This is a genomic window from Enterobacter sp. TMH.L2, assembly GCF_050847315.1.
Lineage (GTDB): Bacteria > Pseudomonadota > Gammaproteobacteria > Enterobacterales > Enterobacteriaceae > Cedecea.
The window spans coordinates 1,713,657-2,167,492 of sequence record NZ_CP193791.1; the positions used below are offsets into that span (position 1 = coordinate 1,713,657).

General features: G+C 54.3%; 450 protein-coding genes, 7 tRNA genes, 9 pseudogenes, 3 riboswitches and 1 other annotated feature (2 of these 470 cut by a window edge). Of the genes and pseudogenes, 270 read left to right on the forward strand and 196 right to left on the reverse strand.

Annotated elements, in window-relative coordinates:
* Positions 1–33: the 5' end (the start) of a thiaminase II gene (tenA, locus tag ACREYP_RS08160; RefSeq protein WP_336818017.1), read on the reverse strand. Its footprint begins 648 nt before the window's first position; the window shows 33 of its 681 coding nt (coding positions 1–33); it begins with the start codon at positions 31–33; the stop codon falls past the left edge of the window.
* Positions 34–92: 59 nt separating this feature from the next.
* Positions 93–194: riboswitch (TPP riboswitch) on the reverse strand.
* A gap of 163 nt (positions 195–357) precedes the next feature.
* On the opposite strand from tenA, the gene ACREYP_RS08165 reads away from it, so the two are divergent.
* From ACREYP_RS08165 to ACREYP_RS08215, 11 genes are all read left to right on the forward strand, one after another.
* A complete protein-coding gene (locus ACREYP_RS08165) occupies positions 358–1,380 on the forward strand; it encodes an LLM class flavin-dependent oxidoreductase (protein WP_008458018.1) in 1,023 nt (340 codons plus the stop codon).
* Between the two features lie 24 nt (positions 1,381–1,404).
* Complete coding sequence (locus tag ACREYP_RS08170) at positions 1,405–1,980, forward strand: DUF1349 domain-containing protein (protein WP_336818018.1); 576 nt, start codon at positions 1,405–1,407, stop codon at positions 1,978–1,980.
* 192 nt (positions 1,981–2,172) lie between these two features.
* Complete coding sequence (locus ACREYP_RS08175) at positions 2,173–2,901, forward strand: MerR family transcriptional regulator (RefSeq protein WP_008458022.1); 729 nt, start codon at positions 2,173–2,175, stop codon at positions 2,899–2,901.
* A gap of 228 nt (positions 2,902–3,129) precedes the next feature.
* Positions 3,130–3,564 carry a nuclear transport factor 2 family protein gene (locus ACREYP_RS08180; protein ID WP_336818019.1) on the forward strand — a complete coding sequence of 145 codons (435 nt, stop codon included), beginning with the start codon at positions 3,130–3,132 and terminating at the stop codon, positions 3,562–3,564.
* Entirely contained in the window at positions 3,561–4,280 is a 720-nt protein-coding gene (locus ACREYP_RS08185; RefSeq protein ID WP_336818020.1) for an SDR family NAD(P)-dependent oxidoreductase, read from the forward strand. The genes ACREYP_RS08180 and ACREYP_RS08185 overlap by 4 nt, the downstream gene beginning before the upstream one ends.
* Positions 4,277–5,536, forward strand: coding sequence for an NAD(P)/FAD-dependent oxidoreductase (locus ACREYP_RS08190; protein ID WP_008458030.1), 1,260 nt, complete (start codon positions 4,277–4,279; stop codon positions 5,534–5,536). The genes ACREYP_RS08185 and ACREYP_RS08190 overlap by 4 nt, the downstream gene beginning before the upstream one ends.
* A 1-nt stretch (position 5,537) precedes the next feature.
* Positions 5,538–6,260 (forward strand): DUF1365 domain-containing protein, encoded by a 723-nt coding sequence (locus ACREYP_RS08195; protein WP_336818021.1) that lies wholly within the window; start codon positions 5,538–5,540, stop codon positions 6,258–6,260.
* On the forward strand, positions 6,257–7,477 hold the full coding sequence (locus ACREYP_RS08200; protein WP_336818022.1) for a class I SAM-dependent methyltransferase: 1,221 nt from the start codon (positions 6,257–6,259) through the stop codon (positions 7,475–7,477). The genes ACREYP_RS08195 and ACREYP_RS08200 overlap by 4 nt, the downstream gene beginning before the upstream one ends.
* Positions 7,474–8,007 carry a hypothetical protein gene (locus ACREYP_RS08205; RefSeq protein ID WP_008458039.1) on the forward strand — a complete coding sequence of 178 codons (534 nt, stop codon included), beginning with the start codon at positions 7,474–7,476 and terminating at the stop codon, positions 8,005–8,007. Before ACREYP_RS08200 ends, ACREYP_RS08205 begins: the two co-directional genes overlap by 4 nt.
* Positions 8,004–8,531 carry a DUF3833 domain-containing protein gene (locus ACREYP_RS08210; protein ID WP_008458041.1) on the forward strand — a complete coding sequence of 176 codons (528 nt, stop codon included), beginning with the start codon at positions 8,004–8,006 and terminating at the stop codon, positions 8,529–8,531. Before ACREYP_RS08205 ends, ACREYP_RS08210 begins: the two co-directional genes overlap by 4 nt.
* A gap of 17 nt (positions 8,532–8,548) precedes the next feature.
* A complete protein-coding gene (locus ACREYP_RS08215; RefSeq protein WP_336818023.1) occupies positions 8,549–9,508 on the forward strand; it encodes a YbgA family protein in 960 nt (319 codons plus the stop codon).
* A 42-nt stretch (positions 9,509–9,550) separates the two neighbouring features.
* Here the strand turns inward: ACREYP_RS08215 and ACREYP_RS08220 are convergent, their stop codons facing one another.
* Positions 9,551–9,880, reverse strand: coding sequence for a gamma-glutamylcyclotransferase family protein (locus tag ACREYP_RS08220; RefSeq protein ID WP_008458045.1), 330 nt, complete (start codon positions 9,878–9,880; stop codon positions 9,551–9,553).
* Between the two features lie 688 nt (positions 9,881–10,568).
* Between ACREYP_RS08220 and ACREYP_RS08225 the strand changes: the two genes are divergently transcribed.
* Both ACREYP_RS08225 and ACREYP_RS08230 read left to right on the forward strand, forming a co-directional pair.
* Positions 10,569–11,489: a DUF8812 domain-containing protein gene (locus ACREYP_RS08225; protein ID WP_008458048.1), complete on the forward strand. Its 921-nt coding sequence runs from the start codon at positions 10,569–10,571 to the stop codon at positions 11,487–11,489.
* Entirely contained in the window at positions 11,486–11,938 is a 453-nt protein-coding gene (locus ACREYP_RS08230) for a lysozyme inhibitor LprI family protein (RefSeq protein ID WP_008458050.1), read from the forward strand. The genes ACREYP_RS08225 and ACREYP_RS08230 overlap by 4 nt, the downstream gene beginning before the upstream one ends.
* Before the next feature lie 31 nt (positions 11,939–11,969).
* Here the strand turns inward: ACREYP_RS08230 and ACREYP_RS08235 are convergent.
* The 3 genes and pseudogenes from ACREYP_RS08235 to mtfA all read right to left on the reverse strand — a co-directional run.
* Positions 11,970–12,225: pseudogene (locus ACREYP_RS08235) on the reverse strand (Arm DNA-binding domain-containing protein); the annotation flags it as partial.
* Positions 12,226–12,461: 236 nt separating this feature from the next.
* Positions 12,462–12,537 (reverse strand) — tRNA-Asn (locus ACREYP_RS08240).
* 100 nt (positions 12,538–12,637) lie between these two features.
* Entirely contained in the window at positions 12,638–13,435 is a 798-nt protein-coding gene (gene mtfA, locus ACREYP_RS08245) for a DgsA anti-repressor MtfA (RefSeq protein WP_008458051.1), read from the reverse strand.
* A gap of 94 nt (positions 13,436–13,529) precedes the next feature.
* Here mtfA and ACREYP_RS08250 point away from each other — a divergent pair.
* Positions 13,530–13,619 (forward strand) — tRNA-Ser (locus tag ACREYP_RS08250).
* 175 nt (positions 13,620–13,794) lie between these two features.
* Positions 13,795–14,130 carry a DMT family transporter gene (locus ACREYP_RS08255; RefSeq protein ID WP_008458053.1) on the forward strand — a complete coding sequence of 112 codons (336 nt, stop codon included), beginning with the start codon at positions 13,795–13,797 and terminating at the stop codon, positions 14,128–14,130.
* A gap of 16 nt (positions 14,131–14,146) precedes the next feature.
* On the opposite strand, the gene ACREYP_RS08260 is transcribed toward ACREYP_RS08255, so the two are convergent.
* The 8 genes from ACREYP_RS08260 to ACREYP_RS08295 form a co-directional block, all read right to left on the reverse strand.
* Positions 14,147–15,472 carry an HdeD family acid-resistance protein gene (locus ACREYP_RS08260; protein WP_336818024.1) on the reverse strand — a complete coding sequence of 442 codons (1,326 nt, stop codon included), beginning with the start codon at positions 15,470–15,472 and terminating at the stop codon, positions 14,147–14,149.
* A 37-nt stretch (positions 15,473–15,509) separates the two neighbouring features.
* Positions 15,510–16,778 (reverse strand): MASE1 domain-containing protein, encoded by a 1,269-nt coding sequence (locus tag ACREYP_RS08265; RefSeq protein WP_008458058.1) that lies wholly within the window; start codon positions 16,776–16,778, stop codon positions 15,510–15,512.
* 114 nt (positions 16,779–16,892) lie between these two features.
* Entirely contained in the window at positions 16,893–17,522 is a 630-nt protein-coding gene (locus ACREYP_RS08270; protein ID WP_498881250.1) for a hypothetical protein, read from the reverse strand.
* Positions 17,523–17,846: 324 nt separating this feature from the next.
* The gene (gene argE / locus ACREYP_RS08275) at positions 17,847–18,995 is read right to left on the reverse strand and encodes an acetylornithine deacetylase (protein WP_498881251.1); all 1,149 of its coding nucleotides are present in this window, start codon (positions 18,993–18,995) and stop codon (positions 17,847–17,849) included.
* Complete coding sequence (locus ACREYP_RS08280) at positions 18,988–19,662, reverse strand: DUF1028 domain-containing protein (RefSeq protein ID WP_498881252.1); 675 nt, start codon at positions 19,660–19,662, stop codon at positions 18,988–18,990. Before ACREYP_RS08280 ends, argE begins: the two co-directional genes overlap by 8 nt.
* Positions 19,659–20,087: a RidA family protein gene (locus ACREYP_RS08285; protein ID WP_008458066.1), complete on the reverse strand. Its 429-nt coding sequence runs from the start codon at positions 20,085–20,087 to the stop codon at positions 19,659–19,661. The genes ACREYP_RS08280 and ACREYP_RS08285 overlap by 4 nt, the downstream gene beginning before the upstream one ends.
* Positions 20,088–20,113: 26 nt before the next feature.
* A complete protein-coding gene (locus ACREYP_RS08290) occupies positions 20,114–21,379 on the reverse strand; it encodes a flavin-containing monooxygenase (RefSeq protein ID WP_008458068.1) in 1,266 nt (421 codons plus the stop codon).
* Between the two features lie 176 nt (positions 21,380–21,555).
* Positions 21,556–22,479, reverse strand: coding sequence for a LysR substrate-binding domain-containing protein (locus ACREYP_RS08295; protein ID WP_008458071.1), 924 nt, complete (start codon positions 22,477–22,479; stop codon positions 21,556–21,558).
* 530 nt (positions 22,480–23,009) lie between these two features.
* Here ACREYP_RS08295 and ACREYP_RS08300 point away from each other — a divergent pair.
* Together ACREYP_RS08300 and ACREYP_RS08305 are read left to right on the forward strand one after the other, a co-directional pair.
* Positions 23,010–23,837, forward strand: coding sequence for an ABC transporter substrate-binding protein (locus tag ACREYP_RS08300; protein ID WP_498881253.1), 828 nt, complete (start codon positions 23,010–23,012; stop codon positions 23,835–23,837).
* 24 nt (positions 23,838–23,861) lie between these two features.
* A complete protein-coding gene (locus tag ACREYP_RS08305; RefSeq protein WP_498881254.1) occupies positions 23,862–25,394 on the forward strand; it encodes an amino acid ABC transporter permease/ATP-binding protein in 1,533 nt (510 codons plus the stop codon).
* A 44-nt stretch (positions 25,395–25,438) separates the two neighbouring features.
* Here ACREYP_RS08305 and ACREYP_RS08310 read toward each other — a convergent pair whose 3' ends face one another.
* The 4 genes from ACREYP_RS08310 to mgtA form a co-directional block, all read right to left on the reverse strand.
* On the reverse strand, positions 25,439–25,780 hold the full coding sequence (locus ACREYP_RS08310; RefSeq protein ID WP_008458076.1) for a DUF2493 domain-containing protein: 342 nt from the start codon (positions 25,778–25,780) through the stop codon (positions 25,439–25,441).
* Positions 25,781–25,847: 67 nt separating this feature from the next.
* Complete coding sequence (locus ACREYP_RS08315; RefSeq protein WP_008458078.1) at positions 25,848–27,500, reverse strand: Na/Pi cotransporter family protein; 1,653 nt, start codon at positions 27,498–27,500, stop codon at positions 25,848–25,850.
* Between the two features lie 2 nt (positions 27,501–27,502).
* Complete coding sequence (locus ACREYP_RS08320) at positions 27,503–27,739, reverse strand: hypothetical protein (protein WP_008458080.1); 237 nt, start codon at positions 27,737–27,739, stop codon at positions 27,503–27,505.
* Positions 27,740–27,814: 75 nt separating this feature from the next.
* Positions 27,815–30,508 carry a magnesium-translocating P-type ATPase gene (gene mgtA, locus ACREYP_RS08325; RefSeq protein WP_008458082.1) on the reverse strand — a complete coding sequence of 898 codons (2,694 nt, stop codon included), beginning with the start codon at positions 30,506–30,508 and terminating at the stop codon, positions 27,815–27,817.
* A 1,350-nt stretch (positions 30,509–31,858) separates the two neighbouring features.
* Between mgtA and drpB the strand changes: the two genes are divergently transcribed.
* Entirely contained in the window at positions 31,859–32,131 is a 273-nt protein-coding gene (gene drpB, locus ACREYP_RS08330) for a cell division protein DrpB (RefSeq protein WP_008458086.1), read from the forward strand.
* Between the two features lie 487 nt (positions 32,132–32,618).
* On the opposite strand, the gene ACREYP_RS08335 is transcribed toward drpB, so the two are convergent.
* On the reverse strand, positions 32,619–32,771 hold the full coding sequence (locus ACREYP_RS08335; RefSeq protein WP_498881255.1) for a hypothetical protein: 153 nt from the start codon (positions 32,769–32,771) through the stop codon (positions 32,619–32,621).
* A 79-nt stretch (positions 32,772–32,850) separates the two neighbouring features.
* Between ACREYP_RS08335 and ACREYP_RS08340 the strand changes: the two genes are divergently transcribed.
* From ACREYP_RS08340 to ACREYP_RS08370, 7 genes are all read left to right on the forward strand, one after another.
* Positions 32,851–33,165 (forward strand): PTS fructose transporter subunit IIB, encoded by a 315-nt coding sequence (locus ACREYP_RS08340; RefSeq protein WP_008458091.1) that lies wholly within the window; start codon positions 32,851–32,853, stop codon positions 33,163–33,165.
* Positions 33,158–34,273 carry a PTS fructose transporter subunit IIC gene (locus ACREYP_RS08345; protein WP_498881256.1) on the forward strand — a complete coding sequence of 372 codons (1,116 nt, stop codon included), beginning with the start codon at positions 33,158–33,160 and terminating at the stop codon, positions 34,271–34,273. Before ACREYP_RS08340 ends, ACREYP_RS08345 begins: the two co-directional genes overlap by 8 nt.
* 109 nt (positions 34,274–34,382) lie before the next feature.
* Positions 34,383–36,971, forward strand: a complete 2,589-nt coding sequence (locus ACREYP_RS08350; RefSeq protein ID WP_498881257.1) for a glycoside hydrolase family 38 N-terminal domain-containing protein — start codon at positions 34,383–34,385, stop codon at positions 36,969–36,971.
* Positions 36,972–36,983: 12 nt separating this feature from the next.
* Positions 36,984–38,522 carry a fructose PTS transporter subunit IIA gene (locus tag ACREYP_RS08355; protein ID WP_498881258.1) on the forward strand — a complete coding sequence of 513 codons (1,539 nt, stop codon included), beginning with the start codon at positions 36,984–36,986 and terminating at the stop codon, positions 38,520–38,522.
* A 49-nt stretch (positions 38,523–38,571) separates the two neighbouring features.
* On the forward strand, positions 38,572–39,267 hold the full coding sequence (locus ACREYP_RS08360; RefSeq protein ID WP_008458100.1) for a phosphohydrolase: 696 nt from the start codon (positions 38,572–38,574) through the stop codon (positions 39,265–39,267).
* Between the two features lie 97 nt (positions 39,268–39,364).
* Complete coding sequence (locus ACREYP_RS08365) at positions 39,365–40,774, forward strand: DNA cytosine methyltransferase (RefSeq protein WP_166872854.1); 1,410 nt, start codon at positions 39,365–39,367, stop codon at positions 40,772–40,774.
* 12 nt (positions 40,775–40,786) lie between these two features.
* Entirely contained in the window at positions 40,787–41,287 is a 501-nt protein-coding gene (locus ACREYP_RS08370) for a very short patch repair endonuclease (RefSeq protein WP_498881259.1), read from the forward strand.
* Here the strand turns inward: ACREYP_RS08370 and yedA are convergent, their stop codons facing one another.
* A complete protein-coding gene (gene yedA / locus ACREYP_RS08375) occupies positions 41,288–42,205 on the reverse strand; it encodes a drug/metabolite exporter YedA (protein WP_008458105.1) in 918 nt (305 codons plus the stop codon).
* A 172-nt stretch (positions 42,206–42,377) separates the two neighbouring features.
* On the opposite strand from yedA, the gene ACREYP_RS08380 reads away from it, so the two are divergent.
* From ACREYP_RS08380 to dgcQ, 3 genes are all read left to right on the forward strand, one after another.
* Entirely contained in the window at positions 42,378–43,292 is a 915-nt protein-coding gene (locus tag ACREYP_RS08380; protein WP_008458107.1) for a DUF808 domain-containing protein, read from the forward strand.
* Positions 43,293–43,384: 92 nt separating this feature from the next.
* Entirely contained in the window at positions 43,385–43,564 is a 180-nt protein-coding gene (locus tag ACREYP_RS08385) for a YodC family protein (protein ID WP_008458110.1), read from the forward strand.
* A 186-nt stretch (positions 43,565–43,750) separates the two neighbouring features.
* Positions 43,751–45,418, forward strand: coding sequence for a cellulose biosynthesis regulator diguanylate cyclase DgcQ (gene dgcQ / locus ACREYP_RS08390; protein ID WP_336818035.1), 1,668 nt, complete (start codon positions 43,751–43,753; stop codon positions 45,416–45,418).
* A gap of 437 nt (positions 45,419–45,855) precedes the next feature.
* Here dgcQ and yodD read toward each other — a convergent pair whose 3' ends face one another.
* Entirely contained in the window at positions 45,856–46,089 is a 234-nt protein-coding gene (gene yodD / locus ACREYP_RS08395; protein ID WP_008458114.1) for a YodD family peroxide/acid resistance protein, read from the reverse strand.
* Between the two features lie 129 nt (positions 46,090–46,218).
* Between yodD and dsrB the strand changes: the two genes are divergently transcribed.
* Positions 46,219–46,407 carry a protein DsrB gene (gene dsrB, locus ACREYP_RS08400; protein WP_008458116.1) on the forward strand — a complete coding sequence of 63 codons (189 nt, stop codon included), beginning with the start codon at positions 46,219–46,221 and terminating at the stop codon, positions 46,405–46,407.
* Positions 46,408–46,514: 107 nt separating this feature from the next.
* On the opposite strand, the gene lpxO is transcribed toward dsrB, so the two are convergent.
* The 15 genes and pseudogenes from lpxO to fliF all read right to left on the reverse strand — a co-directional run bounded on the left by lpxO (position 46,515) and on the right by fliF (position 59,189).
* Entirely contained in the window at positions 46,515–47,423 is a 909-nt protein-coding gene (lpxO, locus tag ACREYP_RS08405; protein WP_008458118.1) for a lipid A hydroxylase LpxO, read from the reverse strand.
* Between the two features lie 182 nt (positions 47,424–47,605).
* Complete coding sequence (gene rcsA / locus ACREYP_RS08410; RefSeq protein WP_008458120.1) at positions 47,606–48,229, reverse strand: transcriptional regulator RcsA; 624 nt, start codon at positions 48,227–48,229, stop codon at positions 47,606–47,608.
* A gap of 342 nt (positions 48,230–48,571) precedes the next feature.
* Positions 48,572–49,364 (reverse strand): annotated as a pseudogene (gene fliR / locus ACREYP_RS08415) (flagellar biosynthetic protein FliR); the annotation flags it as partial.
* Complete coding sequence (gene fliQ / locus ACREYP_RS08420) at positions 49,361–49,630, reverse strand: flagellar biosynthesis protein FliQ (protein ID WP_008458124.1); 270 nt, start codon at positions 49,628–49,630, stop codon at positions 49,361–49,363. The pseudogene fliR and the gene fliQ, both read right to left, overlap by 4 nt.
* Positions 49,631–49,642: 12 nt before the next feature.
* Entirely contained in the window at positions 49,643–50,383 is a 741-nt protein-coding gene (gene fliP, locus ACREYP_RS08425; protein ID WP_008458126.1) for a flagellar type III secretion system pore protein FliP, read from the reverse strand.
* Entirely contained in the window at positions 50,383–50,763 is a 381-nt protein-coding gene (gene fliO / locus ACREYP_RS08430) for a flagellar biosynthetic protein FliO (protein ID WP_166991500.1), read from the reverse strand. Before fliO ends, fliP begins: the two co-directional genes overlap by 1 nt.
* A complete protein-coding gene (gene fliN, locus ACREYP_RS08435; protein WP_008458131.1) occupies positions 50,764–51,174 on the reverse strand; it encodes a flagellar motor switch protein FliN in 411 nt (136 codons plus the stop codon). It abuts the gene before it with no gap.
* Positions 51,171–52,175 (reverse strand): flagellar motor switch protein FliM, encoded by a 1,005-nt coding sequence (gene fliM, locus ACREYP_RS08440; RefSeq protein WP_166872879.1) that lies wholly within the window; start codon positions 52,173–52,175, stop codon positions 51,171–51,173. The genes fliN and fliM overlap by 4 nt, the downstream gene beginning before the upstream one ends.
* Positions 52,176–52,179: 4 nt before the next feature.
* The gene (gene fliL / locus ACREYP_RS08445; protein WP_008458135.1) at positions 52,180–52,647 is read right to left on the reverse strand and encodes a flagellar basal body-associated protein FliL; all 468 of its coding nucleotides are present in this window, start codon (positions 52,645–52,647) and stop codon (positions 52,180–52,182) included.
* Positions 52,648–52,768: 121 nt separating this feature from the next.
* Positions 52,769–54,010: a flagellar hook-length control protein FliK gene (locus ACREYP_RS08450; RefSeq protein WP_008458137.1), complete on the reverse strand. Its 1,242-nt coding sequence runs from the start codon at positions 54,008–54,010 to the stop codon at positions 52,769–52,771.
* The gene (gene fliJ / locus ACREYP_RS08455) at positions 54,007–54,450 is read right to left on the reverse strand and encodes a flagellar export protein FliJ (protein WP_008458139.1); all 444 of its coding nucleotides are present in this window, start codon (positions 54,448–54,450) and stop codon (positions 54,007–54,009) included. The genes ACREYP_RS08450 and fliJ overlap by 4 nt, the downstream gene beginning before the upstream one ends.
* 12 nt (positions 54,451–54,462) lie before the next feature.
* Complete coding sequence (fliI, locus tag ACREYP_RS08460) at positions 54,463–55,821, reverse strand: flagellar protein export ATPase FliI (RefSeq protein ID WP_008458141.1); 1,359 nt, start codon at positions 55,819–55,821, stop codon at positions 54,463–54,465.
* Positions 55,821–56,516 (reverse strand): flagellar assembly protein FliH, encoded by a 696-nt coding sequence (gene fliH, locus ACREYP_RS08465; protein WP_008458143.1) that lies wholly within the window; start codon positions 56,514–56,516, stop codon positions 55,821–55,823. Before fliH ends, fliI begins: the two co-directional genes overlap by 1 nt.
* Positions 56,509–57,501: a flagellar motor switch protein FliG gene (fliG, locus tag ACREYP_RS08470; protein ID WP_008458144.1), complete on the reverse strand. Its 993-nt coding sequence runs from the start codon at positions 57,499–57,501 to the stop codon at positions 56,509–56,511. Before fliG ends, fliH begins: the two co-directional genes overlap by 8 nt.
* Positions 57,498–59,189 (reverse strand): flagellar basal-body MS-ring/collar protein FliF, encoded by a 1,692-nt coding sequence (fliF, locus tag ACREYP_RS08475; RefSeq protein ID WP_336818039.1) that lies wholly within the window; start codon positions 59,187–59,189, stop codon positions 57,498–57,500. The genes fliG and fliF overlap by 4 nt, the downstream gene beginning before the upstream one ends.
* A gap of 229 nt (positions 59,190–59,418) precedes the next feature.
* Between fliF and fliE the strand changes: the two genes are divergently transcribed.
* Both fliE and ACREYP_RS08485 read left to right on the forward strand, forming a co-directional pair.
* On the forward strand, positions 59,419–59,736 hold the full coding sequence (fliE, locus tag ACREYP_RS08480) for a flagellar hook-basal body complex protein FliE (protein WP_336818040.1): 318 nt from the start codon (positions 59,419–59,421) through the stop codon (positions 59,734–59,736).
* Positions 59,737–60,046: 310 nt separating this feature from the next.
* Entirely contained in the window at positions 60,047–60,901 is an 855-nt protein-coding gene (locus ACREYP_RS08485) for a MurR/RpiR family transcriptional regulator (protein WP_008459975.1), read from the forward strand.
* Between the two features lie 29 nt (positions 60,902–60,930).
* On the opposite strand, the gene yedF is transcribed toward ACREYP_RS08485, so the two are convergent.
* On the reverse strand, positions 60,931–61,167 hold the full coding sequence (gene yedF / locus ACREYP_RS08490) for a sulfurtransferase-like selenium metabolism protein YedF (RefSeq protein WP_336818041.1): 237 nt from the start codon (positions 61,165–61,167) through the stop codon (positions 60,931–60,933).
* Positions 61,164–62,378 carry a selenium metabolism membrane protein YedE/FdhT gene (yedE, locus tag ACREYP_RS08495; RefSeq protein ID WP_008459979.1) on the reverse strand — a complete coding sequence of 405 codons (1,215 nt, stop codon included), beginning with the start codon at positions 62,376–62,378 and terminating at the stop codon, positions 61,164–61,166. Before yedE ends, yedF begins: the two co-directional genes overlap by 4 nt.
* 195 nt (positions 62,379–62,573) lie before the next feature.
* On the opposite strand from yedE, the gene yedD reads away from it, so the two are divergent.
* Positions 62,574–62,993 (forward strand): lipoprotein YedD, encoded by a 420-nt coding sequence (gene yedD, locus ACREYP_RS08500; RefSeq protein ID WP_008459981.1) that lies wholly within the window; start codon positions 62,574–62,576, stop codon positions 62,991–62,993.
* A 470-nt stretch (positions 62,994–63,463) separates the two neighbouring features.
* On the opposite strand, the gene amyA is transcribed toward yedD, so the two are convergent.
* From amyA to fliD, 4 genes are all read right to left on the reverse strand, one after another.
* A complete protein-coding gene (gene amyA / locus ACREYP_RS08505; protein WP_336818042.1) occupies positions 63,464–64,951 on the reverse strand; it encodes an alpha-amylase in 1,488 nt (495 codons plus the stop codon).
* A 69-nt stretch (positions 64,952–65,020) separates the two neighbouring features.
* Positions 65,021–65,383 carry a flagella biosynthesis regulatory protein FliT gene (gene fliT / locus ACREYP_RS08510; RefSeq protein WP_008453799.1) on the reverse strand — a complete coding sequence of 121 codons (363 nt, stop codon included), beginning with the start codon at positions 65,381–65,383 and terminating at the stop codon, positions 65,021–65,023.
* A complete protein-coding gene (gene fliS / locus ACREYP_RS08515; protein WP_008453801.1) occupies positions 65,383–65,793 on the reverse strand; it encodes a flagellar export chaperone FliS in 411 nt (136 codons plus the stop codon). Before fliS ends, fliT begins: the two co-directional genes overlap by 1 nt.
* Before the next feature lie 9 nt (positions 65,794–65,802).
* Positions 65,803–67,224, reverse strand: a complete 1,422-nt coding sequence (fliD, locus tag ACREYP_RS08520) for a flagellar filament capping protein FliD (protein ID WP_205246345.1) — start codon at positions 67,222–67,224, stop codon at positions 65,803–65,805.
* A 400-nt stretch (positions 67,225–67,624) separates the two neighbouring features.
* Between fliD and ACREYP_RS08525 the strand changes: the two genes are divergently transcribed.
* The 4 genes from ACREYP_RS08525 (at position 67,625) to ACREYP_RS08540 (ending at position 74,648) form a co-directional block, all read left to right on the forward strand.
* Positions 67,625–68,461, forward strand: coding sequence for a flagellin N-terminal helical domain-containing protein (locus ACREYP_RS08525; RefSeq protein WP_008453804.1), 837 nt, complete (start codon positions 67,625–67,627; stop codon positions 68,459–68,461).
* 198 nt (positions 68,462–68,659) lie between these two features.
* Positions 68,660–70,087 carry a hypothetical protein gene (locus ACREYP_RS08530; RefSeq protein ID WP_336818043.1) on the forward strand — a complete coding sequence of 476 codons (1,428 nt, stop codon included), beginning with the start codon at positions 68,660–68,662 and terminating at the stop codon, positions 70,085–70,087.
* 39 nt (positions 70,088–70,126) lie between these two features.
* Positions 70,127–73,480 (forward strand): O-linked N-acetylglucosamine transferase family protein, encoded by a 3,354-nt coding sequence (locus ACREYP_RS08535; protein WP_336818044.1) that lies wholly within the window; start codon positions 70,127–70,129, stop codon positions 73,478–73,480.
* 40 nt (positions 73,481–73,520) lie between these two features.
* A complete protein-coding gene (locus ACREYP_RS08540; RefSeq protein WP_336818045.1) occupies positions 73,521–74,648 on the forward strand; it encodes a DegT/DnrJ/EryC1/StrS family aminotransferase in 1,128 nt (375 codons plus the stop codon).
* Positions 74,649–74,720: 72 nt separating this feature from the next.
* On the opposite strand, the gene ACREYP_RS08545 is transcribed toward ACREYP_RS08540, so the two are convergent.
* Positions 74,721–75,437 (reverse strand): class I SAM-dependent methyltransferase, encoded by a 717-nt coding sequence (locus tag ACREYP_RS08545; RefSeq protein WP_008453812.1) that lies wholly within the window; start codon positions 75,435–75,437, stop codon positions 74,721–74,723.
* A 4-nt stretch (positions 75,438–75,441) separates the two neighbouring features.
* The gene (locus ACREYP_RS08550) at positions 75,442–76,398 is read right to left on the reverse strand and encodes an ATP-grasp domain-containing protein (protein ID WP_336818046.1); all 957 of its coding nucleotides are present in this window, start codon (positions 76,396–76,398) and stop codon (positions 75,442–75,444) included.
* A gap of 387 nt (positions 76,399–76,785) precedes the next feature.
* On the opposite strand from ACREYP_RS08550, the gene fliA reads away from it, so the two are divergent.
* The 6 genes from fliA (at position 76,786) to tcyN (ending at position 81,532) form a co-directional block, all read left to right on the forward strand.
* Positions 76,786–77,505, forward strand: a complete 720-nt coding sequence (gene fliA, locus ACREYP_RS08555) for an RNA polymerase sigma factor FliA (RefSeq protein ID WP_008453816.1) — start codon at positions 76,786–76,788, stop codon at positions 77,503–77,505.
* Positions 77,506–77,543: 38 nt separating this feature from the next.
* Positions 77,544–78,089 carry a flagella biosynthesis regulatory protein FliZ gene (gene fliZ / locus ACREYP_RS08560; RefSeq protein ID WP_008453818.1) on the forward strand — a complete coding sequence of 182 codons (546 nt, stop codon included), beginning with the start codon at positions 77,544–77,546 and terminating at the stop codon, positions 78,087–78,089.
* 85 nt (positions 78,090–78,174) lie between these two features.
* Positions 78,175–78,975: a cystine ABC transporter substrate-binding protein gene (tcyJ, locus tag ACREYP_RS08565; RefSeq protein WP_008453821.1), complete on the forward strand. Its 801-nt coding sequence runs from the start codon at positions 78,175–78,177 to the stop codon at positions 78,973–78,975.
* 118 nt (positions 78,976–79,093) lie between these two features.
* Positions 79,094–80,080 (forward strand): D-cysteine desulfhydrase, encoded by a 987-nt coding sequence (gene dcyD, locus ACREYP_RS08570; RefSeq protein WP_008453823.1) that lies wholly within the window; start codon positions 79,094–79,096, stop codon positions 80,078–80,080.
* A gap of 34 nt (positions 80,081–80,114) precedes the next feature.
* Positions 80,115–80,783, forward strand: a complete 669-nt coding sequence (tcyL, locus tag ACREYP_RS08575; RefSeq protein WP_008453825.1) for a cystine ABC transporter permease — start codon at positions 80,115–80,117, stop codon at positions 80,781–80,783.
* Positions 80,780–81,532 carry an L-cystine ABC transporter ATP-binding protein TcyN gene (gene tcyN / locus ACREYP_RS08580; protein WP_008453828.1) on the forward strand — a complete coding sequence of 251 codons (753 nt, stop codon included), beginning with the start codon at positions 80,780–80,782 and terminating at the stop codon, positions 81,530–81,532. The genes tcyL and tcyN overlap by 4 nt, the downstream gene beginning before the upstream one ends.
* A gap of 19 nt (positions 81,533–81,551) precedes the next feature.
* Here tcyN and ACREYP_RS08585 read toward each other — a convergent pair whose 3' ends face one another.
* Positions 81,552–82,913, reverse strand: coding sequence for a CoA transferase (locus tag ACREYP_RS08585; RefSeq protein ID WP_336818047.1), 1,362 nt, complete (start codon positions 82,911–82,913; stop codon positions 81,552–81,554).
* Positions 82,914–83,066: 153 nt separating this feature from the next.
* On the opposite strand from ACREYP_RS08585, the gene sdiA reads away from it, so the two are divergent.
* Positions 83,067–83,789 (forward strand): quorum-sensing transcriptional regulator SdiA, encoded by a 723-nt coding sequence (gene sdiA / locus ACREYP_RS08590; RefSeq protein WP_008453832.1) that lies wholly within the window; start codon positions 83,067–83,069, stop codon positions 83,787–83,789.
* Positions 83,790–83,857: 68 nt separating this feature from the next.
* Here sdiA and ACREYP_RS08595 read toward each other — a convergent pair whose 3' ends face one another.
* Positions 83,858–84,082: a DUF2594 family protein gene (locus ACREYP_RS08595; protein ID WP_008453834.1), complete on the reverse strand. Its 225-nt coding sequence runs from the start codon at positions 84,080–84,082 to the stop codon at positions 83,858–83,860.
* 482 nt (positions 84,083–84,564) lie between these two features.
* Here ACREYP_RS08595 and uvrY point away from each other — a divergent pair, with 482 nt between their 5' ends.
* The 8 genes from uvrY to ACREYP_RS08635 all read left to right on the forward strand — a co-directional run bounded on the left by uvrY (position 84,565) and on the right by ACREYP_RS08635 (position 89,631).
* Positions 84,565–85,221 (forward strand): UvrY/SirA/GacA family response regulator transcription factor, encoded by a 657-nt coding sequence (uvrY, locus tag ACREYP_RS08600; protein ID WP_008453836.1) that lies wholly within the window; start codon positions 84,565–84,567, stop codon positions 85,219–85,221.
* Positions 85,214–87,046, forward strand: a complete 1,833-nt coding sequence (gene uvrC, locus ACREYP_RS08605) for an excinuclease ABC subunit UvrC (protein WP_336818048.1) — start codon at positions 85,214–85,216, stop codon at positions 87,044–87,046. The genes uvrY and uvrC overlap by 8 nt, the downstream gene beginning before the upstream one ends.
* Positions 87,047–87,103: 57 nt before the next feature.
* Positions 87,104–87,652 (forward strand): CDP-diacylglycerol--glycerol-3-phosphate 3-phosphatidyltransferase, encoded by a 549-nt coding sequence (gene pgsA / locus ACREYP_RS08610; RefSeq protein ID WP_008453839.1) that lies wholly within the window; start codon positions 87,104–87,106, stop codon positions 87,650–87,652.
* Positions 87,653–87,819: 167 nt separating this feature from the next.
* Positions 87,820–87,895: transfer RNA gene (locus ACREYP_RS08615), tRNA-Gly, on the forward strand.
* A 49-nt stretch (positions 87,896–87,944) separates the two neighbouring features.
* Positions 87,945–88,018 (forward strand) — tRNA-Cys (locus ACREYP_RS08620).
* Positions 88,019–88,030: 12 nt separating this feature from the next.
* Positions 88,031–88,116, forward strand: a tRNA-Leu gene (locus tag ACREYP_RS08625).
* Positions 88,117–88,238: 122 nt separating this feature from the next.
* Positions 88,239–88,982, forward strand: coding sequence for an alpha/beta hydrolase (locus tag ACREYP_RS08630; protein WP_008453840.1), 744 nt, complete (start codon positions 88,239–88,241; stop codon positions 88,980–88,982).
* Positions 88,983–89,055: 73 nt separating this feature from the next.
* The gene (locus ACREYP_RS08635) at positions 89,056–89,631 is read left to right on the forward strand and encodes a UPF0149 family protein (protein ID WP_008453841.1); all 576 of its coding nucleotides are present in this window, start codon (positions 89,056–89,058) and stop codon (positions 89,629–89,631) included.
* A 42-nt stretch (positions 89,632–89,673) separates the two neighbouring features.
* Here ACREYP_RS08635 and ftnA read toward each other — a convergent pair whose 3' ends face one another.
* A complete protein-coding gene (gene ftnA, locus ACREYP_RS08640) occupies positions 89,674–90,171 on the reverse strand; it encodes a non-heme ferritin (RefSeq protein ID WP_008453843.1) in 498 nt (165 codons plus the stop codon).
* A gap of 350 nt (positions 90,172–90,521) precedes the next feature.
* On the opposite strand from ftnA, the gene ACREYP_RS08645 reads away from it, so the two are divergent.
* On the forward strand, positions 90,522–91,703 hold the full coding sequence (locus ACREYP_RS08645; RefSeq protein WP_008453845.1) for a NupC/NupG family nucleoside CNT transporter: 1,182 nt from the start codon (positions 90,522–90,524) through the stop codon (positions 91,701–91,703).
* 47 nt (positions 91,704–91,750) lie between these two features.
* Here ACREYP_RS08645 and ACREYP_RS08650 read toward each other — a convergent pair whose 3' ends face one another.
* The 3 genes from ACREYP_RS08650 to yecR form a co-directional block, all read right to left on the reverse strand.
* Positions 91,751–92,188, reverse strand: a complete 438-nt coding sequence (locus ACREYP_RS08650) for a DUF3574 domain-containing protein (RefSeq protein ID WP_008453847.1) — start codon at positions 92,186–92,188, stop codon at positions 91,751–91,753.
* Complete coding sequence (locus ACREYP_RS08655) at positions 92,188–93,462, reverse strand: MFS transporter (protein WP_336818049.1); 1,275 nt, start codon at positions 93,460–93,462, stop codon at positions 92,188–92,190. Before ACREYP_RS08655 ends, ACREYP_RS08650 begins: the two co-directional genes overlap by 1 nt.
* Before the next feature lie 140 nt (positions 93,463–93,602).
* Positions 93,603–93,962, reverse strand: a complete 360-nt coding sequence (gene yecR / locus ACREYP_RS08660) for a YecR family lipoprotein (protein ID WP_034807343.1) — start codon at positions 93,960–93,962, stop codon at positions 93,603–93,605.
* 322 nt (positions 93,963–94,284) lie between these two features.
* Between yecR and ACREYP_RS08665 the strand changes: the two genes are divergently transcribed.
* The 7 genes from ACREYP_RS08665 (at position 94,285) to ACREYP_RS08695 (ending at position 101,417) form a co-directional block, all read left to right on the forward strand.
* Positions 94,285–95,436: a methyl-accepting chemotaxis protein gene (locus tag ACREYP_RS08665; protein ID WP_008453853.1), complete on the forward strand. Its 1,152-nt coding sequence runs from the start codon at positions 94,285–94,287 to the stop codon at positions 95,434–95,436.
* Positions 95,437–95,669: 233 nt separating this feature from the next.
* On the forward strand, positions 95,670–97,259 hold the full coding sequence (locus tag ACREYP_RS08670; RefSeq protein ID WP_498881260.1) for an ABC transporter substrate-binding protein: 1,590 nt from the start codon (positions 95,670–95,672) through the stop codon (positions 97,257–97,259).
* Between the two features lie 58 nt (positions 97,260–97,317).
* Complete coding sequence (locus ACREYP_RS08675; protein WP_008453857.1) at positions 97,318–98,271, forward strand: ABC transporter permease; 954 nt, start codon at positions 97,318–97,320, stop codon at positions 98,269–98,271.
* A 2-nt stretch (positions 98,272–98,273) separates the two neighbouring features.
* Entirely contained in the window at positions 98,274–99,119 is an 846-nt protein-coding gene (locus ACREYP_RS08680) for an ABC transporter permease (RefSeq protein WP_336818050.1), read from the forward strand.
* A complete protein-coding gene (locus ACREYP_RS08685) occupies positions 99,112–100,089 on the forward strand; it encodes an ABC transporter ATP-binding protein (protein ID WP_008453861.1) in 978 nt (325 codons plus the stop codon). Before ACREYP_RS08680 ends, ACREYP_RS08685 begins: the two co-directional genes overlap by 8 nt.
* Positions 100,082–101,056: an ABC transporter ATP-binding protein gene (locus ACREYP_RS08690; protein WP_336818051.1), complete on the forward strand. Its 975-nt coding sequence runs from the start codon at positions 100,082–100,084 to the stop codon at positions 101,054–101,056. Before ACREYP_RS08685 ends, ACREYP_RS08690 begins: the two co-directional genes overlap by 8 nt.
* 109 nt (positions 101,057–101,165) lie before the next feature.
* Positions 101,166–101,417, forward strand: a complete 252-nt coding sequence (locus ACREYP_RS08695; RefSeq protein ID WP_008453864.1) for a DUF2766 family protein — start codon at positions 101,166–101,168, stop codon at positions 101,415–101,417.
* Between the two features lie 70 nt (positions 101,418–101,487).
* Here ACREYP_RS08695 and ACREYP_RS08700 read toward each other — a convergent pair whose 3' ends face one another.
* Positions 101,488–101,991: a non-heme ferritin-like protein gene (locus tag ACREYP_RS08700; RefSeq protein WP_008453865.1), complete on the reverse strand. Its 504-nt coding sequence runs from the start codon at positions 101,989–101,991 to the stop codon at positions 101,488–101,490.
* A gap of 816 nt (positions 101,992–102,807) precedes the next feature.
* Complete coding sequence (gene uspC / locus ACREYP_RS08705) at positions 102,808–103,227, reverse strand: universal stress protein UspC (RefSeq protein WP_008453866.1); 420 nt, start codon at positions 103,225–103,227, stop codon at positions 102,808–102,810.
* A 937-nt stretch (positions 103,228–104,164) separates the two neighbouring features.
* Here uspC and flhD point away from each other — a divergent pair.
* From flhD to cheW, 6 genes are all read left to right on the forward strand, one after another.
* On the forward strand, positions 104,165–104,515 hold the full coding sequence (gene flhD, locus ACREYP_RS08710) for a flagellar transcriptional regulator FlhD (protein WP_008453867.1): 351 nt from the start codon (positions 104,165–104,167) through the stop codon (positions 104,513–104,515).
* Positions 104,516–104,518: 3 nt separating this feature from the next.
* The gene (flhC, locus tag ACREYP_RS08715; protein ID WP_039294634.1) at positions 104,519–105,097 is read left to right on the forward strand and encodes a flagellar transcriptional regulator FlhC; all 579 of its coding nucleotides are present in this window, start codon (positions 104,519–104,521) and stop codon (positions 105,095–105,097) included.
* A 125-nt stretch (positions 105,098–105,222) separates the two neighbouring features.
* Positions 105,223–106,113: a flagellar motor stator protein MotA gene (motA, locus tag ACREYP_RS08720; RefSeq protein WP_008453872.1), complete on the forward strand. Its 891-nt coding sequence runs from the start codon at positions 105,223–105,225 to the stop codon at positions 106,111–106,113.
* Positions 106,110–107,039 carry a flagellar motor protein MotB gene (gene motB / locus ACREYP_RS08725; protein ID WP_008453876.1) on the forward strand — a complete coding sequence of 310 codons (930 nt, stop codon included), beginning with the start codon at positions 106,110–106,112 and terminating at the stop codon, positions 107,037–107,039. The genes motA and motB overlap by 4 nt, the downstream gene beginning before the upstream one ends.
* Before the next feature lie 10 nt (positions 107,040–107,049).
* Positions 107,050–109,068: a chemotaxis protein CheA gene (cheA, locus tag ACREYP_RS08730; RefSeq protein ID WP_034807347.1), complete on the forward strand. Its 2,019-nt coding sequence runs from the start codon at positions 107,050–107,052 to the stop codon at positions 109,066–109,068.
* Positions 109,069–109,096: 28 nt separating this feature from the next.
* Positions 109,097–109,591, forward strand: a complete 495-nt coding sequence (cheW, locus tag ACREYP_RS08735; protein WP_008453882.1) for a chemotaxis protein CheW — start codon at positions 109,097–109,099, stop codon at positions 109,589–109,591.
* Positions 109,592–109,802: 211 nt separating this feature from the next.
* Here cheW and ACREYP_RS08740 read toward each other — a convergent pair whose 3' ends face one another.
* Positions 109,803–111,068: a dicarboxylate/amino acid:cation symporter gene (locus tag ACREYP_RS08740; protein ID WP_008453884.1), complete on the reverse strand. Its 1,266-nt coding sequence runs from the start codon at positions 111,066–111,068 to the stop codon at positions 109,803–109,805.
* A gap of 656 nt (positions 111,069–111,724) precedes the next feature.
* On the opposite strand from ACREYP_RS08740, the gene ACREYP_RS08745 reads away from it, so the two are divergent.
* The 10 genes from ACREYP_RS08745 to cheZ all read left to right on the forward strand — a co-directional run bounded on the left by ACREYP_RS08745 (position 111,725) and on the right by cheZ (position 122,758).
* Complete coding sequence (locus ACREYP_RS08745; protein ID WP_008453886.1) at positions 111,725–112,255, forward strand: Csu type fimbrial protein; 531 nt, start codon at positions 111,725–111,727, stop codon at positions 112,253–112,255.
* A 14-nt stretch (positions 112,256–112,269) separates the two neighbouring features.
* Positions 112,270–112,989: a fimbrial biogenesis chaperone gene (locus ACREYP_RS08750; protein ID WP_008453888.1), complete on the forward strand. Its 720-nt coding sequence runs from the start codon at positions 112,270–112,272 to the stop codon at positions 112,987–112,989.
* Between the two features lie 55 nt (positions 112,990–113,044).
* Positions 113,045–115,324 (forward strand): fimbria/pilus outer membrane usher protein, encoded by a 2,280-nt coding sequence (locus tag ACREYP_RS08755; protein WP_034807454.1) that lies wholly within the window; start codon positions 113,045–113,047, stop codon positions 115,322–115,324.
* Positions 115,325–115,359: 35 nt separating this feature from the next.
* Positions 115,360–116,316, forward strand: coding sequence for a spore coat protein U domain-containing protein (locus ACREYP_RS08760; RefSeq protein ID WP_166991581.1), 957 nt, complete (start codon positions 115,360–115,362; stop codon positions 116,314–116,316).
* 125 nt (positions 116,317–116,441) lie between these two features.
* Positions 116,442–118,109, forward strand: a complete 1,668-nt coding sequence (tar, locus tag ACREYP_RS08765) for a methyl-accepting chemotaxis protein (RefSeq protein WP_498881261.1) — start codon at positions 116,442–116,444, stop codon at positions 118,107–118,109.
* A gap of 42 nt (positions 118,110–118,151) precedes the next feature.
* Positions 118,152–119,756: a methyl-accepting chemotaxis protein gene (locus ACREYP_RS08770; RefSeq protein ID WP_336818053.1), complete on the forward strand. Its 1,605-nt coding sequence runs from the start codon at positions 118,152–118,154 to the stop codon at positions 119,754–119,756.
* A 19-nt stretch (positions 119,757–119,775) separates the two neighbouring features.
* On the forward strand, positions 119,776–120,642 hold the full coding sequence (gene cheR / locus ACREYP_RS08775; RefSeq protein ID WP_008453898.1) for a protein-glutamate O-methyltransferase CheR: 867 nt from the start codon (positions 119,776–119,778) through the stop codon (positions 120,640–120,642).
* Entirely contained in the window at positions 120,639–121,688 is a 1,050-nt protein-coding gene (locus ACREYP_RS08780) for a protein-glutamate methylesterase/protein-glutamine glutaminase (protein ID WP_008453899.1), read from the forward strand. The genes cheR and ACREYP_RS08780 overlap by 4 nt, the downstream gene beginning before the upstream one ends.
* A 19-nt stretch (positions 121,689–121,707) precedes the next feature.
* A complete protein-coding gene (gene cheY / locus ACREYP_RS08785) occupies positions 121,708–122,097 on the forward strand; it encodes a chemotaxis response regulator CheY (RefSeq protein ID WP_008453900.1) in 390 nt (129 codons plus the stop codon).
* Positions 122,098–122,107: 10 nt separating this feature from the next.
* Positions 122,108–122,758, forward strand: a complete 651-nt coding sequence (gene cheZ, locus ACREYP_RS08790; protein WP_008453901.1) for a protein phosphatase CheZ — start codon at positions 122,108–122,110, stop codon at positions 122,756–122,758.
* Positions 122,759–122,792: 34 nt separating this feature from the next.
* Here cheZ and ACREYP_RS08795 read toward each other — a convergent pair whose 3' ends face one another.
* Both ACREYP_RS08795 and ACREYP_RS08800 read right to left on the reverse strand, forming a co-directional pair.
* A complete protein-coding gene (locus ACREYP_RS08795) occupies positions 122,793–123,560 on the reverse strand; it encodes a hypothetical protein (protein ID WP_336818054.1) in 768 nt (255 codons plus the stop codon).
* A complete protein-coding gene (locus ACREYP_RS08800; protein ID WP_336818055.1) occupies positions 123,541–125,046 on the reverse strand; it encodes a deoxyguanosinetriphosphate triphosphohydrolase family protein in 1,506 nt (501 codons plus the stop codon). Before ACREYP_RS08800 ends, ACREYP_RS08795 begins: the two co-directional genes overlap by 20 nt.
* 263 nt (positions 125,047–125,309) lie before the next feature.
* Here ACREYP_RS08800 and flhB point away from each other — a divergent pair, with 263 nt between their 5' ends.
* The 5 genes from flhB to bglB all read left to right on the forward strand — a co-directional run bounded on the left by flhB (position 125,310) and on the right by bglB (position 131,907).
* On the forward strand, positions 125,310–126,461 hold the full coding sequence (gene flhB / locus ACREYP_RS08805; RefSeq protein WP_008453902.1) for a flagellar biosynthesis protein FlhB: 1,152 nt from the start codon (positions 125,310–125,312) through the stop codon (positions 126,459–126,461).
* Positions 126,454–128,532, forward strand: a complete 2,079-nt coding sequence (gene flhA / locus ACREYP_RS08810; protein WP_008453903.1) for a flagellar biosynthesis protein FlhA — start codon at positions 126,454–126,456, stop codon at positions 128,530–128,532. The genes flhB and flhA overlap by 8 nt, the downstream gene beginning before the upstream one ends.
* Before the next feature lie 3 nt (positions 128,533–128,535).
* Positions 128,536–128,931 carry a flagellar protein FlhE gene (gene flhE, locus ACREYP_RS08815; protein ID WP_336818056.1) on the forward strand — a complete coding sequence of 132 codons (396 nt, stop codon included), beginning with the start codon at positions 128,536–128,538 and terminating at the stop codon, positions 128,929–128,931.
* A gap of 248 nt (positions 128,932–129,179) precedes the next feature.
* Positions 129,180–130,763 (forward strand): MFS transporter, encoded by a 1,584-nt coding sequence (locus ACREYP_RS08820; RefSeq protein WP_008453905.1) that lies wholly within the window; start codon positions 129,180–129,182, stop codon positions 130,761–130,763.
* A 4-nt stretch (positions 130,764–130,767) separates the two neighbouring features.
* Complete coding sequence (bglB, locus tag ACREYP_RS08825; RefSeq protein ID WP_336818057.1) at positions 130,768–131,907, forward strand: beta-galactosidase BglB; 1,140 nt, start codon at positions 130,768–130,770, stop codon at positions 131,905–131,907.
* Positions 131,908–131,966: 59 nt separating this feature from the next.
* Here the strand turns inward: bglB and argS are convergent, their stop codons facing one another.
* Positions 131,967–133,700 (reverse strand): arginine--tRNA ligase, encoded by a 1,734-nt coding sequence (gene argS / locus ACREYP_RS08830; protein ID WP_008453907.1) that lies wholly within the window; start codon positions 133,698–133,700, stop codon positions 131,967–131,969.
* A gap of 244 nt (positions 133,701–133,944) precedes the next feature.
* On the opposite strand from argS, the gene ACREYP_RS08835 reads away from it, so the two are divergent.
* Positions 133,945–134,511, forward strand: a complete 567-nt coding sequence (locus ACREYP_RS08835; RefSeq protein WP_166991597.1) for a VOC family protein — start codon at positions 133,945–133,947, stop codon at positions 134,509–134,511.
* Here ACREYP_RS08835 and ACREYP_RS08840 read toward each other — a convergent pair whose 3' ends face one another.
* Complete coding sequence (locus tag ACREYP_RS08840) at positions 134,512–135,651, reverse strand: MalY/PatB family protein (protein ID WP_336818058.1); 1,140 nt, start codon at positions 135,649–135,651, stop codon at positions 134,512–134,514.
* A 91-nt stretch (positions 135,652–135,742) separates the two neighbouring features.
* Between ACREYP_RS08840 and cutC the strand changes: the two genes are divergently transcribed.
* Complete coding sequence (gene cutC / locus ACREYP_RS08845; RefSeq protein ID WP_336818059.1) at positions 135,743–136,492, forward strand: copper homeostasis protein CutC; 750 nt, start codon at positions 135,743–135,745, stop codon at positions 136,490–136,492.
* 197 nt (positions 136,493–136,689) lie between these two features.
* Here the strand turns inward: cutC and ACREYP_RS08850 are convergent, their stop codons facing one another.
* The 16 genes from ACREYP_RS08850 to ACREYP_RS08925 all read right to left on the reverse strand — a co-directional run bounded on the left by ACREYP_RS08850 (position 136,690) and on the right by ACREYP_RS08925 (position 142,385).
* Positions 136,690–136,947 carry a pyocin activator PrtN family protein gene (locus ACREYP_RS08850; protein WP_498881262.1) on the reverse strand — a complete coding sequence of 86 codons (258 nt, stop codon included), beginning with the start codon at positions 136,945–136,947 and terminating at the stop codon, positions 136,690–136,692.
* Between the two features lie 104 nt (positions 136,948–137,051).
* Positions 137,052–137,618: a DUF551 domain-containing protein gene (locus ACREYP_RS08855; protein WP_498881263.1), complete on the reverse strand. Its 567-nt coding sequence runs from the start codon at positions 137,616–137,618 to the stop codon at positions 137,052–137,054.
* Complete coding sequence (locus ACREYP_RS08860) at positions 137,611–138,114, reverse strand: class I SAM-dependent methyltransferase (protein ID WP_498881264.1); 504 nt, start codon at positions 138,112–138,114, stop codon at positions 137,611–137,613. Before ACREYP_RS08860 ends, ACREYP_RS08855 begins: the two co-directional genes overlap by 8 nt.
* The gene (locus ACREYP_RS08865) at positions 138,104–138,487 is read right to left on the reverse strand and encodes a VVA0879 family protein (RefSeq protein ID WP_498881265.1); all 384 of its coding nucleotides are present in this window, start codon (positions 138,485–138,487) and stop codon (positions 138,104–138,106) included. Before ACREYP_RS08865 ends, ACREYP_RS08860 begins: the two co-directional genes overlap by 11 nt.
* Complete coding sequence (locus ACREYP_RS08870; RefSeq protein WP_498881266.1) at positions 138,484–138,804, reverse strand: hypothetical protein; 321 nt, start codon at positions 138,802–138,804, stop codon at positions 138,484–138,486. The genes ACREYP_RS08865 and ACREYP_RS08870 overlap by 4 nt, the downstream gene beginning before the upstream one ends.
* Positions 138,801–139,061, reverse strand: a complete 261-nt coding sequence (locus tag ACREYP_RS08875; protein WP_442892836.1) for a DUF2737 family protein — start codon at positions 139,059–139,061, stop codon at positions 138,801–138,803. The genes ACREYP_RS08870 and ACREYP_RS08875 overlap by 4 nt, the downstream gene beginning before the upstream one ends.
* Positions 138,997–139,305, reverse strand: coding sequence for a hypothetical protein (locus tag ACREYP_RS08880; protein ID WP_498881267.1), 309 nt, complete (start codon positions 139,303–139,305; stop codon positions 138,997–138,999). Before ACREYP_RS08880 ends, ACREYP_RS08875 begins: the two co-directional genes overlap by 65 nt.
* A gap of 15 nt (positions 139,306–139,320) precedes the next feature.
* Entirely contained in the window at positions 139,321–139,509 is a 189-nt protein-coding gene (locus tag ACREYP_RS08885) for a hypothetical protein (protein WP_498881268.1), read from the reverse strand.
* Positions 139,509–140,123, reverse strand: a complete 615-nt coding sequence (locus ACREYP_RS08890) for an ERF family protein (protein ID WP_498881269.1) — start codon at positions 140,121–140,123, stop codon at positions 139,509–139,511. The genes ACREYP_RS08885 and ACREYP_RS08890 overlap by 1 nt, the downstream gene beginning before the upstream one ends.
* Positions 140,120–140,263 carry a phage-type recombination accessory function protein gene (locus ACREYP_RS08895; RefSeq protein WP_498881270.1) on the reverse strand — a complete coding sequence of 48 codons (144 nt, stop codon included), beginning with the start codon at positions 140,261–140,263 and terminating at the stop codon, positions 140,120–140,122. The genes ACREYP_RS08890 and ACREYP_RS08895 overlap by 4 nt, the downstream gene beginning before the upstream one ends.
* Positions 140,253–140,441: a DUF5444 family protein gene (locus ACREYP_RS08900; protein WP_126356157.1), complete on the reverse strand. Its 189-nt coding sequence runs from the start codon at positions 140,439–140,441 to the stop codon at positions 140,253–140,255. The genes ACREYP_RS08895 and ACREYP_RS08900 overlap by 11 nt, the downstream gene beginning before the upstream one ends.
* Before the next feature lie 2 nt (positions 140,442–140,443).
* Positions 140,444–140,581 carry a protease FtsH-inhibitory lysogeny factor CIII gene (locus tag ACREYP_RS08905; protein WP_498881271.1) on the reverse strand — a complete coding sequence of 46 codons (138 nt, stop codon included), beginning with the start codon at positions 140,579–140,581 and terminating at the stop codon, positions 140,444–140,446.
* Between the two features lie 25 nt (positions 140,582–140,606).
* Entirely contained in the window at positions 140,607–140,993 is a 387-nt protein-coding gene (locus ACREYP_RS08910) for a hypothetical protein (protein WP_498881272.1), read from the reverse strand.
* 144 nt (positions 140,994–141,137) lie between these two features.
* A complete protein-coding gene (locus ACREYP_RS08915) occupies positions 141,138–141,386 on the reverse strand; it encodes a DUF551 domain-containing protein (protein ID WP_498881273.1) in 249 nt (82 codons plus the stop codon).
* Positions 141,387–141,401: 15 nt separating this feature from the next.
* Positions 141,402–141,620 carry a hypothetical protein gene (locus tag ACREYP_RS08920; RefSeq protein WP_498881274.1) on the reverse strand — a complete coding sequence of 73 codons (219 nt, stop codon included), beginning with the start codon at positions 141,618–141,620 and terminating at the stop codon, positions 141,402–141,404.
* A 435-nt stretch (positions 141,621–142,055) separates the two neighbouring features.
* Positions 142,056–142,385 (reverse strand): antitermination protein N, encoded by a 330-nt coding sequence (locus tag ACREYP_RS08925; RefSeq protein WP_498881275.1) that lies wholly within the window; start codon positions 142,383–142,385, stop codon positions 142,056–142,058.
* A 530-nt stretch (positions 142,386–142,915) separates the two neighbouring features.
* Here ACREYP_RS08925 and ACREYP_RS08930 point away from each other — a divergent pair.
* Positions 142,916–143,143, forward strand: coding sequence for a hypothetical protein (locus tag ACREYP_RS08930; protein WP_166991636.1), 228 nt, complete (start codon positions 142,916–142,918; stop codon positions 143,141–143,143).
* 136 nt (positions 143,144–143,279) lie between these two features.
* Here ACREYP_RS08930 and ACREYP_RS08935 read toward each other — a convergent pair whose 3' ends face one another.
* From ACREYP_RS08935 to ACREYP_RS08945, 3 genes are all read right to left on the reverse strand, one after another.
* Positions 143,280–143,657, reverse strand: a complete 378-nt coding sequence (locus tag ACREYP_RS08935; RefSeq protein ID WP_498881276.1) for a hypothetical protein — start codon at positions 143,655–143,657, stop codon at positions 143,280–143,282.
* Positions 143,658–143,834: 177 nt separating this feature from the next.
* Entirely contained in the window at positions 143,835–144,242 is a 408-nt protein-coding gene (locus ACREYP_RS08940; protein WP_498881277.1) for a hypothetical protein, read from the reverse strand.
* A gap of 134 nt (positions 144,243–144,376) precedes the next feature.
* Positions 144,377–145,048 carry an XRE family transcriptional regulator gene (locus tag ACREYP_RS08945; protein ID WP_166991641.1) on the reverse strand — a complete coding sequence of 224 codons (672 nt, stop codon included), beginning with the start codon at positions 145,046–145,048 and terminating at the stop codon, positions 144,377–144,379.
* A 98-nt stretch (positions 145,049–145,146) separates the two neighbouring features.
* On the opposite strand from ACREYP_RS08945, the gene ACREYP_RS08950 reads away from it, so the two are divergent.
* The 6 genes from ACREYP_RS08950 (at position 145,147) to ACREYP_RS08975 (ending at position 148,370) form a co-directional block, all read left to right on the forward strand.
* The gene (locus ACREYP_RS08950) at positions 145,147–145,371 is read left to right on the forward strand and encodes a helix-turn-helix domain-containing protein (protein ID WP_166991644.1); all 225 of its coding nucleotides are present in this window, start codon (positions 145,147–145,149) and stop codon (positions 145,369–145,371) included.
* 122 nt (positions 145,372–145,493) lie between these two features.
* Positions 145,494–145,772, forward strand: coding sequence for a CII family transcriptional regulator (locus tag ACREYP_RS08955; RefSeq protein ID WP_166991647.1), 279 nt, complete (start codon positions 145,494–145,496; stop codon positions 145,770–145,772).
* Positions 145,773–145,810: 38 nt separating this feature from the next.
* On the forward strand, positions 145,811–146,608 hold the full coding sequence (locus ACREYP_RS08960; protein WP_166991650.1) for a ParB/RepB/Spo0J family partition protein: 798 nt from the start codon (positions 145,811–145,813) through the stop codon (positions 146,606–146,608).
* A 56-nt stretch (positions 146,609–146,664) separates the two neighbouring features.
* Positions 146,665–147,420, forward strand: coding sequence for a replication protein (locus ACREYP_RS08965; RefSeq protein ID WP_498881278.1), 756 nt, complete (start codon positions 146,665–146,667; stop codon positions 147,418–147,420).
* On the forward strand, positions 147,417–148,181 hold the full coding sequence (locus ACREYP_RS08970) for a replication protein P (protein WP_498881279.1): 765 nt from the start codon (positions 147,417–147,419) through the stop codon (positions 148,179–148,181). Before ACREYP_RS08965 ends, ACREYP_RS08970 begins: the two co-directional genes overlap by 4 nt.
* 12 nt (positions 148,182–148,193) lie before the next feature.
* Complete coding sequence (locus tag ACREYP_RS08975; protein WP_498881280.1) at positions 148,194–148,370, forward strand: hypothetical protein; 177 nt, start codon at positions 148,194–148,196, stop codon at positions 148,368–148,370.
* 212 nt (positions 148,371–148,582) lie between these two features.
* Here ACREYP_RS08975 and ACREYP_RS08980 read toward each other — a convergent pair whose 3' ends face one another.
* Complete coding sequence (locus ACREYP_RS08980) at positions 148,583–149,248, reverse strand: DUF4145 domain-containing protein (protein ID WP_498881281.1); 666 nt, start codon at positions 149,246–149,248, stop codon at positions 148,583–148,585.
* A 187-nt stretch (positions 149,249–149,435) separates the two neighbouring features.
* Between ACREYP_RS08980 and ACREYP_RS08985 the strand changes: the two genes are divergently transcribed.
* The 5 genes from ACREYP_RS08985 to ACREYP_RS09005 all read left to right on the forward strand — a co-directional run bounded on the left by ACREYP_RS08985 (position 149,436) and on the right by ACREYP_RS09005 (position 151,995).
* Entirely contained in the window at positions 149,436–149,885 is a 450-nt protein-coding gene (locus tag ACREYP_RS08985; protein WP_498881282.1) for a DUF1367 family protein, read from the forward strand.
* A 370-nt stretch (positions 149,886–150,255) separates the two neighbouring features.
* Complete coding sequence (locus ACREYP_RS08990) at positions 150,256–150,864, forward strand: recombination protein NinG (protein ID WP_498881283.1); 609 nt, start codon at positions 150,256–150,258, stop codon at positions 150,862–150,864.
* Positions 150,852–151,034, forward strand: coding sequence for a hypothetical protein (locus tag ACREYP_RS08995; RefSeq protein WP_498881284.1), 183 nt, complete (start codon positions 150,852–150,854; stop codon positions 151,032–151,034). Before ACREYP_RS08990 ends, ACREYP_RS08995 begins: the two co-directional genes overlap by 13 nt.
* Positions 151,031–151,237: a protein ninH gene (locus ACREYP_RS09000; RefSeq protein ID WP_498881285.1), complete on the forward strand. Its 207-nt coding sequence runs from the start codon at positions 151,031–151,033 to the stop codon at positions 151,235–151,237. The genes ACREYP_RS08995 and ACREYP_RS09000 overlap by 4 nt, the downstream gene beginning before the upstream one ends.
* The gene (locus tag ACREYP_RS09005; RefSeq protein WP_498881286.1) at positions 151,234–151,995 is read left to right on the forward strand and encodes an antitermination protein; all 762 of its coding nucleotides are present in this window, start codon (positions 151,234–151,236) and stop codon (positions 151,993–151,995) included. Before ACREYP_RS09000 ends, ACREYP_RS09005 begins: the two co-directional genes overlap by 4 nt.
* Before the next feature lie 178 nt (positions 151,996–152,173).
* Here the strand turns inward: ACREYP_RS09005 and ACREYP_RS09010 are convergent, their stop codons facing one another.
* Positions 152,174–152,350 carry a hypothetical protein gene (locus ACREYP_RS09010; RefSeq protein WP_166991681.1) on the reverse strand — a complete coding sequence of 59 codons (177 nt, stop codon included), beginning with the start codon at positions 152,348–152,350 and terminating at the stop codon, positions 152,174–152,176.
* Between the two features lie 243 nt (positions 152,351–152,593).
* On the opposite strand from ACREYP_RS09010, the gene ACREYP_RS09015 reads away from it, so the two are divergent.
* From ACREYP_RS09015 to ACREYP_RS09040, 6 genes are all read left to right on the forward strand, one after another.
* Positions 152,594–152,809 (forward strand): class II holin family protein, encoded by a 216-nt coding sequence (locus tag ACREYP_RS09015; RefSeq protein WP_498881287.1) that lies wholly within the window; start codon positions 152,594–152,596, stop codon positions 152,807–152,809.
* 2 nt (positions 152,810–152,811) lie between these two features.
* Positions 152,812–153,291 carry a lysozyme gene (locus ACREYP_RS09020; protein ID WP_498881288.1) on the forward strand — a complete coding sequence of 160 codons (480 nt, stop codon included), beginning with the start codon at positions 152,812–152,814 and terminating at the stop codon, positions 153,289–153,291.
* Positions 153,288–153,785, forward strand: a complete 498-nt coding sequence (locus ACREYP_RS09025; RefSeq protein ID WP_498881289.1) for a lysis protein — start codon at positions 153,288–153,290, stop codon at positions 153,783–153,785. Before ACREYP_RS09020 ends, ACREYP_RS09025 begins: the two co-directional genes overlap by 4 nt.
* 202 nt (positions 153,786–153,987) lie before the next feature.
* Positions 153,988–154,371: a hypothetical protein gene (locus ACREYP_RS09030; protein WP_498881290.1), complete on the forward strand. Its 384-nt coding sequence runs from the start codon at positions 153,988–153,990 to the stop codon at positions 154,369–154,371.
* A gap of 656 nt (positions 154,372–155,027) precedes the next feature.
* Positions 155,028–155,153: a lysis system spanin subunit gene (locus ACREYP_RS09035; RefSeq protein WP_498881291.1), complete on the forward strand. Its 126-nt coding sequence runs from the start codon at positions 155,028–155,030 to the stop codon at positions 155,151–155,153.
* Positions 155,154–155,219: 66 nt separating this feature from the next.
* Positions 155,220–155,471 carry a hypothetical protein gene (locus ACREYP_RS09040; RefSeq protein WP_498881292.1) on the forward strand — a complete coding sequence of 84 codons (252 nt, stop codon included), beginning with the start codon at positions 155,220–155,222 and terminating at the stop codon, positions 155,469–155,471.
* A 248-nt stretch (positions 155,472–155,719) separates the two neighbouring features.
* On the opposite strand, the gene ACREYP_RS09045 is transcribed toward ACREYP_RS09040, so the two are convergent.
* Positions 155,720–156,037, reverse strand: coding sequence for a hypothetical protein (locus tag ACREYP_RS09045; protein ID WP_498881293.1), 318 nt, complete (start codon positions 156,035–156,037; stop codon positions 155,720–155,722).
* On the opposite strand from ACREYP_RS09045, the gene ACREYP_RS09050 reads away from it, so the two are divergent.
* The 17 genes and pseudogenes from ACREYP_RS09050 (at position 156,027) to ACREYP_RS09130 (ending at position 167,406) form a co-directional block, all read left to right on the forward strand.
* Positions 156,027–156,590 (forward strand): terminase small subunit, encoded by a 564-nt coding sequence (locus tag ACREYP_RS09050; protein ID WP_498881294.1) that lies wholly within the window; start codon positions 156,027–156,029, stop codon positions 156,588–156,590. The genes ACREYP_RS09045 and ACREYP_RS09050 overlap by 11 nt on opposite strands.
* Positions 156,587–158,134, forward strand: a complete 1,548-nt coding sequence (locus tag ACREYP_RS09055; RefSeq protein WP_498881295.1) for a terminase large subunit domain-containing protein — start codon at positions 156,587–156,589, stop codon at positions 158,132–158,134. Before ACREYP_RS09050 ends, ACREYP_RS09055 begins: the two co-directional genes overlap by 4 nt.
* A gap of 11 nt (positions 158,135–158,145) precedes the next feature.
* Entirely contained in the window at positions 158,146–159,588 is a 1,443-nt protein-coding gene (locus tag ACREYP_RS09060) for a DUF1073 domain-containing protein (RefSeq protein WP_498881296.1), read from the forward strand.
* Positions 159,530–160,525 carry a structural protein gene (locus ACREYP_RS09065; RefSeq protein ID WP_498881297.1) on the forward strand — a complete coding sequence of 332 codons (996 nt, stop codon included), beginning with the start codon at positions 159,530–159,532 and terminating at the stop codon, positions 160,523–160,525. Before ACREYP_RS09060 ends, ACREYP_RS09065 begins: the two co-directional genes overlap by 59 nt.
* Complete coding sequence (locus ACREYP_RS09070) at positions 160,522–160,866, forward strand: hypothetical protein (protein ID WP_498881298.1); 345 nt, start codon at positions 160,522–160,524, stop codon at positions 160,864–160,866. Before ACREYP_RS09065 ends, ACREYP_RS09070 begins: the two co-directional genes overlap by 4 nt.
* A 33-nt stretch (positions 160,867–160,899) precedes the next feature.
* Positions 160,900–161,012: pseudogene (locus ACREYP_RS09075) on the forward strand.
* A gap of 66 nt (positions 161,013–161,078) precedes the next feature.
* A complete protein-coding gene (locus ACREYP_RS09080) occupies positions 161,079–162,473 on the forward strand; it encodes a DUF2213 domain-containing protein (RefSeq protein ID WP_498881299.1) in 1,395 nt (464 codons plus the stop codon).
* A 6-nt stretch (positions 162,474–162,479) separates the two neighbouring features.
* Entirely contained in the window at positions 162,480–162,920 is a 441-nt protein-coding gene (locus ACREYP_RS09085; RefSeq protein WP_498881300.1) for a hypothetical protein, read from the forward strand.
* Positions 162,921–162,931: 11 nt separating this feature from the next.
* Entirely contained in the window at positions 162,932–164,008 is a 1,077-nt protein-coding gene (locus ACREYP_RS09090) for a major capsid protein (RefSeq protein WP_498881301.1), read from the forward strand.
* Positions 164,009–164,018: 10 nt separating this feature from the next.
* The gene (locus tag ACREYP_RS09095; RefSeq protein WP_498881302.1) at positions 164,019–164,195 is read left to right on the forward strand and encodes a DUF7302 family protein; all 177 of its coding nucleotides are present in this window, start codon (positions 164,019–164,021) and stop codon (positions 164,193–164,195) included.
* Between the two features lie 2 nt (positions 164,196–164,197).
* Entirely contained in the window at positions 164,198–164,575 is a 378-nt protein-coding gene (locus ACREYP_RS09100; RefSeq protein WP_498881303.1) for a DUF7370 family protein, read from the forward strand.
* Positions 164,572–164,721, forward strand: coding sequence for a DUF551 domain-containing protein (locus tag ACREYP_RS09105; protein ID WP_498881396.1), 150 nt, complete (start codon positions 164,572–164,574; stop codon positions 164,719–164,721). Before ACREYP_RS09100 ends, ACREYP_RS09105 begins: the two co-directional genes overlap by 4 nt.
* A 24-nt stretch (positions 164,722–164,745) precedes the next feature.
* Positions 164,746–165,093, forward strand: coding sequence for a hypothetical protein (locus tag ACREYP_RS09110; RefSeq protein WP_498881304.1), 348 nt, complete (start codon positions 164,746–164,748; stop codon positions 165,091–165,093).
* A gap of 1 nt (position 165,094) precedes the next feature.
* A complete protein-coding gene (locus ACREYP_RS09115) occupies positions 165,095–165,493 on the forward strand; it encodes an HK97-gp10 family putative phage morphogenesis protein (RefSeq protein WP_498881305.1) in 399 nt (132 codons plus the stop codon).
* Complete coding sequence (locus tag ACREYP_RS09120; RefSeq protein ID WP_498881306.1) at positions 165,490–165,888, forward strand: phage tail termination protein; 399 nt, start codon at positions 165,490–165,492, stop codon at positions 165,886–165,888. The genes ACREYP_RS09115 and ACREYP_RS09120 overlap by 4 nt, the downstream gene beginning before the upstream one ends.
* A 56-nt stretch (positions 165,889–165,944) precedes the next feature.
* Positions 165,945–166,682: an Ig-like domain-containing protein gene (locus tag ACREYP_RS09125; protein ID WP_498881307.1), complete on the forward strand. Its 738-nt coding sequence runs from the start codon at positions 165,945–165,947 to the stop codon at positions 166,680–166,682.
* Positions 166,683–166,731: 49 nt separating this feature from the next.
* Positions 166,732–167,406: a DUF6246 family protein gene (locus ACREYP_RS09130; RefSeq protein WP_498881308.1), complete on the forward strand. Its 675-nt coding sequence runs from the start codon at positions 166,732–166,734 to the stop codon at positions 167,404–167,406.
* A 400-nt stretch (positions 167,407–167,806) separates the two neighbouring features.
* On the opposite strand, the gene ACREYP_RS09135 is transcribed toward ACREYP_RS09130, so the two are convergent.
* Complete coding sequence (locus tag ACREYP_RS09135) at positions 167,807–168,292, reverse strand: hypothetical protein (protein WP_336821301.1); 486 nt, start codon at positions 168,290–168,292, stop codon at positions 167,807–167,809.
* Positions 168,293–168,398: 106 nt separating this feature from the next.
* On the opposite strand from ACREYP_RS09135, the gene ACREYP_RS09140 reads away from it, so the two are divergent.
* The 6 genes from ACREYP_RS09140 to ACREYP_RS09165 are packed head-to-tail and all read left to right on the forward strand — an operon-like array spanning position 168,399 to position 177,210.
* The gene (locus tag ACREYP_RS09140; RefSeq protein ID WP_498881309.1) at positions 168,399–171,824 is read left to right on the forward strand and encodes a tape measure protein; all 3,426 of its coding nucleotides are present in this window, start codon (positions 168,399–168,401) and stop codon (positions 171,822–171,824) included.
* Positions 171,824–172,321 carry a hypothetical protein gene (locus ACREYP_RS09145; RefSeq protein WP_166991749.1) on the forward strand — a complete coding sequence of 166 codons (498 nt, stop codon included), beginning with the start codon at positions 171,824–171,826 and terminating at the stop codon, positions 172,319–172,321. Before ACREYP_RS09140 ends, ACREYP_RS09145 begins: the two co-directional genes overlap by 1 nt.
* Positions 172,321–172,791 (forward strand): hypothetical protein, encoded by a 471-nt coding sequence (locus ACREYP_RS09150; RefSeq protein ID WP_166991753.1) that lies wholly within the window; start codon positions 172,321–172,323, stop codon positions 172,789–172,791. Before ACREYP_RS09145 ends, ACREYP_RS09150 begins: the two co-directional genes overlap by 1 nt.
* A complete protein-coding gene (locus ACREYP_RS09155; protein ID WP_205246346.1) occupies positions 172,754–173,170 on the forward strand; it encodes an NlpC/P60 family protein in 417 nt (138 codons plus the stop codon). The genes ACREYP_RS09150 and ACREYP_RS09155 overlap by 38 nt, the downstream gene beginning before the upstream one ends.
* Entirely contained in the window at positions 173,157–175,634 is a 2,478-nt protein-coding gene (locus tag ACREYP_RS09160) for a host specificity factor TipJ family phage tail protein (protein WP_498881310.1), read from the forward strand. The genes ACREYP_RS09155 and ACREYP_RS09160 overlap by 14 nt, the downstream gene beginning before the upstream one ends.
* Before the next feature lie 58 nt (positions 175,635–175,692).
* Positions 175,693–177,210, forward strand: a complete 1,518-nt coding sequence (locus tag ACREYP_RS09165; protein WP_498881311.1) for a tail fiber/spike domain-containing protein — start codon at positions 175,693–175,695, stop codon at positions 177,208–177,210.
* Here ACREYP_RS09165 and ACREYP_RS09170 read toward each other — a convergent pair.
* From ACREYP_RS09170 to ACREYP_RS09185, 4 genes and pseudogenes are all read right to left on the reverse strand, one after another.
* Positions 177,207–178,322, reverse strand: coding sequence for an SGNH/GDSL hydrolase family protein (locus ACREYP_RS09170; protein ID WP_498881312.1), 1,116 nt, complete (start codon positions 178,320–178,322; stop codon positions 177,207–177,209). The two genes, ACREYP_RS09165 and ACREYP_RS09170, sit on opposite strands and share 4 nt — an antisense overlap.
* Positions 178,319–179,392, reverse strand: a complete 1,074-nt coding sequence (locus ACREYP_RS09175; protein WP_498881313.1) for an acyltransferase family protein — start codon at positions 179,390–179,392, stop codon at positions 178,319–178,321. The genes ACREYP_RS09170 and ACREYP_RS09175 overlap by 4 nt, the downstream gene beginning before the upstream one ends.
* Before the next feature lie 371 nt (positions 179,393–179,763).
* A pseudogene (locus tag ACREYP_RS09180) lies at positions 179,764–179,994 on the reverse strand (transposase); the annotation flags it as partial.
* 71 nt (positions 179,995–180,065) lie between these two features.
* Positions 180,066–180,395 (reverse strand): annotated as a pseudogene (locus ACREYP_RS09185) (tyrosine-type recombinase/integrase); the annotation flags it as partial.
* 453 nt (positions 180,396–180,848) lie between these two features.
* Between ACREYP_RS09185 and ACREYP_RS09190 the strand changes: the two are divergent.
* From ACREYP_RS09190 to ACREYP_RS09200, 3 genes are all read left to right on the forward strand, one after another.
* Positions 180,849–181,778: a tail fiber domain-containing protein gene (locus ACREYP_RS09190; protein ID WP_085938896.1), complete on the forward strand. Its 930-nt coding sequence runs from the start codon at positions 180,849–180,851 to the stop codon at positions 181,776–181,778.
* 106 nt (positions 181,779–181,884) lie between these two features.
* Positions 181,885–182,124, forward strand: a complete 240-nt coding sequence (locus ACREYP_RS09195; RefSeq protein ID WP_008456760.1) for a hypothetical protein — start codon at positions 181,885–181,887, stop codon at positions 182,122–182,124.
* Positions 182,125–182,126: 2 nt separating this feature from the next.
* A complete protein-coding gene (locus ACREYP_RS09200) occupies positions 182,127–182,504 on the forward strand; it encodes a S24/S26 family peptidase (protein ID WP_498881314.1) in 378 nt (125 codons plus the stop codon).
* Positions 182,505–182,600: 96 nt separating this feature from the next.
* Here ACREYP_RS09200 and ACREYP_RS09205 read toward each other — a convergent pair whose 3' ends face one another.
* The 4 genes from ACREYP_RS09205 to ACREYP_RS09220 all read right to left on the reverse strand — a co-directional run bounded on the left by ACREYP_RS09205 (position 182,601) and on the right by ACREYP_RS09220 (position 185,363).
* A complete protein-coding gene (locus ACREYP_RS09205) occupies positions 182,601–182,924 on the reverse strand; it encodes a DUF1493 family protein (protein ID WP_008456755.1) in 324 nt (107 codons plus the stop codon).
* Complete coding sequence (locus tag ACREYP_RS09210) at positions 182,921–183,361, reverse strand: STM2901 family protein (protein ID WP_166991789.1); 441 nt, start codon at positions 183,359–183,361, stop codon at positions 182,921–182,923. The genes ACREYP_RS09205 and ACREYP_RS09210 overlap by 4 nt, the downstream gene beginning before the upstream one ends.
* Positions 183,362–183,715: 354 nt before the next feature.
* Complete coding sequence (locus ACREYP_RS09215; RefSeq protein WP_498881315.1) at positions 183,716–183,955, reverse strand: DinI-like family protein; 240 nt, start codon at positions 183,953–183,955, stop codon at positions 183,716–183,718.
* A 286-nt stretch (positions 183,956–184,241) separates the two neighbouring features.
* On the reverse strand, positions 184,242–185,363 hold the full coding sequence (locus ACREYP_RS09220; protein ID WP_498881316.1) for a tyrosine-type recombinase/integrase: 1,122 nt from the start codon (positions 185,361–185,363) through the stop codon (positions 184,242–184,244).
* 328 nt (positions 185,364–185,691) lie between these two features.
* Between ACREYP_RS09220 and ACREYP_RS09225 the strand changes: the two genes are divergently transcribed.
* Positions 185,692–185,970 (forward strand): YdgH/BhsA/McbA family protein, encoded by a 279-nt coding sequence (locus ACREYP_RS09225; RefSeq protein WP_008453915.1) that lies wholly within the window; start codon positions 185,692–185,694, stop codon positions 185,968–185,970.
* A 54-nt stretch (positions 185,971–186,024) separates the two neighbouring features.
* Here ACREYP_RS09225 and cmoB read toward each other — a convergent pair whose 3' ends face one another.
* From cmoB to ACREYP_RS09250, 5 genes are all read right to left on the reverse strand, one after another.
* A complete protein-coding gene (cmoB, locus tag ACREYP_RS09230; RefSeq protein WP_336818060.1) occupies positions 186,025–186,996 on the reverse strand; it encodes a tRNA 5-methoxyuridine(34)/uridine 5-oxyacetic acid(34) synthase CmoB in 972 nt (323 codons plus the stop codon).
* Entirely contained in the window at positions 186,993–187,736 is a 744-nt protein-coding gene (gene cmoA / locus ACREYP_RS09235; RefSeq protein ID WP_336818061.1) for a carboxy-S-adenosyl-L-methionine synthase CmoA, read from the reverse strand. Before cmoA ends, cmoB begins: the two co-directional genes overlap by 4 nt.
* A 39-nt stretch (positions 187,737–187,775) precedes the next feature.
* A complete protein-coding gene (locus ACREYP_RS09240; RefSeq protein ID WP_008453920.1) occupies positions 187,776–188,171 on the reverse strand; it encodes an MAPEG family protein in 396 nt (131 codons plus the stop codon).
* A 70-nt stretch (positions 188,172–188,241) separates the two neighbouring features.
* Positions 188,242–189,060, reverse strand: a complete 819-nt coding sequence (locus ACREYP_RS09245; protein ID WP_166991798.1) for a DUF72 domain-containing protein — start codon at positions 189,058–189,060, stop codon at positions 188,242–188,244.
* Positions 189,057–189,623 (reverse strand): hydrolase, encoded by a 567-nt coding sequence (locus ACREYP_RS09250; RefSeq protein ID WP_336818062.1) that lies wholly within the window; start codon positions 189,621–189,623, stop codon positions 189,057–189,059. Before ACREYP_RS09250 ends, ACREYP_RS09245 begins: the two co-directional genes overlap by 4 nt.
* A gap of 268 nt (positions 189,624–189,891) precedes the next feature.
* Between ACREYP_RS09250 and aspS the strand changes: the two genes are divergently transcribed.
* From aspS to ruvB, 6 genes are all read left to right on the forward strand, one after another.
* Positions 189,892–191,664: an aspartate--tRNA ligase gene (gene aspS, locus ACREYP_RS09255; RefSeq protein WP_008453927.1), complete on the forward strand. Its 1,773-nt coding sequence runs from the start codon at positions 189,892–189,894 to the stop codon at positions 191,662–191,664.
* Positions 191,664–192,107, forward strand: a complete 444-nt coding sequence (gene nudB, locus ACREYP_RS09260; RefSeq protein ID WP_008453929.1) for a dihydroneopterin triphosphate diphosphatase — start codon at positions 191,664–191,666, stop codon at positions 192,105–192,107. The genes aspS and nudB overlap by 1 nt, the downstream gene beginning before the upstream one ends.
* A 23-nt stretch (positions 192,108–192,130) precedes the next feature.
* Positions 192,131–192,871: a YebC/PmpR family DNA-binding transcriptional regulator gene (locus ACREYP_RS09265; RefSeq protein WP_008453931.1), complete on the forward strand. Its 741-nt coding sequence runs from the start codon at positions 192,131–192,133 to the stop codon at positions 192,869–192,871.
* Between the two features lie 40 nt (positions 192,872–192,911).
* Positions 192,912–193,433: a crossover junction endodeoxyribonuclease RuvC gene (gene ruvC, locus ACREYP_RS09270; protein WP_008453933.1), complete on the forward strand. Its 522-nt coding sequence runs from the start codon at positions 192,912–192,914 to the stop codon at positions 193,431–193,433.
* 82 nt (positions 193,434–193,515) lie between these two features.
* Positions 193,516–194,127 (forward strand): Holliday junction branch migration protein RuvA, encoded by a 612-nt coding sequence (gene ruvA / locus ACREYP_RS09275; RefSeq protein ID WP_008453936.1) that lies wholly within the window; start codon positions 193,516–193,518, stop codon positions 194,125–194,127.
* An 8-nt stretch (positions 194,128–194,135) separates the two neighbouring features.
* Positions 194,136–195,146, forward strand: a complete 1,011-nt coding sequence (gene ruvB, locus ACREYP_RS09280) for a Holliday junction branch migration DNA helicase RuvB (RefSeq protein ID WP_008453938.1) — start codon at positions 194,136–194,138, stop codon at positions 195,144–195,146.
* A gap of 55 nt (positions 195,147–195,201) precedes the next feature.
* Here ruvB and znuB read toward each other — a convergent pair whose 3' ends face one another.
* Together znuB and znuC are read right to left on the reverse strand one after the other, a co-directional pair.
* Positions 195,202–195,987, reverse strand: a complete 786-nt coding sequence (gene znuB / locus ACREYP_RS09285; RefSeq protein WP_008453940.1) for a zinc ABC transporter permease subunit ZnuB — start codon at positions 195,985–195,987, stop codon at positions 195,202–195,204.
* On the reverse strand, positions 195,987–196,739 hold the full coding sequence (gene znuC, locus ACREYP_RS09290) for a zinc ABC transporter ATP-binding protein ZnuC (protein ID WP_008453942.1): 753 nt from the start codon (positions 196,737–196,739) through the stop codon (positions 195,987–195,989). Before znuC ends, znuB begins: the two co-directional genes overlap by 1 nt.
* Positions 196,740–196,818: 79 nt before the next feature.
* Here znuC and znuA point away from each other — a divergent pair, with 79 nt between their 5' ends.
* The 3 genes from znuA (at position 196,819) to lpxM (ending at position 200,205) form a co-directional block, all read left to right on the forward strand.
* A complete protein-coding gene (gene znuA, locus ACREYP_RS09295) occupies positions 196,819–197,763 on the forward strand; it encodes a zinc ABC transporter substrate-binding protein ZnuA (protein WP_008453945.1) in 945 nt (314 codons plus the stop codon).
* Between the two features lie 15 nt (positions 197,764–197,778).
* On the forward strand, positions 197,779–199,101 hold the full coding sequence (gene mepM, locus ACREYP_RS09300; RefSeq protein WP_008453947.1) for a murein DD-endopeptidase MepM: 1,323 nt from the start codon (positions 197,779–197,781) through the stop codon (positions 199,099–199,101).
* A 123-nt stretch (positions 199,102–199,224) separates the two neighbouring features.
* A complete protein-coding gene (gene lpxM / locus ACREYP_RS09305) occupies positions 199,225–200,205 on the forward strand; it encodes a lauroyl-Kdo(2)-lipid IV(A) myristoyltransferase (RefSeq protein WP_008453949.1) in 981 nt (326 codons plus the stop codon).
* Between the two features lie 54 nt (positions 200,206–200,259).
* Here the strand turns inward: lpxM and msrA are convergent, their stop codons facing one another.
* The 8 genes from msrA to ACREYP_RS09345 all read right to left on the reverse strand — a co-directional run bounded on the left by msrA (position 200,260) and on the right by ACREYP_RS09345 (position 210,423).
* On the reverse strand, positions 200,260–200,979 hold the full coding sequence (gene msrA, locus ACREYP_RS09310) for a peptide-methionine (S)-S-oxide reductase MsrA (protein ID WP_336818063.1): 720 nt from the start codon (positions 200,977–200,979) through the stop codon (positions 200,260–200,262).
* Positions 200,980–200,994: 15 nt separating this feature from the next.
* On the reverse strand, positions 200,995–202,755 hold the full coding sequence (locus tag ACREYP_RS09315) for a cytochrome c biogenesis protein DipZ (RefSeq protein WP_498881317.1): 1,761 nt from the start codon (positions 202,753–202,755) through the stop codon (positions 200,995–200,997).
* Between the two features lie 187 nt (positions 202,756–202,942).
* Positions 202,943–203,938, reverse strand: coding sequence for a FecCD family ABC transporter permease (locus ACREYP_RS09320; RefSeq protein ID WP_008453954.1), 996 nt, complete (start codon positions 203,936–203,938; stop codon positions 202,943–202,945).
* A 4-nt stretch (positions 203,939–203,942) separates the two neighbouring features.
* Positions 203,943–204,698 (reverse strand): class I SAM-dependent methyltransferase, encoded by a 756-nt coding sequence (locus ACREYP_RS09325; protein ID WP_336818065.1) that lies wholly within the window; start codon positions 204,696–204,698, stop codon positions 203,943–203,945.
* Positions 204,691–205,671 (reverse strand): ABC transporter substrate-binding protein, encoded by a 981-nt coding sequence (locus tag ACREYP_RS09330; protein WP_336818066.1) that lies wholly within the window; start codon positions 205,669–205,671, stop codon positions 204,691–204,693. The genes ACREYP_RS09325 and ACREYP_RS09330 overlap by 8 nt, the downstream gene beginning before the upstream one ends.
* The gene (locus ACREYP_RS09335; RefSeq protein ID WP_336818067.1) at positions 205,662–207,764 is read right to left on the reverse strand and encodes a TonB-dependent siderophore receptor; all 2,103 of its coding nucleotides are present in this window, start codon (positions 207,762–207,764) and stop codon (positions 205,662–205,664) included. Before ACREYP_RS09335 ends, ACREYP_RS09330 begins: the two co-directional genes overlap by 10 nt.
* A gap of 219 nt (positions 207,765–207,983) precedes the next feature.
* Positions 207,984–209,426 (reverse strand): pyruvate kinase, encoded by a 1,443-nt coding sequence (gene pyk / locus ACREYP_RS09340; RefSeq protein ID WP_008453961.1) that lies wholly within the window; start codon positions 209,424–209,426, stop codon positions 207,984–207,986.
* A gap of 127 nt (positions 209,427–209,553) precedes the next feature.
* A complete protein-coding gene (locus ACREYP_RS09345) occupies positions 209,554–210,423 on the reverse strand; it encodes a MurR/RpiR family transcriptional regulator (RefSeq protein ID WP_008453963.1) in 870 nt (289 codons plus the stop codon).
* Positions 210,424–210,799: 376 nt separating this feature from the next.
* Between ACREYP_RS09345 and zwf the strand changes: the two genes are divergently transcribed.
* From zwf to kdgA, 3 genes are all read left to right on the forward strand, one after another.
* Positions 210,800–212,275, forward strand: coding sequence for a glucose-6-phosphate dehydrogenase (gene zwf / locus ACREYP_RS09350; RefSeq protein WP_008453964.1), 1,476 nt, complete (start codon positions 210,800–210,802; stop codon positions 212,273–212,275).
* Positions 212,276–212,541: 266 nt separating this feature from the next.
* Complete coding sequence (gene edd, locus ACREYP_RS09355) at positions 212,542–214,353, forward strand: phosphogluconate dehydratase (RefSeq protein WP_336818068.1); 1,812 nt, start codon at positions 212,542–212,544, stop codon at positions 214,351–214,353.
* 52 nt (positions 214,354–214,405) lie between these two features.
* A complete protein-coding gene (gene kdgA / locus ACREYP_RS09360) occupies positions 214,406–215,047 on the forward strand; it encodes a bifunctional 4-hydroxy-2-oxoglutarate aldolase/2-dehydro-3-deoxy-phosphogluconate aldolase (protein WP_166991840.1) in 642 nt (213 codons plus the stop codon).
* Between the two features lie 65 nt (positions 215,048–215,112).
* On the opposite strand, the gene purT is transcribed toward kdgA, so the two are convergent.
* A complete protein-coding gene (gene purT, locus ACREYP_RS09365) occupies positions 215,113–216,291 on the reverse strand; it encodes a formate-dependent phosphoribosylglycinamide formyltransferase (RefSeq protein WP_166991843.1) in 1,179 nt (392 codons plus the stop codon).
* A 136-nt stretch (positions 216,292–216,427) separates the two neighbouring features.
* Between purT and ACREYP_RS09370 the strand changes: the two genes are divergently transcribed.
* The 3 genes from ACREYP_RS09370 to ptrB all read left to right on the forward strand — a co-directional run bounded on the left by ACREYP_RS09370 (position 216,428) and on the right by ptrB (position 219,758).
* On the forward strand, positions 216,428–216,778 hold the full coding sequence (locus ACREYP_RS09370) for a YebG family protein (protein ID WP_008453972.1): 351 nt from the start codon (positions 216,428–216,430) through the stop codon (positions 216,776–216,778).
* A 123-nt stretch (positions 216,779–216,901) separates the two neighbouring features.
* A complete protein-coding gene (locus ACREYP_RS09375) occupies positions 216,902–217,576 on the forward strand; it encodes a tellurite resistance TerB family protein (protein WP_008453974.1) in 675 nt (224 codons plus the stop codon).
* Positions 217,577–217,700: 124 nt separating this feature from the next.
* Entirely contained in the window at positions 217,701–219,758 is a 2,058-nt protein-coding gene (ptrB, locus tag ACREYP_RS09380; RefSeq protein WP_336818215.1) for an oligopeptidase B, read from the forward strand.
* On the opposite strand, the gene exoX is transcribed toward ptrB, so the two are convergent.
* The 3 genes from exoX to ACREYP_RS09395 form a co-directional block, all read right to left on the reverse strand.
* Positions 219,755–220,426: an exodeoxyribonuclease X gene (exoX, locus tag ACREYP_RS09385; protein WP_166991849.1), complete on the reverse strand. Its 672-nt coding sequence runs from the start codon at positions 220,424–220,426 to the stop codon at positions 219,755–219,757. The genes ptrB and exoX overlap by 4 nt on opposite strands.
* A gap of 29 nt (positions 220,427–220,455) precedes the next feature.
* Complete coding sequence (locus tag ACREYP_RS09390) at positions 220,456–221,184, reverse strand: carbon-nitrogen hydrolase family protein (protein ID WP_336818069.1); 729 nt, start codon at positions 221,182–221,184, stop codon at positions 220,456–220,458.
* A 129-nt stretch (positions 221,185–221,313) separates the two neighbouring features.
* A complete protein-coding gene (locus ACREYP_RS09395) occupies positions 221,314–221,544 on the reverse strand; it encodes a DNA polymerase III subunit theta (protein WP_008453979.1) in 231 nt (76 codons plus the stop codon).
* A gap of 141 nt (positions 221,545–221,685) precedes the next feature.
* On the opposite strand from ACREYP_RS09395, the gene yobA reads away from it, so the two are divergent.
* From yobA to ACREYP_RS09425, 6 genes are all read left to right on the forward strand, one after another.
* Entirely contained in the window at positions 221,686–222,060 is a 375-nt protein-coding gene (gene yobA, locus ACREYP_RS09400) for a CopC domain-containing protein YobA (protein WP_008453980.1), read from the forward strand.
* Between the two features lie 5 nt (positions 222,061–222,065).
* Complete coding sequence (copD, locus tag ACREYP_RS09405) at positions 222,066–222,941, forward strand: copper homeostasis membrane protein CopD (RefSeq protein WP_008453981.1); 876 nt, start codon at positions 222,066–222,068, stop codon at positions 222,939–222,941.
* Between the two features lie 28 nt (positions 222,942–222,969).
* A complete protein-coding gene (locus ACREYP_RS09410; protein WP_008453983.1) occupies positions 222,970–223,314 on the forward strand; it encodes a YebY family protein in 345 nt (114 codons plus the stop codon).
* A 541-nt stretch (positions 223,315–223,855) separates the two neighbouring features.
* Positions 223,856–225,352, forward strand: coding sequence for a SulP family inorganic anion transporter (locus ACREYP_RS09415; RefSeq protein WP_336818124.1), 1,497 nt, complete (start codon positions 223,856–223,858; stop codon positions 225,350–225,352).
* Between the two features lie 255 nt (positions 225,353–225,607).
* Positions 225,608–226,855: an MFS transporter gene (locus tag ACREYP_RS09420; RefSeq protein WP_008453986.1), complete on the forward strand. Its 1,248-nt coding sequence runs from the start codon at positions 225,608–225,610 to the stop codon at positions 226,853–226,855.
* 14 nt (positions 226,856–226,869) lie between these two features.
* Positions 226,870–227,403: a GNAT family N-acetyltransferase gene (locus tag ACREYP_RS09425; RefSeq protein ID WP_336818125.1), complete on the forward strand. Its 534-nt coding sequence runs from the start codon at positions 226,870–226,872 to the stop codon at positions 227,401–227,403.
* A 17-nt stretch (positions 227,404–227,420) separates the two neighbouring features.
* On the opposite strand, the gene ACREYP_RS09430 is transcribed toward ACREYP_RS09425, so the two are convergent.
* From ACREYP_RS09430 to yebS, 5 genes are all read right to left on the reverse strand, one after another.
* Positions 227,421–227,612 (reverse strand): YdfD/YebW family protein, encoded by a 192-nt coding sequence (locus tag ACREYP_RS09430; RefSeq protein WP_336818126.1) that lies wholly within the window; start codon positions 227,610–227,612, stop codon positions 227,421–227,423.
* Positions 227,613–227,851: 239 nt separating this feature from the next.
* Positions 227,852–228,091: a YebV family protein gene (locus tag ACREYP_RS09435; protein WP_008453991.1), complete on the reverse strand. Its 240-nt coding sequence runs from the start codon at positions 228,089–228,091 to the stop codon at positions 227,852–227,854.
* Between the two features lie 105 nt (positions 228,092–228,196).
* Entirely contained in the window at positions 228,197–229,645 is a 1,449-nt protein-coding gene (gene rsmF, locus ACREYP_RS09440) for a 16S rRNA (cytosine(1407)-C(5))-methyltransferase RsmF (protein WP_498881318.1), read from the reverse strand.
* A gap of 78 nt (positions 229,646–229,723) precedes the next feature.
* Positions 229,724–232,357, reverse strand: a complete 2,634-nt coding sequence (locus ACREYP_RS09445; protein WP_336818128.1) for a PqiB family protein — start codon at positions 232,355–232,357, stop codon at positions 229,724–229,726.
* Positions 232,326–233,570, reverse strand: a complete 1,245-nt coding sequence (yebS, locus tag ACREYP_RS09450; protein WP_008453998.1) for a membrane integrity lipid transport subunit YebS — start codon at positions 233,568–233,570, stop codon at positions 232,326–232,328. The genes ACREYP_RS09445 and yebS overlap by 32 nt, the downstream gene beginning before the upstream one ends.
* A gap of 146 nt (positions 233,571–233,716) precedes the next feature.
* Here yebS and ACREYP_RS09455 point away from each other — a divergent pair, with 146 nt between their 5' ends.
* From ACREYP_RS09455 to htpX, 4 genes are all read left to right on the forward strand, one after another.
* Entirely contained in the window at positions 233,717–234,205 is a 489-nt protein-coding gene (locus ACREYP_RS09455) for a free L-methionine (R)-S-oxide reductase MsrC (protein ID WP_008454000.1), read from the forward strand.
* A gap of 104 nt (positions 234,206–234,309) precedes the next feature.
* Positions 234,310–234,993 (forward strand): RNA chaperone ProQ, encoded by a 684-nt coding sequence (gene proQ, locus ACREYP_RS09460; RefSeq protein ID WP_166873089.1) that lies wholly within the window; start codon positions 234,310–234,312, stop codon positions 234,991–234,993.
* 20 nt (positions 234,994–235,013) lie between these two features.
* Positions 235,014–237,059, forward strand: coding sequence for a carboxy terminal-processing peptidase (gene prc, locus ACREYP_RS09465; RefSeq protein WP_336818129.1), 2,046 nt, complete (start codon positions 235,014–235,016; stop codon positions 237,057–237,059).
* A gap of 191 nt (positions 237,060–237,250) precedes the next feature.
* Positions 237,251–238,132, forward strand: coding sequence for a protease HtpX (gene htpX / locus ACREYP_RS09470; protein WP_008454007.1), 882 nt, complete (start codon positions 237,251–237,253; stop codon positions 238,130–238,132).
* Between the two features lie 45 nt (positions 238,133–238,177).
* Here htpX and ACREYP_RS09475 read toward each other — a convergent pair whose 3' ends face one another.
* Positions 238,178–239,551, reverse strand: a complete 1,374-nt coding sequence (locus tag ACREYP_RS09475) for an MFS transporter (RefSeq protein ID WP_336818130.1) — start codon at positions 239,549–239,551, stop codon at positions 238,178–238,180.
* Between the two features lie 175 nt (positions 239,552–239,726).
* Between ACREYP_RS09475 and kdgR the strand changes: the two genes are divergently transcribed.
* On the forward strand, positions 239,727–240,518 hold the full coding sequence (gene kdgR / locus ACREYP_RS09480; RefSeq protein WP_336818131.1) for a DNA-binding transcriptional regulator KdgR: 792 nt from the start codon (positions 239,727–239,729) through the stop codon (positions 240,516–240,518).
* 42 nt (positions 240,519–240,560) lie between these two features.
* Here the strand turns inward: kdgR and ACREYP_RS09485 are convergent, their stop codons facing one another.
* Positions 240,561–240,800 (reverse strand): YobH family protein, encoded by a 240-nt coding sequence (locus tag ACREYP_RS09485; protein ID WP_336818219.1) that lies wholly within the window; start codon positions 240,798–240,800, stop codon positions 240,561–240,563.
* Between the two features lie 159 nt (positions 240,801–240,959).
* Between ACREYP_RS09485 and mgrB the strand changes: the two genes are divergently transcribed.
* The 7 genes from mgrB to rlmA all read left to right on the forward strand — a co-directional run bounded on the left by mgrB (position 240,960) and on the right by rlmA (position 246,207).
* A complete protein-coding gene (mgrB, locus tag ACREYP_RS09490) occupies positions 240,960–241,103 on the forward strand; it encodes a PhoP/PhoQ regulatory lipoprotein MgrB (RefSeq protein ID WP_008454016.1) in 144 nt (47 codons plus the stop codon).
* Positions 241,104–241,157: 54 nt separating this feature from the next.
* Entirely contained in the window at positions 241,158–241,439 is a 282-nt protein-coding gene (locus ACREYP_RS09495) for a YebO family protein (protein WP_008454018.1), read from the forward strand.
* A 16-nt stretch (positions 241,440–241,455) separates the two neighbouring features.
* A complete protein-coding gene (locus ACREYP_RS09500) occupies positions 241,456–242,463 on the forward strand; it encodes an MBL fold metallo-hydrolase (RefSeq protein WP_336818132.1) in 1,008 nt (335 codons plus the stop codon).
* A 542-nt stretch (positions 242,464–243,005) separates the two neighbouring features.
* Positions 243,006–243,149, forward strand: coding sequence for a DUF2627 domain-containing protein (locus ACREYP_RS09505; RefSeq protein WP_008454022.1), 144 nt, complete (start codon positions 243,006–243,008; stop codon positions 243,147–243,149).
* A gap of 12 nt (positions 243,150–243,161) precedes the next feature.
* Complete coding sequence (gene cspE, locus ACREYP_RS09510) at positions 243,162–243,371, forward strand: transcription antiterminator/RNA stability regulator CspE (RefSeq protein WP_001062678.1); 210 nt, start codon at positions 243,162–243,164, stop codon at positions 243,369–243,371.
* A 231-nt stretch (positions 243,372–243,602) separates the two neighbouring features.
* Entirely contained in the window at positions 243,603–245,348 is a 1,746-nt protein-coding gene (gene ftsI, locus ACREYP_RS09515) for a peptidoglycan glycosyltransferase FtsI (RefSeq protein WP_008454025.1), read from the forward strand.
* Positions 245,349–245,403: 55 nt separating this feature from the next.
* Entirely contained in the window at positions 245,404–246,207 is an 804-nt protein-coding gene (gene rlmA, locus ACREYP_RS09520) for a 23S rRNA (guanine(745)-N(1))-methyltransferase (protein ID WP_008454027.1), read from the forward strand.
* Here rlmA and mntP read toward each other — a convergent pair whose 3' ends face one another.
* From mntP to manX, 5 genes are all read right to left on the reverse strand, one after another.
* Positions 246,208–246,780 carry a manganese efflux pump MntP gene (gene mntP, locus ACREYP_RS09525; RefSeq protein ID WP_008454030.1) on the reverse strand — a complete coding sequence of 191 codons (573 nt, stop codon included), beginning with the start codon at positions 246,778–246,780 and terminating at the stop codon, positions 246,208–246,210.
* A 6-nt stretch (positions 246,781–246,786) separates the two neighbouring features.
* Positions 246,787–246,975, reverse strand: a riboswitch (yybP-ykoY riboswitch).
* Between the two features lie 198 nt (positions 246,976–247,173).
* On the reverse strand, positions 247,174–247,632 hold the full coding sequence (locus tag ACREYP_RS09530; protein ID WP_336708175.1) for a DUF986 family protein: 459 nt from the start codon (positions 247,630–247,632) through the stop codon (positions 247,174–247,176).
* Positions 247,633–247,692: 60 nt separating this feature from the next.
* Complete coding sequence (locus ACREYP_RS09535; RefSeq protein WP_008454033.1) at positions 247,693–248,544, reverse strand: PTS mannose transporter subunit IID; 852 nt, start codon at positions 248,542–248,544, stop codon at positions 247,693–247,695.
* Between the two features lie 12 nt (positions 248,545–248,556).
* Positions 248,557–249,357 carry a PTS mannose/fructose/sorbose transporter subunit IIC gene (locus ACREYP_RS09540; protein ID WP_008454035.1) on the reverse strand — a complete coding sequence of 267 codons (801 nt, stop codon included), beginning with the start codon at positions 249,355–249,357 and terminating at the stop codon, positions 248,557–248,559.
* A gap of 63 nt (positions 249,358–249,420) precedes the next feature.
* Positions 249,421–250,386, reverse strand: a complete 966-nt coding sequence (gene manX / locus ACREYP_RS09545) for a PTS mannose transporter subunit IIAB (RefSeq protein WP_008454037.1) — start codon at positions 250,384–250,386, stop codon at positions 249,421–249,423.
* Between the two features lie 474 nt (positions 250,387–250,860).
* Between manX and yoaE the strand changes: the two genes are divergently transcribed.
* Complete coding sequence (gene yoaE / locus ACREYP_RS09550; protein ID WP_008454039.1) at positions 250,861–252,423, forward strand: CNNM family cation transport protein YoaE; 1,563 nt, start codon at positions 250,861–250,863, stop codon at positions 252,421–252,423.
* A gap of 1 nt (position 252,424) precedes the next feature.
* On the opposite strand, the gene pdeD is transcribed toward yoaE, so the two are convergent.
* Positions 252,425–254,023 carry a cyclic di-3',5'-guanosine monophosphate phosphodiesterase PdeD gene (gene pdeD, locus ACREYP_RS09555; RefSeq protein ID WP_336818133.1) on the reverse strand — a complete coding sequence of 533 codons (1,599 nt, stop codon included), beginning with the start codon at positions 254,021–254,023 and terminating at the stop codon, positions 252,425–252,427.
* Between the two features lie 200 nt (positions 254,024–254,223).
* Positions 254,224–255,237, reverse strand: coding sequence for a nitrilase family protein (locus ACREYP_RS09560; protein WP_336818134.1), 1,014 nt, complete (start codon positions 255,235–255,237; stop codon positions 254,224–254,226).
* A 95-nt stretch (positions 255,238–255,332) separates the two neighbouring features.
* On the opposite strand from ACREYP_RS09560, the gene ACREYP_RS09565 reads away from it, so the two are divergent.
* Positions 255,333–256,193, forward strand: a complete 861-nt coding sequence (locus tag ACREYP_RS09565; protein WP_336818135.1) for a LysR family transcriptional regulator — start codon at positions 255,333–255,335, stop codon at positions 256,191–256,193.
* A gap of 142 nt (positions 256,194–256,335) precedes the next feature.
* On the opposite strand, the gene sdaA is transcribed toward ACREYP_RS09565, so the two are convergent.
* From sdaA to pabB, 3 genes are all read right to left on the reverse strand, one after another.
* Positions 256,336–257,700 (reverse strand): L-serine ammonia-lyase, encoded by a 1,365-nt coding sequence (gene sdaA, locus ACREYP_RS09570; RefSeq protein ID WP_336708168.1) that lies wholly within the window; start codon positions 257,698–257,700, stop codon positions 256,336–256,338.
* 183 nt (positions 257,701–257,883) lie between these two features.
* Entirely contained in the window at positions 257,884–258,480 is a 597-nt protein-coding gene (locus ACREYP_RS09575) for a CoA pyrophosphatase (RefSeq protein WP_336818136.1), read from the reverse strand.
* Between the two features lie 3 nt (positions 258,481–258,483).
* Positions 258,484–259,851 carry an aminodeoxychorismate synthase component 1 gene (gene pabB, locus ACREYP_RS09580; RefSeq protein WP_336818137.1) on the reverse strand — a complete coding sequence of 456 codons (1,368 nt, stop codon included), beginning with the start codon at positions 259,849–259,851 and terminating at the stop codon, positions 258,484–258,486.
* A 62-nt stretch (positions 259,852–259,913) separates the two neighbouring features.
* Here pabB and ACREYP_RS09585 point away from each other — a divergent pair, with 62 nt between their 5' ends.
* Positions 259,914–260,114, forward strand: a complete 201-nt coding sequence (locus tag ACREYP_RS09585; RefSeq protein ID WP_008454053.1) for a YoaH family protein — start codon at positions 259,914–259,916, stop codon at positions 260,112–260,114.
* 21 nt (positions 260,115–260,135) lie between these two features.
* Here the strand turns inward: ACREYP_RS09585 and ACREYP_RS09590 are convergent, their stop codons facing one another.
* Positions 260,136–260,480: a RidA family protein gene (locus ACREYP_RS09590; protein ID WP_008454054.1), complete on the reverse strand. Its 345-nt coding sequence runs from the start codon at positions 260,478–260,480 to the stop codon at positions 260,136–260,138.
* Between the two features lie 128 nt (positions 260,481–260,608).
* Between ACREYP_RS09590 and yoaA the strand changes: the two genes are divergently transcribed.
* The 5 genes from yoaA to rnd all read left to right on the forward strand — a co-directional run bounded on the left by yoaA (position 260,609) and on the right by rnd (position 266,997).
* Positions 260,609–262,519 carry a DNA repair helicase YoaA gene (yoaA, locus tag ACREYP_RS09595; RefSeq protein WP_336818138.1) on the forward strand — a complete coding sequence of 637 codons (1,911 nt, stop codon included), beginning with the start codon at positions 260,609–260,611 and terminating at the stop codon, positions 262,517–262,519.
* Positions 262,520–262,587: 68 nt separating this feature from the next.
* On the forward strand, positions 262,588–263,283 hold the full coding sequence (gene tsaB, locus ACREYP_RS09600; protein ID WP_008454058.1) for a tRNA (adenosine(37)-N6)-threonylcarbamoyltransferase complex dimerization subunit type 1 TsaB: 696 nt from the start codon (positions 262,588–262,590) through the stop codon (positions 263,281–263,283).
* 42 nt (positions 263,284–263,325) lie between these two features.
* On the forward strand, positions 263,326–263,919 hold the full coding sequence (locus ACREYP_RS09605) for a Slp family lipoprotein (protein WP_008454060.1): 594 nt from the start codon (positions 263,326–263,328) through the stop codon (positions 263,917–263,919).
* Positions 263,920–264,120: 201 nt separating this feature from the next.
* Positions 264,121–265,806 (forward strand): long-chain-fatty-acid--CoA ligase FadD, encoded by a 1,686-nt coding sequence (gene fadD, locus ACREYP_RS09610; RefSeq protein WP_336818139.1) that lies wholly within the window; start codon positions 264,121–264,123, stop codon positions 265,804–265,806.
* Positions 265,807–265,875: 69 nt separating this feature from the next.
* Positions 265,876–266,997: a ribonuclease D gene (gene rnd / locus ACREYP_RS09615; protein WP_008454065.1), complete on the forward strand. Its 1,122-nt coding sequence runs from the start codon at positions 265,876–265,878 to the stop codon at positions 266,995–266,997.
* 140 nt (positions 266,998–267,137) lie between these two features.
* Here rnd and minE read toward each other — a convergent pair whose 3' ends face one another.
* From minE to minC, 3 genes are read right to left on the reverse strand one after another with little or no spacing between them, the layout of a single operon-like run.
* Complete coding sequence (minE, locus tag ACREYP_RS09620; RefSeq protein WP_008454068.1) at positions 267,138–267,413, reverse strand: cell division topological specificity factor MinE; 276 nt, start codon at positions 267,411–267,413, stop codon at positions 267,138–267,140.
* 3 nt (positions 267,414–267,416) lie between these two features.
* Positions 267,417–268,229 (reverse strand): septum site-determining protein MinD, encoded by an 813-nt coding sequence (gene minD / locus ACREYP_RS09625; protein WP_008454070.1) that lies wholly within the window; start codon positions 268,227–268,229, stop codon positions 267,417–267,419.
* Positions 268,230–268,253: 24 nt separating this feature from the next.
* A complete protein-coding gene (gene minC / locus ACREYP_RS09630; protein ID WP_008454072.1) occupies positions 268,254–268,964 on the reverse strand; it encodes a septum site-determining protein MinC in 711 nt (236 codons plus the stop codon).
* 126 nt (positions 268,965–269,090) lie between these two features.
* Here minC and ACREYP_RS09635 point away from each other — a divergent pair, with 126 nt between their 5' ends.
* From ACREYP_RS09635 to ACREYP_RS09660, 6 genes are all read left to right on the forward strand, one after another.
* The gene (locus tag ACREYP_RS09635; RefSeq protein ID WP_008454073.1) at positions 269,091–269,366 is read left to right on the forward strand and encodes a YcgL domain-containing protein; all 276 of its coding nucleotides are present in this window, start codon (positions 269,091–269,093) and stop codon (positions 269,364–269,366) included.
* Positions 269,367–269,441: 75 nt separating this feature from the next.
* Positions 269,442–270,503 carry a lytic murein transglycosylase gene (locus ACREYP_RS09640; protein ID WP_498881397.1) on the forward strand — a complete coding sequence of 354 codons (1,062 nt, stop codon included), beginning with the start codon at positions 269,442–269,444 and terminating at the stop codon, positions 270,501–270,503.
* A 90-nt stretch (positions 270,504–270,593) separates the two neighbouring features.
* Entirely contained in the window at positions 270,594–271,253 is a 660-nt protein-coding gene (locus ACREYP_RS09645; protein ID WP_008454077.1) for a fumarylacetoacetate hydrolase family protein, read from the forward strand.
* Positions 271,254–271,342: 89 nt separating this feature from the next.
* Complete coding sequence (gene ycgN / locus ACREYP_RS09650) at positions 271,343–271,789, forward strand: cysteine cluster protein YcgN (RefSeq protein ID WP_008454079.1); 447 nt, start codon at positions 271,343–271,345, stop codon at positions 271,787–271,789.
* 98 nt (positions 271,790–271,887) lie between these two features.
* Positions 271,888–272,097: a cold shock small protein YmcF gene (gene ymcF / locus ACREYP_RS09655; protein ID WP_442892445.1), complete on the forward strand. Its 210-nt coding sequence runs from the start codon at positions 271,888–271,890 to the stop codon at positions 272,095–272,097.
* A gap of 24 nt (positions 272,098–272,121) precedes the next feature.
* Positions 272,122–272,361, forward strand: coding sequence for a putative hemolysin (locus tag ACREYP_RS09660; RefSeq protein ID WP_008454082.1), 240 nt, complete (start codon positions 272,122–272,124; stop codon positions 272,359–272,361).
* A 50-nt stretch (positions 272,362–272,411) separates the two neighbouring features.
* Here the strand turns inward: ACREYP_RS09660 and dsbB are convergent, their stop codons facing one another.
* Entirely contained in the window at positions 272,412–272,942 is a 531-nt protein-coding gene (dsbB, locus tag ACREYP_RS09665) for a disulfide bond formation protein DsbB (protein WP_008454083.1), read from the reverse strand.
* 145 nt (positions 272,943–273,087) lie between these two features.
* Positions 273,088–274,653: a sodium/proton antiporter NhaB gene (gene nhaB / locus ACREYP_RS09670; RefSeq protein WP_166991903.1), complete on the reverse strand. Its 1,566-nt coding sequence runs from the start codon at positions 274,651–274,653 to the stop codon at positions 273,088–273,090.
* A 228-nt stretch (positions 274,654–274,881) separates the two neighbouring features.
* On the opposite strand from nhaB, the gene fadR reads away from it, so the two are divergent.
* Positions 274,882–275,601, forward strand: coding sequence for a fatty acid metabolism transcriptional regulator FadR (fadR, locus tag ACREYP_RS09675; protein ID WP_008454089.1), 720 nt, complete (start codon positions 274,882–274,884; stop codon positions 275,599–275,601).
* A 208-nt stretch (positions 275,602–275,809) separates the two neighbouring features.
* On the opposite strand, the gene ACREYP_RS09680 is transcribed toward fadR, so the two are convergent.
* Positions 275,810–277,342 carry a SpoVR family protein gene (locus ACREYP_RS09680; protein ID WP_273969071.1) on the reverse strand — a complete coding sequence of 511 codons (1,533 nt, stop codon included), beginning with the start codon at positions 277,340–277,342 and terminating at the stop codon, positions 275,810–275,812.
* Between the two features lie 325 nt (positions 277,343–277,667).
* Here ACREYP_RS09680 and ACREYP_RS09685 point away from each other — a divergent pair, with 325 nt between their 5' ends.
* The 3 genes from ACREYP_RS09685 to ACREYP_RS09695 all read left to right on the forward strand — a co-directional run bounded on the left by ACREYP_RS09685 (position 277,668) and on the right by ACREYP_RS09695 (position 280,388).
* Complete coding sequence (locus ACREYP_RS09685; protein WP_008454094.1) at positions 277,668–278,966, forward strand: D-amino acid dehydrogenase; 1,299 nt, start codon at positions 277,668–277,670, stop codon at positions 278,964–278,966.
* Between the two features lie 11 nt (positions 278,967–278,977).
* Complete coding sequence (dadX, locus tag ACREYP_RS09690) at positions 278,978–280,048, forward strand: catabolic alanine racemase DadX (RefSeq protein WP_008454096.1); 1,071 nt, start codon at positions 278,978–278,980, stop codon at positions 280,046–280,048.
* A 163-nt stretch (positions 280,049–280,211) separates the two neighbouring features.
* Complete coding sequence (locus tag ACREYP_RS09695; protein WP_498881398.1) at positions 280,212–280,388, forward strand: hypothetical protein; 177 nt, start codon at positions 280,212–280,214, stop codon at positions 280,386–280,388.
* On the opposite strand, the pseudogene ACREYP_RS09700 reads toward ACREYP_RS09695, so the two are convergent.
* Positions 280,305–281,975, reverse strand: a pseudogene (locus ACREYP_RS09700) (potassium/proton antiporter); the annotation flags it as partial. The gene ACREYP_RS09695 and the pseudogene ACREYP_RS09700 sit on opposite strands and share 84 nt — an antisense overlap.
* Before the next feature lie 83 nt (positions 281,976–282,058).
* Positions 282,059–282,970, reverse strand: coding sequence for a muramoyltetrapeptide carboxypeptidase (ldcA, locus tag ACREYP_RS09705; protein WP_336818140.1), 912 nt, complete (start codon positions 282,968–282,970; stop codon positions 282,059–282,061).
* 95 nt (positions 282,971–283,065) lie between these two features.
* Here ldcA and emtA point away from each other — a divergent pair, with 95 nt between their 5' ends.
* Entirely contained in the window at positions 283,066–283,677 is a 612-nt protein-coding gene (gene emtA / locus ACREYP_RS09710) for a membrane-bound lytic murein transglycosylase EmtA (protein ID WP_008454102.1), read from the forward strand.
* A 1-nt stretch (position 283,678) separates the two neighbouring features.
* Here emtA and ycgR read toward each other — a convergent pair whose 3' ends face one another.
* Complete coding sequence (ycgR, locus tag ACREYP_RS09715) at positions 283,679–284,410, reverse strand: flagellar brake protein YcgR (protein ID WP_008454103.1); 732 nt, start codon at positions 284,408–284,410, stop codon at positions 283,679–283,681.
* A gap of 236 nt (positions 284,411–284,646) precedes the next feature.
* On the opposite strand from ycgR, the gene ACREYP_RS09720 reads away from it, so the two are divergent.
* On the forward strand, positions 284,647–284,898 hold the full coding sequence (locus tag ACREYP_RS09720; RefSeq protein ID WP_008454104.1) for a GlsB/YeaQ/YmgE family stress response membrane protein: 252 nt from the start codon (positions 284,647–284,649) through the stop codon (positions 284,896–284,898).
* A gap of 65 nt (positions 284,899–284,963) precedes the next feature.
* Here the strand turns inward: ACREYP_RS09720 and ACREYP_RS09725 are convergent, their stop codons facing one another.
* The 6 genes from ACREYP_RS09725 to ACREYP_RS09750 form a co-directional block, all read right to left on the reverse strand.
* Positions 284,964–287,141: a TonB-dependent siderophore receptor gene (locus ACREYP_RS09725; RefSeq protein ID WP_336818141.1), complete on the reverse strand. Its 2,178-nt coding sequence runs from the start codon at positions 287,139–287,141 to the stop codon at positions 284,964–284,966.
* A gap of 240 nt (positions 287,142–287,381) precedes the next feature.
* The gene (treA, locus tag ACREYP_RS09730; RefSeq protein ID WP_336818221.1) at positions 287,382–289,139 is read right to left on the reverse strand and encodes an alpha,alpha-trehalase TreA; all 1,758 of its coding nucleotides are present in this window, start codon (positions 289,137–289,139) and stop codon (positions 287,382–287,384) included.
* Positions 289,140–289,313: 174 nt separating this feature from the next.
* Positions 289,314–290,696, reverse strand: coding sequence for a serine/threonine protein kinase (locus tag ACREYP_RS09735; RefSeq protein WP_336818142.1), 1,383 nt, complete (start codon positions 290,694–290,696; stop codon positions 289,314–289,316).
* Positions 290,697–290,734: 38 nt separating this feature from the next.
* The gene (locus ACREYP_RS09740; protein ID WP_336818143.1) at positions 290,735–291,694 is read right to left on the reverse strand and encodes a hypothetical protein; all 960 of its coding nucleotides are present in this window, start codon (positions 291,692–291,694) and stop codon (positions 290,735–290,737) included.
* Between the two features lie 120 nt (positions 291,695–291,814).
* Entirely contained in the window at positions 291,815–292,309 is a 495-nt protein-coding gene (locus tag ACREYP_RS09745) for an SH3 domain-containing protein (RefSeq protein ID WP_166991918.1), read from the reverse strand.
* A gap of 486 nt (positions 292,310–292,795) precedes the next feature.
* The gene (locus tag ACREYP_RS09750) at positions 292,796–293,671 is read right to left on the reverse strand and encodes an MmyB family transcriptional regulator (RefSeq protein WP_166992938.1); all 876 of its coding nucleotides are present in this window, start codon (positions 293,669–293,671) and stop codon (positions 292,796–292,798) included.
* Between the two features lie 111 nt (positions 293,672–293,782).
* Here ACREYP_RS09750 and ACREYP_RS09755 point away from each other — a divergent pair, with 111 nt between their 5' ends.
* Positions 293,783–295,204, forward strand: a complete 1,422-nt coding sequence (locus ACREYP_RS09755) for an MFS transporter (RefSeq protein ID WP_008454112.1) — start codon at positions 293,783–293,785, stop codon at positions 295,202–295,204.
* Here ACREYP_RS09755 and ACREYP_RS09760 read toward each other — a convergent pair.
* Positions 295,168–295,938, reverse strand: a complete 771-nt coding sequence (locus tag ACREYP_RS09760; RefSeq protein ID WP_336818144.1) for a helix-turn-helix domain-containing protein — start codon at positions 295,936–295,938, stop codon at positions 295,168–295,170. The genes ACREYP_RS09755 and ACREYP_RS09760 overlap by 37 nt on opposite strands.
* A gap of 97 nt (positions 295,939–296,035) precedes the next feature.
* Between ACREYP_RS09760 and ACREYP_RS09765 the strand changes: the two genes are divergently transcribed.
* The gene (locus ACREYP_RS09765) at positions 296,036–296,596 is read left to right on the forward strand and encodes an NADPH-dependent FMN reductase (RefSeq protein WP_166991927.1); all 561 of its coding nucleotides are present in this window, start codon (positions 296,036–296,038) and stop codon (positions 296,594–296,596) included.
* A gap of 301 nt (positions 296,597–296,897) precedes the next feature.
* Positions 296,898–298,556, forward strand: coding sequence for a malate dehydrogenase (quinone) (mqo, locus tag ACREYP_RS09770; protein WP_336818145.1), 1,659 nt, complete (start codon positions 296,898–296,900; stop codon positions 298,554–298,556).
* An 85-nt stretch (positions 298,557–298,641) separates the two neighbouring features.
* On the opposite strand, the gene gap is transcribed toward mqo, so the two are convergent.
* The 5 genes from gap to hutU all read right to left on the reverse strand — a co-directional run bounded on the left by gap (position 298,642) and on the right by hutU (position 304,478).
* On the reverse strand, positions 298,642–299,652 hold the full coding sequence (gap, locus tag ACREYP_RS09775) for a type I glyceraldehyde-3-phosphate dehydrogenase (protein ID WP_166873177.1): 1,011 nt from the start codon (positions 299,650–299,652) through the stop codon (positions 298,642–298,644).
* Between the two features lie 78 nt (positions 299,653–299,730).
* Entirely contained in the window at positions 299,731–300,711 is a 981-nt protein-coding gene (locus ACREYP_RS09780; RefSeq protein ID WP_008454121.1) for a GlxA family transcriptional regulator, read from the reverse strand.
* A 40-nt stretch (positions 300,712–300,751) separates the two neighbouring features.
* Positions 300,752–301,549: an N-formylglutamate deformylase gene (hutG, locus tag ACREYP_RS09785; protein ID WP_336818146.1), complete on the reverse strand. Its 798-nt coding sequence runs from the start codon at positions 301,547–301,549 to the stop codon at positions 300,752–300,754.
* On the reverse strand, positions 301,542–302,750 hold the full coding sequence (hutI, locus tag ACREYP_RS09790) for an imidazolonepropionase (protein WP_336818147.1): 1,209 nt from the start codon (positions 302,748–302,750) through the stop codon (positions 301,542–301,544). Before hutI ends, hutG begins: the two co-directional genes overlap by 8 nt.
* 51 nt (positions 302,751–302,801) lie before the next feature.
* On the reverse strand, positions 302,802–304,478 hold the full coding sequence (gene hutU, locus ACREYP_RS09795) for a urocanate hydratase (RefSeq protein ID WP_336818148.1): 1,677 nt from the start codon (positions 304,476–304,478) through the stop codon (positions 302,802–302,804).
* A 495-nt stretch (positions 304,479–304,973) separates the two neighbouring features.
* On the opposite strand from hutU, the gene ACREYP_RS09800 reads away from it, so the two are divergent.
* Genes ACREYP_RS09800 through ACREYP_RS09835 form a run of 8 tightly spaced genes read left to right on the forward strand, consistent with a single transcriptional unit; the run spans position 304,974 to position 312,736 of the window.
* Positions 304,974–306,071, forward strand: coding sequence for an ABC transporter ATP-binding protein (locus tag ACREYP_RS09800; protein WP_039303885.1), 1,098 nt, complete (start codon positions 304,974–304,976; stop codon positions 306,069–306,071).
* Positions 306,068–306,712, forward strand: a complete 645-nt coding sequence (locus ACREYP_RS09805) for an ABC transporter permease (protein ID WP_008454132.1) — start codon at positions 306,068–306,070, stop codon at positions 306,710–306,712. Before ACREYP_RS09800 ends, ACREYP_RS09805 begins: the two co-directional genes overlap by 4 nt.
* A 3-nt stretch (positions 306,713–306,715) precedes the next feature.
* Positions 306,716–307,396 carry an ABC transporter permease gene (locus tag ACREYP_RS09810; protein WP_008454133.1) on the forward strand — a complete coding sequence of 227 codons (681 nt, stop codon included), beginning with the start codon at positions 306,716–306,718 and terminating at the stop codon, positions 307,394–307,396.
* 33 nt (positions 307,397–307,429) lie between these two features.
* Positions 307,430–308,314: an ABC transporter substrate-binding protein gene (locus tag ACREYP_RS09815; protein WP_008454135.1), complete on the forward strand. Its 885-nt coding sequence runs from the start codon at positions 307,430–307,432 to the stop codon at positions 308,312–308,314.
* A 9-nt stretch (positions 308,315–308,323) separates the two neighbouring features.
* Positions 308,324–309,883 (forward strand): HAL/PAL/TAL family ammonia-lyase, encoded by a 1,560-nt coding sequence (locus tag ACREYP_RS09820; protein WP_336818149.1) that lies wholly within the window; start codon positions 308,324–308,326, stop codon positions 309,881–309,883.
* The gene (locus tag ACREYP_RS09825; RefSeq protein ID WP_336818150.1) at positions 309,876–311,072 is read left to right on the forward strand and encodes a CaiB/BaiF CoA transferase family protein; all 1,197 of its coding nucleotides are present in this window, start codon (positions 309,876–309,878) and stop codon (positions 311,070–311,072) included. Before ACREYP_RS09820 ends, ACREYP_RS09825 begins: the two co-directional genes overlap by 8 nt.
* 16 nt (positions 311,073–311,088) lie before the next feature.
* A complete protein-coding gene (locus ACREYP_RS09830; protein ID WP_336818151.1) occupies positions 311,089–311,982 on the forward strand; it encodes a 3-hydroxyacyl-CoA dehydrogenase family protein in 894 nt (297 codons plus the stop codon).
* Positions 311,975–312,736, forward strand: a complete 762-nt coding sequence (locus ACREYP_RS09835) for an enoyl-CoA hydratase-related protein (protein WP_336818152.1) — start codon at positions 311,975–311,977, stop codon at positions 312,734–312,736. The genes ACREYP_RS09830 and ACREYP_RS09835 overlap by 8 nt, the downstream gene beginning before the upstream one ends.
* 42 nt (positions 312,737–312,778) lie before the next feature.
* Here ACREYP_RS09835 and ACREYP_RS09840 read toward each other — a convergent pair whose 3' ends face one another.
* Together ACREYP_RS09840 and hutC are read right to left on the reverse strand one after the other, a co-directional pair.
* Positions 312,779–313,333, reverse strand: a complete 555-nt coding sequence (locus ACREYP_RS09840; RefSeq protein WP_498881319.1) for a HutD/Ves family protein — start codon at positions 313,331–313,333, stop codon at positions 312,779–312,781.
* Positions 313,330–314,091, reverse strand: a complete 762-nt coding sequence (gene hutC / locus ACREYP_RS09845; RefSeq protein WP_498881320.1) for a GntR family transcriptional regulator — start codon at positions 314,089–314,091, stop codon at positions 313,330–313,332. The genes ACREYP_RS09840 and hutC overlap by 4 nt, the downstream gene beginning before the upstream one ends.
* Before the next feature lie 107 nt (positions 314,092–314,198).
* On the opposite strand from hutC, the gene ACREYP_RS09850 reads away from it, so the two are divergent.
* From ACREYP_RS09850 to ACREYP_RS09880, 7 genes are all read left to right on the forward strand, one after another.
* Complete coding sequence (locus ACREYP_RS09850; RefSeq protein ID WP_336818154.1) at positions 314,199–315,566, forward strand: formimidoylglutamate deiminase; 1,368 nt, start codon at positions 314,199–314,201, stop codon at positions 315,564–315,566.
* A gap of 92 nt (positions 315,567–315,658) precedes the next feature.
* The gene (locus ACREYP_RS09855; RefSeq protein WP_498881321.1) at positions 315,659–316,366 is read left to right on the forward strand and encodes an SDR family oxidoreductase; all 708 of its coding nucleotides are present in this window, start codon (positions 315,659–315,661) and stop codon (positions 316,364–316,366) included.
* A gap of 87 nt (positions 316,367–316,453) precedes the next feature.
* Positions 316,454–317,917, forward strand: a complete 1,464-nt coding sequence (locus ACREYP_RS09860) for a hypothetical protein (RefSeq protein ID WP_498881322.1) — start codon at positions 316,454–316,456, stop codon at positions 317,915–317,917.
* A gap of 104 nt (positions 317,918–318,021) precedes the next feature.
* Positions 318,022–318,900, forward strand: a complete 879-nt coding sequence (locus ACREYP_RS09865) for a cycle-inhibiting factor (protein WP_498881323.1) — start codon at positions 318,022–318,024, stop codon at positions 318,898–318,900.
* Between the two features lie 156 nt (positions 318,901–319,056).
* On the forward strand, positions 319,057–319,692 hold the full coding sequence (locus ACREYP_RS09870) for a carbonic anhydrase (RefSeq protein ID WP_008454155.1): 636 nt from the start codon (positions 319,057–319,059) through the stop codon (positions 319,690–319,692).
* A gap of 205 nt (positions 319,693–319,897) precedes the next feature.
* Positions 319,898–320,299 carry a DUF6515 family protein gene (locus ACREYP_RS09875; RefSeq protein WP_336818158.1) on the forward strand — a complete coding sequence of 134 codons (402 nt, stop codon included), beginning with the start codon at positions 319,898–319,900 and terminating at the stop codon, positions 320,297–320,299.
* Positions 320,300–320,629: 330 nt separating this feature from the next.
* Positions 320,630–322,066 (forward strand): purine-cytosine permease family protein, encoded by a 1,437-nt coding sequence (locus ACREYP_RS09880; RefSeq protein WP_498881324.1) that lies wholly within the window; start codon positions 320,630–320,632, stop codon positions 322,064–322,066.
* Between the two features lie 63 nt (positions 322,067–322,129).
* On the opposite strand, the gene ychF is transcribed toward ACREYP_RS09880, so the two are convergent.
* Together ychF and pth are read right to left on the reverse strand one after the other, a co-directional pair.
* Positions 322,130–323,224 carry a redox-regulated ATPase YchF gene (gene ychF, locus ACREYP_RS09885; RefSeq protein ID WP_008454161.1) on the reverse strand — a complete coding sequence of 365 codons (1,095 nt, stop codon included), beginning with the start codon at positions 323,222–323,224 and terminating at the stop codon, positions 322,130–322,132.
* 139 nt (positions 323,225–323,363) lie between these two features.
* On the reverse strand, positions 323,364–323,948 hold the full coding sequence (pth, locus tag ACREYP_RS09890; RefSeq protein WP_008454164.1) for an aminoacyl-tRNA hydrolase: 585 nt from the start codon (positions 323,946–323,948) through the stop codon (positions 323,364–323,366).
* Positions 323,949–324,222: 274 nt separating this feature from the next.
* Between pth and ychH the strand changes: the two genes are divergently transcribed.
* Positions 324,223–324,501, forward strand: coding sequence for a stress-induced protein YchH (gene ychH, locus ACREYP_RS09895; protein WP_008454166.1), 279 nt, complete (start codon positions 324,223–324,225; stop codon positions 324,499–324,501).
* A 123-nt stretch (positions 324,502–324,624) separates the two neighbouring features.
* On the forward strand, positions 324,625–325,677 hold the full coding sequence (locus ACREYP_RS09900; RefSeq protein ID WP_336708139.1) for a MerR family transcriptional regulator: 1,053 nt from the start codon (positions 324,625–324,627) through the stop codon (positions 325,675–325,677).
* Here the strand turns inward: ACREYP_RS09900 and ACREYP_RS09905 are convergent.
* Complete coding sequence (locus ACREYP_RS09905; RefSeq protein ID WP_166991977.1) at positions 325,634–326,545, reverse strand: LysR substrate-binding domain-containing protein; 912 nt, start codon at positions 326,543–326,545, stop codon at positions 325,634–325,636. The two genes, ACREYP_RS09900 and ACREYP_RS09905, sit on opposite strands and share 44 nt — an antisense overlap.
* Positions 326,546–326,662: 117 nt before the next feature.
* Between ACREYP_RS09905 and ACREYP_RS09910 the strand changes: the two genes are divergently transcribed.
* On the forward strand, positions 326,663–327,403 hold the full coding sequence (locus tag ACREYP_RS09910) for an SDR family NAD(P)-dependent oxidoreductase (protein WP_498881325.1): 741 nt from the start codon (positions 326,663–326,665) through the stop codon (positions 327,401–327,403).
* Positions 327,404–327,416: 13 nt separating this feature from the next.
* A complete protein-coding gene (locus tag ACREYP_RS09915) occupies positions 327,417–327,629 on the forward strand; it encodes a tautomerase family protein (RefSeq protein ID WP_008454175.1) in 213 nt (70 codons plus the stop codon).
* 15 nt (positions 327,630–327,644) lie between these two features.
* Here the strand turns inward: ACREYP_RS09915 and dauA are convergent, their stop codons facing one another.
* The 4 genes from dauA to lolB all read right to left on the reverse strand — a co-directional run bounded on the left by dauA (position 327,645) and on the right by lolB (position 332,009).
* Positions 327,645–329,300, reverse strand: a complete 1,656-nt coding sequence (dauA, locus tag ACREYP_RS09920) for a C4-dicarboxylic acid transporter DauA (protein WP_498881399.1) — start codon at positions 329,298–329,300, stop codon at positions 327,645–327,647.
* Between the two features lie 143 nt (positions 329,301–329,443).
* A complete protein-coding gene (gene prs, locus ACREYP_RS09925; protein WP_008454180.1) occupies positions 329,444–330,391 on the reverse strand; it encodes a ribose-phosphate diphosphokinase in 948 nt (315 codons plus the stop codon).
* Between the two features lie 125 nt (positions 330,392–330,516).
* The gene (gene ispE, locus ACREYP_RS09930; RefSeq protein ID WP_336818222.1) at positions 330,517–331,383 is read right to left on the reverse strand and encodes a 4-(cytidine 5'-diphospho)-2-C-methyl-D-erythritol kinase; all 867 of its coding nucleotides are present in this window, start codon (positions 331,381–331,383) and stop codon (positions 330,517–330,519) included.
* Positions 331,384–331,385: 2 nt separating this feature from the next.
* Positions 331,386–332,009, reverse strand: coding sequence for a lipoprotein insertase outer membrane protein LolB (lolB, locus tag ACREYP_RS09935; RefSeq protein ID WP_008454183.1), 624 nt, complete (start codon positions 332,007–332,009; stop codon positions 331,386–331,388).
* A 202-nt stretch (positions 332,010–332,211) separates the two neighbouring features.
* Between lolB and hemA the strand changes: the two genes are divergently transcribed.
* The 6 genes from hemA to kdsA are packed head-to-tail and all read left to right on the forward strand — an operon-like array spanning position 332,212 to position 337,518.
* The gene (gene hemA / locus ACREYP_RS09940) at positions 332,212–333,468 is read left to right on the forward strand and encodes a glutamyl-tRNA reductase (protein ID WP_336818162.1); all 1,257 of its coding nucleotides are present in this window, start codon (positions 332,212–332,214) and stop codon (positions 333,466–333,468) included.
* Between the two features lie 36 nt (positions 333,469–333,504).
* Complete coding sequence (gene prfA, locus ACREYP_RS09945; protein ID WP_008454187.1) at positions 333,505–334,587, forward strand: peptide chain release factor 1; 1,083 nt, start codon at positions 333,505–333,507, stop codon at positions 334,585–334,587.
* Complete coding sequence (gene prmC, locus ACREYP_RS09950) at positions 334,587–335,417, forward strand: peptide chain release factor N(5)-glutamine methyltransferase (protein ID WP_336818163.1); 831 nt, start codon at positions 334,587–334,589, stop codon at positions 335,415–335,417. The genes prfA and prmC overlap by 1 nt, the downstream gene beginning before the upstream one ends.
* A gap of 20 nt (positions 335,418–335,437) precedes the next feature.
* Complete coding sequence (locus ACREYP_RS09955; protein ID WP_008454190.1) at positions 335,438–335,827, forward strand: SirB2 family protein; 390 nt, start codon at positions 335,438–335,440, stop codon at positions 335,825–335,827.
* 2 nt (positions 335,828–335,829) lie between these two features.
* Positions 335,830–336,639, forward strand: a complete 810-nt coding sequence (gene sirB1 / locus ACREYP_RS09960; RefSeq protein WP_008454192.1) for an invasion regulator SirB1 — start codon at positions 335,830–335,832, stop codon at positions 336,637–336,639.
* Positions 336,640–336,663: 24 nt separating this feature from the next.
* Positions 336,664–337,518, forward strand: a complete 855-nt coding sequence (gene kdsA / locus ACREYP_RS09965; protein ID WP_008454194.1) for a 3-deoxy-8-phosphooctulonate synthase — start codon at positions 336,664–336,666, stop codon at positions 337,516–337,518.
* Positions 337,519–337,679: 161 nt separating this feature from the next.
* Here the strand turns inward: kdsA and chaA are convergent, their stop codons facing one another.
* Entirely contained in the window at positions 337,680–338,783 is a 1,104-nt protein-coding gene (gene chaA / locus ACREYP_RS09970; protein WP_336818164.1) for a sodium-potassium/proton antiporter ChaA, read from the reverse strand.
* Positions 338,784–339,355: 572 nt separating this feature from the next.
* Here chaA and ACREYP_RS09975 point away from each other — a divergent pair.
* Positions 339,356–340,051, forward strand: a complete 696-nt coding sequence (locus ACREYP_RS09975) for a gamma-glutamylcyclotransferase (RefSeq protein WP_213716040.1) — start codon at positions 339,356–339,358, stop codon at positions 340,049–340,051.
* A gap of 35 nt (positions 340,052–340,086) precedes the next feature.
* On the opposite strand, the gene ACREYP_RS09980 is transcribed toward ACREYP_RS09975, so the two are convergent.
* The 3 genes from ACREYP_RS09980 to ACREYP_RS09990 all read right to left on the reverse strand — a co-directional run bounded on the left by ACREYP_RS09980 (position 340,087) and on the right by ACREYP_RS09990 (position 342,806).
* Positions 340,087–340,332, reverse strand: coding sequence for a DUF1883 domain-containing protein (locus ACREYP_RS09980; RefSeq protein ID WP_008454200.1), 246 nt, complete (start codon positions 340,330–340,332; stop codon positions 340,087–340,089).
* Positions 340,333–340,554: 222 nt separating this feature from the next.
* A complete protein-coding gene (locus ACREYP_RS09985) occupies positions 340,555–342,342 on the reverse strand; it encodes a methyl-accepting chemotaxis protein (protein ID WP_336818165.1) in 1,788 nt (595 codons plus the stop codon).
* 110 nt (positions 342,343–342,452) lie between these two features.
* Positions 342,453–342,806, reverse strand: a complete 354-nt coding sequence (locus ACREYP_RS09990; RefSeq protein WP_008454206.1) for a DsrE/DsrF/TusD sulfur relay family protein — start codon at positions 342,804–342,806, stop codon at positions 342,453–342,455.
* A 161-nt stretch (positions 342,807–342,967) separates the two neighbouring features.
* Between ACREYP_RS09990 and ACREYP_RS09995 the strand changes: the two genes are divergently transcribed.
* Positions 342,968–344,368, forward strand: a complete 1,401-nt coding sequence (locus ACREYP_RS09995; RefSeq protein ID WP_336818166.1) for a YchO/YchP family invasin — start codon at positions 342,968–342,970, stop codon at positions 344,366–344,368.
* A 6-nt stretch (positions 344,369–344,374) separates the two neighbouring features.
* Here ACREYP_RS09995 and narL read toward each other — a convergent pair whose 3' ends face one another.
* Together narL and narX are read right to left on the reverse strand one after the other, a co-directional pair.
* The gene (gene narL / locus ACREYP_RS10000) at positions 344,375–345,025 is read right to left on the reverse strand and encodes a two-component system response regulator NarL (protein ID WP_008454210.1); all 651 of its coding nucleotides are present in this window, start codon (positions 345,023–345,025) and stop codon (positions 344,375–344,377) included.
* Positions 345,022–346,815 carry a nitrate/nitrite two-component system sensor histidine kinase NarX gene (gene narX, locus ACREYP_RS10005; protein WP_336818167.1) on the reverse strand — a complete coding sequence of 598 codons (1,794 nt, stop codon included), beginning with the start codon at positions 346,813–346,815 and terminating at the stop codon, positions 345,022–345,024. The genes narL and narX overlap by 4 nt, the downstream gene beginning before the upstream one ends.
* A gap of 307 nt (positions 346,816–347,122) precedes the next feature.
* Here narX and ACREYP_RS10010 point away from each other — a divergent pair, with 307 nt between their 5' ends.
* The 11 genes and pseudogenes from ACREYP_RS10010 (at position 347,123) to crcB (ending at position 359,630) form a co-directional block, all read left to right on the forward strand.
* Positions 347,123–348,514, forward strand: a complete 1,392-nt coding sequence (locus ACREYP_RS10010) for a NarK family nitrate/nitrite MFS transporter (RefSeq protein ID WP_008454213.1) — start codon at positions 347,123–347,125, stop codon at positions 348,512–348,514.
* A gap of 347 nt (positions 348,515–348,861) precedes the next feature.
* Positions 348,862–352,608: a nitrate reductase subunit alpha gene (locus ACREYP_RS10015; RefSeq protein WP_336818168.1), complete on the forward strand. Its 3,747-nt coding sequence runs from the start codon at positions 348,862–348,864 to the stop codon at positions 352,606–352,608.
* A complete protein-coding gene (gene narH, locus ACREYP_RS10020; RefSeq protein ID WP_008454215.1) occupies positions 352,605–354,143 on the forward strand; it encodes a nitrate reductase subunit beta in 1,539 nt (512 codons plus the stop codon). The genes ACREYP_RS10015 and narH overlap by 4 nt, the downstream gene beginning before the upstream one ends.
* Positions 354,140–354,844, forward strand: coding sequence for a nitrate reductase molybdenum cofactor assembly chaperone (narJ, locus tag ACREYP_RS10025; protein WP_336818169.1), 705 nt, complete (start codon positions 354,140–354,142; stop codon positions 354,842–354,844). Before narH ends, narJ begins: the two co-directional genes overlap by 4 nt.
* On the forward strand, positions 354,844–355,521 hold the full coding sequence (gene narI / locus ACREYP_RS10030) for a respiratory nitrate reductase subunit gamma (protein WP_008454218.1): 678 nt from the start codon (positions 354,844–354,846) through the stop codon (positions 355,519–355,521). The genes narJ and narI overlap by 1 nt, the downstream gene beginning before the upstream one ends.
* 133 nt (positions 355,522–355,654) lie before the next feature.
* Entirely contained in the window at positions 355,655–355,996 is a 342-nt protein-coding gene (locus ACREYP_RS10035) for a metalloregulator ArsR/SmtB family transcription factor (RefSeq protein ID WP_008454220.1), read from the forward strand.
* A 96-nt stretch (positions 355,997–356,092) separates the two neighbouring features.
* Positions 356,093–356,371, forward strand: a pseudogene (locus tag ACREYP_RS10040) (ArsC/Spx/MgsR family protein); the annotation flags it as partial.
* 36 nt (positions 356,372–356,407) lie between these two features.
* A riboswitch (Fluoride riboswitch) is annotated at positions 356,408–356,478 on the forward strand.
* Positions 356,479–356,558: 80 nt separating this feature from the next.
* Positions 356,559–357,470: a DHH family phosphoesterase gene (locus ACREYP_RS10045; RefSeq protein ID WP_008454223.1), complete on the forward strand. Its 912-nt coding sequence runs from the start codon at positions 356,559–356,561 to the stop codon at positions 357,468–357,470.
* The gene (locus ACREYP_RS10050) at positions 357,467–357,898 is read left to right on the forward strand and encodes a universal stress protein (RefSeq protein WP_008454225.1); all 432 of its coding nucleotides are present in this window, start codon (positions 357,467–357,469) and stop codon (positions 357,896–357,898) included. Before ACREYP_RS10045 ends, ACREYP_RS10050 begins: the two co-directional genes overlap by 4 nt.
* Positions 357,899–357,908: 10 nt before the next feature.
* Entirely contained in the window at positions 357,909–359,198 is a 1,290-nt protein-coding gene (eno, locus tag ACREYP_RS10055) for a phosphopyruvate hydratase (protein WP_498881326.1), read from the forward strand.
* 54 nt (positions 359,199–359,252) lie between these two features.
* Positions 359,253–359,630, forward strand: a complete 378-nt coding sequence (gene crcB, locus ACREYP_RS10060) for a fluoride efflux transporter CrcB (RefSeq protein WP_336818173.1) — start codon at positions 359,253–359,255, stop codon at positions 359,628–359,630.
* Between the two features lie 377 nt (positions 359,631–360,007).
* On the opposite strand, the gene ACREYP_RS10065 is transcribed toward crcB, so the two are convergent.
* The 4 genes from ACREYP_RS10065 to ACREYP_RS10080 form a co-directional block, all read right to left on the reverse strand.
* A tRNA-Tyr gene (locus ACREYP_RS10065) sits at positions 360,008–360,092 on the reverse strand.
* A gap of 26 nt (positions 360,093–360,118) precedes the next feature.
* Positions 360,119–360,203, reverse strand: a tRNA-Tyr gene (locus ACREYP_RS10070).
* A gap of 157 nt (positions 360,204–360,360) precedes the next feature.
* Positions 360,361–361,203 carry a formyltetrahydrofolate deformylase gene (gene purU, locus ACREYP_RS10075; protein WP_008454230.1) on the reverse strand — a complete coding sequence of 281 codons (843 nt, stop codon included), beginning with the start codon at positions 361,201–361,203 and terminating at the stop codon, positions 360,361–360,363.
* Between the two features lie 63 nt (positions 361,204–361,266).
* A complete protein-coding gene (locus ACREYP_RS10080) occupies positions 361,267–361,722 on the reverse strand; it encodes a YchJ family metal-binding protein (protein ID WP_166992025.1) in 456 nt (151 codons plus the stop codon).
* A 114-nt stretch (positions 361,723–361,836) separates the two neighbouring features.
* Here ACREYP_RS10080 and rssA point away from each other — a divergent pair, with 114 nt between their 5' ends.
* The 4 genes from rssA to ACREYP_RS10100 all read left to right on the forward strand — a co-directional run bounded on the left by rssA (position 361,837) and on the right by ACREYP_RS10100 (position 366,316).
* Positions 361,837–362,745 (forward strand): patatin-like phospholipase RssA, encoded by a 909-nt coding sequence (gene rssA, locus ACREYP_RS10085; RefSeq protein ID WP_008454233.1) that lies wholly within the window; start codon positions 361,837–361,839, stop codon positions 362,743–362,745.
* An 81-nt stretch (positions 362,746–362,826) separates the two neighbouring features.
* On the forward strand, positions 362,827–363,840 hold the full coding sequence (rssB, locus tag ACREYP_RS10090; protein WP_008454235.1) for a two-component system response regulator RssB: 1,014 nt from the start codon (positions 362,827–362,829) through the stop codon (positions 363,838–363,840).
* 202 nt (positions 363,841–364,042) lie between these two features.
* Positions 364,043–364,951, forward strand: a complete 909-nt coding sequence (galU, locus tag ACREYP_RS10095; protein ID WP_008454237.1) for a UTP--glucose-1-phosphate uridylyltransferase GalU — start codon at positions 364,043–364,045, stop codon at positions 364,949–364,951.
* A 24-nt stretch (positions 364,952–364,975) separates the two neighbouring features.
* Complete coding sequence (locus ACREYP_RS10100; protein ID WP_336709742.1) at positions 364,976–366,316, forward strand: UDP-glucose dehydrogenase family protein; 1,341 nt, start codon at positions 364,976–364,978, stop codon at positions 366,314–366,316.
* A gap of 755 nt (positions 366,317–367,071) precedes the next feature.
* On the opposite strand, the gene hns is transcribed toward ACREYP_RS10100, so the two are convergent.
* Entirely contained in the window at positions 367,072–367,479 is a 408-nt protein-coding gene (gene hns / locus ACREYP_RS10105; RefSeq protein WP_336818174.1) for a histone-like nucleoid-structuring protein H-NS, read from the reverse strand.
* 554 nt (positions 367,480–368,033) lie between these two features.
* On the opposite strand from hns, the gene tdk reads away from it, so the two are divergent.
* Complete coding sequence (gene tdk, locus ACREYP_RS10110) at positions 368,034–368,639, forward strand: thymidine kinase (protein WP_039303730.1); 606 nt, start codon at positions 368,034–368,036, stop codon at positions 368,637–368,639.
* Between the two features lie 120 nt (positions 368,640–368,759).
* Here the strand turns inward: tdk and adhE are convergent, their stop codons facing one another.
* Positions 368,760–371,432, reverse strand: coding sequence for a bifunctional acetaldehyde-CoA/alcohol dehydrogenase (gene adhE / locus ACREYP_RS10115; protein WP_008454246.1), 2,673 nt, complete (start codon positions 371,430–371,432; stop codon positions 368,760–368,762).
* Positions 371,433–371,908: 476 nt separating this feature from the next.
* On the opposite strand from adhE, the gene ACREYP_RS10120 reads away from it, so the two are divergent.
* The 7 genes from ACREYP_RS10120 (at position 371,909) to ACREYP_RS10150 (ending at position 379,864) form a co-directional block, all read left to right on the forward strand.
* A complete protein-coding gene (locus ACREYP_RS10120; protein WP_008454247.1) occupies positions 371,909–372,556 on the forward strand; it encodes a YchE family NAAT transporter in 648 nt (215 codons plus the stop codon).
* Between the two features lie 803 nt (positions 372,557–373,359).
* Complete coding sequence (oppA, locus tag ACREYP_RS10125) at positions 373,360–374,991, forward strand: oligopeptide ABC transporter substrate-binding protein OppA (protein ID WP_008454249.1); 1,632 nt, start codon at positions 373,360–373,362, stop codon at positions 374,989–374,991.
* 108 nt (positions 374,992–375,099) lie between these two features.
* Positions 375,100–376,020: an oligopeptide ABC transporter permease OppB gene (gene oppB / locus ACREYP_RS10130; protein ID WP_008454251.1), complete on the forward strand. Its 921-nt coding sequence runs from the start codon at positions 375,100–375,102 to the stop codon at positions 376,018–376,020.
* A gap of 12 nt (positions 376,021–376,032) precedes the next feature.
* Entirely contained in the window at positions 376,033–376,941 is a 909-nt protein-coding gene (gene oppC / locus ACREYP_RS10135) for an oligopeptide ABC transporter permease OppC (RefSeq protein ID WP_034807489.1), read from the forward strand.
* Between the two features lie 11 nt (positions 376,942–376,952).
* Entirely contained in the window at positions 376,953–377,966 is a 1,014-nt protein-coding gene (locus ACREYP_RS10140; protein ID WP_039303721.1) for an ABC transporter ATP-binding protein, read from the forward strand.
* On the forward strand, positions 377,963–378,967 hold the full coding sequence (gene oppF, locus ACREYP_RS10145) for a murein tripeptide/oligopeptide ABC transporter ATP binding protein OppF (RefSeq protein WP_008454255.1): 1,005 nt from the start codon (positions 377,963–377,965) through the stop codon (positions 378,965–378,967). The genes ACREYP_RS10140 and oppF overlap by 4 nt, the downstream gene beginning before the upstream one ends.
* A 51-nt stretch (positions 378,968–379,018) precedes the next feature.
* The gene (locus tag ACREYP_RS10150; protein ID WP_008454256.1) at positions 379,019–379,864 is read left to right on the forward strand and encodes an ion transporter; all 846 of its coding nucleotides are present in this window, start codon (positions 379,019–379,021) and stop codon (positions 379,862–379,864) included.
* 33 nt (positions 379,865–379,897) lie between these two features.
* Here ACREYP_RS10150 and ACREYP_RS10155 read toward each other — a convergent pair whose 3' ends face one another.
* Positions 379,898–380,227 carry an HI1450 family dsDNA-mimic protein gene (locus tag ACREYP_RS10155; protein ID WP_008454257.1) on the reverse strand — a complete coding sequence of 110 codons (330 nt, stop codon included), beginning with the start codon at positions 380,225–380,227 and terminating at the stop codon, positions 379,898–379,900.
* Positions 380,228–380,264: 37 nt separating this feature from the next.
* Positions 380,265–381,725 carry a cardiolipin synthase gene (cls, locus tag ACREYP_RS10160; RefSeq protein WP_008454258.1) on the reverse strand — a complete coding sequence of 487 codons (1,461 nt, stop codon included), beginning with the start codon at positions 381,723–381,725 and terminating at the stop codon, positions 380,265–380,267.
* 146 nt (positions 381,726–381,871) lie between these two features.
* Here cls and ACREYP_RS10165 point away from each other — a divergent pair, with 146 nt between their 5' ends.
* From ACREYP_RS10165 to ACREYP_RS10175, 3 genes are all read left to right on the forward strand, one after another.
* Entirely contained in the window at positions 381,872–382,051 is a 180-nt protein-coding gene (locus ACREYP_RS10165; RefSeq protein ID WP_008454259.1) for a YciY family protein, read from the forward strand.
* Positions 382,052–382,230: 179 nt separating this feature from the next.
* Positions 382,231–383,760: a sensor domain-containing diguanylate cyclase gene (locus ACREYP_RS10170; protein ID WP_336818177.1), complete on the forward strand. Its 1,530-nt coding sequence runs from the start codon at positions 382,231–382,233 to the stop codon at positions 383,758–383,760.
* A gap of 26 nt (positions 383,761–383,786) precedes the next feature.
* Positions 383,787–384,548, forward strand: a complete 762-nt coding sequence (locus ACREYP_RS10175; protein WP_336818178.1) for an EAL domain-containing protein — start codon at positions 383,787–383,789, stop codon at positions 384,546–384,548.
* A 43-nt stretch (positions 384,549–384,591) separates the two neighbouring features.
* Here ACREYP_RS10175 and ACREYP_RS10180 read toward each other — a convergent pair whose 3' ends face one another.
* Entirely contained in the window at positions 384,592–384,888 is a 297-nt protein-coding gene (locus tag ACREYP_RS10180) for a YciI family protein (protein ID WP_008454262.1), read from the reverse strand.
* Positions 384,889–385,103: 215 nt separating this feature from the next.
* Between ACREYP_RS10180 and tonB the strand changes: the two genes are divergently transcribed.
* The 5 genes from tonB to ACREYP_RS10205 all read left to right on the forward strand — a co-directional run bounded on the left by tonB (position 385,104) and on the right by ACREYP_RS10205 (position 402,855).
* Positions 385,104–385,838, forward strand: a complete 735-nt coding sequence (gene tonB / locus ACREYP_RS10185; protein ID WP_336709651.1) for a TonB system transport protein TonB — start codon at positions 385,104–385,106, stop codon at positions 385,836–385,838.
* Between the two features lie 285 nt (positions 385,839–386,123).
* Entirely contained in the window at positions 386,124–387,785 is a 1,662-nt protein-coding gene (locus ACREYP_RS10190) for a ShlB/FhaC/HecB family hemolysin secretion/activation protein (protein ID WP_336818223.1), read from the forward strand.
* A gap of 9 nt (positions 387,786–387,794) precedes the next feature.
* Positions 387,795–401,909 (forward strand): hemagglutinin repeat-containing protein, encoded by a 14,115-nt coding sequence (locus ACREYP_RS10195; protein ID WP_498881327.1) that lies wholly within the window; start codon positions 387,795–387,797, stop codon positions 401,907–401,909.
* Positions 401,909–402,268, forward strand: coding sequence for a hypothetical protein (locus ACREYP_RS10200; RefSeq protein ID WP_008454267.1), 360 nt, complete (start codon positions 401,909–401,911; stop codon positions 402,266–402,268). Before ACREYP_RS10195 ends, ACREYP_RS10200 begins: the two co-directional genes overlap by 1 nt.
* Positions 402,269–402,390: 122 nt before the next feature.
* Positions 402,391–402,855 (forward strand): DUF6572 domain-containing protein, encoded by a 465-nt coding sequence (locus ACREYP_RS10205; protein WP_336818180.1) that lies wholly within the window; start codon positions 402,391–402,393, stop codon positions 402,853–402,855.
* Here ACREYP_RS10205 and ACREYP_RS10210 read toward each other — a convergent pair.
* On the reverse strand, positions 402,806–403,246 hold the full coding sequence (locus ACREYP_RS10210) for a SymE family type I addiction module toxin (protein WP_008454269.1): 441 nt from the start codon (positions 403,244–403,246) through the stop codon (positions 402,806–402,808). The two genes, ACREYP_RS10205 and ACREYP_RS10210, sit on opposite strands and share 50 nt — an antisense overlap.
* 285 nt (positions 403,247–403,531) lie before the next feature.
* Here ACREYP_RS10210 and ACREYP_RS10215 point away from each other — a divergent pair, with 285 nt between their 5' ends.
* On the forward strand, positions 403,532–403,831 hold the full coding sequence (locus ACREYP_RS10215; protein ID WP_336818181.1) for a hypothetical protein: 300 nt from the start codon (positions 403,532–403,534) through the stop codon (positions 403,829–403,831).
* 284 nt (positions 403,832–404,115) lie between these two features.
* On the opposite strand, the pseudogene ACREYP_RS10220 reads toward ACREYP_RS10215, so the two are convergent.
* Positions 404,116–404,280, reverse strand: a pseudogene (locus tag ACREYP_RS10220) (transposase); the annotation flags it as partial.
* 114 nt (positions 404,281–404,394) lie between these two features.
* On the opposite strand from ACREYP_RS10220, the gene ACREYP_RS10225 reads away from it, so the two are divergent.
* The 5 genes and pseudogenes from ACREYP_RS10225 (at position 404,395) to ACREYP_RS10245 (ending at position 408,397) form a co-directional block, all read left to right on the forward strand.
* Entirely contained in the window at positions 404,395–404,649 is a 255-nt protein-coding gene (locus ACREYP_RS10225; RefSeq protein ID WP_498881328.1) for a hypothetical protein, read from the forward strand.
* 252 nt (positions 404,650–404,901) lie between these two features.
* Positions 404,902–405,036, forward strand: a complete 135-nt coding sequence (locus tag ACREYP_RS10230; RefSeq protein WP_336818224.1) for an HNH/endonuclease VII fold putative polymorphic toxin — start codon at positions 404,902–404,904, stop codon at positions 405,034–405,036.
* Positions 405,026–405,637, forward strand: coding sequence for a hypothetical protein (locus ACREYP_RS10235; protein WP_336818183.1), 612 nt, complete (start codon positions 405,026–405,028; stop codon positions 405,635–405,637). The genes ACREYP_RS10230 and ACREYP_RS10235 overlap by 11 nt, the downstream gene beginning before the upstream one ends.
* 946 nt (positions 405,638–406,583) lie before the next feature.
* Positions 406,584–408,068 (forward strand): annotated as a pseudogene (locus ACREYP_RS10240) (DNA/RNA non-specific endonuclease).
* Complete coding sequence (locus ACREYP_RS10245; protein WP_336818185.1) at positions 408,068–408,397, forward strand: hypothetical protein; 330 nt, start codon at positions 408,068–408,070, stop codon at positions 408,395–408,397. Before ACREYP_RS10240 ends, ACREYP_RS10245 begins: the two are co-directional and overlap by 1 nt.
* 60 nt (positions 408,398–408,457) lie before the next feature.
* On the opposite strand, the gene ACREYP_RS10250 is transcribed toward ACREYP_RS10245, so the two are convergent.
* Entirely contained in the window at positions 408,458–408,550 is a 93-nt protein-coding gene (locus ACREYP_RS10250) for a hypothetical protein (protein ID WP_498881329.1), read from the reverse strand.
* Between the two features lie 71 nt (positions 408,551–408,621).
* Here ACREYP_RS10250 and ACREYP_RS10255 point away from each other — a divergent pair, with 71 nt between their 5' ends.
* Together ACREYP_RS10255 and ACREYP_RS10260 are read left to right on the forward strand one after the other, a co-directional pair.
* Positions 408,622–409,602: a VENN motif pre-toxin domain-containing protein gene (locus tag ACREYP_RS10255; protein WP_498881330.1), complete on the forward strand. Its 981-nt coding sequence runs from the start codon at positions 408,622–408,624 to the stop codon at positions 409,600–409,602.
* Positions 409,586–409,849, forward strand: coding sequence for a hypothetical protein (locus ACREYP_RS10260; RefSeq protein ID WP_166873354.1), 264 nt, complete (start codon positions 409,586–409,588; stop codon positions 409,847–409,849). Before ACREYP_RS10255 ends, ACREYP_RS10260 begins: the two co-directional genes overlap by 17 nt.
* Here ACREYP_RS10260 and ACREYP_RS10265 read toward each other — a convergent pair.
* Both ACREYP_RS10265 and ACREYP_RS10270 read right to left on the reverse strand, forming a co-directional pair.
* Positions 409,835–409,999, reverse strand: coding sequence for a hypothetical protein (locus ACREYP_RS10265; RefSeq protein WP_498881331.1), 165 nt, complete (start codon positions 409,997–409,999; stop codon positions 409,835–409,837). The genes ACREYP_RS10260 and ACREYP_RS10265 overlap by 15 nt on opposite strands.
* Before the next feature lie 49 nt (positions 410,000–410,048).
* Positions 410,049–410,705 (reverse strand): SDR family oxidoreductase, encoded by a 657-nt coding sequence (locus ACREYP_RS10270; protein WP_498881332.1) that lies wholly within the window; start codon positions 410,703–410,705, stop codon positions 410,049–410,051.
* Between the two features lie 75 nt (positions 410,706–410,780).
* Between ACREYP_RS10270 and ACREYP_RS10275 the strand changes: the two genes are divergently transcribed.
* Positions 410,781–411,707, forward strand: coding sequence for a LysR family transcriptional regulator (locus ACREYP_RS10275; RefSeq protein WP_336818188.1), 927 nt, complete (start codon positions 410,781–410,783; stop codon positions 411,705–411,707).
* 38 nt (positions 411,708–411,745) lie between these two features.
* Here the strand turns inward: ACREYP_RS10275 and yciA are convergent, their stop codons facing one another.
* Genes yciA through ACREYP_RS10295 form a run of 4 tightly spaced genes read right to left on the reverse strand, consistent with a single transcriptional unit; the run spans position 411,746 to position 413,919 of the window.
* A complete protein-coding gene (yciA, locus tag ACREYP_RS10280; RefSeq protein WP_008454281.1) occupies positions 411,746–412,141 on the reverse strand; it encodes an acyl-CoA thioester hydrolase YciA in 396 nt (131 codons plus the stop codon).
* Positions 412,141–412,677, reverse strand: a complete 537-nt coding sequence (locus ACREYP_RS10285) for a septation protein A (protein ID WP_166992051.1) — start codon at positions 412,675–412,677, stop codon at positions 412,141–412,143. Before ACREYP_RS10285 ends, yciA begins: the two co-directional genes overlap by 1 nt.
* A 59-nt stretch (positions 412,678–412,736) precedes the next feature.
* Positions 412,737–413,480 (reverse strand): YciC family protein, encoded by a 744-nt coding sequence (locus ACREYP_RS10290; RefSeq protein ID WP_039294109.1) that lies wholly within the window; start codon positions 413,478–413,480, stop codon positions 412,737–412,739.
* Between the two features lie 28 nt (positions 413,481–413,508).
* A complete protein-coding gene (locus tag ACREYP_RS10295; RefSeq protein ID WP_336818189.1) occupies positions 413,509–413,919 on the reverse strand; it encodes a YkgJ family cysteine cluster protein in 411 nt (136 codons plus the stop codon).
* Between the two features lie 285 nt (positions 413,920–414,204).
* Between ACREYP_RS10295 and ompW the strand changes: the two genes are divergently transcribed.
* Entirely contained in the window at positions 414,205–414,837 is a 633-nt protein-coding gene (gene ompW, locus ACREYP_RS10300; RefSeq protein WP_008454288.1) for an outer membrane protein OmpW, read from the forward strand.
* 128 nt (positions 414,838–414,965) lie between these two features.
* Positions 414,966–415,391 carry a PH domain-containing protein gene (locus ACREYP_RS10305; RefSeq protein ID WP_008454289.1) on the forward strand — a complete coding sequence of 142 codons (426 nt, stop codon included), beginning with the start codon at positions 414,966–414,968 and terminating at the stop codon, positions 415,389–415,391.
* A gap of 72 nt (positions 415,392–415,463) precedes the next feature.
* Here the strand turns inward: ACREYP_RS10305 and trpA are convergent, their stop codons facing one another.
* Genes trpA through ACREYP_RS10330 form a run of 5 tightly spaced genes read right to left on the reverse strand, consistent with a single transcriptional unit; the run spans position 415,464 to position 421,996 of the window.
* Positions 415,464–416,270, reverse strand: coding sequence for a tryptophan synthase subunit alpha (trpA, locus tag ACREYP_RS10310; RefSeq protein ID WP_039294104.1), 807 nt, complete (start codon positions 416,268–416,270; stop codon positions 415,464–415,466).
* Complete coding sequence (gene trpB, locus ACREYP_RS10315; protein WP_336818190.1) at positions 416,270–417,460, reverse strand: tryptophan synthase subunit beta; 1,191 nt, start codon at positions 417,458–417,460, stop codon at positions 416,270–416,272. Before trpB ends, trpA begins: the two co-directional genes overlap by 1 nt.
* A gap of 12 nt (positions 417,461–417,472) precedes the next feature.
* Positions 417,473–418,834 (reverse strand): bifunctional indole-3-glycerol-phosphate synthase TrpC/phosphoribosylanthranilate isomerase TrpF, encoded by a 1,362-nt coding sequence (gene trpCF / locus ACREYP_RS10320; protein ID WP_336818191.1) that lies wholly within the window; start codon positions 418,832–418,834, stop codon positions 417,473–417,475.
* Between the two features lie 4 nt (positions 418,835–418,838).
* Positions 418,839–420,434 (reverse strand): bifunctional anthranilate synthase glutamate amidotransferase component TrpG/anthranilate phosphoribosyltransferase TrpD, encoded by a 1,596-nt coding sequence (trpD, locus tag ACREYP_RS10325; RefSeq protein WP_166992071.1) that lies wholly within the window; start codon positions 420,432–420,434, stop codon positions 418,839–418,841.
* Positions 420,434–421,996 carry an anthranilate synthase component 1 gene (locus ACREYP_RS10330; protein WP_336818192.1) on the reverse strand — a complete coding sequence of 521 codons (1,563 nt, stop codon included), beginning with the start codon at positions 421,994–421,996 and terminating at the stop codon, positions 420,434–420,436. Before ACREYP_RS10330 ends, trpD begins: the two co-directional genes overlap by 1 nt.
* A 21-nt stretch (positions 421,997–422,017) precedes the next feature.
* Positions 422,018–422,115 (reverse strand) — a sequence feature (Trp leader region).
* Between the two features lie 142 nt (positions 422,116–422,257).
* On the opposite strand from ACREYP_RS10330, the gene rnm reads away from it, so the two are divergent.
* The 4 genes from rnm (at position 422,258) to rluB (ending at position 425,681) form a co-directional block, all read left to right on the forward strand.
* Complete coding sequence (gene rnm / locus ACREYP_RS10335; protein WP_442892446.1) at positions 422,258–423,154, forward strand: RNase RNM; 897 nt, start codon at positions 422,258–422,260, stop codon at positions 423,152–423,154.
* Positions 423,151–423,771: an L-threonylcarbamoyladenylate synthase gene (locus ACREYP_RS10340; protein ID WP_008461305.1), complete on the forward strand. Its 621-nt coding sequence runs from the start codon at positions 423,151–423,153 to the stop codon at positions 423,769–423,771. Before rnm ends, ACREYP_RS10340 begins: the two co-directional genes overlap by 4 nt.
* A gap of 10 nt (positions 423,772–423,781) precedes the next feature.
* On the forward strand, positions 423,782–424,603 hold the full coding sequence (locus tag ACREYP_RS10345) for a MerR family transcriptional regulator (protein ID WP_008461307.1): 822 nt from the start codon (positions 423,782–423,784) through the stop codon (positions 424,601–424,603).
* 190 nt (positions 424,604–424,793) lie between these two features.
* Positions 424,794–425,681 (forward strand): 23S rRNA pseudouridine(2605) synthase RluB, encoded by an 888-nt coding sequence (gene rluB / locus ACREYP_RS10350; protein ID WP_498881333.1) that lies wholly within the window; start codon positions 424,794–424,796, stop codon positions 425,679–425,681.
* A gap of 31 nt (positions 425,682–425,712) precedes the next feature.
* Here rluB and cobO read toward each other — a convergent pair whose 3' ends face one another.
* A complete protein-coding gene (gene cobO, locus ACREYP_RS10355) occupies positions 425,713–426,303 on the reverse strand; it encodes a cob(I)yrinic acid a,c-diamide adenosyltransferase (protein WP_336818193.1) in 591 nt (196 codons plus the stop codon).
* A complete protein-coding gene (locus tag ACREYP_RS10360) occupies positions 426,300–427,061 on the reverse strand; it encodes a YciK family oxidoreductase (RefSeq protein WP_039294082.1) in 762 nt (253 codons plus the stop codon). Before ACREYP_RS10360 ends, cobO begins: the two co-directional genes overlap by 4 nt.
* Before the next feature lie 256 nt (positions 427,062–427,317).
* Here ACREYP_RS10360 and sohB point away from each other — a divergent pair, with 256 nt between their 5' ends.
* Positions 427,318–428,367, forward strand: a complete 1,050-nt coding sequence (gene sohB, locus ACREYP_RS10365) for a protease SohB (protein WP_008461314.1) — start codon at positions 427,318–427,320, stop codon at positions 428,365–428,367.
* Positions 428,368–428,403: 36 nt separating this feature from the next.
* Here sohB and ACREYP_RS10370 read toward each other — a convergent pair whose 3' ends face one another.
* The gene (locus ACREYP_RS10370) at positions 428,404–428,655 is read right to left on the reverse strand and encodes a YciN family protein (RefSeq protein ID WP_008461316.1); all 252 of its coding nucleotides are present in this window, start codon (positions 428,653–428,655) and stop codon (positions 428,404–428,406) included.
* A gap of 400 nt (positions 428,656–429,055) precedes the next feature.
* Between ACREYP_RS10370 and topA the strand changes: the two genes are divergently transcribed.
* The 6 genes from topA (at position 429,056) to acnA (ending at position 436,633) form a co-directional block, all read left to right on the forward strand.
* The gene (topA, locus tag ACREYP_RS10375) at positions 429,056–431,653 is read left to right on the forward strand and encodes a type I DNA topoisomerase (RefSeq protein ID WP_008461318.1); all 2,598 of its coding nucleotides are present in this window, start codon (positions 429,056–429,058) and stop codon (positions 431,651–431,653) included.
* 198 nt (positions 431,654–431,851) lie between these two features.
* Complete coding sequence (gene cysB, locus ACREYP_RS10380) at positions 431,852–432,826, forward strand: HTH-type transcriptional regulator CysB (protein WP_008461319.1); 975 nt, start codon at positions 431,852–431,854, stop codon at positions 432,824–432,826.
* A 344-nt stretch (positions 432,827–433,170) separates the two neighbouring features.
* Positions 433,171–433,299: a YmiA family putative membrane protein gene (locus ACREYP_RS10385; RefSeq protein ID WP_008461320.1), complete on the forward strand. Its 129-nt coding sequence runs from the start codon at positions 433,171–433,173 to the stop codon at positions 433,297–433,299.
* A gap of 2 nt (positions 433,300–433,301) precedes the next feature.
* Positions 433,302–433,472: a YciX family protein gene (locus ACREYP_RS10390; protein WP_157141453.1), complete on the forward strand. Its 171-nt coding sequence runs from the start codon at positions 433,302–433,304 to the stop codon at positions 433,470–433,472.
* 158 nt (positions 433,473–433,630) lie between these two features.
* Positions 433,631–433,729, forward strand: a complete 99-nt coding sequence (gene ymiC, locus ACREYP_RS10395) for a small membrane protein YmiC (RefSeq protein WP_273969969.1) — start codon at positions 433,631–433,633, stop codon at positions 433,727–433,729.
* Between the two features lie 228 nt (positions 433,730–433,957).
* The gene (gene acnA, locus ACREYP_RS10400) at positions 433,958–436,633 is read left to right on the forward strand and encodes an aconitate hydratase AcnA (RefSeq protein WP_336818194.1); all 2,676 of its coding nucleotides are present in this window, start codon (positions 433,958–433,960) and stop codon (positions 436,631–436,633) included.
* Between the two features lie 48 nt (positions 436,634–436,681).
* On the opposite strand, the gene ribA is transcribed toward acnA, so the two are convergent.
* On the reverse strand, positions 436,682–437,272 hold the full coding sequence (gene ribA / locus ACREYP_RS10405) for a GTP cyclohydrolase II (protein ID WP_008461322.1): 591 nt from the start codon (positions 437,270–437,272) through the stop codon (positions 436,682–436,684).
* A 206-nt stretch (positions 437,273–437,478) separates the two neighbouring features.
* On the opposite strand from ribA, the gene pgpB reads away from it, so the two are divergent.
* The 5 genes from pgpB to yciH all read left to right on the forward strand — a co-directional run bounded on the left by pgpB (position 437,479) and on the right by yciH (position 441,122).
* Positions 437,479–438,243: a phosphatidylglycerophosphatase B gene (gene pgpB / locus ACREYP_RS10410; protein WP_008461323.1), complete on the forward strand. Its 765-nt coding sequence runs from the start codon at positions 437,479–437,481 to the stop codon at positions 438,241–438,243.
* Positions 438,244–438,383: 140 nt separating this feature from the next.
* Complete coding sequence (locus ACREYP_RS10415; protein WP_008461324.1) at positions 438,384–438,689, forward strand: LapA family protein; 306 nt, start codon at positions 438,384–438,386, stop codon at positions 438,687–438,689.
* 6 nt (positions 438,690–438,695) lie between these two features.
* Positions 438,696–439,865 (forward strand): lipopolysaccharide assembly protein LapB, encoded by a 1,170-nt coding sequence (gene lapB / locus ACREYP_RS10420; RefSeq protein ID WP_008461326.1) that lies wholly within the window; start codon positions 438,696–438,698, stop codon positions 439,863–439,865.
* Positions 439,866–440,058: 193 nt separating this feature from the next.
* Positions 440,059–440,796 (forward strand): orotidine-5'-phosphate decarboxylase, encoded by a 738-nt coding sequence (pyrF, locus tag ACREYP_RS10425; protein ID WP_008461327.1) that lies wholly within the window; start codon positions 440,059–440,061, stop codon positions 440,794–440,796.
* Positions 440,796–441,122, forward strand: coding sequence for a stress response translation initiation inhibitor YciH (gene yciH / locus ACREYP_RS10430; RefSeq protein WP_166873417.1), 327 nt, complete (start codon positions 440,796–440,798; stop codon positions 441,120–441,122). The genes pyrF and yciH overlap by 1 nt, the downstream gene beginning before the upstream one ends.
* A 130-nt stretch (positions 441,123–441,252) precedes the next feature.
* Here yciH and osmB read toward each other — a convergent pair whose 3' ends face one another.
* From osmB to ACREYP_RS10450, 4 genes are all read right to left on the reverse strand, one after another.
* Complete coding sequence (osmB, locus tag ACREYP_RS10435) at positions 441,253–441,471, reverse strand: osmotically-inducible lipoprotein OsmB (protein ID WP_008461331.1); 219 nt, start codon at positions 441,469–441,471, stop codon at positions 441,253–441,255.
* Between the two features lie 259 nt (positions 441,472–441,730).
* On the reverse strand, positions 441,731–442,489 hold the full coding sequence (yciT, locus tag ACREYP_RS10440) for a DNA-binding transcriptional regulator YciT (RefSeq protein WP_336818196.1): 759 nt from the start codon (positions 442,487–442,489) through the stop codon (positions 441,731–441,733).
* A 42-nt stretch (positions 442,490–442,531) separates the two neighbouring features.
* Positions 442,532–444,964: a formate C-acetyltransferase/glycerol dehydratase family glycyl radical enzyme gene (locus ACREYP_RS10445; RefSeq protein WP_498881334.1), complete on the reverse strand. Its 2,433-nt coding sequence runs from the start codon at positions 444,962–444,964 to the stop codon at positions 442,532–442,534.
* Between the two features lie 5 nt (positions 444,965–444,969).
* Positions 444,970–445,869: a glycyl-radical enzyme activating protein gene (locus ACREYP_RS10450; protein WP_336818198.1), complete on the reverse strand. Its 900-nt coding sequence runs from the start codon at positions 445,867–445,869 to the stop codon at positions 444,970–444,972.
* Positions 445,870–446,005: 136 nt separating this feature from the next.
* Between ACREYP_RS10450 and fsa the strand changes: the two genes are divergently transcribed.
* Positions 446,006–446,668: a fructose-6-phosphate aldolase gene (gene fsa / locus ACREYP_RS10455; protein WP_166992106.1), complete on the forward strand. Its 663-nt coding sequence runs from the start codon at positions 446,006–446,008 to the stop codon at positions 446,666–446,668.
* Positions 446,669–446,712: 44 nt separating this feature from the next.
* Here fsa and yciZ read toward each other — a convergent pair whose 3' ends face one another.
* Positions 446,713–446,895, reverse strand: a complete 183-nt coding sequence (yciZ, locus tag ACREYP_RS10460; RefSeq protein ID WP_008461338.1) for a protein YciZ/DeoL — start codon at positions 446,893–446,895, stop codon at positions 446,713–446,715.
* Positions 446,896–447,117: 222 nt separating this feature from the next.
* On the opposite strand from yciZ, the gene ACREYP_RS10465 reads away from it, so the two are divergent.
* Entirely contained in the window at positions 447,118–447,987 is an 870-nt protein-coding gene (locus ACREYP_RS10465; protein ID WP_008461339.1) for a crotonase/enoyl-CoA hydratase family protein, read from the forward strand.
* On the opposite strand, the gene pdeR is transcribed toward ACREYP_RS10465, so the two are convergent.
* From pdeR to fabI, 4 genes are all read right to left on the reverse strand, one after another.
* Positions 447,984–449,975 carry a cyclic di-GMP phosphodiesterase gene (gene pdeR / locus ACREYP_RS10470; protein WP_166873431.1) on the reverse strand — a complete coding sequence of 664 codons (1,992 nt, stop codon included), beginning with the start codon at positions 449,973–449,975 and terminating at the stop codon, positions 447,984–447,986. The two genes, ACREYP_RS10465 and pdeR, sit on opposite strands and share 4 nt — an antisense overlap.
* Positions 449,976–450,170: 195 nt before the next feature.
* Positions 450,171–452,105 carry an exoribonuclease II gene (locus ACREYP_RS10475; RefSeq protein WP_166992109.1) on the reverse strand — a complete coding sequence of 645 codons (1,935 nt, stop codon included), beginning with the start codon at positions 452,103–452,105 and terminating at the stop codon, positions 450,171–450,173.
* A gap of 85 nt (positions 452,106–452,190) precedes the next feature.
* On the reverse strand, positions 452,191–453,366 hold the full coding sequence (locus tag ACREYP_RS10480) for a CMD domain-containing protein (protein ID WP_336818199.1): 1,176 nt from the start codon (positions 453,364–453,366) through the stop codon (positions 452,191–452,193).
* Positions 453,367–453,577: 211 nt separating this feature from the next.
* A protein-coding gene (gene fabI, locus ACREYP_RS10485; protein ID WP_039294025.1) for an enoyl-ACP reductase FabI crosses the window boundary here: on the reverse strand, positions 453,578–453,836 show its 3' end. It continues 533 nt past the right edge of the window; the window shows 259 of its 792 coding nt (coding positions 534–792); its start codon lies off the right edge, out of view; it ends in the stop codon at positions 453,578–453,580.

Consider the following 453,836-nt stretch of genomic DNA (forward strand, 5'->3'; position numbering starts at 1 on the left):
GTAAAGACCGTTTTCGAAAAGTGGGGTGTACATGGGACCTCCTGGGTAAGTGGAGATCCGGGCGCGCAGAGGTATGAACAGACAATAACAGAGCTGTGATTGCCGACCGTCCCTTCGCTGGCATGACCCAGATCAGGTTCAAAGGGTTCGGCTTACGCCATCTCAGCCCATACAGGACACCCCTCGGAGGTGCCTGTTATACGACATTTACTTTTTGATTACAATCGCCGGGCGCTGTGTCTGATCTTGCTGAAAGCGACGATCCGTTTAGTGCGGTATCGCAATATTTTGCTGGCACACGGGGCGGGAATTTTGTCACTGTAGGCCGGTTACCTACGAGTCTAAGGATGATATCCGATGAAAAAGATTGGCTTTCTCTCTTTTGGCCACTGGTCGCCTGCCGCCCAGTCCGGCACGCGCTCTGCGGCGGATACGCTGCTGCAGTCCATCGATCTTGCCGTTGCTGCAGAAGAGCTTGGCGCGGACGGCGCTTACTTCCGCGTGCACCATTTTGCTCGTCAGCTAAGCTCGCCTTTCCCGCTGCTGGCGGCCATTGGGGCAAAAACTAAACGTATTGAAATCGGCACCGGCGTGATCGATATGCGCTATGAAAACCCGCTTTACATGGTGGAGGATGCGGGCGCCGCGGACTTGATTGCCGGGGGCCGCCTGCAGCTTGGAATCAGCCGTGGCTCGCCGGAGCAGGTGATCGACGGCTGGCGCTATTTTGGCTATGTGCCGGGCGAAGGAGAGACCGAAGCCGATATGGCGCGCCGTCATACCGAAGTGTTCCTCGAGGCGCTGAAAGGGGACGGTTTTGCCGAACCTAACCCGCAGCCGATGTTTCCTAATCCGCCGGGGTTGCTGCGTCTGGAGCCGTTTTCTGCCGGGCTACGGGAGCGAATCTGGTGGGGAGCCAGCTCCAACGCGACCTCGGAGTGGGCCGCGAAGTTAGGGATGAACCTGCAAAGCTCCACGCTGAAAACCGATGAATCCGGCGAGCCGTTTCATATCCAGCAGGCGAAGCAAATCCGTGCTTATCGGGCCGCGTGGAAAGAGGCGGGCCATACGCGTGAGCCGCGCGTTTCCGTCAGCCGCAGCATCTTCGCGTTAATGGACCAGCGCGACCGCAACTACTTCGGCGGCAGCGGCAAAGAAGGCGATCAGGTTGGCTACATCGAGCCACAAACCCGGGCCATTTTCGGCCGCAGCTATGCCGCTGAACCGGAACTGCTCATTAAGCAACTGGCGCAGGATGAAGCGATTGCTGAAGCCGACACGCTGCTGTTAACCGTGCCAAACCAGCTGGGCGTGGATTATAACGCGCACGTCATCGAATCTATTCTGAAGCACGTTGCACCAGAGTTGGGCTGGCGCTAAATAAAACAGGGAAAAGGTCATGCTATGAGCGAGGATTTTTACTGGATTAATGAGCCAAAAGTCTGGCAAGAAGGCGACGGCGGGCTGACGGTTGTCACCGATGAACAAACCGACTTCTGGCGCAAAACATGGTACGGGTTTGAGCGTTTCTCCGGCCATTTTTATGGCTGCAACGTGCGGGGGGATTTTACTTTCCAGGTGAAGGTCAAAGCTGAATTTAGCGCACTCTACGACCAGGCCGGCATCATGTTGATGGGGGATGAATCCCACTGGCTAAAAGCGGGCATCGAGTTTAACGACGACGCGCCTGCCATTGGCAGCGTGCTGACGCAGGGCCATTCCGACTGGGCAACCGGCGTCTTTCCCGGTCAAGCAAATCTGTTCTGGATGCGCCTGACCCGAAAAGGGGACAGCCTGCGGCTGCAGTATTCCGTTGACGGCAAAAGCTGGCCGCTGCTGAGACTGGCGCATTTCCCCGGATTCGACGCATGCAGGGTAGGCGTGATGTGCTGCACCCCGCAGCGTGGCGGGCTGGCGGTGAACTTCGAAGAAATGATGCTGAGTGCCGCGCTGGATAAAGGACTGCACGATTTAAGTTAATCAGCCGTTTAGTCGGGCGGCGCCCCGCCAGACATTTGCCAGGCAGGGTTTCTCCTGGCGGGGACAAAGCCGGTAAAGGGGCAAATGTTTTTCCGTTGGGCATTGAAAATAAAGTGCAAACGCTTCGCGCTTCATTCAGCCCGGTATAATTCGTAGTATATTGTGAGTATTGATGGTTATCAGGTGCTCTTCATGTCTTACTCCATCGGCGAATTTGCCCGGCTCTGCGGGATAAACGCCACCACGCTCCGTGCCTGGCAGCGTCGTTACGGCCTGCTCAAGCCGATGCGAACCGATGGCGGTCATCGGCAGTACAGCGACGAAGATATCCAGCAGGCGCTTAACATTCTCGACTGGGTGAAAAAAGGGGTGCCGGTCAGCCAGGTTAAGCCGCTGCTGGCCCGGCCTGAAATGCGCCGGGCGAACAACTGGCTTGGCCTGCAGGAGAGTATGTTGCAGCGGCTGAATGAGGGGAAAATCGAATCTCTTCGCCAGCTTCTCTACGATGCAGGCCGGGAATATCCGCGCGCGGAACTGGTGACGGAAGTGTTGCGCCCGCTGCGCAGTAAAGTCTCGGCTAACGTACCGGCCATCATGACCCTGCGCGAAATTCTCGACGGCATCATTATCGCCTACACCTCGTTTTGCCTTGAAGGGGATAAAAGAGCGCCCGGTGACAACTGCCTGATTACCGGCTGGCATCTGAGTGACCCCTGCGAAATCTGGCTGGAGGCGCTCAGGCGAACCGGCCAGGGACACCGCATCGACGTGCTTCCCGTTCCGCCTGCCGTCCTGGCCCCGGAAATCTTTCCCGATCGAAAATGGCTGCTGGTCACCTCCGGTAAGCTGACGGCGACACGTAAAAAGCAGCTTGAACTCTGGCAGCAGCAGGGTGCTATGTTCGAGGTCATTCCCCTCTAGGCTCGTTTTCCCCTCCACAATATCCTCCTCCAGCGGCCCGCTGAAAACGCGGTGGGCCGAGCTGTGCTATCAAAAAATGAAAATCTACCGCATCGTTTAACTTTTTGTAAATAATTGAAATTGTTAATTTTTTAAAAATATCACAATCAAAACTTGGACAAATATAAGTATTTGTGCAAGTTTTAATTATACGATAACGTTAGGTGCTTCACCGCGAGGGTGAAACTCATGGGCACAACGCCAACCGCCATTCATCGCTTTGTTGATTATTACGCCGGGCTGGACAAGCAGTCGCCCTCGGCGCTGGCCGGGCTTTACGCCTCCGATGCCATACTCATCGATCCGTTTGGCGAGCATCGCGGGTTGCCTGAGATCCAGCGCTACTTCGCCCACCTGCTGGCCAGCGTGGTGAACTGCCGTTTTGCTATCGATCCCCCGCTATGTGATGAGGCGCGTTTTGCCGTCGGTTGGACAATGCACTGGTCTCACCCGAAGGTCTCCGGTGGAAAAGGGCTGTCCTTGCCTGGCTGTTCGGTGGTTGATCTCAAGAACGACCTGATTATTCGCCAGCGCGACTACTACGATGCCGGAGAAATGCTGTACGAACATCTGCCCCTGCTGGGTTGGGCGGTTCGCAGCGTGAAAAGAAGGGTGCGCCCATGATGACTGTCCTTATTACGGGCGCAAGCTCCGGCATCGGCGCCGGGCTGGCAAAATCCTGGGCCGATGAGGGCCATCGCGTCATTGCCTGCGGCAGAGATGCGGCGCGGCTGGCAACCTTGCAGCAGCACAGTTCAAACATCGCGGTACGCCAGTTCGATATGACCGACCGGGATGCCAGCCGCGAAGCGCTGGCCAACTGCCGGGCGGATCTGGTTATCCTTTGCGCGGGAACCTGTGAGTATCTGGATCACGGCCAGGTGGATGCCGCGCTGGTTGAGCGGGTGATGGCGACCAATTTTCTTGGGCCGGTCAACTGCCTGGCCGCGCTTCAACCTCGGCTTGTTGCCGGCAACCGCGTCGTGCTGGTCAGCTCGATGGCCCACTGGTTGCCATTTCCACGGGCAGAAGCCTATGGCGCTTCGAAAGCCGCGCTGACCTGGTTTGCCAATAGCCTGCGCCTGGACTGGGAGCCGAAAGGGATTGCCGTCACGGTGGTTTCACCGGGCTTTGTGGACACACCGTTAACTCAAAAAAACGATTTTTCCATGCCTGGCCGGGTAAGCGTTGATGCTGCGGTGAGGGCGATTCGCCGTGGCCTGGCTAAAGGCCGCGATGACATTGCTTTCCCGACGGGATTCGGCCTGGTGATGCGCCTGCTGGCGGGGTTACCCGTAGGTCTACAGCGCCTCTTTTTGCGCAGGATGGTTCGCGCATGAACATCGCTATTATCGGCGGCGGTATCGCCGGGCTGACCTGCGCCTGGCGGCTCGCCGGACATCATCAGGTCACCCTCTTTGAGGCGGGTTCCAGCGTGGGAGGCCACACTGCCACCGTGGATGTTGCTACGCCGCAGGGAACCTATGCCATAGACACCGGGTTTATTGTCTATAACGACAGGACTTATCCGCGGTTTATGGGCCTGCTGAGCGAGCTTGGCATCCGTGGGCAAAAAACGCAGATGAGTTTTTCGGTGCATAACCCGCAAAACGGGCTGGAATATAACGGCCACACATTTAGCTCGCTGTTCGCCCAGCGTCGCAACCTTTTTAACCCGTCATTTTGGGGACTGTTAAAAGAGATTGTCCGTTTTAACCGGCAGGCAAAAGCCGCGCTGGCGGGAGAGATTGATGCCCTGGCGACGTTGCAGGATTTCCTTGCTCAGCAGCAGTTCAGCGCCTTTTTTGCACGTCACTACATTTTGCCCATGGGGGCTGCTATCTGGTCCTCGTCGCTGGAAGAGATGCGCCGTTTTCCTCTGGCGCTGTTTCTGCGCTTCTTTGAGCACCATGGCCTGCTGGATATTACTCAGCGTCCCCAGTGGTACGTGGTACCCGGTGGTTCTCGGGAATACATCCGGGCGATGCTGGCACAGCTGGGTGAAAGGCTGACCGTGCATCTCAACTCGCCGGTGCAGTGCGTTGTCCGTCATCATGACGGCGTTAACATCCAACTGGAACACGCAAGCCAGGCGTTCGATCAGGTGATTTTTGCCTGCCACTCGGCTCAGGCGCTGGCGATGATTGAGCACCCCACTCAGGCCGAGCACGAAGTGTTGGGCGATATTGGCTGGCAGCGTAACGAGGTGGTGTTACACAGCGATCGCCGCTGGCTGCCGGTGCGCGAACGCGCCTGGGCAAGCTGGAACTATCGCTTGAGTTCGCAGGAGCGGGCCAGCGCCTGCGTCACTTACAACATGAACATTCTGCAAGGGTTGCCGAAAGAAGCGCCGCTGTTTTGCGTGACGCTTAACCCGGAAACGCCCATCGATTCCCGCTTCGTCTGGCAGCGGTTTGTTTATGAGCACCCGCTCTTTAACCCTCAAAGCTGGCGTGCGCAGGCGCGTCGCGGCGAGATTAACGGCCACCAGCGAAGCTGGTTCTGTGGTGCCTACTGGTACAACGGTTTTCATGAAGATGGCGTGCACAGTGCGCTGGATGTGGTGCAAGGCATTGCGGCCGGAGGAGGGCAATAAGATGAACAGTTGCCTTTATGAGGGGATCTTGCGCCACCGCCGCCTTCAGCCTAAAACGCACCACTTTACCTATCGTGTGTTCATGGCCTGGCTTGATTTAGACGAGCTTGATGCGCTGCCGGGGATTGGCATTCGCCGTAACCGCTTCGCCGCTGCCGCTTTCCACGATGCGGATTACCCGCTGGGTACGCCGCTCAAAGAGAAAGTCCTTGCGCGGGTGAAAGACCTGACAGGGGAGCAGCCTGCAGGGCGAGTTATACTTCTGACCCAGCTGCGCTACTACGGCTTCCACTTTAACCCGGTCAACTTTTACTACTGTTATGCCGGCGACAACAGCCTGCGCTGGGTGCTTGCCGAGGTGCGTAATACTCCCTGGAACGAGCGCCATTACTATGCCGTGGATGGACAGACGTCACGTCCGATTGAAAAAGCCTTCCACGTTTCGCCGTTTAACCCGATGGACATGGTGTACCACTGGCGTTTTAACCCCCCCGGCAAAACGCTGCACATGCATATTGAAAATCATCAGGCCTCGAAAGTGTTTGATGCCACGCTGTTGCTGCGCCGTCAGGCCCTGACGCGCAAAAATCTGACGTCCATGCTGCTGCGTTTCCCGGCGATGACGTTAAAAACTGCGGTCGCCATTTACTGGCAGGCGCTGCGGCTGTGGCTCAAACGTGTGCCTGTTTACAATCATCCGGCCAGCAGGAGTGAACGTTCATGACCAGTCCCGCCTTTGCGCTTGAACCTGATGTGCCGCGCAGCGTCCGCATCGCACGCTGGCTGTTGTTTCGCTTGTTGAGCGGTATAGAGCAAGGGTCTGTCACCGTGCGTGAAGGATCGCAGATCTTCCATTTTGGTGATGCAGCCGCCTCACTTAGCGCCGGGGTGCAGGTTATCTCCCCGAGAGTTTACTGGCGAGTGCTCACCGGCGGGAGCCTGGCGGCCGCCGAAGCCTGGATGGATGGTGACTGGGAGAGCGAAGAGTTAACCCCGTTACTGCAAATTCTGGCGCTAAACGGGCGTGTTTTAGGGCGGCTGGAAAACGGTTTCCGCCTGCTGGGTAAACCCGTGGAGCGTTTTCACCACTGGACGCGGCGTAATCACCGGGAGCAGGCGCGGGAAAACATCGCCGCACATTATGATTTGGGCAATACCTTTTATTCGCTATTTCTCGATCAAGAACTGCTCTACTCCAGCGCGCTGTTTGCCTCTGAGGAGCAGGATCTTGTTCAAGCCCAGCGTGCAAAAATGGCGCGCCTGTGTGAACAGCTGACGTTAAAGGCAAGCGATCATCTGCTGGAGATTGGCACCGGCTGGGGGGCGATGGCGGAGTACGCCGCGTCTCACTATGGCTGCCGGGTTACCACCACCACGCTGTCCCAGGAGCAATACGACTGGGCGAAGGCACGCATCGCTCGTGCGGGACTGCAGGACAGAGTCGAAGTGCTGCTTTGCGATTATCGGGATTTGACCGGGCAATATGACAAGCTGGTTTCGATAGAGATGATCGAGGCAGTAGGGCAGCGCTATCTGCCCGCGTTCTTTCGCACCTGCCAGGCACGCCTGCGCCCGGGAGGAAAAATGGCGATTCAGGCCATCACCATTCAGGACCAGCGCTACCGGGACTACAGCAAAAGCGTCGACTTTATCCAGCGCTACATATTTCCCGGCGGTTTCTTACCCAGCGTGACGGTGATGAGCGACCTGATGACCCGCCACACCGACTTTGTGGTGCGTAACTTGTTAGATATGGGGCCCGATTATGCCCGCACGCTGGCGCACTGGCGGCAGCGTTTTATTCATGCCTGGCAGGAGATTGAGGCGCTGGGGTTTGACGCCCGCTTCCGCCGGATGTGGCTTTATTACTTCGGCTACTGTGAGGCCGGATTCAACGCCCGCACCATCAGCGTGGTGCAGCTGACCGCAGAGCGGGTATGAAACGCTATCTGCAAGTTTGTCTGCTGCTGTGTCTGAGCGCGCTTTCGTCAGCGGCCCACGCTGCCGACTGGCTTAGCTGGCGTAAAGTGGGAGACGCGACCCTGACCTGGGGGCCGTTTACCGTCTATACCTCTCAGCTGCGCACGCCGGATGGGCGCTATCAGGGGCTGAAGCAAGATCAGGCGTTGATCATTACCTATAAGCGCGATATCGACCGCCAGGCGCTGGTGGATGCCACCCGCGAGCAGTGGCAGGCGCAGGGTATCCTGGCGAGCGAACCGCGAAGTGAGGCCTGGCTGCGGATGCTGCAAACGCTTTGGCCGGATGTCACCACAGATGCGCAGCTGGCTTTTGTCCTGACTGACGGGCAGGGCCAGTTCTGGTATCGCGCCTCTGCGGCGCAAAAAAGCTTTACGCCACTAGGGCCGCGCCAGACTGCTGATTTCAGTACGCGCTTTCTGGCCATCTGGCTGGGACCCCGAACGCAATACCCTGAGCTGCGCCAGCAGCTGACCGGAGGTGAAAAATGAAACGCATACTGTTACTCACTCTGGGGATGCTGATGCTGTTGGCTGGCTGTAGCACCGAGATTACTGATTATCGTCACCAGCAGCCTACGCTAGACATCTTCCATTATTTCCAGGGCAAAACTGAGGCGTGGGGCATGGTGCAGGATCGCAGCGGGAAACAGCTGCGCCGCTTTCACGTTGAGGTCGACGGCAATGTGGTGGGGGACACCCTGACGCTGAATGAACATTTCCTCTATGACGATGGGGAACAGCAGCAGCGGGTGTGGCGCATCCGCCGCGTCAGCGCGGAACGCTTCGAGGGTACGGCCGGGGATATCGACGGCGTGGCGACGGGCCAGGCCGCAGGCAACGCTTTTAACTGGCGCTACAGCATGAATGTTAAAGCCAACGGCAGCACCTGGCTGCTGCACTTTGACGACTGGATGTACCTCCAGGACGACAAACATATCTTCAATAAAACCGAGATGAAAAAATTCGGGGTTACCGTAGGCACAGTCACGCTGTTCTTCACCCGAAAAATTTAGTCAGAGAGGATAAAGCGATGAGCACCAAACCTGTGATTGGGATCAGCGGCTGTTTAACCGGTTCTGCCGTGCGATTTGATGGCGGGCACAAGCGAATGGCCTTTGTCATGGAGGAACTGGCGCAGAGCGTGACCTTCAAACCGGTCTGCCCGGAAATGGCTATTGGTCTGCCTGTTCCCCGGCCCGCTCTTCGCCTGGTGAAACTGGGCGAAGGGGAGATCAGAATGCGTTTTAGCCAGGCGCCGCATGACGACGTCACGGAGAAAATGGCTGATTTCGCCACAAACTACGTCTCGGGTCTGGATGGGCTGGCTGGATTTATCGTTTGTGCTAAATCGCCGAGCTGCGGGATGGAACGTGTCAGGCTGTACGACGTGAAGGGCAACCCTGGCCGCAAGGAGGGCGTGGGGACGTTCACCCAGGCGTTGCTGAAGACATTCCCCTGGCTGCCGGTGGAAGAAGATGGTCGCCTGCACGATCCGATGCTGAGGGAAAACTTTGTGGAGCGCGTTTTCGCGCTGCATGAACTGAACACGCTGCGGGCTAACGGCCTGAGCCGCCGCGCGTTACTCGATTTCCATAGTCGGTACAAACTTCAACTGCTGGCGCACCATCAGGCGGGCTACCGCGAGATTGGCCCTTTCGTCGCCTCGCTGCATGAGTGGGACGAGCTCGACAGCTTCTTTGTGGCCTACCGTGAGAAGCTGATGGCAATCCTTAAAACGCCCGCCTCGCGGAAGAATCACACCAATGTGTTGATGCATATTCAGGGGTATTTTCGTCCCAGGCTGAATACTCGCCAGCGCGGTGAGCTGCGGGATGTGATCCTGCATTATCGCGACGGGTTGTTGCCGATCCTGGCGCCTCTGACGTTGCTGAAACATTATCTGGCGGAGTACCCGGATCGCTATCTGCTGACGCAGAATTACTTTAATCCTTATCCGGATTATTTAGCGCTGCGGCTCGGCGTAAATTAACCGACCAAATGAAGGAGGCCGAACCTGCATTCGATCTCCGGTCTAACGCTTCGGCTGCAACTCATAAATCCACGCGGTGACGGTGCGGCCATCAGGCGTGGTGACCTCGACTTCTACCCGGTCGTATCCGTCTTCAAATTCATCCAGCATCGGCCAGTGCTCGCTCAGGTTTTGGGATAAAAACAGATAGCCGTGAACCTCCGGGCCATTTTTATCCAGCACGATGCCGGGGAAGTCGGCGGCAGCGCCCCAGCCGCGTTGGTAGAAAGTGCCGCGCACATAGCCCGGCAGCCACTCGCCGCCGATGTTTTCCATAATGTGGACGTTAACGTGCCCGGGACGAAGCGTGCCGTAAACAAACAGTGATTCCATTTTCCCTCAACGCGTAACGCAGCTAAATCAGGACCAGAGCAGGGGATTCAACATACGGCGTATTGCGGCGGCTGGCAACGGGAAAGCAGGGGGATTAATTCAAGGGATGCATGCTGATGAAAATCGTCGGCATCCTGGTACTGTTCAGAGGCTGTGTCGTGATAGTTACTCCGTTTATTTAAACCCTGGCCAAGAACATAAACATCACCCGTTGCTGGAGATACAGCTTCCGGTAACATGAACTGACCCCGGAACTGCTGGCAACAATGGATCAATCCTCGTTTACGGCGGAACTGCTGGCCGGAATGAATGATGAAACGCGAATGCTCATCTCTGACCAGCAGGAATATTGTCGCCAGTATCCTGTTAATACCATATATCGTAGCAACCTTATCAGAGAGTGCGGAACAGTTCGGGCTGCCTACAACGGAAAACAGATCAAAATTTCAGGCGGCAGAAAGGTTAAGGTTAGAAGGTGATGAAATTGAAAAAAATTGAATTAACGGGAGTTGCTGATGTGGATCATAAATCGTATATAGCGATTGCTTAGGCTTAATCCTTATATGATTATTTCTCACCCCCAAGAATTTAGCCTGGGCAATATTCTAATTCGATGTATCTTTTGGGACTTGTAAAGGGATAGTAATTACAATTAGTTGTTAGATTTATGATGATTAGGGAGATTGTCATGTCAAAATATCACGAGCCTATGTTGCTACACCCCTCTCGATTATTTTCATCTGTCGGGACCTGCGGTACCAATGCTTCTGAAGATGTAAAAAATATCCAGAAAATGATGCTGGATGCTGGTTATCAGCAAGCTACAGGGAGACATCTACGTATAAATGGGCAGTGTGGTCAGCAAACCATAGAGGCTATTCGTTGGTATCAGCGTTTGCTGAACATGCATCCGTCTGGATTAGTTCATCCAGTGGACAGTGCATTTATGGTGGCGCTTGAGAATGCTGCTCCGGGCTGGCGACCAAGACACCAGCATGGACCATTAAGGGTAATGGAAGGGCAGATCACTTTTGATGCGGAGGGCGCTGATTATGTTACCGCTGTGGCACCGTTCAGACAGCACCGAACGCCTTACTTTTCGAGGATACTTCACTGGCCGACTGATGTTTCGTCCGGTGTTACTCTGGGGCGCGGCTATGATATGGGAAATCGTTCCACTGGCGAAGTCTTTGCAACATTGCGTGGAGCAGGATTGGAAGAGTATAAGGCAAGGCTTTGTTCCAGAGCTGCCGGGCTTAAGGGGAGGCTAGCAGGTGAGTTTGTGAAGGTGTACGGGCCATTAGTGGGAGAAATCACCCATCAGCAGCAAATCAGGCTCTTTGAAATTGCGTACAGAGAAAAGCTCGAATATACAAGGGGCGTCTATAGCCGGGTATCAAGGCGAATACCTGATGCTCCAGCATGGCAAAGTTTTGAACAACGGATAAGAGATGTTTTGGTTGATATATTTTTCCAAGGGGTGGAGAATGCTGAAGCATTATTCAGAGCGGCAATAAAAGGAAAGTCCGCCCTAATTGAACTTATCCGAGCATCATCTATTTATATGTCATATGAAAGCAACAGGAAAAGGTTAAGGTATTTGAAATGAAAGAAAAAATATTTTCATTAATAGTGGTGATGATGTTTTCCTTGCCTTCCTATGCGGGGTTGTCAACCGGAAATGAAAGAGACGCCTGTTTTAAAGAGCATAAGGAAATTGCTGATGCATATAATTGTCTCTATCAAAAACGGGTAGAGAGTGATAATCAGTTAGATGTTTTGATATCTGAAATCAGTAAAAAAATTATATCCAACTATGATTATCCCACAGAGAAACCTGATAGTTCTGATGAAACTGTTGGCTCCGTATATAATAAATATTTTTTAGATTCTCAGAAAGCCTGGATGACTTACAAGAAAAATCTTTGTCTCGGTGTGGCAAGTTCAATCGGGGAGGCGGCGCGTGATTATCAATCATATAAAGATCAGTGTGAGATAAACCTGAACAAGCTTCATATAGAAGAACTTCATATCATGGATTTACCTCCTGCCAAGTAAACATACAGGGGAGCATATTCGGGGTCAGGGTCACTACACTGAAAGAGCGTGTTTTATCACGCCTGGCCTTTAGCTCTTTAACCTCTGCCTGTTTCTTTGCATTAGGTCAATGCCCTGAGCAAAGAGTCTTTTAGCTTCATCACGGCGCTGCCTTGCATCAGCAAGTGAAACAGCAGGGTAGACACCTATAGAGAAGATTTTTTGCTTCCCGTCGAAGCGGTAAGCATTTGCCAGTATTTGGAACCTTTAGGGCTAACGCGAAGGAACATACCAAAGCCATCGGTCAGCTTGTATTACTTATCAAGGGGTTTGGCGTTTTTTACTTTAGTATCAGGAAGTGGCATAACGGCATACCCCGCTTGTTGGTAAAAACGCAATCGAGCTACCATTACCTACATATTTACCAGCTAATAGGTATGGCTTCGGGTGGTTTTTAGTGAACGAGGGTGAACCTGAAGAAGGGGATAACCAACTGATAGAAATGCAGAAAGCAGACGTCAGTGAACGTCTGCTCCCTTAAATATGGCTCCTCTGACTGGACTCGAACCAGTGACATACGGATTAACAGTCCGCCGTTCTACCGACTGAACTACAGAGGAATCGTGTGAACGGGGCGAATATTAGCGTCGGCCATAAAACCTGTCAACAGTAAAAGTAACGCATTAATTCATATGGTTAAATTTACGCCTCGTTGCTGATTTAATGCACCGTATTTCCGGCAGTGCCGGGGGAGTTTTCACGCTCAACCAGGCGCTGGAGCGGATCCTGCCCATAGAACTGGCAAAAACGCTGGTAAAGCGAGGCGAAACGCGGCGTGAACAGCTGTGGCGCGCTGAAGAAATATTCGGAAAGCACGGCAAAACATTCAGCTGGATCGGTGGCGGCATAGGCGTCGATGCTGGCGGCATTTTCGCCCACCATGTCGATTTCATCCTGAATGCTGTCCATCGCGGCGTGGAGGTCGTGTTCCCAACCGGCCACATCCCGCAAAGCAATTAACGGTACGCCGCTGGCGCGGTCGCCGTTGCGGCTGTCCAGCTTGTGGGCAACTTCGTGAATAATCAGGTTAAAGCCGGAGGCATCGAAGGAGTCCTGCACGTCCAGCCAGTTAAGCACGATAGGGCCCTGCTGCCAGCTTTGCCCGGACTGCACCACCCGCTGGCTATGCACCAGGCCGAAGTCGTCCTGCCATTCGTCATCCACAATAAACGGCGCAGGGTAGAGCAAGATTTCGTGGAAACCGTCCAGCCATTCAATGCCCAGTTCCAGCACCGGCAGGCAGAACAGAAGTGCAATACGTGTGCACTTCAAATCATCCAGCTCAAAACCCTGCAGCGGAACCAGCCGTTTTTGCTGTAAAAAACGGTCCGCAAGGCCAATTAATTTCTGCTGCTCGGTTTCACTGAGTGATGCCAGCACGGGAATGGCTAACGCTTGCTCCCACGGTAACGCGGGGGCGGCGCTTGAATCGGTTGCTTTCCAGGGCCACTTAATCATGTTACTTGCTCGCAAAGTCATCGTTTGAACTGAAACGAAAGAACCCAGACTGTTAAAATGCCGCATAACCTGGCATGATGGCAACCACCAGAACGGAGAGATGCCGGAGCGGCTGAACGGACCGGTCTCGAAAACCGGAGTAGGGGTAACTCTACCGGGGGTTCAAATCCCCCTCTCTCCGCCAATTATTCAAGCACTTATCGCATTTCATTTCAGTGACCAATCTCTCGCTCCCGCAATACAGGTAACCTTATGTGTGACAGTAACGCCTGGCATCGGCTGCGATTTCCCTGTTGTTGAAATACCGCCGCGCATTAAGTTCTATACTCTCCCGAGGATTTTGTACAACGGGAAAAAATATGCTTAATACTTACGTTATCCTTGCCATCTCTATATGTGCAGAAACGCTGGCGACCACCATGATGAAAGCCTCTGACGGGTTCAGCCGTCTGGTTCCCAGCGTGGTGGTGGTTGTGGGCTACGCAATTTCATTCTATGGCCTCTCCCAAGTGGTGAAGACCATGAATATTGGTATCGCCTATGCGATCTGGGCGGGGATGGGAATATTCCTGGTTTCGGTGATGTCATTTCTGTTTTATAAACAAAAACTCGATCTTCCGGCTATCGCAGGCATGTTGTTTATTGCCGTGGGCATCATGATTATTCAGCTTTTCTCAAAGTCTGTTACCCACTGACAGCCGTTAATAACGGCTATTCCCCGGCCTTACTGTTGTCGCGCCACTTGAAGGTGACGCGCTGATACCATGGCTCGGGGACAGGGTGAACGATGCTGCGTAGTGCTCTGGCGTAATCCATCACCAGCCCCGGAGTCCAGGCCATAGAAGTGGCACGTTTACGCACCTGGGCGGCTATCCAGAGCTCGGGCATCGCGAGCGTTCTGAGTATGGACAACCAGCTTCGCGTATGTTTTGAAAGCACGCCATCCAGCGACGCTTCAAGAGCGTAAGCAACGCTGCTCGAGCAATTACGGTAGGTGAGGTTGTAAGTTTTTGTCAGCTTGTAGGCACTCCAGAAACGCTGTAAGGCTTTGCCATTGTAATGATGGAAATAGATCTTGCGATCTGACTGGCACCACTCTGCGGATTCAGTGGCATAGTCAGGCTGATACGTTCCCGGCACATCATTATCGCGTGTGGCCTTAAGCGTATTCAAAAACTCGGCTGGCGACCTATCAATGTCTTCTGCAGGATAAAGGCTGATGTAAAGATCAGGTGGGACTTCAAGCGCGGCGTGGCCCGTTGATATAACACCTTCGGAGTCTACTGCGGCGATATAGCGGTTGATGACCGGCCGTGGAATTGTTGACGCGCTGGCTGTGCCTTCCGGGGTCCAGATATGTACGGTTAGCGGTTCACGAAAATCAACGTTCGCGGGTTCGGCGAGGTTAGGCTTGATATTCGTGCCTTTTTTCACTTCAACACCTATTCCTGCAGGCACTAAAAGGTCGAAGACCGAGATACCTTCTCGCAGCCTTGCAACGCGAAGTGCAAGACGTACGGTATGGATCCCGCTGAAAATCATCAGTGTTCCCAGGAAGAACGATACCGTAGCTTTATAATGTGTAGGCCAGGGGCTGAACATAAAAAAGGCGAACATAACTTGCGCTAAACCGGTGAGCAGAGTGTCCTTCCAGTGGGGGAAACGTACAATCCACGCCGAGAAAATAACGAACAGGCCAATGACGAAATAAGCAAAACCAAACACGATGGCCAGCAGCAAATTGCTGTAGGGCTGGTTGGATAAGATAAGCAGCGAGACGAAACAAAAAATCCCCCCCTTAAAGTAAAGCACGGCTTTTTGCGCTCCGACTCCGCCGGAAGCGATGCTCAGCGTTACCAGACTTTCCAGCAGCAAAAGCAGGCCAAAAAAGCGCAACGGGAAATAGGTCACGCCGTCCAGACCGTCCAGGAAAATAGCCAGTCCGAGCAGGCTCCAAAGACTCCCCAGCAGGATCAGATATTTAACCCTTGAGCGCATAAAGTCGACGCCGAACAGTAACAACGCAATCTGAATCACAAGTTTGTCTCTCCTTAAAAAGTGCTCACGTCCGTGTTTAGATAGCCAGATCGTAATGGCTGACCTGCCAGTTTCCGACAATAATGCTTGTCCCGCCGTTGGACATAGCAACGCCGCCGCTGTCAACCAGCGTGAGCCATTCATCCTCATTCACCTTGATACGAAATATCAGGGGTTTGCTTTTGTTCGGAACAGGGGAGAGCCAATGCTGCCGAAGTTTTTCCCGATCTGAGGGATGTACCTGCGCCAGGACTCGCTCGATGGTGTCGAACGCTTGGGGCGAAGTTGAACCCAGGAGTGAAGAGAGATCGTTTTCCCAGTTGAAAATACCGGTTTCAGGCTCCAGTCGATAAAGTATGCCATTACCCGCCAGTCGGCCAGTGTCCGGATTGAAACGCGTCGTAGAGCGGCTTAACACTCGCACAAAGACGACCAGTAAGGCGGTAGCAGAGAGATAGCTCAGCGCCAGCAGCAGGGATTCGGTGAAGCTAAGGCCGTGGAGAAAGAAGGGCCCCTGATGCTGGTCGGTAAAGTGGATAACAATCGCCCCCAGTGTCAGCAGGCCAATCGAGCCTCCACGATTCCCCCAGACCAGGGAAAGCATTAGCGTTAGCACAATCGGTAAGCAAGAAAGAGCAAAATAGAGCGCGGCGGCTTCGGTTCTGAGCCAGGTCCCGCTGTAGTCGAAAATAAACACCGTTGCGGCACAAATCAGCAGTAACAGCGCCAGACCTGTCAGACGGGAAGACCAGGTAAGAGCGGCCTGGAGGCCACGCTTATTCACGAAGCCCATGACGACGGTCGTTGCGAAGAAAATCCCGGTCACGTCGGCAACGAATCCATTCCAGATGGTCTTTGTTATCGGCTGATCGGTGAAATACGCGTAGCCTCCGCCGACGATTAGCGCATCGAACAGGCTGACAATAAAGGTGGCGCAGATCCACAGCAGGATGACGTGCAGGTCGTCATTGGGCCGAGAGAAACGGCGTACCAGCCAGGCAATAAGCACGTTGGCAGGCATCGCCAGCAGCGAATAACCCAGCGTGGTTAAAAAAAGAGGCAGGCTATGCCAGGCTTCGTCCTGCAGGATGCTTGCTACCGCGAAGATAAGGATAAGAGCAGGGTAGTCACGCCAGCGGGCAGACAATAAAGCCGCTACGGCAACGCCCGATGGGAACCAGACAATCGCTATTGCGGAGTTCGGGTCGTCAAATTTTAGCGAGATAAGCCCGGACAGATAATAGACCAGCCCCCACAAAAGCAGGATAGCGGTTTGCTGCAGCCAGGAAGGGAAATACGTTTTCATTTCTCGTCCATTTTTGATTCAGGAATGCGCGCAGCACTCCGCTGTCGGGCGTTATTTTACGTAAAGGCTAACAACCCTTGGCTGAAAACACAAAATAGGGCCATTTACTAGACTTCAGACTGCATGCCGCGCATCGACTTTCTCTGCTGAGAAAATAGCCCTGACGTTAGCCGCTGAAGGTTGTATTTGCCCTTCATGTTGATGATTGTCTTCTATATCTTGCTCGTGGGTCTGCCCATGCGATCCGGTTTCTGCCACGATGCTTTGCTTATAAAGATCGGGGCGTTCTTCGGCTCCCGGGCATACGCAGTGGGAAGCGGGAGAGGGGATCAAAGCGGTACGCAGAGATTCCCGAAGTTCGCGTTGCACCCATTTCATGGCCTGATTTGGCATCGCTGAGACGGACATTTTCCCCGCCAAAAGACAGGGCTTCACGTTCCAGACCATCAATAAAATATCCTTGCGGGTCCCTGCATCGGTCGAATGATAAATTTTCGCGGATGTCAGGTGCGAGCTGGCCTGATCTTCCCAGCTATAAACCAGCAGGGCAGCAGTATCACTTCGGACATTCAGCGGCTTTACCGTGGGTTTAAAAATGCCGATGACAATCAGTGCGGCCAGCATACTAAGCAGTAAGCCACTGCACAATAACAGCAGGCGTTGGCTGTTTTTATTAAGTAAAAATAAGCGTGTTTTGAACCCGGACATCCCAACCAACTCCAGGGCTGAATCGGTCGTTTCCAACAAGAAAATGCCCCTCATCCAACCCGAATTTAATAAGCGAAACAGCAAAACCTTTATGTAAAAATTAGATTAATTTATTGTGAATAAAATGCTCTGAAAGCAGAGGGTTATTACTATTAATCCTCCACGATCATCCTCCTTAAGAGTAAATAATGGCTCAACGATAAGGAATAAACCCAGAATTATACTGGTTATTTGCCGCTGCCCTTTCCTTTCCTGGAGTTAATGATTTAAATGGTGATGTATTTAAGTGGGATGTTCTGTTGGTTTGCTGTTGATTGGCATAAATTATCTGTTTTTTTCCCTACAGACGCTACGCAGCGATCAAGCGCTCATCCACTGGCGCAGGTTTTCCAGCATCGCCATGCACTTTTGCAGCTGCTCTTCGGCAACAAACTCATCGGGCTTGTGCCCCTGGTCCATGCTACCTGGGCCACAAATCAGCGTGGCAATCCCGGCTTCATCAAAAAGCCCGCCTTCGGTGCCAAATGCCACGGTGCTGAAATCAGCGCTGTCGCACCACTGCGCCAGCCATCGGGCAAATTCTGACTGGGCATCCGTCAGCAGGCCGGGGTAGTGGCTCAAGGGAGTAAACCGGATGGCGCTTGCCGGGGAGATGTTTTGCATGGCGGGCACCAGTTTTTGCTGCGCATAGCCCTGAATGTCGGCGATCGCCGCCGTGACTTCGACGCCCGGCAGGTAGCGGATCTCAAAATCAAACTGGCATTCCTGCGGCACAATGTTCAGCGCGCTGCCGCCGTGAATGGTGCCAACCTGGAGCGTACTGAACGGGGGATCAAAGCGGGCATCCGTCTTTTGGGTCAGCGCCTCACGAACTTCTCCCAGTTTGCCGATAAGCCGGGCGGCATATTCAATGGCGTTCACCCCTTCTGGCGCATAGGCAGAATGGCAGGCTAGGCCGTGCACCTCACAGCGGATGGCAATTTTCCCTTTGTGCCCGTAAACCGGGCGCATTTCGGTTGGCTCTCCAACAATACACAGCGAGGGTTTCTCTTTGGAGGCACGGAGGTGCTCCACCAGGCTGCGCACGCCAAGGCAACCGACCTCTTCGTCGTAGGAGAAGGCGAGGTGCAGCGGTATTTTCAGCGGCTGTGAAAGAAACGCCGGGACGGAGGCCAGCACGCAGGCGATGAAGCCCTTCATGTCCGCTGCCCCGCGCCCATAATAGCGGCCATCCCGGTAAGTCATGTCGAAAGGAGGGACGCTCCACTGTTGCCCGTCCACCGGCACCACGTCGGTATGGCCGGAGAGCATCACACCGCCGCCGCCTGCCGGGCCAAACACCGCATAAAGATTGGCTTTACGCCCGTCCTCACTGTGAAACAGCTCCGCACTGATGCCCCATTCGGCAAGGTAATCGCGAATATCCTCGATCAGCGCCAGGTTCGACTCGCGGCTGGTGGTGTCTCGCGCCAGTAACTTCTGCAATAAAGGAATCAGTTGGCTATTCATCGCCTGGCACACCGTAGCTGGGGGCTTCTCGCGGATCGAGTGCACGGATCAGGTAATCCTGCATTTGTGGTTTATAGGCCAGCCAGAGCGAATGCAGCGCGGCAATCGGGTTATCGTCCGCCCAGTCAACGCGCAGGTCGACTACCGGCCAGGCGACGGTGTCCACTACCTTTAATGCGGCCGAGTGTACCGGCCCGGCTTCACCCCCTTTTTCCAGCGCCGCTTCAAGGGCGGTCATTAGCCTGTCAGCCAACGGGCCGGGGCATTGTTCGAAGCGTTCGATCATGGCGTTAATTACTGACGTATCGGCCAGCATATTGCCCGCCGCCACGCAGTTGTCCCCCTCCACGGCGTGGTAAATGCCCAGTGAATTAATGCCGCTGTGGCAGGCGGTTTTGCCGTTGCTGTCGATGACCGTCACCTGCCGGTAGTCGCCGTGCAGATGTTCACTGGCGACCAGCTTTAGCGCCTCCTGCGGCGTGGCACCTTCGCCCAGCTTCGACAGCACCATCGGGCCCAGCGCGGGCAGGGTAATATTCTGGCTCGACACCGCGCCGACGCCCGGCACCAGCCACGGGCAGCGAGCGGCGACCGCGATGCTGGACGAGCTAATGGCGATGCCAAGCTGGCCGGTGTCCCGGCAGCGTGCGGCGATGGAAAAGGTCATTTTTCCCCCTGAGTATCGCCCGGGATCACCGCGATAACATCGATTTCCATTAGCCACTGCGGCTGGCCGAGGGCGGAAACCACCAGCCCGGTGGAGATCGGGAAGACGCCTCTCAGCCATTTGCCGACTTCCTGATACACCGGCTCGCGGTAGCGCGGGTCGATAATGTAAGTCGTGGTTTTCACTATGTGGGAGAGATCGCTCCCGGCTTCCTCCAGCAGTTGCTTAACGTTTTTCATGGCCTGCTCAGCCTGCGCCTGCGGGTCGCCCAGCCCAATCAAATTCCCTTCAAAATCCGTCCCGACCTGGCCGCGCACATACACGGTGTTACCGGCGCGTACCGCCTGGCAGAGATCGTTGTTCAGCGACTGATTAGGGTAAGTCTCTTTGGTGTTAAACATGCGAATACGGGTATGCGTGGGCATCGGTTAATTCCTTGTTGGCAAAAAGGTTAGCGCTGGGAAGCGTCGAGATAGCGGCTGTACTTGCGCTGGGTTTCAATGTGGTCGGCGACGTATTTCGCGTCATGCCACACGCCCCAGATAAACGTTGAGCCCCGGCGGGAAAGCCACGGCAGGCCGAGAAAATAGACGCCCGGCTCGCTGGAAACGCCGCGCTGGTGGCGTGGTTTGCCCTGAGCATCAAAGGCATCCACGTTGAGCCAGCCGTAGTCCGGGGCGTATCCGGTCGCCCAGATAATCGAGGTGATGCCCGCTTCGGCCAGGTTCAATTCCAGCGTGGGCTGGGTGACGCAAAGCGGATCGGCCGGGAAGACTCGGGCCTGCGGCTCTTCAGGCAGATCGATCCCGTTGCGGGTAATCCACGCATCGGCGGCGTCCAGCAGGGCCAGGTAACTTTCATCCCCCTGGCGGATGTTGTGTGCCAGATTATCTTCAAAAAAGACTTTCCCCTCGGCGAAGCGCTGGGTCAGGCCGACGAGGTGAATGCCCTGGTGTGCGAGTGCCCGGAAATCAACGGTGTGGCCGCCGCGAGCGCCACTCACCGCAATGGTGACGTGTTCTTTGCCAGGCTGATTGGCCGCCGCATCCCACAGCCCAAGCACCCCCAGCCACCAGCAGAAGTCCCGGTTGCGGTAGGCGCGGGGAGGGCGGTCGTGGGCACCCACGGAAAGGTAAACCTGCTTGCCCGCACGCTGTAGCTCATCGGCGATTTGTACCCCGGAAGAGCCAGCCCCCACCACAAGCACCGCGCCAGCCGGTAGCTGAGCCGGGTTTTTGTAGGCGGCGGAATGAATCTGGTGCAGCCCGTCATCTGCCGGAGCAATGGCCGGGATGACCGGGCGCTGGAAAGGCCCGGTGGCGGCCACGATATGCTTTGCTTCGACAATACCGTCGCTGGTTTCCACCGTGAAACCCGACCTGCCGTGATGGCGCGTCACGCTTTTCACTTCCACGCCGGTTTTTACCGGCGCTTCAAATTTCCGGGCGTAGTTTTGGAAGTAGTTCGCCACCTCGTCTTTGGGGATAAAACTGTCCGGGTCGGCGGCGTCAAATTCAAGGCCAGGAAAGCGGTCGTGCCAGGCCGGGCCGTTGGCAACCAGCGAATCCCAGCGGCCGCTGCGCCAGGCTTCGGCGATGCGGTTTTTCTCCAGCACCAGATGGGGAATACCGAGGCGCGTCAGGTGCTCGCTCATGGCGATCCCGGCCTGGCCGGCACCAATCACAAGGGTATCTGTCTGTGTTTTTATTTCGGTCATGTCTGTTTCCTTGATGCTCGGGAAATAAGGTTCAGCGCAGCTTCGCGATGGCACAAGGTTATTAAGCGGCAGACATTCCGTAAAATATTATAAATCTAGGGATAAGGTATAAATAAAGTGGTCTCCAGCTATGGGCTATGAATTTCCTGTATTTTAAGACGGTGAAACACCACTTTTTAATTTTCGACCAGGGTTTTCGGCATCAGCTCAAAGGTGCGGCAGTAATCCATAAATAAGCGCGTCGGCCGGGTCGGCTCGTTATTGCGTAAATAAGCCATCACCAGCGTAGAGGCCGCCATATCATCAATGATTTCCACCTGCTTAACGCGCTGGCCGTCATAGGTTATGTCGGTGCAGGGGCGGGTGACCAGCACCGAAAATCCCATGCCCTGGCCGACCATGCAGCGCACCATTTCAATCGACGGCGAACTGTAGGCCACCTCCGGGTGCAGGCCTTTGTCGGTGAAAATATTCATGAAGTAGCTTTTGCTGGGAATAACGTCCAGCAGGATCATCGGTTCGCGACTGAGTTCTTTGAGCGTGACGGTGGTTTTTTTCGCCAGCGGATGAGCCGCAGGCAGCAGAGCGTAAGGTTTCTGCGGGGCGTTCAGTTTTTCGGTATGCAGCGTGCTCTCTAACTCCAGGTTGTACATAAAGGCGAGGTCGAAGCGCCCGCGGTGCAGCCCGTGGGTCAGTTCATTTTGCTCCCCGTCGTACAGTCGGATGGTTATGTCAGGATAAAGCTTGCGAAACCCGGCGATGAGCCTCGGCAGATAAAGCGGGGCCGCGGACTCGAAGCAGCCGATGGCGATGGTGCCGGAAACCAGGTCGTTATCCGCTTTGGCATTTTGCTCAAACTGGTATGAAAGCCGCAGCAACTCGCGTGCTTTTTCATAAAACCGCAGCCCGCCTGGCGTGAGCGAAACGCCCTGCGCGTGGTGGCGAATAAAAAACTGCTGCTCAAAAGTGTCTTCCAGGTTTTTGATGGCAATGGAAACGGAAGGCTGGGCGATATGCAGCTGCCTTGAGGCTTCAGCGATGCTCTGCGCCTCCACGACGGTGACAAAGTACTTGAGCTGCTTGAGCGTGAAATGTGTCATGGCGCTAACCCCGCTTTTTTATTGTCAATGCAGCCTTGAAGAGAGCTTCAGGCTATTCAGTCAGTTTGCAGCAAGGCTCATGCCAGGTGTAACAGTGGTGGACACAAACGGTAAAATTATGCCCTGAAAAAATATTTTTATTTTTATTGGCCACGAATTATCCCCAAAAAGTGGCAGACGAAAAATGATCCGCACCTTTTTGGTGCGGGTGAATATTTTGAGCCGCTATTATCTGCCTGAAATATGTCTTTATTGGCTTTTCTTCGGCGAATTAATATCTTGCGCTGCGCTGGTGCAAAAAAATAACCATTGCATTAAAACAATTTTTTATAGAGGTAAGGCATATTTTTCGTCCTTTATCCCGACGCGCTTCTGCTGCAGCATGACCCCATCGCAAACGCTCATCGAGTGATTATCGTCCTGGCGAATATATTGCAAGGCATTCCCCGGCGCGAAAATCATCCGTTGTTTCAGGTGCCGCCGTTGGGGCATCCATAAAAATGATTAACCACCTGCACTGGAGTCATCGCATGTTTACATCCTCACACAGCAAGGCGTTATTTTCCTGCATGGCGGCGGCGCTGCCTTTACTGCTCAGCGGCGGGGCTCAGGCGGCCGTGATGACCCCCGGTCAGCTTACGGTGGGGAGCGATATTACCTTCCCGCCTTACGAATACCTCGACGGCAAAACCCCGGCGGGTTTCGATATTGAATTTATCAACGGCGTGGTCGAAGCGATGAAGCTGCAGCCCAATTACGTGGATACCCGCTTCACCAGCCTGATCCCCGGCCTGCAGGCGAAACGCTTCGAGCTGATTGCTTCCGCGCTGTTTATCACCCCGGAGCGCCAGAAGGTGATCGACATGGTGCCTTACCTGAAAACCGGCGAGTCGCTGCTGACGCTGAGCAATGCCAGCTTCAAGCCAACCAAGCCGGAAGAGCTTTGCGGGCATAAAGTCGGGTCGATGCAGGGCACTTACTGGCTGGAAAAACTGCACACGCTGTCGGCGGATTACTGCGTGAAGCAGGGGCTGAAGCCGATTACGGTTAGCGAATTCTCAACCGACCCGCAGACAACCCAGGCGCTGCTTTCCCACGCGGTTGAAGTGCAGATGACCGATGCCGCCGTGGCAAGTCAGGTGGTGGACAAAATGAAAGGGCGACTGGCGGTGACCTCGACCGACCTGCTGTACCCGGTGCTGGTGGGGCTTGGGGTGAGTAAAACCAACCCGGAGCTGAAAAAAGCGCTGAACGAAGGCATTGCGGCCTTTAAAGCGAGCGGCAAGTACTCGGCATTAGTGAAAAAGTATCACCTGGCGGAGCCGTCCGAAGCCGAAATTCAGGCCAGCAGTTTGTAATCATTACCGCCGGGGAGTACAGATATGTCGTTTGACTGGAACTATTTATTCAGCCTGTTTAGCAATGCCGATTTTTGGCAGGCAACCTGGACCGTGATTAAGCTGAGCCTGCTGAGCTGGGTAATCAGCATTGGCTTTGGCTTTCTTCTGGCGCTGGGCAAACAGGCGGCGTCTCCTTGGCTCTCTTTACCGGCGCGGGCCTATATCTGGCTGTTCCGCAGCCTGCCGCTGCTGGTGCTGCTGATTTTTGTCTATAACCTGCCTCAGGCGCTGCCCGGCAGCTCGGCCTTGTTAAGCGACCCGTTCTGGGCCGGGCTTATCGCGCTGGTGCTGAGTGAAACGGCCTATATTGCCGAGATTCACCGTGGTGGCCTGCTGGCTATCCCTCGCGGGCAGCGTGAGGCCGCCCATGCCCTGGGGCTGCGCTACGCCGGCATTCAGTGGCTGGTCATTGTGCCGCAGGCGCTGCGGGTGGCGTTGCCGTCGCTGGCGAACGAATACATCTCCATTGTGAAACTTAGCTCGCTGGTTTCGGTGATTTCACTGACCGAGATCCTGATGGTTGGGCAGCGGCTTTACTCGCAAAACTTCCTGGTGATGGAGACCATGGCGGCGGTGGCTTTCTATTATGTGTTTATCGTGACCGTTTTTGATTTCCTGCTAAAGCTGCTGGAAAAACGGCTGGATGTCACCCAGCGCAAAACCGCACGCCTGCCGGAAGCCGAACTGGAAACGATGGCGGCACAGGAAAGCGGGCTGGTTGCTCGCCCGGCTCTGGCAGTGAATGTTCCCGCGCTGCAGGCCCGCAAGCTGCACAAGGCCTACAACAACGTGGAGGTGCTTGGCGCGGTGAACCTGGACATCAAGCCCGGTGAAGTGGTGTCCGTCATTGGTCCGTCAGGTTCCGGCAAAACCACGCTGATTCGTCTGCTGAACGGCCTCGAGCAGTTGGATAACGGCGAGATCCTGATCAACGGCCAGCCGTTTATTCGCCTGGAAAAACACGGGGCCCAGAAGCCGCAGTATTTGGAAAACGCCGCGCACCGGCTGAACATCGGCATGGTGTTTCAGGGCTTTAACCTGTTCCCGCACTTAACGGTGATGAAAAACCTGATGCTGGCCCCGCACTACCATCGCCTGGCGACGGATGCAGAGCTGAAGCGCGATGCCTGCGTGTTGCTGCGCAAAGTCGGCATGCTCGAGCACGCCCACAAATACCCACACCAGCTTTCCGGCGGGCAGCAACAAAGGGTGGCGATTGCCCGGGCTTTAATGATGCGTCCGCAAATTATGCTGTTCGATGAGCCTACCTCGGCGTTGGATCCTGAAAAGGTGAATGAGGTGCTGCAGGTGATTGAGAACCTGGCGGAGGAGGGCATCACGATGGTGATTGTCACCCACGAGATGAACTTCGCGTTCAGCGTGTCGGACAGAATTGTGTTTATGGAAAAAGGGCGAGTCGTTTGCGATGACTCTCCTCAGGCGCTGCGCAGCGGAGAGAACCCACGTATTACCGAATTCCTGAAAGACGTAAACCTGGCCCCTGTTACGGCCTAAAAAAACGGGCTGCGGTAACATTATCCTGCCGCAGCCCGGGTGGATTAAATCTCTATTACCTTCACGCCGGAACTGCGCGCCATTCGTACGCACTCCGCCGTATCTTCTCCCCCAGGAAAGGCCAGCAGCACGTCGGGGCGGCTGTCCTCCAGCATAAACAGATTGCGGCGGGTTTCCGCGTATTTGCCGTGCAGCGCCCAGTTGGCCGGGTAGCGAATGACGTGCACGTCGGTGCCGCGTGCCCAGGTTTCAATGGCGCCGCCGAGCGACTGATGTCCCCCGTGGATCAGCACATTCATTGTCTGCGTGCTGGCATATAAATCCAGCACGCGGGTGAGGGTATGGGTGTCGGCATAAAACCGACCTGCGCAAATTAAAACTCTCACTTTTCTGTACCTTAACGTTGCTTTCCTTGAAAAGATGCTTCGTCCACCTTGCGGCGGTTATTGTTTTTTAAGCGTCCGGCGGCGTTTCGATAAAGCGCAGCGACTTATCGCCCAGACGGTCAATCACCGGGTAGGCCACGGCCGCGATGTGGTGATGTACGCGGCGGTAGTCCCGCAGCACTCGCTGGAAAATGTCGCCGGATTCCGCCCAGGCATTTTTGTCCTCTCGCAGTTTTTTGAAGTGCTCGCGGCTGGCGGAAGCCTCGAGCTGACGAATGGTTTCCTTGCGCTGCACCAGCTGATGGGCAGCGGATAAATCTTCACGCATAAACGCGGCGATGCCGAGGCGCAGGCTGGTGAGGATCTCCGCGTGCAGCAGGCGAATATTGTGTAATTCAAAGTCGCTGAACAGTTCGCCACGGCGAGCGCGGCGCGTAGCTAACTGGGTCAGGTTGCTGGAAAGAATGTCCCCAGCATGCTCGAAGTTGATGATGAACATCAGGATCTCCTGGGCGCGATCGGCATCCGCGTCATTCAGCCCGTCATGGCTGATATCGGCCAGGTAAGCACGCACCGCCGCGCTGAGCAGATCCACCGACTGATCAAGTTGGCGAATCTCATCGGCAGCCTGCTTTTCCTGGGTGACAAACAACACCAGCAGGCGGTCCAGCATGATGGTCAGCATGTCGGCTGCGCGCAGCGATTCACGGACTGAATTAGACAGGCCGATGTAAGCCACTTCGAGGCCGGCATCGTCCAGATACATCGGCATCCCAGGGTCGCCCACGCGCTCTTCTTCCGGGAACAAACGCTCCAGGAAACGAGCCATCGGCGCGGTCAGACCGATAAACAACAGTGCGAGCACGGCGCTAAAGGCCGTGTGGAACCACACCACCAGCTGCGGCGTGCTCAGCCCGGACTTCTGCGCAAGATCCGTCAGCAGCGGAAGCATTAAGAGCGCCAGCGCGCAGCCGACCAGGCGAACAACCAGGTTGCCAACCGGCAGGCGACGAGCCACGGCGGAGCCCGCGTTCAGTACCGGCGGCAACGCCCCACCAATATTGGCTCCCATCACCAGAATCAGCGCTGTTTCTGGCCCCATCGCGCCGGTGGCCGCGAGGGAAGCGATCAGCAAAATGATCGCCACGCTGGAGTGGCACAGCAGCGTCAGGATCGCGGCCACCAGCAGGGCGATTAAGATATCGCCCTGCAGCCCCTGCATCACGGCGTGAAACACCGGCGTGACTTCGATTTCCGCCAGCGTGCCGCTCAGTAAATGCAGGGCAAGTAGCATCAGGCCGAGGCCAATCAGGGCGCAGCCCACGCTCTCAAAGTTGGAATGGTCGCGCAGCTTGAAGACCACAAACCCGGCCAGCAGAAGCAGCGGGATGGCCATTTCCATGTCGAAGCTCATCAGCTGCACCACCAGCGTGGAGCCGATATTAGCGCCGAGCATCACCGCCAGGGCTGGGGCAAGGCTCAGCGTCCCTGCGGCGGTGAACGACGTCGCCATCATGCTTACCGCGGTGCTGCTTTGCAGAACGCCGGTAATGCCGATCCCGGCGAGCAGGGCCGTCCAGCGGCTGGTGAGGTGGCGTCCCATCCAGTTGCGCAGCGGCGTGCCGAAGCCGCGCTGCAGCGCAGTTGAAATCATATGGCTGCCCCAGAGCAGCAAAGCGATGGCGCCAGCCAGGTTAATTAACAGAGTAGTTCCGGACATAATCAATTCCCCCTCTTCAGGGCGGGTGGTGTAACAAAACGCAGTAACCTGATCGAAAAACGATGTATGGCGCTGGCGAGGTTTAGTAACGCTTTCGCGTGTCGATAGTTGATTTTCCCTCCGGCGAACCAGGCCAGGGCGTGGACGCGAAGGGTGCGGGTTATTTTCATTAAAAATAAGACAACCAGTGCGATGGTCTTATTTTTAATCAGGAAAATAATGGAATGTTGCTTTTCCATAATGCTTTCCAGCTTGTGTTACTTGCCTGAAAGGTGCCGCCGAAGCGGCACTTTTTTACCTTACTTAACGCAGCGTTAGTGCCACTGCTTGAAGCGACGCATGTAGAACGTTTTCATGCCCTGAGCCACGCAGCAGTAGGCGAGCAGGGTAGCCACCAGCCACGGGAAGTACTGCCACGGCAGCGCCTGCAGCCCAACCAACGGCCCGAGCGGAGAGAACGGTACGTAAATCCCAATCGCCATAATCAGCCCGGTCATCATGAGTACCGGCCAGGCGGCAGTGCTCTGAATGAACGGAATTTTCTGGGTACGCAGCATGTGCACCACCAGCGTCTGCGACAGCAGGCCTTCAACGAACCAGCCGGACTGGAACAGGGTCTGCATGTGCTCGCTGTTGGCGCTGAACACAAACCACATCAGCGCGAAGGTGGTCATGTCAAAAATGGACGACGTCGGGCCAATCCAGACCATGAAGCGGCCAATGTTTTTGGCATCCCACTTGCGCGGCTTGCTCAGGAACTCTTTGTCCGTTTTGTCCCACGGCAGCGCGAGCTGGGAAATGTCGTACATCAGGTTTTGCAGCAGCAGCTGGATCGCAAGCATCGGCAGGAACGGGATGAATGCGCTGGCGACCAGCACCGAGAACACGTTGCCGAAGTTGGAGCTGGCGGTCATGTTCAGGTACTTCATGATGTTGCCAAAAGTCTCGCGGCCTTTGATCACGCCTTCTTCCAGCACCATCAGGCTCTTTTCCAGCAGGATGATGTCGGCGGATTCCTTGGCAATATCGGTGCCGCTGTCGACCGAGATACCGACGTCGGCATCGCGCAGGGCTGGGGCGTCGTTAATCCCGTCGCCCAGGAAGCCCACGGTATGGCCGTTGGCCTGCAGCGCCTTCAGCACGCGAGACTTCTGCAGCGGCGTCAGCTTGGCAAACACGGTGCGCTCTTCCACCAGCTGCTGGAGGGAGGCGTCGCTCAGTTGCTCAATCTGCGGGCCGAGTACCGGCTCACCCGGCTCCAGCCCGACCTGGCGGCAGATGCGGGTGGTGACGATGGCGTTATCGCCGGTCAGCACTTTTACCGCTACGCCAATGTCCATCAGAGCAGCAATTGCCGGGCCTGCACTCTCTTTCGGTGGATCGAGGAAGGTGAGGAAACCGCGGATAATCAGGTCATGCTCATCGTCGGTGCCGTACTGTTTTTTCGCCTCGGCTTTAGGAATATCGCGAGTGGCCACCACCAGGACGCGGAAACCGTCTTTGTTGTAGTCATTGGTCATTGCCAGCATGGCGTCACGGCGCTGATTATCCAGCGCGACTACCTTGCCGTTCTCTTCCATGTGGGTGGCAATGCTCAGCATCTCTTCCACGGCGCCTTTGCACACCAGCAGGTGATTGCTCTGGCTGTCCTTCACCACAATCGACAGGCGGCGGCGGACGAAATCAAACGGCATCTCGTCGACTTTGCTGTAGCCCTGCGGTTTGACGAAGTTTGGCTCATTGTCAGAGAAGTAAATGACTGCCTGATCCATCAGGTTTTTGATGCCGCTTTGGTGGTAGCTGTTCAGCCAGGCCAGCCCCAGCACGGACTCGTTTTTCTGGCCGTTGGTGCCCACGTGATGCTCGAGGATGATCTTATCCTGCGTCAGCGTCCCGGTTTTGTCGGTGCACAGCACGTCCATTGCGCCCAGGTTCTGGATAGCGTTCAGGCGCTTAACCACCACTTTACGCTTCGCCATAGCCACCGCGCCTTTGGCGAGGTTGGCGCTGACGATCATCGGCAGCATTTCAGGCGTTAACCCTACGGCTACCGCCAGAGCAAACAGCAGGGCATCCCACCATTCGCCTTTCAGCAGGCCGTTAATCAGAAACACCACAGGCACCATCACCAGCATAAAGCGGATCAGCAGCCAGCTGACGCTGTTCACGCCGCGGTCGAAGGCCGTTTGTGCGCGGCTGCCGACAATCGCTTTAGCCAGCGAGCCAAAGTAAGTCCGTGGCCCGGTTGCTACCACCACCGCCTGCGCGGTACCGCTGACCACGTTGGTGCCCATAAAGCAGATGTTCGGGATATCCAGCAGGTTTTCGCTGTCGATCGCCTTATCGTGCGCGGACTTTTGCGCCACGTCGCCCAGGGTGTCGTATTTCTCAATCGGCAGCGCTTCACCGGTCAGCACGGCCTGGCTGATAAACAGATCCCGGGACTCAATGAGGCGCACGTCTGCCGGGATCATGTCCCCCGCATAGAGCTGCACGATGTCGCCCACGACCAGTTCGCGCATCGGGATTTCACGCGGGGTTCCTTTTTGCCCTGCGTGTTCACGACGCACAACCGTGGCGGTGGTGCGAACCATCGCTTTCAGCGCCTCGGCAGACTTCGCCGAGCGGTGTTCCTGCCAGAAACGCACCAGGCCGCTGAGCGCCACCATGGTGCCGATGATAGTCACCGTCGTCAGGTCGCCGTCTTCGCCGTGGCTGGTGGGCAGCCAGTAATCGGTAAAGAAGCTGATCCCGGCGAGAATGCCGAGCACGTAGATAAATGGGTTATTAAATGCCATCAGCAGCTGAACCAGCGCGTGAGGCGGCTTGTCATGGGCAACTTCGTTCAGGCCATCCCGCTCCAGCCGGGCGCTGGCGTGGGCTTCCTGCAGACCTTCCCGGGTGGTGTTCAGGTTGACCAGGGTTTCTGCGATGCCGTTTTTGGCTTCCTGGGCGGCACGCATAGACAGCGTGCTTTTTTTATTACGGTTCTTGGTTTGTACAGTCATGGTGGTGCTCCTGTCGCCGGACGGCAGCAGACTCTTTAAGGTAAACGCCAGATTAAGGGCGACCGAAAATAGCCCGATGTCGCATGAGCGATCGGTTTTAAATTAATTTCGCACAGGGTTTCTCACTATTTATTTATTAAAAATAAACAGGTAAGAAATTTATATTTTCTTTTCTCGGGACGTGTTTATTCCTGCTGAGAAATATGCCAGAAGGCATCAGCGAATAAACAGGTACCAGCAGTGACGTAACTCAGCGAGGCGCACGGAAGCGGGCTGCGGCATAGCGCGCAGACGAACCTACGGCGTAACGGCTGAATCAGGCTACGAAGGGTCGACTTTGAGGGTCTTCGCCATCAGAGAAGCTGCAACGACGCTCCAGCTGGCCGGTGACAGGACTGACACGCCAGTTAGTGATGCGTTGATTCAACTCACTGATTTTCGAAGAGAAAATTGAGTTTGACTGTTTTTTGCGTGCGGACAACACCCGATCGCGGGGCGGCCGGACACGCAGCGTTGATGTCACTGTTTTGACACCAGGAAAAAGGGTAGATTTGAAGTTCATAACACACCTCGGGACCGTGAAAACCCTGGTCGAGGTGGGACAACACGAGAGCATCAGGCTCCGGCGAGACACACCAAAACGAAGAAGTGATCACAATCGATTTCATGTTTACTTTCCCGAACCGCCATTAAGGCCATGTTCGGGCAGCTACTAAATTCAGTATCCATTAGTCTCTTATGTCAGGTTAGGAAAGGCCGCAACTTCGGCCCGTGAAATCTACCCATGGGCAGTACTATTGTCAACCCGCCAGTGGAAATTAAATGTGTTCGTTTATATTTCAGTGAGGGAATATTGAGGGAAGAGAATAAAGGATATTTTTTATCTCACTCCCTGAGTTGTGTTTTTTTCTAACTTGTAAACGGCCTGGGGGATCGCCGTCATTCCCCCGAAACCCGGTGTTCTCGTTACTGACCCTCACCCTAACCCTCTCCCTGGAAGGGAGAGGGAACAAATCGAGCACTCCAGAAAGGGAGAGGGAACAGATTACGTATTGTTCTGACCTGCAGTTTTCTCCCTCGCCCCTTTGGGGAGAGGGCCGGGGTGAGGGGAGGATTTGTGCCCGATTCTTGTTTAGACGAGAGATATCGTCACCATTAATATTTTCCTTAAACTAAATCAAAACTTGCGGGCAAAGCCGGTTTTTGCCCCTCGCGCTTTGATTTGAAACAAAATTTAACGCTTATAGCGGTTCATCTGCTGCGTTAGTGTGATAAAAATCACATTAAGACGGCAGTGGAACTGCGGTCGACAACCCGTTTTTGTTTCAGTTGAAAGTTAGGTCGAACGTTATGGATGCGAAACCAACTCGCAGCCCCGGCGGCAAAATTGCGCTGTGGCTGTTCTATGCTTTTTGTTTGTACATCGTTTGGGCGATGGTGCGTTATTTTTGGGTCGTCAGTGGGGTAACCAGCGGCGATTTAGGCACCTTTAGCGGTAAACTCCTCGGGGCGCTGATGGGGTTGCTGGTGCTCGGGTCCGTTGCGGCGGTGCTGGGCTGGATAGCATGGTACACAAGGCCGCGTGCTTATCCCGTTCGCGCCAGAGAAAACCGGCTGCGTTGAAACCAGATTGCCCGATGAGCCACCTGCTTTTGCGTGGCTCTGGCTGTATACCTTCCCGCTGTAAAACTTCCGCTGAAGCCAGCCTATTTATTTCATGCTCTTTCCCGGCATCATTTAATTTTTCTCTGCGCTGCAATACTATTTATTCCTCATTAAAAAGAAGGTTTATCGTATTTATATAACTGTGCGTAAAGTCACGTTTGTTATTTTTCGAACTGTCTACACTGCGGGGAGATTTATGGGGAAAACTATGCACATTTATATTGTTCGAATCATAACGTTTGTTCGCACTATGTTGCCGATGTTCGGCAGCAGGGCGCGCGTTTGGTTGAATAATAGCTGCTGGTTTAATAGCGTGAGCGAACTGGAAAAAGACGACGTCGTTTATTCTGATTCGCTGGATAATGTTTGTGCCGTAAATTGGTCCCGGCTCTGGTGCAGCGCCGGCGTTCTATATCATTCACTTCGCTATTCGCATTCTCCGTCCTTAAAAAAGGAACATACCGCTCTGCGTCCGCGCCGCCTGGCCGTTCGCAAACGCTATGAACTTTCGTTCCTGTGCCGTATTTCCAGCCTGCATCAGCTGATGATGTGTCTTCACGCCGGCGGTGATGCCGGAGACGCCGCGATGCTGGCCCATGTTCGCCCCCAAAGCACAATGCGCTTTTCAGCCATTGTGCTTTTTTTATTGCCTTTCTTCAGCCAGATAAGGAGTTGTTATGTATATCGTTTGTGTTGCAGCTTGCCCTACGGGCATCGCCCATACCTACATGGCTGCGGAGGCCCTGGCCCTGGTGGGTCAGCAGCGTGGGCATGAAGTGAAAGTCGAAACCCAGGGCAGCATGGGCGTTGAAAACGAAATTACCGCCGACGATCTTGCCCGGGCCAATGCGGTGATTCTCGCGGCGGATGTGGCGATTACCGGCAAAGAACGTTTTGACGGCATGATGAAACTGGAGTGCAGCGTGGCCGATCCTATCAAGTTTGGCGAGGCCGTGTTTGAGGCGATAGAGGCGGAGATAGCACATGGCTAAATTCAGGGCTGAGGCGGGGATGTCGACCGGCAAAGAGGTCAAAAATGCCATCATGACCGGGGTGTCATGGATGCTGCCGTTTGTCATTGCCGGGGCGGTGATCATGGGCATCGCGCGCATCGGTGCTTCGCTCTACGGCATCGAAAATATCTGGGATGCCAGCCACGCTCAGGCGGCGAGCATCATTGTGCAGATGCTGCATAAATTCGACGGATTTGGTGGCCTGGCGCTGTCGCTGATGCTGCCGGTGGTCGCCGGGTATATCAGCTTTGCCATCGCCAATAAGCCGGGGCTGGCGCCGGGGATGGTGGGCGGCTTACTGGCCAGCAGCCTCGGAACCGGGTTTCTTGGGGCGCTCGCCGCCGGTTTTGTTGCGGGATACATCGTGCGGGCGCTGGCAACCTGGGTCAAACTGCCTGCTGCGCTGGCCTCGGCTGGCCCTATTTTTATCCTGCCCGTAGGCGGCACGCTGCTGACCTGCATGGTGATGGCTTTTATTATCGGTGGCCCGCTGGCGGCGCTGAATCACGGGATGGAAACCTGGCTGCTGGCGATGTCCGGGACGAACAAAATCATTCTGGCAGCCGTCGTGGGCGGGATGGTGGGTTTTGACCTGGGCGGCCCGGTGAACAAGGCGGCGGTAATCACCGCCATGGCGCTGCTGGCTTCCGGGATTTACGACCCCAACACCGCCGCGCAGGTGGCGATTATCGTCCCGCCGATTGGCCTCGGGGTTGCAACGCTCATCTGGGCTAAGCGCTTCCCGGCTTCGCTGCGCGAGGCGGGCAAGGCTTCGATGCTGATGGGCCTGATTGGCGTATCTGAAGGGGCGATTCCTTTCGCGCTGGCAAACCCCAAAATTATCGTCATCAATGTGGTTGGCTCAGCCACCGGGGCCGCGCTGGCCGTCGGACTGGGTGCGGTAAACCATGCGCCGATTTCGGGTTTTTACGGCTGGCTGGCGGTAGATAAATGGCCCATTTATGTGCTGTCTATTGCTGTCGGCGCGGGGATTATTGCCGTGGGATCGTTATTAGTGTTTCGGGCTGAAACTGTCGTTGAAAATAAACCTTCGGCTGCCGTGCCTAAATTTAAAGTAGGGCGCTAGCCGCCCGGTTCATTTATTTCAGGCCGTATGGGCTGCGTTTTTACGGTATTTCATGCCGGGGATAACTCCGCCTTAAATGTGCCTCATCAGCCGCTAATAAGGTGAAATTATGAAGACTGTGCATTTAATTCAGCACACGCACTGGGACAGAGAGTGGTATTTCACCGAGAACGACTCAAAAATCGTGCTCTATTATTTTATGCTGGATTTAATCACCCGGCTGGAACAAGACGAAGCGCTGGGGCCGTTTATTCTGGATGGCCAAACGGTGATGCTGGAGGATTTTTTACAGGTGGCGCCAGAGCACCTGGCTCGTCTGCAAAAATTGATTGCCGACGGGCGGGTACTGATTGGCCCGTGGTATACCCAAAGTGATTTCCTGGTGGTGGGTGCGGAGTCGATAACCCGCAATTTGCTGCTTGGGCTGGCGGACTGTAAAGCCTGGGGGAGCTACATGCCGGTGGGCTATGTGCCAGACTCTTTCGGGCAAAGCGCGCAGTTGCCGATGTTTCTAAGCGAGTTCGCCATTGACAGCGCAGTGCTCTGGCGCGGGTGGTGCGAGCATGATGTGCCGACCAGCGAATTTTGCTGGCAGGCACAGGGCGGGCAGCAGGTGCTCACCGCCGTGCTTCCCTGGGGTTACGGCTGCGCGAAGTGGCTGCCTACGGCATCGCAGGAACTGGCTGAACAATTACCGCCGATCCTGGAAAAACAGGGGCGTTTTTCCGCCACGAATCACCTCCTGCTCCCCAACGGCAACGATCAGTCGCCGTTCGAATATGCGGTGCCAGGGGCGCTGGAAAAACTGAATGCCAGCCAGAGCGAATACCAGTTCAGGCGCAGTAGCTTCAGCGATTTCTTCGCCGCTCTGCGGGACGACGAGCACACCCTGCCTGTTTTGCGCGGCGAGCTTCTCAGCCCCAAATACATGCGTATTCATCGCGGTATTTTCTCTACCCGAATGGATATCAAGCAGCTTAATGCCTCGCTGGAACAGTTTGTCAGCCAGACGCTGGAGCCCTTGCTGGCGCTCAACTGGCGGCTCGGGCTGCCTTATCCGCAGCAGGCGGTGGAGCACATCTGGCGGGAAGCGATGCAATCTCACGCCCACGACAGCATCGGCGGCTGTAATTCAGACCGCGTTAACCAGATGGTTAAGGGGCGTTTGCAGTCCGGCAAAGAGAGTGCCGGGCAGCTGTTTGAGCTGAACATGAAAATGCTTGCGGAAGGGATTACCGCGAGCCAGCAGGGTAAAAAAATCGTGGTCTTTAACCCGCTACCCGCGCGGCGCGATACGCAGCTGAGCCTCACGCTTTATACCCCGGAAGAGGACTTCCGCATCGTGGATAGCGAGGGCGATCCGTGCCGCTGGCAACTGCTGCACGAAGAGCTTCAGGACATGTCGCAGGTGGTGCAGGAGCTTTCCAACAGCACCACAACCACCTGGTATCGTAAATGCCATATTTTGCTGGAGGCGAAGGCGCTGCCGGCCTGTGGCTACACGACCTTTTACCTGCAGGAAGGGGAAGCCGCCGGGTTTGATAAACCGGCCGGGGAGATTGACTGCCTGGAAAACGCCTGGCTGCGGCTGGAGCATAAAGCCGGAGAGCTTACGCTGACCGATAAACGCACGGGCGAAGTCTACCCGCACATCCTTCGGCTGGTCGATGGCGAAGACGCGGGGGACAACTATAACTATTCGCCGCCGACGGTTGACTGGAAGATTAACAGCGAAGGCTGCCTGCAGCAGGCCAAGCTGACGCGCGGCGTGCTCAAAGACACCCTGCAGCTAACGCTGCACATTCCTGCCCCGGCTGATGCCGATGGACGCGAGGCCAGGCGGTTTGATGCCCGGCTGGACGTGGTAATGACCATCTCCCTGCCGCATGAAAGCGCCTGGCTGGATGTTGTCGTTGACGTTAACAACACGCTGCGTGACCACCGTTTGCAGATTGAACTGCCCACCGGTTTATATCAGTCGACCCATTTTGCCGATCAGCCTTTTGGCCTGATAGAACGTGACAATATCCCTCGTAAGCTCGAGATCTGGCAGCAGGAAAACTGGACGGAAGCGCCTGCCTCACTGTGGCCGATGCAGAGCCTGGTGATGATGTACCACGCGCGGCGCGGCCTCGGCGTGGTGACCGCCGGGCTGCGGGAGTACGAAATTCCTGTCGGGCAGCCTGATACGCTGGCGATTACCTTGTTCCGCAGCATGGGCTGGCTCGGACGGCCCTCGCTGGAATGGCGGCCTGGACGGGCATCTGGCATGGTGCTGCCTGCTCCTGACTCGCAAATACCCGGTCATCACTCGTTTCACCTGGCCGTCATGCCGATGGATAACGGGCAAAGCCCGGCGTTCTGGCAGGCCGTCGAGCAGTGGCGTACCCCGGCTTCGGGCTACCTGGATTCTGGCTGGTCGCGTTTTCGCACCAACCCCCACGGGAAATCCTTCCCGCCGCACTTCAGCGTCTTGAGCTGGGAAAGCCCCCTGCATTTCAGCACCCTGAAAAAAGCGCAAAACGAAGAGGCGTTAGTGCTCAGGGGCTGGAACCCAGGCCTGACGCCGCTCAAAAACGTTCCTCCGACAGCAAACGGCACGCTGGAGCAGGTCACGCTAGCGGAAATTCCGGCCACGCCAACAGGCGCTGTCGAAGCAAGTACGCCGGTTTCCTGGCTCATTCGCTCATTTGAATAAGGCGCAATCCCTATGCAGACATTGTTATTTCGTTGCCCGCTGGTGAATGGACTTCACGCCAGGCCCGCAAGCGCGCTTGAGCGGCAGGCTTCACGCTTTGTTTCCTCGGTGACGCTAGTGAACCAGACTAAGTCACGCCAGGGTGATGCCAAGAGCGTCCTGGCGCTGGTGGGGGCGGATGTTGCCGCTGGCGATGAATGCCAGCTGCTGATTGAAGGCCCGGACGAGCAGGCGGCCTGGCAGGCGCTCGGCCATTTTATTGGGCATGAGTTCGCGCAGTGTGATTCGCCGCTGGCCGCTGCCGTTGAAGAAGAGCAACCGCTGCCGGTGTTCCTTTCCCGAAGTGCATCCCCTGTTTGGCAAGGGAAGGGCGTTAGTCCGGGGGCGGCGCTGGCAAAGGCCGTTTTTGTTGAGCAGATCGATCTCCACGCGCTGGCGCTGCGGCACGATGAAGAACCTTTTCCTCTGCAGCAACAGCGACTGATTGTCGCCCTGCAGGCTGCGCGGATGCGTTTACGGGACGATATCAGCCAGCAAGCGGATGAAGCGGCGCAGATTCTGGATGCGCAAAGTCAGCTGCTGGAGGATGAAACCGTTGAAGAGTGCCTGCTGGACGAGCATGACGCCCGCAATACGCTGGCCGCGTTGGCAAAAGCGCTGGACGTACTGCGGGAGCCTTTCCGGCAAAGCGACAGCGAATATCTCCGCCAGCGGGAGTTGGATGTTTTTGACCTGGGGCTGAGGATTGCGGCCGAACTGACCGGCAATCCGTGGCTGGGGCTGCCGCAACTGGATGAAGACGGGCTGGTGATTGGTGATGGCGTGCTGACGCCGGGCCAGTTGCTCATGCTGCAAGGGCCATTTCTGCGGGGGATTGTGATGCCGACAGGCGGCGAAACGTCCCATACCGCAATACTCGCCCGAGCGTTTGCGACGCCGCTATTGTGCCTGGCCTCGACGAAGCCGCTCTTTGCCGCAGGAGCAGGGGCATACTTGCTGGGCGCCGGACACGGGTTTGTGCTGGCGGCACCCGATGACGTGGCGCAGCGCTGGTACGCGCTGGAATGCAAAAAGTATGCTGCTGAACCCGTAAGCGAGGAAGCGGGCATGTTCAGCCCGGCGCTGGTGTTTCTGGATGAAAAGCTTCATGACAAGCATGAGGTGATTAAACGGCTGACGGATAACCTTGACGTTCAGGGACGGGCGCTTTCTGCGACGCTCGCCGAGCAGGCCATCTGGCAGCGTGAAGCGGTCTTTACCACCGCGCTGGGCTTTTCCATCGCCATTCCGCACTGTAAGTCTGCCGCGATCTCCCGCAGCAGTATTTCCGTCCTGCGGCTGGCAGATCCGCTGGACTGGGGAGACGGCGTGGCGGTGCGGCTGGTGATTATGCTGACGCTCAGCGAGCAGGAGCAGGCGCAGCATATGCGGATATTCTCAGTTTTAGCCCGACGGCTGATGCATGAATCCTTCCGAGAGAGGCTGCTGGCCGCGGCAACGACGCAGGCCGTGGTGGATGTGTTCCGCGAGGAAGTCATAATCTTGTCATAAATCTGGTTATACTCAGACTGGCGCTTTTCACGAGAAGGGGAGTACGTGTATGCCGATTGCCCGCTGGCAGCAGCAGTTTGAGAACTATTTGATTGAGAACTGGGCGCAGGATGACAAAGCCCATGACGTGGCGCATTTTCGGCGCGTATGGAAAACCGCCCAGCATATTATGGAAGGGACGGAGGCGGACAGGCTGGTGGTGCTGACCGCCTGCTACTTCCACGACATTGTTAACCTGCCCAAGAACCACCCGGAGCGGCATCTGGCCTCAACGCAGGCGGCGCAGGAGACGCTGCGTATTCTGGAAACGCACTTCCCGGACTTCCCCCGCGAGCTGTATGACGATGTAGCCCATGCGGTGCGGGCCCACAGTTTCAGCGCGGCTATTGCGCCGCAGACGCTGGAAGCGAAAGTAGTGCAGGATGCGGACAGGCTGGAATCGTTGGGCGCGATAGGCCTGGCGCGGGTGTTTTATGTTTCCGGCGCGCTGGGGCGTTCGCTGTTTGACAGCGACGATCCGCTGGCCGATCGCCGTGAACTGGACGATACGCAGTATTCGGTGGACCATTTCCAGAAAAAGCTTCTGCGCCTGCCGGAGTCAATGCAAACCGAAGCCGGGCGCGCACTGGCGCGGCACAATGCGGATTTCCTCGTCGGCTATATGGCAAAGCTGTGCGCCGAGTTGAAAGGCGACTACCTGCAGGTGGACGAGCAGGTCCTGCAGCGTTTTAAATCACAGGCTTAATCCTTCCGGCCCGCAGTCCATTCTGCGGGCTGTTTTCATTTTTTCTGGGTCAAATCGGTGATACAGTTTCACTCCCTTTTCCCATTTTTGGTTCACGATGAACGATCTTGACGCGATAGCAGAACACCTCTCCCTTCAGGCACAGCGCCACAAACAAACTCAACAAGAAGAAGACAATGCGCTGGTCAGCCGTTTACTTGAAATCTACGATCAAAAAACCGTTGCGCTCCGCCTGCGTCAGGTGGGAGGCGACTGGACGCGTGAGTCCCTGAACCGCTGGTATAACGGCAAGTCTGCGCCTCGTGGTTTAACCGAAGTGGAAGTGCAGATGCTGCAAAGTATGCTGCCGTCGCCGCCGGCGCATCACGGGCGCTATGCTTTTCGTTTTATCGACCTGTTTGCCGGGATAGGCGGGATCCGCAGCGGCTTTGAGGCCATCGGCGGCCAGTGCGTGTTTACCAGCGAATGGAATAAATACGCGGTTAGGACCTACAAGGCAAACTGGTACTGCGACCCGACGCAGCACCAGTTTAATGAAGACATCCGCGACGTGACGCTCAGCAACCGTGGCGACGTCACGGACGAGCAGGCGACGGCCCACATCCAGGCCACGCTGCCCGACCATGATGTGCTGCTGGCAGGTTTCCCCTGCCAGCCGTTTTCTCTGGCTGGCGTGTCGAAGAAAAACGCCCTTGGGCGCGCGCACGGTTTTGCCTGTGAAACGCAGGGCACGCTGTTCTTCGACGTGGCGCGGATCATTGCCGCCAAACGTCCCCCGGTTTTTGTGCTGGAGAACGTTAAGAACCTGAAGAGCCATGATAAAGGCAATACGTTCCGCATTATCATGCAGACCCTGGACGAGCTGGGTTACGACGTGGCTGATGCCGCGGTTTCCGGGCGTGACGATCCGAAAATTGTCGACGGTAAAAATTTCCTGCCCCAGCACCGGGAACGCATTGTGCTGGTCGGCACGCGCCGCGATTTGAAACTGGATACGGCGGTGACGTTGGCGAAACTGAGCGAATTCTATCCGGCTCGTCGCCCGACCTTTGGCGAGCTGCTGGACGATGAGGTTGACGCGAAATATGTGCTGACCCCAACGCTGTGGAAATACCTCTATAACTACGCGAAGAAGCATCAGGCCAAGGGCAACGGCTTTGGTTACGGCCTGGTTGACCCGAAAAACCCGGCAAGCGTAGCAAGAACGCTGTCGGCTCGTTATTTCAAAGATGGCGCGGAGATCCTGGTCGATCGCGGCTGGGACATGGCGCTGGGCGAGGCAGATTTTAACCATCCTGATAACCAGGTGAACAGGCCGCGTCGCCTGACGCCGCGCGAGTGCGCCAGGCTGATGGGGTTTGAAGCGCCGAAAGGGAAAGCGTTCCGCATCCCGGTGTCTGACACTCAGGCTTATCGCCAGTTTGGTAACTCCGTCGTCGTTCCCGCGTTTGCCGCGGTGGCTAAACTGCTGGAGCCGGTGATCAAGCAAGCGGTGAAAAAGCGCTAAGCGGAGAAAGAAATGGCGGATGTACACAGCAAGGCGATACGCAGTAAAAACATGCGGGCGATTGCCACGCGTGACACCGCCATTGAAAAACGTCTGGCCGGGCTGCTGGCAGAGTGCGGGTTTAGCTTTCGCGTGCAGGATGCCGCACTGCCCGGCAAACCTGATTTTGTGGTGGATGAATACCGCTGCGTTATCTTTACCCCCGGCTGTTTCTGGCATCATCACGACTGCTATTTGTTTAAAGTCCCGGCCACGCGCACCGAGTTCTGGCTGGAAAAAATAGGCCGCAACGTTGTGCGGGATAAGCGAGACACGGCGCTTTTGCTGGCGCAGGGCTGGCGAGTTTTAATTGTCTGGGAATGCGCGCTGCGTGGCCGTGAGAAAATGCAGGATCGGGCGCTGTGTGAACGGTTAGAAGAGTGGATTTGCAGCGGCGGGCGTAGCGCGGAAATTAACGTGACCGGGATTCATCAGCGACACGACAGTGGCCAGCAGAGGCTGGCCACTGACTAACTATTTTTCGACTTCACACGTCTCAATCACCGGTTTGGCCGGGAACAGGTATTTACCCAGCGTGACCAGCACCACGGCAAAAATAATAATCCCTAGCGCCAGCCATTCAATCGCCGACAGGCTTTCCCCCGCAAAGGTGGTGCCCAGCAGCACGGCCACAACCGGGTTGACGTAGGCATAGCTGGTCGCCACCGCCGGGGAGACATTTCGAATCAGGTACATATAGGCGCTGATGGAGATCATCGAGCCAAACAGCGCGAGATAGCCCAGCGCCAGCCAGCCGGAGGTGTCCGGCATCGTTGTCAGCCGTTCGCCGGTGAGCGCCGCAAGGCTGAGCGCCACAATCCCGGCTGCCAGCATTTCCACCGCGCCCGCCATCATGCCTTCGGGCAGTTCGATGCGCGACCCGTAAACCGATCCAAACGCCCAGCTCAGGGAGCCAATAAGAATTAAAACAGCGCCGAATGGGTTACCGCTGAGATTGCCGCCGCTGTTCAGCAGCACAATACCCGCGAGGCCAATGGCAATGCCGAGCCACTCCAGCTTGCGCGTTTTAATGCCGAACAGGCGGCTGAAGCAGAGGGTAAACAGCGGCACGGTGGCGACCATGACGGCGGCAATGCCGGAAGGGACGTGCTGGTGCTCGGCCACCGTGACGCAGCCGTTGCCGATGGCCAACAGAAGCACGCCGATAAGGGCGGCGTTAAGCGTCGGGCGCAGCTTGGGCAGCTTGTGGCCGCGAAGCAGGAGAATGCCCATCAGCAGCGAACCCGCAAGCATAAAGCGCGTACCGGCGAGGATAAACGGCGGCCAGGTTTTTACCCCGATAGCCAGCGCCAAATAGGTTGAACCCCAGATGATGTACAACGCAAACAGCGCCGCTATCAGCGGCACTAATTGACCAGAACGAGCTCGCATAATCCCTCACCAGACACCAATTTCAGGCCGACAGTTAACGCCAAAAGTGGGCGGATAGCGAGCTTTATACTTGTTGATGTAATGTTAATTTTTATTGACAAGCGCGGCGATTTTTCGCGGCGCGCTTTTTGCTTCATACTCTTGGGTATCGACATCAATAAGGACAGATATTTTGGCTGGAAGTAGCTTACTCACTTTGCTCGACGACATCGCCACGCTGCTGGACGACATTTCAGTTATGGGCAAACTCGCGGCAAAAAAAACGGCAGGCGTCCTGGGCGATGACCTCTCGCTGAATGCTCAGCAGGTTTCTGGCCTGCGCGCGAATCGGGAACTGCCTGTCGTCTGGAGCGTGGCAAAAGGATCGTTTCTAAATAAGCTTATCCTGGTGCCTCTGGCACTGGTTATTAGCGCCTTCGCGCCCTGGGCAATTACGCCGCTGCTGATGGTGGGCGGAGCGTTTTTATGTTTTGAAGGCGTGGAAAAAGTACTGCACAGCCTGCGGGCGAGAAAGCGCAAAGAAAGCGCGGAGGAAAAGCAGGCGAGGCTGGAGGCCGTTGCCGCCCAGGACCCGCTGGCCTTTGAAAAAGATAAGGTGAAAGGCGCGGTGCGCACGGACTTTATTCTTTCGGCGGAAATCGTCGCCATCACGCTTGGCATTGTGGCGGAAGCGCCGCTGCTAAATCAGGTATTAATCCTGGCAGGAATAGCCATTCTGGTGACTATCGGCGTGTACGGCCTGGTCGGGATGATTGTGAAAATTGACGATCTCGGATACTGGCTGGCGGATAAGCGTGCGGCGCTGGCACAGGCGGTGGGAAAAGGGCTGCTTATTCTTGCTCCCTGGCTAATGAAAACCCTCACGTTTGTCGGGACGCTGGCGATGTTCCTCGTCGGCGGCGGTATCCTGGTGCACGGCGTGCCCGTGCTTCATCACGGCATTGAGCAATGGATGGGGCAGTTTGGCGGCGTGGTTGAGCTTGCCGGTCCGACGCTTGCCAACCTGGTGCTCGGCTTTATTGCGGGCGGTGTTGTGCTGCTGGTGGTGAACGGCATAAATCACCTTCGCGGGAGCGCTTCACACTAAGTTCGAGATGAAAAATAACGCTTTAGTCAGGAAAAAACGCTGACCATTGACTATACCTTTAGAGGTTTTCACCCCTAACGCCGGAGGCGGCTATGGTTTATGTGGTCAGCGATGAAGTCCGGCGTAAGAACGGCGGTCCACGCATGATTGTCACGGGTTATTCCAGTGGCATGGTGGAGTGCCGTTGGTACGACGGATACGGCGTAAAGCGCGAGGCGTTTCGTGAGGATGACCTTGCGCCAGCGGAAACCAGAGAGCATCAGCAGGCGTGATGTGTCTGGTTTTTTAACGGAACCCGGCTATGCCGGGTTTTTTTATCCTCGACTAAGGCGCTTTTCGGCAGGCCAGCTTCGACAAAGCGCTGTCGCGGTGGCAAAATCTGTAAAGACTTCATTCTTCCGGGGTTTTCGGAAGGAATTGATAACCGCGGCCGGGTCGTCCGCCAGGGAGGATCCCCCTTGATCGGTACTACATTTGAGCGGTTTATCAGCCGCTATAAAAGACCGCAGCGGGTGGTAAACCTCTGTTTTATTGTTGTGTTTCTATGCTCAACGCTGCTGACCTGGCGTGAAGTGGCGGTGCTGGAGTCCGCCTATATTTCTAACCAGCGTAACAGCCTCGATAATATTGCCACCGCGCTGGATCGGCAGCTGCAGCACAGCATTGATAGCCTGCTGTTTTACCGCAACACCATGCATTATGCGCTGCAGTCTCCTATTTCCACCGATATTTCACGTCAGGCGTTGGCGGATTTTGCCGTCCAGCGAACGCAGCCTTACTGGCAATTAAAGCTGGATCTTAATCGCGGGATGCCGATTAACGGCGTTTCCGACGAGTTTGTCAGCCACAGCAACGTGCTCGACCGCGATGAGCGCTGGCTTTATCCTGAGCTGGAGGCGGCGCTGGAGTTCAGCTACATCATGCAGCTTGCCGACGACAAGCGAGACCTGCAAAGGCGCGTGTTCTATGCTTCGCGGGCGGGCTTTTTCCTCTCAAGTACGCCCCCGGAAAACGATCCGGGCCTTGTGTCACTCTATTATCGGCTCATTGCTCAGCCCTATTTTGGCGCTCAGTCGCCGCAAAATAACCCAGGCCGTGGCCTGCAGTGGACGCATACCTATAACCCAGTCAGTCCAAATGGGCAGATTATTACCGCGGCTGTACCGCTGGATCTGAATCAGCGCTGGTATGGCGTGCTGGCGATGGATTTTCCCGTCAGCGGGATGCATGCATTCCTTCAGGAACTGTCTCACGATCGCTATGAAGGCACCGTGATGCTGTTTGACAGGCATTTCTCGCTCATTGCCACCGCGGCGAACAGCGCGCCGCAGGCGCCGGTGTTTAGCGCCAAACAGCAGGCTGAGATTGCCCGCTCCATGGAAAGCGGAGAAGAAGGCGAGCTGCGGATGGACAGCCGTTTCGTGACGTGGGCGAAGCTGATGAACTTTGACGGCGTGCTGATTAAAGTGCATACCCTCGGCGAGGGCGTGCAGGGAGAATTTGGTCGAATCAGCATTGTGCTAACGCTGCTCTGGCTGCTCTTTACGCTGATGTTGTTCATCTCATGGCGGGTGATTCGGCGGCTGGTGAGCAATATGTTGACGCTGCAGCAAACGCTGAGCTGGCGCGCAAATTACGATACCCTGACCCGGCTCTACAACCGCGGCGCCTTCTTCGATATTGCTCACGGAATGGCGCTGGACTGCCAACGCGAGGAAAAACCGTTCTCTGTGATCCAGATGGACCTCGATTTCTTTAAAGGCATTAACGATCGCTACGGGCATCACGCCGGCGACAAGGTGTTGTCTCATGCCGCCGCGCTGCTTGCTTCCTCCCTTCGGGAAGAGGATGTTGCCGGGCGCGTGGGCGGGGAAGAGTTCTGCGTGCTGCTTCCAGGCACGAAGCTTCCGGAGGCGGCAGCCGTCGCCGAGCGGATTCGGCACCGCATCAATACCAAAGAGCTGCTTTTGCAGGCCGGACAGACCCTCAAAATCAGCGCCTCGTTTGGCGTGAGCTGCGCCCATGAGCGCCACGATTATGATTTTGAGCATTTGCAGTCCATTGCCGACCGGCGGCTGTACAAGGCGAAGCAGAACGGACGCAACCAGGTTTGCACCCAGGACTGATTTCCCGTCGGGCGTGGCCGCTATATCATATAAGCCCTGCTGATGTTTTATTCGGTTACCGAAGGGGCGGCTCGCTAAAGCAAGCGTAATGTTTTTGTCACGTAGTGGGCGAGGCTGAGGCGCGTTTATTTTTTATTCGCCCCAGTACGGCAGGCGAAATCAGAACGTTCAGTTTAGGATAAATCTTAATTTATTCAGCGCTCAAATGGCCCTTTGATGCGGGCATCAGGTTTAAAAAAACGATTTAACAAGGCATTGGACTCAAATTGATTGCGTCAATGAGTGCAGTTATAGACATTCCTGAAAAGAATATATCCTTGTATTCAATAAAATTTAAGGTAATGTGGTCAACACATCAGATTTCCTGATGTAACGAATTTCAAGTGCTTCTTGCTTCAGCAAGTTTTCATCCCGGCTCCCCGGCCGGGATGCTTTTCTTAGCGATTAATTTCATTCACGCTAAAATCCCGAATATCCAGCTCAAAAGCATCCGCCAGCTCCTTATAGCTATGCCAGTCTCGCCCATCCACGCTCACTCGCTGCGGGTGTTCCTCGCTGCTGGCGTGCCGGATATCGCTTTCGCTAATTTCGTTGATGGCGGCAAGCAGTGCGTCAACATCCACTTCCGTTGTCTGATGCGCCGCGCTGCCGCTGATTTTCACGCTCTTCATCACTTTACCCTCGCTGACTACCACCCTTAAGTATAGCCGTTTCAGATAATGCGCCAGGTGGCCCGGAGTAAGGGCGCTCAAGGTGTTTTTGATCTACAATGGCAGGCAATGTCTCTGGAGGAAATAACCATGAAAATCAATGATCGGGTGACCGTAAAGACCGATGGCGGCCCGCGGCGTTCGGGGATCGTTCTGGCGGTGGAGCCATTTAACGAAGGAACGATGTATCTTGTGTCGCTGGAGGATTATCCACTGGGGATCTGGTTCTTTAATGAGTCAGGCCACCCGGACGGCATTTTTGTGGAGCGCGAAGAGTAGGGTAAAGGATGTATGACCCTCACCCCGGCCCTCTCCCTGGAAGGGAGAGGGGGAAATCTATCAGGTGAACGCTGGACAGTCTCCTCGCTTTCGGGGAGCGGCAATCTTTACACCACGCTAGGCACAATAATCGCCGCAAAAATCACCGTAATCACCGAATATTTCATCGCGTAATACACTTTCCGGTTTCTCTTCTTCAGGTTTTGCCCGCTGTCGCGCAGCGCGTGAACATACTTGAAGATGCGGTTCAGCCCGCCGGTGCGGTCGCTGTCGCTATTTGGCGAGCTGGCGGCTGACATCAGTGTGGTGCCTACCCAGTGGTTAACGGCCTGCGCCCAGCGCCATTTCATCGGGCGCTCAATATCGCAGAACAGAATAATACGGGTCTGTTCGCTCTTATTTTCCGCCCAGTGTACGTAGGTTTCATCAAAAATTACCGCTTCGCCATCGCGCCAGCTGTGGCGCTGCCGGTCGACTTCAATAAAGCAGCGGTCGTCGTTGGGCGTGGCAAGCCCAAGGTGGTAACGCACCGATCCGGCATACGGATCCCGGTGCTTGCCCAGGTAAGAACCTGCAGGGAGTTCCGCGAACATCGCCGCTTTAACAGACGGAATTTCGCTGACCAGCTTTGTGGTGATCGGGCAAAGCTCATGCGCAGACGGGTGTGCATCGCTGTACCACTTCAGGTAAAAACGCTTCCAGCCCCGCTTGAAGAACGTATTAAACCCGGCATCGTTGTGGCTTTCTGCCGCTTTGATGTGGCCCTGCAGGCGCAGCGCTTCCTCTCGAATGATTTCCCAGTTGTCCGTCAGCTTTTGCAGTTCCGGAAAGTCACTGGTCGGGAAATACGGCTGTTCAGGCGGCAGACGCGAGAAACGCGTCATGAACATATTGACCGGGGCCATAAAGGTCGAGTGGTCAAAAAGCTGGCGGGAAAACTTCTGTTTTTCGACACCGCGGGAGTGGGCGTAAAAGACGCTGATAATAAAAATGCCAAGAACAATAACGGCTACCATAGCAACAAATCTCTCCATGTATACTTGTATAGCGTAAGTCTAGTGAGATTTTTCTGCTTTTTTTTGCAAAGGTTGCGGTTTTGTTACAGGAAATAGTGTCGTTTAACTTGTATTTAATCTCTGACGGGCGTCAGAGATTAAATACTGCGGCCAAAGTGGCGTAGGGATGCAGAGTAAGTCAGCTACCGGAGGTTAACAAAAATACCGTTGGTGACGTTGTCGGTGAGACGAACTACATGATATATCACCTGCTTGTTATGGGTCTTGATTTTGCGTTTAATATTTCCTTTATGAGACGAAACGGTTTTTGCCTTGATGTTCATTTGATCAGAGATTTGAATCGTTCCCTGTCCTGACATCCACATTTTTAGCATGCTGGACTCTGTGCGACTAAGAGAAAGTGTCGGCAAATTAATATGTCCAATACATTGTGCATTTTTTGCTAAGTATTCCGCTAAAATATCGTCTAAAGATTCTGGCTTGATGGATTTCGAGCTGATCAGCAGATTTTCTCTGACCAGAAGATATTCATCAAAGTGAATATTAGCAATCGCCATAAAGACTAAAAATAGCGTCCCTGGATGTTGATTTATGATCTGCTTAATTCTCTGACTGCTTTCCGGGTCATGAATAAAACAGTCTTCATTAATAAACACCACGCTGGGTGCCTGCGACTGGCATGCCTGTGCCAGCTGTTCTACCGTTTCTACATCTGCAATATGCCGTTTTCTAACCCCGCGGCTGGCTAAGTAGCCGACAAGCCCCAGCCGGGTATAGCTGCATAAGTCCATAATAATCGTTGACATAGCAAACCCTCACTAAGCGCGTTATACCCGTAATAATCAGGAGCGCAGATTGAAAGCTGTACTGGTTTTGTACCGCGAGTGACAATGTCAGTCCCAGGGCAAAGCCAATCCGCCGCATTTTCCGCAGTTCTAATTATTTATGGGTAACCATTATTAATAATTTAAAAGGCGAAATCACTATCCCGGAAAGTTGCCTATAATTTGCCAGGAATGTTCTTAAAGTAAAGTGAATGTTGTGTATTGTGAGCAAGGTAAAAACTTATATTCCGCGCCAGATATATCTTGGCGGATGTTATTAACATATTTTTTTAGGAATATCCTCAGAGAGGCAGTATGAAAATCAGGGTTATTAATTTGCGGGGATTTCACTGACAATATCCGCGAGCAGATCAAAAATCTCGCCGAATAAATGTTCGGTAAAGGGGGCGATAAGCGGCATCATTACCATAAAAATAAGCATGCCGATAGATAAGGTGACGGGGAAACCGATAACAAATACCGATAGCTGGGGAGCCATACGGTTTAACAGTCCCAGGGCGATGTTAAGCGTTAGTAACAAAGTGATTAACGGCAGGGCCAGCATCAGGCCATTGAGAAAGATCAGACCGCCCGCTCGGGTCAGCGCCATAAACGCGTTGCTGTTGATCGGTTCGCCGCCGATGGGCAGGGTATGAAAAGTATCGACCAGCATCGAAATCAGCCATAAATGGCCGTTAAAGGTCAGGAACAGCAGCATCGCCAGAATATCAAGAAAGCGGGCCAGAACCGGCATATTGAGGCGACTGCCCGGATCGAAGAAGGTGGCGAAAGAGAGCCCCATTTGCAGGCCCACAAGTTCCCCGGCGGTACGCACGGCAGCAAAAGCGAACTGCATCGTAAAACCCAGCGCCACACCGATAAGAATTTGTTGTATTGCCAGCCAGAAACCCGCGGCAGAAAAGATCGTCACCCCTGTTGCGGGCAGGGAAGGCGCGATGATAAAGGTGATCATTAGCCCGAGCCCAAGCTTAACCCGCTTGGGGATCGATCGCTCGCTCAGGATGGGGGCGGTCATGATCAGCGCCAGCACGCGCAGCAGCGGCCAGAAATAGAGGCTTAGCCAGTTTAGCCACTGGGTGCTGTCAACGTGGATCATCCAATGGTGTTCGGCAGATTGGTCAGCAGGGAACGCATGTAATCCAGCAGCAGGTTAAGCATCCACGGCCCGGCAATGACGATGGTCACGAACACGGCCAGAATTTTTGGAATAAACGACAGCGTCATTTCGTTGATCTGCGTGGCCGCCTGCAGCAGGCTGATAACCAGGCCGCTTATCAGCGCAACCAGCAGCAGCGGGGCCGCAAGGGCAAGGGCCACCTTCATCGCTTCGGTGCCCATCATCATGACCGATTCTGGCGTCATTTTCTTTCTCCGCTAGCTGTAAAAACTTTGCGCCAAGGAACCCACCAACAGCTGCCAGCCGTCGACCAGCACGAAAAGCATCAGCTTAAAGGGCAGGGCAATTGTCGCGGGGGGAACCATCATCATCCCGAGCGCCATCAGGACGCTGGCGATCACGAGGTCGATAATCAGGAACGGGATAAATACGGTAAAACCAATCTGGAACGCGGTTTTCAGCTCGCTGGTGACATAGGCAGGCAGCAGAATACGCATCGGCACGGCTTCCGGTCCCTGCAGCGGCTGAGTGTTCGCCAGACGTGCAAACAGCGCCAGATCGGCTTCACGGGTTTGGCGCAGCATAAATTCGCGCAGCGGCTGAGCGCCTTTATCCATCGCCACTTCCATCGAGATCTTGTCTTCGCTGAAGGGCTGGTAGGCGTCGGTATAAATTTTGTCGAACACCGGCGACATAATAAAAAAGGTCAAAAACAGCGCCAGGCCAACCAGCACCTGGTTAGGCGGGGCGGACGGTGTGCCCAGGGCGTTACGCAGCAGGCCAAAAACGATGATGATGCGCGTAAAGCTGGTCATCATCAGCAAAATGGCCGGCAGGAAGGTCAGGGAGGTAATAAAGACCAGCGTCTGCACCGGCAAGGACCAGCTCTGCCCGCCGTTGGCGAGGGGCTGGCTTATCAGGCCCGGTAATTGTGCGAAGGCGGCCGCAGGGAGGAGCAAAAATAGGCCCGGTAACGAGAGCGTCAGCAAACGTTTCATCAATCTTTCCCGTTACGTTTAAGCAGGTTCTTCATCAGTTTCTGGAAATCGGCAGGCGCGGGGGCTTTTTCAACCATATCCGTGACCGGCGCAGGAGGCAGCGTGTGCAGGTGAGTGATTTGGCTGGCGGTGACGCCGAGGACCAGACGAGCGTCTTCGACGTCCACCACCACAACGCGCTCGCGCGGGCCTACGCTCACGCTGGCGCTAATGTTCAGCGACTTCTTTACGCCGACGCCCGCCCCGTGAAAACCAAAGCGCTTTGCCAGCCATGCGGCCACCAGAATAAAAATAACAATGCCGGCCAACGCCCCGCTGACCTGAACAAGCGGCGAGCTGGCGTTGACGCTGGGCTGAGTGACGGTGGCCTGGGTTGTCATTTAGCGGCTCAGGCGACGCATACGTTCTGATGGGGTGATGATGTCGGTAATTCGCACGCCGTATTTGTCGGCGACGACAACCACTTCCCCCTGGGCAATCAGGTAACCGTTGATCAGAATATCCAGCGGCTCGCCGGCCAGTCCGTCAAGCGCGACCACGGAACCCTGCGTCAGGCGCAGCAGCTCTTTGATGGTCATGCGGGTACGGCCCAGTTCGACGGTCAGCTTGACCGGAATGTCCATGATCAGGTCGATATCCTGTACGTTGCCGGCAATGTCATTGCCTTCCAGCGCGCGGAATACGTTATCCGCGGTACTTTTCCCGGAACTTTTCTGCTCGTTTAACGCATCAGCCCACAGATCGTCCACTGAGCCTGCATTGTCATCGGACGGTTGATTAATATCACTCATTTGGGCTGTTCCTCATTCAGCGAATTCAATATCGGGTTGATCAAATGTTCGACGCGCAGGGCATACTGGCCGTTAATGGTGCCGTACTGGCTGGTCAGGACCGGTACGCCATCCACGTGCGCGATAATACGATCTGGCTTTTCGATGGGCAGCACATCGCCAGGTTTCAGTTTTAGGATTTGGGATAACCGCAGCGGGATATCGGCGAAGTTCGCCACCAATTCCAGCTCGGAATGCTGCACCTGGCGCACCAGGGTGTCGCGCCAGCTTTGATCTTCCTGACGGGAGTTCTCCAGCGGAGGGTTCACCAGCAGCTCGCGCAGCGGTTCAATCATGCTGAACGGCAGGCAGATGTTGAACTCCCCGGTCAGGTTGCCAATTTCGACGTGGAACGGGGTGTTAACCACGATGTCGTTAGGCGACGTGGTGATGTTGGTAAATTTAACCTGCATCTCCGAACGAACGTATTCCACGTCCAGCGGGTAAATCGCCTTCCACGCGTCGCTGTAGGATTCCAGCGCCAGCTTCAGCATACGGTTGATCACGCGCTGTTCGGTGTGGGTAAACTCCCGGCCTTCCACTTTCGTTGGGAAGCGGCCATCCCCGCCAAACAGGTTGTCTACCGCAATAAACACCAGGCTGGGTGAAAAGACGAACAGCCCGGTGCCGCGCAGCGGTTTCAGGTGAATCAGGTTCAGGTTAGTTGGTACCGGCAGGTTGCGGGCAAACTCATGATACGGCTGGATACGGATGGCCCCGACGGTGATGTCCGGGCTACGACGCAGCAGGTTAAACAGCCCCATACGGAACTGACGAGAAAAACGCTCGTTAATAATTTCCAGCGCCTGCAGGCGCTCACGCACCACGCGACGCTGGGTATTCGGGTCATAGGGACGAATATCGGATTCGCCCGGCGCCCCGGCCTTCGGCTCGTCGTTATTCTCACTGTCGCCGTTTAACAGCGCATCGATTTCGGCCTGAGAAAGAATACTGTCGCCCATGGACTTACCGCAAGATAAAGGCGGTATACAGCACGTCGCTGACTACCTGTTGAGGTTGCCCGGCGACCAGAGGCGGCGCCAGAGTAGTTTTAATCGCTTCCACCAGCTTCTGCTTACCGGCATCGGTAGCAAGCTGATTGGCGTCCTGGCGAGAGAACAGCAGCAACAGACGGCTGCGGACTTCCGGCAGGAATTCGCTCAGGCGCTGGCGGGTCGCTTCATCTTTCAAACGCAGCGTGACGCCGATGTACAACACGCGATCCGCATCACCCAGATTGACGGTAAACGTATCCAGAGCGAAGAACACTGGCGCAGGCGGCGGCTCAGGCGTTTTAGCCTGGGCTGTGGCTGGCGTTTGCTGCATGCGCCAGTAGCTGTAGCCTGCGGTGGCGCACGCGGCGAGTGTGATAAGAACCAGTATCGGCACCCAGATGGCGCGTTTACGGCCTTTCGTGATAGCGGTATCAGTCATTGAACGCTTTATTCCTGTATCGGTACTGCTGAATAGCAATTATCCCGTGTCTCCGGGCGGTCAAAGCCCGGAAAACACACGTTTATTGTCGCTAGCTCTGGCGTTTACCCTTTAACGGGGCTCAGGCGAAGATATCCACCGCGCCGTTGCTGCTGGCCAGACGCTGCAGGCTATCGGCCACCGGGAGCGGTTCGACGTCATTGCCATTAAGGGAAAAACGTTCCCCGCTGCGGGTGCTTTGCTGCTGTTGCTGCTGGCCGGACTGCTGCTGAGCGAAGCTTTCGCTGCTGATGTTGCTCTGGCCAAGCTGGATACCGCTTTCCGCCAGCGCAGTACGCAGTGACGGCAGCGCGGCTTCAAGCGCGGCGCGCACGTGACTGTGCGGCGACATCATCTGCAGCTGCGCCTGGTTATCTTCTAGTTTTAGACTAATTTGCACCTGACCGAGATCTTCCGGGTGCAATCTCAGCTCGGCGCTGTGCTGGCCCTGGCGGGTAAACAGCGTAACGTGCTGAGAAATCTGCTGTTGCCACTCATGGCTTCCTAACTGGGCGCTGATCATCGGTGCCGTAGGGGTAGCGATGTGCGTTGTGGTTGGGGTAGCGACGGTGGCGCTGCTGATGGCCGGGGTTAACTGCGCCGTAACTGGGGCGGTGTTATTTGCCTGCGGAGCAGCGTTATCTCGGCTGTCAGGCGTGTTACTGGCAACCAGTTGGGCTTTGTCATCCCCCTGCGGCTGAGCAGCTGCCGGGGTATTGGCTGCAACAGATTTACTGTCTGCAAGCGTTGCGCCCGCCGGAGCGGTTTTCTTCCCGCTGCCGCCAGCAGGCAGCAGGCTGTCCGCGGTATTTTTGCCTGCGGTATTCCCTGCCGCAGAGGTCAGGGCGGACAGCGATGCCGTGTCGGTAGCTGTTTTAGCTAGCGCCGCGGGCTGTGCAGCGGTCACGGGCTGAGGCAGCATCGCAAACAGCGCGCTGAGCGTTTGCAGCTCCGCGTCGCTCAGGGGCTTATCGGTTTTGGCGTCTTTCAGCTCCGCCTCTGGCTTATCACCCGTTTCTGTTTTGCCGAGGGAAGTGAGCAGGGTGGAAAGCGCTTCAGGTTGCTCCGGTGAGTTCAGCAGTTCAGCGAGAGCTGCCTGGCCGTCCTGGGTCTCACCTTTAGCGGCATTGGCCGCGGCAACTTTGCTTAACGCCGCGCCCAGAGGCAGCGATTTGCCGTCCTCTAAAGCGACGTTTGCCGGCAAAGCTTTGCCCAGCAGAGTCAGGAAGTCTTCACCGAAGCCTTTGCCGTCCGCGACTTTTGCATCCCCGGCGGCAGCGGTATCGGCCCCGGTGTTTAACAGAATTTTTGGCAATGTGATCATTCACCTTTCCTCAATGTGGCCCGCTGGGCGTATTCGTCCATCTGCTTCTGATCGAGTCTGTTCTCTGCGAGCAACAGCTCCGCTGCCTTTCTGTCCTGCAGGGTTTGCCATGCCTGCAGGCGCTTTTGTTTTTCCTGCCACGCGCCCAATGCCTGATCAACTTTATTGGACCACTGCATCAGCTGCTGGCGGTGCTGTTCGATGGCTTTTTCCAGCGTGCGTATAAACTGCTGGTAGTTCTGCCAGCGGGTGCTGGCAATCCCCTGGCTCATGTTGTCATTCAGGCTGTTGCTGTACTCAAACTGATAGTTAATCAGCATGTTGAGTTGCTCTTCCGCCTGCTGGCAACCCCGGCGCATCTCCCCTAAACGAATCGCCGCTTTTTCCACTTCCTGGGCGGCGAGTTCACGCAAAGTATCCAGTGCGCTGTTTTGGTTCATGGTCACCTCTCATCAAACCGTGGGGAAAAGCGTCTCCAGTGCGAGGCTGGCTTCTTCCCAGTTTGCGCGTTCAAAAATGCCTTGTTGCAGGAAGGCTTCAAGATGCGGCCACAGTTCAATGGCCTTATCGAGCATAGGATCGCTGCCTTTGGCGTAAGCCCCCACGCTCACCAAATCACGGTTGCGCTGGAAGCTGGATAACAACTGTTTGAAACGACGTACCCGGGCGTAATGCTGCTCGGTAATCAACGATGTCATGGCTCGGCTGATAGAAGCTTCGATGTCGATGGCCGGGTAGTGGCCAGCTTCTGCCAGGCGGCGCGACAGCACAATGTGGCCGTCAAGAATGGCTCGCGCGGAGTCGGCGATCGGGTCCTGCTGATCGTCGCCTTCGGTGAGTACGGTATAAAACGCGGTAATAGAGCCGCCGCCGTGTATGCCGTTCCCCGCACGTTCAACCAGCGCCGGGAGCTTGGCAAAGACCGAAGGCGGATAGCCTTTGGTCGCCGGAGGTTCGCCAATGGCGAGGGCGATTTCACGCTGGGCCATGGCGTAACGCGTCAGTGAATCCATGATCAGCAGGACGTGCTGGCCGCGATCGCGGAAGTCTTCGGCGATTCTTGTCGCATAGGCGGCACCCTGCATACGCAGCAGCGGAGAAACGTCCGCCGGGGCGGCAATCACAACGGAACGCGCCCGGCCTTCGGCACCGAGAATGTTCTCGATAAAGTCTTTTACTTCGCGACCACGCTCGCCAATCAGGCCCACGACGATCACGTCAGCCTGGGTATAACGCGCCATCATGCCGAGCAGGACGCTTTTCCCCACGCCTGAACCGGCAAACAGGCCCATACGCTGCCCGCGACCTACCGTCAGCAGGGCATTAATCGGGCGAACGCCAACGTCAAGAACATGTTCAATCGCGGTACGCTGGAGCGGGTTAAACGGGGCTGCACCCAGCGCGCCCATCAGGTCGGAATCCGGCGAAGGCAGCCCGTCGAGCGGGCGGCCGCTGCCGTCGAGCACGCGGCCAAGCAGGGCGGGGCCGAGCGGCAGTTTTTTACCGCTGTGCAGGCCTTCCGCCGTCGCCGAACGGGCATAAACCCGGGCGCCAGGCAAAATGCCTTCCACTTCTTCCAGCGGCATCAGAAACAGTTTGTGACCGTTGAAGCCCACGACTTCACATTCGACTTCGCGATCGTGCTGTTCAATGATGCAGGTCGCGCCCAGCGCCAGCTGCAGGCCAGTAGCCTCCAGGACCAGGCCGGTGGCGCGGGTCAGGCGGCCGTAGCGGCGAACGGACGGCAGTTCGACCATCCGCGCTTCAAAATTGTCGAGCGTGTTCAGCCAGCGGGTCAGGCGTGCGGTCATCAGAGCACTCCTGGCGCGGCCAGACGGCACAGCTCTTGCCAGCGAGTGGCCACGCTGGCGTCAAGGTCGCCTTCATCGGCGGAGACTTTGCAGCCGCCCTGGTGCAGGCTTGGGTCGCCGCGCAAACGCCAGCCGTGCAGGCTTAGCGTGGCACCCAGCATCTCTTCCACCCGCTGTAAGTCATCCGGGTGTACGCGCAGCTGCGGCTTACCGCTGAACAGCGGTTCCTGCATCAGCAGGCCCTGAATCTGTTTGATCAGCGCGTTGTTATCTACGGCCGGCGTCTGGCCAATGACCTGCCGCGCGGCTTCCAGCGCCATTTGCATCAGGCGGGAAGCAATCACGCTGTCCAGCGCATCCAGCGTGTACTGGAATTCGCTCACCAGCTGCTGCATGCGGGCGTGAACCGGTGCCTGCTGCTGACGGGCTTCATTGATGCCTTGCTCAAGGCCTTGCTGGAAGCCCGCTTTACGGCCTTCTTCCACGCCCTGATCGTGCCCGGCGGCAAAGCCCGCGCTGTGGCCCTGTTCTCGGGCCTGGGCCTGCATCATCGCCAGCGTTTGCTGGAGGTCCGGCTCACTTTCCGGCTCTTCCTGCTCGGCCGTCGCTTCCGGCATCACAATCTCTTCGAACACCGGCGTAGGGAAGGCGAGGTTTTCAGGCGTCCAGAGTTTCCATGGCAGCGTATTAGACATAGGTATCCTCGCTGGTGCCGATCACCATCTCGCCGGTTTCCGCCAGGCGACGCACGATAAGCAGGATAGCTTTCTGTTCGTTTTCCACCTGCGACAGACGTACCGGGCCACGGTTGGCAAGGTCGTCGCGCAGGATGTCGGCAGCACGCTGGGACATGTTGCGCAGGAACTTCTCGCGCAGCGCCTGTTCTGCACCTTTGAGGGCGATAAGCAGAGATTCGGACTCCACTTCCTGCAGAAGACGCTGAATGCTGCGGTCGTCCACGGCCACAAGGTTTTCGAACAGGAACATCTCGTCGATGATTTTCTGCGCCAGTTCGCCGTCGAAGTCGCGCACGGCGGTAATAACGGCTTCTTCCTGCTGGGTTTTCATCAGGTTGATAATTTCCGCTGCCGTTCTCACGCCGCCCATTTTGCTGCGCTTGAGGTTCTGGCCGTCGAGCAGGTTGTTCAGCACTTCGGTCAGTTCTGCCAGCGCGGCCGGCTGAACGCCGCCAAAGGTGGCGATACGCAGCATCACGTCGTTGCGCAGGCGTTCGTCGAACAGCGCCAGAATGTCCGCCGCCTGGCCACGCTTGAGGTGAACCAGGATGGTGGCGATGATCTGCGGGTGTTCGTCGCGAATAAGATCGGCGGCGCTCTGCGGCTCCATAAAGTTGAGCGTTTCGATGCCACTGGTGGTATCGCGGGTTTCGAGAATATCTTCCAGCAGGCTGGAGGCACGCTCTTCGCCCAGCGCTTTGATCAATACGGTACGCAGATAGTCGTTGGCATTGATGCTCAGTGCGGCGAACTGTTCGGCTTCTTGTTCAAACTCGGCCAACACTTCGGTCAGCAGTTTGTTTGAAATTTGATGGGTGTTAGCCATCGCCGCACTTAAATGCTGTACTTCACGCGGGCTGAGGTGCTTGAACACCTCAGCGGCGCGGTCTTCGCCAATGGTCATCAGTAGGATGGCGCTCTTTTCTGTTCCGGTAATACTCATATTTCAGTACTCATCCATTGGCGGATCACCAGCGCAACTACGCGAGGATCGTTGTCGGACATATCACGAATACGCTGACTCATGACTTCGGCGCTCAGGCGCTGGTTAGCTTTACGCTGCTGTTGCTGTTCATCACGGCTAAGCGACACGGCGACGGCTTGTTCTTCGGCTTTAATGCTCTCTTTCGCTTCGCTGGCGGCTTTCAGAATTTCCGCGCGACGGGTGAGCTGTGGACGAATCGCTTTACGCCACAGTACCCAGCCTACAATCAGCACAATCAGCCAGCGACCCGCTGAGAGCAGCATGTCGAAGAAGGCCGGAGACTTCCAGAATGGCAGGCTGCTGCCGCTGTCGTCTTCGGTGGCGGTGAACTGAGAGTTGACCACGTTCAGGGTGTCGCCGCGGGATTCGGAATAGCCCATCGCTTCACGGGTCAGGTTCTCGATCTGCTTCATCTGGTCGGCGGTGAGCGGTAAAGGTTTCCCGTCGGCAAGCTGGCGGTAGTTCACTACCACGGCCACGGAAAGACGCTGAATATCCCCCACGTTCAGCTTGGTGTGACGGATGGTGCGGTCCACTTCATAGTTGGTGGTTTCGTCACGCGAAGTGTTGCTGCTGCCGTTCTGACCGGTGGTGCTGGTCTGGTTCTGCTGGCCGTTGTTGGCCTGCTGGTTAGCCTGGTTGTTCTGCGGCGGCGTCGAAATCGGTGCCGTGTTTGCTGGCGCCGGCTGGTTGGAAAGCGCGCCCGGCACGCCGCCCGGGAACTGACCGTTAACCTGAGAGGTCTGGTTCAACTGGCGAGAGCGGACCGCGGTCTGGGCCGGATCGCTATTAGGGTGATACTGCTCTTCGGTTTGTTCTTTGTTGGCAAAATCGATCTGCGCGGTGACCTGAGCATGCACGTTGCCGTTGCCGACAATCGGGCCAAGGATAGATTCAATGCGGCGCTGGTAGCGGCTCTCTACGTCAGTCGCGTACTTGAGCTGGGCGTCGTTAAGGTCACGGCCTGCGTTGTTGGACTGCGTCAGCAAATGGCCACCCTGATCGACCAGCGTGACGTTACCCGGCGGTAAACCAGCCACGGCGCTGGAAACCATATGCACTACGGCATTAATTTGCCCTTCATCCAGCGCGCGGCCAGGTTCGAGGCTAAGGGTAACGGAAGCAGAAGGGGACTTTTGTTCACGAACAAACAGGGATGGTTTTGGCATGGCGAGATGCACGCGGGCATTCTTCACCGGGCCAAGCGTTTCAATGGTGCGGGCCAGTTCGCCTTCCAGCGCCCGCTGGTAGTTCACCTGCTCGCTAAACTGACTGATACCAAACTTTTCCTGATCCAGAAGCTCGAAGCCGACGGCACCGCCCTTAGGCAGGCCCTGCTGAGCCAGGCGCAGACGCAGATCGTAGACGTTGTCTGCCGGGACCATGATGGCGCTACCGTTGTCTGAGAAGCGGTAGGGAATATTCATTTGTTGAAGCTGGGTAACAATCGCGCCCCCGTCCTGATCGGCGAGGTTGCTGTACAGCACGCGGTAATCGGGAGATTTTGCCCAAAGCACCAGGGCCACCAGCACGGCAACGGCGGCGGCACCGCCCACTATCAGCGGGATTCTGGGATTAGCACGAAGGCGATTCAACCACTCAAGAGTCTTGTTTTGCGGCGTTTGCGCCTGAGCAGCAGTGGTCATTCCACACCTCGCGGCTTAGCGTTGACAGAATTTTTAGAATAATGAGTGAACAAGACTGACTCCCGGGTCGACAAACACGACAAAAGTTCCATATGGATGGCAGTGTCATTATTTTCGTTTCAGGAATTTTCGATGGCTGAATTAGCTCTATTTTTTACGTCTATTTAACGCCTTTATCCTATTGACAAGGTGGTAATCTTCCTCGGCTTAATACACATGGGGCGTAAAAATGGCTATTCAGGGTATCGAAGGCGTACTGCAACAACTTCAGGCGACCGCGCTGTCGGCGACCAATCCCGCAGCTTCGGCTGCCTCCGCGCCAACGGTAAGTTTTGCCGGCGAGCTGCAGGCCGCTTTGGGACGGGTAAGCGAAACCTCCAACACCGCTCGTGCCCAGGCGGAAAAATTTGCTCTCGGCACGCCAGGCGTGGCGCTGAACGATGTCATGGTGGATTTGCAGAAATCTTCCGTTTCACTGGCGATGGGCATTCAGGTGCGCAACAAGCTGGTTGCAGCTTACCAGGAAGTGATGAACATGCAGGTTTAGTGCATGGGCTGATTGATTTCAGACGGGAGCAAGCCTTGTTTGCTCTTGTCTGGTATTTGACCGTGCGTTGTATTTTTGCCCCGCCTTTGACTCTTTCATTCATCCAGCTTGTGTCTTACCTGCACGTTAAGCGACGCACATTCGCGTTTTCACAACGTTAGTATGTTAAGTAAAATAGCGTTTTAACGCTAATCCCTGCCTGATACCCTTATTTATTTGACGTCAAAAGTAATTTCACTGCACTATCAGGACGATACCTTCAAGACACCGGAAGGGATTTCCGGTCTAAATGGGAGCGTCCTGTCAGCCTATGACCCCGCAACAAAAGCTAGAAGAACATTACGAGACATTAACCCCCGAGCTGCAGCGGGCGGCAGAGTTGAGCCTGCATAACATGAAGGACTTAATTGCGCTTTCGATGCGGGCATTTGCCACACGCATTGGCGTCAAGCCCGCCACGCTGCTGCGCCTGGCTCAGCGTCTGGGCTATGTCGGCTGGGGAGAGTTCAAAGCCGCCGTTATTCAGGAGCTTGGCCTCAATATTGAAACCCATCAGGCAAGGGCCGAAAAGCTGGTCGATAAGGGCAGCACGGCGTCGCTCTATCAGGAAGTGTTTGACGCCCATGCGGCAAATCTATCCCATACCGAGGCTGAAAATCCGCAGGCAATGGAACAGGCGGTTGATGTCCTGGATGCGGCCGAACATGTTTATGTGTGCGGCTTTCGGGCCAGCTATTCGGTGGCCTACACGCTGTTCTATATCTATCGCCTGTTTAATAAGAACGTGTCGCTTATCGACGGCCAGGCGAGCAATTACGAAATTTTCACCCGCGAGCTGACGCCCAAAGATGTGGTGTTGATGATAGGATTTGCCCCTTACTCGCGTGAGTCGCTGGACGTGCTGGGCGCGGCGCGGCAGGCCGGAAGCAAAATTGTTGCGCTGACAGACTCTCCACTCTCCCCACTCGCGAAACACGCCGCCAGCACGCTTTATTTCTCCGCGCACAGCCCGTCGTTCTTTCCTTCCGTAGTCTCGGCCATGGGCATTGCCGAGTGCTTGCTGGCGATGCTGGTGGCTAAACACGGAGACAGGGCGGTACAGAAAATTGCCAGCGCAGAGCGTTTCCTGCTGGATTCCGGGGCGTGGGTGAAGCCGGTTCGTTGAAATAAGGGGCAGCTTTGCCCCTTGCATGATTAACGCTGAATAAGATAGCGAATGGTGGGGCCGTCCTGCTGAATATCCAACACCGTGTAGCCGTGGTTTTTGGCGTCCAGCGGGATGTTATTGATGGACTGCGGGCAGTCGCTGATCACCTCCAGGACCTCGCCTTTTTTCAGCTGCGGCATCGCCTCCAGCGTGGCAACAGCCGGGTAAGGGCAAGGCTCACCTACCATGTCCAGGCGGTAATCCGGGACAATGTTCTGACTCATGCGGTTTCTCCTGTTGTGGTGCCGATAGCCTGGTTTTTACGGCGAAAGAAGCGTTTTTCCCAGCCGACAATCAGCAGATAAGCGACGAGCAACATCAGGTAAGTCACCAGCAGCCCGCCCAGTGGCCCAAAGGTATTCAGCAGGTTGACTTTATCCCAGCTGGTGGCCAGCGCCGGAGAAATATCATCCCAGAACCAGGCCAGCAGCGTAGAGCCAATCACGTTGCCGAGACCGACCCACCAGTAGTGAACCTGACCTTCAACCGCGCGATACATCCAGCCCGTTTCGCAGCCTCCGGCCAGCACGATACCAAAGCCAAACAACAGCCCGCCGATGATGGCGTTTGGCCCTGCCCACATGATTTTGGCTTCTACGCCAAGCTGAACATAGCTAAAGATGCCAATGGCGCTGACCGCCATCCCCAGAATAATTGCTTTGGCCATCTGGGTTCGGCCGGTGATCCACATGTCGCGGAAGGCGGAGGTGAAGCAAATCTGTGCGCGTTCGATAAGCAGGCCAAAGCCGACGCCAAACAGCATGGCGAGGCCGAGTTTTGGCTGGTTTATGGCGGTGAAACCCGCCCAGCCGAGCATGCCGATAAACACCAGCATTCCCATACGGAAACGGCGCTTAGCGCGATCCGGCTGCTGGGTGAGCGGGGAGGCAGCGGAGACTTTTTGCAGCTTGACCGGAATGCGGAACATCGGCAGCAGCGTGAAGCGCGCGCCAAACCAGCAGCCGATGGCGGTGGCAAGGGCGAAGAACCAGGCGTGCAGCGAAAACTGTGGGATCCCGGTAAAGAACGCCGCGAGGTTGCAGCCCATTGCCAGTCGTGCGCCGAAGCCAGCAATGATCCCGCCGAGCACGGCCTGAATGATGCGGATGCGGTGCTGGGGCAAACGAAGCTTGACGTTATTGGCCCACAGGGCCGCGGCGAAACAGCCGCCAAACATGCCGATGATCATCATGCCGTCGATACGGGTTAGCGGGCTGCCGTCGAGGTGAATTAGCTTGTAGTAACCCCATTCTTCGGCGTGAATGCCCATCAGCTGCAGGAGCTGGCCGCCCCAGCGGGTGAATTCGCCGGTGACGGCCCAGAAGGTACCGGTGATGCCAAAGTAATAGGTGGAGAGGATCCCGGCCGCGATCACCGCGGGCATTGGTTTCCAGAAGGTTACCAGGTATTGGTGTTTAAAGGAGTGCCAGGTCATTGTTTTCGCCTCTGAACTCAGAAGAACGTGCCGCGAAGGGCAAAAGAAGGCGCCATCATACGCCCATCTTTTGGGCTTAACAGGCTGAAAAGACGAAAAAACAATCTGGATCAATTTTTGTGCCCCAGGCGGAATTGCTGGCAGGCATCGGGCTTTAATGCCAGAATTATTTTTTCTCCGCAGTCAGGATAGACGATGAAGAAGCTTTTAGTATTGGCGGCGCTGGTAGCACTGGGCGGCTGCACCGAGATCAGAGATTATAAGCAGGTCGTTCGTACCGAAGCACCGGCGGGTATGGCGGGCTACTGGCAGTCCAGCGGGCCACAGAGCGAGCTGGTTAGCCCGGAGGCGATTGCTTCGCTGGTGGTCACGCCGCAGGGCGATACGCTGGATTGCCGCCAGTGGCAGCGGGTGATTGGGGTTCCGGGTAAGCTGACGCATTTGTCTGGCGATCTGCGTAATGTCACCGTCAAGCGCGAGATTTACGACATCGGCCTAAACGGCGACACGCTGGAGTACGCCGGGATGACGTTGAAGCGTGTGGATCGTTTGACGCCGGAATGCGCTGATTTCCTGGCTAAAAATCCTTTAGATAGCCAACTGTCGAAAGGCTAAGGGAGAATGCCTCTCACTCCAGAGAGGTGAGAGGGCTGGTGCTCAACGCTGTAGCTACGATTTCATTCGCTTACTTTTTTGAGGCTGTCTTGTAGTGACCAATAAGTTCTATGGAGGAACGGCTAAGCTTCCGTTCACTTCAAGTCCTAATTCCTATGTAGCTTCTGAGCTGGTGAACGTCTCAGGGGAGTCACCGTCACTCCCCTGAGAATCCGGACTCCCGGCCAAATAAATCGACCGCGTGAGCGGCAAACCTCCGTTTTATCTCCCAGTTCTGGATCGGCTGAGATGCGTTCCCGACGCTCTCAGCCTCCGGCCGTTCCCGAAGCCCGGACCCTGGCCAGTCGGAGAGAAAACGGAGGCGATTTAAGCCGGACACGTTCACCGTGCAGTAAACGTGTAGGGAAAACAGGTCTACGGGTGAACGGAACAGCTCCCGGATTAAAGAGATCTCCCAAAAGATGTCAAATTCACAGCACATCCTCCAGCACCCAAACGCTAACGCTGCCGCCGTGACAGGTAAAGGTTGCGCTGCCGCCCGCGTCGGTGTGAATCGTTTCCTCGCGATTGCCGAGATAATCACGCCAGTTTTTCTCAGCGAAATCTTCCCCCAAGGTGACGTGCTTTTCGCCGTCATCGCCGTTGGACATGATGACTACGCAGCCTGGGGCTTCTGCCGTGCCGCTGCGGCTAAAGCCAATGCAGTTAGGGTGATCGAACCATAAAGTCTGCACCCCGTGGGCAAAGCGCTCCCGGGCGTGAATCAGGTCATCCAGCTGTTCGATGACCGGCATATCAATGTGGTAGTTCTGCCCGTCGCCGCCTTTATCGTCGTAACTTGCGCCAAAAAGATCCGGGTAGAACACCGACGGTACGCCGTTTTCGCGCAGCAGAATTAGCGCATAGGCCAGCGGTTTAAACCAGGCTTCTACGGGCGCTTCAAGCGCCTGCAGCGGCTGGGTGTCGTGGTTAGCCACCAGCGTGACGGCGTGGAACGGGTCGGCCTCAACCAGCGTGCCGGTGAAAATCTGGCTCATGTCGTAGTCACGCCCAAGCCGGGATGCCTCATGGAATTTCATTTGTAGAGGGGCATCAAACAGCATCGTTTTGCCCTCTACCTGGGTGATGTATTCCAGCAGTTTGTCCACTTCATGGGACCAGTATTCCGCCACGATAAACAGCGGCGTTTCCGTCACGTCCTGGACGTGCTCAATCCACTCTTTATAAAACCAGGCGGGAATGTGTTTGACGGCATCGAGCCGAAAGCCGTTGCACTGCGTCTGGGCCATCACCCAGCGCGCCCAGTATTTAAGCTCTTCGGTCACCGCATGGTTGCGGAAGTCGATATTGGCGCCCATCAGATAATCGAAATTCCCCAGCTCGTCGTCCACCTGGTCGTTCCAGCCGTCGCCGGTGTAGTCATTGACGATTTTGAAGATGCCGTCTTCATCGGGGTTTTCAATATGATCGACGCCGCTGAAGCATTTGTAGTCCCAGATGAACTGTGAGTATTGTCCGGCACGGGCGGGGAAGGTGTAGCGGGTCCAGGCCTCGCAGTCGATAACCTCGGGCGAGATCTCGTTGCGGTTATCGGCATTTACCCGGTTGACGTGGATGTGCTCTTTTTCGTCGGCGCCCATTTTATGGTTCACGACAACGTCCAGCAGCACCGAAACTCCGTTGTCCCGCAGGGCTTTTATGGCCGCCAGCAGCTGTGCTTTATCCCCGTACTTGGTGGCGATGCTACCTTTCTGGTCAAACTCACCGAGGTCAAAGAGATCGTAACTGTCGTAGCCAACCGAATAACCGCCCGCGCTGCCTTTATACGCAGGGGGAAGCCAAACCATGTTGATGCCGATGTCGCTGAGGCTGGCCGCACGGTCGGCCACTTCTGACCAGAGCGTTCCGTCGCCGGGGGTGTACCAGTGAAAAAATTGTAACAGGGTGGGGTTCGTCATCTTGTCCGTGCTCCAGAAGTCATTTAGCTGACCTCTGGAGTATGGAATAAGAATCGAAATACGGCAGGTTTACTGGTTCAGATCGCTCGGTGTTAACACGTTGCCGGAGAGAAAACCGTAGGTGTTGTTCAGTGATTTCTGACGGCCGCTCTGGTCAATCAGGTCGCGAAGCTCACTCAGACGGCTGTTAAGCAGCCCTTTAATCTCATTTTCATTGGCGAGAATCAGATCAAGCAGCGCCTTAGCTTCTTCCTGACTTCTTTGGCTTGACTGCGCAATTGGGTTGCTGGCAATCGACTCTACCAGTTGAACATATTTAACCTCATGATCAATCAGCTCATCCCACCTTCCGCTATGGGCAAGGTCAAGCATGGTTTGACTGAGGGCGAGCAGGGCACGCCATCCATTGAGGGATGAGATGAAATCATTCATCAGATAGCATCCTGAAATGTAGGGGAAGTAGGGCCGATTTGCTTCCATGCATCCGCGATGTTTGCAAGTAATCTTTCGACTTCGGCGATGGCCTCTACGTCATTACGCAAATTAGCGTGTAGGAGACGCCTGACCATGTAATCGTAAAGATTCGCGAGGTTAGCGGGCAAATCTCCTCCGACATCCATATTCAGGCCGGCTTTCAGGCCATTATCAATAATGTTAATGGCTTTTGAGAGCGCCTCGCCTTTTTGCGGTATTTGTTCCTGTTCAAGAAACAAGCGTGCACGAACCAGGGCACTGAGTGCCCCATCGAACAACATCACCACGAGCTGGTGTGGACTGGCACTCATAACGGCGCTTTCCAGACCGACCTGTTGATAGGCTTGTACACCAGAACTCTTGTACATACAAAATCCTTAGCTTTTGTTGAATTGCTGCGCCAGATAGTTCCCCATGTTTGTCATCGAGTTAACAAGGCTTGCCAGAGAAGTAAACTGTGCCTTGTAACGCGCCATGGTTTCGTCGATGCTGTCACTCATCGCCTGTTTACGATCGGCCACGGTTTTCAATGTTGAGGTCAGGCCATCCTGCGCATTTTTAATCACGCCAGCGTTAATGGAGCTGGTGCTCAGCATATTGTTCAGTTTGGTATCCAGCTGTGTCGCAAACCCTGTCGTTTTCCCGTCGCCTACAAAGTAGTTAATAACGCCCTGCGGGTTGTCGGATAACGCTTTGGTTAATTGGGTATCATTGACTTTTAGCTGGCTGGAGCCATCCGGGGCCAGTACGGGATCCTGGGTAATGCCCAACTGCGCCATAATGCTGTAATCGCCGCCCTGTACCTGGGTCAGCATGCTACGGATATCAGCCTGGATACCGCGTACGGTACTGTCCCCGACGAGTGCGCCGTTGTTTGGATCCTGAGCGGAACCTGGGTCAACTTTTACATATTTGGTCACGGTAGCAATCGTTGACTGAAGGGTGTTATAGGCTTTAACCCAGTCATTAATCACTTTCTTGCTGGCATCGCTGGTACGCGCCACGCTCAGCGTTTCATCGGCCGTGCTCTTCGCCTTAAGGTTCAACGTTACGCCCGGCATGGCATCAGAGATGGTGTTGCTCTGACGCTCAATCATGACGCCGTTCACTTTCACCTGAGCATTTTGCGAAGCCGTTTGCTCTGTTAAAGCCCCGGTCTTGCTCGTTGAGTTGTACCCAATCACGCCCTGGAGCTGGTCATCACCGGTGACGGTGATGGTCATATCTGACTGCGTGCCGGTGCTCTTGGAAGCAATCATCAGGCGATAGTCGCCGTCGTTAGCTTTAACCACGGATGCTGAGACGTTTCCGCCCGCGGCGTTAATCGCTTTTGCAATACCGTTTAATGAGGTATCGCCGTCGGCAAGCGTCACGCTCAGTGGCTTAGTGGTGCCAGGCTGAGTAATCGTTATCGTACGTGTACCGCCGGTGGTCGCACCCTGCTGCGCAGTGTTGCTGCTGATGCTGCCGGTTGAGAGCACCTGAGCCTTCGCCATCTGCTGTACGTTAATTGTATAGTCAGCAAGGATAGCGTCACTGGTCGTGGTCGCGCTAAAAGCGGTATTGGTACTGGTGACGGAGGTAGACACCAGAGAACCCTTCGCTGTTAACGCGGCGGTAGCCGTTTCCAGTCCGGAAATCGCGGTTTTCAACTGACCAAAGGCGCTAAACTGGGCTTGATAAGTCTTTGTTTGTGTATCAAAGATGGTTAATTTTGTTTGTTCAGCCGTGTAAAGCTTATCGTAAGTATCCTGGAGGTTCAGGCTGGTACCTGCCCCGAGGCTTGAAATCGATGCCATTGATGTCTTCCTTTAAGTCGCTGGTAGTTTCATTCACTTATCGGCTGACTCAATGAAAAGTTTACAGCCGGGGAAAAAAAATAATCAGCCGAATAGCAGGCAGTGGATCGGCCTTATATGACGATTGTCGGAAAAGACGGTGACATTAATAGCGTGGTCGATGGCGTAAAGGGAGGCAAAGATATATTTTCTCAAATGCGCTAAGCCGCGTTTAAAAGTGTAGGAAAGGTTAAGTTTAGCGCGGGTTGTAAATTTAATTTCTTTATAATTCAGTCATTTGATTTTTTTTTATCATTAATTCTAAAGTTGGCACAGAGGGCGTCGATAACCTTGTTGACGGTGAGAGACGCCGTGAGTGTTAGGCACCGAACCTAAACCCAATTTTTAAGGAATTAATACTATGTCCGTAATCAATACTAACCTGCTGTCCCTGACTACTCAGAACAACCTGAGCAAAGCTCAGTCTTCCCTGGGTACCGCTATCGAGCGTCTGTCTTCCGGTATGCGTATCAACAGCGCGAAAGACGATGCTGCTGGTCAGGCGATTGCCAACCGTATGACTTCCCAGGTTAAGGGTATGACTCAGGCGGCTCGTAACGCTAACGACGGTATCTCTCTGGTTCAGACCGCTGAAGGTAACCTGAACGAGATCAACACCAACTTACAGCGTATCCGTGAACTGTCCCTGCAGGCCGCGAACGACACCAACGGCACCACTGACCTGGCATCCGTACAGACTGAAATCACCCAGCGTCTGTCTGAAATCGACCGCATCGCAGGCGGCGCTTCTTTCAACGGCAAAAACCTGCTGAACGGTTCCGTAACTACTGGCTTGAACATTCAGGTTGGCGCTAACACCACCTCTAACGATACCATCGTTATCGGCAGCGACTCTCTGATCAACGCATCTTCCGGTAGCCTGAGCACTGGTCTGAGCACCGCTATTACCGACCACTCTAGCGCGCAGGCTGTTGTTTCTGCTGCTGATGCTGCTATCGCGAAAATCGATACTGCACGTTCTAACATGGGTGCGATTCAGAACCGTTTCGAATCTACCATCAACAACCTGAACAACTCCATCACCAACCTGTCTGCTGCTCAGTCCCGTATCCAGGACGCTGACTACGCGACCGAAGTATCCAACATGAGCCGCGCGCAGATCCTGCAGCAGGCTGGTACTTCTGTACTGTCTCAGGCAAACCAGGTTCCACAGGCGATGCTGTCCCTGCTGCGTTAATTTCGCAGACCGCTACAAGAAAGGTTGCTGGAAACAGCAGCCTTTTTTTGTTTTTGCCAAAAGGGGAGGCGCAGGGCGTTTTTAATATGAAGGTTAAGCCGTTAATTTCGGTTTTGTTCAGCGCATTATGCTTACTGGGCGGGTGCTAGCATCAGACAATCACCCGTCTGGCAAAATATTGCAACCTAAAGGACAGTTATGAATAGTTTCTCCCGCACTCGGGCAATGCATCAATATTACCGCGATCTGTTTACCCGGGCGATTCACCTGCCGGAAGCCGATGCTTTACCTGCGTGGCTGGTGACCGAAGTCCTTAATTTTGCCAATCCTGATTTTGCTGCCCTCGACGATAAATTAAACCAGGCACAGACGGGGTTGAATCTCGAGCAAGACAGAGCGTTAAAGCTGATGATGGGGGCGATTATTCTGTCAAATGTGGCGCTCTGCGGCCCATCTGGAGAAAAGTCGCAGGCGGTTGACGCGGAGAATGTTGAGAAAATCACGCAATGTATCGTTGAAGCGCTTAAGCTTGACGGGAATAAAAATTATCTGGTTGCCGCCGTTCAGATCCTGTTCCGCATTAATGAAATAAACTCCGCCGTTTTCCTTATTTCCAATAATCTTTCCGAGCTCAGTGAGTCACCCGTTGCGCTAAAAATTCTCTTGCTCATCTGCCTGATGGAAGAAGATTTTAATCAGGCCTATGTCATTATTCAGCAGCTCACTGAGAACATGGCGCTTATCGGGGAAGATCCTATGGCGCTGCTGATGGTTGTCACGGCTATCTACAAGCTGGGAGGCCGCCCGGATTCCTTTATCGATTTTAGCCCGTTAGACGTGCCTGACTGGCAGCCTGACGCTGGCCGTTATAGCTGGTTAATTGAGCCGGTAAATAACAATAAAACTACCGTGCTGGTCGCTTGCGATGGCGCCGGCTTTACCGCTCATGGCCTGCCGCTGCTGCTTTCTCTGTTCGACACCAATCGCGACGAGCTTAACGTTCATTTCCATATTTACAACTGTGATGCTGGACTGGCCCAGCAGATTACGGGGCTTCGCAACGCGATGCCTGAGCTGGCTATTTCGTTAAGCAGCGAGGCAGTGACTCCGGGAACGGCAGCGAATGTGCACTATGCCAGTCGCCGGCTGGTCTTTTTATCTCATGCGCTGGAAAAAATGACCACGCCTGTCCTGCTGCTCGAGGCGAACAGCCTCGTCAGGAAGTCGTGGGCCGGGATGGAAGGGCAGTTAGATGTGAAAGATTTACTGCTGACCTGGGATGAAACCGCGCCGTTCTGGGCGTCGATTCTGGCGGCGTGTCTCTATTGTGAAGGGGGCGAGCTGTCGACGAAATATCTGGCCGCCGTGGCCCGGTTTATCGATCGCAATTTACAGCGCAACAATGCTGAACGGTTTCTCGATCAAGTGGCACTGGCCGCTGTCGAAAATGAGCTTAGTGCACTGGATAAAATGGCAATAGGCCGGGCTCAGCCGCATACGCTGGTGGATGCGGCACACGGCGAGGACGCGTTTAGTTGGATACTGGCTCACTCCGGGGTTGAGAGTGAGGATTACCGTCGATACAAAGCGTCGCTGTTGGAAAAGTACAGCGCGTTAATCGGTTGAGTCTGCATTTATTTCTTCAAAATAATGGATAAGCATAACGTGAGTCAGTATTACCCGGATCATCGTATTTCGCCCGTTGCTATTCAGTCTGCGGCCTGCGTCTACCATCTTTCTACGGTGGAGCCTGCGCACGCTCGCGTGCTGGAAATAGGGTGCGGCGAGGGAGGATGCATTACGGCCCACGCGCTGGCGTACCCGGAAAGCCAGGTGATGGGGATTGATATTGATGAAAGCTTGATTGCCGCAGGGCAGCGCCATACTCAGGCATTAGGGATCAGCAATATTGAGCTGTTCTCCGCCGGACTTGGGGATATTCTCGCCACCGAAGGCGGGCAGTTTGACTACATCGTGATTCGCGGTGTTTTCTCTTTACTCGGCCGCCAGGAGCGAGAGGCACTCTTGCTCTGGTGCCGCCAAAATCTTTCTGCCTCCGGCGTGGTCTGCCTGCACTGGTATCCCTCCACCGGCGAACCTGAGACCACGGCCATTCGCGAGGCGCTTAGCTACCATGCAGCCCGGGGCGCGAATGCCGATCCTGAGTCTCAGGTTAATGCTGCGCGAGGCATGCTGAGCTATCTGGCGATGACGCTACCGGAAGGGACACTTAAAGCCCAGGTTGAAGAGGCTGAGAAAGAGAGCGATCTTGCCCTGACCCTGCGTTATCTCTCTCCGACCACGGCAGCCTTGTCTTTTACTGAGTTTTGCCATCAGGTCAGCGACCTGGGATTGCACTACGCTGGCGATGCCGTGCCTCAGTATGAGCTGCCGCGCGCTTATGGTGAAAAGGTCGCAACGCTACACGCCCTCGTCGCCGGACAGCAGCGCATCGCCGCCCAACAATATCTTGATTTTGCGGTATCGCGTACCGAACGCTTTAGTCTGCTCAGTGCGATCAGAGCCGAAGAACACTTTCCGGCATTGCCTGACAGTTCGCGCCTCGAATCACTTCATTGGGCGGGAAACTTTAGCCGCAAAATGAATGAGAATGGGGCGATATACAACGGCCATATTGGCGGGGATGGGCAGCAATCCAGTAGTGAGAATCCGATCACTTTACGCATTCTGGATCTGCTTGGGGCTGCCTGGCCATTCAGCCTGAGCGTTGAACAGTTGGTCATTAACTGCCGCAAGCCGGAAGACAATACCGACGTGCGCGAGGCAGTGCTGAAAGTGCTGGAAGATCTGTATCTCACTCAGCCGGCGGGACTCTACTGGCGCTGTACTCCAGGCGCGTATGATCGGGCTGAAAATGACACGCTACAGCCCATTTTATCGCTGAAAAATGGCGTGCCAGAAGGGAATGCTTCGCAAGTTTATAGAAACCTCTGGGGCGATGAATTTTCTGTCACGCCGGAAGAATGGCGCTATTTGCAACACGGTTTAGCCGGTGTGGATGCCGAGGCGTGGCAGTGTTTTATGTCGCTACGTAAAAAAGGCGCGTTGACGGGGTCTCCGACTGCCTGGAAAAAGCACTACCAGCTTTTTTTACGTACGGGGAAAACACAATTTTTGCTGCCGCTGTTGAACAATTTGCTGCTGCTGAGTGTTTCCATATCGCGAGGTGGCTTGCTTAGCAAAGATGTTAATGACTTACCCCAGCGTGAATCAGAACACACGGAAGACACTTACGACCGGATTAACCGTTTAATTCGTGAGAAAAAGATTCAGGATGCGAAAACCTGTGCTGAGAAGCTGCTGAAAGAGAATCCGGAGGATATTGCCGCGCTGCGCTGTTATTCGCGAACGCTTGTGCTGTCCAATCGCTGGGATGAAGCAAAAGAAGTGCTTTGTCGGCTGATGGGACACTATTTCTCCAGTCTGGATATTTATTACGATCTGGCGACAGGGCTACAGAAAACAAACCAACATTATTACGCGATTCTTCTTCTGCAGGGGTTGTTAAGGCTGGAAGATAAAAACGTCAATTTCTGGCATAGCCTTGCGTACTCATATTATCAGCTGGGTGAAATGTCCCTGGCAGAAAAATGCTCTCGTGTTTCGTTGCGCTGCGACGAGGTGAAAGCGATTCACTATGCCACGATGGGGGTGATTCTCAGCGATAGCCAAAAACTTGACGAGGCTGCCTGGTTTCTTAACAAAGCGATAGCGCTGGAACCGAGTAATTTTGATTACTTTACCGCACTGCTGTTTGCAATGACCCACGACCATAAGGTCACGGCAGAGCAGCTTTACCAGAAACATCTGCAATACGGTGAGACGGTAGGAGCATGGGCCGCGGCCTGTCATCTGCAACTGCCTTATCGGGGTATAAAGAATCCTGATAAAAAACTGCGCGTGGGCTTTGTTTCCGGAGATTTACGCAAGCATCCCGTGAGCCACTTCCTGGCGCCGTTCTGGGATGGGCTGGACAGAAATCATTTCGAGCTGGTGGGGTACAGCACCTCTTATGTTCATGATGAGGTCACTGAACATTTTGCAGCCGGTTCCGTGCTATGGCGGCAGGTGGACAAGCTAAGCAACCAGCAGCTTGCCGAACAGGTTTATCATGACGGGATTGATATTCTGTTTGATCTCTCGGGCCACACCTCTGACAACCGTCTGCCGGCATTTGCGCTTCGCCCCGCACCGGTGCAAATCTCCTGGATTGGCTACCCTGGCACAACCGGTTTGAAAACGATGGATTACCGCATTGTGACCGCGACGCTCGCTGAGCCAGCCGATCTTGAACAGCAGCTGACCGAAAGCATCATGTTTATTGAGATGCGTAAGTTCTTTGAGCCCGATCCGCAAAGCCCTGATATCGAAACTCTCCCGGCGCTTAAAAACGGTTACCTCACCTTCGGCAGCTTTAATCGCCCTAAAAAGATCAACGATGAAGTCCTCAGAGTGTGGGCCTCAATTCTGGCACAGTCTCCGGACGCCAAATTTGTTATCGGTTTTATGAACGATGAAAAAATGGTGGCCGAGATGACGAGGAAACTCGAGCTGCTGGGTATTGCGCCGTCGCGCCTGATATTCAAGAAAAGAGCGCCGCTGCTTGATTATCTGGCTTACCACAATGAAATCGACATTTTACTGGATGCATTTCCCTACTCTGGCGGTACCACCAGTAACCACGCCTGCTGGATGGGCGTGCCAACGCTGACGCTGTGCGGTGCCACGATGGCTGCCCGACAGGGCGTCGATATTATGCGCATTCATGGGCTGGAAAACTTTATTGCCTACAGCGAAGAGGATTACATCCAGAAGGCGCTGAGCTGGGGCGACCGGCTCCCTGAACTGAATGAAATACGCATGACAATGCGTGAAAGAATGCCGGCGGAAACCGCGGATGGCTTTAACGTCGCCGGTACATTTGGACGCGCATTGCGGGAAGCATGGCGAATTTACTGTGCCGGTGAAGCGCACCGTACGTTCACAGTATTGGAATAAGGCGCGGGCCGCGCCAACTGGTTTCACACCGAGGTGTACTATGAAAAATATTTTTGTTACCAGCCCTCTGCTTCCGCCCCTGGAGGAATTTGTTCCTTATCTCGAGCAAATCTGGGGGAACAGGCACCTGACCAACAACGGGCCATTTCATCAGCAGCTTGAGCAGGCGCTGGCCGATTATCTGGGTGTAAAATATCTTTCGCTGTTTTCTAACGGCACGCTGGCGTTGCTGACCGCTTTCCAGACGCTGCGGCTGAGCGGCGAAGTGATAACCACGCCTTACTCATTTGTGGCGACATCGCACAGTCTCTTATGGAATGGCCTGACGCCGGTCTTTGCTGATATTGATCCGCAGACGTTCAATATTAACGCCGACGCGATTGAGGCGCTTATCACCCCACAAACTACGGCCATTATGCCGGTGCACTGTTATGGTATTCCCTGCGACGTGGATAAAATTCAACGTATCGCCGACACCTATGGTCTCAAAGTTATTTACGACGCGGCCCACGCCTTTGGTGTGAAGCAGAACGGCAGCAGCATCCTGAACTGCGGTGATTTGTCTATCCTGAGTTTCCACGCCACTAAAGTGTTTAATACCATCGAAGGCGGGGCGATTATCTGCCCGGATGCCAGAACCAAAAAACGCATTGATTACCTGAAAAACTTCGGTTTTGCCGACGAAACCACGGTAATTGCGCCGGGCATTAACGCGAAAATGAATGAAGTGCAGGCGGCGTTTGGCCTGCTGCAGCTCCAGCATATTGACGGCGCCTTAAGCGCCCGGGCCGACATTTATCAGCGCTACTGTGAAGGTCTGGCCGATATTCCTGGCCTTGAGTTTTATACCCAGAGAAGCGATTACGAGTGGAACCACGCTTACTATCCCGTGCTGATAGATGAACGGTTCCCGGTGAGCCGCGACGCACTTTATGACGCGTTAAAAGAAGAGGGGATTTATACCCGGCGCTATTTCTATCCGCTCATCAGCTCCTTCGCCATGTACCGGCATTTACCGTCCTCCGCCGCGGAGCATCTGCCGGTAGCCAACGACCTGGCTAACAAGGTGCTGTGTTTGCCGATATTCCCGGATCTCGAGGGAGAAGAGCAGCAGCGTATTATTACGGCAGTTAGGCGGATTGCTCAGGGGCAAAGCGTCGCCGCCTGACTGGGTGATTGGCGGGAATAAAAAAGGGCTTTGTCTTGCGACAAGGCCCTTTTTTCTGCTTCGACGGTGTCGTTATAGCTCGGCGATACACATCAAGCGCTCGCTGCGCTCAAGGTAGCGCTGGCCGGACAATTTGAACATGCCGTTAATCAATAGTGGATTATGCAGGCCGTGGCGTATTAGCCAGTCTTCGTGCGTTTTTTTGCCTTTGCCGACCGGGATAATGGTGACTTTGCGGGCGACTTTGCCGAGGATTTCCTGCATCTGTTCGACGGTAAAGAAGCGGATGTTAAACAGCGAGTCGGTCCCTTTTTTCACGTTAAAGTAATCAGCAAATGACTGATTATGGGCGTTATGTACCGTGACGATCATTCTGCCGCGAGTGATACGAGCCTGCTCAAGCGCCATTTTTTGGATATCCTCATCCGCAAATAGCCCCCAAAACCCATTGTGGTAACTGATGTCAAAATGCTTGTCCGGGTACTGCAGCTCGAAGGCATTCATCACGGAAAAACGATCCTGCAGGGAAGGATAAAGCTTTTTCGCAAGACTCACGGATTCCGGCGAAAAGTCTATTCCGTGGCCCTCTGCGCCACGCTTCGTCAACTGGACGATATCGCGAAAGCTACCGGCAGCAATTTCCAGAACCCGCTTTTCACGGCTTTTTCTGACCGCATCAATATAGTAGGCGTGGCGAAGATCGTTTTGGTAATGGTCGAAAATATCCTGCCATTTATGGTCCCAGTCCTCGGCCGTGGTGAGCTTTTCAGGCTCTGTTATTTGGCTCATATCTCTATCCTGTGAATGATTTCTCAGCGACGTAGTGGCGCGTAAAGACGGCGTTTTGTACGGCAACTGCGGGTTGAATAGGCTGGCGGGTGAAACAGTGAAGATGATTGGTAATCATGTCGTAGCCTGCCATGACCGAAAATTCGACCCCGGCGGAGAAGCGGGGGTTGATGTCCATCAGGTAATCCCCGGTGGAATGGCGCATAAATTCAATATTGATGCAGCCGTTCAGGTCGAGCAGGCGGGCAACTTCTGCCGCTTTGGCGAGCAGTGCCTCATCCTGGACAATCTCAACGGTTAATCCGGCGCCGTTCGCGGTGCGCAACAGCTCTTTGCGGGCAACGCCCGCCCATTCGCCGGTCTTGCGCTGCCGGACAATATCAATGACGTGAACATCTCCCGGCAGATACGGCTGGACAATCCAGTCGTTGCCGTTCAGCCGCTGACGTAGCTCAATCAGTTCGGCCTGGGTCTCTACGCGGCGAAGCCCTTCGCTGCTGCGGCCATTCCTCTGTTTAAGGATAACCGGGAAACCAAAGGAAAGCGTTTGGGACTCAGCGAGGGCGACAGTAGGCAGCGAAAGAAACGCCTCGTTATGGGAAAATCGTTGGCTCCAGGTTAGCTTATCCCTGGCAACCGCGATAGATTCTGCTGCCATTAGCGCCAGCATGGCGGACGAACACAGTTCACCCCGGGCATCAGAAAGTGTGTCAACTTCAACATCGGTTAGTGGGATGATGGCGTCAATGCGATGCTGGTCGCAAATCGCATTGATACTTTCGATAAAGGCCTGGCTATTCGTTGCACGCGGAACCTGAACAAAATTGTCGACCAGACGAGAGGCATACACCCATTGCTCGGGGTAGATATCACACCCGATGACGGTGTGGGATGCGCGTTTCAGCGCACTTATCACGGCTGGCGCAGACATTGACCCTATAGCCGTAATTAAAATGTTCATGTAAATGACCTGTCTTGTAATCTGCTTCGCCTGACGGCAGGAGGAAGTTTGCCGCAGAGAAACGACGCGTATATTTATCACTGTATGATAATCCCGCCAGAGATCAGGCCTGGAATAACAGATGATTTTATCCTTTTTTTGCAGGATAGATTCTCCGGCTTAATTTCTCCGGTTTCGCTATAGTATGTGACGTTAATATTTAACAACCAATTGATACTTTTAAGTAAGCCAGAACATGTTTTGCCTTACATTATGGTTAAAATTCCAGGGGTTTATTTCTTCATAACCTCCAAATAACCCCCCATTTCACCCACTATTCATCCGATTAAAACCCCTGCAGAAACGGATAATCATGCCGATAACTCAACTAACGCAGGGCTGTTTATCGTGAATTCACTGTATACCGCTGAAGGTGTAATGGATAAACACTCGCTGTGGCAGCGTTATGTACCGCTTGTGCGTCACGAAGCATTGCGCCTGCAGGTACGTCTGCCGGCGAGTGTGGAGCTCGACGATCTGCTACAGGCAGGCGGCATCGGGTTGTTGAACGCAGTCGAACGTTACGATGCCCTGCAGGGAACGGCATTTACTACCTACGCGGTGCAGCGCATCCGTGGGGCGATGCTTGATGAGTTGCGCAGCCGTGATTGGGTGCCGCGAAGCGTCAGGCGTAACGCTCGCGGTGTGGCACAGGCGATTGGTCAACTGGAGCAAGAGCTGGGGCGTAACGCTACCGAGACGGAAGTCGCGGAGCGGCTGGACATCCCGCTCGAAGAGTATCGCCAGATGTTGCTCGACACCAATAACAGCCAGCTCTTCTCTTATGACGAGTGGCGGGAAGAGCATGGCGATAGCATTGAACTGGTCACCGAGGAACACCAGCAGGCAAACCCGCTACAGCAATTACTGGACAGCAATCTTCGCCAGCGCGTAATGGAAGCCATTGAGGCTTTACCGGAACGCGAACAACTGGTGCTGACGCTTTATTACCAGGAAGAGCTGAATCTGAAAGAGATTGGTGCGGTGCTTGATGTGGGTGAGTCACGGGTTAGCCAGTTGCATAGCCAGGCGATCAAGCGTTTGCGCACCAAACTGGGTAAGTTGTAGGGAGTGCCGCACAATTATCTGACGACCTGGGAATTATCATGACGGTGCAGCAGTCAAAAAGACGGCCATTAAGCCGCTATCTCAAAGATTTCAAACACACCCAGACACATTGTGCACATTGCAGTAAGCTGCTCGACCGCATCACGCTCACGCGCAGCGGGGTGATTATCAATAAAGCCACCATTGCTCAACTTGATACGCTTATTGATGAGGCCACCTGGCTTATCGAGCAGAAAGAGTGGATGGCGCTGTGTCGTTTTTGCGGTGATTTGCACTGCAAAGAACAAAACAACTACTTCGATATTATTGGCTTCAAACAGTATCTGTTTGAGCAAACCGAAATGAGCCACGGCACGATCCGTGAGTACGTGGTTCGTCTGCGCCGCCTGGGTAACCATCTGAGTGAGCATAAAGTCCCGCTTCCCGGCTCGCTGCAAGGCCTGCTGGACGAGACGCTGGACGCCTGGCTGCCCCGCACCAGCACCAATAATTACCGCATTGCGTTACGCAAATATTGGCAATTCCAGGTGCAGGGACATGCGATCCCGAGTCAGGAAATTAGCGCAACCTCCGATATATACTAAATTTGCATAAGTTGTAGCGGACTGGTTTTGATATATCCCGAAGCCGCCCGCTACACTACAAAAAACGTAAATAATCGGGGTAAACATGAAATTAAAAATGATCGGGCGTCAGGCGCTGATGGGCGTCCTGGCCGTTGCTCTGGTGGCCGGCGCAAGCGTGAAAACCTTCGCGGCAGAAAATCTTCTGAATAAAGTCAAAGAGCGCGGCACGCTGCTGGTGGGGCTGGAAGGCACTTATCCGCCGTTCAGCTTCCAGGGCGATGACGGCAAGCTGACCGGCTTTGAAGTTGAATTTGCCGAGCAACTGGCTCAGCACCTGGGGGTTAAAGCCGCGCTGAAGCCGACCAAATGGGACGGCATGCTGGCGTCTTTAGATTCTAAACGCATTGATGTGGTGATTAATCAGGTCACCATTTCCGACGAACGTAAGAAAAAATACGACTTCTCTACCCCTTACACCATCTCCGGTATTCAGGCACTGGTGAAGAAGGGCAACGAAGGTGGGATTAAAACCGCCGCCGACCTGAAGGGCAAAAAAGTGGGCGTTGGCCTTGGGACTAACTACGAGCAGTGGCTGCGTGAAAACGTACCGGGCGTAGACATCCGTACCTATGATGATGACCCGACCAAATATCAGGATCTGCGCGTGGGCCGTATTGACGCGATTCTGGTCGACCGTCTCGCCGCGCTGGATCTGGTTAAGAAAACCAACAATACGCTGGCGGTAGCGGGCGATGCGTTCTCCCGTCAGGAAGCGGGCGTTGCCGTGCGTAAAGGCAATGAAGATCTGCTGAAAGCCATCGATGCGGCTATCGCCGAAATGCAGAAAGACGGATCTCTGGCTAAGCTGTCCGATAAATGGTTCGGGGCGGACGTCACTAAGTAGCGCGGTATCACAGTGAAAAGGTGCTGATTTCAGCACCTTTTTTTATTGACACCAGAGAAGGAAACCGTCTCTCTGGTGCATAATAAAACTGGATATTGATATCGGCTCAGGAGGCCCTATGTCACTGCATCATCTAACGCGTTTTCCTCGTCTGGAATTTATTGGCGCACCGACGCCGCTGGAATATTTGCCGCGCTTTTCGGACTATCTTGGCCGTGAAATTTATATTAAACGTGATGACGTGACGCCGATGGCGATGGGCGGCAACAAGCTGCGCAAGCTTGAATTTTTGGCGGCGGATGCGCTGCGGGAAGGGGCCGATACGCTGGTCACTGCAGGCGCTATCCAGTCTAACCACGTTCGCCAGACGGCGGCGGTGGCGGCAAAGCTTGGGCTACATTGCGTGGCGCTGCTTGAAAACCCTATCGGGACAAAAGCCGAAAACTACCTGACTAACGGCAACCGTCTGCTGGTCGATCTTTTCAATGTCGAAGTTGAAATGTGCGAGGCGCTGAACGCCCCGGATAAGCAGCTGGAAGCGGTGGCTACGCGTCTGGAAGCGCAGGGATTCCGGCCTTATGTTATTCCGGTCGGCGGCTCAAATGCGTTAGGTGCGCTAGGGTATGTTGAAAGCGCGCTGGAAATTGCCCAGCAGTGTGAGAACGCCGTGAACCTGTCATCCGTGGTGGTTGCCTCGGGCAGTGCGGGGACGCATGCTGGTCTGGCGGTCGGCCTTGAGCAGTTGATGCCGGACGTGGAGCTGATTGGCGTCACTGTGTCCAGAACCGTGGCGCAGCAAAAACCCAAAGTTGTCGCCCTGCAGCAGGCCGTGGCGAAGTCGCTTGAGGTTAGCGCGACCAGCGAAATTATTCTGTGGGATGACTATTTCGCGCCAGGCTACGGCACGCCGAATGAAGAGGGGATGGAAGCGGTGAAGCTGCTGGCCAGACTTGAAGGCATCCTGCTTGACCCGGTCTACACCGGCAAAGCGATGGCCGGGCTTATTGACGGCGTGGCGCAAAAAAGATTTAAGGATCAGGGGCCCATTGCCTTTATTCATACCGGCGGAGCGCCGGCGCTGTTTGCCTACCATCCGCATCTGTAAGACGCGGGTCTGGTCTTAATCATCAGGAATCACCATGCAAGAAAGTTTGCAACTGGTGCTGGATTCAGCACCGTATCTGCTTAAAGGGGCGGTTTTCACGCTCCAGCTGAGTATCGGCGGGATGTTTTTTGGCCTGATCCTCGGGTTTATGCTGGCGCTGATGCGCCTGTCGGCGTTTTGGCCTTTTTCGCTGCTGTCGCGTTTTTATGTTTCCATTTTCCGCGGGACGCCGCTTATCGCCCAGCTGTTTATGATTTATTACGGGCTGCCGCAGTTTGGCATTGAGCTGGATCCTATCCCGTCGGCGATGATTGGCCTGTCGTTAAACACGGCGGCTTACGCCTCTGAAACCCTTCGGGCGGCCATTGCCTCTATTGATAAAGGCCAGTGGGAAGCGGCGGCCAGTATCGGGATGACTCGCTGGCAAACGCTGCGCCGCGCGATTCTGCCGCAGTCGGCCCGCGTGGCGCTGCCGCCGCTGGGGAACAGCTTTATCAGCCTGGTGAAGGACACCTCGCTGGCGGCCACCATTCAGGTGCCGGAGCTGTTCCGTCAGGCGCAGCTGATCACCTCCCGCACGCTGGAAGTGTTCACCATGTATCTCGCCGCATCCCTGGTCTACTGGGTAATGGCGACGGTGCTCTCCACGCTGCAAAACTATTTTGAAAACCAGCTTAATCGCCAGGACAGGGAGCCGAAATGAGCGCCATTGACGTTAAAAAACTGGTGAAAAAATTCCACGGGCAGACGGTGCTGCACGGCATAGATCTGGACGTTAAACCTGGAGAAGTGGTGGCGATCATTGGCCCAAGCGGCTCAGGAAAAACCACGCTATTGCGCAGTATTAACCTGCTGGAAGAGCCGGACAGCGGCACGATTCAGGTGGGGAATATCACGATTGATGCCGGACAGTCTCTGGCAAAGCAGAAAGAGAAAATTCGTGCGCTGCGCCAGCAGGTGGGGTTTGTGTTCCAGAGCTTCAATCTTTTTCCACACCGCACGGTGCTGGAAAATATTATTGAAGGCCCGGTCATCGTTAAGGGCGAGCCGAAAGCAGAAGCCATTGTCCGGGCGCGCGAGCTGCTGGAGAAGGTGGGCTTAAGCGGGAAAGAGAACAGCTACCCACGTCGCCTGTCAGGCGGGCAGCAGCAGCGGGTGGCGATTGCCCGTGCGTTGGCCATGCGGCCAGAAGTTATTTTGTTTGATGAACCGACTTCGGCGCTGGATCCTGAGCTGGTGGGAGAAGTGCTGAATACTATTCGCCAGCTGGCGAATGAGAAACGCACCATGGTCATTGTGACCCACGAAATGAGCTTCGCCCGGGATGTGGCCGACCGCGCAATATTCATGGATCAGGGCAAGATTGTGGAGCAGGGGCCGGCAAAAGCGCTTTTCGCCAGCCCACAGCAGCCGCGCACGCGGCAATTTCTGGAGAAATTTTTGACCCAGTAACCGCTAGGCAGGCCTGGTTTCACCCCCAGGCGGCTTTCGCGGAGCCGAGTGCCGCCGGTGGTGTGCCCCAGATAACCGGCGTGCCTGCCAGCCTCAGCGGGAACTTCAACCGGTTTCCCAGCCCAAAGGCAGACCACTCCATCGTCGGCTGGTAATCATGCGGGCCGATAGCGGCAAGCGCTGATTGACCTCCTGCCGGGCAAGACATTAATAAAGCGGCCGTTCGGGCGAGCGACAGGCGTGCGCTGTAGCCCTGACGCTGCTCATGTCGGACCTGGAGGCCTTTTAGCACTGCAGCGGCAAGCAGGTAACCCGTGGCGTGATCCAGTGCCTGAACCGGGAGCGGGTGAGGCCGCCCGGTATTTTTCCAGTGCATGCCCGCGTCGGCGATACCGCTGGACATCTGGACCAGGCTGTCGAAACCACGGCGGTTACGCCACGGCCCGTGCCATCCCCAGGCGTTGAGCGACACGTCTATCAGACCGGGAGAGAGCTGCTGTCGGGTTTCGGCATCAAAACCCAGGGCTTCCAGAGCATCCGCCCGGTAGCCATGCACCAGCACATCGGTATCGGCGAGCAGGGCCTTGAACTGCTCTCTGCCTTCGGCAGATCTGAGGTCGAGCCTCGCGCATTTTTTCCCGAGAGTAACTTCCTCAACCAGCGTCGGCTCTTCCCATTCAGGGGGATCAAGGCGCAGCACCTGCGCCCCAAGCCCGGCCAAAAATCGGGTGGCAACCGGGCCAGCAATAATACGAGTGAGATCCAGCACGCGGAGGCCTGCCAGCGGGCGGGCTGGTGGCAATGCTAATGCAGGGCGAGGGGCTTCGGCATGGCGTTGCTGCCAGAACAATGGCTCTGCCGCAACGGTTTTCCCATGAGGATGCTTCAGCCATTCGTCGTGGCTTAACATCGCTGCCGCGCATCCACCTGCGGCAACGATCGCCGCTTCAAGCTCAGTTTTTCCCCACGCGGTAACTCGCTGGGCGAGCGCTGATTTATCCTTGCTCACACCCAGGATGCTTTCCATTGCCTGGCGATGATGCGGCGCGTTGGTATGCAGGCGGATCCAGCCGTCCCGAGTGGCATAATCCCCGGCAAACTCATCCCACAGCGCGGCAGGAGCGCGGTTCACGGGGAAATGGCTGCTTGAAAACCAGTATGAGGCCAGCCGCCGGTCTATATAAAGCGGCGCATCCGGGCGAGCAAGCAGCGCTCTCAGGGCACAACCCGCCGTCGCCAGGCTGGCGGTGGCGAATTCGGTCACAGGAAAACGGGAACTGAGCTCACCTTTACCCGTCACGGCCACTGACGGCTGAGCGATTTCCAGCCCCAGATCCCGAACCATTGATCCGAAGAGGAGGGAAAACGAAGATTTAACCATACAGAGCTCCAGTAAATTTTTCCTGACATATGTAAAAACCGAAGAATTGTGGCGGAAAAACCATAAATCACATTAATTAGTTTAATAAATGTGTTAGCTTATTACATTCTATTAATGAAATACTTTTTAGCGCCAGGAGAGACGCCAGATATAATGCTGGAACGTAACTTTTTTAGCTGGCGACGGGAAGCGCTCGAACTTTTCCTGTCAATTACTGAAGCCAGCGAATTACAAACTTTAGTTCAACAACAAACTCAGCGCCTCGAGTTTGATTATTTTTCGCTGTGTGTTCGGCACCCGGTGCCTTTTACGCGGCCTAAATTATCATTGCAGAGTTCTTATCCGCAAAAATGGCTGGAGTGGTACGTGACTGAAAACTATTTTGCCATTGACCCGGTATTGAAACAGTCTAATTTCATGCGGGGTGAAATAATCTGGAGCGATGCCCTGTTTGCTGAATCTCGTGAGCTTTGGGATGCCGCGCGCGATCACGGTCTGGCGACCGGGCGCACACATTGCGTGATGGCCCCTAATCGTACGGCGGGTTTTCTCTCCGTTTCACGCTCTGGCGTTCGCAAGGAACTTGTGTCGGAAGATGAACTTGGGCTGCGGCTGAGCTACCTTGCCGAGCTGAGTATGGCGACGTTAAATCGGCTGGACGATCCGTCGGTCGAGATGATTGACATGAAGCTCAGCAAGCGCGAAAGAGAGATTCTTCAGTGGACCGGCGAAGGGAAAACGTCGGCAGAAATTGCGATTATCCTGTCCATTTCTGAGAACACGGTGAACTTCCATCAGAAGAATATGCAGAAGAAATTCAACGCGCCAAACAAGACGCAGATAGCCTGCTATGCGGCGGCGATGGGGATTATCTGAACCTGGAGGGCAAGTGTTGCGTCAGGTGCTGACGGCTGGCGAACCCGGATTCTGCCAGCCGCCCCGGCTTATTGACGGTAAGCCTGTTTAATTTGCTTAACGGTATTGCTGAATACTTCAGCCTGAGTTGGGTCTTCCAGTTGAGCGATCTGCTTTTCCATTTTCAGGATAACGCGGCCCGCATCGGCCTGGCCCATAGCCTGCAGCATCAGGGTTAACAGCGTCTTCAGACAGGTGACTTCTTGTGCCAGTTCACGGGTGTTTTCGGCGGTGGAAAAATCTGGAGTGCTCATTTACTTTCCTCAATGCTTAGTTTGTACGCTGCCATTATGCACAGTGATATTCATAAGGCGGCGGAGTATACCATAACATTCATCAGAATTATTCATGTTCGACGAATGAGAATGCGTCTGAATGTTTATGGTAATAAACAACCCTTGCTCAGGGTTATTCCCGCAGGAAGCGATGAGAATTAAAAGAAATTGTTTCGCTCTCGTTTAACTAACGTTAAATAAAGAGAGAGAAGAAGGATTTTATTCTTGATGATGGTCGCATTTTGATAATTAGCTGTTTTTTAATCAGAGAATAATCGCCTGAACACGATGCTTAGAATGTTGAGGTGTGCCGCAGAAACAGATCTGAAAGTAAAGATATATTCTTCTTAAGTGTTAACAGAATGTGCTGACCGCAATTTGGATTTTAATGTTGCCGGAAAAACGTTAATATATGGCCAATTAGCTATCAGCAGCGTTATCCCTTTCTGGAGAATAGCCCTTTGATCAACGTTCTTCTTGTTGATGACCACGAACTGGTGCGCGCAGGGATACGACGCATTCTGGAAGAGATTAAAGGCATCAAAGTCTCGGGTGAAGTTAACTGCGGTGAGGATGCCATCAAATGGTGCCGCAGTAACCCGGTCGATGTCGTGTTAATGGATATGAATATGCCGGGGATAGGTGGCCTGGAAGCCACCCGTAAAATTGCCCGCTACTCTTCAGATATCAAAGTTATCATGTTGACTATCCACACTGAGAACCCGCTGCCTGCCAAAGTCATGCAGGCCGGTGCGGCAGGGTATCTAAGTAAAGGCGCAGCGCCTCAGGACGTGGTAAATGCCATTCGTTCCGTTAATGCGGGCCAGCGTTACATCGCCTCCGACATTGCCCAACAGATGGCCTTAAGCCAGATTGCACCCGAGGCAGAATCCCCCTTTGCCAGTTTGTCTGAGCGTGAATTACAGATTATGCTGATGATCACCAAAGGCCAGAAGGTCAATGAGATCTCTGAGCAGCTTAATCTCAGCCCTAAAACGGTGAACAGTTACCGCTACCGCATGTTTAGTAAACTGAATATCAGCGGGGACGTGGAGCTGACGCACCTGGCGATTCGCCACGGGTTATTCAATGCGGAGACGTTAATCAGCAGTGAGTGAACCTTTTGATTTCCGGGCTTTTCTCAAGACGGTAACCAGCCAGCCCGGCGTCTACCGCATGTACGATGCCGGCGGCACGGTTATCTATGTCGGCAAAGCTAAAGACCTGAAGAAACGCCTCTCCAGCTATTTCCGCACGAATCTTGCCAGCCGTAAAACTGAGGCGCTGGTGGCGTTGATCCAGCACATTGATGTCACGGTGACCCACACGGAAACCGAGGCTTTGCTGCTGGAGCACAATTACATCAAGCTCTATCAGCCGCGCTACAACGTGCTGCTGCGAGACGATAAATCCTATCCCTTTATCTTCCTGAGCGCCGACAGCCATCCGCGGCTGGCGATGCACCGCGGCGCGAAGCACGCGAAGGGAGAATACTTTGGCCCGTTTCCTAACGGATATGCGGTGCGGGAAACGCTGGCGCTGCTGCAAAAAGTCTTTCCGGTTCGCCAGTGTGAAAACAGCGTGTACCGCAACCGCTCGCGGCCTTGCCTTCAGTATCAAATCGGCCGCTGTCTTGGCCCCTGTGTTTCAGGCCTGGTCACAGAAGAAGACTATGCCCGGCAGGTGGACTATGTTCGCCTGTTTTTAGCCGGGAAGGACGACCAGGTGCTGACGCAGCTTATTTCCCGCATGGAAGCGGCGAGCAAAAATCTTGAATTTGAAGAGGCCGCGAGGATCCGCGATCAGATTCAGGCGGTCCGACGTATTACCGAAAAACAGTTTGTCTCCAACACCGGCGACGATCTGGACGTGATTGGTGTCTCCTTTGATGCGGGTATGGCCTGCGTACACGTCTTGTTCATTCGCCAGGGCAAAGTATTGGGCAGCCGCAGCTACTTCCCGAAAGTCCCGGCAGGCACCGAACTTAGCGAAGTGGTGGAGACGTTTGTCGGGCAGTTCTATCTCCAGGGCAGCCAGATGCGCACGCTGCCGTCTGAAATCCTGCTCGACTTCGCGCTGGCGGACAAATCTCTGCTGGCGGATTCGTTGAGCGAGCTCGCCGGGCGTAAAGTGAATGTGCAGACTAAACCTCGCGGCGATCGGGCGCGTTACCTGAAGCTTGCCCGCACCAACGCGGCAACGGCGCTGGTGACAAAGCTTTCTCAGCAATCCACCATCCAGCAGCGCCTGAAAGCGCTGGCCGAAGTGCTAAAACTTCCTGAAGTGAAGCGGATGGAGTGTTTTGATATCAGCCATACGATGGGGGAGCAAACCGTCGCTTCCTGCGTGGTGTTCGACAGTAACGGCCCGCTTCGGGCGGAATACCGCCGCTACAATATTACCGGTATTACGCCGGGGGACGACTACGCCGCCATGAATCAGGTGCTGCGCCGCCGCTACGGTAAAGCAATAGAAGAGAGCAAAATCCCGGACGTGATCCTGATCGACGGCGGGAAGGGGCAGTTGGGGCAGGCGAAGGCGGTGTTTGCCGAGCTGGACGTGCCCTGGGATAAACACCATCCTTTATTGTTGGGCGTGGCCAAAGGCAGCGACCGCAAAGCCGGGCTGGAAACATTATTCTTTGAGCCCGAAGGTGAGGGGTTCTCTTTACCGCCGGATTCTCCGGCGCTGCATGTGATCCAACACATTCGCGATGATTCACACGATCATGCGATCTCCGGCCACCGTAAAAAACGAGCGAAGGTGAAAAGCACGAGTTCGCTGGAGACGATTGAAGGCATCGGGCCAAAGCGCCGTCAGATGCTGCTGAAGTATATGGGCGGATTGCAACCGTTAATCAACGCCTCCATCGAGGAGATAGCAAAAGTGCCGGGCATCTCGCAGGCATTGGCAGAAAAGATCTACTACTCGTTGAAACATTAAGGGCTCTGTAGCAACATAGAGACAATTTCCACTTATGACAGATAGTTAACTGGCACTATGCGATTCAATATCCCAACACTGCTCACGCTGTTTCGTGTCATCCTTATCCCGTTCTTTGTGCTGGCGTTTTATCTGCCGTTCAACTGGGCACCTTTCCTTTGCGCTTTCATTTTTTGGCTGGCGGCCATAACCGATTGGTTTGACGGTTTTCTCGCGCGTCGCTGGAACCAAAGCACCCGCTTCGGCGCATTCCTCGATCCCGTTGCCGATAAGGTGATGGTGGTGGTGGCGCTGGTGCTGGTGGTAGAGCATTATCACGCCTGGTGGGTGACCTTGCCTGCGGCGACGATGATCGCCCGCGAGATCATTATTTCCGCGCTGCGTGAATGGATGGCGGAGATTGGTAAGCGCAGCCGTGTGGCGGTTTCCTGGATCGGTAAAACCAAAACAATGGCGCAAATGTTGGCGCTGATTGGCATGCTTTGGCGGCCAAACATGTGGATTGAGTACACCGGTATCGCGCTTTTCTTCGTTGCGGCGGTGCTAACGTTCTGGTCAATGTTCCAATATTTGGCCGCGGCACGCGGTGATTTGCTCGAACCGTGATCTATCCGACGCAAAATTCAGCAAACGATTCGTGGTGTTAGAAAATTTCATTGACTCATTGCGTCAGGTAAGTAGAATGCAACGCATCGAAAGGCAGCAAGGTTTGCCGGAAGATAATAAAATCAAGTGATTAGCTTAATAGCCACCAACAGTCACTTGTATAAAAAGCGGGAATAGCTCAGTTGGTAGAGCACGACCTTGCCAAGGTCGGGGTCGCGAGTTCGAGTCTCGTTTCCCGCTCCAAATTCAGGTAATAGACTTTCTGTTGCCGCCTGAAAAGGCAAAAGATTTTGGCGCGTTAGCAAAGCGGTTATGTAGCGGATTGCAAATCCGTCTAGTCCGGTTCGACTCCGGAACGCGCCTCCAATTTCTTCCCGAGCCCGGATGGTGAAATCGGTAGACACAAGGGATTTAAAATCCCTCGGCTTATGGCTGTGCGGGTTCAAGTCCCGCTCCGGGTACCATGGGAATAAAAAGAATAAAATCAATGATAAGCAGTGTCGTGTAAACCACCTTCGGGTGGTTTTTTATTGCCTGCGATTTGCCATTCTGAAAATTATCCTGCCTGTTCCGCTAAAAGCATGCCATGCTAAACCCTTCCCTGGCATTCCATCTGGTAACGATGAACATTTTCTCCCGACACCCATTTGATGTCGCTTTCCAGGGCCGCGCGCTCAAGGCTGACAGCATTTTCGCCAGTAAAGGCCACGTCCTGATGATCCACGGAGGTTCAAAAGACCGCGAGGCGAGCCTTCGGTACCGGCACTTAATGGCTGAGCTGGGTTTTGGCAGCACGGCTTTTGATTGTATCGGGCATGGGGAAACTGGCGGCGATCTCTCTCAATCTTCTTTAATCAGCCGCACAGACCAGGCCCTTGCGGTTGCCGAACATTTAGGTTCTCAACTGACCGGCTGCATGGGCGTCAGCATGGGGGCGTACAACGCTTTGCAACTGAGCCAATCCGTGTCTCTGCGTTCCCTTATCCTGATGGTGCCGGGCGTGTATCACCCTTCGGCTTACCGGGTAAACTTCGGGCCTGAATTTTCCGCCATTATCCGCCAGCCGCGAAGCTGGGCCGACAGTGACGCCTGGCAGGCCGTGACTGAGTTTGGCGGTAATGTTCTGGTCATCGCCGCGGCTGAAGACCGGGTGATCCCGGCGGAGATCCCGCCCCGGCTTTATGATTCGACGTCGGGGCAGGGCAAACATGCTTTGCTGACCGTGCCGGGTGCCGACCACAACAGCGTCTGGCAGGCGCTGCAGCACGATCCCCCGCTCTACGAAAAAACCTGTCAATTATTGGTGGAATGCCTGACGAAAGCGGAATGAAAATGACTCGTCGCGCGTAGAACGGGTACACTACGCCAAATTTTATTCAAAACGCGAGACGAGGAAGCCAAAAATGACCCAGGGCCCGCTGAACGAAGACGAAATTATTTGGCTGGATGACATTCTGCTGAAGTACGGCACCGCGCATTCGGTGATTGATGTAGCCGAGCTGGATGGGCTGCTCACGGCGCTGCTGTCAGGTCCAACTGTGACCGAACCTGCTACCGTGCTGAGGGCGGTATGGGGCGGCGATGTCGAGCCGGAATGGGAAAGCAAAGAAGAGCTGACGCGCTTTAGCGTACTGGTGTTCCAGCATATGAACGACATTGCCGAACGCCTGGCGGAGTATCCGGGGCAGTTTGAGCCTCTGTTTGGTACCAGCGAAGTGGATAACCGCGAAATCACCATCGTGGAAGAGTGGTGCTACGGCTACATGCGCGGTGTGTCACTGGAAAGCTGGCCTGCGCTGCCGGCAGAACTTCAGCCAGAGCTGGAGGCGATTGCCCTGCATGGGCTGGAAGAGAATGAAGCGAAGTTTGAAAGCCTGACGCCGGAAGCATTTCTGGCGAGCATTGAGGCGATTAAACCTGCGGCACTGGCGTTATACGGATACTGGCACAGCCAGCGAAACGGCGGGGCGCTGCACTAAAATGAAAATAGCAGGCCGCAATGGCCTGCTACTTAACGGCAATTAAGCCTGAGCGTCCAGCGTGGCCAGCTCTTTATCGACAAAGTAAAGGCCTTCGCCGCTTTTGCCCACCAGGCTGAGTTTATCCAGCACGGATTTAAACAGTTTTTCTTCTTCATGCTGCTCGGCAACATACCACTGCAGGAAATTAAAGGTTGGATAATCCTGAGAGGTCATTGCGGAATGGACCAGAGCATTAATCTGACGCGTAATTAACTGCTCGTGCTCGTAGGTCGCTTTAAATAATTCGGCCAGTGAAGCGTATTCTAAATACGGGGACTGAATGGCGTTAATACGCGGCATGCTCCCGGTATCATTTAAATATGCAAACAGACGCTGCATGTGCTCCATCTCTTCCTGAGCGTGGCGGCGCAGGAACGCGGCAGCCCCTTCGAAGCTGTGATAGCTGCACCAGGCGCTCATCTGCTGGTAAAGCAGGGAGGAGTAGAGTTCAAGGTTCATCTGCTCGTTCAGTTTTTCAATCATTTCCGTCTTCAGCATCACAGGCTCCATATTTTTTGAGGGGCGTTAATATGGCGCTACTTTAATTATTAATTTTCAATAATGCAAAGAAATTGTTAATTATATTAGTGTAATGAGAATGGTTGTTACTATTATTTTATTTGTGACAAAATGAATTAATAATGAGAATTAATCTTGTTCCGCTTCGCTATTTTATTGCCAAATAATGTGTCATGAATTAGTCATATTTAGCCGCGCAAAATGGTAACCATGCTAAGAGTAAGCCCATGTTGTCATTGGAAAATCTTATGGCTAAATATTCTTATGTCCGCCATTTACCTGACGCGGGAGCTGTGGCTAAATACGTTTCTTTCAAAATTAGACTGCACATGAATATTCTTCATTTTCTTCTCGCACTTTTTGTCATCATGGGACTGGCGTGGCTGGTGAGCTTCGATCGTAAAACCATCCGCATCCGCTATTTGTTACAACTTGTCGTCATTGAAGGCCTGCTGGCGTTCTTCTTCCTGCACTCCGACAGCGGCTTGTGGGTGATTAACGGCGTGTCCGGTTTCTTTGGCCACCTTCTGACCTTCGCCGGGCAGGGCAGCGACTTCGTCTTTGGCGGCATGAGCAAAGCGGGCCTGGCCTTTATCTTCCTTGGCGTGCTGTGCCCGATTATCTTTATCTCGGCGCTGATCGGGATCCTGCAGCACTTCCGCATTCTGCCTATTATTATTCGCATTGTCGGTACGCTGCTTTCTAAAGTGAACGGCATGGGCAAGCTGGAATCATTCAATGCCGTGAGCTCGCTGATTCTGGGTCAGTCCGAAAACTTCATCGCCTACAAAGGCGTACTGGGCGATCTAAGCTCTCGCCGCCTGTTCACCATGGCCGCAACGGCGATGTCCACGGTTTCACTGTCCATCGTCGGGGCCTACATGACGATGCTGGAGCCGAAGTATGTGGTTGCGGCGCTGATCCTGAATATGTTCAGCACGTTCATTATCCTGTCGATCATTAACCCGACCCGCCCGGGAGCTGAGCCAGAAATCAAGCTTGAGAAGCTGCACGAATCCCAAAGCTTCTTTGAAATGCTGGGGGAATACATCCTCGCAGGTTTCAAAGTGGCGATGATTATTCTGGCGATGCTGATTGGTTTTATCGCGCTTATCAGCGCCATTAATGCGCTGTTCGCGACGGTCTTCGGTCTGAGCTTCCAGCAAATTCTGGGCTACGTTTTCTATCCGTTTGCCTGGCTGGTGGGTATTCCTCAGGCGGATGCGCTGAAAGCGGCCGGCATTATGGCGACCAAGCTGGTGGCGAACGAATTTGTGGCGATGATTGAGCTGCAGAAGATCATGGCGACGCTGTCGCCGCGCGGGCTGGGGATCCTGTCGGTCTTCCTGGTGTCGTTCGCTAACTTTGCTTCCATCGGGATTGTGGCCGGGGCTATTAAAGGGCTGAACGAAAAGCAGGGGAACGTGGTGTCTCGCTTTGGCCTGCGCCTGGTGTACGGCGCGACGCTGGTCAGCCTGCTGTCCGCGGCGTTTGCCGGACTGGTTCTGTAAAAACAAAAAACGGCGGGTTTCCCCGCCGTTTCTTTAACGCAAAATCATCAGAACGCGGCGCAGACCGGCTGGTCAATGCGCATCACGGATTCCTGCGCAAAGCGAGTTTTATAGATAGAGCGCAGTTCGTCTACCTTTTTGCTGCTCTCCGCATCGCTGCCGCGAATCAGCATGATCGCCTTGCTCGGTTCGTGGGTCACTTCACCCTTAGCATTCAGCCACTGGCCTTTGGCGTCATATTCGGTCAGCCCTTCGCGGAAGCGCGGGGTCACGTCTTTATCCACGAAGCTACGCCATTCATTGGCGGTAATTTCCGCGCCGGATGGGCGGCTGATACCGAAATAGAGCGTGGTTTGCGTCATCTGATCGCCTGCCTGGCACTGTTTAGCCGGGGCGGTAACCGCCGATGTGGTTTTCGCTGGCGTGACGCAGCCCGTCAGAGCCAGAGCTAATGCCCCGGCCAGTGTTGCTTTATAAAATACCATTATCCACCTGTCTTGCTGTCATCATCATTATTAAAATTAAATGCGGAATGATTCCGCCGCGATATAAAATTACAATTCCGCACTTTTCGCAAGTCGCCGAGCATCAATAGGGCAATAATAATCCCGCAGATGCCGCTGCAGGACAGCACCCACTGCGCCGGGAAGTATCCGGCAATCGTTCCCGTGACCAGCGGGACGACTAACGTAATGCCGAGCTGCAGTCGCCAGGTTGCCGCCATAGCGGCGCCGACCTGTGGGCCAGGGAAACTGTCCATCACGTTGAGCGTGGCGACCAGATAGAACCAGTTACTGAACAAATGAGCGATGACGATCAGCGGCACCGCCAGCCACAAAGTGCCCGAGTAACCCACGGCGAAATAACACAAAGTAAAAAGCAGCAGCGCCAGCATTAGCGGGAAGCTTTTACCCGCCCGGTTGCGCACCTGTTTTTCGCTGAGCAGGAGCGGGGCGAGCAGTTGCCCAGCGCTACGGGCAAACAGCAGCGCCAGGCCATTGGCCGCGTTATCACCCGGCAACGCAGGAGTCAGAGCCGGGAGCAAAGCCATCACGGGGGCGCCGACCAGCGCAAGGCTGGGCAACAGCAACAGGCTGCGCTTTTGCTCCGGGGTAACGTTCTGCCAGCTAAACTCCTCGCTTTCGTCTGGGGCGCTGTCTTCTTCTCCCTTCATAACAAAGGCCGCCGAGGCGTACCAGAGCAGCCCTATGGCAACGATGAAACTGATCGCATCCAGCAGCAGCATCAGCCAGAGGCTGACGTGGCCATATAATAATGTCCCAAGCCCCACGCCGAAGATAACGTTGGCGGCAAACACCAGCGTTTCAACGCCTGCGGCGGCGGGCATTAGCGCTTTAGATAAACCTTGTTTGAAAAGCTGACTTAAGGCCGGCACCGTCAGGCCGGTGCTAAAAGCGGCGGCGGCCTGGCTTAGCAACAGCAAGCCTGGGTGTTCATTCCACAGCGCAAGGCACGGCAGAAGCAGCCCTGTAAGACCGAAAACTTCGCCGAGAAGCAGCACAGAAAACGCCGGCCAGCGCTTTAATAACCACACGCCAGCAAAGCTGGCAGGTAAGCCGGGCGCAAGGGAAAGGACGTAAGCAAGAGAAAGCCAGGCGGGGGTAGCGTGACTGTTTAACAGCTGACTGAAGACCAGAACGTAAGTCAGGCCGTTACCCACAGAAGAAAACAGCAGCGCCAGTCCGAGCAGCGTGAACCAGCGGTGCTGGCGCAGGGCGCGTAGCAATAAAAGAAGCATGTTAAGCTCCTGATGAAAAAATAGAGTCAAACCGCCGTGGGAAAACGGCAGCGCGAGATATTTATCGTCAGGAACGGGTTACATTGGCGTCAGGCTTCTCTTTGTACAGTTGTCTCTAAAAATAGAGGAGTATTGGTAGATTACCAGTTGCTGGTGACGCCCGCATACTGTGGGCCGGTCACGCCGCGGCACTGGTATTCCAGCACCACCTGGGTGTTCAGGCAAAGGGTGCCGCTGTAGGTGGTACAGGTCTTGATATCGCTGCCGTAAGGGAGTGCGCTGGCATAGCCCCATTGCTGGCACTGACGCGATGCCGTGGACTGGGCGAGGAATTTATCCACTTTGGCCGTTTGCAGCGGCGGCAGGCTATAGGCGAGGCGAACAACACCGGCAGGCTCATTGGCATTGAGCGGAACAGGTGTTTTGCTTACGGTGCATCCGCTCAGTAACAGGGCGGTAACGGCCAGATAAATGCGCTTCATCGTTGATTCATACCTCATACTTAACCGCCTTCATGGTAGCACGCGTGGCGGGCAGAAAAGCCTGTTCGATTAGGCGGGCCGTAAATTCCATAAATTTCGAATTTTAAATAACCCTTAATTCAAATTACGAAATAAAAACTTTTTACCTAACGTAAATTCCCCACAAAATACGCGGCGATTTTTTGATCAAAAACGCGTCAAGTTTTGCTGAACCGTGCCGACAATAGCGCTACGGCGCGATTTAATTTCACTTATGCAGGTATACGAGGGAATAAATCAGGACGCGCGTCGCTAAAGCCGCACAGGAAGTGCATTTTATTTTTTACCGGGGAACCAAAAAATGAACATTGTTCGCAATATTAAAATTCGCGCGATGGTGGTGCTGATACAAATCTTTTCCACGCTGGCATGGATCTGCGTGGCGGGCGCGACGCTATGGCTATTACATAACCTCAAGCAACAGCTTGCGCTGAGCCCGGATCAGCTCACGTGGATTAACACGGCCCAACGGATGCTGATTATCTCCATTGCTATCAGCATTGCGATCGTCATTTTTACAGAACGCTACCTGTGGTTTTGCCTGGTAAAGCCGGTTAATACGATCCGCCACCACATGCATGTCCTGGCGCAGGGAGAACTGGCTGCCACGCTGCCGGATTTGGGGCGCAACTGTATTGGCCTGATGGTGCCGCCGATTCAAAAAATGCAGGAAAACTGGCAAAGGGCGGTGAGCCGCATCCGGGACAGCGCCGAGGCTATTCGCACCAACGCCACCGAAGTGTCCGGGGTTAACACTGACCTGTCATCCCGTTCTGAGCAACAGGCCGCCGCGCTGGAGCAGACCAGTGCCAGCATGGCGCAGCTGAACAGCACGGTGAAGCTGAACGCCGACAATGCAAATCACGCCAGCCACCTCGCACAGAATGCCACCAACACTGCGGTAAACGGCGGGGATTCGGTGAAGCAGGTAGTGAAGACCATGGATGTGATTGCCAGCAGCGCGAACAAAATTGTCGATATCACCACGGTGATTAACAGCATTGCGTTCCAGACCAACATTCTGGCGCTAAATGCCGCGGTGGAGGCGGCAAGGGCGGGAGAGCAGGGCAAAGGCTTTGCGGTCGTCGCCAGCGAGGTACGTAATCTGGCCAGCAGAAGCGCCGGGGCCGCAAAAGAGATTGAAACCCTGCTCAACGATTCGGTCAGTAATATTCACACCGGGTCGCAGCAGGTGCGTAAGGCGGGGGAGGCAATGGATGAGATCCTCCGCGCCGTGAAGCAGGTGAATGACATCATGGGGGAGATTGCCAGCGCGTCCCTCGAGCAAAGTCAGGGCATCGGGCAGGTCGGGATCGCCGTTCGGGAAATGGACAGCGTGACGCAGCAGAACGTGAATCTGGTCCAGAAGTCGGTGCTCTCTTCCGTTGAACTGGAGAAACAGGCGCACCACCTGCATGACGCGGTGGCAATGTTCCGGCTTAACGCAGTCTGAAAACCACGCATGTGACAAAGCAGCCTCCGGGCTGCTTTTTTTACGTCTTAAACAGGCGCGGAAACAAAAATATGTGACGCAGATGGGGGAAATAATATTCCCCGCAGGCATTGGCGTCAGGCACCGTGCGGATAGTTAAAAATCGGCTAAGCTTATGCTTTTTAGGCACATTTACAAGCGATCGCGAGTGTCGCACTATGCGGGCTCTTATTGAGCAAGGAGTTTCTGAAGCAATGCGTAAACCTCTGGTATTGTCGGCGCTGGTCGCCGCGCTGGCCCTGGCCTTAAGCGGCTGTGATGACGCTAAAAAAGAGACCGCGGCGGCCCCCGCCCCGGCAAAAGAAGCGCAGCAGGGCGGCAGCCTGATAATCGGTATCACCTCCGGCGATCCGCTGGCCATGAACCCGCTGTACGCCAGCGATCGGACTACGTTAACCATCATGCAGGCGCTTTACTCGCCGCTGTACAGCTACAACGGCGACAAGATCGAATGGGGCCTGGCGGAAAGCCTGACGCCGTCAGCCGACAACCTCACCTGGACGCTGAAACTCAAGCCTGACCTGAAATGGCAGGATGGGCAGCCGATTACCGCCGATGACGTGGTGTTCACCTTTAATAAACTGCTGGATGAAAAGCAGCATAGCTTCTTCCGCAGCATGTTTGTTTATGGCAACCAGCCCCTGAGCGTGAGCAAAGTGGATCCGCTCACGGTTAAATTTACGCTGCCTCAGGTCAGCGCCGCCTTTGCCGGTACGCTGGTGCAAATCTTCCCGATCCCACAACATATCTTCGGCAGCGAAGCAGGCGATCTGGAAAAGAGCACCCGCAATGATGCGCCCGTCGGCTCCGGTCCGTTCAAGTTCAAAGAGTACCGGGCGGGTCAGTACTACGCCCTGACGCGGTTTGATGATTACTGGAACGGTAAACCGAAACTCGACTCGGTCACCTACCGCTTTGCAAAGGACGCCAACTCTGCCAACCTCGCGCTGCAGAACGGTGAGATCAATCTCAAGATGGTCGATCCGCAGGATGTTTCGCGCCTGAAAGCCACCGGCAAGTTTGATTTTGTTATTTACCCGGAAGGCCGCCTGGCCTACATGACTTTCAACCAGAACGTTGACAGCATGAAGAGCAAAGATCTTCGTCAGGCCATCGCCTACGCGCTGAATAAAGATGACCTTGTGCAAACGGCGTTCACCTCTCTCGATTACGCCAAACCTGCGGCTTCTATTCTGACCCCGGATACCCTCTACCAGACCAGCGATGTGGAACCGTACAAGTTCGATCTCGATAAAGCCAAAGCGTTGTTCAAAGCGTCCGGGCAGCCGGAGGGCGTGAAGCTGCGCCTGGCCTACATCAACAGAAATAAAACCCAGGAAAGCATGGGGCTGTACATTCAGCAGCAGCTGAAGGCGATAGGCATCAACGTTGAACTGCTGCCGCTGGATGCGAACGCGATGTCCCAGCGCAGTCAGGACATGAAAAACACGGCCTATGAACTAAGCCTGGGCGGTTACATCATGGGCGCTGAGCCGGACGGCTATAAGTCGCTGTATATGAGCAACGAAGCCTATAACTACGCGCACTATAAAAACCCGGCGTTTGATGCGCTGTGGGAGCAGGGCGCAATGGAAACGGATGCGGCGAAGCGCGCGGCTATCTACAAGCAGATCCAGCAAACCGTCGCCAGCGATATGGCCTGGTACCCGATTGCCTACACCAACGCGGTTGTGGCGGTGGACAAACGTTTTGGCGGCACGCAAGAAGCCGAGCCTAAGCCCGTGTATATGTTCCAGGATCTGTCGAAAATTTATCAACAATAACAATGAGTGATCCTCCGCCCGGCCGGTTTGTGCTGGGCGGGCGGAGGAAGGCGAAACTATGAATAACCTTCTTTTCCGGCGCTTACTGCAGCTGCTCCCGATGCTGCTTTTTATCTCGCTGGTCTCTTTTTTACTGGTGAAGTTGGCCCCCGGCGATCCTGTGCAGGCGTATATCACCCCGCGCATGAGCCCGGAGGATATCGAACGCATCCGCCAGAGCATGGGGCTGGATAAGCCGCTGCCGGTGCAGTACCTGCTGTGGCTGAAAAATCTGCTGCAGGGCGATCTCGGCTACTCCCTGATTTACCACCGTCCGGTGCTGACGATGATCGGTGAGCGTATCCCGGCCACGCTTGGCCTGATGGGCGCGTCCTTGTTGTTAGCTATCCTGCTGGCGATCCCGCTGGGGCTACTGGCGGGGGCGTACAAACACCGCTGGCTCGACCATGTTCTGAACCTGTTCGCTTACGTCGGGATCTCGGTGCCGATCTTCTGGTTTGGCATCCTGCTGATTACCGTGTTTTCGGTGCAGCTGAACTGGCTGCCGAGCATGGGGATGCGAACCATCGGCGCGGAGGACTCCTGGCTCGATGTGATTCGTCACGGCATTCTGCCCTGCATCGCGCTGACGTTTTACAACCTCTCCAGCTATGTGCGCTACATCCGGTCGAACACCATTAGCCAGCTGTCCGCCGACTATGTGCAAACCCAGCTGGCCTACGGGGCAACCCGGCGCACTATTCTGTTCCGGCATGTGCTGAAGAACGTGCTGCTGCCGGTGATCACGCTGTTTGGCCTCTCTTTTGGCGAGCTGGTGGTGGGCGCCTACGTGACGGAAAGCGTCTTTTCCTGGCCGGGGATGGGGCTGCTGGGGATCCAGGCCATCACCTCCCTCGACTACCCGCTGATCATGGCCATTATTCTGCTCTCAGCGTTGATGCTGATTGTGGGGAATCTGCTGGCCGATCTTCTGTATCGCGTGGCGGACCCGCGCATTAAGGCGCTGAGGTAACCATGAGCAGAAGATGGAATCAGGTTAAACAGGGCCTGAAACGCAGCCGCCCCGCGCAGCTTTCTCTGGCGGTACTGGTGATTTTTGCGCTGGCTTCATTATCGGCTTTTTTTAGTCCGTGGGACCCTAATCAAATGTCGCTTCAGGGAAGGATGCTGCCGCCGGATGTCAGCCACTGGTTTGGCACGGATGAATATGGCCGGGACTACTTCACCCGCGCACTTTATGGCGGGCAAATCTCCCTGATGGTCGGGTTTTTAGCCATGCTGTTTTCCACGCTGGTTGGCACGCTGGTGGGCACCGTCAGCGGCTACTTTGGCGGCAAAATTGATAACCTGCTGATGAGACTGGTGGACATTTTAATGGCGATCCCGGCTTTTTTCCTGCTGCTGGTGCTCAATGCTTACCTGAAGCCCGGCATCGCTAACATCATTCTGATTATCAGCGCGCTGACCTGGATGAATATGTCGCGACTGGTGCGGGCAGAAACGTTGACGCTGAAAGAGCGGGAATACGTGATTTATGCCCGGGCCTCCGGGGAGCATCCGCTGAGGATTATCGCCCGGCACATTATTCCGAATATTTTGCCGACGATTATTGTGGCGGCCACTTTGAATATCGCCTCGGCGATTTTAATGGAGTCAACATTGAGTTTTCTTGGTCTCGGCGTGCAGCAGCCGGATGCCTCCTGGGGCAGCATGCTGAATAACGCTCAGTCCTACATCGGCGAAGCCTCCTGGCTTGCCATGTTCCCGGGGGCGCTGATCCTGCTGACGGTGCTGAGTTTTAACGTGCTCGGCGATGTGTTCCGTACCGCTTTTGAGCCGGGGGCAAATCGCGATGCGTAATTTGCTGGAAATTGAAAACCTGAAAACCTCTTTCTTTACCCGCGAGGGTGAAGTACAGGCGGTACGCGGCGTCACCTTCAGCGTGCAGCGGGGGGAAGTGGTGGGTATTGTGGGCGAGTCCGGCTGCGGCAAAAGCGTTACCTGTAAATCGGTGATCAATTTGCTGGGCAGCCATGGCAAGGTGGTGGGAGGCCATATCCGTTTTCAGGGAGAAGACCTGGCGCGTAAAACGGCGGAGCAAATGCGCCACCTGCGCGGCAGCGAAATCGCGATGATTTTCCAGGATCCGATGACGGCGTTAAATCCGGTGCTGACCATCGGGCGACAAATGAGCGAGATCCTTATTCGCCACCAGAGTTTGAGTAAGAAGGCGGCGAAAGAGAAGGCCATAGCGATGCTAGGGCAGGTGGGCATCAGCCAGCCGGAAAAACGCTATGACCAGTATCCACACGAGTTTAGCGGCGGAATGCGCCAGCGGGTGATGATCGCGATCGCGCTGTCATGCCATCCGTCATTGCTGATTGCCGACGAGCCGACGACCGCGCTGGACGTGACCATTCAGGCGCAAATTCTGCGCCTGCTGAAACACCTTCAGCAGCAGACGGACACCGCTATCTTACTGATCACTCACGACCTGGGTGTGGTGGCGCAAGTCTGTTCCCGGGTGGTGGTGATGTACGGTGGGCTGGTGATGGAGCAGGGCAGCGTTGAGGCGATTTTTTATCGGCCCGCCCATCCCTACACGCGTGGTTTGCTGGCTTCGTTGCCTCGCCCTGACGGCAGCGAAGCGCGCTTGTCGCCGATTGAGGGTAGCCCGCCGGGTCTGCTCAATCCGCCGCCCGGCTGTCCTTTCGCCGCTCGTTGCCCGCAGCGCATGGCCATTTGCGACACGGCAGCACCCAAACACACGCTCGCCGACGGCCATGAAGTCAACTGCTGGCTGTGGAAAAAAGAGGCCGCTCATGCCTGACATCACTCCTTTGATTCGCGTGCGTAATCTGCACAAACATTTCACCGCAAATCGGGGCTGGTTCGGGCCGGGGACCACGGTAAAAGCCGTGGATGGCGTGAGCTTCGATGTTTTTCCGGGGGAAACTTATGGCCTGGTGGGGGAGTCCGGCTGCGGGAAGTCGACGCTAGGGCGAAGCTTATTGCGGCTGTTCGAGGTGACCGACGGCGAAATTGAGTTCGACGGGCAAAATATTGCGGCGCTTAACGAACGTCAGCTAAAGCCTATCCGCCGCCGGATGCAGGCCGTTTTCCAGGATCCCTATTCGTCGCTAAACCCCGGTATGACGGTGGCGCAGCTGATCGCTGAGCCAATGCGTATTCACGGTTATGATGCGGCACGGCGCAAAGCCCGCACTCTGGAGCTGCTCGGGCAGGTGGGATTAAATCAGGAGCACCTGGACCGCTTTCCCCATGAGTTCAGCGGCGGCCAGCGGCAGCGAATCAGCATTGCCCGGGCGCTGGCGGTGAATCCCGAATTTATTCTTTGCGATGAGCCGCTGTCGGCCCTCGATGTCTCTGTGCAGGCACAGGTGGTGAATATTTTGCAGGATCTGCAGCAGACATTTGGGCTGACGTATTTGTTTATCGCCCACGATTTGTCTATGGTTCGCCACATTTCTGACCGCATCGGGGTAATGTATCTTGGTTCTCTGGTGGAGGAGGCGCCTGCGGAAACGCTGTATAGCCAGCCCGCTCATCCCTACACTCGCGCGCTGCTCGCGTCTATTCCCATTGCAGACCCGCATGTTCAGATGCTGGAACAGGGTGGACTAAAAGGCGAAATCGGCGGTGATACGGGGGAAAGCGTTGGCTGCAAGTTTGCCACCCGCTGCCCGCGAGCAATGGGCCAATGTCACCAGCAACCTCCCCGAATGCAGGAGATCTCGCCGGGCCACCGCGTGGCCTGCTGGCAGTTCGAAAAATGAGTCGGCGGGGGCATTTTGCTCCCGCTTCACCGCTCTTCCAGCGAATGGGCTGTTGCCTCGTGCAGAGGCGCGCAGGTAGACTGTCGCGCAAATAAAACAGGAGATTAAAATGGCCGAACAACTCTCTGCCGATCAGGAACTGGTTTCCGACGTCGTGGCGTGCCAGTTAGTGATTAAACAAATTCTCGACGTGATTGATGTGATTGCGCCCGTTGAAGTCCGCGACAAGATGGCGGAACAGCTGAAAACCATCGATTTTACTACCCATCCTGCGGCCGTTGATCCGGTCACGCGCCGGGCGATTCAAAAAGCCATCGCACTGATTGAGCTGAAATTTACGCAGCAAAAAGAAGCGCACTGAAGTTTTTATCCGCTGCCAGAAAGCAAAAGCACCGCCCAGTTGCGGTGCTTTTTATCTGAGTCGGGGCCGATCAGTGATAGTCTCGTTCGACAAAACTGAGTACGCGCCTGTCGGTCTGGCTCATGCACAGGCCTGCCTTGTTGGCATCCCGGACCTCTTCGAGAATCGTTTTCAGCCGCTCTCCCTCCCGATCCTGTTCTAAGCCTAGCGCCATTAAAAAACTGACGACTCTACCGGCATTGACGGCTTTAGCTTCTTCCTTAAGCGCGGTCAGCGTTTCATGCCGGAGATGGTAATCATCCAGCGTTTGTTGAAAAAGCTCTTCCAGCGTCAGGCAGTGGCAGTCAGGCGGGGACATAGTGCCGACGCTGGGCATACCGCCGGACTGCTTCATAAAATTGAAGACCCGCATCATGTGGGTCACATTGTTTTGTGCCTGGCTACGTAAAAAATTCGCACTTCCCGTCAGGCTGTGTTTGGCGCACCAGGCGCTCAGGTGCAGACACAGATGGGAGGCATAGAATTCACGATTAATTTGCGCATTAAGTTTCTGGATCATGCTGGCAGTGGGCATATAAATATCCTTATTTCATGAGCACTTTTATGAAGAGGTGAAATAAACATACCCCGCTATCACGGATGAGAAAAGTCCTAATTCAGGCTATTTTTATTTTTTTTGATTTTCTTTAAGATAAAAAGATCATGAAGTTATCCGTCTTTTGATTTTTCGTAACATACTGTATTTAATATAAAATATATTTATCGGTTTTTTCTTTTTATCCCTGTTTTGCTTTATATCAGAAATGAGGTTTGTTCAGTCCGTGAATTGTTTTTAATGTGTATCATTTTTGAGTTTTGGGGTGGTTTTAATGTTGTCTGTTTGTATGTGTTGAGGTCATGTTTGCGGTTTCTGTCTCCTGGGTGGGAATGTTGTCATCTGGGTTTAAAACAAAATTTTCGCTCGCAGAGTTCGAGAGGCGTTCTGCGAGCCAGGCCGCTGTTGTGCAAGAAAAACACTTCGGTATAAAAAATAATCAAATCCAGGAGGGGAAATGCAGCAGGATCCGCTGATACGGCTAATGAATTGATTTTTTTACCTGACGCAGCCAAAGATGGCGCTGTTGGCAATAATGTACGGTTAACAGCCGTCTACATCCTTCCGTTGAGGCATCTCCAGCCAGAAACCACGCAGCCGCAGATCCGGCGCAATCCAAAAATCCTGCCGCGCGCATGAGCGTCTTCCTTGTTAATGAAGGCAGTCGCTAAAATGCAGGATAAAAAGTTAATTTTTCAGAAAAAATCGTGATTAGTCGCTATGGAATAATCAAAACGGTGGTTGAGTTGAGGCCGAAAAAGCGGAGCTGGCTCCGCTTTCTGTCGGGGGAGGCGATTAAAGCGGGACCAGCAGTACATCAACCTGGCTTGACGCCACCACGGCCTTGGCTGAGCACATAACCTTGCCAAAGAAACTCTGATTGTGATTACCGCAAAGCACCAAATCAACGTCCTGTTTTTCACAGATATCCAGAATGTGCTCGCTTAGTTCCCCTGTGGAAATAATTACCTTTTCAACAGGATATTGCGCTTTCTCTTTCAGCTCAGCGAGAAAAAGATGGGTTTCTTCCAGCATCAGATCGCGGAGGTTTTCCAGCATTGGGGCGGCAAGCTGGTTATACAGTTCGGGATCGGACGCGAGCGTGACCAGCGTAATTTTGCCGTTGACGGGTTTGACGATGGAGACGGCCTTTTGCACCAGACGATGGCTTTCAGGCGTGATAGCAACGGCAACCAGCACATGACGATAGCTCATATAACCCCTCCACATTTAGTGTGAATTGTTAACATTTTCTTACACCACTTGTGACTCAGGCGCAACGCGTACAGCGGTACGAAATGTGAAGCCACTCATAGAAATTGTTTAGTTATTCTTATGAAACGAATTTGCAACATTGTTTCGTAGACGAAATGTGAAAATTTTCCATCGGACGAACGGATTAATTTGAGAACCTGGATCGAGTGATAACTTTCGGTAGCTGACGCTTTTGAAATCATAACGCTCGGTTAAAATGCCGCTATAATTTCACTTAAGTCTATGAATAACAGCAGATTACTCTTAACGGCTTTCATAAAGTGTGATCGCTCAGGCATTCCTGGCCGCCAGTATCAGATAAAAAGCAATGACAACTCATGGAGTTGTGATCTTTCAGTGTCACTATTCGTCTGCCGGCTTCGGTAAAATTCTTAATCAGATGAAAAAGTAAGCAAATGAAAAGCTATTCTGATGCTTTTCACTCCGAAGGATGATGTATTTATGTGATCTGCGTCACATAAATTCCAAAATCGCAGGTGGCCGCATTGTATGTGCCAGGGGCTGCGAGTAGAGTTTGCCCGAATTAGGAAAAATCTTAGTTTTTTGTAATAAAATGATGAACGACAACAGGCGTTCGGGCTCTGTCAGGGAAATGGCTTCTACGTGGGATGCGGAGGGGCTGAGTCAGGGCTGAAGATATATCCGTGCATTTTGGCCGTAACGATTGTTTTAATTTAACCGGGGCAACCCGGCGACATCGCGGGGTGCGGTAACAACCCCCTAATAGTTCAGAAAACAGTAATGGCGCGACAGATGCGCTTCGGCTTCTTACAACCGTAAGTTTCTGGAGAATTTACTCGCGCTGACACGTTACTGTCATCCGACATATTTAGGCTGGGCCGCATACAATAATAGTTGGTTATTCGGGATGGAAAAAATGCATACTTCCGAGTTGCTAAAACATATTTACGACATCAATTTGTCGTACTTATTGCTTGCACAGCGTCTTATTAGTCAGGACAAAGCTTCGGCTATGTTTCGCTTAGGTATCGCTGAAGATATGGCAAATACGTTAGGGGAACTCACGTTGCCCCAGATGGTGAAATTGGCAGAAACTAACCAATTAGTTTGTCAGTTCCGTTTTAGCGAAAGTCAGGCAATTACTCGCTTAACACAAGACTCCCGTGTGGATGATTTACAGCAAATTCATACCGGTATTTTGTTATCGACCCGTTTATTGAGTGAGGTGTCGTCGCCTGCCGAGGCACCTAAGAAAAAAAGGGCATAACAAATGAGCGAGAAAAGTATTGTCCAGGAAGCTCGCGACATTCAGCTCGCTATGGAGCTGATAACACTCGGTGCCCGATTGCAAATGCTGGAAAGCGAAACGCAGTTGAGCCGTGGTCGCCTGATCAAACTCTACAAAGAACTCCGTGGAAGTCCTCCTCCAAAAGGGATGCTGCCTTTCTCTACTGATTGGTTTATGACCTGGGAGCAAAATATTCATGCTTCCATGTTCTGTAATGCCTGGCAGTTTTTACTTCGTAGTGGGCTCTGCACCGGCGTTGATGCGGTGATTAAGGCCTATCGGCTCTACCTTGAACAATGTCCTTCCCAGTCAGACGGCCCGCTATTGGCGCTGACTCGCGCCTGGACGCTGGTGCGTTTTGTTGAGAGCGGCATGCTCCAGCTGAGCCAGTGCAACTGCTGTGGGGGCAATTTTATTACCCACGCACATCAGCCGGTCGGCAGCTTTGCCTGCAGTCTGTGCCAGCCGCCATCGAGGGCGGTAAAAAGACGTAAACTTTCCCAGAATGCTGCCGATATTATTCCACAACTGCTGGATGACCAGGTGGAACAGGCTGTGTAACAGATTCTGTGTTTGCGTATTCCAGCAGCGGTGAGTGATTACCGCTGCTTTTTTTATGCCCAAACACGACGCTGCACCTGCCTCCTGGGCATCCTCGCTACACTCAACGGCGTAAGGATGATCTCGTGCTGATTTTAATAGGTTACCTGGTTGTTTTAGGGACAGTGTTCGGCGGTTACATGTTGACCGGCGGCCACCTTGGCGCACTTTATCAACCTGCTGAATTTGTGATCATTGGTGGGGCGGGTATTGGGGCGTTCATTGTAGGGAATAACGGCAAGGCGATTAAGGGCACCTTAAAAGCGCTGCCGCTGCTCTTCCGACGCTCAAAATATACCAAAAGCATGTATATGGATTTGATGGCATTGCTTTATCGTCTGATGGCTAAGTCGCGTCAGCAGGGTATGTTTTCACTCGAAAGAGACATCGAAAACCCTAAAGAAAGCGAAATCTTTGCCAGCTATCCGCGTATTTTAGCGGACACCATGATGCTTGATTTTATTGTCGATTATTTGCGTTTAATCATCAGCGGAAATATGAATACATTCGAAATTGAAGCGCTGATGGATGAAGAAATCGAGACCCATGAAAGCGAAGCGGAAATACCGGCCAACAGCCTTGCGTTAATGGGGGATTCATTACCAGCCTTCGGTATCGTTGCTGCGGTAATGGGGGTTGTGCACGCTCTGGCATCCGCCGACCGTCCCGCTGCGGAATTAGGCGCATTAATTGCGCACGCTATGGTGGGTACTTTCCTCGGTATTTTACTGGCCTATGGTTTTATTTCCCCATTAGCGAGCGTGCTGCGCCAAAAAAGTGCTGAAACCACCAAAATGATGCAGTGCGTGAAGGTCACTTTACTCTCCAGCCTCAACGGTTATGCCCCGCCAATCGCGGTGGAATTTGGCCGTAAAACGCTTTACTCCAGCGAGCGCCCATCGTTCATTGAACTGGAAGAGCACGTCAGAGCGGTACGTTCCCCGAACGCGCAGCGCGCGACGGAAGAAGAAGTATGAAGAATCAGGCCCATCCCATCGTTGTCGTAAAGCGCCGCAAGCACAAGGGACACGGCGGGGCGGCCCACGGCTCCTGGAAAATTGCCTACGCGGACTTCATGACCGCGATGATGGCTTTCTTCCTGGTCATGTGGCTGATTTCCATCTCCAGCCCGAAAGAGCTGGCGCAAATTGCTGACTACTTCCGCACCCCGTTGGCGCAGGCCATTACCGGGGGCCAGCGTATCGCCGACAGCGAAAGTCCTATTCCGGGCGGGGGCGATGACGTCACCCAGCAGCAGGGCGAAGTGAAAAAACAGCCCAACATTGAAGAGCTGCGCAAGCGCATGGAAGCCAACCGCCTGAAGCGCATCAAAGGGGATCTGGACCAGCTGATTGAGTCAGACCCGAAGCTGCGTGCGCTACGCCCACACCTGCAAATCGACCTGGTTCAGGAAGGGTTGCGTATTCAGATTATCGACAGCCAGAACCGCCCGATGTTTAAAAACGGCAGTGCGGAAGTGGAGCCTTACATGCGCGACATCCTGCGCAAAATCGCCCCGGTGCTGAACGGTATTCCTAACAAGATCAGTCTGTCCGGCCATACCGATGACCTGCCTTATGCCAACGGCGAGCGCGGCTACAGCAACTGGGAGCTTTCCGCCGACCGCGCGAATGCTTCCCGCCGTGAGCTGGTCGCCGGTGGCCTCGACGACGGCAAAGTGCTGCGCGTCATCGGGATGTCCTCGCAGATGAGCCTCTCGAAACGTGGAGGCGGGGACGCCATTAACCGTCGCATCAGTTTGCTGGTGCTTAATAAACAGACCGAAGACGCCATCATGCATGAGAACTCCGAGAGCGAGAACCAGCCTCTCAGCGTTCTGCAGCAGGATCCTACGGCGGCTCCGGCGAATAACACAGTTGCGCCACAACCAGGCACGAGGTGATAGCGTGAGCATGGATATTAGCGATTTTTACCAGACATTTTTTGACGAAGCCGACGAGCTGTTGGCCGATATGGAGCAGCATCTCCTGGATTTGGTGCCTGAGGCGCCGGATTCTGAACAGTTGAACGCTATTTTCCGTGCGGCCCACTCCATTAAGGGCGGGGCCGGTACGTTTGGCTTCTCCATCCTGCAGGAAACGACCCACCTGATGGAGAACCTGCTCGACGAAGCGCGGCGCGGTGAGATGCAGCTCAACACCGATATCATCAACCTGTTTTTGGAAACCAAGGATATTATGCAGGAACAGCTGGACGCCTATAAAAATTCTGAAGAGCCGGATGCCGCAAGCTTCGACTACATCTGCAAAGCGCTGCGTCAGCTGGCCCTGGAAGCCAAAGGCGAGGCACCATCGGCGCCGGCCAAACTCTCCGTGGTAGAAACCGAACAGCCTGCGTCCGCGCCTGCCGACAACGGCGGCAGGCTGCGCGTGGTGATTGACGGCCTGAAAGAAGCTGAACGTGACCTGATGCTCGAAGAGCTGGGGAACCTGGGCACCCTGAGCGAGGTGGTCAAAGACGCTGCTTCCGTAACGGCCACGCTGGAAACCAGCGTCAGCGAAGACGATATTACGGCCGTACTTTGCTTCGTGATTGAGCCTGAGCAAATCAGCTTTGTGCCGGTTACCGCAGCCAGCGCGCCAGCGGTGGCAGAAACCACTTCGGTGGCGGTGCCTGAGGCACCTGCTCAAACGGCTGTCGCCGTGCAAAAAGCAGGCCTGCCTGAGCCGCTGACCCCTGCGACAGGGCGCGTTGAGCGTGATAAACCTGCCGCTCGCGCATCTGAATCGACCAGTATCCGCGTGGCGGTAGAGAAAGTTGACCAACTGATTAACCTGGTTGGCGAACTGGTGATCACCCAGTCCATGCTGGCCCAGCGTTCTAACGAACTCGACCCGGTCAACCACGGGGATTTGATCACCAGCATGGGGCAGCTGCAGCGTAACGCGCGCGACCTCCAGGAATCGGTGATGTCTATCCGCATGATGCCGATGGAATACGTCTTCAGCCGCTTCCCGCGTCTGGTCCGCGATCTGGCCGGGAAGCTTAACAAGCAGGTGGAACTGACGCTGATGGGCAGCTCCACCGAGCTGGATAAGAGCCTCATTGAACGCATTATCGACCCGCTAACGCACCTGGTACGCAACAGCCTTGACCACGGTATCGAGTCGCCGGAAAAACGCCGGGCGGCAGGGAAGTCCGAAGTCGGGAACCTGATCCTGTCTGCGGAACATCAGGGCGGCAATATCTGTATCGAAGTGACCGACGACGGGGCAGGGCTCAACCGCGAGCGTATTCTGGCGAAGGCGATTTCCCAGGGGATGCCGGTCAGTGAAAGCATGACCGACGACGAAGTCGGGATGCTGATCTTCGCGCCGGGCTTCTCCACCGCCGAGCAAGTCACCGACGTGTCTGGCCGTGGCGTGGGCATGGACGTGGTGAAACGTAACATCCAGGAGATGGGCGGCCACGTCGAAATCCAGTCGAAAGCCGGAGCAGGGACGACCATTCGCATTCTGCTGCCGCTGACGCTCGCTATCCTCGATGGCATGTCGGTTAAAGTGAGCGACGAAGTCTTTATCCTGCCGCTGAACGCGGTGATGGAATCCCTGCAGCCGCAGGAAGAAGATCTTCACCCGCTGGCGGGCGGCGAACGCGTGCTGGAAGTGCGTGGGGAATATCTGCCGCTGGTTGAGCTGTGGAAAGTCTTTGACGTTCAGGGCGCAAAAACTGAAGCCACACAGGGCATCGTTGTGATCCTGCAAAGTGCCGGACGCCGCTACGCACTGCTGGTCGACCAGCTGATTGGCCAGCATCAGGTGGTGGTGAAAAACCTGGAAAGCAACTACCGCAAGGTGCCGGGCATTTCTGCAGCCACCATTTTGGGTGACGGCAGCGTGGCGCTGATCGTCGATGTTTCTGCGCTGCAGGGGCTAAACCGTGAACAACGTCTGGCGCTAACCGTCGCCTGATTAACCGCTTAAAAGAATAGGTACGCAAATGACTGCACTAACGAATGTGACAAAACTGACCGGGGAAAACGTAGGCCAGGAGTTTCTGGTGTTCACCCTCGGCGCTGAAGAGTACGGCATTGATATCCTGAAGGTGCAGGAGATCCGCGGTTACGATCAGGTGACGCGCATCGCGAACACGCCTGCTTTTATTAAAGGCGTCACCAACCTGCGCGGCGTGATCGTGCCGATTATCGACCTGCGCCTGAAGTTCGAACAGGATGGCGTGGAATATAACGACAATACCGTGGTTATCGTGCTGAACCTGGAAAAACGCGTGGTCGGGATTGTGGTTGACGGTGTGTCCGACGTGCTGTCGCTGACGGCGGATCAGATTCGTCCTGCGCCAGAGTTCGCTGTCACTCTGTCAACTGAATACCTGACGGGCCTGGGCGCACTGGGTGAACGTATGCTGATTCTGGTGAACATTGAGAAGCTGCTGAACAGCGAAGAGATGGAGCTGCTGGATTCTGCGGTCGCTTAATCCGGTTTGCTAAAAATAAGAAGGGCTACCCTAGGGTAGCCCTTCTTATTTTTTTACACAGAGGGAAAAAGCGTGGTTTTTCCCTCTGTGTGGTTATCAGCCGAAAATCACACAGTGATTTTCCAGCATATTTATTGGTGGAATCTGGTATTGCTTCGTTTGCCAGACATCGCCGGCTTGCGATAAGGGCTACCCGAGGGTAGCCCTTTTTTTATGCCTTAACTTCTTCCACCGGCACTGTGCCGGTTTCTTCCAGCATGCCTTCGTTCTTGGACAGCATCGCGGTTGCCACGCCGTTGCCCAGCACGTTGATCGCCGAGCGGCCCATATCCAGGAAGTGGTCAATCCCCATCAACAGCAGGATGCCCGCTACCGGAATATTGAAGCTTGGAATTGTTGCCGCCAGCACAACCAGCGCGGAGCGCGGCACGCCGGCAATCCCTTTGGACGCCAGCATCAGCGTCAGCATCAGCACGGCAATCTCAGAGAAGGAGAGGTGCACGTTATAAGCCTGGGCAATAAACATGGACGCAAAGGAGCAGTAGACCATCGACCCTACCAGGTTAAAGGAGTAACCGATCGGCAGCACAAACGAAGCGATGTTGCGGGAACAGCCAAAGCGGGTCAGTTGGTCCAGCGTTTTCGGATAGGCCGCTTCAGAGCTGCTGGTGGTAAAGGCCACCAGAACGGGATCTTTCAGCATCGCCAGCAGGCGGAACACATCGCGCTTCAGCACCATGTAACCCACGCTAATCAGCACGATGCAGGTGAGCACGATAGCCACATAGTAGCCGCCGATAAACGAAGCGTAGTTGAGCAGAATGCCCAGACCCTGGGTGGCAATCACCGAAGAGATGGCGGCGAAGATAGCCAGCGGCGCGACATACATCACGTAGCCGGTCACTTTCAGCATGATGTGGGAGACAACGTCCAGGGCGCTCACCAACGGGGCGTTAAATTTCTCGCCCAAAGACGCGCCGGCAATACCAAAGAACATCGAGAACACCACAATCTGCAGGATCTCGTTGTCCGACATCGCCCCGGCAATGCTGGTTGGGATGGTATGGGAAATAAAGGCTTTCAGCGTCATTCCGCTGACGGCCAGGCCGGTCTGCACGGCTTCGGCTGGCACTTCCAGGTTCATGCCCGCACCCGGATGCTCCAGGGTGACAATAAACAGGCCGACCAGAATAGACAGCACGGAAGAAGAGACAAACCAGACCATTGCCTTACCGCCTACGCGGCCAATGGTGGAGGTTTCGCCGAGCTTCATGATACCGACCGTCAGGGTGCTGAAGACTAACGGCGCAATCACCATCTTGATCAGGCGCAGGAAGATATCGGTAAACAGCGTGATGTTATCGGCGTAGCCTTTGATGACGTCGGCGGCGGCGTATTCGTGGATGGCCGCACCGGTGAAGATCCCCGCTATCATGAACAAAATGATGAATAGCGTGAGTTTGTTTGAACTTGCCACTGACTTAGTAACCCCGTAGTTGACTGTAGTTAATGTGTGTTTTTTTGTAACTTACTGACCCTTATATAATTATTGTTTCCGGGCCGTAAATGCGCGGAGCATAAATTGAATCAAACTGCGCCGATATACAACTCTTTTTTATAAATTCTGTTAATTGTTAATTAAGCAGCACTTAATCATTATCTGTGATGATTGTCACAAAATGACGGATATATTCTTTTCGCTTTGCAGTGATGTAAGGTGTTTTGCATTTAAAACATTGTTTTTATTGATAATAATGTGTCAATTGTCCTTCTGAATGAATTTTTTGACGTGGTCTGGTTATTTCCCATTCTCTAAACTAAATTTCAACTAAGTGATGGCGTAACGTACTGATTTTTTTCTTACCGACAGGCCCATAAAGGTTGCGGCCAGAAACCGTTTTGCTTGCTTGATAAATGAACGATTGGGGTTATTTGTGGGCAAAATGATTTTTTATGCAGCATGCACAATATCTGATGGGCAGCCATTTGGCTTCATGACGAATTATATAAAAGACAAGTTATGGCGTCCGCCTTCTTTATTAAAGCGGAATATAGACTAGCGTTAAATCATCCCGTGCCGCTTCGTTGTGTATTCACGAAGTATGATTGAGTCATTTGAATGAGGGTAAGGATATGAATTCAGCCACTGCAGCACGCTTAATTCTCTCTTGTACTGCGTTTGCGGTTATTCCATCGGCTAATGCGGCGGTGGCAAACGGTACATTTCAGGTCCTCATTACGATTACAAAGTCCTGTACAGTAACGGCGGGGGCAGCCTCGAATATTAACCTCGGGTCGGTTGCCGCCAGCGCAGTAAACACCTCGCAAAGTAATACATTCACCGTGAACTGCTCCAAGGCAACGCCCTATTTTATCGGGCTTGCGCCTTCTGCAGCCAACGGTGGCACCACCACCGGTTCGGGAGCCATGTCGTCCGTGCTTAACTTCGCCACCAACACCGACAAAGTCCCTTATCAGCTGAACCAAACCTCGGCCACCGGGCCAGTTTGGGGTAACACCGCCACCACAACGACGGTGGGTAACGGCGTGGCGGGCCTGGGCACCGGGCTGGCTATCTCGTATACGGTTTATGCCACTGCGGCGAGCGCCAACTACACGCCAGACAGCTATGCGGATACTGTGACCGTCAACGTTAACTACTGATTTCAGGGCAACGGATGAAAATGAAATTAGGCGGACGCCCGGCCTGCGCATGCCTGTTGCTGGCGCTGGCCGTGGGACAAAATGCGCTAGCCGGTGGCCTGCAGATATCGCCGGTTAACCTGACGTTGAGCGCCGCACAAAATGCGGACGGTATCTGGTTAAGTAATGAAGGGACTGCGCCGCTCAACGCGCAGGTACGGGTTTTCAACTGGCAGCAAAGCGGCAATGCCGACAGGCTGTCAACCTCTCAGGGGCTGGTTATTAGCCCTCCCATCGTGACGCTGCCCGCCGGGGAGCGCCAGCTTGTCCGCGTGATCCGCACGACGCCTGCCACCAATCAGGTGGAACAGGCCTATCGCTTGTTTATTGATGAGTTGCCGCCTGCCAAAGTGCAGAAAAATACTATTCAGTATGTTATGCGCTATTCCGTCCCGGTGTTTTTGCAGCCTGTGGGGCAGGCTGAAAACACCGCAAAACTGAAATGGGCATTGGTGCAAACCGATGGCAAAACATTTGTCGACGTGAGTAATCAGGGAAACAGCCACGCCCAGCTTTCTGCCATGACATTTATTCAGGCTAATGGCGCGCGAAAAACGATTACGCCAGGTCTGTTAGGTTATGTTCTTCCCGGTTCAACTATGCGGTGGATAATATCTTCGTCTGCCAGTGATGCTTATCACAGTGGAAAGGTTGAAGTCACTATCAATGGTCAAAAAACAGAACAAAATCTATGACTGGCCATATTCTTTGGTAAATATTGTATTGCTTAATGGTTTATTTTTCTCAGGCATGACAGCAGCACAAAATACTAATAATGACTTACCTCAGAATGCGGCCAGCAATGATACAGCTCAGCCTGTAGGCGTGGATTTATATCTGGACACGACGGTGAACGGGAATGCCGTGGGTCTGGTTCATCTTGGCTACGCGCAGGGAAAACTCTACGGCGACGCGATGGCCCTGCGTCAGTTGGGATTTCACCTGCCGGAAAAAGCACAGCCGCCGTATTACCTGAATGACATTGCCCAGGTCAAAGTTGACTATAACGTGCAGCAACAAACCCTGGCGTTGACCGCGCCGCTGAGCCTGTTAGATCTGAAAACCACCCAGCTCAATCAGTCCGATATGTCCTCGCCGAAGGCCGACAATGCCCTTGGGGCGTTGCTGAATTACGACCTCTACGGCGACAGCGGCAAGAACAGCAATTTCAACACATTCAGTGAGTTCCGGGCGTTTAATTCGGCAGGCGTCCTGAGCTCGACCCAGCTTACCCGCTACAGCACGGAACAGAATAGCAATCAGTCTTTTAGCCGCCTGGACACCAGCTGGCGCTCCTCTTTTCCCGATAAAATGCTGGCGGTTACACTCGGTGACACGCTCACCAGTTCGCTTTCATGGTCCCGCCAGACCCGCATTGCCGGGGTGAAAATCGGGACGGATTTTGGCCTCAACCCTTATATGCCCACGACCCCGCTGCCGGCGTTTCTGGGGTCGGCCACGCTGCCCTCCAGCGTGGAGCTGTATGTCAACGGGGTTAAATACTATAACGGCGAGGTTCCGGCGGGCAGTTTCCAGTTGAATACGCTGCCAAACATCACCGGCGCAGGGAATGCTCAGGTGATGATGACCGATGCCCTGGGCAGAACCAGCGTGCAGAACTTCTCTTTTTATAACGATCAGCTCCTGCTGAGGGAAGGGCTCACGGACTGGTCCCTTGAGCTGGGCGTGGTCAGAAAAAACTACGGCTATTCCTCCTTCGACTACGCCAGCGAACCCGCGCTCAGCGGCACCTGGCGGCGGGGCTTCAGCAACAGCCTGACCGCAGGGGGCCATATGGAGGCCAGCGACAGCCTGGTCAACGGGGGCGTCAGCAGCGACTGGATCCCCTGGAGCCAGTCCGGGACGATCTCAACCGCGCTGGCGGCAAGCTCGGATGCCGGGGAGAATGGCTATTTGTATGGGCTCGGCTATCGCTGGTCCGGCGGGCGCTTCAGCTTTAGCTCCAGCGCCACGGCCACCTCCGGCGACTATCACGATGTTGCCACACGCTATGGTGCCCCGCCGCCAGCCTTCAGCGGCAGCGCGGTGGTGGGGTATAACTTTGGCGTGGGGGGGAATCTCAGTCTGAGTTACCTGCAGTTTCGCTACCCTGACCAAAGCGCTATTCGCTACGCCAACGCCAGCTGGTTTAAACCCATCACGGAAAACATCTCCTTAAGCGCCAGCTTTAACCAGAATATTGATGATACCCGCGACCGCAGCGTGTACCTGATGCTGACCGTCAGTACCAGCAATAGCCTGACGGCCGGAGCGACGGTGCAGCGCACCGGGGACAAGATGGGTTACCAGCTCAATGCCAGCCAGAATCCACCGTCCGAGGGCGGGGTCGGCTGGAACGTGGCCGCCAGCCAGCAAAGTTCACAGCAAACCGGGCAGGGTGAAGTGGGTTACCTGGGGCGCTATGGCCGCGTATATACCGGCTTCCGCAGCATTCCAGACAATAATTACGGCTATGCGGGGGCGACGGGGTCGCTGGTGATGATGGGCGGCGGCGTGTTTGCCGCCCGGGAGATCAACAACGGGTTTGCCGTGGTTTCTACGGACGGTATTCCCGATGTACCGGTCAAGCTGCAGCATAACCTGGTGGGCAACAGCGACAGCAGCGGACGGCTACTGGTGACGCCGCTCAACAGCTACCAGAACAACCTGATCAGTATCGATCCGATGAACCTGCCGGCCAACATGCGGATCCGCAGCGTCAGCCTGAACGCTACCCCAGCCGACCGCTCCGGGACGCTGGTGCATTTTGATATCAAGCCGGTTCGCGCCGCCCAGATAAGCCTGGTTGACGCTAAAGGCAAAGCCATCGCCGAAGGCAGCCCGGTCAGATTAATGTCAGGCACCGGACAGGACTCGATTGTCGGGTTTGATGGCATGACCTATTTCGATGCGCTTGAGCTGCACAATCAGCTCCGGGTGACAACAGAGAACGGTATTTGTGTGGCTGCGTTCGACTATCCAGAGAATCAGAAAAGCGTGCCGACTATTGGCCCGGTTGTGTGCCGATAGCGTACGCGTGGACTTTTGAGACAGGAGTGACCCGCATGAGATTAAAACAATTACTGCTGCTGGCGGTGCTCTTGCTGTCCCCCGGGATTAGCCATGCGGTTGTATGCTCGGTGAGCAACGTGCAAACCGTTAACTTTGGCACCATCAACCCGCTGGCGACAGGCACGCCCAACACTTCAATGACCTTCGATTACAGCTGTTCCAAACAACTGGGCGATCTGCTGGCCGGGGTGACGCTCTGCTTTAATATTGACGGGGCCGGCGTTGGGAATCACAAAATGTCTTTTGCCGGGCCGCCTGCCAGTACGCTGTCCTATGAGCTTTATCAGGGAACGTTAAGCGGGGGGGCGTGGGGGAGCCAGTTTCAGTCGGGAACGACCTACCCGATGGTGCCGCTCAATTTACTTAACCTGACGCCCGTCACCGGCAGCCTGACGGTCTACGCCCAAATGACGCTGCCGCAAATATCCGCCGCGCAAGGCGGGTATCAGGATACTTACACCAGCGGCATGACTACCGTCACAATGAATACCGGCCTGCTGGCCCCCCCCTCCAGCTGTGGCACCAGCGTGGTCGCAAACTTTCCCTTCAACGTGGTGGCGACCGTCGGCAAGCAGTGCAACGTCAGCTACGCCAATAACGTTAGCTTCGGGCCGGTGGCGGCTATGCAAAGCAATGTGGCGTCGAATAACACCATCGGCATTGCCTGCACCACCGGCACGGTTTACACCGTGGGCCTGACGCCATCGAACGGCAACACGGGCGGCACCGGGGTGCTGTCAGGCACGGGAAGTAATACCGATCAGGTGCCTTATCAACTAAGACAAGCCACCGGAACATCCGGGGCGGTGTGGGGCAACACGTCGCTGAACATGCCGTCCAGCACCGGTAACGGGGGAGCGCAGCAATACCAGGTCTATGTCACTATTCCGAGCACCAATTACACGCCAGACAACTATGCCGACACGGTGACCATTACCGTAACCTATTGATCGTTCCTCTTGCTGACAGATAGCCGGTTGCCATGGCGCAACCGGTTAATTTCCCTGTGACTTAACGTAAAGTTCCCGCTGACGGTGCCGATAACCTCGGGAACAAGTCGTTAAAAGGGCGTCCTATGTTAAAGCGTATTCGCGTTGTCACCATGCTGATGATGGTGCTGGTGGTGTTCGCGCTGCTGCAAATCATTTCCGGTGGAATGTTCTTTAATTCGTTAAAAAACAACAATGATAACTTCAAAGTCTCCCGCGAACTGCGGGTGCAGCAGGCCGAATTAAATCAGGCATGGATCCTGATGTTGCACACGCGCATTAACCTTAGCCGCTCTGCCGCGCGCATGATGATGGATCCGGCCAATAGCCAGAGCGCAGCCAAAACCGATCTGCTGAACAATGCGAAGAAATCCCTCGCCAGCGCCGAGCAGCACTACAACAACTTTAAACAGGTTGCGCCCATTTCAGCCGAAATGAACACCGTGGTGAAAGATATCGACGGTGATTACCAGACCTACCATCAGGCGCTGGCGGAGCTGATTGCCTACCTGGAAAGCGGCAACATGGATGCCTATTTCGGTCAGTCGACCCAGGGTATGCAGAATGCGCTGGAAAAAGCCTACGACGGCTACCTGGCGCTGAACGATCGCATGTACGAAGCCTCGTACGTCGACAGCCGCGACGGCTACACCTTCGCCATCTGGCAGCTTGGCATTTTAGCCCTGGCGCTGGCCGCGGTCATTCTGCTGGTCTGGGTCGGGATGCGTCAGATACTGCTTAAGCCGCTGAACGTGGTGATCGGGCATATCCGCGAGATTGCGGCCGGTAACCTGACGGAAAAAATTAACGTTGAAGGGAAAAACGAGCTGACCCAGCTAGCCTCCAGCGTGCAGCACATGCAGCAGGAACTGATTACCACCGTCAGCAGCGTGCGCGAAGGGTCGGATGCCATTTACAGCGGCACCACCGAAATTGCCGCAGGCAATAACGATCTTTCATCCCGCACCGAGCAACAGGCGGCGTCCCTTGAAGAAACCGCCGCCAGCATGGAGCAGCTCACCGCCACCGTGAAGCAGAACGCCGAAAACGCACGTCAGGCCTCTCAGCTGGCGCTGAATGCGTCCGAAACCGCGCAGCGCGGCGGCAAGGTTGTCGATGGCGTGGTGAAAACCATGCATGACATCGCGGGTTCCTCCAGGAAAATTGCCGACATCATTAGCGTGATTGACGGGATTGCCTTCCAGACCAACATCCTGGCGCTGAATGCGGCGGTAGAAGCGGCGCGTGCGGGGGAGCAGGGGCGTGGTTTTGCGGTGGTTGCCGGGGAAGTTCGTAACCTGGCCAGCCGCAGCGCCCAGGCGGCAAAAGAAATTAAATTGCTGATTGAAGATTCCGTTTCGCGCGTGGACACGGGATCCGTGCTGGTGGAAAGCGCAGGGGAAACCATGAGCGACATCGTGAACGCGGTGACGCGGGTCACGGACATTATGGGGGAAATCGCCTCCGCCTCTGACGAGCAAAGCCGGGGTATCGATCAGGTCGCCCTGGCCGTGTCTGAGATGGACAGAGTGACACAGCAGAACGCCTCGCTGGTGGAAGAGTCTGCTGCCGCGGCCGCCGCGCTGGAGGAGCAGGCCAGCCGCCTGACTCAGTCTGTCGCGACGTTCCGTTTGCAAGGGAATGCGGGTAGTAAAAAACCTGCAGCGGCCGCGCCGGTAGCGCAAAGCCCTGTGGTTCATGCCCCGCGTACTCCGGCCCGGGCCGGGGATGACGATAACTGGGAAACTTTCTGATCAGATGAATACCGGCCTGCTGGCCGGCAGAGGGAAGCTTTGATGTTAAACCGTATCCGGATCTCGACCACGCTTTTCCTGATTTTGATTGTCTGCGGCGTTTTGCAGATTGGCAGTAATGGCTTGTCTTTTTGGGCTTTTCGTGACGATTTCCAGAACCTGAAAAGGGTCGAGGTTAGCAATCAGCAGCGCGATGCGTTAACCCAAAGCCGGGCCGCGTTACTGCAGGCCAGCAATGCCTTAAACCGGGCGGGTACGCTGACCGCACTCAGCTATCCACCGGACGATATCAAACGCCTGATGGCGGATGCCCGCAGCAGCCTGAAGCAGGCGGATATGCTGTTTAACCAGTTCCTCGAGATCCCGCCGAAAGAGGGCGAGGCTGAGACAATGCTGGCCTCGACGAAAGAGAGCTATACGGCGTTCAGAGACGATCTCCAGCACCAGGCAACGTGGCTTGAGAACAACCAGCTTTCCGACTTTATGACCGCGCCGGTACAGAAGTCGCAGGGCGTTTTTGATGCGAACTTCAATGCCTGGCAGCAGAGCATTAATCAGATTGTGCAAACCGCGAGCGGCGACAGCCAGAAAAACTACCATATCTCCGCGGTGATTTTCACCGTGGTGACGATCATCGCCGTGGTGCTGTTGCTCGGCTCCCTGGCCTGGTCACGCAAGATGATTGTGCAGCCGCTGGCGATTGTCCGTAGCCACTTTGACAGCATTGCCGCCGGGGACCTGGCGAAGCCAATTTCGGTCTTCGGGCGCAATGAGATCTCTGAGATATTCGCCAGCCTGAAAAATATGCAGGCGGCGTTAAAAGAGACGGTCAGCCAGGTGCGCAGCGGCACTCGCTCCATGCACGCCGGTATCGGTGAGATCGCCGCAGGCAACAGCGACCTGTCGGCTCGAACCGAGCAGCAGGCGGCTTCCCTGGCAGAAACAGCGGCCAGCATGGAGCAGCTCACGGCTACAGTCGGGCAGAACGCCGATAACGCTCGCCAGGCGGCACAGATTTCCCGCAGCGCGGCTGATACCGCGAAGCAGGGCGGGCAGCAGGCAGCAAACGTGGCAAACACCATGCGCGACATCGCGGGCAGCTCGCAGAAAATTAGCGACATTACCAGCGTGATCGACGGCATTGCGTTCCAGACCAATATCCTCGCGCTGAACGCGGCGGTAGAAGCGGCGCGTGCGGGGGAGCAGGGGCGTGGTTTTGCGGTGGTTGCCGGGGAAGTTCGTAACCTGGCCAGCCGCAGCGCACAGGCGGCCAAAGAGATCAAAGTATTAATTGAAGAGTCCGTTGACCGCGTGCAGCAGGGATCGAAGCTGGTCGATACGGCGGCGACAACGATGGCTGAAATTGTCCGTTCGGTCACCCAGGTGAACGACATTATGGGCGAAATTGCCTCGGCGTCAGATGAGCAGCGCCGTGGGATTGAGCAAGTCGCTCAGGCTGTCAGCCAGATGGATCAGGTCACGCAGCAAAACGCCGCGCTGGTTGAAGAAGCCGCCAGCGCCACCGATGCGCTGGCGGGGCAGGCTGAATATCTTTCCGGCGTGGTGGCGGTATTTCACCTGAGCGGTGCCGACGCTGAGCCCGCAGCCAGTGAGTTCGCCGCGACCGGAGAATGGGTAACATCTTGAAGGGAATAAAGAAGGCGCTATGACATCATCGACGCCCACCGGGCAACAGTCATTAATGCTACAGATGACACAGCGTCTGCCGCTGTCCGACGCGCATTTTCGTCGGATATGCCAGTTGATCTATCAGCGCGCGGGTATCGTGCTGGCCGACCATAAACGGGACATGGTTTATAACCGTCTGGTTCGCCGCCTGCGTCTGCTGGGTCTGGATGATTTTGGCCGCTACTTAGGCATGCTGGAGGCCAACTCCAGCAGCGCCGAATGGCAGGCGTTTATCAACTCGCTGACCACTAACCTGACCGCTTTTTTTCGCGAAGGACACCATTTCCCTATCCTTGCGGAGCACGCCCGCAAACGCAGCGGGGACTATAAAGTCTGGAGCGCGGCGGCTTCGACCGGCGAAGAGCCCTATTCCATCGCCATTACCCTGGCGGATGTGCTGGGGGGCGGCGCGGGACGCTGGAAGGTTTTTGCCAGCGATATCGACACCCAGGTGCTGGAGAAAGCCCAGAGCGGCGTTTATCGCCAGGAAGAGCTGAAAACGCTTTCGCCGGTACAGATGCAGCGCTATTTCATGCGCGGCACGGGGCCGCATGAGGGGCTGGTCCGGGTGCGCAGTGAACTGTCGAATCATATTGATTTTGCGCCGATCAACCTGCTGGACAAGCAGGCACCGGTACCGGGGCCATTTGACGCCATTTTTTGCCGCAATGTGATGATTTATTTTGATAAACCTACACAGCAGGCGATTTTGCAGCGCTTTGTTCCGCTGCTGAAACCCGGCGGGCTGCTGTTTGCCGGGCATTCGGAGAACTTCAGTAACCTCAGCCGTGACTTCTGGCTGCGTGGTCAGACGGTCTATGGCCTGAGTAAGGAAAGAACATGACGAAAATACGTGTCTTATCGGTCGATGACTCTGCGCTGATGCGGCAGATAATGACGGAAATTATCAACAGTCATAGCGATATGGAAATGGTTGCTACCGCCCCGGACCCACTGGTGGCGCGCGATCTGATTAAAAAGTTCAATCCGGATGTGTTAACGCTGGATGTCGAAATGCCGCGAATGGACGGCCTCGACTTCCTGGAGAAGCTGATGCGCCTGCGGCCCATGCCGGTGGTGATGGTGTCTTCGCTGACCGGCAAAGGGTCGGAAGTGACGCTGCGCGCGCTGGAGCTGGGGGCTATCGACTTCGTGACCAAGCCGCAGTTGGGCATTCGCGAAGGGATGCTGGCCTACAGCGAAATGATTGCTGAAAAGGTGAGAACCGCCGCCAGGGCTAAGATTGCCGCACATGCGCCAGCCACCGTGCCTGCGACGCTGAAGGCCGGGCCGCTGCTTAGCTCGGAAAAGTTGATTGCCATTGGGGCTTCAACCGGCGGCACCGAAGCGATTCGCCATGTGCTGCAGCCGCTGCCGCTTTCCAGCCCGGCGCTGTTGATTACCCAGCATATGCCGCCGGGTTTCACCCGTTCGTTCGCCGAGCGGCTGAACAAGCTGTGCCAGATCAGCGTTAAAGAGGCCGAAGACGGCGAGCGCGTACTGCCGGGCCATGCCTATATCGCCCCGGGTGATAAGCACATGGAGCTGGCGCGCAGCGGCGCAAACTATCAAATCAAATTACATGACGGCCCACCCGTGAACCGGCATCGCCCGGCCGTGGATGTGCTGTTCCATTCGGTGGCGAAACACGCGGGGCGTAACGCCGTGGGCGTGATCCTCACCGGGATGGGTAATGACGGTGCCGCCGGGATGCTGGCGATGCACCAGGCAGGGGCGTGGACCATCGCCCAAAACGAAGCAAGTTGTGTGGTGTTCGGCATGCCGCGTGAGGCCATCAATTCCGGTGGCGTCAGCGAAGTGGTCGATTTAAGCCAGGTTAGCCAGCAGATGCTGGCGAAAATTAGTGCCGGACAGGCAATACGTATTTAACTGAAGGAGCCCGGATTTTATGGCGGACAAAGAACTCAAGTTTCTGGTCGTAGACGACTTTTCAACCATGCGCCGCATCGTGCGTAACCTGCTTAAAGAGCTGGGTTTTAATAACGTTGAAGAAGCGGAAGACGGCGTAGACGCGCTGAACAAACTGCAGGCCGGTGGTTTCGGCTTTGTGATTTCCGACTGGAACATGCCGAACATGGACGGTCTGGAGCTGCTGAAAACCATTCGTGCCGACGGCGCGATGTCAGCGATGCCGGTGCTGATGGTTACGGCAGAAGCCAAAAAAGAAAACATTATTGCAGCCGCACAGGCCGGGGCAAGCGGCTACGTCGTTAAGCCATTCACTGCGGCAACACTGGAAGAGAAACTGGGCAAAATTTTCGAAAAGCTCGGCATGTAAGGAGGCGCAAATGCACTCATCAACAAACCCGGCAACAGAGATACACGAGCATTCACCAACCGATATCATTGCACGTATCGGCAGCCTGACCCGCATGCTGCGCGACAGCCTGCGTGAGCTGGGGCTCGACCAGGCCATTGCTGAAGCGGCTGAAGCTATTCCTGATGCCCGCGATCGCCTGGACTATGTCGTGCAGATGACCGCGCAGGCCGCCGAGCGCGCCCTGAACTGCGTGGAGCTGTCTCAGCCTCACCAGAACCAGCTGGAAAGCGAAGCGAAAGCGCTGAGCGGCCGCTGGGATGCATGGTTTGAAAATCCGATCGAGCTGAAAGATGCGCGCGAACTGGTGACTGACACCCGCAGCTACCTGTCAGGCGTTCCGGAACACACCAGCTTCACCAACGCCCAACTGCTGGAAATCATGATGGCGCAGGATTTCCAGGACCTTACCGGCCAGGTTATCAAGCGCATGATGGACGTTATCCAGGAGATCGAGCGCCAGCTGTTGATGGTGCTGCTGGAAAACATGCCGGAGCCGGACGCTCGCGCCAAGCGCGTGAACGAAGGCTTGCTGAACGGCCCGCAGCTTGATGCTTCTGCCGCCGGCGTGGTGGCAAGTCAGGATCAGGTTGATGATTTGCTGGACAGCTTAGGCTTTTAAATTATTAGCCACTCTGTCATGGGCGGGGTGGCTATTATTTTTTGCTTAGATGATATTGTCTAAGTGTAAAAGCATTTTGATCATTAAGACACGAAAGATCATTATAAAGTTTTAATACATACTCTTTCACTATTGTCTGTTGTTTATAATGGGCCTGTTCATATTCAATAATGTCATTGATGTTACTTTTCTGCAGTCTTTCATGTAAAAAGTCACAAAGTTTAGGTCCCAGGCTTACAACATCCTTGATGTATATTGTTCTCAGTATTTTAACCATTGAACCAATCGTGTTTGGATTGTCAGTTAAAACAACATCAAGATGACGGTTCATTAGATTGCTAAGATAATCATCTTCAGCAATGATTTCATTTTTAGCAACGTCATAAATAATAGCATCCCAGGACATGAGTGTTGTTTTTAACAAGCTATTAATATCTTCAAGTGAAATGTGCTTGTTTTTGAATGCCCATGTATCTTCGAGACACCAGATATCAAAATCATGCTGGGAATAATGGAAGCGAAAACCACCAAATTTATTCTCAATCGGGTTGGTTATGCCTATATGGAACAGCGTGTTTTGTAGCGCCTGTCGTGACCCCTCGTAAACCAGGTCAATGTCTGAAGAAAAACCCTCAGTCCCGTAAAGACCAAGATCTCGTATCATGCCGCCAAAAATGTAGACATGAGCATGCTCAGCCAGCGAATGAATGAGCTCGCTGGCGATTTGATTGCTTGCCGCGTCTGACGTGAAGTAGTTTTTTACACGCTGACGCAGGATTCCGTTACTGTTGACGATGTTCATACTCATACAGTGATTTTAGCTCATCGTGCAGGGCAATCAAATAGCTATCGGTCATGCCTGAAATTGCATCGGCCAGAAGCTGAGCTTCTCTGTAGAGCTGTGGAAGAGGGTTTGAGTCATCTTTTTGTTCAAAAATTCTTCGATAGTTTTCTGATATCCGTCCATAGGCATATTTTCCGAACGGTGTCGAAGAGGCAAATTCTTCCCTTGGCGGTAGATCGTTGTTTGCGACAGTTTGTTCTTTCTCCTTCTCTTCATCGGTTTTGTGCCCATGAATACCAACCCATAGCATGCTCATCAGCTCTTTAATGTAGTTTGAACCTTTCAGTTCGAGTTTGAGTACACTGGGGTGGCGATATCCTCGAGTTTGATCGAACTTTTTTAATGCCTTACACAAATTTTTTCCCTTACTTATGGATATTAAATTAGCAATGTCACACTCGGTAGAAAGAAACTTATTTTTATTTGAAGTAAATGCATCAACAGCAGCGGTGACCAATTTATAAATAGCCCTTACTCTGAACATTTGCATACTGGTATCATTCAGTTCAGAAGGGGAGAGTTTTAATTTTTTGTCGGAAAATATTTTATTTTTCTCTTTGCTATAATCAATGACATCGGAAATTATATTGTTTTCAGGCTCAGGGTTTTCCTCATCCCAACACGTAAGGAAATCCATTAAGTCATGAAATGATGCCAATCCCTTTTTGACAATGTCTTCCGCATCCAGAATGGAATAAGCGATATCATCACAGGCTTCCATAATATAAGTAAAGGGGTGGCGAATGCCTTCTTGTAATCCTGTTTCTTCCCAGACTTCTTTGACGATATTCTCTTCAGAATAGAAATAGCCGTGTTTTTTCCAGATTCCTTTATCAGCAGAATAACTTGAGCGAGGGTATTTGATTAATGATGCAAGTGTAGCGTAGGTTAAATTTAGACCATAAGTGTCGTTCAAAATCTGCAATTTTGTCACTAACCTGAATGTTTGAGCGTTCCCGTCAAATAAACGGAAGTCATCATAAAACGGTGCATTGGCATTCGTTTCCTTATCAATCATCCGGGTAAACCATTCTTGCATTGCCGTTTCGCCCTGATGGCCAAAGGGCGGATTACCCAGGTCGTGGGCCAGGCCGATAGCGGCAAGCAGAGCAGGCACGTCCCGCTGAAGCTGGCATGAAACAGGTAAATCATCAAATACCTTCTCTCGAAACTCGAAAGCCAGTCGAACACCAATACTGCGGGCGAGATTGGCCACTTCATGAGAATGAGTCAGTCGAGTGCGAACGCTGTCATTTTGATCCAGGGGGAATACTTGAGTTTTATCTGCAAGCCTTCGGGTTGGAGCCGCAAATAGAATGCGGTCATAATCCCGTTCAATTTCTTGACGCCCCCCAGAGGTGTTGGAAAACGCGCTATTTTTAGTAGTTTTTTGTTCGTGTTTATCTTTACGCCTTTGGTCGTTAAGTAACATACTCCACTGCATAATATATCCTTTGTATTTGTATGGTTTATATCGCATTGAAGATACATGGAAAGACGACGAGGCACTATGCTGCAATGACACCGATTTTTAATCTTTCGAGGGATCTCGCATTTCATCTTGCAATGAGAATGAAAAATTACGGCTTCCTTCGCTCAGTACCCGTTAACGTCAAAATAAACGTACAAAAACGTTTGTAATTCCTCTATTAGCCCAACCGTGCTCTGGCATGCTGTCCTTGAAAATGCGGCCACGAGATTGTTGCGGTGTCTGAAGATAGCGATCAGGAAAAAACAGAAGCCCCCACGGCCCACCGACTTGAAAAGGCGCGTGAAGAGGGGCAGATCCCGCGTTCCCGTGAACTGACTTCCCTGCTGATGTTATTGGTAGGGCTGTGCATTATCTGGATGGGCGGGGCGTCGCTGGGCAAGATGCTCGGTGCCATGCTGTCTGATGGCCTGCACTTCGACCACAAAATCATCAACGACCCCAGCCTGATTGTGAATCAGATCAGCCATTTGATTAAGCTTGCCGTGATGGCGCTGCTGCCGCTGATCTCCGGCCTGGTTATTGTCGCGATAGCCGCGCCGATGCTGCTGGGGGGCGTGAACTTTAGCGCCAAGTCGATCAAGTTTAATCTCGGCAAGCTCAACCCGATTGCCGGCATTAAGCGGATGTTTTCTATGCAGACGGCAGCGGAGTTACTCAAGGCGCTGCTGAAAGCGGTGCTGGTGGGCTGCGTGGCTGCCTGGTATTTGTGGCACAACTGGCCGGCGATGATGCGCCTGATGAGTGAGTCCCCGGTTACTGCCCTTGCCAGCGCGCTCAACATGGTGGCGCTTTGCGCCCTGCTGGTGATTCTGGGCCTTATCCCGATGGTGGGATTTGACGTCTTCTTCCAGATTTACAGCCACATTAAAAAGTTACGCATGACTCGCCAGGATATTCGTGACGAGTACAAACAGAATGAGGGCGACCCGCACATTAAAGGGCGTATTCGCCAGCAGCAAAGAGCGATTGCGCGCCGCCGCATGATGGCCGATGTGCCAAAAGCTGACGTTATCGTGACCAACCCGACCCACTATGCGGTGGCTCTGCAGTACGACGAAAACAAAATGAGCGCGCCTAAAGTCCTGGCGAAAGGTGCCGGGCTGATCGCTCAGCGCATTAAAGAAATTGGCAATGAAAACCGCATCCCGATGCTGGAAGCCCCCCCGCTGGCGCGTGCGCTGTACCGACATGCGGAAATTGGGCAGCAGATCCCCGGCCAGCTTTATTCTGCCGTGGCGGAAGTGCTGGCCTGGGTCTGGCAGCTGCGCCGCTGGCGCGTGGCGGGCGGCTTAATTCCGAAGAAACCTGAAAATCTGCCGGTGCCTGAGGCGCTGGACTTTGCAAACGAGAAGGACTCCGATGGCTAATCTGGCTGCGATGTTGCGCCTGCCGGGCAACATGAAATCTGGGCAATGGCAAATTCTTGCGGGACCGGTACTGATCCTGCTGATTCTGTCGATGATGGTGCTGCCGCTGCCGCCGTTTGTCCTCGACCTGCTGTTTACCTTTAACATCGCGCTGTCGATCATGGTGCTGCTGGTGGCGATGTTCACCCAGCGCACGCTGGACTTCGCGGCGTTTCCGACCATTCTGCTGTTTACCACTTTGCTGCGCCTCGCGCTAAACGTGGCTTCTACCCGTATCATCCTGCTGGAAGGACATACCGGTGCGGCGGCAGCGGGTAAAGTGGTTGAAGCCTTTGGACACTTCCTGGTGGGCGGCAACTTCGCCATCGGTATCGTGGTGTTTATCATCCTCGTTATCATCAACTTTATGGTTATCACCAAGGGTGCGGGACGTATCGCCGAAGTCGGGGCACGTTTTGTGCTGGACGGGATGCCGGGGAAACAGATGGCTATCGATGCCGATCTGAACGCCGGGATCATTGGTGAAGAGGAAGCGAAAAAACGCCGTTCTGAAGTGACCCAGGAAGCTGACTTTTACGGTTCAATGGACGGGGCGAGTAAGTTCGTGCGCGGCGACGCCGTGGCCGGGCTTATCATCATGGTGATTAACGTGGTGGGCGGCCTGATGGTCGGGGTTATCCAGCACGATATGGCGATGGGAGCGGCGGCACAGAGCTATACGCTGTTGACCATCGGTGACGGCCTGGTCGCCCAGATCCCGGCGCTGGTGATTTCCACCGCTGCGGGCGTGATTGTTACCCGCGTGGCGACCGATCAGGATGTCGGTGAACAGATGGTGACCCAGCTGTTCAACAACCCGCGCGTAATGCTGTTGGCCGCTGGCGTGCTGGGGCTGCTCGGGATGGTGCCGGGTATGCCGAACTTTGTGTTCCTGCTGTTTACCGCCGCACTGCTGGGCCTGGCCTGGTGGATGCGTGGCCGCCAGATGGCCGAGCCGGAAGCACCTCAGCCGGTGAAGATGCCGGAAAATAATCAGGCCGTGGAAGCGACCTGGAATGACGTGCAGCTGGAAGATCCGCTGGGCATGGAAGTGGGTTATCGTCTGATTCCGATGGTGGATTTCCAGCAGGACGGCGAGCTGCTGGGCCGTATTCGCAGTATTCGTAAAAAATTCGCCCAGGAGATGGGGTTCCTGCCGCCGGTGGTGCATATTCGCGACAATATGGATCTGCCGCCCGCGCGCTACCGTATTTTGATGAAGGGCGTAGAAATTGGCAGCGGGGATGCCTACCCAGGCCGCTGGCTGGCGATTAACCCCGGCACCGCCGCAGGGACGTTACCGGGCGAGGCGACCATTGATCCGGCCTTTGGCCTGGCCGCCATCTGGATTGAGAGCGCGCTGAAAGAGCAGGCGCAAATTCAGGGCTTCACCGTGGTTGAAGCGAGTACCGTGGTGGCAACGCACCTGAACCACCTTATCGGACAGTTTGCGCCAGAGCTGTTTGGCCGCCAGGAAGCGCAGCAGCTGCTTGACCGCGTGACGCAGGAAATGCCTAAGCTGACGGAAGATCTTATCCCGGCGGTGGTGACGCTGACCACGCTGCATAAAGTGCTGCAAAACCTGCTTGAAGAGAAAGTGCCGATCCGCGATATGCGAACCATTCTGGAAACGCTGGCGGAGCATGCGCCTATTCAGAGCGATCCGCATGAGCTCACCGCCGTGGTTCGCGTGGCGCTGGGCAGGGCTATCACCCAGCAATGGTTCCCCGGCACCGGTGAAGTGCAGGTTATCGGCCTGGATGCGTCTCTTGAGCGTCTGCTGCTGCAGGCGCTGCAGGGCGGGGGTGGCCTTGAACCGGGGCTGGCGGATCGCCTGCTGGAACAGACTCAGGATGCATTGCAGCGCCAGGAAATGCTGGGTGCACCACCGGTGCTGCTGGTGAACCATGCCCTGCGTCCGCTGCTGGCGCGCTTCTTACGCAGAACGCTGCCGCAGCTGGTTGTGCTCTCGAGCCTGGAGCTGTCCGACAACCGCAATATCCGCATGACGGCAACTATCGGAGCGAAATAAAGAATGAAAGCGTTACTTTTGATGCTGCTGGTGCCGTTTGGTGCCCTGGCGTTAGGTGAGGGCTCCTGGCAGGACAGCGGGATTGGCGTGACTCTCAGTAACCGGGGCGTAACGGCCTCGTCCCGGCCGTTGAAACCGATGCAGCCCGTCAGCGGCAGAATGACGCTGATAGCCTGGACCTACGTGCTGGATGGCCCGACGCCTGCGGGGCTGACCGTCAAACTTTGTTCACCGACGAATTGCACCCCGCTTGAGGGTGCAAGCGGCACCACGCGCGGGCTGACCAACACCGATGCAAATCAGCCGTTGCGCTTTGTCTGGGAAGTACCGGGCGGCGGTTCTATGTACCCGCCGCTGCGGGTACGCAGTAATCAGGTCATCGTTAACTACGTGCAGTAAGTCTCTTTCTTACCGGCCCGCGGCTTCATCCGCTGGCCGACCTCTCGTTTTCCGCGTTAAACCCTTTTGTTTTATCAATCAGTGACTCATGCCCGGGGTCCCTTTGTATTTTTGCCATTTTCCGTTTGCCGGTGGCAGAAACGCAGAGGTATCACTGGCGCGATGCTTTTACCTTTAACCGTGTATTTACTCCCGGAGCGAGGAGCAGTCATCAGGGAGTCTCCGAAAAACCATAAGGGCTGACGGCGATGAGAACACGGAAGATTGGATTCACGAATTACCTGGCCTATGGCTCAGGCGACTTTTTAGGGGCAGGGACCACGGCGCTTACGGCGGCCTGGTTGCTCTATTTTTACACCACGTTTTGCGGGCTCTCTCCCATTGAGGCCACCTTTATTTTTGCTGCGGCCAGGGTGCTGGATGCGCTGGTCAGCCCATTGATGGGCTTTCTTACCGATAACTTCGGTTCCACCCGGCTCGGCAAGCGATTCGGACGAAGGAAGTTCTTTATCCTGCTCGGCATTCCCTGCGTATTCAGCTATTCGTTGATGTGGGTAGGCAACATGGATTTCTGGTACTACCTGGTCACTTATCTGATCTTTGATGTCGTCTACACCATGATTCTGGTGCCGTATGAAACGCTGGTGCCGGAAATGACCGATGACTTTAAACAGAAAACCAAGTTTTCGGGCGCGCGGATTTCTATGGCACAAATGTCGGCGATACTTGCCTCTTTCCTGCCGGGCATACTGTTGACCCAGTTTGGCAAAGACAGCGCCATCTCCTTCTTCTATGCAAGCCTGGTGTTTTCCGTACTGTGCGCGCTGATGCTGACGTTTGTCTGGTGTTTTACCTGGGAGCGCCCACGCGAGGCGTGGACGGAAGCCGCGCTTCGGGCGGAAGCGGAGAAGCAGCAGCTAAGCCTCGGGCAAAGCCTCAACCGCCTGTTTGTTGAGCTGGGATCTACGCTGCGGATAAAGATTTTTCGCCAGCATCTGGGCATGTATCTTGGCGGCTATATTGCGCAGGATGTCTTTAATGCGGTCTTCACTTACTACGTCGTTTTCGTACTGATGCAGGAGGTCTCTTTTGCCTCGAATCTGCTCGGCACCATGGCGATTTTTCAGTTTATCGCGGTTATCGCGATGATCCCGCTGTGCATCCGCTTTGGGCCCGCACCGTCTTACCGCATGGTTGTGGTGCTGTTTGGCATCAGCTCTCTTGCCTACGCGCTGCTTTACTATGCGGGGCTTAGCGATGTGTATGCACTGCTGCTGTTGGTTTCAGCCGTCGCCGGACTGGGGCGAGGAGGCATCAACTATGTTCCCTGGAATACCTACACCTACATTGCCGATGTGGATGAGGTGATAACCGGCCAGCGCCGGGAGGGGATTTTTGCCGGGATCATGACCCTGACGCGTAAAGCTTCGCAGGCAGGTGCGGTGATGCTGGTGGGCATCGTGATGCAAATGTCTGGCTTTGTCAGCGGGCAAAAAACGCAGCCTGAGGAGGTTAGCCACACCATTCTGATCATCCTGAGCGTGGGCACGCTGCTGGTGCTGGCCTGTGGGTTCCTTGTCTCCCTGCGCTTCAGGCTCAATCTACAAACCCACAGTACGCTGCGTGAAGAGACGGCCAAAATGCGTGAGTCTGGCAGCGCAATTCCACAGGCCAGCTCTCCGGAAGCTCGAGCGACGGTAGAAATGCTGGCGGGGATGCCGTTCGAAGCCCTTTGGGGCAATAACAACATTGGCTACCTCAACCGCAATAAGCCGCCTGCGTCAACGCTTCAGACCGATGCATCACCGAATTCAACATACCATGGAGGTTAATATCATGAAGGTTTGGCCCGTTAAGCACAGCCCGTTGTTACGTCAGCCTGAGCGTTTTATTGCCAGGGACGAACTGAAAGCGCTGATAGAGAAGGTGACCGATAATCTGGTCAATATTCAGGATGCAAGCGGTGAGTTTTTGCTGCGGCTGGATGATGGCAGGACGATCGATACCAAGGGCTGGGCCGGCTGGGAATGGACGCACGGGATCGGACTGTACGGGATCTGGCAGTATTACCGCCAGACGGGAGATACCTCGATGCGGGATATCATCGACGACTGGTTTACCGCGCGTTTTGCCGAAGGGGCGACCACCAAAAACGTCAACACAATGGCACCGTTTCTGACGCTGGCGTATCGCTATGAAGAAAGTCTGAATCCAGCGCATCTGCCCTGGCTTGAAAGCTGGGCCGAATGGGCAATGCATGAGATGCCGCGCACGGATTTTGGCGGGATGCAGCACATTACCCTGGCGGAGGAGAACCATCGGCAGATGTGGGATGACACGCTGATGATGACGGTGCTTCCGCTGGCGAAAATCGGCAAGCTGCTTGGGCGCAAAGCGTATGTGGAGGAGGCGACCTATCAGTTTTTACTGCACGTTCAGAACCTGATGGACAGGGAGAGCGGGCTGTGGTTTCACGGCTGGAGCTACGACGGCTGCCACAACTTCGCTCACGCACGTTGGGCACGGGGTAACAGCTGGTTGACTATTGTTATCCCGGACTTCCTTGAGCTGCTTGGTTTGCCTGAAACCAGCGCGATACGCCGTTATCTGCTGCAGGTGCTGAACCGGCAGATAGAGGCGCTGGCGAAATGCCAGCATGAAACGGGCCTCTGGCATACCTTACTTGATGACCCCGATTCTTACCTGGAAGCCTCGGCGACGGCCGGTTTTGCCTACGGCATTCTCAAGGCGGCGCGAAAGCGCTACATCAGCGCAGACTATGCGGCAGTCGGAGAAAAGGCGATGCGCGGTATTGTGGCTAATATCTCGCCGGAAGGGGAGCTGCTGCAAACGTCGTTTGGCACCGGCATGGGCAGTAATCTTGAGTTTTACCGCCAGATACCGCTGACTTCTATGCCGTACGGCCAGGCGATGGCCATTCTGTGTATGACGGAATATCTGCGCGGCTATTACTGAGTCGCTTAAAAAAGAAAACCCGGCACGGTGGCCGGGTTTTTGTTTGTATAGCTGAAGAATTACATACGTTCTACGGTGTTGATACCCAGCGTATCCAGACCCAGCTTCAGCGTTTTCGCGGTGAGCAACGCCAGCTTCAGGCGGCTGTTGCGGGTCGCTTCATCGGCGGCGCTGAGAATCGGGCAGTGCTCGTAGAAGCCGGAGAACAGGCCGGCAACATCGTACAGATAGGCGCACATCACATGCGGCGTACCGTCGCGGGCAACCACATTCAGGGTCTCTTCAAACTGCAGCAGGCGGGCGGCCAGCTGAGCTTCACGGTCTTCGGTAATAACAACCTTCGCTTTCAGCAGTTCGGCTTCGTCGAGGTCGGCCTTACGGAACACGGACAGGACGCGGGTGTAGGCATACTGCATGTACGGCGCGGTGTTCCCCTCGAAGGCGAGCATGTTGTCCCAGTCGAAGATGTAGTCGGTGGTACGGCTCTTGGACAGGTCGGCGTACTTCACCGCACCAATACCTACCGCTTTCGCCAGATTTTCCAGTTCGTCTGCAGGCATATCCGGGTTCTTCGCCGCAACCAGACCGCGGGCGCGTTCCATTGCCTCATCGAGCAGGTCGGTCAGCTTCACGGTGCCGCCGGAGCGGGTTTTGAACGGCTTGCCGTCTTTGCCCAGCATCATGCCGAACATCTGGTGCTCCAGGGTGACGGACTCCGGCACGTAGCCAGCTTTACGCACGATGGTCCACGCCTGCATCAGGTGCTGGTGCTGGCGAGAGTCGATGAAGTAGAGCACGCGGTCGGCGTGCAGGGTTTCGTAGCGGTATTTGGCACAGGCGATGTCGGTGGTGGTGTAGAGGTAACCGCCATCTTTCTTCTGGATGATCACGCCCATCGGGTCGCCGTCTTTGTTCTTGAACTCGTCCAGGAACACCACGGTCGCGCCTTCGCTCTCTACCGCCAGACCTTTCTCTTTCAGATCCGCCACAATGCCAGGCAGCATTGGGTTGTAGAGGCTTTCGCCCATCACGTCATCGCGAGTCAGCGTCACGTTGAGGCGTTCGTAGGTTTTCTGGTTCTGCGTCATGGTGATGTCGACCAGCTTGCGCCACATCTCACGGCAGTATTCATCGCCGCCCTGCAGCTTTACCACGTAACCACGGGCGCGCTCGGCAAAAACTTCGTCTTCGTCATAGTGTTTTTTGGCCGCGCGGTAAAACTCTTCCAGGTCAGCCAGCGCCATTTCGCCCGCGTTTTCCTGCTGCTGTTTTTCCAGGAACGCGATGAGCATGCCGAACTGAGTGCCCCAGTCGCCAACGTGGTTGGCACGGATGACCTTGTGGCCAAGGAACTCCAGGGTGCGCACGGCCGCGTCACCGATGATGGTGGAGCGAATGTGGCCCACGTGCATTTCTTTGGCAACGTTTGGCGCAGAGTAGTCGACGACGATAGTTTGCGGTTCAGACACGCTCACGCCAACGCGATCGGACGCCACGGCCTCATCAATGTTTTTCGCCAGAAATGCCGGGTCGAGGAAAATGTTGATAAAGCCAGGGCCGGCAATCTCAACTTTGCTGGCGATCCCGGTCAGATCGAGGTTAGCGATGACCTTCTCTGCAACCTGTCGCGGCGGCATGCCCAGCGTTTTAGCAACGGACATCACGCCATTGGCCTGATAGTCGCCGAACTGGACTTTTGCTGACTGACGAACCTGCGGTTCGCAGTCCGCTGGCGCACCTGCAGCAATCAGCGCCTGGCTGACTTTTTCTGAGAGAAGAGACTGAATATTCACCGGTATACCTTACAATTTGTACTGGGCAGCCACGTCAAGGGCCGCCTAAAAATGAGGAAAGAAACAGGGCGTGAGTATAACGTTATTTACGCTCCGACGTCAGCAAAAGCCTCGCTAGCGGGCGGTGCAATTATTATTAACGGCGCAATGAATAACCATTCATCGGCATTTGGCCCTGGCGGGGAGTTGGCGGCCTGCCAGGAACAGGGTAGATTACGCGGTTTCTAAAAAAGAGGATGGCGGCATGGCACACTGGCAGACGGTAGATGAACTGCATGATATTTCGGCAGATCTGCCGAGATTTACAAAAGCGTTAACAGAACTTGCCACCCGACTTGGGCTGGAGATTGCGCCCCTGGATGCCGATCACATTTCTTTGCGCTGCCACCAGAACGTGACCGCCGAACGCTGGCGTACAGGGCTGGAAAAATGCGGCACGTTGCTGAGTGAAAATATTATCAATGGCCGCCCGATCTGCTTATTCAAGCTCGACGAGCCGGTGTGCGTCGAACACTGGCGGTTTACGGTTGTAGAGTTGCCCTGGCCCGGGGAAAAACGTTACCCGCACGAAGGCTGGGAACACATTGAGATTGTGCTGCCGGGCGAGCCAGAAACGCTTAACGCGCGGGCGCTGGACTTGTTGTCTGACGCCGGGCTGCGTGAAACGGGAATTTCGGTGAAAACCAGCGCCCCGAAAGGCGAACGCGAAAGATTGCCCAACCCAACGCTTGCGGTCACCGACGGTAAAGTGACCATCAAATTCCACCCCTGGAGCATTGAGCAGATCGTCGCCAGCGAACAGGGTGACTGATTAGCGCTGCTGCACCGCAGTTTGCAGGCGGCTAAGGGCTTCGGCAAGGACAGCGGCCGTACAGCCAAAGTTGATGCGGACAAACTGTTGCTCGCCAAAATCGATGCCGGGAGAAAAGCCCAGCCCGGCGTTGAAAAAGAATGCCGCCGGATTCTCTACGCCTAATCCGCTGGCATCAACCCAGCCGAGATAAGTGGCTTCCGGCGATATCATCGTTAAACCCGGCGTGGCATTCACGGCCTGAGTCAGCCGATCCCGGTTTGCGCGCAGATAAACCAGCAGCGCCTGCAGCCACGCCTCGCCGTCTCGCCATGCAGCTTCCGCCGCCGTCAGGGCAAGAATATCCACTTCCGGAACAATGCCTGCGCGCGCGGCTTTGAATTTGCGCCGCAGGTCAGGGTTGGGAATAACGGCCACCGAGGCGCCAAGCCCGGCAATATTAAAGGTTTTTGACGGGGATAGTAGCGTCACTGAACGCTGCGCTGCATCTTCACTTAAAGTCGCGAAGGGGATGTGCGTTACGCCGGGCTCAAGCAATAAGTCGCAGTGGATTTCGTCGGAACAGACAATTAACTCGTGTCGCTGCGCAAAGGCCAGATGCTGCTCTAGTTCGCGACGGCGGTAAACCGTGCCGCCAGGGTTCTGCGGGTTACACAGCATCAGCAGTTTTTCATTGCCGGTCATGCCGGCCGTTAATGCCTCAAGCTCAAGAGTCCAGCGCTTTTCTGTGAGCCTGAGCGGTGCGTTAATCTGCGTACGCCGGGCAAGTTCGGATGCTTTACGAAACGGCGGGTATATCGGCGTCGGGGCTATCGTCGATTCAGAAGCGGCGGTAAAGGCTCGAACGCAGAGATTCAGGCCGGAAACAACGCCAGGCAAAAAGACCAGCCATTCGGGTTTGATGCGCCACTGATAGCGGCTGGCGAGTCTTTCGGTCAGGACATCTATCAGTTCATGCGGGCGTTTGCCGTAGCCAAATACGCCGTGTCGGACGCGTGCCTGAAGTGCCTCAAGGATGCAGGGCGGGGAGCGAAAATCCATGTCAGCAACCCACATAGGCAGCACGTTTTCAGCAAATTTATTCCACTTCGAACTGTCGCTGTGACGCCTGTCGATCCATTCATCAAAATTGAATGCCATAGTACGCTACCTTTTTGTGGACCTCATTTAAGATTATCATTCAGTGACGGGGACACAACCGGCGAACTGCAGGTTTTATCAGGAGTAATCAATGGCTTTACTTGAAATATGCTGTTATGGAATAGATTGTGCTGTTACTGCAGAACAGGCCGGCGCGGACAGAATTGAACTCTGCTCGGCGCCTAAAGAAGGTGGGCTGACGCCGTCCGCTGGCGTGCTGCGCCAGGTTAGGCAGAAGGTATCGATCCCGGTGCACCCGATTATTCGCCCGCGCGGCGGTGATTTTTGCTACACCGACGGCGAATTTGCCACCATGCTTGAAGATATTGCGTTTGTGCGTGAACTCGGTTTCCCCGGGCTTGTTATCGGGATGCTTGATGTAGACGGCAATATTGATTTACCGCGAATGGAGCAGGTCATGCAGGCCGCTGAGGGCATGGCCGTGACGTTCCACCGGGCTTTTGATATGTGCCAGCATCCGCTGCAGGCGTTTGAGCAACTAGCGGCGTTAGGGGTAGCAAGGATCCTGACTTCAGGGCAGCAGCAAACGGCCGAAACGGGAATCTCACTTCTTCGGGAACTAAAACAGCATTCTCGTGCTCCAATTATTATGGCTGGCGCAGGCGTGCGTCTGAGCAACCTCGATAAGTTTGTTGCCAACGGTATTGAGGAGCTTCACAGCTCGGCAGGGCACTCGGTGCCTTCTCCAATGCGCTATCGCAAAGCTGGCGTGTCGATGAGCGCCGATGCACAAGCCGATGAGTTTAATCGCTACTGCGTGGATGCAGACGTAGTAGCGGCCATGAAAAACGCGCTGGTGGACGCAAACCCGCCGCGCTGAAAGATTTCTACCGCGCATCATGTCGCCCAATATGATGCTTGCTCGTACCAGGCCCCGGCGGATTGCTGGGGCTTTTTTTATCTATATCAATACATTCCAGCGTTTTGGGGTGCTATTGGGGTGCTGGACTAGGCAAATAAAAAGCCCTAATAAGTTATGAAAACCTAAAAAGGGCTCTTTTTTGCTGGTGGTTGTGTTCAGTTAGCTTTCATTTTCTCAAACAATTCTTGCCCCTTTTTCCTCTGCTGGTCGATGTAATCGGCCAGGTCTTGAATATGGATCATGCGCGGAGCTTTCTGGCTATCCGCTGCTCGGAACGTAGCGATCGGCAGTTCACAAAGCGCGGCCTTTTTTTCTGCTGTGGCCAGCTTCATACCGAAATATTTCTCAGTCACATCAGCAAGTGGGATTGTCGGCGTTCCGTATTCAGCCAACAATAAAAAGACAGTATTCATTGAGTTTCTCCACTGTAACCCGGCTGCACCCGGGGGTTAAAAGTCTTTATATGCTCAGGTGCCACACCCGCCGCGAGCACCCTCGCGGCAAACGTCACACCGATTTACTTTTTTACTGCCGACTCCAGCTTTGGTGCTGCGGCAATCGCGTTGCCAGGCACGGTGAAGTAGTGCCAGTGCGTGGCTTGCCTGCAGACGGATTTAAATAGCGAGGCCGGAACGCTACGGTACTGAAAATCACCATATTCAGACGGCGTGTATGCGCAAACTCTTTTATTGCTATTCGGATCTGGAAGCTCCTCATCGACACTTATCCATCCGGGCATCTGAGGCGCTGCGCAGAGCTGTTGTATGCTGCGAATTGTCACCGGCAACCGGCCAATATCGACCTGGCCGCCGTGCACTATCTCAGCGAGCTGCATCACTAGGGATTTGTAGTCAGTGCCTTCGGCAGGCAGCTTCACAGCTGACGGGATGGTCTGCATATGCTCACGTTCATTATGCAGGCGCATCAAGTACTGATTGTCTTCGTCGCGCTGTTTGACGTACTGCAGGGTGAGATCAATCGCCGCTATCAGTGCCTTTGCTTCATCCTCTTTCAGCACCACGGTGTCAAAGCTTTCGGCCTGCTTTTTGATTTTTGCAATCAGCGCTTCGAGTTGTTTATTCATTGCTGGCCTCGGCTTTAACAAAAATAATCCAGTGGGTTTTGTCGGCTTTGCCGGTACGCTGCCAGATGGCCGGCTTCTCGTCCGTCAATTCGATAACACGCGCAACCGGCACCTGCGTTTCGTTCCATTTGAAGATGAGAACGCCGTGTGGCCGCAGTACCCGGAATGCTTCGCTGAAACCGGCGCGCAGGTCATCGCGCCATGTGTCTTTGTTCAGGCGACCGTACTTTTTACCCATCCAGGCGTTATCCCCGACACGCTCAAGATGTGGTGGATCGAACACGACAACGGGAAAAGATCTATCGGCGAACGGCAGCGAGCGGAAGTCGGCGATCACATCCGGGCTGATAACCAGTTTGCGACCGTCGCAGAGCGTGTGCTGTTCTGCGCGAATGTCGCTGAATACGGCGCGTTCAGCCTGCTTATCGAGCCAGAACATGCGGCTGCCGCAGCACATGTCGAGAATCGACGGAAGCGCTTCGGTGTTATTGCTCATTGCTGGCCTCCATTTTGTTACGGAGTTCTACCGCTTGCGCCGGGCTGGCTATCTCAAAATGAGGGTGTTTCTTTTCGTCTGGCGTGATTACGGTCAGTTTGTGAATCTGGAATAAACCTCCGCATGTCCAGTTGCACCCCTTACCTTCCACACGCTCATCGCCAGCGCCAGTGAATCGACCGACACATGAAAAGCCCAATGTGCCCTGCACATCATCAAAGTCTTTCCCTGCTCCTGCTGCGATTAGCCAGCGGGCACTTTGAATGGTGTTACAAGCCGGGCAGATAAATGCGTAATCCAGTGGCTCGACGCCCTGTGCTTTAATTTCTGCCCGAAAATCTTCCAGACTCAGCTCTCTTCGTTGGTCTTTCATTTGCCTTGCTCCTTGCGACGAAGCCAGATGCACACGGCACCGTCCTCACTATCGTGAATTGAACCAACAAACCAGCCATCGCCCGGGGTTGACAGCTCTGGTTTCCAGGATGAAATGTCGTAGCCGTCTACGTTCGGATCAACTTCGTCCTCGTCCCGGTATTCAGCTGTCCACTCCAGGCCGTTCGCTTCCATCCAGGCATTAAACTCAGTTGTTGATATAGCCTCGCGACCGTAGCAGAACTTCTCGTATTCCGGGTGCGTCCAGTAACCGTACTGATCACGCTCAACCGGCAACGATTGAATATTCATGCTCATTTGCCTTGCTCCTTGCATTTCTCGCTCCTGATCATCCTGTTCAGATACTTGTTCTGATTCACGCCTGGAAAGCTGCATCGAGCCAACAGCTCTGCTTTGGTTGGCATGGGTGCTTTGCAACATTTAGGGAGAGCTGATGCGTCACCCGGAGTCATATCCGGGTTGTATTGATGGTTGAACATGATGTGTTCCTTAGTCGCTAATGCGAGCGCCATAGCGACCAAAGCGGACGCGAGAGCGGTCGTCGGTGTATTCATATGGAAGGTGAGGGCCGATGGTTTCCCATTTCGGATAGAACGATGCTTTGAAGTTTTCTCTGGTCAGCAATGCGTCAGCCAGAGCATCAGCCTGGCGCACCATCCGCTGATGTTTCGTCTCTGGCTCAATCAGTCCATCCTGTGACATATCCCAATATCTGGCAAAGTTAGCCATCACCTCTGCTTTGGTTTTGGAAGTACACAGGCGAGGGTTATCCGCCCCAATGGTGAGAGGTGATGGCATGTTCGTGTCCTTTGGTTATTGCAGGCGTAAGCTGATGTGCTGGCGCTTAGCCATTTGGCGAAGTGATTCGTAAGACCGGTCGAGTATTCTGGCGATGTGCTTTGAGTGAACTTTTCCGGCCATATCCCTGGCCTGATTGATTTCCTTGTTTGTCCAGTGACGACCGAGTGAGATTTGGTTGCCGCGGCGCTTGATGGTGCTCATCACGCTGCCTGCTTAAGCTCTTTCAGGCGAATGCCAGTAACGTCTTTGCACTTGGCTTGCTGCTCAGGGAATCCGTTTAACTGACTCCACGTCGCTGCGTAACGTTCCTGAAGCTTTTTGCTGTCGTTTTCATTTCCTGCGTAGTTTGTGAACTCTGCAAGAATCTGGTCTGCATCAGCTGGTTTGATGTGATGAACTTCGGCGTCAGCATCAATTGCCGTCTCTTCCGTTGGAATACAGAATGCCTGGAAGGCAGCGTATTTATAGGCAATGGACATGGCCTTGTTTGTAGCCTTGTCCCCGCTATCCATAGCCTCACCGTATGTTGTTACGGTGTGAACGCTGCCATCCTCCACGCCTACAAAATCAAACTCAGCCTTTACCACCACATAGAACAACACTCCGCCTTTCTGCGTGGTGCGTTCGGTAACGGTGCGTTCAGTGATGCGGGGTAGGATTAAAAGCCCATGGCGGACAAGCGCCGGGGCCAGTGCGTTATATACCTGATCGATGCCGCGAAAGTTGAATCCCTGCTGTGCATTGCGACGGTCTTTGCTGATGCCTTGCTCTGCCATTTCCTTTGCTACGGCGCTAATTGCTTTGTAGACGCTCATTGGTAATTGCCTCCAAACTCTTCCCAACGGATTTGCTCGTTACCGCGCTCGGCGGCGAGGTTGATTTGCTGCTCGATAGACTCCTGAAGCTCGCCTGATAGCAGGGCGATAAAGTCTTTGTCTTCCTGATCATGCTGCATGGTTCTTGCTCCAGTCCTTGTCCTGAGTTTTGTGCCAGCCAAGAGCGATAACGCCAGCCCATTTAAACGCCGCGCTTTGCCCCTCCTTTGTGTCTGGAAAGCTGTTTTCGTACACCTTGCCAAAATCACGATTTGCCTGGGTGACGTATATGGTTCCGTTAACGGGTACGATTGTCATGATTACGGCTCTCCGCGTTGGTTGAGGGTATCTTTAAGCCACTTCCCAATATTGCGGAGTTGGCGGGTTAATCTTTCAAGCTGGCTTTCGTTTTGCTGGATAGCGCCCACGGCGACGCATCCCGCGAATGAATAGGTCATCGTGGGTACTCCTGTTGATTTGGTTTTAAAGTGACTGCAGGTAAGAAATTAGTGCGTTGGCGTCTGACAAAACGGCGTTCGGAATGCCGTCATATGGGCTGCATTCTGTGAAATCATCATGAAGATGCGAGTAATCTGAACCAATCTCCCGGAAGGATATGGGCTTCTGAAAATCATATTTGTACTCAGGCCAGTCAACCGTGTTGACCCGGTCGTATGTTGCGCCGCCGTGGAAGGGGAGGTCATGGAAGAAGTTTTCAGGCTTCGTGAAAAGATCGTGACCTGGAGTGATAAGAAGATAAATATTCCAGCACCACGAAGTTCCGTTGTTCCACCCCTTAACCTTCACACGCCATTCGCTTCCTTTGCCAACCAGCCACTCAAATGATGGCTTAGCGAGTTCTGCGTTCATCTGGTAACTCCTGTTTAGTTGTGTTCATTAATCAGCGACTTCGCTCATGAATAAACGCGAATAAAAAAGCCGCCCCATAGGACGGCAAACAATGACAACGAGGGTGAATCAGCCATCAGCTCTCAGGGAAAGCTGATGCGGAGGTTACTTGGTGGGCGGTGGTGGAAGCGGCATCCAGTGGGTTACGCCCTGTGACAGATACCACTTTGTGTAAAGCTGATTACCGTCCTTATCACGACCATTTGTGATGTCGTCGAAATAGTCCTGAATGTGAACCATGTCGAAGCCGCCAGCAGGAAACCCCCGTCCGTCGGGCGTTCCGCTCGCCGAGTAAACCAGAACTGAGTTATCTTCTGATTCAGGAATTCTGTCGCTGCACTTAATCCACTCCATATCCTCACCCTCTATTTAGTTGTGCGCCGAACGGGCTTTGATCATTGCGTCGGCTACTGAGTAGGCCCACTCCGCAATATTTTCAGCTTTCTGGGATGACTCACCGCTTGCAAGCTCTCCTTGCATTGCCTTAGCTGCAAAGTAATCCCGCAGCGTCATGCCTGGCTGATTGTCCCACTCGCTGTTGTATGCGACATTTCCCAACTCAGGAAAAGCTGGTCCACCTGTTTCCATCTCTCACCTCTGTTAAACCGTATGTAATTAAAAAGGCCGCTTATGCGACCTTGTTGTTTTTTTATAACTTGATAATTTACTTTGGTTTTGTTAATTTTTGCCCACGGATATAGTCCAAACGAGTTAGAGACGTTGGGATTTCCATCAGGTAGTGCTTGGGTGCTCGTTCTTGGGGTGCTCTCATCCTTGGTTACGATAGTAGAATGGCTTAACCGTCTACTTATCAACTTTTTCAACATTGAGGATGTGAATATGAAAAGAAATATCGGAACAAGTCTGTTTTTATTTACTGTGTGCGGTGCGGCGCTGTGGGAACATCATCAGTAAAACGTTATCATCCGGTATTACCTGTGTTTCTCAATCGTCAATAGCAGTCGCCGGGGGTAGCCCCCTAACCCACACCAAATTAAATGCCTCGCTTTTGCGGGGCATTTTTCATATTAAAGGAATACTCTTACCCTTCATCTTCTGACGACCAGAGCAGGTGATACCCATCTCTCTGGTTGGTTTGTTGTGCCAGATGCGCTGGTTATGCTTATCAGCCTGGCTGCGAAGTGCCTCGTGAAGCTCTATAGCATTGAGTATCTGAACGCCATATTCGTTTACTGTCTGCGTCGCCTTCTCAGGACGAGGCATAGCCTTTCTGTTCAGCGTCAACACTTGGCGCTGTGGCTTTGCGCTTACTCCCACTAACAGGGGATTAGCAGCTTTCCATTCAGCCTGTTTAGCTTCGCGGCGTTCGCGGCGACGTGCTTGTGAGTCCATACATCCTCCTGTCAGTGTGTTTTGGTGGTGCGGTCCATCCAGGACTTTCGCTGGCTACATGGCCTCAAATATCCAACTGCCAGCCACACCCCAAAACAGACTGTTTCGGTGTATTTGCCCTTCTTCAGGGCTATCTGTTAATGAGCATTCACCGTCTTGGTGATTGTTGTTCATACGTCCGGTCTATTTGCACTGAGGCATACGAGAGAAGTACCTGCCTGATCACTACCTTTTCTGGTACATGCGATGCACTGCATGCGGTTCGTGTTCCGTTGCCAACTCACCCAGCCTTACTCGCCCTCCTGGGCTACCGTATGAACTATCAGCAAAATGACCCTCTGGTGAGTAGTGCGTCCTGCTGATGGACTTAATGTATGCGTTATGCGCATATGCGTCAAACGCAAATTTGTTTATGTAGTTGTTTTTTTAGTTATCACAATGAATTTACTGATAATTCATTTTTGTAAATGCCATCTCGGTGGCTGTGTGATAGGGTGGTTTGCTTGCGAAATAATCACGGAGATGTCGAAATGGAGCTTAACGAAGAGCGAGCGAAGCAAATGATGCTCTCTATCGGCAGGGCTGTGATGGACTTATCAGCTGCTAGTGAAAGGGTGACAAATAAAAGCATTGCCAAAAAACTTGGTGAGTACCGCAGGGATTGCAAGGTTCTACCAGATAAGCTTATTTATCTGGATGCTGAGCAAATAGTGATGGGTGTTGGGTATAAAAAAACCGCCCACAGAGGAGGGCGGTAAGGAGCATAATGGTAGAAATGCAACTAACAGAGATATGTGTCAATCCCAGAGTAATCCTAGTCTATAGGTGGGATATTGCAAGTTAGTGGATTGATTTATGTCAACAAAAACCCGGCTCGGTTGCCGGGTTGAGAGATTAGTACTTGTAGGCCAACTGATATGCAGCAAATGCGTCCTTGTGCCTCACTGTTCCCGCTTGGCTCTCAGGAAGTGTCTCTAGGATGGAGTCGTTATTTGATGCAGGAATACCCATTGCCTTATTCAGCATTGCTAACTCAAAGGCGCATCCCGGGCATTTATGACGCCCCGTTTGACCTTGGTTTTCAGGAAGAATACTGAACATAGGGTTATAGCGGTGATTCTTCTTACAAATGTACTTCATGCGAATACCTTCTAAAAAGATGGCATCGAATGCTTTACAGGGGATACCGCTTGAGTTAATCTCCCAAATCGAGATCTCAAGAAAACATTCTAGCCGATGTTTTTTCAGCCCCGTGAAACTTCGACCTTTCACGGGGCTTCCCTTTATTGGCGAACACAAAATGATCGCTCAACAGCGGGATACTACCCAGGCAGCACATAAAGTTCAATAAAATGATCAGCTTATGCTGATTTTTTTTACACCTGTAATTCCATCCAATAAAAAAGACCGCATCTCTGCGGCCTCTACTCAAACGTCTCGTGGCTTGGGCTATTTCCTTTGAACCAGTGGCAAAAGCTTAACCAAGGCACTCAGCGCCCCATCGAAGCCAAAGACTTCATAATCCCCATTCTCTTTAAACCTAATGCTGGACGAAAGAGACTCTTGATACTTATCGCACAAGGCGCGGATCGCTTTTCTGTCCTTTGCATAAGATACGTCTACCAGTGAGTCAAAGTCCTTATCTGAAATTTCAATGTAAGAACCAGAAGGATAGATATTTTGCTCCAAATGCCTTTGGTGCTCCAGCAACTTATGCCTGATATCGTCAGCAATAGCGTTAAATTCCTTGCGACGCTCGCCTAAAATTGCGTACCTGTAGCTTATAAATCCACTTGCAGGAACTGCAATAAATGATACCGTTGTTGCTATAATTGAAAGAACCCTGTCAATCGTCATGAGGTTTCCGTATGGAGAGCGTAAGTGATTTAACCTGGCTTGCTCTAGGCTTGTCCTTTACAAATCTTGCCGTGATACTCATTCAACTTTGGTTTTTGAGGCGCATTTAGCCCGCCGTCTCGCCAGGCTGTGGGCTAGACGTAGCGTGTCACTGAGTGCGTGTAGATCACTCGACCCAATACCTTGAGATACTGCTCGTTCTCTTCCCTGATCAGCCAGTCTGCATATTTCGGGTTGTCGGAGCGAACTAACAGGCCATCAGCAGTGAACTGCAAGCGCTTGACCATCAGTGAGCCTTTGAACTTAAAGACGTAGATGCCGTCACCGTCGAAGTAGTCTTTAGATATATCAACAAAGATATTGTCACCGGTCTCGATTGTTCCTGACATGCTGTCACCGATGACGGTGATCACCCGCATGCTCTCAGCTGGGCGGTGGCCAAATATCTCCATGGCTTTGTCGTTTTCATAGATGATGCTGGAGATGGTCTCATCCACTTCATTGAACACCGTCACACCATTTCCAGCGCTCGCCTTAGCATCCAAAACTACCACGACATAGCTTTTAACTGCGGTATTAACCGTTTTATCGACCGGCTCAATATCCAATTCTTCTTCAGTGAAGAGGTCGGCAACCTTAACGCCCAGGGCTGCAGAAATCTTAACTAGTAACTGCTCGGTAAACCCCTGAACCCCACGCTCAAGACGAGAGATATTGCCAACATCGCTACCGACAGATGTCGCTAATTCAAGGATTGTCATGTTCTTCGCTTTGCGAAGCTGCCTGATTCTTTTTCCTGTTTCCATGCTCTCATTAAATTGTTATTTTGCGTCACACGCAAAGCGCATTGCGCATATTTAAATTGTGTTGTAATATGCGTATTACGCATTAAATGGAGGTTTTTATGGATACGCCATTACGAAAAATGCGAGTAGAGCGCGGTTTGACGCTGGCCGATCTTTCAGTAGCCACCAATATCGATGTTGGAAATCTGAGCCGCATCGAAAGGGGTAAGCAACTGACTTCCATCGAGACAGCAGAAAAAATCTCACGTTTCTTTGATGGCACCATCAGTGAGATGCAAATCCTCTACCCGCAACGCTACATGGCTGCACAAGCAGCAGCCTGATTTACCCCTCGCTCTTTACACATCCAGCCCTGAAGAAGGGCAGTAATCCAAAAGACTACAAATATATGTGGCGACCGCTACGGCTTCGTCACGTAACTAATTAACTAAGGGAAGTATTACAAATGGAAGCTGCAAACACCCGCAAGAAGGCAACCTCAATCAACAGCTCGATACTGAACCGCATAGCACTACGCGGACAGAGAAACGTGGCTGATGCATTGGGGATTAACGAGTCTCAAATCAGCCGCTGGAAAGAAACCCTCATCCCAAAGATGAGCATGCTTCTGGCTGTTCTGGAGTGGGGCATTGAAGACGATGAGATGGCGGAGTTAACGCGCCGTCTGGCGAGTTATCTGACAAAAGAAAAAGCGCCGAGCTGCAGCAACAGCATCGACGCCTGATGTATGAAGTTTCACTGGATCAACATACAGGAGTAATTATGAGTTCTCTCTCACTGCATTACAAGTCGAAAGACAAAAACGGCACCGGTACCACGGTTAAGAAGACCTTCCTCGTTCCGCTGAATGAAATCTACGTTGAGCCCGGTTTTAACGTCCGCGAAATCGACAAAGTTCACGCTGAGGAATTCCGCGACGCGTTTATTGAAGGTGAATACGTGCCGCCTCTTGCCGTCCAGGTGACAGAACAGGGCGTAAAAATCATTGACGGCCACCACCGTTATCACGGCGCTCTACTGGCAACTGCAGCAGGCCACGAAATCCCACGCCTTGAGTGTAAGGACTTTATCGGCTCCGATGCTGATCGCATTGCCTTCATGGTGACCAGCAGCCAGGGGAAGCCATTAACCCCACTGGAACGCGCAGCGGCATATCAGCGCCTGAGCAATCAGGGATGGGAAGCTTCTGAGATAGCCAGGAAGGTGAAGCGCTCTGTTGCAGATGTAGAGCATCACCTGCAGCTACTCACCTGTGGCGATACCCTGATTGAGATGGTTCGCACTGGCGAGGTATCGGCAACCACTGCTGTGGCTTTGTCGCGTGAGCATGGTTCTCAGGCATCAACGGTAGCCGCCGAGAAGATGACCGAGGCGAAAGCGGCCGGCAAGAAGAAGCTGACCCGTAATGCGGCAATGCCGAAATTCAGCTCTGCCAAGGCCATGGCGTTCATTCAGGCGATAGCTGATGCAGATACTGAGGTTTCAATCCCGCAACCGGCTGAAGCTATCCTGGCTGAATATCGCGAGTTTATGAAGAAAGCAGGGTGGGAGGATTCATGAATACAGCAGAGTTAATCAGATTCCCGGGCCCTGAACCGGGGCAACAGGAGCGAAGAGTGGCAGACACAGACGATGGCTACACCCGTCTGGCAAACGAGCTACTGGAAGAGCTTATAGGGGCTAACCTGACTCGAAATCAGGCCAAGGTAGCCTTTGCAGTTTGCCGGAAAACTTACGGCTTCAACAAGAAAACGGATCGGATTGCTGATAGCCAGATAGGCCAGTTAACGAGGCTGCCAAGGCAGAAGGTTAACAAGGCTAAAAACGAACTTATCGCCATGAAAGTTCTAATAAAAGATGGGCTGGCAATTGGGCCAAACAAAAACTTGTCTGAGTGGGAAGTACCGGAGTGTCACCAAGATAGTGTCACTGTCACCAAATCAGTGACAAAAAGTGTCACCAAAACAGTGACAGCCCTGTCACCAAAACAGGGACACACAAAAGACACTATTACAAAAGACAAGAAAGACAATATTACCCCCCTTAATCCCCCTGAGGGGAAAGTTAAAAAATTCGACCCATCCGAAATTGATATTCCAGACTGGCTTAGCAGAGACGCATGGCTTGAGTGGGTTCAGTACCGTAGGCAGAGCAAGAAGCCAATCAAAACGGCCATCACCGTTACCAAAGCCTTCAACCTGCTGAAAGAGTGTTTTGACGAAGGCCATGACCCGGCCGAGGTAATCAACACCAGTATCGCAAATGGCTATCAGGGGCTGTTCAAGCCCAAGTACCCCAGCCGAAGCCAGCCGCCAACTGCCAATCAAACACCTCACTGGAACAGCCCTGAAGGCTGGAAGGACTTCATATGAGCCTGCAACTCGTAGAGGCGATTAATAACCGCGACGGTGCCGCTATGGCGCGTATGGCTGGCGGTAATTACGAGCCTGACAAAGTTATCACCAGCGAGGCTGAATCGCTGGTTGACTCGCTATTCCGTCAGCTTAAACAAATCTTCCCGGCTGCAGTCAGTACAAGCCTGAAGAGCGAGGCTGACGAGAAGACCACTAAGCGCCAGTGGATCGCCGCCTTCGCTGAGAACGGCATTAAAACGCGAGAGCAACTGTCTGCCGGTGTTCGCCATGCGCGAGCAAGTAACTCCGACTTCTGGCCGTCGCCGGGAAAGTTCATCTCCTGGTGCAAAGACAGCTCGATGGTGCTGGGTGTCACGCTGGAAGACGTCATGTCGGAGTTTCACCGCTACGCTCGCGAGAAGGGCATGCACTCAGGAGGCGCAGAGCGATTCCCCTGGTCGAAGCCTGTCATGTACTGGATTGTTTGTGACACACGTCGGGCGATGTACCAGCGGCAGCTGAGCGAAAGCGAGGTCGAGAAGTACGCCAGTAAGCAACTGGAAGAGTGGTCGAAAAAGGTATCGGCAGGTCAGCCAATTCCTGACCCGGTAGCCAGCCTTGAGCAGAAACGAGAAGTCATGCAGACGGCAAACTTCACCACGAAAGACGATGGGAAGATGCACTACATGCCGAACGCCGCAGTGCTAGGCTCGGTGACGCCTGCCACGTGGCTGTTCGAGGAATACAAACGGCGCAAGGCCAACGGTCTGATTAAGTAATCAGGAGGAATCATGAGCAAGAAAATCAGCTTCAACTACCGCATATGGGAATGGTTATCCCGGAACCCTGACCAGAAGCAGGGAGCCATTGTCGCAGAGTTCGGCATCAACCTGACAACGATAGCATCAGCGCTCGTTAAGCTGCTCTGTCGTGGATGTATCGAGCGCAGTGGAGAGAAGTGGCAGTAGACCTACGCAGCAACGGATGTGGCACCGCAGAAGTACGGTCGTGTGAAGCCGGATTATCGGACAGAGTACGGACAGATGGTTACTGTCGATAGCAGCGCAGGAAACACCATATTCGACGAGTGCCGCCAGAACTGGAGCGGATATCAGATTAACAAGATGCTTGAAGGAGTGCGGGCATATGGCCGGATTTAAATCCAGCCAAACGTTAAACGTTACTGCTCTTTCGGTTTATTTTGCCGCGCTGCAACCATGGATGGAAGCGTAAAAGAATAAATCATAAATACTTCAGTGAAACTAATCATCTGATTAGCTTCTTCTTCTGAAAACTCTTCATCAGAATGCACCGCTCCATTTGAGTCCATTCGAACGATATGCGCCCAATCTTTCATTTGCTCAGTAATTTTACCCTTCGCGTACAGCATTGAAATGCGTTGAGAGAGCTGTTCGTTTTTTGAATCCTCGCCAAGAATTTCTCGTGTCGAAATATCTAAAACCTTGCGACATAGCATTACTGATGTCTCATACCTCTGTCGCTGAAAGTTATCTTTCGCTTCGATGAAAAACTTGGCTGCGCGAATAGGGGTATCATTTGGAGCAGAATGAGACCTGGATTCAGGATAAACGTTCAACAGCGTGAACATTGGATCACCTGGAATACTAACGTTTACATTATCGCTCATTTTAGATGCTTGGAATGGTCCTCCAGTCCCGATTCCGTGAGCTTCAACTTCTGCTATTAAGCTTTTTTCACAACTTCTACAGTAAAACGCCACATCATATATTGAGGAGTTACCCTTCCTCTTTTCAGCAAATGCTTGAATCACTGCATTTTCTCTTAGGCAGTGAGGGCAATTAATATCAATAGTGAGGATTCCCATGAGTATTTCCCATTTGGCTGACAATATCCAAGAAGCGCTGTCCAGCGCAGATAGACCTGAGTTTACCCTTATGCAACGATATGAAACATCAAGCAGTGAACAAAAAATATCTTATGTATGTGCACTGATAGGAAAAATGATAGAGCTGGATAGAATGCTTAAATGCAAAGTTCCGAGAAAGTGAAAAATGCAAATCGACCTGGTTAAACACCCAGGCGGCGTATTCTCTCCAGCACATGAAACAGACCTCGAAAGACTCCAGCGATTCAAGAACGGTGAAACCTACACCGCCGAGATAAAGCTAACCCGCCGACCGGCATTTCACCGAAAGATGTTCGCCTTCTTCAACTTCTGCTTTGCGCATTGGAGCGCCGAAAGGACGCCTCTCGCTAACGCAGATGAAGCCACCCAGTTTAACCGATTCAGGAAGGACTTAACCATCCTGGCGGGATTCTATGAGCAAACGATGAGGCTTAACGGTGATATCAGGACGGAGGCCAAGAGTCTGGCATACGCCAACATGGACGCTGATGAGTTCGAGCGCTGTTACAAGTCGATGATTAACGCCGCCATTAAACACGTATTCGCCGGCACTAAAGACCAGCAGATACTCAACCAACTACAGAGCTACTTCTGAGGAGAGCATGCATAAAACATGGTTTCTCCACCACGACCTCACAACAGCCGAAGCAGACGAACTAATCCACCGCTACACCCTCCGCAACGTTCAAACCGAAAAGACACTAAGCGCCGATCCGAGATATTGGAACGTGGCCGCGCTTTTGCCTGAGGGAAGGACGGAGCCGAGAGTAGACAAAACATATCAGCAGAGGTGCTGGCAATGACGCTATCAGAGGAACAAATAACCGACTACGAACGCAACAGCAACACAGCAGCTGGTCTATGTGCTGGTTGTGCAAAGGTGCTTGAAGATGACGAAATCCACTGCTGTAACGAGTGCGCGAGTGATGCGTACATTGAAACCGGGAAGAAGGGAGTGAAGAGAGATGAGGCAGACGCGCCGACACTGTAAAAACGAATCCTGCCGTGAATGGTTCCACCCCAAATTCAGCAACCAGTGGTGGTGCTCTCCAGATTGCGGAACGGTAGTCGCGATGGAGCGACGAAGCCGGGAAAGAGATAACGCTGAGAAAGCAGCCGACAAGAAACGACGAAGAGAGGAACAGAAAGACAAACTGAAAGTTAGAAAGCTCGCCTTAAAGCCCCGCAGTTACTGGATTAAACAAGCCCAACAAGCAGTAAACACCTTCATCAGAGAAAGAGACCGCGACTTGCCATGCATCTCGTGCGGAACGTTCACGTCTGCTCAGTGGGATGCCGGCCATTACCGGACGACTGCTGCGGCACCTCAACTCCGATTTGATGAGCGGAATATTCACCGGCAGTGCGTCGTGTGCAACCAGCACAAGAGCGGGAACCTGGTGCCGTATCGCGTTGAGCTAATCGAGCGCATCGGCATAGAGCGGGTAGAGGCGATTGAGTCCGACCATAAGCGCCACCGCTGGACCACAGAAGAGTGCCAGACAATCAAGGCGAAGTATCAGCAGAAAACCAAAGAGCTAATAGCCTCACGGGAGGGTTCATGTGCAGCGTAATCAGCATTGACGAGAAACAAAAGCAGATAGCAAAAGATCGGCGCAAGCTGGCTCGGGTCAGAGAGGTTATCGACGAGCACCATCGGTCACTGTCGAATTTATACGAGGCTGAGCGAGAGTTGGTTAACAGGCTAGGTGACAATAAGCCAACGGGAGGCGACGCCGCATGACTATCGAAGTTAAAACAATTCCTGACTATCTGGTGTTAGCGAGAGGCAATCAGGCAGAGGTAGCGCGACAGTTGGAATGTGCTCGCGGAACTATCGGCAAGTATGCGCGTGACACCAAAGGTCAGCTTCATGCTGTGGTCGGTGGTGTCCTGATGGTTGCACATGGCGGTCGTGGTAAGCGCCGATGGAAGGAGAGAGCATGAACCTTGAAAACGCAGTCAAATTCCACTTCGCGAAGTCCAGCCAGATAAATGACACCCCACGCTCCACCTCATCAGAAACTTTGACCGGTACTGATGTGATGGCAGCAATGGGGTTAACTCAGAATCGCGCCGCAATGGGTTACAGCGCTTTTCTCGGGAAGATGGGAATCAGCAAGCATGACAGTGAAAGGGCGATCACCCTGTTAACGGAACGCGCTCTAAAACATTGCGACAAGGTTGCAGCCTTACGCAAGCTCGAAAGCGATATTAAGCCAAAGGTAATGCAAATCCTCGCAATTTACGCATATGCGGATTATTCCCGCAGCGCGGCGAGTACGATGGAGTGTGATTGCTGCAGCGGCACCGGTTTTATCGATGCGGAAGTGTTCACGATGAAAACCTCTGGCTGGGGTCAGTGTGAAATCAAAGAGACTGCCAGGGTGCTATGCCATAAGTGTAAAGGGAAAGGCGTTATCAGCACGGCATGCAGCGACTGTAAAGGGCGAGGTAAGTCTATGGACGAAAAGCTTACAAAGGAGCAAGGTGTTCCGGTAATCGGAAACTGTAAGCGCTGCAATGGCCGGGGATATGAGCGCATACCCTCTACGGACGCCCACAACGCCATTTGCGAGATAACCGAAAGCATTTCACTGGATACGTGGAAGAAGAGCGTGAAACCGTTCTACGACGACTTATCGCTTGAGCTGGATATCCAGGAGGCTTATGCAGACCGGGCGCTCAAGACGGCAACACAATAGTGAAAGATAAAATAGCTCACAAAGTTATAGTGAGCTATTTACTTTTCCCGAAACTGTGTTAATCTCACTCTAACGATGGGTAATGCCGTTCGTTAAGCGGGAAATAAACAAAGTCTCGCGATTGCGGGTCGAAAGATTCCGCTAAGAGCCACTGGTTAACGCCGGTGGCTTTTTGTTTTTATTTTTTAGAAAAAAGACCTATTACTCCACATGCTGCTGCTGCCACAGTAAGTCCAGCTGCCCAATGATTTTCGCTATCAACTAACACAGGGATTTTTGTGCTTGTTGACAGAAACCACATTAAAGCAGCGGCCAAGCCAAACAATGCGGCTAAAACATACATAACCTTGCCCATAAGACATTCCTTTTCATTCAGTTTTAAATCCAACTCGGGATGTTATTAACAAAGTTGTTTAATAAAAACCTCCCAAAATCGGTAGCTTTTTGTTTTGTGCTCACCCCAAATCCCGGAACACCCTCATCCCTCTGTAGCGCATAGCGGTAACGGGGTGAGCGCAAACCAAAAACACTAAGCGCAATGCGCATTCACTTTTCCCTTCAATAACACACAGCACAGCCCGTAAGCGGGAGGTGAGAGATGTATCGCATGGACAAACTATCAACTGGCATTGCCTACGGTACTTCAGGAGGAGGTGCTGTCTTTTGGTTTAACAGGCTACTGGATAGCCATTCCCCGGAGCAGTGGGCGGCCATAGGCGTAATAGGCAGCTTGTTCTTTGGGCTTCTTACCTGGTTAACTAGTCTCTATTTCAAAATCAAAGAAGACAGGTGCAAAGCTGCGCGAGGCGAATAAGCATGAATCCAGCACTGAGAAAAGCACTACTCGGCATGTCAGGTGCTGGCGCAATAGCAATAGCCGGTACGATGCTGAACGATCTGGAAGGCGTTCGCTATACGCCGTATTACGACGTCGCCGGGATACTCACCGTTTGCTACGGCCATACGGGTGCCGACATTATCAAGAGCAAAACGTACTCACAGGCCGAATGCAAAGCGATGCTCGATAAAGACCTGCAGCCATTCGCTCACTCCGTCGAACGCTCCGTGAAGGTGCCGACTAGCGAATATCAGAAAGCGGCGCTCATCAGTTTCAGCTACAACGTTGGGGTGGGAGCATTCGAGCGTTCTTCACTTCTACTCCAACTCAACGCTGGGAATTATCAGGCTGCGTGTGATGGCCTGCGACAGTGGACTTATGCCGGTGGCAAGCAGTGGAAAGGGCTCATGAATCGGCGTGAGGTGGAGCGCGAGGTTTGCAACTGGAGCCAGAAATGAACCACGCAACGATAATTAGCTGTGCTGTAGTGGCTGCAATCCTGTTTAGCCTCTGTTGGGCAGTCGATCACTACCGCTCAAACGCTCTTGCATACAAAGAGCAGAGAGACGCAGCAAACACGAAGTTGAGCCAAGCTACCGCGACAATCAACTATATGCAGACTCGGCAGCGCGATGTTGCAGCGCTCGATACGAAATACACTCAGGAGCTGGCCGATGCCAAACAGACTATTGAGCAGCTGCAGCACGATGTTGCTGCTGGTGATAAGCGGCTGCACCTCAACGCTACCTGTAAGCCAGTGCGTACCGCCGCCAGCGCCCCCGGCGTGGATGATGCAACCGGCCCCGGACTTACTGACTCCGCTGAACGGGATTATTTCCGTCTCCGGGAGCGAATCGAAACCAGCAACAAGCAAATAACAGGGCTACAGGAATATATCCGGCAGCAGTGTGCGAACCAGGCAGCATCAATGAAGGCATTACTTAATCACTAAGGAATCTACATATGAGATATAAATTTTTTCTTTTGGCTATCCTGTGCACCAATCTGGCAGGCTGCACGACACTTTATTACCGCTAACTATTATGAGAAAGCTAATACCTGCTGTTGTGCTGCTACTCAGTGGCTGCATAAATGTCTATGGGCCAGTAAAGCCAGGCGCTCAGGGAGACTCTACTCAAACAAAAGCTCCGGGTATGGATGATGCGGCATCGATCGTTAAAATTGGTAACCGTAAACCGCAAGAACTTTTCAATGCACTAACAGCTTACTATCAACAAAAAGGACTTAACCCGTCGGTGCAGGACAACACCACCGGGATTGTTGCGGCTGTTAGTAGTGATGAGGGAGTAGTAAGTAACTATCTGGACTGTTCCGCGCTTCCGCAAACACAAAATATTCAGGAGCAATCAAGAATTGTGACCCAGATATGGAGCGCAGGGGAAGGTAGCAATGTGAGCGTGGTTGTCACAGGGGTTGTGGGTTTAGTTACTTCGGATGGAAACGATAAGATCAAGCCCGTTGAGTGTAAAAGCACGGGTTTGTTTGAAAAGGATCTGCTTGAAATCTTACGAAAGTGAATTTTTTTTGCTTTCTTTTAAAAAAAACTCTCAGGAGCAGGAAATCCTTCTATTCCTGAGAGGATGCAAACAGCATCATCGTTACAAAGTCGCGCTACTGTACGGGGTTTCCTGAACTAATCAACTTGTTTTGAAGGTTTTTAGGAATAAATAAATTATTTTTGAAATGTCCTATCTAAAGTGAAATTACCTTCTAAGCTTGGTTAGCGGTTTCCGCGTATTGCTCTCTTATGCCTTGTTTTAGACCGCTCTGTCCGAGCGGTTTTTTTTCGATGCTGTTTATGATTTGAAATGCTCTTTAGTCTTGAGGCAAAGGTGGCATATCTTCGTTAACAAATCGAAACCCGTTTAGTTGGACAAATTATTTACTCGTGAACGAGTGATATTAATCCTGGTTGGAGCAAGCAAAGAGCTAAAAAACAGCAATAAGTATTCCGATTCGGTTTCAGCTTGACTGGAATAACTGGAGTTTTTTTGGTGTGTATTTAGAAAAAATAAGCGGGAGGTGACATCACTTATCCCGCTGAAGATTAAGATTTTACTCATCCATTTACCGTAAAAACTCCTGCGAAACTTTAGTGAGAATTTGAGATAAGTCAAATTAAATGTGACTTAGATCACATAAATGAGTGATTACTGTCAGCCGTTAGTGCTGCGTGACAGTATCCGGACTTACTGATGTCGTTAAACGGGGTTATTTCCTTCTCCGACAGCGAATCGAAGCAGTGACCGGTCAGGTCAACTACCTGCAGGACTACATCAGGCAGCAGTGCCAGAAATAAACGTAGTTGATAGATGACCTTTCTTTAAGGTTTGCATATGCTGTTGGTTTTATCTTTGGGGTTTGTATGGAAAAGCAATCATATTCTGGAAGATGTATCTTTGATGGTAGTTACGATTTTGAACAGTTTAAGAAAGAGCTAAAATTTGGATTGTTAAATGGAGAAATAAGTAACGTTACAGTCCATCAAATGGGTGATGGAAGTGCATTTATTGTCCATGAATGGGCGGACACTGAAGATGACCTCCTTTTCTCCCACATGATTAGCAAAAAAATTGCTGAATCATTTGGTGGTAAATACACCATCGATAATGACTAGCGTATAATTCACTTCCAATACTACTTCTTGGCGATTTTAGAGCCATCGCAAAGGCCACCATCGGGTGGCCTTTTTTTCCTTACCACAGCATCACCCCGTCACAGTCTCTCCATTTCAACGAAGACCATGCCGCCACAGCGGACTCCTTACATGCGAGTGGGTGGAGTTAATCAGTAACGGGTCACACCGTGTTTCCGCACAAGCTGGTTACCCTTCATTAGCAGTCAACCTGAACTGTGGTAGGGGAATCAGGTTTCACAGTCCCACGCCCTGCAAAATATTCTAGCTTCACCGTTATGTTTCAAGCTAATACTCAATATCCGCAGTTTGCCATCGTGACCGCCAAGGTACTGAGATGCTTTTAACCTGGCCATTTCGCTGAGGGCAAGCACCTCATTAGAACCTAGTAATAAAGCAAAGCGCCCATCATTTGGGCAGTCGTAAATGGTGGAAACTAAAAACTCACCATCAGGGTTTTCAAGATATTTACGTGGAGATGTGTTGAGTTCAGATCCACATACTGGGCAATTTTCCATATTCACCTCAGGATAAATAATGGCACTCACCGACAAACAAGAAATGTTCTGTCGCGAGTACCTCATCGATTTAAACGCCACACAGGCGGCTATTCGGGCGGGGTACAGCGAAAAAACCGCCCGTGCGTTAGGTTGCGAAAACTTAACGAAACCTGACATTCAGACCAGAATCGCCGAACTAAAATCTAATCGCAACGAGGAACTGTCTATTAATGCTGCCTATGTCCTTCATCGTCTTGTTGAGATAGACCAGATGGACGTGCTGGACATTCTGCTATCAAACGGTGAATTAAAACCAATTGCTGAGTGGCCGAAGGTATGGCGCACTACGTTATCAGGTATGGATGTGATGGAAATGGCATCAGAAGGCAGCGCCGCCGCCCTGATGAAGAAGATTAAGTGGCCGGATAAAGTGAAGAACCTTGAGCTGCTAGGTAAGCACGTATCTGTTCAGGCGTTCAAAGAGCAGGTAGAGCAGAAGGTTACGGCCACTCACAACATCATGCCGGTTCCGTCTTGCGACAGCGTAGAAGACTGGGAAAAAACGGCACAGCAGCAACAGAGCGAGGTTTTAGGTGGATGACATACAAAGCAGTATGGAAGCCGCTACCTGGCTCGCAATCGCTATCTCTGAGCTGCCCTTGTAACGAGATACTTTACGAGGGAACACGGGGCCCCGGAAAGACTGCGGCACAGCTAGCCCGATTTCGTCGTCTGGTTGGCCTTGGTTACGGTTCTTTCTGGCGTGGGGTGATATTCGACACCGAGTATAAAAACCTCACCGACATCATCACCCAGTCAAAGCGTATGTACCGGCTATTTAACGATGGCGCTCGCTACCTTGCTTCGGCATCTGAGCTGCGCTGGGTGTGGCCAACTGGAGAAGAGCTGCTATTCCGGTTTGGCAAAGAAGAGGGTGACTACTGGGACTATCACGGCCAGGAATTCCCCTTTATCGGCTTTAACGAGCTGACAAAGCAGCAGTCAGCCGAGTTCTACGAAATGATGTTCTCCTGCCGTCGATCGTCCTTCAGGCCGGAGAATTATCCCCTTACGGATGGTTCATTGCTGAAGCCAATTCCACTGGAAACCTTCAGTACGACCAACCCGTTTGGCATTGGTCATACATGGGTGAAGAAGAGGTTCATTGAGCCAGCTCCTCGCGGAACAATAATCCGCGAAACGCAGAAGGTGTTTAACCCTCAAACTGAGCGAGAAGAGGATGTGACGCTTACCCGCGTTGCCATTCACGGCTCTTTCAAAGAGAACCCTTATCTCGACCCTCAGTACATCGCAACACTGATGGCAATCAAAGACCCTAACCGGCGCAAGGCGTGGGTAGAGGGCTCCTGGGATGTAACCAGCGGGGGCCGCTTTGACCATCTGTGGAATGAATCGCTACACGTCATCAAGCCTTTCACCATCCCTGATAGCTGGACGGTTGACCGCTCCCATGACTGGGGTGAGTCGAAACCGTTCTCTAACCTGTGGTGGGCTCGCTCTGACGGAACGGCGGCAACGCTTCCCGATGGGCGGGCTTTCTGCCCTCCTGCTGACTCCCTGATTCTTATCGGTGAGTGGTACGGCTGCCCGCCTGATGAACTAAACAAGGGACTTAACATGTCATCCACAAACGTCGCAAAAGGCGTAGCCTGGATTGATAGGCGACTCTCTGGTGAAGAGGTGGATGAGCCGGAAGAAGTGCAGGGCAAGGGGCAAATGCACATCATCCCCGGCATCTGCAAAAAGGTTATCCCTGGTCCCGCTGACGGTGCCATTTTCAACACTGGCGACAACGAGCTATCAATCGCGCAGAAAATGGAGGCGCAGGGCGTCAAGTGGTTGCCGGCTGACAAAAAGCCAGGCTCCCGCGTCAATGGCGCTTCGGTCTTTGCTGACATGCTTGAGGCCGTCATTGAGGGAAGAAAATCAGAATCAGGCATCCCGGAAAAACCAGCGTTCTATGTCATGGAGCACTGCCGGGGATGGATAAGCCGCATACCGGTACTGGTTCGTGACGACAAGAAACCTGATGACGTTGATACCACCCAAGAAGACCACGACTGGGATGCAACGAGATACGCAGTCCTTCATTCTCCAAGGCGCACAGGCGCAATATTCTTCTAAGGAGCCACTCAGTGAGTGAACAAAGTAGCGAGGTCAAATTCCTCGTAAACGCCCTTGCTGAGCAAATAGGGCGGCAGCGCATGCTCTATGCCGGTCGCAATGGCAACGTGAAGCGCACGAAGCTGTGGGATGAGTTCGGTTACCCGGACATCCTGAACTTTGCCGATTTCCATCGTCAATACAGGCGCGGCTCCTCCGGATTCGCAGCTGTGCATAAGCTGCTCGACTCCTGCTGGGTTGATCGCCCGACAATTATCGATGGCGACGAAGAAAAAGAGGCCACTGAAACCACAGCGTGGGAAAAGAAAGCCACCAAGCTGATGAAAAAGCTGTGGCCGAAGATTAAGGACGCTGACCGCAGGAATATGGTTGGTCGATATTCGGCGCTTCTCATTCAGGTCAGGGACAGCAGGGACTGGGATCAATCTGTTGATACTGCCGTTGTGAAAGCGCAGGGCGCTAACGCCCTGGTTAAGCTAATCCCTGCATGGGAGCCGCAGGTTAAGCCTGGCAATCTGGATATCGACACATGGTCAGAAACCTACGGTCAGCCGGTCAATTACCAGTTCAATGAGCAGCCAATTGGCGATGAGGGTGCGTACAGCAGCCCTCGCTCAGTGATGGTTCATCCAGACCGCATCATCCTTCTGTGCGAAGGCTCTGAGGATGAGAATATCCTCTCCGGCATCCCGCTTCTTGAAGCTGGGTATAACGACCTTCTGGATATCGAAAAGACCAAGGGTGGCAGCGCTGAGGGATTCCTGAAGAATGCCAGTCGTCAGCTTGCGATGGAGTTTGATGCGGCAACCCAGACTGACGAGCTCGTCAAGCAAGCCAAGGCCGCAGGCTATGACAGCCTTGGCGATGCGATGAACGACAAAGTGAACAAGCTTAACCGAGGGACGGATGCTGCGATTGCCATGCAGGCTGGTAGAACGAGCGTTCTTTCAGTGGCTGCTGCCGACCCAACTCCAACATGGACTGTCTCGGCCAACCAGTTCTCGGCAACCATTCAATGCCCTTTCAACATTCTGTTCGGAAAGCAGACCGGTAACCTGGCATCAGAGGAAGATAAGACCGCATGGGCTAACCGCTGCAATGAGCGGCGATGGGGCTTTATGTCCGACGTTATTACTCGTCTGCTGGAGCGGTTCTGGAAGATTGGCATTATCGAGCCTCCCTCTTCCGGCGAGGTAACACTGGCATGGTCTGACTTACTGGCTCCCAGCGAGAAAGAGAAGCTGGCCAACATGGCAACCATGGCTGACGTGGCCTACAAAACTCAGCAAGCTTTCGGTACTCCAGTGGTGGATGAGAACGAAGTTCGCGCAGTTGGAGAGCTTGAGCCTCGCAAAGAGGCGGAGATACCAGACCCAAACAAAAAGGTGACAACCGATGATCCTCTTACCGGAGCAAAAGACGAGAATCGGAACGCCGATAGTACCGCGCAATAAGAAAGACCCCACCCAGTCAGCACGGCAAGTCAGCCGGATGTTCAATGATATAGAAAGCCGATATCTGGACATCAAGCGGCGGCTGAAGGTGCTATTCGACCAGAGGATGACAGGCCGCGAGAGGGTGGATAACTGCCAGCGGTCATGGATGCTGTGCAATAACGAAGGCGCAGAGCCTACGCTATACCAAGTTAACGCCGGGACGTACATCTACGACATGACCGCCGCACAGCTTGCCGACCTGCTGCAAGTGGTGCAAACCATTTTGGATGATGCGCTGCTTGATGGCGGCAGTCAGCGGCTCTGGGCGCTTGACTACGTCGCAGCAGAGTATGAGCGAGGAACGCACTCGGCATACACCAACATTTCTGCGCAGTCATCGGTGTACGCAAGCCAGACAACGCTTCAGCAGTTGCTATCAACCGCTGCATACCAGAACCAGATCGCCAGCGCATTTATCAGCACCTACAGCGACTGGAAAGGCATTGCCGACTCTTCCCGAGCTGACCTTGCGAACATCATTGCTGATGTGATAGGACGCGGCATAAACCCACGCGAAACCGCCAGCATCGTTAGCAAGCGGCTTGATGTGTCGATGGCAAAGGCGAAGACTATCGCTCAGACCGAGCAGGTTGGAGCACTTCGCCAGGCTCAATGGAATGAAACTGACTGGGCATCTGACAGGCTGGGTCTTAATACCGGCTTGATGTGGCTTTCAGCGCTAAAGGCAACCACCCGGAGCTGGCATGCAGCTCGCCACGGACACGTTTACACGACCGAGGAAGTGCGGGACTTCTACGCTGACGGCGGCAACCGGTACAACTGCTACTGCAGCCAGATTCCATGCCTGCTGAATGATGATGGCAGCATTTACAACGAGGGGCTGGCGGATAAGATGGCGAAAGAACGGAAGGAGTGGACAAAAGCTACTACATGAATATGCTGTTTCTTCAAACTATTGGGGGATACATGGATATTCGAGAAGTAGGAAGGCGCGTTTATATATCGTTATCTAATGCCAACTCCAGAAATCACGGCCGCGAAATTTTCGTTAGCCTCGATGATCTGGTTAAGGATGTACAGTCTGGTGCTTCCGTAGAGATTAGTCGGAAACAGATTGTCGATGCCATTGAAAATGATCCATTCAGACAGGTTAATGCTTATGGGGTAGTTACCAATATACCGTTATTTAATACTGGGCATACAAATGGTGTACTTACGTCAGTACAGCTACCAAAACTTGGTTACGAAAACCCAGAGCAATGGGGTCTAGATTAATCCTCAACAAAGTCGCTCAGGTGGCCTTTTTATTGCGGCGTAACTCAATAGGTAGAGTAACGCATCAACACGGCCATGTGGTCGTGCTCGGTACGGCATGATGTTGACGCCTGACGAGAGTGCTGGTTCGAGTCCAGCAGCCGCAACCCCTTACATGCCCAGCCCTCGCGCTGGGTTTTTTATTGACTGAAATCCATCCATGAGGACCCAGCATGAAACGCAATCGCGTTAACGTGCTGACCGTAGTCAACTCCGCTTCAAACATCACCACTGAAACCGTCGACGGCAAGCCACATATCGTGGTTCGCGGCATCACGCCTGTCGTGGACGATATTGTGATGAACCGGAAGTTGTACCCGGCAGCCGAAATCGAAAAGGCATACAACACCCTTGAGCGAAACCCAATGCCACTCGGCCACCCGAAGGTAGATGGGAAACATGTATCGGCTCGCGATGTTCGGGCGGTGAATAACTATCACGTTGGGGCATGGCTCCAGAACGTCAGTCATGAAGGTGGCAGGGTCAGCGGTGATATGTACGTTGACCGGCAGTATGCAGAGTCCAGCGAGAAGGGTAAGCGACTGGTTAACCGCCTTGATGAAATGGCGGCAGGAACCAACGTAGAGCCGATTCACATCTCAACCGGACTTCTGTACTCCGGCATCGCCGCCAATGGTGAGTCAAAGGGCAAGAAGTACAACGAAATCGCCACGAACATGAACTTTGACCATGTGGCCGTGCTGCTTGATGAGCCTGGGGCTGGAACGCCAGGAGATGGCGTCGGTATTTTCGTAAATGCCGAAGGCGATGAGCAAGAGATTGAAGTGGCTCTACTCTCAAGCGCCTCCGACCTCACTCGCGAAGGACTGCTCAACAAAACAAAGTTCTTCTTCACCAACGCTTCCAATTTCTCTTTCGACGACATCCAGCGAGCTATCAGCGACAAGCTTGGAGAGGCGAGAGAGGGCGATAAGTGGCTATGGCCTGAAAGTGTGTGGCCAGACAGCTTCATATACCGTAATGACACCAAATACCTCAAACAAAAATACCTCATCGGCGATGACGGCAAGGCCGTGTTCGTCGGCGAACCTGTAGAAGTCGTGCGCAAGCCAACTGAGTACGAAATCAAAACCAACGGAGTTAATAACCCCATGAAATACATGATCGTAAATGCGCTCAAAGCGAAGGGTAAGCCGACTGAAGGCAAGACCGAAGCGGAGCTGCTGGATGCATACAACCAGATGACCGCAGATGAGGCCAAAGCCAAATCTGAAACCCCGGAAAAGAAAGCCGCTCGCGAGAAAAAAGAGGCTGATGAGAAGAAAGCCAAAGAACAGGCGACCAACAGCGAAGCACCATCATGGTTTACGCCTTTCGCAGAGAAGCTGACCGCCATCGAAGCTGGCATTGCCGTTAACTCTGACAAAGAGAAAGGCGAAAAGCGAGCCGCTGTTAAAGCGAAGTTCGGCCTTGATGACCTGGCGGTTAACGCACTGGACGGCGCAGCACTCGATGGCTTTTTTGCTCAATGCCAGACATCTACCGGCCTGAGCGGCGCATATCGCCAGGCAACGAATAACCAATCTTTCAGCGACATGCCGGAGTAATAAGAAATGGCTAAAGACGGTAAGCACGTAATTCACGCAGGCGGCATCTTCGCCAACCCACAGCTGCACCGTGAAGGGGCGGCGGCGGCGGACACCAAGCCCGGCACTGTAGGATTCTTCGATAACACAACGAAGAAATTCACCGCATCTGTAGATGGCAAAGAGGATGCGATCCTCTATGTAGCCAACTACGACTATCTGCGCTGCAAAACGGTGGATGACACCATTGCAGCGGGCGACTGGGTTGTTGGATTCCATCCTACACCAGGCGTGTTCTTCAACGTGCCAGCGGCAGCAGGCACCTATACAAAGGGTCAGCCACTGTCGATCGCTAATGGTCGCGTTAAGGCCAAGGTCGCCGACGAAGCCACCCGCGCCTATGTGGAAGAAGACCGCTCATACACTATCGCGACAGCAGGTGATCTCCTGCGCGTAGTAATCAAGTAAGGAGAACCTGCATGTTTGTATTTTCCACCAAAAAAGCCACTGAAACTGGCAACCTTGGGGTTAACTCCTCCCAGTTCAAAAAGCTGGTATCAGCACGTAACGCCAGCGCTCAGGCGGCGGCAGACTTCATTGCACGCACCAAGTGGCGCGGTGATGCAGAGGATGCACCTGAACTCAATGCTGTGAACGCCATTGACGATATCCGCCGCCTGTATAAGGCGTATGACCAAACCGTCCTGGCGCAATTCGAGCCTAACACCGAGTTCACCCTGCTGAATGACCTGATGCCTCTGTCTCGCTCAGTTCGCCTGGAAGAGTCGGTGTATGAATACGCTCGCACCGGTGGCCGTGGCTGGGCTCACACATCCATGTCCGGACAGATTGGCGCGGCTCTGGATGCGAAGTCCTACACCTTCGATGGCACCATGGTCCCGATTCATGACAGCGGCTTTAAGTTCAACTGGCGTGACCCGGTATTCAACAAAGGTTCCGCTCTTTCATCTCTTGCAGATGCTCAGTCCGGTTCCGTGGATGACGTTCGCCGCCAGTATGTTAACTACATCTGGGAAGGCTTCCGTGATGCGGCAGGCAACTACGTTAAGTTTGATGACAAGACGTGGAAAGGCCTTCGTCATGATGAGCGAGTAGCTCAGGTTACCCTTACTGTTAACTTCGCAACCAGCACTGACCCGAAAGCCATGCGTGCTGCTGCAATTGCCCTGCGCGATGTGCTGAAGCTGCAAAACTACCAGTACGGCCAGCAAACCTGGTACATCTCATCCGAGATCATGTCGAACTGGGAGCAGTATTTCGACGTTAACTCCCTGCGAACCGTTCTGGAAGAGATTGCCAAACTGGCTGGCATTTCTGCCATCAAGGAAGACTCTGAGCTGACCGGTAACGAAATCCTGATCGTGCCACTGGCTGCAGGTGTTATTGCTCCAATCGTCGGCCAGGCATTCGGCACTGTCGCCGACCCTCGTCAGTTCTACAACTCTGACTATGTATGGCGCACCTGGGGCGCTGCTGGTCTGATGGTTAAGCAAGACATCAACGGTCACTTCTCTGTCGTTCACGCTTCGAGCTAAGAGGTAAGTCATGGCACTCGTAAAAGTTATTTCTTCAAATATCTTCGCGGGTGCCGGTCTCAAAAAGGTAGAGGCCGGTTCCACGATTGAAGTTAGCGAAGATCGGGCGGCGTCATTGATTGCTGCTGGTCTGGCTGAAGGAGCCAAAGAAAAACAACCAGAGAACAAAGCACCCAAGAAGGCATGATCATGGCAGAGCAGATAACAGGCGCGCAGGTTAAACAGCAGTTGTCTGCGCTTGGTTACACCATTCCTGATTTCATGATTGACGCTTACATCTGCAAGCTTGATGGCATAAGTCAGTGCCTGGAGGTGGCTGGCTACGATGAATGCGACCTGATTTTGATAAAGGTGTACGCCGTAACGTTAATGGCAGTCACCGCTTTCAGTCAGCGCATTAAATCACAGTCAGCGCCTTCAGGGGCGTCCCGATCGTTCGACTACAGCGGCGATATCAAAAACATGAGGAATGCGCTTCTGGCACTGGATAAATCCGGTTGCACTGGCTCGCTCCCAATTGATGTTGGTAGCTCCGTTGGGTTCTTTGATGTCGTCGGTGGCTGCTGATGTGGATATCCGTAAAGCAGCGAATGCCGGAGCCATTCGTACGCGTGTGGGTGATGACCGACACTGGCAGGCAGACTACCGGGTACGTGAAATCTGACGGCGAGTGGTTCATTAACTGCGAGAAAATCCGGGCGACTGGTGCGTAGGTTCTCAGGTGGAGGGGGTAGCAATTGTCATCAACAGCTTCGTGGTCATACACAGCGCCTTGCACCATCTGGCGAAACCTCGGCTTTGCTGAGAATGGCGACTCGTTAGGCTGGTCATCTCCTGAAATCATCATGGCTGACTATCAGGGTGGGCTGTCTGCGAAAATCGGCAGCATCGGGATGGAAATCACCGTTAAAAATACCTTCTGGACTGAGTTCACGGAGGCAAGGCGCGGGGATTACATCCTGATTGGCTCATCGACTGACGCCGACCCGATAAATGCCGGTGCGGATGAGGTGATGCAGGTTATCCGCTACGCAGACACCTTTGAGCGAACAGCCGACGACTATGCAATTCTTACCGGAGCTTGATATGGGCGTTAAAGTGAAAGGCGTAAGCCAGGCTAAGCAGAAACTGGATGCGCTGCTCGGTGAGGTGCAGGGGCGAAAGGTTGGGCGGGCTATCAAGTCAGCGTTATTTATAATTGGCGCTGACGCAGCGACGATGACCCCAATCGATACCTCTTATCTGGTCAACTCGCAGTATCAGGAGCTGCTAGTCAATGGTACGCGGGTTACAGGGCGTGTTGGTTACTCTGCCAACTATGCGGTTTACGTTCATGAGGCATCAGGCAAGTTCAGGGGCAGGCCAAGAGCCAACGGCAGCGGTAATTATTGGGACCCATCAGGAGAGCCAAAATTCCTTGAGAAAGCATTCAAGGATAACGCCGACAAGGTGGCTGCAATTATCCGCAAGGAACTGAGCCTATGACACCTCCAATGTACAAGCGGGTGCGGGATGTCTTTATGGAGAGTGGCCTGACCGAAGGGCTTAACATTCAACTGCTGGTCTGGACTGATGACCCTAACGATAAGCGCCTGGCGAAAAGCTACATCGTGTTTCGACCGTCTGGCGGTTCAAATATCGATAAAGATATCAGCGGTGATTACTTCGTCATGGTGGATGTCATTTCCGCTAAAGGCGTGACCGAGTATCAGAAGGCAGACGACGCCGTTAACCGCATCATTGAGTTCGTGAAGCAAAATCCATTGGTCAGCAAATGCCTCGGCCAGATAACCAACCTCGGCGGCACTCCAGCGCCGGTACTCTCTACTGAGGGGCGGCTCGTTTACCGCCTCATGTTCGCCTGTCTCTACGGCGACTAAATATCTAATCCATCCATCAGGCTGCCATGTGCAGCCTTTTTTATTTGAGGTAAACCATGCAAGGTTGCGAATCATCATTTGACCGCCTAATCGGTCGAGCAAAAACGCTGGAGCTTGCCTACGGCTGCCCTGACGTAATGCCTACGGAGGCCGAGTGGAAACTGCTTGGCTTGCCGACTTCTGGCACCTGGGACTACAACCCGGAAACCCTGACCTCTGATGCCGATGACGGTGGATTTACCTCCACCATGATTTCAGGGCTCGACCCGACTTACTCAATTGACGGTGAAGTTCGCGTTAACGACCGCTCTGACGAGTTCGGCATTCAGCAGCTGATGGCTTACATCCCTCAAGAGGTTCGGGCCCGCCGTCAACCGACAGTGTGGATGCGATTCCATTGGGGCGACTACTACCATATCGGCTACATGGTTGTTTCTGGTGCGAGCGACGGCGGTGGCGTTAAAGAAATCGTCACTTACAGCCTGGAGTTCAAGCTGAACGAAGGCACCACCTTCCAGGTGATTCCTGATGAAGACCAGATTGCGGTTACCGGCGTTACCGTATCTCCGAAAACTGTATCCATCGCTGTAGGCGCAACCCGCCAACTGACTGCAAACATCGCGCCGGCTGATGCGACCAACAAAGCCGTTACCTGGTCATCTTCCGATGCTACCAAGGCAACGGTGAGCAATACAGGCCTGGTGACCGGCGTAGCAGCTGGCACCGCAACCATCACTGCGACGACTGCGGACGGCGCGAAGACCGATACCGCAGCTATCACCGTGACTGCGTAATTAATACAGAGGGTTCCCGTGAGCCCTCGATATTGATTATGGGGGAGCAATGACACCTTTAACTGAAATTGGCGAGTGCCTTATCGGCGCTGGCCGCCGCGAATACTTCTTTCGCCCATCATTCGCTGCAATGACGCGCATAGGCTCGCCAGCAGAGATTGTGCAGGCCTTTTACGACTTAAACCATGACGCAGTGTCACCGCTGTTTGCTCGCGCCTATGAAGCTTACGGAAGCGTTCCTGCGTGGCTGATGGAATACGTCAGTAAGCCGGGGTTTGCCGACAAAGCGATTGGCGCGGCAATAAACATCCTGCAGGCGTGTTGCGATGATGACTGTGCATCGTTGACCGGCGCAATTGTGCCGAGCCGCAGTCGTACAGGTGAGCTAATCTGGATGCCAGGAGCGATGTCTTATGAAGAGATGGTGATGATATCCAGCTCGCTTATCACCCACGGCATTATTGGAAAGGCGAAAGTTCGCAAGCTGCAGCGCAACGAATCAGGCCAGATGACGAGAGAATTTCACGCTATCGAATACATCAACGCCGCCCGCTCACACTTCGGCTTATCGAAAGATGAAGCGATGAAGTTGACCATGACCGAGTTCCAGTTGCTGCTCAACACCAAATACCCAGATCAAAAAGGTTTCACGAAAGAAGAATATGATAGCGTTGTCGATGATTATTTTGCGAAAAAAGCGAGAAATTTGGCACAATCGGATTGAAAAGGGTAGTCTGCAAATGGCAAAGACAAGCTTTGTTTGTTTATTAAACGTTTATTTTTTCGCAATATCAGTAGTGATATGTTGGTATGGGATTTTAAATCTAGCCAAGGAGGATGCTATTCATGAGAGCAATATTTATTCTTATTTCATTGACCCTGCTGGCATCTTGCGCATCCAGCGATGAGATGTATTCTTCAGATAAGAATTCAACACGAGTATCGTCACCAATCTATAAGGTAGATGGATCAGGAAATATGCGTCGTGACCATCGAATGGAAAAGGTAAGAGACAGGGGGGGTGTTGATAACAGCACGAATTGCGGAACACCGTTTGGTAGGTAGTTCAGGATTTGTACAATGCATCTGCTTTTTCGCTTGTAGTAACGCACAAGGATTTTTTATTAAGAAATAGCCTTAAGTCCAGCATTAATAGCAGCCTGAACAACGGATTTCAGCGCTTCTAAAGAAAGTTCCCCAAGCAATGACTTTGCTTTTTCTTTGTCTTGCGTATTCATTCCAGAAAGATTGATCAAGTCTTCAAGAACCACAACAGTATCCCGATGAAGCCTAACAGTTTGCACATTAAGGATGGCAGAAAGTCCACCATCGTTTCTTATGAAATCAATACCTTTACAAGTGGCTGTCATTTCTTCGAGTATGGACAAATAGTACGAATCGCGGTTACCAATAAAATCTATCAGGCCATGGTCTCTTAGGTAGAAGAGATTGGCTTTAATCTTTCTCTCACTGTCAATCTTAAACTCACTATTGATCAATGGTTCAATTGAAGGTAAGACGTATGCCAGAAACTGTGCTGGATAGGGATACATCATTGCGCATAACTCCAGTATTTCCTTTTGCATTACTCTATCGAACTTAGTCATCATTTATCCTTTTTGAGATTTACATCAGGCTATCACTTGATTGTTTGTCGTCAAATACTGATATTTGATCAGCCCGCTTCGGCGGGTTTTTTTATGCCCGGAGAAAAATATGGCGCAGGATTTAGGCGGTATTTATTACGAAGTAGACCTTGAAACAAAAGGCCTGATGGACTCCGTCAAAAGAGCAAAAGGTGGGCTCGATTCGCTTGGAAGCTCCACCTCCGGGCTATCAAATGGGCTAGATAAAGCTGGTCGCTCAGCATCTTCCACTGCCTCATCATTTTCAGGTTTAAGCCGAGTTGCTGCTTCACTGATGGCAATATTGTCTGTACAGCAGGTGGCGCAATATGCTGACGCATGGACAACACTAAACAATAAGCTATCAAATGCCATCAGGCCTAATCAGCAGCTGGCGGATGTCACTGAAACTGTTTTTAACATCACTCAGCAGACAAGAAGCAGCTTAGAAGCCACGGCTACTCTTTACTCAAGGCTGGAGAGGGCGACTCGCTCATATGGAGCCAGTGCCAGCGAACTTGCAAATCTTACAACAATAATCAATCAGGGGTTCATAGTTTCTGGAGCTACAGCGCAGGAAGCTAAAAACGCCGTTATACAACTTTCTCAGGGGCTTGCATCCGGAGCGTTAAGGGGCCAGGAGTTTAACTCAGTTAATGAGCAGGGGAACCGATTAATCGTTGCTCTTGCTGATTCGATGGGTGTCACTGTCGGTAAGATGCGTGAGCTGGCAGCACAAGGCAAGCTGACTACCGATGTAGTGGTAAAAGGATTGCTATCCCAGGGGGATGCGATAGGTAAAGAGTTCGCTAATACTACCACGACGATTAGCCAGGCATTAGAAGTGGCTGGCAATAACATCACGAAATTCTTCGGTGAAAACTCCACCGTAAAATCCGGTGTTGCAACGTTCAATTCTTCAATTGTCAGCATCAGTGAGAACATTGACGTACTTGGAGTGGCTTTAACCGGTGTTGCTGCAATCATGGGGAGTCGTTATGTTGGCGCGTTAACGATGGCGACACAGGCTAAAGTTTCAGGCGTTACAGCAACAATCAGGCAGCAGAAGGCTGAATACGATAACGCCAAGGCTACGATTGCCAGCGCTCAAGCCGAGATAAAAAACTCTCAGGCCATTATTGCATCTGAGCAGGCTAAAGCTCGCCAGTTGGCAACTCAGGCAGCAATAAATAAACAGTATGGCCTGTCGGTCTCCTACCAGGCAGAGTATGCAGCAATTCAGAAAAATATAGTTGCAGCTGATAACGCGGCAGCCGCTGCAAAAGCAAGACTTGCAGCGGCCACGCAACAGGCTTCGGTTGCAAACAGGGTCTACGCGGCTTCAGCTACCTTGCTGAAAGGCGCTCTTTCTTTCATTGGCGGCCCTGCCGGTGCTGCAATGCTCGCAGCAACTGCGATTTATTATTTCTATCAAAAGGCGCAGCAAGCCAAGCAGGAGAGCATCGATTTTGCAGATTCTCTTGATGGGCTTACTGCAAAGATGAAGCAGTTAAGCGCTGTTCAAATTGCTGCTGCCATCGCGAAAACCGAGCAGTCAATCATCGACCAGCAAGATGCTATCGGGGATTTGAGAGCGGAATATGATCGACTTGAGCAAAAGAAAACCTTCATTGAACAGGCTGCGCAGATTAGGGGGGCGGCGGCAGTAGCTGACGACCTTGCGGAAGCCAATCGCAGCCTGGCAATCCAGGCAGGAAAAGTTGAAGAGGCAGAAAATAAGCTCAGCAGAACAACAAGCTCTCTCGGATTGCTTCGGGCGCAAGCTAATGGACAGTTCAGAGAAGGGATAGATCTTCTGCGAAGGGATGGCGAGGAAGCCGGAACGGTAGCGGGGATAATGAGCAACCTAGGAAACGCTATCAATATAGCAGCCAAAGCCAAGGAGAAATTTAACGCATCATCTCTGATGGTTGAGCGTCCAGCAAAAGTACAAGAGTATCTCGATAAGCTTTCCAGCCAGGTTGATCTGCAAAGTGAGATTAATGATAAGAAGAGGGCTCAGTTAAAAGCTGAGCAGGAGATAAGGGCGCTTGGCGGAATTGAACAGGATGTCAACCTTGCAAGGCAAAGGGCTGGAGCTGAGTATGATGCGCTGCAAGCGCAAAAGGAATCAAAAAAGGAAGCTAAAGACAGCGCAGCACAGGCCAAAAAGACCGGCAATGAGCAGGAATCCGTTGCACAAAAGCTATCTAATCTGAAACAGCAATCTGATTTAGCAGCAGAATCAACACGCGAACTAAGTCGCGAGCAAACTATTTTAAATGCTCAGCAATCACTGGGTAAAGGCGCTACAGATGCTCAAATAGCTCAAGCGGGTGAGTATGCAGCAAAAAAATGGGACGTTGCCAACTCAATTAAAGCCCAAGCCGCAGCTGAGAAGCTCATCCCGGAACGACAGGAATCAACTCGCTATGCCCAGGAGGCGAGAGACCTCAAGACGGCACTCGACGCTAAGAAAATAACTCAGGATGAGTTTAATCAGGCCACCGAGAGAGCTGAGCAGCAGCACCAGTCAAATATCGCGAAAATACGCTCTGATGCGGTCGTTAGCCCTCAGCAGGAAGCGGCTGGAACAATTGACCCTGTGCAGCAACTGGCAAACGAGCATGCCCGCAAACTGGCTCTTATCAAGCAATTCGAGAGCGACAGGACGATTACTGAGCAGCAAGGTATTGCGTTGAGAAATGCTGCCAACCGGCAATTTGAGATGCAGCGCGTAGAGGCTCAGTGGGAAATCTGGCGGCAGCAGAGCTTAGGGAGCGAGGCAGCAGCAGCGGCATTTGATAGCTTTGCTGGCAACGCTTCCAACGCGCTGACCGGTATAATCACCCGCAGCATGACAGCAGAGGATGCGCTTCGCTCTATCGGTAGCAATGCACTCAACAGCCTTGTTAATACGTTTGTTCAGATGGGTGTCGAGTGGGTTAAATCTGCGATCATGGGTCAGGCTGCACAAACTGCTGCAATTGGTACTGTAACGGCAGTTCAAACGGCTGCAGTGGCGACGCAAACAGCAACCAGCACCGCAGCAGCGGCTACAACAGCTGCGGCATGGACTCCAGCGGCTATACTCTCATCCGTGGCATCAATGGGTACGGCTGCAGCCATAGGGCTTGGAGCGGTGGCTGGGGTTGTTGGGGCTAATCTGCTGGGTAAGCGTAAAAACGGCGGACCAGTAACTGCGGGAGGGATGTATCAGGTTGGCGAGGGCGGCATGCCTGAGATTTACCAGGCCAGCACCGGTAAGCAGTACATGATACCCGGTGATAACGGCAAGGTGATAAGCAACAAGGATATGACCGCAGTGGGCGGTGGCGGGGTGGTAATTAACATCCAGAACTACACGTCATCCTCGGTTGATGCACAGGCAAGTACCGACGGAAATGGCGGTCTGACCGTTGATGTCATCGTTGCAGACCTGAACAATGGCGGCCCGATCAGTAATGCCATAACCAGCAACATGAACGTTAAACGCACTCCGAGGGGGCAGGGCTGATGCCAATTATCGACTATCCAGACTGGCTGCCGCTGGCGCAGAAGACCAGCAAAAACATGACGCTCGATACCGGGTTCCAGACCGATCAGCCAGCGGTCGGCCCGGCTATCTTTGAGAGCCAGACCGATGACCTGAAGGTTACCTGGTCGCTGACGTGGATTTTCACCCTAGCGCAAGAGCGAGCATTTCAGCAGTGGTTACGCAGCCCTAACTATCTCAACCGTGGCCTGAACTGGTTCAGGATGAATATCAATCTTGGTGGGAGTGGACTACAACTGCAGGAGTTGCATTTCACACAGATGCCAGTGCAAACCAGTATTGACGGAAGTGCCGTTACTTGGACTGGAACGGTTATAGCCAATCATCTCTACAACGCAGACGACGAATTCGACGACATCATTGTTGAACTGCCGCAGCCTTGGGATAGCCGGTTGGATATCGTTGTGACGGGTTATCCGGACGGGCGTGATCCAGAATCATTACCGAGGGCTCCATAATGCCTAGCTTCAGGGAGTACAAGCAGCAGCGCCCGACGCGCGGCCTGTTCGACACCATGACCTTCTATCACCCATCGTTTGGCTATGTCCGCCTGGTCGATAAGCAGTTCTTCCCGAAGACGCTTGGTGGCCAGACTTACACGCCAGCGCGATTTGAGATTGAAGAAAGTCAGCAGAGCGGTACGCCGGTGATCGACGCGACGGTAAAGCTTGGGAGGCTGTCTACAGATATCAAATCGCTGATGAAGAAATGGAAAGGCGCGGCGAGGCTGACAGCCATCACGGCCACGAGACAGGTATTCGACAGCGGAGACGTATCGGTGCCGATCAAGTCGTGGCAGTTATATGTCAAAACGGTGGATATCGACGCTGAAGCGGCATCCGTCACCTTGTCTGTCACTAATCCGCTGAACAACAATATAGGTCGACTTTATGATCCACTCGAATACACCGGTCTGCAGTACCTCTGATTTTATAAGTAAGGTGATTGGCACGCCGTGGGCTAACCGGGCTTGCTCGTTCGACAGGGTCGACTGCTGGGGCCTAGTGGTGCTGTATTACCGCCACGTTCTCGGCATTGAACTGCACCAGACTCCGGACTACGAAGCCAAGGAAGACTTCTTCACATGCTATCAGGGCGACGTGGTTTTCTGGCGCCAGATTGATAAACCGGTAGAAGGCGGAATATTCGTCGGGTATCGAGGGTCGCAACCGGCTCATGTTGGCCTGGTTCTGAATCGTAAGGCGCTGCACTCTCGCGGCGAGAACGGAAGCGTGCGCATGGATTCGTTACTGGTCATTCAGCGGGCATTTACCAAAGTGGAGTTTTTCAAATATGGCGTTGATTGAGCTTCAGCGTTTCCCGGGAACGCCAAAAGAACGCTTCAGGGTGCCAAACGGCACCCTTTTTTATGACTGGCTGGCTGCTAACGATTGCTCACTCCACAGTGACCTAATGATCGTCCGAAACGGCGTGAAGCTGAGTGACGATGATGATCTTGCTATTGAGCTGAGCGAGCTGGACTGTATCCAGATATTTGACCAGCCGAAAGGCATCGTTGGCGACATACTGAGCCCAATCTTCAAAGTTGTTAGTCAGGTGTTTTCGTTTCTGGCACCAAAGCCTGCTATCGCAAACACCGGTGGAAACAGCGTCGACTCCCCGAACAACAGCCTGACGGGCCAGACCAACACCGCTCGTGTTTACAAAGCAAAGCCTGATATTTACGGACAGGTTCGCTCTTTCCCGGATTTGATACAGGAATCAATTTTTGAATACGTCAGGCAGAGCGATATCGACGGAGGATTGAAATACGTCACTGAATGGATGTGCGTAGGTATCGGAACCTACGATTATTCATCTGTTCGTTATTCTGAGTCCAGTCTGGGGTCGCTTGCCGGCGCGTCATTTCAGTTTTACCAGCCAGGTGAGGTGATACCTGAGATTGTAGAAGGTTACGGCTTTGATGATGTCGATGGACAGGAAGTTCCAGGACAGAATGAGGCAAGCAACTTCCCTGTTGAGAGCGCAACAGCTAACACCATTGTGAGCGGTACATACTCCGGTGGACAGATAGCGATGAAAATTGTGAAACAGGCTGAGTTTGAATACTTTATCGGTCTTGCTCTTCCGCACGCTGTCACTTTCACAATAAGCGTAACTTATCCAACGCCGACAGGCGATATAACAAAAGACGCCACATTTGCTGGCACACTTATCAGTGCATCAGAGTCTGATGACGGTTCCTTGGTGAATCCAGTCAAATGGTACACATTCACAATGGATAAACTTGATGGTCCCGCTGACGTACCTTCCAACGCGACGATTAACACAACTAAGTTTGTCCTGAACGACAACGAAGCACTTGTGGTGGGGCCATTCTTCTCACCCGTCGAGTCCTCGCAACTTTGGATACATACACAGTCTCAGTTGGGTGGCGATCACTCGACATTTTGGAAGGTTGTTATCTGGAAGATAGATGATGAGCATAACCAGATACCAGGAACTGAGCAGACATTTAACTTTGCCCAGGGAACGCCGCACCACTCAGCCAGTGAGGTTTTTTACAGAACGGCGAAAATCACACCGAATGGCGGTTTTGGTAAGTATGCAATCAATTTTCAGCGTACTGACAACTCCAGCGATGCAAGCGTACTCAAAGTAGAGGAGATTCATGCGGTAAATATCAGGGCCAATGTCGTGCACCCGACCGACACTCTGGTTCGAGTACGCGTTAGAGCCACTGAAAACGCGCTCGGAAGCCGTGAGCGTAAATATAATGCTTTGGTAACCCGGCATACCATTTCCTACAACCTGAACACGCAGTCAGTTGACTACACGTTGCGAGCTTCGCGCTCCTTTGCAGATGCCGTGGCACACACTTGGTTAATCATGGGTGAGCAGTCGGTGAGCAGTATTGACCTGTACGGTCTTTATTCCATCGCCGAGAGTCTGCCAGATAATCGCCTGGGCTACTTCGACTACACATTTGACGATGAAAACGACTCGCTCGGTGATAGGGTACAGGCAATCTGCAATGCGGCATCTGTCATAGCGTATTGGGATGATGGTGTACTGACGTTTACCCGTGATCAAAAAGTTGTTCACCCGGCCGCCGTTTTCAATCGGGCGAATATGAAGACGGACGAGTACAAAATGACGTACGAGGCTACGCTTCCTGGTGGCTACGATGGCGTTCAGGTGTCCTACGTTCATCCGACCACGAACAACAAGACCTACATTAACTACCGCGTACTGAGCGGCGCCATTGTCGAGCAGGAAGCAGAGAACCCGAACAAGCTGGAGATAGTCGGCTTCCGTAACGAGTACCAGGCGCGGGAGCGCGCGCTACGCGAAACAAAGCGTCTGATCTACTCACGGGTGAAGATGAACGCCAAAGTGTTTGAAGACGGAATTATGCAAGTCGGTAGCGTCGTTCAGATAGCTGATATCTATGACAGTAACCAGCAGCAGGGTTACATCACGGGGCGTACTGGGAATAACTTTGATACAAGCGAGCCAATCATGTTTACCAGCTCGATGTATGTCCTGGTGACAGACAACCTTGGCAATCCCACACTTCGATACCCGGCAATCCCCCGTAATGACACTAAATATGGCTTCACTGCGGCGATCCCCAGCATACAACTCAATATATGGAACGGAGAAACTGTGCAGCTCCCGTCGCGCTATCTGATTGCGACCGTGGAAGAACTAGACAGTCAACTATGGACTGTCAACAGCATCAAACCAAACACTGATAACACAGTCTCTCTAAGCGTCGCAGAATATAGCGATTTGATTTACCCATAACCCTCGATTTTTTAACACCACAACCCGGCCATGTGCCGGGTTTTTTATTGGAAAAATTATGGCTACCCAACCAACTAATAACGCAGTGCCAAGTGAATCGCCTCGCGACCTGAAGTTTAACGCCGGCAAAATCGACGAGTTTGTTACGTCTCAGGGTTGGACTTATATCGATCGATTCGGTGGCAAACATTACACTATCGAGGGCATCAACTATCTCGCTCAGCAGGTGATGAATGCATTTGGCTACGTAACGCTGACCGGCGTAACTTTCACAACTGGCGCAACAGTTTCAAACCCAAATGAAGTGCTCTTTAACACTGCTGATAACTCATACTATAAGTGGTCTGGATCATTTGCATCTGGTCGGAAAGATGTGTCTCCTAATTCAACACCAGAATCATCGGGAGGGATTGGGCCGGGTAAGTGGCTGAGTGTTGGTGACACAGTTCTTCGCTCTGACCTGTCGAAAGAAGATGGGCTAAAACTCATTGGTCAAAAGGTAAACTACGGCATCCCATCGAGCTCATCACTCACGCAGGGATTAATGTGGATATTTGACAAAGTAAAAGGTTATTTGCGAATTGGCGGTTCTGATCTTGAGCCGCTTGATGATGAAAAGAACTTCTGGCGAGGGCTCCCTTCTCGAAACTCCTGGGGCGACCCTGCCATGATCGGAGATTACTCCGTATCATTTAACCGTAATGGTGCGTCCTTTGCTGTGTACACATCCACATTTGGACATGACTGCGTAACTTATGGTGTTGCATCTATTGCTGGTGGGGCGGGAAGTGCAACTGGCGATCCTGATCATATAACATCTCCAAATGGAGAGGGTTATTGTTCTGTAGCTATTGGTAAAAATGTCCTTGCATTGGGTTCAAAGTCAGCAGCATTCTGTGAAGAAACAGAAGCTTTGTCCAGGGCGGCTTTTGCTGCTGGTTATCTCACCCAGGCCAGGGGAGGTTTCACATCAGATCCTGGAGGAGTTGCAAGCGATGGTATTGGTGCGACAGCTTTCGGATATAGAGCCCGCGCTGCTGGAGACGGATCAATTGCTATAGGAAAAAACATTCAGGCATATGGCGGCTCAATTGCAATAGGTTCTGGTATCAACGATGGCAGTCCAGCTGTTAACAGTAATGCGAGATCAGGCGCTCTTTTTGCAAACTCTTTAATACCGGCTATTGCATGGACCCCTGCAGGTGGCGGAGCTAGTGACATGCCCTTTGTAGGCATTCACACTCTTTATCCAAAAGAACCTCTTGATATATTAATGCCAAATGGGACGAATGCTGCTTTCAGGATTGACGGAACTGGAACAGCCAGGATCAAGCTGCAGGGAACATCTAACAGTGGTGCATCATTAGATATCGCATCTTTGGAATGGACGAGCTCAAATGGTGGGAGCTCTGTAGGAACATTGAAGATAAACATGAATAACGGAGCGCAGAGCATTGAACTATCAGGTGATGGAATGATGTCTCTTAAAAATGTGAAAACTCTTGCGGAAATATCCGGTGCCCCTGCGGGCACCATCTATAAGGATGCTTCAAACTTCCTGAAAATTGTGGTTTAAGAAAAGTCATCGCCAAGGAAGGCGGTTAACAATGCTTCCGCTATAACTCTATGGCCCATATCTGCCGGGTGGTTAGCGCCATTGCCAGTAATCGCGTAAATGTTTTTTCGCTGAAGCATCTGAACCCAGACGTTAGTTATATCGACAAATGTCACATGATTATATTTGAGAGATAATTTTTTCAACTCTGCGCTGTATAGCGGGAAATACTCCTTCTTCGGTAGCACCCATTCAGGATTCGGAAGGGTAGAAGAAAGCAGTACGATTCGTGCATTACTATTTTTGCTTTTTATATTTTTTATCAAAGCATCAATGTTAAATGCGTAATCTTTAGCTGGCAAATCGTTAGCGTCGTTCATGCCGAATGCCAAAACATAAACGTCAGAGTTAAATTTAGTTAGCCTTCCATCTGTATTGTAATACGCATTGCCTGTTGTCCATCCCGGCACCGATGGATTGTAGTAATGATATTCCCCACCTTTCACCATAGCCATGTAAGCAGACACAAGGCCAACATATGGTGGCTGGTGTGGCTCCGAGTAGATGTCGGTAGCATTAGCGCCGAAAGTGATGCTATCCCCGTAATACGTAACTTTCATGTCATTCAAACTATTAACGTAATTACGTAAGTCTGTAACCCCGCCGCTCATCTTGAGGTACAGGCGATCTGACTTCTTGTAAGAAGCTGAAATCTGATACTTCTGATATTCAGGAGTTAAGTTAATGTTGAAGGTTTTATCTTCTTTGGTTGGCTTGCTGAACCCTTTCTTTGCCACAGGAATACTTGATCCCTGTAAAATCTGCACCATGTCTCCTGACACTTTAAAATCAAAATATTTACGATAGAGTTCACCAGTGGTCTGATTAAACATCATTATCGGGCCAGTTGGCTTGAATAAAAGGCGATCGCTTTTAAAATCTTCAGATGCATAAATAGTATCTGAATAGATGAATTTACCGCCAAAAAATGAAGGGTGAATATTGAATTTATTCACAATATAATTACTGCACTTAACATCTTTACATGTTGTGTAGTTATCTGGTGTAGCGGGTATTTCAGCAAGAACACTGAATGACGCCGACAGCAATGATGCAACAATTAATTTGTTCATTTAGCTTTTCCGTATGCTTTTTTCTTTATCCAGCCATTAACAGGCTTCTCAATAAACTTATAGCATGCAAGGGCGATAATCTGGCAGTAGATGTAATAGACGATAACATAAGGAGCTATGCTCACCGTCTTATCGAGACCAAACTGTGTCCAGATAAACAGAAATACTGGCGCTGAAATACCATGGGACAGGTACAGGCTGTAAGATGAGTCGCCCAGCAGCAGGAAAGTTCGATTGTGAGGAATTACCCCTTCAAGGCTCAGCGCTGACCAGACAATCACGAACGCCGGGGTGCCCCATGTCAGCAGTCGGGAATAATCGTTATAAGCAAAAACACCCGAGTTAGCGAAAGCAAAAAGCGGGAAGAAAGAAGCAATACCCACCCACGCCAGCCACTTCGGCAGAACGCATCCTGCGGAATACATCCGGTACAGATACATTCCAAGGATAAATTCTATAAACATCTGGCTTGATAGCGTTACCAGAACCTTACTTTCGCCGTGAGCCAGTGCATTACCTGCGCCGAAAACTACTAGGGCGCAGACTGAATAAAACTCGAGTGAGTTGGCTTTTTTAATACCAATCGCAAGCAGGCCCGCAAGCAAGAAATAAAACAGGAATTCAAACTGCAAAGTCCAGCCTATGCCAAGGATTGGTGGCTTGTCGAAGTTCATGAACGTCATCGTTTTGATGATCCACATGAGGTCTAGCCGCGAGCCGTTGAAGATATACGCAAAGTCTGCCGTTGGATGGGATATAGCACCTGAATCAACAAGCCAGGAAGTAAACACAACAACTAATGTTGCTACTAGGTATAGAGGCCAGATTCGGGTTATGCGGCGTTTAATGAATCCCAGCGGCGTTAACTTTGGCGTCATGCCATCTTTATAGAGACCGCCATAAATGATGTACGGCATGATGAAGCCGCTGATGATGAAGAATATGTCAACGCCGACGCCACCAAGGTTTGTAATCTGCGGTGTGATGCCATAAACGGCCAGGTTAGCATGAGCATAAATCACGAGGAATGCGGCAAGGAACCGCAAATACTGAATGTTGGCAATCATCATCAACTTTCTTGTCTGTTAAAAGGCGAATGATTCTAACAGTTAAGAGGAATCTGATCATTCTGTTTGCGGGTTAGAGCAAAGCCACAGATGGCGTCGATTCGTCTAGCGCTGATGACATGTGTCATCTTCATGGCATGGGGCATGGATGGGACAAAAAACTAGCGCGAGGTTGCGTGAACTTACCAACAGCTCAAACACTCTCGCGCTAAATCTCTGTCTTGAATCGTGATGTTTCCTGTTCTTTCTCTATCTTACAATTTAACTCCTCATATGATGAACATGCAGGTTTAGTTGATTAAGCTATTTGATTTTACTGAATAATTTAATCAAATCACTTTTGCGTGGGGCATGGATGGGGCAAATGACGATAATTTCTGGTTCAGAATGGCTTCGGCAAGCAGTTTCTTGAGCCTGGCGTTCTCTTCCTCAAGCGACTTCAGGCGCTTAACCTCGGGCACCTCCATACCGCCATACTTCTTACGCCAGGTGTAAAAGGTGGCGTCGGAAATGGCGTGCTTACGGCTGAGCTCACGGGCAGAAACCCCGGCTTCAGCCTCGCGGAGGATACTGATGATCTGTTCGTCGGAAAAACGCTTCTTCATGGGAATGTCCTCATGTGGCTTATGAAGACATTACTAACATCGGTGTGTATTAATCAACGGGGAGCATGTCAGTTAAACACAAACGTGCATTTGTGGACTTCCTTCTTTTTATACTCCCTCAAGACCACATCAATCTCATGCTGCTTTCCTAATCTCGTCAGCTCGGCTTGATCGCGCAAAACTTCCAGAGCAGCATCAATCAGTATGATCACCCTGTCTGTTCCAGCGTCTGTTTTTGGCGGGGTGAATTCTTTGGTCAGAGTATGATTCCTTCTGACTGTCAATGTGCCGGCCTTCAGGTCGATATCTTCCCATGCAATGCCACACATCTCGCCATGCCTCAATCCGGTATATACCGCCAGTGACCAGAAGTTTTTAACCTGCCGATTTGAGCACGCATCAATAAGTCGAACAAATCCCTCACGAGTAAGTGGGTCTGGCTCTACCTTAGAACGGCGAAGCGGAGACATCCCATCCATGGGATTTTCGCTGATGTAGCCATTGGCTTTAGCGAAGCCCAACATCCCGTAGATAACTCCCATGTAGAAATTTACCGTAGCAACTGAGCGGCCCTGAACTATGACAAGCAGAACTGGCAGCAGGTATTCAGCGGAACAGGGACAATTACCGTTAAACTTCCTGACGGAAGTACATACACCGGTCCATCACTTAACTATTTTGCATCATTATTAAAAACGTTCGACAAATATTCTTTTTCATACTCCCCGAAAGGGGGGTACAGGATAGTCCTCGGTGATGATGGATTATTCCAGATACAGGACGGGTGGGGAGTTAATAAACCAATCCCAGTGACGTCAGGCGGTACCGGTGCAACCGATGCGGGACACGCACGCATGAACCTTGGTCTGGGTGATGGCAATTTAGTGACTCATGGAGGACTACGGCTCGATACAAAAGCCAGTGCAGTGCAAAATGGCGGTGTTTTTGAGTCCCGCAGGCTGACCGATGACGGTACTGCTATTGTGTCGATGGCACGCATGTATCATGAAGTGCAAAGTGAAGCGGCAAAAGCGACAATCCACGTAACAAATGGCCGGGAAAAGCATAGATATTTTCAATTTGATGAGAATGGGCTTTTTTCCGGGGTTGATAATATCAATGTTGCAAAACAAATTTCATTCCCTGAATTAAATGATGTAGCGAGACTGGCTTTTGGTGGCGTAGTAGCAGGGGCTTCTGGGGCGATGTCGACCGCTAGAGTTCAGGGTGGGTCGTGGGGTAACTGGCGTAGCATGGGCGCCGGAACAATCATACAGTCGGAGGTAACAGGCGGGGCTTCAACTGTATGGAAATCGGTCGAATGGGGCCGGGATTGGGGCTCTTGCATGAGCACCGTTATTGCAGCGGATAATAACCACGCGACGGCTCTCATTGTGGGTGGCTTCCAGTCAACGTTCTATGCAAACGGCACGGCCCAGGGTAACTGGGTAAGTGCGTCTGACCTGCGTTTAAAAGCCAATCTCAAACGCATAGAAACCCCGCTGGAAAAACTGTCATCCCTGGTCGGTTATACCTATCTCAAGCGCGGAAATTTGGTAGAAGATGAGCACTCCTATTATTCAGAGGAGGCGGGTTTAATCGCACAGGACGTTAACGAGGTGCTGCCCGAGTGCGTGTATGAGTACGGTGAAGAAAAGATGCTTGGCGTTAACTACAATGGCGTGGTCGCGCTACTTGTTAATGGCTTCAATGAACTAGCCGAGACCGTGAAGCGGCAGGGGACCCGGATAGAAGAACTCGAAGCACTGTTAGCGAAAAAATAAATTCTCCCTCCTGCCAGACCCTTAGCCGATCGTGCCTCTTCTACTGTTGATTCCTAAAAATTCCAAAATATACTGTATGTATAAACAGTATTTATTGGGGTGAAATATGCCACGTCGTGATGATATTGAAGGAGCATTTTGGAAGGCTTTGAGGATAGAGGAAAACGGCCGGCGCACGGTCACTACTGCTGACTTTGTGAAAGAGTTGAACAAAGTGAACTGGCGGTGGAGCCTGAAACAAGCGAACGACTGGATTGAGAGCTCTGTTAGCACCTTCAAAGACGTATCGACAGAAGAGGGTGAAGCCAGGACATTTATGGTTTACAACCCTAACGGAGGACTTTGATCATGGGTTTTCCATCGCCAGCTCAGGACTATGTAGAGAGCCGAATTTCTCTCGACCGTCAACTGATCAGCAGGCCAGCTGCTACATACTTCATGCGCGCATCGGAAGCATGCCTGCGCGCCGGGATTATCAAAGGGGCTCTGCTGGTTGTCGACACGGCGGCCACGCAGTGTGACGGATCGATTCTGGCCTGCGCAATTGACGGGGAATTTCGTTTGCGCCGGCTGCGGCTCCACCCGCACAAATATCTTGAGCGGCTAGACACTGGCGCCCGGGAAAATCATGGATCAGATGATGAGCCTTTGGACGTGTTTGGCGTTGTGACGTACATCATCAACGATGCCCGACTGGAGGAATTTGACGACAACCCATGCATGTAATTCGTCGGCAGTAATTCCCCCATTTCTCCCCAACAGTTCCCCACGTAAAACTCAGGGACAAAAAAACATCCGTAAGAGGCTGGTTTTAAATGATTGTTAATCGTAAAGCCAGCGACCCGCTTTGGCTGATTCAATCATCATACCGATCGTAAATAGCTCAGGATTGTGTCGATCTGATTTCAGGCGCTCGGGTAAAATACAGTTGGGCAGGAAAGGTAAAACTGTCTGAGGAAAATATCTGCGCCAATGAATATTGCTGCAATCAACGTTAAATTTGGCGGAATATTTATCCATCATATCCAGTATATCCTCTGGTACAGTTTGGTGCTTCCCGGTGCTAAGCGATGAGGATACTTCAATGCTGCTATCACCCAGCTCTGTTTTAACAAACTGCAAAACTGCCCTTTCAAGTTCAATCATATCTTGTCTCCTGGGCGAACAATCAGGTTGTAACGCTGAATACTTCTTTTGGCGATAATCATTACATCATATGCAGTGATCGCAACTCCTACCCAAGGGATCCAGCGTCCTATAAGTCCACCCAAGCTTGTTGTTTTTGCCCAACCCCCGCCAACTAATGTTTTCCATGTTGGAGAACGCCAGCGGGAATTAAGTCGATAAGAAATCATTCGTCGGAGATAGAGGGATAAAAAACTGGTTCCCGGCGTTGCGGTAAGCGGCTTTCCGGGAACATGAATGACATTCAATCCACCAAGAATAAAGGCAAATGCAACAATATCGATCCCACCGAGCTGCTTCTCTGCTTCATCTACTGTGATCCAAAAAGCCAATTCCCCGCAAGGCAGATTGTGCATCCCTTTAAAGTAATATCCCTTTATCTGTTCGATAGTATCCATACGTTCAATATCCTAAATGATTATCGTCTCAGTAAGGACATTAATCATAGAAACTGTGGACTTCAACAACCAAGCGCAGTTTCGGAAAGTGGCTTGCTCCCGCTGAATTGTATCATTGACACGATGCTCGTTTCCCTCGTCTGGCTACCGCCATAATCGCCTTTCCTGAACTCTCATACTCAGGAAGAGACAGTACCCGCCATTTACCATTCCAGAACCCAAGAACACAGCAACGATCGCCAGTGGTACCTTTAATCGCAAAGGTACGCATATCAGCAGACGGTACCGGGAGCTTTTCGCCTGGTCGCGGAAAGTAAATCCTGACGCCAGATATGATCATGTTGTCCATGCCAGTTACTCGCTAACAAGCCAGAACTCAGCTTCATCGAACATCTCTTCGACCAGACGACTCAGCTTCTCTTTCTCATTTTTCGTGCAGTCACTGTTAACAGAGCTGGATTCCATCGGTTTAACGCGCACGTCAGCTTCGGAAAAGACGCGATGCACACGCCTCGTCAGCTCAGCCAGGATGATTTCTTTTGCGCCGGGTAAACCCTCTACATTGCGTTTGTCATAGACGAGTTCAACGAACATTTTTAGCCCCTTAAATACTGTATGTGTATACAGTATTTACAGGGTGGGTAACAGTCAACACCATTCTGCAAATCATTTGCTATTCGTTGATTTTACTATGAATTTTATTGACTGATTTTATCTATTTTTATCATGCCTATTTAGATATATTTAATTATAAAACAGCAGGTTGCATTTGAAATCACAACCTATATCTGCGTCATTAATATTGCCCTAGGCCATGAATATGAACTAGGAATATCAAGCAAGTCACACAAACCAGCCGTAAGAGGCTGGTTTTCAATGTTTATTTGGTCGGCACGAGAGGATTTGAACCTCCGCCCCCCGACACCCCATGAAGGTGATCAAACTTCTGATGCAAGGTTTTAGGGAACAGCTCGGTGTAGACCTGCCACAAAGTATTTAGAGAACGGTGTCCGGTGACCTGGGCAACTTCCTCAATGCTGAACCCTGCCTCAAATAGCCGACTTGCTCCTTCGCGCCGGAGATCGTGATAGCGCAAATCCTCAATTCCCAGCTCATCCCGCACCTGCCTGTATGTCTGCGTAACACTCCGCTCTCGGAAAGGAAAAATTCTCTCATCATTTCGTGGCTGCTTCTGAATCAAATTCCATGCCTCGCCCAGAAGCGGCACCAGCATATGGTTGCCGAATTTTTTACGGGGATCCTTCCTGTCTCGCACAAGCACAGCTTTTTGCGTCTCGTCTATATCATCCCATCGAATCCTGCAAAGCTCTCCTATGCGCGCACAAGTAAGAACCGAAAGAAGATAAATTTCGTGGAATGGGGCGCCGCTGTAGGAAGTTTTCGCCTTTTCTTCCAGCCCGACCAAGATACTCTGAAATTCCTCGCGCGTTGGCCGCCGATTGCGCCGCTGTGAAGGGCCAATGATACGCAGCTGATTGAGCCAGTTCTTTGCCTCTTCTAATTCATTGAGGTTAACCTCAATACCGAACAGTGGCTTTGCAGCGTTTAATACTGAAGCGATGAATGAGATGTCGTTAGAGATAGTTTTAGGGCTGCGGCCAAGGCTCTTGCGATACATGCAGTGTTCAATGAGGGCTTTTGACGTGATGCTCTTTAGCTCCACTGTTGCAACATCACTCTTGAGAATTTGCTCGAGCGTTTCACGTTTTGAGCGCTGCATCAGCACCTCGGGGTGTTCAAGGTATTTTGTGATCGCATCGCCCAGGGTGACAACTTCTTTGCTTGAGGCTGAACTATCGGGTATGCCATTCTCTTCAATGTATGCAACCCGTTTGGCACCCCATGCTTTTGCCAAGCTCTGCTTAGTGAATGTCTCGCTTTCCCTGTGAAGATATTTCCCCCCGGCCTTAACGCCGACGGTGCAGCGGTAGCGGGGGGTGCCATCCCGCCGCAGCCTTTTTTCGATAGTGTAATAAGCCATTATTCATTGCCTTCTTGGGGGGCTGTGTGGGGTGCTGATAGTGAAAAAATACCCCAGGACGAACTAAAAAGCACCATAATAATACTGGTTATGCAAACAGTATTATTTTTCAACTTCTTGAATTGATGATATTTAATGGCTAAGGCGAAATCCATATCCCCGGCGTATTGCTGGGGCTTTTTTTATTTGTAACCAGCGATGCGTCGCGTAACCTTTCCTTCACTTTTTGTACACATTGTTTAACTTCGTTTGCCAGTCACTTACGTTACAAAACACCCTGGGGTGAATAATCCTCTCCGACAACTATCTATGTTAGAGGGAATTAAAAATGAAAAAAATAACTGCAACTGTCATCCTGGCTCTGTCATCCGTCTTTGCATCTGCCGCTTTTGCCGCACCGCTGCCCGAAGTGCTTAACAGCAGCCCGGCAGGACAGGAGCAAATTGGCGTCGTGTCCATTCGTGGCGTATCCGGCAGCACCGATGATGCCATCAACCGACTGCAGGTAAAGGCCGAGAAAATCGGCGGCAGCAAAATTAACATTACTGGCCTGGGCACGCCGGGCGACTCCAGCCTGTGGAGTGGCACCGCACAGGTTTATCGCTAAGCGATGGCGAAGATAAAAAACCCGGCAATCAGCGCCGGGTTTTTTGTTTGTGGATTATGGCTTGCGGGCCACCAGAACGGCACGAAGCGGGGCGGGGTAACCTTCAATGGTTTTGCCACTGTCATTTGGGTCGAGGAAATCGCCCAGCGATTCGGTGATCATCCACGACGTGCGGCGCTGTTCTTCCTGCGTGGTGACGCAGTGGTCGACAATTTTTACGTCGACAAAACCGCATTTCTCCAGCCAGTTTTTCAATGCCAGCGCGGACGGGATGTAGTAAACGTTGCGCATCTGAGCATAGCGCTCGCCCGGCACTAATACCGTATTTTCATCGCCTTCCACCACCAGCGTTTCCAGCACCAGTTCGCCTTCTTTGACCAGCTGATTCTTCAGCTGCCAGAGGTGATCCAGCGGCGAGCGCCGATGGTAAAGCACGCCCATCGAGAACACGGTATCAAAGGCGTTCAGCTCTGGAAGTTGCTCAATACCAAGCGGCAGAACGTGGGCGCGCTGATCGTTCCCAAGCAGCTTGCGCACCGCCTCAAACTGGCAAATAAACAGCTGCATCGGGTCAATGCCAACCGCCAGCTGCGCGCCTGCGCCAATCATGCGCCACAGGTGATAGCCGCTGCCGCAGCCCACGTCGAGAATGGTCCGCCCGGCAAGCGGCGAAATGTGCGGCAAGACGCGATCCCATTTAAGATCTGAGCGCCATTCGGTGTCGATATCTACGCCATACAGCGAGTAGGGCCCTTTGCGCCAGGGCATCAGGTTGCGGAGCAGCTTTTCAATGCCAAGCTGCTGGCCTTCGCTCAGCGGCATGGCGGACTCAGTGGTGACGCTGTGCAGGAGGTCCAGACGATGAGGCGTCATCACCGGCAGATAGTTCACCGTGTTGTACCAGTGCTTGAACTGGCCGTGCAGGGATTCACGCTGCCAGCTGGCAATTTGCGCGGGCAGGGTTTCCAGCCACGGGGCCAGGTGGTTTTTTGCAATCAGCTGATAAAAATTACCGAAATCAATCACGCGACTTCTCCGGACTTGACGGCTACCAGAGAGCCAAAGTTAAAGCACTGGAACCACAGTTCGGCGTGCTCAAAGCCCGCCTGTTTGAGGCGTTTTTTATGGGTTTCGACCGAGTCGGTCAGCATCACGTTTTCCAGCATGCTGCGCTTCTGGCTAATTTCCAGTTCGCTGTAGCCGTTGGCGCGCTTAAAGTCGTGGTGCATGTTAAACAGCAGCTCGCCAACTTCGGCATCTTCAAAGCTGAATTTCTCCGAAAGCACCAGTGCACCGCCCGGCCTCAGGCCCTGCCAGATTTTATTCAGCAACAGTTGACGGTCGTCGGGCTCGAGGAATTGTAGCGTGAAGTTCAGCACCACCATCGACGCATTTTCGATGGCGATATGGCGAATATCGCCTTCGATGACTTCGACGGGCGTTTGCGCTTTAAAGGCGTCAAGATGGCGGCGGCAGCGTTCGACCATGGCCGGGGAGTTGTCGACGGCAATGATTTTGCAGCTATCGTGATGAATGTTGCGTCGTACCGATAATGTTGCCGCGCCCAAAGAGCAGCCAAGGTCGTAAACCTGGCTGTGGGGCTGCACGAAGCGCTCCGCCAGCATGCCAATCATGGAGATGATATTGGAGTAACCTGGCACCGAGCGCTGGATCATATCGGGGAAGACTTCGGCTACCCGTTCATCAAAGGTCCAGTCGCCCAGTTTGGCTATCGGGGCGGAAAACAGCGTATCGCGGTCAGACATAACGTTAAATCCGGAAATTCGAAAGGGGCGTATTTTGCGTTAATGGAGCGAGAAAACCAACTCCCACGGCATATACCATAAGTTGGCCAGCACCATTAGCATCAGCGCGCACCAGGTGGCACTCATGCCGGAACGGCGCCAGCGGATCAGGCGATGATGGTATCCGTAGTAGTGCAGCAGGCGTCCGGCCAGCAGCATAATACCGCAAATATGCACCATCCAGGTTTCGGCGCCGTCCATCTCCATCAGCAGTAAAAGCAGCAGGGAAATGGGAATATATTCCACCGCATTACCGTGAATACGGATGGCGCTTTGGAGTTCACTAAAGCCGCCGTCGCCGTAGGAGACCCGGTACTGCATTCGCAGGCGAACAACGTCGAACGAAAACTTAATTAACAGCAGAGCAGCCAGCACCGCATACAGCGCGCTTACCATATTAACTCCATGTCGTAACAGTTACGGCTCACGCTATGATAGCTCGCAAGCGGAGTGCTGTCGCTAGCGCTCAGAAAAGTGTGGCCTGTTGCGGGATGGCGGGTGGAGCCCCTAATTCAGGAAAAACGTGCTGCAGCGCTGGCCACAGGGTATGAACCAGCTCCGGCGCCTGGGCAATGTCCGGGGTGTGGAGAAAAAGGTATGGCGTTGTTTTTGCCGTCCATTCAGGCAACTTTTTTAACCAGACATCAAACAGCTCGGCATTTTGCGTCATGTTGTCGCTGCCGATAAATCGCACCAGAGGATGGCTGGCCGTGACAATGGCATGCACCGGAACTTTGGGCTTTTTACGTTGGGCTTCCCGCACCGCCTCGTTGTGCGGCACGGCGCTGTGAATCGGGCGGCTGTCGAGAATGGCTCGATTCACTTTCCTGTCATGCAGGCCGCGATTCAATGCCTGTTCATCCGCACCTTTGTCGAAAAAGGCCGGGTGCCGGACTTCAACGCCATAGGTGAACTCCGCGGGCAATGCATCCAGAAAATGCCACAGCGCCGGGAGGTCGCCAGGCCCGAAAGTGGCCGGCAATTGAAGCCAGTATTGGCCTATTCTGCCCGCTAGCGGCGACATGCGGTCGAAAAACTCGGCGGTGAGGTCGCCGCAGTTGCGAAGGGCGGCGGTATGGGAAATGGTGGCGGGAAATTTAAAACAGAAGCGAAAACTGTCGCCCGTCATTTCCCGCCAGCGCTGTACGATTTCCGCTTTTGGCAGAGCGTACAGCGTGGTGTTGCCTTCCACACAGTTGAAGTGGCGGGCATAATCTTCCAGCGAAGTGATGCCCAGCCGGTTCCATTTCGGGTGCTGCCACTGGGGAAGGCCGATATAAATCATAGCGAAGCAATTATCTCGTCGGTGCTGCGAATGCGGGAGATACGCGGGAAGATGAACTTCAGGCTGTGATTATGCTGCTCGGCGCTGGCGGCGCTGCAGGCATCCTCAGCCAGAACCAACGAGAACCCCATTTCCCAGGCGTTACGTGCGGTGGACTCGACGCCAATATTGGTCGAAATACCGCAAAGGACGAGGGTATCGATGCCGCGGCGGCGCAGCTGTAGCTCGAGGTCTGTGCCGTAAAACGCTCCCCACTGGCGTTTGGTGACTTCAATGTCACTGTCTTTTTTACCGAGCGCGGCCGGGTAGCTCCACCAGTTTTCAGGCAGGGCATGGCCCGGAGGTGCGGCATCAACAGGTTGTTTCAGGGCTTCTGCGTAATCGGCTGACCAGCCCACGCGCACCATCACCACCGGCGAACCGCTGGCGCGGAATTTCTCGGCCAGGCGCGCGGCACGAGCCACGATGTCGCTGGCGCTGTGGGGGCCACCGGCAAACGGTAAAATGCCGTCCTGCAGGTCAATCACCACCAGGGCAGTACGAGATGCGTTGAGTTGTGTCATTGTGACTCCGGTTAACATTGGGGTTAAGGGTCAATACCTTACGCTGGAAGCCAGGTTGCTGAGTTTACAAATTTTGTTAATTTTTGTGAGAATCTGCAATACCGGCGCTGCGATTCGCGCCAGTCGGCGGTTTCGGGGTTATCGCCAGCCATTATTTCCAGTATAATAGCCCCCTTTTTTCATCCAGTTGTGACAGTCGAAATAGCTGCCACCAAAGCGCCTGCCGTCGCAGGTGGCGGGTCGCGTGCAGCTGATTAAGGGATATCTCATGCGTACAGTATATTGCGGGCAGCTCAATCAATCCCATGTGGGACAGCAAGTAACGCTTAGTGGGTGGGTCAATCGTCGCCGTGACCTCGGTAGCCTTATCTTTATTGATATGCGCGATCGTGAGGGCATCGTGCAGGTGTTTTTCGACCCGGACCGTCAGGAAGCGTTCCAGCTCGCCTCTGAACTGCGTAATGAGTTCTGTATTCAGGTTGTTGGCACCGTGCGTGCTCGCGACGAGCGCAACGTTAATAAAGATATGGCGACCGGCGAAGTGGAAGTGTTTGCCACCGAACTGACCATCATTAACCGCTCTGACGTGCTGCCGCTGGACTCCAACCACGTTAATACCGAAGAAGCGCGCCTGAAGTACCGTTACCTGGATCTCCGTCGTCCAGAAATGGCTCAGCGCCTGAAAACTCGCGCAAAAATTACCAGCTTCGTGCGCCGCTTTATGGACGACCACGGTTTCCTCGATATTGAAACCCCAATGCTGACCAAAGCTACGCCAGAAGGTGCACGTGACTATCTGGTGCCTTCCCGCGTCCATAAAGGTAAATTCTACGCGCTGCCGCAGTCTCCTCAGCTGTTCAAACAGCTGCTGATGATGTCCGGCTTTGACCGCTACTATCAGATCGTGAAATGTTTCCGCGACGAAGACCTGCGCGCCGACCGTCAGCCAGAATTTACCCAGATCGACGTTGAAACGTCCTTCATGACCGCGCCACAGGTGCGTGAAGTGATGGAAGACCTGGTGCGCAAACTGTGGATCAACACCATTAACGTTGACCTGGGCGACTTCCCGGTGATGACTTTCGCCGAAGCTGAGCGCCGCTACGGCTCCGACAAGCCGGACCTGCGTAATCCGCTGGAGCTGGTGGATGTGGCTGACCTGGTCAAAGACGTAGAGTTTAAGGTCTTCTCCGGCCCGGCAAACGACGCCAAAGGCCGCGTTGCCGCACTGCGTGTGCCGGGTGGCGCACAGATCAGCCGTAAACAGATTGACGACTACGGCAAGTTCATCGAAATTTACGGCGCTCGCGGCCTGGCGTACATCAAGGTTAACGAACGTGCGAAAGGCATCGAAGGGATCACCAGCCCGGTCGCCAAGTTCCTGAACGCGGATATCGTGGAAGCTATCCTGGCTCGTACCGGCGCAGCCGACGGCGACATGATCTTCTTCGGCGCGGACAGCAAGAAAGTGGTTGCCGACGCGCTGGGCGCACTGCGTCTGAAAATCGGTAAAGATTTGCAGTTAACCGATGAGAAAAAATGGGCGCCGCTGTGGGTGGTTGACTTCCCAATGTTTGAAGACAACGGCGAAGGCGGCCTGACCGCGATGCACCACCCGTTCACCGCGCCAAAAGACATGACGCCGGAACAACTGGCTGCTCAGCCGGAAACCGCGATTGCCAACGCCTACGATATGGTTATCAACGGCTACGAAGTGGGCGGTGGATCCGTGCGTATTCACAACGGCCAGATGCAGCAGACCGTGTTCGGCATTCTGGGCATTAACGAGCAGGAACAGCGCGAGAAATTCGGCTTCCTGCTGGACGCGCTGAAGTACGGTACGCCGCCTCATGCGGGCCTGGCGTTTGGTCTGGATCGCCTGACCATGCTGCTGACCGGCACCGACAACATCCGTGACGTTATCGCCTTCCCGAAAACCACGGCTGCCGCCTGTCTGATGACCGAAGCGCCAAGCTTCGCTAACCCGGCTTCGCTTGCCGAGCTGGGGATTGAAGTCATCAAAAAGGCAGAGAAAAACTGATGCCTTATAAGCGTCCCGTTTCGGTTCTGGTGGTCATTTACGCAGAAGATACGAAGCGGGTGCTGATGTTACAGCGGCGCGACGATCCTGATTTTTGGCAGTCGGTCACCGGCAGCCTTGAAGAAGGGGAAAGCGCGCTGCATGCCGCCCGGCGTGAAGTAAAGGAAGAGGTCGCTATCGACGTGCTCAATGAGCCGCTGCCGTTAGTTGACTGCCAGCGCCGGGTGGAGTTTGAGATATTTACTCATTTGCGTCATCGCTACGCGCCGGGGATCACGCGCAATACGGAATCGTGGTTCTGTCTTGCGCTGCCTCATGAACGCCAGATTACGATTACCGAACATCTGGCCTGGAAATGGGTGCCCGCCGAAGAGGCGGCCCTGATGACCAAGTCATGGAGCAACCGGCAGGCGATTGAAGAGTTTGTAATTGATGCCGCCTGATACAGGCGCTTTTGGAGATTGTTATGGCAGGTCATAGTAAGTGGGCCAACACGAAACACCGCAAAGCGGCACAGGATGCCAAGCGCGGTAAGATTTTCACCAAAATTATTCGCGAGCTGGTAACGGCTGCCCGTCTGGGCGGCGGTGATGCAGGGTCTAACCCGCGTCTGCGCGCAGCTATCGATAAAGCGCTGTCGAACAACATGACGCGCGACACCCTGAACCGTGCGATTGCACGCGGCGTGGGCGGCGATGATGATGCGAACATGGAAACCATCATTTATGAAGGTTACGGCCCTGGCGGCTCTGCCGTGATGGTGGAATGCCTGAGCGACAACCGTAACCGTACCGTTGCCGAAGTGCGTCACGCGTTCAACAAATGCGGCGGGAATCTGGGCACCGACGGCTCCGTTGCTTATTTGTTCACCAAGAAAGGGGTTATCTCCTTCGAAGCAGGTGACGAAGATCAGATTATGGAAGCTGCGCTGGAAGCGGGTGCTGAAGACGTCGTGACCTTCGACGATGGCGCTATCGACGTTTACACCGCATGGGAAGAGATGGGCGCGGTGAAAGATGCGCTGGAAGCAGCGGGCCTGAAGGCGGACAACGCAGAAGTTTCCATGATCCCTTCCACCAAAGCAGACATGGATGCGGACACCGCGCCTAAGCTGATGCGTCTGATCGACATGCTGGAAGATTGTGACGACGTGCAGGAGGTTTACCACAACGGTGAGATCTCCGACGAGGTGGCGGCTACCCTTTAATGGCGCAGCCAATATCTGACCTGTACTCAGGAGACGCGTGATGGCGATTATTCTCGGCATCGACCCGGGATCGCGCGTCACCGGTTACGGCGTTATCCGCCAGACCGGGCGGCAGTTGACCTATCTGGGCAGCGGCTGTATCCGAACGCAGGTTGCCGACTTGCCCTCGCGTCTGAAGCTTATCTACGCGGGGGTGAGCGAAATCATTACTCAGTTCCAGCCCGAGTATTTTGCCATCGAGCAGGTGTTTATGGCGAAAAATGCGGATTCCGCGCTTAAGCTGGGGCAGGCGCGCGGCGCGGCCATTGTCGCAGCGGTGAATGCTGACCTGCCGGTGTTTGAGTACGCGGCACGTCAGGTAAAGCAAACCGTGGTGGGCATAGGCAGCGCGGAGAAAAGCCAGGTGCAGCACATGGTGCGCACGCTGCTTAAGCTCCCGGCCAACCCGCAGGCGGATGCGGCGGATGCGTTGGCTATCGCCATTACGCATTGCCATGTGACACAAAACTCGGTCCAGATGAGCGAATCGCGGCTTAATTTGGCGCGAGGGCGATTAAAATAATTAAGGCTGGATATCTATCCAGCCTTTTTTATATCATAGCGTTACTTTTTCGCGCATCAACGTAAATACGCAGGAGCACATTGTGATAGGTCGACTCAGAGGCATCGTTCTGGAAAAGCAGCCCCCATTGGTATTGCTGGAAACCAACGGCGTGGGTTACGAAGTGTATATGCCGATGACCTGCTTCTATGAGCTGCCGGACATTGGCAAAGAGGCGGTGGTGTTCACTCAGTTCGTGGTGCGTGAAGACGCTCAGCTGCTTTACGGGTTTAACAATAAGCAGGAACGGACGCTGTTCCGTGAGCTGATTAAAGTGAACGGCGTGGGGCCAAAACTGGCGCTGGCTATTCTCTCCGGGATGTCGGCTCAGCAGTTCGTGAATGCCGTCGAGCGCGAAGAAATTGGCTCCCTTATCAAGCTGCCGGGCGTGGGTAAGAAAACCGCCGAGCGCCTGATTGTGGAGATGAAAGACCGCTTCAAAGGTATGCATGGCGACCTGTTTACCCCTGCAGCCGATCTGGTGCTAACCTCGCCGGATAACGGCCAGGCAGACGATGCCGAGCAGGAAGCCGTTGCTGCCCTCGTTTCTCTGGGCTATAAACCACAGGAAGCCAGCCGCATGGTCAGCAAAGTGGGCCGTGCCGGTGCCGACAGCGAAACCCTGATCCGCGAAGCGCTCCGCGCGGCGCTATGAGGTAGAGGATGATTGAAGCAGACCGCCTGGTATCCCCAGGAAATATCACCCAGGACGAGTTAATCGATCGTGCCATTCGCCCGAAGCTGCTCGAAGAGTATGTCGGGCAACCGCACGTGCGCTCGCAGATGGAAATCTTCATTCAGGCGGCCAAGCTGCGCGGCGATGCGCTCGATCATCTGCTGATTTTTGGCCCACCGGGGCTGGGGAAAACCACCCTGGCTAACATCGTGGCCAACGAAATGGGCGTGAATTTGCGAACCACCTCCGGCCCGGTGCTGGAGAAAGCTGGCGATCTGGCGGCAATGCTAACCAATCTTGAGCCTCACGACGTACTGTTTATCGATGAGATCCACCGCCTTTCCCCGGTGGTGGAAGAGGTGCTGTATCCGGCGATGGAAGACTATCAGCTGGATATCATGATTGGCGAAGGCCCGGCTGCACGTTCGATTAAAATCGATCTCCCGCCGTTCACCCTGATTGGCGCGACCACCCGCGCGGGCTCCCTGACTTCGCCCCTGCGCGACCGTTTCGGCATTGTGCAGCGCCTGGAGTTTTATCAGGTGGCCGACCTGCAGCATATTGTCGGGCGTAGCGCTAGCGTGCTTGGGCTGGAGATGAGCGATGATGGTGCTCTGGAAGTTGCCCGCCGCGCTCGCGGTACGCCGCGTATTGCCAACCGCTTACTTCGCCGCGTTCGCGACTTTGCCGAAGTAAAGCATGACGGGGCGATTACTGCCGAAGTAGCAGCGCAGGCGCTGGACATGCTGAATGTGGATAGCGAAGGATTTGATTACATGGACCGCAAGCTGTTGCTGGCGGTGATCGACAAGTTCCTCGGTGGCCCGGTTGGGCTGGATAACCTTGCCGCCGCTATCGGCGAAGAGCGAGAAACCATTGAGGACGTGCTGGAGCCGTTCCTGATTCAGCAGGGCTTTCTGCAGCGAACGCCGCGCGGGCGTATTGCCACGCCGCGGGCCTGGACGCACTTTGGGATTGTCCCTCCGGCTCAGCCGTGAATATTACGCAATAAAAAAGGCGCCTCATGGCGCCTTTTTCGTGTCTACGTGAGGTTTAAGCCGGCTGCTTTTTAGCCATGCTAAGAATAAACAGCGCGGCGGCGGCCAGCACTACGGATGGACCTGCCGGAGTATCGTAAAGTGCCGAGAAAGCCAGCCCACCGGTGACGGCAATCATACCAATGAGAACCGCAAAGCCCGCCATTTGTTCAGGCGTTCGGGCGAAGCGTCGTGCGGTTGCGGCCGGTATAATCAGCAGTGAGGTAATGATGAGCGCCCCGACGAATTTCATTGCAACACCGATGGTGAGGGCGGTCACCAGCATCAACAGCATTTTCACTCGCTGAAGATTGACGCCGTCCACGTGGGCAAGGTCCGGGCTGATGGTCATCGCCAGCAGGCTACGCCACTGCCAGGCCAGTACGCCAAGCACCACGGCCACGCCAGCGGCAATGGAGATAATGTCCGACGGCGTGACTGACAGTAAATCGCCGAAAAGGTAAGCCATGAGATCGACGCGGACGTTAGACATCAGGCTGACCACCACCAGACCGAGCGACAGGGCGCTGTGCGCCATAATACCCAGCAGAGTATCAATGGCGAGGTGAGGGCGTTTCTCCAGCCAGACCAGGCCAATAGCAAGTAACAACGTCACTGCGATAACGGCATAAAAAGGGTTCACATTGAGCAGCAGACCAAACGCGACGCCCAGCAATGAGGCGTGAGCCAGCGTATCGCCAAAATAAGACATCCGACGCCAGACCACAAAAGAGCCCAGCGGCCCTGCCGCACAGGCGAGCAAAATCCCGGCCAGCCAGCCGGGCAACAACAATTCAAGCATTACTGTCCATTCCCTCTGCGCAGAACGATGCGACCCTGCAGATCGTGACGGTGGTTATGATGGTGGCGATAAATGCCCAGTTGTTCGGCACCGATGGGCCCAAACATCGAGATAAACTCAGGATGGGTGGAGACGACTTCTGGCGTACCGGAGCAGCAAATATGGTGGTTCAGGCACAGTACCTCATCGGTTTTGGCCATGACGAGGTGCAGATCATGAGAAACCATCAGCACCGCGCAGTTCAGCTCATGGCGAAGCTGGTCAATCAGATTATAAAGCGCGAGCTGGCCGTTGACGTCCACGCCCTGGGTGGGTTCATCCAGTACCAGCAGGTGAGGCTCATTCAACAACGCTCGCGCCAGCAGAACGCGTTGGTTTTCACCGCCAGAGAGCTTCTGCATTGGCGCATCTATCAAATGAGCAGCCTGCACGCGTTTAAGTGCCGGGAGAATGTCGGCTTTTTTCACTCCCGGACGCAGGCGCAGGAAACGACTAACCGTGAGCGGCAGCGTGGCGTCCAAATGAAGTTTTTGCGGCACGTAGCCAATGCGCAGATGCTGGTCGCGCTTGATGACACCCTGATCGGGTGTGACCAGCCCAAGCACGACACGCACTAAGGTGGATTTACCGGCACCGTTAGGCCCCAGCAACGTAAGAATACGGCCGGGCTTTAGCGCAAGTGAGATATCAGCCAGCACGCGTCGCTGGCCAAAAGAGACCGAGATATTTTCCAGTTCAACCAAATTTGTCATGACAATTTCAGGGGTTGCATAAGTTAGCGGATGTTATAATATCACAATTATTCTGATTTCCACGATGATAAGTTGCATTATGTTACATAAAAAGACACTTCTTTTCGCTGCATTTTCCGCTGCCCTCTGGGGCTCTGCCGTCACCAACACCAACGCCGCCGTTGTGGCGTCCATCAAGCCTCTGGGCTTTATCGCTTCAGCCATTGCCGACGGGGTGACTGGCACAGAAGTATTACTGCCTGATGGCGCCTCTGAGCACGACTATGCACTTCGTCCGTCCGATGTAAAACGCTTACAGGGCGCGGACTTAGTTGTATGGGTTGGGCCAGAAATGGAAGCTTTCATGCAGAAGTCTGTGCGTCAGCTTCCCGAGCAAAAACAGCTTGAGCTGGCGGCGCTTGCCGGCGTGAAACCGCTGCTCATGAAAGGCGGTGACGACGACGACCATGAGCACGGCGATGAACATGGCCATGGCGCAAAGAGTGACGCAGATCACCATCACGGTGAATACAACTTGCACATTTGGCTCTCCCCAGAAGTAGCGCGGCTGTCGGCGGTTGCAATCCACGATAAATTAGTGGAACTTATGCCCGAAAATCGAGCCAAACTTGACGCCAACCTGAAAGATTTCGAGTCAGGCTTAGCCGACGCCGATAAACAGGTGGGTTCCGTGCTGGCACCGCTGAAAGGAAAAGGGTATTTCGTTTTTCATGACGCCTATGGCTACTTTGAAAAACAGTACGGTTTAACGCCGCTTGGCCACTTTACCGTTAACCCTGAAATACAGCCTGGTGCGCAGCGTTTACATGAAATCAGAACACAGTTGGTTGAGCATAAAGCGGTTTGCGTTTTTGCTGAGCCACAATTCAGGCCAGCGGTAATTAACGCCGTTGCCAGAGGCACTAACGTTCGCTCCGGCACCTTAGATCCTCTGGGAATTGAAGTCGCATTGGGTAAAAACAGCTATATGCAGTTTATGACCGGACTTGCGAACCAGTATGCGAGCTGCCTGAAAGGAGATTAACGAGGAAGTGAATACGTGCAACAGATAGCCCGCTCTGTCGCCATGGCATTTGACAATTTATCACGGCCCCATCGCGTTATGCTGGGGTCGCTTACGGTTCTCACTCTGGCGGTCGCGGTATGGCGACCGTCAATTTACCATCCGCAGTCCAGTCCGATAATCAAGACCATCGAACTTCAAAAAAGCGAAATACATTCGCTGCTGCCGGAAGCCAGCGAACCCCTCGACCAGTCCCCGGACGCTGAAGATGACACCCTGCCTCAGGATGAGCTGGATGATAAAACCTCCGGCGAAGCGGGCGTTCATGAATATGTCGTCTCCACAGGCGATACGCTAAGCAGCATTCTGAATCAGTACGGCATCGATATGGGCGACATCAGCCAGCTCGCTTCCGCTGATAAAGACCTGCGAAACATGAAAATTGGTCAGCAGCTTTCCTGGACGCTTAACGCAGACGGCGATTTGCAGCGTCTGACCTGGGAAATGTCGCGCCGCGAAACGCGCACTTACGATCGCACTGATAACGGTTTCAAAATGAGCAGCGAAACCCAGCAGGGCGATTGGGTTAACAGCGTGCTGAAGGGCACGGTGGGGGCAAGTTTTGTTTCCAGCGCACGTGATGCCGGTTTGACTAGCGCAGAAATCAGTTCTGTTATCAAAGCCATGCAGTGGCAGATGGACTTCCGCAAGCTGAAGAAGGGCGATGAATTCTCCGTGTTGATGTCCCGCGAAATGCTGGACGGCAAGCGTGAGCAGAGCCAACTGGTCGGCGTGCGCCTGCGCAGTGACGGAAAAGATTATTACGCTATCCGTGCGGAAGACGGCAAGTTTTACGATCGCAACGGGTCGGGCCTGGCCAAAGGCTTTATGCGTTTCCCAACCGTGAAGCAGTTCCGCGTTTCCTCTAACTTCAACCCTCGTCGTCTTAACCCGGTGACCGGCCGCGTCGCGCCGCACAAAGGCGTTGATTTTGCGATGCCACAGGGAACACCTGTACTGGCTGTCGGGGATGGTGAAGTGGTAATGGCGAAGCGCAGCGGGGCCGCAGGTTACTTTGTGGCTATCCGCCATGGCCGGACTTATACCACCCGTTACATGCACCTTAAGAAGCTGCTGGTGAAACCTGGCCAGAAAGTGAAGCGCGGTGACCGTATTGCACTGTCTGGCAATACCGGGCGTTCTACCGGCCCGCATCTGCATTACGAAGTGTGGATCAACCAGCAGGCGGTTAACCCGCTGACGGCCAAACTGCCGCGTTCTGAGGGCCTGACCGGCTCCGATCGCAGTGATTACCTGGCGCAGGTTAAAGACGTACTGCCGCAGCTGCGTATCGACTGATTTTTCCCTTCGACGAAAAGCCGGTTCTTGTAACCGGCTTTTTCTTTTGTCTGCTGGCCGCAGCCCCGCTAAAATAACGATAAATTTGTCTCGCCAGACTGCTGGCGAACTACTGAGAGCCGCATGGAAAAAGCAAAAAAAAACCACAGTGAGTTTATCCCTGAATTTCAAAAAGCCTTTTTGCACCCGCGTTACTGGGGCGCATGGCTTGGCGTTGGCGCTTTTGTCGGGCTGGCGCTTCTTCCTCCGGGACTCCGGGATCCTTTGCTGGGGAAAATTGGGCGCTTAGCGGGGCGCCTGGGCAAAAGCGCCAGACGCCGGGCACAAATTAACCTGCTTTACTGCTTCCCGGATTTACCGGAAGCCGAGCGTGAATCCATCATCGATCGCATGTTCGCCACGGCGCCGCAGGCGATGGTGCTAATGGCGGAATTGGGGCTGCGTGACCCGAAGAAGGTCATGGCTCGAGTGGACTGGCACGGCAAAGAGATAGTGGACGAGATCCGGGCGAAAGGGGAGAACGTGATTTTCCTCGTGCCGCACGGCTGGGCCGTCGATATTCCGGCTATGCTGATGGCTTCTGAAGGCCAGAAAATGGCGGCGATGTTCCACAACCAGGGCAACCAGCTGTTTGACTATGTCTGGAATACGGTGCGCCGTCGCTTTGGCGGCCGGATGCATGCCCGCAACGACGGGATCAAACCGTTTATCAGTTCCGTTCGCCAGGGCTATTGGGGTTACTATCTTCCCGATCAGGATCATGGCCCAGAACACAGCGAATTTGTCGATTTCTTTGCGACCTACAAAGCAACTCTCCCGGCCATTGGGCGCCTGATGAAAGTGTGCCGTGCCCGCGTGATCCCGCTGTTCCCGGTTTATAACAGCGACACTCACCGGCTGGATATTTTTATCCGCCCGCCGATGGATGATCTGCTCGACGCCGATGACCATACCATCGCCCGCCGGATGAACGAAGAGGTGGAATTGCTGGTGGGCCCGCATCCGGAGCAATATACCTGGATCCTCAAGCTCCTGAAGACCCGTAAAGAGGGCGAGATAGAGCCTTACTGCCGGGATGAGCTGTACCCGAAAAAGAAAAAATAGCGCATATTGCGTAATGGAAAACCGCGCCACTGTCTTTCACGGGCGCGGTTTTTTTCACCCTTTCACCAGCACCGGATCTTTGTTCCACAGCGCCGGGAAGAGCTGTTTAAGCTGTTCGACTTTCGGGATGTCGTTGATCGCGATGTAAGGGTAGCTTGGGTTGTCGTGCAGGAAATTCTGGTGATATTTCTCTGCCGGGTAGAACTGCGCATGTTCTTCAATCGTGGTGACCAGCGGCGCACTAAACCTATGGCTGGCGTTGAGCTGCGTGATATACGCTTTGGCCACCTTCGCCTGTGATTCGCTGAGCGGAAAAACGGTAGAACGGTATTGCGTTCCGTAATCCGGCCCCTGGCGGTTTAACTCCGTGGGGTTGTGCGCGACGGAAAAGAAGACCTGTAATAGCTGACCATAAGTCACTTTGGCTGGATCAAAGATAACCTGCACGGATTCGGCGTGCCCGGTCATCCCCATGCTGACCGTCTCATAATTCGCCGTCCGTGCTTTACCGCCCGTATAGCCAGATATTGCGCTGGTCACGCCTTTAACATGCTGAAAGACGCCCTGAACGCCCCAGAAGCACCCCCCGGCAAAGACGGCGGTTTCAAGATGTTGGCCCGTGGGCGACTCATCCTGCAGTGGTGCAGGGATCGCCACCGCACGTTCGGGTTCGGACCAGGCCGTATTCTGAAAGACAAGTGCAGCAACGATAAGTGCAGGCGCGCTGAACAACGCTACCCGGCGTTTGGTGGATGAAAAGAGTGTCGGTTTCATCGTAATGCTCCCCGGTTAACCGAACGTGAAGGCATAGGCGTTCACGCCCGGATCTTCAAATTCAATACTGAACGTGTGTTCGCCGCTGCCGCTCGACTGGCGAATCAGCTGGTAAAGGCGCTGTTCCGTCACCGTGCCGCTGCCGTCCGGGGCAACATCTGAACCGTGAACGCTGCCGGGCGCCTGGTCGTCGATTGTGACTTTAAAACGCACCGGCTTGCCTGCTGTGCCAGGGCCGAGAACGAGGTGCAGATCGCGAGCATGAAACTGGTAAACAATGCGGCCATTCGGGCGATTAAGCGTGATGTTCTCCCCGCCGATGGTCCAGTTACCTTCGAGTCCCCAGCTGTCCAGCGGCAGTGCGGAAGGCTTTTTGTAGTCTGCCGGTTTATCTCCGGTGACTTCGCCAGAGGCAAAGTTCTGCGCCCGCATATAGCCGAGGTAGGTTTCTGGAGAGATGTCATTCTGGCCGCTGGCCGCCTGCTCTACGCCGCTGGCAGAAACGATGCTGATGCCGCTGTTAACATTTTTAGCGCCTGCCTGGCGCAGCAGCTCCTGAATAACGCGTTCAGATTGCGCATAGTCGCCTTCGCCAAAGTGCTCGTAGCGAATATGGCCGCTGGCATCAATAAAGTAATGTGCTGGCCAGTACTGGTTATTGAACGCCCGCCAGATACTGTAATCGTTATCAATGGCGATGGGATAAGTGACGCCCAGTTTCTTCGCTTCTTTGGTCACGTTATTGACGTCACGCTCAAAAGCGAACTCCGGCGCGTGGACGCCAATCACCACCAGGCCCTGGTCGCGGTATTTTTCGGCCCAGGCTTTCACATACGGTAAAGAACGCAGGCAGTTAATGCAGGAGTAAGTCCAGAAATCGACGAGGACGACTTTGCCTTTCAGCGATTCAGCAGTCAGTGGTGGCGAGTTTAGCCACTGCGTCGCACCGCTCAACGAAGGCATCACGCCAGCATCGGTCAACGTTGGAATGGTGTCGTCATCTGACGTTTTCACCACGGAGGCGGGCGTGGGGGCATTGGCCGTGGTGCTGTCCGGGGAGAGGCGTTTCACCAGCGCTTGTTCGATGCCGCTGGTTGACGCTGTAGAAAGTCGGGCCAGGACGCCGGTATCTAAGCCAAAAGAAATGGCGACGACGCCCAATAACATCCCTGCGCCCAGAATTCGACGGATCCATTCCCCTACGCCCAGAGAGCGTTTCATGGCGCTGAATACTTTGCCACCGATCAAAAGCGCCAGCGCCAGCGAGGTGGCCGCACCTGCGGCATAAGACAACAGCAACAGCGTAGAGCCTACATTTGCCCCCTGCAGGGCCGCACCGGTCAACACCAGTCCCAGAATGGGACCTGCGCAAGGCGCCCAAAGCAGCCCGGTTGCAATACCTAGTAAAAATGAAGCGCCTGGACCCGCTGGCTGGCCCGGAGCCACGCGGTTAGACAGCGAGTTACCCGCGTTAACCAGAGGGTGCATGACGCGCTCAGCCAGGCGAGGGAATAGCAGCGTGATACCAAACACTGCCATCAACACTAATGCCACGCCGCGGCCATATTGGTTGGCCGCGACGACCCAGCCACCGCCGACGGCTGCCAGAGTTGCGAATAACGTGAACGTTATCGCCATGCCCGCCAGAAGCGGCAGCCCTGTGCGGACAAACGGCTGGTCGGATCGTGCAAAAACAAACGGCAGTACCGGCAGGATACAAGGGCTGGCGATGGTTAACAGGCCGCCCAGATAAGCAAGAATAATGACCAGCATCATGATGTTCCTGTATCAGAGTGAGAACGGAGAGCCGGGCGGAAAGACGGGGCTCCTCATGTATTTATGCCTGCACTTTATAAAAAGAATACTTACTAAATCCTCCTCAAGAGTTAACAATTTCGTGATAACTCTCGAGACGGTGGGAGGGCAAGAGCCTGTTCGCGCGAAACGGCCTGGGGCGGAGGGGTCAGGGTTGTGGGCGGTGGCGCAGGGCGAGAAGAAACACCGGCACGCCGATCAGCGCCGTGATGACGCCGGGAGGCAGCTCCCGCGGAGCAAATAGCGTGCGCGCCAGCGTGTCGGAAGCCAGCGTCAGCAGCGCGCCAAAGAACACGCTGGCGGGTAAAACCCACTGGTGGCGATGGCCGAACATCAGCTTTGCCAGGTGTGGAACGGTCAGACCGACAAAGCCAATCGCCCCACAAAAGGCGACCATCGTGGCGGTTAATACCGTCATGGAGAGGTAGAGCCACATTTGCAGCGCGGCTACGTTAACGCCCAGCCCCTGAGCGGCAACGTTACCCAGCGCCATGACGTTTAGCGTCGGGGACAGTGCCAGACAAAATGTGCCGATAACAAACAGCGCGCCGCTGCAAATCGCGACCTGCTGCCAGGTGGCCTGACCAAACGCGCCAAGCAGCCAGAAGGTAAAGCCACGTGAGGTGGTGGCGTCCGTTTGCCAGAAAACAATCAGCGAGGTGAAGGCGCTCAGTAACTGCCCCACGGCCACGCCCGATAGCATAAATCGCGCTGGCTGTGTCACGGCCCGGCCAGCCATTAGCACAACCAGAGCGAATGCGGTCAGCGCCCCGATAAACGCGCCGGAGGGCATGGCTATGAGCAGCGGCTGGACGCCGAGCGCAATAATGAGCACGGCGCCCAGACCGGCGCCGGAAGAGATGCCGAGCAGCCACGGGTCAGCCAGCGGGTTACGGGTTAATGTCTGTAGCACGGCGCCAGCCAGCGCCAGCCCACCGCCGCAGGCCATCGCCAGCAGCGCCCTGGGCAGTCGCAGCGACCAGACGATTTTCTGATACAGGGCCAGCACGGGATCCTCTGCGGGACGCGGATTCAGGAGCTGAATCACTTCGCTTAAGGATAATGTGACTGCCCCGTAGCGCAGGCTATAAATCAATCCCAGCAAAGTGACGATGGCACACAGCAGCAGGCGCAGCGGCTTCACGCACTTATTTCCAGCCGGCAATCAGGTAATCGTCCATAAGCTGCCACAGCGTGCCTGTTTCGCTGAAACCAGCCTGACTCAGGCTTGCCAGCTGAAAGGCCACCGTTGTCGGCGGGGGAACCGGGCGCCCCGCGAACACGGCTTCCCGGGCCGGAATCAGCCTGGCGATGTCCTCTATCTCTTTAGCGAGGGTAAACCACGCCTCCCAGCCCACGGCACCGTGAGCCCAGGCCCGCTGCTGAGTTTGGGCATCGTGGCGCTCGCTGATCGCTTTCTTGTGGAGGTCCGCGGGGTTAAAACGCTGGTGATCGGCATTCAGGAACACGCCGTTATCGGCCAGCATTCTATGAATTTCACCGTGCAGAGCATGCTGTCTGTCGGGCATTAACCAGTGTAACGCGGTGCTTGAAACAATAGCTTCCGGGCGAGCCCCGACCATTTTTTGCTGCCAGTCAGGCGTGGCCAAATCGGCCGAAAGAATACGCACCCGATCGCCGAAAGGAAGCAGCGTTTCACGGGCGATGGCCAGCATGACCGGATCAACATCCACCGCGGTAACGTGCACAGCAGGGAACCGTTGCAGGATGCGCCTCGTGAGGGAACCCGGCCCACACCCGAGTTCGAGTAGTGAAAAGGCATCGTCAAACTGCAGGGCGAGTATGTCCATCAGGGCGTCGAAGCGCGCTTCCCGGCTGGCGATATAAGCGCTTTGCTGCCGATCCCAGAGCGTGACAAGAGTGTTCCATGTGATGTCAGTCATGTTTTTCCTTGGTAGAAAGTGAGGCAATGAGCCGGTTTAGCGCGTCCAGCGAGCGGATCGAGGGATCCATGTCATAGCCGGACAGGATGATGAATTTCTTTTCCTTCACGGCGCGCAGCCCGGCGGTGAGAGGGAAATGCTCGACAAAGGCTATTTTATCTTTGGCACTATCCCCGGGGCCGCCCCGGGGCAGATCGGCGAGCACCAAAATGTCCGGATCGCGACGGGCTATCTCTTCCCAGGCAACGTTTGGCCACAGCGCAGAGAGATCGGAGAAAATATTTTGACTGCCGCTGGCCATGCTCAGCATATTCGGCGCGCCGCAGCACCCGGCCACGTAGGGTGAATCCGTGCCGGAATACCACCAGAGGAGACGCGCCGGGGGCAATGTACCCGCACGCTGGCGCAGGGCTGCCAGGTACTTTCGGTTTTGGTCTACAAGCGTCATGCCCTGTTTTTCCCGGCGTAAGATTTGCGCTAAATCCTCAATTTCCTGAAACAGCGCATCAAAGCTGATATTTCGCCCTGGGGTACTTTGCTGACCTCCGCAGGCGCCTGATGAAAGCCAGGTCGATATCCCCCACGATGTCATTTGGTCGCGGGTCGCTCCTTCAGGTGACCAGAACCAGTACCAGCTTGAGGAGTAGACCATGTCAGGATGTAGCATCAGCAGCGCCTCAGCAGAAATGAGCCCCTTCTTTGCCACGACCGGCAGTGAAAGAGCGTTGCCGTCAGCCAGGTGCTGAGGGTCGTGGGCTGGATCGTAGCCCACGATGCCGACAATCTCTTCCTGCGCTCCTAGCGCCAGAAGATTTTCCAGTGCCGGATTGCCGTAAACCACGATACGCGTCGGTACGGCAGCAAAGCGCTGTGGTTCAGCGCAATTAGGGAGGGTAATAGCCCGTAGAGCTGAGGGAAACAGAAGTCCCGCTGCCAGAAGAATTAAAGCCGCTGGTACGGTCCTCAGAACCATACCGTCACCCAACCTTCCCAGGTGCGTGACGGCGCGATCAGCGCCTGGCCGTCGTAAGTCCGCTGCCAGGTATAAAACGTGTCGGTCAGGTTGCGCACCCGCGTACCCACGGTCACTTTAGGCGTCAGCCGGTATTCTGCGGCCAGATCCAGGGTAATGTAATCGTCCATCGGTCGGGTATTGCGATTGTCATTGAAGCTGCTGCCAACATAGCGCAGGTCACTCCGCAAGCTGAGAGGAGCTATGGGGTGCCAGGTAAGTGCGAGATTGCCGGTCCAGGTCGGGACATAAGCCGGTTGATTCCCGTCCAGATTTTCAGGCGGGTTACCCGCGCTAAAACGGTCAAATCTTGCGTGAGTCCAGGCCAGATTTCCCGCCATCTCCCAGCGCTCGTTGGGCTGAATAGTCGTGGAAAACTCAATTCCCCGAGATGTCTGCTGCCCCACGGCGGTAAGCTCCCCCGGCGTGATAGCTGAAGGAGTGAAGAGGTTATTTTTACGTAGCTGGTAGAGAGCAAGCCGGGTGGCCACTTTGTTATCCCAGAACTGGCTCTTGATCCCTGTTTCCCACTGCTGTGACTGCGTCAGCGGCAGATGAGTCTGGTCGGCGCTTAAGAAAAAGATGTCGCCTCCAGCCTCTTTGCCGTTGGCATAGCTGACGTATAGCGTGGTGTTGTCGGTGATATCCCAGTTCAGGCCGAGACCTGAATTCAGGAAGCTGTAGGTCTGACTTTCACTGCGCGCCGGCGTGTAGTAGCGCCAGTCCATATCCAGCTTCGTAAAGCGCAGCTGGCTTAGCAGGCTGAGGCTGCGGGTCAACTGCAGGCTGTCTTCCAGAAAAGCCGCAGACTGGCGTTGAGTGACCCGACTCCAGGGCGTGCGGGTAATGCCGGTTTCGGCACTGAAAGGCTCGCGCGGCGGATTAAATATGGGCACATCTTGCGAGCCGGGGAAGCCGTTTTTTTGATAATCAAAGCGGCTGGTTTGCAGCTCGATTCCGGCCACCAGGCGGTTATCGAACCCCAGCAGAGGACCGTCCAGGGACAGACTCGACCTGTTAGCCAGCAGGGTATTCTTATGGCTCAGATCGCCCCAGGAGTCGCGATTCACTAAGTCCGGAGCTGCTGCGCTGTAGCGATAGCGTTCCACGTTGTGCCAGGCGCGGTAGCCGGTGTAATACCAGGTATGGTTGTTGAAGCTCAGCCCCGGAGCGAGAGTGCTGTCCAGTACGGCCTGCAAGGCCGTTGCGTGGCTGGCAATCGTGGCGTCGGTCAGATTGTTGTAGTTCAGGCCGCGCAGTGACTTCAGTGCTTTGCCCTCAATCAATGGGGTCCCGAAGTAAGGATTGTTGCTCCGGTTGTTCATCCGGTCGCCGTAGAGCGTCAGGGTGGTGTCGTCGGTCAGGCGGAAGAGCAGCGAGCCGCTGACCCTCGACTGTCGATTGCGCTCATGCTGGACCTGACTGTTACCGCCGCTGCCTGAAGCATCCAGCCGCCAGGCTATTTTGTCCTGCAACAGCGTTCCTCCCGCTCCGCCCTGCAATGCCTGGGTGCTGTAGCTGCCGAACTGATAGTTGAGCATCGCCGGTGTGTCCACGAAGCTGGGCTGACGTGACACAAGATTGACGCTGCCGGCGGTAGCGCTCAAACCGTTCAGGGTGGAACCGGGGCCGTGCAAAATATCCACCTGGCCGTAGTGTGCCGGGTTGCCCAACTGGAGCGTGCTGCCTGGCATTTCCATCCCGTCCAATAGCCAGCTTACCGGCATAAAGCCGCGCAGTGAGAAGCTATTGGAGAGCGTAGGGGAAGCGACGCCGGACATGCCGGTTGCATGGCTGACGGTTTCGGCCAGCGTGCGGTCGCCGCGGACGCGGATCTCTTTTTGTGAAAAGGTTTCCACATAGCGGGGGATTTCTTTATCCGTCAGGCCCAGGCGTGACGCCGTGCCGACTGCGGGCTGAATTTCTGCGGGCGTTCGGCTTTCTACGGTGATGTTTTCTTCACACTCAGCGGAAGGGCAGCTGGCGGCCAAAAGCGGAGAAGAAAAAAACGTCAATGCGACGCAGGCATACGGGAAGGGGCGTTTGATTTTCATTGTGTATGTATCGACTCAGAATGAACGTGCCTGTTCAGAAAGTGGCGCCGTAAGACTCTACCTTGCCATCAATTGTTACGTTATAACATATCATTTCACAATGATGTGGAAATTAAAACGCTGTATTGCGTGTGGGTTTACGGCCAGGGAAGCGGGGCAGATAATAAAAAAGCCGCGAACGTGTGTCGCGGCTCTGTCGGGCTTTATCGCGGGCGAGAATTACTCAACGCAGAGTATACGCGTGGTGTTGGTGGTGCCAATGGTGCTCATTACGTCGCCCTGGGTCACGATGACCAGGTCGCCAGAAATCAGGTAGCCTTTATCCCGCAGGAGGTTTACCGCATCGTTAGCGGCGGCGACGCCTTCGCTTGCGCTGTCAAAGTAAACCGGGGTCACGCCGCGATAGAGTGACGTGAGGTTCAGCGTACGCTCATGGCGAGAGAGCGCAAAAATAGGCAAGCCGGAGCTGATACGGGACGTCATCAGCGCGGTACGCCCGGACTCGGTCATCGAAATGATGGCGGTAACCCCTTTGAGGTGGTTAGCGGCATACATCGCGGACATCGCAATGGCTTCTTCCACGTTATCGAACTGCACGTCGAGACGGTGCTTGGAAACGTTAATGCTTGGGATTTTCTCTGCGCCCAGGCAAACCCGCGCCATTGCCGCTACGGTTTCAGCAGGATACTGGCCTGCCGCCGTTTCTGCCGACAGCATCACCGCATCGGTGCCGTCGAGTACGGCGTTTGCCACGTCCATGACTTCCGCACGGGTTGGCATTGGGTTGGTGATCATCGACTCCATCATCTGGGTGGCGGTGATCACGGCACGATTCAGCTTACGCGCACGGCGAATCAGGGTTTTCTGGATGCCAACCAGCTCCGGGTCGCCGATTTCTACGCCCAGGTCACCGCGGGCTACCATCACCACGTCAGAGGCGAGAATAATATCGTCCATTGCGGCTTCGTCGCAAACGGCTTCCGCGCGTTCTACTTTCGCCACAATTTTCGCATCGCAGCCCGCATCACGCGCCAGACGACGGGCATAGTTCAAATCTTCGCCGCAGCGTGGGAAGGAAACGGCCAGGTAATCAACGCCAATTTTTGCCGCGGTAACAATGTCGGCTTTGTCTTTGTCGGTCAGCGCTTCTGCAGACAGCCCTCCGCCCAGCTTGTTGATCCCTTTGTTGTTAGACAGCGGGCCGCCTACGGTCACTTCGGTAAACACTTTCAGGCCCTGAACTTCCAGCACTTTGAGCTGCACGCGGCCATCGTCGAGCAGCAGGATGTCGCCTGGGACAACGTCGGCCGGAAGGCCTTTATAGTCGATGCCCACTTTCTCTTTGTCGCCTTCGCCTTTGCCGAGGTTGGCATCCAGCAGGAATTTGTCGCCCAGGTTAAGGAATACTTTGCCTTCTTTGAAGGTAGATACGCGAATTTTAGGGCCTTGCAAATCGCCGAGGATCGCCACGTGGCGCCCCAGTTTTGCGGCAATTTCACGCACTTTATCTGCACGCAGCTGATGGTCTTCAGCTGAGCCGTGGGAGAAGTTCATTCGCACCACGTTAGCGCCGGCGGCAATAATTTTTTCTAAATTATTATCGCGGTCGGTTGCCGGGCCTAAGGTGGTAACGATTTTGGTTCTACGTAGCCGTCTGGACATGTATTACTCCGTTGACTGAAACAACTTGGTGTTGCGTGAACAAAAACTCGGTAGGTCAGGGTGTGCTGTAAACACCCATGACAACGTAACCGAACAGCCTAATAAGTTACAACTTTGTTATCAAAAATTAACGTTCATCGCCTGAGAGAAGACGTTCTTTATCAAAGCGCGATTCTTTGAGCGCTTCCTTGACTCGCTTCAAGTTATCCCTGAATTTTGCCCCTCGACGCAAAGTAAAGCCCGTCGCCAGGACATCAATGACGGTCAACTGCGCCAGGCGAGACACCATCGGCATATAAATGTCAGTATCTTCTGGCACATCCAGCAGCAGGGAAAGCGTCGCCTCACGGGCAAGCGGGCTGCCTTCCGATGTGATGGCGAGCACAATGGCATCGTTTTCACGGGCTAACTGCGCCAGCTCAACCAGATTTTTAGTCCGGCCGGTGTGAGAGATAAGCACCACCACGTCCTGCTCGGTACAATTCATACAGCTCATACGTTGCATAACAACGTCATCTGAGTAAATCACCGGGACATTAAAGCGGAAAAACTTGTTGGTAGCGTCGTGCGCGACGGCGGCGGATGATCCGAGTCCAAAAAAGGCAATTTTCTTTGCCTGGGTAAGCAAATCCACGGCCCGGTTCACCGCAGACATATCCAGCGACTGACGAACCCGGTCAAGGCTCGCCATAGCGGATTCAAAAATCTTGCCGGTATAGGACTCGACGCTATCATCTTCATCAACATTCCGGTTTACATACGGCGTGCCATTCGCCAGACTCTGAGCTAAATGCAGTTTAAAATCCGGGAAGCCCTTGGTTTCAAGGCGACGGCAAAAGCGGTTCACGGTGGGCTCGCTGACGTCCGCGCTGCGGGCAAGCGTCGCGATGCTGGAGTGAATGGCGTCCTGAGGCGCAGCAAGAATCACTTCTGCGACTTTGCGTTCCGATTTGCTAAGGTGTTCCAGCTGTGACTGGATTTTTTCCAGCATATTCATAAAGGCGGGCACTCATGGGTTTTAGCGATTTCAGCAACAGAAGAAATCGTGGGCCGATTTAGCAAGAATATACTCTTGCTAAAATGTGATAGGGCGAGTCGCCCAGGTAATGTTGTTGTTTTTTTTCATTACATGATCGGTGTCTAACTTTGGCAACGGTTACATCGCACAATAAAACGCCAGTAAATGACGCTTTAGTGCGGCATTGTGGGAAAAGTTAGCAATTGAGGCGGTCAAACCGGGGTTAACGGTTGTCCTCGATTCAGCAAAAGCAGTACATTGCAGCGTAATAAAATTACAAGACGTGCCTGGCTTAATGCTATCCGGGCCCCAAAGGGCCGGTAAAAGCCGGGATATCCGAAACGAGGAGACAAACATGGCGGTAACGCAAACAGCCCAGGCGTGCGACCTGGTCATTTTCGGTGCAAAAGGCGACCTGGCGCGCCGGAAACTGTTGCCATCCCTGTATCAGCTGGAAAAAGCAGGTCAAATCCATCCGGAGACCCGTATTCTGGGTGTTGGCCGCGCAGAGTGGGATAAAGAGGCATACACCAAAGTTGTCCGCGAAGCCCTCGAAACCTTCATGAAAGAGAAGATTGACGAGAGCCTGTGGGACAAACTGAGCGGTCGTCTGGATTTCTGTAACCTGGACGTCAACGACACCTCTGCTTTTACCAAGCTGGGGAAAATGCTCGACCAGCAGAATCGCGTCACCATCAACTATTTCGCTATGCCGCCAAGCACCTTTGGCGCTATCTGCAAAGGGTTAGGTAAAGCGAAGCTTAACGCCAAGCCTGCTCGCGTCGTCATGGAAAAACCGCTGGGGACTTCCCTCGAAACTTCCCAGCAGATCAACGATCAGGTGGGCGAGTTCTTTGAAGAGTGCCAGGTTTACCGCATCGACCACTATCTGGGTAAAGAAACCGTTCTTAACCTGCTGGCACTGCGTTTTGCTAACTCCCTGTTCGCTAACAACTGGGACAACCGCACTATCGATCACGTAGAAATCACCGTGGCCGAAGAAGTGGGTATTGAAGGCCGCTGGGGTTACTTCGATCAGGCCGGGCAGATGCGCGACATGATCCAAAACCACCTGCTGCAGATCCTGTGCATGATTGCCATGTCTCCACCGTCTGATTTGACTGCGGACCATATTCGCGATGAGAAAGTGAAGGTTCTGCAGTCGCTGCGCCGCATTGACCGCACCAACGTGCGTGATAAAACCGTGCGCGGTCAGTACACCGCAGGCTTCGCGCAGGGCAAAAAAGTGCCTGGTTACCTGGAAGAAGAGGGCGCGAACAAATCCAGCGCCACCGAAACCTTCGTGGCTATTCGCGTAGATATCGATAACTGGCGTTGGGCCGGCGTGCCGTTCTACCTGCGTACCGGTAAACGTCTGCCAACCAAATGTTCTGAAGTCGTGGTTTACTTCAAAAACCCTGCGCTGAATCTGTTTAAAGATTCCTGGCAGGAATTGCCGCAGAACAAGCTGACTATCCGTCTGCAGCCGGATGAAGGCGTGGATATTCAGATCCTGAACAAAGTCCCGGGCCTGGAGCACAAGCATAACCTGCAAACCACCAAACTGGATCTGAGCTACTCCGAGACCTTCAATGAATCTCACCTGGCAGATGCCTATGAACGTCTGCTGCTGGAAACCATGCGGGGCATTCAGGCGCTGTTTGTTCGTCGTGATGAAGTGGAAGAGGCGTGGAAATGGGTCGACTCCATTACCGAAGCCTGGGCTGCGGATAACGATGCGCCGAAACCTTATCAGGCCGGAACCTGGGGGCCGGTGGCTTCCGTGGCGATGATTACCCGTGACGGCCACTCCTGGAACGAGTTTGAGTAACAGGCCGTGAACATGGCCGGTAAAAAGTCACTAACAAAGGGACCTTATTTTACCGGTAACATGATCTAACACAGAAGTGGCATAGTTTTTTATGAATAATAGCCCCGCGTGGATTCACCCGCGGGGCTTTTTTATTTACACTAGCTGAAGCGTTTTTGCTCCCGGCATCAAGTCTGATGGGCTACGATGGGCAACAAAGTTACATTCATCAGCTCTGAACATGACGGTATCAATGCGGGAGAACAGCCACTTTCTGAGGAACTTCTATGCATCCAAATTTGTTACGGGTAACATCGCGTATTATCGAACGCTCCCGCCCAACGCGCGAAGCCTACCTGGCACGCATTGAGAAAGCCCGGAGCAACACGGTTCACCGCTCGGAACTTGCCTGCGGTAACCTCGCGCATGGTTTCGCTGCCTGCCAGCCGGACGATAAGGCGGCGCTGAAAAGCATGCTGCGTAACAATATTGCGATCATCACGTCCTACAACGACATGCTCTCCGCCCATCAGCCGTATGAACATTATCCTGAGCAAATCCGTAAGGCGCTGCATTCCGTGGGCGCGGTGGGGCAGGTTGCAGGCGGTGTCCCGGCGATGTGCGACGGGGTGACTCAGGGCCAGGATGGTATGGAGCTTTCGCTGCTGAGCCGGGAAGTGATTGCCATGTCTACCGCCGTTGGCCTTTCCCATAACATGTTTGACGGGGCGCTCTATCTTGGCGTGTGCGACAAAATCGTGCCGGGGCTGACGATGGCCGCGCTGTCGTTTGGGCATCTCCCAGCAGTCTTTGTGCCATCAGGCCCGATGGCCAGCGGCTTGCCGAACAAAGAAAAAGTCCGCATTCGCCAGCTTTATGCGGAAGGTAAAGTTGACCGCCTCGCGCTGCTGGAAGCGGAAGCTGCCTCTTATCACGCTCCGGGGACCTGTACTTTCTACGGCACGGCGAATACCAACCAGATGGTGGTTGAGTTTATGGGCATGCAGTTGCCGGGGTCGTCGTTTGTTCAGCCTGATGCAGAGTTGCGTCACGCGCTGACGGACGCAGCGGCGCGCCAGGTCACTCGCCTGACCGGCAACGGCAACGAATGGATGCCACTCGGGAAAATGATTGATGAGAAAGTGGTGGTGAACGGCATTGTTGCACTGCTGGCTACCGGCGGCTCGACGAACCATACCATGCATCTTGTTGCGATGGCTCGCGCTGCCGGGATCATTATTAACTGGGACGACTTCTCCGAGATCTCCGAAATTGTGCCGCTGCTGGCGCGCCTCTACCCGAATGGCCCTGCCGACATTAACCACTTCCAGGCGGCGGGCGGTGTGCCGGTGCTGCTGCGTGAGCTGCTGAAAGGTGGCCTGCTGCACGAAGACGTTAACACCGTGGCCGGTTTTGGCCTGCATCACTACACCATGGAGCCGTGGCTCGACAACGGTCAGCTTGCCTGGCGTGAAGGCGCGAGCCAGCCGTTGGATAGCGACGTTATTGCCACGATGGAAAAACCATTCTCCCGCCACGGCGGAACCAAAGTGCTGAGCGGGAATCTGGGCCGGGCGGTGATGAAAACCTCAGCGGTGCCGGTAGAAAATCAGGTGATTGAAGCGCCCGCGGTTATTTTTGAAAGCCAGCATGACGTATTGCCTGCTTTTGAAGCCGGCAAACTGGACCGCGATTGCGTTGTCGTCGTCCGCCATCAGGGGCCAAAAGCGAACGGCATGCCAGAATTGCATAAACTTATGCCGCCGCTTGGAGTATTATTGGACCGCTGTTTCAAAATTGCTCTGGTGACAGATGGAAGACTGTCCGGTGCCTCAGGGAAGGTGCCTTCCGCAATCCATGTTACCCCGGAAGCGTATGACGGCGGGCTGCTGGCGAAGGTGCAGGATGGCGACATTATTCGCGTCAACGGCCAAACGGGCGAGCTTACGTTGCTGGTCGATGAAGCCGTACTTGCGGCGCGCACTGCTTATCACCCGGATCTCAGCGCCGAGCGCGTAGGGACTGCTCGGGAGCTATTCGGCGCATTGCGCGAACAGCTTTCGGGCGCTGAACAAGGCGCAACCTGCATTAAATTTTAAGCCCGCGGCAGTAATGCCCGGAACAGATTAAAAGTGGCTAAGAGGCGCTCAGATGAAAAATTGGAAAACTACAGCAGAACAGATCCTGAAAACCGGTCCGGTTGTGCCGGTTATTGTTGTTAACAAGCTGGAGCATGCGGTGCCAATGGCGAAAGCGCTGGTGGCCGGTGGCGTCCGCGTGCTGGAAGTCACGCTGCGTACAGCTTGTGCTATCGATGCCATTCGTGCGATTGCGAAAGAAGTGCCTGAAGCTATTATCGGCGCAGGTACCGTGCTGAACCCACAGCAGCTTGCGGAAGTGACCGAAGCTGGCGCGCAGTTTGCCATCAGCCCGGGTCTGACCGAGCCGCTGCTGAAAGCCGCGACCGAAGGCACCATTCCGTTGATCCCAGGCATCAGCACCGTGTCAGAACTGATGCTGGGGATGGACTATGGCCTGAAAGAGTTCAAATTCTTCCCGGCTGAAGCCAACGGTGGCACTAAAGCGCTGCAGGCCATTGCAGGACCGTTCTCTCAGGTGCGTTTCTGTCCAACCGGGGGGATATCTCCGGCTAACTACCGCGATTACCTGGCGCTTAAAAGCGTGCTGTGCATCGGTGGTTCCTGGCTGGTTCCGGCCGATGCGCTGGAAGCGGGCGACTACGACCGCATCACTCAGCTTGCCCGTGAAGCGGTGGAAGGCGCCAAGCTGTAAGCCATAAAAAAGCCCGCAGTACGCGGGCCCACTGACTCAATCGCCCTCATTTGAGGGCGATTTTTTTATCCTTCAACTTTTACCTGAGCGGCTGACGTCACGGCCCTTGTCACTGCCTCATCGACGCTGTTACCGGTTGCCAGCGCCACGCCCATGCGGCGTTTACCTGCGATCTCCGGCTTACCGAACAGGCGAACCTGTAAACCGCCGCCCAGCGCTGCTCCCACGTTACTAAATTTAACGTTATCGCTTTGCAACTCAGGCAGGATCACCGCCGATGCGGCAGGGCCATACTGACGAATTTCGCCGACAGGCAGGCCGAGGAAGGCGCGAACGTGCAGCGCAAACTCAGACAGATCCTGTGAAATCAACGTCACCATGCCAGTGTCGTGCGGGCGAGGGGAGACTTCACTGAAAATCACCTCATCGCCGCAGACAAACAGCTCCACGCCGAACAGGCCATGGCCGCCCAGAGCGGTAACCACTTTTTCAGCAATCTCTTTCGATTTTGCCAGCGCGATGTCGCTCATCTGCTGTGGCTGCCAGGATTCACGGTAGTCGCCCTCTTCCTGACGGTGCCCGATAGGCGCGCAGAAATGCACGCCGTCAACGGCGCTGATGGTCAGCAGGGTGATTTCAAAATCAAAATTGACCACGCCTTCAACGATAACGCGGCCTTTACCGGCCCGCCCACCTAGCTGGGCGTATTCCCAGGCTTTTGCCAGTTGGTCGGCTGTGCGGATGAAGCTCTGGCCTTTGCCGGAGGAACTCATTACCGGTTTCACAATGCACGGCAAACCAATCTCATGCACGGCCTGCTGGAAGGCTTCTTCGCTGTCGGCGAAGCGATAGCTGGAAGTTGGCAACTGAAGTTCTTCTGCGGCCAGGCGGCGGATCCCTTCGCGGTTCATGGTGAGTTTGGTGGCGCGGGCGCACGGCACCACTCGCTGACCCTGGGCTTCAAGCTCCAGCAGGGCATCGGTGGCAATGGCTTCAATTTCAGGAACGATAAAATCGGGCATTTCGGCGGCGACAAGCGCTTTTAGCGCCGCGGCATCCAGCATGTTAATGACGTGGCTGCGGTGTGCGACGTGCATTGCCGGCGCATTTGCGTAGCGATCGACGGCGATAACTTCTACCCCGAGGCGCTGGCATTCAATGGCCACTTCTTTACCCAATTCACCGGAACCCAGCAGCATAACTCGCGTAGCTGCCGGGCGCAGAGCGGTTCCCAACGTTGACATGTGATTTAGCCTTAACAAAGAAAAAGACCGCTGCAGTATAAACGAAAACGTTTGCGTTGGCAGCGGCTTTCCGGCTTGTGTGATAAAATGAATGACGATATACTGGATAAATAAACAGGTAAAACGGAGCTGCAAAATGGCGGTCGAGATTAAATATGTTGTAGTGAGAGAGGGACAAGAAAAAATGGCCTTTGCCAGTAAAAAGGATGCTGACGCTTACGACAAAATGCTGGATCTGGCTGAAGTCCTCGGCGACTGGCTGCAGCAAAGCCCGATTGCGCTGGATGAAGGGCAGAGCGACACCCTGGCGATGTGGATGGCGGAAAACAAGGATCTGCTGGCGGGCGTATTGAAAAACGGCAAGCTGCCAGAGCCGGAATTAAGTCAGTTTGAGCCAGACGCGGAGTCCTCAGCGCTTGAACAATCGCCAGCGGCTGAAGACAACGTCAGCGAACACCCTGGACGTAAACGCACCAAAGCCGCGTAATACGGTTCTGCTGTAAGCGCCGGGTAGCCGGCGCGATTCTTTTCCCATCTTTAGCGCTGTCCGACGTTTCTTGACGTCCTGTGGCCTACTCTCGACGAGTTAAGTCAACAGAGGATCTCCGTCATGAATAACTGGTTACAGCAGCTTCAGTCGCTCCTGGGGCAATCTACTTCTCCTCAATCTTCACAGCCTGCAGCCGGTAATAGCTCTGAAGGGATCGGTAAACTTCTGGTGCCGGGGGCGCTGGGTGGATTAGCCGGGTTACTGCTGGCGAGTAAATCTTCCCGCAAACTGTTAACAAAATACGGCACCAGTGCGCTTCTGGTCGGCGGCGGCGCCGTGGCCGGAAGCGTGTTATGGAACAAATACAAGGAGCGGGTTCGCCAGAGCCAGCCCGTTTCCACAGGCTGGAGTGAGCCGCACTCGTCGGTTGATGTTCGTACCGAAAGATTAATTACCGCGCTGGTTTTTGCGGCGAAAAGCGACGGCCATATCGATGCAAAAGAGCGTCAGTTTATTGAGCAACAGCTGCGTGAAGTCGGTATCGACGGGGAAGGTAAAGCGCTCGTCGAACGGGCGATCGACAGGCCGTTAGATCCTCACCAGCTTGCACAAGGTGTAAGAAATGAGGAGGAAGCGCTGGAGCTTTATTACCTTAGCTGCACGGCTATCGATATCGATCACTTTATGGAACGTAGCTACCTGAGCGCTCTGGGCGATGCGCTAAACATACCGCCGGATGTCCGCTCCGGTATTGAGCAAGATATTCAGCAGCAAAAACAACCGCTCGCGGTGTAATCCTCCTGCAACCAGCCTGTGCCGGGTTTCTCCCGGCATTTTCTTTTAATCCTTCATGTTCCGCTTGCAAGCCTGGCTGAATTTGCCACCCTTACGGGGTGTTAAACGGAAAATGATGAAAGTGATGCCGCCAAAAGCCAAAAAAATACCTCACGCTATGACGCTGCATGGCGATACCCGCACGGATAACTATTACTGGCTGCGGGATGATGACCGCGCCGATCCCGATGTGCTGAAATACCTTGAGCAGGAAAATGATTACGGGAAAAGGATCATGGAGAGCCAGCGCGCGCTGCAGGATCAGTTGCTCAAAGAGATGATCGCTCGCATTCCTCCTCGCGATGTTTCCGCCCCGTATGTGAAAAACGGCTATCGCTACCGCCAGGTGTATGACAAAGGGAATGAGTACGCGATTTATCAGCGGCAATCTGCGGTCAGAGAAGAGTGGGGCGAGTGGGACGTTTTGCTGGATGCCAACCAGCGTGCCGCCCATAGCGAGTTCTACACCATGGGTGGATTGGCCATTACGCCGGACAATGCCGTGATGGCCCTGGCAGAGGACTATCTCTCCCGCCGTCAGTTCGGCATCCGTCTGCGCAATTTGAAAACCGGAAACTGGTATCCGGAGTTGCTGGAGAACGTCTCGACCGGTTTTGTTTGGGCAAATGACTCCGTCACGCTTTACTACGTGCGCAAGCATCCCAAAACCTTACTGCCTTATCAGGTCTGGCGGCACACGCTGGGCCACCCGGTGGCCGATGACCAACTGGTGTATGAAGAAAAAGATGACGCTTTTTACGTCAGCGTGCATAAAACAACCTCCCAGCATTTTGTTGTCATTCATCTTGCCAGCGCGACGACGAGTGAGGCTTTGTTACTGGATGCCGAACTGGCAGACGCCGAGCCGCAAGTTTTTGCCCCGCGCCGGAAAGATCATGAGTACACGGTCGATCACTACCAGCATGGGTTCTACATTCGTTCCAACAAAGACGGTAAAAATTTCGGACTCTACCGCAGCGCCGTGCGGGACGAAAAACAGTGGGAAACGCTGATTGCCGCGCGGGAACAGGTCATGCTTGAGGACTTTACGCTGTTCCGTGACTGGCTGGTGGTTGCCGAGCGCCAGCAGGGATTGACCAGCCTGCGCCAGATTAATCGCCATACGCGTGAGTCCACGGGCATCGCTTTTGACGATCCGGCCTATGTCACCTGGCTTGGCTACAATCCTGAGCCTGAGACCTCCCACCTGCGCTACGGTTACTCTTCAATGACAACGCCGGACACCCTATTCGAGCTGGATATGGACAGCGGTGAGCGACGGGTTATCAAGCAAACCCAGGTTGCCGGTTTTGACGCTAGCCATTACCGCAGCGAGCATCTGTGGGTGACGGCGCGGGATGGCGCTCTGGTACCGGTCTCACTGGTTTATCACCGGAAACACTTTCGCCGGGGCAAAAGCCCGCTGCTGGTCTATGGCTATGGATCTTACGGCAGCAGTATGGATGCTGATTTTAGCAGCAGCCGTTTGAGTCTGCTGGACAGGGGGTTTGTCTTCGCCATCGCCCATGTCCGCGGCGGCGGTGAACTGGGCCAGCAATGGTATGAAGACGGTAAATACCTGAAAAAAATGAATACCTTTAACGACTATCTGGACGTGTGCGACGAGCTGCTCAGGCAGGGATATGGCGATCCTAAACTGCTTTATGGGATGGGCGGCAGCGCGGGCGGAATGCTGATGGGTGCAGCTATCAATCTGCGTCCTGAATTATTCCATGGCGTGGTGGCTCAGGTGCCGTTTGTCGACGTTGTAACGACGATGCTGGACGAGTCGATTCCGCTTACCACCGGGGAATTTGAAGAGTGGGGTAACCCCCAGGATGAAGAATATTACCGCTATATGAAGCAATACAGCCCTTACGACCAGGTTCGTGAGCAGGCTTATCCCCATCTGTTAGTGACCACCGGACTGCACGATTCGCAGGTGCAGTATTGGGAGCCGGCTAAGTGGGTTGCCAAATTACGTGACTATAAGCGGGATGAGACCTTGCTGCTGCTTTGTACCGACATGGATTCCGGGCACGGCGGCAAGTCGGGGCGCTTCAAATCTTACGAAGGCGTGGCACTGGAGTTTGCTTTCCTGATTGCCCTGGCGCAGGGAACGCTGCCAGGGCGCGTGCATTAATCGGCCGCGCTGGCGGCCAGGTAATGTTTTAGCGTCATGCGGAGATCCGGCGTTAGTTCCTTGATGTTGTTGAGCATCCAGCGAAGATAACCCGGGTCGTCTTCGGCTATTTCGGCAATGCGTTTGCCCCGGTATTTGCCAAACATCATGGTGGTTACCAGCGCCGGGCGCCCGGTAATCGTGACCATATCTTCTGCGTTCCAGCCGGACACATCCATAATTCTCAGCAGCAGGGCGGCGGTGATATAGCAGTCAAACAGGGCGCGGTGATGATGCAGCCCGGCAGGTGTATCCACATGCAACTTTAGCGATTTATACAAGCCCATGTTGCTGTATTTGATGCCCGGCCACAGGCGACGCGCCAGCTTCACCGTGCAAATCCAGTCGCCCTGCATTTCCGGCAGCATGCGGCTGTCGAAACTGGCGTTGTGCGCCACGTAATAGGGGCTTCCGATATAGCGGGGGATGACGTCTTCAATCCAGGGTTTATCGGCCACCATCTCTTCGGTAATTTTATGGATGGCCATTGCCTGGTGGCTTATTGGTCGGTCAGGACGGACAAGATCGCTCATCGGGTTTACAATCTTGCCGTCGATGATATCGACCGACGCAACTTCCACTACGCCTCCCTGTAATCCGCAGGTTTCCGTATCAATAATGCGCAGCATCGCAGTCTCCGTAAACAGGCCTCAGGCGACTAGCGTAAAGGAATGACCTCGCCGTGCCAACCTCTCTCATCCCGGCGGCCAATCGCCAGCAATTCACCCTGGTCGGCCCTGACGACTAGCTGGCCTAAATTATCCCAACACGCGCTGCGCCCAGCGGAGCGAAGTTCTGCCCCGGACCAGGCGTAATTGGCCTGCAAAATGGTGAGTCCATATTTGTGCGCCCAGCGTTGCATATACATCTCATCTTGCTGGTAGCTTAGTTCTGTCATTGCGGCGCCGGTGGCGTAAAGATCGGCGCCGATATCAGCGGCGCTTCGGGGCCAGGCTTCATCATCGCTTTGGGCGCAAACGGCCAGGGCAATATTGCGGGAACGTTGCCCCAAAAGTGGTGCGACGGGGGTTTGAGCATTTACATCGATAGCCGTTGCGGGACGTTTGCAACAGGCGATACGCGACCCATCCGGCAGAAAACCTACCATACCGGCGGCGCTATGCGCCTCGTCACTGAGCGACATGCCGACGATCACGGTCATATGGTAGCTGTGAGCAGCCTCGCTGAGCGGGTCAAACAGCGGATCGGTAAACGCCGGAGGATGGTTGTCGGGGCGTAATCCGGATAAAGAGAGATGAGGGAAAACCAGAAGATCGATGCCTTCTTCGGCGGCACAGCGAATGAAATCGAGATGGTGGTCGATGTTGGCCTGATAACTTCCGGCAACGGCACCGTATTGCGCAGCGGCAACATTCCAGCGTGGCATAGGTTCTTCCTTAATCTTTCATCCAACGATTGCGTCCTGCAATCGTGAGGGATGAGCCAAAGCTTGTGGTCAACTGAACAAGGAAGAGAGTAGCACTAGTTTTGAATCAAAGAGAAAATTCTTAATTTTTTATTTTTGCTTCGGTTCATACGGCAAACGGGAAAGATTCACCGAGGCCAGACGATAGGCAATCAGCTTTTCACGGAACCAGGTCCGCAGATGTTCAGGTTGCTCACGTTCCACCATTTCAGCCACTACGGGCATGTTATAGCGCTCTTTAAACGCCACGCCGGCAGCGGCAAGGTCGACGTTAACTTTATCCATTTCTTCCTGGGGTAAATCGGCGAGATTGTAGCTCATCATATCCTCCTGCAATGTCAGCGCAGAAGTTACTGTTTTGCGCCCCGGATGACAAGCAACAATAGATTTTCCCGTCTCGACTTGGTATTAACGCGGGGGTATCCTTGCCGCCTCGACACATAACAAAAAGGAATAGTTAATATGGCGTTCATCTCCTCCCGCATCGCAACCGTGGCGGCATTTGTCACTGCTATGGCCGTTTCTCCAGCCGTGTTTGCACACGCGCACCTTAAGCAGCAGTCTCCGGCAGCAGATTCCGCCGTGACAGCATCGCCGCAGTCGCTGACCCTGAGCTTCTCTGAAGGGGTGGAGCCTGGCTTCAGCGGCGTGACCGTGACCGGCCCGCAGAAATCTGCCGTGAAGACCGGGAAAGTGAAGGTTGCTGAGACCGACAACAAACAGCTGATTGTGCCGGTTGAAGAAGCCCTGAAACCGGGTGATTACTCCGTGGACTGGCATGTTGTGTCGGTCGACGGGCACAAAACCAAAGGTAACTATCACTTCTCCGTGAAGTAATCGCCATGCTGTCGGCGTTTTACATCGCGCTGCGTTTTATCCATTTCACTGCCTTGATGGTGCTGCTTGGCAGCGCCATCTGCTGTTCGCTCCTTGCCCCGCAGCAGTTTAAACCCGTGCTTGTGCGTCGCCTCAGGGCGCAGTGGCGGCCTGCCGTCTGGCTGTCGCTCATTAGCGCCTGTCTGCTATTCATGGCTCAGGCCGGGCAAATGGGTGACGGCTGGCGCGATACTCTTTCGCCGGATGTCTGGCAGGCGGTGCTGACGACTCGCTTTGGTTCCGTCTGGATATGGCAGCTATTGCTGGGCCTGGCCACGCTGGCCGCTGTGCTGATCGCTCCCCGGGCAATGCCGGGGTTATTGCTGCTTTTAGCCGCGGCGCAGCTAATTATGCTAGCTGGCGTCGGGCATGCCGCAATGCACGACGGCGCGCTCGGTGTCTTTCAGCGGATGAACCATGCGATTCATCTTCTGAGCGCGGCCTGGTGGGTGGGAGGCCTGCTGCCTTTGCTGGTTTGTATGTATATGGCACATAAGCCGCGCTGGCGTACTCCGGCGATTACGGCAATGATGCGTTTTTCGCGCTACGGGCATCTTGCAGTGGCTGCGGTACTGGTGACCGGCGTGGTGAATAGCTTGCTTATCCTCGGCTGGGCGCTGCCGCTGGAAAGTGGTTATGTTCGATTGCTGGCGCTGAAGGTTGTGCTGGTGCTAGTGATGGTTATGCTGGCGCTGATCAACCGCTATATACTGGTGCCGCGTTTCGACGCTGTTCAAGCCGATGCTCAGCGGAGATTTATTCAGCTTACGTGGCTGGAAGTGATTCTATCGGTAGCGATACTGCTGCTTGTCAGCATCTATGCTACCTGGGAGCCGTTCTGACGGCGCAAATTGGTTATATGAGAGATTCATGAAAAAGAGCATTTTGACTTTACTGCTGCTGGCCTGCGCGAGTTCTGCGCTGGCTGCCCCGCAAATTATCACCGTGAGTCGGTTTGAGGTGGGTAAAGACAAATGGGCGTTCAACCGTGAAGAGGTGATGTTGAGCTGCAGAGCGGGGAATGCGTTGTTTGCCATCAACCCAAGTACGCTGATGCAGTACCCGCTGAACGCCATTGCCGAGCAGCAGATCAAGAGCGGTAAAACGAGCGGGCAGCCCATCAGCGTTATTCAGGTGGACGACCCGCAGCATCCTGGCCAGAAGATGAGTCTCGAACCCTTCATTGAGCGCGCGCAAAAGCTTTGTGGTGAATAAAAAACACGCATTTCCTGGCATAAAAAAACAGCAATAGCCTCAACGGGATATTGCTGTTTTTGCATAAATAGTCACCTTTGGTGCGCCTTTTTTCTGACCACTTTTGTTGCGGACTGGAAAACCTGCGCCGGTAATCTATTCTTAAGAGGCAAGGCGATTTAGCCTGCATTAATGCCAACTTTTAGCGCACGGCTCTCTCCCAAGAGCCATTTCCCTGGACCGAATACAGGAATCGTGTTCGGTCTTTTTTTTATTCGGGAATCCGCCAGCTTGCTTGCGCGTAAAGCGTTTTCCATAACGCTTCGACCTGGCCTGTGCGCTAAAACCATACCACACCTTGATAGCTTGCCGTCCAGCGTTTTTTGCTCAATTTGTTAATTATTTGTTGCGCAAACGAGGGGGCCGGGTCGGTGAGTCTTTCGGACTAGTGACGCATGTCACAAAAATTCGCATCACTGCCGCGACAACGCTACACTTTCGGCCTCACTGACTGCATTCCATGAGAAATGCGGCGTTCCTGACAAAAAGCCTGCATCCCACTATGACAAATCAAACCGAGCTTGCCGCTCAACATACGCGTGAGAATAGCCTGCGCGCCGTGCTTCGCTCCCCTCGACTCATCCAGCGTGAACTGCTGGCCGGAGTCGTCACCGCGCTGGCCCTGATCCCCGAAGTGATCTCCTTTTCCCTGATCGCGGGCGTGGATCCGAAGGTCAGCCTGATTGCCTCGATCGTGCTTTGTTTTGCTATGTCGATTCTGGGGGGCCGCCCGGCAATGGTCACTGCGGCGGCCGGTTCGGTAGCGCTGGTGATTGCCCCGATGGTTCATCAATATGGGGTGGGTTATATCCTGCCTGCGGTGGTACTGGCGGGCGGGATCCAGATCCTGTTCGGCCTAAGCGGGCTGGCGCGAATGATGCGCTATATCCCGCTTTCGGTAATGACCGGGTTTGTGAATGCGCTGGGTATTCTTATTTTCTTTGCTCAGGTGCCTCATGTCTGGGGGCAATCGCCGCTGGTTTGGGGCCTGTTCGTCGTGACGCTCACCGTCGTTTTAATGTTGCCGAGACTGCTTAAATCTGTGCCTTCGCCGCTGGTGGCGATTGTTCTGGTGACCGGCCTGAGTATTGCCCTGGGATGGGTAATGCCCACGGTAGGCGACAGCGGGCCGATGAAAGCCGGTTTGCCCGGGTTAACGGAACTGATAGTGCCGCTTAACGTTGAGACGCTGCGCATTATCTGGCCCTGCGCGCTGAGCATCGCTTTTGTTGGCTTGATGGAGTCCTTGCTAACGGCCAGGCTGGTGGACGATCTCACCGATACACCTTCCAGCAAGCGGCGCGAATGCTGGGGACTGGGCGTGTCGAATATCTTCGCCGGTTTTTATGGCGGCATCGCGGGCTGCGCCATGATTGGGCAAACCATTGTCAACGTTGAGCTGGGAAGAGGGCGAACGCGGCTGTCTACCGTGGCGGCTGCGCTGGTGCTATTGCTGCTGGTCACCGTGCTGAGTGAAGTGATGGCAAAAATTCCGATGGTGGTGCTGGCTGGGATCATGATGATTGTGGCGGTGAAAACGCTGAACTGGCATAGCCTCTCTCCAGTTACGCTTCGCCGAATGCCGGTGCCGGAAACGCTGGTGATGCTCACGACCGTCGCTATAACGGTTTATACCGATAACCTCGCGCTTGGCGTTTTGGGCGGCGTTATCTTCGCTATGATGTTGTTTGCTCGCCGTATTGCACATGTGGTGCGTGCTGAGCGGCAGCTGGCAGCGGACGGGAGCGAAGTGACTTATCGGGTTCGTGGGCCGCTGTTCTTTGCCAGCAGCAACGACCTGGTCGAGCATTTTCACTATGCTGACGACCCGGCACGGGTGGTGATCGATCTGACTCAGGCTCAAATTTGGGATGCCTCCACCGTTGCCGTATTAGATGCCATTGAAACGCGCTATCAGCGTTATCAGGCGCAGGTCGAAATTGTTGGCCTGGACACCCACAGCGCCGATTTCCATCAGCGCCTGAGCGGTAAACTTTAACCGTTTTGCCGGCGGCGTTCAGCTGCCGGCTCTCCCCAATCATTCCCAGCACGAAATGCCATTTTTTGAGCGGCAGGTCACAATTTTCCACTACTTTCCGCTGCCCGGCTGATGGTTTAAACGACAAGCTGGGGAAATAAACATTTCAGTAACATTTACGTTGCCAGTCAATAAGGAATAACTTATTACTATTTAACCGCTTACTCAGCGTAAGCGGCCCCGCCTCCACTATAACGATAATTAACAGGATACTTTATGACGACAAACGATGCCGTCCGTGAGGACGCTGCGCGCGGTTTTTGGCCGACGGTCAAAACCTTCCCGTCGACGGTGATTGCGCTGCTGCTTTTTACCCTGGTGATTCGCTTTAGCTATTTTATGGCCTGGCCGTTTATGACGGTGATCATGACCCGTAATTATCATCTTTCGCCCATCTCTGTAGGCGTGGCGATGACCAGCAGTGCGCTTCTGGCAGTGGTGCTGGGAATGTATGGCGGGCAGCTGTCGGATAAATTAGGCCGCCGGGGCGTGCTTTCCCTCGGCTGTGCGCTGTCGTTTGTTGGCTATGCTCTGCTTGGGCTGGCCACGGGAATGGCGTTATTTATCATTGGGCTAATGATTGTTGGCGTCTGTTTCGCGTGGGTAGAGCCGCCGACGCGAGCGCTGATGAGTGACTTACTGGGCGACCGCCGTCGTCGCGCTCTGGCTCTGCAGATTCGCTATTATTTGGTGAATGTGGCGGCGGTCACCGGGCCACTGGTCGGCATTGCTTTCGGGCTGACTTCGCAGAAAGGGACATTCGTAATCACGGCTGTGAGCTATTTGCCGCTGCTTATTTACACCTTATTGTTTATTCCTGCAGGCAAGCTGGTTGCCAAAGATAGCGAACATAAACCCGGGGTCAGATTACGCGACGTTATGCTAATCATCGCCCGGGACAAACTGTTCGTTGCGGCGCTGCTGTGCAGCACGTTATGCGCCGTGGTTTTCGTACATTATGAATCCGTGGTGCCGCTTTATTTACTGACGCTGGACGCTGAGGCGGCCGTAAAGTTAATCACGCTGATTCTGGTGTCGAACGCCTGTACGGTGCTTATTGCCCAGCTTTTTCTGGTTCGCTTTTTGGCTCAAGTTAGCCTGTCTAACCGTATTTTGCTGGGGGGCGCTATCTTTGCGCTGTCACAGCTTTTGTTCTGGTCCGTCCGTACGCCGGATGCACTGTTGTGGGTGAGCGTGACGGTTATTTTCAGCATCGGCGAGGCCATTCTGATGCCGAACCTGAATATTCTGCTGGATCAGCTGGCACCGGATGAGCACCGCGGTGCGTACCTGGGAGCATCGACCCTGACGACGTTAGGCATAGCGCTTGGGCCGCTGATTGGCGGCGTTATGCTAACCCTGACCGGTGCGGGTGTGTTTTTGGGTACCATGCTGTTTAGCCTGCTGCTGTGCGCTATCATTTACGCCTGCAAATCAGGCCTTAAACAACGACTACAAGAGTAATACTGAGCGGAGTCATGATGATTACTGAAGCCCCACGTCTTGAAACGGAACGCCTTATCCTGCGCCATTTTACGCTGGACGACTATGAGGCGCTGGTTGCCTGTTGGTCTGACCCGGAGATGGTAAAGTTTATCGGCGGCGGAAAACCGCAGGACGGTGAAATGAGCTGGGCGCGATTGATGCGCTATATCGGTCACTGGCAGGCGCTGGGCTACGGTTACTGGGCGTTGTTTGAAAAACAGAGTGGGCGATTCGTAGGGGCGTTTGGTTTCCAGGACGCTAAACGAAATCTCAGCCCGGCTTTGGCACACCCGGAGGCGGGCTGGACGCTTATTCCTGCGGTACACGGTAAAGGCTATGCGGCGGAGGCGCTCAGCGCAGTGTTAAGTTGGGCGGATGACAATTTCAGCGAGCCGGTATGCTGCATTATTGATGACGATAATCAGCGTTCTATTGGTCTGGCAGGGCGCTTCGGCTTTATTTTCCAGCACTACGTTGAATACCACGGGAAGCAAATACGCATGTTCCTTCGCCCGAACAAGCGCTAATCTTCACCTGGCCCTGCTCAGAAGTCGCTGTACTCCTGGGCAGGCCGCCAGAATCCATCGATAAACTCTTCCACCGGGTAACAGCCGCCGTGGCGCATACGCTGTTCGCTCATCGCACTCAGACATTGCCGTTCACTGATGAAGACTTCCAGCACCAGATCGTCACAGCCGCCGTCCAGATAACAAACAAATAAAACCAAAGCAAACATTAGCGCCTCTAAACCGCTTCGTTTGGTTTAAGTGTAGGGGAGCCAAAGGGAGTGGGGGAAATAATTAATCCGTCCCGTGGACGGAGAAAGTGCTGGCAAAAATCATTGATTTAAAAACTGCACTTGGGCCTGACAAAAGCCATGAATAATATTCTCTGGTCTACTCCAAACAGCTGAAAACCACTTTTTTGGCTGTTTGTGATCTATATAACCCGTCTCAGGGACGGGTTCATCTTGAATTATGCAAGGCGCATAACCCAGGCATCGCGCTGGCGATCGTAATGCTGCAGGTAAAGTACGGAATGTTCGCCGTCCAGCACGGCGGGAATAGAGGTTGCCCCATCCCATGCATCCAGCTGCATGCACAGGTCGGGATCGGACTTGCAGGGAATGCTTAACGTTCGATCCCCCTGTTGTTCACCGTGTAATTCGGCATCATCGATCTCGAAGATGCCGATCCGAACGTTGGTCTTTGTCATCTTTGGCTCCTTGTTATCCGCAGCAGGTGGTATGACCAGTGGGTCACTCCAATTTCAGCGTAGTCAAGGCAGCACAAATTGCCAACTCAAAAAGTGCTTATTTTTTTAGCCAGCCTGCGGGGCGGCGAAAAGCTTGCCGTCGCGTACTAATTCCCTTGGGTAGCTGTTCTTCAGGCGTGAGCCAACTTTACGCGCCAGGCCGAGCGGCTGCCCCTGAAAAGTGACAATCACTTCATCTCGTGACGGTGTCACTTCTGGATAGATATCCCGCCCACGGTACCACTCCTCGGCTTCGGTCTCGCTCAGCGGGAAGCAAAGCGGGTTGTCACTTTTGACCAGAGAAACCACGGCTTCATGCTGCCAGCGGAAGCCTTTGTTGTGCTGTTCGGCGAGCTTGAGGCCAATGCGAGAGAAACGCACTTTCCCGATAAGCGGTTCAATCTCACTCGGAAACAGCCAGATCTCTTTGTCGCGCTGCCATAGATTCAGCTCATCGCCCCAGATAAGGCCCGATTTTGCCGCCGCGGCGGTTAGTTCGGCTGCGGCTTTGCCTTTCATCGGCGCGAAGGGGAATTTCCCTACTTTATAGCCCGGGGCCGGCAGCGGTTCGATAGAGGCCGTTTTGCGCAAACGGGCAACGAAAAAGCCTTCGCAGTCGTAAATCTGTGGGAACACGTGCAGGAAACCTTCCGGCGTCAGCGCGCGTGCTGCTTCCGGGAAAAGCTCGTCAAGGGGGGCAATTTCTACCACGTCCGGCCAGGTATCCAGCAGCCACTGGCAGACATCCTGGTTTTCCTGGCGATTCAGCGTACAGGTCGAGTAGACCAGAGTCCCGCCGGGGCGGAGCGCATGAAAAGCACTCTCAATCAATTCGCGCTGTGTGCCGGCAATTTCGGACGTGCTTTCAGGCGACCAGTTGCGCAGTGCATCGGGATCTTTCCTCACCACGCCTTCACCGGAGCAGGGGGCATCCAGCAGAATGGCGTCGAAGGATTCCGGCAGAGCGGCACCGAATACGCGGCCATCAAAATGCGTCAGCGCTACGTTACTGATCCCACAGCGGCTGATATTGGCATGCAGGACTTTTACCCGGCTGGCGGAATATTCATTGGCAAGAATTGCGCCGGTATTATTCATGCGGGCGGCAATCTGGGTTGTTTTTGATCCTGGCGCTGCGGCGACGTCCATCACTCGCTGCGGCTGGTTGCCGTCGGCAAACAACGCGGCTACGGGCAGCATTGAACTGGCTTCCTGAATATAGAACAGGCCGCTCAAATGCTCTGCGGTGCTGCCCAGCGGCAGGGTTTCTTCATCTTCTCGTTCAATCCAGAAGCCTTCTTCGCACCACGGCACCGGCGTTAAACGCCAGTGATAGGGCGCGACGAGCGTCAGAAAGTCAGCCACGGATATCTTCAGCGTATTGACGCGCAGGCTGCGGCGCAGCGGCTGCTGACAGTATTCGATAAAACTTTCCAGCGTCTGGCCAGCGGGAAGTGCGTCACGAATCGCGTCGAGAAAAGGTTGAGGAAGATAAACGGCAGTAGATTGAGCCATGAAAAACGCCCCTGAAAAAATTAAGGGGCGCAGTTTAACACGGAATTACCCGGGCGACGTACCGCCCGGGCTTGCGGTTCAGCGCGGAAGGGCGGTGCCCCACTGACGCCACTCTTTCGGCTCGCTTTCCAGCAGCAGGAAGTGTTTCCCGACCTCTGCTTTAGGAGAAAGCGGGATCCCCGGCGGCGTCGCAAACGCAATGCCACCGCGAATAAACTGATTAAAGGTTCCGGTTTTCACCACGCCGCCAGTTAAGCCAAAGTCCAGGCTATAGCCGGAAGCCAGCCAGAAGACGGAGTTGTCCCGGACCAAATGCTGGTAACGCTTGCTTATACGCAGGCCCACCATCACGCGGTCAGAGAGATTGCCGAGCGTCATGCCGGTTACCGTACCGACTTCAATCCCGCGGAAGAGAACCGGCGTGCCTATGCTCAGCGAGCCGGCTTCAGGCACTTCAAGCACGATGTTCAGCCCGTCGGAGTAGCGAGAGTCGGTGATAGACGCTTCCTGCAGCTCGAAGTCGCGGCGGGGGTCACCTTTACCGGGTTCAACGTTGATGTAAGGCTGGAGGAGGGTATCAAGATGATCGACGCCCGCCGCAGAGATCTGCGGTGTGACAACGGAGAAGCGGGTACCGGCGCGTGCGAAGGTAGACACATACTCAGGGTAAAGTACCGCTTTCGCTTCCACTTCGTTGCGGGATTGCGTCAGGTTCAGCGACTCAAGCTGGCCGATATCAATGCCCAGATAGCGAATTGGCATCCCGGCGGAAAGTTTTCCGGCATCGAAAGTGTGCAGCGTTATCTGGCTGCCCACCGCTCTTGCCGCGGTTTCAGAGGCGTACAGCACGCGTTTCTCACCTTTCACCTGCCCGACGCTGGCACCGCTCATGTTGTCAAAGCTGATGGCCCCTTTGAGTGCACGAGAGAGCGGGGAGGCCTGCACCGTTAGCCCGCTGCCGTTGAGCTGAACTTTCGCGCCACCTTCAGCCCAAAACACGGTGTTTGGCGTCAGCAGCTTGCGGTATTCCGGCTTGATGTGAACATCAATATCAAAGTTCTCGGCGCGAGGGCGGATGGTGATGATTTCGCCCACCTGGAATTTGCGGTACAGCACCACGGAGCCGGTCTGGATATCTGGCAGGCTGGAGGCCGTCAGCGTCAGCGTGGTGGTCGGGATGTCGCTCAGGCTGTTTTCAATCGCTTTTTCCAGGTTGGCATAAAGCGGATAACTGCTTTTCATCTCGCCTTTGCTGCCCGGCAGCACGCGTATGCCGCCGTTGACCCATTCGTTGGCACTGGCGCCCAGGAATTCCACTCCGTCCATGCCGAGCTTCACATCAATGCGGCTGTTGACCACGAATTTGCTGTCGCCCTGCAGCAGATGGCGATATTGCGGTTCAATGGCGACGGAGAACGTGACGCCTTTCGCTGACAGTGCCCGCGCCACCACCTGGCCGATTTGTATCCCGTGCAGGATAATCGGTTGTCCGGCATCAATGCCGTAGCTTTCAGGGGCCGTCAGCGAAAGCGTCAATACATTCGGCTGCTGGAGCGGCGTTTGATCGCTGGAGACCACGGTGAAGCGATCCTGCGGCTCGCCGTCACCCGGCACAAGTTCAAAGGTGCTGCCCGTGAGCAACGTGCTGATGCTTGGATTATCCAGCGAGATTTTTGGGCTACGGAGTTCGATGCGCGTGCCGCTACGCATCAGGCTAACCACGCCGGGGTCAACGGTCATTTCCCCCGTGACGGCACCGCCTGGATTGAGGTTTAACTTAGTCAGCGAACCCACCTCCAGCCCCTGATACATTAACTTAGTCGAGCCTGCTTTAAGGCTATCCCCGCTCGGGAGATCGAGGTTAATGATGACGCCGCGCTGGCTGTGCGCCAGGTCTTCGTAAAGGCCGAATTCATCATCCGCTTTGGCCGGTTCTGAATCGTCAGGGGAATCGAAAGCAATGGCCCCATTGACCAGCGCCGCCAGGCTTTCAAGCTGAACTTTGGCCCCACTCAGGCCAACATCGGCCTTTACGCCGGACACATTCCAGAAACGGCTGCCTTTTTTCACCAGGCTGGTAAAGCGGCGATCGATAAGCACGTCGACGGTGACGCCCTGCTTGTTCTTATTGATGGCATAGTCATACACGCGGCCAACCGGAATTTTGCGGAAATAGACCAGCGACCCGCTGTTAAGGGAGCCTAAATCCGGGGCGTGGAGGTGAATCATCAGCTCGCCGTTATCCAGGCGATATTTGGGTTGGGTATCGAGGGCGGTAAAATGGTCACGCGGCTCGCCTTTACCCGGCATCATGCCGATGTAGTTCCCGCCTACCAGGGCATCAAGCCCGGATACTCCAGCGAGGGAAGCCTTCGGCGTTACCAGCCAGAATTGTGTGTCTTCCCGCAGGGCATCCTTCATATCGCTTTTGATGCTGACTTTGACTTCTATTTTACGCAGGTCATCGCTCAGGCTGATGTTTTGCACGGTACCCACTTCAACGCCCTGGTAGCGCACGGGCGTGCGGCCAGCGACTATCCCGTCGGCGGAGATGAAGTCGATGGTTACGGTGTTGCCGCGTTCCTGGTAAGTCGTCCAGATCAGCCAGCCGGCAATCAGTAACGCAATAACAGGTAATAACCAGAAAGGGGAAATCCGGCGTTTCGTTTTAATTCTCGCTTCAGTCGGTGAAGCGGGCGTTTCCTGACTCATGTGCGTCCCAAAGTAGTCGGCTATCCAGCCATTCGACGGCAAGAATAGTTAATATAACCGCCGCGCCAAAGAAGACTGCGGCGGGACCCATCGTAAAAGCTAACAGCTGGTCACGGTTAACCAGTGACATCATCAACGCGATGACAAACAGATCGAGCATAGACCAGCGGCCAATCCAGGTGACAAAGCGCAGCAATAAAATGCGGGTTCGTAATCCCTGCTGGCATTTGAAATGAATACTGATAAGTAGCGTAATTAATACAATAACTTTAGTAAACGGCACCAGGATACTGGCAATAAACACCACGGCAGCGACGGCGATATTGCTATGCGCCAGGGAAATGATGCCCGAAAGAATGGTGTCTTCCTGGCGTGCCCCGTTCACGTAAATAATAGAAATCGGCAGCAGGTTAGCCGGAAGCAGGAAGATCAGGGAGGCAACCAGTGCTGCCCAGGATTTTTGTAAGCTTTGCTTTCGGCGATGGTACAGCGGGATGTGGCAGCGAGGGCAGCGGCCTCGTTCGTCAGGAACGCCGGTAAAATGGCAGCCGAGGCAAACCCGCAGTTGCGCATTAAAGGCACGAGCCGGGCGCTGGGGGTAAAAACGCTCCCATAGCTGCTCAATGTTCAGGTGGATCATGGTCAACAGGCTCAAGACCACCAGCGCAATAAAAGCGATCAGCCCTGGGCCTGGCTGGATAAACGCATACTCGCGAACCTTAATGCACGCCACGCCAATGCCCACCAGATAGATATCCAGCATCACCCACTCTTTAAGCTTATCCAGCATCAGCAGTACCGGGCGAAGGTTCATGCCGAGAATGTTGCCAAAGCAGAGATAGGCAATAGCCGCGACCAGCGTGGCCGGTGCGCCGACCACGCAAAAGAGCACGACGGCGGCGGTAAGCACGTCTCCCTGGCTTGCCATCTGCCAAATGCCCTGCATAACGTTGGCATCAATACTCGAACCCAGGAGATAGATACGCAGCAGCGGATCGGAAAAGGCGACGGGCATCAGCACCAGCATCGCCACGGCCATCGCCCCCAGGCGCGTCAATGACCAGTCACGGCCATGATGTACTCTTGCATCACAACAGGGGCAGTAGGCACTTTGTGTTGATTTAACCTGGGGCAGAGAGAAAAGGGTATCGCATTGGGGACAACGCTGATAACGTGCCTGAGGCAATGCCTGACTGATGGCGTGTATTTTCATTGTGCGTCGTAAGCCGGGAGCGTTGTTATCTGAATGATGCATTTAGCCTATCGTAATTCATAAAATGATACACCTTGTGGCACCGTGCATTTAATGCTTATTTTAATATGCTACAAAGTAAAGTAAGACAACATAACGGTTATTTAATGAACAAAGAACAATTTTACGCGGATCTGAATCGCGATTTTAGTGCGTTAATGGCAGGTGAAACCAGCTTTCTTGCAACACTGGCGAATACCAGTGCGTTGCTCTTTGAGCGCCTTGAAGGCGTCAACTGGGCAGGATTCTACCTTCTCGAAGCCCAAACGCTAGTTCTGGGGCCCTTCCAGGGCAAAATTGCCTGCGTAAGAATCCCTGTCGGCAAGGGCGTATGCGGCACAGCCGTCGCAGCAGGCACGATTCAGCGTGTGGAGGATGTGCATGCATTCGACGGGCACATTGCCTGCGATGCTGCCAGCAATTCGGAAATTGTGCTGCCCCTGACGGTTGACGGCCAGACGATTGGTGTCCTGGATATCGACAGCACCGAGTATGGCCGTTTTTCGGAAGAAGACGAAATGGGTTTAAAAACCTTGATTTCGCGGCTTTCAGACGTGCTGAGCGGCACTGATTTTAAAAAATTCTTCCCTCGATAGCATGATAAGCAACGGATAACGTGGCATTTAGCGATGGCGTCATTATAATGTCGCCTGTTCATGCCTGCGACTTATTGGCAATTCCGTTGTAATCAGGAAATTTCATGGAAAATCAACCTAAGTTGAATAGCAGTAAAGAAGTTATCGCATTTTTGGCCGAGCGTTTCCCTCAATGTTTTAGCGCTGAAGGTGAAGCTCGTCCGTTGAAGATTGGTATCTTCCAGGATTTAGTCTCTCGTGTTGAAGGCGAAATGAGCCTCAGCAAAACACAGCTTCGTTCAGCGTTACGTCTCTATACGTCAAGCTGGCGCTACCTGTACGGCATCAAAGCTGGCGCGACTCGCGTCGATCTTGATGGCAACCCTTGCGGTGAGCTGGACGAACAGCATGTTGAACATGCACGTCAGCAGCTGGATGAAGCGAAAGCCCGCGTTCAGGCCCAGCGCGCTGAGCAACAGGCGAAGAAACGTGAAGCCGCGGCAGCCGCAGGCGTAACGGAAGACGCTCCACGTCGCGAACGCAAACCTCGTCCGGCGGCAGCACCGCGTCGTAAAGAAGGGGCGGAGCGTAAACCTCGCGCAGAAAAACCGGCACCAAAGGCACCTCGTGAAGAGCGTCGTACGCCGGTGACCGATATTTCTGCTCTGCAGGTTGGACAGGCCATTAAAGTCAAAGCCGGTAACAACGCAATGGATGCTACCGTACTGGAAATTACCAAAGATGGCGTCCGTGTACAGCTGACTTCTGGTATGGCAATGATCGTACGCGCAGAACACTTGCAGTTCTGAAACGGAGGCCTGACTCAGGCATGAACAAACTCTTTAAGCTTACGGCTATCGCCAGCCTGCTGTTCGTGGCAGGCAGTGCCCTGGCCCTGGACAACATTACCCGTGCTGACCAAATTCCTCAGTTAAAGGAAGAAGCTCAGCACGCTACGGTGAGTGAGCGTGTGACCTCGCGTTTTACGCGCTCGCATTACCGCCAGTTCGATCTGGATGCCAATTTCTCGGCAAAAATCTTTGACCGCTACCTGAACTTGCTGGATTACAGCCATAACGTGCTGTTAGCCAGCGACGTCGCCCAGTTCGCCGCGAAGAAAGGGCAGATCGGCGACGAGCTGCGCAGCGGTAAGCTCGATGTTTTTTACGACCTCTACAATCTGGGTCAGAAGCGCCGTTTTGAACGCTACCAGTACGCCCTGAAGGTGCTGGCGAAGCCGATGGATTTCACCGGTAACGACACCATCAATCTGGATCGCAGCAAGGCGCCGTGGCCAACGAGCGTCGATGAGCTGGATAAGCTCTGGGATGCGAAAGTTAAATACGACGAGCTGAGCCTGAAGCTGACCGGTAAAACCGAGCAGGAAATTCGTGAAACCCTGACCAAGCGCTATCAGTTTGCGATCCGCCGCCTGGCGCAAAGTAACAGCGAAGATGTGTTCTCGCTGGCGATGACCGCGTTTGCTCATGAGATTGACCCGCATACGAACTATCTCTCTCCGCGCAGCACCGAACAGTTCAACACCGAAATGAGCCTGTCTTTAGAAGGTATCGGGGCGGTGCTGCAAATGGACGATGATTATACGCTGATCAACTCCATGGTTGCCGGTGGTCCGGCGGCGAAGAGCAAGGCCATCACCGTCGGCGATCGTATTGTTGGCGTAGGCCAAACGGGTAAACCGATGGTTGACGTGATCGGCTGGCGTCTGGACGACGTTGTGGCGCTGATTAAAGGGCCAAAAGGCAGCAAAGTTCGCCTTGAAATCCTGCCAGCGGGCAAAGGCACCAAGACGCGTACCGTGACGCTGACCCGCGAACGTATTCGCCTCGAAGATCGCGCGGTTAAGATGTCTGTGAAGACAGTCGGCAAAGACAAAGTCGGCGTGCTGGATATTCCTGGCTTCTACGTTGGCCTCACTGATGATGTGAAGGTTCAGCTGCAGAAGCTGGAAAAACAGAACGTGAAGAGCGTAATTATCGATCTGCGTTCTAACGGCGGCGGGGCGCTGACTGAAGCGGTGTCCCTGTCCGGTCTGTTTATCCCAAGTGGCCCGGTCGTTCAGGTCCGCGACAACAACGGTAAAGTCCGTGAAGATAGCGATACCGACGGCGTGGTCTACTACAAAGGGCCGCTGGTGGTGCTGGTTGACCGCTTCAGCGCCTCGGCATCTGAAATCTTTGCGGCGGCGATGCAGGATTATGGCCGCGCGCTGATTGTCGGCGAGCCGACCTTCGGGAAAGGCACCGTGCAGCAGTACCGTTCGCTGAATCGCATTTACGATCAGATGCTGCGTCCGGAATGGCCTGCGCTGGGCTCGGTTCAGTACACCATTCAGAAGTTCTACCGCATCAACGGCGGCAGCACTCAGCGGAAAGGTGTGACGCCGGACATCATGATGCCAACCGGGACCGAGCAAACTGAGACCGGCGAGAAGTTCGAAGACAACGCGTTGCCGTGGGACAGCATCAACGCAGCGACCTATGTGAAAACCGGTGACCTTACGCCGTTTGAACCTGAGTTGCTGAAGCTGCATCAGGATCGCATCGCCAAAGACCCTGAATTCCAGTACATCATGAAGGACATTGCTCGCTTCAATGCCCTGAAGGAAAAACGTAACGCTGTTTCTCTGAATTATGCGGTACGTGAAAAAGAGAATCAGGAAGACGACGCGACGCGTCTGGCCAGAATCAACGATCGCTTTAAGCGGGAAGGGAAAGCGCCGCTTAAGAAACTCGACGATTTGCCGAAGGACTACCAGGAGCCCGATCCGTATCTCGACGAGACGGTACATATTGCCATCGATCTTGCCGGTATGGAGCAAGACAGGCCGGCTGAACTACCGGCGGCGAAATAACCTCCCTGATGGGCACCCAAGCGGTGCCCATTTTTTTGCCTGTCTTCGTGATGTAAGATAAATGCATACAAAATGTAAAGTTATGTATTATTAACCACTTGGGCGGGGCGGATGCTTGAAAATAGGCGGCGCGCCCCTACGATGTGTGGGAGCGCAAAGAGCGTGTTTTTAACCGAGGTAAAAAGAAAATTATGATGCGTATCGGGCTTTTCCTGTTGACCAACCTTGCGGTAATGGTCGTTTTCGGGCTGGTGCTAAGCCTGACGGGGATCCAGTCGAGCAGCGTTCAGGGTCTGATGATCATGGCGGTGCTGTTTGGCTTTGGCGGCTCTTTTATTTCCCTGCTGATGTCAAAATGGATGGCATTGCGTTCAGTAGGCGGTGAGGTGATTGAGCAACCTCGTAATGAAACTGAGCACTGGTTGATGGAAACCGTGCGTCGGCAGTCACAGCAGGCGGGTATCGCCATGCCGCAGGTTGCGATTTACCATGCGCCAGACATCAATGCTTTCGCCACCGGAGCGCGCCGTGACGCCTCTCTGGTTGCGGTCAGCACAGGTCTGCTGCAAAACATGAGTCGTGACGAAGCGGAAGCGGTTATCGCGCATGAAATCAGCCACATCGCCAATGGCGATATGGTCACCATGACGCTAATTCAGGGTGTAGTGAACACCTTCGTTATCTTTATCTCCCGTATCATCGCCCAGGTCGCTTCCGGCTTCCTGTCCGGGAACCGTGATGACAACGAAAGCAGCAACGGCAACCCGCTGATTTACTTTGCGGTGGCGACGGTGCTTGAACTGGTGTTTGGCATTCTGGCAAGCATCATCACCATGTGGTTCTCACGCCATCGTGAATTCCATGCCGACGCGGGTTCCGCGAAGCTTGTGGGCCGCGAGAAGATGATTGCTGCCCTGCAGCGCCTGAAAACCAGCTACGAGCCGCAGGAAGCCAGCAGCATGATGGCGTTTTGCATCAACGGTAAGGCTAAGTCAATGAGCGAACTGTTCATGACGCACCCACCGCTGGACAAACGTATCGAAGCGCTGCGCAGCGGTGAATACCTGAAGTAACCGGAAGGTTGAAGTGAAAAAGCGTGCCCACGTGGCACGCTTTTTTTATGCCTGAGCCCGAGGCTGGGACATTCGCAGCCCGCTGACGACGGCGGCAATGGTGGCAAATATGCCTGCAAGAATCAGCGAGGCATGCGTCCCACTGTTACCAAACAAGTTAAACATTAGCGCGACCAGTGCAGCCCCACAGCTTTGCCCGAGCAGGCGAGCTGTCCCCAGCATTCCGCTTGCCCCTCCGCTGCGATGGCGGGGCGCCGAGGAGATAATGGTGTGGTTATTCGGGGACTGGAAGAGGCCGAATCCTGCCCCACACAGCACCATACGCCAGATAATATTCAGGTCGGACGGATCGTGCGGGAGCATGGCCAAAGCAAACAGGCCGCAGGCCATCACTAAAAGCCCTACGGCGCCCATCAGGCCGGCATGAACACGTTCGATAAGATAACCGGCCAGCGGGGCCATCACCATCGTTGCCAGCGGCCACGGCGTTAACAGCAGACCGGTTTCAACCTCACTGCGGCCCAGGACGGTTTGCAAGAAAAAGGGCAGTGAAACCAGCGCCAGCATTTGAGCGCCGAACGAACATATTGATGTGCCAATAGACAGCGAAAAAATCGGGATTCGCAGCAGGTCTACCGGCAGCAGAGGGAACGGTAAGCTAAGCTGGCGACGGATGAAGAAATAGCCAATCACGACAAGCGCAACCAGCTCACCGATAATGACTGACCCCGGCTGGCCCTGTGAAAAACCACCGATCGCTGAAATCAGCAGACCGAAGGTGAGGGCATTCATCACCGCACTCGGGATATCAAAACGCTGCTCCTGGGATTTTTGCTGATTTGGAGGTAAATAGCGCAGCGCCAGAATCAGCGAAACGATGCCAATCGGCACATTGATTAAAAACAGCCACTGCCAGGAGGCCACCGAAAGAATCGCGGCGGCAACGGTGGGACCTGCCGCGGAGGAGACGGCAACGATAAATGAATTGACCCCCATCCCACGACCAAGAAAACGTTGAGGATAAATGAGGCGTATCAAGGCGGTATTTACGCTCATCAGCGCCGCACCGCCAAAGCCTTGCAGTACGCGGGCAAAGGTGAGCATCGGCAATGAAGTTGAGACGGCACAAAACAGTGAGGTCAGGCAGAACAGGACCAGACCGCATTGATAGATACGGCGGTAGCCAAAAATATCGCCGAGAAAAGAAAGCGACAGCAGCGAGACAATAATCGCTATTTGATAAGCGTTAACCACCCAAATAGATTCCGCCGGGCTGGCATTCAAATCGTGGGCAATGGTAGGCAGGGCAACGTTAGCAATAGCGCCGTCCAGCACGGCCATCATAATGCCGAGCGCGATGGTGAAAATGGCGCCATAACGCTGGGGCGTAGGCAAGCCGTCGGGCACTGATTTATCCATACTTTGAAAAGGCTGTCTGAAGTCGTTAGGAGGGTAATGATTTTATCATTAATTAATCTCGCTGATGCCGCAGATTTGTAACGAATCAGCAGGCTTTGATTGCGACACTCACGGGGCATCAATATACTAAAAAGCAGTTCTGATTTTTATAAAACAATAACCCCCGAGGTGATGTATGGCACTCTCAGACTCCGACAAACAGCCCGATGCAGTCTCTTCCGTGCTGAAAGTTTTCGGCATCCTGCAGGCGCTTGGGGAAGAAAAAGAGATTGGGATAACCGAACTTTCTCAGCGCGTGATGATGTCCAAGAGTACCGTGTATCGCTTTTTGCAGACCATGAAGTCCCTGGGCTATGTCTCTCAGGAAGGCGAGTTAGAGAAATATGCGCTGACGCTGAAGCTTTTTGAGCTTGGCAGCCGCGCCCTGCAGAACGTTGATCTTGTCCGCAGTGCAGACATACAGATGCGAGAGCTCTCCCGCCGAACCAAAGAGGCGATTCACCTCGGGGCGCTGGACGACAGCAGTATTGTCTATATCCATAAAATTGACTCGCTCTATAATTTACGCATGTATTCCCGCGTAGGGCGTCGGAATCCTTTGTACAGTACTGCAATAGGGAAGGTTTTGCTGGCCTGGCGACCGCGCGAGGAGATTCTGGATATTCTCTCTGACGTAGAATATGTCCGCAGCACGGAACGCACTATTGTCAGTACTGAAGCACTTCTCCCGGTGCTTGATCTGGTGCGTGAGCAGGGGTACGGCGAAGATAACGAAGAACAGGAACAAGGCATTCGCTGCGTGGCGGTGCCGGTGTTTGATCGTTTTGGTACTGTCATTGCGGGAATGAGTATTTCATTTCCAACGCTTCGCTATTCGGATGAGGGACTGTCTGAATACGTTAATCTTCTTCATCAGGCTGCGCGTGCGCTGTCAGAGCAAATGGGCTATCACCACTCTCCTTTCTGATTTTGTTAAAGTGGGCCGCGCAGAACACGCGGCCCTTTAGATCTAACCATTATCAATCGGCGTGTCGGCCTTACGCAGCAGTGGGCAGTTGGTCAGGCCAATAATTCCACTGTCGGTATGAATAAACTGTGCTGTCACGGTATTACGTGCCGTCAGGTACTTGCATTGCAATCCCAGTCCGGCCGCATTTTCTTTGCTGCCAATCAAAACGCCATAGCCTGAAAGCAACAGGCCAATCCAGATGATGGCAATAACAATGATGGTACGAATAATCGCTCGCATACTGACCTCAAACATCAATCCAATCCTGCATCAACCTTACTCTGAATAATTGACGTCACAATCTGATGATTCTGAAATGAAAAAGCAGGAAACGTTACTTATGGTTTAGTTGGTTAGTGTTAAATTAGCGAAATTCTATGGTCAAGAGGTGGCGATGTAGTGAGAAAGTACAGATGGGTGATCGTTCTGGTGATTGTTGTTACCTGCCTGCTGCTATGGACTCAAATGATAAATGTGATGTGCGACCAGGATGTGCAATTTTTCAGCGGCATTTGTACCATTAATAAATTTATCCCCTGGTAGTGATTTGTCTCTCTCTGCCTCAGGTGTAGAATGCGTTTTTTTTGAGGTGGTAAGATGAACGAACTGGGTGTTAGTGCTTTAAGTATCATGCCGCTGGCAATCTCGCTGGTGACGTTGATTGTCGGTCTTGTTCTGTGGTTTTTTGTCAATCGTTCCAGCAGCCGTGCAAACGAGCAGATTGCGCTGCTTGAAGAGCTGGTTGATTTACAGAAACGTCAAAATGCCCTGCTGCGTCGCCTGTGCGAAGCCAACGAACCCGAGCCGGAACACAAACCGACTGCGAAGGCTGAAGAAGAAAATGACGACGACTTTGTTCGTCTGGTAGCGGAACGCTAATCAGGCTGGAGGTGGGATGAGCTGGAAAAACCCCTGGTACAATCCGCAGTTATCCCACCATCTACCTGATGGGTTTTGTAACGCTGAGCCTGCAGTCCGGCAACCTGGCGACGTCCAAAGGTGGCGGCAGGAGCGCAAAGCGCAGAAGCTGCCGCATCCTCCCGGTGAAGGTTATTCCGCGTTTATTGAACGCTGGTGGCAACAGGCCGATCTGAGCGGTAGCGATGACCGCATATGGTGGCTGGGTCATGCCAGCCTGTTATTGCGGCTTAATGGCCATTTTCTGCTGACCGATCCGGTATTTTCCCGTCGAGCTTCCCCGGTTTCTTTTGCCGGTCCTGTCCGGCGAACCGAAGTCCCGCTCGACCTTAACCAGTTGCCTCGACTTGATGCGGTACTCATCTCCCATAACCACTACGACCATCTGGACAAAAAAACTGTCCGTCGCTTGATCAAGCGTTTTCCCGACGTGCATTTTTTTGTGCCCCTGGGCTTGAAAGCATGGTTCAGCCAGCGCGGCATTGAGCAGGTAACAGAGCTGGACTGGTGGCAAAGCTTTAACTGGTGCGGCATGGTTTTCACCGCCGTGCCTGCCCGGCACTGGAGTATGCGAACGTTTTGGGATCGAAACCGTTCGCTCTGGTGCGGCTGGGTTGTGGAGCAGGGGAATTTGCGCTTCTGGTTCAGCGGTGATTCGGGTTATACCCCGTCTCTGGCGGAGATCGCAAAACGGCTGGGTCCATTTGACATGGCTGCATTGCCGATCGGGGCCTATGAGCCTCGCTGGTTTATGGGCGATCATCATATGGATCCGCAACAGGCGGTGACTTTATGGCAAGCAATCGGCAAGCCTGAGACAATTCCTATCCACTGGGGCGTATTTGAACTGGCCGATGAGTCTCTCGATAAACCACCGCAGGAATTGCTGGCGGCCCTGCGTGAGAAAGGGGAAAGCGATGATCTGTTTTCACCGCTGCGTATTGGTCAAAGTTTGCCCCTAACAAAAAATAAGAATAAGAATTAATTATTATTGCCCGTGCAGAGAGCTTTATTTCTATTTGGCTAAATTAACGCCTGATAATCATGCTTTAAATTTCATCGAAACGTTTTTATTGCCTTATCCTGGGGCAAAGTGTCATTAAACTTTCATTATTTTGGTGCAGAATACATGGTCTGTTGTACAGGCTTTATTCGGTGGACATAAAAAATACAGGGATGAAATCCGGGTATTGAACGCGATGACTGGCTTTAGGTTGATTTGTGCATAGGTATGCATAAAAAATCATAAAGATATATCCTTCAAAAAGGATTTTATTGTTCATGTGTCTGGACGAAAAGTGCACTTTACGCTAAGGTTCAGAAGTTGTCGGAATGTTGTTAAAACACAATCTGTTGCGACAATCTTGTGTAGTGAAAATATATATCAAAAAGCGCGGATTACTTTCCCAAAGTAATCGTGTAATTTTCTGAATCTGTGCGGCAGATCGACACATGCTTAAAAATGGCTTGCCATTGTTTACGTTGTGTGTGATAACACGTTGGGTTAAACGAGGTACAGTTCTGTTTATGTGTGGCATTTTCAGTAAAGAAGACCTGAGTAAACACGTTGTCGTTGAATACCGCTTCTCTGCCGAGCCTTATATTAGTGCCTCATGCAGTAATGTCTCTGTTTTATCTAAGTTATGCCTGCGGGCGAAGAATACAATCTAAGGAATTTGCAAAATGGCAAAGATTAAAGGTCAAGTTAAGTGGTTCAACGAGTCTAAAGGTTTTGGTTTCATTACTCCAGCAGACGGCAGCAAAGATGTATTCGTACACTTCTCTGCAATCCAGGGTAACGGCTTCAAAACTCTGGCTGAAGGCCAGAACGTTGAATTCGAAATCCAGGACGGCCAGAAAGGCCCTGCTGCAGTTAACGTGACTGCCATCTAATTCTTCTGGATTAGAGCTCAGGCGCGAATAACGCCGAATTGAGATAAAAGCCCCGTTTCGACGGGGCTTTTTCATTTCTGTCGCTAATCTACTGTTTTTCAAGCTATTAACAAATTGAATCATTTGTTGCCTCTTGTTGCAAAGCTGCGAAGGTTTTAGCACTGTTCTCCCGGCAAAATGTCTGGGATCTGGTTAAATCTTTCAATCGCTTAGGCTCCTCAAGGAATAGTTGTGAAGAAGGGTGTCCCCGTATTAACCGGTAATTTTATCCAGTGGCGTTTTGGGCTTCTGTGTGTGGCCATCACCGGGAGTTTGGTGTTCCTGCTCGGACGTATTGCTTGGCTGCAAATTATCTCCCCGGATAACCTGGTTAAACAGGAGGATATGCGTTCCCTGCGCGAGGAGCCGATTGAGGTGCCCCGTGGGATGATCGAAGATCGCAACGGAAAACCGCTGGCGGTCAGTGTGCCGGTCGAGGCTGTGTGGGCCGATCCGAAAACGGTTATGGAGAAGGGCGGCGTACTGGTTAACAGCCGCTGGCAGGCGCTGGCCTCGGCGCTGCACGTCCCTTTGAGCGAGATTGCCGCGCGTATTCACAGCAACGAGCGCGGCCGTTTTATCTACCTTGCGCGCCAGCTGGATCCCCAGCAGGCACAATACATCGACAAACTAAATATCCCTGGTATTGCGCTGCGCGATGAATCTCGCCGCTTTTATCCCGCAGGCCGGGTTGGGGCAAACCTGATCGGCTTCACCAACATTGACGATCAGGGCATTGAAGGGATCGAGAAAAGCTTTAACCAGCAGCTGACCGGTAAAGAAGGTGAGCGTCTGGTGCGTAAAGACCGTTACGGCCATGTTGTAGAGAATATTACTGAGAACCCTGCCAGCCCCGCGCATAATATCCAGCTCAGCATCGATGAACGGCTGCAAACTGTGACGGAAGATGCACTCAGCAACGCTGTGTCCTGGAACAAAGCAGAGTCAGGCGCTGCGGTGGTTATTGATGTACAGACCGGTGAAGTTCTGGCGATGGCTAATTACCCGACTTTCAATCCGAACAACCGCGATGATGCAAAGCTCGATGATTTCCGTAACCGTGCGATAAGCGACACCTTCGAACCCGGTTCGACCGTAAAACCGATGGTGGTAATGACCGCGCTGCAGCAGGGAATTGTCCGGCCTGACAGCGTTATTGATACTCATCCATTTACACTGGACGGGCACCACATTCGTGACGTGGGGTATTACCCGCAGCTCACCCTGACAGGCGTGCTACAAAAATCGAGCGATACCGGCGTGTCCCGTCTTTCACTGGCGATGCCGATTCAGAATATTTGGGACACTTATCATAAATTTGGCTTTGGCGTCCCCACCGCAATCGGCCTGACGGGGGAAAGCCGCGGCCTGTTGCCGGTGCGCCAGCGCTGGGGAGAACTGGATCGCGCCACTTTCGCATTTGGCTATGGCCTGATGGTGACCCCGCTGCAGCTGGCTCACGTTTACGCCACGATCGGCAGCTTTGGCATTTCCCGTCCGCTGTCCATCACCCGAGTAGACCCGCCGGTGGAAGGGAAAAGGGTTATGCCTGAAGAAATCGTGCATGAAGTGGAACATATGATGGAGAGCGTGGCGCTGCCCGGCGGCGGGGGGGTTAAGGCAGCAGTTCATGGCTACCGTGTGGCGGTGAAAACGGGCACAGCCAAAAAGATCGGTCCTGATGGCAAATATATAGATCAGTACATTGCCTACACGGCTGGCGTGGCGCCGGCCAGTAATCCTCGCTATGCGCTGGTGGTGGTGATTAACGATCCTTCCAACGGGAAGTACTACGGCGGTGCGGTTTCTGCCCCTGTTTTCAGCCAAATCATGGGGGATGTTTTACGTCTGGAAAATATTGAGCCGGACGGGCTACCCGCCGGAGACAACAGCATTATGGTGCTGAACAAAATGGAGAATGACCGCGCCGCCATGTAGCGGTTTGGCAAAAGGGACGCTAAAATTGCGCCCTTTGTTGTTTCCGGAGTTTTTTATGTCCTGGCTTTGCCCACTCTGCCATTCCGTGCTTAGCGCCAGCGCGAACAGCTATCGTTGCCCTCAGGGCCATCAATTTGATATTGCCAAAGAAGGCTACGTTAATTTGCTGCCCGTTCAGCATAAACGTTCGAAAGACCCGGGTGACAGCGCGGAAATGATGCAGGCTCGCCGGGCATTCCTCGACGCCGGACATTATCAGCCTCTACGCGATACCGTTTGCCAGCTGTTAAAAGAGATAGCGCCCTCGGCGCTATTGGATATTGGCTGTGGGGAAGGGTATTACACGGCGGGATTTGCATCGGTTGTGGCAGATAACGGGGGTGAAACCTGGGGGCTGGACGTTTCAAAAGTTGCGATTCGCTACGCCGCCAAACGCTACCGTGAAGTTAAATTTTGTGTAGCATCCAGCCACCGCCTGCCGTTTGCCGACGAGAGTATGGACTCGATTGTGCGCATTTTTGCTCCCTGCAAGGGCGAAGAGCTTGCCCGGGTCGTGAAGCGTGGCGGCGTAGTGGTGACAGCCACGCCTGGCCCACGCCATTTGATGCAGCTAAAAGGGCTGATTTATCAGGATATTGTCTTGCACAGTGAAGAGGTTGAATCTATGCCGGGCTTTACGCTGCAGCAGACGCTTCAGCCTGGCTGGATGATGAACCTGCGTGGGGATGAGGCTGCCGCTCTGCTGCAAATGACGCCGTTCGCCTGGCGCGCCCGCCCGGAAGTCTGGGACGGGCTGAAAACAGAAACGGCATTTAGCTGTGAAACTGACTTTGTGGTGCGGGTCTGGCAGCGCGATTGATCAGTTAAAAGGGGCGAAGTGGCTGTACATGATCTGGCAGCCGATGCCTATCAGCACGATACCGCCGAGGATCTCGGCGCGTTTGCCTAACATAGGCCCGATAAAGCGGCCGACCATTATCCCCAGAGTGGACATAATCGCGGTAGCGCAGCCGATGGCTAGCGCAGTCTGAATAATATTGACCTGCAGGAAGGCAAGCCCAACGCCTACGGCCATTGCATCAAGACTGGTGGCAATCGCGGTGGTCACCAGCAGCCAAAAACCGTGGCGATGAATTTTAGGCGCATCTTCCTGAGCCGCCCCGCGGAAGCCTTCCAGCACCATACGCCCGCCGAGGAACACCAGCAGAATAAAGGCCACCCAATGGTTCCATTCCAGCACAACTTTGCTCGCCAGCAGGCCAAGGCCCCAGCCGATAAGCGGAGTAATGGCTTCAATGACGCCAAAGATCAAACCGGTACGGAGGGCTTCTGAGAATTTAGGTTTGTGCAGAGTGGCACCTTTGCCGATGGAAGCGGCGAAAGCGTCCATGGACATGCCGAAAGCAAGCAGGATTGTTGCGGAGAGATTCATCGTTACGCCTCAGTTGGGAATATCCATATACACGCAAACCATCCCCAACTTTACGATGGCGCGTGCCTATGGTCTCGCCTACTCAGAACTCTGAGGCGTACATGCCACGTTAATCTCAGGAGCGGATATAACGAGTATGTTGACATGTACATTTCTGCCTGTGGCAGAAATCGGCTACTCCCCAACGACGGGCGCAACCTTAACATATTTTTTTAAATTAAAACAATCTTTGAATTCTATTTTTCTGATCATTTATTGATAACGATTTTCGTTTTAATGAGACATGCAATGTAAAGGTTAAAATAAAGCCATATAAATCTTATGAAATAGCAAAGGCTATGTTTCAATTGATGAAAAATAGCCCACCAATATAGACATTGCTATATGTGTAACTTACTGAGTTGAAACCATTAGTTTGTAAATTCTTTCGAGGTCATCAATATTCTTTACGCGAATCAATAAGCGCCGCTGTTCTAATTGCATCACCAGCACGCCATCTTCCGACAAATTCATTTCTTTAATGCGGTTATATTCCACCCAAACATTGGCGAAGAAAAAACCATGACTTTTGAAGACGATCTTCGGTTGCCTGAACCAGGAAAGATAAATGGCCATTAGCGCCAGAGCAGATAATAACCATGTGGTTAGCGGGGTACCGTGCGAGGTCACGTTGTTATAGATAAGAATGCCGACAAGAAAGACAAAGATGGCGCTGTCCACGCGATTACGGCGAAGCAGGGGGATTTTGAGCAGGGTTTTGCCCTTTAGTTTGTCCATCACAAACTCATCGTAAACGGCAAAAGCCAGCAGCAACGCGATAAACACAACCAGCACGACATCCGTTAACGTCATGAAACCTCCCCTTAAAGATAAAAAAAACGGGGGCTGAATGCCCCCGTTTGTCAGAACAAATTACAGACCCAGCAGGCCAATAGCGTAACCCACAATGCCGATTACAAAGAAGCCCATAATGATCCACAGCGCGTTGACTTTTTTGCGTAGCAGCCACATACAGGCAAAGGTCAGCAGCAGCGGTACCAGGCCCGGCATCAGCTGGTCGAGGATCGTTTGCACGGTGGTCACTTTAACGGCCCCGGTCTGGTCGGTAATTTTTGACACCACCAGTGGGATGTTAACGTGCGTCCATTTGTTAACTAACGCCCCCATGACAAAGAGGCCGAGAATAGACGCCCCTTCCGTCAGTTTTTGCAGGAAGCCGCCGCCCATATCCTTAACGATATCGACGCCTTTACGGTAGCCATAGGCCACGCCATAGTAGCGGGTCAGCAGGCGCACCGCGTTGAACAGAATAAAGAACAGCAGCGGGCCAAGCAGGCTACCGCTCATGGCGATACCGGCGCCCAGGGCAGCAAAGACCGGGCGGACGGTCCCCCAGAAGATAGGGTCGCCTACGCCGGCCAGCGGCCCCATCAGGCCAACTTTGATGCCGTTAATCGCACCGTCATCAATCTCAGCGCCGTTAGCACGCTGCTCTTCCATTGCCAGCGTGACGCCAAGTACCGGGGCGGCAACGTAAGGGTGGGTGTTAAAGAATTCCAGATGGCGCTTGATAGCCTGGCGACGGGCGTCGTTATTTTCCGGGTACAGGCGTTTGATAACCGGCACCATACAGAAGCAGAAGCCTAACGCCTGCATACGTTCGAAGTTCCACGAGCCCTGGAACAGGTTAGAACGCAGGAATACGCCACGGATATCACTCTGGGTGATTTTCTTCTCAGTCGTTAATTTAGTGGAATCAACCATTTCGCTCACCTGTTAGTCCAGTTCGTTATCAAGATCGTTCGCGGCAGCAGCCTGAGCCGGAGCACCCGCGCTACGGTTATATTTCGGGCTGAGCTGAATGTAGAGAATGGCCATCACTGCGCCAATCACGCCTAGTGCCACCAGGTTGAAGTTGGTGAACGCTGCGGTAACGAAACCGAGGTAGAAGAACGGCATCAGGTAGCCCGCGCGCATCATGTTGATGACCATCGCGTAACCGACCACCACAATCATGCCGCCGGCGATGTTCAGGCCGCTGGTTACCACTTCAGGAATGGCGTTCAGCATGTTCTGAACTTCACTGGTGCCTACGGAGATGGCGACGATAACCGCTGGAATAGCGATACGCATTGCCTGCAGGAACAGGGAAGAGACGTGGATCCACGAAAGCGCCGTCAGGTTGCCGTTATTGGCCGCCTTATCCGCCGCGTGCTGGAAGCCCACGGTAATAGTACGCACGATAATGGTCAGCACCTGGCCCGCAGCAGCCAGTGGGATAGCCAGCGCGATACCGGCCCCGATGCTTTGGTGCCCGGCAATGACCAGAATGGTCGAGATAATTGAAGCGAGGGCGGCATCCGGGGCCACGGCAGCACCGATATTCATCCAGCCCAGGGCGATCATTTCCAGCGTACCGCCGATGATGATGCCGGTTTTCATGTCGCCGAGGACGGCACCGATTAACGTACAGGCGATAAGCGGACGGTGGAACTGAAATTCATCGAGCACCGACTCCATACCGGCGATACAGGCTACGACAAACACCAGCACAATCTGAAGAGTGGTAATCTCCATTGTACTTCTCCTATTGACGATGACTTATGTGTGAAATCTGAGCAATATTATTAGTGGTGACAATCATTTAACTTTCGCGATCAGATCCATCATTTTCAGTTTTTGATCGGTAGACACTTTCCGCGCTTCAAGCTCAATACCGCGGTCGTTCAGTTTTTTGAAGGCCTCAATATCTTTCTCATCTACGGAAATGGCGTTGTTAACCTGGGTTTTGCCCTGGCGGAAAGCCATGCCGCCGATATTGACGGAGGTGATTTTTACGCCACCCTCAACAATGCGCTCAACGTCGGTTGGGTTGGTGAACAGAAGCATGACGCGTTCACCCGCGTATTTGGGGTTGTTGTAAACGCGGATCATTTTTGCGACATCCACCACGTGGGCGGTGACGCCCGGCGGTGCGACCTGGGTCAGCAGCGTTTTGCGAACGGTGTCTGCCGCCACTTCATCACTGACGACGATAATGCGGGTAACGTTGGTTTCTTTCGTCCAGCGGGTGGCGACCTGGCCATGAATTAAACGGTCATCAATGCGCGCGAGACCGATGTTCATGTAATCGTTTGGCCCCATCGGTTTGGCTGGCGCTGCGGCTTTCGGCGCGGCGGCAACGGGGGCCGGTGCGGCTTTTTCTATCGGCTTAGCTTTCAGCGCTTTCACGCCTTCGCGGCCCGTTTCAACGGCGTGGGCAACCAGATCGTCGAAGGTGGGATTGTCGTCCCGCGACATCAGGGTTTCGACCAGCATCGGGATATTCACCCCGGCGACCACTTCGTAATGTTCCTTATCCACAACGATACGGCTTGCCGCATTGAATGGACTGCCACCCCAGGTATCCACGAGGAATAGCACGCCTTTGCTGGTGTCCAGTTTCTCCAGCTGAGCGTTATATTTCTCGATCAGGGTTTCAGCATTTTCACCCGGGACGAAATCTATCCAGCCAACGTTCTCTTGTTCGCCTAATAGCATTTCGGCGGTTTTCAGCAATTGTTCCGCTGCCCAGCCATGTGTGCCTATGACAATAGCAATAGTCACTTGCTACCTCCTGTTTTTGTCATTACAACACCCCTCGAAGGGTGCGGTGGTGTATCGGGATCGTTTCAGCGAATCGATTCAGATAACACGTTCAAGAAAGAACAAACCATTTGCCGGAATTATTTTAGACAGTGAAAAAATAATTTATGTGATGAAGATCCGTAATTTAACGTTGCCGTGATTTCATGGCATTACGCTGTAAAATATGGTCAGCATAAGTTGCAAAAAAATTGCAAAGTCAGGTAAATCTTTGCCAAGCCCTGGTTTACTTTGATAATGTTAGCGTCCGATTCACTTTCAGGAGTAGCGGGCAGTAGCCCACCCTATGGACCGTCACCGACGTCTTTTCACTGCCGGGATGCCTAAATCCCACCCTCTCAGCGGCGTTTTATGCCCGCAAATACGATTAACCAGCCGCTTTGCGTCCGTAACCTACGGAATGCCGACTTGCTGTGCCCTTAACGGGAGTCTGACATGGAACTGTTAATGGACCCGCAAATATGGGCCGGTTTACTCACGCTTGTTGTGCTGGAAATCGTACTGGGTATTGATAACCTGGTGTTTATCGCCATTCTTGCGGATAAGCTTCCGCCTAAGCAGCGGGATAAGGCTCGATTGATTGGCCTGTCGTTGGCGCTGATTATGCGCCTGGCACTGCTGTCGCTGATTTCATGGCTGGTCACGCTAACTGCGCCGCTGTTCAGCATCGCGGATTTCACCTTCTCAGGCCGTGACCTGATTATGCTGGTGGGCGGTATCTTCCTGCTGTTTAAAGCGACCACGGAACTGCACGAACGCCTTGAAAACCGTCAGCATGATGACGGCCACGGTAAGGGCTATGCCAGCTTCTGGGTGGTGGTGCTGCAGATTGTGGTGCTGGATGCCGTCTTCTCGCTGGATGCGGTGATTACCGCCGTGGGGATGGTCAACCATCTGCCGGTGATGATGGCTGCGGTCATCATTGCGATGGGCGTCATGCTGCTTGCCTCCAAACCGCTAACCAACTTTGTTAACCAACATCCGACGGTGGTGGTGCTCTGCCTGAGCTTCCTGTTGATGATTGGTTTGAGTCTGGTGGCAGAAGGCTTTGGTTTCCACATTCCAAAAGGCTACCTGTACGCGGCCATTGGTTTCTCGATCATCATCGAGCTGTTTAACCAGATCGCGCGTCGTAACTTTATTCGTCATCAGTCGCGCCAGCCTCTGCGAGCGCGTACTGCCGATGCGATTCTGCGCATGATGAGTGGTAAGCGTCAGGAACGTGTACAAAGCAGCGAAGACAGCAAAGCCATGACGCCAATTGAGGCGGAATCCTTTGCGGAAGAAGAACGCTATATGATTAACGGCGTGTTGACGCTGGCTTCGCGCTCATTGCGCAGCATTATGACACCGCGTGGTGAGATTTCGTGGGTTGATGCGATGAAGAGCGTGCCGGAGATCCGCGAACAGCTGCTTGCCTCTCCGCACAGTTTGTTCCCGGTGTGCCGGGGCGAACTGGATGAAATTATTGGCGTAGTACGAGCGAAAGAGCTGCTGGTTGCCCTGGACGAAGGCGTTGACGTGGCGGCGATTGCCGCGCAGTCACCGGCGATTGTTGTGCCGGAAACGCTGGACCCAATCAACCTGCTTGGCGTACTGCGTCGTGCTCGCGGCAGCTTCGTTATCGTTAACAACGAATTTGGCGTGGTGCAGGGCCTGGTCACGCCGCTGGACGTGCTGGAAGCGATTGCCGGTGAATTCCCGGATGCGGATGAAACGCCTGAAATCGTTCGTGACGGTGACGGCTGGCTGGTGAAAGGCTCAACGGACCTGCATGCGCTGCAGCAGCGCCTGGACATCCATCGCCTGGTGCACAGCGAAGAAGATATTGCTTCTATCGCCGGCCTGGTGATTGCGGTGAATGGTCATATTCCTAAAGTCGGGGACGTGATCGAAGTCGCGCCGCTGCGTATTCAGATAGTCGAAGCCAACGATTATCGCGTCGATTTAGTTCGTGTGGAAAAAGAACGCTCTCCACACGAGGACGAAGAAGAGTAAGTCAGCGCATAGGGAAGGCCGGGATAGCCCGGTCTTCATGGCGAGGGGGCGGCGGCGTGTTGCCCTCGAGCCAGTGAGAGAAATCTCTCAGCGGCATAGGTTTGGCGTACAAAAAGCCCTGCAGCACATCGACACCGTTACGACGTAAATATTCTGCCTGCTCTTGCGTTTCCACCCCTTCAGCCACCAAATCGATCCCCAGCCTTTGCCCAAGGGCGATAATAATGTCTGTCACCGTCGAGTTCACCGCATCAGTCCCGATGGCGGCGGTGAAGGATTTATCGATTTTCAGCACATTGGGATTCAGCGTTTCAAGATAAGCCAGCGAGCTGTGGCCGGTGCCGAAATCATCAATAGCGAGGTCGATACCGAGCCTGTGTAGCTCCTGAACGACGCCGTGATCCATTGGGGGCAGGGCATTTCGTTCGGTGAGTTCCAGCGTTAACTTTTGCTTAGGCGTGGCCGGGAACCAATAACGTTTCAGGTCTCGAATAATTGCGCCGTCGTGGAAGTGGCTGGGGGCAACGTTAAGGCCGATATGAAACCCGGGCGTTTTGGGGAAGATCTCCAGGTGACGCACGGTTTCATCCAGCACAAAGCGCGTGAGTGGCGCAATTTGCTGCTGCTGTTCCGCGAGGGGGATAAACACTTCAGGCGAAATCCAGCCCTGTCTTGGGTTATTCCAGCGCAGCAGCAGCTCTACGCCAACGCACTCTAAGTTTCGGGCGCTGACCAGCGGCTGGCAGAAGACTTCAAATTCCCGGGCGGCGAGGCCGAGGTTAATCTCCCAGGAAAAGCTCATTCGGTTGGCGGTCGCAAGCCAGGCAATATAGCCCACCAGCAGGCTGAGTAATAAAGCCAGTGGAAGCTGGGCCGGTAAATTTTGCAGCGTTAACTGGTCGGCAGAAGGGCCAATGGCAGTAATAGAATAAGGGTAAAGCTTAGATACTGTCTGTATAGATACATCATCTCCGTTTGTTTCTATCTTCCCCAGCAGACCGGCACCGTATTCAAGATGATCGTCGCCGACGTTCAGTACCGCTCGCGTTACCCAGGGATGCTCCGGCTTAAGCAGTAGGCTGGTTAACATCTGAATATTAATAATCTGCATGACGCCATCGTGTGGCTGCCCCTGTAGCGGTCGCCAGAAAATCAGCACCGGTGTGCCTTTTAACAATGAGCTGTCGCGGGATAAAAACAGCAGCGGCTCGTCTGAAGGCAGGCGAGTATGGAGCTGATGAATACCCATGTTGCGGCTGCCGTAAATACTGGAGCAGTACAGCACGCCATCTTTGATTAAACCAATGGCGCGTACCGTTTGCATTTTGGCGGCGTGTTCACGAATTTTTAATTGGGCGTCGTCGCAGGAGGTCCCGATAAGCTGCATAATATCGTCGCTGACCGTATTCAGCGGAGCGAGGAGAGTATCGAGTGTGGTAATGATTCGCTGATTAAACTGGACGACGCGTTGTTCGTTAAGATTTCGCTCCACCGCATATCTGACGCTAAGCGTAACGATTAAAACTAAAATGGCGAGTACAGCGCAGACAATAACTCGCCTGCGGCGATAGTCAGAAATAATCCGCTGTGCCGTTTGCATCCCTGTTTCCCTGTTTCTCGCCGCAAACAATGAGGCGTAACGTTATCATCAAAGTGTAGCGGGATATCAGAGCGCGAAAAAAATAAAAAAAGATAAGATAAAAAAACACCGCATAAGCGGTGTTCTATATTATTCATGTCGCTGACGTCAGCTCTTACGAGACGGAGTATTGGTCTCCTTTTCCCCTCTTACTTGGCAACCTATTCAGCCTTATTCCCGGCCTTGCTTCGATGGTCACCGCTAAAACCGGGTACATCTTCAGAAAATCGCGCACTCCTCGCATCTCGCTCGTAGCCCTGTGATTCGCCCAGGACACCATACAGCTCAGGCCGACGGCCGTGAATCCACCTGCGGCCGGTAGACATCGGCAGCAACTCCAGATCGAGGTCGGCGTACACGATCGTATCCTCAAAGGAGCCCGTTTCGGTAACGATCCTGCCGTAGGGATCAATAACCATGGCATTTCCTGTCCGAACCTCTCCGTTATCCAGGCCGACGCCATTACTGAACAGAATGAAAAAGCCATTATCATGCGCGCGAGAAGGTAGCCAGCGCATCAGCCAGCCCCGGCCGCTGTCCCCGCGCAAGGCTTCCTCCAGCGTTTGCGGGTCGTTATGTCTGTTTTCCCAGAGGCTGGGGGAAATAGGTTTCATGCCGAAGGGACTTCGTGAATGGGTTCCTCCAGTCTGGTGTGGAGCGATAAGAACATCGGCGCCCAACAAGGCCGTAATGCGCGCATTTTCCACGAGATTATTATCCCAGCAGATAAGCACCCCGACACGCACTCCCCACGGCGTGTCAAAAACAGTAAAACTGTTGCCGGAGGAAATATCAGGGTGTTCAAACGCGTGGAGCTTCCTGTGCACATGCCGCGTGCCGTCCGGCATGCAGACGGCGTAGGCATTATACAGGCGTTCGTCGCTGCTCTTTTCAATGAACCCGGCGCCAATAGCCATCTGGTATTTTTCTGCAAGCGCGGCGATCCGGGCTAATGATGCGCTCTCGTCAGCCCGCTCAGACAACGCATTCAGCGCCTGACGGCTGAGGTCCGGCACATGCCAGTATCCGGTAATGCACATTTCAGGGAAGGCCAGAATCTTTACCTCCTCCTGGGCGGCCTGAATAATAAATTTTTCCATCACCGATAAATTGTACTGTTTATCTCCCGCCCGGTGGCAGAACTGCACTGTGGCAGTTCGAATAGTGGTATCCATTTTGCGCTCCTTATTCAACGATTCGGAGGCTATTCCATCAGAGAGCATGTTCGCGTGTATAATCACGATTTCGCCCCATACGATAACCAGACGGAATGGATATAAAACTGCTGCGCGCTTTCGTTACCCTCTCACAGTCAGGGTCGTATCATTCAGCCGCTGAAAAACTGTGCGTCACGCAACCTGCACTGACCAAACAAATCCAGACGCTGGAGTTTCTTTCCGGCATCACGCTATTTCAGCGAGGTCGCCACGGGGCAAGGCTGACCGTGGCAGGAGAACTGCTGCTCCCAGGAGCCGCTGCGGTACTCGAACGCCACGATCTTTTCTGTTCCGAAGTGGCCGATATTCAGAAAGGGCGGGCGGGGAAACTGACCATGGGCTTTGGGATCTCGTCCTTCCAGTTGGCCCCTCGGCAGGTGGCCGTTTTTCGCAGCCAGTTTCCAGATGTGCAGGTATCCCTGAATGATATGTCCTCTGCAGAACAGTTTCGGCAGCTAATGGAGGGCAGTCTTCAGGTTGGGTTTGTGCGATTGCCTGCGCCTGCACAGCTGGAAAGTCGAATCCTGGCGGAAGAGCGGCTGGTTCTTGCCGTGGCTCAGGCGCCTAATACGGAAACAGCTGCGGCAACAGAGTTGCTGCAAATGAGCCAACTGCTGCAGCTATCCCGCAGTCGGGGAGAAGGGCTGTCGGCACAGGCAGCGCGTTTTCTCTCAGGCAATAATCTCGCTCCCCGTACCGTTTCAGCGGCAGATGATATTCAGACTTTGCTGGCGCTGGTTGCCGCCGGAGAGGGCGTGTCATTACTGCCGGCGGGGGTAAGCCATATTCTGCCAGCCGGAGTCAGGCTTGTGGCACTTGAAGGTGAAGATACCACCTGGCAAACGGGCATAGCCTGGAATGCTCAGTTAAACGATCCTGTGCGAGATCGCTTCCTGCAGATGGTGACCGGCTAATTGAATTTTAGATATTGAATGTCGGGGAAAGAACAAGCGGATGCTCAGTAAAACGATGTGAGCGGGAAATACCTTACGGTACTCCCCGCTCATTTTATAACGAACGCGGCTTATCGTTTAAGCCGCGTTTCTTGGTTACGGCTTAATCGCACTGAACCTTAATGGCCAGCCCGCCTCGCGATGTTTCGCGGTATTTGGCGTTCATGTCTTTACCGGTTTCGTACATGGTCTCAATGACCTTATCGAGCGAAACGCGCGGGGCGCTGGTACGACGCATCGCCATACGGGTGGCGTTGATAGCCTTCACCGAGGCAATCGCATTCCGCTCGATACATGGCACCTGTACCTGGCCGGCGACCGGGTCACAGGTCAGGCCGAGGTTATGTTCCATACCGATTTCCGCCGCAACGCAAACCTGTTCCGGGCTTGCGCCCAGAATTTCAGCCAGGCCCGCCGCCGCCATCGAACAGGCAACGCCGACTTCACCCTGGCAGCCTACTTCAGCGCCAGAAATAGAGGCGTTCATTTTGTACAGCACGCCGATAGCGCCGGAGGCCAGGAAGTAGCGAATCCAGGTGTCCGGCGTGACCGGCTCGATAAAGTGGTCGTAGTAGGCCAGCACCGCAGGCACGATCCCGCAGGCGCCGTTGGTTGGCGCGGTCACAACGCGGCCACCCGCGGCGTTCTCTTCGTTCACCGCCAGGGCAAACATGTTCACCCAGTCAACCACGTTCATTGGATCGTTGGACAGCTTGTCGCTGGACACCAGCATCCGGCGCAGGGCAGAGGCGCGGCGCGGCACGCGCAGCGGGCCAGGCAGCACGCCTTCGGTATTCATCCCGCGATCGATACAGGCGCGCATGGTTTGCCAGATATTAGCGAAGTACTCTTCGATTTCCTCGCGGCTGTGCAGCGCCAGTTCGTTCTGCATTACCATGCCGGATACGGAAAGCCCGGTGTCCTTGCAGTGCTGCAGCATTTCCTGTGCGGAATGGAATGGATAAGGCACGGTGACTTCGCTGGCCGCATCTTTACCAAAGTGTTCTTCGTCGACGATGAAGCCGCCGCCGATGGAATAATAGGTTTTGCTGTAGATCTCTTTGTCGCCGTTATAGGCGTGGATCTGCATGCCGTTTTCATGCAGCGGCAGGTTGTCGCTGCGAAAACGCATGCCGTTATCCTGCGGGAAATCGACCTCATGACGACCCTGAGCAATTAGCAGACGACCGCGAGTTTCCACGTCGCGAATAAAAGCCGGAATAGCGTCGATATCGACGTTATCAGGCTGGTTGCCGGCCAGTCCCATAATAATCGCGATATCGGTGTGGTGGCCTTTCCCCGTCAGGGAAAGAGAACCGTAAACGTCCACCGCGATGCGGGTGGTACTGTCCAGCAGTCCCTGTTCGATCAGTGCGTCGACAAACTGTTTCCCGGCCTTCATTGGCCCGACGGTATGGGAGCTGGAAGGCCCGATGCCGACTTTGAACATGTCGAATATGCTAATCACTCTAAAACTCCTCTGATAGCACCCTGTTTCATGGAACATGATGCTTTGAAATGGCTAAGCGCTAGTTTAAAAATTTATTGGTTCCACCAGGAAACTATTCACATGAATTAAACTAATGCTTAACCATAAATCACCTAATAGCAGATGATTTATGGTCTTTCTGTTGCTTAAATATAGCCATTTTCAGCGTTTTAAAGTGTCGCCTGGATCGCTATCTACCTGTAAAGAGAGTTCGCGAATAATCCCCGCCGTCATCCCCCAGACAAAATAGCGTTGATACCAGGAAAGCCAGACGCGATGCGCGTTGCCGCGGCGATGGATATCTAACGGATGGTAGCGCCCAAGGCTCAGCGCCTCGGCGAGCGGCATTTCAAATACCGCAGAAACTTCATCTTCACTGGCGCGCCAAGGCAAATCAGGGGGAATGATGCCGACAATCGGCGTGACCTGGAAACCCGTCACGCTGTCCACCGGTGGAAGCGTGCCGATAACCTCGACGGATTCTGGTGGAATGGCGACTTCTTCCTGGGCCTCCCGCAGCGCGGCGGCTATCAGCGAACTGTCGGTGTCGTCTACCGCTCCACCGGGGAAGGCCACCTGGCCTGCATGTTTGCGCAGCATCAGCGAGCGCTGGGTGAGTAAAAGCCCCGGCTGAGGGCGCCGCACAATGGGTACCAGCACCGCCGCCTGACGTTTGTTGCTGACCGGCCCGCTGTCTGCCGGGCGTAGCAGTTGAAACCGGGTAAGGAAATCATTCAGCGTCAGGGACGAACCAGACATGCATTAATTCTCCAGTAAGGGCAGGATACGATTAACTTTATCAAAAGTTTCCTGATATTCCGCCGCCTCGTGACTGTCGGCAACGATCCCGCCGCCGGCAGAGCAATATAATTTTCCGCCTTCGGCAGTGAGCGTACGGATGGTGATGCTGGTATCCATTTTTCCGCAGAAGCTAATGTAGCCGATACTGCCACACCATGCGTTACGCCGTTGAGGCTCAAGCTCTTCAATAATTTCCATTGCCCGCACTTTGGGGGCACCGGTGATTGAACCTCCGGGGAAGGTGGCGCGCAGGAGATCGCAGGCGCTAAGCGTCTCAGGCAGCCTGGCGGTAATCGTGCTCACCAGGTGATGCACCGCAGGGAAAGGCTCCACCACAAACAGCTCTGGCACTTTGACGCTGCCCGGCACCGCAACGCGGCCAATGTCGTTGCGCAGCAAATCAACAATCATCAGATTTTCAGCGCGATCTTTTGGCGAGTTCGCCAGGCGTTCAGCTTGCGCTGCGTCGGCGTGCGGATCGGCAAGACGAGGCAGCGTGCCTTTAATCGGGCGGGTTTGAATCTGCTTGTCTTCGAGCAGAACAAACCGCTCCGGGGAAAGGCTAAGAATACAGCTGTCCGGCAGCCGCAGAAAAGCGCTGAACGGCGCGCGGTTCGCCTGATTCAGCGTTTCGAAAGCCTGCCATTCATCCCCTTCATAGCGGGCGTGGAACCGCTGAGCCAGGTTAACCTGGTAGCAGTCTCCGCTGCTGAGATAAGCCTGGATCTGGCGGAACTTCTCGCCGTACGTTTCGCGGGACATATTGGACTGCCACTGGCTGGTCAGCCGGAAAGGCTGAACATTTTGCCGGGGCGAGAGTGCATTCAGCCAGGCCAGACGAGCTTCAATGTCTCCCCTGCAAACCAGCGTCAGACGCTGCAGATGATGGTCTGCAATCAGCGCCCAGTCATAAATGCCGACGGCCATGTCCGGCGTGGTTAAATCCTGTTCTGCCGTCGCGGGGATTTTCTCAAAGCGGCGGCCCAGATCGTAGCTAAATAGCCCCAGCGCGCCGCCGCAGAACGGAATATCGCTAGTGGGCGTGGTGACAAGGCCACAGCTGTCCAGCGTTTGCTGTAACAGTTCAAGCGGGCATTCGTTGTGTTGTGATGAAAGCCCGTGGCGTTCAATCACGGTTTCCTGGCCGCGTGTGACCAGCGTTGCAAGCGGGCTGGCAACCATAATATCAAAACGGTTATGCGGATGGTCGGCAAAGCCAGAGTGAAGCAGCATGGCCCAGGGCTGAGTGGAAACCGAGCGGAAATAGTGCTGAACGGCATCGGCCTGCCAGCTGAGTTCGCGAAAAACGGGGGAGGTTGTAACATTCATCTTGGTAGCATCGTCAGGAGCAGAGTAAAATAGCGACTTCAGCACTGTAACAGGAGTTAAACATGATTTCAGGATTACCGGCGCTTAGCCACGAGCAGCAGCAGCAGGCCGTCGAGCGTATTCACGAACTGATGGCCGACGGCATGAGCAGCGGCGAAGCCATCGCCCTCGTAGCCAGTGAGATTCGTGCCTCGCATACCGGGGGTAACGTCGCCGTACGCTTTGAAGATGAAGACGGCGAAGAAGAAGACCCGCAGGACTAGGCGGGCCTTAGCGACTTAGCGTTACACCGCCGCGATGATTTTGATTTCCACTTTGTAGCGCGGGTTCATCAACTTAGCCTGTACGGTGCAGCGTACCGGCGCTTTACCCGCCACGACCCACTCATCCCACGCTCTATTCATCGCCGCAAAATCTTCGCCATCCGGCAGGAAAATCGTTGCATCCAGAATGCGGGTCTTGTCGCTGCCGAGTTCGGCCAGCAGGGTGTCGATTTGCTGCAGGGTATTTGCCGTCTGCTGGTAGGCGTCAGCATCCAGGTTTTCCGGGACGCCGGTGTAGTACACGGTTTGGTTATGGATAACCGCATCAGACCAGCGGGCTTCAGGTTTTATACGCGCAATACTCATGGCAACTCCTTAACAACAAACGATATGTGCGGCACAGACTGCCACAATCCGCCGCCCGGTGCCACCGCCTGGCTGGATAAACCTCGCCGGGGCTGACATAATCACTGGCAATTTAACCAGGGGGTAACGTGACGGACGATTTTGCAGCAGACGGCCAACTGGCTAAGGTCATTCCGGGCTTCAAGCCGCGTGAAGCTCAGCGTGAAATGGCGGAGGCCGTAACCCGGGCGATTCAAGCCGGCGGCGAGCTGGTGGTAGAGGCCGGTACCGGTACAGGGAAAACATACGCTTATCTTGCCCCCGCGCTGCGTTCTGGCAAAAAAGTCATTATTTCTACCGGCTCAAAAGCGCTGCAGGATCAGCTGTTTTCTCGCGATCTGCCGACGATATCCCGTGCGCTGAAATTTACCGGTCGCGTGGCGTTGCTGAAAGGGCGCTCTAACTATCTTTGCCTGGAAAGGCTGGAGCAGCAGTCGCTGGCGGGCGGTGATTTGCCCGTGCAGGCGTTAAGCGACGTGATGCATTTGCGCGGCTGGGCCAGTGAAACCGTGGATGGCGATATCAGCACCTGTGGGTCCGTCGCCGAAGATTCCACCGTCTGGCCGATGGTCACCAGCACCAACGATAACTGTCTGGGGCAGGATTGTCCGCAGTATCAGGACTGCTTTGTGGTCAAGGCGCGTAAAAAGGCGATGGATGCCGACGTGGTGGTGGTGAACCATCACTTGTACCTGGCCGACATGGTAGTGAAGGAGAGCGGCTTCGCGGAGCTTATTCCCGAGGCTCAGGTGACAATTTTCGATGAAGCCCACCAGATCCCGGATATCGCCAGCCAGTATTTTGGCCAGTCTATCTCCAGCCGGCAGTTGCTCGACCTCGCCAAAGACATTTCCATTGCCTACCGCACGGAAGTCCGTGACACGCAGCAGCTGCAAAAAAGCGCCGACAGCCTTGCCCAGCGCACGCAGGACTTCCGCCTGCAAATAGGCGACCCGGGCTACCGGGGGAACCTGCGGGAGCTGCTTGCGGACGCGAATATCCAGCGTTCGCTGCTGCTGCTCGATGATGCCCTGGAGCTGTGTTATGACGTGGCAAAGCTTTCTCTTGGCCGCTCGGCGCTGCTGGATGCCGCATTTGAACGCGCGGTAATTTACCGTGGGCGAATCAAACGGCTGAAAGAGATTAATCAGCCGGGCTACAGCTACTGGTATGAATGCAACGCCCGCCACTTCACGCTGGCCCTGACGCCGCTGTCCGTGGCCGACAAGTTTAAGGAAGTCATTCGTGAAAAAGCGGGCTGCTGGGTCTTTACCTCGGCCACGCTTGCGGTGAATGACAATATGAGCCATTTCACCGAGCGGCTGGGTATCGACGAAGCAGAAACAATGCTGCTTGCCAGCCCGTTTGATTACGCTAAACAGGCGCTGCTGTGCGTGCCGAGAGGGCTGCCGACGCCGAATCAGCCCCACGCTGGCCGTCACCTGGCTAACCTGTTGCGCCCGCTCATTGAGGCGAACAACGGGCGCTGCTTTATGCTCTGTACCTCCCACGCCATGATGCGCGACCTGGCGGAACAGTTCCGGGCCACCATGACGTTGCCCGTGCTGCTGCAGGGGGAAACCAGCAAAGGCCAACTGCTGCAGCAATTTGTTGAGGCCGGTAATGCCCTGCTGGTGGCGACCAGCAGCTTCTGGGAAGGCGTAGACGTGCGCGGCGACGCGCTCTCCCTGGTTATCATCGACAAACTTCCCTTTACTTCGCCGGACGATCCGCTGCTCAAGGCTCGCATGGAAGATTGCCGCATTCGCGGGGGCGATCCATTTGACGATGTCCAACTGCCTGACGCGGTGATCACCCTTAAGCAGGGTGTCGGTCGCCTCATCCGCGATGTGGAAGACCGTGGGGTCCTGGTTATCTGCGATAACCGCCTGGTCATGCGTCCGTATGGCGCTGTTTTCCTTAACAGCCTGCCGCCCACGCCGCGTACCCGGGATATAAATCGGGCAGTTGAGTTCCTCAATGCCTCTGGTGCGCAGTAATTTGTGCCAGGCTATGGTATGATGCGCGCCGTTTTTTGACCTTATCTCCGCCAGAGGTTGGCAAGCCCATGCGAATTTTAGCCATCGATACCGCAACAGAAGCCTGTTCTGTTGCCCTGCAAAACGACGCGGCGTCCTACGCCCATTTCGAACTCTGCCCGCGTGAGCACACGCAAAGAATTTTACCGCTGGTCAAAGAGATCCTGAACCAGGGCGGGATTACTTTGTCTGAGGTGAACGCACTTGCCTACGGGCGTGGGCCGGGCAGTTTCACCGGTGTGCGCATTGGGATTGGGATTGCGCAGGGGCTGGCGCTGGGTGCTGAGCTGCCGATGATTGGCGTTTCAACGCTGGCGACAATGGCTCAGGGCGCATGGCGCAGAACGGGCGCCACCCGCGTACTCGCCGCAATAGATGCCCGCATGGGCGAAGTTTATTGGGCTGAATATGAGCGTGACGAGCAGGGCGTGTGGCACGGTGAAGCAAGCGAAGCCGTCCTTAAGCCTGAAGACGTTGCCGGGCGGTTGAAGCATCTGAGCGGCACCTGGGCTACAGTCGGAACAGGCTGGCAGGCCTGGCCTGATATGGCGAAGGATAGCGGACTTTTGTTGCAGGACGGTGAAACTACGCTGCCTGAAGCTGAAGATATGCTTCCTCTGGCGCAGCAGGCGTTTAGCGCCGGCAAAACCGTCGCCGTCGAGCATGCGGAGCCTGTCTACCTGCGTAACGAAGTCACCTGGAAAAAGCTACCTGGCAGAGAGTAAGACCGACCCCGCTAAACGGCGGGCAGGTTAAGGAGATGAGGTATGGCTGTTTGTAATGTCAAAAAATGCAGCTGGCTGCTGGCCGCCGCTGCGGCGCTGGTCCTGAGCGGCTGCGTGAGCGTGCCGGATGCAATTAAAGGGACTTCCGCCACCCCACAGCAGGATCTGACGGCGGTGATGAGTGCGCCCCAGCTCTATGTCGGGCAGGAAGCGCGCTTTGGCGGGCGAGTGGTGAACGTGGACAACCTGAAGGGCAAAACTCGCCTGGAGATTGCCACCGTCAGCCTCGATGAAGGTGCCCGTCCGGCATTGAATGAGCCTTCGCAAGGGCGCATTTATGCCGACGTCAATGGCTTCCTTGATCCGGTAGATTTCCGCAATCAGTTGGTGACCGTCGTCGGGCCAATTACCGGCACGGCAGAAGGTAAGATTGGCCAGACGCCCTATAAATTCATGACCATGCAGGCAACGGGATACAAACGCTGGAACGTAGTCCAGCAGGTCGTCATGCCGCCGCAGCCGATCGATCCGTGGTTCTGGGGCGGGCCTTACCCGTATCGCCACCATTACGACATGTGGGGCGGCGGCTGGTACAATCCGGGGCCTGCACAGGTGCAAACCGTTGTAACCGAATAATCTGTTGTTTTTAAAATGTTTTCAAACAGCGGCCTGGCCGCTGTTTGTTTTTATCCAGGACGGATGAAAAAATTTAGTGATGTGCTTCGCAACCTTTAATCAGGCTAATTAATAAACTGGTACGCTGAGTTAATATTATGTTAACGAAATGTATTCCCTGGGGTTGTGATGACGACAAATAATAATTTCAGAGGTGGATCCTTGAATAAGGTTTGGCTTAACCGCTACCCGGCCGACGTTGCGGCTGAAATAAATCCCGACCGCTATCAATCCCTGGTTGATATGTTTGAGCAGGCTGTCACTCGCTACGCTGACAAACCCGCTTTTATCAACATGGGGGAGGTGATGACCTTCCGCAAACTGGAAGAGCGCAGCCGGGCATTTGCCGCGTACCTTCAGCAGGGGCTGGGCCTGAAAAAAGGCGACCGCGTGGCGCTGATGATGCCAAACCTGCTGCAGTATCCTGTCGCGCTGTTCGGCATTCTGCGCGCCGGTATGGTGGTGGTTAACGTTAACCCGCTCTATACCCCGCGAGAGCTGGAGCACCAGCTGAATGACAGCGGGGCCAGCGCGATTGTGATCGTGTCAAACTTTGCCTATACGCTGGAGAAAGTGGTCGAAAAAACCCAGGTGAAACACGTCATCCTGACTCGCCTGGGGGACCAGATCTCCGGGCCGAAGGGGACGCTGGTTAACTTCGTGGTGAAGTACATCAAGCGTCTGGTGCCGAAATACCATCTGCCGCACGCCATCTCTTTCCGTCGGGCGCTGCAAAGCGGTTACCGCATGCAGTACATCAAACCTGAAATTATCAATGGCGATTTAGCCTTCCTGCAGTACACCGGCGGCACAACCGGCGTAGCTAAAGGCGCCATGCTGACGCACCGTAATATGCTGGCCAACCTTGAGCAGGTCAGGGCGGCATACAGCCCGCTACTGCACGAAGGTAAAGAGCTGGTGGTGACTCCGCTGCCGCTGTACCACATTTTTGCTCTGACCATTAACTGCCTGCTGTTTATCGACATGGGGGGGCAGAACCTGTTGATTACCAACCCACGCGACATTCCGGGACTGGTAAAAGAGCTGGCAAAATATCCTTTCACTGCCATGACCGCCGTGAATACGTTATTTAACGCGTTACTGAATAACAAAGAGTTCCAGCAGCTTGATTTTTCAAGCCTTCACCTCGCTGCGGGCGGCGGTATGCCCGTCCAGCACGCTGTTGCCGAACGTTGGGAAAAACTCACGGGCCGCTTCCTGCTTGAAGGCTATGGCCTGACGGAATGTGCACCGCTGGTCAGCGCGAACCCGCATGATATGGATTATCACAGCGGATCTATTGGCCTGCCGGTGCCGTCCACCGACGTGAAGCTGATAGACGATCAGGGCAATGAAGTGCCGCCCGGTGAGCCTGGCGAACTGTGCGTTAAAGGCCCGCAGGTAATGCTGGGCTACTGGCAGCGACCGAAAGAAACGGATGAAATCCTTAAAGACGGCTGGCTACGCACCGGGGATATTGCGGTAATGAACGAAGAAGGCTTCATGAACATCGTTGACCGCAAAAAAGACATGATCCTCGTTTCCGGCTTCAACGTTTATCCGAACGAAATTGAAGATGTGGTCATGCAGAACGAAGGCGTGCTTGAAGTCGCGGCGGTGGGTGTTCCTGCCGGGGTGAGCGGTGAGCAGGTGAAAATCTTTGTGGTGAAAAAAGATCCTGCCCTGACGGAAGAGGCGCTGATCGCCTTCTGTCGTCGCCAGTTAACCGGCTATAAAGTGCCTAAACTGATCGAATTCCGCACGGAACTGCCAAAATCGAACGTCGGGAAAATTTTACGACGAGAACTGCGTGACGAAGCGGGCAAGACAGGCAACAATAACGCCTGAGCTCCAAGTCACTCGTCCTGATGCCGGTTCGCCGGCATTTTTTATGGGCGCAACCTAAGAGAACTGAATTTGACTTACCAGATGATTACTACCGATGAAGGGCTGGCCGCCGTATGCCAGGCCGCTCGTCAGTTCCCCGCGCTGGCGCTGGACACCGAATTTGTTCGCACCAGAACCTATTACCCGCAGCTGGGGCTGATCCAGCTTTATGACGGCCAGCAGGTTTCGCTGATCGATCCTTTAGCCATCGGCGACTGGTCGCCGTTCAAGGCGTTGTTGCAGGATCCTGACACCATCAAGTATCTGCATGCGGGCAGCGAAGATCTCGAAGTCTTCCTGAATGCCTTTGGCATGCTGCCTGATCCGTTTATTGATACGCAAATTCTGGCCTCCTTTACTGGCCGCCCGCTGTCCTGCGGCTTTGCCACTATCGTTGAGTCTTACACCGGCATTGCGCTGGATAAAAGTGAATCCCGCACCGACTGGCTGGCGCGTCCACTCACGGAGAGGCAGTGTGAATACGCCGCGGCAGATGTGCTTTATTTGCTGCCTATCGCTGAGAAACTGATGGCCGAAACGGAAGCGGCGGGCTGGATAGGCGCGGCTCTCGATGAATGCCATCTGATGTGCTCCCGTCGTCGCGATCAGCTCGATCCGGAAGAAGCCTGGCGCGAAATAGGCAATGCCTGGCAGCTGCGTACCCGACAGCTGGCCTGCCTCAAGAAGCTGGCGGCCTGGCGCTTGCGTAAAGCCCGCGAGCGCGACATGGCGGTGAACTTTGTCGTCCGCGAAGAAAACCTGTGGCAGGTGGCGAGATACATGCCTGGCTCGTTGGGCGAACTGGACTCGCTTGGCCTGAGCGGCAGCGAAATTCGCTTCCACGGCAAAACGCTTATCGCCCTGGTGGCCGAGGCGCAGGCGCTGCCGGAGAGCGAGCTGCCGCAGCCGCTGCAAAACCTGGTGGATATGCCGGGCTATCGCAAAGTGTTTAAGGCCATTAAAGCCCTGGTGCAGGAAGTGAGCGAGGCTAAAGGGCTGAGCGCCGAATTACTGGCCTCCCGCCGCCAAATCAATCAGCTGTTAAACTGGCACTGGAAATTGAAACCGCAAAGTGTGGCACCGGAATTAATTAGCGGCTGGCGGGCAGAATTAATGGCAGAAGCGTTAACGAAATTGCTGGCGGAATACTGATTATTTATATGACCTGGGAATAATTACAGTATTGTTCTCGGGTTTGAATATATTGGCAAGCTGCAACAAGAATGAGCTGAATAAACGTTAAGTGACTGCGTAAAAATAAAACCCCCTGACAAATGCAGGGGGTTTTTTATTCATGCCGACTTACTGGCTTCTTCAGCTTCCGGGAGCGTCACGTTCAGCTCCAGAATCGAAATATCTCCATCCCGCTGCTCGAGCTGGACGCTGACCATTTCCGGGTCAATTTGCACGTATTTGCAAATCACGTCGAGAATGTCCTTGCGCAGCTGCGGCAGGTAATGCGGTTCCGCATCGCTACGGCGACGCTCAGCTACGATGATCTGTAAACGCTCTTTCGCGATGTTGGCGGTGTTCTTTTTTCGTGACAGAAAAAAGTCGAGTAATGCCATAACTTATCCTCCGAACAGGCGTTTCAGGAAACCCTTCTTCTCTTCTTCAATGAAGCGGAAAGGGCGTTCTTCGCCGAGCAGGCGTTCCACGGTATCGGCGTAGGCTTTGCCTGCATCCGATTCACCGTCAAGAATCACCGGCTCGCCCTGGTTGGACGCACGCAGCACTGACTGGTCTTCAGGGATAACGCCAACCAGCGGAATGCGCAGAATTTCGAGCACATCTTCCATGCTCAGCATATCGCCTTTATTGACGCGACCTGGGTTGTAGCGGGTCAGCAATAAATGCTCTTTAATCGGCTCTTCACCGTTTTCAGCGCGGCGGGATTTGGACGACAGAATGCCGAGGATTCGGTCTGAGTCACGCACCGAGGAGACTTCCGGGTTGGTGGTAATGACCGCTTCATCCGCGAAGTACAGCGCCATCAGCGCGCCGGTTTCGATACCTGCCGGGGAGTCACAAACGATAAACTCGAAGTCCATGTTTTTCAGGTCTTCCAGCACTTTGGCCACGCCTTCGCGGGTCAGAGCGTCTTTATCGCGGGTTTGTGAAGCAGGCAGGATATAGAGCTGTTCAGTGCGTTTATCGCGGATAAGCGCCTGATTCAGCGTGGCATCGCCCTGAATCACGTTAACGAAATCGTACACAACGCGGCGTTCGCAGCCCATGATCAGGTCAAGGTTACGCAGACCAATGTCGAAATCAATAACGACGGTTTTTCTTCCCTTTTGGGCCAGCCCCGTAGCGATGGCCGCGCTGGACGTGGTCTTACCGACGCCCCCTTTACCCGATGTAACAACAATAATGCGTGCCATAAAGGATTTCCTTGTTAAAAGGGCTTAATTCAAAGATTGAACGGAGAGCGCACCACTCGCCAGATTCAGGCGAGCCGCTTTTCCATAATAATCGGCTGGGATCTGCTCGCTCAGCCAGTACTCGCCCGCAATAGAGACAAGCTCTGCTACCAGGTTAGTACAAAATATTTGTGCATCACGATCGCCGCTTGCACCAGCCAGCGCACGGCCACGCATCATGCCGTAAATATGAATATTACCATCTGCTATCAGTTCTGCACCGGCGCTGACGTGATTGGTCACAATCAAGTCACAGTTTGGCGCATAAATGCGCTGCCCGGAACGGACCGGAGTATCAATTAAACGCGTTTTTGTGATCGGTGTAACATCCGGCGCGGTGACCACCACGGGCTCAGCAGGTGCGGCTTTTGGCGTTCTTGCGGCCTTTTCTTTCCCTTCGGTCAGCAAGGGCAGGCCAGCACGCTCAATTTCAGCCTTTAAAGCTTCATCTTTACAGCCGCTGATACCCACCACGCGCAGGCCGGTTGCGGTAACGGCCTGTTGTACTTTCTTCCAGTTGACGGAACCATCGAGACTGGCGACGTTAACGACCACCGGGGCATTCTTTAAGAATGCGGGAGCCTGGGCGATTTTATCTTCCAGAGCCTGGCGAATAACCTCAGGTTGTGCATCATGCAAATGAACCACAGATAAGGTAAAACTGCTGCCCTTTAACTCGATTGGCGTGTTTGACATCCTGGCCTTACTCAATTCAGTTTCAATCCCCACTATTGTGGGACGATATTCCGAAGTACACCAGGCATGTTATAGTCCAGCTTATATTCAGGCAAGCCACTCGCTGGCGAAAATAGAGTAAAAAAAATGTTTTGTGTGATCTACCGAAGTACTAAACGTGACCAGACATATCTTTATGTCGAAAAAAAAGACGATTTCTCCCGAGTGCCGGAAGAGCTGATGAAAGGCTTTGGCAAACCGGTCCTGTCGATGCTGTTGCCGCTGGACGGCAGTAAAAAACTGGCCAATGCCGATTTGGATAAAGTGAAACAGGCGCTGGAAACTGAGGGCTATTATTTACAGATCCCACCTCCGGTAGAAAGTTTGCTGACTATGCACCTGGAAAAGAGTCCTAAAAAATAAATTTCGGACTGAAGGTAAATCTTTTCCATGCTTTCACACGGAGAATGTGTGAAACACATTATTGAAGAAATGATGATGAAAAATGCAGCTTTGCGTTATACCTTCAGCGCCTTAATTCTTTCCAGCGGGGCCGGTTATCTTCCCGCTGCTGAGGCGACTCCCACAGCCGCCTCAGTTCCTCAAACTAGCCCGCCTCAAACTGCCACGCTCGCTGAGCAAGGGCGAAATCCTGCTGAATTTCCGGCTTATGTCGAAAAATTAAAACAACAAGCCAGATCAAAGCGCATCAGCAATGCGACGCTGGCAAAAGCCTTTGCCAATATTCATTTTGTCGATCGGGTCATTCAATCCGATCGCAATCAGCTGGAAAAGAAAATAACGCTGGATGACTATTTAAACCGCGTTATTACTCCCGCCAAAATCAAACAGGCGCGTAGCCTGGCCCGCCAGCACCGGGCAGAGCTGGAAAAAGTCAGCGCCAAAAGTGGCGTGCAGAGTCGCTACATCGTCGCGCTGTGGGCAATGGAAAGTAACTTCGGCAAGCTGCAGGGCAAAGAAGATGTCATTTCTGCTTTAGCGACGCTCGCATTTGAGGGACGTCGTGAAGCCTTTTTCACCAACGAGCTGATGGCGGCGCTGAAAATCATCCAGCGAGGTGATGTCAGCGCGACGCAGATGAAAGGCTCATGGGCCGGGGCGATGGGGCAGAACCAGTTTATGCCGAGTTCGCTGCTGCGCTACGGCAAAGACGGCGATGGCGACGGCAAAATTGATATCTGGAATAACACCCGAGACGTTTTCGCTTCCACGGCAAACTACCTGGCGGTAGAGGGCTGGCAGCGTGGTGGGGCGTGGGGCTATGAAGTGAAACTGCCCACGGGCTTTAATAATTCGCTGCTGGGCACAAGCCAGGGGCAGGGCAAGTCCGTGGCCCAGTGGAAAAAACTAGGCGTGACGCTGCCAAAAGGCTCCCATCTTCCAGCGTCGTCAAAGAAAGCCTGGCTGGTGAAGCCAGACGATGGTTTGGATCGTTCGTTCCTGGTCTATAACAACTTCCGCACCCTGATGCACTGGAACCGTTCTTACTACTTTGCCATTAGCATCGGCAAAATGGCGGATGCCATCGCAGATAAATAAGGCACGCTTAGAAACACTTCCCCGGTATTCAGCAGGCATTTTTTTATCTAGTATCAAAGGCAGTTAACACACACGACACAGAGGAAAGGCATGTATCAACATCATAACTGGCAGGGTGCGCTGCTTGATTTTCCGGTAAACAAAGTAGTCTGTGTTGGCAGCAACTATGCCAAACATATTAAAGAGATGGGCAGTGCGACGCCGGACGAGCCGGTGGTGTTTATTAAGCCTGAAAGTGCCCTGTGCGATATTCGCCAGCCGCTGGCGTTACCACAGGAATTCGGCTCCGTGCATCATGAGGTAGAGCTGGCCATTCTGATCGGCTCAACCCTTAAGCAGGCAAGTGAAGAGCACGTGCAAAAAGCCATCGCCGGCTATGGTGTTGCGCTGGACCTTACGCTGCGCGATCTGCAGGCCAAACTGAAAAAAGCAGGCCAGCCGTGGGAAAAAGCCAAGGGCTTCGATAACTCTTGCCCAATTTCCGGGTTTATCCCTGCGGCACAGTTCACTCACGATCCGCAAAATACCCCGCTGGAGCTGAAGATCAACGGTGAAACTCGCCAGCAGGGCAATACCGAAGACATGATCCACAAGATCGTGCCGCTGATTGCCTATATGAGCAAGTTCTTCACCCTGCGTGCGGGGGATGTGATCCTGACCGGTACACCGGAAGGCGTAGGCCCGCTGCTTAGCGGCGATGAGCTGGAAGTGAGCTTTGCAGGTCACAGCCTGACGACGCGCGTTTTATAAACAATTTGCCGCTTCAGGGCGGCAAAACTTGCATCCGGGTGTCAGACTGTTTATAAGGTGCAGCTTAATTTTTAAATGCAGGAACCGCTATGACACCCACTCCTTTTTGGCAAAGTAAAACTCTCGACGAAATGAGCGACGCCGAGTGGGAATCCCTGTGCGACGGCTGCGGCCAGTGCTGCCTGCATAAGCTGATGGACGAAGACACCGACGAGATTTATTTCACCAACGTCGCCTGTAAGCAGCTCAATATCAAAACCTGTCAGTGCAAGAACTACGCCCGCCGTTTCGAATACGAGCCGGACTGCATCAAACTCACTCGCGACAATTTGCCGACTTTTGAGTGGCTGCCGCACACCTGCGCTTACCGCCTGCTGGCCGAAGGCAAACCGCTGCCGGAATGGCACCCGCTGATTACCGGTTCAAAAGCCGCCATGCACGGTGAGCGCATTTCCGTGCGTCATATCGCGGTGAAAGAGTCAGAGGTCCGCGACTGGCAGGATCATATCCTCAACAAGCCCGAGTGGGCTGACTAGCGTATTTCGATGCTGGTCGGGAATGAAAATAAATCCTTTATATAACCAATCTTGTGATAGGATAGACTTTCAATAACCAAAATAAGAGAGTTTTTATCCTGAATTTAACATTCCAGTGTCCGTCATGTGGCGGATCGCAGTATCGCACCTCCCCCTACGATGTCCGAGAATCAAATCCCCATGGCGCAGTCTGTATCTTTTGCAAATCCGCAATGCAGGCGTTCGCTCATCGTCCATTAAATGCGACCTTCTCCGGTTTTAGCCCGCTGGGGCAACAGTCTTTGGCTTCTTCCCAGCCGCGCTGTTAAGATTCCGTCCTCAAAGGAGGAAAAATGAAAAAACTAACAACCATCATGAGCCTATTGTTGCTCAGCGGCTGTGCGACGGCAGAGCGTGAGGCGCCGAAGCCTCCGCACAGCATAGGCATGGCGAACCCGGCTTCGGTTTACTGCCAGGCCAAAGGCGGGAAATCTGTGATGGTGAAAACGCCTGAGGGCGAAAGAAGTGACTGCCTGCTGCCAGGCGGGGAAAGAATTGATGAATGGGCTCTGTACCGGCGCGATCATTCCTGAAAAAAATAACCCACCGAAAGGTGGGTTATTTGTCTAACGTGTTTGTTAACTTAGCGGCCAAACAGATCGCGACGCTTAGGTTTGAAGAACTGGGCAATCAGCACCAGAACCGCGATTACCAGGAACACGGCGAAGATCCCGAGCAGCCACTGCACCATATCCAGCGACAGGAATTCCCACTGACGAACGGAGCAGTCACCGTTGGCAACAAAGACCTGCGGCAGCCATTTATCCAGCGGCAGCCAGCTTGGGAAGCGAGCGAAGAAATCACAGGTCACAAATGGGGACGGGTGAAGCTGCAGCATGGTGTGCTCCCATGCCAGCTGAACGCCTTTCCCTGCGCTGTAGAGCCAGATGGCCAGGGCGCCATAGCGAAGCGGGCTTTTAGGGGCTATCGCGCCCACGATGCCTGCCCCCATCACGCCAAACAGCGCGCAACGCTCATAAATACACATCACACAAGGTTTCAGCCCCATAACGTGCTGGAACCACAATGCCACCATCTCAAGCGCAAATGCCGTAAAGGCTAAAAGCAGCCAGGCGGTGCGCCCAAGAGAGCATTGGTTTAAATATCGCAACATAATCAGTTTCCCTGCAGCATGCGTAGAATCGGCAGTGTAAACCAATTCCCTTTTTGCGCCAGTAGCGCAGATGAAAATAACGCAGTAATCGGATGTTTATAAGGAAAAAATTTGTAACGGGAAGCGGACTTCCCGTCAAATTGCCTTAGTGCGGTGCAAGCAGCGTATCAGGCGTCATTAGCCAGCCACTGTCCAGCATCCATTGTGTAGCAGGCGTCAGGGTATATTCCACACATAGCAGGCCCACAAGGGTCAGAACCAGCGTGTAGGGCAGCGCCATCACAACCATGCGGCCGTAAGAGAGGCGAATCAGCGGCGCCAGCGCCGATGTCAGCAGGAACAGGAACGCCGCCTGGCCGTTTGGCGTTGCCACCGAGGGCAGGTTTGTGCCGGTATTGATAGCCACCGCCAGCAGTTCGAACTGCTGCATATTGATGGCACCATTCTGCAGCGCAGTTTTCGCCTCGTTGATATAAACGGTGCCGACAAAGACGTTGTCGGAAATCGAGGATAGCAGGCCGTTAAAGATATAAAACAGCGACAGCTGGGCGTGCGGAGAGGCATCGAGCACGTACTGAATTATCGGGCTGAACAGATGCTGGTCGATGATAACCGCCACGATAGTGAAGAAAACGGTCAGCAGGGCGGTAAACGGCAGCGCTTCGGTAAAGGCTTTGCCGATAGCATGCTCGTCGGTAACCCCGCACAGCGATGTCGCCAGAATAATCACCGACAGGCCAATCAGGCCGACTTCTGCCAGATGGAAGGCCAGAGCGATAATCAGCCAGACGCCAATCAGCGCCTGGATCAGCAGCTTCATCTTGTCCTGCTTTGTTCGCTTCCTGGTGCTCTGAGCATCAAAGTCATACAGGATCCCACGCACTTTTTCCGGCAGCGTTTGTCCATAGCCGAACACTTTAAAACGTTCCAGCAGGATGCAGGTGAGCAGGCCACAAATCAGCACCGGCACGGTCACCGGCATCATGCGCAGGAAGAAATCGCCGAAGTGCCAGCCAGCGTTTTTAGCAATGATCAGGTTCTGCGGCTCGCCAACCATGGTCATTACGCCGCCCAGTGCGGTACCGACGCCAGCGTGCATCATCAGGCTGCGCAGGAAAGCGCGGAATTGCTCAAGCACTTCGCGGCTGTCGCTCCGAATATGGCTGTCGTCCTGAACGTTGCTGTCATCCTGTGCTTCAGATGCTACTCGGTGATAGATGCTGTAGAAGCCCACGGCGACGCTAATGACAACGGCCACGACCGTCAAGGCATCAAGGAAGGCGGAAAGAAACGCGGCGGCGACGCAAAAGGCCAGCGACAGCGCAACTTTAGACCGGATCCCCAACAGCAGGCGGGTGAAGAGCAGCAACAGGAGCTGCTTCATGAAATAAATCCCGGCCACCATAAACATCAGCAGCAGCAGCACTTCGAGGTTTGAAGCAATTTCAGCACGAACGTGATCGGGGCTGGTCATGCCGACCAGCACGGCCTCAATGGCCAGCAGGCCACCCGGCAGCAGCGGGTAGCATTTCAGCGCCATCGCCAGGGCAAAAATAAACTCCACCACCAGCATCCATCCCGCGATAAACGGGCTGACAAACCAAAAGACTAGCGGATTAAGCACTAAAAAGAGAAGCAGCGTCAGTTTGTACCAGTCAGGTGATTGACCCAGAAAATTGCGGTACAACGCCCGCCCAAAGGACATTTCCATCGTATAGTTACCATTATCCGTTGTATTATGTTGATGTTAAAAAAGATAACGCTTCAGGGTACTCGTTTATGGCGCACGCGATCAAGCCGAAGGAAATCCTGAGTTAAGGCGTTTATCGTCAAAATTCAACGCCGATCCCGCATTTGCGCGTCGCCCCCGCTATCTGGCGCGCATGGCATCTGGTATGATGAGTCCAATTAGCAAAACCTGAGTAATGGAAATCTTACTATGGTCATTAAGGCGCAGAGCCCAGCGGGTTTCGCGGAAGAGTATATTATAGAAAGTATCTGGAACAGCCGTTTTCCGCCGGGTTCTATTCTGCCGGCAGAGCGTGAACTTTCAGAACTGATTGGCGTTACGCGTACCACTTTACGTGAAGTGCTTCAGCGTCTTGCACGCGACGGCTGGCTGACAATTCAGCACGGGAAGCCAACGCGGGTGAACAATTTCTGGGAAACCTCGGGCTTAAACATTCTGGAAACGCTGGCTCGTCTCGATCACGACAGCGTGCCGCAGCTGATTGATAATCTGCTTTCGGTGCGAACCAATATTTCCACGATATTTATTCGTACGGCGATTCGTCAGTATCCAGATAAAGCGCAGGAAGTGCTGGCCACGGCTAGCAAAGTTGAAGACCACGCGGACGCGTTTGCCGAGCTGGATTACAACATTTTCCGCGGCCTGGCGTTTGCATCAGGTAACCCAATTTATGGGCTGATCCTGAACGGGATGAAAGGGCTGTACACCCGCATCGGGCGTCACTACTTCTCCAATCCTGAAGCCCGTAGCCTGGCGCTGGGCTTTTACCACCGCCTGGCAGAAATCTGCCAGCAGGGGCTTCACGAGCAGGTCTTTGATACCGTGCGTAACTACGGTCGCGAGAGCGGCGAGATTTGGCACCGTATGCAGAAAAACCTGCCTGGCGATTTGGCGATGCACAGTCGCTAGGCCAGCATAAAAAACGCTTCCCTCGGGAAGCGCTACAGACTGTTGACAAACCTCTGCTGATATAAGAAATAACAGAGGGTTCGTTAAAAAAACAGGAAAATCAATTCATTGATTTTCGGCTAATAACCACAAAGAGGGAAAAATCACGCTTTTTCCCTCTTTGTCAGCAACTTTAAACGCTTCCCTCGGGAAGCGTTTTTTTTCACTCTTACAGCGGGTTTCGCTGCGGGCAGCGCTCCAGCAGTTCCACGCTACCATCCGCATTTTGCTGCTCCAGCACGACATCAAATCCCCACAGGCGATGCACATGCTTGAGCACTTCTCTGCGCCCTTTATCCAGTGGGGCGCGGTTGTGCGGGATGTAGCGCAGCGTTAGCGAACGATCCCCACGCAAATCTACATCCCAAACCTGAATATTCGGCTCGAGGTTGCTCAGGTTGTACTGGGCCGACAGCTGGGAACGTATTTCCCTGTATCCCTCTTCATTGTGGATGGCCGAAATTTCCAGGTAATTATTGCGGTCATCGTCCAGCACGGTGAACAGGCGGAAGTCGCGCATCAGCTTAGGCGAAAGGAACTGGCTGATAAAGCTTTCGTCCTTGAAGTCACGCATGGCGAAATGCAGCGTTTCCAGCCAGTCTTTGCCGGCAATATCCGGGAACCAGTAGCGGTCTTCTTCGGTCGGTGACTGGCAAATACGTTTGATATCCTGGAACATGGCGAACCCCAGCGCGTAGGGGTTAATGCCGTTGTACCACGGGCTGTTATAGGGCGGCTGGAACACCACATTGGTATGGCTGTGCAAAAACTCCAGCATAAAGCGGTCACTGACTTTGCCCTCGTCATACAGATGATTGAGAATGGTGTAGTGCCAGAAGGTGGCCCAGCCCTCGTTCATGACCTGGGTCTGTTTTTGCGGATAAAAATACTGGCTCACCTTGCGCACAATACGCAGGATCTCACGCTGCCACGGCTCCAGCAGCGGGGCATTCTTCTCCATAAAATACAGCAGATTCTCCTGCGGCTCCGAAGGGAAGCGGTGGGCGGATTCCGCGGCTTTTTCCTCTTCCTTACGCGGTAGCGTGCGCCAGAGCGTATTCACCTGGCTTTGCAGATACTCTTCCCGGCTTTTCTGGCGCGCTTTCTCCTCCTGCAGGGATATCTTCTGCGGGCGTTTATAGCGGTCCACGCCGTAATTCATCAGCGCGTGGCAGGAGTCCAGCAGGCGCTCCACCTCATCAACCCCGTAGCGCTCTTCACACTGCGTAATGTAATTTTTGGCGAAAATCAGGTAGTCGATTATCGAGCTGGCATCCGTCCAGCTGCGGAACAGGTAGTTGTTTTTAAAGAAAGAGTTGTGCCCGTAACAGGCATGCGCAATCACCAACGCCTGCATGGTGATGGTGTTCTCTTCCATCAAATAGGCAATGCAGGGGTTAGAGTTGATGACGATCTCATACGCCAGCCCTTGCTGCCCGTGCTTGTACAGGCGCTCGGTTTCGATGAATTTTTTGCCAAAAGACCAGTGCGGGTAGTTAATCGGCATCCCGACGCTGGAATACGCGTCCATCATCTGCTCGGAGGTAATGACCTCAATCTGGTGGGGATAGGTGTCCAGGCGGTAGAGCTTTGCTACCCGGTCAATCTCGGCCAGGTAAATGTCCAGTAGCTCAAACGTCCAGTCGGGGCCGTCACTCAGACGGGTGGGATCCTTTGTGGCGAAATCAGTTACGTTAGCCATCAGCGCGCCCTCATTGTTTTCGACTTTCTCTGGATGGAAAGCCTCACTCTCAAGAATAGACAACTCCTGAAAGATAGCGCCGACAAGTAAAATTTTTTCTTCGCGATTTATTGATCTCAATAGCGGGCTTTTAGCGCGTCACTCAGCATTTTATTTTGACGAAAATGTTTTCCCGTACAGGAGATGCTAATTATCCCGCTCCAGCGCTGGCGGGCAGGTTTGTGAGTTTAGTCACCATAATAAAGCCATATGTTGAATAACATATTCAACTAAGTTATCAATATGTAATCAGAAGATTATTCTTTTAGCTAATTGCGGAGCAGATATGCGTGTTGTGGTGCTGGGAAGTGGTGTCGTCGGCGTGGCGAGCGCCTGGTATTTACGTCAGGCCGGGCATGAAGTCACTGTCATCGATCGCGAATCAGGGCCGGCGCAGGAAACTAGCGCGGCCAACGCCGGGCAGATCTCTCCGGGCTATGCTGCTCCGTGGGCGGCTCCGGGCGTCCCGTTAAAAGCCATTAAGTGGATGTTCCAGCGCCACGCGCCGCTGGCCATCAGCCTCGACGGAACCCAGTTCCAGCTGAAGTGGATGTGGCAGATGCTGCGCAACTGCGATACCCGCCATTACATGGAAAATAAAGGCCGCATGGTACGCCTGGCGGAGTACAGCCGTGATTGCCTGAAAGAATTGCGCCACGCCACAGGCATCCAGTATGAAGGCCGGCAGGGCGGGACGCTGCAGCTGTTCCGCACCGAGCAGCAGTATGAAAGCGCGGCCAAAGACATCGCCGTCTTGAAAGACGCAGGCGTGCCGTATGAGCTGCTGGAAGCTAGCCAGCTTAACCGCGTTGAACCCGCGCTGGCGGACGTAGCCCACAAGCTGACCGGCGGCCTGCGTTTACCGAACGATGAAACCGGTGACTGCCAGCTGTTTACCCAAAACCTGGCGCGGATGGCGGCGGAAGCCGGCGTTGAGTTTCGCTTCAATACGCCGGTTGATCGTCTGCTTTACGACAACCAGCAAATCAGCGGCGTACAGTGCGGCCAGGAAGTGGTGAAGGGGGATGCCTACGTCGTGGCATTCGGGTCCTATTCCACTGGCCTGCTCAAGGGCATCGCCGATATTCCTGTCTATCCTTTGAAAGGTTACTCCCTGACAATTCCTATTGCCGACGAACAGGGCGCGCCGGTTTCAACCATTCTGGATGAGACCTACAAGATCGCTATTACCCGCTTTGACAACCGCATCCGCGTGGGAGGCATGGCAGAAATAGTCGGTTTTAACACTGAGCTGCTGCAGCCGCGCCGTGAAACGCTGGAAATGGTCGTCAGGGATCTCTATCCGCGAGGCGGGCACGTCGAGCAGGCCACGTTCTGGACCGGGCTGCGTCCGATGACGCCGGACGGGACGCCAATTGTTGGGCGTACGCCGTTCAAGAATCTCTGGCTTAATACCGGACACGGCACGCTAGGCTGGACAATGGCATGCGGTTCGGGCCAGATGCTGAGCGACCTGATCTCCGGGCGTACTCCGGCTATCCCAAGCGAGGATTTAGGCATCGCACGCTACGCGCCTGGCTTTACGCCACTGAGCGCCCGCCACCTTCACGGCGCACATAACTAAAAGGAGCCGTCATGTCCCGTCCTGTGGTAGCGACGCTGGATCTAAGCGCGCTGCGCAATAATCTTGAAGTGGTGCGCAGAGCCGCCCCGCGTTCGCGTGTCTGGTCGGTCGTTAAGGCCAACGCATATGGCCACGGTCTCGACCGTATCTGGTCGGCGTTAGGCGCGACCGATGGTTTTGCCATGCTGAATCTCGAAGAGGCCATTTTGCTGCGTGAGCGCGGCTGGAAAGGGCCGATCCTGATGCTGGAAGGGTTCTTCCATGCCGATGAGCTGGCGTTGTTCGACAAATACCGGCTGACCACCAGCCTGCACAGCAACTGGCAGGTGAAGGCGATAGCCAACGCGAAGCTGAGCGCGCCGCTGGATGTTTATCTCAAAATCAATAGCGGGATGAATCGTCTCGGGTTTACGCCCGACCGCGTACACGGCATCTGGCAAAAACTCCGTTCTATCCCGAATGTGGGCGAACTGACCCTGATGGCGCATTTTGCCGATGCGGAGCAGCCAGAAGGCATTATTGAGCCGATGAAGCGCATTGAACAGGCGGCGGAGGGAATTGACGCCCCTCGCTCGCTGTCAAACTCGGCGGCTACGCTGTGGCACCCGGAGGCGCATTTTGACTGGGTTCGCCCGGGGATAATCCTTTATGGCGCCTCTCCGAGCGGGCAATGGCAGGATATCGCCACCAGCGGCCTTCAGCCGGTAATGACGTTGAGCAGCGAAATTATCGGCATTCAGAACCTGAAGGCTGGCGATACCGTGGGCTACGGCAGCCGCTACACCGCCAGCGGCGAGCAGCGAATCGGCATTGTGGCTGGTGGCTATGCGGACGGCTACCCACGTATTGCGGCGGATGGCACGCCGGTCATGGTGGATGGCATCATGACCCGCCTGGTGGGCAAAGTGTCGATGGATATGATCGCTGTAGACCTGACGCCTTGCCCGCAGGCGGGTATCGGCAGCCCGGTTGAGCTATGGGGCAAAAACGTCAAAATTGACGATGTCGCCAGCGCCGCGGGTACGGTTGGCTATGAGCTGATGTGTGCGTTAGCGCCGAGAGTGCCGGTGGTGATGAGTTAACGTTTCTGCTTCTCTCGAGATGTTGTCTCGCTGTCATCTTGCTTGATGACAGGCACTGAATTTAACCGCAGAATCGCTTCTGGTTTTTTTACTCTCACCCTAACCCTCTCCCAGAGGGAGAGGGGATAAAGAAGGTTTCCGCTGTTTTTTTTCCCCTCTCCCTCTGGGAGAGGGCCGGGGTGAGGGGAGACTACTCCTCTTCTTCCTCAGCCACCCGGACACCAATCTTACGCACCAGGTTGTCCTCTTTCTCGGCCACCGTCCAAATCATTCCGGCAAACTCCACCTGGTCGCCAACCACCGGCGCGCCGCCGAGCATCCCCAGCACAAAATCACCTAACGATTGCTGAGGATCCACTTCTTCATCCAGCGTCAGGCCGTAAATGGTCGCCACGTCGGAGAACTGGGCGCTGGCTTCCAGAATAAAGTCGCCAAAGAAACGCTGATCCAAATCCACCGGCGGCGACTGGCTAAACAGTTTCCCCAGCGCGGGAAGATCGCGTTCCCGGCCAATAACGCAAAGCACATCGCCTTCTCGCAGGCGGGTGCTGCCCGTTGGGTGAAGCAGTACGTTATTGCGGAACAGCGCGGCAATACGCGTTTCTTCTGGCATATGCAGGTCACGCAGGGCGGCACCCACGCACCATTTCTCTTCGCTTAGCTGGTAGACAAACTGTTCCCACGGATTGTCAGGATGAATATCCAGACCCACGCGCGAAACGGGCCAGCCTACTGGCGGCACGACGACTTTGGCTTTTTTGGCGGCCCAGCCCAGCGACGTGCCCTGGAGCAGCAGAGACACCAGCACCACAAAGAAGGCCACGTTGAAGAACAGGCGGGCGTTATCCAGCCCGGCCATCATCGGGAACACCGCCAGGATAATCGGCACTGCGCCTCGCAGCCCAACCCAGCTGATAAATACGCGTTCGCGCAGATTAAAACCGCGGAATGGCAGCAGACCGGCAAAAATCGACAGCGGACGAGCAAAGAAGATCATCCACGCGGAAAGCAGGAGAGCAGGGACTGCAATCGGCAGCAGATCGGACGGGTTCACCAGTAAACCCAGCACCAGGAACATGCCGATTTGCGCCATCCAGGCCAGGCCGTCGAAGGTTTGCAGGATCCCGAAACGGTTGCGAATCGGGCGGTTGCCCATCACAAAGCCGCACAGATAAACCGCCAGAATACCGCTGCCGTCCAGCGCCGTCGTGACGCCAAATACCATAATCCCGCCGCTCAGGGCCAGCATCGGGTAAAGCCCGTGGGGTAAGGTTATCCGGTTAATCATTTGCAGCAGCAGATAGCCGCCGCCGAGGCCAAGCACAATCCCCAGGCCAAATTGCTGAATGATGTGCACGAGGAACAGCCAGCTCAGTCCGGTCTGGTGCTGCTGGATCATCTCAATCAGCGTGATGGTGAGAAACACCGCCATCGGGTCATTGCTGCCCGATTCAATTTCAAGCGTCGCGCCTACGCGTTCGTTCAGGCCTTTCCCACCGAGCAGGGAAAAGACCGCGGCGGCGTCGGTGGAGCCGACAATGGCGCCGATAAGCAGGCCGTCAATCAGGTTCAGGTTGAACAGCCAGGCGGCGGCAATCCCGGTCAGTCCGGAGGTAATTAATACCCCAACGGTTGCCAGCGAGAGCGCGGGGCCCAGCGCAACGCGAAACGAACTCGCCTGGGTTCTCATCCCGCCGTCAAGCAGGATCACCGCCAGCGCCAGGTTGCTGATCAGGTAGGCAAAGGGATAATTATCAAACGGGATACCGCCAAGGCCATCGATCCCGGCCAGCATGCCGATAGCCAGAAAGATAACCAGAATGGGAATGCCCAGACGAGAGGAGAAAGAACTTAATAAGATACTGCAAGTTACCAGAACGGAACCCAAAATAAACAGACTGACAATCGCCCCTGCGTCCAAAATCATTCGTCTCCTTTGTCTATGTTGTCGAATTGTAACATGTCATCTGTTACGCAAACGCTCAAAAAGGGCGCTTAAACCGGGCTTCTTTAGCGAAGTACCGGGTGTCCACTTAACGTCAGTCGGGAGGTAACGCCGTCGTGGGCCAGCTCGCCAAACGCGCCGAGCGGCAGCGTCACGGTTTGTGGTTCATGTCCAAAAGGCAGGCCGGAAAGGACAGGCACGTTCAGGCGCTGTTGCAGCGTTTTACGCATTACTTCAAAAGTATATCCTGCATCGTAATCCGTTGCGGTTGTACCGTTAAAACTTCCTAAAATAATCGCTTTCTGGCGTGACAGAATGCCCGCATGGTAAAGCTGCAGCAGCATGCGCTCAACGCGGAAGGGATGTTCGTTGATGTCTTCCACAACCAAAATACCGCCGTCTATTGGCGGCAAAAACGGCGTGCCGACCAGAGAGATTAGCATTGCGAGATTGCCGCCCCAAACCGTGCCGCTGGCCTGCATCGCGGGCGCATCGTTTTCCCAACTTAGCGTGAACGTCGGTTCGCTGAGCGCCTTCCAGAAGTGGCGCCAGGTATATTCATCCATCTCCTCGGCACCAAAATTTCCGGCCAGCATCGGGCCACTGAAGGTGATGGCTCCGCACTGTGCCAGCAGGGCCATCTGGAAAGCGGTGAAGTCGCTGTGACCGCAAATAATTTGTGGCCGGGCACGAAGCGAAGCCCCAAGACGTGAAAAATCAATGTGCTCAAGCAGGCGGCTCATGCCGTAACCCCCGCGCACGGCCAGCACGATGTCCGTTTCCGGCGGCAGCGCCGCCAGCTGATTAAGTTCAGCCAGTCGTTCACTGTCCGTGCCGGCAAAACGCTGAAAACGCCGGGTCAGTGTCTGCTGATTGACGACCTGATGCCCATTCTCTTCCAGCCGACGAATGCCCCTGGCGGCGGCCTGTTGATTAATGCAGTAGCCGGACGGGGCGATTAAATGAATCAGAGACATGGCATTTCCTTGCTGAATATGAATTGGTTATCATGCCGCTATCGAGAGCGCTTGTCATCGCCGTTATGGCCGGCCACATCAATAAGGATAGAGGCGTGAAATTAAGAGGGTTTATCATTCTGGTGCTTTTTTTGGCCGGTTGCTCCAGCCATTCTCCGCAGCAGCAGGCACCGTGGGATCCGACGATCCCCACCCAGCGGGCGCTGAACTGGATGCCGCTGACCGAACTCTCCGGCCAGCAATGGGGCGTTAGTCCGAGACTGATAACGGCAATTATTGCGGTAGAGTCGGGCGGCAATCCGCAGCTGGTTAGCGCCTCTAATGCCATCGGCCTGATGCAGATCAAAGGCTCCACGGCGGGCAAAGAGGTGTATCGCAATCAGGGCTTCAGAGGGCAGCCCTCGGACAGTGAACTGAGAGAGCCGGCGCGTAATATCGACATCGGTACGGCTTATCTGAGTATTCTGGAACACGGCATTTTGCGGGGAATCAACGACCCGCAGGTGATGCAGTACGCGCTGATTGTTTCTTACGTGAACGGGGCGGGGGCGCTACTAAGAACCTTTGATTCCGACAGGCAGACCGCAATCGACAAAATTAACCGCCTGAGCCCGGATGAATTTTATCAGCATGTAGCGACCAACCATCCTGCGCCGCAGGCACCGCGCTACCTGTATAAGGTCACGCGGGCCATGAATGCCATTTAAGCTATTTCACGCGGTTGGCCTTTTCCCGGGCCGACCGCTCCAGAGAGAAAATAATCTTTTGCAGTTCGCGCTCGACCGCCGGGTTGACGTTTAAGAAACGAAAACTCAGGCGCGGAGTAGAAATGGTCTCGTTTTTACTGTCCACGACTTTTCGCTCTGAAACCATCACCAGCTGCATATCAAAGTAAAACTTGCCCCATTCTACGAGATCCATCTCTACGCGGCCAAAACGCAGCCCGGGTGCAAGGCCCGGCGGTAACGTGCCGTCCACCAGGGCGCCCATTCCACCAAGAGACAGGTCGCAGAGCCGGAAGGCAAACTGAGAACCGTCGGCAAGTTCGGTGCGGCAATAATACTGGGGCTGCGTAGGCGCGGTAATGCGGAAATATTCCCGGCGCTGAACGAACCACAGCGATGGCGGCAGCGGCGTGGTAAACGCCGGGAGATTTTGATATTCCGTCGCTTTAAGGCCGGGCAGGGAGAATTCGACTTTTGCCCCCTGCGTTTCAGCGATGAAATCAATATCGTTGGCCTTCTGCACGGATAGGTTTTCCCGCGCCTGGCTGCCAAAGTCCAGCACTAAACGCTCCGCCGAGACATCGAGAATTTTGCTGATGAACTGCCCGTTAGACCATTCCAGCCTGACGGGAACCTGCTGTCTGTGTAAATCACGTAACACACCTAATACTGCCAGAGGAGACTGCTTCAGGAACTGATCGTTATAGTGACTCAAGGCTCAAGTCCTTGTTGTGTTTTCAGGTTGTGGTAACGAAGCTTATCGGCAAAACCGCACAAAACTTAATACAAATTTTTGACTATTTTTTCCTGAAAATGCGCATAACCAGGTGAGATTCATCACGTTTTTTTGCAGCCGAACTATACTCTTTTTGACAGCAGGTCGCTGGCCGGGGCGCAGACAGCCTCGGGCGAGCCTGCTAAAGCTCACAATGTAGAAGAGGACGTTCTAAAATGGGTATCCTGGCCTGGATTATTTTTGGTCTTATCGCGGGTGTAGTAGCTAAGTGGATTATGCCTGGCAAAGACGGCGGCGGTATTATCCTCACCTGTATTCTGGGGATCGTGGGCGCGGTTGTCGGCGGTTGGGTGGCGACGGCATTGCACCTTGGCGGACCGGTAACCGGTTTTAACTGGCCAAGTTTCTTTGTGGCGGTGATTGGCGCCATTATTGTGCTGGCTATTTTCAGGATGGTACGACGGTAGAAAGTCATTCATTACGTAAAAACGGCCCTGAAGGGCCGTTTTTACGTTTAGCTTTCTATATAAGTTTAGAAATCGTAGCCCACGGTCGCAATGATCGAACGTTCCGCGCCCCAATAGCAATAGCCCGTCCCGTAGCAGCCCGCCACATAGTCACGGCCCGTCAGGTTGGTGGCATTAAGCTGCACAAACGCGCCTTTCAGCGACGGTGTCCATGCGCCCATATCTGCCCGAACCATGGCATCCAGCAGCGTTACGGAAGGAACACGCAGGGTATTTTCGTTGTCGGCCCATTGTTTGCCGATGTAGCGAATCCCTGCGCCCAGGCTCAGACCATAATCGGCTTTGAACGTGCTCCACAGGCTCGCCATTTGATTTGGCGTGACGTACGGCGTGTTGCCGTCATTACCGTCAATGGCGTCTTTATAGCGCACCCGGTTAAGGGTATAGCTGGCGATGGTTGACAGGCGTGGTGTCAACTGAGTGCGGGCTTCCAGCTCAAGTCCTTGCGAATGCACTTTGCCTGCCGGTTCAAAATATCCCCCCTGCACGTTACGGTTCCCCACATCTTTTTGGGTCAAATCGTAAACGGCGGCGCTATAGAGATCGCTGGTTCCCACAGGCTGGTATTTTACGCCAGCTTCGTACTGTTCGGCAGTTGTGGGTTTCAGCAGTTTGCCTTCGGCATCGGAAAGTACCTGCGGTGTGACGGCCTGACTGTAGCTCACATACGGCGAAATACCGTTATCAAAGGCGTACAGCAGAGATGCGCGGCCGCTAAAGTGGTTGTCGCTGCGGTTGTCCGTCACGTCACTGTCGATCGCCGTCGCCACCAGATGGCTTTTAGTCACCAGATGATCGTAGCGGCCAGACAGCGTCATATGCCAGCGGTCCCACTTCATCTCATCCTGCAGATAAGCCCCGGTTTGCTCATACTGGCGGCGGCCTGATTTAACCAAAAGCCCCTGATTAATTGTCGCGTAGCTTGGGTCACGTGGATCGTAATAATAGTAACCGCCAACGCCACCAGAAACGCCGGTCCACGGATTCAGGTTGGAAGTGTAGCCCGTCCCGTCGGTCAGATCGTTGGTGAACCGGTGATATTCCCCGCCGAGCACCACTTTATGCTGCAGATCGCCGGTCGCGAAGTCGGCTTCTAACTGATTGTCGATGGCCCAGGCATCCAGCGAGGAGTTTTCACGGCTGTAGTAGCGCGAAAGTTCGTTATGCGCGGTATCTGCCCAGCCAATTTGATAGGCCTGGCGTAGCGCTACGTTTGAGTGGGTATAGCTGGCGTTTGAGCGGAAAGACCAGACCTCATCGAAGGCGTGAGCAAACTCGTAGCTGTAGATCTGCTGGTGGCGCTTAAAGGCGTCATCGCCCGGCTGTACGTCAGAAAAGCCAGTATCCAGCTTGCGTCCCGTGGTGGTGTAAAGGCTGCCGTCGCCCGGAACAGAACCGTGGTAGCCCCCGGACGGATCTTTTTCCAGGTAGGCTCTTAGTACCAGAGACGTTGCATCATCCGGCTGCCAAAGCAGGGACGGCGAAATAGCGTAACGTTCGTCACGCGTGTTGTCATACTGCGTATCACTATTTTTGGTCAGGCCGGTGATACGGAAGGCCCACTGGTCATTAATCGCGTTGGTGTAATCAAACGCCGTGCCGTTGGTGTTGTGGTTGCCGTATATCGCCCGCACGTGGCCTTCTTCGACAAACTGCGGGCGTTTAGACGTTTCCATCACCAGGCCACCCGGAACAGTCTGGCCGTAAAGTGCGGAAGACGGGCCTTTGATGACGTCAAGGCGTTCCAGGAACCAGGGATCGACCTGGACCACGTTAAAGCTACCCGCGTCGCTCATCAGGCGGAGGCCATCAAGGAAGATGTTATTCACGTCGCCGCCGTGGAAACCCCGTAATGCGACGGTATCGTAACGGGTTGCACCGCCGGAGAATCCGGTAAACACGCCCGGGGTATAGTTCAGCGCGCTATTAATGGTTTGCGCGCCCTGGTCTTCCATTTGCTGACGGGTCACGACGGAAATGCTTTGCCCGGTGGTAATCAGCGGCTCGTCGGTTTTGGTCGCGCCACGGGTTGTGGTGGCGGTATAACCTATTGTTGGAGAGGTTGCGGTGTCAGCAGGTTTAGCGGTCACAACCAGTGTTTCTTCAGCCGATGAAGAAAAAGGGGCGATGAGCGCCAGCGTGCAGAGTAAAGCGGAGCGCTTTACGGTAAGGTCCTTTATCATTTTTTGTCCGGAAGTATTGAGATCATCATCCTGATGGAAGTCCTCCGCCGGCATGCGACGGGAAAACGCGGTTTTTAAATGCGGTTTCGAATGAGAATTGTTATCGTTATTATTATCAAGTGCAAGGCGTGCGATGATTTTTAATGCATAAAAACCCATGAAATCAATGATGATTTCATGGGCTTATTGTTTTAAATGAAATGATTAAGCGGCAATCACGCCGTGGTCAGTATGGTCAGGTTACGGCGCTGGCTTGCTCGAGGCTGGTGAGATCCCCGTTTTATCTGCGGCAGGTTTGGCCGCTTCCGTTACCGGGCCGGGCGTGGCCGAAGGCAGCTTATCCGGCGCATTGTCGCAGGGTTTTTCTTTTGCACAGAGCATATCCAGCATTTTCAGCGCGACGCCGTTGGTCCAGCCGAAGCCATCCTGAAGCGGATATTCACCGCCTCCACCGCCCGCACCTCCGGCTGTGACATCGTATTTTTCAACCAGCTTTTGCTCTTTGTTGTAGAGGTTCTGCACCGTACTCAGGAAGCGGAAGCTGACTTCCAGCGCGAGATCTTTATGCCCGTAATTTTGCAGACCTTCGGTGGCCACCCACTGCAGCGGCGCCCAGCCGTTGGGGGCATCCCATTGCTGGCTGGTTTTTACGCTGGTCGTGGCAAGTCCGCCCGCGCTGAGCAGGTGCTGACGGGTGGCTTTCGCCATCTTGTCCGCTCTGTCCTGCGCCGCCGCATGAACGTACAGTGGGAACAGGGCGGCAGCGGTTAGCTGGTTTCGAACCGTGTGGCTTTTCAGATCGTAATCCGCGTACCAGCCTTCTTTGGCGTTCCACAGGTTTTGTTCAATTGCTTTCTGTCGATCGTCCGCGGCCTGCTTATAGCGCTGTGCTGCGTCGCTATCTTTTGCCAGCTCGCTGGCGTGAGCCAACGTTTTCTCTAGCTGATAGAGCAGCGCATTAAGGTCCACGGGCACAATGCTTGTGGTACGGATGGTGCCCAGTTGGGCTGGATTATCCATCCAGCGGGAGCTGAAGTCCCAGCCGGAAGCGGCGGCAGCTCGCAGGTCACGATAAATATCCGTGGCCGCACGCGACGGCGTATTTTTCGCAGTGGTGACGTCGTCCAGGTAGGACTCGGTTCGCGGCGTGTCTTTCTCATCCCAGTAACGGTTGAGCAGGGCACCATTTTTGAGTTTCACCACGCGGGCATGGGCTTCGCCCGGTTTGAGGGCGTCGCTGCCCTCCATCCACCAGCTGTACTCCTGCTTCAGCTGCGGCAGGTAGGCTGTGTAAACGCTATCGCCTTTATTCTGCGCCAGCAGTTCCACCATCATGGCGAAGAACGGCGGCTGTGAACGGCCCAGGTAGTAGCTGCGGTTCCCGTTGGGAATGTAGCCCCAGGTATCGATTTCGTGGGCGAAGTTGTCCACCATATTTTGCACGTCATCCCAGCGCCCACTCTCCGCCAGCCCCAGCAGGGTGAAGTAACTGTCCCAATAGTAAAGCTCGTGGAAGCGCCCGCCGGGCACAACGTAAGGTTTTGGTAGCGGGAGAAGCGGGTCCCATTTGTTGTCGCTGTTCGCGGAACGGGTCAGTTCAGGCCAGAGCCCGTTGATATGCTCCCGCAGGCTTTCTCCTTCCGGCGGCACAGACCTTTTTTCTTCCTTTGGCAGGATAAAGTTCACATCAACAAAATGGCGTAAGTCGAACCCCGAGAGCCGGCGCTGCATACGATAATCAGCAAGGATCATCAGCGGATCGCCCTTGGGCACGGCATCCGCAAAGGTTTTCTGGTCGGGGAACAGCTTCGCGGTCTGGACATCAATAAACAAAGGCCCAAAAAGCTCGTCGGGCGATTGAGGCTCGGGCGGGCGTGGGGATTCGGTTTCCTGGGCTGCGAACGAAGCAAGCGGCGTAAGGCCAAATACGGCACCGGCAGCGGCCATTTGGGCCGCAAAGCAAAGCGCATAAGGCCGGCGCAAAACGGGTTTTATCATCATTCCTTCTCCATCGACGGGACGCAACACGCTACGTTGCGATCAACTCCCTGAAAACCTTAGTTGAATTTTCCGAATTTCGAGCGCCGTTGAAGATAAAAAGAGAAAAACCGGATTATTTACCCCATAAAAAAGCCCCGCAGAACGGGGCTGAAGTATTCGTTAAGTCTGTAATCACCCCTGCGGGTTTACCAGCCACGTGCCGGAATTCGTTACCACAATAGTTTGTTTGCGGGGCGTTTCGCCGCCGCTCAGCGCCAACAAATATCTCCCGGCAGGGAGCTGAAGCGACGCAAAACCATTGGCGGCGGGCGTCAGCTTTTGCGCTTTGCCGTTGACCGCCAGCTGTTCGCCGTCGTTCATTCGAACATACACTCGGGCGAGCGTGCTTTCAGCCGCGACGGCTACAGGGGCCGCGCTTGCCTGCGCCGGGCTTTGATTCGCTGCAAGCGGCGCGGGAGCAGGTTCCGGCGAGCTCACTGAAGGGCTTCCCCGGCCAAAAAGTACCGCGCCAACAATCAGACCCGCGACGGCGCCCGCACCAATTTGCAGGGCAGGTTGATAGCGCTTCCAGAGCGGACGCGTCGCCGTGTTCTCTGGATCTTCTACCGGCACCAGCGCGGTACCCGTTTTTTTATTACCGATCAGTTCACGCACATCGTCTGGCTGGATATTCAGCAGGGCCGCAAAAGCGTCAATGGATTGGGGGCGATCTTCCGGCTTCAGCGACAGCGCTTTATCAACCGCCTGCAGTAAATTCAGGGAATAGCCCTCGGGCTGGTTTTCCGCGAGCTGGATGCAGCTGTCCTGAATACTGCGGGCGACGCTGGCAGGCGGTGCATTGCCGGTAATCAGCGTATAAAGCACGGCTCCGACGGCGTAAATATCTGTCCACGGCCCCAGCTGGCTTGCCAGATCTCCGGTGTACTGCTCCAGCGGTGCAAATCCGGGGTGAAGCAGGGTATTGCCTTCATCCAGCGAGCCTTGTCCCCGGCGTGGCGCGCCGGTATTGAGCAGGATGGGCAGCCCGTTATCCTGAATTTGAATGCTTTTCAGCGACAGGTTGCGGTGCAGATGTTCGGCCGCGTGAAGCGTTGCCAGCGCGCCGCAAAGCATGGGCAGCATCCGGCGGATCCACGTTTCATCGATCAGCGACGGCTGCTGCTTTTGCAGTTCATCCAGCGTAATGCCGCTATAAAACAGCGTCACGACGTAAGCGGTATTATTGTCGCTCCAGATGCGCAGCACCTGAGGCAGATTCGGGTGATTAAAGTGCGCCAGCTGACGCGCTTCCTGCATAAAACCGTTCAGACCGGTGGTGTAGACCAGGTGGTCGCGCTCGCTGTGCAGCACCAGCTCCATCACGTCATTGCGCATGACGTAAGCTTTAGGCATGTATTCACGGATAGCCACCAGACGCTCGAGCTGATGATCCCACGCCCGGTAAAGAATACTGGTCATGCTGGCGTCGATGGCTTCCTGAATTTCAAATTCGTCAAAGCGGTAGCCAGGCGGCAGAGCATTGGGCACTTTTGGAATAAAATCGTTATCTATCATGATGTTCTCTGCGCGTAGTCATGCAACATGCGGCGTATTTATTTTTGGGCTCGCCAGGCACCCGCGGCCGGGTCGCGCAGCTGCGGGTGCAGGGACTCGACCAGCAACAACGTAATGGCCGTCCCCGGCGTCACCCAGCCGGACCAGAGCTTGCGCACCTCGTTGAGCCGCGTCTGGAGACGCTGTTCATCCAATGCCATGTCGCGAGACACTTCCACGGCAACGGTGCCGCTGGCTTTCCAGCCGTTAATTTCAGGGTGGTAAGGCAAAATAAGCCAGCTTTGCGGTGCCTGTTCACTGCTGACGACCATGCGCTCATTGTTCACGCTGGTGATAAGCAGGCTGTCGGCGTCCGCTGAGGAGTTCAGTCCGCTGACCGGGAAACCGTGGACAAACGTCATCATAATGCGCTTTTCGCCGCCGACGCCGCGCCGCACCACTTCGCTGGTGCCGTTCAGCCAGCCGCCTTTTTCACATTTGCCATTCTCTTTACCCGGAATAAACAGGGAACTGCTGGAGGCATCGCCCTGCCAGAATGTGCGCAAGTGGCAGCCATCCTGTAGGGTAAATTCCAGCCATGGCGTGCGGTCGAGAGGCGTGGAAAGATCTTCCGGGCGCTCATTACGGGTCGCAACCGAAGAAAGCGGGGACTCGATAGTCACTCCCCAGTCGCTGGTTTTGGTGGCAGACCCGCGAGCAAGGGAAGCCCCCTCGGGATCTTCAAGCTGCCAGTTGACGCGCTCAATCTCGCTGCACTGATTTTCCAGAAGCGCGCCGAGGCGAGGCATGAACGTTTTCAGAATAAGGGGGTTTTTATCCCCGTTTGCCACAATTCGAACCGGAAGATCGCTTCCGCACCAGCTTTGCGGGGCATTGCTTTTGATGTTGTCTATCCACACGTCCAGCTTTTGGGACGGCGATTGAACGATGCGGTAGTTCCCTGCCCAGACGGTAGTGGATGCCAGCAGCAACGCCATACCCGAAAGCCAGAGTTTCATAAAAATCCTTGTTAGCCTGTGTGTAAAGAGGGGCTACGTTAACGCCCATACAGGTTGCCGGGCGAGTCGTTGCTACTCTCATACCAAAATCTTTGGTTAGAAAACCCCCGAAGGGGAAGTTTAATTAATGATCCACGTTCCGTTGTCGGCGTTCTGGCAGGCTTTGCTTTTATTATCTACCGCAACGCAGGTGGATTTTTTGGCCGCGCGGCGAGGGCGAGGCCGGTCTTTTTTCAGCGTCTGGGTATACAGCTCGCTTTTGACCAGCGCCCTGAGCGGCACATAGCCCAGCAGCTCTTGTTTATCCTGCTCGGCGATAGCAAACCAGTGATTTTCTACCTCGCCCAGCACCGTGTAGCTTTGGCCGTTTTCAAGCTGGGCCAGCACTTTGCCACCAAAATCGGGTTTGCTCATGATGGAGCCCGGATAAAGCGCCCGATACTCGGCGTCAACAGGCGTAAACTCTTTTGGTACTTCAACGACATAGCGGTGAGTCAGGGTGACGCCGTTTACCGTGCTGGTCACAATGGTGTCGTCGGTCATCTTCGGCGGCGGCGCTTTACAGCCGACAACCGTAGTGACAACAAGGAGGACTAACAGGCTTCGCAATTTCATTGAGACGTTCCCTGAGAAAAAGGTTAAAACTCAACCGCCGCGGGAGCAAGGAGCGCCGCACAGGAAAATTATCCACGACGTGAGATACGCCCACGCAAAACGGTGCGGCGGCTTGAGTATCTCGCCGGCGCAAGGAATTCGCGTGGTTTCAGCATAGTAGCGTGATTTTACATAGCCCGGTTAACAATTCAATGGTGTTATAACAGTGGAATAACCTATTACGTACATGAAGGTTTGATGCCGGGTTAGCGCAGTAAAAAATTGGGCTGAGGTAAATGTAATCGGCTCGCCACTTAAAAGGAATGAAAAGCAGGGAGATGACGGTAATTTTTTGAATTTATTTGATAAATTCAGACTTTTCGTTGTGGTGTTATTTTTATTCTGTGGTCAATGCAAATCGTCTTTTGGGGTTTCCCTGAGGTTATTCTTAAAACAATAAAAAAAACATCGGGCCGTCTTCAGGATGCCCGATGAGAAGGCAGAGGTTCAGGCTCCGCTCGATTGAGAAAATAACCGCAAAGCTCGCTCACCTGTTTCATCGATCGGCAGGTAAACCAGCAGCCTTGAACCGTCTCGCGGGGCAGAGTACCAGTTGACCTGTTGCATACCGAAGGTGCCGATCTGCGGATGCGTATACTGTTTGATATGGTTTTCGATATTGCGGATTTCATAGCGCTGCTCCCAGAGCGTTTTAAACGCGGGAGAGGCGGTGAAAAACGACTCCAGCAGCGCTTCCCAGCGCGGGTCGCCGCGGTGCTCGGTGATCCCGGCGCGGAACCAGCCGACAAACTTGGGCAGCACATCTTCGTTACAGTCCACCCGGCTGCGCCAGGTCTCATTGGTCAGATATTGATAAATGCAGTTGCGATGCTCCGGCGGTTCATTGTCGAGATCGACCCCCATTAGCTGGCAAAAATGTGAATTGTAGCCGAGGATGTCGAAGTTCGGCTTCTGGATACTGGCGGGGTTGGGCATCAGGGCGTCCAGCATCCGGCGGGCGGCGGGGCTGAGCCCCTCGCACTGCGCGGCGGCGGGCGCTTCGGACGGAGGCAGTCCGGCCAGAATAAACAAATGACGGGTTTCCGCCGGGGAGCACTGTAGCGCGCTGGCGATCGCCGCCATGGCGCTTGAGGATGGATTCACTTCTCGGCCCTGTTCCAGCCAGGTATACCAGGTTACGCCGATGTCAGCCAGCAGCGCCACTTCTTCACGGCGAAGGCCGGGCGTGCGCCGACGCCCGCTGCGCGGTAGACCCAGCCGCTGTGGGTCCAGACTTTCACGCCGGGTGCGCAAAAACAGCGCCAGCATTTTACGACTGTCGTCCAGCGGGCCATGCCGCAGCTCAGGCTGAGTGACGAGCATCACAAATACTCCAGAATAGTAGTGCCAGTACCAGTATAAGTAAGAACTGGTACCCGGTTAAATGTTCAGGGATCCTACGTCGGTATCCTGAACTATGCAATGGAGTCCCTGATGAATAATTCGCCTGTTTCACCTGGTCGTGCAGGCCTGGTGCTGCTGTTGACGGGCCAGATGTTGCCGTTAATCGACACCTCTATCACCAACGTGGCGCTGGACTCGATCACCCAGTCCCTCGGCACCACGCCAACCCAGCTTGAACTTATTGTGGCACTTTACGGCGTTGCCTTTGCCGTCAGCCTGGCGGTGGGCAGCAAGCTGGGGGATAACCACGGCCGACGCAGAACGTTGCTCTGGGGCGTGGCCCTGTTCGGTATTGCTTCTTTCCTGTGCGGGATCTCCGGCTCGGTCACTGAGCTGCTGGCGGCCCGGACCCTGCAAGGCGTCGGGGCGGCGCTGATCGTGCCGCAGATCCTTGCCACGCTGCACGTGACGCTCAAGGGTACCGCTCACGCCCGCGCCATCAGTCTGTACGGCGGTATTGGTGGGATCGCTTTTATTATCGGCCAGATGGGCGGCGGCTGGCTGGTGTCGGCGGATATTGCCGGGCTGGGCTGGCGAAACGCATTCTTTATTAACGTACCCATCTGCCTGTTGGTGCTGGTGCTGAGCCGGTTTTATATTCCTGAAACGCGCAGCGAAAGCCACTCGCGTATTGACTGGCAGGGCACCGTCACGCTCGCGCTGGTGCTGTGTTGCCTGCTGTTCCCGATGGCGCTTGGCCCCGAGCTGCACTGGCCATGGCCGATGCAGCTGATGCTGGTGGCGACATTGCCGCTCGGTTATCTGATGCGCGTTGGCGCGCTTAACCAACAGCAGCGGGGGCTACAGCCGCTGTTGCCACCAAGACTGCTTAAGCTGGGCAGCATAAGGTTTGGCCTGCTGATCGCGCTGTTGTTCTTTACCTGTTGGTCGGGTTTCATGTTCTGCATGGCGCTGACGCTCCAGTCGGGCATGGGAATGGCGCCGTGGCAGTCCGGGAACAGCTTTATTGCCATGGGCATTTCGTATTTTGTCTCAGCGTGGTTTGCGCCGAGGCTTATCGTGCGCCACTCGCTAAGCACGATTCTGCTGAGTGGGATTGCTATCCAGGTGGTTGGCCTGTTGGGGCTGATATTTACGCTCTGGCACTTTGGCACCCACGCAGGCCCGCTGGCTATTGCCCCGGCGACGCTGGTGGTGGGCTACGGCCAGGCGCTGATTGTGAACAGTTTCTACCGCATCGGGATGCGCGATATCGACCTGAACGATGCCGGGGCGGCAAGCGCCATATTAAGCACCCTGCAGCAGTCGGCGCTGGGGCTTGGCCCGGCGGTCCTCGGAGCATTGTTCCTGCATCTGCAGCACCAAAGCGGGGATTACTCCGTGGCGATGATCGGTTTCCTGGCGGCTGAAATCGTGATGATGCTGGCGCTGGCGGTTGCCGCCGTCACCCGCCGTCAGCTTTTATCTGGGGTGAAAGTCTCTTTAAGATAACGCCCCGGCGGCTGGCCGATAATTCGGGTAAAGGCAGTGGTAAAGCTGCTGGCGCTTTGATAGCCCATATCATAGGCCACCTGAGTTATCGGCTCGCCGTTAACCAATTTCTCCACCGAACTGATAATCCGCATTCTTTCCCGCCAGCGGGTAAAACTCATCCCGACTTCGCTTTCGAAGAGGCGGCCTAATGTTCTGGGGCTGATGAAGGCAACGGCGGCCAGCTGCACCAGCGTTTTATTGCAGGCCGGATCTTCCCGCAGCAGGCTGGTGATTAGCCTCAGCCGCTTATCTTTACCCTCAGGCACAAACAGATCGGTTTTCAAAACTTGCTTGCGCAACTGGAAGTGCAGCAGTTGTGCAATGAGCTCAAGTTGCGCGCCAGAATCGAGGTGGTGTTGAATCGCTAAGGCTTCTTTGGCCAGTTCCGTCAGCAGGTTAGAGGCGACGATAAGCGAGCTATTTTCCGGCAATTGCAGCTCAAATCCTTGCCTGAAACGCAAATTGATCAGCCGCGTACGCTCGGTGTAAAGCGCCCGGTGTAGCAGGCCCGGCGGCACCCAAATACCGTTACCAGGCGTAGCCAGCCACCAACCTGTTTCGTTTTGCAGACGAAGAGTGCCTTCCAGCGTCACGCTTAACTGGCCGTGTATATGGCGGTGAAACGTCACATCGTCACCCCGGTGATGGGCCATGTCGGAAGCAGCGATAGCCACGGATAGGGCATCTGGCATGTTGGCACTCCTGCGAAGTGTTTTGGCGGATTAGCGAAAGAATTATCTCATTCTTTTTCTGATAATGCCTGCATCGAGAAAATTAGAGGAGAAAAAGATGAAAACATTACGCTTCGTAGGTATCGCCGGTAGTTTGCGGGTAGATTCCGCTTCCCGTGCATTGCTCAACAGCATTGGTGAAATGTTGCCTGAGCAGAGTCATTTTAGCGTGCTTGATATTGGCGCCATGGAACATTACTGCCAGGATCTGGAAAAGGGGGAATTACCGGAGCCGGTGGTAAGCGCCCGCCGGTTAGTGGCTGAGGCCGATGCGGTGATCATTACGGTACCGGAATACAATCATGGCATGCCCGGCGTACTCAAGAATGCGCTCGACTGGCTGTCTCGGCCGGTCAGAGCCAGCTGTATGCTGGGAAAATATGTCTTTTTCGTTTCGCAGTCGACCGGCGCGCTTGGCGGCGTCAGGGCGCAATACCAGCTGCGGGAAACGCTGGCCTCAATGCTGTGCAATATGGTGCCGCTGCCGGAGCTGGCGGTCAGCTTCGCGAATCAGAAATTAGAGAACGGGCGTTTAATTGATTCCGCCACGGCGGCGTCTATTCGTACCCAGCTTGCCGTCTTTATTAAGGCGGTAGAGCAGAATAGCACAAACCGTTAACGACGGATTTATCGCCTTATATGGCAACAAAATAATGATAAAATCCATACATGTGTGTGGATTTTTTTTGCCAATAACATCCCGATAACTAAGCGAATTACCGCTAATAATACCCGGAATACAGGATGTATTATTCGGCGGTGTTATTTTTATAATATTTGATTTTATTTGGTTTTTTTAATTAAAAAAATCATTGGCATTAATTGTATGGTTTAATCAGGATGTGAATGAGATTTTAAAATATCGTGAAAGTGGGTTAACATAGATTTACTTCATTCACCTGCGATGCAATAGAATTATTATGCCTGCAATGAAAAAGACAATTATTTCTCTGACAACACTGGCGTTATTCGTCAGCTCTGCTAGCTACGCTAACGCGGATTCCACGCAAAAAACCGACTTCCTGCTGATTGGCGGCGGTATTATGAGCGCCTCTCTCGGGACGTGGCTCCAGGAGCTGCAGCCGGACTGGAAACAGGTCATGGTTGAGAAGCTTGACGGCGTGGCGCTTGAGTCCTCGAACGGCTGGAATAATGCCGGTACCGGGCACTCGGCAAATATGGAACTGAACTATACGCCGGAGCGCCCGGACGGTTCTATTGATGTCAGCAAAGCGCTGGAAATTAACGAACAGTTTATGATTTCCCGCCAGTTCTGGTCCGCACAAATTCAGCGCGGTATTTTGAACGACCCGCATTCGTTTATTAATTCCACACCGCACATGAGTTTTGTCTGGGGCGATAAAAACGTTGAGTATCTGACCAAGCGCTATGCCGCGTTGCAGAAAACCACGCTGTTCCAGGGGATGAAATTCTCCACCAACCACGACCAAATTAAACAGTGGGCTCCGCTGGTGATGGAAGGGCGCGACCCAAATCAAAAAGTGGCGGCGACCTGGACGCCAGTAGGGACCGACGTTAACTACGGTGAAATTACCCGCCAGCTGATCGGCAGCCTGAAAAAAAGCCCGAATTTCTCCCTGCAGACCTCTTCTGAAGTCACCGACTTCAAACGCAACGGCGATAATTCCTGGCACGTCACTATCAAAGACGTCACCAGCGGCAAAGAGCACGCCATCGACGCGAAATATGTCTTTATCGGGGCTGGCGGCGGTGCACTGAAACTGCTGCAGGAAACCGGTATTCCGGAATCGAAAAACTACGCCGGTTTCCCGGTGGGTGGCTCCTTCCTGATGACCGAAAACCCGGCGGTAACCAGCCAGCATCTTGAAAAAGTGTATGGTCAGGCCTCCGTGGGTGCACCGCCGATGTCCGTGCCGCACATTGATGCCCGCTTTATCGACGGCAAGCGCGTGGTGCTGTTCGGGCCGTTCGCGACCTTCTCTACCAAATTCCTGAAAAACGGCTCTTTCTTTGATCTGCTGAGCACCACCACCACCAGCAACTTTATGCCGATGACCGACGTAGGTCTGGATAACTTTGACCTGGTGAAATACCTGATTGGTCAGGTGATGCTGAGTGATGAAGATCGCTTTGAAGCGCTGAAAGAGTACTACCCGCAGGCGCGTAAAGAAGACTGGAAACTGATTCAGGCTGGCCAACGCGTGCAGATCATCAAAAAAGATGAAAACAAAGGCGGCGTCCTGAAGCTCGGTACCGAAGTGGTTGTTGACCAGCAGAAAACCATTTCTGCTCTGCTGGGCGCATCCCCAGGCGCGTCTACCGCGGCACCTATCACGCTGAACGTGCTGAAGCAGATGTTCCCGCAGCAGTTCAACTCGCCTGAGTGGCAGAGTAAGATCCGCGCTGTTGTGCCAAGCTACGGCCAGGAGATGAACGGCAACGCGGCGCTGACGCAGAAAGTGTGGGATGACACCGCGGCCACGCTGCAGCTGACCAAACCGCCGGTCATTCAAATGAACGACCAGAGCGCAACCCCGGTAGCAAAACCAGCCGAAGCGAAAGCGGACGCGGCTACCCAGCACGACATGGCGCTGTAAGTTAACGCCTCAGCCAGCCGCTGTTACGACAGAGGCAATGATAAAAAAGCCAGCCGCAAGGCTGGCTTTTCTCTTTCAGGTGCCGTTACAGCCCGCGTTTATCCATCAGCAGGGCAAGGTCAACCAGGCGGTTAGAGAAGCCCCATTCGTTGTCGTACCAAGCCAGGATTTTCACCAGGTTACCGCCAATCACCAGGGTCGAAAGCCCGTCAATAATCGAAGATCGCGGGTCGCCCTGATAGTCGCTGGAAACCAGCGGCTCATCGCTGTAGCCCAGAATGTCTTTCAGCGGGCCAGCTTCAGCGGCTTTGCGGAACGCGGCATTCACTTCTTCCGCCGTGACATCGCGTTTGAGCGTCACGGTTAAATCAACGATAGACACCACTGGTACAGGCACGCGCAAAGAGTAGCCTGTCAGGCGACCGTCAAGCTCGGGGATAACCTTGCCGAGGGCTTTAGCCGCGCCGCTGGAATATGGCACAATCGATAGCGCTGCCGCACGTGCACCGCGCAGGTCTTTTTCCGGCTGGTCGTGCAGCGCCTGACTGTTGGTGTAGGCGTGAGTAGTGTTCATCAGGCCGTGTTCAATGCCGAATGCCTGATGCAGTACCTGCGCGGCCGGGGCCAGGCCGTTGGTTGTACAGCTGCCGTTGCTGACCACAAAGTGTTTCTGCGGATCGTAACTTTCGTGGTTCACGCCCAGCACGATAGTCAGATCGTCGTCTTTACCAGGGGCAGAAATGATCACGCGTTTTGCGCCGCCGTGGGTGATGTGAACTTCTGCTTTTTCGCGGCTGGTGAAGAAGCCGGTGGCCTCGATAACGACATCTACGCCGACCTCACGCCATGGGATCTGCGCCGGATCTCTTTCGCTAAAAACGCGAACCGGCTTGCCATCAACGTGGAGCAGCCCTTCGGAGGCTTCCACTGGCGCAGGCAGTTTACCCATCAGCGAGTCGTGTTTTAACAGGTGCGCAAGGGTTTTGCTGTCCGTCAGATCGTTGATGGCCACGATCTCAATATTGGGGTTACCCAGGGCAGCGCGCAGCACGTTACGTCCGATTCGGCCAAAACCATTAATCCCGACCTTAACCATGATTCACTCCTTCTCTTGAATGTCTGAGGTCAGAGTAGGCGCAGAGTGAAATGGCGTAAATGACAAAAAAGGATCAATTCATGCCAACTTCCGGCAGTGGAAGCGCTCGCGGTATTCCCCCGGAGTGAGGTGAAGCTGGCGCTCAAAGACGCGGCGCAGGTTAATGGCGGTGCCAAAGCCCGAGGCGCAGGCGACCCGCTCCAGGGTGTCGTTCGACTGCTCAAGATGATGGCGGGCGGCGGCCAGCCGGGCTTCTTCCACATAGCGGGCGGGCGTGACGCCGGTTTCACGGGTAAAGACGCGGGTAAAATTACGCGGACTCATGGCGACCCGTTCCGCCAGTTTTTCCACCGATAAATCCTCCGCCAGGTTATCCAGCAGCCAGTCCTGGAGCTGACTTATCGGCCCGGTATTGGCCGCCTGGCGCAGATGATAGCGGCTAAACTGTAGCTGACCGCCGGGGCGATGGAGGTACATCACCAGATCCTGGGCCACATCCCGCGCGAGGGTAAAGCCGTAATCCGCCTCAACTAACGCGAGCGTAAGGTCAAAGCCGGAACTCACGCCGCCGGAGGTCCACACCGGACCGTCCTGAATATACAGAGGGCCGCCTTCCACTTTGATTTGCGGCCACCTGGCCTGCATCTCTTCCAGCATTCGCCAGTGGGTGGTTGCCCGGCGGCCATCCAGCAGCCCGGCGCGGGCCAGCAGCATCGCACCGCCGCACACGGAGGCAATGCGCTGAGTATTTGGCGCGGCGCGGCATAACCAGTCGACCACCGCACTGCCTTCAGGTTCGCTCTGGCCTTTGCCGGTGATCATGATGGTGTCGCGGGGCTCATTGGGGTCGAGGTCGGCCAGCCTGTGGTCAGCCAGCAGGTTCAGGCCGGACATGCCGTGTACGACGTGATGAGGTTGAGTGGTGGCGATACTGATGCGGTAGCGAGGCTCGGTCAAGGCGTCCGCATGCAGGCGGTTAGCCTGCATCAGAATATCGGCGATACCGGCGGCTTCGAACAGCATGCCGCCGTCAGGAACAATTATCAGGATCGTTTTCATGTCCTGAAAAGTACGCTTTTAACAAATTAAGTCAAGTGGGCTAGCCGTAATGCCGCTGTCCCCAGGCCAGGGCGGTTTCAATCAGTCGGGCTAGCACCTGCTGGAATTGGGTTCCTTTCTCGTCAGACCAGGCAAAACTCTCTTCATCCATGTAGCAACACTGCGCCACTTCCAGCTGTACCGCATGGATATTTTGCTGTGGCGCACCGTAATGGCGCGTGATGTACCCGCCCTTGAAGCGCCCGTTCAGCACTTTGCTGTAGCCGTTGAAGTGCTCGCTGGTTTTTAACAGTTCAGCGCTGAGTACCGGATCGCAGCTGGTGCCGTCTGCGGTGCCGAAGTTAAGATCCGGCAGGCGGCCTTCGAACAGGCGAGGTACCACGGATTTGATGGAATGCGCATCCCACAGCAGCGCATAGCCAAAGGTTTCTTTCAGCCTTGCCAGTTCCTGGACCAGCGCCTGATGATAGGGCTGCCAGATGTTGGTCAGGATATCTGCTCTGGCCTGCACATCGGGGCATTTTCCCGCCTCGAACAGCGGTTCACCGTCGAAAAAAATGTCCGGGTAAAGCCCGGTAGTGGCGGTGGTGTACAGCGGCTTATCGTCCGACGGGCGGTTCAAATCCACCACGTAGCGGGAGTAGTTGGCGCTGAGTATGCTGGCACCCATCTCGCGTATAGGCTGATAAAGTTTGGGAATATGCCAGTCGGTATCTTCCAGTTTTTTGGCCCGCGCCGTCAGCCCGTTTGCCACTTCCGGCGTTAACTGTGTACCGGGATGCGGCATGCTGATCAGCAGCGGCAGCTTGCCCTGATGAAGCTCAAAGCCCTTAATCATTCCACACCTCTTTACCTTGATAGATAACCTGTTTGGAGAGCGTGCCGCCCAACCAGTAGCTCAGCTCGGCGGGATGATCTATTTCCCAGGCAACAAAGCTGGCTTCTTTCCCGGCTTCAAGAGTGCCCGTTTTCTCACCGATCCCGAGTGCGCGCGCCGCATTCAGCGTCACGCCAGCAAGCGCTTCTTCCGGCGTCAGGCCAAACAGCGTGCAGGCCATATTCATCATCAGACGCAGGGATTGCACCGGGGAGGTGCCCGGGTTCAGATCGCTGGAAATGGCTATTGGCACATGATGTTTACGCAGCAGCGCCACCGGCGGCTTCTGCGTTTCGCGCAGGAAGTAAAATGCGCCGGGCAGCAGCACGGCGGTCGTACCGTGTTTTGCCATCAGCGCAATATCGTCCTCGCAGAGATATTCCAGATGGTCGGCGGAAAGCGCATTGTGGCGGGCGGCGAGCCCCGCGCCATGCAGCAGCGAAAGCTGTTCGGCATGAAGCTTAACCGGCAGGCCCAGCTCATGGGCTTTCACAAAGACGCGCTCAACCTGCGGCACGGAAAAGGCCAGGTGTTCACAGAAGGCATCGACGGCGTCAACCAGCCCTTCGCGATGCAATTCCGGTAACCAACGTTCGCAAACGTCAGTGATAAAATCGTCGCTGCGGTCTTTGTATTCCGGGGGCAGGGCGTGTGCAGCCAGGCAGGTACTGTAAATCGTCAGCGGCAGACTTTGTGCCAGCTGGCGGACAACGCGCAGCATTTTGCGCTCGTCGTCAAAGCTGAGGCCGTAGCCCGATTTCACTTCCAGAGTCGTCACGCCGTCTTTACGCAGCGCATTGATACGGCGACTGGCGCTTGCCAGCAGCTCGGCTTCGCTGGCCTGACGCGTGGCCTTCACCGTGCTGGCTATCCCGCCGCCGGCTGCGGCAATATCCGCGTAGGTGGCACCGTTCAGGCGCATCTCAAATTCCTGGCTGCGGTTGCCGCCGAACACGCTGTGGGTGTGGCAGTCGATAAGGCCGGGGGTGACGAATTTACCCTGAAGGTCGCGTTCTTCGTCGTGGGGCTGGTTGGGACGCTGGCTTTCGGGGCCAACCCAGGCAATTTTCTCACCTTCGGTCAGCAGCGCCGCGTCTTCGATAATATTGTACTTGCCGCTGACCATGGTGGTGATGCGGCAGTTACGCCATAAAATCCGCATAAGATCTCTCTCATCAGGACGGGGCACGACGAAAGCCGCGCCCCAGGGGAACTACTTCGCCAGCATTGGCAGGTTCAGGCCGTGTTCTCTGGCGCACTCAATAGCAATATCATAGCCCGCATCCGCGTGGCGCATCACGCCGGTGGCCGGGTCGTTGTTCAACACGCGAGCAATACGCTCCGCCGCTTCGTCGGTACCGTCGCAGACGATAACCATGCCGGAGTGCTGTGAGAAGCCCATGCCGACGCCGCCGCCGTGGTGCAGGGAAACCCAGGTCGCGCCGCTGGCCGTGTTCAGCAGGGCGTTCAGCAGTGGCCAGTCGGACACGGCATCGGAGCCATCCTGCATCGATTCGGTTTCGCGGTTGGGGCTTGCCACCGAGCCGGAATCAAGGTGATCGCGGCCAATGACGATAGGGGCGGACAGCTCGCCGCTTCTGACCATTTCGTTAAACGCCAGGCCCAGTTTTGCGCGCTGGCCGAGGCCGACCCAGCAGATACGCGCCGGCAGGCCCTGGAAGCTAATGCGCTCTTTGGCCATGTCCAGCCAGCGGTGCAGGTGCTTGTCGTCCGGGATCAGCTCTTTGACTTTGGCATCGGTGCGGTAAATATCTTCCGGGTTGCCGGAGAGTGCGGCCCAGCGGAAAGGCCCGATCCCACGGCAGAACAGCGGGCGAATATAGGCCGGCACAAAGCCCGGGAAATCAAAGGCGTTGCTGACGCCCATCTCTTTGGCCATCTGGCGGATGTTGTTGCCGTAATCAAAGGTAGGGATGCCCTGCTGCTGGAAGGCGAGCATCGCTTTCACGTGCTCCGCCATGGACGCTTTCGCTGCCTGAGTGACCACCGCAGGCTCAACGGCTGCGCGCTCGCGATACTCTTCCCAGCTCCAGCCAACGGGCAGGTAGCCGTTGAGCGGGTCGTGGGCGCTGGTCTGATCGGTAACCATGTCCGGGCGCACGCCGCGCTTCACCAGTTCAGGCAGAATTTCTGCCGCATTACCTTGCAGGGCAATAGAAACAGCTTTCCCTTCGCCGGTGTAGCGTTTGAGGCGGGCGAGGGCGTCGTCCAGATCTTTAGCCTGCTCGTCGACATACCCGGTGCGCAGGCGGAAGTCGATGCGCGACTGCTGGCATTCAATGTTCAGTGAACAGGCACCGGCAAGGGTAGCGGCCAGCGGCTGCGCGCCGCCCATGCCGCCGAGACCCGCGGTGAGCACCCAGCGCCCGGTTAGCGAGCCGTTGTAGTGCTGGCGGCCAGCTTCCACGAAAGTTTCATAGGTGCCCTGCACAATGCCCTGGCTGCCGATGTAGATCCACGACCCGGCGGTCATCTGGCCGTACATCGCCAGACCTTTGGCGTCCAGCTCATTGAAGTGTTCCCAGTTAGCCCAGTGCGGCACCAGGTTAGAGTTGGCAATCAGCACGCGAGGGGCGTTGGCGTGGGTTTTAAAGACGCCAACCGGCTTGCCGGACTGCACCAGCAGGGTTTCATCATCATTCAGGGCTTTGAGCGCTTCGACCATTTTGTCGTAGCACTCCCAGTTTCTCGCCGCCCGGCCAATGCCGCCGTAAACCACCAGTTCTTTCGGGTTTTCAGCCACATCCGGATCGAGGTTATTCATCAGCATGCGCAGCGGAGCTTCCGTCAGCCAGCTTTTGGCATTCAGCTTCGTGCCGCGTGGCGCCCTGATTTCAACATCACGATAACGAGAAAACTCACTCTTCATGGGGTTCACCTTGTTTTGAGATAACGGGGAAAGTGCTCACGAAAAATACCATGTCATCTTTTCGTTTGCTTGTATATACATGATTAGCACATTTGATGCCAGGCACGAAAAACATTTTATTGTTCTTTTAAATCAACATATTAAATAATAAATGATAAGTAGTTACATCATATATCGTTTCTTTTTCGACCTCTTCCGCACCATTTTGGCGCTCTTTACAAAGAGATTGATCCTTTTTGGGGCAAAAATAGCAGTTCAGATAGCTGGCAAATCCCCCGGAAGGCACCGTTTAATCCTGATAAAAATCACGGATTGATCACACTTAAAATTTAATAAATTCATTATTTGTTTGTTTTTAAATAATAAATTTGATTGTTTTTAATGTTGCGTATTTGTTATGGCACAGGCTTTGCACATTGTACATACAATGCTATACATAGCTTTTTTACGCAGCCGTTCATTTCTTCGGCAGCCAGATGACCATGAGGCGTAGCGATGATTACTTTCAACAATGTGACCAAGTTTTATGACGACGGCACGGTCGTGGTGGATGGACTGAATCTCACCGCACCCGGCGGCAAGATCACCGTGCTGGTAGGCCCTTCCGGTTGTGGGAAAACAACGTCACTGCGCATGATCAATCGGCTGATCGAGCCGTCTTCCGGCGACATTCTGCTTAACGGCGAATCCACCTCCGCCATGGACGTGGTGCAGCTGCGTCGCCGTATTGGCTACGTTATCCAGAATGCGGGCCTGTTCCCGCATCGAAACATCATCGACAACATTGCTACCACCGCGATCCTCAACGGCATGCCTAAGGCTAAAGCCCGTGCTCGAGCGGGGGAACTGCTGGAAGTCGTCGGCCTTGCCCCGCAGCTGGCCAAACGCTATCCGTGGCAGCTTTCCGGCGGCCAGCAGCAGCGTGTCGGGGTTGCCCGAGCGTTGGCCGCTGACCCGGAGTTCATGCTGATGGATGAACCCTTTAGCGCCGTGGACCCGGTGGTGCGTGACCAGTTGCAGGAGGAGTTTCTCCGCATTCAAAAGGAAGTGAGTAAAACCATCATTATGGTGACTCACGATATTGACGAGGCGATGAAGCTGGGCGATCTGGTCGCGGTCCTGAAGCCCGGCGGCAAGCTGGGGCAGATGGCATCCCCGGGTGAACTGCTTAACGCCCCGCAGAGTGATTTTGTCGCCGACTTTATTGGCCGCGACCGCGGCTATCGCAAGCTGAGTTTCTACAATTCCGGGCCGCTGGCCTCAATGCAAACGGAGCCGACCGCCGAAGTGGGTACGCCTATTGATATGGCTCGCAACATTGCGGTGCAGCGCTGGCTGCTGGTCACCCGCGAAGGCAAAGCCTGCGGCTGGTTTGATACGCATCAGCAGGTTGAGGCCGTGGTGCCGGAGCATATTAATCTGGGCGCCACCTTCTTCCCACAAACCGGCACGCTGCGCCAGATGCTTGACTCTGCGCTCAGCTCGCCGTGCCACCGGGCGGTGGTGATTGGCGAGCGGGCAGAAGTGCTGGGGACGCTGGGGCTGGATCACGTCCTGGATGCCTGCAAGTCGATGGCGCGGGAGGCGGTATGAGATTTGACTGGCTGTGGGCGCAGAGCGACAAAATTTTCCATCTGCTGCTGTGGCATCTCTACCTTTCGGTGACGCCGATCCTGATTGGCCTGCTGCTGGCCATTCCGGCTGGCTGGCTGGTGAGCAGTATGCCGCGCGTGAAGGGCGTCATTCTTAACCTGTTCGGGCTGCTGTACACCATCCCGTCTCTGGCGCTGTTTGTGCTGCTGCCGCCGCTGCTCGGCACGCAGATCCTCGACCCGATCAACGTGGTGGTGGCGCTGACAATTTATAGCTTTGCGCTGCTGGTCAGAACCGTGTGCGACGGGCTGGATTCAGTACCCACCGACACCCGGCAGTCCGCCTTTGCCCTCGGCTACAAACCGGTGCACCAGTTTTTCCAGGTTGATTTGCCGCTGGCGGTGCCGGTGATTGGCTCCGGGATGCGGGTTGCCGTGGTGTCTAACGTCAGCATCGTTTCCGTCGCCGCGCTGATCGGTGCCCCGCAGCTTGGGTCGCTGTTTACCCAGGGGTTTCAGCTGCAGTTTCTGACACCGATTATTGCCGGCATAGTGCTGTGTATCGTGCTGGCTTTCGTGCTCGACTGCGTGGTTGTGGCCGTCACCCGCTCATTAAGCCGCTGGCAGCCAACAAGGGGATAAAGTATGTCTGACTGGTTCTTTACGCTCAGCCACTGGTATGGCGATGACGGTATTATTCCACTGCTGGCGCAGCATATCGGCTACAGCGCGGTGGCACTGGCGATAGCGATAGCCATTGCGTTTCCGGTGGGCTGTTACACCGGCCATACCGGCAAAGGGGAGGCGCTGCTGATTGGCACCACCAACGCGCTGCGCTCCCTGCCGTCGTTTGGCCTGATTATCCTGCTGGTTATTCTGATGGCGGGCTACTTCGAGTCCGACATGGCCTTTATTCTGCCGTGCATCATCGTGCTGGTGGTATTAGCCCTGCCGCCGATAGCGCTGGGCGTGCATGCGGGGATTCGCTCCGTTGACCCCAGCGTGCACGACGCCGCCAAAGGCATCGGCCTGACGCCGTTCCAGGTGCTGACTCAGGTGGAGTTACCCTGCGCCACGCCGTTGATTCTGTCCGGCATTCGCAGCGCCACGCTGCAGATTATCTCTACTGCTACCATCGCGGCCTACGTCTCCCTTGGCGGCCTGGGGCGGTTGATTATCGATGGCCGTGCGGCGAACGATTTTGCCCAGATGACCGCTGGCGCGGTGCTCGTTGCCATTCTGGCGCTGCTCGTAGATGTGTTCTTTTCCCTTTCGGTGAAGTACGTGGTGTCCCACGGCATTTCCCGACGTATCAAAACCCAGTGATGTTGAGCCCGTTAATTACACAAGGTGAAAGCGATGAATATGAAGAAACGTTGTTTGACGCTGTTGAGTGCCGCGATGCTGTCCGTTGTTTCCTCCGCGTGGGCGGCAGATGCGGGGCAGAAGGTAATTATTGGCTCGGCTGACTTCCCGGAAAACCAGCTGCTGGCGACGATTTACGCCGGGGCGCTGGAAGCACAGAACATCCCGGTGGAGAAGAAGCTCAACATCGGCAGCCGCGAAGTTTACATTCCGGCCCTGCTGGACGGCTCCATTAATGTTATCCCGGAGTACAGTGGCGCACTGCTGAGCTACCTGGATGCCAAGAACACGGCGCACAGTTCTGACGAAGTGGCGACCGCGCTGGCGGCGAAGCTGCCGGCCAAAGTGAAAATGCTGAATACCTCCGTGGCGCAAAACAGCGACGTTATCGCCGTCACCAAAAAAACGGCGGATAAATACAACCTCAAAACCATTGAAGACCTGAAGCCTCATGCGGCGGAGCTGATTCTGGGCGGCCCGGCCGAATGGAAAACGCGTCACGAAGGCGTGCCGGGGCTGAAAGAAGTGTATGGCCTGAACTTCAAGAGCTTCAAAGTGCTGGACGTGGCTGGCCCGCTGACGCTGACCGCGCTGAAGAACAACCAAATTCAGGCGGCGGATTTAACCTCCACCACGCCTGAAATTCAGAAAGACCATCTGGTGGCGCTGGCCGATCCGAAAAACCTGTTTGCGGCGCAAAATATCGTCCCGATTGTGGCCACTACTACGCTGAATCCGACGATTGAGGGCACGCTGAATAAAGTCTCGGCTCAGTTAACCACCGCGGATCTGATCGCCATGAACGGGCAGCTTGCGGAATTTGCCAGCATTGATGACGTGGCGCATCAGTGGCTGGTTAAACATGGTCTGAGCAAGTAAGGGCGAACGATGACAAGACAAACTGGCTCCACCGCACGTTCCCATGAAACCGTCACCTTAGGCAGGGCGCAAACCACCATTGACGAGCTGGTACGCATTGCCGACGGGGCGCCGGTCAAACTGGCCCCCGAAGCCCTGGCGAATATGAACCACGTCAGCGGCTATATTCGACGGGCAATAGATGAGGGGCAGGTGATCTACGGCCTGACCACCGGGGTAGGCGACCTGGTGACGGAGCGCCTTTCCGCCGACCAAATCGCCAGCGTGCAGCTCAATATGCTGCGCAGCCACGCCTGCGGGATGGGGCCAGATTTGTCCGTGCGTGAAGTGCGCGCCATGATGGCGGTAATGCTGAAGTCGCTGCTGCAGGGGTATAGCGGCGTCAGCGCCGAGCTGGCGACACGCATGGCCGAAATGCTTAACCGGCAGGTGACGCCATGGTCACCGGCCAGCGGCTCGGTAGGCTATTTAATTGCGACGGCGCATATCGGACTGTCTCTGTTTGGCGAGGGGCAGTGCTGGTATCAGGGCGAGCTTCTGCCGTCCGCCGAAGCTTTGGCAAAAGCGGGGATTGCTCCCCGAGTGCCTGGCCCGCGCGAAGGCCATGCGCTGATCAGCGGCACCTACGAAATCACCGGCCTGGCGTGCCTTGCCGTGCATGATTTTGAGCGGCTGCTGCCGGTGGCGGACATGGCCGGCGGTATGTGCCTTGAGGCGCTGAGGGGCAATACTCGTGGCTATGATGCCCGTCTGCACGCCCTGCGTCCGCACGATGGGCAGCAGAAAACCGCCGCGATTCTTCGCCGGTTACTGAGCGGCAGCGAGATCTTTGCCCGCTACCGCGACCATCGTGTGCAGGATGCGCTCAGCCTGCGCTGCATTCCGCAAATTCACGGCGCGGTGCGCGACCAGCTCGCCCATTGCCGTCAGATTGTGACTATCGAACTCAATTCGGTGACCGATAACCCGGTCTTCCTTATCGAAGAAGACGCGCTGGTTATTCTGCCCGGTGGCAACGGGCACGGTGCGCCGCTGGCGCTGGCGCTGGATTCTCTGGCCGTTGCCATTGCCCAGGTCAGCACGGCGTCCCAGGCGCGATCGGATCGTATTACCAACGTGCACCTGAGCGGCCTGCCTGCGTTCCTGGTGGGCAGAAGCGGCGCGAACTCCGGGATGATGATCCCGCCTTACGTGGCCGCCGCGCTGGCGGGGGATAACCGCAGCCTGGCCGCGCCGTCGAGCGTGCATACCGTCACCACCTGCGCCGGGCAGGAAGACCATATCAGCATGGGCGTTTCTTCGGCGCGAAAAGCCATGCTGGCGGTGAGCAACGCGGTGGATATCGTTGCCATCGAGCTGCTGTGCGCCAGCCAGGCGCTGGAGTTTCACCGCCCGCTTCGCGCCTCGGTTGGCGCGGAGTTAACGCTGAGCATGGTGCGCGCCCGTGTGCCATTCCGTGAGACAGACACGGCGCTTTACCCGGATATGCACGCCGTGCGCGATTTGATTGCTGAGGGTGAGCTGAGCCAACGGCTGCTCGCCCTGGTTGAGGAGTCCGAACATGAGTGAAGCTTTGCAACCGCTGAAAGGCGTCAGAGTGCTTGATTTATCCCGTGTGCTGGCCGGCCCGTGGTGCGCCTCGCTGCTGAACGATCTCGGGGCGGAAGTCATCAAGATTGAGATGCCGGGCAGCGGGGATGACTCCCGTAGCTTCACCCCGCACATCGGCGGGGAAAGCAGCTACTTCATGCAGCTTAACCACGGCAAGAAAAGCGTCACTCTGGATTTAAAGGCACCGGAGGGGTTAGCCATTCTTAAGCAACTGGTGGCGCAGGCCGATGTGCTGGTGGAGAACTTCCGTCCGGGCGTAACCAAACGCCTCGGCATCGACTACGCGACGCTGCAGGAAATCAACCCGCGGCTGGTTTACGCCAGCATTTCCGGGTTTGGGCAGCACGGGGCGATGGCACACAAAGCTGCCTACGACCATATCGTGCAGGCCTACGGCGGCATTATGCAGGTCACCGGCTGGGCGGAAGGAGAGCCAACACGCGTCGGCGATGCCATTGGGGATGTTGTGGCCGGGTTGTACGGCAGTTGGGCGGTGCTCGCGGCTTTGCTGCAGCGCGGGATCACCGGCAAAGGGCAGCATCTTGATGTGTCGATGCTCGACACGATGGTGACGATGCAAATGGTTTCCCTGACCCAGTGGATCGGCGGGCAGCCTTCCGCCGGGCGGCTGGGCAACGCGCACCCGATCAGCGCCCCGATGGACAGCTATCCGGCGCAGGATGGCCACATTGTCATTGCCGTCGCCAACGATAAACTTTTCCGCCAGCTTTGCTCGGCGATGAATAAGCCCGAACTGGCAAGCGATCCGCTGTATCTCACCGATCCGCTACGCCTGGCGAACCAGCGGCCACTGCGGGAAGAAATTGAGCGCTGGCTGGCGGATAAAACGGTGAACGATGCTCAGGCCATTCTGGACCATGCGGGCGTCCCGGCTTCTGCCGTGCTGCGTCTCGACCAGATTCTGACCAGCGACTATGCGAAGGAACGTGAACTCGTTAAGCAGGTGACGCACCCGACGGCAGGCACCATCTCTATTGTTCCGCAGCCGGTGAAAATGAGCGCCATGCAGGCCGAGCCCGCGCTGGTGCCGCCTGGGCTGGGTGAGCATACGGCCAGCGTGCTGCGAGAATTACTGGCTATCGACGAGGCAACGCTGGCGCAGCTCAAGGCGCAGGGCGTCATTTAACCGGCGGAGAACGAAAATGGTGCAAATAAATAAAGTGGCGGTGGTCGGGGCCGGAACGATGGGCGCGCGCATAGCCGTGGTGATGGCGCGAGCGGGCTACCGCGTTAGCCTGTGGTCGCGCTCTGAGCCGACGCTTGATAAAGCGCGGACTATTGTGGAATCGCTCGGCGCTGGTGAAGCCGTAGAGTTCACCACCTCCTTTGAGGCTTGCCTGAGCGACGCCCACCTGGTGTCCGAGAACGTTGCCGAAGACGTGGCGCTCAAGCAGCGCGTGCTGAGGGATGTCGAGCGCCTGGTGAGTGAGCATTGCGTTATCACGACGAACACTTCAAGCGTGTCTATTACGCTGCTGGCCTCGGCCTTGAGCCAGCCGCAGCGGCTGATCGGTATGCACTGGTTTAACCCGGCGGATACCATGCCGATGATCGAGATTGTGCGCGGGGCACAGACCGGGGATGACATCTGCCAGCGCGTGCGGGACATCTGCCAGCACCTGGGGAAAGAGACTATCGTCGTCAACCAGGATATTCCGGGTTTTATTATCAACCGGCTGCAGTACGCGATGCTGCGCGAGGCGCTTTACCTGGTGGATGCCGGAATCGGCTCCGTAGAGGATGTTGACCGCGCGGTGCAGCGCACGCTGGCGCCCCGCTGGGCGGCGATGGGGCCGATGAAGCTAATGGATTTTGCCGGGCTGGATACGGTAGAGAAAGTGGCCGGTATTTTACTGCCCGAATTGGATAACAGCGCTGAACTCCCGGCGTGGCTGAAAGCCAAAGTGGCCGACGGTAAGCTCGGCGCGAAAAGCGGGGAGGGCTTCTATGCGTGGACCGCAGAGACCGCCGCAGCCGGAATGCGCCACCGGGATGAAATCGTCAGGCAGCTAACCGGGGGAGAGAAGCATGAGTGATATCCTTTCTCACGTTGATGGCGCGGTTGCGGTGGTGACGCTCAATCGGCCACAGAAATACAATGCGCTCACGGCTGAAATGCTTGATGAGCTGCTCGGCGTCTTAACCGAGCTGGACGGGCGACCGGACGTCAGGGCGATCGTTTTGCTCGGCTCTACTAAAGCGTTTTCTGCCGGGGCGGATACCGGCACGCTGGCGTCTGCTTCGGCGACAACATTATGGCGCAGCGGATTCAGCGAGAAGTGGGACCAGGTGGCGAGCATTGAAACGCCGCTGATTGCCGCCGTGTCTGGCTACGCCCTCGGCGGTGGCCTGGAGCTGGCGCTGCTGTGCGACATTATTATCGCCGATTCAAGCGCCGTCTTTGGCCTGCCGGAAAGCCACATCGGGATTATCCCCGGGGCGGGCGGGACGCAGCGGCTGGTGCGTGCCGTGGGCAAATCGCTGGCGATGGACATGCTGTTAAGCGGCAGAAGAATTGACGCGCAGGAAGCGCTGCGTGCCGGGCTTGTCAGCCGCGTGACGGATTCGCTGGAAGAGCAGGCTTTAGCGCTGGCGACTCAGGTGGCAAAAGCCGCGCCGCTTGCCGCGATGATGATCAAAAAAGCCGTGGCGGCCAGCTACGAAATGCCGCTGAGTGCGGGCGTGGCCTACGAGCGATCGCTCTCTGCGTTAATTGCCGACAGCGAAGACCGGGCGGCGGGGCTGGCGGCGTTTAAAAATAAGCAATCGCCCGAGTTTAAGGGGCGATGAAGTGAGATAACGCTGAAACCGGCAGCCAGTCTGCCGGTTTTTTTATGCCGAAAGGGTGACGCGAGCGAAAAGGGAAGAGGCCGCAGAAACCACGCTGACCGTGGCCGGGGCGCTCATCAACAGGCTGTCGTAGTGTTGTAATACCTGGCGTTCACCGTTGACCTCAACCTCCAGAACGTCACCGGCATTAAATAGCAGCTGTGTACCCTGCTGGTGTTTCCAGGTGCCTTCCTGCAGCCAGCTTACCGTGGCTCGCGTGCTCTCTGCTTTATAGATGACGTTAAAGTCCAGCAGCGGCCCGCCGACAATCGTACAGCTGACTTCGCTGTCGCCGCTAAAATTCGTGGCCTGGAACGGTGGAATCAGCGGGCTTTGTTCGCCGTCGACGGTGAGATACATGCCTTCGCCTTCCAGCACGCTGATATTGCGCAGATAGCCTGAAAAAAGAGAGAAGGGGCCGTCCTGGCGGATGGTCGCCACCGAAATGCGCCAGGCGTAGTTATCCGTCGCCGGGAAACGATAAATTTCCCGCGTCACGCCCTGGCCGTTTTTCCAGAGCATTTCCGGGCACTGCTCGTAGGGCAGAAGCTGGATCATTTGTGCATGCTTCCTTCGAGGCGGTAGCGTGAACCCGGGTAAACCAGGCGCACGCTGGTGACGATTTTTTTGTTCTGGCGGCCGGTCCAGGTGCGACGATTGACCTGCAGGCAAGGCGTGTGCTCGTCGATTTCCAGATACGTGCACTCTTCGCGAGGCACGTTTACCGCCTCAATAATATGCTCACCTTCAACGATGGGCGCGATGGACGAGAGATAGGCGTTGGGCGTGATACGGGTGAAATCCTGCTGGAAGTAATCCGGCACGATCAGCGAGTTCACCAGGCGGTCTTCAAGCATCACCGGCACGCCGTTTTCGTAGTGGCAAATCAGCGAATGGAACAGGCGGCTGCCCTTGGGTAAATTGAAGGCCATGGCCTGCTGCGCGTCGGCATACACCTGGGTTAGCTCCAGCACGCGGGCGTGATGGCGGTGGCCGCGGCTGGCAATTTCGTCGGCAATATTATTGATTTCGAGCAGCGCGGACTGCCCGCGCACTTCGGCGACGAAAGTCCCGATGCCCTGCATACGCACCAGCAGACCTTCGGCGGTCAGTTCGCGCAGGGCGCGGTTGATGGTCATGCGGCTGTAGCCAAACTGATTCACCAGTTCGCTTTCGGAGGGAACCCGGTAGTTTACTGGCCATAATCCACTATGAATATTGGTCTTAATAATGATTTTGACCCTTTCATAATAGGGGGCCGGCTGGTCCAGATTGTCGGTCTCTGCCGCTGCTTTAAAAACGTCGTTTTGTGCCATTCATCATTCCTCGCCCGGGTATCCTTTAAAGTTTACTCTACCCCTATTTGGATGTATATATACATGCATGTATATACAATTGATTAACATCGAACCGGGGTGCTGATATGGCGGTATATTTCGCGGCAAAAGCGCTTCTGCCGCAGGGCTGGGCGGAAAATGTCAGAGTGGGCGTTTCGCCCGAGGGCGTCATTCAGTCCGTGGTCGCTGACAGCGTGCCGGATGAAGGCGATATTCGCCTGGACGGCGTTGTTGTGCCGGGGATGCCGAACCTGCATTCGCACGCTTTTCAGCGGGCGATGGCGGGGCTGACGGAAGTCGTTGGCGACCCGGCAGACAGCTTCTGGACCTGGCGCGATCTAATGTATCGCCTGGTGGGCAAAATCACCCCGGAACAGCTGGAAACCATCGCCAGCTATCTGTATATCGAAATGTTAAAAGCCGGCTATACCTCGGTGGCCGAGTTTCACTATCTGCATCACGATGTGGACGGCAAAGCCTACGCGCAGCCTGCGGAACTGGCGCTGCGCGTGGCTCAGGCTGCAAAAAACGTCGGCATTGGCCTGACGCTGCTCCCGGTGCTATATACGTATTCCGGTTTCGGGGGGCAGCCCGCATCGTCGGGGCAGCGTCGCTTTATTAACGACACCGACAGCTACCTGAAGCTGTATGACAGCATTGCCACAGCGCTTGCCCCGGAGCCGATGCAGCGCGCCGGGTTGTGCTTCCATTCGCTGCGCGCCGTGACGCCGGAACAAATGCATCTGGTGCTGTCCAGCCAGCCGCAGCCTCAGCCGGTGCATATTCATATTTCCGAGCAGCAGAAAGAGGTGGCGGACTGCCTCGCCTGGTCCGGGCTGCGTCCCGTCGAGTGGCTGTATGACAATATGCCCGTCGATGATCGCTGGTGCCTGATTCACGCCACCCACATCACCGAAAGTGAAACGCGGCTTATGGCTGATTCTGGCGCAGTCGCCGGGTTGTGTTTGACCACCGAAGCGAATCTCGGGGACGGCATTTTCCCCGGGCAGGCGTTTTTGCAGCAGGGCGGCAACTGGGGCATTGGCTCGGACAGCCATATCAGCGTCAGCGTTAGCGAGGATTTACGCTGGTTTGAATACGGCCAGCGGCTGAATAACCGCCGCCGCAATTTGTTGCACCTTGAAACGGAGCCTTATGTCGGCAACGTGCTCTACCAGGGGGCGCTACACGGTGGGCGCATGGCGCTGGGGCAAAACATTGGCGAGCTGGCCGTAGGGGGGCGGGCCGACTGGCTGGTGCTGGACGGGGACGATCCGTTCCTGGCGACAGCGAAAGATAGCGAGCTGTTGAACCGCTGGATTTTTGCCTGCTCTTCTAACCCAATCAAAGACGTTGTGACCGGCGGGAAATGGGTAATACGCGAAGGGCGGCATGAGAAAGACGCAGAGATCAAAGCGGACTTCGCGCAGGTGTTGAAGCAGCTAACGCGTTAGTTACCCGATGAAAATGCATATCCGCTATTGAGCTATCCGCCTCCGGGCTTTCAGGTTTTAATGCTGGCCTGCAAGTTCACGAGGAGAAAATCATGGTCAATGCACGTTATGCTATTTTGGGCGGCAGTTCTGGTATCGGGCTGGCGCTTGCCCGGAAGCTGACGTCTCGCGGAGACAGCGTCCTTATCGGCGGACGATCGGGGGAAAAACTGCAGGCGGCATTAGCTGAGCTTGGCCAAAATGCCGCAGGTAAAACGGTGGACGTGACCGATCGCCTGTCTCTCCGGGCATTCTTTTCGGATGCCGGGCCGCTGGCTGGGTTGTTTACCCCGGCGGCCTCTTATCAAACTGGCGATTTTCGCTATGGCGATGCCGCCACGTCCGAAGCGCTGTTTCAGGCTAAATTCTGGTCACAGTATTGGGCCGTCTATGAGGCGCTTCCTAATCTGCATACTTCCTCTGCCGTGGTGCTGATGTCCGGTGCCGCTTCTGCCCGCCCCATTGGTGCGCCCGCCTATGCCGCCTGCAATGCGGCGCTTGAGGGACTGGCGCGGGGCCTGGCGGTGGAGCTGAAGCCGGTGCGGGTCAACTGCCTGTCGCCGGGCACCACCGACAGCGAACTTTGGCGTACCCGACCGGCTGAAGTGCGTGAATCGACCTACCAATATTGGAACAGTCTGGCGTTAAATGGTCGCCCAGGACACGTAGATGAGCAGGCCGCAACGGCACTTTTTTTACTGGATAATCATAATATTACCGGCAGTGCAATTTATTGCGATGGCGGCTATACGCTGCGGTAGGCACGTTTGTCCGTGGGTGCTTTCGCACTCAAGTTAGCCCCGCCCGGGCCGATATTTTTTGCAGACCAACAATATGGGATGAATTAAATGACAGGTCCGATTGGCAGCATTGGCGTTTCTGTTCCCTCAATGGGGGCAAATATTGCGGCAAAGGTTAAAGCTCCGGTGCTCCCCGCCCCGGCGATCCAGGCCTCAACGCGCGTTACCCTCAGCGGAGCGAGCGACAGCATCAGCGCCGTTTACTCGTTCGGTGCCCAAAAGCTTCGGGCGAATACGCCCGCAGGCAACAGCAGTTTATCCGCGCTGATGGGGGCAACCCTTTCGCAGCCGGGTTCTGTCTCGTTCCAGGGGCTGGGTAAAGAGCTTCTGCTGGCGCTGAAAGACAATCCGAAAGGCTTCTCTCTGGCGGTTGCCTCGCCTGCGGCCACCGCCGTAGAGGGCGACGTTGTGCAGGACAAAGACAGCGCTGTCGCGCTGAATATCGAGACAAAGAGCGGCGTAAAGGTCAGCATTTCGTTATCCCGCCAGTCTGAAGGCCTGGTCGCGCAAGTTCAGACCAGCGGCGGCGATCTGACCGACGATGACGTGGCGGCGATCTCGGGCCTGGCGGATGGCTTCCAGAACGTGCTTGATGGCCTGTCGCAGCAGCCACCGGCGATAAAAATTGGCGGACTGCTCAACGTTGATAGCAGGCTGTTCAAGTCCGTGGAGCTGAACACCGATGTCAGCCAGGCCGGCAGCTCAATCCAGTCTCTGAGTTTCCAGAGCGACAGCGCTCGGCGCACGCTCAGTTATAAAGACGGCGACGCCACGTTTAACCTGACGACCGACCTCAGTAACGCGGGGACATTGGGCAGCAAAAGTCAGCAGGCCCAGGCGCTTTCCGCCTATGAGAAACAGCTCGACGGAGCCGGATCCCGCGGCCATGCGAACAAAGCCCAGCTTGCCCTGTTTAAAAGCGCCTTTCACGCGCTGAACAGCGATTATGGCTCTAACGAATCGAAAACCAGTGGGATACAGCAAAGCATCACTGTTTCTGCAGAAGATAAAGCACGCTCTTACTTGAGCGGGCTGGCTGATTTTACCGCGTCCTTTAAACAGTCGGACGTGGCCTCAAACCCATACAAGTCCGAGGAAAAAGACAGTTTTTCCTATGACTTTAGCCAGGCCACTCAGGGCAGCACCGATACCCGGGGTGACCTGAGCAAGCTGGCTCAGAGCACAAAGGCGAGCCTCAAGGCCAGCTATCATGAGTCGCTGGTCCCGGGCGGAAAATTGGATCTCACGGGACTGAAATCCTCACAAAATTATACTTATCATGTGATTAGTGAAGAAACGTCGACCCAAACAACGCTGGCGTTCAAAAAGGGCAATCTGGCGAGCGTGGAAACCAGCCGCGCGACCCATAACGCCGAATATGTTCAGACTTACGTTGCGGCGCGTTTGACCGATGAGAAACGCACCCCGTTTGATAAGGAAGAGACGAAGAAGGTCAATCTCCTGGCGGATAATGTCATTCTGAAATCAACCAATCCATTGAATCTGAAATAATCCTGCTACCCACGCTGCGGCGTGGGTTTTTTACCTCTGTCGGGGAACCGGCTCGCCGGCGTTACCACTCAGCCTCAATTGCCCAACGAGTGGAATACCCTCCGATGAGAAACATCCTTAATACTTTCCGTCCTACACAGTCCGATCCTCGCCTGCAGGCGCAAAGCGGCCATTCAAGCCGCACCGCCAGAACGTCGGCCACGGCATCGTCGTCCCGCAACGTGAATAACCCGTCCACACGGTTGGTGCAGGATTTCGCGAAGCTAAGCGGCAAAAACCTGAGGGCCAACGTGCTGCTTAACAGCGATGATAATTCGGTACCTATTCACCATAAAAGCCCGTCGGCGCTGCTGAAAGCGATAGACGATAATATTTCAAATACGGCCAGAGAGTGGGGGATGCCTAAGCATGAAGTTGAGGCGATGCTGGGCAGCAGCAAGCGCATTAACGAGCCTGTTTGCGGCGTTACGGCGAATAACGTGATGAAGCTTTTCCTCGACACCGACCATTTCAGCTACGCTTTTGAACACGGGCGAACAATGTCGTTACCCCAGCTTCAGCAACAGCTTGCCAATTTACCCGCCCACAAACACTTTATTTTGCGCGTGAATGACGCAGGCATGGGCCATGCTTACGTGATTGATCTCCCGGCCAGCACAAAACCAAGGCGCGATGCGTTTCTGTATCAGTCGGATTTAGGGGAAGGGGCGACTCGCCCGCTGCGTCTTGACGACTGGATGAGCAAGAAAGCTGCACAGCCGGTTTCGCTGAACGATATCAATACGCATTTTATGAACATGGCGCACGGGCGAATCGATCCGGGGCATATTGCTAAGCTGTTCGACGTCGACAGTAACCCGAATATGCTGCGCCCGGAGCGCCTGGATCTACAAAGGAATCAAGGTTTTAATTTTCAGCTGGCGGAATACGCCCCGGCGAATCTGGAGAAAAACGTCTCGGCGATTAAAGCCCGATGCGGCTAAGTATTTGCCGCCGGTAGCAGGGAATAAAACCACGTTTAATGTGTATTTATTCCGCTTTGTCGCCAGAGAAAAAGCGGCCTTTTGGCGAGTCGGGGCTGGACTAACTCAATGTGATCTCTATCATGTCGGGGTCACTACAGAACAAGAGAACGTGCTATGCAACATATCATCGAAGGCTTTCTTAACTTCCAGAAAGAGATTTTCCCGCAGCGCAAAGAGCTCTTTCGCAGCCTGGCGTCCAGCCAAAATCCTAAAGCGCTTTTTATTTCCTGTTCCGACAGCCGACTGGTGCCGGAGCTGGTAACACAGCAGGAACCGGGGCAGCTCTTCGTTATTCGTAATGCCGGCAATATCGTGCCTTCTTTCGGTCCGGAGCCGGGCGGCGTTTCGGCAACCATCGAGTACGCGGTTGTTGCCCTTGGCGTAACCGATATTGTGATTTGCGGGCACTCTAACTGCGGTGCGATGAAAGCTATCGCCTCCTGCCAGTGCCTGGATCCGATGCCGGCCGTTGCGCACTGGCTGCACTATGCCGATGCGGCAAAAGCGGTTGTGGAAAAGAAAACCTGGAACAACGAGACCGATAAGGTCAACGCCATGGTAGAAGAAAACGTTATCGCCCAGCTGAACAACATTAAAACGCATCCTTCCGTCGCGGTAGGGCTGCGTAACAACGGCCTGCGCCTGCACGGCTGGGTTTACGATATCGAAAGCGGTGAAATTCGCACGCTGGATAAAAACAGCAAATCCTTTGTTTCCCTGGCGGATAACCCTGACGTTTGTTTCGAATAAATTCACGTCAGCGCTCTTGCAGATAAAAAAATCCACGCTTTGCGTGGATTTTTTACATCTATGGATAAATAAAGACGCCAGAAGCAGGATTGTGGAGATTTCACGGATTTACTTTCCCTATACGGAAAAGCCTGAGGCGGCGGGATTATAATCGACATAAAGCGGGCGAATGCTCGCGCTCAGCCGCAGGTCAGGAGAGTTTAAGATGAAAAAGTATCTGTATGTGTTGGCTATGTCTGCGCTGATTGTTGTGCCGTCCCTGGCGCAGGCGCGTCCTGGCCCCTGGTTTGGTCATGGCCCAGGATTCTGGTCTGGCCCGCGCTATTATCCGGGGCCGCATTATTTCTATGGCGGACCGCGTTTAACCGTTTTGCCAGGGCTTGCCACGGCCATAATCGTAGGCGGCCTGACCTATTACGTGGTCAACGGGATTTATTACCAGCGTCAGGGAGCGGAATACATTCGCGTGGAGACGCCGTCCAGCACCAATTCTGGCGTCAGCGTGCTGGATTACAACGGCAAACGCTATTACGTGCGTAACGGCAGCTATTACCAGAAGGATATTAACGGTAACTATTTCGAAGTGCCGCGCCCCGCCGGGCTGTAATCCCTATTTTTTCAGCTTGTATAGCAGGTAGCAAGGTAAGAAACCCACCGTCAGCGTGGGTTTCTTTTGGCATTAACTGACGCCTTAGTTTCCCTCTTTTCTCAACGTTCGCCCTCCCGTCAACCCTTGGTCCGGTCTTCCACGCCTGTTCACCATCAGTTTTTCATATTGGTACATCTACACATCAATTTGGTTACATAAAATCTACAACTTAGTTCGCAAATTCATTATCAGCAGGGTGTGGTTTGCGCGCATTACTTGTATATACATGAGTGATCATTTGATGTGCGATGGGTTTTCCGGCGTTTAATCAGGTTCAGCGAGGTCGTTATGTCTTCCTTTTCATCCACAGAAGAACAGTCCAAAAAGAGCTCACGTCTAAGCGAGAGCCGATCTATTGATTACATTCCTGACGGGGAACGTCACGGGCATCCTTTTAGCCAGTTTACTCTTTGGTTCGGCGGCAATTTGCAGATCACCGCGATTGTCACCGGCGCGCTGGCCGTGGTGCTGGGCGGCGACGTCGTCTGGTCGCTGGTGGGGCTGTTTGTGGGGCAGGTTCTGGGGGCATCGATCATGTCCTTCCACGCTTTGCAGGGACCGCGTCTTGGCCTGCCGCAGATGATCATCTCCCGGGCGCAGTTTGGCGTTTACGGGGCGGTGATTCCGCTGGTGCTGGTGTGCATTATGTATATCGGCTTTTCCGCCAGCGGCACCGTGCTGGCGGGGCAGGCAATGGCGCATTTGCTGTCAATCAGCGATGTCAGCGGGATGATCCTGTTCAGCGCCATTATTATCGTCATTGCCGTGCTCGGCTATCGCGTGATCCATAAGCTTGGCAAGGTCGCCAGTGTTGTTGGGGTGCTGGCTTTTGCCTGGCTGTTTGGGTCGCTGCTGTTCAACGCCGATCTTGCGGCCATTGTGCAAAATAACCATTTCTCCATGCCGATGTTTTTGCTGGCGGTGTCGCTGTCCTCTTCCTGGCAAATTGCCTTTTGCCCCTATGTTTCCGATTACTCGCGCTACCTGCCGCGAGACGTGTCTGGCCCGAAGGTGTTTTTCTCGGTGTTCAGCGGCACCGTGCTGGGGACTCAGGCCTCCATGACGCTGGGCGTTATCACCGCTGCGATTGCCGGGAGCGCTTTTTCCGGACACGAAGTCGGCTACATTGTGGGGCTGGGCAAAACCGAAACCATGGCGATGCTGATTTATTTTGCTATCTGCTTCGGCAAAATTACTTTTACCACGCTGAACGCCTACGGCAGCTTTATGTCGCTGACCACCATTGTGTCAGGGTTCCGCAAGCAGGTGACCCTGAGCCAGAAGAACCGCATTCTGTTTGTGGTGCTGATGGTGGCGGCTTCATGCATCATTGCGCTGCTGAGTGAACCGGCATTCCTGAAACACTTCACTCATTTCCTGCTGTTCTTGCTGGCCTTCTTTGTGCCGTGGAGCGCCATTAGCCTGACCGATTACTTCTTTATTTCGTCCCGAGCCGTAGATATTCCCGCGCTGTTTGATGCCGATAAGCGCTATGGCCGCTGGAACCTGTTTGGCATAGGGGTTTATATCGTCGGGGTGCTGATTCAGCTGCCGTTTATTGAGAACCCGCTTTTCCACGGCTCGCTGACGTGGCTATTCGACGGCAACGATGTGTCGTGGATCATTGGCTGGTTTGGTACGGCGATTCTCTATTATGGCCTGCATCGCCTCGATAAACGCGTTCTGCCAGCGGCGACGGTTTACCCGAATAGCGCTGCTCGCTGATTTTTCTGTGTTTAAAAAAAATCCACGCCTGAGCGTGGATTTTTTATGCCCGAAGGGAAGGGGTTAGACGTTGAACAGGAAGTTCATCACGTCGCCGTCTTTCACGATGTAGTCTTTACCTTCGGCGCGCATTTTGCCGGCTTCTTTTGCGCCTTGCTCGCCTTTGTAGGTGATAAAGTCTTCATAGGCGATGGTTTGCGCGCGGATGAAGCCTTTTTCGAAGTCGGTGTGGATTTTACCCGCCGCCTGTGGAGCAGTCGCGCCGACAGGGATGGTCCACGCGCGCACTTCTTTCACGCCAGCGGTGAAATAAGTCTGCAGGCTCAGCAGCTCGTAGCCTGCGCGGATCACGCGGTTCAGGCCCGGCTCTTCCAGACCCAGCTCGGCCATGAACTCTTCGCGGTCGGCATCGTCCAGCTCGGCGATGTCGGATTCAACCGCGGCGCAGACGGCAACCACGACGGAACCTTCACCAGCGGCAATTTCGCGGACTTTATCGAGGTACGGGTTGTTTTCAAAACCGTCTTCGTTAACGTTGGCGATGTACATGGTTGGCTTCAGGGTCAGGAAGCTCAGGTATTTGATCGCCGCCTTATCTTCTTCGGTCAGATTTTTCAGCGCGCGCAACATACCGGCGTTTTCCAGCTGTGGCAGGCATTTTTCCAGCGCCGCCAGCTCGGCTTTAGCGTCTTTGTCGCCGCCTTTGGCTTTCTTCTGCACGCGGTGAATAGCGCGCTCGCAGGTGTCCAGGTCAGACAGCGCCAGCTCGGTATTGATAACTTCAATGTCGTCAGCCGGATCCACTTTATTATTTACGTGGATGATGTTGTCGTTTTCAAAGCAGCGCACCACGTGGCCGATAGCTTCGGTTTCACGGATGTTGGTCAGGAACTGGTTGCCCAGGCCTTCACCTTTAGATGCGCCTTTCACCAGGCCTGCGATGTCCACGAATTCCATGGTGGTCGGCAGAATACGCTGGGGTTTAACGATTTCGGCCAGCTTGTCCAGACGCGGGTCCGGCATTGGCACCACACCCGTGTTCGGCTCAATGGTACAGAACGGGAAGTTAGCCGCTTCGATACCTGCTTTGGTCAGGGCGTTGAACAGCGTGGATTTGCCCACGTTCGGCAAGCCGACGATACCGCATTTGAATCCCATGGTTTAAATCACCTTAATTGCTTGATTATCAATGAATTTAACTGTTTTCATTGAAAAAATGTAGATAACTTTGCGCATTATACACTGAAACCACCGCCAGCGGGCGTGGAAATCCTTTCCCGGTGCGGGGAAGGCCGGTTTATTGTGCTTTAAAGGCGTGCAGACGATTAGTTGCCTTAGTCAGACCCTCTTTCAGCCAGACTTCGGTGCAGCGCGCCGCTTCGTCTACTGCGTCGTCGATAAGCTTCTGTTCGCTGACCGGCGGTTTGCCGAGCACAAAGCCGACAACTTTGTTTTTATCGCCCGGATGGCCAATTCCCACGCGTAACCGGTGAAAGTTCGGGTTATTGCCGAGTTTACTGATAATGTCCTTCAGGCCGTTGTGCCCGCCGTGGCCGCCACCCAGCTTGAATTTCGCCACGCCCGGAGGGAGATCCAGTTCATCGTGCGCCACCAGAATTTCGTCCGGGGCGATGCGGAAGAAGGTGGCCATGGCGGCAACCGCTTTCCCGCTGAGGTTCATAAACGTGGTCGGAACCAACAGGCGAACGTCTTCTCCACCCAGATTAATGCGGGCGGTATAGCCAAAGAATTTCGCTTCTTCTTTCAGCGACTGATTGTGGCGCTCGGCCAGTAAATCCACATACCAGGCCCCGGCATTATGGCGGGTCGCTGCATATTCAGCGCCTGGGTTGGCCAGGCCGACAATTAATTTAATGCTCACGTTTAAATTCCTGAAAACCGTTCACAGCCGCGTAGTTTACTGCGCGAGGGCGACGTTGACAAAGCGCAATCCCCCCGCCGACACATTCTTGAATAGTTGAGGATCTGAACCATTAGAATTTCAAGTAACTCAGACGCTTATTTGTAAACTTTTGTAGGTCTTTCATTCGTAATTGTGATCGCTCACGCACACGCTCTTTAGGGGCATTGTCTATACTTTAGTCACAAGGATAGGGGATGTTCCCCACCGACCCGTAATAGTGCGGAGGTGACATATGAAACGCAGAAACGCTTCGTTACTCGGTAATGTCCTCATGGGATTGGGACTGGTTGTGATGGTGGTCGGCGTGGGCTATTCAATTCTGAACCAGCTCCCGCAGCTAAACCTGCCGCAGTTTTTCGCCCACGGTGCCGTGCTGAGCATCTTCGTTGGGGCCGTACTTTGGCTTGCCGGGGCGCGTATTGGCGGACGTGAACAGGTCTGCGACCGTTACTGGTGGGTTCGCCACTACGATAAACGCTGCCGCCGGGATGAACATCATCGCCACAGCTAATATTCAGCAGATTTTGAGAAACGGCTCCTTTTCAGGGGCCGTTTTTTTTATGCTTAACGGATTGACCCTCACGTTACGTGAGGCTGCATACTCCCTCTCAGCAGAAGCCAAAAGGAGCAGGACATGTTGTTCAAGGTAGGTGAACTGGCAAAGCGTGCCGGGATCACGGTACGGACGCTACACCACTATGAAGCTATAGGCCTGTTGCTGCCTTCTGCCCGCACCGCCGCGGGTTATCGGCTGTATAACCGGCTGGATATCGCCCGGCTGCATCATATTCAGGCGTTGAGCCGGATGGGAATGAGCCTGGGTGAGGTGCGCGACTGTCTCGAGCGTCAGGCGCTGTCGCTCCAGGAGATCCTGGATTCGCAGATCTCCGTGCTGGATGGCCAGCTGGCTGAAATCGCCGTGCTGCGCCAGCGGCTGGTTACGCTGCGTGAAACTCTGCGCAGCGGCGCAGAACCTGACCTCGAGGAATGGCTGACTACGCTGGAGTTAATGACGATGTACGATCGCTATTTTTCAAAAGAAGAGTTAGAGCGCCTGCCTTTTGCGCAGGCTGATAGCCGCCGTGACGGGGAATGGAAACAACTGGTCGACGAGGTGGCCGGGCTTCATGCCCAGGGCGTTCCACCGGCGGATGAGCGCGCCCAGCGGCTGGCGGCGCACTGGATGGAAATCCTGGAGCGTGACACGGCGGGTGAGCCGGATTTTCTGGTTCGCCTGAACAAAATGCATCAGGCTGAGCCGGACATGGCCCGCCAGACCGGGATTTCGCCGGCGCTGACCGAATACGTAACGCACGCATTCGGCCACAGCAAGCTGAACATTTACCGGCGCTACCTCAACGATGAGGAGTTTGCTTTCACCAGCCGTCACTATTTCGACCGTATGCAGGAGTGGCCGCCGCTGGTGGCCGCGGTGCGTAAGGCCAATGCGGAAGGCGTGCAGGCTGAATCAGAGCAGGCGCAGCAGCTAGCACGTCGCTGGCTGGAACTGTTTCAGTCGTTTGCCGGGCCGTCTGTGCAGACGCAGCAAAAATTCCGCACCGCGATGGCGAACGAGCCAGAGCTTGCCAAAGGCACCTGGATGACGCCGGAGGTGCTGGCCTGGCTGCAGAGGGCGATTGGCGCTATGTTCCAAGCCGCTGGACTAAGAAATCAACCAGGCTCCTGACGCGTAAAGAGAGATGGCGAGCGTGAGGGTAAAGTAAAATAAACGGTCGTGAGGTGCCGCCGTACTCCGGCAGCACCTCAACCAGCGTTCCGTCGGCCACATCCTGCTCCAGAATAAACCGGTAGGTCTGAATCAGGCCCGCTCCGCTTCTGGCAAGCGCCACTATTCCCAACACATCTTCCGCGCAGGTAAAGCCGCCGCGGGTAAAAATGTCGGTATCTTTGCCGTCGACGCTGAACGTCCAGGGGACTTTTCGCCCGGTGCTCGGCAGCTCAAACTGGATGCACTCGTGGTGATTTAAGTCTCCCAGCGTTTGGGGTATTCCCGCCCGGGCTAAATAGACCGGAGAAGCCACGGTGATAAGCTCCGCGTCTTCGAGCTTGCGGGCAATAAGCGATGAATCCTGAGGTGAGCGGCCGCGAATGGCAATGTCGTAACTTTCATCGGCAAAGTCGATGTTGCGGTTGCTGATGTGAACCTGCACCGAGACGCGGGGGTAAAGCTGCCTGAATTCCGGCAGCAGCGGCAGCACTCGATGATGCGCATACGGGGTAGGGAGGCTAATTCGCAGCACGCCAGCGGGTTCTCTCTGCGCGCCGGTGACTTCCCGCTCCGCCTCTCTGAGCTGCTGCAGCGCCTGCTGGCACTGGCGGAAATAGCGCTCCCCGCTTTCTGTCAGCCTGATCTGGCGGGTTGTACGCACGAACAGGCGCACGCCTAAGCGCTCTTCAAGGCGGGCGATAGAGCGGCTGACCGCCGCGGGCGTGATCCCCATAAAATTGGCCGCCGCGCTGAAGCTCAGCTGTTCCGCGGCCTGGCAAAACAGCTCCAGCGTGCCGATCTGCATCTCTTCGAAGTGGCGTTTCATTCCGATGTTCTCTTTCTATTCATTACATGAGGTATCTTGTCATGTTACGGATGGCTAATTTATCGGTCATTGTGTCATAAGTATAGTGAGCTCCACATTCACCCACAGGAGCAAATCATGAACTCAACCCCAACCGTTATTGTGACCGGCGCTTCAAGCGGCATCGGCCTGGCTATCGCGCAGGCTTACCTGGCTCGCGGCTACAATGTTGTCGGCAATGGCCGAACGCTGAAGCGCTTAGAAACGGCGGCGGCAAGCCTCGGTAACCCGGCGAATTTCCTGCTGGTGGCCGGAGATATTGCACTGAAGACCACTGCAGAAGCACTGTTTAAGCAGGCTATCGCCGCTTTTGGCCGCGTGGATATTCTGATCAATAACGCCGGGATCTTTATCCCGAAACCGGCGAGCGACTACAGCGAGCAGGATATCGATGCGTTGATTAACACCAACCTGAAAGGGTTTCTGTTCCCATCCCAGCTGGCCGCCAGCCATATGAGCAAAAACAAGTCGGGGCACATTGTGAACATCACGGCGAGCGTGGCCATGCAGCCTAACGTCAAGGTGCCTGCCTTGTTGCCGGTGATGGTGAAGGGCGGTCTGAATCAGGCGACCAGGGCGCTGGCTTTAGAGCTGGCGGCGGATAATGTGCGGGTTAACGCCGTTGCGCCTGGCATTATCGAAACGCCACTGCACGCGGACTATTCAGGCTCAATAGGTTTTCTCAGCACGCTGTCGCCGAGCGGGAAGACAGGCACCGTGCAGGATGTGGTAAACGCCGTGCTGTATCTGACGGATTCACAGTTCGTCAGCGGCACGGTCATGGCCGTGGACGGCGGCAGCACCGCCGGGGTTTGGTAACAGGAGAGCCGCTATGCCATACGTTAATATTCGCGTCACCCGGGAAGGGGTCAGCGCAGAGCAAAAGCTGGCGCTGATTGAGGGCGTCACCGACCTGCTGGAGCAGGTATTAAACAAAAAGCCCGCCGACACCTTTGTGGTTATCGACGAGGTTGAAACCGACAATTGGGGTGTGAACCGTGAAAGCGTGAGCGCCCGGCGGCGACGCGAAGCCGGGCAGGAGTAGGAGTGAACCTGGCCGCTAATTGGCGGCCAGTGCGGCCTGAACGTCCGGGAAGAACGCAAGGCGGCCGGGAATCGGTTTCACGCCAGCCCGCGCGAGCGTGCGCAGCGGCTGGAATTCAAGGTTCGTCACCCGTAGTTCGCAGCCTTCCGGCATTTTCTCTACAAAGCGCTGGAAGGCATCCAGACCCCCTGCGTCCAGCACCGGAACCGCATCCCATTGCAGAATAACCACCCGATGCCCCGGCACCTGCTGGGCCAGCTGAATGAACAATCCTTCGGCAGCGGCAAAGAACAGCGGCCCCGTGACGCGCAGCGCCAGCACATCCTCAGGCACATTCACATTGCTAAGCGGGGCGAGGCGGGTCATACGAGCCACGCGTCGCATGAAAAGCAGCGACGCCAGCACAATGCCGACGCTGATGGCAATCACCATGTCAAACAGCACGGTCAGCGACATGCAGATCAGCATCACGATGATGTCGTCTTTCGGCGCCCGGCGCAGCAGGTTGACGACTTTATGCGCCTCGCTCATGTTCCACGCCACCATCAGCAGCAGGGCCGCCATCGCCGAGAGAGGCAGCCAGGAAAGCAGAGGGGCGAGCGCCAGCAGGGCCATGATCACCAGCAGCGAGTGAATAATGGCGGCCACAGGCGAAGTTGCCCCGGCACGCACGTTGGCGGCTGAGCGAGCAATGGCCGCGGTGGCGGTAATTCCGCCGAAGAACGGGGCAATAATATTTCCCAGCCCCTGGCCGACCAGCTCGCTATTGGCGTTATGTTTGGTGCCGGTCATGCCGTCCAGCACCACTGCACAAAGCAGGGATTCGATGGCACCCAGCATGGCCATAGAGAACGCCGCAGGTAGCAGGGCGCTGAGTGAGTCCCAGCTAAGCGTAAAGTCAGAATTTGGCATCGCCCACGGGAGCGTTAGCTGAGGCAGCAGTTGGGGAATGCCGTTGCCCTGGGTGCCGTCGGCAAGCACATAGTGGAACCGGGAGCCAATCGTCGCAACTTCACCGCCAAGCAAAGTCACCATCGCCATCACGGCGCAGCCCGCCAGCAGCGCAGGCAGATGCCCCGGCAGGCGAAGCCCCAGGCGCGGCCAGAGAATCAGCACCGCCAGCGTCACGATGCCGATCGCAGCGTCGCCCATATTCAGCGTGGGCAGCGCCATTGCCAGCGCGGCCACTTTATTCAGGTAGTGTTCCGGCACGTGCTCCAGCGTCAGGCCGAAAAAGTCTTTCACCTGCATTGTCGCAATGGTGATGCCTATCCCGGAGGTAAAGCCCAACGTCACCGACAGCGGAATGTATTCGATAAGCCGCCCAAAGCGTGCCAGCCCAAACAGGATCAGGAATATCCCGGACATCAGCGTGGCAACCAGCAGGCCAGCAAGCCCGAATTGTTGCGCGACGGGGTAGAGGATCACCACGAAAGCCGCTGTCGGGCCGGAGACGCTGAAGCGCGAGCCGCCGCTAAGGGCGATGACAATCCCGGCCACGGCGGCAGTATACAAACCGTACTGCGGCGCAACGCCGCTGCCGATGGCCAGCGCCATAGCCAGAGGAATAGCGATGATCCCGACGGTCACACCGGCGATGGCGTCCCGGCTAAAGCGGGACAGGGTGTACTTTTCGCGCCAGCAGGCATCAATCAGGGCGCGGAATGGCATTACGTGAGAAGAAGATACGGTTTTCACTTGTGATTCCATCCGTGAGCGCATCATCTGTCGTTCAGGCAGGTGAAGGAGGCATTGAAAAAGAGTAGTTCAAAAACGAAAAAACCCGCCGCAGCGGGTTTTAAAAGCAACGTCTATCAGTGCTCGAACATCGCAGAGATAGATTCTTCGTTGCTGATACGACGAATGGCTTCTGCCAGCATACCGGACAGGGTCAGGGTACGGACGTTTGGCAGGGCTTTGATTTCGTCAGACAGCGGGATGGTATCGCAGACAATCACTTCGTCGATCACCGAGTTGCGCAGGTTGTGAACCGCGTTACCGGAGAAGATAGGGTGAGTGGCATAGGCGAATACGCGTTTAGCGCCGCGTTCTTTCAGCGCTTCAGCTGCTTTACACAGGGTGCCGCCGGTATCAATCATGTCGTCAACCAGTACGCAATCACGGCCGGACACGTCACCGATGATATGCATAACCTGGGAAACGTTAGCGCGCGGACGGCGCTTGTCGATGATAGCCATATCGGTGTCGTTCAGCAGCTTAGCGATAGCACGGGCACGTACCACGCCGCCGATGTCCGGGGAAACCACGATTGGGTTTTCCAGGCCGATTTGCAGCATATCTTCCAGCAGAATTGGGCTACCGAAGACGTTGTCTACCGGGACGTCAAAGAAGCCCTGGATTTGTTCAGCGTGCAGGTCCACGGTGAGAACACGGTCAACCCCTACGCTTGAGAGGAAGTCAGCAACGACTTTCGCAGTGATGGGTACACGAGCGGAGCGCACACGGCGGTCCTGACGAGCGTAGCCAAAGTAAGGGATAACAGCGGTGATACGACCTGCAGAAGCGCGGCGCAGGGCATCAACCATAACAACCAATTCCATCAGGTTGTCGTTCGTTGGGGCACAGGTGGACTGGATGATGAAAATATCACCACCGCGTACATTTTCGTTGATTTGTACGCTTACTTCACCGTCGCTAAAGCGACCGACGGCGGCGTCACCAAGGGAGGTGTACAGGCGGTTGGCAATACGTTGTGCTAGTTCCGGGGTGGCGTTACCAGCAAAAAGCTTCATATCAGGCACGAGAAGAACCTCAGGCATGCGTCCAGTGGCGGATGGTTGCTACCGCATAATGTGCGGGCGGGGTAGCCCCCATCCAGGCGGTGTATTAAAGAGCACGATGCAACGTCTGAAACGAGGTGACGTTGTCACCAATGCCCAGCTTGCCCGGATATGGCCTGATGCAGCGGAGATCTATTAACGCCTCGCGCAACAAACCCATGCAGCCATTCCGGGGCTTGCTCAAGCACCTGCCGGGCGGCGTGCTCGGTGTTAAATTCAGCAAACACACAAGCGCCGGTGCCGGTCAGGCGCGACGGCGCGTATTCTAACAGCCAGGAAAGCGCGGCATCAACCTCGCGAAAACGTTTTCTTGCGATAACCTCACAATCGTTGACAAATTCACATTTTAGCAACGTCGTAATTGACCTGACCGGGGTTTCGCGCGGGAGGTCAGGATCGCCAAAAATGATCGGCGTTGGAATACTGACGCCCGGATGAGCAACCAGGTACCATTTTTCTTCAGGTTCGACCGGCGTCAGGATTTCACCGACGCCTTCAGCAAAGGCGGCGTGGCCCCTGACAAATACCGGCACGTCGGCACCAAGGCGAATGCCCAGCGCAGCCAGTTCGTCTTCGCTGCAGTCGGTTTTCCAGAGCTGGTTCAGTGCCACCAGTACGGTAGCCGCGTTGGAGGAGCCGCCGCCCAGTCCTCCGCCCATCGGAAGCTGCTTCTCAACGCCGAGATCGGCGCCTGCGCCCGCGGGCAGGGTGCCTTTTTCTGCCGCGAATTCCATCAGCATACGGGCGGCGCGCACAATCAGGTTTTCTTCATCAGGCACGCCGTCAATCGGCGTTACCAGCCGAATGACGCCGTCGGGACGCGGTTCGATGGTGAGCGTATCGCCATAATCAAGAAACTGAAACAGCGTCTGCAGGTTGTGATAACCGTCGGCACGGCGGCCGGTGATGTACAGAAACAGGTTCAGTTTTGCAGGGGCAGGCCAGCGGGAAATCATTATTTCACCGTCCAGCTGTCCATTTTCAGCTTGATACGCTGGTCGCCTTCGCGCAATTCCATGTTGGACGGCAGAGAAGGTTGGGTTTTGCTGTCGTAATCACTGTATACCACTTTCCAGGTTTTGCCGCCCTGGGTGTAGTTTACTTCGCGCAGGCGGTACTGGTCGTCCAGCTTGTAGTCCGTGGAGTCGCCCGGCAGGCCGAGCATCCACTGGCGCAGGCTGTTCAGCGGAATAGGCATCCCGGTCAGCTTGCCGATCATCTCTTCCGCATCTGTGGCGGTGTAGCGCTTGCCGTCGCGGTCGGTTAACTGAACCCGATCCGGCTGAGCATTAAGCTCAAGTTCGGTGCTGCCGAGCGGGTTGGTCAGCAGCAGGCGGTAACGGTCCGGGGCAGTTTGCTGCCAGTTAAAGCGGGCATATACCTTTTGGCTATCGGAGAGATAAGCAAAAGCGCCACGCGTCTGATATTGGGTGATTTTTTGCACTTGTTGCTGGTGTTCTAACCACTGCGGCGAGTCAGGACTTTTGCCCGGGCCGCTCGGTTGGGTGACTGAACAGGCGGCCAGCACGAGGCTGGCAAGGGGCAGAAGGCGCATCAGGCGGGCTTTTGGCATCAACATGGCGGCAGCAAATCCTTAAATTCATTTTTGTGGTCAACCGTTCATGCTAGCGGGCGGGCGGCAGGGCGTCTACGGTCATGTTGTCTTAAATCATAAATCATCCACTTACTCCACAAGGGGAAGCTCTCTTTTATTGATTCGGCTCATCCTGTATGATGCGACCAGAAATCCTTATCAACATCGGTATTACTCAGACCGCTCCATGACCCTGTTAGCGTTAGGAATTAACCACAAAACCGCGGCGGTATCGCTGCGAGAACGTGTAACGTTTTCGCCAGACACGCTCGACCAGGCGTTGGGCAGTTTGCTGGAACAGCCTATGGTTCAGGGCGGAGTGGTGCTGTCGACCTGCAACAGAACCGAGTTATATCTGAGCGTTGAGCAACAGGAAAACCTGCACGAAGGGCTGGTGCGCTGGCTGTGTGATTACCACAACCTCAACGAAGAGGAAGTGCGTAAAAGCCTTTACTGGCACCACGATAACGACGCCGTCAGCCATCTGATGCGCGTGGCCAGTGGCCTGGATTCACTGGTGCTGGGCGAACCGCAGATCCTCGGGCAGGTAAAAAAAGCCTTTGCCGACTCCCAAAAAGGCCATTCGCTTTCCAGCGAGCTGGAGCGCATGTTCCAGAAGTCCTTCTCCGTTGCCAAGCGCGTGCGCACCGAAACCGACATTGGCGCCAGCGCCGTTTCCGTCGCGTTTGCCGCCTGCACCCTGGCACGGCAAATCTTTGAATCGCTCTCCTCAGTAACGGTCCTGCTGGTCGGTGCCGGGGAGACTATCGAACTGGTTGCCCGCCATCTGCGCGAGCATAAAGTTGAGAAGATGATTATCGCCAACCGTACCCGAGAACGCGCTCAGGTGCTGGCCGATGAGGTCGGCGCGGAAGTGATTAGCCTGAGTGAAATTGACGAACGTCTGGCGGATGCCGATATCATCATCAGTTCTACCGCCAGCCCGCTGCCTATCATCGGCAAGGGGATGATGGAACGCGCGCTTAAAGCCCGTCGTAACCAGCCGATGCTGCTGGTAGACATCGCCGTACCGCGTGACGTTGAACCCGAAGTCGGTAAGCTGGCGAACGCCTACCTTTACAGCGTGGACGACCTGCAGGCCATTATTCAGAGCAACCTTGCGCAGCGCAAAGCGGCGGCGGTTGAGGCTGAAACTATCGTGGCGCAGGAATGCAGTGAATTTATGGCCTGGCTGCGCGCGCAAAGCGCCTCCGAGACCATTCGCGAATACCGTAGTCAGGCAGAGCAGGTGAGAGACGACCTGGCTGCCAAAGCGCTGGCTGCCCTACAACAGGGCGGCGACGCGGAATCCGTACTGCAGGATCTGGCCTGGAAACTGACCAATCGCCTGATTCATGCCCCAACCAAATCGCTCACGCAGGCTGCCCGTGACGGGGACGACGAACGCCTGCAAATCCTGCGTAACAGCCTCGGGCTGGATTAGCACACACAACTCTTATTACAAGGTGAACCACCGCCCATGAAGCCTTCTATTGTTGCCAAACTGGAAGCCTTGCAGGAGCGCCATGAAGAAGTTCAGGCCCTGCTAGGCGATGCCTCGACCATTGCCGATCAGGACCGTTTCCGCGCCCTGTCTCGTGAGTATGCCCAGTTAAGCGATGTATCGCGCTGTTTCCTGCAATGGCGTCAGGTACAGGAAGACATTGAGACCGCAGAAAGTATGCTCGGCGACCCGGAAATGCGCGAAATGGCGCAGGAAGAGCTGGCCGAAGCCAAAGCCAGCAGCGAAGAGCTGGAGCAGCAGCTTCAGGTTCTGCTGCTGCCAAAAGATCCCGACGATGAGCGCAATGCGTTTGTCGAAGTTCGTGCCGGCACCGGCGGGGACGAAGCTGCGCTGTTTGCCGGCGATCTGTTCCGCATGTACAGCCGCTATGCCGAAGCCCGCCGCTGGCGGATTGAAATCATCAGCGCCAACGAAGGCGAGCACGGCGGCTTCAAAGAAGTGATCGCAAAAATCAGCGGCGAGGGCGTCTATGGCCGCCTGAAATTTGAATCCGGCGGCCACCGCGTGCAGCGTGTTCCGGCCACGGAATCCCAGGGGCGTATTCATACTTCCGCGTGTACCGTGGCGGTGATGCCGGAAATTCCAGAGGCGGAACTGCCGGACATTAACCCGGCGGACCTGCGCATCGATACCTTCCGTTCCTCTGGGGCGGGCGGGCAGCACGTTAACACCACCGACTCCGCAATCCGTATTACTCACTTGCCAACCGGCATTGTGGTGGAGTGCCAGGACGAACGTTCCCAGCATAAAAACAAAGCTAAAGCGCTTTCCGTGCTGGGGGCGCGAATTCGCGCCGCCGAAGTCGCCAAACGTCAGCAGGAAGAGGCTTCCACTCGCCGTAACCTGCTCGGCTCCGGCGACCGCTCTGACCGCAACCGTACCTACAACTTCCCGCAGGGGCGCGTGACCGATCACCGCATCAACCTGACGCTTTACCGTCTGGATGAAGTGATGGAAGGGAAAATCGACGCCCTGATCGAGCCGATTGTGCAGGAGTTCCAGGCCGATCAGCTCGCGGCGCTGTCCGAGCAGGATTAATGGAGTTTCAGTCATGGCTTTGCCAGGCCGTTCAGCGCCTGGCGCAAAGCGAAAGCCCAAAGCGAGATGCGGAGATTTTATTGGGATTTGTCACCGGCAAATCCCGCACGTTTATCCTCGCTTTTGGTGAAACCTCGCTGACGCCAGCCCAGCAGGCCGAGCTTGATGGGCTTCTGGCTCGCCGGGAGCGCGGTGAACCGATTGCACACCTTGTGGGCGAACGTGAGTTCTGGTCGCTGCCGCTGCGCGTTTCTCCGGTGACGCTGATTCCTCGCCCTGATACCGAATGCCTCGTCGAACATGCGTTAACTAAGCTGCCGAAAACCCCGTGCGCAATGTTAGATCTTGGCACCGGGACGGGCGCTATCGCTCTGGCGCTGGCCAGCGAACGTCCTGACTGCGACGTCACCGCGCTGGACGTGGTGCCGGAAGCCGTGGCGCTGGCGAAAACGAACGCAGAAAACCTGGGCATAAACAACGTCAGGGTGTTGCAAAGCCACTGGTTTAACGCCCTTGATGCCCAGCGCTTTGCGCTGATTGTCAGTAATCCACCGTATATCGACGAAGCCGATCCGCACCTCAGTGGAGGTGACGTTCGCTTTGAACCGAAAAGCGCGCTGGTAGCGGAGAATCATGGTCTGGCCGATTTAGAAACCCTGGTTAACGATTCACGCCGTTTTCTTGAACCCGGCGGCTGGCTGGTGCTGGAGCACGGCTGGACGCAGGGCGAAAGCGTGCAGCGTTTGCTGTGGGATGCCGGTTTTACCGAGGTTGCAACCTACAAAGATTATGGCGATAACGATCGCCTGACGTCAGGACGCTATCTTTGACTTATTAAGGAACAGACATTTTGGCGACTTATTTTTCACTTAAATATCTGCATATTTTCACCGTCGTTATTTCAATCAGCCTGTTTGTTTTACGCTACTGGTGGCAATATCGCGGGTCTGTGATGTCCGGCAAGCGCTGGGTGCGCATCGTACCGCACGTTAATGATACGCTGTTATTGATCAGCGGTTTTGCGCTGGTTATGGTTACGCATTTCTATCCTTTTACGCCGCAGGGAACGTGGCTGACTGAAAAGCTGTTTGGCGTTATTATCTATATCGCTTTAGGTTTTATCGCGCTGGGAAAACGTCCGCGCAGCCAGCAGGTTCGTTGGTTTGCTTTTCTGCTGGGGCTGGTGGTGCTTTACATCATCATAAAACTCGCCACCACTAAAATACCGATATTGGGGTAAGTATGAAGTCGTTAGCCGATTTCGAATTTAATCAGGCACCGCTCTGCGAGGGCATGATTTTGGTCTCGCAGCTGATTCGGGATGATTTCCCGACCGCAGAAGTGAAAGCACAGCTCGGGGAACTGGTGAAGCTGGCAAAAGAAGAGATTTGCCTGGGGACACATCCCGACCTGCAGCTGGAAAAACTGCTGGAACTCTTTTACGGCGAATGGGGCTTTAAGGACTCAGGCGGCGTGTATCGCCTGTCCGACGCCCTGTGGCTGGACAACGTTTTAAAAAGTCGTCAGGGGAGCGCGGTTTCCCTTGGGGCAATTTTGCTGTGGCTTGCCGAGCAGCTTGATATTCCGCTGATGCCGGTGATTTTCCCGACGCAGCTTATTCTGCGTGCCGACTGGATGGACGGCGAAATGTGGCTTATCAATCCGTTTAACGGCGATACGCTGGATGAGCACACGCTGGAAGTGTGGATCAAGGGCAATATTAACCCGACGGCGGAGCTGTTCGATGAAGACCTTGACGAGTCCGACAACGCGGAGGTGATCCGCAAGCTGCTGGATACGCTCAAGTCCGCGCTGATGGAGGAGCGGCAGATGGAGATGGCGCTGCGCGCCAGCGAAGTACTGCTGCAGTTTAATCCGGAAGATCCGTACGAAATTCGCGACCGCGGCCTGATTTATGCGCAGCTGGACTGCGAGCACGTGGCGCTCAACGACTTGAGCTATTTTGTTGAGCAGTGCCCGGAAGATCCAATTAGCGAAATGATTAAGGCGCAAATCAATTCGATTGCGCACAAGCAGATTACCCTGCATTAAGTTCACACCTGATAAGGCGAACATATGAAACAAAAAGTGGTTAACATTGGCGATATCAACGTCGCAAACGACCTGCCGTTTGTGCTGTTTGGCGGCATGAACGTGCTGGAGTCCCGCGACCTGGCGATGCGCATCTGCGAACACTACGTGACCGTGACCCAAAAGCTGGGTATCCCGTACGTGTTCAAAGCCTCTTTTGATAAAGCTAACCGTTCATCCATTCACTCCTACCGTGGCCCGGGCCTGGAAGAGGGCATGAAGATTTTCCAGGAACTGAAGCAGACCTTCGGCGTGAAAATCATTACCGATGTGCATGAAGCTCACCAGGCACAGCCTGTGGCTGACGTGGTTGATGTGATTCAACTGCCAGCTTTCCTGGCTCGCCAGACCGACCTGGTTGAAGCGATGGCCAAAACCGGCGCCGTCATCAACGTGAAGAAGCCGCAGTTCGTCAGCCCTGGTCAGATGGGCAACATCGTGGATAAATTCGCCGAAGGCGGCAACGACAAAATCATCCTGTGCGATCGCGGCACGCAATTCGGCTACGACAACCTGGTTGTCGACATGCTGGGCTTCAGCGTGATGAAGCAGGTCTCTAACGGCGCGCCGGTGATTTTCGATGTCACCCACGCGCTGCAATGCCGTGACCCGTTTGGTGCGGCGTCAAGCGGTCGTCGTGCGCAGGTGACTGAACTGGCTCGCGCCGGGATGGCTACTGGTCTGGCGGGTCTGTTTATTGAAGCGCACCCGGATCCGGATAACGCGCGCTGCGACGGCCCATCCGCGCTGCCGCTGGCGAAGCTGGAAGCTTTCCTGACCCAGATTAAAGCGATTGACGATCTGGTGAAGAACTTCGAGCCGCTGGACACCAGCAAATAATTGCTGCAAAAAAGAAAACCCGCTTCGGCGGGTTTTTTTATATTTGTCTCCCTCTCTTGAGGGAGACAGCGAAATGAGTCCGTAGTGGCCTGATGCTCTCTCCCCGTGGGAGGGGGGAGCAAATATTAAAGACCGCCTTTACAGGCGGTCTTGCTGTTTACTTAGGCAAAGATTGTCATCAGGTAGGCGGCAAACAGCGCCAGGTGTGCGGTGCCGTTAAGCACGTTGGTACGTCCGGTGGAGAACGAAATCTGGCACAGGACCAGCGCCGCCATCATCACCACCATCTGCGGCATGCCGAGGGCGAAAACCAGGTCGTTGCCGGTGAACCAGGCAATCAGCGTCACCGTCGGTACGGTAAGAGAAATGGTGGCGAGCACGGAACCAAAGAACAGGTTCATGGCGCGCTGCACCTGGTTGCTCAGCACCGCTTTTAACGCGCCCAACCCTTCCGGAGACAGAATCAACAAGGCGACCAGGAAGCCGGTAAACTGGGCTGGGGCATCCATCGCGTCCAGAAGATGCTCCAGCGGGTTGGCGTTCATCTTGGTCACGGCAATCACTGCAATCAGGTGGACGATAAGCCAGGCCGTGTGCCACGCGGAGCTGTGCGCGGATGGCTTACCGTGGTGCGGGTCGTCGCTGTCGCCTTCATCTTCGTGCTCGTAAACAAACAGGCTCTGGTGCGTTTTCGTCTGAATCAGCAGGAACACGCCGTACATGGCGGCAGAGATCAGCGCTACAAGCAGGGACTGACCCAGCGAGAAATTGCCGCCCGGAAGCGCCATCGGGAACACCAGCACGATCACCGCCAGCGGGAAGAGCGCGATCAGGTACTGTTTAATACCAAACAGGTTCATGTACTGCGTGGCAAATTTGCGGCCGCCCATCAACAGGGAGAAGCCCACAAGGCCGCCGGTCACAATCATGATGATGGAATAGAGCGTGTCGCGCATCAGCGTTGGGGCTGCATCGCCGGTGGCCATCAGCGCGGAAATCAGACTAACTTCAAGAATAACGACCGACAGGCTCAGAATCAGTGAGCCGTAGGGTTCACCCAGACGGTGCGCCAGCACGTCCGCGTGGCGAACAACGCTAAAGGCACTGCTCAGAATGGCGACCAGCGCCAAAATATTGATGCCGACAACCACCGGCAGGGACTGGCTTGACCCCCACATCGCCAGTACCGCCAGTGCCAGTACCGGGAAAATGAGAGAACTCTCCTTGTGGCGGGTTTTTACCGCCTCATGTTGTGTTTTTGTCATTCAACTTCTCCATCTCTGCAGGCGATAACCTGTTTTGATCATTATAGTCAGGTTTTTGAAGTCATATAAACTAGCAAAAAACCGTTACTTTTAGTTAAAAATTTACTTATTTTTACGGCATTTATTTGAATTTAAGCCTGGTGCACCAAAACGGCGTGTATTCTTTATTTAATTTAAATAAAACATATTGATATGAATTGCATTCAGTCAAATAACCGCTGTTTTTGACGGTGTTAGTCCCGGGTATTGGCATGAAAATCACAACCTGGGCGCGAAATCAGTATGTTAGAGGTAGAGTAACGGGCGAGTGCATTGTTTACAAAAAGAAGTGTTATGAAAATTAACCCTCCATTATGTGTGACTAATTTATTGGCGACAGGGTAACACACATCAGTCTGGCAAGAAAAAATGACAATTTATCTGTTTTGTGATCGCTATCATGCTTGCCAGCGCGCGGTGAATTGCTTATGGTCTTGATATATTGCTCTATTAGTAGGCAAAAGTTGTCAATAAATGCCGGGAAGGCGCAGCGTGTGCAGTCGCACGGAAGCAAGCAGTGGCGGAGGTATATCGTGTTAACGCGTGATTTCTTAATGAAAGCGGATTGTAAGACGGCTTTTGGTGCCATTGAGGAATCGTTACTGTGGTCCCCTGAGCAGCGTTCGGCGTCTCTTGCCGCCACGCTCGCTTGTCGCCCAGACCAAAGTCCGGTATGGCTCTTTGGTTACGGTTCACTGATGTGGAACCCGGCTTTTGAATTTGAAGAGTCAGCCCCCGGCATGCTGGTGGGCTGGCATCGTGCATTTTGCCTGCGGTTGACGGCGGGGCGTGGAACCGCCTGCCGCCCTGGACGTATGCTCGCGCTTAAAGAGGGTGGCAGAACGACCGGGCTGGCTTACCGGTTGCCGGAGGCTTGCCTGGAAGACGAGCTGACGCTGGTCTGGAAGCGGGAGATGATTACCGGCTGCTATTTGCCAACCTGGTGCAAACTCGAGTTGGACGATGGGCGAACGGTCAACGCGCTGGTGTTCATTATGGACCCGCGTCACCCGCTTTATGAGGCGGATACCCGGGCAGAAACCATCGCGCCGCTGATCGCTTCTGCCAGCGGGCCGCTGGGCACCAATGCTCAGTATCTTTTTTCGCTCGAGCAGGAAATGAAAAAGCACGGGATGAAGGACGATTGTATGTCCGAACTGGCAAACCAGGTGCGGGCCTGGCTGAGCGGGCATGAGGATAACAGCGGGCTGCAGCCTGGTTTTGCATAGTAAGAAAAAGGCCACCGAAAGGTGGCCTCAGTGTTTTATGCCGGAACAAAACTGATGGAGTGCTCCAGCGACTGGGTATGACTGTCGATCAGCACCTTCCAGGTCCCGCTGTAGGGCACGGCGATATAGGCCGACTGGCGATTTTGTACGCTTAGCACGTCGGCCTCCGCGCTACCGCGCCTGTCTGAGTCGCACATCAAATGGATATGACAGTTATTCGAACAGCGAACCACCACGGTATCGCCACCAAAAAGTTTTAGACTGGCTTTTACTACTGGCATTTTTCACTCCACTTCCGCATCAAACATGGCCTGCTGGCCCCCAAAGGTGCTGTCCTGGTTCGTGATGTTGTTCACAAATCACTCATGGCATCACACCAGAGCCGAGAGGGGTAAATGCTGATGTTGATCAAAAAATGCCGTAACGATTAAACAATAATCATATTGTGCCTGAAACCTTTCAGCTGGCGGGCGTTTCGTTGGCAAACGTCCGCCAGCGCATCATTAAATACGGAAATGCCCCGCGGTTTCCGCTAACTCTCCAGCCTGACTTTGCAATGCACCCGCCGCCGCGGCGGATTCCACTACCAGTTCAGCATTCTGCTGTACCATATTGTCCAGATGGGTCACCGCGTGATTAATCTCCTGAATCCCTTTCATCTGTTCGTCGGTTGAGAGGGTTATCTCGCGCATGATGACCAAAACGCTGCCGACGCTTTGTTCTATTTTGTCCATCGCCTCACCGGCCTGGCGCACGTAAAGCGAGCCATCGGCAACGCTTGCGGTGGTGGAGTCGATCAGGCTTTTGATCTCCTTCGCCGCCTGTGCGCTGCGGCTGGCGAGGTTGCGCACTTCGCCAGCGACCACGGCAAATCCCCGGCCTTGTTCACCGGCGCGGGCAGCCTCAACGGCGGCATTTAGCGCCAGGATGTTGGTCTGGAAAGCGATGCTGTCAATGACGCCGGTAATATCGCCAATCTTGCCGGAGGCCAGCTCAATAGCCTGCATGGTGGTAATAACCTTCGAGACCACTTCACCCCCGCGTTCAGCGGCTTCACCGGCGCTGTGGGCCTGAGCGTTGGCCTGAGCGGCAGAAGCGGTAGAATTTGCGACAGAGGCGGTGATCTGCTCTACGGCGCTGGCTGTTTCTCGCAGGCTGGAGGCGGCCCGCTCGGTGCGGGCAGAAAGCTCCTGGTTGCCTGCAGCAATTTCGTTGGCGGCGACTTTCACCGAGGCGCTTGAATCCCTTAGCTGGGTCATGACTACGCCCAACTTGTCGCTGAAGGCGTTAAAGGCGTGGGCGATTTCCGTCACTTCATCGTGACCCGTTTCCGGCAACCGCTGAGATAGATCATTTGTGCCGTTGCTGATGGCGCGCATCCCGTCGCGAATTGTCCCGAGGCGGCTCATCACCTTACCGATCAGCAGATGCACAATTGCACCAGAAATCAGCACCAACACCAGCAGGGCGATGGCGGAAGCCTTCAGTAAAGCGCGCATCCCGGAGGTGGCATCATGCTCGTCGAGGGCCACGACCAGATACCAATGCGTGCCGCTAATCGGCGTAGCCATCAGCTGTTTACTTTGCCCGCTGATTATGCCGACGGCGCGATGTGTATCGCCGAGTAGCTGAGGTAAATCAGCCTGTTGAACGGCATCAGAAAAGGCTTTCAGCGTCAGGGTCGGATCCTGAGCGGCAATCAATGTCCCATCGCTGTTGATTAGCAGCCCGCTGCTGGCGGGCGTTGGGTGAATGCTGCGCACGTTCGCCACCACGCTGTCCATCGCCACATCCCCCGCGACGACGGCTTTAAGGCTGCCATTTTGCTTAATGGGCACGGCAAAAGTCACGACCAGCTTACCGGTACCGGCATCCACGTAAGGAGCGGTGACGACGGGAGCGTCGTCTTTCACCACCTGCTTATACCACGGGCGCCCGGTGGGGTCGAAGTCGGCCGGTACCCCCGTTGGGTCAGAAAATTTTGCGGTTTTATTCGCATAACCGACGTAGATATTGGTGAAGCCGCCGGCTTTGGCCAGTTGAGTGAAGACCGGGATGGGATCTTCGCTCAGCGCGGTGTTTTCCAGGGAGCTAACGATCGCCATTTTACCGCTGACCCAGTCGCCGATAGCGACGGAATGGCTCAGGCTGGTACTGGTTAGTGTGTCGCTGATGGCACGTTGGTTATCGCGGCTGGTGACGGCGTAATTAATGAAGGTGTTGAGACATAGAGCTGAGACCAGGCAAATTGCTGTGACTAAAAGAAGACGTGTACGAAGAGATTTAACCATAATTATTATCCTGCTGCTGTGTTGTCCTAAGCAAAATATCGGCAACAAATGCAGGTAACTTGATGGCGCGGGAGAGGGTATAAGCAAATAATATTCCCGCGCTGAAATAATTAGAAAGTGAGGATTTTGTCCGACGCTAACGTCCATTCGGCAAGTTCAACGAGCGTGCCGATGGCAACGCCTTCAATGAGCGGCAGGCTGGTGATCCCGCGCCCGTCGGTACAGGTTTTACAGAGCTTCACCGGCACACCTTGCGCCGTGAGAATCTCGAGCATCTGCTGAATGTTGTATCCCTCGGCGGGCTTCTGACCGCGCAGGCCAGCGGTCACCGCATCGGACATCAGGAACAGTTTTACTTCTGGCTGCGGCTCCTGGTCGCGCAGGGCGATGGCCAGCCGCAAACTGTTAAAAAGCGATTCGCTGCCGTACGCCGCCCCGTTGGCAATAATGACTATCTTCTGCATGAGTTTCTCCTTGATGATAACGTTGAGAGTGAGAAGCAGTGTATCGCCCTGAGTTATCGCTGGGTATGATTTGTGCCCGGAAAAGCAGGATTAATCCTGGAGTCGTACATGCATGTCTCCCCGGTGGGTTAAGAGCAAAACCAGTGTGTTATCATTAATCAATGCGTAGATTTGCCGTTCCGCTTTTAACCTTGTGTTGTTTGCTCCCTCGTCCGGGAGGGGCAATGAGTACCTCAAACAACGTTGTTCCCGCGGCCCAAAACCCTTTCTCTTCTCCCGCTGATGACCTGCCGAACATGGGCCTCGCGCCTGAAACCGATGCCGCCGCGCGCAGGATTGCCGCAATGGCGAAGAAGTTTGGCGAAGACAGCATGGTGGACAACGGGCTGGATACCGGCGAGCAGGCGCGACTGTTCGCTTTTACCAGCCTGAGAGATTTACTGGCCGACAAAGTGACCGATGAAACCCAGGCTTTGCTTTCGCCCTGGGGCAAAGCCAGCGTCAATTTGCGGGTGGATGAACACGGGAGCTGGAAGGGCAGCAATGGTTCGCTTTTCACGCCCTGGCAGGACAACAGCCGCTATCTGACCTGGAGCCAGCTCGGCTTTAGCCAGCAAAAATACGGCACCACCGGTAACCTCGGGCTGGGGCAGCGCTGGGTCGCCGGAAGCTGGCTACTGGGCTACAACTCGTTCTACGATAATCAGCTGACTACGCAGCTACAGCGGGCGGGATTTGGCGCCGAAGCCTGGGGCGAATACCTGCGGCTTTCGGCCAATTATTACCAGCCGCTGAACGGCTGGCGCGGGCAAACCGACACGCTTGAGCAGCGCCTGGCCCGGGGCTATGACGTCACGGCACAGGCCTGGCTGCCGTTTTATCGGCATATTGCGACCAGCCTTAGCTTCGAACAATACTTTGGTGACAACGTCACGCTCTTCGACAGCGATAGCGGATACCGAAACCCAGTCGCGGTGACGATGGGCATTAACTATACGCCCGTGCCGCTGATCACGCTCACGGCCCAGCACAAACAGGGTGAAAGCGGTGTCGCGCAGGAAAATCTGGGGCTCAAGCTGAATTATCGTTTCGGGGTGCCGCTGCAGAAGCAGCTCTCGGCGGACGAAGTGGCCGCGACCAGCTCCCTGCGCGGCAGCCGCTACGATAGCGTTGAGCGCGAGTCCGCCCCGGTGATGCAGTTCCGTCAGCGTAAAACGTTGTCAGTATTCCTGGCCACGCCGCCGTGGCAGCTGCAGCCGGGAGAAACGGTTTTGCTTAAGCTGCAGGTGAAAGCGACGCATGGCATCCGGCGGCTGGTATGGCAGGGAGATACCCAGGTGCTCAGCCTGACGCCGCCGGCACGGCCGCTCAGCACCGACGGCTGGAGCATTATTTTGCCTGCGTGGCAGGCAGGTGCGGCAAATGAATATCACCTGTCGGTCACCGTGGAAGACGAAAAGGGGCAGCGCGTCTCATCGAATGAGATTGTGCTCCAGCCTGCCGCACCGCTGCTGATTGCCCCCGAAAGTGACCCGCGTTACTCCTTGCTGCCGGAGGAGTAACCGGCGCTAAAAAATACGATCCTGGTGAACCCAAACGGCCGCTTCCACTCGGGACTTGAGCTTCATTTTCTTCAGCAGATGTTTGACGTGCACTTTCACCGTACTTTCGGTGATGTCCAGGCGACGGGCGATCATCTTGTTCGGCAGCCCCTGGGCTATCAGCTTCAGGATATCGCGTTCCCGCGGAGTAAGCTGATTGACGTCACGGTCTGAGGTTGCACGGTTGGCCCGCAGACTGGCCGCCAGCACCGGGGTCAGTGCTTCGCTAAGTACCATTTCTCCCGCTGCGGCCTGCTGCAGAGCTTTGAGCAAATCTTCCGGCTCCATGTCTTTCAGCAAATAGCCATCCGCACCGCGCTTAAGGGCGGTGACCACATCTTCTTCATGGTTCGAAACGGTAAACACCACAATGCGTCCTGACAGCGCTTTTTCGCGCAGGCAGTCGAGCGTTTCCAGCCCGTTCATGCCCGGCATGTTCAGGTCGAGCAGGATCAGGTCTGGATCGAGCGCTTCGGCAAGCTGCACGCCCTGTTCGCCGCTGCCGGCCTCTCCGACGACGGCCAGCTCTGGCGCCATGCTGATCAGCTGCTTAACGCCGGTACGCATCATGGGATGATCGTCTATCAGCAAAATGGTTGCTGCTTCCTGATGACTCATTCTTCGCTCCTTATTACGGAAGAAAGCGGTGCTTCGGGGATAAAATTGACGACCACTTCGGTGCCGCCGCAGGGACGGGGGCGAACCTGGCAGTCACCCTGCAAGGTTTGAGCGCGGTCGCGCATGATAATAAGGCCGTAATGGTTGCTGCGCTCGCCGCTGCCGGAAATACCGCGCCCGTTGTCCCACACCGCAAGGCGTACTTGATTTCCGTGGCGGGTAACGCTGATACCGCAGGCACTGGCTTCCGCGTGTTTCAGGCTGTTGTTCAGCGCCTCACGCGCAATCTGCACCAAATGAATGGCCTGATGAGAAGGCACTAAGCGTGGCGGGAGCTGGTAGTCCAGCACCACCGGGAAGCCAAGTTTGTCGCTGAACTCCTGGCAACTGGCCTCAAGCGCCGGGCGCAAACCAGGCTCGGTGAGCTTAAGGCGGAAGGTGGTCAGCAATTCTCTCAGCTGCCGCCAGGAGGTGTTCAACTCGCCGCGTATTTGCTCCAGCAGCGTCCGACTCTCCTCCGGCAGCGTTTTGCCCTGCATTTGCAGGCAGCTGACCTGCATCTTCATACAGGAAAGTGACTGGGCGATGGAGTCATGCAATTCCCTGGCAATGGCAGATCGCTCCTCCATCACCACTAACTGCTGCTGGTGTTCATACTGACGCTCCATGGCGAGCGTGGCGGTGAGCTGCTCCATTAGCGTGGCAATAAGCTGCAGCTGGTCTTCGGTCAGCGTTTTGCCCAACGGAAGCTGGGCCAGCACCAGACCGTAATGAAGATGGTTATCGGTGAGGCGCCATTTCAGCGTGGTGGTGTCCTGCGGCAGCGCTGCCCCGGCATCCGGGCACAGCTGGCAGCCCCGGGCATCGCAGTGCGCGTCCGGCTGGAACGTGTATTCCTGATAATTCTCTTCATCTTCGTACTCGTACACCCGGAGCACAATGCCCAGCAGCGGGGTTAAAACCTGGAGTTCGCTCAGTACAGGGGAAATACGCTGGCACAGCGGAGCCTGCGCGTGCAGGCGGCGGTTAGCCTCGTAGAGGAAGGTGAGCATCTGGTTTTTTTGCTCAAGCCCGGCGGTTTTCTCCCGGACCCGCCGCTCGAGCACGGCGTAGCTTTGCGCCAGCTCGCTGGACATGCTGTTAAGCGCGCTCCCAAGCGTGGCCATTTCGTCGCGGCCGCGAAAATTCACCCGTTGGGTGAAGTCTCGCTGACCAATGGCGGTGGCCATCGCCAGTAGCTGACGCCACGGGCGGAGTAATCTTTTGCGTAACCAAATCAGGGTAAAGACGATCAACAGCCCGAGTAACACCGCCATACCCTGCTGCAGCAAAATCACGTGATGCAGACGCATCTCGGTGGTGCGGTCGAAGGAGCTGACCAGTTCATCAATGCTGGCGACAAAATGGGCGACGGCGGGTTTTACCTGCTGCGGCGTTTGGGCGGCAATCAGCGCGGGTTCAAGCGTGCTGCGCCAGTAATCTTGTAGCTGTTGAAGCCTGGCCTGCTGCCCGTCGCGCTCGGCGGCAAGGCGGAGATCGTCGCTCCATGTGGTTTGCTCCATTTCTCGCAGCAGCATCTTGTCCTGCTCCGTCAGCGGAATGGCTGCCAGCAGGCGGTAGCTCTGCATGCGCATGGAACCCGTTTTGTTGATCGCGTGGGCATTGCCCGAAATCCCCTGGGCCAGCCAGCCGGCCATCGCCATTCCCACCACGCTTAACATCGCCAGCAGCATGACAACCAGCGCGAGCTGATTGACCAGCGAAAGGGGAGAAAATAGGCGTTTTAGCATTGGCAAACGGGCTCCTGAGTGGGAAAGGTGACGAGTGGCGCTATTTTCAGTCAACAGCTGGAGTATACCCATACCTCCAAAGGATTACCCCCAAATTGCCAGAGGTGGCAGGGCAATGGGAGCGGTCGGCAGCAAGTCCCGCAGGGGTGTGATAAATCACGTTATTTTTTTGCCAGAAGATTACTCACAAAGAATGAGGGGGCTTTTTTGCCCGCCGGAGAGATAGATTATCCCTTGATTTACATCAACTAATCTCGACACAGGAACCCTAAGGTTGCGGCATTTACTCACACGAAATGAGGTGTTTATGTCACAGTCTCCCGTTCCCGAGAAGCCGTCGGGCGCACTGATTACCGACTGGCGGCCGGAAGATCCGCAGTTCTGGCAGCAACAAGGTCATCGGATCGCCAGCCGCAACCTGTGGATTTCCGTCCCAAGCCTGCTGCTGGCCTTCTGCGTCTGGATGCTGTTCAGCGCGGTGGCGGTGAATTTGAATAAGGTCGGCTTTACCTTCACCACCGATCAGCTGTTTATGCTCACGGCGTTACCTTCCGTTTCCGGCGCGCTGCTGCGCGTCCCGTATTCGTTCATGGTGCCGGTCTTTGGCGGCCGCCGCTGGACGGCGTTCAGCACGGGGATCTTGATTATTCCGTGCGTCTGGCTGGGCTTTGCCGTGCAGGACACCAGCACCTCGTTTAACACCTTCATCTGTATCTCTCTGCTGTGCGGCTTTGCCGGGGCGAACTTTGCCTCCAGCATGGCAAACATCAGCTTCTTCTTCCCGAAGGCAAAGCAGGGCGGTGCGCTGGGGATTAACGGCGGGCTGGGGAATATGGGCGTGAGCGTGATGCAGCTGGTGGCCCCGCTGGCTATCTCCCTGTCGATGTTTGCCATTTTTGGCGGCAAAGGCGTGGCACAGGGCGACGGCACGATGCTGTTCCTGGAAAATGCCGCGTGGATCTGGGTGCCGTTTCTGGCGGTATTCACCTTAGCGGCCTGGTTCGGAATGAACGATCTCTCGGCGTCGAAAGCCTCCCTGCGTGAGCAGCTGCCGGTGCTTAAGCGCGGCCATCTCTGGATTCTGGGGCTGCTCTACCTGGCGACATTTGGCTCGTTCATCGGCTTTTCTGCCGGGTTTGCGATGCTGTCTAAAACCCAGTTCCCGGATGTCAACATTCTGCATTTTGCCTTCTTTGGCCCGCTGTTTGGCGCCCTGGCACGTTCTGCAGGTGGGGCGATTTCCGACCGCTGGGGCGGCACCCGAGTTTCGCTGTATAACTTCATGCTGATGGCCATTTTCAGCGCGCTGCTGTTCACCACGCTGCCAACGAACGGACAGGGCGGGAACTTCATCGCCTTCTTCGGGGTGTTCCTGATGCTGTTCCTGACGGCGGGGCTGGGCAGTGGCTCGACCTTCCAGATGATTTCCGTGATTTTCCGTAAGCTGACAATGGACAGAGTAAAAGCCGCCGGTGGCAGCGATGAAGTCGCCCTGCGCGAGGCCGCCACGGATACCGCCGCAGCGCTGGGCTTTATTTCGGCCATTGGCGCCATCGGGGGGTTCTTTATCCCTAAAGCCTTCGGCACTTCCCTGGCGTTGACCGGCTCACCTGCCGGGGCGATGAAGCTGTTCCTCGTCTTTTACATTGTGTGTGTGGTTATTACCTGGGCCGTTTATGGCCGGAAATCCTCTCGCTAATGCATTGACCTTTTTGGTTATCCCTTTGCGCGGCTTCGTCCGCGCTTTTTTTTGCCCGCTACGTTTTCAGCGCTGGTTAATTCGCCGCCTACCCCTTAATACCCAAACCCGGCTTGCCGCTACCCCTTCCCCGATGGGTTTTGATTTTTTTGTATTTACATTCAGTTAGTTAGTGATTCTTAAGACCTTACACTTTGGTGGTAGTGGCCGCCGGGCGCCCAAAAACCACACCAGAAGCAGTTGATCGTTATCAAAAATCCCCAGCTTTCGAGGCGTTACCGTCTCGGGCATCAAGCAATGTCGATTTCACCAGAAGAGCCACCAGGCTCCACATCAGGAGTATCCCGATGAGCAAGTTCCTCGACCGGTTTCGTTATTTCAGGCAGAAGGGAGAAACCTTCGCCAATGGACACGGCCAGCTACTCGATACCAATCGCGACTGGGAAGAAGGGTATCGCCAGCGCTGGCAGCATGACAAAGTGGTGCGCTCCACGCACGGCGTGAACTGTACCGGCTCCTGCAGCTGGAAGATTTATGTCAAAAGCGGCCTGGTGACCTGGGAAACCCAGCAAACGGACTACCCGCGTACCCGTCCGGATATGCCAAACCACGAACCTCGCGGCTGCCCGCGCGGGGCAAGCTACTCATGGTATCTCTACAGCGCCAACCGTCTGAAGTACCCGCAGATGCGTAAACGTCTGATCAAGCTGTGGCGCGAAGCGAAAACGCAGCATAACGATCCGGTTGAAGCATGGGCATCGATCATTAACGATCCCGACAAAGCCAAAAGTTACAAACAGGCGCGTGGCCGCGGGGGATTTGTTCGTTCGACCTGGGAAGAGGTTAACGAGCTGATCGCGGCGGCGAACGTCTATACCGCAAAAACCTACGGCCCGGACCGCATCACCGGCTTCTCGCCGATCCCGGCCATGTCGATGGTTTCTTACGCCGCAGGCACCCGCTATCTGTCGCTTATCGGCGGCACCTGCATGAGCTTCTACGACTGGTACTGCGACCTGCCGCCAGCGTCTCCGCAAACCTGGGGCGAGCAGACTGACGTACCGGAGTCCGCGGACTGGTACAACGCCGGTTACATCATCGCCTGGGGCTCTAACGTCCCGCAGACGCGTACTCCGGACGCCCACTTCTTCACCGAAGTCCGCTACAAAGGCACCAAAACGGTTGCCGTCACGCCGGACTATGCGGAAATCTCCAAGCTGTGCGACCAGTGGCTGGCGCCGAAGCAGGGGACGGATGCCGCGATGGCGATGGCAATGGGCCACGTTATGCTGCGGGAATTCCATCTCGACAAACCAAGCCAGTACTTCACCGACTACGTTCGTCGCTACACCGATATGCCGATGCTAGTGACGCTGGAAGCCCGTGACGGCTTCTATGTCCCGGCGAATTTGCTGCGTGCGGCAGACCTGGTCGACAGTCTCGGCCAGGAAAATAATCCGCAGTGGAAAACCGTGGCGCTGGCTGATCAGTCCGGCGAGCTGGTTGCACCTAACGGATCCATTGGCTTCCGCTGGGGTGAAAAAGGCAAGTGGAACCTCGAGCAGCGTAACGGCAGCACCGGGGAAGAAACCGCGCTGCGCCTGAGCCTGCTGGGCAGCCACGATGAAGTTGCCGAGGTGGGGTTCCCGTACTTTGGCGGTGAGAGCACCGAGCATTTCGACAACGTCAAACTGAAAGACGTACTGCTGCATAAGCTGCCGGTTAAACGCCTGCAGCTGGCGGACGGCTCAAGCGTGCTGGTGGCAACGGTCTACGATCTCACCCTGGCTAACTACGGCCTGGATCGCGGCCTGAACGATGATAACTGCGCCAGCAGCTACGATGAAATGAAGGCTTATACACCAGCCTGGGCCGAGCAGATCACCGGTGTGCCTCGCCAGGATATCGTGCGCATTGCCCGTGAGTTCGCGGATAACGCGGACAAAACCCACGGCCGCTCGATGATTATCGTTGGCGCAGGCGTGAACCACTGGTTCCATATGGATATGGCCTACCGTGGGCTTATCAATATGCTGATCTTCTGCGGCAGCATCGGGCAGAGCGGCGGCGGCTGGGGCCACTACGTCGGTCAGGAAAAACTGCGTCCGCAGACCGGCTGGATGCCGCTGGCGTTTGCCCTCGACTGGCAGCGCCCGCCGCGCCACATGAACAGCACCTCCTACTTCTATAACCACTCCAGCCAGTGGCGCTATGAGACGGTGACGGCGGATGAGTTCCTGTCGCCGCTGGCGGATAAGTCCCGCTACACCGGCCACCTGATCGACTTCAACGTGCGCGCCGAACGCATGGGCTGGCTGCCGTCTGCACCGCAGCTTGGCACTAACCCGCTGCGCATTGCTGACCGGGCGAAAGAGGCCGGAATGTCTCCGGTGGATTACACCGTTGAACAACTTAAATCCGGCGGCATCCGCTTTGCGGCGGAGCAGCCGGACTCCGGCTATAACCACCCGCGCAACATGTTTATCTGGCGTTCGAACCTGCTGGGCTCTTCCGGGAAGGGGCATGAATTTATGCTCAAATACCTGCTGGGCACCGAGCACGGCATTCAGGGGAAAGATCTCGGCCAGGAAGGCGGGCTGATGCCGGAGGAGGTGGAATGGGTCGATAACGGCCTGGACGGCAAGCTGGATCTGGTGGTCACCCTGGACTTCCGCCTGTCTAGCACCTGCCTGTATTCCGACATTGTGCTGCCGACCGCCACCTGGTATGAGAAAGAAGATCTGAACACTTCGGATATGCATCCGTTTATTCACCCGTTCTCCGCCGCCGTGGATCCTTGCTGGGAATCGAAAAGCGACTGGGAAATCTACAAAAGCATCGCGAAGAAGTTCTCCGAAGTTTGCGTTGGCCACCTCGGTAAAGAGACCGATGTTGTGACGCTGCCGATTCAGCACGACTCGGCCGCCGAACTGGCTCAGCCGTATGGCGTGATGGACTGGAAGAAAGGCGAATGTGACCTGATCCCAGGCAAAACCGCGCCGCACATTATTGCCGTTGAACGCGACTATCCGGCGACGTACGAACGCTTTACCTCCGTCGGACCGCTGTTGGAGAAAATGGGCAACGGCGGGAAAGGCATTAGCTGGAATACCGAAAAAGAAGTCGAGTTCCTGCGCAAGCTCAACTACGTGAAGACCGACGGCCCGGCGAAAGGTCAGCCTATGATCAACACGGCCATTGATGCCGCCGAGGTTGTGCTCAGCCTGGCGCCGGAAACCAACGGCCAGGTGGCGGTGAAAGCCTGGGCCGCGCTCGGTGAATTTACCGGTCGCGATCACACGCACCTCGCATTGCCGAAAGAAGAAGAGAAGATTCGCTTCCGCGACATTCAGGTTCAGCCGCGAAAAATTATCTCCAGCCCGACCTGGTCCGGCCTGGAGGACGAACATGTCTCTTATAACGCAGGTTACACCAACGTGCACGAGCTGATCCCGTGGCGCACCCTGTCTGGGCGCCAGCAGCTTTATCAGGATCACCAGTGGATGCGCGACTTTGGCGAGAGCCTCGTGGTGTACCGTCCGCCGATTGATACCCGTTCCGTGGACGGCATGATGGGCCACAAGTCTAACGGCAACCCGGAAAAAGCGCTTAACTTCCTGACCCCGCATCAGAAGTGGGGCATCCACTCCACCTACAGCGACAACCTGTTGATGCTGACGCTGGGGCGCGGGGGGCCAATTATCTGGCTGTGTGAAGCAGACGCCAAAGAAATCGGCATCGCCGATAACGACTGGGTTGAAGTGTTTAACAAAAACGGGGCGCTGACGGCGCGCGCGGTAGTGAGCCAGCGCGTTCCGGCCGGGATGACGATGATGTACCACGCGCAGGAACGCATCATGAACCTGCCGGGCTCTGAAATCACCGGCCAGCGCGGCGGCATTCATAACTCGGTGACCCGCATCACGCTGAAGCCAACCCACATGATTGGCGGCTACGCCCAGCTGGCCTACAGCTTTAACTATTACGGCACGGTCGGCTCTAACCGCGATGAGTTCGTGGTGGTTCGCAAAATGAAAGAGATTAACTGGTTAGACGGCGAAGGCAATGACCAGGTACAGGAGAGCGTAAAATGAAAATTCGTTCACAAATTGGCATGGTGCTGAATCTGGACAAATGCATCGGCTGCCATACCTGCTCGGTAACCTGCAAAAACGTCTGGACCAGCCGCGAAGGAACGGAATACGCGTGGTTTAACAACGTGGAAACCAAGCCTGGCCTGGGCTACCCAAACGACTGGGAAAACCAGGACAAATGGAAGGGGGGCTGGATCCGTAAAATCAACGGCAAGCTGCAGCCCCGCATGGGCAACCGCGCGATGCTGCTGGGTAAAATCTTCGCTAACCCGCATTTACCGGGGATCGATGATTATTACGAGCCGTTTGACTACGACTACCAGAACCTGCACACCGCGCCGGAGGGCAGCAAAGCGCAGCCCGTGGCCCGGCCTCGCTCGCTGATTACCGGCCAGCGGATGAACAAAATCGAAGCTGGCCCGAACTGGGAAGAGCTGCTTGGCGGCGAATTTGAAAAACGCGCGCAGGACCAGAACTTCGTCAATATGCAAAAGGCGATGTACGGCCAGTTCGAAAACACCTTCATGATGTACCTGCCGCGCCTGTGCGAGCACTGCCTGAACCCGGCCTGCGTCGCCACCTGTCCGAGCGGGGCCATCTACAAGCGCGAAGAAGACGGCATTGTGCTGATTGATCAGGATAAATGCCGCGGCTGGCGGATGTGCATCACCGGCTGCCCGTACAAAAAAATCTACTTCAACTGGAAAAGCGGAAAGTCCGAGAAGTGCATCTTCTGCTACCCGCGCATTGAAGCGGGGATGCCGACGGTCTGCTCAGAAACCTGCGTAGGACGTATTCGCTACCTCGGCGTGCTGCTGTATGACGCCGATGCGATTGAGCAGGCGGCCAGCACGGAAAACGAGAAAGATCTGTATCAGCGCCAGCTGGACGTATTCCTGGATCCGAACGATCCGGCGGTCATTGCGCAAGCGCTGAAAGACGGTATCCCGCAGGGAGTGATTACGGCGGCTCAGCAGTCGCCGGTGTACAAAATGGCGATGGACTGGAAGCTGGCTCTGCCGCTGCACCCGGAATATCGCACTCTGCCGATGGTCTGGTACGTGCCGCCGCTGTCGCCGATTCAATCCGCGAGCGATGCGGGCCAGCTGCCGCACACCGGTATTCTGCCTGATGTCGAAAGCCTGCGTATTCCGGTGGAGTACCTGGCCAACCTGCTGACCGCCGGGGACACCGCGCCGGTGCTGCGGGCACTGAAGCGCATGATGGCGATGCGTCACTACAAACGTGCTGAAACTGTTGAAGGCGTGATCGACACGCGCGCGCTGGAAGAGGTGGGGCTAACCGAAGCTCAGGCGCAGGAGATGTACCGCTACCTGGCTATCGCTAACTACGAAGATCGTTTTGTGGTGCCGACCAGCCATCGCGAACTGGCTGAGAACTCTTTCCCTGAGCACAGCGGCTGCGGCTTTAGCTTTGGCGACGGCTGTCACGGCAGCGACACCAAATTCAATCTGTTTAACAGCCGTCGGATTGACGCTATCGACGTCTCGAGCAAAACGGAGCCGCATCCATGATTGAACTACTGATTATCTCCCGCCTGCTGGAGTACCCGGATGCAGCCCTGTGGCAGCATCATCAGGAGCTGCATGAGGCGCTGGCCCAAAGCGAGACATTGACGAAAATGCAGCGCGCCAGTCTGGATGGGTTTATCGACTCACTCTGCCAGCGGGAGCTGCTGGACGCGCAATCCAGCTACAGCGAGCTATTCGACCGGGGCAGAGCCACTTCGCTGTTGCTCTTCGAGCACGTTCACGGTGAATCGCGCGATCGGGGCCAGGCGATGGTTAACCTGATGAACCAGTATCAACAGGCCGGGCTGGAAATTGACAGCCGCGAGCTGCCGGACCATCTGCCGCTTTATCTGGAATACCTGTCCCAGCGCACGCGGGCAGAAACGCAGGGCGGGCTGCAGGACATCGCGCCGATCCTGGCTTTGCTCAGCGCGCGTCTGAAACAGCGTGAGAGCGACTATGCGCTACTCTTCGACCTGCTGATTGCTCTGGCTGAAAGCGACGTCAGCGTCGAAACGGTCCGCCAGCAAATTGCCAACGAAGCGCGCGACGACACGCCTCAGGCGCTGGATGCGGTGTGGGAAGAGGAGCAGGTGAAATTCATGGCTGATGACAGCTGCGGAGAGACCGACATTACCGCACACCAGCGCCGTTTTGCCGGGGCGGTGGCTCCGCAGTACCTGAATATAGCAGGAGGGAAATAATGCATTTTCTCAACGTCTTCTTCTTTGATATCTACCCGTACCTTTGCGGTGCCGTGTTCCTGATTGGCAGCTGGCTGCGCTATGACTACGGGCAGTACACCTGGCGCGCAGCGTCCAGCCAGATGCTGGATCGCAAGGGCATGAACCTGGCCTCAAACCTGTTTCATTTCGGTATTCTTGGGATCTTTGCCGGGCACTTCCTTGGCATGCTGACGCCGCACTGGATGTACGAGGCGTTTTTGCCGCTAGAAATTAAACAGAAAATGGCCATGTTTGCCGGGGGAGCCAGCGGCGTGATGACGCTGGTGGGCGGCCTGCTGCTGCTGAAGCGTCGCCTGTTCAGCCCACGCGTGCGCGCCACCACCACTGGGGCCGATATCCTGATCCTTAGCCTGCTGATGCTCCAGTGTGCGCTGGGCCTCGGCACTATTCCGTTCTCCGCCCAGCATATGGACGGCAGCGAAATGATGAAGCTGGTGAACTGGGCGCAGCACGTGGTCACCTTCCGCGGTGGCGCATCTGACTACCTCGACGGCGTGGCGTTTATTTTCCGCGTTCATCTGGTGCTGGGCATGACGCTGTTCCTGCTGTTCCCGTTCTCGCGCCTCGTGCATATCTGGAGCGCGCCGGTGGAATACCTGACACGCAAATACCAGATTGTTCGCGCTCGCCGCTAGTCTGCATGAACGATCACAAGCCCGGTATATGCCGGGCTTTTTACACAATAAACAAATTCGTTTTTTCGGATATGAAAGTTGACTTTAACGCCGTGAGCTTTACTATGGCAGCGTCTATTCAAGAGATCTCACCATGACTGCCCTGACGCCTTTACAGCTTTTTAAACATTTGTCGGAAGAAACCCGGCTGGCTATCACTCTGCTGCTAAGAGCGAAAAGCGAGCTTTGCGTCTGCGAACTAACTGCTGTGCTGGACCTGCCGCAGCCTAAGGTCTCCCGGCATTTGGCGATGCTGCGCGAGGGCGGTTTGCTGCAGGACAGAAGAGAGGGGAAATGGGTTTATTATCGCCTTTCACCCCACATGCCCGCGTGGGCGGCGGCGGTCATTGAGCAGGCCTGGCAAAGCCAGGGCCATGAAGTGCTGGAGCGTTTGAAACGCATCGAGGCGAGTGGGGCTATGGCGCTTTGCCAGTAAAAAAATTTAACTTAACAAATTCGTTTTTTCAAATATGATGGCGTTGTTTTACTGAAGTGGGAGTGAACATGTTTTTAGCAGGAACGCTATTTCTTCATGGCAATCAGCGCCCGTGAACTGCTGCGCAAAAACGTTGAGCCTTATGAAGTTTTAGGGCTGGAGAAAGGGCAATTCAGCGAGGAGCAACTCATTGAGTTGATGGTGCAGTACCCGCTGCTAATTAACCGCCCGATTATGGTGACTGAGCGGGGGACGAGACTTTGCCGCCCTTCGGAACGCGTGCTGGATATCCTGCCTGAAGCGCAGCAGGGCGCGTTCAGTAAAGAGGACGGCGAGCCGGTTGTGGATGAGCAGGGCCAGCGCTTGAAACCGTAAAACCCGCTTGAAACCCTGAGAGGAAGGGTTCAGAATACTTCGCAAGGTGATGGCGTTCCACCTTCCCCCAACCGCCTCGTTCAGAGGCTGATGACGCCTGGTATGACTCTTTTAATCCAAGAGGCATGTCAGGCTGGTCAACGTTTACCCACCGGCTCTGCATGCTTCCCTTAACGGGGCTCGAGCCATGATACATGTTATTGGTCACCTTCATCCCGACAGCGATGCCGTTTGCAGCGCCGTGATGGTTGCTCGCTGGTTAACGCTGCGGGGCCGCACGGCACAGGCGTGGCGCTGCGGCGAGGTTAACCGTGAAACTGAACTAATTTTCTCCCGTGCCGCTCTTCCTCTGCCCGGGCTTCTCTCGTCTTCTCTGAGCAACAAAGACATCTGGCTGGTGGATTTTAACGAGCCGGGGCAAGGGCCAGACTCGCTTATCACCGGCAATATTGTTGGGATCATCGATCATCACCGTTTGGGCGGGCTGATTACCCGGTTGCCGCCGGAGGTGTGCATCAAACCCGTAGGCAGCACGGCCACGGTGATCTGGCAGCTTATGGACGCCCGACTTCGGGCCGGGATCTCTGCCAGCGAGGCTATTTTGCTCCTGGGCGCGCTGCTCAGTGACACCGTCGCGCTGCGTTCGCCCACGACCACACCTGAGGATAGGCTGGCGGCGGATGAGCTGGCCGGGCGCATCGGTATCGATTATGAAGAGTTTATTGCCGACCTGCTCACGGCTAAGACCTCTGTGGCCGGGCTGAGCGCGAGGGAGCTGCTGCACAAAGATCTCAAGCGTTTTGACATCAACGGTGTTCGGCTAAAAATTGCGCAGCTGGAACTCTACTCTCTAACGCAACTTGCTCCTCAACTGGATGCTCTGCTGGAAGAAATGAATCTGCATGCGGCCGACGCCGATGTCGATCTTGTCGTGTTGATGGTGACCGATATTAATGCTTGTGCATCTGAACTCTATTTCTCCACCTCTTCATTGATGCCTGGGGCGCAGCCCTGCGTGATGCCGGGCATGATGAGTCGCAAAAAACAGCTTCTCCCCTGGCTGCAAAGCCAGCTCAATCCCGCAAGGAGCCCGCTATGAACCTCTACTCCCACGTTCTCGTACTTATTCAGGGCAAGACCGACGGACAGGTGCTGATTCAACATGCCGCTCGCCTTGCCGGGGCGCTGCCCGTCCAAATCACCCTCGTCCACATCAGCGAAGACTACCGGGAGATGAATTACGTCTCCGATGCGCGAATGGATGACAACGTTTCTGCCGACCTGATTCAGGCGAAAGCGTTGTTTAGCGAGCTGGTGCGCTCGGTCAACGTGCCGGTAAAAACGCGGGAGCTGGTGACGTTGAACCGATTTGAAGACGTTGAAAAATGCATTTCTTCACTGGATGTGGACCTGGTGCTGGCCGGGCACCGCAACCGCTGGCTGGGGCAGATCGCTTCTGACTCGATGGAATACGTTAATCATCTGAATGTTGACGTGCTGATTAAACATATCGATGGCAAACAATGAGGTAATCACCATGAATTTTACGCTGGATAAAATAGTTGCTCGTGAAATTTTGGATTCTCGTGGGAACCCAACCGTTGAAGTTGATGCTTATACCACAGAGGGGGTTATGGCCCGGGCCTCGGTTCCGTCCGGTGCCAGCACGGGTTCAAGGGAGGCCATAGAGCGACGGGATGGCGATAAACAGCGCTACAACGGTAAGGGGGTGCAGAACGCAGTGCATTCGATCAATACCGAGATTCATCAGGCACTTGTGGGCGTTGATGCCCGTGAACAGCGGCGGGTGGATGATATTCTGCTGGCGCTGGACGGCACGGAAAACAAGGCACGGTTGGGGTCTAACGCCATTCTCGGTGTTTCTTTGGCCGTCGCGCGGCTTGCAGCTCAGGTAACCGGCCAGCCGCTGTTTCGCTATCTCGGTGGGCTGAGGGCGAACCTGCTGCCGGTTCCCTGCATGAATATTGTTAACGGCGGGGTGCATGCCCGGGGGCAGGGAGCGGATTTTCAGGAGTTTATGATTGCGCCACATGGTGCGGCCAGCCTGACCGAAGCCGTGCGCCAGGGGAGCGAAGTCTACCAGGCGCTTCGCCAGATCCTGCTGGATAACAATCTTTCTACAGCCGTGGGTGATGAAGGCGGATTTGCCCCGGCGGTGTCCTCTAATAAACAACCTTTGCAGTTTATCGTGCAGGCGATTGAGAAAGCGGGCTACCGGCCAGGGGAAGATATCAGCATCTGTATCGATCCCGCTTCCAGCGAATTCTATACCGAGGGTAAATACCACCTAAGAACGGAAAAAAGCACGCTTAGCGCCGAAGAGATGACGGGCTATTATGCCGATCTGCTGGGCCAGTTTCCTATTGTGCTGCTTGAAGATGGGCTGGCCGAGAATGACTGGGCAGGCTGGAAGCACCTGAACCAAAAATTGGGCAACAGGGTCGAGCTGGTGGGCGACGATCTCTTCGTGACTAACGTGAAATACATCCGACGTGGCATAGAAGAGAACCTGGCTAACGCGGCGCTGATCAAGCTGAACCAGATAGGCACCCTGAGCGAAACCTTCGACGCGGTGGCACTTTGCCAGCAGCACGGCTGGGGAACGTTTATTTCGCACCGCAGCGGTGAAACGACGGACAGCTTTATTGCGGACATGACGGTTGCCCTGCGTGCGGGGCACCTGAAAACCGGCGCGCCTTGTCGGGGCGAAAGGGTAGAAAAATATAATCAGTTGATGCGAATTGAACAGGCGCTAGGCGCAGATGCACATTTTGCCGGACGTAGCGCTTTTATTCATAAAAGCTAAAAGCAAAGTTCTTATTTAACAACACCGTATCGTTTAGATCTTTTTGAGGGAAATATGGTTAAACCACTGTTTGCAGTTATTGTTGGCGGCTCGGCTGGGTGTGTTATTCGCTGGCTCCTTGCGTTACGTCTGAATGGCCTTTTCCCTCATTTGCCCCTCGGTACGCTGGCGGTCAACCTGTTGGCCGGGTTGATTATCGGTGGCGCAATGGCTTTCTTTCTGCGTCAGCCGCAGCTCGATCCCGGCTGGAAGTTGTTGATTACCAACGGCCTGTGCGGCGGCATGAGTACTTTTTCAACGTTCTCTGTTGAGCTGTTTTCGCTGCTGCAGGGGGGAAATTATGCCTGGGCGATGGCGTCCGTTTTCGCTCACGTACTGGGTTCACTGTTAATGACCGCGGTCGGTTTCTTTGTCATAAATGCAGTGATGTAATAGGGCTGTGCAACCGGCGGGCCTGAGTTTGGCTCGCCTTTTTTATTCTTAGAGAACAACAGCGAAAGGCGTTTTATAAGAGTATTAGCCCGAGTGCCAGGAATAGGGAGGCGGGGGAAGGATGACCGCACAGGTGCGTTCTCACTGACGTGAGTCGAACCTTAATCGAAGCTTCTCGTCCTTCCCCAACGGGAATCTGGATGATTGTGCAAGTTCTGAAGTTGGGATTTATTCTGGAAGATGGTGGCGGGGGAAGGATGACCGCACAGGTGCGTTCTCACTGGCGTGAGTCGAACCTTAATCGAAGCTTCTCGTCCTTCCCCAACGGGAATCTGGATGATTGTGCGAGTTCTGAAGTTGGGATTTGTTCTGGAAGATGGTGGCGGGGGAAGGATTCGAACCTTCGAAGTCGATGACGGCAGATTTACAGTCTGCTCCCTTTGGCCGCTCGGGAACCCCGCCAGGGGTTAATGCTTTGAATTTTGATATGGTGGTGGGGGAAGGATTCGAACCTTCGAAGTCGATGACGGCAGATTTACAGTCTGCTCCCTTTGGCCGCTCGGGAACCCCACCACGGGGTAATGCTTGTTACTGGCCTGCTTCGCTGTGGAAGCGGGGCGCATCATATCAAATGAAGCGCCGCTGTAAAGCATTCACTTGAGGAAAATGAATCGTTTGCCGTTTTTTTACGCTGAGCGCCGCAAAGCTAACCAATTCATTTTCTGAGTGATTAGAGAATAATCGTACGGTTGCCGTAAACGAAGACTCGCTGGGCCAGCACTTCGTAGAGCGCCCGGCTTAGCACATTTTTCTCAACGTCACGCCCGGCACGCATCATATCGTCGGCGGTGTAGGTGTGATCGACGTGGATCACGTCCTGCATGATGATCGGGCCTTCGTCCAGATTATCATTAACATAATGCGCGGTGGCGCCGATAATCTTCACGCCGCGTTCGTAGGCCTGGTGGTAAGGGCGTGCGCCGATAAACGCCGGCAGGAACGAGTGGTGGATGTTGATTATCTGGTTCGGGAAGCGGGCGACAAACTCAGGCGTCAATACGCGCATGTATTTGGCCAGCACGACGTAGTCTGGTTTATGTGCTTCGATAGCATCGGCCATTTGCATGTCGTGCTCTTCGCGCGTCATCCCTTCGTGGCTGACTAACTGGAACGGAATGTCGAAACGCTCCACTAAGGTACGTAGGGTTTCGTGATTGCCGATGACGGCAGCGATTTCTACGTCCAGGCCGCCATAGGTGGATTTCATCAGCAAATCGCCGAGGCAATGGGCTTCTTTGGTGACCAGAATAACAATGCGACGGCGGCCCGCAGGCGTCAATTCACGAATTGAGCCTTCCGGCAGCGCGCTGTCCAGGTCGGCCATCAGCGTGGTGTCGTTAAAAATGCCTTCAAGCTCGGTACGCATAAAGAAGCGGCCGGTACGATGATCGACAAATTCGTTGTTCTGAACAATATTGAGTTCGTGTTTGTAGCAAATGTTAGTGATTCGCGCGATGAGACCCTTCTGATCGGGGCAGATTGTGCGGAGAACTTTACGTTGTAATGCCTGCATGAAGAGATAAATCCTGTTGAACGGTGTTTGCGAAACAATAATGCTGTTATGCGGCGAAGGCTATCATCCGCAGCATTTTTTATATTTTTTTCCAGAACCGCAAGGGCAGGGGTCATTACGACCGAACTGCGGGCGGAGGCCGTCGATATAGTACCATTGACCGCTTTCCCTGACGAAACGAGAGCGTTCGATTATCGCGCTTTGCTTGCCGTTTTCCTGAAAACGGGCCACAAAGCTGACAAATCCTTCGTTGACATCTTTGCCTTCGGCTTCTTCATATATCGTCAGGCCGAGCCATTCCGTGTCGCCGAAGCCGCTGGATATTTCTGATTTTAACGACGGACGGCGGCAGCTCTCATGCCAGCTTGCAACAAGATAATCCGCATCCTGCTTCACAAAAGCGGTGTAACGAGAGCGCATAAGCTGTGACGGGCGTTGCGGATGCTGGGCCGCGCTTAGGTAAGGCTGGCAACATAAGCTATACTCCAAACCGCTGCCACAGGGACAAAGTTGCAACATAATATCTCCAGGAAAAAATAAACGACGCCAATAATACGACGGCAGCACTTATGTTAACTGAGCGGTGGCGTTGGCGTCACGGAGTGATTACCGGGGAAGATTGACCGAGGCGTGATGAGACAGGTAAAGATCGGCCTGGCATTAGGGTCGGGTGCGGCCAAAGGATGGGCGCACATTGGCGTTATCAATGCGTTAAAAAAAGCAGGGATTCAGATTGATATCGTGGCAGGGTGTTCCGTCGGCGCGCTGGTCGGTGCCGCCTATGCCAGCCAGCGGTTGCCGGTGATGGAGCGATGGGTGCGATCATTCAGCTACTGGGATGTCCTGCGTCTGATGGATCTTTCCTGGCGTCGCGGCGGGCTGCTCCGCGGTGAACGCGTGTTTAACAATATTCGCAAAATCATTCCAGAAACCGCTATTGAGGGCTGTGGCATGAGATTTGGTGCCGTGGCCACCAACCTGAGTACCGGGCGAGAGCTGTGGTTTACCGACGGCGACCTCCATCAGGCTATTCGCGCTTCCTGCAGCATGCCGGGGCTGCTGTCTCCCGTTGCACACAACGGTTACTGGCTGGTGGATGGCGCAATTGTCAATCCGGTGCCGATCTCGCTCACTCGTGCGCTGGGGGCGGATATCGTCATTGCGGTCGACTTGCAGCACGATGCGCACCTGATGCAGCAGGATCTGCTGTCGGTGAATATGACGCCTGCCGGGGAGGAGAATCTGGCGCAGCCTGCGTCCTGGCGCAGTCGTTTACGGGAGCGTTTGGGAAAAATGACCCACCGCCGGGCCACTGTTACGCCGACGGCGATGGAAATTATGACGACCTCGATTCAGGTGCTGGAAAACCGCCTCAAGCGTAACCGCATGGCGGGCGATCCTCCCGATATTCTTCTGCAGCCCTTTTGCCCGCAAATTTCCACCCTCGACTTTCATCGTGCGTCCGAAGCTATCGCGGCAGGCTACCTTGCGGTTGAGAAAAAAATGGATGAGCTACTGCCGCTGGTTCGTACTCATGATTAAGTTAATACTTAACCCGTTTCTGACAGGCGCTCGTTGCGATACCGTGCCACTATTGAAATATTGCCAGGCAGAGGAAAGCGCATGAGTTACCCGCTGGAAGGAAAGCAGATCCTCATTGTTGAAGACGAGCCCGTTTTCCGCTCTCTGCTGGACAGCTATTTGACGTCGCTTGGCGCGGGCACGCTGCTTGCCTGGGACGGCATGGATGCGCTTGAGAAGCTGGGGCAATTTACGCCGGATCTGCTGATTTGTGACCTGGCGATGCCACGAATGAATGGTCTTGAACTGGTGGAGCATATCCGTAACGAAGGTAATCAAACGCCCATTTTAGTTATTTCAGCGACGGAAAATATGTCTGACATAGCCCAGGCTTTACGGCTCGGTGTGCAGGATGTGTTGCTGAAACCCATTAAAGATCTTAATCGATTAAAAGAGACCGTATTGTCCTGTATCTACCCCACAATGTTTAATTCCCGGGTAGAAGAGGAAGAGCGGCTGTTTCAGGATTGGGATGCGCTGGCACGGGATCCTCAGGCTGCATCCAAGCTGCTGCAAGAACTGCAGCCGCCGGTCCAGCAGGTTATGTCGCGCTGCCGAATAAATTATCGCCAGTTAATTGCCGTCGATCAGCCTGGTCTGGTGCTCGATATTGCGCCACTTTCAGATAATGATCTGGCTTTTTATTGTTTAGACGTTACCCGTGCTGGCGATAACGGTGTATTAGCCGCGCTGTTGCTCAGAGCGTTATTCAACGGATTATTACAGGAACAACTTTCGCATCAGGGCCAGCGTTTACCTGAACTGGGTAATTTACTAAAACAGGTCAATCAACTATTGCGTCAGGCAAACCTGAACGGACAATTTCCGCTCATTGTGGGTTATTATCACAGCGGATTAAAAAACCTCATTCTGGTCTCCGCCGGGCTTAATGCCACATTAAATACCGGCGAGCACCAAATCCAGGTCAGCAACGGCGTGCCGTTGGGGACGCTGGGCAATGCCTACCTCAATCAAATCAGCCAGCGGTGCGAAGCCTGGCAATGCCAGGTGTGGGGCTCCGGTGGGCGTTTACGGCTGATGTTGTCTGCAGAATAAACAACGGAACAACTGATTACATTTAGCTTTTTTCCTGGAACTCGGGCGGTGGTAATATCGCGACCAACCTAATCGTATTTGTCTTAAATTAGCCGCTGCCGGAGTAAACGGGGGGCGGTTTTCGTTTTTAAGCTGATATACTCAACCGCGTTTTTAAATTGACGACAAGTGTGAAACTTGAACAGTCCTGGAGGTTTTTTCAATGGCTGCCATTAATTCTAAAGTAAGAAAAGCTGTTATCCCGGTTGCGGGGTTGGGAACGCGTATGTTGCCGGCAACAAAGGCAATTCCAAAAGAGATGCTGCCGCTGGTTGATAAACCGCTGATTCAGTATGTCGTTAATGAGTGTATCGCTGCCGGTATTACCGAGATTGTGCTGGTTACCCACTCTTCTAAAAATTCCATCGAGAACCACTTCGACACCAGTTTTGAACTGGAAGCCATGCTTGAGAAGCGCGTTAAGCGTCAGCTTCTGGAAGAAGTGCAGTCTATTTGCCCGCCGCACGTCACCATTATGCAGGTACGTCAGGGGCTGGCGAAAGGGCTGGGCCACGCCGTGATGTGCGCGCATCCTGTCGTCGGTGATGAGCCGGTTGCGGTGATCCTGCCGGACGTGATTCTGGATGAGTTCGAATCCGACCTTTCTCAGGACAACCTGGCCGAAATGATCCGCCGCTTTGACGAAACCGGACACAGCCAAATCATGGTTGAACCTGTTGCGGATGTAACCGCTTATGGCGTGGTTGACTGCAAAGGCGCTGCGCTTTCTGCGGGCGACAGCGTGCCAATGGTCGGGATTGTTGAGAAACCTAAAGCTGACGTTGCGCCATCCAATCTGGCCGTTGTCGGACGCTATGTGCTGAGCGCGGATATCTGGCCGCTGCTGGCGAAAACCCCTCCAGGTGCCGGGGATGAAATTCAGCTCACCGATTCTATCGCCATGCTGATGGAAAAAGAGACCGTTGAAGCCTACCACATGAAAGGCGTGAGCCACGACTGCGGCAACAAGCTGGGCTATATGCAGGCGTTTGTTGAGTACGGTATTCGTCATAACACGCTGGGTGCAGACTTTAAAACCTGGCTTGAAGCCACCGTTGGCGCGAAGAAATAAGTTAATTCAACGCAGGATGGTAAGATGAAAGTTACCGTATTTGGTATTGGCTACGTTGGTTTAGTCCAGGCCGCCGTGCTCGCTGATGTTGGGCATGACGTCATGTGCATCGACGTAGACGCAAAGAAAGTGGAAAACCTGAAAAAAGGTGAAATCCCTATCTTTGAGCCAGGCCTTGCGCCGTTGGTGAAGAAAAATTATGAAGAAGGGCGCCTGCAGTTCAGCACCAATGCTGAAGAGGGCGTCAACCATGGCGAAATGCACTATATCGCCGTGGGGACTCCGCCGGATGAAGACGGTTCCGCTGACCTGAAATACGTGACTTCCGTTGCGCGTACCATTGCGCAGTACATGGATTCACATAAAGTCGTCATCGACAAGTCAACGGTACCCGTTGGCACGGCAGACAAAGTCCGTGCGGTGATGGAAGAAACCCTGAAATCTCGCGGTCTGGAGATTAACTTTGATGTGGTTTCTAACCCCGAGTTCCTGAAAGAAGGTGCCGCGGTTACCGACTGCATGCGCCCTGAGCGTATCGTCATCGGGACGGATAACGAAGAGGTTATTGACCTGCTTCGTGAGCTGTACGAGCCGTTCAACCGTAATCACGATCGCATGATTCTGATGGATATCCGCAGCGCCGAGCTGACTAAATACGCCGCTAACTGCATGCTGGCGACCAAAATCAGCTTCATGAACGAGATTGCTAACCTGGCCGAACGTCTCGGGGCTGACATCGAGAAAGTGCGAATGGGTATCGGGTCTGATTCCCGGATTGGCTACAGTTTCATCTATCCAGGCTGCGGCTACGGTGGCTCCTGCTTCCCGAAAGATGTTCAGGCGCTGATTCGCACCGCAGAGCAGATTGGCTACACGCCAAAAATTCTGCAGGCGGTCGAAGAGGTTAACTATGCTCAGAAGCAAAAGCTGCCTGAATTCGTGACCCGCCACTTTGGCCAGGATCTGAAAGGCAAAACCTTTGCGCTTTGGGGACTGTCTTTCAAGCCTAATACAGACGATATGCGTGAAGCCTCCAGTCGGGTGCTGATTGAGGCACTGTGGGAAAGAGGCGCAGAGATTCAGGCTTTCGATCCAGAAGCCATGGATGAAACTCAGCGTATTTACGGCCACCGCAGTGATTTAAGGCTGATGGGAACCAAAGAAGCGGCCCTGCAGGGCGCTGATGCGCTTGTGGTTTGTACCGAGTGGCAGAGCTTTAAGGCTCCGGATTTCGATCTGATGAAGAAATCCCTGAAGCAGCCGGTCATCTTCGATGGTCGTAATCTTTATGATCCAGAAAGACTGAATAAGCGTGGTTTTGTTTATTACGCAATCGGCCGCGGTGCTTCCATTAATATTGTTTAAATAACGCCCGTCTGTTGTTATTTATCGTGACCGGCACGACAGCGCACCAGAGAGCCTGTACGCTGCCGGTCACGTTCTCCTTCTTCGCACCACCCCTAAGATTTTAAATCCCCGCTATTAGGCTCCTACAGGGCTTTTCAGCCGTGTTCCTGCAATATTCTGCCGTGCTCGACGGACAAAACCTTTATAGGGGTTAAGGTAAAGGGTTGTGTTCGTTATTTGAACATTAGGGTGCATCTGAAGCAGAAAGATAAGCGAGCGACTAAACGCTGATAACAATGGGCCGTGTAAATATGAGCGATAAAAGTGGCAGTAATATACTTCACGGCGCGTATGTGGGGCGAACCAGTCTCGGCGTCAGCGAGATAAATGCAACGTATGGGATACTCAATAATCTCTCGGCATGAGATCTTCAGGCAGGATTCCCCACTTTGTTCAGGCAAGGATTCAACTCTATGTAGTAACGCCACATTTTTAGTTGATAACGCTTATGGAGTATATCAACCGAGAAATGGATTACCTTAACGCCAGATAAATCTGCGTCAGGCTTAACCTGATGATTAGCGGGAGAAATTAACTGTACTAAAGGACAGGTATTGTATCTAAAGATATTAAATACGATTCATTAATAAAGAAACGTAAGCTGTTATAGGATTGTTTTACTAAAGTGGTTCATGCCGGGGGCATTAAAATGAAGTGCGTCACAAATAAAAAATCCCGCCGGAGCGGGATCTTAATAAGCAGCACTGAGGGGATTACAGCAGGAAGTCTTCCAGTTTCTTACCTTGCTCATCCATTGCTTTCTTGATAACTGCTGGCGTACGGCCCTGGCCAGTCCAGGTTTTAGTTTCGCCGTTTTCGTCGATGTACTGGTATTTAGCAGGACGCGCAGCGCGTTTCGCTTTACCTGCAGATTTAACAGCAGCAATGCTGTTCAGCAGTTCGTTAGGGTCGATGCCGTCAGCAATCAGCATTTCACGGTATTGCTGCAGTTTACGAGTGCGCTCTTCAACTTCAGCCGCCGCCGCGTTTTCTTCTTCACGACGTTCGTTAACGACAACTTCTAATTTCTCAAGCATCTCTTCCAGAGTTTCCAGGGTGCATTCTCTTGCCTGGGCACGAAGAGTACGGATGTTGTTCAGAATTTTAATTGCTTCGCTCATTGTAGTAATCTCAAACTTATTATTGGGGGGTGACGTTTGAGCTAATAATAGAGCGTTATATTAGGTTCTGCAATAGCCGTGAATGTAAGTAATTCAAAATTTGCTGATATATAAGTGGCAGTTTAAATACTGTTAACTTAATTCCTGGCCGCTAAACCACGTGAAATGGCACTTCAAGACTCAATTTTTAGACAACAACCCTGCCATCAAAAGGGTTTGTCATGATGAGGGAAAGATAAAAATTTCGCATTAATCATCAAATATCAAGCGCGGGTATTTAGGCATAGGATGGATAGCGGTCGTTTACAATTTATAATAATTGAGCAGGTGAAGCATTTCATTAGAGGCGATAACCCGTCTGGATCGGCGATCCGTCATAGCTGTTTCATGTATCCGGCGTACCGCTATTACTCAATGTATAAGCGTGATTTATTAATATATCGGATACAATTAACCTTGATGTTTAGCGAGGTAATCCGCCATCCACCGCACGTTACAGTGTGGTACAATCCGCCGAAACATAATTTACACTTTTGATTCAGGCAACGGGTGCAATGGCTCAACTCTATTTTTACTACTCAGCAATGAATGCGGGAAAATCGACGGCGCTACTTCAGTCATCCTGGAATTACCAGGAAAGAGGGATGCGTACGCTGGTCTACACCGCCGAAATTGATAATCGCTTTGGTGTGGGTAAGGTCAGTTCGCGTATTGGTCTGTCTTCCCCGGCCCGGCTTTATAATCCGACAACGGACCTGCTGGCCGACATCCGCGCAGAACAGCAATCTGCCCCGATACACTGCGTTCTGGTGGACGAGAGCCAATTTTTATCTAAAGAGCAGGTTTATGCTTTATCTGATGTTGTCGATGAGCTGGATATTCCTGTTTTATGCTACGGGCTGCGAACGGATTTTCGCGGGGAGTTATTCAGCGGAAGTCAGTACCTGCTGGCGCTGTCAGACAAATTGGTTGAGCTGAAAACGATTTGTTTCTGTGGCCGTAAAGCCAGTATGGTGCTGCGTCTCGATCAGGAAGGTCGGCCTTATAATGAGGGTGAACAGGTGGTGATAGGCGGGAATGAGCGCTATGTTTCGGTCTGCCGTAAGCATTACAAAGAAGCCTTGCTTAAAGGCTCTCTACAGGCCATTCAGGGCAACTGATTCAACGACCATAACTTCCTGTAACGTTTCTACATTAAACATGCTGTGCAGGCCTGAGTGACGTATTCAGACAGAAAAAAACCCGCCAAAGGGCGGGTTTTGCATTTTAAGGGCTACCGATTAAGCCGTTTTCTTGGCTTTTTTGTCAGCTTTTGCCGCTGGTGCCGCTTCTTTAGCCGCAGCACCTTCAACAAACGGACGGCCGTAGTAGGTATCCAGCAGAATCTGTTTCAGTTCAGAAATCAGCGGATAGCGTGGGTTAGCGCCGGTGCACTGGTCATCAAAGGCATCTTCGGACAGTTTATCCACGTGGGCCAGGAAGTCTGCTTCCTGCACGCCTGCTTCGCGGATGGACTTAGGAATACCCAGTTCAGCCTTGATTGATTCCAGCCATGCCAGCAGTTTCTCAATCTTAGCCGCGGTACGGTCGCCCGCTGCGGTCAGACCCAGATGGTCGGCGATTTCAGCGTAGCGGCGACGAGCCTGTGGGCGGTCGTACTGGCTGAAAGCCGTCTGCTTGGTTGGGTTGTCGTTCGCGTTATAGCGAATAACGTTGGAGATCAGCAGGGCGTTCGCCAGACCGTGAGGAATGTGGAACTGAGAACCCAGTTTGTGAGCCATGGAGTGGCACACGCCCAGGAAGGCGTTAGCAAACGCGATACCGGCGATAGTCGCTGCGTTGTGAACACGTTCACGTGCAACCGGATTTTTAGACCCTTCATTATAGGAAGCTGGCAGGTTTTCTTTCAGCAGTTTGAGTGCCTGCAGAGCCTGGCCGTCAGAGAATTCGCTTGCCAGGACGGAAACGTAAGCTTCTAGCGCGTGGGTCACGGCATCCAGACCACCAAAGGCGCAGAGCGACTTAGGCATATCCATCACCAGGTTAGCATCAACAATTGCCATGTCCGGGGTCAGCGCGTAGTCAGCCAGCGGGTATTTCTGGCCGGTTGCATCGTCGGTAACAACCGCAAACGGTGTAACTTCAGAACCGGTACCGGACGTGGTAGTGACCGCAATCATCTTCGCTTTCACGCCCATTTTCGGGAACTTGTAGATACGTTTACGGATATCCATAAAGCGCAGCGCCAGTTCTTCGAAGTGGGTTTCTGGGTGTTCGTACATGACCCACATGATTTTGGCTGCATCCATTGGGGAGCCGCCGCCCAGCGCAATGATCACGTCTGGTTTGAAGGAGTTTGCCAGTTCAGCACCCTTGCGAACAACGGTCAGCGTAGGGTCAGCTTCAACTTCGAAGAAGACTTCGGTTTCTACGCCAGCGGCTTTCAGCACGGAGGTGATTTGATCGGCATAGCCATTATTGAACAGGAAACGGTCGGTCACAATCAGCGCACGTTTGTGGCCATCAGTAATCACTTCATCCAGCGCAATTGGCAGAGAGCCACGGCGGAAGTAGATAGATTTCGGAAGTTTATGCCACAGCATGTTCTCAGCTCGCTTAGCAACGGTTTTCTTGTTGATCAGGTGCTTAGGACCCACGTTTTCGGAGATGGAGTTACCGCCCCATGAACCACAACCCAGCGTCAGAGACGGCGCAAGTTTGAAGTTATACAGGTCACCGATACCCCCCTGAGAAGCCGGAGTGTTAATCAGGATACGTGCGGTCTTCATTTTATCGCCGAAGAACTTAACGCGCGCAGGCTGGTTGTCCTGGTCGGTATAAAGACAAGAGGTATGGCCGATACCGCCCATCTCAACCAGTTTCTCCGCTTTTACTACCGCGTCTTCAAAGTTTTTAGCGCGATACATGGCAAGGGTAGGGGACAGTTTTTCATGAGCAAACGGCTCGGACTCATCGACTGCAGACACTTCACCGATCAGGATTTTGGTGTCTGCTGGTACGGTGAAGCCTGCCAGTTCTGCAATTTTGGCTGCCGGCTGGCCCACAATCGCGGCGTTAAGCGCGCCATTCTTCAGGATGATGTCCTGAACGGCTTTCAGCTCTTTGCCCTGCAGCAGGTAACCGCCGTGGCTGGCGAAACGTTCGCGAACGGCGTTGTATACAGAATCAACAACGATGACGGACTGTTCAGACGCACAGATAACGCCGTTGTCGAAGGTTTTTGACATCAAAATAGACGCGACAGCACGTTTAACGTCGGCAGTTTCGTCTACCACTACAGGTGTGTTACCTGCGCCTACGCCGATAGCCGGTTTACCGGAGCTGTAAGCCGCTTTAACCATGCCAGGGCCACCGGTCGCCAGAATCATGTTGATGTCCGGGTGGTGCATCAGGGCGTTAGACAGCTCGACGGAAGGTTGATCAATCCAGCCGATCAGATCTTTTGGTGCGCCCGCCGCGATTGCAGCCTGCAGAACAATGTCTGCTGCTTTGTTGGTTGCATCTTTAGCGCGTGGGTGTGGGGAGAAGATGATCGCGTTACGGGTTTTCAGGCTGATCAGCGATTTGAAAATGGCGGTTGAAGTTGGGTTAGTGGTTGGCACGATACCGCAGATGATACCGACAGGTTCGGCAATCGTGATGGTACCGAAGGTGTCGTCTTCAGACAGCACACCGCAGGTTTTCTCATCTTTATAAGCGTTATAGATATATTCAGAAGCGAAGTGGTTTTTAATCACTTTATCTTCGACGATACCCATACCGGATTCAGCGACGGCTAATTTAGCCAGGGGGATTCGAGCGTCGGCAGCGGCCAGGGCGGCAGCACGGAAAATCTTATCGACTTGCTCTTGAGTAAAGTTGGCATATTCACGCTGGGCTTTCTTTACGCGCTCTACGAGGGCGTTCAGTTCCGCGACATTAGTTACAGCCATAATGCTCTCCTGATAATGTTAAACTCTTTTAGTAAATAAGCTGCGCGAGTCGACAGTATAGTCAGCAGCCACCGAATGCGTGTTTAAGACAAAAAACTGTCATAAAAATGACCTGGATTCATGCGCTGATTTACTAAAAGAGCCTCATCTGAATAAGCCGTGTTAGTGGAGAAACCTGCTTTTCAGATGTGTCCAAGAGTACTCACTTCTGAGTAGGTTTTTCGTGATCTAAATCACAACTAATCGATGCTGACACCATTCAGCAGGCGCTATCCAGGTGATTGATAAATCTTTAAAAATTTAGTCACAGCAATGTCAAAACAAAGTATCACAAATTCAACATTCGGGTAACAGTTCGCCATGATGCTAAAATAAGTTGTTGCAGGCATCGATTAAGCAGGGAAATAGCGTAGCGGCAGGGGTGTTTTTCCATTACATTACGCCTGCTTTTGCTTTGTTCATTTGCGGAGTTTTGTGTGGCTCAATCCTTTTTCGACCTGCCAACCTATATTAAGTTTTTTATCGGGATGTTTGCTCTGGTCAACCCGGTAGGGATCATTCCCGTATTTATTAGTATGACCAGTTACCAGAGTGCCGCAGCAAGAAATAAAACCAACCTCACGGCCAACCTCTCGGTGGCGATTATTCTCTGGACCTCACTTTTTTTGGGTGACGGTATTCTGCAAGTTTTTGGTATTTCAATTGATTCATTCCGCATTGCCGGCGGCATTCTTGTGGTGACAATTGCTATGTCAATGATCAGCGGCAAGCTGGGTGAAGATAAACAGAATAAGCAAGAGAAATCGGAGAGCGCGATACGCGAAAGCGTGGGGGTTGTTCCCCTGGCATTGCCGTTGATGGCGGGGCCGGGCGCCATCAGTTCAACGATTGTCTGGGGAAGTCGCTATCATAGCTGGGGGCACCTGCTGGGATTCTCCCTGGCCATCGCGCTGTTTGCATTTTGCTGTTGGCTGCTGTTCCGTATTGCACCGTGGCTGGTGCGCATACTGGGGCAAACCGGGATCAACGTGATTACCCGTATTATGGGCCTGCTTCTGATGTCTCTGGGGATCGAATTTATTGTCACCGGGGTCAGGGCTATCTTCCCGGGCCTGACAAGTTAATTCCGCTGCCGCTTTCAAATGAAAAAGCAGAATCTCTATTCTGCTTTTTTTCTTTCCGTAGAAGAAAATTTTACCTGCCCGCTATCCTCATTATTGCAAAAGTAAATGCGAATCTTTCATAAGAAAATGCTTTGGAAAACCGTGTATTAGAGGTTGACGTTGTAACAAGCTGTACAGAAAAGTGGCGATCGAAATGATATTTAGTATCCGTTATGCAATCAGGCTTGCTGCGGGTTTATTGAGATGATATTAGTAATTCATGCCTTCCCGCAGAGGAATGTGCTAAAAAATAATCAATTGTTAATTTTTTGTGAGTGATGAAGCAGGCGATAAACCGACCTCCTCTCTAATGCAGTGATAGTATACTAACCCCATGATAATAAAGATTATGATTGGGTTTTTATAAACATCCTTCCTGCATGACGCTCCCCACAATCTCTCCATAAAAGAGAAATGGTTAACAAATTTGCAAATTGTATTGGCGGGTATCTGAAGCTTTTGATACTTTCCGGGCAAAACAATTCGCTGAAAAATGTTTCTTTTCTAGATGAGAATGATTTCGCAGCGTAATCATGTCCTGCGAACCACTAAATCATGGCCGTCGACCACGCAATCGGCGGCAGAAAGAATCGACGTAATGAGGTCGCCGAATCGAGCGGCCCGAAAATAAAGTCGGTGATAGCGAAGTAGTAAGGAAAGCAGTATCCCGTACGGACGTTTAACGCTCCTGCGCTGTAAGGGACCCCTGAGGGGAAGAGGCCGACTTTCGGGTCGGTAATTATAATGAGTGGAGTACCAACACAATGACAAATATCACTAAAAAAAGCCTGATTGCAGCGGGCATTTTAACTGCGCTGATTGCTGGCAATGTCGCGATGGCGGCAGATGTTCCGGCGGGTGTGCAATTGGCAGAGAAACAAGATCTGGTTCGTAACAACGGCTCAGAACCTCAATCTCTTGATCCGCACAAAATCGAAGGCGTGCCAGAGTCCAATATCAGCCGTGACCTGTTCGAAGGTCTGCTGGTAAGCGATCTGCAGGGCCACCCGTCTCCGGGTGTCGCAGAGTCCTGGGACAATAAAGATTTTAAAGTCTGGACTTTCCACCTGCGTAAAGACGCGAAATGGTCCAACGGCGAACCTGTCACCGCGCAGGACTTTGTTTACAGCTGGCAGCGCCTGGCTGACCCGAAAACCGCCTCTCCTTATTCCAGCTACCTGCAATACGGTCACCTGACCAATATCGACGATATCATTGCCGGTAAAAAGCCGACCAGCGATCTGGGCGTGAAAGCCATCGATGACCACACTCTGGAAGTCACCCTGAGCGAGCCGGTGCCGTACTTCTACAAGCTGCTGGTTCACCCATCCGTTTCTCCGGTACCGAAAGCGACCGTTGAGAAATTCGGCGACAAGTGGACCCAGCCTGCCAACATCGTGACCAACGGTGCTTACAAATTAAAAGATTGGGTGGTGAACGAGCGTATCGTTCTGGTGCGTAACACCAACTACTGGAATAACGCGAAAACCGTGATTAACCAGGTGACCTACCTGCCAATCTCTTCTGAAGTAACAGACGTTAACCGCTACCGCAGCGGTGAAATCGACATGACGTATAACAACCTGCCGATTGAGCTGTTCCAGAAACTGAAAAAAGAAATTCCAACTGAAGTTCACGCCGATCCGTACCTGTGTACTTATTACTACGAGATCAACAACCAGAAAGCACCATTTACCGATCCTCGCGTTCGTGCGGCGCTGAAACTGGGCCTGGATCGCGACATCATCGTGAACAAAGTGAAAAACCAGGGCGATCTGCCGGCTTATGGTTATACCCCGCCGTATACCGATGGCGCGAAACTGACCCCGCCAGAGTGGTTCACATGGTCTCAGGACAAGCGTAACGAAGAAGCCAAAAAACTGCTGGCTGAAGCAGGTTACACCAAAGACAAGCCGCTGACCTTCAACCTGCTGTACAACACCTCCGATCTGCACAAGAAGCTGGCTATCGCCGTGGCGTCTATCTGGCAGAAAAACCTGGGCGTGAACGTCAAGCTGGAGAACCAGGAGTGGAAAACCTTCCTGGATACCCGTCATCAGGGGACCTTCGACGTGGCGCGTGCGGGCTGGTGTGCGGATTATAACGAACCGACTTCCTTCCTGAACACCATGCTGTCCGACAGCTCTAACAACACCGCGCACTATAAGAGTCCGGCGTTCGACAAGATTATTGCCGACACCCTGAAAGTGACCGACGAAGCCCAGCGTACCGCGCTGTATGAGAAAGCTGAGCAGCAGCTTGATAAAGACTCAGCCATCGTCCCGGTTTACTACTACGTTAACGCCCGTCTGGTTAAGCCGTGGGTGGGTGGTTACACCGGTAAAGACCCGATGGATAATGTCTACGTAAGAGACTTGTACATTATCAAACATTAATGGCAATTCGTGGGGCAGGACCCACCGGTTTCGGCCGGTGGATAGATTCTGCCCCATCGTGTCTTATTTACATCGCACTGCAAAGGCACAGGCCAGAAGGTACGGGCAATGTTGAAATTTATTCTACGTCGTTGTCTGGAAGCAATTCCGACACTCTTTATTCTTATCACTATTTCCTTCTTTATGATGCGTCTCGCACCGGGGAGTCCTTTTACCGGCGAACGTACGCTGCCGCCAGAAGTCATGGCGAACATCGAAGCGAAGTATCACCTTAACGATCCGATCACCACGCAGTATTTCAGCTATTTAAAACAGCTGGCGCATGGGGATTTTGGGCCGTCGTTTAAATACAAAGACTATTCAGTCAATGACCTGGTGGCCTCCAGCTTCCCGGTATCCGCAAAATTAGGTGCAGCGGCTTTCATCTTTGCCATTGTGCTGGGTGTGACGGCGGGCGTGGTTGCGGCGCTGAATCAAAACACCAAATGGGATTACACGGTAATGGGCTTTGCCATGACGGGGGTGGTTATCCCCAGCTTCGTGGTGGCGCCGTTGCTGGTACTGATCTTCGCTATCACCCTTAAATGGCTGCCCGGTGGCGGGTGGAACGGGGGGGCGCCGAAGTACATGATACTGCCGATGATTGCTCTGTCTTTGGCGTACATCGCGAGCATCGCGCGTATTACCCGCGGCTCAATGATTGAAGTCCTGCACTCTAACTTTATCCGCACCGCACGTGCCAAAGGCCTGCCGATGCGTCGTATCGTGCTGCGCCATGCCCTGAAACCTGCGCTGCTGCCGGTCCTGTCATACCTTGGACCAGCGTTTGTGGGCATCATCACGGGCTCCATGGTGATTGAAACAATTTATGGCCTGCCGGGCATCGGTCAGCTGTTTGTTAACGGGGCGCTGAACCGTGACTACTCACTGGTTCTCAGCCTGACCATTTTGGTCGGCGCGCTGACGATTCTGTTCAACGCGGTAGTTGACGTGCTGTATGCCGTTATCGACCCGAAAATCCGTTACTAAGCTGGAGTGGCCATAATGTTGACTAAGAAAAACAGCGAGGCGCTGGAAAACTTCAGTGAAAAACTGGAAGTTGAAGGTCGCAGCCTGTGGCAGGATGCGCGTCGCCGTTTTATCCATAACCGCGCGGCGATCACCAGCCTGTTTGTCCTGGCTCTGATTGCGCTGTTCGTGGCTTTTGCGCCAGTTCTGTCGCAGTTTACCTACTTTGATACCGACTGGGGCATGATGTCGGCGGCCCCTGATATGGCATCCGGTCACTATTTCGGGACCGATTCGTCCGGTCGCGATCTGCTGGTGCGTGTTGCCATTGGGGGACGTATCTCCCTTATGGTGGGTATTTCTGCTGCGCTGGTGGCGGTTATTGTCGGGACGCTGTACGGCTGCCTGGCGGGCTATCTCGGCGGCAAAATCGACTCCGTGATGATGCGTTTGCTGGAGATCCTGAACTCCTTCCCGTTCATGTTCTTCGTGATCCTGCTGGTGACCTTCTTCGGGCAAAACATCCTGCTGATCTTCGTGGCTATCGGCATGGTGTCCTGGCTGGACATGGCGCGTATCGTGCGCGGCCAGACCCTGAGCCTGAAACGCAAAGAGTTCATCGAAGCGGCACACGTAGGCGGTGTTTCGACCATTAACATCGTTCTGCGCCATATTGTGCCGAACGTGTTGGGCGTGGTGGTGGTTTACGCCTCACTGCTGGTACCTAGCATGATCCTGTTCGAATCTTTCCTGAGTTTCCTGGGCCTCGGCACGCAGGAGCCTCTGAGCAGCTGGGGAGCGCTGTTAAGCGACGGTGCAAACTCCATGGAGGTATCACCGTGGCTTCTGCTGTTCCCGGCAGGCTTCCTGGTGGTTACGCTGTTCTGTTTTAACTTTATCGGCGATGGCCTGCGTGATGCCCTCGACCCGAAAGATCGTTAAGGAGTCCCTCCATGAGTACTATTGAAACCTCTCCGGTGGCCGCTCCACTGAACAAATCTGAGGTCCTGCTGGACGTTAAAGACCTGCGAGTGACCTTTGGCACACCCGACGGCGACGTCACGGCAGTAAACGACCTCAACTTTAGCCTGCGTGCCGGTGAAACCCTCGGTATTGTCGGTGAGTCCGGCTCGGGCAAATCCCAAACGGCATTCGCGCTGATGGGCCTGCTGGCGGCCAATGGTCGTATCGGCGGCTCTGCGAAATTCAACGGCAAAGAGATCCTGAACCTGCCGGAGTCGCAGCTTAACCGCCTGCGCGCCGAGCAAATCTCGATGATTTTCCAGGATCCGATGACCTCGCTGAACCCGTACATGCGTGTGGGCGATCAGCTGATGGAAGTGCTGATGCTGCACAAAAAACTCGGTAAGGCGGAAGCGTTTGAAGAGTCTGTGCGGATGCTGGATGCGGTAAAAATGCCTGAAGCGCGGAAGCGTATGCGCATGTTCCCGCACGAGTTCTCCGGCGGGATGCGCCAGCGCGTGATGATTGCCATGGCGCTGCTGTGTCGGCCAAAACTGCTGATTGCTGACGAACCGACTACCGCACTGGACGTTACCGTTCAGGCGCAGATCATGACGCTGCTGAACGAGCTGAAGCGTGAGTTCAACACGGCGATCATCATGATCACCCACGACCTGGGCGTTGTGGCCGGGATCTGCGACAAAGTGCTGGTGATGTACGCCGGGCGTACGATGGAATACGGCAACGCGCGCGACGTCTTCTACAAGCCGGTACACCCGTACTCAATCGGCCTGTTGAACGCGGTACCGCGTCTGGATGCGGAAGGTGAATCTCTGCTGACCATTCCAGGCAACCCGCCGAACCTGCTGCGCCTGCCGCAGGGGTGCCCGTTCCAGCCTCGCTGCCAGTTTGCGATGGAAGCGTGTAATAGTGCTCCGCCACTGGAGCAGTTTGGTGATGGCCGCCTGCGTGCCTGCTTTAGACCGGTGGAGGAATTAGCATGAGCACCGTTGCAGAAGAGAGAAAAGTTCTGTTAGAAATCGCTGACCTGAAGGTGCATTTTGACATCAAAGATGGCAAACAGTGGTTCTGGCAGCCTTCCAAAACCCTGAAAGCCGTGGATGGCGTGACGCTGCGCCTGTACGAAGGGGAAACCCTCGGCGTGGTGGGCGAGTCCGGCTGCGGTAAATCGACCTTTGCCCGCGCCATCATTGGCCTGGTGAAAGCGACCGATGGCCGAGTAGCGTGGCTGGGGAAAGATCTTCTGGGCATGAAACAGGAAGAGTGGCGCGATGTGCGCAGCGATATTCAGATGATTTTCCAGGATCCTCTGGCATCGCTGAACCCGCGTATGAACATCGGCGATATCATCGCCGAGCCGCTGCTGACCTATCATCCAAAAATGCCTAAGCAGGAAGTTCGCGACCGCGTGAAGGCGATGATGATGAAGGTCGGCCTGCTGCCAAACCTGGTCAACCGCTACCCGCATGAGTTCTCCGGCGGCCAGTGCCAGCGTATCGGTATCGCACGCGCGCTGATTCTTGAGCCAAAACTCATCATCTGTGATGAGCCGGTCTCCGCGCTGGACGTGTCCATTCAGGCGCAGGTGGTTAACCTGCTACAGAAACTGCAGCGCGAAATGGGGCTGTCGTTAATCTTCATCGCCCACGATCTCGCGGTGGTGAAGCACATCTCCGATCGCGTGCTGGTCATGTATCTGGGCCATGCGGTGGAGCTTGGCACCTACGATGAGGTGTACCACAATCCTCTGCACCCTTATACCAAAGCGCTGATGTCGGCGGTGCCGATCCCCGATCCGGATCTGGAGAAGAACAAAACTATCCAGCTGCTGGAAGGGGAGCTGCCGTCGCCCATCAATCCGCCATCAGGCTGCGTGTTCCGCACCCGCTGCCCGATTGCCGGCCCGGAATGCGCCAAAACGCGTCCGGTGCTGGAAGGCAGTTTCCGCCATGCGGTTTCCTGTCTGAAGGTTGACCCGCTATAATCTCGCCTGGGGCCAGCACCGCGCTGGCCCTTTCTTTTTGCGAGGATCACCGTGCCAGGCAACATTTCATCACTTCGTGCGCTGCTTTACCGCTTTCTGTTCGATCAAAATACCCGCTCAGGGCGCCGGTTCGAGGCGTTTTGCGGCCTGCTGGCGCTGCTCAGCGTGGCCGTTGTTTTTACCGAATCCAGCGTCGGGAGCGATCCCCGGCTAACCTACGGCGAATGGCAGCTGTTTATCTGGCTGGAAATCATCTTCACGCTGCTGTTCACCTGTGAATATCTGCTGCGAGTGCTAACGTGGCCGCAGCCCATCCGCTACGTGTTTAGCTTCTGGGGCATTATTGACCTGGCGACCATGCTGCCGCTGTATGTCCTGTGGCTTTGGCCTGAGTTTGCTATTCACTACTATTTTGCCTGGCGGGCAATGCGCGCCATTCGCGTGCTGCGTATCCTCAAACTTCTGCGCTACATGCCCGCGCTTAAAAGTCTGTGGCGCAGCCTGATTAACGCCAGCAATCAGCTGATCCTGTTCTATTCGTTTATTGCCATCGTAATGGTCGCGGCGGGAGCGCTGATGTACGGCATAGAAGGGAAGGCCAACGGCTTTACCAGCCTTGGCGTAGCGGTTTACTGGGCGGTTGTAACTGTCACCACTGTCGGCTATGGCGACATTGTGCCGCATACTGCGCTGGGGCGTTTCGTGGCCTCGCTGCTGATCCTGATTGGTTATTCGGTGATAGCCATCCCCACCGGGATTTTAACGGCGCAAATGTCGCAGGATATGCAAAGAAGGCGGTCAGTAAGGGAATGTACGCGCTGTCATCAGCAGGATCATGCCAGCAACGCGCATTACTGCAAAACCTGCGGGGAGCATCTCCCGCCCAATGAGAAGTAGTCACAGCGCGGCCTGAGGGCCGCGCAGGGAGGATTACTCACGCCACAGGATGTGGCACAGCTTGTGGTCTTTCTCGCGGCACAGCAGGACGCGAGCGAAGATATCGTTCAGCTCGCCGCCGTCGGTATCCGCCAGCCCGATAACGACTTCTGCAAAGAAGTCAGGGTTCAGGTCGAAATCGACGTGCTCCTGCCAGTCTTCGGCCGGGTCAAACAGCTCCGCACCGCCGCGCTCCTCGAACTGCAGATTGAAAAGAATAATGTCAGCAGGATCGAGATTATCGCCCGCCAGCTCGAGAAAAATATCGTACGCCTGTTCTAAAGTCTCGTCTTCGGTCAGGCGGTTATTCAGATCCATTTCCATCTCTACATCCACTTATCGAGGGCTGATGCGCCACGTTTTACAGCAACGGACTAAAGAAGTAAAACAGTCGCTCGGTCATTCGCTGCCAGAGCGGGCGTTTTAACCATAAATGCGCGTCCAGCAGCCGCGAGCGTGAGATATAGTCGTCCTGCACCGCAGCTAAATCACCGGCAAAACCTTCATCATCGATGACCAGCGTAATCTCAAAATTCAGCCACAGGCTGCGCATGTCCAGGTTAACCGTGCCGACCAGGCTGAGTTGCCCATCGACCAGCACGCTTTTGGTGTGCAGCAGCCCGCCTTCAAACTGGTAAATTTTCACGCCAGCGGCAAGCAGTTCAGTGAAGAACGCGCGGCTTGCCCAGCCCACCAGTAAAGAATCGTTTTTACGCGGCACGATGATACTCACGTCCACGCCGCGCTGCGCTGCCGTGCAAATGGCGTGGAGCAAATCATCGCTCGGTACGAAGTAGGGGGTCGTCATTATCAGGTATTCACGTGCGGCATAAACGGAGGTCAGCAACGCCTGATGAATCAGATCTTCCGGGAACCCTGGCCCTGAAGCGATAGTATGAATGGTGTGGCCGCTGGCCTCTTCGAACGGCATGATATTCTCATCCGGCGGCGGCGGAAGAATACGTTTCCCGGTCTCTATCTCCCAGTCGCAGGAGTATACGATGCCCATTGCGGTGGCGACCGGGCCTTCCATACGCGCCATCAAATCGACCCACTGACCCACATTCGCATCCTGCTTGAAGAAACGGGGGTCAACCATATTCATGCTACCGGTATAGGCAATATAGTTATCGATCATCACCATCTTACGGTGCTGGCGCAGGTCCATTCGACGCAGGAAAACACGCATCAGGTTAACCTTCAGCGCTTCGACTACTTCGATGCCCGCGTTACGCATCATATTGGCCCACGGGCTGCGGAAGAAGGCGACGCTACCCGCGGAGTCGAGCATCAAACGGCAATGAATGCCGCGTCGCGCTGCCGCCATCAATGATTCTGCCACCTGGTCGGCCATGCCGCCGGGTTGCCAGATATAAAACACCATCTCGATGTTATGGCGTGCCAGTTGGATATCGCGGATCAGCGCCTGCATGGTGTCATCCGAACTGGTTAGCAGCTGGAGCTGATTGCCCTTCACGCCGGCAATCCCCTGGCGGCGCTCGCAAAGCTGGAACAGCGAGCTGGCGACCTCGCTGGTTTCTGAGGCAAAAATATGCTTACAGTTTTTCAGCTCTTTAAGCCACTTAGCGGTAGAAGGCCACATGGCGCGCGCGCGCTCTGCCCGGCGTTTACCGAGATGCAGTTCTCCCACGGAGAGATAGGCAATAATCCCGACCAGCGGCAGAATATAGATGATCAATAGCCAGGCCATTGCCGAAGGGACGGCGCGGCGTTTCATCAATATACGCAGCGTAACGCCGGCGATAAGCAGCCAGTAGCCGAGAATGACCAGCCAGCTCACCACGGTATAGAAGGTTGTCATGCCTTAAAAATCCTTTTGAAACCGAAGAGTTGAGAGTGTACGCAGAACTTTCACTGCTTAACACTAAAAGTATACGCAAAACGGATGGTTTGCCCGGCAGAAGGTTCTATAATGGCGCGTCTTTTTTAGGAAATTGAGTCGTAGACATGAGACGTAGCAGAACGGAAGTTGGGCGTTGGCGTATGCAGCGTCAAACGCAGAAGCGCAGGGCGCGTTGGCTGGAAAGCCAGTCACGGCGCAATATGCGCATTCATGCTATTCGTAAGTGCCTGGTTAACCAGCAGCGTAATTCATTGCTGTTTGCCATCCACGATCGCTGGGCATAAGATCCGGGCACCGCGTGCGGTGCCCATTAAATCCATTAGGAAATAAACCTTCCCTTTACCCTGAATTTATATTTCCAAAGGGCGGAAGTTTGTTTTTAAAATGATCGCGATCATCATTTTAATTAAAATGGACGGCATAATTCACGGAATTTTCTTACCTTGACAGGGTGCCGCAATAAGTGATTAGCGATTTAATTAAAAAGGATTTTTCTTATACCAGGAGAATAAATTTTCTGTTTGTCATTATTCTTGTCGTGCTGGTGATGTTTAGCTCGGTGCTGGCCTGGATAAACTATAATCATCAAAAAAACACGTTGGATGATGAAAACGAAGGTTTTGTTCATAATATTGCGATGTTCTATATCGAGCAGCAGCTGAAAACTTTAGAGAATGCATTGTGGCAAAGCGCTACCCTATTAAATAATAAAAACGTTGATACTCTGGTTAATGCTGAAAATGAAGTTTTGGAGAAACAGCTCACAACATCTATTGCGGTGTTGCCAGCTATTTCAGGTTATATCATTGCCACACGTGATGGAAAGTATAATAGCATACCAAATTCCTATGTTGATAATCGCCTGGACCTGTCAGGACGAAACTGGTACGAAAGCCTCAGCGTAAAAAGTTCTTTTGTGAACTATTCGAATATTTATGCTAATGCAGTTGATAAATCACCGGTAGTGACCATTGCCAAACTGCTGCACGACGATAAAGGCGAGCGGTACGGGATGTTCGCCATGGATCTGAATTTGATCAATATGAGCTATCCGCTACGACAGTTGGAGAGTCCGAATCCAGGGCACTTCTCGATTGTTGACCGTCAGGGAAGAGCGGTGCTTGACGCAGACAGCGATGCTATCGGCACGGAGGTTGTCTCGCCGGCGGTGGTGCAATGTATGACAAATGGCCTGGGGTCATTTCACGATAAAGCAAGTCACAGGCAGTATTACTACTACTCCTTTTCAAACCCGGACTGGTTTGTTGTTTATGCTGTAAAAGACAGAATCATTGATGATGCCGTTTTATATTATATCTGGATCATTTTGGGCGGATTCGTTTTTTGCCTGACAATTTATCTACTATTATGGTTCTTTATGCATCAATCGATAAAGTCGATGGTGATTGATATTATTTCGATGATGCGTTTTGGACGTCTGGACATGAAAGACGGCGTCGATAAAAAAATCATGAATGAAATAAACGCAAGCAGTCAGCAAATAAAAAGTGCAAAAAATGCTTCGCTAACGGATGGTCTCACAGGGTTGCTTAATCGCCGTAGCTTTGATAATGACATTAATTACCTATTAGCCCGGGAAGCACCTTTTAGTCTTGGCATCATTGATATTGATAACTTTAAAAAAATAAACGATGACTACGGGCATCTGGTCGGTGACACGGTGCTAAAGGTCATTGCCGATATTGGCATGGGGTTACTGGACGAACGCGCCAAGCTTTATCGCTACGGTGGAGAGGAAATTGCCTTTATTTATTTTTCCGATAATCAGGTTAAAGCTATGGAAATTATGGAAGGCTGGCGTAAAGCGGTCGAAAGTAAACTCTGGCGTGAACAAGGATTAGTCGTCACCTTTAGCGGCGGTGTTTGCCCATGGCGAGGTGAGGATTATGAAGCGCTGATTGAGAAAGCCGACAGGTTGCTCTACAAGGCGAAATCCAGCGGAAAAAATAAAGTCGTGATCTCGACCAGCTAAGGAAGCCTGCCAAAAGGAGTAGTTACATGGAGAAAAGCGCTGAGTTCATCGTTAATCGGGTGATGAAGAATAACTTCGGCATGGCTTTTGAGTCGTTACTGCAGCCGATTTTCGACACATCAGGTTTTACCTGTGTCGGCGCCGAGATGCTCATTCGAGGCGTGCATCGGCGGGCACTCGTCTCCCCAGACGTGTTTATTAATCGACTGGAAGAAAACGGAGGGATTGTGTCGCTGGGCGAACATGTTATCTCCTCCGCATTTAGCTATATGACGGACGTCATCGTGCCGCATAACGGGAGTTATTTATTGCACCTCAATCTTTCGCCAGTTCAATTGAATGATGCTGGTTTTGCCGATCGGATAGTCGAGCTGGTGGCTCAGCGTCCTGTGCCAGTGCAACGCATTGTCTTTGAGATAACCGACAACAACATTCTGCTAGATGATACCGGGCGCGAAAACGCCACTCGCCTTCGTGACGCCGGTTTTTTACTTGCGTGGGATGATATTCACAGCGTTGAACAGCTTCAAAGCAGACTGGCTCAGGTAGAAACAGACTTCATAAAGCTCGACCGTGCCTGCTTCAGGGCCACATCCGGCGAAGAAACGCTCAATATTATCCGCGGTGCTCAGGAGAAAGAGGTGGATGTTATTGCGGAAGGGGTAGAAACCTTTTCGCAGATGCAAGTGCTGTTCAATAGCAATGTCAGGCTGGCGCAAGGTTATCTTTTCTCACGGCCCCTGAATCAGGACAGTTTTCGCCAGAAGCATTTACAGCTGACAGAGTAACACGCTAATGAGCCTGCAGCCTGCAGGCTCGTCTGAAGGCAAATCAGAATACTTTCTTGTACGGTTTTACTTCAACTTTAGCGTACACGCCTGCGGCGATATACGGGTCTGCATCAGCCCAGGCTTTCGCTTCTTCCAGAGACGCAAACTCGGCAATCACCGTGGAACCGGTAAAGCCGGCGCTGCCAGGATCGTTGCTGTCAACCGCCGGCATCGGGCCTGCGGTCAGGAGACGACCTTCGTCACGCAGCACCTGAAGGCGAGCCAGGTGGGCAGGGCGAACGGACAGGCGCTTTTCCAGTGAATCGGCAATATCTTGGGCATAAATGACGTACAGCACGGGCACACTTCCTTCTTGATGTTGGGTTGTAAACCACGGTAAGTGAACCTCGGGCAGACTGCAATTGAAAGATAAACAGGATGTTAAATCCTTGAGAAAATAGCGGGAAACTCGCGCAGACAGCAGGAAAAAGTGCGCCTTTGGGCAATGCGTTGTTGAATATGATTGTTATTTGCATTTAAAATTGTCGTCTCTTGAAAGACACTGAAACCATTATGACGTCAATGACCCTGGAATTACCTCGCCGCTTTCCGTGGCCGACTCTTCTCTCCGTCGGGATTCATGGTGCCGTTGTGGCCGGGTTGCTCTACACCTCGGTACATCAGGTTATTGAGTCCCCAGCACCTTCGCAGCCGATCAGCGTCACGATGGTTGCGCCTGCTGATCTTGAGCCTCCTCAGCCTCAGGTTGTTCAGCCTCCGCCACAGCCGGTCGCGGAACCCGAACCGGAGCCAGAGCCGATACCCGAGCCGCCGAAAGAGGCGCCCGTTGTTATTCACAAGCCTGAGCCTAAGCCAAAACCGAAGCCTAAACCGGTGAAAAAGGTTGAGCAGCCGAAGCGAGACGTTAAGCCGGTTGAGCCTCGTCAGACTTCCCCGTTTGAAAACAATGCGCCCGTGCAGCCTGCGCCAACGGCAGCGGCGAAACCAGCTCCTGCATCGCCTGCACCATCGGTGAACACCGGGCCGCGAGCGATCAGCCGCGACAGGCCGCAGTACCCAACGCGAGCTTTTGCATTGCGTATGGACGGCAACGTTCGCGTGAAGTTCGATGTCGATGCCGATGGCCGGGTGAATAACGTTGAGATCCTCTCCGCCCAGCCTGCAAACATGTTTGAACGTGAAGTTAAGCAGGCGATGAAGAAGTGGCGTTATGAGAGCGGGAAGCCAGGGCAGGGCATTACCGTCAACATCAAATTCCGCATTAGCGGCGGCGCAAGCATGGATTAATAATCATCACCCACCTTTTAAAAAAGCCACGTATGAGAATACGTGGCTTTTTTATTTCGTGACCTGTTTTGCCTAATGTTGCAGGACAATCATTGTTTAAATATTCATCAGTTAAACGATTCCAGAAAAATAATAAATGAGTTATTTCATTCCTTATCCTAAATTCAATAATCAAACTTAAGGTAAATTAACTACTAATATTAATAGGGTGTTTATTTAAGACTTTTCTTATTTATTGCTGCGCTGGCATACTAAAAGGAAATGACAAAAATAGACTCTTCCTTTATGCGACATTATTATAAGGCCGCCTTTTTGTGCGTGCTTTTTTACTCCGACTTAAACTATGCTGCGCCGCTGACGCCTGCCGACCGGGACACTATTCTCCAGCAGCAGCAGGATTTGCTGTTGCAGAACAGGCAGCAGCGAGAGGAGATCCAGCGTAGCCTCCAGCCCCGACTGGCAAGCCCTGTGGCCCAACCTGACCAGGGACCCTGCTTCACCATTCGCCATATTGATATTGAAAATGCCACGCTGCTTTCCGACCCGGCCCGGAATCGCCTAATTACGCCCTATATTGATCGTTGCCTCGGCATGGCGAAGATCAATCAGCTAACCCGGGATATATCTGACTGGTATATTAGCCGCGGATATATCACCAGCCGGGCATTTTTGACCGAGCAGGATCTTTCTGGGGGAACGCTGCATATTGCCGTGCTGGAGGGCAGGCTGCAGGCTATTCGTATTGAAGGGGCTCCTTCACGCCAGCTAAAAATGGCGTTTCCGGGACTGGAAGGGAAAATACTTAACCTGCGCGATATTGAGCAGGGGATGGAGCAAATAAACCGGTTACGCACCACGCCGGTACAAATTGAAATATTACCGGGCGAGAAGGCCGGGGAATCGATTGTCAATCTCACGGCCACGCCTGAATTTCCATTTTCCGCAGCCGTCGGGTTTGATAACAGCGGGCAAAAAAGCACCGGCACCGGGCAGCTCACCGCCTCGCTGACCGCCAATAATCCGCTGGGGCTGGCTGATAAATGGTTTATCAGCGGCGGGCGCAGCAGCGATTTTGCCAGCGACCATGATGCCCAAAGCTTTCAGGCCGGGGTCAACATGCCCTGGGGTTATAGCCTCGTTGATTACAGCTACAGCTGGAGCGACTACCTCACCACCCTGGATAACAAAGGTTATCTGTGGCGTTCGACCGGGCGAGCCGAAACGCATCGCCTGAACTTCTCCCGCGTGCTTTACCGAAACGGTGACTTAAAAACCGCCGCCTCCATCGGCCTGACTCACCGTATTAGCCGCAACTACCTGAACGATGCGCCGTTGCTTAGCAGCAGCCGGAAGCTCACCAGCCTGCAGTTCGGCCTTAACCACACGCAGAAAATCGCGGGCGGCGTGGCAACCCTGAACCCGTCATTCAGCCACGGCGTGCCGTGGTTTGGGGCCGAAAACGATAACGGCAAGCGGGGCGACGTGCCAAAAGCCGAATTCAAAAAATGGAGCCTGAGCGGCAGTTTTCAGCGCCCGCTGACGCAAAAAATTTGGTGGCTGACCAGCGTCTACGGCCAATGGTCGCCCGATCGGCTTTACGGCAGCGAGCGCTTAACGATAGGCGGTGAAAGCTCCGTGCGCGGCTTTAAAGAGCAATACCTTTCCGGCGATAACGGGGGCTATCTTCGCAACGAACTGAACTATGCCCTGTTCAGCCTCCCTTATCTGGGCGAAGTCAGCCTGAACGCTGCCGTGGATGGCGGTTGGCTGCGCAATGACAACGAAGACCGGCAGGCTTCCGGCACGCTTTGGGGGGCCTCCGCTGGCCTCACTGTCGCCGGGCGCTACTACTCCAGCCAGTTCACCGTTGGCACGCCGCTTCACTATCCGGGCTATCTGGCACCGGATCATCTCGTGATTTATTACCGCCTGGGCCTGGCGATTTAAGGTAAAAATATGGATAAGCACCCGGTTGGATTAGCGCCGCGCCTGTTAAGTTACCTCATCATCTGCCTGATTACCGGGCAGCCGGTCTTTCCGGCGGTGGCGGCGACCATCAACCCGGTCACGCCGGGTACGCAGATGGATCAGGCCGGAAACGGCGTCCCGGTAGTTAACATCGCCACGCCCAACCAGGCAGGTATTTCCCATAACCAGTACCAGGACTATAACGTCGGAAAAGAGGGGCTGATCCTTAACAACGCCACCGGGCAGATGACGCAAACTCAGCTCGGGGGGATTATTCAGAACAACCCTAACCTTCGGGCCGGCCAGGAAGCGACCGGCATCATCAATGAAGTCATCGGCGGCAATCGCTCACAGCTGCAGGGTTATACCGAAGTGGCGGGCAAGGCGGCCAACGTGATGGTCGCGAACCCCTACGGCATTACCTGTAACGGCTGTGGATTTATCAATACCCCCAATGCCACGCTGACCACGGGCAAACCTCAGTTTGATGCGGCAGGTAACCTGCTGGCGCTGGATGTCAGCAAAGGCACCATCACGGTTGAAGGCCAGGGCCTCGATGCCAGCAAAACCGACGCGCTGTCGATCATTGCCCGGGCAACGGAAGTCAACGCCGGTATTCACGCCAAAGATCTTAAGGTGACCGTGGGCGCCAACCGTGTTTCATCCACGGGCGCGGTCACGCCGATAGCCGGAGAAGGTGCCGCGCCCGTGGTTGCGGTGGATACCGGCGCGCTGGGCGGCATGTATGCCAATCGTATTCACCTTGTTTCCAGTGACAAAGGCGTGGGCGTCAACCTGGGGAACCTGAACGCGCGCCAGGGCGACATCACCCTGGATGCCAGCGGCAAGCTGGCGGTGAATAACAGCCTTGCAAGCGGAAGTCTCTCGGCTCAGGCGGATAGCGTCGTGCTGAGCGGCGAGCATAAAAGTGGGGGCGCAACGCAGGTTAATAGCCGCTCTGACATCACCGTCGCCAACGGTAAGTTAGCCAGCGATAGTGACATCACGCTGAACGGCAGCGGAAAACTGGCCCTGAACAACGGCCAGCTCACCGCAGGCAATGACATTGCTCTCAATGCCGGGGCGGTAAGTATGGACGCGGCCAGCGAGGCCAACGCGGGCGGCGCGATTCGGGCCAGCGCGGCGGCAGGCATGGGCAATGCCGGGAAGCTAACGGCGGGGCGAGACATTGCTTTATCCGCTGGCCAGGTAAGCAACAGCGGCCAGATTACGGCCAACGGGGACCTGAACGCCAGAGCCGGCAGCCTCAACAACAGCGGGAACGTACAGGCACAGCGCAATATCCAGCTCGACCTCGGTTCGTTCACGCACAGCGGCCAAATGCTGGCCGGGGCAGGACTCACGGCCACGACCGGGGATGCCTGGATAGACGGCATGTTGAGCAGCGGCACCGACCAGGCGTGGACCAGTCGCAACACCTTCAATATTGGCCGAAATGGTCAACTTCTGGGCAGCGGCAATCTTGCGCTTCAGTCCGGAACGTTCAGTAATGCGGGGACGGTTAACGGCAAGCAGGATGTGACGTTAAGCAGTCAGCAGTTTTACGGCCAACAGGGAAGCTCTCTGGCAAGCGGGGGCAACCTTGAGCTGGTTACTCAGCAGCTACAAAGCGCCGGGCAAATTACCTCGCAAAAAGATCTGACGTTCAAGGGTGAGCGATTTGAAACCCTGGCCGGCGGGCAATTGCAATCTGAAGGCAATATGCTGCTGCAGGCTAATAATAGCCTCACGCTGAGCGGCACGCAGGCCGCAAAAGGTGCGCTCGTGATTAACACCGGCACACTGACACACAGCGGAAGCACCCAAGGTAATACCGTTACGCTTGGCGCCCGTCAGATCGACACCAGCGGAAATATTCAGGCCGATGGCGCAATGTTGCTCACCGCAGACAATATTGTGCAACAGGCCGGTGGTGCCCTGCTGGCGCAAAACAACTTACAGCTTAATGCCCTGAACTTTACCAACCGGGGCTCGCTGGACAGCGATGCGCTGACGCTGGCCATCGTCGGGAATATCGACAACCAGACAAGCGGAAAAATCACCGCTCGCAATGGCCTGAAAAGTACCTCCGATAGCTTTAACAACGCTGGGCAGGTAGCGGCCTCCACGCTTGACGTCGCTGCGCAGACCGCCCTGACAAACACCGGTAGTATGCTGGCTGAGAAAAACCTGAATGCAACGGCGGCGCAGCTAAAAAACACCGGCCAGCTTGAGGCTGCCTCCCTCGCGCTGCATGGCACCGCGCTAGACAACGGCGGCCTGATTCAGGGCGGTCAGAATCTCACGTTAACGGCCGCGGACCTGGCTAACCGAAGCGGCGGAAAAATCATCAGCGGCAGCGGCCTGGCGCTCAGCATCCCGCAGCTCACCAATGCAGGTCTGATTTCCGTTCAGCAGGGACTGGCCATTGATAGCCTGATGCTGGTTAACAGCGGGAATATTGAATCTCAGGCGATGACGCTGAAAGCTGGCCAGCAGGTAGACAATCAGGCCAGTGGCGCACTGCTGGTGAAAGATGCGCTCTCGCTCTCGGCTAGCATCTTCAATAACGCCGGGAGCCTACAGGGAAAAAATCTCGCTATCGGCGCGGGGCAATGGAATAACAGCGGACTGACCCGCGGAAGCGAGAGCTTAACGGCCAGCGTTAGCGGGGAGCTGAATAACGGCCCACAAGGGAAAATCATCGTCGGCCAGCCGGACGCTCTGGGCGTCATCGCCGGCGGTAAGTTTAATCTCAACGCCTGGAGCGTGACCAACGAAGGCTGGCTGCAAAGCGGCGGCGGGGCGAACGTGACCGTTCAGGCCCTGGTGAACGCAGGGGTGATTTCCGCTAACCAGGGCGCAACCCTCGAAGGGCTGACGCTCGATAACCGGGGCCGCATTGAAGCGCAGGATCTTCAGCTAAAACTGCGTGACAAAGTGAATAACTTTGCTGGCGCCGAGCTGGTGGCAAAACGCAACCTGCAGCTTTCTGCTCCTGAGTTAGATAACGCCGGCCAGTTAATTGCCGACAGTACCGTTCTGGATGTGCAAAACGTCGCTAACACGGGCTTGCTGCAAGGGGATTTCGCGCTCAAAGCCACGGGCGACACCTTCAACAATGCCACGGGGGGCACCGTGCTGGCTGAAAGGGAGCTGACGCTTGCCGCTCGCCAGATGACCAATGCGGGAGAGATTCAGGCCGACAGCGCGACGCTCAATACCGGCCAGATGACCAACAGCGGCAAGCTGCTTGGTTTGTCCATCCTCAACCTGACCGCGACTGATAACCTGGCCAATACCGGTAAAATCCTCGGCAAAGACAAACTCCTACTGACCAGCGGCAGCCTCGAAAACCAGGGCACGCTGGCGGCGTCTGATCTCAGCGTCGACAGCCAGCGTAACGTCAACGGCGGCCTGTTGCAGGGCGAAAAATCGCTGCGCCTGGGTGCCACGGTGCTGAACAACCTCGCGCAGGGGAAAATTATCAGCGGCAGCGGGTTGTCGTTGTCTATTCCTGAGCTGAACAACGCCGGGCTGATTTCGGTAGAGCAAGGGCTGACGATCGACGGGGTCAATCTCAGCAACAGCGGGAACATTGAAGCCAGCGACCTGAACCTGGGGCTGACGCAAGGGCTGGATAACCAGGCCAGCGGCGTGCTTCTCGCCGACAACACGCTCTCGGTGACAACGGCCAAAGGCAGTAACGCCGGGAAACTGATTGCCAACAATACAACCCTGACGGTTGATGACCTGACCAATAACGGATTGCTCCAGGGTAACCAGGCCATTAGCTCCCGGGGCAAGACGCTGACTAACGGTGGCCCAGGCCAGCTATTAAGTGACGGAAACATTGCCGTGAATGCTGCGCGTCTGGATAACGCCGGCCGACTGCAGGGGAGAAATATTACGCTCACCGGCGGGCAAAACGGCGGTGAAAATACAGGGCAGATCCTTGGCCGTGACGCGCTGAATATTTTATTCGGCGGGGCGTTCAACAACGGCGGCCGGCTGATTAGCCAGAACACTCTCGGCCTGACGACCGGGCCACTCAGCAATACCGGCATTATTGCGGCCTCTACCCTGAATATAGATGCCGGGTCAGCCCAGGCAAACAATAGTGGCTTGATTCAGGCCGACGGCAAACTCACCTTCACCGCCGCTGCCCTGCAAAACGACAAAGGGGCCACGGTGGCTGGCGGGGATGACGTCACCCTGACGCTGCCCGTACTCAACAACGCGGGCAGTCTTTCTGCCGGCAAACATCTACAGCTTGACGGGGAAAGTTTAAATAACCTCGGTACCCTCGACGCACAAAGCGTGGATCTGAGTCTGAGCGGGCAGTTAAACAATCTGGCCGGAGCCTCACTGCTGGCGGACAACAGGCTGGCAATGACCGCTCACGGCTGGACTAACGCCGGGCAAATTATCGGTGACAACGTCACGCTCTCTGTTCTGCAGGGGCAAAACGATGGCCTGCTGCAGGGCGACAGCAGTTTGAAGCTCAACGCCACTCAGTTTGGCAACGGCGCGGCAGGCAAAGTGCTGACCGGAGGCTGGCTTGATCTTCGCGGCGGCCAGTGGAACAACAACGGGCTGCTTCAGGGGCAAACCCTGACGCTGCAAGGCGGCGATCTGAGTAACATCGGATCGCTGTCCGGCAAAGACAGGCTGTCGATTAACACCGATAAATCGGTCACTAACGACGGGCAGATTCTGAGTCAGGGAGAGCTGCAGCTTTCCACCGGCCAACTGGATAATAATGGCGTCCTGGCCGCGACCAGGGCCGGTGTTCAGGCCGACACGCTTAACAACCGGGGAACGCTGCAGAGCAACAGCGGGTTGGATCTCCTCAGTGCCGTTGTGACAAACAGCGGCACGCTGCTGGCTAAGCAGGGGCTGAATATCACCGGCACCAGCCTCGACAACGGCGGTATCGTTCAGGGGGACACGCTCACTCTTGCCTTGCAAAACGGGCTAACCAACCAGGCAACAGGAAAACTGCTGGCAACCGGCACGCTTGATGTCAGTGGAGAGTCGCTGAGCAATAGCGGTGCGGTGGCAGCGGATAACGCGCGCCTGGCGGTAAACATTTTCAATAACGGTGGGCTGGTGCAGGGCAATAATGGCCTGTCGCTGTCCGGTGCAGGGGCAAATCGCCCTCAGACCATGCTGCTGAGAAGTTTTGCCGCAGCGCCACCTCCGGCCGTTCGTGTCCTGAATAACCTGAGCGGCGGGAAGCTGCTGAGCGGCGGCCAGCTCGACATTGCCGCTAATGATGTGAGCAACGCTGGCACCGTTCAGGCCCGCGACAATCTGACCTTCACCGCAGGAAGCCTGAATAATCAGGGTACACTTTCGGCGGGCAGTTTAGCGCTCGATATCGCCGGACAGTTGAATAACCAAAGCGGCGGCAAATTACTGGCGGCAGATACGCTGCAAGGCCTGAGCGAAACCCTGGCTAACGGCGGCGTGATTGCCGCAGGCAAGCTCGAACTCGGCAGCAACCGCATTGATAACCAGGGCGTGCTCCAGGGCGACACTGCGCTGGCGCTGAATACTCCGCAGCTCAACAACCTGGCCGACGGGCAGATCGTGAGCGGCAGCTCGCTGAACCTGACCATTCCGCAGATGGTCAACCTGGGCCTGATCTCCGTGAAGGAGGCGCTTGCGCTGTCAGGCGCGAGCCTGGATAACCAGGGCATGCTGCAGGGCGGCAGCCTGGCGCTGAACTTTACCGACAACATCCTCAACCGCAACGCGGCCAAACTGCTGGCAGAGAAAGGTCTGTCTCTGCAAACGGCCAATCTTAACAATCAGGGCACGCTGGCAGGTGACACCGCAGAGATAACGACCAATACCCTGAACAACGCAGGCTTGATGCAGGGCAATACGGCGCTGACGCTGGCCTCGGGTACGCCATCCACGCTGACAGTCACGAACCAGAATAACGGGAGAATACTGACCGGCGGGGCGCTGGCGCTTAACCTGTCGACGCTCGCCAATCAGGGAACCCTGCTGGCTCAGCAGGGAATGACCGTCCATGCCTATACCGTGGACAACCAGGGCACGATGCAGGGGCAAGATCTGACGGTTAACGCTTCCACGGTGAATAACTTGTCCGGCGGCAAAATGCTCACGGGGGGTCAGCTGGCGCTTAATGGCCAACAGATCGCCAATGCCGGCATTATGCAGGGCCAGACCCTGGGCGTGAAAGCGACTAACTGGGACAATAGCGGCAGCGCGCTCGGCCTCAACGGGCTGACGGCTCAGGTTGATAACGAACTCATCAACGGTGGGCGTTTGCTCAGCCAGGGCGTGAGCCAGATAACCGCCGGAACGTTAACCAACACCGGCGCAGTGTTGAGCGAGGGGGACTTAACCCTCAGCGGCGGCGCGCTGCTGAACCGCGGCAATATTCAGGGCAGCAATCTCACGGCCAACAACGGGGCGATAGACAACGCGGGTTCGGTAATTGGCCTGAAATCGCTGACCCTGCAGCCTCAGCAGGACATCAACAACCGGCTGGGCGGCGCCATGCAAACCCAGGGCGCCATGCTGGTGTCCGGGCAGAACGTCACCAACGGCGGCCTGTGGCAGGCGCAGTACCTGAAGCTGAACGCTCTGCAACTGCAAAATAACGGCACGCTGCAAAGCACCGGTAACCTCGATCTGGCGCTGGCATCCGGCCTGACGAATAGCGGCTCAATAACGGCCAATAACGCGGCCACCGTCACGGCGCCGGGGATAACAAACCAGGGGCAGATCCAGGCCAAAAATGTTGCGCTCAGCGGCAATTCACTCAATAACGGCGGCACTATCAGCGGCGTTGACGGACTGGGGCTCTCGCTGGGCGGTAACCTGGACGTGCAAAGCGGCGCGAAACTGCTGACCAATGGCTTGCTGACCGTTGGGGCCAATATCATCACCAACCTCGGCCACGTTCAGGGCAACGCGGTGACGCTCAACGCGGCCGCACTGAACAATCAGGGACGTATAGAAGCGAATTCTGCCCTCACCGGCACGCTGAGCGGCAGCCTGGATAACGGACAGAATGCGGTCTTGCTCAGCCAGGGCAGCCTGGATCTTGGGGCGCAGCAGCTAACCAATACCGGCACCGTTCAGGGGAACGGCAATACTCGGATCGACCTGCGTGAGCGCGGCAGCAACCAGGGCCAGCTCCTGAGCGGCGGTCTGCTTACGCTCAACGCGCCTGGGTTTACCAACGGCGGCTGGGTGCAGGGCTATGCGCTGGCGCTTAATGCGGGCTCGCTCAGCAACAGCGGGACGGTGCTGGCACAGCAGCAGGGGACGATCGGCGGCAGCTATATCCTGAATAACGGCATGTTACAGGGGGGGAGTTTAACCGTTAATCCAGGGCAACTGGACAACAACGGCACAGTGTATGCCACACAGAGCCTGGGCATCACGGCCAGCCAGGTTAACAGCTCTGCCGGGGCGCGGCTGCTTAGCCAGGGCAACATGGGAATTAACGCCGGGAATACCAGCCTGCAGGGGCAGGTGGCGGCGCTGGGCAACCTGTCGCTGAACAGTCAGGGCAGCTACAACCAGCTGACCACGCTGGCGGCTGGCAATACGCTGGCGGTCAGCAGTCAGGGCGATATTAACGTCAATGGCCTGCTACAGGGCCAGGGCGTGCAGCTCTCTGCCGCAGGCACGTTGAATAATAACGGGCAGGTCCGGGCGGGCTACGGCGAAAGCCACCTCAATGCCGGGCAGCTGAATCTGAACGGCGCAGGTAGCGTGCAGGCGGGTGGGACGCTGCGCCTGACCAGCCAGAACGGCATCAACAACGCGGGCTTCGTCGGCACCGCCGGTGATTTAATTGCCAGCGCGGGCGGGACGCTTCTCAACAGCGCCCTGCTGTATGCGGGCAATAACATGAGTCTGTTTGCCAACAGCATTCGCAACTATCGCGGCGATATTCTGGCGGGCAACAGCCTGTGGATGCAGCGTGATGCGGCGGGCAATGCCAACGCCGAAGTGATGAACACCTCCGGAAGTATTGAAACGCAGAATGGTGATATTTCTATTCGCACCTTGCATTTATTGAATACCCGCAATGGCCTTAGTATTCAGCAAACTACAACAAATAATTCGACTGTGGCGGGTATTGGGAGTGCTTCCATTTTTGTTAAACCAGAGCAATTACCTGGCGGCGCAATGGGGTATTTTACCACTGATGAGGTTGTTCAAGTTGGTTCATGTAATGGCCACGGGGCGTGTAATTACGTGCACCACACATATTACCATTATGCCCCCTTCAAAGATTTTGCTACGCAAAAATTCGCAGTTTCACAAACAAATATAACTGTTGCTACAAATGGTGGAAGCGGCAGGATTGCTGCTGCGGGTAGCATTAACGGTAGTATTGATAATCTCGAAAACCAGGCGAGTAATATTCTTGCGGGTAGCAATATTATATTCACCGGAACACAGTTAAATAACCAAAGCTGGCAGGCAGGCACAAACTACGACTTTTTAGTTTACCAATACGCCGATCCTGGTACGCGTAAGCCTCGATTTGCGAATATTAAAGAGGCTCCGCTTGGCGCCGAAATAAAGGGTAATGGTGCGCAATTTAACCTCACTGGGCATGATACTCAGTATGAGCCGGGTGAAATTTATCGTTCGGTCATTCAGGCCGGAGGCGCAGTCGTCGCCAACTTTAGCAACAATATCAGCAATACCTCTGTCTCAGCCAATACCCCCGGCTATACCCCAGGACGAAGTGCTCCGGGGCTTAATTTAGCCGGTGGTCCTGGTGTAACTGGCGGCGCGCAGGCCACCGATCTAAAGACGGGCACCAATAATACTGTGACCGCACCGCAGGCAACGATCAATTTGTCTGGAACCGGGATTGGTAACATCGAAAACCCAATCGGAAGCGGCGGATTAGCCGCCGTGAATAGTCGGCCGCAGAATGGCGCGGACTATGGTCAGGCCGGCGGTAAGATCGCCGATGTCAACCTAGGCCAGCAGGGCGGGCCTGATATTGATTTAGCGGGCAACGCGACGGGACTGGCGGATTCGAAGGCGAATGGTGGCAATCTAACGCCTGTAAACGGTGAGACCGTTGAGCTGACCAAACAGCAATCGGGCGAGCCCTCTCGTCATAAAAATGATGATATTGCCGCCGCTGCCGCTCAGGTGATAGCGCAATCCAGCGGGGGGAAAACACCGCCTCCGCCGGGCTATGATTATCGCCCCATTGAACTGACGAACATCTCGGATATTACCTCGAAGCTGACGGCCAGCGGGTCGCCAGTTAAGCTCAGCGATTATCCGCTGCCTGCCAGCGATAACGGCTATTTTGTTACGAATAAAGATCCGAAAAGCCCGTATCTGATCGTCACCAATCCCAAGCTGGATAGTCTTGGACAGCTGGACAACAGCCTGTTTAACGATATCTATAAGCTTGCCGGGATGGCCGGACCAACCGCACCGCAGGAAACGCGCGCCACTTATACCGATACCAATAAATTCCTCGGCTCGGATTATTTCCTGGCTCGACTGAACCTGCGCCCGGACTATGACTACCGCTTCCTCGGGGATGCGGCTTTTGATACCCGCTATGTCAGTAATCAGATCCTGAATCAGACCGGCAACCGCTACGTGAACGGCGTCGGCTCCGATCTGGAGCAGATGCAGTACCTGATTGACCATGCCGCTCAGGCTCGTGACAAACTGGGTCTTAAACTGGGCGTCAGCCTGTCTGCCGATCAGGTCGCGGCCCTGGACTCCAGCATCCTGTGGTGGGAAAACGCGGTAATCGACGGGCAAAACGTCCTCGTGCCTAAAATGTATATCTCGCCGAAGGATGTTGCGGTGAATAACGGCAGCGTCATCGCCGGGAATCAGACGATCCTTAACGCCGGGAATATCACCAACGACGGCAGTACATTGCAGGGCAAAGCGCTGCTGAGCGCCAGCAGCCAGAACGCCATCAGCAATATTAACGGCGGGGCCATTAACTCGGGCGGCAGCCTGCAGCTCAGCGCCCTGGGCGATATCAACAACATAGGCTCCACCATTGCCGGGCAGAAAGTGAGCCTCGAGAGCGTGGGCGGCAGCATTATTAACCAGACGCTGACCAGCCAATGGAATGCCTCCGGCAAAACCGGCGGCTGGAATGGGATGGATGTAGCCTTCACTCAAACTGACCTGGGCCCACTGGCATCGATTACCGCCGCCGACGGCCTGAGCCTCAGCGCGGGTAAAGATATCCTCAATACCGGCGCCAATCTCAGCGCAGGTGGCGACATGCTGCTCAAGGCGCTGGATAACATTTCCCTTACGGGCAACCAGCTTGTGGAGCGCGACCAGCGTGGCCGCAACATCAATGAATCCATCACCAGCCAGGGCAGTAACGTCAACAGTGGGGGGAACTTGAGCCTGCAGGCCGGGCGCGATCTGACCGTCACCGGCAGCAACCTCAATGCCGGGGGCAGCGCCGCGCTATGGGCAGGGAACGACCTGACGCTGGACGTGGCGAAGAACAGCCGCCATAGCCAGACCAGCAATATGGACATCCTTGATACCAGCAATACCCGCACGACCATTAGCGCCGGGAAGGATCTCTCCCTGGCGGCAGGGCGAGACTTGAGCAGCATTGGCGCGGCACTGGCAGCAGAAGATAACGTCGGCTTACAGGCCGGCAGGGACGTTAACTTAGATGCGGCGGAATCTACTCACAGCGATAAGTACACCGCGAAGAAAAAAGTCGATATCAACGAATCCGTGCGCCAGCAGGGCACGGAGATCGCCAGCGGCGGGAACACCACAATTATTGCCGGGCGCGATGTGAACACCCAGGCCGCGCAGGTGACGGCCCACGGGGATATCGGGGTAGGTGCAGGGCGGGATATCAACCTGGTCACGGCTACCGAGAGCGACTACCACTACGACGAAGAAACCAAAACCAAAAAAGGTTTCCTCAGCAGCAAAACCACGCACACCATCAACGAAACCAGTTCGACTCGTGAAGCCGGAACGCTGCTGAGCGGCGACAATGTGACGCTGAAAGCAGGCAATGACCTGCTGGTGAAAGGCTCATCCGTAGTGGGCGACGGCAATGTGGCGCTGAACGCGGGTAATAACGTCGATATCGTGGCTGCGACGGACACGGACACCGCCTGGCACTTTAAGGAGACCAAAAAGAGCGGCCTGATGGGCACCGGCGGCATCGGCTTTACCATCGGCAGCAGCAAAAGTACCTACGATCTGCGTGAGCAAGGCACCACCCAGAGCCAGAGCATCAGTACCGTGGGATCTACCGCCGGCAACGTCAGCGTGAACGCCGGGGGAACGGCGCATATTGGCGGTGCCGATCTGGTCGCAAGTAAGGACCTGTCGGTCGCCGGCGGTAGCGTTCTCATTGAGCCGGGGCACGACAAACGTACCCGCGATGAGAAATTTGAGCAGAAGAGCACCGGGCTGACCGTGGCGCTGTCCGGGGCGGTAGGCGACGCTGTCAACAGCGCGGTAGAGACCGCGCAAACAACCAAAAATGAAAGTGACGGCAGACTGGCTGCCCTGCAGGCCACGAAAACGGCGCTGGCCGGGGGCCAGGCATATCTGAACGCCCAGAAAGCGGGGGCAGAAAAAGATCCTGATAACGGTATCCGGGTAAGCGTCTCCCTGACCACGCAAAAATCGAAATCTGAGCAGCACGCCGAGTCGGATGTGGTCAAAGGCTCGACCCTCACGGCCGGGAATGATCTGAGCATCACCGCCACCGGAAAAGGAAACAGTGCGGACAGCGGCAATATCCTGATTGGCGGCAGCCAGCTCAAAGCAGGGGGAGACACTTCTCTGGCGGCGAGCAACGACATTCTGCTGAGCGGAGCAGCCAATACGCAGCTGACGACCGACAAAAACAGCAGCAGCGGCGGAGGTATTGGCGTTGGTTTCGGCGTGAACAGCGGTTCGGCGGGGCTCAGCGTCTTTGCCAACGTCAACGCCGCCAACGGTAAGGACAAAGGGAACGGCACCAGCTGGACGGAAACCACGCTCGACAGCGGGGGCGCGGTGTCGCTCACCAGCGGCCGGGACGCCATTCTGAACGGGGCCCAGGTCAACGGCGATAAAGTTGTCGCCGATATTGGCCGGGATCTGCTGATCGGCAGCCAGCAGGACTCGAATAGCTACGACAGCAAGCAAACCAGTGTGGCTGCAGGCGGGAGCTACACCTTCGGAGGCGGTGGTGGTTCTGGCTATATCAGCCTCAGCCAGGACAAGATGAAGAGCACCTATGACTCGGTGCTGGAGCAAAGTGGTATTTTTGCCGGAAACGGCGGCTTTGACATTACCGTGGGCAACCATACTCAGTTGAACGGGGCGGTGATCGCCAGCCGGGCCGGGGCGGATAAAAACAGCCTCGATACCGGGACACTGGGCTTCTCTGATATCGGCAACAAAGCCGACTATAAAGTCAGCCACAGCGGCATCAGCCTGTCCGGTGGCACGAATATGTCCCCTGGATCAATGCTGGCCGCTAACGGCCTCGCGAACGTCGGCACGCTGCTGGCCGGGATGAACGGGAAAGGTCACGCCGAAGGCACCACGCAATCCGCCGTGGCGGATGGTAGTATCACGGTTCGTGACAAGGCGAATCAGCAGCAGGACGTTGCCACGCTGAGTCGCGACACCGAACATGCCAACGGCAGCATCGGGCAGATCTTTAACAAAGAGGAAGAGCAAAAACGCCTGCAGACGGCGCAGCTGGTGGGTGAGATCGGCGGCCAGATGACCGGCGTGGTGGCCACCTATGGCGATCTGCAGGCGCTGGATGCCGTGCGTGCAAAAGATAGCAAATACGCCAGCATGAGCGCTGCAGAACTGCGTAATACGGAGGACTACCAAAAAGCCTTTGGCGACTACGGCATCGGCGGTAAATACCAGATGGTGGCGCAGTCGGTGAGCGGCATTCTGGCGGGCGCCGCCGGGGGCGATTTCAATAAAGCCCTGGCGGGTGGCCTGAACCCGGTGATGGCGCAGGTTATTAAAGGGGCCACTACCAGGGGTGACGAAGTCAATGAACCTGCCAATCTGATGGCGCACGCGGTCTGGGGCGCTCTGGCGGCGCAGCTTTCAGGCGGCAATGCAGCGGCAGGCGCGGCGGGCGCATTCAGCGGCGAGCTGGCCGCAAGGCATATCGCCGCCGAGATGTTCCCGGATACAAAACCTGGGGATTTGAATCAGGACCAGAAACAGCTCGTTAGTTTGCTGGGCACCATGGCGGCAGGGATCGCCGGCGGCGTGGTGGGGAATAGCACCGCAGCGGCGACCACGGGCGCGCAGGCCGGGAAGAATGCGGTTGAGAATAATGGGTTAAGTAGCACTCAAGCACTGACCTTTGATAAAGAGCTGTCGGACTGCCGAAAATCCGGCAGTGACTGCCAGGCAGTGATTGATAAGTGGAAACAGGTTAGCGACAAGCAAAGCGCCGAAACAGACCAGAAGCTGAAAGACGATCCGCTAGCGGCCCGAGTGATGGATAAGGAAGTTGCTCAGGGCGGCTATGATATGGCAGAACGTCCAGGCTGGCTGAGTAACATTGGTGCAGATGTAATGACCAGTGATGAGGCTAAAGCTTACGTGCAGCAGTGGAATGGTCAGGATCTGGCTAATATTGATGTTAACAGCCCGACCTGGACGAAGTTTGCGGTATTTGCCTCAGATCCAGAAAACCAGGCCATGTTAGTTTCGGGTGGGTTACTGGCAAAAAGTTTAGTGCAACTAACAAAGGCTACTATAACCAACTTATCCCAAGGCGGAGCACCATTTGCAATAAAAAGTATGCAAGTTGGATTACGTAATCCACAATATGTGGATGAGCTTAAAAAAGATATGACGAGTGGTAATTACAGATTTACTGCACCCGAGGGGCGTATTGCTGGATATGTTGATAGCAAAGGTAATTATTATATATCTGAAGGCAACCATAGGATGGTGGCTGCCCAGGAAATATACAAAAAAACAGGAGATGCTTCATATATAGAAAAACTTATACAAAATGGCTCATGGACTCAGACTAAAAATGCTCCGGCTGGCGCTTCTTCTATGCCGACAAGAAAATGATGAATTTTATGAATATTAATGAAGGGGGCTGCGTGTATAAAAATGAAGTATACGTGAGAATGCTAGGGCTTGCGCTGCCTTACATACGAAACCTACTACAACTGGAAAAGAAAGAAAAAATTCTGAATTTATCTTGCTATCTGGAAACTGATCTTGTTCATAATTTGACGGTTACCATCCTAGATAAAAACTTTACGGATCACGACATATGGTTTTTGAATCACCAAGCAAAAGCTTACTTTGAAAAATGTAATGAAGATATATCGCCAAATTACAATCAACATATTACGTATATAAAAGAGTTATTTAATATGGTTCCTGGCGATTTGAAATCTAAATTAACGTGGATTGGCCCATAATAAAATAAATCGCATACCTTCATTGTTGATGTTTTAGTTTATATGCCAGTCAGTCACTTGCCTAATTTTGCGGTGAATGGAGATGGCTTGGCAATGGAATACTCTTAAACCACCGACAAAAATTGATATCATCAGACCAGAGAAGAAGACAAAGGGATAAATATGTCAGTAGAGGATGTGAGAAAATTGACTCGATTAATATACCTAACGATAACCGTAACACGGTTAGTCTGGGTATATCGGATCATTTAACTTGGGATGATTCTATTGGCGAACATTTGTATAAGCTTCAAGAAAAAATAAATGCTTATATTGATTTTATTGAAAGCGGAGAGATATATGAAGCATTTCCTGCATCAAAAGATACAGAGCTTAAAATTATAGATATTTATTTCAAATATAATCCTGCAGGAGAGGCGATTTCTTTTTTAGAACAGGTGTCGAATGTTCTGCAATCAATCAACATAGAATTAAGTTATCAAACATTGAAATTACAAAAATCCCAACCTCTCGCGGTTGGGATTTTCACGTTAAGTCTCAGTTCTTACCCCGCTTCAGGCCGTCATAGCGGGGCGATTCCCGTCTGATAACCGGGATATCGCCGGTATCGTTCAATGCTCCAGGAAAGCTTTTGATCCACTGCTGCATCTTCTTCTTGTTGAAATGTGTGACGCTTAACCCCTCGGCACAGCCCCAAAGTTCGCGGCTGTTCTGGGTGGTGATCACAATGCAGTCCGGCATCACCCGGATTTTTATCGGCATACCCGGTGTAAACCCGGCCTGTGAAATCCACGTGCCCTGAAGCGGCAGATAGTCGTACCGAACCCGATCGTAAAACTCAGTGCGTGAAGGTGGGGCCGGTGGCAAGCACTTATCTGGTTTATTGCGTGCCGAATCGCAGTATTCAGCGTTATTTTCCGGTGCGGTTGATTTTGTTTTGGAAATAGTGACTTCTGGCTTAAAATTCTTCGCAGCCATGTTCAACTCCTCTTTAGTTGCATGTGGTCAGCGACATGGAGGTGGTGAGACACCTTTATGTCGCGCTACTTAATCATTAATTTCTTATGTCGTACTTCTCTTCTGTAAGCCATTCGCTTCAACACCTGGGTATTATATCATGCTGTACAAAAACACAGAGCCTGATTCACTGGCTATATACAATCTTGCGAGGTGTCTTCTAAAAATAATACGATAGAGTGCAACGTTGCATTACAGATTAGAAATACGATAGTTTATCTTTATGCAGAGCTGGATAACTAAGAAATGAAACAGACTGAACGAGTTAACGAATGGCTAAAAAAAAGACGTTCCATTTACTTTTTTTTACCCAATGGCCCTTATGGACGGCCATTTGATAATCAATATTATTTTGATGAAGTTAAAGAACTGGAAGATGGGTTTATCATTCATTTTACTGATGGTTTAGCTCTCCGCTTCAACGGAGAAGTCACGATATTAGAGAGTGAAGATAAATTAATCATTGAAGATTTCAGAGTATGCGAATTTGAGTGCAGGGGAATAATCCAGTCCAGATACGATTACGGTCATGTTTCACTTTGCTAGGTGATATATCAATGCTAGTTCATGATGCAACATGAATATTTTTGCCATGATTCTTTGTAGCTGTTGAAAAGGGTGTTGTATGAAAGAATTTAGACAGTGATTATAATATCACGGACGCAGTGATATATACTTGAGTTTTCCTATTGTTTGAAAAATGGGTAATATTTGTCCTCAACTCAGATAAGGGGAGATGCTTGGAAATGATATCCACTTGCCCTGAAGTGGTAGATATTCGTACCGCTCCCGATCATAAAACTCGTTGCCGGGAAGTGGCTGCTGGAACTCTTTTTGATATCAGAGGCTTCCATGCCGCCGAACTTCGCTTTCCAGTTGTAGTACGAGGCTTCAGAGATCCCGGCCTCGCGGCACACATCCTTAACGGTGCGTCCGGCTTCGACGGACTTCAGAACGGCGATGATCTGGTGTTCGGTGAATAGTGCTTTGCGCATGGTGAGCTCCTCCGGGGACGTAATCAGTATGCCGGAAGATCTCTAAATATGAATGGTCCGTTTTGCCGGGATGCTTACAGTAAAAGATGAGTTAGATAAGATGGATAAAAAATAATGAAGCGTTTCAGTAAGGTTGGTATGTCTTGGTTTTTTTTCTTAGTGGCTTATTGTGCGGTTTTAATCACCGCCGTACTTTTTATTTGCCAGCTTACATTGTCAATGATTTCATACATCAATAATGGCGTATTTATTTTTTCATGGAAAGAGTCATTATATATTGCCTTAAGAAAAGGAAGTGTTGCGGGAGCCACTTTAGGTGCAGGATTGTGGTTAAAAGATAAGTTGTATAACCTCCGTAAAAGAACATAGTGGTTTAACATTCGAGTAACTCCATACATGATAGTAAGATGGCATCTCTGTTTGGCGCTAATGAAAACCAGACAATGCCGGGTTTCTCTTAAGCATTAATCTATCCTGTCTCCTGAAGGTTCTGTAAGATCAGGGGCATTTAATGAGGCTAAAAGACGTTCTGGTATTCCGGTAAGCCAAAGCCCTAGCAAATTATATCCAAATGTTGATAGGCGAGATAACCCTCAGCCTGGTTATATATATGAGTTTGAGATCCCTAAACCAGGTGGTGGAACTCAGAAAGTATTTATTCGGGATGATGCTGGTGGACATTTCTTTGCAGATGATCCAAGTCAGAACCGAGGTCCACATTTTAATGATGAAAAAGATAATCATTATGAATACTAACTATGTTAAGCGTTATGCTAAAAATATAAATGGCAAAAATGATATTTGTAATTTTGATGGTTTACTTCCTTCATTAGATGGGATTTCAGCTGTTAGTTGGGAATGGCATGGATACTCTCGAAGAGAGTATGGAGGGGAGTTATTAAAAAAAATGTTTTCTGTCTTGACTGATAATGGTAACGATAATATTCACTTAATGGTTCAATTGTCACCAGAACAGCCCAATACTGCGATAGTAAATTATAAAAAAACATGGGGGTTGATAGAGTCTTCAGGAGTAAAAGTGGATGTGTTTTGGGGTAAGAAATCCTTTATTGACAAAGGAAGTAAAGGGTTGATGTTAACCGGACTCTGTTGTGCCGTTAGTTGCCTTGCCAGTGACATTCAGAAGTTAATAAATGTTGAAGAAAAGCTTTTTTTTGCTAATATGCCACCAGACTTAATTGATACCAATGTTTCTCTCGGGGGGCGGATGGAAAAATGGATTGAGAATATATTGCATAACGATGGGGTTATATTTTTTCTCTTAGGTCGATTTGATGAAAGTGACTCAGAGGTTGTTGCTATTGGTAAAGAATTTACTTTGGAGAATATTATGTGATCAACGTTTTTTGTGTTTAAAAATATTTAAAATCAGTGTTGCATCATTAGTTAGTAATTGATACTCATCATCGGTAAAAGATAGCCATGGTTAGTTTCCGACAAGATTAATTCTTCTTTTGCGGATGTGCTTCTCTAGCTGTTGCGATTTATCTATATTGCCTGAGTTTTAATAATAATTGTTGAGAATAACTCGCTGAGTGGTGACAAAGCCCGTGAAGCCGTTAAGCAAAGTGCTGAAGCCTGGAAAAACTTGGTCCGGAATAAACTGGGTGAAGGTTCTCTGTCTGCAATGGTTAACAGTGTTATTAGTGCAGCAGCGGATACCGGTGACTCAGCATTGGGTGCAGCTGACTATGGAGCCGATGCAACAATGGCGCTAACAGCCTGTGCCGTTGGTGATAGTTACTGTAACAAGGCGCTAAGCGATCTGTCGGGTAAGAGTCAGGCAGTAGCGGATAGGGTTACAGCTCTGATGAAAATAATGAGATTTTACATAACGTTATCGATGGCGTTACCACCTTTAGTATAAGAAATGATAAGTTTGATGATTATATTTATATAGAGGTTGTTACAGATAAATTAATAAATAAAGTTGAGATTCGTATAAAGCCGAATATAAAAATAAGGTCTGTTATTCGATAAAGCAAAATCCCGGCCTTTCGAGATTTATAACCAGTCTGTTACCGGTTACCGCTGTGGCTTACTGAGCACTTCGATCATGTAGCGCTGGCCGATAGGCTCGGAAGAAACCTTTTTCTAAACCTTCATATTGATGAAAGTAGACGTTATTAAGCATAACGCAGCACGTGAATCAGCAGCAGGACGTTGCCACGCTGAGTCGCGACACCGATCATGCCAACGGCAGCATCGGGCAGATCTTTAACAAAGAGGAAGAGCAAAAACGCCTGCAGACGGCGCAGCTGGTGGGTGAAATCGGCGGCCTGATGACCGGCGTGGTGTCGACGTATGGCGATCTGCAGGCGCTGGATGCCGTGCGTGCCAAAGATAGCAAATACGCCAGCATGAGCGCTGCAGAACTGCGTAATACGGAGGACTACCAAAAAGCCTTTGGCGACTACGGCATCGGCGGTAAATACCAGATGATAGCGCAGTCGGTGAGCGGCATTCTGGCGGGCGCCGCCGGGGACGATTTCAATAAAGCTCTGGCGGGTGGTCATCACCCGGTGATGGCGCAGGTTATTAAAGGGGCCACTACCAGGGGTGACGAAGTCAATGAACCTGTCAATCTGATGGCGCACGCGGTCTGGGGCGCTCTGGTGGCGCAGCTCTCAGGCAGCAATGCGGCGGCAGGCGCGGCGGGGGCATTCAGCGGCGAACTGGCGGCAAGGCATATCGCCGCCGAGATGTTCCCGGATACAAAACCTGGGGATTTGAATCAGGACCAGAAACAGCTCGTTAGTCTGCTCGGCACTATGGCGACAGAGATCGCCGGCGGCGTGGTAGGGAATAGCACCGCGTCAGCAACCACGGGCGCGCAGGCTGGGAAGAATGCGGTTGAGAATAATCTTCTTGGAGGGATAGAACCAGGTCTTCATGAAAAGTTCGTCCAGGAACACGGGAAGGATATAGCCTCCTGTGCAACCAATCCGGGCGGTGCGGCCTGTCAGCGCGGATAGGCAGTTAATAAGGCAATTGCTATTGCCCTTGGTGCCGGTGCGGCAGGTGGAACAATCGCGGCTCTGACGCCAGCGGCGGCGGCGGTTGAAGCCGGAGTGAGCGCCTGTATGGCAAATCCGGTACTGTGCGCGAATGAAATTGCTATCTGGTTTGCTGAGTTGGGGATGGGTGATGCGCTTCCGGCAGGGCTTGCGGTTGGTGCTACCGGGAAGATCACCGCAGATCAACTGAAGCTGCTTACGGAGATTAAAGCGGCGAAAGAGATAGAGCAGCAGACCGGGAAAGCGATCAGTGCTGAAACGCTGGAAAAGATAACTCATAGTTCTGGTGGTAAAGGAAACTGGAGTAGTGAATTAAATAAACCGAAGCCTAATGAAACTTACCCAGTTGATGGAAATAAAGTTTTTAAAACAGATGATCTAGGGCGGACATCAAGTGTTGAGGCGAAACTGTCTTTGAACACAAATGACCACAATACTTATCAGCAGTGTAAGGCAGGTAAGTGTGGTATCTCTGGCGATGAAGGCGGCCATTTGATTGCATCTAGATTTAACGGGCCAGGAGAAAAAACAAATCTTGTTCCAATGAATGGGAATCTGAATAAAGGTGCATGGAAACAGATGGAAAATGACTGGGCTAAGGCATTGAAAGATGGTAAGGAAGTCAATGTTAATATCCAACCTATATATTCAGGGAATAACCAAAGGCCTGATAGGATAATTGTAAAATATTCTATTGATGGCAGTAGACCAGTAAATATTGATTTTAAAAATTCTCCTGGAGGAAAGTAATGGAATATCATGGCTTTGAGCAAAAAATAGGTCGTATATTGTATAGCTGTGGACCTGAGAATGCTCAAAAAATAATCGTTAAAGCTGAGGTTTTCACTGAAGATGATGGTGGGAAATACGAATTTGACTATCTTGATGAAAACGGTGAATTAGATTGGTTTGATCCTGATAGGCATGCGATTGCTGATTTGACGGATGTATTAATTGAATATAAAAGGTTCTTCTTGGATAACAATCTAACTAACGGCCAGCCGATATGGTCAAAATGTGAAATAATCGTTGATATACCAGAAGGAAAAATAAGCATAAACCTTCAATATGATGATTAACTAAGTAAAATCCCGGCCATCGCGTCGGGATTTTACTTGATACACCAGTCGGTTAGCGTCTCACCGCTGCGACTTGCCGATCACTTCGATAAGCTCCGTCACCTGCTTTTGCTTGCGGGCGGAGAACATACAGACCCGGCACAGGATCTGCATGATCTCCGGCTCTGGCGGGCGCCGCCGGGGGCGATTTCAGCAAAGCTCTGGCGGGCGGTCTGAACCCGGTGATGGCGCAAGTAATTAAGGGCGACACAACCGACGGTAACAAAGTCGATGAACCGGCTAACCTGATGGCGCATGCGGTCTGGGGCGCTCTGGCGGCGCAGCTCTCAGGCGGCAATGCGGCGGCAGGCGCGGCGGGGGCATTCAGCGGCGAACTGGCGGCGAGACAAATCGCCGCAGAGATGTTCCCGAATACAAAACCTGGGGATTTGAATCAGGACCAGAAACAGCTCGTTAGCCTGTTAGGCACCATGGCGGCAGGGATCGCCGGCGGCGTGGTGGGGAACAGCACCGCAGCGGCGACCACGGGTGCTCAGGCCGGGAAGAATGCGGTGAATAACAACGCATTGAGTGATTGTTGGAACCAAATATTGCCATCAGAAACACAGGATTACGTACAGGCCGTAGCCACGTGGAATCAGTATGCGAAGGACAAAAATCTGACACCGGAGCAAATTCAGATGGGTATGGATAAAATGGCGAAAGGCGACCTGCCTGATGGTGCTAATATCGCCAAAGTTATCGTGAATGGCTATAAGGATGGTGTGCTGATAGCTGCGGCCGGTTATTTAGGACCAGCCGCATCGGTAGGTAAAGTCGTGGGCGGTGTAGTTATCGCGGAAATCGCTAATGGTTCTTATCAGTGGTTTGATCTGAGTAAGCCCGGAAATGAAAACAAATCATGGGACTACTGGGGAAGCGCTACAGCTGGCATTACGGGAGCGTTGTCTCCGGGGCGAAGCATATGGCAGAACGCAGGGATAGCGGCAGGCGGAACTCTATTTACTGATGGGCCAGATAGAGGTGCTTTAATTGGTACAGGAACTGGGTGGGTATTCGGTACTGTAGTTGGAGTAATTGCTCCCCCTGTATTAGGCCCTGTTTTAGGTTCAGGTTCAGCTCCCACAGGTGATATTATTGGTGCTATAGGTGGCGAATTTATCAGCAATGCAGTAAAGGATGAAATAAATGGAACGAAAAAATAAAGCTACTGTAGGCTTACTGTTCCTGAGCATTGCATATATGGTTTTCTGTTGCGTAATATTTTTTTCCGTGGCTCTAATAATTGTGAAATTTGTTATTAGCCATGAAGTGGATATTAAACAATCAGATATTAAACATGTTTTAGTTGCCAGTATTATTGCAGGAACAGCGACAGCATTTAGATCTTGGATTTTCGCCAAACTAGATGAACGCAAAGCCCGTAAAGTGCCCCCATCAGATCCTGATTAATCCTGTAAAAACCCCGGCCACTGAGCCGGGGTTTTGCTTTATATGCCAGCCAGTTAGCACCTTACCTATACGGCCTGCCGATCGCCTCCATAAGCTCACCTGGCGTTGCCTGCGTGCTGAGAACTTACAGACCTTCTTCAGGATTTGCATGATACCCGGCGCTGCCGGGCGTTTACCGCCATCAGAATCAGGCTAACTTTTATCCGCTAAACGTCATTTCAGCCACCCATTCGGCTTCGGGCTGCTGGTACAGCGCCCAGAACGTATCGGCCACGCCGGTGGCCTCGGCGGAGTCCGGCTCAATCAGCGCTGCTACCGTGACGGATCCTACGTGTACGCCATGCGCTCTGGCATATGGGAAGAGCCCCAGCGTCAGGGCGCGAACGCCTGCTTTGCCAATGCTGATCGAGATGTATTCCGGGTTAGGGTGCACTCCCCAGCCGCCACCGGTGAACAACAGGGCGCCACGTCCGCGGGCAAACATAGTTTTCAATGCGGCCTGGGAGGCAGCCAGCGCCCCGCCGATATTGACCGCAAGGTCGGTGTTAAAGGTGGCGATCTGCTGGTCGAGCACTGACCCCGGGTGCAGATGTGCCGCGTTGTAGTGCACCGCGTCGAGGGTGCCGAATTCGGTCTCAGTCTCCTGTATTAAAGCTGCAACGGCATTGGCATCGGCGGCATCGACAACCTTAGCGTGCGCCTGGAAGCCTTTGCTGGCGAGGTGCGCCGCAAGTTCGCCAAGTTTCGATGCATTCCTTGCGGCTAAAATCACCACAAAACCTTCACGGGCGAAGCGTTCCGCCGTGGCATAGCCGATCCCCGGCCCGGCCCCAATGCTAAGAAAAGTTTTCATCATTTACTCCTCAATAAGTTCGCGAGCACTGTATCATCTGCATAAATGTAGATAATCCATCAATGGGGCAATTGCTTAATGCAAAATATGCAGGAATTCAGCGAACATCTTAAAATTGACGAGCTGGCCGCCTTTGCCGCGGTGGTGGAAAACAACGGTTTTGCCGGAGCCGCGCGCGTGCTGGACCGTAACGCTACCGTGATATCCAGAAGAATTCAGCACCTTGAATCCCGGTTGGGTACCCGGCTGCTGGCTCGTTCCACGCGTCATGTTGCGCTGACCGAGGCCGGGGAGCTTTTTTACCGCCGCGTGCGGGGCATCCTGGATGAATTACACAATGCTCAGCTGGAAGTCAGTGAATTTACGGCTGCTCCGGTTGGAAACCTTAAAATTTCTCTGCCGCTGACCTTTGGCCGACGCTGGATTACCCCCAAACTGTCGGCCTTTTTAGCCGAGTATCCCGGCATTCACCTGGACGTCAGGTTTACCGACAGGCTGGTGGATCTGGTGGCCGAGGGCTACGATGTGGCCATCCGCGTCGGGCGTCTGACCGACAGCGCGTTGATTGCCCGCACGCTGGGGCAGTTTGAATACCAGCTTGTCGCTTCCCCGGCCTGGCTGGGACAGCGCGAGATCGCTTCCCCCGCGGACCTCAGCGAGCATCATTGCCTGGGGCTGGTGAGTCATGCCAGCTGGCCAGACTGGATTCTGGTGAACGGCGACAGCAAAGCCACCGTGAGAATTAAGGGCCCGCTGCAGACGGACAATTCAGAAGCCCTGTTGCAGGCGGCGGTGGATGGGGTGGGGATTGCCCTGGTGCCCGACTGGCTTATCACGACCGAGCTTGCTTGTGGGCAACTGGTTCGGGTGTTGCCGGCCTGGAAAGGCCAGGATCGGGGCGGCGTCTACGGCATTATGCCGCCGGGTAGATTGATTCCGGCCAAAACGCGCCTGTTTATTGATTATCTTCTGCAGAAAATGGGGGAAAAGCGGTCGGTCGCGTGAAGGGAAAATAAACTGCCCGGCGTAACCGGGCAGGAGAGTTACTCGGCTTGAGGTATCGCGCGAGGCTTGCCTTCTTTATCCACGGCGACATAGATAAATATCGCCTCGGTGGCTTTGTAGCGCTGGCCGATAGGCTCGGAAGAGACCTTTTTCACCCAGACTTCCACGTTGATGGTGATGGACGTTGTCCCGCGCTTAACGCAGCGGGCGTAACAGCACACTACGTCTCCCACTGCCACTGGCTTCAGGAAAGTCATGCCGTCCACACGCACGGTCACGACGCGGCCATGAGCGATTTCTTTGGCCTGAATGGCGCCGCCCATGTCCATCTGCGACATCAGCCAGCCGCCAAAAATATCGCCGTTGGCGTTGGTGTCCGCTGGCATCGCCAGAGTGCGCAGCACTAATTCACCTTGCGGTAATTCGTTCGGCATTACTGCTCTTCCTTTGGCATATGACGGTAGATGTAGACGCCGCTCAGCAGGGTAAAGACCAGGGTGATGGCGGTCAGCCCGAACACTTTAAAGTTAATCCAGATACTTTCCGGGAGCCAGAACGCCACGTAAATATTCAATAAACCACAGGCGATGAAGAACAGCGCCCAGGCGATATTCAGGCGAAACCACACTTCGGTTGGCAAAGTGATTTCTTTGCCCAGCATGCTCTGAATCAGCAGCTTGTTCATGCCGAACTGCATCACCAGCAGCGCCGCCGCAAACAGGCCGTAAATCAGCGTGACTTTCCACTTAATGAATTCCGCGTTGTGGAAGTAAATGGTCAGGCCGCCAAAGACGGCAACCATCACGAAGGTGACCAGCGTGGTCTTTTCCACCTTGCGGTACTTGACCCAGCTATAAACCAGCGCGAGGGCGGTGGCGATGATCAGCGCCCAGGTGCCGACAAAAATGTCGTACATCTTATAAAAAGCAAAGAAGACAATCAGGGGCAGGAAGTCGAGAAACTGCTTCATAATCTGTTCCGTAAAGAGGTGACTCCTGACTATAACGCGCGGTCAGGAGTCGGGGAAGGTTATTGACGTATCAACATGTACAGGCGGAATAAGTAGATCAGCAGCACGGCTGAAATCAGGTTGCTTATGGTATTCGCAATCACGGCCCCGGCCTCCGGCGACAGCGCGGCAAAGCTGGATGCCAGCAGCAGTAACGCCGTTTTGGCCGCCAGCCAGGCGACGACCGCAGGGGCAACAAGGCGCATGTTCGCCCACACAAGGCGCAGGCTGCTGCGCATAGAGCGGAAAATCCCAATTTTATCCTGCACCAGCATTACCGGGGCAAGCGACAGCAGGATTGCCAGCAGCACGCCGGGCACAACCACAAGCATAATGCCGATTTGCACCAGCAGCGTGGTCAGGAAGATCAGAATGAACATTTTTGGCAGCACGGGCGCAGAGGCACCAATCGCGCGCAGGGCGCTAACGCGCTGGCCTGCAGAAACGATTTGCATCAGCACCATCATGCTGGCCGCCAGAATAGCGTTGCCAATCAGGCCCGAAAACGTGGAGGCCGCAGACGCTTTCAGTAACACTTGCTGCTGTTCCAGCGACATATTCTGCACTAAATCAAACAGCCCGACGCTGCCCGCCAGGTTATCTCCCTCACTCAGAATCGCCATTTGTTCTTCGCTGGGCGAGAACGCGCGGCCAATAATCACCGAAATTAAGGCGCAAAGTAACGCAATCAGCAATATGGTAACAAACTGATTACGCAAAAAATTCCCCGTGTCACGGTATACGGAACCTGCCGTGATAGACATGCACTCTCCTTGATGTTGCTAGCGGTTATCAATCTGGGGGCAATTGTACCCTGGATGAGGCTGCCGTGGCACCACAAAGACTTTCTATAAGCGGTTGAATAGCGTCAGTTCCGTACAGCGGCACCAGGCCGTAGCGGGCTCGTGCCCGGTTGCAGGCATCGTGGGTGACGCCGTCTTCCCCGGACATCGCAAACTCGCGGCACGGCGAAGGGCGATTTTCATAAATGCTGCATCTGACCCGCTGACCTGGCTCGCCCTCCAGCGCCACGCAGCGGCTGTTGCGCTGGTTAGTGCCGCTCATGCAGCGCAGAAAGGGGGTAACCGGCTCGGTTAAATGTGAAGGGACCAGGCCGCCGGCGTCGTCGGCTTCAGCCCAGTAGAAAGAGACACGAAAGTAAGCACAACAGGCACCACAAGTCATACAAGGGTTATCGCTCATCTTGCACCTGCAACTTCTGATTTCACGTTTCAACGGTTGAGGAGAACACCCAAATTAGCCAGAGCAGGTCTTTTTGCAAGAGGCGGATGGGGAAGAATTTTCAGGATGTGATTATTCACAAAGTTGATCTGGTTTCGGTTTGTTGTTTTTCACCGCGCTACCAAAAATTAATCCAGATCATTGAATGTTAAATTAGAGGATAAAGTGTGATCGGTGTTAGATCACTTTGTACTTCTTTCTGAGTATATTCAGCCCGCTGTTAAAAACCATAACAAGGGAAGGGCTATGAAAAAACTCACACTGGCATTACTGGCGATGGGATGTCTGTCCGGTGCGGCGTCGGCGCATCAGGCGGGGGAATTCTTTATGCGCGCGGGTACCGCGACGGTTCGACCCACCGCGGGCTCGGATGACGTGCTCAAAATGGGCGGCTTTAAAGTTGATAACAATACGCAGCTGGGGCTGACCTTCGACTATATGGTCACCGATAACATCGGGATTGAGCTGCTGGCGGCGACGCCGTTCCGTCACAAGGTCGGGCTTGGGCCAACCGGCGATCTTGCCACCGTGCACCAGCTGCCACCTACGCTGATGGCGCAGTGGTACTTTGGCGATGCGGGTAGCAAAGTGCGGCCTTACGTGGGCGTCGGCGTAAACTACACCACTTTCTTTGATGCAAGCTTCAACGACACCGGCAAAAGCGCGGGCCTGAGCGATCTGAAAGTGAAAGATTCGTGGGGCGCTGCGGGTCAGGTCGGGCTGGATTATCTGGTGAACGAAGACTGGCTGCTGAACATGTCCGTCTGGTATATGGACATCGACACCACGGTGAAATTTAAAGCAGGGGAAGACCAGCAGAGCATCAAGACGCGCATCGACCCGTGGGTGTTTATGTTCTCTGCGGGCTACCGTTTTTAAGTCTCTCTTCATCGGAAGAAACTGGCTGTTTAATGGCCAGTTTCTTTGAGTGCGTACATTAAATTTCAATTAGTCATATTCTGAAACGAGATGCTATTATTCCCCGTCTTCTTTTAATGGGTAGAAAAATGGCATATATCGACTCCAACTTAATTGGCAATGAAGAAGTTTTATATCGTGGGCAGGTGACTCTGTGGGCATGGCTGCCCTGGATCCTTTGGGGAATCATTTTAGGGTTCATGACCATCGTTGGTTTTATCCTGATTCCATTGGGGTATTTTGTTGTACGCTCCAATGAAGCGGCTATTACTAATAAGCGACTGATCGCTAAATCGGGCTTAATTAAGCGTGATACCGTTGAAATCCCGATTAAGAAAATATCCAGCCTTCAGGTTCGACAAGGGATTATTGGTCGCATGCTGGGTTATGGTTCTCTGGTGATCAGTGATTCCGGGGCTGGTCACGCGCCGATTCGTTTTATTAAAGATCCAATGAGATTCAGACAGCGCTTTTTTGAATATCAGGAAGAGCTGGAAAATAAAGCAGCCAGTTAACATAACCACAATTTCTGTTAATACGGCGGCAGGTCGGGGGACTAAACCGGTCGGCCGCCGTTTTTGTTTACCTTAACCCCGCGTGGCGGCTTTCATGTTCTGCACGAACTGTTTCAGTTCGCTGAGCATTACTTCAGGCTGTGCCAGGTTCTTTTCGATGATTTTCACCACCGCAGAACCTGAAATCGCGCCTGCAGCACCGGCGGCAATGGCATCGCGTACCTGAGACGGTTCGGAAATACCAAAGCCTTGCAGAGGCGGCGCGGCCTGATACTCACCCAGTTTCTCAATTAAATGATGCAGCGGAAGCTGAGCGCGCGTTTCGGTGCCGGTAACGCCTGCACGGGAAAGCAGGTAAGTGTAACCCCGGCCATGAGCCGAAATTTCGCGCAGCAGCGTTTCGTCGGCGTTTGGCGGGCAGATGAAAATAGGCGCAACGTTGTGGCGCATTGCGGCATGGCGGAATTCAGCGGACTCTTCCACCGGCACGTCGGCAACCAACACAGAATCCACGCCCACTTTGGCGCACAGCGCATAAAATTCGTCGATGCCACGGTTAAAGACCAGGTTGGCATACATCAGCAGACCAATCGGGATCTCCGGGTATTTTTGGCGGATCGTCGCCAGCATTTCAAAGCACTGGGTTGGCGTCACGTCAGAGGCAAAAGCCCGCAGCGCCGCGCCCTGGATGGTTGGGCCATCCGCCAGCGGATCGGAGAACGGAATGCCCAGTTCGAGCGCATCCGCGCCGCCTTCAACCAGCGCATCAATAATTTTCAGCGAAAGCTCAGGGTTTGGGTCGCCCAGCGTCACAAAGGGAACGAATGCGCCTTCCTTGCGGGCCTGCAGCTGTTCAAACAGATGATGATAACGTTCCATTACATTTCCCCTCGTGCTTTCAGAATATCGTGGACGGTGAAGATGTCTTTGTCGCCGCGGCCAGAGAGGTTCACTACCAACAGCTGCTCTTTTTCAGGGTTCTCACGCATTATTTTTAAGGCATGGGCGAGGGCGTGGGAGGACTCCAGCGCGGGAATAATCCCTTCGCTGCGGCACAGCGCTTTAAAGGCATCCAGCGCTTCGTCATCGGTAATAGAGACGTAATCGGCGCGGCCGGTGCTGTTCAGGTACGCGTGCTGCGGCCCCACGGACGGGAAGTCCAGCCCGGCAGAAATAGAGTAAGACTCTTCGATTTGCCCTTCGTCGGTTTGCATCATTGGCGACTTCATACCGAAGTAGATCCCCACGCGGCCGTGTTTCAGCGGTGCCCCGTGTTCTCCGGTTTCGATCCCGTGCCCGGCTGGCTCAACGCCAATCAGGCCCACGCTGGTTTCATCGATAAAGTCGGCAAACATACCGATGGCGTTGGAGCCACCGCCCACGCAGGCGATTACCGCGTCAGGCAGGCGACCTTCTTTTTCCAGAATCTGCGCTTTGGTTTCTTCGCCGATCATGCGCTGGAATTCACGCACGATGGTCGGGAACGGGTGCGGACCTGCGGCGGTGCCGAGCATGTAGTGCGCGGTTTCATAGCTTGCAGACCAGTCGCGCAGCGCCTCGTTACAGGCATCTTTCAGGGTGGATGAGCCGCTGTGCACCGGAATGACTTCGGCCCCCATCAGGCGCATACGGAAGACGTTTGGCGACTGGCGCTCGACGTCTTTGGCTCCCATATAAATACGGCATTTCAGGCCGAGCAGGGCGCTGGCGAGGGCAGAAGCTACGCCGTGCTGACCCGCGCCGGTTTCGGCGATGATTTCGGTTTTGCCCATACGCTTGGCAAGCAGCGCCTGGCCCAGCACCTGGTTAGTTTTGTGCGCGCCGCCGTGAAGCAGATCTTCACGCTTGAGGTACAGGGTGGTGTTGGTGCCTGCGGTGAGATTTTTGCATTTAGTCAGCGCCGTTGGACGGCCCGCGTAGTTCTTCAGCAGGTCGGTAAACTCCGCCTGGAACTCAGCGTCACTTTGCGCCGCCACAAAAGCTTCTTCGAGCTGGCGCAAAGCAGGCATCAGGATCTGCGGCACGTACATCCCGCCAAATTCACCAAAATAAGGGTTCAGTAAAGTCATGGTATCTCTTCCTTAGTAAGCCCGCAGGGTCCGGAAGACCGCAGCCAGCTTGTTAGCATCTTTTATTCCCGGCGCACTTTCCACGCCAGAGTTGAAATCCAGTCCCGCGCAGCCGGCTTTAGCCGCTTCCACGCAGTTATCCGCTCCGAGGCCGCCCGCCAGAATCACGTTGTCCAGCTTTTGTCCGGCTAACAGTCGCCAGTCAAAGCTTTGCCCGGTGCCGCCCTGGCCGTTATCGAACACGTATTTGTCAACGTGCTGCAGATTCCGCTCAGGAAGCGTGTCGGCCACGCTCAACGCTTTCCAGATTTGTGTTTTCTCCGGCAGCAGCGCTCGCAGCTCAGTAATGTATGCCTGGGTTTCAGCGCCGTGAAGCTGGACTGCGCTCAGTGAGAACGTCTCTACTTTCTGCACAACTTCTGTTATCGGCGTATTTCTGAATACACCCACGTAGCGAAGCGGGGCGGAGGCAATTACTGCGGCGGCTTTCTCATCGCTGACAAAACGCGGCGAAGTCGGGACGAAGATCAGGCCACCGTAAATAGCTCCGGCTTCCTGAGCCGCACGAGCATCTTCCCCCCGCGTCAGGCCGCAGACTTTATTCTCCCCAAGCAACACGCGGCGTACCGCGGCGCTCAGGTCATCCTCGCTCATCAGCGCGGAGCCAATCAGGAATCCGTTGGCGAAGTGGCTGAGTTCACGAACCTGAGCGTAATGATTAATGCCCGATTCGCTGATTACCGTGACGCCGTGGGTCAGACGCGGGGCCAGCTGGCGAGTGCGGTCCAGGTCAATGGACAGATCGCGCAGGTCGCGGTTGTTGATGCCGACCACTTTGGCCCCGAGCGCGATGGCGCGCTCCAGCTCTTCTTCGTTGCTAACTTCGGTCAGCACGCCCATGTTCAGGCTGTGGGCCACGGCGGCCAGCTGGCGATACTGTTCATCGTCCAGCACCGAGAGCATCAGCAGGCAGGCGTCCGCCTGGTAAAAGCGCGCCAGATGAATCTGGTAGGCGTCGATAATAAAGTCTTTGCAAAGCACCGGCTGGCTGACAATCCCGCTGACGATCGGCAGAAAATCGAAGCTGCCCTGGAAGTATTTCTCGTCGGTCAGCACCGACACGGCAGAGGCATAATGCTTATAAACACCGGCGATATGAGCCGGGTCGAAGTCATCGCGGATCGTCCCTTTGGACGGGGATGCCTTTTTGCATTCAAGAATAAAGACGGTGCGGGCCCCCTGCAGCGCGTCATAGAAGTTCCGCGTGGCGGGCACAATCTCATTCTGGAAGCTCGCCAGCGGCTGCTGCTGTTTGCGGGCTTCGACCCACAGCGCTTTGTCAGCCACGATGCGGTTTAAAACGGTCTCCTGCATTCCCTTATCCTCTTCCTGCGAGCGCGGTGACGCGGTCATATGCGGCCCCGCTGCGCAATACATCCAGCACTTTTTTGGCGTTAGCCTTCAAGTCTTCATGGCCGTGCAATCGCATCAGCATCGCAACGTTAGCCGCGACGGCAGACTCGTGCGCGGTCTCACCTTTACCTTGTAGCAGGCGAGTCAGAATGTCACGGTTTTCTTCCGGCGTGCCGCCCGCCAGTGCTTCCTGGTGATAGGCCGGAAGGTCGAAATCGGCGGCGGTCAGCTGGTAGCTTTTGATTTCACCCTGATTCAGTTCGGCGACCAGCGTCGGCGCATGGAGCGACACTTCATCCATGCCGCCGCTGTGAACCACAGCTGCGCGTTTATAGCCGAGGACGCGCAGGGTTTCAGCAATCGGCAGCACCAGTTCCGGGCTGTAGACGCCGATCAGCGCCAGCGGCGGATGCGCCGGGTTAATCAGTGGCCCCAAAACATTGAACAGGGTGCGCGTTTTCAACTGCTGGCGAACCGGCATCGCGTGGCGGAAACCGGTGTGGTACTTAGGCGCAAACAGGAAGCAAACGCCCAGCTCGTCCAGCGCTTTACGGGAAGCATCCGCGTTCATTTCCAGGTTGATGCCAAACGCTGCCAGCAGATCGGAGGAACCCGAACGGCTGGAAACGCTGCGGTTGCCGTGTTTGGCGACCTTTAGCCCGACCGCGGCGGCAACAAAGGCGCTGGCGGTGGAGATGTTAATGCTGTTGCTGCCGTCGCCGCCGGTGCCGACGATATCGGCAAACTCGTAGCTCGGGCTTGGGAACGGCGCGGCGTGCTCAAGCAGGGCAGATGCGGCGCCGGCGATTTCGTTCGGGTGTTCACCGCGCACCTTCATGCTGACCAGCGCGGCCGCCAGCTGTTCTGGCTTCAGCTCACCGCGAACGATGGCGGAAAACAGCTGGTGGCTCTCTTCGCGGCTCAGGGTTTGCGCCTGGTAAAGCTTGTCGAGGATCGGCTGCAGCGTATTGGCCTGCTTCAGCTTCTGCAGCGCCCAGTCGAGGGTCTGCTCCAGCAGGCGAGCGCCGTGGCTGGTGAGAATGGATTCCGGGTGGAACTGGAAGCCCACAACCCGGTCAGCCTCGTGGCGAACCGCCATCACCATGCCGTCGAAATGCGCGTTGATGGTCAGGCCGGCAGGGATGTTGCTGCCCACCAGGGAGTGATAGCGCGCCACCGGCAGCGGGTTAGGCAGCCCGGCAAACATCGCTTCGCCGTCATGGGAGATAGAGGAGGCTTTGCCGTGCAGGATTTCGCCCGCCTGGCCGACGTAGCCGCCGTAAGCCTCCACAATGGCCTGGTGGCCGAGGCAAATGCCAATAATCGGCAGTTTACCGCGCATTCGCGTCAGTAATTCCGGCATGCAGCCCGCTTCGCTTGGGGCACCTGGCCCAGGGGACAGCATCAGCACCGGGTTATCCATGGTGGCCAGGCGTTCGATCAGCGTTTGTGCCGGGACGTGGTTACGGTAAATCACCACGTTGTGGCCGTTCGCGCGCAGCTGGTCCGCCAGGTTATAGGTGAATGAGTCGATATTATCGAGCAGCAGGATGTCAGCCATTAGAAAATCTCCTGGGCGTGATGCGCGGTAGCAATGGCGCGCAAAACAGCGCGGGCTTTGTTGCGGGTTTCGTCGGCTTCGGACTGCGGGTCTGAATCAAGGACAACGCCAGCGCCGGCCTGCACGGTGGCAATGCCGTCTTCGACGTAGGCTGAGCGGATGACGATGCAGGTATCGAGGTCGCCGTGGGCGGTGAAATAACCCACCGCGCCGCCGTAGCTGCCGCGACGAACGCCTTCGGCCCCGGCAATCAGCTGCATCGCACGCACTTTCGGCGCGCCGCTCAGGGTGCCCATATTCATGCAGGCGCGGTAGGCGTGCAGCACGTCCAGGTCGTGACGCAGCTCGCCGACAACGCGGGAAACCAGATGCATCACGAAGGAGTAGCGGTCGACTTTGGTTAAATCCGCCACGTAGCGGCTGCCCGGAGTACAAATGCGGGCAAGATCGTTCCGCGCCAGGTCAACCAGCATCAGGTGTTCTGAGAGTTCTTTATGGTCGGTACGCATTTCCAGCTCGATGCGGCTGTCCAGGTCTCGATCCAGCGATCCGTCGGCGCGGCGGCCACGAGGGCGGGTGCCGGCAATCGGGTAGATCTCAATCTGGCGATTCGTCGCATCGTATTTGAGCGAGCTTTCCGGGGAAGCGCCGAACAGTGTGAAATCGTTGTCCTGCATAAAGAACATGTACGGGCTTGGGTTGCTCTTCTTCAGCGTCTGATAAGCCGCCAGCGGTGACGGGCAAGGCAGCGAGAAGCGGCGGGACGGCACAACCTGGAAAATTTCACCGATGCGAATGGCTTTTTGCATCTGGCGCACAACCGCCCCGAACTCTTCGTCTGTCTGATTGACATCGCAGCTCATGTGCTCAACTTTCTGCACCGGCAGGGCTGCAGGCTCTTCACTGATTTGCTGGCGCAGCTGTTCGGTGCGTTTCTGCAGACGCTGTTTTTCGCTCACGGAAGGCGTGAAGAGGCTGGCCTGAATGCGGGTTTGTTTTTTCTGGTGATCGATGGTCAATAAGGTTTCGGCCAGGTAGAAGCAGTAGTCCGGGCAGCGGTTGTCCTGTTTAAGCTGCGGCAGGTCCTCAAAACCGGCCACCAGGTCGTTGGCGAACAGACCGCCGAAGAACATCGCATGGCGTTCATCCGCGGGCACGCTCACCAGTTCCTGCATAAGGCGGAATGCGTCAAAGACCGACAGCGAGCACAGGCGCGCGTCTTCATCTAATAACGTGCTGACCGTTGGGAAGCGAAGGGTACGGCCATCCGGGAAGTGCTCGTTTTCGACGCCAGCCGGCAGGGCGGCATCCAGCAGCGGCAGCAGGGAAGCGCCGTTAGCAGACAAGGCCTGTAAGGTGACAGTGTCACCTAAGGCCGTAATGCGCATGGCGCTATCGACCAGCAGCAGGCTTTTTAAGTCGTCTTTGCTGTCGATGTCTGCGGACTCCAGCAGCAGCGTCGCAGGGCGCGCACCGCACAGCTGGTGGAAAAGGGCCGTTGGGTTTTCACGGTAGGCAGCTGCGCTGCTCAGGAGTTCAAGTGCCGGTTTTTGTGTTTGCATTTTAGTTCTCAAATTTTGTTCAAAAAAAAGCCCGCATCGTTGGCGGGCCTGGTATCTGTGCTGTTAAACAGCGTACGCGATCGCACCGCCCGAGTTCAGGGAGTACGCCACCAACCGTGCAGGGAATTCATCGCTTTCATTTCAGATACCTCGTTATGTGAACTTGCGTACTAGTAAACTGGTTCGCGGCTTTATTGTCAATACCGATTTTTTAAAATAGCCGATTATCGTTATCATGGGCCGCTAAATTTCTGTCTATCCATTTCTGGAGCCATTTTGAGCGAGCCCACCCTGGCCACGATCCACGATTTACACAGCCACACTACTGCCTCGGACGGCCTGTTGTCTCCTGAAGCTTTGGTTAATCGCGCGGTAGATATGCGCGTCACGGTACTTGCCATTACCGATCATGACACCGTCGCTGGTCTGCCTGCCGCAAGGGCTGAAATCCAGCGCCTGAATTTACCGCTACAGTTAATTAGCGGCGTTGAAATTTCCACCGTCTGGGAAAATCACGAAATCCATATCGTTGGCCTGGGTATTGATGAACAGCACCCGGCGCTGAAGCTTTTTCTTGAGCAGCAAAGTGAACGCCGCAGCCAGCGCGCCGTAATGATTGCCGAACGTCTGGATAAAGCGCGTATTCCCGGTGCGCTGGAAGGGGCAATGCGTCACGCAGGCAGCGGGGCAATTACCCGCGGGCATTTCGCTCGTTTTCTGGTCGAGCAGGGCAAAGCCAGCAATATGGGCGATGTTTTCAAAAAGTATCTGGCTAAGGGGAAAACCGGATACGTTCCGCCCCAGTGGTGTACAATAGAACAAGCTATTGATGTGATTCATCATTCTGGCGGGCAGGCGGTGCTGGCGCATCCAGGGCGCTACGGCCTGACCGCAAAATGGCTAAAACGACTGCTGGCGCACTTTGCCGAACACGGTGGCGATGCCATGGAAGTTGCGCAGTGCCAGCAGGCTCCCAACGAACGTACCCAGCTTGCCAGCTACGCTAAGCAGTTTAATCTGCTGGCGTCGCAGGGGTCTGATTTTCATCTACCCTGCGCGTGGATTGAACTGGGCCGTAAGCTGTGGCTACCGGCGGGCGTTGAGCCCGTCTGGCAGCACTGGGAGCAGAGCCGCATCGCTAAAGAGAGGGCAGTATGAGTCAGTTTTTTTATATCCACCCGGATAACCCGCAGCCGCGCCTGATTAATCAGGCCGTCGATATTATTCGTAAAGGCGGGGTCATTGTTTACCCTACCGATTCCGGCTATGCGCTGGGCTGCAAGATTGAAGACAAGGGCGCCATGGAGCGCATTTGCCGCATTCGTCAGCTCCCTGACGGCCACAACTTTACCCTGATGTGCCGGGATCTGTCGGAGCTGTCGACATACGCCTTCGTCGACAACGTGGCATTCCGTCTGATTAAAAACAACACGCCGGGGAATTACACCTTTATCCTGAAGGGCACCAAAGAGGTTCCCCGTCGCCTGCTGCAGGAAAAACGTAAAACTATCGGTTTGCGCGTGCCGTCAAACCCGATTGCGCTGGCGCTGCTTGAAGTGCTGAATGAGCCGATGCTGTCGACTTCGCTGATGCTACCTGGTAGCGAGTTTACCGAGTCCGATCCTGAAGAGATCAAAGATCGCCTCGAGAAAGTGGTGGATCTGGTTATCCACGGCGGCTATCTGGGGCAGCAGCCCACCACGGTTATCGATCTGACTGAAGACGCGCCGGTTGTTATGCGCGAGGGCGTCGGGGACGTTAAACCTTTCCTGTAAGGAAATCGCTATGGCCCGATTTAACATTGATGTTCTGGCTTCTCAATGCGGCGTGACGCCCGCCAATATTCGTAGCTGGCAGCGTTATGGGTTGATCAAGCCGCAGGTGGATGAGAACGGGCACCGTTTTTTTGATTTTACCCACTGTTCGCAGGTCGCCGCGATTGTCGGCTGGCTTGAGAAAGGGGTAGCTCTGTCGGATATGCTGGCGCTGCTGAAAGGCGAGAAAATGTCTCCGCCTTTCAGATGGCTCGACGTTCAGGAAGCCCTGCTGGCGCAGTGTGAGGCGATGCAGCCGGCGAAGTTGAGGGCGCTTATCTGGCGCTATGGCCGCGAAGTCCCGCCTGCTATTTTTATTGATGAGGTTATCCGCCCGCTGAGACTATGGCTTAACGCTGATGCACAGCAGGAACAGGCGATGAATAGCGCATTGCTTGATACGGCGCTGATTGAATATGCGACGTTCGTCCTGGCCAGTGGGCGCAAGCGGCCCGGCGGCAGTCTGTTTATTCTGGCACTTTCGCTAAAAGATCCCGTCGAGCTTTGGCTGGAAGGGATCCGTTTTGCCAGCGACGGTTTTTGCGTTGAGGTCCTGGATCGCGGTATTCCCTGCCCGGATCTTAGCCGTATTCATGCGGACCACATTATGATTTGGGCCGATAAGGCGCTGGATGCTAACCAACAGGCACAGTATCACCGCTGGCTGAAGAGCGGAATTCCTGTTTTTCTGGGAGGCAGTGAGGCCGCCAGAGGAAATAAAAATGTGGCTACTCCGCGCAATTGTGCTTCCGGCGAGCAAGCTGCACTGCTGGATACTCAGAGCCAGCGGTGAGCAAATCTGGAAACGGGTTTTCACTCCATTTACGTTAAAATTCGTGTAGTATGTGCGGCCACGATGCTGTCAGCGGTTTTCCTGCATTGCCGGGCAGCCATTCAAATTCGTATTTATACTTCATCAGGCCCATGCCTTTTGATTTCAAAGTATCTGAGACGCCTGTGAAGGCGACACCCGAGGAAGCTCAATGAGCGAAAAGTTACAAAAAGTGCTGGCTCGCGCTGGCCATGGTTCCCGTCGTGAGATTGAAACCATTATCTCTGCAGGCCGCGTAAGCGTTGACGGTAAAATTGCCACGCTTGGCGATCGCGTTGAAATTACCCAGTCGCTTAAAATCCGCATCGATGGTCATTTGATCTCCATCCGTGAATCAGCGGAACAGATCTGCCGCGTGCTGGCCTATTACAAGCCGGAAGGTGAGCTGTGTACCCGCAGCGACCCGGAAGGGCGCCCAACCGTTTTTGACCGTTTACCAAAGCTGCGCGGTGCACGTTGGATTGCCGTTGGGCGTCTGGACGTGAATACCTGTGGTTTACTGCTGTTCACCACCGACGGAGAACTGGCAAATCGCCTGATGCACCCAAGCCGTGAAGTGGAGCGTGAATACTCCGTACGCGTGTTTGGCCAGGTGGATGACGACAAAGTAAGACAACTGTCTCGTGGCGTGCAGCTTGAAGATGGCCCGGCGGCGTTCAAAACCATCAAGTTCACCGGCGGGGAAGGCATTAACCAGTGGTATAACGTGACCCTGACCGAAGGCCGTAACCGTGAGGTTCGTCGCCTGTGGGAAGCTGTCGGTGTTCAGGTGAGCCGCCTTATTCGCGTGCGTTACGGTGACATTAATCTACCGAAAGGTCTTCCGCGCGGGGGCTATACCGAGCTTGACCTGGCGCAGACAAACTACCTGCGTACGCTGGTGGAACTGCCGGAAGAAACCAGCAGTAAAGTGGCGGTAGAAAAAGATCGCCGCCGCATGAAAGCGAACCAGATTCGTCGTGCCGTGAAGCGTCACACCCAAGTGACCGGCGGCAACCGCCGCGCCAGCAGCAGCCGTAATAACGGCAGCGGCAGCTAAATCTTAACCCCTCTTTTGAGGGGTTTTTTTATTAGTAATCAATACCCATCTGCGCCTTCACCCCGGCGTCAAACGCATGCTTAACCGGGCGGAGTTCGCTGATCGTGTCGGCCATCTCCAGAATCTCGCGGTGACACCCGCGGCCGGTAATAATGACAGTTTGATTCACCGGGCGGTTAGTCAGCGCGCTTAAGACGTCTTCCAGCGGAAGATAATCATAGGCCACCATGTAGGTCAGCTCGTCGAGGATCACCATATCCAGCCTGGCGTCTGCCAGCATCCGTTTGCCATGCTCCCACACCGCAAGGCAGGCGGCGGTATCCGTATCCCGGTTTTGCGTTTCCCAGGTAAAGCCTGTCGCCATCACCTGAAACTCAACCCCGTGTGGCTCCAGCAGATTACGTTCGCCGTTCGGCCACTGGCCCTTGATAAATTGAATGACGCCGACTTTTTGGCCGTGGCCTACGGCGCGGGTAGCGGTGCCGAATGCGGCGGTTGTTTTACCTTTCCCGTTGCCGGTGAAGACTATGAGGATCCCGCGCTCCTGCTGGGCTTCTGCAATGCGCGCATCAACCTTTTCTTTCTGGCGCTGTTGGCGCTGCTGATAACGCTCTTCGCTCATTCTGAAATCCCCGGTTTACGGTTAGGCTGGGCATCAAAACTCATGCCGGTCTTACGGCGGCTGTCGTCGCCCATCAGCCAGAGATAAAGCGGCATTAAATCCCGGGGCGTTTTCAGTTTAGCCGGATCTTCCGTGGGGAAGGCGCTGGCGCGCATTGCGGTGCGAGTACCGCCTGGGTTGATGCAGTTTACGCGCAGGTTGTGCTGCTTATACTCCTCCGCCAGCACCTGCATCATGCCTTCCGTCGCGAACTTCGAGGCGGCGTAAGCGCCCCAGCCAGCGCGGCCCTGGCGACCCACGCTTGAGGTGGTGAACACCAGAGAGCCAGATTCGGATTTAAGTAATAAAGGAAGTAAAGCCTGAGTCAGGAAAAAGGTCGCATTGACGTTCACCTGCATGACGGCCTGCCAGGTGTCGGGATCCTGCTTGTCCATCGACACGACATCGCCAAGAATACCGGCATTATGCAGGACTCCATCGAGGCGAGGAACCAGCGCGCTAAGCTTGTTAGCCAGCGCATGGCAATCTGCCGACGTGGCGGTAGCCAGGTCGAGCGTGAACCAGTGCGCGGGGAGCAAACCGTGAGACTGGATCTCACCGGCGACGGCGCGGAGCTTTTGCTCATTGCGCCCCAGCAAAATCACCGAAGCACCAAATCTGGCATAGGTGAGTGCGGCGACGCGGCCGATGCCATCGCTGGCACCGGTCACTAAAATAATGCGATTTTTCAGTAAATTATCTTGCGGCTGATAGTGCACGGTTTTACTCCTCGCGTGATGCAATATGCTCACGTCTTATTTCTCGTTAAGTTACCTGGCTTTATGCCTTAAAGACGGGCGTATTTCAATCAGTCAGCCGGAGACAATGCTAAGGATTAACATTTTGCAAAAATTTCCCCGAGCCAAATCTTTTAAGGATGCCCTCATGCTGCCTTTATAGTTACTTACAGACGAACGTGTGCCTGCTCGGGTACACTGCGGAGATTAACAATGCTTGGTGATAAAGGCGGTAAATGTGGATCTGATTGCTGACTATGGACTTTTTTTGGCTAAAGCGGTGACCATCGTGGTGGCAATTGGTGCCATTGCACTTATCCTGGTGAACGTTGCGCAACGTAAGAAACAGGGCCGGGGTGAACTAAGGCTGACGAATCTGAGCGAGCAGTATCAGGATGTACAGCAGGAGATGCAGGTCGCTATGCTCGACCCGCATCAGCAGAAGCTGTGGCTTAAAGAAGAAAAGAAAAAGCTTAAGCTCGAAGCGAAGCAGGCAAAGGCGCGGGCTAAACGTGGCGAAAAGGCCAGTTCAGGCAAGCCGACGCTTTACGTCCTCGACTTTAAAGGCAGCATGGATGCCCACGAGGTCAGCTCGCTCCGTGAAGAAATTACCGCCGTGCTATCAGTTGTTAAACCCAAGGATGAAGTTTTGCTGCGCCTGGAAAGCCCTGGCGGAGTGGTTCATGGCTACGGGCTAGCGGCATCACAGCTCCAGCGCTTGCGGGACAAAGCCGTGCCTTTAACCATTGCGGTGGATAAAGTGGCGGCCAGCGGCGGCTATATGATGGCGTGTGTGGCCCAGCGCATTGTGGCCGCGCCCTTCTCGATCATCGGCTCGATTGGCGTTGTCGCGCAAATCCCTAACTTCCATCGACTGCTTAAGCGCAATGACATCGACGTGGAGCTGCACACCGCGGGGCAGTACAAGCGCACGCTGACCCTGCTGGGTGAGAACACTGAACAGGGGCGTGAGAAGTTCAGGGAAGATCTCAACGAAACGCATCACCTGTTCAAACAGTTTGTCAGCAGCATGCGTCCGGGCCTTGATATTGAATCAGTGGCTACGGGCGAGCACTGGTACGGTACCCAGGCGAAAGAAAAAGGTCTGGTTGATGACGTGGCGACCAGCGACGATCTGCTGCTGGGGATGATGAAAGATTTTGACGCTATTAATGTACGTTATTTGCAGCGTAAAAAAATGATGGACCGCTTCACCGGTAGCGCGGCGAATAGCTTAGATCGCCTGCTGTTGCGCTGGTGGCAGCGTGGTGAAAAACCACTGCTGTAAAGCAAAAAAGCGAGGCGTTTAAGCCTCGCTTTTCGTTTAGCCCTGCAGCGTATACTTTTCTGACAGGACGTGGGCCAGGTGTTTAAACATATTAAACACCGCCGTACTCTTCGGCGTGGGCAAACCTTGTTCGTCCAGGAAGTATTCTCCACTAAAGACCAGCACGCCGTTTTTTTGCTCCACGCCGGTGGCTTCCATTCCGTGCAGGAAATCCTCATGTTCACGAATGATTTTGTTCGCCTCTGCGAGGAGGGATTCGCGGTCAATAGGCTGAGTTGTCTCTTGCATGATGTTCTCCTTAAAAAACTGGCGCTAGTTTACGTCCGCTTGAGGGAAAAGGGCAAATTTTCCCTGTAAACCCTGTGGCCTTAAAAAAGTTAACCGTGCTGGCGGGATCCGGTATTGCATGCTAATAAAGTTGCGTAACATATTTTATCAGGTAGAGTGTGACGCTTTCGCAAATCTGGCAACAGAATTGCTTGACATTCGACCAAACTTCCGTCGTGCTATGCCACTTGTTTGAGACTTTAGGCCTTCAATACCCGACGAGTGAGCCGTGGGTGTTGCAGGTTATTGAAAAAAAGAGTTGATCTCCTTCTACGCTGCCGCAATATAAAAAAGCGCGTCGCCAGTGGAAGGTGAAAATTTGCGACGTATTCCTGGAAGAATTAAATAGGTAAAGGTGAAAATGGGTAAAGCTCTCGTTATCGTTGAGTCCCCGGCAAAAGCCAAAACGATCAACAAATATCTCGGAAACGACTACGTGGTGAAGTCCAGCGTCGGTCATATCCGTGATTTGCCGACCAGTGGATCAACCACCAAGAAGAGCGCTGACTCTACCGCCGCCAAAGGGGCCAAAAAGGTCAAAAAGGATGAACGCGGAGCGCTCGTCAACCGTATGGGTGTCGATCCCTGGCATGACTGGGATGCTCATTACGAAGTGCTGCCTGGCAAGGAGAAAGTGGTCTCCGAGCTGAAATCACTGGCAGAAAAAGCAGACCACATCTATCTCGCAACCGACCTTGACCGCGAAGGGGAAGCCATTGCCTGGCACCTGCGGGAAGTTATCGGTGGCGACGACACCCGCTACAGCCGCGTGGTGTTTAATGAAATCACTAAGAATGCGATTCGTCAGGCGTTTGAAAAGCCGGGTGAACTGAATATTGACCGTGTGAATGCCCAGCAGGCGCGCCGTTTTATGGACCGCGTTGTGGGCTATATGGTGTCTCCGCTGCTGTGGAAAAAAATTGCGCGTGGCCTGTCTGCCGGGCGCGTTCAGTCCGTGGCCGTTCGCCTGGTGGTTGAGCGTGAACGCGAAATTAAAGCGTTCGTCCCGGAAGAGTATTGGGAAATCGATGCCAACCTGTCGACGCCGAAGGGCGATGCGCTGCCGGTACAGGTGAGTCACCATAAAGACAAACCGTTCCGTCCGGTTAACCGCGAGCAGACCATGGCGGCCGTTAGCCTGCTTGAAAAAGCGCGTTACACCGTTCTGGATCGTGAAGACAAGCCGACCAGCAGCAAACCGGGGGCGCCGTTCATCACTTCCACGCTGCAGCAGGCTGCCAGCACCCGCCTTGGCTTCGGCGTGAAGAAAACCATGATGATGGCGCAGCGTCTTTACGAGGCGGGCCACATTACCTATATGCGTACTGACTCTACTAACCTGAGCCAGGACGCGGTGAGCATGGTACGCGGCTACATCGAAGAAAACTTCGGTAAGAAATACCTGCCGGCGGATGCCAATCAATACGCCAGCAAGGATAACTCTCAGGAAGCGCACGAAGCGATTCGTCCTTCTGACGTGGCCGTGCAGGCGGAAGCGTTAAAAGACATGGAGGCGGATGCCCAGAAGCTTTATCAGCTGATTTGGCGCCAGTTCGTCGCCTGCCAGATGACGCCAGCGAAATACGACTCCACCACGCTGACGGTGGAAGCCGGTGAGTACCGTCTGAAGGCGCGTGGCCGCACGCTGCGCTTTGATGGCTGGACGAAAGTGATGCCTGCGCTGCGCAAGGGGGATGAAGATCGCACCTTACCGGCGGTGAATCCGGGCGAATCTTTGACGCTGGTTGAACTGCTTCCAGCCCAGCACTTTACCAAGCCGCCCGCGCGTTTCAGCGAAGCGTCGCTGGTGAAAGAGCTGGAAAAACGCGGGATTGGCCGCCCGTCCACCTATGCCTCTATCATTTCAACCATTCAGGATCGTGGCTACGTGCGCGTTGAGAACCGCCGTTTCTACGCCGAAAAAATGGGTGAAATTGTTACCGATCGCCTGGAAGAGAACTTCCGCGAGCTGATGAATTACGACTTCACGGCGCAAATGGAAAACAGTCTTGACCAGGTGGCCAATAACCAGGCCGAGTGGAAAGGCGTGCTGGACAACTTCTTCACTGATTTTAGCGGCCAGCTTGAGAAAGCGGAGCAGGATCCGGAAGAAGGCGGTATGCGTCCGAACCAGATGGTTCTGACCAGCATCGACTGCCCAACCTGCGGCCGTAAAATGGGGATCCGTACCGCGAGTACCGGCGTGTTCCTCGGCTGTTCTGGCTATGCGTTACCGCCGAAAGAGCGCTGCAAAACCACCATCAACCTGGTACCGGAGAACGAAGTTCTTAACGTGCTGGAAGGTGACGATGCGGAAACTAACGCCCTTCGTGCCAAGCGTCGCTGCCAGAAGTGCGGCACGGCGATGGACAGCTACCTTATCGATCCGAAGCGCAAGCTGCACGTGTGCGGTAATAACCCGACCTGTGATGGCTACGAAATCGAAGAGGGTGAATTCCGCATCAAGGGGTATGACGGCCCAATCGTTGAGTGTGAGAAATGTGGCTCCGAAATGCACCTGAAAATGGGGCGTTTTGGTAAGTACATGGCTTGTACTAATGACGAGTGTAAAAATACCCGTAAGATCCTGCGTAACGGCGAAGTAGCGCCACCGAAGGAAGATCCGGTGCCGCTGCCAGAGTTGCCGTGTGAGAAGTCTGACGCGTATTTCGTGCTGCGTGATGGCGCCGCTGGCGTCTTCCTGGCCGCGAACACGTTCCCGAAATCTCGTGAAACACGCGCCCCGCTGGTTGAAGAGCTGCATCGCTTCCGCGATCGCCTGCCGGAGAAGCTGCGCTATCTGGCCGACGCTCCTCAGGAAGATCCAGAGGGGAATAAAGCGTTCGTTCGCTTTAGTCGTAAAACGAAGCAGCAGTACGTGGCTTCTGATAAAGACGGTAAAGCGACCGGCTGGTCAGCCTTCTTCGTTGACGGCAAATGGGTCGTTGGTAAGAAATAATTCTGCCTGAACCTGTGAAAACCGGAGCCTGTCTCCGGTTTTTTTATGGTGCCTTATATAACTCGTTTATTATCTTTTTATCCCATCTATACAAAGTAGCTATAACTGATATAGTGAGTAAAGCAATGTCAATTTTCGTTTTTTTTGCGTCTTAACCCCGCCCATTGCGCCGGGGCCTTTGACCCTGGACGGTAAGCTATGAAATTACAGCAGCTGCGTTATATCGTTGAAGTCGTAAACCACAATCTTAATGTCTCTTCTACGGCGGAAGGGCTCTATACCTCTCAGCCGGGGATCAGTAAGCAAGTTCGTATGCTGGAAGACGAACTGGGAATACAAATATTTGCCCGAAGCGGAAAACACCTGACCCAGGTTACGCCAGCGGGACAGGAAATTATCCGTATCGCCCGTGAAGTGCTGTCGAAAGTCGACGCCATCAAATCCGTTGCCGGAGAACACACCTGGCCTGACAAAGGCTCGCTCTATGTGGCGACAACCCACACACAGGCCCGTTATGCGCTGCCTGGCGTGATTAAAGGCTTTATTGAGCGTTATCCTCGGGTTTCACTGCATATGCATCAGGGCTCGCCGACGCAGATTGCAGAGGCGGTTTCCAAAGGCAATGCCGATTTTGCTATCGCCACCGAAGCGCTTCATCTTTACGATGACCTGGTGATGCTGCCTTGCTACCACTGGAACCGCTCCATTGTGGTTACGCCCGATCACCCATTGGCTTCGAAAGAGTCGGTTAGCATCGAAGAGTTGGCGCAGTATCCGCTGGTCACCTACACCTTTGGTTTCACCGGCCGTTCCGAGTTGGACACTGCTTTTAACCGTGCAGGGTTAACGCCGCGAATCGTCTTTACCGCCACCGATGCCGATGTGATTAAAACCTATGTTCGCCTGGGACTCGGAGTAGGGGTCATTGCTAGCATGGCGGTAGATCCGATTTCAGACCCGGATTTAGTCCGTATCGAAGCCCAGGGCGTATTTAGCCACAGCACGACGAAAATAGGTTTCCGTCGCAGCACTTTCCTGCGCAGTTATATGTATGATTTTATTCAGCGTTTTGCGCCACATTTAACCCGTGACGTGGTGGATACCGCCGTGGCATTACGCTCGAACGAAGATATTGAAGCGATGTTTAAAGATATAAAATTACCCGCCAAATAATTCCCCAGGGTATCTTCGGCACATCCGAAGATACCCGAGTCATTATTAAACAAGAATTAAACGCATTTCTTCGTCTATTCCCATTCCCGTAAATAAGCCACATCCTGCTAATGGTTATTGTGTCGCAATTAAGAGACACAGCTAGTAAATAATTCGTGGTTGCGCAAACCTGGCGTTTCGATTATTTATTTCAGGTCAAAAGATTAAATCTTTTCTCCTGCTTATTGCGCAATTTTTCTGGCTTTTGAGCTAGAGTTTCTTTAGGATTAATCCCAACTGGCGATTAGTTATACCGATTGTTTAGAAACGTTACGATAAGTGGTGTCGATTGTATGAGGCTAGCAATGTCATCAGGCAGTGAGGAATCGCAGCAGGATCCATCCCTGAAACGTAAGGCATGGATGGCGGTGTTTTTGGTGTCAGCCTTGTTCTGGCTGGTTGTGGCGCTGGTTGCCTGGCATTTTTGGGGGTAGCTATGTCTACTCGGGATAGGGGTCCTGCACCTAAAGTTGTGGCCCGCAACAGCGGCAAACCACGAAAAGACGTTAAGAAAGAGGGAAGCACGCCACCTGAAGGCTGGACGCTGACGAAACAGCAGCAGGCCTTTATTGATTTGTTTTCTGAAGACGATAGCAAAAAACAATAAAATCGTTATTGAATTGTTTATTTTTTCTGCGGAATTAAACGTGCTTTTTATTTGCCGCAGGGCAACCTGTTATTCACTAATAATTACACACAGCAATACATTCTGGTGATTGCTTAATTAAGCAGTCTTGTTGCATATAGTCACATTGAGTTAACTCTATGAATAATCACAATGCCGTGAAATATTGGTCATGGATCGGTGCTTTCACGCTGTCTGCCTTGTTTTGGGTAGAAGTGCTGCGTGTCTTCGCGAATTAATCTTCGTTGAGTGGCTGAGCGCCGCTGTCTTACTGCTTCGAATAATCCTCCCGATTCGCCTCTCGCCCCGACATTCCGTTGGGGCGTTTGTTTATTCACGGTTTATTCCCTTCGCCTCATTTATCAATTTGGGTTGTTATCAAATCGTTACGGCAGGTTTGTGTTATCTTTAATAGTGACCCTGCGAATAATCAGGGCACTCGCTATCCCTGTCATAAAGGAGGAGCTATGTCGTTAACCCTACGCGAAGCCAGTAAGGACACTCTACGGGCGCTAAATAAAACCTGGCATTACTACAGTTTGCCGCTGGCCGCAAAAGAGCTGGGGGATATCAGCCGGTTACCTAAGTCGCTAAAAGTTTTACTGGAGAACCTGCTGCGCTGGCAGGATGAAGACTCCGTCACCCGCGAAGATATTCATGCCCTGGCCGGCTGGCTGAAACAGGCCCACGCCGACCGCGAAATTGCCTATCGTCCTGCCAGGGTTCTGATGCAGGACTTCACTGGCGTACCGGCGGTGGTCGATCTTGCCGCAATGCGTGAGTCCGTTAAGCGCCTCGGCGGTGATGTGGCGAAAGTTAACCCGCTTTCCCCGGTCGATTTGGTGATTGACCACTCGGTGACCGTCGACCATTTCGGCGACAACGATGCCTTCGAGGAAAACGTTCGTCTTGAAATGGAGCGCAACCACGAGCGCTATGTCTTTCTACGCTGGGGCCAGCAGGCCTTCAGCCGTTTCAGCGTTGTGCCACCCGGTACCGGCATTTGCCACCAGGTGAACCTTGAGTACCTGGGCAAAGCCGTCTGGAGTGAAGAACAGAACGGCGAACTTGTCGCTTACCCTGACACGCTGGTTGGCACCGACTCGCATACCACGATGATTAATGGCCTTGGCGTGCTGGGCTGGGGAGTGGGCGGTATCGAAGCTGAAGCGGCGATGCTGGGCCAGCCGGTATCTATGCTGATCCCCGATGTGGTCGGCTTTAAGCTTGAGGGCAAACTGCGGGAAGGGATCACCGCGACGGACCTTGTGCTGACCGTCACCCAGATGCTGCGTAAACACGGCGTAGTGGGCAAATTTGTTGAGTTTTACGGCGACGGGCTTGATTCGCTGCCGCTCGCCGACCGGGCAACTATCGCCAACATGTCTCCAGAATACGGTGCGACCTGCGGTTTCTTCCCGATCGACGGCGTAACGCTGGAATATATGCGCCTCAGCGGGCGTAGCGAAGAGCAGGTGGCTCTGGTTGAAGCTTACGCTAAGGCGCAGGGCATGTGGCGCAATACGGGGGATGAACCCGTGTTTACCAGCACGCTCTCTTTAAACATGCATGACGTTGAGGCAAGCCTGGCCGGACCAAAACGCCCGCAGGATCGTGTCCCGCTCGGCGGAGTGCCAAAAGCGTTTGCCGCCAGCAACGAGCTTGAAGTCAACGCTTCCCACAAAGATCGTCATCCGGTCAGCTACACGCTGGCGGGCGAAGAGCATCAATTGCCGGATGGCGCCGTGGTGATTGCCGCTATCACCTCCTGTACCAACACGTCAAACCCCAGCGTGCTGATGGCGGCAGGGTTGCTGGCTAAAAAAGCCGTCAGTCTGGGGCTGAAGCCGCAGCCCTGGGTGAAGGCCTCGCTTGCGCCGGGATCTAAGGTGGTCTCGGATTATCTGGCGAAAGCCAAATTAACCCCATACCTTGATGAGCTGGGCTTTAACCTGGTGGGTTACGGCTGTACTACCTGCATAGGCAACTCTGGTCCGCTGCCCGATCCTATCGAGCAGGCGATTAAAAAAGGCGATCTTACCGTGGGCGCGGTGCTTTCCGGCAACCGCAACTTCGAAGGCCGTATTCACCCGCTGGTGAAAACGAACTGGCTGGCCTCACCGCCGCTTGTCGTCGCCTACGCGCTGGCTGGAAACATGAACATCGACCTGACTAAAGAGCCATTAGGGCAGGATAAAAATGGCGCTGACGTCTACCTGAAAGACATCTGGCCGGGCAGCCAGGAAATTGCTGCGGCTGTCGCGCAGGTGACTACCGAGATGTTCCACAAAGAATATGCTGAAGTGTTTGAAGGTACCGAAGAGTGGCGCAGCATTGAGGTGGCGCGATCGGCCACCTACGGCTGGCAGGACGACTCAACCTATATCCGACTGTCGCCGTTCTTTGACGAGATGGGCGCCGAGCCAAAACCAGTGGAAGATATTCACGGGGCTAACGTGCTGGCGATGCTGGGGGATTCGGTCACTACCGACCATATTTCCCCGGCGGGGAGCATTAAACCTGACAGCCCGGCGGGGCGCTACCTGCAGGGGCATGGTGTAGAGCGCAGAGACTTTAACTCCTACGGTTCGCGTCGCGGTAACCATGAAGTCATGATGCGCGGGACCTTTGCCAACATTCGTATTCGCAACGAGATGGTGCCAGGCGTTGAAGGCGGCATGACGCGGTTACTGCCGGGTGAAGAAGTTCTGTCTATTTATGACGCTGCAATGCGTTACAAAGCGCGGGGCATTCCGCTGGCGGTGATAGCCGGGAAAGAGTATGGCTCCGGTTCAAGCCGCGACTGGGCGGCCAAAGGCCCTCGCTTGCTGGGCGTCCGGGTGGTCATTGCCGAATCGTTCGAACGTATTCACCGCTCGAACCTTATCGGCATGGGCATTTTACCGCTGGAGTTCCCTCAGGGCGTCACGCGAAAAACGCTGGGGCTGACGGGGGAGGAAAAGCTGGATATTAGCGGGTTAAACCAACTGAAACCTGGCGCCAGCGTGCCGGTTACGCTGACCTTTGCCGACGGGCGCCAACAGGTCATTGATTGCCGCTGCCGCATTGATACCGGCAATGAGCTGACCTATTTCCGTCACGACGGCATCCTGCATTATGTGATCAGGAATATGCTGAAGTAAGAAACGACAAAGCCCCTGAAAAGGGGCTTTTTTACGAGATGAGCGTCTTTACTCAGACAGCAGATGGCCCATTTTGGCGGCTTTAGTGTCGAGATAATGCGCATTTTTCGGGTTACGGCCGACGATGAGCGGGACGCGCTCAACAATGTTGATCCCGGCTTCAGTCAAAATTTCGACTTTTTTCGGGTTGTTGGTGAGTAAACGCACGGCATCCACGCCCAGCAGCTTGAACATGTCGGCGCACAGCGTAAAGTCACGTTCGTCGGCGGCAAAGCCGAGCTGGTGATTAGCCTCTACCGTGTCGTAGCCTTTATCCTGCAGCGCATAGGCTCGTATTTTATTCAGCAGCCCGATATTACGGCCTTCCTGGCGATGGTAAAGCAGCACGCCACGGCCTTGTTCAGCAATGTGGGTTAGCGCGGCTTCAAGCTGGAAGCCGCAGTCACAGCGCAGGCTGAACAGCGCATCACCGGTCAGACATTCGGAGTGGACGCGCGCGAGCACGGGCTCTTCACCGCTAATATCCCCGAAAACCAGGGCAACATGATCCTGCCCCGTTGCCACTTCTTCAAAACCCACCATCAGGAAATCGCCCCAGGGGGTTGGCAGTTTGGCTTCTGCCACACGTTTAAGCTGCATGTGATTCTCCAGGTACTTATTTTGACACCGTGGTGTCTGCCAGAAGTCTGGCCTGTACGTTAATGTCAGATATTTTGCCATAACGCGCGGTCGTTCGCTTCATTGACAGATTAAAAAGCCATTTTTGCCAATGACGGCATCGCGGTTTAACCTTCCTGGGCATTTTTCGGTTATTCTTTAAAGGCTTTCATTATCATGAGGTTTTCATGCAGGCAATAGCAAAACGCATCACCGCAGGCACAACGCTTCTGTTAATCATGCCGTTAATCGTCTGGTTCAGCGGCTGGGAATGGGCCCCTGGGGGCGATGAAAGCGTGTTAAAAATGCTTTATTGGGTCACTGAGACCGTGACGCAGCCCTGGGGAGTCATTACGCATGTTGTGCTTTGTGCCTGGTTTCTGTGGTGCCTGCGTTATCGCCTTAAGCCTGCGCTGATGTTATTTGCTATCCTCGCTGCCGCTATCCTTATAGGTCAGGGCATTAAGTCCGTTATCAAGAACAAAGTGCAGGAACCCCGGCCATTCGTCGTCTGGCTTGAAAAAACTCACCATATCACTACCGACCAGTTCTACACTTTAAAGCGTACTCAGCGTGCGGAACTGGTGAAAGCGCAGCTGGAAGGGCAGGATGAAATTCCCGGGTGGTTACGTAAACACTGGCAGTTCGAAACCGGCTTCGCTTTTCCTTCTGGTCACACGATGTTTGCTGCCAGTTGGGCGCTGTTGGGCGTAGGATTACTTTGGCCGCGCAGGCGGACGTTTACGCTGGTGGTATTGTTGTTATGGGCAACGGGCGTAATGGGAAGCCGACTGTGGCTGGGCATGCATTGGCCGCGTGACCTGGTAGTCGCCACGATTATCTCTGGTTTGTTAGTTATTCTGGCGACCTGGCTGGCGCAGCGCTGGTGTGGGCCGCTGACTCCGCCTGCAGAAGAAGACCAGGAAATAGCCGAACGGCATGAAAAAAGTTGAGAATAGTGTTTTAACCCCCATTTCTTATGCATTCGGGGAGGTTAATGGATTCCCCGGTTTCGCCTGAAATGGTAGTTTATACCTCCGGGACTCATTTTTGGCATAGCTAAGCCAGCTGTGACCACATAACGGGATGTCATGTGAAATATTTACTCATTTTCTTACTGGTACTTGCCATCTTTGTGGTGTCTATCACTTTAGGGGCGCAAAACGATCAGGTTGTGAACTTTAATTACCTGTTAGCGCAAGGCGAGTACCGGGTGTCTACTTTGCTGGCGACGCTGTTTGCGGCAGGGTTTATTCTTGGATGGCTGATTTGCGGTCTGTTCTGGCTGCGCGTCCGTGTGTCCCTGGCCCGTGCTGAGCGAAAAATTAAACGTCTTGAGCAACAGGTTACCCCTACTACTGATGTTTCGGCGCCCGTTGTGCCGGCCGTGAAGGAATAATCTTTTATGTTGGAACTGCTGTTTCTGCTGTTACCCATTGCAGCCGCTTATGGCTGGTATATGGGGCGCAGAAGTGCGCTGCAAGACAAACAGCAGGAGGCCAGTCGCCTTTCTCGCGACTATGTCGCCGGGGTGAACTTCCTGTTGGCTAACCAGCAGGACAAAGCGGTTGATCTGTTCCTCGACATGCTTAAAGAGGACACCGGCACCGTTGAAGCTCACCTCACGTTAGGGAATCTCTTCCGCCAGCGTGGCGAGGTTGATCGGGCTATCCGTATCCACCAGTCGCTGATGGAAAGCGCGTCGTTGAACTACGACCAGCGTCTGCTTGCCGTACAGCAACTCGGCAAAGACTACATGGCCGCCGGGCTTTATGACCGCGCCGAAGATATGTTCAGCCAGCTTATCGACGAAACCGACTTCCGCATCAGCGCGCTGCAGCAGCTGCTGCAAATTCACCAGGCAACAAGCGACTGGCAGAAAGCCATCGACGTGGCCGAACGGCTGGTTAAGCTCGGCAAAGACAAACAGCGTGTGGAAATCGCGCACTTCTACTGTGAACTTGCGCTGCAAAACATTGGCAATGACGACACGGACAAGGCCATGTCCCTGCTTAAAAAAGGGGCGGCTGCAGATAAAAATTGCGCCCGGGTCTCCATCATGATGGGGCGTATTTTCATGGAAAAAGGCGAATATGCCAAAGCGGTAGACTCGTTAAAACGCGTAATTGAGCAAGATAGCGAACTGGTCAGCGAAACGCTGGAGATGCTGCAGGTGTGCTATCAACAGCTAGGCAAACCTGACGAGTGGGAAACTTTCCTCAAGCGTTGCGTGGAAGAAAACAGCGGGGCAGTGGCAGAGCTTATGCTGGCGAGCATTCTCGAGCAGCGCGAAGGCGCTGAAACGGCTCAGATGTATATCAACCGTCAACTGCAACGGCATCCAACAATGCGGGTATTCCATCGTCTGATGGATTACCACCTGCATGAGGCGGAGGAAGGGCGAGCGAAAGAAAGCTTGATGGTACTGAGGGATATGGTGGGCGAGCAAATTCGCACCAAGCCCCGCTATCGCTGTCAAAAATGCGGCTTTACTGCCTACACCATGTACTGGCATTGCCCATCCTGCCGCGCCTGGTCAACGGTGAAACCAATTCGCGGGCTGGATGGGCAATAGCCCGCGTTTTTTAAAAATCCATACTTTAGTTACAACATACTATTAAATACTTCATCGCCCCCAGCTTCACCATCGTGCAACTTTCGCTTAGCAGGGGGCAATCGCGGCTGTAAATTTACCTGGCTGACGAGTAGAATGCTGCCGTTTAACTTTTTTGCGCCGCGCTGGTGCCCAACAGTCAGAAGGTTTTGCCATGAATTCAACTGCGTCATCCTCCTCCCGTGTTGCCACTGAATCGCCGATAGTCGTTGCTCTTGATTATGATAATCGCGATAGCGCCCTGGCCTTTGTCGACCGTATCGACCCGCGCGACTGCCGTCTGAAAGTTGGGAAGGAGATGTTTACCCTGTTTGGTCCACAGCTGGTGGGCGACCTGCAACAGCGCGGGTTTGATGTCTTCCTCGATCTGAAATTCCACGATATCCCGAACACCACCGCGCGGGCCGTGGCGGCTGCTGCAGAAATGGGCGTGTGGATGGTCAACGTTCATGCTACGGGTGGAGCCCGAATGATGCGTGCCGCAAAAGAAGCACTTGCCCCATTTGGGAAAGATGCGCCGTTGCTGATCGCCGTTACCGTTTTGACCAGCATGGAAGCCAGCGACCTGTCCGATCTGGGCATTACCGCCAGCCCGGCAGACTATGCCGAGCGTCTGGCGACGCTGACCAAAGAGTGTGGCCTGGACGGCGTAGTGTGCTCTGCGCAAGAGGCGGTACGTTTTAAGGCGGCGTTAGGCCGAGAATTCAAGCTTATTACCCCAGGCATTCGCCCGATGGGCAGTGATGCCGGCGATCAGCGCCGCATCATGACACCGCAGCAGGCTCAGCAAGCCGGAGTAGACTTTATGGTCATTGGGCGTCCGATCACCCAATCGGCTGACCCGGCGCAGACTTTGCGCGATATTCGCGCCTCGCTGGTGCAGGGGGCTTGATGAAAGACAATAACAGCCGGCTGGTTTACTCCACGGAAACCGGGCGTATAGACGAACCTAAAGTTGAAGTTCAGCGCCCAAAAGGCGACGGCATTGTACGCATTCAAAAGCAGACCAGCGGCCGCAAAGGGAAGGGCGTATGCCTGATTTCTGGTATTGATGCCGACGATGCGACGCTGGCAGCCATTGCTGCGGAGCTGAAAAAGAAATGTGGCTGCGGTGGCGCGGTCAAAGACGGCGTGATTGAAATCCAGGGCGATAAGCGCGATTTGATAAAATCATTGCTTGAAGCGAAAGGCATGAAAGTGAAACTCGCGGGCGGGTAATTCGGAATAATATTAATTATTGGGCCACGGCAAATACCGTGGCCTTTTATTTTTACTGCTGTTAGTCAGACCTGAAAATTAACACGTAATGAATTCGTCAAAGCGAGTTAGCTTTTGCTGGCGTCCTGCCTTATTTACCCACCTGGTGACCGATAATACCGCCTACTGCCGCACCGCCAAGCGTACCCAGCGTGCTGCCGTCGGTCAGTACTGCGCCACCCAGCGCACCGGCACCTGCGCCGATTGCCGTGTTGCGGTCACGCTTAGACCAGTTAGAACATGCACTCAGGGACATTGCGAGGGTAATAGCCAGCATTGCAGCGGCCACTTTTTTGTTATTTAAGGTCATCATACTTTCTCCAGAATAATTGATTCACGGAAGCCAGTCTCAGGTAAGTATAGTAAGAATTCACCACTTTACCGGGCGGTTCGTGAAACGATGTCGCGATATAAGCTTAAAAAAGGGCAGGTGCGTTTATTACTCCCTGTTATATCGCTAAATTCTATTCTATTTTTTCCGTATGATTAACACAGGTAAAAACTCTTAATTCCAGCGTGGGAATATTCTGAGAGAGAAGAAGCCCGCGCGCGGCACGGGCAGCAGAGACTTAGACGGTGGCGTAGGGGTCAACAATATCCACCTGCAGGTGGACTGCTTTCAGTTGCTCCAGCGTCTCCTGGCTAATTGCGGCGTCGGTGATAACGCGGTTGAAGCGTGAAATCGGGCCCAAAGTATACGGATGCACGTTGCCAAACTTGCTGCTGTCCGTCAGCACAATGGCCTCGCTACCTTTCTCCAGCACAGAATTCACCACGTCGGTACGCAGCATATCGCGCCCGGTAAAACCGGTTTCCGGCAAGAAACCGTCGATGCCGATAAAAGCCTTACTGAAATGCAGCTGCTGGATAAACTGGCGGGTAAGCGGCCCGACCATGCTTTCGCTTTTCTTCTGATAGATTCCGCCGACCAGAATGACTTCACAATCGGTGTCTTTCAGCAAATGGGCGATGTAGCTGCTGACGGTGATCAGCGTGACCTTTTTTTGCTCCGCCAGAGTACGGGCGAGAAGCGCGTTGCTGCTGCCGTTTTCGATAAACACGGTTTCACCATCACTCACCAGCGAGGCGGCATATTGCGCAAGCTGCAGCTTGAGGGTGTAGTTGTTCATCATGCGAGTTTCAACATCATCGCTATCCAGCGGGACGGCAAAACCATGCGTGCGACGAAGGTAATTATTTTTTTCCAGCAGGTTCAAATCCTGGCGGATGGTGACTTCTGAAACGCCGGTTGTTTTCGCCAGAGAGGCGACGCTAACCCGGCCTTGATCGATAACCATCTGCAGGATAATTTGTTGTCTTGAGTTCATGTCAGCCAGTAGTCAGGCGGGGGGATTAACCCCGCCTTCTCGTCAAAGAGTATGTTCCGTGCGGGCTATAATATCATCCTGCGCGTCAGGAGATAAGGCCGTAAAGAAGGCCGAGTATCCTGCAACCCTTACCACCAAATCTCGATATTTATCAGGATTTTGTTTGGCTTCCAGCAGTGTTTCGCGGGAGACAATGTTGTACTGAACGTGCCAGCCCTTGTGTGATTCGAAGAAAGTGCGCAGCATAAACATTAATTTTTCACGATCGCGCGGATTATCTAACGTTGAAGGATTCAGTTTTTGGTTCAATAAAACACCGCCGAGGATTTTATTGGTCGGCAGTTTGCCCACGGAACTGATGACCGCGGTAGGGCCAAGATGATCGGTCCCGGACGCGGGGCTGGCGCCTTCTGCCAAAGGTGTATGTGCTCTCCGGCCATCCGGTGTGGCCATTGTGGCTGCGCCAAACGGCACGTTTGCTGAAATAGAAGAGGTTCCCGCGTAGTATGTTCCGCCAACAGGACCACGGCCAAAGCGCGTGTTGTGATAGCGCTTAAGTTCATCAATGTAGGTTTGATAGGCGCGGGCGAGCAGCATATCGACATCGTCATCGTCGTTGCCGTATTTTGGCGCGCCGTTGATTAGGCGCTGGCGAAGCTGCTCGCCGCTCAGCCCGACAAAATCGTTGGCCAGGGCATCCGCCAGCTGTTGCTGCCCGATGATGCCCTGTTCAAAGACCAGTTTTTTTACGGCTGAAAGGCTATTCCCAAGATTGGCAATCCCGACCTGAAGTCCTGAAACCCAGTCGTATTTGGCGCCACCTTGCTTGATACTTTTGCCTCGTTCAATGCAATCATCCACCAGCGCCGAACAAAGAATATCGTGCGCGTTTTCTTCCAACACGGTATCTACCACGCATTCGATCTCGATCGATTTTTGCGTGTAATAACGAATTTGCTCGTCCCAGGCGTCGAGGACTTCGTCAAACGAAGTGAAATTGCCTTCAGACAGCGCCTTTTGCTGTGGGAGGAAAATGCTTCCGCTGGTGGCATCCTGACCATGTTCAAGGCTTGCCAGCATCACGCGGGCAAAGTTGATGAAGCTCATGCCGGTGCAACGGTAGCCCCATTTTCCGCCGACGGCGGTTTCAATGCAGCCGATAGCCGCATAGTCATAAGCATCTTCCCGGCTGACGCCAAGCTTAATGAATGCCTCGATAACAATTTCATCATTGTTAAACGCCGGCATGCCGAATCCGCAGCGAATCACCTGCACACAGGCATCAAGGAAGTCGCTGCTCATCCCGGCGTGATAGCGAACGCTGAGGTTAGGCTGCGTTGAGCGCAGGCGGCCGCAGGACTCAAGAATGGCGTAGGAGAGCGGGTTAACGGCATCCACCGCGACGCCGTGCAGCAGCGTTTGTCCTCCGATGGTGACGTTTTGGTAAAGCGGGCTGCCGGCGGAGGCTTTTGAATGCGAGCCGGAGCGAATTTTATTCACCTCAAGCAGCTTCAGCCAGCAGCTTTGCAGCAGTTCAATGGCCTGTTCCCGGCTGGTGGTTTGCTGTAATTCTACATCCCGGCGGTACCACGGATAAAGGTACTGATCGAGCCGACCAAAGGAGACGGAGTGCCCGTTGGATTCAATCTGCAGTACAAGCTGAACGAAATAGCTGAGCTGTAAAGCCTGCCAGAAAGTGACCGGCGGATTGCTGGCGATATGTTCGCAGTTTTCAGCGATCGCCAACAGTTCATCCCGGCGTGCCTCTCGTTTTTCGTCGGAGGCCATTTTCTTCGCCAATTCTGCGTAGCGTAATATATGCTCGCTCAGGGCAACAAAAGTCATATCAATGGCTTTCAGGAACTGCTCTTTGTGCAGGTCGTCCCAGTCGGTAAGTTGCAAACGCCCGCGTCGCTCGGCGACTTTATCACGCAACCCGCTAATACCCAGCTCAAGCAGCAGCGGGAAATTCACCGCCAGGTGAGCGTCGCCGGAAGTCATATTGCCTTCGGCTTTTATGATCCCGGTCGCCAGCAGTGCCTTTTGCTCGTCGGTAAACATGCCATAACAGCGATCCTGCACCGTCTGTCCGCGCCACCAGGGGCAAACTTCATGCATGACCGCTTTATCCGCGTCGGAAATTGAAAACCCGGCGCCAGGACGGTCACCAAGCTCGTCGATTTCGCTCTCAATCCAGCCCACGGTATATTCCGGGAAGAACGGCGCCCCACGGACATGGCTGGCCTGATTCCCGACGATCAGCTCGTCATGTTTGATCCAGATAGTTCTCTCCGACAGATGATGGGCCAGCGCCATCGCGCGGCGAACCGGCAGCGGTTTATCCTGATGCTGCTGGTATACGGCAGTGTAGTGGCGGGCACGCTCGGTGCAGACCGGCGGCTTCACGATATGTATCAGCGCTTCTTTGTGCGCCTTTATACGTGGGCTGAGAAAATTCAGGTTCAGTTCGGTCATGATGATTATCCTCTAATCCAGGCTGTCATGCCTTTTTGGCTGGCGTACTGTTCGGCGAAGTGCAGAAGGTCTGGTGCATCAAGCGGCCCGCTGGCGGCCAGGTAGGGCTGCTCCAACAGGGTGTATTTGTTAATCCCTAAGGTGTGATAAGGCAGAAAATGGATAGATTTCGCGCCAATTTCGTCGGCGGCAAAATCGCTGATGGCGCGGATGGAACGTTCATCGGCGTTAAAATCGGGAATCAACGGCACGCGGATGGTCATCTCTACGCCGCGGGCGGTCAGCTTGCGAAAGTTATCCATCACGCGTTCGGCGTTGCCGTTGGTCCACTGCTGAAAGCGCGCTTTGTCTACGTGCTTAAGATCCGCCAGCAGCAAATCCAAAAAAGGTAATGAAGGCGTAATGTATTTCCAGGGCACGTGCAGGCAGGATTCCACGGCAGTATGCAGGTCGGCCTCTTTACTGCGCTGTAGCAGTTCCCGCGCCAGCTCCGGCTGCATAAAAGGCTCCCCGCCGGAAAGCGTAATCCCCCCTCCGCTGCGAGCATAAAAAGGTTTATCGCGCAGCACTGTGGCCATAATAGAATCCGCCGTTTTTACTTCACCGCAGACGGTCAACGCCTGGGTAGGGCAACACTCTCTCAGCGCATTGATAGCGTTGGGGTTGAGTTTGCCACGGGCAATAACCAGTTCGCTGTCTACACGGGAAACCACGTCCGGTACGGCCTGCTGGCAAAGTTCGCAGCCGGCGATGCACAAACGGCGGTCCAGCAAAACGTCGCATTCACGGCTACGGCTTTCGGGATTCTGGCACCAGCGGCAGCCCAGCGAGCATCCTTTCAGGAAGACCACCGTGCGGATCCCTGGGCCATCGTGCGTGGAGTAGCGCTGAATATTGAACAGCATGGCATTTTCTCTCTTTGTTTCTTTCGTAAATTAAATTACTTTCGAATGAAAGTTATATTGATATTGATCAGCTAAGCAATCGACAGTCGGGTTATGATGCGGTCAATGAGAGATGACTCTAATTCTGGAGAGCGTAATGGAACTGTATTTAGATACCGCAGATGTTGCCGCCGTTAAGCGTCTTGCCCGTGTTCTGCCGCTGCAGGGCGTAACCACCAACCCTTCCATCGTTGCCAAAGCGGGAATATCCCTGTGGGAAGTGCTGCCTGCACTGCAGGACGCGCTGGGGGGCGAAGGTCAGCTGTTTGCTCAGGTGATTGCGAACCAGGCTGATGAAATGGTGAAAGAGGCACAGCTGCTAACCACGCGGGTACCGGGGCTGGTTGTTAAGGTTCCCACTACGCCGGAAGGCCTGGCGGCACTTAAACAGCTTAAAGTCCTCGGGATCCCAACGCTGGGTACGGCAGTTTATGGCGCGACGCAGGGGCTACTGGCCGCGCTGGCGGGCGCTGAATACGTTGCGCCTTATGTGAACCGGCTGGATGCTCAGGGCGGGGACGGGATTCAGATGGTACAGGATCTCCAGCAGCTTCTGACGCTGCATGCCCCTGACGCGAAAGTGCTGGCGGCCAGCTTCCGCACGCCGCACCAGGCGATGTCATGCCTTCTGGCCGGCTGCGAAGCGATCACGCTGCCGATTGATGTGGTCGAACAGATGCTGGTCACGCCTGCGGTGACGGCGGCGATAGACGGGTTTGAAAAAGACTGGCAGGGGGCTTTCGGCTCGTTAACGCTCTAATCATTTATGGCCACCGTTCGCGGTGGCCTATATTTCCAAAAGAATTAAATTTCCCAGGGCGATTTTTTTTGCTCGCCGTCCTGCTTGTTTTCATCGTTATTTATGCTCAGCAATTCCGCTTTAAGGATCTCAAGGTTGTTTATCGCGGAGGCATAATCTTTGGCAACCAGAATATCCAGCACGGTATCAATACGTTTGGCAAGCTGCTGCGGATCCAGTGTTGGCATTGTTAATCCTGTCTGTGTTAGGGAATGAATCATTCGCCCATAATGCAAAAAATAGCCGATAAAGAGAAGGGCACTCGGCGAATTCTTAGCCTTATTCTTCAATAAATTATCGCACAACATATAAGCATTAATTATTAATCCTTACGCTGCATTCATCAAACTACAGCCGTGGATTAGTCTGATCCTGCGATGACCGCACATTCATTTAATGAGGATCTGGCTATGACAGTTATCAACCAACCAACCTGCAAACTCTTTACTGACACTGCACGTTTTACTCAACTGTCTGGATATTACGAAGAAGAACGCCGTACAGTCTGGATGATGCTTCGTGCCCGCCCGCGTCCCTGCTTCAATCACGGACTTATCGAGGAAATAATGAACCTGGGATATATCGTCCAGAAGGCCGGATTTAAAGTCGATTTCTGGGTTACCGGCTCGCTGGTCCCCGGAATGTACAATACCGGCGGCGATTTAGGCTTTTTTGTGGAAACTATTCGTAATGGGCGTCGGGAAGCACTCCGCGCTTATGCCCGCGCCTGCGTGGACTGCGTGCACGCTGCGTCTCGCGGTTTTGATACGGGGGCGATCAGCCTGGCGATGGTCGAGGGCAGTGCGCTTGGCGGCGGATTTGAGGCGGCGCTCGCGCACCATTTCCTGCTGGCACAGCGCGATGCCAGGCTGGGATTCCCGGAAATTGCCTTCAACCTGTTTCCCGGGATGGGGGCGTACTCTTTGGTTGCTCGCCGTTCGGGCATGAAACTTGCTGAAGAGTTGATCTATAAGGGCGAGTCCCACACGGCGGAATGGTACCAGCAGTATGGGCTGGTGGATCAGCTGTTTGAGCCGGGGCAGGGATACCTGGCCACGCGCACCTTCATCGATACCCTCCAGCCTAAACTTAACGGCGTGAAGGCCATGCTGCGCGCGCGACAGCGCGTGTTACAGCTGCCGCGCTCAGAGCTGATGGACATCACCGAAGACTGGGTGGATGCCGCATTCTGCCTGGAGGACAAGGACATTGCCTATATGGAACGGCTGGTCATGCTGCAAAACCGGCATACGTCGACGGCTCTGCGTAAAGCGGGCTAGCGCTTTGTTCTGGCCTGATAGCGCTTAAACCAACGCTCGAACACGGCAGCGGGCATTGGTTTTGCAAATAAGAACCCCTGCCGTTCGTTGACGCCGTTCTTGGTAAGAAAGGCGTCTTCTTTTTGGTTTTCCACGCCCTCGGCGATCACCTGTAAATTCAGCGCCTGCGCCACGGCCACGATGGCTCTCACCAGCGACTGAGACACGGAATGTTTATGCACGTCGCGCACAAAAGACTGATCGAGCTTAATGGCGTCGATAGGGAAGCGCGCCAGCTGCGATAAGGACGAGTATCCCGTGCCGAAGTCATCCAGATGCACCTGCGCTCCCAGTTGACTGAATTGCTTGATAACCGACAGCGCCAGCTCTTCGTTCTCGATAAGACAGCTCTCGGTCAGCTCAACGTCAATCGGGCAATATTCAAAATTCAGATCCTTCAGCGCTTGCTTGAGATCGCTAAAAATAGTCTGATCGGCGAGCTGGCGGGCGGACACGTTGACCGCCACGCGGAGATTAATGCCTTTGTCCCGCCACTTCGCCACCTGCTGCACAACGCTAACCATCACCCAGCGCCCTAGCGGCACAATCAGGCCAGACTCCTCGGCATAGGAAATAAAGCCATGAGGAGGAATCAGACCCCGTTCGGGAGACTGCCAGCGCACCAGCGCTTCCAGGCTACGGACTTCGCCGCGCCAGGTCATCTTGGGCTGGTAATGGATCACCAGTTGATCGTTATCCAGCGCTTTACGCAGATTGGTATCCAGCCACAAATACTCAAATACCCGCTGGTTCATCTCGGGAGAGAACACGCAAAACTTCCCGCGGCCGCTCTCTTTGGCGGTGTACATGGCGGTGTCGGCGTTACGAATCAGATTCTCTCGTTCATCCCCGTGCTGCGGGGCGAGAGAGATACCCAGCGAACAGCCGCTATAGACCTCAATCAGGCCGATCCTGAAGGGCTGCTTCAGGCGGGTCAGAATGCGGGAAGACATCGCTTCCAGCGAGCCCTGAGAGGTGTTTGTTGCCAGCACAATAAATTCATCGCCTCCGAGGCGCGCCAGCACCTGGCCTTCTTCGAGGCAGCTTAAAATCGCCAGCGACACGGCCTGCAATAGCTGATCGCCAAACATGTGGCCGTAGGCATCGTTCACTTTTTTAAAGTTATCGAGATCCAGATAAACGATGCCGACCTGCGTGTCGCCCCGTTTGGCGATGGCCTCGGTGATCAGGTCGTAAATGGCGTTGCGGTTAGGCAGTCCGGTGATGGTATCGGTATTGGCCAGCACCCGCAGTCGCTCCTGCGCGCGGCGCTCTTCGGTAATGTCGGTGCCGGAGCAAATCAGGTAGATTTCGTTTTTGCCGCTGCCGCTGTGGACAAACTTGTTGCGGAACAAAAACAGCCGCTGGCCTTTACGGGTTTTGACCCAACGTTCAACTTCATAGGAGCTGCCATTGCGAAAAAATCCGCTGATATTGCGCTTTGAGGCGGCGGCTTCGCTGCGGCTCATAAACAGCTTGAAGACATTCTGACCGATGACCTCATGCTCTTTCATCCCGGTGTATTCTTCACTTAACCGATTGAAGCGCTGGATATTTCCCTGTTTATCAAGAATAACAATGACTGAATTCGCTTCAGAGACAACCTGCTCGGCAAAAGAGAGGCCCTGGACCAGGTCGCGAGCCACCGAATGGGTGTCGTGCCAGGCCGAGGCGGTGCCCGCCCACTCGCGTTTAGACACTTTGCGGCCGACCATATGCACCGGGACTTCTATGCCGAACAGCGACAGCGTCATGGTCAGGCTGGAGGTAATCACCGTCATCTGACGAATTTCGTCGGCCTGTATCATGTCCAGCGCCACCACCTGGCCGGTGTCTGAATCTTCACTGGCCGCCAGCTGAAGGGCGTTGCTGTCCGCCGGTAGACGCCAGTAGGGGCTGGTCGTCCCCAGGTAACGATAAAGCAGGTTCTGCTCCAAATCGTCTTTCATTCGTGCTCCTGAGCCTCAGGGGAAAATATCACCTAAATCTATTATTTATAGTAGCAACAGACGGCCGATGTTAAAGCCCCGGTAAAGAGGAAAAGATCTTGTTTTTGCAGAGGATGTGCAATATATCGGCACATTGAGATGACAGAAATGAAAAAGCCGGGCAGAGCGCCCGGCTTTATAGGGTGAAAATCAGGATCAGGCCGCAGGGCGAGCGATAACGCTGCGCGTTTCCATGCGAACTTCCGCGATGGTCACGTCGATAACGTCGGTCACTTTATAAACGACTTCGCCCTTGATCTGCACGGTGCCGTTTTCCTGGCTGCAAACCAGCTCATCACGTACCGCGTGAATGAACGGTGCAGGGATAAACGCCACGGCCCCGTTGTCCACCAGGCGTACGCGCATCCCGCCGCGGCTAACATCGATAATCTCTGCTGCGAAGCGAGTATCGGTGCCGGCTTTCGGGCTCAGGAAGCGAGCGTACAGCCAGTCGCCCACGTCACGCTCGGCCATCCGGTTCAGACGGCGACGTTCCGCCATCTGGACGGTGGTTTCTTCCGCTGGACGCGTCGCCGCTTCGCCTTTAATAATCGCTTTCAGCAAACGGTGGTTAACCATATCGCCGAATTTACGGATTGGGGAAGTCCAGGTGGCATAGGCTTCGAGACCAAGGCCGAAGTGCGGGCCAGGTTCGGTGCTGATCTCGGCGAACGACTGGTAACGGCGAATGCGGCTGTCCAGGAACCCGGTAGGCTGAGCGTCCAGTTCGCGGCGCAGTTTGCAGAAACCTTCCAGCGTAAGGACTTCCTGCGCGTCCACGGTGATGCCGTGGGTTTGCAGCATGGTTGCCAGCTGTTCAGTATTGGCCGGATCGAAACCGGTATGGACGTTATAAATCCCGAAGCCCAGTTTCTCGCGCAGCACGATGGCCGCACAAACATTAGCCGCAATCATCGACTCTTCAACGATACGGTTTGCGATACGACGCGGCTCGGCCACGATATCCAGCACTTCGCCTTTCTCGCCCAAAACAAAGCGGTAGTCAGGGCGATCTTTAAAGACCAGAGCGTGGGTCTGGCGCCATTCGCTGCGGGTCAGACAAACGCGATGCAGCAGGCGAATTTGCTGTGCAATGGCGTCGCTCTGCGGCTGCCAGCCACCTTTCTCTTCCAGCCAGTCAGAGACTTCGTCATAAACCAGCTTGGCTTTGGACTCGATATTGGCGGCGAAGAAATGAATGTCGCTGGCGATAGCGCCGTCCTGCTCAATGGTCATGCGGCAGGCGAGGACAGGGCGGACAACGTTGGCACGCAGGGAGCAGAGATCGTCTGACAGCTCGCGCGGCAGCATTGGAATGTTGAAGCCAGGCAGATAGTTGGTAAAGGCACGAATTTTGGCGATGCCGTCGAGTTTGCTGCCTTCTGCGATCCACGCCGTTGGGTCAGCGATGGCCACGGTCAGCTGCAGTTTGCCGTCGGCAAGTTCTTCAACGTACAGCGCATCGTCCATATCTTCGGTGCTGGCGCTGTCGATGGTGACAAAATCCAGCGACGTTAAGTCTTCGCGCACCAGGCCGTCGTCAAGCATCTCGGTGGCGACGCCGTCCGGCGCTTCGCGTTCAAGATTGTGACGTGACAGTGTCACCCACCACGGCGCAAGATGATCGTCGCCGAAGGTGATGAATTGCGTTAACTCGGCATAGAAGCCACGATCGCCCTTTAGCGGGTGACGGCGCATTTCAGCTACCGCCCAGTCACCGTTCTGGAAGTCATGGGTCACGTCGCGAGCTGCGCGGCACTGAATGGCATCTCTCAGCAGCGGATGATCCGGCACAATTGACAGGCGGTCGTCTTTTTTCTGAACGCGGCCAACAAAACGCGTCAGGAAAGGTTCGATAAGCGTTTCCGGCTCGGCGGACTCACGATCTTTATCGGTGTGGATGACGGCGCTGATACGGTCGCCGTGCATCACTTTTTTCATCTGCGGCGGCGGAATAAAGTAGCTTTTATTCGCATCGACTTCGAGGAAGCCGAACCCTTTTTCCGTGCCTTTCACCACGCCTTCAGCGCGTGGAGTCTGAGAATGCAGTTGCTGTTTTAGCTGCGCGAGCAGCGGGTTATCCTGAAGCATATCGTTTCGTTTTCGTGGCCAAAAGAGCGGCTGACAGTTTTACGCGAAACCGTACCTTGCGGCAAGCGCTGATTGCCGTGAAGGCTTATGGATTCAGCGCTTGAGCGGTATTTCCCAGGCCAATTTTCAGGCGGTTTATCCACCCGGCCAGCCCGGCACTAACCAGTAATTTCAGCACCTGCTGCTCGCTAAAACCTTGCTCATACAAAGGTTGAATCTGCGCGGCGCTAAATCTGTCCGGGGCGCGGGTTAACAGCTGCACGGCCTGAATAATCGCTTTTTCACGAGGGTGATTGTGACTCCAGGCGTTAAGCGCCCGTTCCCCGTTGCGCATCGCGTCCGGTAATCCAGCATCTCCCTGCCAGGCCGCCGCGGCATCGCTAAAGCAGGCGGCGCTGCCGTTAATCCGTGACGTCAGCATCACCACCAGCAGCGCATCGTCTGGTTGCTGCGCGGTGGTCTGCCAGAACAGGCGGGTAAGCTGGCTGAGGTAAGACAGCGCCCGCTCATCGTGAGCAAGCAGCCAGGCAATATCACGCAGCGTGCGCAGCGGCTGGCTGATGCTCAAGACTTCCAGCTGTTCCGCCCGGGCATAGCGCATTTCAACGGGCGCCAGCCCCGGAAGCCAGTTGACCGGGTACGGCGTAAACAACGCAGATTCCGCGTCCTGTTGCCCGTCCAGCCCCGGCAGCCAGCGAACGGGCAGCCCCTGCAGTGCTTGCCAGACGGCAATAGCGCGCGCCTGGAAGCCCACGAAGCCGATAATCTGGGTAAAGGAGACAATATCGTCCACCGAGAGGCTGCATTCATCCAACTGCGCTAAGGCGCTATCGTCGATAAGCGTCGGCTGGCTGGCAAGCTGGCGGGCAAACTGGGTGATCTGAGTCAGGCGACGGTTGCTTTCGCGGGATGAGTCGGGGCCGGGCTGGGGAGCAAGGCGAGCGGCATAGTGGTTACACAGGCGCTGGACCCCGTAGACCTGCGCAACGGTCAGCGCCGTGCTCAGGCGATCGTAGCTACTCAGGGTGTGTAAACGCGTCACGTTAATCCTTTCCGGCAGCAGCACATCGGCTACCGCTCGGGCGGCATCAAGCCACGGGGCTTCAACAATCAATTGTGCTTCAGAAGGGGCTACATCAAGCAGAAAGCGGTCTTCAACCTGCGCTGCTTCGGGAACTAAAGGCAGTACATCCGCCGGGCACAGACTGGACTGGGTTTCATGATACCAGTGGCTTTTACCAGAAAAGCGGCGTTGTTCCATGGTCGTTCCTTGGTCAAAAAGTTTGCAGACCCGGATACAACGTGGAAGCCGGGCCTGGTTCGCTGTTTTATCCTGGCGCAAGCTCGGGAGGTGACAAAAGAATGATCGGTGATAATAAATATCGGAAAGGTATAACTAAATCGGATTCAGGGGAGGAAAGCAGGGGGAAATAGCGAAGCGGGCCGCAGCCCGCTTCGCTCAGGAACAGAAATTAGTCTTTCAGTTCCAGCTCGTTCATGGCTGCGATGCTGAAGCCGCCGTCAACGTGAACCACTTCCCCGGAGATACCGGCAGACAGGTCAGAACACAGGAAGGCTGCGGAGTTACCCACGTCTTCAATGGTTACGGTGCGACGAATCGGGGTAACGGCTTCACAGTGGGCCAGCATTTTACGGAAGTCTTTGATGCCGGAAGCGGCCAGAGTACGGATTGGGCCAGCGGAGATGGCGTTCACGCGCACGCCTTCTGGA

Excerpts from the sequence above, each read along its gene's own strand:
- ACREYP_RS08165 (WP_008458018.1), top strand. The coding sequence starts at position 358 with ATGAAAAAGATTGGCTTTCTCTCTTTTGGCCACTGGTCGCCTGCCGCC.
- ACREYP_RS08170 (WP_336818018.1), top strand. The coding sequence starts at position 1,405 with ATGAGCGAGGATTTTTACTGGATTAATGAGCCAAAAGTCTGGCAAGAA.
- ACREYP_RS08175 (WP_008458022.1), top strand. The coding sequence starts at position 2,173 with ATGTCTTACTCCATCGGCGAATTTGCCCGGCTCTGCGGGATAAACGCC.
- ACREYP_RS08180 (WP_336818019.1), top strand. The coding sequence starts at position 3,130 with ATGGGCACAACGCCAACCGCCATTCATCGCTTTGTTGATTATTACGCC.
- ACREYP_RS08185 (WP_336818020.1), top strand. The coding sequence starts at position 3,561 with ATGATGACTGTCCTTATTACGGGCGCAAGCTCCGGCATCGGCGCCGGG.
- ACREYP_RS08190 (WP_008458030.1), top strand. The coding sequence starts at position 4,277 with ATGAACATCGCTATTATCGGCGGCGGTATCGCCGGGCTGACCTGCGCC.
- ACREYP_RS08195 (WP_336818021.1), top strand. The coding sequence starts at position 5,538 with ATGAACAGTTGCCTTTATGAGGGGATCTTGCGCCACCGCCGCCTTCAG.
- ACREYP_RS08200 (WP_336818022.1), top strand. The coding sequence starts at position 6,257 with ATGACCAGTCCCGCCTTTGCGCTTGAACCTGATGTGCCGCGCAGCGTC.
- ACREYP_RS08205 (WP_008458039.1), top strand. The coding sequence starts at position 7,474 with ATGAAACGCTATCTGCAAGTTTGTCTGCTGCTGTGTCTGAGCGCGCTT.
- ACREYP_RS08210 (WP_008458041.1), top strand. The coding sequence starts at position 8,004 with ATGAAACGCATACTGTTACTCACTCTGGGGATGCTGATGCTGTTGGCT.
- ACREYP_RS08215 (WP_336818023.1), top strand. The coding sequence starts at position 8,549 with ATGAGCACCAAACCTGTGATTGGGATCAGCGGCTGTTTAACCGGTTCT.
- ACREYP_RS08220 (WP_008458045.1), bottom strand. The coding sequence starts at position 9,880 with ATGGAATCACTGTTTGTTTACGGCACGCTTCGTCCCGGGCACGTTAAC.
- ACREYP_RS08225 (WP_008458048.1), top strand. The coding sequence starts at position 10,569 with ATGTCAAAATATCACGAGCCTATGTTGCTACACCCCTCTCGATTATTT.
- ACREYP_RS08230 (WP_008458050.1), top strand. The coding sequence starts at position 11,486 with ATGAAAGAAAAAATATTTTCATTAATAGTGGTGATGATGTTTTCCTTG.
- mtfA (WP_008458051.1), bottom strand. The coding sequence starts at position 13,435 with ATGATTAAGTGGCCCTGGAAAGCAACCGATTCAAGCGCCGCCCCCGCG.
- ACREYP_RS08255 (WP_008458053.1), top strand. The coding sequence starts at position 13,795 with ATGCTTAATACTTACGTTATCCTTGCCATCTCTATATGTGCAGAAACG.
- ACREYP_RS08265 (WP_008458058.1), bottom strand. The coding sequence starts at position 16,778 with ATGAAAACGTATTTCCCTTCCTGGCTGCAGCAAACCGCTATCCTGCTT.
- argE (WP_498881251.1), bottom strand. The coding sequence starts at position 18,995 with ATGAATAGCCAACTGATTCCTTTATTGCAGAAGTTACTGGCGCGAGAC.
- ACREYP_RS08280 (WP_498881252.1), bottom strand. The coding sequence starts at position 19,662 with ATGACCTTTTCCATCGCCGCACGCTGCCGGGACACCGGCCAGCTTGGC.
- ACREYP_RS08285 (WP_008458066.1), bottom strand. The coding sequence starts at position 20,087 with ATGCCCACGCATACCCGTATTCGCATGTTTAACACCAAAGAGACTTAC.
- ACREYP_RS08290 (WP_008458068.1), bottom strand. The coding sequence starts at position 21,379 with ATGACCGAAATAAAAACACAGACAGATACCCTTGTGATTGGTGCCGGC.
- ACREYP_RS08295 (WP_008458071.1), bottom strand. The coding sequence starts at position 22,479 with ATGACACATTTCACGCTCAAGCAGCTCAAGTACTTTGTCACCGTCGTG.
- ACREYP_RS08300 (WP_498881253.1), top strand. The coding sequence starts at position 23,010 with ATGTTTACATCCTCACACAGCAAGGCGTTATTTTCCTGCATGGCGGCG.
- ACREYP_RS08305 (WP_498881254.1), top strand. The coding sequence starts at position 23,862 with ATGTCGTTTGACTGGAACTATTTATTCAGCCTGTTTAGCAATGCCGAT.
- ACREYP_RS08315 (WP_008458078.1), bottom strand. The coding sequence starts at position 27,500 with ATGTCCGGAACTACTCTGTTAATTAACCTGGCTGGCGCCATCGCTTTG.
- ACREYP_RS08320 (WP_008458080.1), bottom strand. The coding sequence starts at position 27,739 with ATGGAAAAGCAACATTCCATTATTTTCCTGATTAAAAATAAGACCATC.
- mgtA (WP_008458082.1), bottom strand. The coding sequence starts at position 30,508 with ATGACTGTACAAACCAAGAACCGTAATAAAAAAAGCACGCTGTCTATG.
- drpB (WP_008458086.1), top strand. The coding sequence starts at position 31,859 with ATGGATGCGAAACCAACTCGCAGCCCCGGCGGCAAAATTGCGCTGTGG.
- ACREYP_RS08335 (WP_498881255.1), bottom strand. The coding sequence starts at position 32,771 with ATGGGCCAGCATCGCGGCGTCTCCGGCATCACCGCCGGCGTGAAGACA.
- ACREYP_RS08340 (WP_008458091.1), top strand. The coding sequence starts at position 32,851 with ATGTATATCGTTTGTGTTGCAGCTTGCCCTACGGGCATCGCCCATACC.
- ACREYP_RS08345 (WP_498881256.1), top strand. The coding sequence starts at position 33,158 with ATGGCTAAATTCAGGGCTGAGGCGGGGATGTCGACCGGCAAAGAGGTC.
- ACREYP_RS08350 (WP_498881257.1), top strand. The coding sequence starts at position 34,383 with ATGAAGACTGTGCATTTAATTCAGCACACGCACTGGGACAGAGAGTGG.
- ACREYP_RS08355 (WP_498881258.1), top strand. The coding sequence starts at position 36,984 with ATGCAGACATTGTTATTTCGTTGCCCGCTGGTGAATGGACTTCACGCC.
- ACREYP_RS08360 (WP_008458100.1), top strand. The coding sequence starts at position 38,572 with ATGCCGATTGCCCGCTGGCAGCAGCAGTTTGAGAACTATTTGATTGAG.
- ACREYP_RS08365 (WP_166872854.1), top strand. The coding sequence starts at position 39,365 with ATGAACGATCTTGACGCGATAGCAGAACACCTCTCCCTTCAGGCACAG.
- ACREYP_RS08370 (WP_498881259.1), top strand. The coding sequence starts at position 40,787 with ATGGCGGATGTACACAGCAAGGCGATACGCAGTAAAAACATGCGGGCG.
- yedA (WP_008458105.1), bottom strand. The coding sequence starts at position 42,205 with ATGCGAGCTCGTTCTGGTCAATTAGTGCCGCTGATAGCGGCGCTGTTT.
- ACREYP_RS08385 (WP_008458110.1), top strand. The coding sequence starts at position 43,385 with ATGGTTTATGTGGTCAGCGATGAAGTCCGGCGTAAGAACGGCGGTCCA.
- yodD (WP_008458114.1), bottom strand. The coding sequence starts at position 46,089 with ATGAAGAGCGTGAAAATCAGCGGCAGCGCGGCGCATCAGACAACGGAA.
- dsrB (WP_008458116.1), top strand. The coding sequence starts at position 46,219 with ATGAAAATCAATGATCGGGTGACCGTAAAGACCGATGGCGGCCCGCGG.
- lpxO (WP_008458118.1), bottom strand. The coding sequence starts at position 47,423 with ATGGTAGCCGTTATTGTTCTTGGCATTTTTATTATCAGCGTCTTTTAC.
- rcsA (WP_008458120.1), bottom strand. The coding sequence starts at position 48,229 with ATGTCAACGATTATTATGGACTTATGCAGCTATACCCGGCTGGGGCTT.
- fliQ (WP_008458124.1), bottom strand. The coding sequence starts at position 49,630 with ATGACGCCAGAATCGGTCATGATGATGGGCACCGAAGCGATGAAGGTG.
- fliP (WP_008458126.1), bottom strand. The coding sequence starts at position 50,383 with ATGAAACGTTTGCTGACGCTCTCGTTACCGGGCCTATTTTTGCTCCTC.
- fliO (WP_166991500.1), bottom strand. The coding sequence starts at position 50,763 with ATGACAACCCAGGCCACCGTCACTCAGCCCAGCGTCAACGCCAGCTCG.
- fliN (WP_008458131.1), bottom strand. The coding sequence starts at position 51,174 with ATGAGTGATATTAATCAACCGTCCGATGACAATGCAGGCTCAGTGGAC.
- fliM (WP_166872879.1), bottom strand. The coding sequence starts at position 52,175 with ATGGGCGACAGTATTCTTTCTCAGGCCGAAATCGATGCGCTGTTAAAC.
- fliL (WP_008458135.1), bottom strand. The coding sequence starts at position 52,647 with ATGACTGATACCGCTATCACGAAAGGCCGTAAACGCGCCATCTGGGTG.
- ACREYP_RS08450 (WP_008458137.1), bottom strand. The coding sequence starts at position 54,010 with ATGATCACATTGCCAAAAATTCTGTTAAACACCGGGGCCGATACCGCT.
- fliJ (WP_008458139.1), bottom strand. The coding sequence starts at position 54,450 with ATGAACCAAAACAGCGCACTGGATACTTTGCGTGAACTCGCCGCCCAG.
- fliI (WP_008458141.1), bottom strand. The coding sequence starts at position 55,821 with ATGACCGCACGCCTGACCCGCTGGCTGAACACGCTCGACAATTTTGAA.
- fliH (WP_008458143.1), bottom strand. The coding sequence starts at position 56,516 with ATGTCTAATACGCTGCCATGGAAACTCTGGACGCCTGAAAACCTCGCC.
- fliG (WP_008458144.1), bottom strand. The coding sequence starts at position 57,501 with ATGAGTATTACCGGAACAGAAAAGAGCGCCATCCTACTGATGACCATT.
- fliF (WP_336818039.1), bottom strand. The coding sequence starts at position 59,189 with ATGACCACTGCTGCTCAGGCGCAAACGCCGCAAAACAAGACTCTTGAG.
- fliE (WP_336818040.1), top strand. The coding sequence starts at position 59,419 with ATGGCTATTCAGGGTATCGAAGGCGTACTGCAACAACTTCAGGCGACC.
- ACREYP_RS08485 (WP_008459975.1), top strand. The coding sequence starts at position 60,047 with ATGACCCCGCAACAAAAGCTAGAAGAACATTACGAGACATTAACCCCC.
- yedF (WP_336818041.1), bottom strand. The coding sequence starts at position 61,167 with ATGAGTCAGAACATTGTCCCGGATTACCGCCTGGACATGGTAGGTGAG.
- yedE (WP_008459979.1), bottom strand. The coding sequence starts at position 62,378 with ATGACCTGGCACTCCTTTAAACACCAATACCTGGTAACCTTCTGGAAA.
- yedD (WP_008459981.1), top strand. The coding sequence starts at position 62,574 with ATGAAGAAGCTTTTAGTATTGGCGGCGCTGGTAGCACTGGGCGGCTGC.
- amyA (WP_336818042.1), bottom strand. The coding sequence starts at position 64,951 with ATGACGAACCCCACCCTGTTACAATTTTTTCACTGGTACACCCCCGGC.
- fliT (WP_008453799.1), bottom strand. The coding sequence starts at position 65,383 with ATGAATGATTTCATCTCATCCCTCAATGGATGGCGTGCCCTGCTCGCC.
- fliS (WP_008453801.1), bottom strand. The coding sequence starts at position 65,793 with ATGTACAAGAGTTCTGGTGTACAAGCCTATCAACAGGTCGGTCTGGAA.
- fliD (WP_205246345.1), bottom strand. The coding sequence starts at position 67,224 with ATGGCATCGATTTCAAGCCTCGGGGCAGGTACCAGCCTGAACCTCCAG.
- ACREYP_RS08525 (WP_008453804.1), top strand. The coding sequence starts at position 67,625 with ATGTCCGTAATCAATACTAACCTGCTGTCCCTGACTACTCAGAACAAC.
- ACREYP_RS08530 (WP_336818043.1), top strand. The coding sequence starts at position 68,660 with ATGAATAGTTTCTCCCGCACTCGGGCAATGCATCAATATTACCGCGAT.
- ACREYP_RS08540 (WP_336818045.1), top strand. The coding sequence starts at position 73,521 with ATGAAAAATATTTTTGTTACCAGCCCTCTGCTTCCGCCCCTGGAGGAA.
- ACREYP_RS08545 (WP_008453812.1), bottom strand. The coding sequence starts at position 75,437 with ATGAGCCAAATAACAGAGCCTGAAAAGCTCACCACGGCCGAGGACTGG.
- ACREYP_RS08550 (WP_336818046.1), bottom strand. The coding sequence starts at position 76,398 with ATGAACATTTTAATTACGGCTATAGGGTCAATGTCTGCGCCAGCCGTG.
- fliZ (WP_008453818.1), top strand. The coding sequence starts at position 77,544 with ATGACGGTGCAGCAGTCAAAAAGACGGCCATTAAGCCGCTATCTCAAA.
- tcyJ (WP_008453821.1), top strand. The coding sequence starts at position 78,175 with ATGAAATTAAAAATGATCGGGCGTCAGGCGCTGATGGGCGTCCTGGCC.
- dcyD (WP_008453823.1), top strand. The coding sequence starts at position 79,094 with ATGTCACTGCATCATCTAACGCGTTTTCCTCGTCTGGAATTTATTGGC.
- tcyL (WP_008453825.1), top strand. The coding sequence starts at position 80,115 with ATGCAAGAAAGTTTGCAACTGGTGCTGGATTCAGCACCGTATCTGCTT.
- tcyN (WP_008453828.1), top strand. The coding sequence starts at position 80,780 with ATGAGCGCCATTGACGTTAAAAAACTGGTGAAAAAATTCCACGGGCAG.
- ACREYP_RS08585 (WP_336818047.1), bottom strand. The coding sequence starts at position 82,913 with ATGGTTAAATCTTCGTTTTCCCTCCTCTTCGGATCAATGGTTCGGGAT.
- sdiA (WP_008453832.1), top strand. The coding sequence starts at position 83,067 with ATGCTGGAACGTAACTTTTTTAGCTGGCGACGGGAAGCGCTCGAACTT.
- ACREYP_RS08595 (WP_008453834.1), bottom strand. The coding sequence starts at position 84,082 with ATGAGCACTCCAGATTTTTCCACCGCCGAAAACACCCGTGAACTGGCA.
- pgsA (WP_008453839.1), top strand. The coding sequence starts at position 87,104 with ATGCGATTCAATATCCCAACACTGCTCACGCTGTTTCGTGTCATCCTT.
- ACREYP_RS08630 (WP_008453840.1), top strand. The coding sequence starts at position 88,239 with ATGCTAAACCCTTCCCTGGCATTCCATCTGGTAACGATGAACATTTTC.
- ACREYP_RS08635 (WP_008453841.1), top strand. The coding sequence starts at position 89,056 with ATGACCCAGGGCCCGCTGAACGAAGACGAAATTATTTGGCTGGATGAC.
- ftnA (WP_008453843.1), bottom strand. The coding sequence starts at position 90,171 with ATGCTGAAGACGGAAATGATTGAAAAACTGAACGAGCAGATGAACCTT.
- ACREYP_RS08645 (WP_008453845.1), top strand. The coding sequence starts at position 90,522 with ATGAATATTCTTCATTTTCTTCTCGCACTTTTTGTCATCATGGGACTG.
- ACREYP_RS08650 (WP_008453847.1), bottom strand. The coding sequence starts at position 92,188 with ATGGTATTTTATAAAGCAACACTGGCCGGGGCATTAGCTCTGGCTCTG.
- ACREYP_RS08655 (WP_336818049.1), bottom strand. The coding sequence starts at position 93,462 with ATGCTTCTTTTATTGCTACGCGCCCTGCGCCAGCACCGCTGGTTCACG.
- yecR (WP_034807343.1), bottom strand. The coding sequence starts at position 93,962 with ATGAGGTATGAATCAACGATGAAGCGCATTTATCTGGCCGTTACCGCC.
- ACREYP_RS08665 (WP_008453853.1), top strand. The coding sequence starts at position 94,285 with ATGAACATTGTTCGCAATATTAAAATTCGCGCGATGGTGGTGCTGATA.
- ACREYP_RS08670 (WP_498881260.1), top strand. The coding sequence starts at position 95,670 with ATGCGTAAACCTCTGGTATTGTCGGCGCTGGTCGCCGCGCTGGCCCTG.
- ACREYP_RS08675 (WP_008453857.1), top strand. The coding sequence starts at position 97,318 with ATGAATAACCTTCTTTTCCGGCGCTTACTGCAGCTGCTCCCGATGCTG.
- ACREYP_RS08680 (WP_336818050.1), top strand. The coding sequence starts at position 98,274 with ATGAGCAGAAGATGGAATCAGGTTAAACAGGGCCTGAAACGCAGCCGC.
- ACREYP_RS08685 (WP_008453861.1), top strand. The coding sequence starts at position 99,112 with ATGCGTAATTTGCTGGAAATTGAAAACCTGAAAACCTCTTTCTTTACC.
- ACREYP_RS08690 (WP_336818051.1), top strand. The coding sequence starts at position 100,082 with ATGCCTGACATCACTCCTTTGATTCGCGTGCGTAATCTGCACAAACAT.
- ACREYP_RS08695 (WP_008453864.1), top strand. The coding sequence starts at position 101,166 with ATGGCCGAACAACTCTCTGCCGATCAGGAACTGGTTTCCGACGTCGTG.
- ACREYP_RS08700 (WP_008453865.1), bottom strand. The coding sequence starts at position 101,991 with ATGCCCACTGCCAGCATGATCCAGAAACTTAATGCGCAAATTAATCGT.
- uspC (WP_008453866.1), bottom strand. The coding sequence starts at position 103,227 with ATGAGCTATCGTCATGTGCTGGTTGCCGTTGCTATCACGCCTGAAAGC.
- flhD (WP_008453867.1), top strand. The coding sequence starts at position 104,165 with ATGCATACTTCCGAGTTGCTAAAACATATTTACGACATCAATTTGTCG.
- flhC (WP_039294634.1), top strand. The coding sequence starts at position 104,519 with ATGAGCGAGAAAAGTATTGTCCAGGAAGCTCGCGACATTCAGCTCGCT.
- motB (WP_008453876.1), top strand. The coding sequence starts at position 106,110 with ATGAAGAATCAGGCCCATCCCATCGTTGTCGTAAAGCGCCGCAAGCAC.
- cheA (WP_034807347.1), top strand. The coding sequence starts at position 107,050 with ATGGATATTAGCGATTTTTACCAGACATTTTTTGACGAAGCCGACGAG.
- cheW (WP_008453882.1), top strand. The coding sequence starts at position 109,097 with ATGACTGCACTAACGAATGTGACAAAACTGACCGGGGAAAACGTAGGC.
- ACREYP_RS08745 (WP_008453886.1), top strand. The coding sequence starts at position 111,725 with ATGAATTCAGCCACTGCAGCACGCTTAATTCTCTCTTGTACTGCGTTT.
- ACREYP_RS08750 (WP_008453888.1), top strand. The coding sequence starts at position 112,270 with ATGAAAATGAAATTAGGCGGACGCCCGGCCTGCGCATGCCTGTTGCTG.
- ACREYP_RS08755 (WP_034807454.1), top strand. The coding sequence starts at position 113,045 with ATGACAGCAGCACAAAATACTAATAATGACTTACCTCAGAATGCGGCC.
- ACREYP_RS08760 (WP_166991581.1), top strand. The coding sequence starts at position 115,360 with ATGAGATTAAAACAATTACTGCTGCTGGCGGTGCTCTTGCTGTCCCCC.
- tar (WP_498881261.1), top strand. The coding sequence starts at position 116,442 with ATGTTAAAGCGTATTCGCGTTGTCACCATGCTGATGATGGTGCTGGTG.
- ACREYP_RS08770 (WP_336818053.1), top strand. The coding sequence starts at position 118,152 with ATGTTAAACCGTATCCGGATCTCGACCACGCTTTTCCTGATTTTGATT.
- cheR (WP_008453898.1), top strand. The coding sequence starts at position 119,776 with ATGACATCATCGACGCCCACCGGGCAACAGTCATTAATGCTACAGATG.
- ACREYP_RS08780 (WP_008453899.1), top strand. The coding sequence starts at position 120,639 with ATGACGAAAATACGTGTCTTATCGGTCGATGACTCTGCGCTGATGCGG.
- cheY (WP_008453900.1), top strand. The coding sequence starts at position 121,708 with ATGGCGGACAAAGAACTCAAGTTTCTGGTCGTAGACGACTTTTCAACC.
- cheZ (WP_008453901.1), top strand. The coding sequence starts at position 122,108 with ATGCACTCATCAACAAACCCGGCAACAGAGATACACGAGCATTCACCA.
- ACREYP_RS08795 (WP_336818054.1), bottom strand. The coding sequence starts at position 123,560 with ATGAACATCGTCAACAGTAACGGAATCCTGCGTCAGCGTGTAAAAAAC.
- ACREYP_RS08800 (WP_336818055.1), bottom strand. The coding sequence starts at position 125,046 with ATGCAGTGGAGTATGTTACTTAACGACCAAAGGCGTAAAGATAAACAC.
- flhA (WP_008453903.1), top strand. The coding sequence starts at position 126,454 with ATGGCTAATCTGGCTGCGATGTTGCGCCTGCCGGGCAACATGAAATCT.
- flhE (WP_336818056.1), top strand. The coding sequence starts at position 128,536 with ATGAAAGCGTTACTTTTGATGCTGCTGGTGCCGTTTGGTGCCCTGGCG.
- ACREYP_RS08820 (WP_008453905.1), top strand. The coding sequence starts at position 129,180 with ATGAGAACACGGAAGATTGGATTCACGAATTACCTGGCCTATGGCTCA.
- bglB (WP_336818057.1), top strand. The coding sequence starts at position 130,768 with ATGAAGGTTTGGCCCGTTAAGCACAGCCCGTTGTTACGTCAGCCTGAG.
- ACREYP_RS08835 (WP_166991597.1), top strand. The coding sequence starts at position 133,945 with ATGGCACACTGGCAGACGGTAGATGAACTGCATGATATTTCGGCAGAT.
- ACREYP_RS08840 (WP_336818058.1), bottom strand. The coding sequence starts at position 135,651 with ATGGCATTCAATTTTGATGAATGGATCGACAGGCGTCACAGCGACAGT.
- cutC (WP_336818059.1), top strand. The coding sequence starts at position 135,743 with ATGGCTTTACTTGAAATATGCTGTTATGGAATAGATTGTGCTGTTACT.
- ACREYP_RS08850 (WP_498881262.1), bottom strand. The coding sequence starts at position 136,947 with ATGAATACTGTCTTTTTATTGTTGGCTGAATACGGAACGCCGACAATC.
- ACREYP_RS08855 (WP_498881263.1), bottom strand. The coding sequence starts at position 137,618 with ATGAATAAACAACTCGAAGCGCTGATTGCAAAAATCAAAAAGCAGGCC.
- ACREYP_RS08860 (WP_498881264.1), bottom strand. The coding sequence starts at position 138,114 with ATGAGCAATAACACCGAAGCGCTTCCGTCGATTCTCGACATGTGCTGC.
- ACREYP_RS08865 (WP_498881265.1), bottom strand. The coding sequence starts at position 138,487 with ATGAAAGACCAACGAAGAGAGCTGAGTCTGGAAGATTTTCGGGCAGAA.
- ACREYP_RS08870 (WP_498881266.1), bottom strand. The coding sequence starts at position 138,804 with ATGAGCATGAATATTCAATCGTTGCCGGTTGAGCGTGATCAGTACGGT.
- ACREYP_RS08875 (WP_442892836.1), bottom strand. The coding sequence starts at position 139,061 with ATGAATACACCGACGACCGCTCTCGCGTCCGCTTTGGTCGCTATGGCG.
- ACREYP_RS08880 (WP_498881267.1), bottom strand. The coding sequence starts at position 139,305 with ATGCCATCACCTCTCACCATTGGGGCGGATAACCCTCGCCTGTGTACT.
- ACREYP_RS08885 (WP_498881268.1), bottom strand. The coding sequence starts at position 139,509 with ATGAGCACCATCAAGCGCCGCGGCAACCAAATCTCACTCGGTCGTCAC.
- ACREYP_RS08890 (WP_498881269.1), bottom strand. The coding sequence starts at position 140,123 with ATGAGCGTCTACAAAGCAATTAGCGCCGTAGCAAAGGAAATGGCAGAG.
- ACREYP_RS08895 (WP_498881270.1), bottom strand. The coding sequence starts at position 140,263 with ATGCAGCATGATCAGGAAGACAAAGACTTTATCGCCCTGCTATCAGGC.
- ACREYP_RS08900 (WP_126356157.1), bottom strand. The coding sequence starts at position 140,441 with ATGACAATCGTACCCGTTAACGGAACCATATACGTCACCCAGGCAAAT.
- ACREYP_RS08905 (WP_498881271.1), bottom strand. The coding sequence starts at position 140,581 with ATGACCTATTCATTCGCGGGATGCGTCGCCGTGGGCGCTATCCAGCAA.
- ACREYP_RS08910 (WP_498881272.1), bottom strand. The coding sequence starts at position 140,993 with ATGAACGCAGAACTCGCTAAGCCATCATTTGAGTGGCTGGTTGGCAAA.
- ACREYP_RS08915 (WP_498881273.1), bottom strand. The coding sequence starts at position 141,386 with ATGGAGTGGATTAAGTGCAGCGACAGAATTCCTGAATCAGAAGATAAC.
- ACREYP_RS08920 (WP_498881274.1), bottom strand. The coding sequence starts at position 141,620 with ATGGAAACAGGTGGACCAGCTTTTCCTGAGTTGGGAAATGTCGCATAC.
- ACREYP_RS08925 (WP_498881275.1), bottom strand. The coding sequence starts at position 142,385 with ATGGACTCACAAGCACGTCGCCGCGAACGCCGCGAAGCTAAACAGGCT.
- ACREYP_RS08930 (WP_166991636.1), top strand. The coding sequence starts at position 142,916 with ATGGAGCTTAACGAAGAGCGAGCGAAGCAAATGATGCTCTCTATCGGC.
- ACREYP_RS08940 (WP_498881277.1), bottom strand. The coding sequence starts at position 144,242 with ATGACGATTGACAGGGTTCTTTCAATTATAGCAACAACGGTATCATTT.
- ACREYP_RS08945 (WP_166991641.1), bottom strand. The coding sequence starts at position 145,048 with ATGGAAACAGGAAAAAGAATCAGGCAGCTTCGCAAAGCGAAGAACATG.
- ACREYP_RS08950 (WP_166991644.1), top strand. The coding sequence starts at position 145,147 with ATGGATACGCCATTACGAAAAATGCGAGTAGAGCGCGGTTTGACGCTG.
- ACREYP_RS08955 (WP_166991647.1), top strand. The coding sequence starts at position 145,494 with ATGGAAGCTGCAAACACCCGCAAGAAGGCAACCTCAATCAACAGCTCG.
- ACREYP_RS08960 (WP_166991650.1), top strand. The coding sequence starts at position 145,811 with ATGAGTTCTCTCTCACTGCATTACAAGTCGAAAGACAAAAACGGCACC.
- ACREYP_RS08970 (WP_498881279.1), top strand. The coding sequence starts at position 147,417 with ATGAGCCTGCAACTCGTAGAGGCGATTAATAACCGCGACGGTGCCGCT.
- ACREYP_RS08975 (WP_498881280.1), top strand. The coding sequence starts at position 148,194 with ATGAGCAAGAAAATCAGCTTCAACTACCGCATATGGGAATGGTTATCC.
- ACREYP_RS08980 (WP_498881281.1), bottom strand. The coding sequence starts at position 149,248 with ATGGGAATCCTCACTATTGATATTAATTGCCCTCACTGCCTAAGAGAA.
- ACREYP_RS08985 (WP_498881282.1), top strand. The coding sequence starts at position 149,436 with ATGCAAATCGACCTGGTTAAACACCCAGGCGGCGTATTCTCTCCAGCA.
- ACREYP_RS08990 (WP_498881283.1), top strand. The coding sequence starts at position 150,256 with ATGAGGCAGACGCGCCGACACTGTAAAAACGAATCCTGCCGTGAATGG.
- ACREYP_RS08995 (WP_498881284.1), top strand. The coding sequence starts at position 150,852 with ATGTGCAGCGTAATCAGCATTGACGAGAAACAAAAGCAGATAGCAAAA.
- ACREYP_RS09000 (WP_498881285.1), top strand. The coding sequence starts at position 151,031 with ATGACTATCGAAGTTAAAACAATTCCTGACTATCTGGTGTTAGCGAGA.
- ACREYP_RS09005 (WP_498881286.1), top strand. The coding sequence starts at position 151,234 with ATGAACCTTGAAAACGCAGTCAAATTCCACTTCGCGAAGTCCAGCCAG.
- ACREYP_RS09010 (WP_166991681.1), bottom strand. The coding sequence starts at position 152,350 with ATGGGCAAGGTTATGTATGTTTTAGCCGCATTGTTTGGCTTGGCCGCT.
- ACREYP_RS09015 (WP_498881287.1), top strand. The coding sequence starts at position 152,594 with ATGTATCGCATGGACAAACTATCAACTGGCATTGCCTACGGTACTTCA.
- ACREYP_RS09020 (WP_498881288.1), top strand. The coding sequence starts at position 152,812 with ATGAATCCAGCACTGAGAAAAGCACTACTCGGCATGTCAGGTGCTGGC.
- ACREYP_RS09025 (WP_498881289.1), top strand. The coding sequence starts at position 153,288 with ATGAACCACGCAACGATAATTAGCTGTGCTGTAGTGGCTGCAATCCTG.
- ACREYP_RS09030 (WP_498881290.1), top strand. The coding sequence starts at position 153,988 with ATGGATGATGCGGCATCGATCGTTAAAATTGGTAACCGTAAACCGCAA.
- ACREYP_RS09040 (WP_498881292.1), top strand. The coding sequence starts at position 155,220 with ATGGAAAAGCAATCATATTCTGGAAGATGTATCTTTGATGGTAGTTAC.
- ACREYP_RS09050 (WP_498881294.1), top strand. The coding sequence starts at position 156,027 with ATGGCACTCACCGACAAACAAGAAATGTTCTGTCGCGAGTACCTCATC.
- ACREYP_RS09055 (WP_498881295.1), top strand. The coding sequence starts at position 156,587 with ATGACATACAAAGCAGTATGGAAGCCGCTACCTGGCTCGCAATCGCTA.
- ACREYP_RS09065 (WP_498881297.1), top strand. The coding sequence starts at position 159,530 with ATGATCCTCTTACCGGAGCAAAAGACGAGAATCGGAACGCCGATAGTA.
- ACREYP_RS09070 (WP_498881298.1), top strand. The coding sequence starts at position 160,522 with ATGAATATGCTGTTTCTTCAAACTATTGGGGGATACATGGATATTCGA.
- ACREYP_RS09080 (WP_498881299.1), top strand. The coding sequence starts at position 161,079 with ATGAAACGCAATCGCGTTAACGTGCTGACCGTAGTCAACTCCGCTTCA.
- ACREYP_RS09085 (WP_498881300.1), top strand. The coding sequence starts at position 162,480 with ATGGCTAAAGACGGTAAGCACGTAATTCACGCAGGCGGCATCTTCGCC.
- ACREYP_RS09090 (WP_498881301.1), top strand. The coding sequence starts at position 162,932 with ATGTTTGTATTTTCCACCAAAAAAGCCACTGAAACTGGCAACCTTGGG.
- ACREYP_RS09095 (WP_498881302.1), top strand. The coding sequence starts at position 164,019 with ATGGCACTCGTAAAAGTTATTTCTTCAAATATCTTCGCGGGTGCCGGT.
- ACREYP_RS09100 (WP_498881303.1), top strand. The coding sequence starts at position 164,198 with ATGGCAGAGCAGATAACAGGCGCGCAGGTTAAACAGCAGTTGTCTGCG.
- ACREYP_RS09115 (WP_498881305.1), top strand. The coding sequence starts at position 165,095 with ATGGGCGTTAAAGTGAAAGGCGTAAGCCAGGCTAAGCAGAAACTGGAT.
- ACREYP_RS09120 (WP_498881306.1), top strand. The coding sequence starts at position 165,490 with ATGACACCTCCAATGTACAAGCGGGTGCGGGATGTCTTTATGGAGAGT.
- ACREYP_RS09125 (WP_498881307.1), top strand. The coding sequence starts at position 165,945 with ATGCAAGGTTGCGAATCATCATTTGACCGCCTAATCGGTCGAGCAAAA.
- ACREYP_RS09130 (WP_498881308.1), top strand. The coding sequence starts at position 166,732 with ATGACACCTTTAACTGAAATTGGCGAGTGCCTTATCGGCGCTGGCCGC.
- ACREYP_RS09135 (WP_336821301.1), bottom strand. The coding sequence starts at position 168,292 with ATGATGACTAAGTTCGATAGAGTAATGCAAAAGGAAATACTGGAGTTA.
- ACREYP_RS09140 (WP_498881309.1), top strand. The coding sequence starts at position 168,399 with ATGGCGCAGGATTTAGGCGGTATTTATTACGAAGTAGACCTTGAAACA.
- ACREYP_RS09145 (WP_166991749.1), top strand. The coding sequence starts at position 171,824 with ATGCCAATTATCGACTATCCAGACTGGCTGCCGCTGGCGCAGAAGACC.
- ACREYP_RS09150 (WP_166991753.1), top strand. The coding sequence starts at position 172,321 with ATGCCTAGCTTCAGGGAGTACAAGCAGCAGCGCCCGACGCGCGGCCTG.
- ACREYP_RS09155 (WP_205246346.1), top strand. The coding sequence starts at position 172,754 with ATGATCCACTCGAATACACCGGTCTGCAGTACCTCTGATTTTATAAGT.
- ACREYP_RS09160 (WP_498881310.1), top strand. The coding sequence starts at position 173,157 with ATGGCGTTGATTGAGCTTCAGCGTTTCCCGGGAACGCCAAAAGAACGC.
- ACREYP_RS09165 (WP_498881311.1), top strand. The coding sequence starts at position 175,693 with ATGGCTACCCAACCAACTAATAACGCAGTGCCAAGTGAATCGCCTCGC.
- ACREYP_RS09170 (WP_498881312.1), bottom strand. The coding sequence starts at position 178,322 with ATGAACAAATTAATTGTTGCATCATTGCTGTCGGCGTCATTCAGTGTT.
- ACREYP_RS09175 (WP_498881313.1), bottom strand. The coding sequence starts at position 179,392 with ATGATGATTGCCAACATTCAGTATTTGCGGTTCCTTGCCGCATTCCTC.
- ACREYP_RS09190 (WP_085938896.1), top strand. The coding sequence starts at position 180,849 with ATGAACCTTGGTCTGGGTGATGGCAATTTAGTGACTCATGGAGGACTA.
- ACREYP_RS09195 (WP_008456760.1), top strand. The coding sequence starts at position 181,885 with ATGCCACGTCGTGATGATATTGAAGGAGCATTTTGGAAGGCTTTGAGG.
- ACREYP_RS09200 (WP_498881314.1), top strand. The coding sequence starts at position 182,127 with ATGGGTTTTCCATCGCCAGCTCAGGACTATGTAGAGAGCCGAATTTCT.
- ACREYP_RS09205 (WP_008456755.1), bottom strand. The coding sequence starts at position 182,924 with ATGATTGAACTTGAAAGGGCAGTTTTGCAGTTTGTTAAAACAGAGCTG.
- ACREYP_RS09210 (WP_166991789.1), bottom strand. The coding sequence starts at position 183,361 with ATGGATACTATCGAACAGATAAAGGGATATTACTTTAAAGGGATGCAC.
- ACREYP_RS09215 (WP_498881315.1), bottom strand. The coding sequence starts at position 183,955 with ATGTTCGTTGAACTCGTCTATGACAAACGCAATGTAGAGGGTTTACCC.
- ACREYP_RS09220 (WP_498881316.1), bottom strand. The coding sequence starts at position 185,363 with ATGGCTTATTACACTATCGAAAAAAGGCTGCGGCGGGATGGCACCCCC.
- ACREYP_RS09225 (WP_008453915.1), top strand. The coding sequence starts at position 185,692 with ATGAAAAAAATAACTGCAACTGTCATCCTGGCTCTGTCATCCGTCTTT.
- cmoA (WP_336818061.1), bottom strand. The coding sequence starts at position 187,736 with ATGTCTGACCGCGATACGCTGTTTTCCGCCCCGATAGCCAAACTGGGC.
- ACREYP_RS09240 (WP_008453920.1), bottom strand. The coding sequence starts at position 188,171 with ATGGTAAGCGCGCTGTATGCGGTGCTGGCTGCTCTGCTGTTAATTAAG.
- ACREYP_RS09245 (WP_166991798.1), bottom strand. The coding sequence starts at position 189,060 with ATGATTTATATCGGCCTTCCCCAGTGGCAGCACCCGAAATGGAACCGG.
- ACREYP_RS09250 (WP_336818062.1), bottom strand. The coding sequence starts at position 189,623 with ATGACACAACTCAACGCATCTCGTACTGCCCTGGTGGTGATTGACCTG.
- aspS (WP_008453927.1), top strand. The coding sequence starts at position 189,892 with ATGCGTACAGTATATTGCGGGCAGCTCAATCAATCCCATGTGGGACAG.
- nudB (WP_008453929.1), top strand. The coding sequence starts at position 191,664 with ATGCCTTATAAGCGTCCCGTTTCGGTTCTGGTGGTCATTTACGCAGAA.
- ACREYP_RS09265 (WP_008453931.1), top strand. The coding sequence starts at position 192,131 with ATGGCAGGTCATAGTAAGTGGGCCAACACGAAACACCGCAAAGCGGCA.
- ruvC (WP_008453933.1), top strand. The coding sequence starts at position 192,912 with ATGGCGATTATTCTCGGCATCGACCCGGGATCGCGCGTCACCGGTTAC.
- ruvB (WP_008453938.1), top strand. The coding sequence starts at position 194,136 with ATGATTGAAGCAGACCGCCTGGTATCCCCAGGAAATATCACCCAGGAC.
- znuB (WP_008453940.1), bottom strand. The coding sequence starts at position 195,987 with ATGCTTGAATTGTTGTTGCCCGGCTGGCTGGCCGGGATTTTGCTCGCC.
- znuC (WP_008453942.1), bottom strand. The coding sequence starts at position 196,739 with ATGACAAATTTGGTTGAACTGGAAAATATCTCGGTCTCTTTTGGCCAG.
- znuA (WP_008453945.1), top strand. The coding sequence starts at position 196,819 with ATGTTACATAAAAAGACACTTCTTTTCGCTGCATTTTCCGCTGCCCTC.
- lpxM (WP_008453949.1), top strand. The coding sequence starts at position 199,225 with ATGGAAAAAGCAAAAAAAAACCACAGTGAGTTTATCCCTGAATTTCAA.
- msrA (WP_336818063.1), bottom strand. The coding sequence starts at position 200,979 with ATGAAACCGACACTCTTTTCATCCACCAAACGCCGGGTAGCGTTGTTC.
- ACREYP_RS09315 (WP_498881317.1), bottom strand. The coding sequence starts at position 202,755 with ATGATGCTGGTCATTATTCTTGCTTATCTGGGCGGCCTGTTAACCATC.
- ACREYP_RS09325 (WP_336818065.1), bottom strand. The coding sequence starts at position 204,698 with ATGACTGACATCACATGGAACACTCTTGTCACGCTCTGGGATCGGCAG.
- ACREYP_RS09330 (WP_336818066.1), bottom strand. The coding sequence starts at position 205,671 with ATGGTTCTGAGGACCGTACCAGCGGCTTTAATTCTTCTGGCAGCGGGA.
- ACREYP_RS09335 (WP_336818067.1), bottom strand. The coding sequence starts at position 207,764 with ATGAAAATCAAACGCCCCTTCCCGTATGCCTGCGTCGCATTGACGTTT.
- pyk (WP_008453961.1), bottom strand. The coding sequence starts at position 209,426 with ATGTCCAGACGGCTACGTAGAACCAAAATCGTTACCACCTTAGGCCCG.
- ACREYP_RS09345 (WP_008453963.1), bottom strand. The coding sequence starts at position 210,423 with ATGAATATGCTGGAAAAAATCCAGTCACAGCTGGAACACCTTAGCAAA.
- zwf (WP_008453964.1), top strand. The coding sequence starts at position 210,800 with ATGGCGGTAACGCAAACAGCCCAGGCGTGCGACCTGGTCATTTTCGGT.
- edd (WP_336818068.1), top strand. The coding sequence starts at position 212,542 with ATGCATCCAAATTTGTTACGGGTAACATCGCGTATTATCGAACGCTCC.
- kdgA (WP_166991840.1), top strand. The coding sequence starts at position 214,406 with ATGAAAAATTGGAAAACTACAGCAGAACAGATCCTGAAAACCGGTCCG.
- purT (WP_166991843.1), bottom strand. The coding sequence starts at position 216,291 with ATGTCAACGTTGGGAACCGCTCTGCGCCCGGCAGCTACGCGAGTTATG.
- ACREYP_RS09370 (WP_008453972.1), top strand. The coding sequence starts at position 216,428 with ATGGCGGTCGAGATTAAATATGTTGTAGTGAGAGAGGGACAAGAAAAA.
- ACREYP_RS09375 (WP_008453974.1), top strand. The coding sequence starts at position 216,902 with ATGAATAACTGGTTACAGCAGCTTCAGTCGCTCCTGGGGCAATCTACT.
- ptrB (WP_336818215.1), top strand. The coding sequence starts at position 217,701 with ATGCCGCCAAAAGCCAAAAAAATACCTCACGCTATGACGCTGCATGGC.
- exoX (WP_166991849.1), bottom strand. The coding sequence starts at position 220,426 with ATGCTGCGCATTATTGATACGGAAACCTGCGGATTACAGGGAGGCGTA.
- ACREYP_RS09390 (WP_336818069.1), bottom strand. The coding sequence starts at position 221,184 with ATGCCACGCTGGAATGTTGCCGCTGCGCAATACGGTGCCGTTGCCGGA.
- ACREYP_RS09395 (WP_008453979.1), bottom strand. The coding sequence starts at position 221,544 with ATGAGCTACAATCTCGCCGATTTACCCCAGGAAGAAATGGATAAAGTT.
- yobA (WP_008453980.1), top strand. The coding sequence starts at position 221,686 with ATGGCGTTCATCTCCTCCCGCATCGCAACCGTGGCGGCATTTGTCACT.
- copD (WP_008453981.1), top strand. The coding sequence starts at position 222,066 with ATGCTGTCGGCGTTTTACATCGCGCTGCGTTTTATCCATTTCACTGCC.
- ACREYP_RS09410 (WP_008453983.1), top strand. The coding sequence starts at position 222,970 with ATGAAAAAGAGCATTTTGACTTTACTGCTGCTGGCCTGCGCGAGTTCT.
- ACREYP_RS09415 (WP_336818124.1), top strand. The coding sequence starts at position 223,856 with ATGACAAATCAAACCGAGCTTGCCGCTCAACATACGCGTGAGAATAGC.
- ACREYP_RS09420 (WP_008453986.1), top strand. The coding sequence starts at position 225,608 with ATGACGACAAACGATGCCGTCCGTGAGGACGCTGCGCGCGGTTTTTGG.
- ACREYP_RS09425 (WP_336818125.1), top strand. The coding sequence starts at position 226,870 with ATGATGATTACTGAAGCCCCACGTCTTGAAACGGAACGCCTTATCCTG.
- ACREYP_RS09430 (WP_336818126.1), bottom strand. The coding sequence starts at position 227,612 with ATGTTTGCTTTGGTTTTATTTGTTTGTTATCTGGACGGCGGCTGTGAC.
- ACREYP_RS09435 (WP_008453991.1), bottom strand. The coding sequence starts at position 228,091 with ATGACAAAGACCAACGTTCGGATCGGCATCTTCGAGATCGATGATGCC.
- rsmF (WP_498881318.1), bottom strand. The coding sequence starts at position 229,645 with ATGGCTCAATCTACTGCCGTTTATCTTCCTCAACCTTTTCTCGACGCG.
- ACREYP_RS09445 (WP_336818128.1), bottom strand. The coding sequence starts at position 232,357 with ATGAGTCAGGAAACGCCCGCTTCACCGACTGAAGCGAGAATTAAAACG.
- yebS (WP_008453998.1), bottom strand. The coding sequence starts at position 233,570 with ATGAAAATACACGCCATCAGTCAGGCATTGCCTCAGGCACGTTATCAG.
- ACREYP_RS09455 (WP_008454000.1), top strand. The coding sequence starts at position 233,717 with ATGAACAAAGAACAATTTTACGCGGATCTGAATCGCGATTTTAGTGCG.
- proQ (WP_166873089.1), top strand. The coding sequence starts at position 234,310 with ATGGAAAATCAACCTAAGTTGAATAGCAGTAAAGAAGTTATCGCATTT.
- prc (WP_336818129.1), top strand. The coding sequence starts at position 235,014 with ATGAACAAACTCTTTAAGCTTACGGCTATCGCCAGCCTGCTGTTCGTG.
- htpX (WP_008454007.1), top strand. The coding sequence starts at position 237,251 with ATGATGCGTATCGGGCTTTTCCTGTTGACCAACCTTGCGGTAATGGTC.
- ACREYP_RS09475 (WP_336818130.1), bottom strand. The coding sequence starts at position 239,551 with ATGGATAAATCAGTGCCCGACGGCTTGCCTACGCCCCAGCGTTATGGC.
- kdgR (WP_336818131.1), top strand. The coding sequence starts at position 239,727 with ATGGCACTCTCAGACTCCGACAAACAGCCCGATGCAGTCTCTTCCGTG.
- ACREYP_RS09485 (WP_336818219.1), bottom strand. The coding sequence starts at position 240,800 with ATGCGAGCGATTATTCGTACCATCATTGTTATTGCCATCATCTGGATT.
- ACREYP_RS09495 (WP_008454018.1), top strand. The coding sequence starts at position 241,158 with ATGAACGAACTGGGTGTTAGTGCTTTAAGTATCATGCCGCTGGCAATC.
- ACREYP_RS09500 (WP_336818132.1), top strand. The coding sequence starts at position 241,456 with ATGAGCTGGAAAAACCCCTGGTACAATCCGCAGTTATCCCACCATCTA.
- ACREYP_RS09505 (WP_008454022.1), top strand. The coding sequence starts at position 243,006 with ATGTGTGGCATTTTCAGTAAAGAAGACCTGAGTAAACACGTTGTCGTT.
- cspE (WP_001062678.1), top strand. The coding sequence starts at position 243,162 with ATGGCAAAGATTAAAGGTCAAGTTAAGTGGTTCAACGAGTCTAAAGGT.
- rlmA (WP_008454027.1), top strand. The coding sequence starts at position 245,404 with ATGTCCTGGCTTTGCCCACTCTGCCATTCCGTGCTTAGCGCCAGCGCG.
- mntP (WP_008454030.1), bottom strand. The coding sequence starts at position 246,780 with ATGAATCTCTCCGCAACAATCCTGCTTGCTTTCGGCATGTCCATGGAC.
- ACREYP_RS09530 (WP_336708175.1), bottom strand. The coding sequence starts at position 247,632 with ATGACGTTAACGGATGTCGTGCTGGTTGTGTTTATCGCGTTGCTGCTG.
- ACREYP_RS09535 (WP_008454033.1), bottom strand. The coding sequence starts at position 248,544 with ATGGTTGATTCCACTAAATTAACGACTGAGAAGAAAATCACCCAGAGT.
- ACREYP_RS09540 (WP_008454035.1), bottom strand. The coding sequence starts at position 249,357 with ATGGAGATTACCACTCTTCAGATTGTGCTGGTGTTTGTCGTAGCCTGT.
- yoaE (WP_008454039.1), top strand. The coding sequence starts at position 250,861 with ATGGAACTGTTAATGGACCCGCAAATATGGGCCGGTTTACTCACGCTT.
- pdeD (WP_336818133.1), bottom strand. The coding sequence starts at position 254,023 with ATGCAAACGGCACAGCGGATTATTTCTGACTATCGCCGCAGGCGAGTT.
- ACREYP_RS09560 (WP_336818134.1), bottom strand. The coding sequence starts at position 255,237 with ATGGATACCACTATTCGAACTGCCACAGTGCAGTTCTGCCACCGGGCG.
- ACREYP_RS09565 (WP_336818135.1), top strand. The coding sequence starts at position 255,333 with ATGGATATAAAACTGCTGCGCGCTTTCGTTACCCTCTCACAGTCAGGG.
- ACREYP_RS09575 (WP_336818136.1), bottom strand. The coding sequence starts at position 258,480 with ATGTCTGGTTCGTCCCTGACGCTGAATGATTTCCTTACCCGGTTTCAA.
- pabB (WP_336818137.1), bottom strand. The coding sequence starts at position 259,851 with ATGAATGTTACAACCTCCCCCGTTTTTCGCGAACTCAGCTGGCAGGCC.
- ACREYP_RS09585 (WP_008454053.1), top strand. The coding sequence starts at position 259,914 with ATGATTTCAGGATTACCGGCGCTTAGCCACGAGCAGCAGCAGCAGGCC.
- ACREYP_RS09590 (WP_008454054.1), bottom strand. The coding sequence starts at position 260,480 with ATGAGTATTGCGCGTATAAAACCTGAAGCCCGCTGGTCTGATGCGGTT.
- tsaB (WP_008454058.1), top strand. The coding sequence starts at position 262,588 with ATGCGAATTTTAGCCATCGATACCGCAACAGAAGCCTGTTCTGTTGCC.
- ACREYP_RS09605 (WP_008454060.1), top strand. The coding sequence starts at position 263,326 with ATGGCTGTTTGTAATGTCAAAAAATGCAGCTGGCTGCTGGCCGCCGCT.
- minE (WP_008454068.1), bottom strand. The coding sequence starts at position 267,413 with ATGGCATTACTCGACTTTTTTCTGTCACGAAAAAAGAACACCGCCAAC.
- minD (WP_008454070.1), bottom strand. The coding sequence starts at position 268,229 with ATGGCACGCATTATTGTTGTTACATCGGGTAAAGGGGGCGTCGGTAAG.
- minC (WP_008454072.1), bottom strand. The coding sequence starts at position 268,964 with ATGTCAAACACGCCAATCGAGTTAAAGGGCAGCAGTTTTACCTTATCT.
- ACREYP_RS09635 (WP_008454073.1), top strand. The coding sequence starts at position 269,091 with ATGTTTTGTGTGATCTACCGAAGTACTAAACGTGACCAGACATATCTT.
- ACREYP_RS09640 (WP_498881397.1), top strand. The coding sequence starts at position 269,442 with ATGAAAAATGCAGCTTTGCGTTATACCTTCAGCGCCTTAATTCTTTCC.
- ACREYP_RS09645 (WP_008454077.1), top strand. The coding sequence starts at position 270,594 with ATGTATCAACATCATAACTGGCAGGGTGCGCTGCTTGATTTTCCGGTA.
- ycgN (WP_008454079.1), top strand. The coding sequence starts at position 271,343 with ATGACACCCACTCCTTTTTGGCAAAGTAAAACTCTCGACGAAATGAGC.
- ACREYP_RS09660 (WP_008454082.1), top strand. The coding sequence starts at position 272,122 with ATGAAAAAACTAACAACCATCATGAGCCTATTGTTGCTCAGCGGCTGT.
- dsbB (WP_008454083.1), bottom strand. The coding sequence starts at position 272,942 with ATGTTGCGATATTTAAACCAATGCTCTCTTGGGCGCACCGCCTGGCTG.
- nhaB (WP_166991903.1), bottom strand. The coding sequence starts at position 274,653 with ATGGAAATGTCCTTTGGGCGGGCGTTGTACCGCAATTTTCTGGGTCAA.
- fadR (WP_008454089.1), top strand. The coding sequence starts at position 274,882 with ATGGTCATTAAGGCGCAGAGCCCAGCGGGTTTCGCGGAAGAGTATATT.
- ACREYP_RS09680 (WP_273969071.1), bottom strand. The coding sequence starts at position 277,342 with ATGGCTAACGTAACTGATTTCGCCACAAAGGATCCCACCCGTCTGAGT.
- ACREYP_RS09685 (WP_008454094.1), top strand. The coding sequence starts at position 277,668 with ATGCGTGTTGTGGTGCTGGGAAGTGGTGTCGTCGGCGTGGCGAGCGCC.
- dadX (WP_008454096.1), top strand. The coding sequence starts at position 278,978 with ATGTCCCGTCCTGTGGTAGCGACGCTGGATCTAAGCGCGCTGCGCAAT.
- ldcA (WP_336818140.1), bottom strand. The coding sequence starts at position 282,970 with ATGTCTCTGATTCATTTAATCGCCCCGTCCGGCTACTGCATTAATCAA.
- ACREYP_RS09720 (WP_008454104.1), top strand. The coding sequence starts at position 284,647 with ATGGGTATCCTGGCCTGGATTATTTTTGGTCTTATCGCGGGTGTAGTA.
- ACREYP_RS09725 (WP_336818141.1), bottom strand. The coding sequence starts at position 287,141 with ATGATAAAGGACCTTACCGTAAAGCGCTCCGCTTTACTCTGCACGCTG.
- treA (WP_336818221.1), bottom strand. The coding sequence starts at position 289,139 with ATGATAAAACCCGTTTTGCGCCGGCCTTATGCGCTTTGCTTTGCGGCC.
- ACREYP_RS09735 (WP_336818142.1), bottom strand. The coding sequence starts at position 290,696 with ATGATAGATAACGATTTTATTCCAAAAGTGCCCAATGCTCTGCCGCCT.
- ACREYP_RS09740 (WP_336818143.1), bottom strand. The coding sequence starts at position 291,694 with ATGAAACTCTGGCTTTCGGGTATGGCGTTGCTGCTGGCATCCACTACC.
- ACREYP_RS09745 (WP_166991918.1), bottom strand. The coding sequence starts at position 292,309 with ATGAAATTGCGAAGCCTGTTAGTCCTCCTTGTTGTCACTACGGTTGTC.
- ACREYP_RS09750 (WP_166992938.1), bottom strand. The coding sequence starts at position 293,671 with ATGCTCGTCACTCAGCCTGAGCTGCGGCATGGCCCGCTGGACGACAGT.
- ACREYP_RS09755 (WP_008454112.1), top strand. The coding sequence starts at position 293,783 with ATGAATAATTCGCCTGTTTCACCTGGTCGTGCAGGCCTGGTGCTGCTG.
- ACREYP_RS09760 (WP_336818144.1), bottom strand. The coding sequence starts at position 295,938 with ATGCCAGATGCCCTATCCGTGGCTATCGCTGCTTCCGACATGGCCCAT.
- ACREYP_RS09765 (WP_166991927.1), top strand. The coding sequence starts at position 296,036 with ATGAAAACATTACGCTTCGTAGGTATCGCCGGTAGTTTGCGGGTAGAT.
- mqo (WP_336818145.1), top strand. The coding sequence starts at position 296,898 with ATGCCTGCAATGAAAAAGACAATTATTTCTCTGACAACACTGGCGTTA.
- gap (WP_166873177.1), bottom strand. The coding sequence starts at position 299,652 with ATGGTTAAGGTCGGGATTAATGGTTTTGGCCGAATCGGACGTAACGTG.
- ACREYP_RS09780 (WP_008454121.1), bottom strand. The coding sequence starts at position 300,711 with ATGAAAACGATCCTGATAATTGTTCCTGACGGCGGCATGCTGTTCGAA.
- hutG (WP_336818146.1), bottom strand. The coding sequence starts at position 301,549 with ATGATTAAGGGCTTTGAGCTTCATCAGGGCAAGCTGCCGCTGCTGATC.
- hutI (WP_336818147.1), bottom strand. The coding sequence starts at position 302,750 with ATGCGGATTTTATGGCGTAACTGCCGCATCACCACCATGGTCAGCGGC.
- hutU (WP_336818148.1), bottom strand. The coding sequence starts at position 304,478 with ATGAAGAGTGAGTTTTCTCGTTATCGTGATGTTGAAATCAGGGCGCCA.
- ACREYP_RS09800 (WP_039303885.1), top strand. The coding sequence starts at position 304,974 with ATGATTACTTTCAACAATGTGACCAAGTTTTATGACGACGGCACGGTC.
- ACREYP_RS09805 (WP_008454132.1), top strand. The coding sequence starts at position 306,068 with ATGAGATTTGACTGGCTGTGGGCGCAGAGCGACAAAATTTTCCATCTG.
- ACREYP_RS09810 (WP_008454133.1), top strand. The coding sequence starts at position 306,716 with ATGTCTGACTGGTTCTTTACGCTCAGCCACTGGTATGGCGATGACGGT.
- ACREYP_RS09815 (WP_008454135.1), top strand. The coding sequence starts at position 307,430 with ATGAATATGAAGAAACGTTGTTTGACGCTGTTGAGTGCCGCGATGCTG.
- ACREYP_RS09820 (WP_336818149.1), top strand. The coding sequence starts at position 308,324 with ATGACAAGACAAACTGGCTCCACCGCACGTTCCCATGAAACCGTCACC.
- ACREYP_RS09825 (WP_336818150.1), top strand. The coding sequence starts at position 309,876 with ATGAGTGAAGCTTTGCAACCGCTGAAAGGCGTCAGAGTGCTTGATTTA.
- ACREYP_RS09830 (WP_336818151.1), top strand. The coding sequence starts at position 311,089 with ATGGTGCAAATAAATAAAGTGGCGGTGGTCGGGGCCGGAACGATGGGC.
- ACREYP_RS09835 (WP_336818152.1), top strand. The coding sequence starts at position 311,975 with ATGAGTGATATCCTTTCTCACGTTGATGGCGCGGTTGCGGTGGTGACG.
- ACREYP_RS09840 (WP_498881319.1), bottom strand. The coding sequence starts at position 313,333 with ATGATCCAGCTTCTGCCCTACGAGCAGTGCCCGGAAATGCTCTGGAAA.
- hutC (WP_498881320.1), bottom strand. The coding sequence starts at position 314,091 with ATGGCACAAAACGACGTTTTTAAAGCAGCGGCAGAGACCGACAATCTG.
- ACREYP_RS09850 (WP_336818154.1), top strand. The coding sequence starts at position 314,199 with ATGGCGGTATATTTCGCGGCAAAAGCGCTTCTGCCGCAGGGCTGGGCG.
- ACREYP_RS09855 (WP_498881321.1), top strand. The coding sequence starts at position 315,659 with ATGGTCAATGCACGTTATGCTATTTTGGGCGGCAGTTCTGGTATCGGG.
- ACREYP_RS09860 (WP_498881322.1), top strand. The coding sequence starts at position 316,454 with ATGACAGGTCCGATTGGCAGCATTGGCGTTTCTGTTCCCTCAATGGGG.
- ACREYP_RS09865 (WP_498881323.1), top strand. The coding sequence starts at position 318,022 with ATGAGAAACATCCTTAATACTTTCCGTCCTACACAGTCCGATCCTCGC.
- ACREYP_RS09870 (WP_008454155.1), top strand. The coding sequence starts at position 319,057 with ATGCAACATATCATCGAAGGCTTTCTTAACTTCCAGAAAGAGATTTTC.
- ACREYP_RS09875 (WP_336818158.1), top strand. The coding sequence starts at position 319,898 with ATGAAAAAGTATCTGTATGTGTTGGCTATGTCTGCGCTGATTGTTGTG.
- ACREYP_RS09880 (WP_498881324.1), top strand. The coding sequence starts at position 320,630 with ATGTCTTCCTTTTCATCCACAGAAGAACAGTCCAAAAAGAGCTCACGT.
- ychF (WP_008454161.1), bottom strand. The coding sequence starts at position 323,224 with ATGGGATTCAAATGCGGTATCGTCGGCTTGCCGAACGTGGGCAAATCC.
- ychH (WP_008454166.1), top strand. The coding sequence starts at position 324,223 with ATGAAACGCAGAAACGCTTCGTTACTCGGTAATGTCCTCATGGGATTG.
- ACREYP_RS09900 (WP_336708139.1), top strand. The coding sequence starts at position 324,625 with ATGTTGTTCAAGGTAGGTGAACTGGCAAAGCGTGCCGGGATCACGGTA.
- ACREYP_RS09905 (WP_166991977.1), bottom strand. The coding sequence starts at position 326,545 with ATGAAACGCCACTTCGAAGAGATGCAGATCGGCACGCTGGAGCTGTTT.
- ACREYP_RS09910 (WP_498881325.1), top strand. The coding sequence starts at position 326,663 with ATGAACTCAACCCCAACCGTTATTGTGACCGGCGCTTCAAGCGGCATC.
- ACREYP_RS09915 (WP_008454175.1), top strand. The coding sequence starts at position 327,417 with ATGCCATACGTTAATATTCGCGTCACCCGGGAAGGGGTCAGCGCAGAG.
- dauA (WP_498881399.1), bottom strand. The coding sequence starts at position 329,300 with ATGCCATTCCGCGCCCTGATTGATGCCTGCTGGCGCGAAAAGTACACC.
- lolB (WP_008454183.1), bottom strand. The coding sequence starts at position 332,009 with ATGTTGATGCCAAAAGCCCGCCTGATGCGCCTTCTGCCCCTTGCCAGC.
- hemA (WP_336818162.1), top strand. The coding sequence starts at position 332,212 with ATGACCCTGTTAGCGTTAGGAATTAACCACAAAACCGCGGCGGTATCG.
- prfA (WP_008454187.1), top strand. The coding sequence starts at position 333,505 with ATGAAGCCTTCTATTGTTGCCAAACTGGAAGCCTTGCAGGAGCGCCAT.
- prmC (WP_336818163.1), top strand. The coding sequence starts at position 334,587 with ATGGAGTTTCAGTCATGGCTTTGCCAGGCCGTTCAGCGCCTGGCGCAA.
- sirB1 (WP_008454192.1), top strand. The coding sequence starts at position 335,830 with ATGAAGTCGTTAGCCGATTTCGAATTTAATCAGGCACCGCTCTGCGAG.
- kdsA (WP_008454194.1), top strand. The coding sequence starts at position 336,664 with ATGAAACAAAAAGTGGTTAACATTGGCGATATCAACGTCGCAAACGAC.
- chaA (WP_336818164.1), bottom strand. The coding sequence starts at position 338,783 with ATGACAAAAACACAACATGAGGCGGTAAAAACCCGCCACAAGGAGAGT.
- ACREYP_RS09980 (WP_008454200.1), bottom strand. The coding sequence starts at position 340,332 with ATGCCAGTAGTAAAAGCCAGTCTAAAACTTTTTGGTGGCGATACCGTG.
- ACREYP_RS09985 (WP_336818165.1), bottom strand. The coding sequence starts at position 342,342 with ATGGTTAAATCTCTTCGTACACGTCTTCTTTTAGTCACAGCAATTTGC.
- ACREYP_RS09990 (WP_008454206.1), bottom strand. The coding sequence starts at position 342,806 with ATGCAGAAGATAGTCATTATTGCCAACGGGGCGGCGTACGGCAGCGAA.
- ACREYP_RS09995 (WP_336818166.1), top strand. The coding sequence starts at position 342,968 with ATGCGTAGATTTGCCGTTCCGCTTTTAACCTTGTGTTGTTTGCTCCCT.
- narL (WP_008454210.1), bottom strand. The coding sequence starts at position 345,025 with ATGAGTCATCAGGAAGCAGCAACCATTTTGCTGATAGACGATCATCCC.
- narX (WP_336818167.1), bottom strand. The coding sequence starts at position 346,815 with ATGCTAAAACGCCTATTTTCTCCCCTTTCGCTGGTCAATCAGCTCGCG.
- ACREYP_RS10010 (WP_008454213.1), top strand. The coding sequence starts at position 347,123 with ATGTCACAGTCTCCCGTTCCCGAGAAGCCGTCGGGCGCACTGATTACC.
- ACREYP_RS10015 (WP_336818168.1), top strand. The coding sequence starts at position 348,862 with ATGAGCAAGTTCCTCGACCGGTTTCGTTATTTCAGGCAGAAGGGAGAA.
- narH (WP_008454215.1), top strand. The coding sequence starts at position 352,605 with ATGAAAATTCGTTCACAAATTGGCATGGTGCTGAATCTGGACAAATGC.
- narJ (WP_336818169.1), top strand. The coding sequence starts at position 354,140 with ATGATTGAACTACTGATTATCTCCCGCCTGCTGGAGTACCCGGATGCA.
- narI (WP_008454218.1), top strand. The coding sequence starts at position 354,844 with ATGCATTTTCTCAACGTCTTCTTCTTTGATATCTACCCGTACCTTTGC.
- ACREYP_RS10035 (WP_008454220.1), top strand. The coding sequence starts at position 355,655 with ATGACTGCCCTGACGCCTTTACAGCTTTTTAAACATTTGTCGGAAGAA.
- ACREYP_RS10045 (WP_008454223.1), top strand. The coding sequence starts at position 356,559 with ATGATACATGTTATTGGTCACCTTCATCCCGACAGCGATGCCGTTTGC.
- ACREYP_RS10050 (WP_008454225.1), top strand. The coding sequence starts at position 357,467 with ATGAACCTCTACTCCCACGTTCTCGTACTTATTCAGGGCAAGACCGAC.
- eno (WP_498881326.1), top strand. The coding sequence starts at position 357,909 with ATGAATTTTACGCTGGATAAAATAGTTGCTCGTGAAATTTTGGATTCT.
- crcB (WP_336818173.1), top strand. The coding sequence starts at position 359,253 with ATGGTTAAACCACTGTTTGCAGTTATTGTTGGCGGCTCGGCTGGGTGT.
- purU (WP_008454230.1), bottom strand. The coding sequence starts at position 361,203 with ATGCAGGCATTACAACGTAAAGTTCTCCGCACAATCTGCCCCGATCAG.
- ACREYP_RS10080 (WP_166992025.1), bottom strand. The coding sequence starts at position 361,722 with ATGTTGCAACTTTGTCCCTGTGGCAGCGGTTTGGAGTATAGCTTATGT.
- rssA (WP_008454233.1), top strand. The coding sequence starts at position 361,837 with ATGAGACAGGTAAAGATCGGCCTGGCATTAGGGTCGGGTGCGGCCAAA.
- rssB (WP_008454235.1), top strand. The coding sequence starts at position 362,827 with ATGAGTTACCCGCTGGAAGGAAAGCAGATCCTCATTGTTGAAGACGAG.
- galU (WP_008454237.1), top strand. The coding sequence starts at position 364,043 with ATGGCTGCCATTAATTCTAAAGTAAGAAAAGCTGTTATCCCGGTTGCG.
- ACREYP_RS10100 (WP_336709742.1), top strand. The coding sequence starts at position 364,976 with ATGAAAGTTACCGTATTTGGTATTGGCTACGTTGGTTTAGTCCAGGCC.
- hns (WP_336818174.1), bottom strand. The coding sequence starts at position 367,479 with ATGAGCGAAGCAATTAAAATTCTGAACAACATCCGTACTCTTCGTGCC.
- tdk (WP_039303730.1), top strand. The coding sequence starts at position 368,034 with ATGGCTCAACTCTATTTTTACTACTCAGCAATGAATGCGGGAAAATCG.
- adhE (WP_008454246.1), bottom strand. The coding sequence starts at position 371,432 with ATGGCTGTAACTAATGTCGCGGAACTGAACGCCCTCGTAGAGCGCGTA.
- oppA (WP_008454249.1), top strand. The coding sequence starts at position 373,360 with ATGACAAATATCACTAAAAAAAGCCTGATTGCAGCGGGCATTTTAACT.
- oppB (WP_008454251.1), top strand. The coding sequence starts at position 375,100 with ATGTTGAAATTTATTCTACGTCGTTGTCTGGAAGCAATTCCGACACTC.
- ACREYP_RS10140 (WP_039303721.1), top strand. The coding sequence starts at position 376,953 with ATGAGTACTATTGAAACCTCTCCGGTGGCCGCTCCACTGAACAAATCT.
- oppF (WP_008454255.1), top strand. The coding sequence starts at position 377,963 with ATGAGCACCGTTGCAGAAGAGAGAAAAGTTCTGTTAGAAATCGCTGAC.
- ACREYP_RS10155 (WP_008454257.1), bottom strand. The coding sequence starts at position 380,227 with ATGGAAATGGATCTGAATAACCGCCTGACCGAAGACGAGACTTTAGAA.
- cls (WP_008454258.1), bottom strand. The coding sequence starts at position 381,725 with ATGACAACCTTCTATACCGTGGTGAGCTGGCTGGTCATTCTCGGCTAC.
- ACREYP_RS10165 (WP_008454259.1), top strand. The coding sequence starts at position 381,872 with ATGAGACGTAGCAGAACGGAAGTTGGGCGTTGGCGTATGCAGCGTCAA.
- ACREYP_RS10175 (WP_336818178.1), top strand. The coding sequence starts at position 383,787 with ATGGAGAAAAGCGCTGAGTTCATCGTTAATCGGGTGATGAAGAATAAC.
- tonB (WP_336709651.1), top strand. The coding sequence starts at position 385,104 with ATGACGTCAATGACCCTGGAATTACCTCGCCGCTTTCCGTGGCCGACT.
- ACREYP_RS10190 (WP_336818223.1), top strand. The coding sequence starts at position 386,124 with ATGCGACATTATTATAAGGCCGCCTTTTTGTGCGTGCTTTTTTACTCC.
- ACREYP_RS10195 (WP_498881327.1), top strand. The coding sequence starts at position 387,795 with ATGGATAAGCACCCGGTTGGATTAGCGCCGCGCCTGTTAAGTTACCTC.
- ACREYP_RS10200 (WP_008454267.1), top strand. The coding sequence starts at position 401,909 with ATGAATTTTATGAATATTAATGAAGGGGGCTGCGTGTATAAAAATGAA.
- ACREYP_RS10210 (WP_008454269.1), bottom strand. The coding sequence starts at position 403,246 with ATGGCTGCGAAGAATTTTAAGCCAGAAGTCACTATTTCCAAAACAAAA.
- ACREYP_RS10215 (WP_336818181.1), top strand. The coding sequence starts at position 403,532 with ATGAAACAGACTGAACGAGTTAACGAATGGCTAAAAAAAAGACGTTCC.
- ACREYP_RS10225 (WP_498881328.1), top strand. The coding sequence starts at position 404,395 with ATGAAGCGTTTCAGTAAGGTTGGTATGTCTTGGTTTTTTTTCTTAGTG.
- ACREYP_RS10235 (WP_336818183.1), top strand. The coding sequence starts at position 405,026 with ATGAATACTAACTATGTTAAGCGTTATGCTAAAAATATAAATGGCAAA.
- ACREYP_RS10245 (WP_336818185.1), top strand. The coding sequence starts at position 408,068 with ATGGAATATCATGGCTTTGAGCAAAAAATAGGTCGTATATTGTATAGC.
- ACREYP_RS10250 (WP_498881329.1), bottom strand. The coding sequence starts at position 408,550 with ATGCAGATCCTGTGCCGGGTCTGTATGTTCTCCGCCCGCAAGCAAAAG.
- ACREYP_RS10255 (WP_498881330.1), top strand. The coding sequence starts at position 408,622 with ATGGCGCAAGTAATTAAGGGCGACACAACCGACGGTAACAAAGTCGAT.
- ACREYP_RS10260 (WP_166873354.1), top strand. The coding sequence starts at position 409,586 with ATGGAACGAAAAAATAAAGCTACTGTAGGCTTACTGTTCCTGAGCATT.
- ACREYP_RS10265 (WP_498881331.1), bottom strand. The coding sequence starts at position 409,999 with ATGCAAATCCTGAAGAAGGTCTGTAAGTTCTCAGCACGCAGGCAACGC.
- ACREYP_RS10270 (WP_498881332.1), bottom strand. The coding sequence starts at position 410,705 with ATGATGAAAACTTTTCTTAGCATTGGGGCCGGGCCGGGGATCGGCTAT.
- ACREYP_RS10275 (WP_336818188.1), top strand. The coding sequence starts at position 410,781 with ATGCAAAATATGCAGGAATTCAGCGAACATCTTAAAATTGACGAGCTG.
- yciA (WP_008454281.1), bottom strand. The coding sequence starts at position 412,141 with ATGCCGAACGAATTACCGCAAGGTGAATTAGTGCTGCGCACTCTGGCG.
- ACREYP_RS10285 (WP_166992051.1), bottom strand. The coding sequence starts at position 412,677 with ATGAAGCAGTTTCTCGACTTCCTGCCCCTGATTGTCTTCTTTGCTTTT.
- ACREYP_RS10290 (WP_039294109.1), bottom strand. The coding sequence starts at position 413,480 with ATGTCTATCACGGCAGGTTCCGTATACCGTGACACGGGGAATTTTTTG.
- ACREYP_RS10295 (WP_336818189.1), bottom strand. The coding sequence starts at position 413,919 with ATGAGCGATAACCCTTGTATGACTTGTGGTGCCTGTTGTGCTTACTTT.
- ompW (WP_008454288.1), top strand. The coding sequence starts at position 414,205 with ATGAAAAAACTCACACTGGCATTACTGGCGATGGGATGTCTGTCCGGT.
- ACREYP_RS10305 (WP_008454289.1), top strand. The coding sequence starts at position 414,966 with ATGGCATATATCGACTCCAACTTAATTGGCAATGAAGAAGTTTTATAT.
- trpA (WP_039294104.1), bottom strand. The coding sequence starts at position 416,270 with ATGGAACGTTATCATCATCTGTTTGAACAGCTGCAGGCCCGCAAGGAA.
- trpB (WP_336818190.1), bottom strand. The coding sequence starts at position 417,460 with ATGACTTTACTGAACCCTTATTTTGGTGAATTTGGCGGGATGTACGTG.
- trpCF (WP_336818191.1), bottom strand. The coding sequence starts at position 418,834 with ATGCAGGAGACCGTTTTAAACCGCATCGTGGCTGACAAAGCGCTGTGG.
- trpD (WP_166992071.1), bottom strand. The coding sequence starts at position 420,434 with ATGGCTGACATCCTGCTGCTCGATAATATCGACTCATTCACCTATAAC.
- ACREYP_RS10330 (WP_336818192.1), bottom strand. The coding sequence starts at position 421,996 with ATGCAAACACAAAAACCGGCACTTGAACTCCTGAGCAGCGCAGCTGCC.
- ACREYP_RS10340 (WP_008461305.1), top strand. The coding sequence starts at position 423,151 with ATGAGTCAGTTTTTTTATATCCACCCGGATAACCCGCAGCCGCGCCTG.
- ACREYP_RS10345 (WP_008461307.1), top strand. The coding sequence starts at position 423,782 with ATGGCCCGATTTAACATTGATGTTCTGGCTTCTCAATGCGGCGTGACG.
- rluB (WP_498881333.1), top strand. The coding sequence starts at position 424,794 with ATGAGCGAAAAGTTACAAAAAGTGCTGGCTCGCGCTGGCCATGGTTCC.
- cobO (WP_336818193.1), bottom strand. The coding sequence starts at position 426,303 with ATGAGCGAAGAGCGTTATCAGCAGCGCCAACAGCGCCAGAAAGAAAAG.
- ACREYP_RS10370 (WP_008461316.1), bottom strand. The coding sequence starts at position 428,655 with ATGCAAGAGACAACTCAGCCTATTGACCGCGAATCCCTCCTCGCAGAG.
- topA (WP_008461318.1), top strand. The coding sequence starts at position 429,056 with ATGGGTAAAGCTCTCGTTATCGTTGAGTCCCCGGCAAAAGCCAAAACG.
- cysB (WP_008461319.1), top strand. The coding sequence starts at position 431,852 with ATGAAATTACAGCAGCTGCGTTATATCGTTGAAGTCGTAAACCACAAT.
- ACREYP_RS10385 (WP_008461320.1), top strand. The coding sequence starts at position 433,171 with ATGTCATCAGGCAGTGAGGAATCGCAGCAGGATCCATCCCTGAAACGT.
- ACREYP_RS10390 (WP_157141453.1), top strand. The coding sequence starts at position 433,302 with ATGTCTACTCGGGATAGGGGTCCTGCACCTAAAGTTGTGGCCCGCAAC.
- ymiC (WP_273969969.1), top strand. The coding sequence starts at position 433,631 with ATGAATAATCACAATGCCGTGAAATATTGGTCATGGATCGGTGCTTTC.
- acnA (WP_336818194.1), top strand. The coding sequence starts at position 433,958 with ATGTCGTTAACCCTACGCGAAGCCAGTAAGGACACTCTACGGGCGCTA.
- ribA (WP_008461322.1), bottom strand. The coding sequence starts at position 437,272 with ATGCAGCTTAAACGTGTGGCAGAAGCCAAACTGCCAACCCCCTGGGGC.
- pgpB (WP_008461323.1), top strand. The coding sequence starts at position 437,479 with ATGCAGGCAATAGCAAAACGCATCACCGCAGGCACAACGCTTCTGTTA.
- lapB (WP_008461326.1), top strand. The coding sequence starts at position 438,696 with ATGTTGGAACTGCTGTTTCTGCTGTTACCCATTGCAGCCGCTTATGGC.
- pyrF (WP_008461327.1), top strand. The coding sequence starts at position 440,059 with ATGAATTCAACTGCGTCATCCTCCTCCCGTGTTGCCACTGAATCGCCG.
- yciH (WP_166873417.1), top strand. The coding sequence starts at position 440,796 with ATGAAAGACAATAACAGCCGGCTGGTTTACTCCACGGAAACCGGGCGT.
- osmB (WP_008461331.1), bottom strand. The coding sequence starts at position 441,471 with ATGACCTTAAATAACAAAAAAGTGGCCGCTGCAATGCTGGCTATTACC.
- yciT (WP_336818196.1), bottom strand. The coding sequence starts at position 442,489 with ATGAACTCAAGACAACAAATTATCCTGCAGATGGTTATCGATCAAGGC.
- ACREYP_RS10445 (WP_498881334.1), bottom strand. The coding sequence starts at position 444,964 with ATGACCGAACTGAACCTGAATTTTCTCAGCCCACGTATAAAGGCGCAC.
- ACREYP_RS10450 (WP_336818198.1), bottom strand. The coding sequence starts at position 445,869 with ATGCTGTTCAATATTCAGCGCTACTCCACGCACGATGGCCCAGGGATC.
- fsa (WP_166992106.1), top strand. The coding sequence starts at position 446,006 with ATGGAACTGTATTTAGATACCGCAGATGTTGCCGCCGTTAAGCGTCTT.
- yciZ (WP_008461338.1), bottom strand. The coding sequence starts at position 446,895 with ATGCCAACACTGGATCCGCAGCAGCTTGCCAAACGTATTGATACCGTG.
- ACREYP_RS10465 (WP_008461339.1), top strand. The coding sequence starts at position 447,118 with ATGACAGTTATCAACCAACCAACCTGCAAACTCTTTACTGACACTGCA.
- pdeR (WP_166873431.1), bottom strand. The coding sequence starts at position 449,975 with ATGAAAGACGATTTGGAGCAGAACCTGCTTTATCGTTACCTGGGGACG.
- ACREYP_RS10475 (WP_166992109.1), bottom strand. The coding sequence starts at position 452,105 with ATGCTTCAGGATAACCCGCTGCTCGCGCAGCTAAAACAGCAACTGCAT.
- ACREYP_RS10480 (WP_336818199.1), bottom strand. The coding sequence starts at position 453,366 with ATGGAACAACGCCGCTTTTCTGGTAAAAGCCACTGGTATCATGAAACC.